This window comes from Lactobacillus sp. 3B(2020) (assembly GCF_013487845.1).
Classification (GTDB): domain Bacteria; phylum Bacillota; class Bacilli; order Lactobacillales; family Lactobacillaceae; genus Limosilactobacillus; species Limosilactobacillus alvi.
Genome location: NZ_CP047410.1, coordinates 865072 through 1326444, shown reverse-complemented (window position 1 = coordinate 1326444; position 461373 = coordinate 865072). Strand labels below are relative to the sequence as shown.

The window sequence follows — 461373 nt, the reverse complement described above, 5'->3', positions numbered from 1 at the left end:
AAGGTGACGGGGCACTTTTAATTACAACCAAGGCCGCGATTTTAATTACTGATGATCGGTATGCGGAAGCACTTCGCGAATTTGACAATCGAGAAGTTATTGGGATGATTACCCGTGATTACTATGGGACGGTTAACGAAATAATGCAAAAATCGGGCTTAACCGTCCTCGGCTTTGAAAGTAGTATTAGTTATGGTTTGTTTGATCAATTAGATGAGCTTATGGTTGCGGATATCGTACCGTTTACGAATTTAGTTGAGAATTATCGGGCTGAAAAGGAAAGTCTGGAAGTTGAGACTTTGCGGCACGCAGCTTCCTTGCATGATCAAGGGTTTGAATATGTTTTGGGAATGATCAAACCGGGAATGTCAGAGTTAGAAGTTGCTAACCATTTGGATTTTTGGATGAAAGAACATGGCGCAAGTGAAGCTTCTTTTCCAACTATTGTTGCCTCAGGAGCAAATGCAGCCAAGCCCCATGCCACAGCTTCAAAGAAGTTGATCGAAAAGGGCGATGTTGTGACGCTTGATTATGGATATTTTGTTGATGGTTATACTGCTGATATGACCCGAACCTTTGCCGTTGGTGAACCAGATTTTGAATTCAAAACGGTTTATAAGTTAGTTAACCAAGCCCGGCAAGCCGTGATTGAAAAGGCGCAAGCTGGAATTCATGGTGATCAGCTTGACTATGCTGGTCGCCATTTAATTGAGGAAGCTGGTTACGGTGATGAATTTCAACATGGAATGGGTCATGGGATTGGCTTAACGGTTCATGAATTACCTGCGAGTTATGGGCCAGCGGCAAAACAAGTGGTTTTGCAGCATAACCAAGTAATTACCGTTGAACCAGGGATTTATTTGCCAGGTTTGTTTGGCGTACGAATTGAAGATGACCTTTTAATTACGCATGGCGGTTGTGAGGTATTAACTAAAGCCTCAACGGACCTGATTACTGTGTAAGGCCTTCCTAATAAGGGAGGGGCTAGTTGATTTTTATGCTGAACTAGTCCACAATAGAATAGATCATAACAGTTAAGTTAGAAGACAATCATAGTTATTTTTTTAACTAGATAAGCCAAGGTAAACTAACGGTGATGATATTACTTTACCTTGGTTGTCACCTTTTTTGACATACTTTTAATTATTATTGATATAAAAATACACTTTAATAAACGGAGGAAAACGGGATGGCAGAAGATTCAACAATCATCTTAAACACTGCGGATCAAACACTGGGACAAATTCAAATTGCTCCCCGGGTTTTGGAATTCATTGCCGGGATTGCCGCTAGTCAAATTGACGGGGTTTCAAAGATGCATGGTTCGTTTGCAAATAACGTGGGCGAATTACTTGGTCGCTCCGATCATCGGCGGGGCGTAAAGTTAACAGTTAAGGGTGATACCTTAACGCTTGATGTTGCGGTTTACCTTAACTATGGTGTATCAGTACCAAAAGTTGCGGCCCAAATTCAAGAACGGATTAAACAACAAATTACTTCAATGACTGATTTGAAGGTTGAAGAAGTTAATGTTCATATCCAGGGAATTGTAACTGAAAAAGAAGTACAAACGGTTGACCCTGATAATTTATTTGACGAAGAAAGTAATGGTGAAGAGTAGTGAGGTTTAGTCGGCATAACATTCGGATAGCAGCTTTCAAAGCTTTATTTGCTTTAGAAACAAATCCAGAAGCAGATAAGCGGGATCTTTATGAAAATGAAGCCGTTTTACCGCTTAATGAAGGTGAAACGGTCCCAAGGTTTCTTGAAGAATTAGTGTCTGGGGTTATTGACCATCAAGCGGAACTTGATCAGCTAATTCAAAGCCATCTAGCAAGTGGTTGGACGCTGAATCGGATTACCCGGCCTAATTTGATTATTTTGCGATTAGCAACCTACGAATTGCGGTATAATTCCGAAGTTCCAACTGCGGTCGTAATTAATGAAGCCTTAGAATTAGCTAAGGAATTTAGTGATGAAACGTCACGAAAGTTTATTAATGGGGTACTTGGAAATCTAGAAAAAGAATTTCCTCGCAACTAAGGGTAAGTGAATGATTATAAGTATCGTGGATTAAGTTTTTGTACAATGATGGGTCTGAGCAAACCAGTTTTAATTAGGTCCGTTTTGACAAGTTTTTCTTCGATCAGGATAGCGTTCAAAGATTAATGAGGGTGAGGAGGATATTTTCTCCCCACCCTTATTTTTTAAGCGAAAGGGGTCAGAGTGATGGTAAAAATTATCGATGGGAAAGCACTAGCAGCGTTGGAAAATGAAAAAACGGCTCACCGAGTAGAAAAATTAAAGCAAAAAGGGATTGTACCCGGATTGGCAGTTATTTTGGCGGGTGAAGATCCAGCAAGTCTCGTATATGTCCGTAATAAGCAACGAAAAGCAGAAAAGCTGGGAATTTATTCAATCCAAAAAAATTTTCCGGCAACGGTTGCTCAAGCAACTTTATTGCAAACGATTGAGGCTCTTAATGATGATCCAAAAGTCCACGGTATTTTGGTCCAAGAGCCGTTACCAAAGCACCTAAATGGGCAAGCGTTAGTGGCGGCGATTGATCCACAAAAGGACGTGGATGGTTTTCATCCCTTAAATGTGGGAAAGCTGTATAATCATCTACCAGGAAATTACCCCGTTGCTTGCACGCCACGGGGGATTATTACGATGCTTGACAGTCTTAACTTTAACTATGTCGGTGCTAAAGTAGCAATTGTTGGTCGGAGTATTTTGGTTGGCCGGCCGATGCAGGCTCTGCTGATTAACCGAGATGCAACGGTAACTATGATTGGCCGACAAACGCCTGATCCAGCAGCGATTATCAAGGATGCTGATTTGGCAATTGTTGCGACTGGGAAAGCCAACTTCTTAACGGCTTCAATGGTTAAACCAGGGGCAGTAGTGATTGATGTTGGTATTAATCGTACTCCAGAAGGAAAGTTGGTTGGGGATGTTAATTTTGAACAGGTAAAGGCGGTTGCAAGTGCGATTACACCTGTGCCTGGTGGTGTTGGACCGATGACGATTGCAAGTTTAATGTCACAAACTGTTGATTTAGCAGAATGGAGCTTGGAAAATGCCAAAGGATAATCCGCTCACAATTGGTCAATTAACCCGTTATATTAGTCGAAAATTTGATGTCGACCCATACCTAAGCCAGCGAAACCTCTGGGTAGTTGGGGAGTTAACTGATTATCGGCCTTCAAGTCGACATCAATATTTTGCAATTAAGGATGATACGGAGGGTTTAGCGCCGAAAGATCAGTACAAAATTAAAGCAGTCATGTTTCAGAGCGCTTTTGCTAAAGTACCATTTAAGATGGAAAACGGAATGAAAATTCTTGTTCGGGGGCGGGTTGCGGTTTACCCTAACCGGGGAGAATATCAACTTTATGTTGAGCAATTGGAAGAAGTTGGTACCGGCTCACTCCAAGTCGCCTTTCAACAAATGTACAAAAAATTAAAAGCAGAAGGGTTATTTGACTTACCAAAAAAGCCAATCCCTCCATTTCCGCGACGAGTAGCAATTGTAACGAGTAATGATGCAGCAGTAAAGCATGATATGATCACCACTTTTCGACGACGAAATCCTTTAATTCAATTGATCTTTTATCCAACGAAAGTTCAGGGGGATGATGCGGCGCCGATGATTGCGAGTCAAATTAAGCGCGTCAATGCAAGCGATAACTTTGATACGCTGATTGTAGCCCGTGGTGGTGGCTCGCGGGGTGATCTATGGCCTTTTAATGAGGAGGTTGTGGGACGCGCAATCGCCGCTTCAAAGATTCCAGTAATTTCCTCAGTCGGCCATGAAACCGATACAACCATTGCAGATTTAGCAGCTGATGATCGTCAAGCAACGCCCACTGCTGCGGCAGTTAAGGCTTCAGCATGGGAGTTAGTTGAAGTTAGAGCGGAATTAAAACGTTCGCAACTAGAATTGATCAATGGGATCCAAGCTAAATTAAAATTAGCTAATCAGACCCTACGCCGTTTACAAGAAAGTTATCCACTATCACAGCCGCAACGATTAATTGAACGGCCGCTCCAACAGGTTGACGACCTTAAAATACGCTTAATCCAATTACAGGGCCAGCAAGTACAGGCTAAACGCGAGCAATTTCAGCAAGTTGATCATCGTCTGCAGCTCCTATCACCAGTCAATCGGGTCAAACGAAACCAGCTCCAACTCCAACATCTTGTTACGAACTTAAAACAAAGTAGTCAGCTTGTTCTTCAAAGTCAAAATCAATATTTTCGCAATTTAGTTGGCCGCTTAGATGCTCTAAGTCCACTGAAAGTGCTTGAACGAGGGTATAGTTATGCAACACGGGATAATCAAGTGATTTCAGCCCATCAATTGCAGCATGGTGATGAATTAAATTTACATTTTTATGATGGAAATGCGGAAGTTACAGTTGATAAGGTAAGAAAGGAAGATTAGAATGGCATCAGAGATAAAAAAGCAAAGTTTTGAGAGTCGGATTGCAGATTTAGAAGCGATTGTCAACCATCTTCAAGGGGGCCAATTAACCCTTGATGATTCGATTAAAGAATTTAAACAGGGGATGGAATTAGCGCAAACGTTGCAAAAAGAGCTTGATCAAGCTCAAGCAACTTTGGCGCAACTGGTTGATGAAAATGGTAACTTTCAACCAGCAGAAGAAGTAGGTGACGATCTGAGTAATAATGGGGTTCAAAATCAAGGATATCATTCTGAATTTACCAAAAACGAAGAAAATTAGGGGCAAATAACGTGCATAAAATTGCAAAATTAAGAACTAAAATTAATGAATACTTGGCAGGGGCGTTGGTTAGCGAATGTGATCAACCAACCTTGATGGCAGCGATGGATTATTCTTTGACTGCTGGTGGGAAACGCTTGCGACCCGCGCTCACCTTGGGCGTAAGTGAACTACTAGGGAGTGAAATAACCCCAGCTGTTCTTAAAGCTGCTTGTGCAGTTGAATTAATCCATACCTATTCCCTAATTCATGATGATTTACCAGCAATGGATAATGATGATCTCCGGCGAGGAAAGCCAACTAATCATAAGAAATTTGGTGCCGGAATGGCTACCTTAGCTGGGGATGGATTATTAACGTTAGCATTTTCATGGTTAAGCGAAAATGAATTACCGGAGTTGGTTCGATTACGATTAGTTCAGGCATTAGCTAAAGCTGCTGGTCCGGCGGGGATGGTAGCTGGTCAAGCTCGTGATATTGCGGGAGAGGGTCACCATCTGACCTTAGATCAGTTAAGAAAATTACATGCAGAAAAGACCGGTGCACTTTTAGCATACTCAGCTGTTGCCGGGGGAATAATTGCTGGGGCTTCTGAGGACATCATTGATATTTTACGGGCATTTGGCAAAGCATATGGGTTGGCCTTTCAAATTAAAGACGACTTACTGGACGTGACCGCAACGGAAGCTCAAGTTGGCAAAGAGGTTCATCGAGATGCAGAAGCTCATAAGAATACTTATCCAGGTCTCCTTGGAGTTGAGGGTGCGAAGCAAGCATTACAAGTTGCTTTAAATGATGCTAAAGCGGCACGTGATGCGCTAGCCACTCAATTGGCAGTAAATCCAGTGATCTTAGATGAATTTTTAGGTTATTTTGAGGACTAAATGGAATGGAAAAAGAACGAGTTGATATCTTACTAGTAAAACAAGGATTATTTGATTCTCGTGAGCAAGCAAAACGGGCAGTGATGGCTGGCGAAGTCCTCGGTCAGAATAACGAACGGTTGGATAAAGCTGGACAGAAGATTCCTGTTACTACGACGCTCCACTTAAAAGGTAAAAAGATGCCATATGTTAGTCGTGGCGGATTGAAGTTGGCGAAAGCATTAAAGGTCTTTGACCTTTCAGTTCAAGGTCTAGTAGTTTTAGATATTGGTTCCTCGACGGGAGGCTTTACGGATGTAATGCTTCAAAATGGGGCTAAACTTAGCTATGCACTTGATGTGGGGACTAATCAACTGGTATGGCAACTACGTGACGATCCGCGCGTTGAAGTGATGGAACAAACTAACTTTCGTTACTCAAAGCTTACCGATTTTCATCGTGGACAACCAGAATTTGCATCGATTGATGTTTCCTTCATTTCACTTGGCTTGATTTTGCCGCCACTTGCTAAGATTTTAAAGCCAAAGAGTAATGTTGTTGCTTTGATAAAACCACAATTTGAAGCTGGTAGAGAAAAGGTTGGAAAACACGGTATTATTAAAGATCCGGTTGTTCACCAAGAAGTTATCGCACATGTCTTTGATTTAGCAGTGAATGATGGTTTTGCGGTTCGGCAACTTTCGTTTTCGCCAATTAAGGGTGGTCAAGGAAATATTGAATTTTTAGCTCAATTGCAATTAATCGGTGATCAAGCAAAGGTTGACCCCGAAATTGACATTAAGGATGTTGTTGTAGCGGCCCACGCGGAGTTGAACGCAAAATAGTTTAAAATTTTGTTGGAGGATTTGATCATGAAAAAGATGAATCGCCAAAATGAAATTAAGCAATTAATTGAACGACGAGCGGTTGAGCGTCAAGAAGATTTGGTTACCCTATTGGCGGAAGTGGGGTATAACGTCACTCAAGCAACTGTTTCACGGGATATTAAAGAGCTTAAATTAATTAAAGTGCCAACCCCTGATGGCGGATATCGGTATAGTTTGCCAACCAGAAAGGCGGAAAACGAGGACAGTCAATTCCGCCAATCGATTCAAAACTATCTTCAAATTTTAAAGCAATCCGAACGATTCGTTTCGTTGACGATGCATCCTGGGCATGGGCCAGCGGTTGCAATGTTGACTAATCGGTTAGACTTTCCCGAAGTTTTCACCGCGATTGGTGATGATGCAACGGTTCTGGTGGTTTGTAAATCTGACGAAGCGGCAAAGCAGTTTGTAGGCCGCTTAGAAAAAATGAGGTTGAAAAATGTTACAAGAGTTGACGATTGATAATTTAGCGATTATTAATCACCTTAATCTTACTTTTGATGATCAGATGACGGTTTTAACCGGGGAAACAGGTGCCGGGAAGTCAATTATTATCGATGCCGTTGGCCTGCTTGCTGGCAGTCGGGGATCAACGGATTTTATCCGGCAAGGTGCTGGCAAATTAACTTTACAAGGGCAATTTACGGTTCCTAAAAATGAAGATTATTTGGCCCTCCTTGACGAATATGGGATTGACCATGAAGATGGGGTATTGATTATTTCTCGGGAAATTCACCAAAATGGACGGAATATTATCCGGGTTAATGGGACTTTGATTAACACTACTACGTTGCGAAAATTAGGGGCTGGGTTAGTTGATATTCAAGGTCAAAATGAGCATCAGTTACTCTTGCAACCGGAACATCATTTAGGGATGTTGGATCAATTTGCCGGAGCGCCAATTCAACCAATCCTTAAAAAATATCAAGCAACTTTTCATGAATACCAACAATTATCATCCGCAATTGAGAAGAAAAAAGAAAACGAACAGCAGTGGGCTCAACGGCTAGACATGCTTCGTTATCAAGTTGACGAAATTGAGGGAGCAAATCTTAAACCAGATGAAGAAGAACAATTAGAAACTGAACGTGATCGCCTAGAACATTTTCAACAAATTAATAATGCCCTTAATATGGTAGTTGCAAGCTTGAATGGTGAAGAAGGTGCACCAGTTCTGGATCAAGTAGCAGAAATGAAAACTTCCGTTGAGGATATTAGCGACTTCGATCCCGCTTTTAAAGATTTAGCTAAGGGGTTAGGGGATGCTTACTATTCACTTCAAGATGCTGCCGAATCAGCGAGTCGAGTGCTAGATAGTTTGGAGTTTGATCCCGCCCGATTAGATCAAATTGAAAATCGGTTAACGTTGATTGGTGATCTCGAACACAAATATGGTGATCGACTTCCGGATGTGTTAGCCTATTATGATCAAATCAAAAAAGAACTTGAAGAAATGGAACAAGTGGCGAATGATGATAGTGACCAAGAAGAAAGGTTAGCTGAAACAGTAACCGAATTAAAACAATTAGGTAAACAACTAACCGAGCTCCGGAAACAAGCTGCCCAAAAATTGGAAAATCAAGTCCACCAACAGTTACGTGAATTATATATGGAAAGAGCGGTTTTTGCTGTGCACTTTGTCGAATCAGCAGGCGATCGTTTCCGCGCTGATGGCCTTGATGAAGTTGAGTTTTACATGCAAACTAATCCTGGCGAACGGATGGGGGCGCTCGCTAAGATTGCGTCAGGTGGGGAACTATCCCGGGTCATGTTAGCCCTTAAGACTATTTTTGCCAAAAACGAAGGAGTTACTAGTATTATTTTTGACGAAGTAGATACGGGAGTTAGTGGGCGAGTAGCTCAAGCAATTGCTGATAAGATTAAAGTGATTGCCCAAAGTTCACAAGTACTTTGTATAAGTCACTTACCACAAGTTGCTGCTGTTGCTCAGCATCATTTTCTAATCCAGAAACAAGTTAAAAATAACCGGACAACGACTTCGGTGACTCCTTTAGATGAAAGCAAACGGATTAATGAAATTGCTCGGATGCTTGCAGGAGAAAAAATTACTAAGTTAACTCGTGAGCATGCCAAAGAATTATTAAGCATGGAGCAAGCAAATTAAAAGAAATTCTTGGCCGTAGTTGCTGAGTAATATTCGGAGATGAAAGAGGGGCTGAGAAGAAACGTGTGTTTCTTCTCGGCCCCTCTTGTCATCACAATGAGTACATAGGAATGTTTAACTAAAATTTCAATATGTCGCTGATAATTTTAGACCCGGCTGGTTTATAAATAACAGATTAAGTATCAACTAAATGATTTACCCGCTCCGTTTTTTAGTATGATTAACCCGCAATATAACGTAGTTGATTAATGGTGAAGAAATAGGTTTTATTTTTCTTTGAGAGTAGGTATCGTTGGCCATCTAATTTTCGGATTATACCGCGTACGTTTACTGGTTGTCCGCCGTCAGTAGCTGGCATTAATTGTAAGAAGACCTCGCGTTGGCTTGCAATGGCTTTTTTTAAGAATAGTTTTCTTTGGAAAAGTGGTTCAATTGGTAGAAGGGTAACTGGAGGTTTGTCTTCGAAAAAAGGTTCTGAGAAAATCGGCTTAAGATGAGAAATCATATTTGCTGTTCTTTCATGTAAAAATGAACGATTGATATTTTGCATTTTGAACGTCCTCCGAACTTTTGTTTGTAAATAAATTATACGAACAAACGGTTGAAAATTCAAGTTTAAATTTATTTAAGTTCGCGATAATCAAGAAAGAGCGAAACTAGCGGGAAATATCTAGTTAAATAAGTACTGGAAGTTTTAAATTTTAGATAAAAAACCCCTAAAACGATCAAGCTTTCTGTTCTTAGGTTTGATCGGGAATGAAACTAGTTAATAATGGGTGGTGTAAATAATTGGCTCACACTTTTATGGAACGAAAGCCTTGAATTACGACGGTAAGTATTGCAAAATAAAGGGTAATACGTTCATGGTTAGGAGTTAATGATTAATGACAAAGCGCGGAATGCTGATAGTTTTATCCGGCCCCTCCGGTGTTGGTAAAGGGACTGTTCGGAAGGCAATTTTTGATCAACCAGGAAATGATTTCCAATATTCGATTTCAATGACGACTCGCCAACCTCGTCCAGGTGAAAAAAATGGGGTTGATTATTTCTTCGTTTCAAAGGAAGAATTTAAAAAAAATATCCAGTCTGGACAGATGTTGGAATATGCCAAGTACGTTGACAATTATTATGGGACACCGTTAAAATACATTGATGAGACCTTAGATTCTGGAAAAGATGTTTTTCTTGAAATTGAAGTAAATGGGGCCATGCAAGTTCGTTCAAAACGGCCAGATGGGGTTTTCATTTTCTTAACGCCACCCGATTTAATGGAATTAAAGCAACGTTTAATTCACCGGGGAACTGATAGTATGGAAGTTATTAACAAACGCATCCATAAAGCTTTTTCTGAAATTGAAATGATGCAAAACTATGACTATGCGGTTGTGAATGATGAAGTTCCCAATGCAGTTGAGAAAATTAAGGAAATTATCCGGAGTGAACGTTTGCGGGTTCCACGGGTAATGCCAGATTACTTAGAAATGTTAGGAGATGCAAAACAATGATTTTATACCCTTCAGTTGATGAATTATTAAAGCAGGTTGATTCGCGGTATTCATTGATCATGCTTGCAAGTAAGCGGGCACATGAAATTGATAAATATCGTCTTGATAAGGATCGCGCGCAAGACTCTGATAAGCCAGTTGACTTGGAAATGGATAAGCCATTGCTACTTAACCACTATAACTCAACTAAGTCTGTCGGGATGGCGCTTGAAGAAATTGAAGCTGGGATGGTTTCAATTGACGATTCCGAGGATTAGAACCTGTTTGTTAGGTTTAACCACAATTAAATAATAAAGCGCTAGCGAATTTTGGATCGAAAAGAGTATTAAAGCTCCAAATAGCTTATACAAAGTAATTCATCCAGCCGTTAGCGCTTTTTGTGTAGTTATTACAAAGGGGGATCAAAATGGCACGAATCGCCGTTTACGTAAGTGGAAGCGTAGCAACTTTTAAAGCTGTTAGTTTAGTCCGGATACTTCAAAAGCAAGGTCATGAAATTCGCGTTGGGATGACACCAGCTAGTAGGCATTTTGTTACCCCAAATACTTTTTATGCTTTAACTCACCAGCCAGTTTTAACCGATTTATGGCAAACTAATCAAAGCCCAGTTCCTCATATTGAATTAGCGGACTGGACCGAATTAGCATTAGTTGTTCCGGCGAGCGCTGATCTCATTGCTAAAATAGCAAATGGACTAGCTGATGATGCTGTTTCTAGTTGTTTGTTAGCAACAAAGGCACCCGTAATGCTTGCCCCCGCAATGAACAGTCAAATGTGGCTTAATCCCGCTACCCAGCGAAACTTAAAGCAACTTGTTTTGGATCAGCGGATTATTCTAACTCCAGAAACGGGGATGCTGGCGGAAGGTTACGTTGGGAAAGGGCGCATGATGGAGCCAGAAGAAATTGCTGGGCGGGTTGATAAATGGTTTACCAATCAAAATCGTTTAGCAGGAAAGACAATTTTAGTTACGGCAGGTGGTACGCGCGAAGCAATTGATCCCGTCCGCTTCATTGGTAATCGTTCTTCTGGAAAAATGGGTTTGGCAGTTGTTCAGGCCGCTCTTGCAGCTGGCGCGAAAGTGATTGCAGTGATTGGCCAAGTTCAAGTTGAATTTCCTAATCACCCGAATTTAATGGTCAAAAAGGTTACCACAACCGCCGAAATGTTAGCAACAACAGCAGCTTCGTTTGAAAAAGCGGATGCTTTAGTGATGGCAGCAGCAGTTGCTGATTTCCGACCAGCAGTGGTTGCTGATCAGAAAATAAAAAAACAAACCAGCCAAGACGAGTTAACGATATCCTTGGTTAAAAATCCTGATATTTTAGCAACTTTGGGAGCAAAAAAGAATCATCAAATCGTGATGGGCTTTGCGGCTGAAACTAATGATTTACTTCAAAATGCTCAAGTCAAATTAGCTAAAAAACATGCCGACTATATTGTTGCTAATGATGTTAGTCAAGTTGGGAGTGGCTTTGGGGTTGCAACTGACCAAGTCACAATTTTGCAACCAAATCGGGTACCAGAAAAATGGCCACTATTAAGTAAGCAAGAAGTTGGGGAACGATTAATTAATATCCTAGCTAAGCGTTGGCAGCAAAGTAAATGATAGGAGGGTTCTTGGTTGCAAGTTGTTCAAGTAATTGTTGATGTCCCAACGATGCAAACAAACCGGCCGTATACTTATCGGGTTCCTGAAAGTTTAACCAACCAAGTAATGGTGGGGATGCGGGTAATTGTCCCCTTTGGTCGTGGTAAACGAGAGGTCCAAGGTTTTGTTGTTGATACCAACCCAGAGCAACCATTTGATGGCGATTTGAAGGATATTATTGCGCTGATGGATTTAGAGCCAGTTTTAAATCCAGAGATGATTGCTTTGAGTCGTTGGCTAGCGAAGACAACTTATTCATTTTGGATAAGTTGTCTTTATGCGATACTCCCAAATTTATTAAAGGCTAAGACCCACCGTCTTGTTCGCTTAACTGATGATGTTACTGAAGCTGAACAATTAAATTTATTTGATGGCCAAGATTCCTTAGACCTAGCTGATGTTCAAAATGATCCTGATATTATGCACGAGCTTGTAAAACTACGACGGGCAGGCAAAATTAGGATTGAATACCAAGTTGAAAACCGTGCTAGGGCAAAAATGGTAGTTGCAATTCAGCCAAGCTTACAGTTTGAAGATTATGAAGAGCTATTGGCAACAGTACCTAAAAACGCTAAAGCGCAAAAACGGCTTTTAGTCTATCTCCAACAGCAAACGGAGCAAACGATACCGTTGAAGTTAGCGCAGCAACAAACAGGGCTCTCCCCGGCAACTTTTACTCTTGGTGAAAAACGCGGTTGGTTAAAAAAAGTTAAGCTCGAGCAGTACCGAACTCCAATGACAAAAAGTTTAGCGCGAGATCAGCAGGTGACTTTAAATACCGACCAACAAGTTGCAGTAGATGCCCTTAACCAAGCAATTAAAACTGACCAATCACCAGTTTTTCTCTTAAAGGGAGTCACGGGAAGTGGTAAAACCGAAGTTTATCTAAGAGCAATCGAAACGGCGCTAGCAAGCCATCAAACAGCGTTGATGTTGGTACCCGAAATTTCTTTGACTCCGCAAATGGTTGGTCGCGTTCGTGCGCGGTTTGGTAAAAATGTCGCCATCTTACATTCAGCACTCTCAAACGGGGAAAGGTATGATGAATGGCGTCGGATTCAGATGGGACTAGTTGATGTCGTCGTTGGTACCCGTTCGGCAATTTTTGCTCCACTTAAGAAAATTGGCCTCATTATCTTAGATGAAGAGCATGAGGTAAGCTACAAACAAGAAGATGCCCCACGTTATCAAGCTCGAGAAGTTGCTAAATGGCGTGCCAAATATCATCATGCAACGGTTTTACTAGGTTCGGCCACTCCAAGTCTTGAAAGTTATGCTCGAGCAAAAACCGGTAATTATCATCTCTTGACCTTACCGCACCGGGTAAATCAGCAACCGTTACCCCCAATTCAAATTGTAGATATGCGTCAAGAACCCCGGCAGGGGGGCGAAAGTAATTTTTCCCAAATTTTATTGGCACGGTTAAATGATCGGCTCCAAAAAGGTGAACAAAGCATTTTACTATTGAATCGACGTGGCTTTTCATCTTTCATGATGTGCCGAGATTGTGGATTTGTTTTGAAGTGCCCCAATTGCGATATTTCGTTAACTTTACACTTGAGTTCGCATAGTATGAAGTGTCATTATTGCGGGCATGAAGAAGCTATTCCGCGCTTTTGCCCAAACTGCCATAGCCAAGAAATTCGTTATTACGGTACAGGAACTGAAAAGGTCCAAGCAGAGTTAAATAAGTTACTTCCAGCGGCTCGAATTATCCGAATGGACGTAGATACCACTCGCCGGAAAGGTATGCACGAAAAATTACTGCAGCAATTTGGTAACCATCAAGCTGATATTTTGTTAGGGACGCAAATGATTGCCAAGGGGCTAGATTTTCCTCAAGTAACTCTGGTGGGAGTTCTTAATGCCGATACTGGCCTTGATTTGCCAGACTTTCGCGCAAGTGAACGAACCTTCGATCTATTATCCCAGGTTAGTGGTCGAGCTGGGCGAGCAGATAAAAATGGTGAGGTAATTATCCAGACCTATAATCCGGATAATTATGTCCTTCAATTAGCGCAGAAAAATGACTATGATGCTTTTTTTGCAACCGAAATGCGAATTCGTCAACAAGCACAGTACCCACCTTACTTCTACACGGTTCGGTTAATGGCAAGTGATCCTCAAGAAGTTGTAGCTGCTAAGTTAATCCAAGCAGTTAGTGAACGTTTAAAAACAAGCCAATTAGCAACGGATACGGTAATGTTAGGGCCAACTCCACGTCCAATTGCCCGGATCCAAAATCGGTATTATTATCAGATTGTACTTAAATATCGTCATGATCCGACTTTGATTACGACATTAACGCAATTGGCCCATGAAACTCAAGCAAAGGGAAATTTACGTTTCATGATCGATCCAGATCCCCAATACTTTATGTGAATTATTTTGAAAGGAATGAAAATCTTGACATCAGTTATTTTTATGGGAACGCCCCAGTTTGCGGTTCCAATTCTTCAAGCTTTATTAGATGATGATCGTTATTCTGTTAAGGCAGTGTTGACGCAACCCGACCGACGGGTTGGACGGAAACATAAATTGACAGCTTCACCAGTTAAACAATTAGCAAGTCAAGCGGGAATTCAAATTTTTCAACCAGAAAAGTTGATAAAAAGTGAAGAACTAGAAGCGTTGATTAATCTTCATGCAGACCTAATTATTACAGCTGCTTATGGTCAATTTTTACCATCCCGTTTGCTAGAATCGGCCAAAATTGCAGCAATTAATGTGCATGGGTCATTGTTACCAAAATACCGTGGCGGGGCCCCAATTCAATATGCGGTGATGAATGGTGATGCTGAAACTGGGGTTTCAATCATGTACATGGTTAAGAAAATGGATGCTGGAGATGTGATTGCGCAACGGGCAATTCCAATTGAAGCAACTGACGATGCTGGTACGATGTTTGAAAAGTTAAGTTTACTTGGGCGGAATTTACTAATGGAAATTTTACCAGACTTAATTGCTGGAAAAATTAAAGCCGTTCCACAAGCCGAAGACCAAGTTGTATTTTCTCCAAACATCACAACTGAGCAAGAGTGGATTGACTATACTTTACCTGCTCGTTTAATTGACGCTAAGGTTCGGGGCTTACGGCCCAAACCACTTGGTAAAATGATGATTGATGGGGTGGCAACAAAATTAATTGATGTAACTCCGCTCGCTGAACAAACTCAACAAGCACCAGGGACCATTGTGCGGGTTGAAAAGCATGCTTTAGTAATCGCAGCTGGTAATGGAACAACTTATCGAATTAATCAGTTAAAGCCAGCAGGAAAGCCGGCGATGGAAATTACGGCATATTTGAATGGTCACCAAGGACTTGAGGTTGGGAGACAAATCATTACTAATGGCAAACATTAAACAATCACCACGGAATTTAGCAGTTACGGTTTTAGAGCGGGTTATTAATAAACAAGCATATTCAAACCTTGAGTTGAATCAGATTATTCAACAGGCGAATTTAAGTGTTGCCGATAAGCATTTGTTAACTAATCTGGTATACGGAACTTTACAACACCGCTTAACCCTTGAAAATTGGCTAAAACCATTTGTTAAACGGGAACCAATTCCATGGGTAAGGGAATTATTATTAATCACCCTCTACCAATATCATTATTTAAAACGGGTTCCTGATTTTGCGGCGACAAATGAGGCAATTGAAATTACAAAGTTTCGTGGCCATGGTAACCAAGGATTACGAAAGTTTGTAACGGGAGTGTTACATGCTGTTTTACGAAGTGACTGGCCAGATCTGACAACAATTAAGGATCCAATTGAACAATTGAGTCTGACCGCTAGCTTGCCACTTTGGTTAACAAAAAAATTAGTTGATGAAAATGGCCTTTTAGAAGCGCAAAAAATTGGAAAGGCAATTAATGATCCTGCCCGCTTAAGTGTTCGCGCCAATCGGCAAAAAGGAACGGTTGGGCAAATTACTGACCAATTAGCGATGGAAGGAATAACAACAATTCCCAGTCAAGTGGCTGCGGATGGCTTAATTGTGACTAAAGGGGATCTCCTCGGGAGCCAAGCTTTTCGTTCTGGCTTGGTAACGGTTCAAGATGAGAGCGCGATGTTAGCAGTTGAAGCAATGGCAACGGCAATTGATTTAAAAACTACTAATTTGGTTTTGGATGCCTGTAGTGCTCCAGGAGGAAAAACCGGTCAGTTAGCTGCACAAGTTGAAAACGGTAAAGTGATTGCTTTAGATATTCACCAACATAAGGTCAAACTAATCAAGAAGAATATGGCAAGACTGGGTCTAAGTGATCGCGTAGTTGCAAAGCAAAATGATGCCAGGGATTTAACTTTTTTGGCTGATCAAACGTTAGATGCAGCCTTGGTTGATGCGCCATGTAGTGGGATGGGCCTGTTGCGGCGGAAACCCGAAATTCGCTATCAAAAACAATTTAGTGATAGTCAGCAACTGCATAAAATTCAAACAACAATTTTAGATGCAGTGGCCCCAAAAATAAAAAAGGGCGGTATAATAATTTATAGCACGTGCACAATTCTCCATGAAGAGAATGATGAAACGGTCGTTGCTTTTTTGACAACGCACCCTAATTTTGCCTTAGAAAAGACGCAAACGGCACGGGCTTTAAAAACTGACCGAGCAACGAAGACACTGACGATCCTCCCTAGCGACTATGGTTCGGATGGGTTCTTCATTGCAACCCTCAGGCGGAAAAACTAGAAGGGAAATTTAAAGTCACATGAAAGTTGATTACTTATCTGATATCGGCCGTCAACGGTCGCAAAACCAAGACCGTGTAGCGCTACTCAAAAATGGTAAGCGTCAATTGGCGGTTATTGCTGATGGAATTGGCGGTAATCGTGGTGGTGATGTCGCTGCAGAATTAACTGTTCAGTTGCTTGGTCAAAATTTTAGCAAGAGTGCACCAAAAACGGTTAAACATGCTAAAAAATGGTTACAAGATCAAGTTACCCTTGCTAATCAATTATTAATAAAAAAATCACATGAAAAAATTAATTACCAGGGAATGGGGACAACGATGGTAGCAGCAATTTTCCTTGGCAATGGAATTGTTGTCGTTGCAAACATTGGTGATAGCCGGGGTTATATTCTCCATGATCATGAATTAACCCAAATCACTAATGATCATTCCTTGGTAAATGAATTGGTTAAGAATGGTGATATTACCGAACAACAGGCGCGTCGGTCACCTCAAAAGAATATTATTACCCGGGCAATTGGAATTTCAGCAGATGCAGAAATTGACGTTAACGCCTTTACCTTAGAGCTCGGTGATCAATTATTACTATGTTCAGATGGTTTATCCAAAATGGTTGAACACCAAAAATTAACGGCCATTTTGTTGAATAAGGATGCGACCGTCACTGAGAAATGTCAGACGTTAGTTGAACAAGCCAACCAAGCCGGTGGCCTTGATAATATCACTGTCTTAGTCAGCGAATTTGACCAAGAAAGGGATTAATATGAAGCCCGGATACAAGCTTAATAACCGGTACCGGATTCTCCGTCCACTTGGTGAGGGTGGAATGGCAAATGTTTATTTAGCTTATGACCAGGTCCTTGAACGAAAAGTTTCAGTTAAGCTACTGCGTTTAGATTTACGAGATGATCCAAAAGTTCAACGGCGATTTGAACGAGAGGCCTTAGCTGCAACCCAATTAAACGATCCTCATATTGTTGGGGTTTATGATGTTGGTGCTGACCACGGCATGCAATACATGGTCATGCAGTATGTTGAAGGAACGGACTTAAAAGCTTTTATTAAACAAAATTACCCAATTCCACTTCCCCAAGTGGTTGATATTATGGAGCAAGTATTGTCTGCCGTAGAAACGGCCCACCAACACGGAATAATCCACCGGGACTTAAAACCCCAAAATATATTAATTGATGAAGATAAAAATATAAAAATTACTGACTTTGGAATTGCAATGGCATCAACTGCTAATTCGCTTACCCAAACGAATACGTTAGTTGGCTCTGTTCACTATTTGTCACCGGAACAAGCGCGCGGAAGTATTGCGACAAAACGGTCGGACATTTACTCGTTGGGGATTATTCTGTTTGAATTACTAACGGGGCACGTTCCCTTTGAAGGCGAGACAGCAGTAGCAATTGCTTTGAAACACTTTCGAGATGAGATTCCGTCGGTTCGCGATACAAATCCTGCGATTCCGCAACCGTTGGCAAACGTCGTCTATAAAGCAACTGCCAAGTCACCGCAACAGCGTTATGCTAGTGCAGCTGAAATGGCTAAAGACTTGCAAACCGCATTAAATCCAAGGCGAGAAACTGAACCACGGTTTAAGGAACATGATTCCTATGATGATGAAACACGGGTATTGGATCTGAATGAGATTAAAGCTGCTAGTCGCCAGCAAGCGGCGGAAAAAGATGGTGAGAATGATGACACAAAGTCAATCACACCATTACCGAAAAAGCAGCGTATTGATCGTTTGAAACTGGGGTTAGGAGTTATTGCTACTTTAATTGTGATTGCAATTGCCGGATTATGGTATTTTAATCGCCCAGTTACCGTTCCTAATTTAGCTGGTCAAACTCCGGCTGAAGCGAAAACAACGCTTGCAAAACATCATCTCCGAGTTGGTAAGGTTAGTTCCTCTTTAAGTGCTACTACGCCAAAAGGTGAGGTAATTCGCTCGACAAGTGGAGATAAGGTTCGCGTTGGAAAGAAGGTTGACCTCCTGATAAGTGATGGGGTTGAACAGTGGAAAATGAAAGATCTTGTTGGGACTTCAGCGGATAACACTCAAGAACGCCTAGAAAATCTTGGCTTTACAGTTAAGGTTAAGAATGTTTATTCCGATAAAGTCGCTAAGGGTCAAGTCATTAAACAAAACGTTTCAGCTGGTGAAACAATTAAGCCAAGTCAAAAGACCGTTATTTTAACCGTAAGTAAGGGCCGAAAACAGATAAAGATTCCAAACTTTAAAAACAGGGACATTAAAGATGTCCAGGAATTTGCTAATAAGCATGGTTTACAATTGACGGAAACGAAGAAGACTTCGACTTCGATTGCAACTAATCGGGTAATGTCGCAAACCCCAAAGGCGGGGAGTACCCTGGAAGAAGGGGATACCCTTACGGTTACTGTTGCTTCATCAGGAGATCAATTAAAGACGACGAACATTCAGATTAGTATTCCTTTTGACGGTAACGGTGGTAGAAAGGAAAACCGGGTTCAGGTTTACATTAGTGATGCTTACCACAATCTAACAATGGAATACCAAGACATTACGATCAACCAAGAAACCGTAATTTATGTTCCATTTACGTTGAGAAATAATGAAACTGGCTCTTATAAAGTGATTCGGAATGGTCGGACGATTATGAGTGCCACTAATATTACGGGTTAGACTAAGGAGGTAATTTTTGAAAACTGGAATTATTCAACAATCATTAAGTGGATTTTATGATATTTTAGCTGATGACAAGGTTTATCGAACCCGGGCACGGGGAAATTTTCGAAAAAAAGGTCAAAAACCACTTGTTGGTGACCGGGTTGAATTTAGCGAGGAAGGTTACCTTTTAAAAATCTTGCCGCGGAAAAATGCCCTTGTTCGTCCTCTAGTGGCGAATGTTGATGTCGCTGTAGTGGTAACAGCGGTAACCGAGCCAGAATTTTCGGCTAATTTACTGGATCGGCAATTAGTCGCATTGGCATGGCAGGGGGTTCCAGCTTTACTGTATTTTTCTAAAACTGATTTATTAACTCCTGAAAAATATGCCACTGTAGCAAAAGTTGCGACTGGTTATCGTGAAGTTGGTTATCAAGTATGGCTAGATCCCCAACCATTCGCTTCGACCACGCTAGCACAACTAACCGCTGAGTTAAAGGGGAAGGTTGTTACTATGATGGGACAGACTGGGGCTGGAAAATCAACCTTATTGAATCACCTAGTTCCAAGTTTAAATTTAAAAACGGGTGAAATTTCAAAAGCCTTAAAGCGGGGGCGCCATACGACCCGAACGGTTAGTCTATTATCGGTAAATGGGGCGTTAGTGGCTGATACACCTGGGTTTTCTTCATATGAAGATTTCCCAATGACAATTGATGATTTGCCAAATCTTTTTTATGAATTTAAAGCGTTAGCGCCACAGTGCAAGTTCCGGGGATGTCGTCATTTAAAAGAACCGGGTTGCGCCGTGAAAAGCGCGCTTGAAGATGGTAAAATAATGCAGTCGAGGTATGATGATTATTGTCAGTTTCATGATTTAATCATTAACCAAAAGCCAAATTACTAAGAGCGAGGAGAGTTTCTTATGATTAAAGTTGCACCGTCAATTTTGAGTGCTGATTACGTTAATTTGCAAAAGGATATTGAAAAGGTCGATAAGGCAGGAGCTGAATATCTTCATATTGATGTGATGGATGGGTCTTTTGTTCCAAGTATTTCTTATGGGCCAAACTTTGTAAAGGCCATTCGTCCAATTACCAAGATGGTGTTGGATGTTCATTTGATGGTCCAAAACCCAGAACATATTTTGCCAGCCTTTATTGATGCTGGGGCTGATATTATTGGGGTACAGGTTGAAGCAACCCAACACATTCACCGGGCTTTGCAAATTATCAAAAACGGTGGAGTTAAGGCTGAAGTTGTTATTAATCCTGGGACGCCAGTTGAGATGATCAAGCCAGTGCTTCACATGGTTGACCAAGTTTTAGTAATGACGGTTAACCCTGGTTTTGGTGGGCAAAAGTTCCTTCCCGAAACGGTCGCAAAGATTGCGGAACTTAACCAAATTAAGCAAGAAAAGGGTTATGATTTCGACATTGAAATTGATGGTGGGGTTAACAGCGAAACGGTTGTTGACTGCTACAAAGCTGGAGCCACAGTTGCAGTTGCTGGTTCATACGTTTACAATGCTGATGATCCGGCAGAACGGATTAATGCTTTAAAAGAAGCTACTAAGTAATGATTAAAGGTTGGGCCGGGGATTTGGACCAACCTTTTTGAGATGGAGGGTGGAAATGATACAGCCAATAAATATTATGGTTGGCGGTCCCGCAAGTGAAATTCCGCTTGATGAAATGGAGAAACATCGTGGTGAAACTTGGATTGGTGCTGACTTTGGCGCAACTTTCTTACTAAACCACGGAATTATTCCGCAAATTGCAATTGGGGATTTTGATTCAACATTTCCCAAGACCATGGAGAAGCTAAAGAATGCGGTAACTGAAATTCGTCGTTTTCCACCCCAAAAAGATTATACGGATACCCAGTTAGCAGTTAAGGTAGCGCTCACTGAATTTCAGGCTGACCAGATTAATTTGTTTGGGGCAACTGGTGGTCGATTAGATCAACTACTTTCAAACTTAATGTTTCCGTTAATGGCGGAATTTCAAGCTGTAATTCCTAAATTGGTGATTATTGATCAACAAAATGAAATGCGGTATTATTTGCCTGGTAAATATGAAATTCGAAAGCGACCAGGGATGAAATATCTGGCATTTGTTAATTTAACGGCGGTTACTGGTTTGACCCTGCCGGACGAAAAATATAAGTTACAAAACTTTGACGCTAAAATTCCAATCTCCTGGTCGAGTAACGAATTTGATGGTTTAGTAAATCACTTTTCGTTTGACTCAGGAGTTGTTGCCGTAATTCAAAGCCGAGACAGCTTGGCAACAGCACCGCGCTTGCGGTAAAATGATAAAATTCAAGTGTCAAGTGAAAATACTTGAAAGAAAAGTATTGAAAAGTACGCATTGCTATGGTAAATTATTTAGGTGAGTTACAGCGCTTAGGCGCTACTGAGAAAATTGATGAGGAGAGGAGGGTCCCCAGATGGCTAAGGATTTTATTACCGGCAAACGGACACGCTTCGGTAACAAGCGTTCACACGCCCTGAACTCAAGTCGTCGTAGCTGGAAGCCAAACTTGCAAAAAGCAACCATTTTAGTAAATGGTAAGCCAAAGAAGGTTTACGTTTCAGCCCGTACGCTGAAGTCGGGTAAGGTTACCCGCGTTCATTAAAAATATTGCCGTCCCCGCGGGCGGCTTATTTTTTTATCATTAAGGTAATTAGGTGAGATCAACATTAATCAAGCAAACTTTTTAAAGTATCGCATCTATGGTAATATGATGTTGACTTTGAGAAAAAAAGGGGGCCATTTTCATGGCAGTAAAGATTAAAACAAAGGCTGGAATGATTGACATTGCAAATGATGTTATCTCCACGGTCGTTGGGGGAGCCGCCACTGATAACTATGGTGTCGTTGGAATGGCCAGTCGTAATCCATTGAAAGATGGTGTTAACTTAATTTTGCAAGGCGATAACTACAGTAAAGGAGTCGTCATTAAGCAAGATGCGAATGGAATCGCAGTGGAAGTAAATATCATTGTCGGCTTTGGCACTAAGATTTCAGAAGTTTCTAAGAGTGTTCAACAAAAAGTAAAGTATAACCTTGAATCAATGCTTGGAATTACGGCAAACGAAGTAAATGTTTGCGTCCAAGGGGTTCGGGTGTTAGGTGACGATTAGTCGATAGCTGGAGGAATTTATTTTGGTAGTTACTACAATTACTAACTTGGAATTTGGTAAGATGGTGCAAGCCGCCGCTGCTAAATTAAATCAACAGGCTGAGTTTATTAACTCCTTAAATGTTTTCCCAGTTCCAGATGGTGATACGGGAACAAATATGAGTATGTCAATGACCAGCGGGGCAAAGTACGAGCGAGAAGCCACAAGTACGGCCGTTGGTGAATTAGCATCTGCAGTTGCCAAGGGCCTTTTAATGGGAGCTCGGGGAAACTCAGGAGTTATTTTGTCGCAAATTTTTCGAGGATTTGCTAAGGGATGTGAAGGCAAGGTAACCCTAAGTGCCAAGGAATTTGTTGATGCATATGCTAATGGGGCTAAGACGGCTTATAAGGCGGTTATGAAGCCAACTGAAGGGACAATCTTAACCGTTGTCCGTGAATCAGCGCAAGCAGGTTTAAATAAGGTTAAAGAAAGTGATGATTTGGTCGTCATTTTAAAGGCAATTGTGGAAGCTGCTGATGCGGCTCTTGAAAAGACCCCTGATTTGTTACCAGTTCTTAAGGAAGTTGGTGTTGTTGATTCTGGTGGTCAAGGTCTTGCTTTTGTGCTCCATGCCTTTTATGGTGCTTTAACGGGTGAAGAAATTGAAACCGAAATTCCTGACAATGCTCAGATGGATGAAATGATTAATGCCAAGCACCATCAAAGTGCACAGGGAAAGTTAAATCCGGAAGATATCAAGTACGGCTACTGCACCCAAATGATGGTTCGCATCGGGAAGGGAAAGCAGGTTACTCAAAAGTTTGACTATAAGACTTTCTACGACTATCTTGCTAAACTTGGTGATAGCCTGTTAGTTATTAATGATGATGAAGTTGTTAAGGTACACGTGCATACTGAACATCCAGGGAAAGTTTTAACTTGGGGTCAGCAATTTGGTGATCTTCAAACGGTGAAGATCGATAATATGCGGTGGCAACAAGAAGAGATCATGAAGGATGATGATCCAACGCCGGTTGAAGTAGCCCAAGAAGCTAAGGATGAAGTTCCAGCGGAAACAGCTGTGATTGCAGTTGCTTCGGGTGATGGGATTTCAAAGCTTTTGAAGAGCTTAGGAGTCACCCATGTGATTACTGGTGGGCAAACGATGAATCCAAGCATTCAAGATATTACAGATGCAATTAACCAGTCAGGTGCTAAGCAGGCTTTGGTTTTACCTGATAACGGAAACATCTTTATGGCTGCGGATCAAGCAGCCGAAGTTGCTGAAATCCCGGTTAAGATTGTTCATACTAAGACAATTGCTCAAGCAATGAGTGCTTTACTCGAATATAATCCAGAAGCAGATTTGGTGGATAACCAAAAAGCGATGGAAAGTGTACTTGAAAATGTTGCTAGTGGTGAAGTTACAGTTGCTGTTCGCGATACTCAATTAAATGGCAAGACAATTAAGAAAGATGATTACATGGGAATTGTTGATGGCAAGATTGTCGCCGTTGAAAAAACGATTGAGGATGCTGCAGAGGCAATGGTTACTTCAATGCTTGATGAAGATAGCGAAATCGTAACGATTCTTTATGGCGCTGATGGTGATCAAGCAGGGGCCGAAACTTTGAGGAAAAAGATCCTAGCTCAAGACGATGAACTTGATGTTCAAATTTATGAGGGAGATCAACCAGTATATCCATACTTAATTTCGGTCGAATAAAACCAGCTAGATTAGCAGCCGGGTGGTAAGCAAGTGTTTACAGCCCGGCTGCTTGCCGTTATAAGACTCTGCTAGGGGGTGAGACATTGAAATCATTGCAAGATCCAGTAACAGCTTTAAAAGGAGTTGGACAAAAACGAGCTGAACAATTGGCAACGCTTGGAATTGAAACAATTGAAGATTTACTCATGCATTATCCGAGTCGTTATGATGATTTTGCACCAACTAATTTGGAAACAACGGTTGATAAGCAAAAGGTTACAATCCATGGGACTGTTGTTTCCGAGCCAGTGTTAAGTCGTTTTGGCTATCGAAAAAATCGTCTTAGTTTTCGGCTCCAAACCGGTCAGCAAGTGGTGATGGTGGTATTTTTTAATCAACCTTATTTTAAAGAGCGTTTAAAGTTAAATGGAGATGTGACCGTCCTGGGAACCTGGAACCAAGCTCGTCAACAAGTAATGGGGTCAAAATTATTGGTGGTTAATCCTGGTGAAGAGACGATTGGAACCATTTATCCGGCAAATAAACACGTCCGGCAGACGACGATCCGCCAATTAATCGAACTTGCTTATACCCAATATCGGAATGTAATTGCAACGCTAATCCCACTGACAATCCGACAACGTTATCAACTATTGGATCGGGCGACGATGTTTCAATGGGTGCACTTTCCTAAAACTAGCGATCAAGCTCGCCAAGCTCGGCGAACAGCCGCCTATGAGGAGTTTTATTTATTTCAGCTACGTTTACAATCGATGCGTCTCGCCCGGCGAAAAGCTGATGGTACCCAACTTCTGTACAATAACGATGAATTACGCGCTTTTATTCGAACCATTCCGTTTGAATTAACGAAGGCCCAAAAACGGGTAGTTAATGAGATTTGTCGTGATTTACGAAGCCCTTTTCAGATGAATCGTCTTTTACAAGGGGATGTTGGGAGTGGAAAGACGATTGTAGCAGCGATCGCCATTTATGCCACGATCTTAACTGGCTATCAGGCTGCTTTAATGGCACCAACCGAAATTTTAGCTGCTCAGCACGCTGAAAAGTTAGCAAAAGTTTTCGAAAATACCCCAGTAAACGTTGCTTTACTGACGGGTTCTTTAACAGCTAAACAACACCAAGCTTTAGCAGACCAAATCGCAGCCGGCCAATGCAATTTAATTATTGGAACCCACGCTTTGATTCAAGATCAGGTGGAATTTGCTAATCTTGGTCTAGCGATTATCGATGAACAACACCGCTTCGGGGTTGATCAACGGAAATTGTTGCGAGAAAAAGGTGACCATCCCAATATTCTTGCCATGACGGCTACACCGATTCCCCGAACCCTTTCAATCACCGCATATGGTGAAATGGACGTTTCAGTAATTGATGAGCTACCAGCAGGACGAAAAACAATCAAGACTACCTGGCTAAAAAGCGATCAATCAGAAGCGGCCTTGGACTTTTTGCGGAAGCAACTCGCTCAAGGGGCGCAAGTTTATGTAGTCAGTCCCCTAATTGAAGAATCAGAAAAGCTGGATGTGCAAAATGCAACGGCTTTGTATGAGCAGTTTGCCGACCAGTTTGCTCCTAAGTACCAAGTTGGCCTGTTACATGGGCGGATGACTAATGATGAAAAAGAAGCGGTTATGGCTGATTTTCAGGCAGGTAAAATCCAAGTTCTGGTTGCCACCACGGTCATCGAGGTTGGGGTTGATAATCCAAATGCTACGGTGATGGTAATTTATGATGCTGATCGGTTTGGATTAGCCCAACTTCATCAACTACGTGGCCGGGTCGGCCGGGGAGTTCGCCAATCATATTGTCTCTTAGTTGCTGATCCCAAAACGCCTGAAGGAAAAAAGCGAATGGAGACGATGGTGGAGACGACAGATGGTTTTATTGTTGCCCAGCGAGATCTTGAATTAAGGGGATCCGGTGATGTTTTAGGAAAGAAACAATCTGGAATGCCAGATTTTAAAATTGGAGATCCAGTTGGTGACCTGAAAATGATGCAGTATGCCCGGCAAGATGCTCTTGATTTACTTGAACAGCCTAGTTGGGATCAACGTGACGAAAATCAGCCACTTGTTCTATACTTAAGAAGTCAAAATTTAAAAACTCACTTTGATTAGGGTGAGAGATGGAGGAAAAATGATGAAAATTGCAGTTGATGCAATGGGCGGCGACAATGCGCCAAAAGTAATTATCGAAGGAATTGAGCAAGCCCGGGATCAACACCCGGATCTGGAATTCATGCTGTTTGGGGATGAACAAGCGGTAAAATCGCTCATCCAAAATCAAGAACGAATTCAAATTATTCCGACTAGCCAAGAAATTGAAATGGGAGAAGAACCGGTGCGGGCAATTCGGAAAAAGAAGGATTCCTCTTTGGTTCAAGCAGCAATGGCGGTTAAGCGTGGAGATGCTGATGCCTTCTTTTCGGCGGGAAATACGGGGGCAATTTTAGCAGCTGGTTTGTTATTAATTGGTCGGATTAAGGGAATTGACCGGCCTGGCTTAACCAGTGTGTTGCCAATTGCAATACCGAATGATGAAGGAACGAAGCGGTTTATCTACCTTGATTCTGGGGCAAATGCTGAATCAAAAGAAAAGAATTTGGTTCAATTTGCGCAACTTGGTCGGTTTTATGCCCAAAAAGTTCTGGGAATTAAGAATCCGCGAATTGCCCTCCTTAATAACGGGGCGGAAGTTGATAAGGGTGACACCTTCCATAAAGAAGTTCACCAATTATTAGCCCAAGCGGGTGACCTAAACTTTGTTGGCAATATTGAATCAGGCGATTTACTTTATGGTAAAGCTGATGTTGTCGTTTCTGATGGTTGGACCGCCAACGCTGCTCTAAAGGCGACTGAAGGAACCGCCAAGGTGCTTTTAAAGTTAATTAAAGACGGTATTCTTGGTGGAGGGCTCCGGGCTAAATTAGGTTATTTATTCCTAAAGCCTGTCTTTAAGCAAATCGCTAAGGTAATGACGCCTTCAAACTATGGTGGGGCAGTTTTGTTAGGAATCCAAGCACCAGTAGTAAAGGCCCATGGAGCAGCCGATAAAAAAGCGGTTGTTTCTACGATTGACCAAATCTATACCATGCTTCAATCAAAGGTGGTTGATGAAACGGTTGCCTACTTTAAACCAGAAGAAGATAAGTAAACCGTGGACAAGTTGTAGAAAAACTAATAAAATAAAGAGGCTAGTTTAATTATTATCAAGAGGTTTAATGAGAATGGATAAGAAAGAAATCTTTAATCAAATTGCGGCAATTGTATCCGATCATTTTGATATTGACCGCGCAAAGATTACGGAAGATTTAAATCTTAAAACAGATTTAAACGCTGACTCAATTGACTTTGTTGAATTTGTTCTCGAAGTAGAAGATACTTTTGGGGCCCAAATTGACGATAGTGAAGCTGAAAAGTTAAGTACAATTGGCGAAGTAGTTGACTACATCGCTGCTCACCAAAAGTAAGAATGCAAAAGTTGGGTCGCGATGGAGGGAACTTCGTCGGGGCCTTTTTCTAACAATCGAATTAAGCTAGATTCAATTTGTGAGATGGGTGGAAATGTTTCGGCCTATCTCAGAGGCGAAATCGGAAAGGAAATTATGATTACAGAACTACAAGCCTATTTAAAGGATGAATTTGGAATTGACTTTAATGATCCAAGTTTATTGGCCGAAGCTTTTACGCAAGCTTCATATGTTAATGAACATCCTAAAGAACACTTAAAGTTTTACGAACGGATCGAATTTTTGGGAGATGCAGTTCTCCAATTGTTTGTTTCGGAGTACATTTATCGTCGCTATCCGGAATTACCGCAAGGACGGCTAACCCGTTTACGAGCAGCAATGGTTTGTGAGGATAGTTTTTCTAAGTTTGCCCTTGAATGTCATTTTGATCAATATATTCGCTTAGGTCATGGCGAAGAACTTGCAGGAGCAAGAAAACGACCAAGTTTATTATGTGATATTTTTGAATCTTTCATTGGTGCCTTGTACCTTGACCAGGGGCGGCCAGCAGTTGAAAAGTTTATTCAACGGGTTATTTTCCCTAAACTAGATCAAGGTTGGTTTGACCATGCTGTTGATGCTAAAACCAGCTTGCAGGAATTCTTACAACGGAATGGTGACGTTGAGATTGAATACCATCTTTTGCATGAAGGGGGGAGTGAAAACGAACCCGTCTTCACTGTTAGTGTAAGCGCTAATGGAAAGCAAATTGGTGAAGGAACTGGTTCGTCTAAAAAGCATGCAGAAATGGCCGCAGCGCAAGTAGCATTACAAGCGTTACGGCAAATTAAAAAGTAGGGGAATTAAATGCGATTAATTTCACTAGAAGTCGATGGATTTAAATCCTTCGCCGAAAAAACGGTAATTAAATTTCAGCCTGGAGTAACTGGGATCATTGGGCCAAATGGTAGTGGAAAAAGTAACGTCATTGAAGCCATCCGGTGGGTAATGGGTGAACAATCAGCCAAAAGCCTTCGGGGTGAAAAAATGGTCGATGTAATCTTTAATGGTGCCAAAGACCGGGCCCCTTTAAATCGGGCAGTGGTTAAACTAAACTTAGACAATAGTGACCATTTTCTAAACACCCCATATACTGAAGTGACGGTTACCCGAAAATTATTCCGTTCAGGTGAGAGTGAGTATCTCATTAACGGCCAAAATGTCCGGTTAAAAGATTTAGTTAACCTGTTTATTGAATCTGGAATTGGGAAAGAATCGTTTGCGGTTATTTCTCAGGGCCGGGTTTCCGAAATTTTTAACGGTAAGCCAAGTGATCGACGGAAAATGATTGAGGCAATTGCTGGGGTTGGTAAATATAAAGCCGACAAGGAAACTGCTCAAAAACGGTTGACTGAAACAAATAATAATTTGAACCGGGTTAACGATATTATCCATGAGTTAAAGCAACGCTTAGATCCGTTGGAAGAACAAAGTGCTCTTGCCCAGGATTATTTAGCTCAGAAGCAAAAGCTTGATCAATTTGATCGAACAGCAACAGTCCGAGAAATTCTAGGGGCTCAAGAACAACTTAAGCAAGTTCGAGCTGAAAAAGTAGCAGCTGAAAAACTTGCAGCTGATTACGAAAAACGAGTCCATGCGGCCAATGCGATGACGACCCAACTTCAACAGCAACGACAAGCCTTGATTAAGCAAAAGGATCTTGTTCAAGCCAAGGTATTGCAATTAACGCAGGGTCTTGGTGAATTACAAAATAGTCAATCGCTCGCCCAGGTAAAACGGGAACAGCAAGATCGGGAGTTAGATCGGCTAAAAAAAGAAGCAAGGGCAATTCAAGAAAAAATCGAGCAAGTTAATGAACAGTTAACAGCGGTACAAAAGACAGTCACCGATCATCACAAGAAGGTAAATCAAGCTGAAGTTAATTTGAATGGTTTGGGCCTAAAAGACGCTCAAACCCGGCAAGCAAAGTTACGGGAAGAAGTGGCTGACTTACGTGAGCAACAAGTTGATCAATTACAACAATTAACGACCTTGCATAATCAGCAAACCTTCTTAAAGCAATCGCAAAGTCGTGGTCAAAACCAAGCTGATCAGGTTCAGGCTGATTTAACGATGCATCAAAGACAACTCGGTAAGCTTGAGGGGGAGTTAGCTGACCAAAAGAACGCTGTTCAAAAGCAAGTAGAACATTTAATAAGTGCCAAGGATGCAGTTGAAGCTTTGCAAACTGAACTAATGCAAGTTCAACGAAAATATGAGCAAGCGCAAAAAGATTGGTATCAATCATTGGGTACTTTGCATTCTCAAGAAGCGCGAGTTAAGAACTATCAAGCAATGGCAGCTGATTATACCGGTTACTTTTATGGTGTTCAAAATGTGCTACGAAATCGTGAACAATTTAAAGGTTTATTCGGGCCGGTTAGTGAGCTCATCACGGTTCCAAAACAGTATACGCAAGCGATTGAAACTGTCTTGGGTAGTCAGCTTCAACAATTAGTTGTTGATAGCCAACAAACTGGGAAAGCAATTATTACTTACCTCACTCGGACGAGAAGCGGTCGGGTAACAATTTTGCCACTTGATACTTTACGGAGCGGATTTGTTCCCCCGGTTTATCAAACTGTTGCTAACCACCCAGGAGTATTGGGACGAGCAATGGAACTCATTCAGTTTGCACCTAAGTTTGAGGTTGTAATGTCGCATTTACTAGCTACGACGGTGGTTGTTGATAATTTGGATCATGCAACCGAGGTTGCTCGTCAAAGCCGCCATCAACTCCGGATCGTTACCCTCGCAGGTGAAATGATTAATGCTAGTGGGGCAATGACTGGGGGAAAGGCAAAACAACAAAAGGTCGGTCTCTTGACGCAAAAAGAACGACAACAAGAATTTGAAGTTGCAGTCGATGCAGCCAAAGAGGCTAGCCAAAAAGCTGAGGTGATGGTTCATACCCTCCAAACAAAACGGCAAACTATCCAATCTCAAGGAAATCAAGCAGTTGAAAATGTTCAAAATATACAATTGGCCTTAGAAAATGATCGTAATCAGCTTAACGCCATACAAAATCGGGTTACGACGCTTAAGCGCCAAATTGAAGCCTTGAAATTGCAAACCAATCAGCGCGATACGGAACATAACCAATTTGAAAGTGAGTATCGGTCAACGCAGGTGGCAGCTGAAAAACTAGAAGATCAATTAGCCCAAACAAAGCAAATAATTGCTGATAAAGAGGCTTTGATTAATAAGTTAGCTAATGAATCGGCGGACCAAGCTGAAAATCGGCATTATTTTGAACAGGCGCTTGCAGTTGAAAAAGAACGGTTAAGTCAAGCTAAGCGTGAAGCCAAGACGACTGAAGCTAGAATGGTAGCTTATCAAGAACAGCTAGTAGCGATTAAACAACAAATTGAAAAGCAAACAACTGACTTGACACGGGTTAAACCAGCGAGTCAAACTGAAATCACAACGGCCAAACAAGAATTAAAGATTCAGCAAGCGGTAGTTACTAAAATTGATCAACAACTTGATGTTCTTGAAGGTAAATTGGGGGATGCAACCGCAGAAAATGAACGGTTACAAAACTTGATGCGAATTGCGTATGATGATTTAACGCGAATTAACGAGCATCGTCTAAAATTAGAAACGCAAATCGATCAAGGTCAAAACCATTTGCAGGAGCAATACCAAGAAACGCTTACTGCCGCTCAAGCCCAAGTGATTGATATCCCAGAAGAAGAATTGCATCGCCAAGTCAAGCTCTTAAAGCGGGGGCTGGATGAACTAGGTGAAGTTAATGTTGCCTCAATTAATGAGTATCAAGCCGTTAAAGAACGCTATGATTTCTTAACTGGTCAACGAGCAGATCTGCAAGATGCAGAAACTCAATTGAAGCAAACGATGGACCAGATGGATCGAGAGGTTAAAGAGCGATTTAATAAAACATTCACTGAGCTTTCGACCGCTTTTGAAACGACCTTTAAACAGGTTTTTGCTGGTGGCCAAGCAAAATTAATTTTAACGGATCCACATGATCTGCTTGAGACTGGGGTTGACATCTACGCGCAACCACCAGGTAAAAAAAATCAGCAACTAAGTTTGCTTTCGGGGGGCGAAAAAGCCTTAACTGCTTTGGCCTTGTTATTTGCAATTCTAAAGATTCATCCAGTTCCATTTGCTATCTTAGATGAACCTGAAGCTGCCCTTGACGATGTTAATGTTGATCGATTTGCTACCTACCTTGATCGTTTTGGTGATCAAGGCCCGCAATTTATTGTAATTACTCACCGGAAAGGGACCATGGTAAATGCCGATGTCTTATATGGGGTAACAATGCAGGAATCAGGAGTATCAAAGGTGATTACTGTTAATGTTGATGAGACCCTCCGAACTGCTCAAACGAAGTAAGGAAGTGAAATAATGGGATTATTTGATATCTTTCGGCGGAAGAAGAAAACAGAAAACGAAGAAGTCACACCTAAGAAAGAAAATGAACAAGTTAAATCTACGACGGCTTCTGAACATGAAAATAGTGAAGGAACCACGGTAAAACAAGGGGATGAACCCCAAACTGCGCCAGCAATTGAATCAGAAGCGCAATCTGCAGCTGATGCAGAACCCCAAAAGGAAGGCGAAGAAGAAAAAAACGCGAGTGCTAGTGGGGAAGACCAGTTAGTTGATCAGCCGGCTGAAACTAAATCAGTTAGTGATGAAGTCGATGAACACCTTGAAACTAATTCAGCAATTTCAGAACCTAATCAGGTTGAACCTGGAGCAAACGAAATTGAGAAACAAACTGCACCAACGCCAACTGCTGAAAAAGCAAGTGAAATTAACCGTGAAACGCCAGCGGACCCAGCCCCGGTAGCCGAAAATGAACAAGTTTCAGGTGAGAGCAAGACTGAGACTGAAGCTGCAGAAGAACCTTCAACGTCTACAGGCGACACCGATGAAACTGAAACACCTACTGAAGAAAGTCGGGTTGATGAAAAATACGATCGTGGTTTAGAAAAGTCGCGGAGTGGTTTTGGTGCGCGGCTAAATAAGTTCTTAGCTAATTTCCGGCATGTTGACGAGGACTTCTTTGAAGACCTCGAAGATTTATTAATTGAGTCTGATGTCGGTTATGAAATGGCAATGCAACTTTCAGATTCCTTGCGAGAAGAAGTTAAATTACAAAATGCCAAATCGAAGCAAGACGTTTCAAACGTAATTATTGAAAAAATGGTTGAGTTATACGAAGCTGCCGGTGAAAATGAAAAAGTCGGGATTAATTTTGCTTCAGCAGGGCCAACGGTAATTATGTTTGTCGGAGTGAACGGTGCTGGTAAGACAACTACCATTGGTAAGATGGCAGCGGCTTTTAAACGCGAAGGGAAAAAAGTCTTGTTAGCAGCGGCTGATACTTTCCGGGCTGGTGCAACGGAACAATTAGCGGTTTGGGCTAAACGTGATGGCGTTGACATTGTAACTGGTCCTGAAAAGGGTGATCCGGCTGCCGTCGTTTTTGATGGAGTTAAAAAGGCCAAGGAAGAAGACTACGATGTCTTGTTTGTTGACACTGCGGGACGGCTGCAAAATAAAGTTAACTTAATGAATGAGCTAGCAAAAATGAAGAAGATCTTAACCCGGGAAATTCCGGATGCCCCCCATGAAGTTTTACTTGTCTTAGATGCAACGACCGGGCAAAATGCGTTGAATCAAGCTAAAATTTTTAAAGAAAATACTGATGTTACCGGAATTGTCTTAACTAAGCTTGATGGAACAGCTCGTGGGGGGATTGTTTTAGCAATCCGCAATGAGCTTCATTTACCAGTTAAGTATGTTGGGCTTGGGGAAAAAGTAGATGATCTTCAAACTTTTGATCCAGCCGAATTTGTTTATGGGCTCTTTAAAGGCTTGGTTGTCACTAAATAAAGGAGGGTTATTCCATGGAGCTTGAGAAAAATGAGCGGGTGAATGCTTTGTTTGCATTTTACCACCCCCTTTTAACGAAAAAGCAAAATGAATATCTTGAACTCTATTATGTGGACGACTACTCACTTGGTGAAATTGCTGAAGAATTCGGGGTTTCACGCCAAGCAGTTTATGATAATATTAAACGGACCGAAAAGATTTTAAATGGTTATGAAACAAAGTTAGGATTGTTAGCAGAATTTACTGCCCGTAATCATCAGTTTGACCAATTACAGGCTTATGTTAAAGCTCACTATCCCCAAGATCAAAAACTCAATCAATTAGTTGCAGGATTAGCAACCTTAGAAGAGGAGTAAGTAAATGGCATTTGAAGGATTAACAGAACGCCTCCAAAAGGCGATGGAGAAGTTACGAAAGAAGCCGAAGGTTACCGATGCCGATCTGCGAGAAACCATGCGCGAAATTCGGTTGGCCTTACTGGAAGCCGACGTTAACTTCGCAGTTGTAAAGGACTTTGTTAAAAAGGTCCGTGAAAAGGCAACCGGGGCGGAAGTTCTTAAGGGGCTAAACCCAGCCCAACAAATTGTTAAAATCGTTAATGAAGAATTAACGGTAATGATGGGGGAGACTGCAGTTGCCTTGGAAAAGGCTCCTCATATTCCAACCGTAATCATGATGGTTGGGCTTCAAGGGGCTGGGAAAACGACCACGGCTGGGAAATTAGCCTTAAAATTAAAGGAAGAAGAACATGCGCGGCCATTAATGATTGCAGCTGACGTCTACCGCCCAGCTGCCATTACACAATTACAACAAGTAGCGGACTCAATTGATGTTCCAGTTTTTGAAGAAGGAACGAACGTTGATCCAGTTCAAATTGTTAAGGACGGGATGGATCAGGCCCATGCTAACCATAACGATTACGTGTTAATTGATACGGCCGGGCGGTTACAAATTGACGAGAAGTTAATGGATGAGTTGGCTCAGATTAAGGAATTAACTCAACCAAATGAAATCTTGTTAGTTGTCGATGCCATGACGGGGCAAAACGCAGTTAATACGGCCGAAGGTTTTAATGACCAACTAGATATTACCGGGGTGGTTTTAACTAAGCTTGATGGTGATACCCGCGGTGGGGCTGCCATGTCAATTCGGGCAGTCACGGGGAAGCCGATTAAGTTTGTCGGTGAAGGGGAAAAGATGACCGATTTGGATGTCTTCCACCCAGACCGGATGGCTTCTCGGATTTTGGGCATGGGGGATATGCTTTCCTTAATTGAAAAGGCCCAAAAGAACTTTGACGAAGAACAAGCTCAAGAAACCATGGAAAAGATGCGAGAAAACACCTTTGATTACAATGATTTCTTGGCGCAAATGGATCAAGTTACTAAGATGGGACCAATGGAAAATCTGTTAAAGATGATCCCAGGGATGGCTAACAATCCAGCCTTACAAAACGTTAACTTGGATCCAAAGCAATTTGCCCATATTAAGGCGATTATTTTATCTATGACGCCAGAGGAACGTCAAAATCCTGATTTGATGAATCCAAGTCGGCGGCGGCGGTTAGCTGCTGGTTCAGGGCGGCCAATTGTGGAAGTCAACCGTATGATTAAGCAATTTAATCAAATGCGGAAGATGATGAAGCAAGTTACGAACGGTAATTTTAATGGTCTCCAAAACCTAATGGGTGGCCAAATGCCTGGTGGTAAGATGGGGCAAATGGCGATGAACCAGATGGCACGACGGATGAAAAAACAGAAACAAAAGCGAATGAAGGCCTTAAGAAAGGCACGGAAAAAGCGAAAATAATTAAAAGAGCAACTTCAAATTGAAGATTGCTCTTTTTTAATACGCACAATATTAATTTAGTTATAATCGATTGGCTGAGATTTGAATTTTGTTTGGACCAACAGTGATCACTTGGCCCGCTTCTTCAGTAAAATCCAACGTAGTGGCCAATAAGTACAATCAAAAGTAAATAGCTTAAAGCGAATTGACTTCTGTAACTAATCGGTAACCAAATCCGCGCACGGTTTTGATAAGCTTAGGTTTCTTTGGATCAACCTCAAGTTTATCGCGAAGATGCGAAATGTGAATATCAACAATCCGGGAACTACCAAGTAATTCATACCCCCAAACGCCATTTAAGAGTTGTTCGCGACTAAGGACTTGCCCTTGATGACTGATTAAGTAATTTAAAAGCTGAAATTCTTTCTTGGTTAAACTGACTAATTTTTTATTTTTGCTAACTTCAAAATGAGTTCGATCAACTTGAATAGGACCGATAGTAATAAGTTGCTGTGGTTTTTCCTTCTTTGGTTGATTTAATTGACGATGTTTAACAATTTGCTGGTAAAGCCACCATTTTTGTTCGAGATAGGCGCAAAAGACATCCATGGCAATTTGACGACTGAAGATACCATCAATTCTAGTTCGGTACAGTTTGCGTTGAACGCGGGCTTCCTTGGTGTCACTTAAGACAAGTATCGGTTTAAAAAAATCATGCCGAATTAGCATTAAAGTTGCTAAGGTGGTATCTAGGTTGCAGGCTGCCGTATCCCAAATTACGCAGTCAAAAGTTGCCGAGAATAGGGTAGTAACGCTTTGGGTTGCGGTAGTAAGTGAAGTAATTTGCCAGTCTTTTTGAATCCCGATTTTTTCAAGTCGGGTTTGAAACGAGGAATCTTTTGATAGCAATAGTATTTTTTGGATTGTCATCACCTCATAATTTACCAAATCTTTACATTCTTCATAATTAGCCTTTACAGTCGTCGTTTATGCTTTATTTGTACCATGGAAAAGGTAGGAAAACAACATTTGAGGATAATACAAACATGAAAAAAATAATTGCTTTTGTTTTATGTACTTTGGGAATTGCGCTTGTTTGGGGGACATGGGAAGCACATACAAGTGGGCAGTTAAAGCAAACCAAAATTACTAATGTTGGTTCAACAGCGCTACAACCTTTAACTGAAGCTGCAGTACCAGGGTTTTTAAAAAAACATTCACAGATTAGCTTAACCGTCCAGGGGGGTGGATCAGGGACAGGTTTAAGTCAAGTCCAAGCAGGGGCTGTTGATATTGGGTCATCTGATGTCTTTGCAGAACAAAAAGCGGGAGTTCAAGCTGGTCAGTTGAAAGATCATATTATTGCTGTTTCTGGTATTGTTCCAATTGTAAATCCAGACTTGCCAGTTCGAAATCTTACAAGTCAGCAGCTTCAGGATATCTTTACCGGGAGAATAAAAAATTGGCAAGCAGTTGGGGGACCGGACCTGGCCATTATGGTCCTATGAGCACATGTATACACAGAAGCATGCTAAGAAGGAAGCTAATCAATTTATTACTTACATGCAATCGCCAGTAATTCAGAAAAAGTTGATTAAAAAGGCCCACTATGTAAGTGTTCACGATATGGAAGTACAACGAGATGCGAATGGGAAAGTGACCCCAACGAAGGGAGAAAATTAAGATGAAAAACTGGGAAAAGTATCTAATGGGGCCGTCGAAAGAAAGAACTCAAGAAAGAGTAGGCCGGGAGATAACCGGTTTGTCAATTCTCATGATTGGCCTCTTAGTAGGAATAATTCTCCTTTTTTTAGTTGGTAAAGGAAGTCAACTTTTTCTTAAAGATGGGGTTAGTTTTCAAGAATTCATTTTTAAAACTGTCTGGGCACCGGGAAAAGAAGTATATGGGGCCGCATCAATGATCATTACTTCGTTATTAGTAACGATGGTTGCTGGGTTAATCGCGCTTCCGTTTGCTTTAGCAGTGGGGGTTGCAGTTACTGAAATCCTACCGCCGATTACTAAAAAAATAATTCAGCCAATAATTGAACTCTTAGTCGGGATTCCTTCTGTGGTTTACGGACTAATTGGGTTAACAGTAGTGGTTCCCATTGTTCGGCAATTGGTTGGTGGAACCGGGTTTGGAATTATCGCCGCAAGCGTCGTGCTATTCTTAATGATTATGCCAACAATTACTTCGATGATAATTGATGCCTTCCAAGCAGTTGATCAAGATCAACGACGGGCTTCGGCTGGATTAGGAGCCACTCGTTGGCAAACAATTACCCGAATCGTTATTCCCGCAGCTAAAGGAGGAATATTAACAGCATTAATTTTTGGGATGGCCCGGGCTTTTGGGGAAGCCTTAGCGGTTCAAATGGTGATAGGGAATGCGGCCATCATGCCTTCTATTCAGGGGTCCGCTGCTACTATTACCAGTGTTTTAACAACCGGAATGGGAAATACCATTCTGGGTACGCCGGCGAATGATGCTCTCTGGTCGCTGGCCTTAATTCTGCTCGGGATGTCGTTAGTTTTTAATCTTTTGATGCACTTCGTTACAAGAAAGGAAGCATAGTATGACCAAGGCAGAGCGAATTGATCGAATTGCTACTATTCTTATTTTACTGTTAGCATTAGCTGTTGTCGGATTAGTGATAACCGTCCTCGGTTTAATATTAATTCCTGGAATTTCTCACATCTCATGGCATTTCTTGACGAGTTCGTCGCAATCCTTTCAAACCGGTGGCGGGATTTTTGATCAGCTTTTTAATTCTTTTTACTTGGTAGTTTTAACCTTACTTATTTCGGTACCGTTAGCCTTAGGAGCCGCAATTTATTTAAACGAATATGCAAAGCAAAATTGGTTTACGGACAGTTTAAGATTAGCAATTGAAGTTCTTAGTTCTTTACCCTCAATTGTGATTGGTTTATTTGGTTACTTAGTTTTTGTTTTAAAATGGGGACTAGATTTTTCACTCTTAGCTGGTGCCTTAGTTTTGACCATTCTAAACCTTCCGTTGTTAACCCGGACTAGTGAAACAGCACTTAGTCAGGTGCCAAACTTGCAACGTCAGGCCGGACTGGGACTGGGGATGGCTAAGTGGCAGGTAATTTTAAAAATTGTGCTTCCGGCTGCTTTACCGGGGATTTTAACGGGAGCCATTCTTAGTGCGGGACGAATTTTCGGGGAAGCGGCCGCCCTAATTTATACTGCCGGCCAAAGTACGATTACTGTTAATTACCAAGATTGGAATCCTTTTTCGCCAACCAGTTTTTTAAATCCAATGCGACCTGCTGAAACACTTGCGGTGCATATTTGGAAACTAAATACGGAAGGTCTAATTCCCGATGCCAGTGCGGTATCAAGCGGAGCCGCCGCGGTCTTAGTTTTAACGATTTTACTTTTTAATTTAGGGGCCCGCTTAATTGGCTACTTGATTTCAAAAAGACTTGAAAAATGAGGAGATAAGCAATGTTAGAAGTTGAAAACTTAACTATTACGTATAGTGAGCATCCAGTATTGAAGGGAATTGAAATGACTTTTCCTGACCATCAAATTACTGCATTAATTGGGGCTTCTGGATCTGGTAAATCGACCTTATTAAGAAGTCTCAATCGGATGAATGATGGGATTGCAAACGTTGAAGGGCATATTAATTTTCATGGGGTTGATATTAATCAGCCGAACGCAAATGTCTATCGGATTCGTCAAGCAATTGGGATGGTTTTTCAACAACCAACTCCTTTTCCAATGTCAATTTATGAAAATGTAGTTTATGGTTTGCGGTTGCGAGGAGAGAAAAATCGCCAACTTTTAGATCAACGAGTTGAAGAGAGTCTGCGACAAGCAGCCCTTTGGAATGAAGTAAAAGATCGGCTGAAATCGCCTGCCCAAGCCCTTTCTGGTGGTCAACAACAGCGATTATGTATTGCTCGGACCTTGGCAACGAAACCGGAGATTATTTTGCTAGATGAGCCCACCAGTGCGCTTGACCCAATCTCGACGAGCCAAATTGAGGCGACTTTGGTTGACTTAAAGCAAAATTATACGATAATTATCGTTACACACAATATGCAACAAGCTTCGCGAATTTCAGATTGGACTGCATATTTTGAACAAGGCCAGTTAATTGAATTCCAACCAACCGAAAAGTTATTTTTAAATCCAAAGGAACAACAAACGGCAGATTACTTAAGTGGAAAATTTGGTTAAGCGTAGAGGAGCGATACAATGAGTGTAATTTTCGATGCCGAACTAAAAAAACTAAAATCGCGATTTATGGAAATGGGGATTGATACCGGAGAGCAACTGTATCAGGCAACGAAGGCATTTCTTGATCATGATGTTGAACTGGCAAAGAAGGTATTAAATCGTGATCATACTTTAAATGATGAAGAAATTAGTTTAGAAAAACGAGCCTTAAAGTTAATGGCCTTACAACAGCCGCTGGCAAATGATTTTCGGGAGATTATTAGTATCCTTAAAGCTAGTAATGACTTGGAAAGAATAGGTGATTATACTACTCATATTGCTCGGGCAACCGTTAGTTTAAATGAAGATCATCATGTTGTTGCGACTGAAAATGAGATTGCTAAGTTAGCAACTATCGTTCGCCAGATGCTTGAAAAAGTTATGGACGCCTATGCGAATATAAGCGAAAAGGCGGCTTATGAAGTTGCGAATATGGATCTTCAGATTGATGTGATCTATGTAAGTCAACAAAAAGCGGTATTAAAAGCGATGCAAGAAACGCCAAGTAGAATTCCTGTCTTTGAAAGTTATCTGGGAATCATTCGAACCCTTGAACGAACTGGAGATCATATTGTAAATTTAGCAGAATGGATTATCTATATTGCTTCTGGAAAGCTTGTTGAGCTTAATCCTGGAAAAGCCGATCCAAAGCTAGTGCAGAAAAAATTAAAAGAGATGTAATTAAATGGACCTAGACTATCAGAAGTGAAAATAATTCTAATAGGGCGTCGTTGCTGAATAACATTCGGCGATGAAAGAGGGGCCGGGAAGAAACATGCTTTTCTTCTCGACCCCTCTATTTAGTTATTGATGTTAGAATAATTCGTCTTCAAGTAATTGAAGTTGAGCTTGGTAGGATTTAGTTGTTAAAATCAAATCTTGAGCTAACCGCTTTACCCGGGTTTTAATTTCATCAGTTACGATTTGATGATCAATGATGTCTTTACTTTCAACAAAAAGGGTGGCAGGTAGTAGGGTTGCTTTCATAAAAGCGAGAATGGGTTTAAGCTGGTAATCGGCTATCCAAAAATGATGCGGACTTCCGGCAGTAATTACTGCCGTAGTGACTTTATCAGCTAAGGCTCGGGCCGGTAAAAGGTCAAGCACATTCTTCAGCGCTCCGGAAATTCCAGCTTGGTAGACTGGGGTTCCAAAAATTAACGCATCGGCAGCCATGATGGTTTCGACCACTAGACGCGTGTCACCTTCATACTCTCGAAAATCACGTCCGTCACTAAAAACCAAGTTTAAATTTCTTAGATCAAGCAAGGTAACTTCGGCTTCGGGAGCCTGCTGATTTAATTCTTTTTGAAGCGCTTTTAAAACAGTGAAGGTGTTGGAACCGGTAACTGCTCCGGATATTAAGACAACTTTCATTCTTTCATACCGCCTTTCTGGAATGCTTCACTTTCGTAGGTTTGGGTATACTTTCGTAATTTTGGCAGGATTTTGGTTCCGATGGTTTCGATTTCTTCCATCACTTTCTTATGGGGAACCCCACCAAAATCGATGTGAGCAATGTATCGTTGCATCCCAAACTGTTCATATTGATATAATAATTTTTCAACGATCTCGTCGGGATTACCAATCGCCATTACTTCGAGTGGATCGCGTTGCATCGCGAATAACCGTTTGTTGAAGCCGTAGCCATTTGCCCGGGTCATGCCAATGTTTAGCCGTGGGTAATATTCACGTAAAGCTGTTGACATGTCCTTAGCGGTATAAAAGACCCCGCCAGTCGTTATTGGAAAATCAGCTGGGTCATAACCATTTAAACGGAGACTTTGCCGGTAATAGTAGATAGTTTCCTTAAATCTGGAAACTGGGCCAGCTAACATTGCTAGCGTCATTGGTACACCTGCTTTTCCAGCCTTAATGGCACTTTGGGCAGGACCGCCGACAGCGCGCCAAATTGGCATTTTACCGTTTAAGGGCCTAGGGAAGATTTCAGCATTATCTAGTGGTGGCCGAAATTTACCCGACCAGGTGACCTTTTCATTATTCGCAATTTTTAAAAGTAATTTGAATTTCTCTTCAAATAGGTCTTCATAATCTTCAACATTGTAGCCTAATAATTTAAAGAGTCCGAGCCGGGAAGCCCGTCCGGCGACTAGTTCGGCGCGGCCGTTAGAAAGCAAATCTAACGTGGCAAAATTTTCAAAGACGCGGACCGGGTCGGAAGTTGAGAGAATGGTGGCATCAGACCCGATTTTAATGCGGTTGGTGGCATTGGCGATTGCTCCTAAGATCACAGCATGGGCTTGGCTTACAAAGTATTCTTGATGGCTTTCTCCGAGACCAAAGAAGTCTAATCCGGCTTCTTCAGCAAAAGTGGCAGTCTCGATGAGTTCATCAATCCGTTGTTTTTCACTTACAAATTCATTGGTTAAAGGATCCGGCATCCGATCACCTAGACTATAGAGGCCGAATTCAATTCCATTTTTGGGGTTAAAACGGTAATCTTGTATCATCGACATGTATCTTCCCTCCTACTAACTTTATGTAAGTAATTATAAAACAAGTTCGCTGAGATAAGAAGACGCCACTTTAATGGTATCAGGTTACTTTATCGTAACCACCTAGTGAAATGGTATAATTATGGGAAAATAAAGGAGGAGCTTAAAATGGACTTTCAACCGGTAGGCTGCAAAATTGATGATGGCTTGAGTAGTTTGTTAGGTAAGTGGAAAATTCCAATTTTAATCCAATTACGAGCGAATCCTCAGATGCGCTTTTCAGATCTACAACGGTCATTACCAGAAATTACGAAAAAGATGCTTTCCCAAACCCTACGGGAATTAGAGGAAGATGATTTAGTTGATCGTAAGGTTTATCCAACAATTCCGCCTAAAGTGGAGTATTCTTTAAGTAAGCATGGGAAAGAATTAGAGCCGACGCTTGATACTTTGCATGTTTGGGGCCTAAAGCATCTTGAGCATTTGCAACGTTTGCAAAAAAATGCCGAAAAAAATTAAGCTGTCAAGAAAAAACCCTTTACATTCATTTGGAAACTTGGTATATTATTACCTGTTAGAAAAAGGGCAAGGAGGTGTCAATGAATGTCTGTTAAGATTCGTTTAAAGCGGATGGGTTCTAAGAAGCGCCCATTCTACCGGATCGTGGTTGCTGATTCACGTTCCCCACGTGATGGTCGTTTCATCACTACGTTGGGTACTTACAACCCATTGACTACGCCAAAGGAAATTAAGTTTGACGAAGACGCAGTTATGGACTGGCTCCAAAAGGGTGCACAACCTTCCGATACTGTTCGGAACATGTTCCAAAAGGCTGGGGTCATGCAAAAGTTCCACGAAGCTAAGTACGCTAAGAAGTAATGGGATTGGTTAATGGTTACGACAGATTTTTCAGAATTAATCTTAGTCTTAGTTCGGCCTTTGGTGAAAAATCCTGCGGCTGTTAAGGTCACCCCGCGAGAAGGAGAGCGTTATCTTGATTACGTTCTCGACGTCGATCCGGCTGACGTCGGCCGGGTAATTGGTCGCCAAGGACATGTAATTTCAGCATTACGGACTTTGGTGGAAGGGGCCCGGGATAAGCGGGTGAATATGAAGAAAATTAGGTTAGTAATCAATGATCAACGCCATTAAAAAGGGTCGTGACGAGTAATTGTCGCGATCCTTTTTGCTCATATAAGGAGAAAAAAGATGAACTACTACCACGTAGGAAAAATCGTGAATACCCACGGGATCCGGGGAGAGGTCAAAGTGATGGTAACGACGGACTTCCCAGAAGAACGGTTTGCCCAAGGAAAACAATTAATCATTTTAAAGGATAATAAACCAATTAAGGTCACAGTTGAAAAAGCGCGGATGCATAAGGGAATGGAATTAATTAAGTTTGCCGAATTCGACAGCATTAATGATGTGCAAACTTTCCGGGATTGTTTTTTGGCAGTAACGGAAGCGGATCAGGCGGAATTAGCGGAAGGCGAATATTATTACCATCAAATTATTGGATTAGAGGTTGTTACGCTAGAAGGTCGTAAACTTGGGACGATCAAGGAAATTTTGGCCCCAGGGGCGAATGATGTCTGGGTAGTTGAACGGCCAAAACAATCAGATTTACTGTTACCGGTAATTGACGATGTGATTAAGAAGATCGACCTTGATGCTGGCCGAGTTGAAGTTGAATTATTGGAGGGCCTCGAATAATGCGTATTGATATTCTAAGTCTCTTTCCGGATATGTTTCAAGCAACGTTAGGTCAATCAATTGTTGGCCGTGCCCAAGAAGATGGCTTCTTGGACATTAAGGTAACAGATTTTCGGAAGTATACAACCGATAAGCATAATCACGTTGATGATGCTCCCTTTGGTGGAGGAGCGGGGATGCTACTTCAGGCACAACCAATCTTTGATGCAATGGCGGCAATCAATGAACAAACGAAGGCCACTTATCCCAAAGGACGGGTGATTTTGTTAGATCCTGCCGGCCGGCGGTTTGATCAAGCTTATGCGCGTGAACTTGCTCAAGAAGAACACCTGACTTTCATTTGTGGTCACTATGAAGGTTATGATGAGCGAATCCGTGAATTAGTAACTGATGAAGCTTCCCTCGGTGATTATGTTTTAACTGGCGGCGAATTAGCAGCTATGGTAATGATTGATGCGACTGCCCGCTTTGTTCCCGGAGTTTTGGGAAATATGGCTTCTCCGATGGGGGACTCATTCTCAAATGGCCTCTTGGAATATCCTCAATACACACGTCCAGCTGATTTTCGGGGGCGGAAGGTTCCGGAAGTCTTAACCTCAGGAAATCACCAAAAAATTCGTGAATGGCGAATCAGAGAGTCACTTCGGCGCACTCTTGAACGGCGGCCAGATCTCTTAGAAACCGCAAAGTTGACATCAGAGCAACGGATAATTCTTCAAGACCTTAAACTTGAGCAGGAGGATAAATAATGGGAGCACTTCTTCATCGTCTCCTCCTTAAGGAAGATCCATCAATCTATCAGTTAAAAGATGGAAGCTTGGAGCCAACGCTGACAACGATTGACTTAATCGGTTTAGGAACCGGGATGGTCGTTGGGACCGCGATCTTTACACTGCCAGGAATTGTAGCTGCTGAACATACAGGGCCAGCCGTTCCCTTAGCCTTTATTGTCGCAGCCGTGGGAGCTGGCTTATCGGCCTTAGCCTATGCTGAAACATCATCAGTACTCCCGTTTGCGGGTTCGGCATTTTCTTGGATGAATGTTTTGTTTGGTGAATTTTTCGGTTGGGTCGCAGGTTGGGCGCTACTAGCTGAATATTTTATCTCGGTCGCTTTTGTTGCCTCAGGGTGGTCGGCTTATATGCAAGGGTTTTTAGCCTCGTTGGGGATCAAGCTACCGGTTGCTTTAACTGGTGGCTTTAATCCTGGAAAGGGCTCTTACCTTGATCTATTCGCGGCCTTTGCGATCCTCGTAGTTGGCTGGTTACTATCTCGTGGGGTTCATCAAGTTAGTCGGATTGAAAATACGATTGTCGCTATTAAACTGTTGGTGATTATTCTCTTTATTGCGGTCGGCTTGACAGCAATTCATCCAGCCAATTACCTCCCATTTATTCCCCCGCACAAGCCAGGAACGACTTTTGGTGGTTGGTCGGGAATTATGGCGGGAGCTTCCCAAATTTTCATTGCCTACGTTGGTTTTGATGCGATCGCAGCGAATACTGCTGAAACACGAAACCCTCAAAAAACAATGCCCCGGGGATTAATTGGAACCTTAGTTTTAGGGACTGGATTCTTCATTGCGGTGTCGCTTGTTTTAGTGGGGATGTTTAAGTATAGTCGCTATGCCAATAATGCTGAACCAGCGGCTTGGGCGTTACGTCAAGCAGGCCATAACTTCACGGCTAACTTATTATCCGTGGTTGCCTTAATCGGGATCTTTTCTGCCTTAATTGCCATCCTTCTGGCGTCCTCGCGACTGATCTATGCTTTTGGACGAGATGGTTTGTTACCGCGGTTCTTGGGGAAAATTAATCACCGACATGTACCTAATCGAGCCTTGTGGACGATCACGTTCCTAGCGATGATCTTAGGATCGGTCTTTCCCTTTACCTTCTTAGCCACATTAGTCTCGGCGGGGACGTTGGTTGCCTTTATTTTTGTTTCTCTGGGAATCTACGCCTTACGAAAACGGGAAGGCCAGGATTTACCAGAAGCATCTTTTAAGATGCCGGGTTATCCGGTGCTACCAGCAATCTCTGCCATTTTTTCTGCCGTTATTTTTTGGAATTTAAATGTCGACGCGAAACTGTTAATGGTTGGATGGTTTGTGATTGGCTTATTAGTTTACTTTACTTATGGAATTCGCCACTCGGTTCTCGTTAATCGTAAGAATTAAAATTTAAGCTTGAGAAATCAAGTAGAATATGATATATTTGTTAGTGGCTTTTTAGCCGTTAAAAACGGTATTCCGCTGTTCCCAAGGGAAAGAATGAATATCGGCGAAAGGAAAGAAAATTATGCGTCAAAATCAATTGATCGAAAAGATTACTGCAAGTCAATTACGTAACGACATTCCTGAATTCCGGGCCGGTGATACGGTTCGGGTTCACGCCTTGATCGTGGAAGGTTCCCGGGAACGGGTTCAAATGTTTGAAGGGGTTGTTGTTAAGCGCCATGGTGCTGGGATTTCCGCTACTTACACGGTACGGAAGATCAGTAACGGGGTTGGTGTTGAACGGACTTTCCCACTTCACTCACCACGGGTTGAAAAGATCGATGTTGTTCGTCATGGTAAGGTACGTCGGGCTAAGCTCTACTACCTTCGGGAACGGACTGGTAAGGGTGCTCGGATCGCTGAACGGCGTCGCGACATCTAGTTACCAAAAAGGGCTCCAAATGGGGCTCTTTTTTTATTACATATGTATTATTGCCCTCAATAAATTTTGTTGTTTTCAGGTAATTTAGGTTTAAGGTAGAAAAAATTTACAGACTTTCCAGTTTATTTTGATTTTTTACAAGTGTTTCATGAGTAGTCCGCAACTGAAAATTAGGATCTAGTTGAGTTTCATACCAACACTGGTTTTAGATGTAGTTCAGATATAACAATATTCATAATGAATTGAGTTTATCTATTTTAAAAGCAATACCCCCTTTAAACGTAAAGAACCTACAATTGCTGGAAAAAATTCCAACGATTGTAGGTTCTTTTATAAAGGGGAATTTTAGGTTGGAGAAGCATAAAAAGTAAAAATGATCTAAATTTTCTCTAGTAGGTTTAGATCACTTCTTTACCATTAACAATGGTGACCTTGCTTTGAATATTCTATTGCTCCCTCAGCAGGTTTTCCACCAATTCGATTAATCATTTTGTTGTTAATATCGACTCATTATAATGATTTTAGTAAGGGAAAATAAAAAAGAACCCCGATGACCACAAGTCAAGGTTCTTACATCATTAAGCTTGCTTTTCTTCTTCCAACATCTTAACAATCTTTTCAAGCGATTCTTCTGCACTGGCATGCTTTGGTGCTTCGGGTTTAGCTGGCTTTGGCATGATCTTGTTCATTCCTTTGACTAAAAGGAAGACCACAAAGGCAATAATTAAGAAGTTAATTACCGAGTTCAAAAAAGAACCATATTTAAAATGAGCATCGCCAACTGAAAAAACCAAGTTAGAAAGGTCAATTTTTCCTAAGAAAATCCCGATCAAGGGGTTGATTAAGTTCTTAACTAGCGAAGTAACAATCGCAGTAAAAGCAGAACCAATGATTACCCCAACGGCTAGATCCATCACATTTCCACGACTAATGAACTCTTTGAATTCTTTGAGCATAATTTAAACGTCCTTTCCGTTGATCAACGTAATTATTCAATTACCATTATACTAAAACTTTTAAATTTGAAAAGTTAAAATTCCTAATCGAATGATTAGCTAAAGGGTTCATTTTTAATTTCTTAACAGATTCACGTGATTTGGTAAACATCGCGTTGGAAGATGGTAGCAGTTGATTCAAAATTAGGGAGGAAAATCATGATTTAATTAACAATTTTACCAATAGGCTGATAAAACGACTGTATAAAAAAAGATCGGTAGAAACCGACCTTTTATATCTATGGTTAATTTTAATTAGCCTTGAAGCTTAGCCATACCATCCTTAGCAATCTTTTCCAAGGTTGCAGCAGAGTCGGCCATGGCCTTCTTTTCACGGTCATCCAGTGGAACTTCGATTACCCGGTCAACCCCGTTAGCGTTGATAACGGCAGGTGAACCAATGTAAATGTCATTCAAACCGTATTCACCATTCATTGGTGCGCCAACCGGGAGTACTGCGTTTTCATCACGAAGAATTGCCCGTGAAATCCGCATCAAAGCAGTTGCAACTCCGTAGAAGGTAGCGCCCTTCCGGTTAATGATTTCGTAAGCCTTGTGACGAACTTCGTCTTCGATCTTGTAAAGTTCGTCCATTGAAATGTTAGCTTCCTTAGCCATTTCGAGTAATGGCTTACCACCAATCGTTGCAGTAGAGTAAGCAGCAAATTCGGAGTCACCGTGTTCAGCCATCATGTTTGCGGAAACATCAACTGGGCTTACGTTAAAGCGCTTAGCCATTTCAACCCGAAGCCGGGCGGAGTCAAGGGAAGTACCAGAACCGAAGACGTGGTTCTTTGGTAAGCCGGAGAGCTTTTGAGCAGCGTAAGTTAAGATATCAACTGGGTTGGCAGCAACTAAGATGATACCATCGAAACCGGACTTCTTGATTGGTTCAATGATGGACTTCATAATCTTCAAGTTCTTGTCAACCAGATCCAAACGAGTTTCACCTGGCTTTTGCGGAGCACCAGCAGTGATGACAATCAAGTCAGCATCCTTGCAAGTGTCGTAGTCAGCGGAGTAAACAAGTTTTGGAGCCGTGAATGGGGTAGCATCTTCAAGGTCTAATGCGTCCCCTTCAGTCCGTTCCTTAGAAATATCGATGATTGCAAGTTCTTCAGCAATCCCTTGTTGAACCATTGCATATGCGTAACTTGAACCAACGGCGCCGTCCCCAACGAGAACAACTTTTTGATGATTCTTTGACATGAAATAACACTCTCTTCCATTGCGTATTTGTAACAGTATCGCTACGGTTGTAATTATACCATCTTTGTTACAAAATGGATCGATTTGTGTAAAAATTATCAAGCTTTTTTGTTTTTTAAGTTCAAAGACTATCAAATTAGTGATTTATAAAATATTGGTAGGTCTTGTGAACTACTCGGCCATAAATGACCGAGCTTCTGGATCAAAAGGCAACAGTGTGCCTCTTGATCTGGAAATCGTTTAGGCAATGGAGAATCAAGTTACACTTAATTCTCGAACAGTTAAAACCGTTTCCGAAGGCTTTTCGCACCCGTTTTGCACGCTCAGGGTGATACGCCAAAGTCTCCTCTTGTAGCCTTTAAGGACGGCAAGGTTCTGTCCCGCCTGTGATGATATTAATTAATTTCAACTAGATATTCTGGCTTAATTGCTTTAGGGAGTCGTGTTTTAGCGACTCCTTTCTTTTTTGCGTCTTCAATTTCTTGTTACCGTTCGCGATACTTGTAATGTTTCTTTGGATCGAGTGCCCAACTAAGAATATTCCAACTTGCGTTGAGATCCCGAATGATTTCTTTACCTGTCAGTTCAGAACGCCAGTGGCGTTCCACAACTTCATGTTTCTGGACATAATCAGTGCCGTATTCAACTTGACTTGTCTTGTAGGAATCAACCTTAAGCAGAGTTTTACCCTCACGGTTGGCGACTTGCGTCAATAATTGGGCTAATTCGTAAGGTTTAACTTTTGCTAAATGGCGGTTCTTACCGCGATTACCGGCTTTACTTAACGCCTTAGACTCACGACGCATTTCTTTAGCGTCGAGTTGCTCGATGGCTAGTAAGTCGTAATCATCAAAGAGTTGTTTAGCAATTTTACGGTAGGCTTCCGTTAGCAGATTCGTCCTTCGCACATTATAGTATCTAATTTGTTGGTTGAGATCAGCTAAGCGGCGGCACCGCTTGTTTAGGTGAGCGCTTAAAATATCTCGACGACTCTTGAGCCCGTTGATGATTGATTCATACTTATCAGCTAATGCCGACGCTCGTAAGGGCAGGTAAATTCGCTCGTCATTGGAAGTATGGAAGATTTTTTCGTCTTTCATGTTCCAATCAGCGCCAGCTTTTCTTGCTGGTTTAACCCGTTCAACTGTGGACTTTAGAACTAGCTGAAGCTCAAAAGTATCATCGCCTTTACGCTTAATCTTAGATGTGACAACCTTCTGGTTCTTTAGGTTCCGGATATCTTCTAATACTTGAACCACTCCATAATCTTGAAGCTTAATCCAGTGTGGTGACAGCACCTCGATTTGACCATTATCGGGTAAGGAAATCGTCTTATGACTAGCTTCATTCCGTAGGAATGTTAGTGATCCCTTACGGTACCAAGAGCGGTGTTTAGGATTGTTACCGTGCTTATTGTTACGGTAATCTTCTTTTTCTTGTTCGGTCATCATGGATGCTTTCTTGAGCACCTTTCGGTACTCGCCGAAATTAGTCAACATCGTTACTAAGAATTGATAAGCTGCTTGTGAGTGTAATCCGATTTTCTTAGCATTCCAACGTTTTAAATTATAGTATTCTTTTAAAAATCGCGGTAATATTTCATCTTTAATAATATAGTTCTTACCAGTACGAGTAGTTGGAAAAGCACGACCGAGATGCTTATAACCGTAGGTTCTTTCTAGGAATTTAAGCGCATAGTTGTGTAGTTCGTTTTCTACAGCCAAGTTACACATGTGTTTTTCAGTTAACTCTGCCGTAACAACTAGGTGGTACCGGCGAGTACGGACATATTCAGTTGTTTTAGGCAGTTTAAGCATTTAGCTCTCCTTTTTACGTTGGTCGTCAATATATTTAGCTACAGCTTGCTCGTTTACGGCACCAATGCTTTCTACGTAATAACTAGGTGACCAAAGGTGGCGCCCCTTTTGTTTCCAATAGCTGGTCTGCAATTCTGGACATTTGCGAAATAATTGATATGCAGTGATCCCTTTTAACCAACGAACAATATTGGTGACAGATAGCTTAGGTGGGGCGCTAACCATTAAGTGAACGTGATCATCCTTGCCAATTTCAAGATGAGCAATTGTAAAGCCATACTCTTTAGCAATCTGATTAACTAACTCCTTAAACACTTGTTCAACATGTCCCTGCAAGACTTTGTTACGGTATTTAGTTCCCCAAACAATGTGGTAATTTAAGTTATATACGGAAGTTCTCCCATACGTAAGTCTATTTGTATCTTTCATGTCAATAATTATATCACATATTTATCTATCCATGTGACCTAAAGGACAGAAAATTAGGGCAATTCATCACGTCCTTAAAAGAACGTGTTTCCTTACCCGTTTTCGAAAATTATCAAGTCACTTTGCTTACTATCGAATTAGAAGTAATTTTGAAGAAAAAGGTAACTAGTGATTGAATAACCCAAAACAAGCTAGACCAAGCAACAAAATCGCCGGCACTAATAGGAGTTTAAAAAAAGCAGCCGCTAAAGTGATTACTAAGATTACTCCTAATAACCACAATGAAAACTTAAATAACTTCCATAAAATCCAAATTACTAATAGTGCAATTAAAATTGACATTTTAGATCTCCTCAAATGATTTTAAATATGGTAAAATATTTTCTTAACTATGGCATAGTTTTTGTCTCAAAAGCAAAAGCTATGTTAAAATAGAATCATTGAAAAAGGCTGTATCCTTAAGAGCAGAGGAGGTGATTACCATTCTAAATCGGACTAAACAGTTTATGCGTGATAATGATCTTACGTATAAGAAAGAATACATCCGACCGATGATGACGCAGGAACATGTTTATATTTTCCGGTTTGGCAAGCATAAACTTAATAACCGGGTAATCATTCGTTACTCTCATACCTGGACGGGACGGTTAAAAATCAATGAAATTGATGTCCGTCTCCACCATCAACACCATCCCCGGATTTTCAAGACCGAACGTGATCTGATTATTTACTTAACCAATCATTTGGAAAAGAAACGCCAACAGATTGTGGATGGGCCAAAAAATGAGGCTTCAAAGGATAACTAAACTTCATTTGAAGCTATCATACTTGATAACGGAGCTACGGCAAAGCTTTTTTGTCGTAGCTCCGTTACTTTTAATAAAAATTTTAAGCGAGGGATAGAAATGGCTGATTGGACAGAAATTACAGTTGAAACCAGTACAGCAGCAGTTGAAGCAGTTTCTTATCAATTGACTAACCATGGGGCAACTGGCGTTAAAATTGACGATGCGGCAGATTTTGCCAAGCTAACCGTTGGTAAGTACGGTAAGTATGGCGAAATTGTAGATCCGTTTGATCTCCCTCATCGGGAAAGTGGGGCCGCGGTAACGGGTTACTTTCCACCAACGACGTTCGTTCCAGAAGTGGTTGCGGAAGTTGAAGCTGCTGTCAAGCAACTGACTGAATTTGGGATTGATCCGGCGCCGGCTAAAGTAAGTGTTAACCAAATTACCAATGATGACTGGGCACTAGCTTGGCAAAAGTACTATCATCCCGTTCGGATTACTCATCAACTAACGGTCGTACCGGCTTGGGTTGATTATCAACCAAGTGATCAAAACGAAAAGCAAATCGTGTTAGATCCAGGAATGGCGTTCGGTACGGGGACACACCCAACGACTAAGTTGATGCTGCAGGCCTTGGAGATGACCATTCGGGGAGGCGAAAGTTTATTAGATGTTGGAACTGGTTCTGGGGTGCTTAGTATTGCCGCAAAACAATTAGGGGCTGGTAAGGTTCAGGCTTATGACTTGGATCCGGTTGCGGTTGAATCAGCGAAGAAAAATCTGGCTTTGAATCCAGTCGCTAACGATGTTTTGGTCGGTCAAAATAGTCTTTTAGACGGGATTAAAACCCAAGTTGATATGGTGGTTGCTAACATTCTAGCGGAAATTATCTTGCCTTTAATTCCCCAAGCGATGGCAAATCTTAAACCAAGCGGTAAATTTTTGACTTCGGGTATTATTAAAGATAAGTTTGAAGAAATTTTAACGGCCCAAGAGAAGGCCGGCTTTGTCATTGATGAAACCATGCGGATTAAAGATTGGTATGGAATCATTGCCCACAAAAAGGGGGAAGATGACTAGTGCAACGGTATTTTTTACCTTATCAAACCTTAACGACGCAACCAATCCAGCTTCCCAAAGAACAGGCACATCATTTATTGACGGTGTTACGAGGAAAGATTGGGACCTCCCTTGAAATTGTTCTTGCTGATCACTGTGTTTACCAAGCTAGTGTTAATGCTATGGATCCAGTTCCCACGGTTCAGATTGATAAAAAATTAGCAGTGAATGCTGAATTACCAGTCCGCGTTATCGTTGCTTGTGGTTTACCTAAAACCAAGGAAAAGCCTGAGCTAATTGTTAAAAAAGGAACCGAGCTAGGAGCTAACCATTTTATCTTTTTTGAAAGTGAACGTTCAGTGAGTCACTGGGACCAAAAGAAAATTACCAAAAAGCTTGCGCGCCTTGCAAAAATTATTGAAGGGGCGGCTGAACAATCGCATCGGAATAGTTTGCCAACGCTCGAATATTTACCGAACTTACAAGCTGTCACCGCCCAACCGGCCGATGTAAAGTTAGTGGCCTGGGAAGAATCAGCAAAACAAGGCGAAACTGGTACGTTGGTTAAAGCTTTACAAGCTCTACAACCTGGTCAAACAATCTTAGCATTATTTGGACCAGAAGGGGGGCTTACTGAAACCGAAGTTACAACTCTTAAGCAGGCAGGGTATTTACCAGCTGGTCTTGGTCCCCGAATTTTACGAGCGGAAACAGCCCCACTATATTTCTTAGCTACGGTTTCTTATCAATTAGAACTATTAAATGCGGGCAAATCGCGCTAAATTAGGAAAAAGCTGTGCTAAAATAAGAATAATCTAATTTTTAATTACGAGGAAAAGAGAATGAAAAAGTTGAAGCAATGGTGGCAAAAAGCTGATTGGACAGTGATTATTACGAGCTTAATCATGGGAATTGTTGTTACTGGTTTGGCGGCAAAACTAGCTTTCATTAGTCGTGTAATGATGGTTGGCATTTTGCTGTTAATCGTTAATTCTTTACTTAGTATCTGGCTTGGAAAACGGTCGGTTAACCGAAGTTGGGGAATGTTACTTTGGTTCCCAGGAGCTTTTTTGATTGGTGCTTATAACTTTGCACCTCGTTATATGTGGCCATTTGCACTTGTTTACCTCGGAATTAGTTATCTTACTTGGTCAATGACCAGAGCAGATTAAGGGGGGAGTCACATGTCGCGCCAAAAAGAACTTACTCATGATGACGTTAAAAAGATGGTTGCTACGTATATGAATGCGGAGCACGTTGCTCTCGTTGAGAAGGCTTATCACTTTGCAGCGGTCGCCCATGCTAATCAAGTCCGGAAATCTGGCGAACCATACATTATCCATCCCATTCAAGTTGCCGGAATTTTAGCTAATTTGCGAATGGATCCTGAAACGGTTTGCGCTGGATATATGCACGATATTGTTGAAGATACCGGTGCTACCCTCGATGATATTAAAGAATTGTTTGGGCCAACTATTGCCTTGATTGTCGATGGTGATACCAAGATTAGTAAGATTCATTATAAATCAAACAAAGAACAAATGGCGGAAACTCACCGGAAATTACTCCTGGCAATGAGTAAAGATATTCGGGTGATGATTGTCAAACTTGCTGACCGCCTTCATAATATGCGAACCCTACAACATCTGCGGCCTGATAAACAACGTCGAATTTCAAATGAAACTTTGGAAATCTATGCACCAATTGCTGATCGGTTGGGAATTAGTACCATTAAATGGGAATTAGAAGACCTCTCTTTGCGCTACCTCAATCCACAACAGTACTATCGGATTGTTCATTTAATGAATTCGCGTCGTGATCAACGGGTTAATTATATTAACGTTGCCATTGAAAAGGTTAAAGGCGCGATTAATGATCTTGACTTAGGCGAAAATGTTGAAATTTACGGTCGACCAAAGCATATCTATTCCGTTTATCGGAAAATGGTAACGCAACATAAACAATTTAGTGAGATTTACGACTTACTTGCAATCCGGGTTGTGGTCGATTCAATTCGGGATTGTTACGCAGTTTTAGGAGCAATCCATACTAACTGGAAGCCCATGCCAGGGCGGTTTAAGGACTATATCGCAATGCCAAAGGCAAACGGCTATCAATCTTTGCATACCACAGTAATTGGACCAGAAGGGCGACCACTAGAAATCCAAATTCGGACCCATCAGATGCATGAAGTGGCTGAATATGGGGTGGCAGCTCACTGGGCTTATAAGGAAGGAAAAACCAATGGGGTTGATCAAACTAGCCGGGACAGTAAAAAGTTAAATGTCGTTAAAGAAATTCTTGAATTACGGCAAGAGAGTAACGGCACTGATGAATTTATGCAGGGGGTCCAGAGTGATATCTTTGCAGATAAAGTCTATGCTTTTACGCCAAAGGGGGATGCCATCGAAATGCCGAAGGGAGCGGGTCCCTTGGATATGGCTTACCAAATTCATACCGAAGTTGGTAATCACACTACTGGAGCCAAAGTGAACGGCCGGATTGTTCCTTTGAATTATGAAATTAAAAACGGCGATATCGTTGATATTTTAACTTCTTCTTCATCTGCAGGGCCGAGCCGAGATTGGCTTGATCTAGTTTCAACCCGGCGGGCGCGGAATAAGATTCGGCAATTTTTCCGCTTGCATAATCGGGATGAAAACATCGAAGCTGGGATCCGGATGCTTGAGAATTTGCTCCGGGATCACGGCTTTAACCCATCAGAATTCTTAACCGCTGACCAAGAAGCTAAAGTCGCTCAACAAATGCATTACAACACGGCAGATGATCTGTTTGCTGCAATTGGTTTTGGAGATGTACCGCCCCTTGGTGTTGCCAACCGCTTTACCGCGGATGTCCGGAAGCAACAGAAGGCAGATCGACAACGACAAGCAGAAAAAGAATTACTGGAAGAACACAAGACCCTTGATCAGCAACCAGAAAAAAAGCACCTGACCAATTCTAACGATGGCATTATTGTTGATGGGGTTGATAATCTTTTGACCCGGTTGAGTCATTGCTGTAGCCCAATTCCAGGGGATGATATTGTTGGTTACATTACTAAGGGACGAGGCGTCTCGGTGCACCGCCGGGATTGCCCTAATGTTAAGTCAAGTGAACAAAGTGGACAACGATTAGTTTCAGTTCACTGGGCGGATCCGCAAGGCGATAAGACTAATTACGATGCTGATATCGAAGTGGAAGGTTATAATCGCAATGGTTTATTGAGCGATGTAGTGCGGACAGTCAACAATAAAACACGGTACCTAAATTCAATTAATGGAAAAGTTGATCATAACCGAATGGCTACGATCTCCTTAACCGTGGGGGTTCGAAATCTCAACCATCTCCAATTAATTGAAGATGCCTTGAAGAATTTGGCTGATGTTTATGTTGTTAAACGGGTTATTCACTAGGAGAAATTATGCGTGTATTACTACAACGGGTTAACCACGCCCAAGTGAAAATTGATGGTGAAATCGTTGGTAAAATTCAAAAAGGCTATCTCCTGTTGGTCGGTTTTGCCCCTGATGATACTAGCGATAAGATTGATTACTTAGTCCATAAGATTACTAATTTACGGGTTTTTGAAAGTGAACCCGGGAAGATGAATCTTGGGCTCAAAGATGTTAACGGCGAGATCCTTTCGGTATCCCAGTTCACCCTCTATGCGGACGTTAAGAAGGGAAATCGCCCCGGCTTTTCAAATGCTGCCAAACCAGATTTAGCCCAACCCCTTTACGAAGAATTTAACCAAAAGTTAGCGGCAACCGGAATTCATGTTGCGACTGGCCGTTTTGGCGCTGATATGAAGGTTGAACTGGAGAATGACGGGCCAGTAACGATCATGTATGAGAAATAAAGAAAGCCCCATGCAAGGCGGTGCGACCGTTAACTGCCATTCGGCTACTGCTTTAACCGTAGTTGTTGAGTAACATGCGGAGATGACAACGAGGGGCTGGGAAGAAACGTGCGTTTCTTCCCAGCCCCTCGTTTTTACTACATATAGTTTTAGATCACGTCAACTAGAACCGCCCCAAAATCTGGTCAACGCTCGGACCATAACTTTCCCCAAAGAGGATTAGGTGCATACACAGGTAATAGAACTGATACCAAGCAAGTCGGTTATTTAATCCCGGTCTAAGGGGTAAAATACTCTGATAGCCATTGTAAAAATCATTTTCAAAGCCCCCAAAGATGGTTGTCATAGCAATATCAAACTCGCGGTCCCCGTAAACAGAATCAGGATCGATAAGTAAGGGTTGACCTTGATCATCAAACATAAAGTTGCCTGCCCAAAGGTCACCGTGCAAGAGACTGGGTTGAACCGGATGGTCAGCATAGTAGCGTTTGAAAGCGGCCACCATTTTTTCAAAGTGTTGGTTCCGCCAATCGTTCCATACGCCCTTTGCTTTAGCAGCTTTAATTTCCGGTTCTAGGCGTTGGTGCACATAAAAATCGCTCCAATTAGGGTTCCAATGATTATCTTTAACTAGGACTTTTGTCTTATGGTTGGTGGAAAAGCCAAATTTATCATTGGTGATTTGGTGAAGCTTTGCGACGGCTTGACCGAGTTTAAATTGATCTCCCCAACCACTTTCGATCCATTCGAGGATTAAAAAGGCGTTACCTTCACTTTCTCCTTGAGCAACTGGATGAGGGACTTTAATTGCTTGTTCAAGAGCTGCTAGGCCATCCCGTTCGTGGTCAAAGTATTTTGCCGGCTGATTTGGTTGGACCTTGATAAAATAAGGCTTGTTATCAGCAATCACTTTAAAGGCAAGGTTAATGTCCCCACCGGACACGGGTTGATGACTTGTAATCTTAGTTAGAGGTAATTGTTTGAACCATTGGTCATTTAACATCCTACCGATCTTCTTTCTAAATTATTTTCCAGCTCTATTTTGACAAAATTGATTCAACCCAGTAACAACATCATTGGCAACCTGATTTTGGTAACGGGCAGTTTTGATTTGTTGAAAATCTCGTTTGGTATTGATATAGCCCATCTCACAGAGAATGGCTGGTTGGGTGTTATCCCGAATAACGAGAAAATCGCCAAAGTTAATTCCTAGGTTTTTTAAGGGAAGGTGGTTGAATTGGTGATTAACGGTTTGGGCTAATTCTTTACTAGGTCCTCGGTGATAGTAGTAAGTGGTGACCCCGCTTCCTTCATTCGCCTGGGGGGATGAATCATAATGAAAACTAATGAAGACATCGGCCTTGGTTTTCTCTGCCATTTTCGGTCGTGGCTTAAGAGCGACGTACTGATCATTGTCGCGGGTCATTATTACTCGTGCACCTTGGGCCCGTAGTTTACTGGCAACTCGTTTGGCGAGGGCTAAAGTATAAGTTTTTTCCATGTATTTAGGGTTATTACTGTTATCGTGGTACTCGGCTCCTGAATCGGACCCACCATGACCAGCATCAATTACAATTGTCGCTTCGCTTAAAGCGTTGTGAGTGCCTACCTTAGTTTGATCTTTTAACCGCCAAGCAGGTGCCCATGCAACTTGATGATCATCGATTCGTAATTTATACCAGCTATTCTGTTGACCAATAATCTGTCCGGTTTCTGTTGCGCTTTGCTTGATGGGAGCGTAAGTTAAACCTGGTCCTTGCCGTAAAATAATGGCACTTTTGTGAATCGTAATTTGATTTTGTTTGGTGACGGCAAAGATTAAGCAGAGTGCAAGTAGGAGTGGAACTAGGCAAAGCCAAAGTTGGCGACGATTAAATGTAGCCTGCAAGCAAAACGCTCCCTTCATTAAGTTTTCCTTATCAATAAGTTTACGGCGGGAATTTAAAAAAGCAAGCGTTGGAAGAGTAAAATAGTTAGGTGAATTTGGTATTGTTTAATTTTGGTTAAGCTGTTAATAAAGTCGACCAACTTTCTAATAAAAGCTTGACGGATCCTGGTAAAACCGAGTATTGTAGATGGGAATCAAATAGCGAAAAATAGCCGGTGAGAAGGATTGATTAGTTGAGACTTGCTTAGCGAACTGGGGATGGTGAAAGTCCAGTCAAGTGAAAACTAAGTGACCCCTTTGAGGTTATAATCGTCGTTTTGCGACGTTATCCCTGAGTGATACCAAGGTGGTACCGTGCATTCTTGCACCCTTGTAAAAGCAGGGGTGCTTTTTATTTTTAGGGATAGTGGCATAAAAAGCTAGGAGGGAAATTAAATGCGTTATCAACGACCAAAAGGGACGGCCGATATTCTACCGGGCGAATCAATTAAATGGCAGTATGTTGAAGACCAGGCGCGGCAGATTTTCAAAACTTATGATTATCAAGAAATCCGGACGCCAATGTTTGAAAGCTATGAAGTGTTTTCCCGGTCAGCGGGGGATACTTCAGATGTTGTCACAAAGGAAATGTACGACTTTAAGGATAAAGGGGATCGCCACGTTGCCCTTCGCCCAGAAGGAACAGCCGGAGTTGTCCGAGCCTTTAATGAAAACAAGCTTTATGGCCCAGAATTTAAGCGGCCCTACAAGGTTTACTACATGGGACCAATGTTCCGTTATGAACGTCCCCAATCTGGGCGGCAACGCCAATTCCATCAAATCGGGGTTGAAGCCTTTGGTAGTGATAATCCAGCAGTCGATGTTGAAGTGATCGCTATGGCTTGTCAACTTTTTGCTAAATTGGGTTTAAGCAATCTACGCGTAGCAGTTAACTCCTTGGGCGACAAGGAAAGCCGTGATAGCTACCGCCAAGCTTTAATTGACTACTTAAAGCCGCACTTCAATGAATTAAGTGAAGATTCGCAAGCAAGACTAGAAAAGAATCCTTTACGAGTATTAGATAGTAAGGATCCACGCGATAAGCAATTTGTTGATGATGCCCCATCCATTCTTGATTACCTTACCCCAGAAGCTCATGATCGCTTTGAAAAGGTCAAGCAAATGTTGGATGCCTTAGGAATTGACTACGTAGTTGATGACTCGATGGTTCGGGGACTTGACTACTACAATCACACCATTTTTGAAGTGATGGTGCAAGCTAAATCCTTAGGAAAAGGCTACACAACGATTTGTGGTGGTGGTCGTTACAGTGGTTTAGTGGAACAACTTGGCGGGCCAGATATGCCAGGTGTCGGTTTTGGGATTGGTTTGGAACGGTTGATCTTATTACTCGAAGAAGAAAAGGCTTGGTTACCAACCCAACCGGATCTTGATCTTTACGTCGTGGGGATTGGTGAAGCAACAAACCTTGAATGCTTAAAGATCGTCCAAACTGCTCGGCAAGCTGGATTAATTGCTGAACGAGATTACCTTGGCCGGAAACCGAAGGCACAATTTAAGACCGCTGCTAAAGCTGGCGCTAAGGCAGTTATTACGGTCGGAACGCGCGAATTAGCAGACGGTAATGTTCATTTCAAGAATATGGCTAGTGAAGAAGAAGTTTCCCTTAAGTTGACGGATCTATTGGCAGACTTTAAGGGTGTTTATCAAGCACAATTGGGGGAAGAATAAAAAATGAAACGAACGAATTATGCAGGTCGGACGAATGAATCACAAATTGGCCAAGAAGTCGTCTTAAAGGGTTGGGTCGCAAAGCGGCGGAACCTTGGGGGGTTAATCTTTATTGATCTTCGGGACCGGGAAGGAATTGTTCAACTGGTCTTTAATGAAGAAGACGATAAAACCGCTTTTGATGTTGCTAATGAGTGTCGGAGCGAATACATTATTGAAATTCGGGGACTAGTCCGGGCCCGGGCAGAGGCCAACCCTGACCTGCCAACCGGAAAGATTGAAGTTGAAGTTAAGGAAGCAAAGATTCTTGCTCGTTCCCAAACACCAGCTTTCGAAATTAAAGATGATGTAGATGCCTCAGAAGATTTGCGGTTGAAGTATCGCTACATGGACTTACGGCGGCCGCAAATGATGAAGAATATGAAGTTGCGGAGTAAAGTCGCTTCAATTGTCCACAATTATTATGATAATCATGATTTTATGGATGTTGAAACCCCAAACTTAACTCGTTCTACGCCTGAAGGAGCACGGGATTTCTTAGTTCCCTCCCGACTCTATGATGGTCATTTTTATGCTTTGCCACAATCACCACAATTGTTTAAACAATTATTAATGGCAGCCGGGGTTGATCGTTATTACCAAATTGCGCGGTGCTTCCGGGATGAAGACTTACGGGGTGACCGGCAACCAGAATTTACCCAAATTGATACGGAAATGAGTTTTGCCACTGCCGAGGAAATTCAAGAAGTTACGGAAGGCTTGATCAAGCAAGTGATGAAAGAAGCGCTTGGAATTGATGTTAAGACGCCGTTCCCACGTATGGAATGGCAAGAAGCCATGGACCGGTTTGGCTCCGATAAGCCTGATACTCGGTTTGGAATGGAAATCCACGACCTTTCTGATATTGTTAAGGATTCGTCCTTTAAGGTCTTTTCTGGAACCGTTGCTAAGGGCAATTACGTACGGGCAATTTGTGTTCCTGGTGGGGCTGATAAGTACTCCCGTAAAGATATTAGTAAAAAGGAAGAATACATCAAGCGTTACAATGCGAAAGGCCTTGCTTGGGTTAAAGTAACAGCGGATGGTTATAATGGGCCAATTGCAAAGTTCTTAAACGATTTGGCAACGCCAATTAACAACCGGCTGGACGCCAAGGAGGGTGACTTGATTCTCTTTGTTGCTGATTCTTTCCACGTTGTTTGTGACTCCCTTGGCTACCTGCGGGAAGCAATTGCCAAAGAACTTGACCTGATTAAGCCTGGTCAATGGAATTACCTTTGGGTGGTTAATTGGCCAATGTTTGAATACGATGAAGGCTTTGGCAAGTGGATTGCTGCGCACCACCCATTCACGATGTTAAACGAAGAAGATTTGCACTATCTTGAAGACGGTGAAGATCCTCATAAAGCGCATGCCCAATCTTATGACATTATTTTAAACGGAAATGAAATCGGTGGGGGATCAATCCGGATTCATGATCCAAAGGTTCAAGAAAAGGTTTTGAAGGCTCTTGGCTACACGAAAGAACAAGCTAATGCACGCTTCGGCTTCTTGCTCCGGGGACTTGAAAATGGAATGCCGCCTGAAGGAGGATTAGCCTTTGGCTTTGATCGGTGGGTCATGCTGTTAGCTGGTGCCGATAACATCCGGGATGTTATCCCATTCCCTAAGAATTCCAAGGGGGTTGAACCAATGACGGCTGCACCAGGAACGGTTGATCAAGCCCAACTTGATGAATTGCATCTGGCAGTACAAAGTTCAACTACCAAAGAAGATAAAGCAAAATAGTAACCCGTTAATGGTAACCATTCAGGCAATTTAAGTTAGTGATGATCAATTAAGTTGCTAAAAACGTCTATGTCTTCGGGGACGCTAAGCTAGCCATATCAAGAACAGCTTATCTTAACTCTGAATTAACAGGTGTTTATAAAAAATAAGTTTTCAAAATTTGCCAATAAAAAATTAGGTAAAATTAAAAATTTTCATTGACTTTCTTAGCGGCCTTGCCTAAAATATATTGCGTAGTGGATAAGCCAGATCTTTCTGGTTATAACAGTACGATTTTAAGCTCGGAGGGAGGGAATTAAATATGTCCAAGACTATCGTTCGGAAGAATGAATCATTAGACGATGCTCTTCGGCGCTTTAAACGTACGGTTTCACGGAACGGAACGCTTCAAGAATACCGCAAGCGTGAATACTATGAAAAGCCAAGTGTAAAACGCAAGTTGAAGTCTGAAGCGGCACGGAAGCGTAAGAATAAGCGCCGTCGTTACTAGTTGGCTCAAAGCTCCTGTTCGGTTGAATGGGAGCTTTTTTGATATTAAAGGGGATGTAGATTGATGAGTTTATTGGATCAATTAACTAAGGATATGGTTGCCGCAATGAAGGCCAAGGATAAGGAAAAGCTAAGCGTTATCCGGATGTTAAAGGCCGCGGTGACAAACGAAAAGATAAAGCTAGGTCATGACCTAAGTGATGATGAAGCGAATAGTGTTCTTGCCCGTGAATTTAAGCAACGGAAGGAATCATTAGCGGAGTTTGAAAAGGCTGGTCGTGAAGATTTAATTAACCAAATGAAACATGAACTAGCAATCGTTGCTACTTACATGCCAAAGCAATTATCGGAAAGCGAAATTGCCCAAATTGTTAAAGAAACAGTTGCCCAAGTTAAAGCTGAAAGTATGAAAGATTTCGGGAAGGTTATGGGCGCGATTATGCCAAAGGTTAAAGGTAAGGCCGACGGTAAGGTTGTTAACGAATTAGTTAAGAAGATGCTCCAAAAGTAATCTTTACTGGCGCTAACAAATTCTGCTTTATGACTGATTGAGTTTGGATATTTTCCATTCTCAGTCAGTCTTTTCTTATGATCTCAGTTGGCCTTTTTAACTCATCTAAAACCGGGTTGTGATATAATTTTTAAAGATAGTTTAGAAAAAGGGGAAATACTTTTTTGGTAGAAGTAGAAAAAAATATTGAAATGCAGTTTGAAATCGATAATCCACGGGTTCAAATTGCCCTTTTGGGAACGCAAGACCAATATGTTAGCCTTCTAGAAGAAGGAATGGGCGTAACCATTAACCCATTTGGTAATCAGTTAAAGATTAGCGGCCCCAACGAAGCCGTTCATTTAACAATTGCGATTCTCAACCAATTAGTTGCTTTAGTTGAACAAGGAATTACGATTGCAAGCACTGATATTGTGAGTGCGATGAAGATGGCTCATAAGGGAACGCTCGAATACTTTGCCGATTTATATCAAGAAAAAATCATCAATGATCGCAAAGGACGGCCGATTCGTGTTAAAAACTTTGGTCAACGGCAATACGTGCATGCAATGAAAAATCATGATGTTACTTTCGGAATTGGTCCAGCGGGGACGGGGAAAACCTACCTAGCAGTTGCAATGGCAGTGGCTGCTTTAAAACGGGGTGAAGTCGAACGGATTATTCTAACCCGGCCTGCTGTTGAAGCAGGGGAAAGTCTTGGTTTCTTGCCAGGGGACTTAAAGGAAAAGGTTGATCCATATCTGCGCCCAATCTATGATGCTTTAAATAGTATTTTTGGAGCTGATCATACAGAACGGCTGATGGAACGCGGAGTTATCGAAATAGCTCCGCTAGCATATATGCGGGGGCGGACTCTGGATAATGCCTTTGTGATTTTAGATGAAGCCCAAAACACGACTAAGGCCCAAATGAAGATGTTCTTAACGCGCCTTGGCTTCGGAGCCAAAATGGTAGTTAACGGGGATGTCTCGCAAATTGACTTACCTCGCGGCGCTAAAAGCGGGTTGCTTTCAGCAGAGCAAATTTTAAAGGGCATTGATGCGGTTGAATTTGTTTACTTTAAAGCTGATGATGTTGTCCGCCATCCAGTAGTAGCTAAGATAATTTCCGCCTATGAGAAGGCAGAAGGGAAACAATAAGATGGAATTGACGATTTTTGACCATAGCCAGGGGAAGTTAAGTGAGCAACAAAAAGCTTTGGCTAAAGATTTATTAGCTAAAGCAGCAACTAAACTTAATTTGCCAGCCAATGCAGAGCTCTCGCTAACTCTGGTTCGTAATCCAGAAATGAAGGACCTTAATCGGAAATACCGGGGAGTGGATCGGGCAACCGATGTCATTTCTTTTGCAATTAATGATGACCAAGACTTTGCGGTTCCCGCAGAATTAAAAGATGAATTGCCAATGGATTTAGGGGATTTGTTTATTTCTTTGGATAAGGTTCAAGAACAAGCGCTTTTCCTTGGCCATTCTGAGGAGCGGGAATTTGGCTTTTTGTTGGTGCATGGTTTTTTGCATTTAAATGGGTATGATCACGAAAAACCTGCTGACGAAGCGAAGATGTTTAAGCTCCAAGAGGAAATCTTAACTGCCTATGGTCTTACCAGATAAGCGGCAAACCCAAAAGAACCGTCATTTTGGGCAAGCTTTCTATCACGCCATCGTTGGAATTAAGACGGTCATCAAAAACGAGCGGAACATGCGAAGCCATCTTGTATCAGCGACCTTAGTTGTTATTGCGGGTTTTCTTTTACAGGTTAATTTGAATGCCTGGTGTTGGCTTGCGTTAGCAATTGCACTGGTCTGGTTTGCTGAATTTTTGAATACGGTGATTGAAGCAATTGTTAATATCATTGTTGGTGAAAAATTTGATCCGAATGCTAAAATTGCTAAGGATGTTGCCGCGGGCCTAGTTCTACTAGCGGCGGGATTAGCGGTCATCATTGGCCTCTTAGTTCTAACCCCCTACCTAATTAAATTGTTAAATTAAAGGATGAAATTAATGACTGAAAATAACTTTCGTTCCGGATTTGTAGCCTTAATTGGTCGGCCAAATGTTGGGAAGTCGACTTTACTAAACTATGTGGTTGGCCAAAAAGTGGCGATTATGAGTGACGTTGCGCAAACTACCCGGAATAAAATTCAAGGAATCTATACTTCTAAAGACGCGCAAATCGTCTTTATCGACACCCCAGGGGTTCACAAACCCATGACGAAGCTGGGAGATTTTATGGAACGCTCAACCTTATCAGCTTTGGATGAAGTCGATGCCGTACTTTTCGTGGTTTCGGCAAATGAAAAGAAAGGACCTGGGGATGACTTTATCATTGAGCGGCTTAAGCAGGTGCACCAACCAATTTATTTGGTGGTTAATAAAATTGACTTAGTTCATCCAAATGATTTACCGAAGATAGTTGCTCAATACAAAGAAGCACTAGATTTTAAAGGAATCATTCCGGTTTCAGCTCTCCAAGGGAATAATGTTAACCAGTTAATTAATGAATTGGTGACTGAATTGCCAGAAGGACCGCAATATTATCCGGCTGAGCAGATCTCGGATCATCCGGAACGATTTGTCATTGCCGAAATGATCAGAGAGAAAGTTTTCCAATTAACGCGGCAAGAAGTTCCCCATTCTGTAGCGATTGATGTAACTTCGGTTAAACGGGAAAACGAAGACACGGTGCATATCAGTGCCAACATTGTGGTTGAGCGGCCTGGCCAAAAGGGAATCATCATTGGTAAAAAGGGTTCGATGCTCAAAAAGATTGGTCAATTGGCTCGCCATGATATTGAAAACCTTCTAGGTGATCATGTATACCTCCAGCTTTGGGTTAAGGTTGTTCCTGGTTGGCGCGATAAAGCGGCGATGTTAAAGGATTACGGTTACCGAAATACTGATTATTAAGGAGAATAATTTTGGCTCGCATAAATACGGATTTCGAAGGTTTAATTTTATTTCGGCGTGATTATCGCGAACACGATTTGTTAGTTAAATTTTTAACCCGAAAGCTTGGGCCAACAATGTTCTTTGTTCGTGGGGGCCGCCGAAAGGGATCTAAGATTGCTGCTGCCCTCCTGCCTTTTTCGTACGGTACTTATGTTGGCTGGCTGGAAGCCGGTGAACTCTCATATCTAGTTGCGGCCAAGGAGACACACCAGTTTAAACGTATCGGCCCCAATCTTGAGGCCAATGCATATGCGACTTACCTCCTTGATTTAGTTGGCGTTGCTTTTGAAGAAGGCCGAGCAATTGGTGCTTGGTATGATCAGGTTTTAACGGCCTTAAAATTAATCGAAGCCGGAATGGATTCCCAAGTAATTGTGAATGTCCTGGAAGTGCAACTGCTCGGCCGGTTTGGGGTGGCTCCCATTTGGGATGGGTGCGTGATTTGTGGACGACAAGATTTACCCTTGGATTATTCGGAAGCACTGGGGGGTGTCCTTTGTCAACAGCATTGGCCAAAGGATCCGCATCGGTTACATTTAAATCGCAAAACTGTTAATTATCTACGGATGTTTGCCCACCTTAATTTACAAAAAGTTGCTAACGTCAAAGTTGATCAAGCGACACGACGGGGCCTTCGCCAAGCACTCGACCAAATCTATACTGACCAAGTCGGTCTCCGCTTAAAGAGCAAACATTTTATTGATTCATTGACGACTTGGCAAGATCAATTGTCACTACCACCCCGTGATTCAAAATAAAATTAACTCTGAAACCGTTTTATATTCCGGGAAGAATTGACTTTCCAGCCGGACACGGGTACTATTAACATCGTATAATTTAAATAACTGTTGGCGATGATGGGAAAAAGAAAATTACTTTAGCGAGTAGGAAATGGTGGAAGCCTACACAATTTTCGGAGCACCCGGAGCAATCATAAAATTAAGTTGTTTTGCATTTAAGCAAAAAAACAGGGTGGAACCGCGAGTAATCGTCCCTGTAGTTATGGGTTAACCGTAGCTACAGGGATTTTTAAATTTTCACCAACAGGATCTGAAAGGAGAAACAGCATGGCCAAAAAAATGACGGTCCAAGAAATTATTTTCACCTTGGAAAAATATTGGGCGGATCAAGGATGTATGTTGATGCAAGCGTATGATAACGAGAAGGGGGCAGGGACGATGAGCCCGTATACCTTCTTACGGGCAATCGGACCAGAACCATGGAACGCTGCTTATGTTGAACCATCCCGGCGGCCTGCTGATGGGCGGTACGGTGAAAATCCTAACCGGTTATATCAACACCACCAATTCCAAGTTTTAATGAAGCCATCGCCAGACAACATCCAAGAACTTTACCTTGGGAGTTTGCGGCAACTCGGTATTGAACCACTGGAACACGATATTCGTTTTGTTGAAGACAACTGGGAAAACCCCTCAATGGGTTGTGCCGGTGTCGGTTGGGAAGTTTGGCTTGATGGAATGGAAGTTACCCAATTTACCTACTTCCAAGTGGTTGGAGAACTGCAAATGGATCCAGTAGCTGCCGAAGTTACCTATGGTTTGGAACGGTTAGCTGAATACATTCAAAACGTTAATTCCGTTTATGATTTGGAATGGTCAGACGGCGTCCTTTATGGTGATATCTTTAAGGAACCAGAATATGAACACTCTAAGTATGCTTTTGAAGAAAGCAACCAAGAGATGCTCTTAAAGGACTTTGACAATTTTGAAAGGGAAGCCAAACGCTTGATTAAGCTCGGTTTGATTCACCCTGCCTACGACTATGTTTTGAAGTGTAGCCACACCTTTAACCTGTTAGATGCTAGAGGAGCGGTTTCCGTTACGGAACGGGCTGGCTATCTTCATCGGATTCGGATTATGGCCAAAATGATTGCTAAGGCCTTTGTTGAAGAACGGCGGAAGTTAGGCTTCCCATTAATTCATGATGAAAAGGAACGGCAAGCAGTGGTTGCAAAGTATACCAAAGCAGCCGAGAAGGCAGCTGCTCGAGCAGCTAAACGAGCAAAGAAAGGGGAAAAGTAATGACGCATTCATATTTATTAGAAGTTGGCGTTGAAGAAATGCCAGCTCACGTGGTAACGAAAAGTATTGCGCAATTGCACCGGCGGGTTGCCGATTTTCTAAAGGAAGAACGAATTGATTTTGATACAATCAAGGAATTCGCTACTCCCCGGCGGCTAGCCCTTTTGATTTCTGGCTTGGCTGACAAGCAACCAGATATTGATGAAGAAGTAAAAGGTCCCGCAAAGAAGATTGCCCAAGACGCTGATGGTAATTGGACCAAGGCTGCTCAAGGATTTACCCGTGGGCAAGGTGTTACGGTCGACGATATTGAATTTAAAGCAGTTAAGGGCGTTGAATATGTTTTTGTAAATAAACATGTTAGCGGGAAGCCGGTTGCAGAAGTTTTAACGGCTTTACCAGACGTAATTACCGCCATGAACTTCCCAACTTTAATGAAGTGGGGTCGGCACAATTTACAATTTATTCGTCCAATTCGCTGGTTAGTATCCCTCTTAGATGATGAAGTGGTGCCATTTTCAATCTTGGATGTTAAAGCAGGGCGGCAAACCCGAGGTCATCGCTTCTTAGGCCATGACGTTGAATTGAAGACCGCAACCGATTATGAAGCTGCCCTCAAGGCTGACTTTGTTATTGCTGACCAAGCTAAGCGGAAGGCCTTGATTCAAGAACAAATTCAAAAGATAGTTGCGGCTAATAACTGGGTCCTTGATGAAGATCTTGATCTCTTGGAAGAGGTCAACAACTTAGTTGAATGGCCAACCGCTTTTGCCGGAGCTTTTGATGAAAAATACCTCGTTCTTCCCGAGGAAGTTCTAATTACTTCCATGCGCGACAATCAGCGGTTCTTCTGTGTTCGCGATCATGAAGGTAAGTTACTACCGCACTTTATTTCGGTTCGCAATGGGAATGCAGAACACCTTGACAATGTGATTAAAGGGAACGAACGGGTCTTAGTACCACGACTTGAAGATGCTAAGTTCTTCTATGAAGAAGATCAAAAGATTAGTATTGATCAGTATGTTGAACGGCTCCAAAAAGTTAGCTTCCATGACCAAATTAGTTCAATGGCCCAAAAGATGGCCCGGACTGGTGCTTTAGCCCAAGTTCTTGGTCAAAAGCTTGGTTTTACGGCAAACGAATTAGCTGACCTTAAGCGAGCCAGTGAAATTTACAAGTTTGACTTAACAACCCAAATGGTCGGTGAGTTTGCCGAATTGCAAGGGGTAATGGGTGAAATTTACGCTAACTTGGCTGGCGAAAAGGCAGCTGTTGCCCAAGCAATTCGGGAACACTACTTACCAATTTCGGCAGAAGGAGAATTGCCAACCAGTAAGCTAGGTGCGCTCTTGGCGATTGCCGACAAATTAGATTCAATTTATAGTTTCTTTGCGGTTGGCTTAATCCCATCAGGTTCAAATGATCCGTATGCTTTACGGCGGCAAGCAGCCGGCATTATGCGGATTTTACTTGCTCAAGGCTGGCACTTACCAATTCTCAATTTCCAAGGCCAAGCCGCCAAGGCAGTTAGTGCTCAAAAGCTTACTTTTGATTACACTAAGAATTCCGATCAGGTTCGGACTTTCTTCTTAGACCGGGTAAAACAATTGCTGAGTGATGAAGCACTTCGGCATGACGTAATTGATGCTGCTACGGATACCAAGGTTGCCGATCCAGTAAACATCGTGGCGGCCGCTAAGTTGTTGGCACAACACCAGGATGATGAAGGTTTCAAGGATCAAATTGAAGCCCTAACCCGGGTAATTCGGATTGCAAAGAAGGCACCGGCTAACTTGCCAACCATGGTTGATGAAAATAAGTTTGTTAATCCATCTGAAGGAAAGCTACACGCTGCTGTGACTGCCTTAGCAAGCCAAGCTGATCAATTAAGTCTGGCTGATTTATTATCACAACTATTAAGTTTAGAACCAGTTATCACTAATTACTTTGATGAAAATATGATTATGGACAAGGACGAAGCAATTAAGAATAACCGGTTAGCGCAACTGGTAACCTTGGCTGACTTAACGGGGCGCTTAGGAAACTTAGACCAGTTGATTGTGAAGTAATAAAATTAAAAAGTTAACTTTCTTGTGTTTTATTTATTTTATGTTAAAATGTATATTAGTATTATTAGGTAGTGTTTAAAAGAAAGGTCGCATTCCATTTCGGGAGCGACCTTTCGTAACTATGTTGCATTAACGGGGGGTTACTGAATGCCAAAGATCCCAGAGGAGTTAATTAATCGGATTCGGAGCGCCGTTAATATTGCGGATGTAATTGGTCAAGATGTTCAATTACAAAAGCAAGGGAAAAATTTGGTGGGTCATTGTCCGTTCCATCAAGATAATACCCCGTCCTTTTCGGTTAACCCGGAGAAACAATTTTTCTATTGCTTTTCTTGTCACCGGAGTGGAAATGTTTTTAGTTTCTTGCAACAATATCACCATTTAAGCTTTCCAGAGGCAGTTGAAGAGGTTGCAAAATTTGCTAACTTGCAACTGCCGCAGGAGTACCAAGGACATCCTCAAGCCACTCCAGAAAATCCGGAACAAGCCCAGCTGTTAAAGATCCATGCTGAAGCAACCAAGCTTTATCATCATGTCTTAGTTAATACCCCAGCTGGTAAACTTGCTTTGCAGTACTTAACTCAGCGGGGAATGACGGTTGATTTGATTAACCAATTTGAGCTTGGTTATGCCCCTGATTTAGGTGCGGATAAACAAATACTGCATGAATATGCGCAAAAGGCTGGCTTTGATTATCAATTACTTCGCAAGTCAGGTTTATTTGTTGAGCGGCATGATGGCCAACTAAGGGACCGTTTCCATGGTCGGGTAATGTATCCGATTAAGGACAGTCATGGTCAAGTTATTGCCTTCTCTGGTCGGATTTTGGAAAAAAAGGCATCGGCTAATACACCAAAGTATTTAAATAGTCCGGAAACAGACATCTTTAACAAACGCCGGACCCTTTTTAATTTAAATTTAGCCCGGGAGGCCGCCCGAGAAGTTGGTCATTTAACCTTGTTTGAAGGTTTTATGGATGTAATTTCTGCTTATGGTGCCGGAGTCAAAACGGGAATTGCTTCAATGGGGACAAGTTTTACCAGCGAACAGGTCCAGATTATTGCTCGCCAGGTAAAACAGCTTAATATTGCCTATGACGGGGATGAACCCGGACAGGCGGCCATTGACCGGGCCCTTAAGTTGGTTGAAGATACGGCTCCGAATTTAAATTTACGCGTTGTTCAGTTGCCGGCTGGATTGGACCCGGACGAATATGTCCAAAAGTATGGAGCAATTAAATTTCAGGATTATATGGAGCACCGTGAGGAAACCCCGGTTGATTTCCGCCTTAGCTACCTGCGGAATGGACTAAACTTGAAAAAGCAGAGTGATTTAATTGCTTATTTAAAAGCTGCTTTACAAGTTATTCGTGTAATTCCCGATCCCCTCGGTCAAAGTGTTTATCTTAAAAAGTTAGCGACTGAGTTTGGCCTTGATCAGGGAAGCTTAGAACGACAATTGGCTGAATTGCCGCAACCTCAAGTAGTTACACCACCCCCGATTGAAGATAATCCGCATGGCTTTGACCCGCCACCGGCACCAGAGCTACCAGAAAAAGTAATTATTAGCAATCAGCCACCGGTTGCCCAACCCCTTTCAAAAACTGATCGTGCAGCACAAATATTGTTAAAATATTATTGTAGTGATCAAGATATCCGTTACCAACTTGATGCTCGGCTTGAGTTCCGGTTTCCACAGGCTAGTTACCAGCACTTATATGAAGTAATTAAAGATTATTTTAGTGATCAAGAAAAATTTGATGTTGCAGCGGTGATGGATCGACTGGAGCCGGCAGCGCAAACGTTATTGGGTCAGGTTGAAAAGCAATTGGTGAATGAGGAAGAGAAACAACAGGTTGTGAAGGATTGCCTATTTGTTTTGGATCAGGAATTCCCGTTGGCTCAAAAGATTGAGGAAACTCAGGCGGCAATAAACGAAGCAAGTATGATTGGGGATACCGACCAATTAGTACGTCTTACAACCGAGTTGGTACAACTCTATCAACGTCAGCAGTCAATGAAGACGGAGGAGATTAATTAATAATGGTAAAGAATACGAAAAAAGATCTTGTAATTTCGAACCTGGAAAACTTTAACCAAGCGGAATATGATAAGGCTGTGGGGAAGTTAATCCGGACTTACAAGCGAAAAAAAGAGATCGAATATGATGAATTAACTGATCAAATCGCGACACCGTTTGGGTTGAACGCTGACGGAATGGATAATTTAATGCAAAACGTGGAAGATGCTGGGATTAGTGTTGTTGATGAAAACGGTGATCCAGATCCGCGTGCCTTAAAGGCAACTGAAAAATTATCTAACAAGGCTTTAAAAGATAAAGATACGTCAGCGCCAACCGGGGTTAAGATTAATGACCCAGTGCGGATGTACTTAAAAGAAATTGGACGGGTTAACCTTTTAACAGCGGACGAAGAAGTTGCTTTAGCTTTGCGAATTGAAAAGGGAGACGAAGTTGCTAAACAGGAATTAGCTGAAGCTAACTTACGGTTAGTGGTTTCAATTGCTAAGCGGTATGTTGGTCGCGGAATGCAATTTCTTGACTTAATTCAAGAAGGTAATATGGGGCTGATGAAGGCCGTTGAAAAGTTCGATTACCGGAAAGGGTTTAAGTTCTCAACTTATGCAACCTGGTGGATTCGGCAAGCAATTACCCGGGCAATTGCTGACCAAGCGCGGACGATTCGGATTCCAGTTCACATGGTTGAAACTATCAATAAGTTAATCCGGATTCAGCGGCAACTTCTACAAGACCTTGGTCGGGAGCCTCTTCCTGAAGAAATTGGGGCTGAAATGGACATGCCAACCAAGAAGGTTCGCGACATCTTAAAGATTGCTCAAGAACCGGTTTCTTTGGAAACCCCAATTGGTGAAGAAGATGATTCTCACTTGGGCGATTTCATTGAAGATCATGATGCAACTAGTCCAGCTGACCATGCAGCTTATGAAATGATGAAAAAGCAACTGGAAAACGTCTTGGACACTTTAACTGACCGGGAAGAAAATGTCCTGCGGCTCCGGTTTGGGTTGGATGATGGTCGGACCCGCACCTTGGAAGAAGTAGGTAAAGTTTTCGGGGTTACTCGGGAACGAATCCGGCAAATTGAAGCCAAGGCTTTGCGGAAGCTACGGCATCCATCACGGTCCAAGCAATTAAAGGACTTCTTAGAATAGATCGTTAATTTAGGGAGGGCAGAAAGAAGCGACGGTTTCTTCCTGCCTTCTTTTTTATTCAAAAAGGACGATGAAAATGGAACCAACTTCAATCATTAAATTAACTCCAGACCAACTGCAAGCTAGTCGGGGAAAGTACGTTTCTTATGCTTATGACCTTTCACCTCAAGATCCTTTTAAGCTTTTCCAAAAGACAGCCGCCTATCAAGGACAACGAATTTTTTGGCAAACTAATGATGGACAACAAACTATGATTGGTTTACTACCTTTAAAACAATTCTACAATTGTAGTATTGAAAAGATCCAAGCATTTCAAATGAATTTTAGGGCAAACTGGCTTAACCTCACACCAATTAATGGGCAATCCCCACGGTTATTAGGAGGGTTTGCCTTTAATTTAAAAGATCGGCCAACTTCGGTATGGCATCGGTTGGAAAATGGTTACTTTATGCTGCCGCAGATTTTATTTATCCTTTCCGCAAAGAAGGCGCAAGTTGTCCTAACAACCATTTCGAAAGCCAATTTAGCGGTCCAATTACAGCATTTACAAGCACAAATTAAGGTGATCCTGGAACAAAAGCCAATCACTGAAGTTGCTCAACCAATTAAGGGTGAAGAACTTGCCGTTACTAAGTGGTTAGCTTTGGTTAAAAGAAGTGTCGCCCAAATTAAAATTGGGGAAATGAAAAAAGTGGTTTTAGCCCGCCAATTAAAGGTTACGGGGGAAAGAGCTTTTAATTCAGCAACGATTTTAGGCCGACTAATAAATCATCAAGCAAATACTTACCATTTTTTGGTCGAAGATGGCGAAACCTTCTTTATTGGGGCGACTCCCGAACGGTTGATTCAAGGGACCAAAGAAAAATTTGCCACGGCCAGTGTAGCTGGTTCAATTGGACGCGGGCAGACGACGATCGAAGATATCAAACTCGGTAACCAGTTGCTCAACGATGCTAAGAATCAGCATGAACATCAAATTGTTGTCGATCGGATTAAACAATCGCTTAAGCCTTTTGTTCAGACTGTAGAGGTTGGTCCCGCCCAACTTTTGAAGAATCATGATATTCAACATATTTACCATCCAATTATGGGGAAGCGACTGCCAAATAAGTCGCTTCTATCTGTTGTAAAAGCGCTCCATCCGACACCCGCTTTAGGAGGAGAGCCTCGAGCAACCGCAATCGCTTGGCTTGCAAGTGAAGAAGAAGTTGGCCGGGGGATGTATGGTGGCCCGATTGGATGGTTAGACTTGATCCATGACGAAGGTGAATTTGCGGTAAGTCTTCGGTCAGGTGTCTTTAACCAGAACACTGGCTACTTATACGCTGGTTGCGGGATTGTTGCCGCTTCAGTACCAGAAAAAGAGCGCGCGGAAACCCGGTTGAAATTTCAACCAATGTTAAGGGGGATTAGTGATCAATGGATACTCAAATAGACCTTGCTAAATATTTATTAGCATTTATTCAAGGGTTAAAAGAAGCGGGGGTTAGTCAAGCTGTAATTAGTCCGGGTTCCCGCTCAACTCCATTGGCGATTATGCTTCACCGGGATCCAGCAATCACGACGTACTTGGACGTTGATGAACGTTCGGCCGCCTTTTTTGGCCTCGGCCTAACCAAAGTTAATCAGCAACCGGTTGCCTTAGTTTGCACCTCTGGGAGCGCCGCTGCTAATTACTATCCGGCAATCTGTGAAGCCGAGGCAACAAACCAACCACTGATCGTTTTAACTACTGATCGTCCCGCTGAATTACAAGGAGTTGGTGCTCCGCAAGCGATGGACCAGGTTAACTTATATGCAAGCCACGTCAAGAAGATGGTTCAATTGGCATTGCCAGAAGCCAGTGCGACAATGTTGGCATATGCGCATTGGCAAGCCTTTGCGACGACTAGTCAGGCCTTAATAAAGCCAAAAGGGCCAGTGCAAATTAATTTGCCGTTCCGGGAACCGTTATTACCAGCAGATCCCGCTTTAATCACTTCCCAAAAGTTGCAGCCAATTAAAAGGCTAGCACCTCAACGGCAAGTTGAGCTTACCGCGTTAAAGTCACTTTTTGAGCAACCGGGTTTGATAATCGTAGGTGAAGAACGTTCAAAACAAGAAGCCCAGTTATTGATGCGGTTAGCTGCGAAACTTAATTGGCCCTTACTTGGGGACCCGCTAACCAACCTAGGTGATCATGAGCAAAACATCGCTTACTTACACCAAGCGGATCTGATTTTTCAAGCCAAAGTTCCAACCCCGGCGGTAATCTTACGTTTTGGGCGTCTCCCTGTGACGAAGCCAGTTATGCAATGGTTGACTAAGCAAACCTGCCCAACAATCTTGGTTGAAGATGGGTCCCAAATGAAAGATCAACTTCATCAAGCGAATTACTTAATTGATAGTTCAGTCGCCAATTTTTTGGCTGGCATAAACGATCTAAATTTGACACCGGTTAAGGATGACTGGAAGCAAAAATGGCAAAACTACCAAAGATTAGCTGAAGCGGTTGTCCAAGAGCATGTGGCAAAACTGCCTTGGGGTCACTCTGCGGTGGCCGCTTTGCTCGGCCGGCAACTAAAGCGCCAAAATCTTTTTCTTGCCAACAGTAATTCAATTCGCTTGGTAGATCGCCTTTCGGTTGCTGAAGATCAGACGGTACAGACATATGGTAACCGGGGGGTTAACGGGATTGATGGTCTAAATTCGACCGTTGCTGGGATAACTACTGCAAGTCAACAAGCAACCACCCTCTTGATTGGTGATCTGGCCTTTTTCCATGATATGAACGGCCTGGCAATGATTAAACGATACCAATTACCAGTAACCGTCGTCCTGTTAAATAATAATGGTGGTGGGATCTTTGCGTTCTTATCCCAAAGTCAGCTTCCCCAAGCCGAGTTTACGGCCCTCTTTGGGACTCCTCAAGATCTTAACTTTAAAAAAGTTGCGGAATTATATGATTTTAAATACCATCGTCCGCAATCACCAGCCGAATTCGTTAAATTATTAAATCAACCGGGACAACATTTAATTGAAATAATAGATGATCAGCAAGCCCCAGTTAAAGCCTGGCAAGCGATGGTTAAGGATTATCAGGGAAGGATGGCAGAGCATCATGCCGACTAGTGCGTTACATTCTGAATGGCTTCAATGGCAAGATGAAACTTTCCCAACTTTGGTCTGTCTACATGGCTTTACGGGCACACTAAATACTTTTCAAAATTTAACATGGCCCCATAATTGGAATGTATTAGGGGTCGATTTGATTGGCCACGGCCAAAGTCCAATTTATGTTCATCCAGACGAATATCGCATGCCCAGAGTAATTCAAAATTTAAAAAAATTAATGCTCGATTTAAGGATTGCAAAGTATACTTTACTTGGTTACTCAATGGGTGGTCGGGTTGCCTTGGCTTGGGCCCTGAATGATCCAAAGGTCGTACGGGTGATTTTAGAAAGTTCCCGCCCGGGGATCGCTGACGATCGGGCACGCCAAGAACGCCAGGTTAAGGATAATCAGCTGGCTAGGCGACTTTTAACGCAACCGCTTTTAAACTTTGTAAATGATTGGGAGAACTTACCCTTATTTGCGACGCAACGAAAACTGCCAGCTATAGTTCAGGACCGGGTGCGGCAAGAACGCCTAAGCCAAGTCCCGTATGGATTAGCAATGAGTTTAATGATGATGGGAACGGGTCAGCAAACTAATTATTGGCCCCAGTTGAGCCAAATTTGTCCGGGCCTGTTGATTACTGGGAATACTGATAATAAATTCCAGCGAATTGCGATGGCAATGCAAACAGTTGCCCCTCAATTACAGCATCAGGAGCTTTCAGGTGGTCACTGTGTTCATCTGGAAAATCCGCTGCTGTTTAGTCAAACAGTTATTAATTACTTAAATCATTAAGCTTCACAAGTTAATTAATTATTAAAATTAGTTTGTGATATAATTAACGTGATGATGAGGAGGAACTACTAATGCCATGTACTACGATTTTAGTTGGGAAAAAAGCTAGTTTGAATGGGTCCACGATAATTGCCCGCCAAGAAGACTATGGCCAAGCTTTAAATCCGCAACGGTTTGTTTTAGTAACCCCAGACCAATAGCCGCGCAAATACGCTTCGAAGACGACCAGTTTTAAGTGTACCTTACCGGATAACTCCCTTCGCTATACTTCAGACCCCGATGCGGATCCCTCTTATGGAATCTTTGGGGCTGCTGGAATTAATGAAGCTAATGTAGCGATGACGGCGACTGAAACCAGTACCACTAATTCTCGAATCCTAGGAATTGATCCCTACAACGAAGAAAGCGGGATTGGAGAAGAGGATTTTGTGACCTTAATTCTCCCTTACATTCATAGTGCCCGGGAAGGGGTACAACGATTAGGCAAATTATTAGCTACGGCCGGAACCTATGAATCAAATGGGATTGCCTTTAGTGATCAAAATGAAGTATGGTACGTTGAAACGATTGGTGGTCTCCACTGGGCAGCAATTCGCATTCCGGATGATTGTTACGTGATTGCGCCAAACCGGTTTAACATCACCGCGTTTGATTTTAATTCGGTCGATACGATGGCCAGTCCAGATTTACCAGCCTTAATTGAAAAGTATCACCTTAATCCTGACCAAAATGGTTATAATCTTCGTCATATTTTTGGAAGCACGACCATGCAGGATGCACGGTATAACAATCCCCGGACTTGGTATGTCCAAAAACTTTTTGGTGGAGCACCAATGACTGACCCCACTTCAATGGATCAACCTTTCTGTTGCCATCCTGACCATTTGATTGCCGTTGAAGAGATTAAACAAGCCTTGAGTTCGCATTATCAAAATACGGTCTACGATCCGTATGACGGTACTTCTGGTAAGCAATTCCGGCCAATTGCCTTGAACCGGAACTTAGAATTACACATCCTTGAAATTCGTTCGCAGGTTCCAGCAAGCTTGGCCGCGATTCACTGGCTGGCCTTTGGACCAAATACTTTTAATGCGGTAGTACCATTTTATGCGAACGTTTTGACCACCCCAGCGCCGTACGAAAAAACGAGCCAGCAATTTGATCCGACTAACATGTACTGGTTAACCAATACCTTAGCTGCCCTTGGCGATCGGCGTTATCAGGCGGTCGCTGGAAAAGTTGAGGCCTTTGAACAAACGGTCGTTGCTAAGTGTCGCCATCTACAATTACAAGCAGATCGACAGGCAAGCATTCAAGCGGATATCCCAGCTTATCTAACTCGGGTTAACGATGAAATGGCCACGATTAGTCAACAAGCAGCAATTAAGTTGCTTGGCGAATTAGTTAAGGATGCTTTCCCTCATGAACAACTTTCTTATTAGTGCTTTAATAGTTTTAAAAAGCGACGTGAACACAAAAATGTTCCGTCGCTTTTTTTAGTCTGTTCCATTACTATCGCCAATTTATTGAAAGTGCTTTCATTAAGAATTATAATTAATATGTAAATTATTTAACAAAGGAGTGGATTGGGATGGAAAAGACTGTTAAAAAGCATAAGTTTAAAATGCCGTCAGCCTTTACGATTTTATTCATTATTATTGTAATTGTCGCAATTTTGTCCTGGATTATTCCAGCTGGAAAATATTCAACCGATAGTGGGGGAAATATTATTGCCCATACTTATCGAACCGTAAAGTCTAATCCGCAAGGGTTATGGGATGTTTTCATGGCGCCGGTGATTGGGATGGTCGGCGATGATAAGACTGACGGGGCAATTTCGGTATCGCTTTTTATTTTGGTTATTGGTGGCTTTTTAGGAGTGGTAAATAAAACCCGCGCCCTTGATGAAGGGATTAGTTCAATTGTCCGTAAATACAAGGGAAAGGAAAAGCAATTAATTCCAATCTTGATGATGCTCTTTGCCCTAGGGGGTTCAACCTACGGGATGGCGGAAGAAACGATTGCTTTTTACCCGCTCTTAATTCCAGTGATGATCGGGGTTGGCTTTGATTCAATTGTTGCCGTTGCCATTGCTTTGATTGGTTCGCAAGTTGGGTGTTTAGCCTCAACGGTTAATCCCTTTGCAACTGGGGTTGCTTCGCAGACTCTAAACATTTCTCCGGGGAATGGCTTGCTTTCCCGGATGCTTCTCTGATTGATTGTTGTTGGAATTAGTATCGCTTACGTTTACCACTATGCTTCAAAGATTGAAAAGGACCCCACCAAGTCTTTTGTTTATCATCAACGCAAAGAAGACTTGCAACGGTTTGCAATTCCAGAACGGACCGAGGATGAAGCAACAATTACGGGTCGGCAAAAAGCGGTTCTGTGGCTCTTTGGCTTAACCTTTGTGATTATGATCCTCGGCTTAGTGCCATGGTCAAGTTTAAACCAACATTTTACCTTCTTTGATCACTTAAATACATGGATCACTACGACGCCAGTTTTAGGGACGGTTTTCGGGAAAGACGCGGTAGCGCTTGGAACGTGGTACTTCAATGAAATTACAATGTTATTCTTCCTCATGTCTGTGATTATTATGTTTGTCTACCACATGAAGGAAAGTGACTACATCGAAGCCTTCATGAGTGGAATGGGGGACTTCTTGAGCGTGGCCATCATTGTTGCCGTTGCCCGGGGAATTCAAGTCATTATGAATAATGGTTTAATTTCCGGGACGATTCTCCACTGGGGTGAATTAGGCCTAGCTCATTTATCACAAAGTATCTTTATCTGTTTAACTTTCGTCTTCTATATCTTGATGTCCTTCTTGATTCCATCAACCTCCGGACTTGCAGCTGCAACGATGGGGATTATTGGGCCAATGGGACACTTTGCTCACGTTTCAAGCGACCTGGTCATTACGGCTTACCAAGCTGGCTCCGGTTGGGTTAATCTGATCACCCCAACTTCCGGGGTTGTGATGGGAGCGATGGCAGTGGCGCATATCAACATTAGTACTTGGTGGAAGTGGATTGCTAAATTAATGTTGTACTTGTTTATTGCCATCTGTCTATTTTTAGGAATCTCAGCGATTTTATAAAGGGAGCGACTTAAATGACTGAAAAAACAGTGATTACTGATCAGATTAAAATAGCAGCAGTTGAAGCCCTGAAGGCCTTAATTGCCCAACCGTCATATAACCAACCAGCTGAGTCTGGCGCTCCATTTGGACCAGGTATTCGGCAAGCCTTAGATCAGATGATGGCTTTATGTGATCAATTAGGTTTTCGGACTTATACTGATCCAGCTGGCTACTATGGTTATGCCGAAATCGGAGAAACTGGGCCAACCTTCGGGATTATCGGTCACCTAGATACCGTCCCCGCAGGAGATTTAACGGCTTGGGATACCGATCCTTTTCAACCAATAGTTAAGGATGGCAAGCTCATTGGTCGGGGCGCCCAAGATGATAAGGGACCAACGATTGCGGCTTTGTATGCCGTTAAGGCTTTGCTAGATGCCGGTTATCACTTGAAGCAAAAGATTCGTTTCATTTTTGGGACCGACGAAGAAATTCTTTGGCGCGGAATTGCCAAGTATAACGAAAAAGAATCTCCAATTGATGCTGGGATTGCGCCTGATGCGGAATTCCCATTGATCTATGCTGAAAAAGGCCTCCTTCAGGCTTATTTGGTTGGACCAGGGACCGACCAATTTAGCTTAAAGATGGATAATGCTTTTAATGCGGTTCCGGCAAAGGCCGAATACGCGGGGCCAAAGTTAGCTGCCGTTGTTGCGGCGCTTAAAAAGCACAACTTTGAATTTGAAGCAACTGACAGCAAGGTTGCAGTCTTGGGAAAGTCAGTCCACGCTATGAATGCTCCTCAAGGAACCAATGCAGTTTTGCGTTTATTAATTGCAATGAACGATGTTTTTGATTTCAAACCCTTGAAGTTTATTGGTGAGCTCTTCAAAGAAGATGCAACGGGGGAGAATGTTTTAGGGAAGATTGAAGATGAATCGGGGCAATTAACCTTTAATATTTCAACCTTTAATGTGAATGAAAAAGAAACGCGGCTCCAAATTGACTTACGCTTACCAGCAACAATTTCCAAAGAACAAATTATCAAGCAACTTGATGCGCGGGTTAAGAAATTTGATCTTCATTATGAAGATTACGACTACTTAGCGCCATTGTTTGTGCCAAAGGATAGTGCTTTGGTAAAGACCTTAATGGCCGTTTACCGGGAAAAGACCGGTGATCAAACTGCTGAACCAACGATTTCTGGTGGGGCAACCTTTGCCCGAACCATGCATAATTGTGTGGCCTTTGGGGCCATGTTGCCAGATGTACCAGACTTTATGCACCAAGCGAACGAACAATGGCCGCTTGCTAGCATGTATAAGACAATGGATATCTATGCAGAAGCGATTAAGCGCCTGTGCTTTGAATAAAACGATTTCGTTTTTGAAACCATACCAGACCGAATCGGATAGCAAGGAAGGCAGTGGCTATTCGGCGATTATACTGGTGTGATCAACTAAATAATAAAAAAGGGCCACTAATAAAGGTTAAGGTGGGTGAGTTAGACAGGTTTTTCTGTCGTTTGTGAACCTCTGCAAGGCCCTGGAGGATAATGCCGATAATCATGAAGGCGATGTCCTCTTGGCCCTGTTGTAACCTTTAAGTTAGTGGTCTTTTCGTTTTTTCGCAGTCTTCTACAGCTATTGGTTTGACAAATTAGCTAATCTTTTACGTTTACTGTTACTGGCTTGGGTAAGCTGGTGACGAATTGATGGTAAGCTTCATCTTCACTAGTCATCGTGATGTCAAAATCATCGGCAGTGAAGTCGGCTTGGTGTAAGTGGGTTTCATCAACGGTAAGGGTATGGGTAACCGTGGCATTTCCAATTAATTCAATGAAGTAACGATGGTTGGTAAAGTGCAGGACCGTTTGTACCATGCCACCAGGATTATAAACCTTAATTGGGGTTTCAAAGTGGCCTAAATCCGGATGGGTTAAGGCAAAGGCCAAACTTGTTGCGGACATCCCCGTCCCACAGGCGTTAGTAAACCCAACTCCTCGTTCAAAGGTCCGGACAAAGAGCTCATTTGGTCCCAGAATCTTAGCGAAGTTGAGGTTAACCCCATCAGTAAAGTATGGATTTTTCCCGTTAAGATATTCCCCAAGTTCCTTCATCATTGGACCAACCAATAGATCTTCATCCCCAAAGGCAATTAAGTGGGGATTAGGGACTGCTAAACTGGTAAATTTCACTCCCGGCGCAAGCTCTGGAAGGTAATCATCAATGATACGGTCACGCCCAAGCTTTTCAAATGGTAAGGCCGCGGCATTAAAACGGACGGGCGAAATTTCAACGGCAAAGGCAGGCACACCGGTAGCAAAATCGGCTTGCTTTTTAACCGTGAGGTCGGCTTGCTTGGTTTCAACCTTAAACTCGGTTTGGCCAGTTTTTTCACTTAAGTAGCGAGCAACGGTCCGCAAGCCGTTGCCACACATGGAAGCTTCACTCCCGTCAGCGTTGATTACCCGCATTTGGCCAAGGACATCATCGTGATCAGACTTATTAACCACAAGGACCCCGTCAGCCCCGTTTAAAATCCCGTTAGCCGGGGCACAAAGCTTTTGTCCTAAGGTAACTAATTCAGCATCGGTCAAAGGTTGGTCAAGTTCAGTTTGATCTAAGATAAAAAAGTGGTTAAATGAACCGTGGACTTTAAGTAATTTTGTCATGTTTTTCCTCGCTTTAATTAAAGAAGTGGTGGTTAATTGCCTTGATGGCCTGGTTAGTATCGGTAGGGTCGACCCCAATCATGGTGGCAATCTTGGAAGCCCCTTGGTTAATCATTTGGATCGCAATGTGTTCTTTAGCTAGGATACCAAGAATTTCCGCTGGCACAGTTGGGGAGGTGGCCATTCCCTCGCCAACGACCGTGATTAAGGCAAAGTCATTAATCCATTCCAAACGGTCGGGATTAACCGTTGCTTGAATTTCATCGCAAATTTCGTCAATGATTTCTGGCGTTAACTTATGCTTATCAAAGACAATGGTAATATCATCAATCCCGGATGGCATATGCTCATAAGAAACGTCATGTTCTTGGAGAATCGTTAAGATTTGTAAGGTGAAGCCGGCTTCCTTATTAAGGAGATATTTATGCAGGTAAAGGGCAGCAAAGTGCTTTCCCGCGGCAATCCCGGTTACGGGAGAGCTTGGCTGAAAATTGTGATCCGGAACGATCAGCGTTCCCGGTTTTTCTGGGGCCCAAGTATTCTTAACGTTGATGGGAATTCCCGCCGCAATCACCGGTAAGAGAGCTTCATCATGGAAAACTGAGAAACCAGCATAAGAAAGTTCCCGCATTTCGCGATAAGTCATTTTCTTAATGGGGGTTGGATGTTCAACTAACTTTGGGTCGACCGCATAAATTGAGTCAACATCGGTAAAGTTTTCGTATTTCTCAGCTCCCAGACCACGAGCAAGGATCGCTCCGGTAATGTCAGACCCACCCCGGGAAAAAGTTGCAATGTAGCCCGCCATCGTAAAGCCAAAAAAGCCTGGAACCACTACCCGTTCATCATCAGCAACCTTAAAGTCTTGGAGTCGGTAGTAGGTTTCCGGCGCCACCACCGCATTGTTCGGGGTTCCCGTAACCATGATCCCGATAGCTTGCGGATCAGCAAACCGGGCTTTGATGCCCAAGTGATTTAAAATAGCGGCTAATAACCGGGCATTTAATCGTTCGCCATGCGCTTTAAAGGTCGCCATTAAGTATGAATCAGCGGGGTAATTGCCATTTGGCAAATTTACTAAGGCTTTGTGAATGGGGGCCAAGGCTTCCGCTGGTAAGTTAAAGTAATCCCCAATTGCCTGGTAGCGCTCAAAAATTTGGGTGACCGTGGCTTGATAAGCTTGCCCTTGTAAAACTTCATTCGCATACTTAATCAAGAGGTCAGTGACCTTTGTATCAGTCGATTCCCTTTTTCCGGGTGCGGAAGTCACAATCACCTTGCGGTCTTGATCGGCCTGAATAATTCTGATTGCTTGCGCAAAGGCCGCTCCGTTAGCAAGCGAACTGCCCCCAAATTTAATGACTTTCATATTTATGCACTCCTTTAGCAATTTCCGAAAATATTTTAATAGAATTCTAACACTGATTTCAAGCAGTGCAAGTCATAACTTTTTAGTAAAACGTTGAACTAAAGGGCTCAAAATTTGAACTTATATGTAGATTTTGACAAAAAATTAAAGTTAAATTAAAAACCCCTTGACGTCAGCAACAAATAATTATAAACTACCATTAAATCGAAGAGGCGCAACTGACAAGAGTAGCAGTTCCGAGTTTGCCGAAAACAATGAAAAATTGTGAAAGGGGAGGTTGCCGAAGTGATCACTGATACGGCTAGGTGATTAGCTGGGTCGACATAGAAGATATGTCGGACTGTCGCCGGACAAAAGGAGCCGGCGGTGCGCTATCGACTTTATTAAGGATATTGACTTAGTAAGCTCCCAGTGCATCGCCACCGCGGAGCTTTTTATTTTGCTGGCAGAATTGGAGGATAGGAATGCAACAAACAAGTCAACCATTGGAAGTTAACGATGCTGGTCACTTAATGATTGGTGGCGTTGATAGTCTGGAGCTCGCTAACCAGTATCAAACCCCGTTAGTTGCTTATGATGTAACTAAGATTCGTGATCAGATTCACCGTTTCCAACAAGTTTTTGAAGCCGCCGGAGTTGATTACGCCGTTTCATTTGCTAGTAAGGCCTTGGCCATTAAAGCGATCTACCAAGTGATGAAAGCTGAAGGGGCCCACGCCGATGTTGTTTCGGGCGGTGAATTATACACAGCTAAAAGTGCTGGCTTTCCAATGGCTAAGGTTAGCTATCATGGGAATAATAAGTCTAAACAGGAATTAAGCGAAGCCCTTGATGCTGGGGTCGGCATGATCGTAATTGATAACTTCCACGAAATTGATCTGTTAAAGGAACTGCTTGCCAAACGAAATCGAAAGCAAGCGGTAATGTTACGGTTAACCCCAGGTATTACTGCTCATACGAATGAGTATATCCAAACCGGACAAGTTGATTCCAAGTTTGGCTTTGACCTCGCTTCGGGACAAGCTGATCGTGCCCTGCAGCTCGTCCTAGCCGATGACCACTTTGATGTTCGCGGGATTCATGCCCACATTGGTTCGCAAATCTTTGATGTGCAAGGCTTTGCCGGCGTCGCTAAGAAGTTAGTTGCGGTGGCTAAGCATTTCCAAACTGAGTTTGCTTATGTCCCAGCAATTATCAATGTCGGCGGCGGTTTCGGTATTCGCTACGTCAGTGCTGACCATCCTCAAGCACCAGAAGCTTTTGTTAAGACGATCGTTGATGAAATTAAAACAGCCACAGGAGAAGCTGATTTACCAATGCCAGCCATCTGGATTGAACCGGGACGGTCTTTAGTGGGACCTGCTGGCTACAACCTCTATACCGTTGGCAGTCGAAAAGATATTCCAGGTTTCAAGCCGTTCGTTTCCGTTGACGGGGGGATGGGTGATAATATTCGGCCAGCTCTTTACCAAGCAGAATACGAAACGATTTTGGCCCGGGATCCAAAGGCCAAAGCAGTCGAAACGGTACGGATTGCTGGTAAGTATTGTGAATCTGGTGATATTCTTAGCCAAGGGCAACCGCTCCCGGCTACCCAACCAGGAGACGTCCTCGCGATGCTTGCTACCGGCGCTTACGGCTACTCAATGGCTTCTAATTATAATCGGAATCCTCGCCCGGCAGTCGTCTTTGTTGAAAACGGTAAAAGTTACCTTGTTGTAAAGCGCGAGTCTTATGCCGAGTTAGTGCAAAATGATCAGGATTATCCAAACGCTTAAAAGAAAATTTCTACTTATTATATGGAGGTACACAAATGGCAACTCTTGATGCCCAATCAATCATTAACTACATCGCAACTGCAGAAAAGAAAACCCCGGTTAAGGTTTACTTGAAGGGACCGCATTTAGACCAAGTCGAATTTCCAGCAAGTACTGATCCCTTTATTGAAACGACAACGGGGGTGCTCTTCGGCGACTGGAAAGTTGTTAAGCCCTTCTTGGCTTCGCACAAAGCGGACTTCACTAGTGTCCGGATTGAAAATAACGCGCGGAATTCAGCCGTTCCATTGTTGGATATGAAGGAAATTAATGCACGGATCGAACCGGGGGCAATCATTCGCGACCAGGTTGTAATTGGCGATAATGCCGTGGTAATGATGGGCGCAACCATTAATATTGGGGCTGAAGTTGGTGAAGGTTCAATGATTGATATGGGAGCCATCCTTGGTGGCCGGGCGATCGTTGGTAAAAACTGCCACATCGGTGCCGGAACTGTCCTGGCTGGGGTGGTCGAACCAGCGAGTGCTCAACCAGTCCGGGTTGATGATGATGTCTTGATCGGGGCCAATGCCGTGGTAATTGAAGGAGTTCACATTGGCAAGGGCGCTGTTGTTGCGGCTGGAGCGGTCGTCGTTGAAGATGTTCCAGCTGGTAAGGTGGTTGCTGGGGTGCCAGCTCGGATCATCAAGGATGTTGATGATCAAACGACTAGCAAGACGGGCCTTGAAGCTGATTTACGGAAGTTGTAATTATGCTAAGTGAAAATGAATTAATTCAAATCCGCCGCCACCTCCATCAAATTCCAGAACTGGCCCTAAAAGAACATGAAACCCATGCTTACTTGCTTAAAATGATTGCGCAACTTCAGACCGATTATATGGAAGTTCAAACGCCAGCTGAGTTACCAACGGCGCTTCTGGTATTGATTAAGGGAACGGCCCCGCAACGAACGATTGGTTATCGAACTGATATTGATGCCTTGCCCGTTACTGAAGCAACTGGTTTACCCTTTACCTCGCAACATCCTGGCGTAATGCACGCTTGTGGCCATGATATCCACATGACCGTTGCCTTAGGTGTCTTGAGTTACTTTGCCAGCCACCAACCCAAGGATAATTTGCTCTTCTTCTTTCAACCAGCGGAAGAAAGTGAAAATGGCGGGAAACTAGCTTACGAACGGGGGATTTTTAACGGCCAATGGCGACCGGATGAATTTTACGGGCTCCACGATAATCCGGATCTACCAGCTGGAGCTATCGGTTGTCGGATGGGAACCTTATTTGCCGGAACCACAGAATTAAATATTGATATTGAAGGTCAAGGCGGGCACGCTGCCTTTCCGCAAGACGCTAACGATGCCGTCGTTGCAATGGCCACCTTGGTTACGCAGATTCAAACCATTGTTTCTCGGAATATCGATCCGATTCAAAGTGGCGTGGTTACAATCGGAAAAGTCGAAGCCGGTACGATTCGAAACGTTATCGCTGGCCATGCTCGCCTTGAAGGTACCATCCGGGGTTTGACCCAGGAAATGATCCTCAAGATTGACGATCGTCTGCGCGCCCTTTGTCAAGGCCTTGAAGTTAGCTTTGGCGTTAAAGTTAAGCTCGAACTAAACCAGGGTGGTTACTGGCCGGTTGAAAATAATCCGGCACTAACTAAACGTTTTATTAATTATATGCAAACGGCGCCTGGAGTTAATTTTATTGAAACTAAGCCAGCAATGACTGGGGAAGACTTTGGTTATCTCTTAGCCAAGTTCCCGGGAACGATGTTTTGGCTGGGGGTTGAAGATGACGCGCAGTTACATTCGGCAACCTTAACACCGAAGGAAGCGTCTATTCAGCGAGGAGTCACGGCAATTACTGGTTTTTTAACAGCGCGGATGAATGAAAAATAAAGGAGATAAGCTTATGAATTTACAAGCTGCAGATTTTATGGTTGCTATTATTACCCCGTTTGATGAGAATAACCAAATTAACTATCCAGCCTTGGATCGCTTAACGGATCATCTCCTTGAAAAGGGAGCCAATGGGTTTGTGATTGGAGGAACGACTGGGGAAACCCCAACTTTGAGCCATGATGAAAAGTTAGCTCTCTATAAGCACTTTGGCGCTTATGTTCATGGCCGGGTACCGGTGATTGCCGGGACGGGAAGCAACAATACCGCAGAAACCATTGCTTTTACAAACGAAGTTGCCGAAATTGATGGAATTGATGTCGCCCTGGTCGTCGTGCCTCCTTACAACAAGCCAAACCAACGGGGGATGATCGCTCACTTTACCAAGGTTGCTGATGAAGTCAACATCCCGGTAATGATCTACAATATCCCAGGACGGACGGGAGTCAAGATGGAAGTTTCAACCTTGGTAGAACTTTCTCATCACGAAAACATTGTGGCAGTAAAGCAGTGTGCCAGCTTAACCGAAATGCAAGCGTTAATTGACCAAACCCCAGATGATTTTGCGGTCTTCTCCGGGGAAGATGCCCAAGCCCTCTTTACCAAGGTAATTGGTGGTGCTGGGGTGATTTCGGTTGCTGGTCACGTTTATCCTACACAAATGCGGACAATGTACGATGCTTTAGACCGGGGCGATGTTGCAACGGCTGGGCGCTTACAACGGTGGTTAACCCCAAAGATGGCGGCCCTTTTCATGTTCCCATCGCCATCCCCAGTTAAGGCGGTTTTAAACGCGCAAGGCTTTGAAGTTGGTGGTTGCCGTTTACCAATCGTCACCTTGAATACTGAAGAAAAATCTCAGTTAGCAACGGCTCTTGGCCTGGAAGCACACGCCTTAGAAGGTGCCTTACCCCTTGATTTAGGAGGTGACCTTAATGCCTAAGGTTTTAATTGCTGGTTATACCGGAGCAATGGGCCGCTACGCAACCGATTTGGTTAACAACCTGCCAGGGTTTGAAATTACGGCTGGGCTTGCGCCCCACGATGCGGATACGAAGATGCCTGCGACGGCCCAAATTTATCATTCATTGGCTGAAATTGAACCGGGGGTTGCTGAGATTTGGTTGGACTTCACGGTACCAAGTGCAGTCAAAGCAAACGTTACTTTTGCCCTTCAGCATGGCTTTACCCCAATTGTCGGGACGACCGGATTAACTTCAGCTGATGTAGCTGAACTCCAAGCCTTGGCTGAAGAAAATGGGCAAGGTGGATTGATTGCCCCCAACTTTGGGATGAGTGCGGTGCTCTTAATGAAGTTTGCAAAGGAAGCAGCGGCTTACTTCCCGGATGCTGATGTGATTGAAATGCACCACGGTGACAAGAAAGATGCGCCATCTGGAACGGCTTTGACGACGGCCCAAATGATTGCGGCTGGTCGCCAGAGCGCGCCCCAACCGACGGTGAGCGAAGAATCCGTTTCGGGTGCTTTGGGGGCTAATGTTGACGGAGTAGCCGTCCATGCAGTCCGGCTTCCCGGTTACATTGCCCACGAACAAGTTTTGTTTGGGGGTCCCGGGGAAGCACTGACGATTCGACAAGACTCCTTTGACCGCGCTTCCTTTATGAGTGGGGTCAAAGTTGCCTTACAAAAAGCCAATCAATTAACTAGCTTAGTCTTTGGATTAGAAGAGATTTTATAAGAGAGGAACGGTGTCTATGCCACAATTAGCAAGTGCCTTACAAGGAATGGGAAACAAGACCTTACAACAAACTCCCCCTGCGATGATTCGCGCTTTTGATCAGGAGATTTCATCAATTCCGGGGTTAGTGAAATTAACCCTTGGAGAACCCGGTTTTGATGTTCCAGAACACATTAAGCAAGCGGCTATCAAGAGTATCGAAGCAAATGATTCTCACTACTCTACGGCTGCGGGAAAGTTACCACTACGGCAAGCAATTGCCAATCAATTAAAAAATCGCTTTGGGGTTGAATACCAAGGTGATGGTGAAGTGGTGGTTACTAATGGGGCAACTGAAGCCCTTACGGCGACGATCTTTAGTTTACTCAATCCTGGTGATAAGGTGATTATCCCCACTCCTGGGTATGCCTTATATAATCCAATTGTGACGTATAACGGTGCCATTCCAGTCGAAGTAAATACCAAGGATGATAATTTTGTGTTAACTCCTGAGCGCCTAGAAAAGGCAATCGAAGCTAACCCATCAGTTAAGGCAATTTTATTGAACTTCCCGGTCAACCCAACGGGGCGGACGTACGGTCAAGCAGAATTACAAGCTTTAGCAACGGTAATTAAGCGCCACCATCTTTTGGTAATTTCCGATGAAATATACGGGGACTTAACTTATGATCACCGTCATTACTCGATGATTGAAGAGTTACCGGAACAAACGATTTTGATTTCAGGATTATCAAAGTCGCATGCCATGACCGGCTGGCGCCTTGGTTACTTGGCGGGACCAAAAGCATTGGTTCAACAAATTACCAAGATGCATTCGTTCTTGATCACTTGTATCAACGATACGGCCCAAGCGGCCGCTTTGGAAGCCATTCAAAATGGGCAAGCTGACCCGATTGCTTTCCGTCAAGAATACGAACACCGGCGGAACTTGATGGCCCAAGCACTTCGGGCGCTTGGATTTGAAATGGCGACACCGGAAGGCGCTTTCTATATGTTTGCTAAGATTCCTGCTCAATTTGGGGATGATGATTTTGCCTTTGCCCGGGCAATTGCTAAAGAAGCAAAGGTTGGGGTAATTCCGGGGAGCGTCTTTGGCCCTGGTGGAGAAGGCTATGTTCGGCTTTCATATGCAGCACCAGAAGAAGATATCCAAGAAGCAATGAAGCGAATTACGGCTTTTATGGCTAAGCAAAATAACTAATTAAACTTGATAGTTGAAATTTGAGGAGGAAACTAATATGGCTAAGGAATATGTCGTAGCAATTTTAGGAGCAACTGGGGCCGTTGGTCATCGGATGATTGAACAATTAGCCGCTTCATCAATTCCAGTGAAGGAAGTTAAGCTGTTAGCATCCGCTCGTTCAGCTGGGACTCAATTGAAGTTCCGGGACCAAACTTTGACGGTTGAAGAAACCACGCCGGACTCTTTTGAAGGGGTTGATTTGGTCTTGAGTTCTGCAGGGGGCTCAACTTCCAAGAAATTTTTACCAGAAGCCGTTAAGCGCGGGGCTGTCTGTGTGGACAACACCAGTGCTTATCGGATGGAACCAGATGTTCCGCTGGTCGTACCAGAAGTTAATCCGGAGACGTTGGCCCAACATCACGGGATTGTTGCTAATCCAAACTGTTCCACGATTCAAATGGTGGTCGCACTAGAACCAATCCGGCAGGCTTTTGGTTTAAAGCAAATAATTGTGTCAACTTACCAAGCTGCATCTGGGGCGGGACAAAGTGCTTTGAACGAATTTTACCAACAAGCACAGGATTATCTTGACGGTAAGGAAATGCAAGCTAACATTCTCCCAACTAAGGGGGACAAGAAGCATTACCCATTAGCCTTTAACCTTCTTCCCCAAATTGATGTCTTAGAAGATAGTGGTTACTCCCATGAAGAATGGAAAATGATCCATGAAACCAAGAAGATTATGGTTGGGGATATGAACTCACCAGAAATTAAGGTCACTGCTACCTGTGTCCGGGTCCCAGTTCCAATTAGCCACGGGGAATCGGTATACTTTGAAGTTGAAGATAAGAGTGCCACGGTTGAACAAATTCGCGAACTTTTAGCACAAGCACCTGGGGTAGTGGTTCAAGATGACATTCAGCACCAAATTTACCCCCAACCAATTAACGCGGTAGGCAAGGGGGACACCTTTGTTGGGCGTTTACGGCCAGACTATGAAAACAAGGGAGCTTTCAACATGTGGATTGTCGCTGACAACCTCTTGAAGGGGGCTGCGCTTAATACCGTTCAAAACGCTGAAGAATTGGTAAAGCGGGGCCTGATTTAAGCAAAAGAGTGGCGCATCCACTTGGCTACTGCTTAGACCATAATTTATGAATAACATTCGGATCGGAGATACAAGAGAAGAGGTTGGGAAAAAAGCTCCTTGACGGCCTGGTTGGGATAAGAAGGACGAAGGTTGATTCATAGAATCGACCTTTCGTTCGCACTTATCTACTAAGGCCGTGCTTTTTGACCTTAGTTACTGAGTAACATTCGGAGATGACAAAGAGGGTGGGAAGAAACTTGAGTTTCTTCCCACCCTCTATTGTGCTTTCTAACTGTTTAATGGTGAGACCTTTTTCCGTCCTCTTTATGTGCCTTTTAGTACCCGTAAAGGACATCCCGCTTAACGTGGTCAGTGGCAATCTTACCTTCTGTCGTTAAGAATTCTTCAGTTGCGTCAACCACTTTGGATGCTCCGGAAATGTAGTAGTCAGCTTCATTACCAAGTTTTTGGGTGAGTTTTAAAAGTTCAGCTTGGGCTTCTGCGCGGTGGTTAACCAGATGGAGCTGAAGGTTTGGATAGGTCTGGGCCCAAGCTTCAAAGTCGGCTTGATAAAGGTGGTAATCATTGGCAACAAAGACTAGGTCAATAACCTGGTCACGCTTATCATGTAAGGCTTGTTTAATGAGGGCCCGAATGGGGGTAATCCCGACCCCGCTTGCGAACATTACCAAGGGATGATCAAGTTTTGGGAGGGTGAAGTTACCGAGGGGACCAAGTACGGTTACTGCTTCTCCGGGAACCAGCGTGATTAAGTTGGCCTTAAAGCTACTCATTTCTTGCCGGGTGCGGGTTCCTAGTAAAATAACCCCGTCCCTTTCTGGGGCGGCCATGGATAGCGCCCGGACTTGTTTCTTATCGGTTACCTTTTTGGTTGGTAACCCAAGCCGCATGTACTGACCGGCTTGCCAGGTAAAACCAGTGGGCACCTTGATTTTAAGTTCATAGTAGTCTTCGGCTAAGTGGTTGATTGAAATTAGTTCGGATTGATAACTTGGTAATTCTTCAGCCATAAAAAAAGCTCCTTTCATCTTGAAACAATTTAAGTAGCCTCATTATACCGAAAATACTGATCAAAAGTAAGTGATTTGCTGGCGGTTTTAATTTAAATTTGCAAAGACCAGTTTCTTAAACTTAAATCTGTTAAACTAGGGATAGTTAGTGGGTTTTAGAAAGGAAGCGACGAAAGTGAACTTTGATCAACAATTCAATCGACGGCAAACTAATTCCTTCAAGTGGGCGGTTGGTGAAAACAAGCTTCCCATGTCAATCGCGGATATGGATTTTCAAACTGCACCGGCAATTACGAATGCCTTGGCAAAGAAGGTTAAAACTGGGATTTACGGCTATGAGATAATCCCGGAAGCATATTATCAGGCCGTTGGCGATTGGTATGCGACTGAACACCATGCTCGGCCAAAACGGGAATGGATGTTATTTGTTAGTGGCGTGGTGCCAGCCTTAGCCTCGGTTCTGCGACGGTTGACTAATCCCGGCGATCAGATCTTAATTCAAGCCCCGGTTTATAACATGTTTTTCACGACAATTCAAAGTAATGGTCGCCAAGTTCTTTCAAGCGACTTAGTATACGATCCTAAGCAACACACTTACCACATTGATTGGGAAGACTTAGAAGCCAAGTTTGCCCAGCCCTTAACGACGATGATGATTTTGTGCAATCCTCAAAATCCGGGTGGCATGATCTGGACTAAGCAAGAGTTACAACACTTAGCTGAACTAGGGCAAAAATACGGGGTGACGATTTTTGCGGATGAAATTCATGGTGATCTTACCTTTAATGAAGGTGGCTATGTCCCATTTTTTAGCTTACCAGAGCAATTCTTGCAAGCGGTTGTAATCGCGGTTTCACCAAGTAAAACTTTTAATATTGCTGCTACTCATGCGGCAACCTTGTTTGTCCCGAATGCTTACTTACGGGAAGTGGTTGATCAAGGACTGCAAAACGATGGCTTGACGGGGGTTAACCTAACGGCGATTCCCGCTTCGATTGCGGCTTACACCCAAAGTCAAGAATGGTATCACGAACTCCTAAATTATCTCAAGGGTAACCTCGAATTGGTCGAACAAACGATCAAAGAACACTTAGCCGGGAAAGTTGCGGTGGTTCCTTCAGCCGCCACCTACCTTGTCTGGCTTGATATTTCAGCTTTGAGTCATGATTCGGTAGCTTTTACCGATTTTTTGGAAAGCACCAGCGGTCTGATCTTAAATCCGGGGACGATGTACGGCGAGGCCGGTAAGAACTTTGTGCGGATGAACGTTGCCTATCCGCGGGCGGTTGTTGCTGACGGCCTGCAACGCCTAATTAAGGGCGTTAAGGCTTGGCCAAAATAAGGTTAGGGGAACGCTACGAAAATTTGGTATACTAGACCAGATAAAAGAAATTTAATAGAGAAGGTTGGATTAATTTAATGGATGCAGAAAAACTTTCGCAACGCTTACAAGTTGTGGCTGATTTTGTTCCAACAGGAGCCCGCTTAGCCGATATTGGAACGGATCACGCTTATTTACCAGCAGCTTTAGTCGTGGCTGGGAAGATCAATTTTGCGGTGGCTGGGGATGTAACCCCTGGCCCTTTACAAAATGCCATCAATGAAATTGAGTGCCTTCAGTTACAAGATCAAATTATTCCACGGTTAGCAGACGGTTTAGCAGCGATCCAACCAGCTGACCAAATTGATACGGTAGTAATCGCTGGCATGGGTGGGGCGCTGATTACCAAGATCCTAACGGCGGGATTACACCAGCTTCACGGGGTTAAACGGTTGATCTTACAACCAAATATTGGTGAAGAACGGGTGCGGGCCTGGTTGATGGCGCATCATTACCAAATCATGGCCGAAAAGATTATTGAAGAAGATGGTCATATCTACGAAGTGATTGTTGCAGATTACACCCTCATGCCATTCCGGTACAATGACCGTGAGCTACGATTTGGCCCCTTCTTGTTGGGACAAGGCGGGCCAGTTTTCCAAGCAAAGTGGCAGGCGGAGTATGAACGGGAGGCGCAGGCCTTAGCCCAAATGAAAGCTGCCAAACAGCCCCCGCTTGATAAAATTGCCAGCTTCGAATCCCGCTTAAATCAGATTAAGAAGGTGATTAAATGACCAATGGTTTAGAAATTATTCAACAATTTGAACAATTTGCCGCTCCGTCCATTGCAGAAGATTGGGACCATGTTGGTCTTCAATTGGGTGATCCAAGCCAACCAGTAAAAAAAGTATTAACAACTTTGGATGTCCGGCCGGCGGTTGTTGATGAAGCAATTAGGCTCGGGGCTAACTTTATCTTTTCCCACCACCCCCTTATGTTCCGCCCAGCCAAGGATCTTGATCTCCGTCAGCCCCAAAACGCAATGTATGCAAAATTATTACGGCATGGGATTACTGTTTACTCTGCGCACACAAATTTGGATACTGCCAATGGAGGCATGAATGATTGGTTAGCTGCCCAATTAGAATTAACGAACCTCACGGGACTTGTCCCAGCCGGGAAGGATCCGGTTAGTGAGCAACCGGTCGCAATGGGCCGGGTTGGTGATTTACCTAAGCCCTTAAGTCCGACATCATTTGTGGATTGGGTTCAAAAGCATTTTGCCGTTAAGGGCTTACGGTATGTTCTTCCTGATCCAGCGCCACAAACGGTTCAGCGAGTGGCAATTCTTGGTGGCTCCGGTGGTGATTTTTATCGCCAAGCTAAAGCCGCGGGGGCCCAAGCGTATGTGACGGGGGATGTTTCCTATCACGTGGCGCAAGACATGCAAGCAAGCGGCTTAATGTTAGTTGATCCCGGCCACCATATTGAAGTGGTGGCGGCTTTGAAATTGCAGGCGCTTCTTAAAAGTTGGGCAACGGAAAAAGCCTGGACCTGTCCAGTGGTGGTTAGTCAGGTCAATACGGAACCATTTAATTTTCGAATGAAAGGTTAGGCAAGTAAAATGACAGAAGAAAAATATGCTGGTTTATTAGCTCGTTTTCTGGCTTATGCCAAGGTTGAAACCCGGTCAGATCCAGAAAGTAACACGGTGCCAACTAGTCCCAAGGAATTGGTTTTGTTAAAACAACTAATGGCGGAATTGACGGACCTTGGTTTGGACGATGTCCGGATGGACGAAAAGAGTGCCATTGTGATGGCGACCTTACCATCAAACCTCGATTATGAAGTTCCGGTAATGGGGTTGTTAGCTCATGTTGATACGGCAGACTTCAACGCGGAAAACGTCAACCCCCAAATTATTGAAAATTATGATGGGCAAACGATCCAACTTGGGTCAAGTGGCTTTGAACTTTCACCAGCTGAATTTCCAAACTTAAAGAATTACGTGGGGCAAACCTTAATTACCACGGATGGGACGACTTTGCTGGGAGCTGATGATAAGGCCGGGGTCGCCGAAATTATGACCATGCTGGCTTATTTGACTAAGCACCCAGCAGTAAAACACGGGACCATCAAAATTGGCTTTACCCCGGACGAAGAAACCGGGACCGGGGCTAGTCTTTTCGATGTCAAAGCCTTTGGTGCTGATTTTGCTTACACGGTTGATGGCGGTCCCCTGGGGGAATTGGAATACGAAACTTTCAACGCAGCGGCCGCTGAAATCAATATCCAAGGAAAGGATGTCCACACGGCAACGGCGAAGGGTGTGATGGTGAATGCCATTCAAGTTGCCATGGACCTCCAAGCCAAGTTACCAGATCATGATCGGCCAGAAAAGACGGCGGGTCGGGAAGGCTTCTTCCATCTATACCAACTTGATGGGACAGTTGACCACGCCCGGATGTTGTACTTAATTCGGGATCATGACCGCCAATTCTTTGAAGCGCGAAAAGAAGCTTTACGGGCAGTGGTGAAAGAAGTCAACGAAGAGCTTGGTGAAGAACGGGTTACGATCAAGCTTGAAGACCAATATTACAACCTAAAGGACGCTTTAAAGGGCCACATGGCAGTGGTCGATTTGGCCAAGCAAGCTATGGAAGATTTAGATATCAAACCAGTTATTTACCCAGTGCGGGGTGGTACCGATGGCTCAACGATTTCTTACATGGGCTTGCCAACGCCCAACCTCTTTGCTGGGGGTGAAAACATGCATGCCCGCTTTGAATACGTTTCCTTACAAACCATGGAAAGCGTGGTCGATGTTTTGTTGAAGATGAATGAGAACCTGGTGGCCAAAGCTAAGCATTAAGTTGCAGTCCGAACATCATTAAAGGAAAGAAGGTGGGATGATGGTAAAGAACCATCTGATTCAACGCCGGCGAATGTTAAAGCGAATCTTTTTTGCCCTTTTATACGGGGTGCTTTCAGCGATTGGGGTTAATTTCTTCTTAACCCATGCCAATTCGTATTCATCTGGTTTGTTGGGAATTTCGCAATTGGTTCAAGCAATTGGGTTGACGATGGGAATCCATCTAAATTTGGGGATGTTGGTTTTCATCTTTAACGTACCGCTCTTTATCTTTGCTTGGCGGGTCTTTGGCTTAAGTTATATCTTTTATTCTGGCTTGGCCGTTTTGTTTAACGTCATCGCCCTGGCCATCATCCCCGTGGTGAAGTTAGTTAGTGATCCCTTAACTAACACCATTGTTGGGGCAACCTTAATTGGGGTTGGAATTGGCCTTTGTTTTAACAATGGCTTTACGACTGGTGGGGTTGATATTATCGTGACCTATTGCCAACGGAAGTTTCATAAAAATGTCGGTTTCTTTGCCAACGTGGTCAACGGTTTAATCCTGGCGGCGGCGGTGATCGCTTTTGGGCCAAGCCGGATTGTCTACAGTTTAATTGGGATGTTACTCACTAATTGGATGATGGATTGGGTCTTCGTTTCCCAAACCGATGTTAGTGTGACCATCTTTACGAAGCAGGCTGATAAGTTAATTCCCGCCCTAAAAACCTTTACCCATGGGGCAACCGTTTTACATGGAATTGGGGCCTATACGGGGAATGAAACCGACGTCATCATTGTGGTAACGCCACGGAGTCAATTAGTTGATTTGCGGAAGATGGTTAAAACCATTGATCCAAATGTCTTTTTGAGTATGCAACGAACGAACGTCGAGTTAGGGGTATATCGGCGTCATTCCTTGTGATGAGAGACTGGGAGGAAAATAAATTGAAAAAAACAGGAACGATGTTAATGCTTGGTGCTTGTGCCTTGCTTTTAGCCGCTTGTGGCTCAAACCAGGCAAACTCAAAGTCGGCAACAACCAGTAGTAATCAAACTAGTCAGCCAAGTTATTTAACGGATAAGCATCAAAAATTAACGGCTGGAAAAAAATCACCGCAAGCAAGCGGGGCCATCATTACCACGTACGCTGCGAAAAAGTATGGTGGTGATTGGCTAACGAACCTTAAGCAGGCCAAACAAGGCCAACTAACGATTAACCTGCAAGATCCGGAAAACTACGCCATTCAGGATCCTGGTCAAGGGGTGGTTTATCAAGTTAAGGGAAAGCAAGCCGGGACAATCTATGTCTTGGGTAAGGACAACAATTTCTATCTTTATACTAACGCGTCTCAGACGAATGGCGGGAAACAACTTGGCCACGCTAGCCTCGAGCAAATGATTACTTATTTAAATCAAAAGGGTGGTGCTAAAGTAGCTAAGCAATTGGCAACCAAAGCCACCATTAATGATCAGCGGAGTGGCAATCCAAGCGTAACAACAAGTTCGCCGGCCAAATCAACGGCAACAACCGGAAAATATGGCAATTTAGGAATTTTTAAGATCCCAACAAGTCTGCAGGGCACTTGGTATACGAGTCTTGATGGTAAGATTACTAAGTATGTTATTTCTGATCATCAAATATCTTGGTCCAATGATGATGAAAATGAAACCATGACGGTCTATAAACAGGATGAGTCGTGGTTTAACAGTCATAGTACCAATCCTGATGAGGCGTTGATTGATACCACGAAAAATTGGATTTCCGGAAAATTAGTTAATATTCGTGGCGACCAAGCCGTTCACACCTATGGCTGGGTGCAAGGTGCAGGAGCCGGAGAAAACTATTCGATTAAGACTGAAATGGTTGACGGTCATCAACAAAAAGTATTAGTTATTACCGGAGGAGCCGAAGCTTGGGTTGATTCAATCGGTTATCAATCCCCAACAACTGCCCAAAATAATGAAGATACGCAATTTGACGACCTTAAATACCGGTAAAAACGAATCCAAAGTGAACCGACATTAGTAGTGAGTTTAATATGTACAATCTACAAAAAAAGCTAGAGCAAAAAATGCTCTAGCTTTTTTTAATTCGTTTAGTGTTCCGGGTTTGCGTGGGTGGTAATAAAGGTCCAACAGTTACTTGCAACTACGGCAACAACTGCCCCAAGAATGGCACAGAGTTCGAAGTTAGCTTGCAAGCTTTCCAATTGACTACCAATGTAACCAAGGACCATGCCAAGGATTGCACCCCAGAAGATTACGATGAGATTCTTAAAGATCGTCTTCATAAGTTTCACTCCTTTAGTGGCTATTTCAATTCTAACACAGTTTTTCCAAGTCGGTGTGGTCGGTTTGGAGAAAAAATATTATTTTGGTGATCATTACCGAAAAGGTTGTTATAATTCAATCAGTATTAGTAAGCTGAAAGGAGGAACTTGCCAAGATGGTGCCAGTCAACGTGATTAGTACTTATAGCTTATTAAAAAGCATGATTCGTCCGGAAAAACTAGTTGAATTTGCGAAAGCCCAGGGTTATTCAGCAGTTGCCTTAACGGACGAAAATGTCTTATATGGGGCCGTCAAGTTTTATCATGCTGCCCAAGCCGCCAATTTAACCCCAGTTTTAGGGTTAAAGGTTCGGATAGCAAACTTTATGACGATTGTTTATGCTAAGGGGAGTCAGGGATATCAAGCTTTAAGTCGTTTGTCATCGACAATCATGACCCAAGCGGATCCCCTTTCTTTGGCAACTTTTTTAAAACTGACGGCGAATTTACCGATTGCAGTGGAACCCGCCACCATTTTATTGGCTTACCAGGATCAAGACCTCCAAGCAATCCTCCGGGCATTGACGAAGGAGCATCCCATTGACCTATATGCTGGGATTAATTTGGAGCTTGATCCGGTTCAACAGACGGCCATTCAAAACTGGGCGCAAAAGCATGATCTCCCGTTATTAGCAATGGACCCGGTTGAATATTTAAAGCCAGACGACTACTTTTCAACCCAAGTGCTTCGTGCCATTGGCAATGGTCATGAGATTAAGGATCCGCACTTGGTAGCTAATCGGCAGGGATCCCACTTTTTACGTTCGGCGGCAGAACTGATGCGGGCTTATCAAACCGCCGGCCTAAAAGAAGCAGCTTTAAACACTGAGCGGTTAGCCCGAGAATGCCAATTAACGATCAAGTTCCAAGCGCCAGTTTTGCCAGCCTTTCCGGTCCCAACGGAAGAAAGTAGCCAAGCTTATCTACAAAAACTTTGCCAAGCGGGTTTGCGAGCCCGGGGCTTAACGACGGCGCCGTATCAAGATCGGTTGGCCCACGAATTAGCGCAGATCCACAAACTGGGCTTTGATGATTATTTTTTGATTGTGTGGGATGTGATGCATTTTGTTCACCAGCAAAAGATTACGACTGGACCAGGGCGGGGGTCGGCAGCTGGATCACTGGTTGCTTATGCGCTACAAATAACGGATGTTGATCCGCTCAAATACCACTTACTCTTTGAACGGTTTTTAAATCCCGAACGGGCGCAAATGCCTGATATTGACATGGATATTCCGGATAATCACCGGCAAGCAGTTTTGGCATACATTCACCAACGATATGGTCACCAACGCGTTGCCCAAATTATTACTTTTGGGACGTTAGCCGCTAAACAAGCTCTGAAAGATGTTGCCCGGGTTTTTAGACTGCCAACCTATTTGAGTGACCAACTCAATGAGATTTTGGGGCAGATTCAGATCAAAGATCGTTTGACAATCGCCAAAGCAGTTAAGGATTCCCAAGCCTTGGTCAACTTAATGAGCGACCAACCCTTAGTTGATTTGATTGTCAAAACCGCCCAAAAATTAGAAGGCCTCCCACGCCACGACTCAATTCACGCTGCGGGGATTGTTTTAGCCAACAGCCCCTTAATAGACTTAGTGCCACTCCAAGGTGGTTTTGGTGATGACGAGTTAATGGTTACCCAATATGCCAAGGAGACTGTTGAAGCAGTTGGCCTGTTAAAGATGGACTTTTTAGGTCTCCGGAACCTTACAATCATGGACCTAGCCTTACGATTGATCCATCAACGGCAGCCAGATTTTGATCTGACCAAGATTCCCTTGGATGATTCAGCGACGTTACGGCTATTTAGTCAAGGAAATACGGACGGCATCTTCCAATTTGAATCCCGGGGTATTCGGCGGGTCTTGGTTAATCTCGGTTTAGATAACTTTGAAGACTTAGTTGCCGTAAATGCCTTATATCGGCCCGGTCCGCTAAATAATATTGACCATTTTATTGCCCGTAAACATGGAACGGAAAGTTATCATTTACCTGATCCTAGCCTCCAAGCAATTCTCGGGACGACCTATGGTGTCTTAGTCTACCAAGAACAGGTTATGCAGGTTGCCTCGGTCATGGCGGGCTTTACCTTGGGGCAGGCCGATTTACTTCGCCGGGCAATGAGCCATAAAAATCAGGCCACCATGGAGCAAATGAAGACCCGTTTTCTGGCTGGCGCAGAAAAGAAGGGGTATGCTAAAGCGCTGGCAATTCAGGTTTACGATTATATTGAACACTTTGCCCAATATGGGTTTAATCGCTCACATGCGGTTGCTTATTCGAAGATGGCTTTTGAAATGGCCTACTTAAAAGTTCATTTTCCGGCAGAATTTTTTGTCGCCTTATTAGAAATTGAACCGAACTTTAATAAAAAACGAGATCACTTTGCGGACGCCAAGCAAAGGGGGGTCACGATTGTTGGACCGCGGATTAATCTTTCTCACGCTGGTTTTAGTCTGCAAAATGGGAAAATTATTGTTGGCTTTCAATCGATTCGCGGGCTGCGGTCAGATTTTATCGCTGCCATTTTAAAGGCGCGACAAGCGGGCCCTTTTAAGGATATCTATGATTTTTTAAGCCGGTTACCAGAAAAATGGGCGACAGAAAAGTACTTAGTTCCACTGATCTGCGTGGGGGCTTTTGATGGCCTTGGCTATAACCGCGCCGAGCTCTTGGATAGTTTAGCTGGCTTACTTTCAGGGGGTAAATTCCATCTTTTTGAACCAAGCTTACAACCCATTATGCATCAACTCCCTGAGTTACCACTTGGTGAGCGACTCGCCAAGGAAAATGAATACTTAGGGGTTTATCTTTCTGGTCATCCAGCGAGCCAATATCGAAGCTTACGGCAACAATTGGGTGGCCAATTAATCCATGACGTGCAACCAGACCAACCAACAACTTTGGTCGTTTTGTTTAATCGTTCCCGGACGGTGCACACTAAAAAGGCACATCGACAAATGGCCTTTGTCACCGCAAGTGACGAAAGTGGGCAAATTACCTTAACGATTTTTCCGCAACAATATGCCAAATTCTACCAGTTACTAGCAAAACCAAACCAAATTGTAGCGGTGACCGGGAAATGTGTCCGTCACAATGATGAAACAGAAGTCATTGTTGACCAGCTGAAACTGGCTAATACTTTTAAGCCTACCAACCAGAGGGACTCAGCGCGCTGGGCTTTACGCCTGTTGCCCGAAGTGGCGGAAAGTGGTCTGAAGCGGATTGAAACGGTGATTAAGGAACATCCGGGTAATTATCCGGTGGTGGTTTACGATGTCCAAACGCAAGCTGCCCGGCAATTACTCAATGGGGCAGCTGGGGATGAAGTAACGCACCAGGCTTTCAATGCCGCAATCGGCAGTGCCAATGTGGTATTCCAAAAATTACCACTAAAAAAATAATGAAGCGAATCGCGAATGGATACGCTTACAACTGACTTTTAACGGAAAATTAAAGACACCCCATTTAAAACGTGCTATTATATTCAGTGTGTGATTGAGGGGGCAACCCCAGAAAATGCTTAACGCAAAGGAGAGAGATCACTTATGAAGAAAACCAAGATTGTCAGCACTTTAGGGCCGGCAAGTACGGATGTTGATACGATTGTTAAGTTGATTAAGGCGGGGGCAAATGTTTTCCGCTTCAACTTCTCCCATGGTGACCACCCAGAACACTTGGGCCGGTTGGAAAATGTCCACAAGGCCGAAGAAATCACGGGTAAGAAGGTCGGGATCATGCTCGACACCAAGGGGGCAGAAATTCGGACGACTGTTCAAAAGGACGGTAAGATCGAATACAACATTGGCGACAAGGTTCGGATTTCAATGGATGATAGCCTTGAAGGTGTGCATGACAAGATTGCCGTTACCTACGAAGGACTTTACGACGACGTTAAGGTCGGCGGTCATGTCCTCTTTGATGACGGTTTAATCGACATGTTAGTTGACGAAAAGGATGAAGCTAACAAGGAATTGGTATGTCACGTTTTGAACCATGGGGTCCTTGGTTCACGGAAAGGGGTTAACGCTCCTGGTGTTTCCATTAACCTTCCAGGGATCACGGAAAAGGACTCCAGTGATATCCGCTTTGGTTTGGATCACGATATCAACTTCATTGCTGCTTCCTTCGTTCGGAAGGCCCAAGACGTCTTGGACATTCGTGAATTACTCAAGGAAAAGAACAAGGAAGACGTGTTGATCTTCCCTAAGATCGAATCTCAAGAAGGAATTGACAACTTCGAAGAAATTATTGAAGTTTCTGACGGGTTAATGGTTCCTCGTGGGGATATGGGGGTTGAAATCCCAGCTGAAAATGTTCCTTTGGTTCAAAAGAACATGATTCGGCGTTGCAACGAACTTGGTAAGCCAGTTATCACGGCAACGCAAATGTTGGATTCCATGCAAGAAAACCCACGGCCAACGCGGGCTGAAGTTTCTGACGTTGCTAACGCTGTCTTTGACGGAACTGATGCAACGATGCTTTCTGGTGAAAGTGCTAACGGGGACTACCCAGTTGAATCTGTTGCAACCATGGCTCACATTGACCTTAAGGCTGAAGATAACCTTGACAAGTTTGGCCGGGAAGTCTTTGACTTTGACAAGTCTGATGTGACGGAAACGATTGGTTCTGCTGTGGCAAACGCTGCCCGGGATCTTAACATTAAGACGATCGTTGCTTCAACGAAGTCTGGTTACACGGCCCGGATGATCTCCAAGTACCGTCCATCTGCTGATGTGCTTGCTTTGACTTACGACGAACGGGTACAACGGAGCTTAAACATTAACTGGGGGGTTCAACCATTTGTTGTTGACCGGCCAGAAAGCACAGATGAAATGTTCCAACTTGCCGGTGAAAAGGCTAAGGAACTTGGCTTTGCTAAACCAGGTGACATGATCATCGTTGTTGCCGGATTACCTGGTGGTCACGCTGGTACGACCAACTTAATGCGGGTTATGCAAGTTAAGTAGTAGTCGCATGCGGGAGGAAGCTTTTTCCGCTCGTGACGGCCTTGAAATATTTTAATGCGGAGAGGCTGGGAAGAGACTTTTTGTTTCTTCCCGGCCTTTTTTGCAATCGTCTTTATCTTTCTGGTTAAATTATGTAAAATAGAAAGGTTAAGAAAACTGGTCAAATTAAAGATGAAGGGAAGTTACTATGAATCAAGCACTAGGAAAGGTTGTTACTGCGGTAATGATCGATGAAAATGATGATTATTACTTTGTTCAACCTGAACGAAACGGGCAAACTTACCGGTTAAAAAAGACCGAGGCACCCCAAGTTTTGCATATTGGGGGTTCAGTTCGGGGGTTTGTATATGAAAATGCGGACCACCAACTGCAGATGACCTGTGAACATATCCCTAACATCCAAGTTGACCATTATGATTTTGGGACGGTAGTGAATGTTCGGCGAGATTTGGGGGTCTTTGTTAATATTGGTTTACCCAATAAGGATATTGTTGTCTCCCTAGATGATTTACCAACCCTAAAGCACCTTTGGCCGCAACCCGGGGACCGCTTGTTAATGGCCCTTCAGGTTGATGATCATGATCGGATTTGGGGAAAGCTAGCGGATGACGAAATTTTTCGGACTTTGGCGGCTAAGCCTAACCGGTCCTTGATAAATAAAAATGTTAAGGCGACGGTTTATCGGTTGAAGATGGCTGGTACCTTAGTTCTAACTGAAGATTACCACCTTGGTTTTATTCACCCAAGTGAACGGGATCAAGAGCCGCGCTTAGGTCAAGTAGTAAAGGCCCGGGTGATTGGCCTTTCTTCGCACGGTGGTCTAAATCTTTCCTTGAAGCCTCGAGCTTACCAGGCGATTAATGATGATGCAGAACAAATTTTAGCCTTATTAACCCATAGTCAAACTCACCAGTTAGCCTTGACGGATAAGTCATCGCCAGCAGAAATTAAGACCGTTTTAGGGATTAGTAAGGGGCAATTTAAACGGGCCGTTGGTCACCTGCTAAAGGCGCGCCTAGTTAACCAAGTGAATGGGAAATTAATTTTATTAAAGGATCCAAATCATGACTAGTGAAGAAATGGCTGCACCAGTAAAAGCTTATTTGGAGCAGTTAAAACAACGGCGTTCCCCCAGTACAGTGGCTAATTATGGCTTGGACTTACGACGCATGATGAAAGCTTTGGCGGCTCATGATATTCAGACCTGGAATCAAGTGGATCAATACCTATTAATGCAAGTTGTGACTGAACTTAGTGCCACGGTAAGTGCAGCCTCAATTCAGCGTTATCGTTCAAGTTTACGGCAATTCTACCGTTATTTACTTGAACAACGTTTGGTTGATCATGACCCAACTCAAGATTTAGCTTTGCCGAGACGGGTGATGGCCGAACCAGCCACGCTAAGTGTCGAGGAAACGCTTGCTTTAATTGAAACGATTACGGGAACGGCCCCGTTGGCGATCCGGAACCGGACAATCTTAGAAGTAATGTATGCGACTGGCTTAAAGGTTAGTGAACTCTTAGCCTTAACCAAAGCAGATTTACATTTTAATTTGAATTTTTTGACGGTTCATGATCATCTTGGTAAAGAACGGTTAGTCCCCATTAGTCAACGGGCGCAAAAATGGGTTGAAAAATACTTACAAGTAGCTCGGCCACAGCTTGTAAATTCCGCAAATGAGACCGCAATTTTATTTTTAAATGTGCGTGGTGGGCAACTTTCACGGCAGGCGGTTTGGCAACTATTAAAAAATAGTGCCGCCAAGGCGCAACTTCAAGTAACCGTGACCCCAGAAATCCTACGAGCTAGCTTAAAGGCCCACTTACTAGCTAACCAAGCTGATTATTTAGCGGTGGTCCAAATTTTAGGCAATCGGATCCAGAATATGCCACTTTTGCCACTCAAGCGGATCCAAGAAGTTTATCGCACTTGTTTACCGACAGCCCTTGAGGAGGGGGAATGATGTTAGTCCCATATCGCAAAGACTATCAAAAAATTGTAATGGGGTTGCTATCCTTTAGCGAGGATTTACCGAACTATAACTACCTTCAAGCGGAAATTGATTGGTCGAACCTAACGCATTATCCAATCTATCTCTGGAAGACCCCCTATTCGGAACAGTTTATTGGGGTTGTGGTGCTGGAAGTTGGGGATGAATATGTCTTAGTCCGCCGGCTTTCTTTTCCGCCTAGTGAACGGTCAGGAAAAAATGTGTATGATTTTTTGACGGCAATCGAACAACAATATCCGGGAAAACGGATCATGGGAACCTTAGATACCCAACCCCTAATTACTAACTGGGCGCGGAGTAGTCGCTATCGGGTAAAAAAGGGGCGTTAGGATAAATGGCAGATAAAATTATGATGGGGGCGGAAAAACCCTTTATTCATCTCGGCGATTTTGATGGTCCTTTGGATTTACTATTGCACCTGATCCGCCAAGATAAAGTGGATATTTATGATATCCCAATTGAAAAGATCACCCGGCAATATGTGAAAATTCTGAAGGAAAATCAGCAACATCAATTAGAAATTGCGGGGGAATATTTTGTGATGGCGTCAACCTTGATGCGGATTAAAAGTCAACTCTTATTGCCAGCGCCTCCGGTTGATGAAGAGGAACTTGCAGTCGACACTGATCCGCGCGCAGAATTAGTTGATCAATTATTGGAATACCAACGCTATCAAGTAGCAGCTAAACACCTGGAAGCAAAGGCCGAAGCGCGGCAACGAGAATACACTCGAGAAGCAATGCAAGTTCCTCCAGAGCTTGTGGTTAAGCGGGTTCAACCTGGGGTTAGTATTGATAAACTGAAGGCTGCTTTTGAAGAATTACTGCAGCGCCGGCAAATCCCGGAGCTCCCAGTTGCCGAAACAGCACCGGAAAAAATTACCGTGGCCGAGCGAATTGCTTATATTCGTCAAGCTGTTGACCATCCGGTCCGGTTCGTGGACTTGTTTGCCGATCAACTAACCCGGGACAATTTGGTAACGACCTTTATGGCTCTCCTGGAACTTTGCCGCCACCAGGTTGTCCGGGTTAATCAGCCCGAAGCGTTTGGCCCATTAATTGTGACGAAAGGAAGCATGTTTGATGAACAACCAAGCGAAAATTGAGGCCCTCTTGTTTATTGCCGGGGATGAAGGAATTACCTTGGGGGACCTTGCGAACCTAACGGGGCTTTTAAAACCGGCCGTGCAAGGTTTATTAGGTGAAATCGCTGAAAAGTACACCCAGGACAAGACGTGTGCTCTGAAACTCCTGGTTAGTGCCGATACTTATCGCCTTGCGACCAAAGGAGAACTGGCACCGGTCGTAAAAGATTATTTTGAAACGCCATTAACAATCCCGTTGACCCCAGCTTTGCTTGAGGTTTTGGCCATTATTGCTTATCGGCAACCAATTACGCGGATCGAGATTGATGATCTGCGGGGGGTCCAAAGCTCGGGTTCAATTCAAAAATTAGTAGTGCGGGGATTAGTCGAAACCAAAGGGCGCTTGAATGTTCCCGGTCGTCCTTTCCGGTACGTGACCACGACCGCCTTCTTAGATTATTTTGGCTTGGCTGATTTAGCTGAACTACCACCGCTGAGTGAACCAGCTGAAGAGATTATGGACAGCGAGCAATTCGCTCAGGCCTTAGCGCAGCGTCGGCAAAGGTTAGAGAAAGCAGAGGATTAGAAAATGGAACGACTACAAAAAGTGATTGCCCATGCGGGGGTGGCTTCGCGGCGGGCAGCCGAAAAATTAATTCAAGCTGGCCGGGTGGAAGTCAACGATCAGATTGTGACGGAATTAGGGATCCAGGTTAAACAAAGTGACCAGATTAAAGTTGATGGGGTGCCGCTAAAAAAAGAACCCTTAGTTTACTTCCTATTAAATAAACCACGAGGGGTGATCTCCTCCGCTCATGACGAAAAAGGCCGTAAAACGGTTGTCGATATCTTTAAGGAGGCGGGCATTGAGGAACGCATTTATCCAATTGGCCGGCTCGATTATGATACGACCGGGCTCTTATTGTTGACGAATGATGGGGATTTAACAAATCAATTAATGCATCCAAAGTTTGAGGTTGATAAGGTCTACGTTGCCAAAGTGAAAGGCCGGGTCAGCAATGAAGCCCTGAAGACTTTACGGACCGGGGTGAAGATTGATGGTCGCTTGACGGCCCAAGCAAAAGCCAAAGTCGTATCGGTTAGTGATGACCGGAAGCACAGTATTGTCCGGCTAACGATTCACGAAGGTCATTATCATCAAGTGAAAAAAATGCTGAAAGCCGTTGGTAATCCAGTGGTTAAATTGCATCGGGAAGAATATGCCGGACTGACCTTAGCCGGCCTCCCTTCAGCGGGGCAATGGCGAAAGCTGCGCCCAAATGAAGTTAAAGCTTTAAAACAACTTTAGCTTGTAAATTGGTGGGCAGAATGTTAAAGTAATGACAATAAATTTCAGGATAACGATCAGTAGGGCCTCATCTCAAGGGTCAGCGAACTAGCGGTTGGTGAAAGCTAGGCAGGATGAAAGCTCCGAATTACCCGTTAAAGGTCCTGAACGGATTGGTTAGTGCCGTTATCGACTAGCAAGAGTGGGGAAAATTCCCTAGCTAGGTGGTACCACGGTAAAAGATCGTCCCAGCAAGTATGATGCTTGCTGGGATTTTTTGTTTGGAGGAATTTTAATGAAAAAAGAGGTTCAGCTTAATGAGGCGGTAAGCATCCTCGTTTTAATGTTAATCGTGCTTGGCATTAGTGTGATCGGTTTGGGCTTGATGCCAAATATTCCGGTTTTAGCTGTGATTGGCGCTTTGATGGGTTGGCTCCGTTTCCGCGGGTTTACCTGGGATGACTTGATGGCGGGGATCAAACAAGGGATTTCGACGGCGATTATCCCCATCTTTATTTTTATGTTAATTGGGACCCTAATTGCGGTTTGGATTCAAGCCGGGGTCATTCCGTCATTAATGGTTTTAGGTTTTCACTTAATTAATGCGGCCTTCTTTATCCCCTCCGTTTTTGTGGTCTGTTCCTTGGTTGGGGTTGCGATTGGGAGTGGGTTCACAACAATCTCAACCGTTGGAATTGCCCTTTTTGGGATGGGGACAACCATGGGGATTAATCCCGCTTTGACAGCCGGGGCAATTATTTCAGGAGCGGTCTTTGGTGATAAGATGTCGCCATTGTCTGATTCAACAAATCTTGCTTCCGCGGTGGCCGGGAGTGACTTGTTTGCCCACATCAAAAATATGATGTGGACGACAATTCCCGCTTTTGTGGTCTCCTTAGTTGTTTTCGCCGTACTTGGTTACTCCAATCAAGGGGTAAGTTTGACGAAGATGGCGCCCACTTTGCACACTTTAACGACTCACTTCTCAGTTTCGTGGTGGGCAGCGGTCCCCGTTGGCTTGATGTTAATTTGTGCTTGGAAAAAAATCCCGGCGATTCCAACCTTGTTTATGAATATTTTTGTTGCTATTCTGATGATTTTTGCCTTTGATCCCCACTTCACCTTGGCAAAATTAGCGCAGCTTGCCCAAAGTGGTTACATTGCAAAGACTGGTAACTCAACGGTTGACACCCTCTTAACTCGGGGCGGGATTACCAGTATGATGGGGACAGTCGCTTTAATCATCATGACCCTCGCCCTAGGGGGGATCTTGATGCACACGGGGATTATTGAAAATGCGATGGCCCCGGTTGCGGCCCGTTTACAAAAACCGGGACGGTTGGTTACCGCGACGATTTTTGCCGGCATTGGCATTAATCTCTTTGTTGGGGAACAATACCTTTCCGTTATCTTACCAGGGAATGCCTTTAAGCATGCCTTCTTCCGGATTAAACTGGACCCCTTAGCTTTAAGTCGGGTGCTGGAAGATGGGGGTAGTGTGATTAATTACCTCATACCGTGGGGGGTTGCCGGTTCTTTTGCGGCTGGGGCCTTGGGGGTTCCAGTTACCCACTTCTTGCCATTTGCCCTCTTTAGTTTACTTTCCCCGATTTTCTCCATTTTAAGTGGTTTGACCGGTATTGGTTTGAAGCGAGCACCAGCAGGGGAAGAAAAAATCTAGGCGGGAGCAGGCAACTTAGTAACCGATTTACTTGTAAAGGGTAAGTCATCATGCTATTCTTAGGGTGTACGAAAAGTACGTCAATAAAATATTTTTGGTTTGTCTTCAAGGCAGGGTGTAATTCCCGACCGGCGGTATAGCCCGCAACCCGCATAAGCGGTGGAATCTGGTGTAATTCCAGGTGCCGACAGTATAGTCTGGTAGATAGAAGATTGCCATGGTCTACATGGATGAATTAGGTAGCTGGGGACAAACTTTGCTTTGTGCCCAGCTTTTTGATTGTAACCTGGCTAATACCTACACGAGAAGGCAACCTCACAGGAGGTTTTGTCCCATGTCACTTTCACATTCACGGATGCAACGGTATACTCTAACGGCTTGCTTTGGGGCGTTAGCATTTTTGTTAATGCTCTTTGAATTTCCGGTGATCCCGGTTGTTTCGTACCTGAAGCTCGATTTTTCTGACTTACCAGTGTTACTGGGGACAATTATGTATGGGCCAGTAACGGGGATCATGATTACCATCATTAAGTTGCTGTTGCACGGGGCAGTCCGGGGCTTTTCACCGGTTGAATTGCTCGGTTTATTTGCTAGCTTCTGTTCTTCTTTATCCCTCTTATTACCGGTTGCTTGGTTTTTCCGGAAAAATAGCCAGTTTACCTTTAAGCGGGCGATGCTTTGGAGTGGGATTACGGGAACTTTAGTTTTAGCCCTTGTGATGACGGTCTTTAATCTTTACGTCTTAACCCCAATGTATATGAAGATGTTCGGTTGGCAACCAACCCTGCCCATTCCCCAATTAATGGCCTTTGGGGTCTTGCCGTTTAACATCATTAAGGGGATTATTGTAAGTGCTGTCTTGGCGATTATTGCTAGTCGGATGAAACATTTCTTGCATATTAGCGATTAATAATTAGCGTCCTGTTGATTTAGTGATTTAAGTAGCGCCACCAATCAGGTTAGATCAGATCACCACGATCTGCTAACTTTTGATTGGTGACTTTTTACTAAATTGTATTAAAATAACTACTCAAGTTAAGTTAAGCAAGTTATGATAGAAATTAAATGACTTGAACAACAGGGTGGTGAAATTAGTGGTGGATTATCTCCTGGCCTTATTTAGTGGCCGTCCCCGGCGGATCCGAGTAATTGAAGGAACGCTGCAAGGAAAGCGAACCATTACGAATTTATTTTGGGCGCAAAACTATGGCATCTTGCCGTATTTGGGAGCGGATCGCCATTTATCACGCCAAACTTACGACCAATGGTTAATGGTCCAAGCGCAGGCAGGTAATTTAATCCTAGCTGATCAGACGGCACAGTTGACGGAAAAGGGCTTAGCAGCCCAAATGACGTGGCAAGCTAATCATTATCAGCCACGATTTGGCCAGTGGACCTGGATTGCAAATTGGCAACGGCTAGCTGACCGGGTTTTATTAGCGGTGCAATTAGTCTCAGAATTTGCATATCATAATCGCCGATATTCCCCCCTAAGTTTACCTTGGCATGAAAAACTAGCGGTTCGGAATTGGTTTTTGCATCACGATGGACAAATTGTGAGCCAAGTCAAAACGGAATTAGCAGCGGTTTTAACCCAATTAGCGAAAGTTGATGAGCGCTTGAGTAATCTTTTTGCCTACCGCTTAATTGGTCATGAATCAGTTGGCTGGTCAGCCATGGAGGCTAGTCGCCAACTTGGCATCCAAGCAAGTGACCTTTTTTGGATGGAACGGGATGCTTGGCTCTTTTTTGCCCATTCCTTAGCCCAGTCCACTGGGGCCCTAACGGAGCTTGTTTTGCCCCTGTTAGCAACGACGCCTTTAAGTAGCAGTGCCCAGCAAACGTTAACCGCCTTTTTAGGTGGCCATTCGATCGAGGAGATTAGTCACGCCCGGCGGCTTAGGGTTGGAACCATCAGAGAGCATCTTTTGCAAGCCGTCATTCTCTTACCAGGCCAGCTACCGCTAGCGCGTCTCCTCCCATCGCAGGTTGAGGCTAAGTTACAACAACAATATCAAGGACCGGTGGCAGAGTGGCGGTTTACGCCGCAAAGTACCGATCCGGGGCATGAATTCTTCTATTTTCGGTTATTTCAGGTTAAGGTGATGCAAGATGGATGAGGCAAAATTAACCCAGCTTTTGCAGGCTCATTTTGGGTTTAAACACTTTCGTTCCGGCCAATTTGAAACTTTACAGGCGGTTTTGGCGAGGCAAGATACGCTTGCCATTTTACCGACTGGTGGAGGCAAGAGCCTGCTATACCAACTGCCAGCTTATTTGCTACCGGGAACCATCTTGATTATCTCACCCTTAATATCCTTAATGCAGGATCAAGCGGACCGGATCACCCGGCAAGGTGATTTTCGCGCGGTGGTCTTAAATTCGGCCGTCAATAATCAAGATCAAACTGCCATTTTAGCGACCCTTAGTCGGTATCGCTTTATTTTTACCTCACCAGAAACCTTAGGTCGGGGGCCAGTTTTAGGGGCGTTACGTCAGTTGACAATCAGCCTCTTTGTCATTGATGAGGCCCACTGTGTTTCCGAATGGGGGCCGGATTTTCGACCGGAATACCTCCTTTTAAAAGCAGCAATTCAGGCTTTGCGGCCGCGATCAACTTTACTTTTAACGGCTACGGCAACGAAACGGGTTACCCAGGATATTTTAACGAAGGTCGGTTTGCCAACAGAGCAAGTCACCATTATTCGGCAATCAGTTAATCGGGCCAATCTCTTTTTAGCCGTCCAAGAACTTGAAAATTCCCTTGCAAAACAAACCTATCTGCAAGCAACCCTTCCCAAACTCGGTGGACCAGGGGTAATTTACTTTTCTAGCCGCAAACAGGCGGATGCCATGGCAAGCTGGTTAACGACGGTTTCTGATCTCCGGGTAGCTGCTTATCATGCTGGTTTAGAAGCGGTGGAACGCTTTCGGATTCAAAATCAATTTATGCAAAATGAACTGGACGTAATCTGCGCAACCAGCGCTTTTGGGATGGGAATTGATAAAAATGATCTGCGTTATGTGATTCATTACCATCTGCCAGCGAGTCTAGCCGCCTATACCCAGGAAATCGGTCGTGCTGGTCGGGATGGGCAACCGGCCTTAGCACTGTTGCTGTATGCACCGGGGGATGAGAGCATTCCGGAATTGTTAACCCAGGTCGAATTACCATCCCAGACCCAAATGGAAAGGGTCTTAACTGGTAAAATTTCGCCAACGCTGCTTGGGGAAAAAGGACCGGTAATTAATTTTTACCTCCATCACGGTTACCAACCGCAAGATTTACCGGCCCTGTTTAACCAGCAAGCTAAGCGGGCACGACAACGAATTAACCAGATGTTAGCCTATGTTAAAAATCAGACTTGTCGCCGAAAAATGTTGCTGGCGGCCTTTGATGAAGGCGAGCATAAACAGACACCATGTTGTGATTTTCACCAGCCAGATTGGCAACCAAGTGACTTTGGTCTTGGAAAAACAAAGCCTACTAAAGTAAAGCGGCGGCAATTGGATTGGCAAAAGCAATTAAATCGACTATTCAACTGTCAGAACTAGAAACCGGTGAGTAATTTTGCTAGAATAATTTTATTAGACCCGCGAGGAGGAAAGAAAATGAAGCGTCGGGAAGACGAACGAAATGTGGATGAAAACCTCTGGGACAAAACTTTTGAGGATAATCAAGATTTAGGTAAGGATGGTCATTTATCACGGATCGAGCACCGAAAGCAAAGTTCAGCCAATGCCAGATTCACTACGATCCTAGTCGTTTTAATTATTATTCTGGCGGCCACCCCGATTATTTATTGGCTAAATCATGAAAAGTCTTTTAACCACCCAGTTCAACATACAGAACAGGTAGCTAAAGCTAGTTCAAACGCTAAAAAAAAAGTCCATTCTGCAACCCACCAAGGCAAATCAGCAACTCAGTCAACCAAGCATAGCAAGGCTAAGTCGGCTAGCAGTAAAAAAAGTCAGGCTTTAAGCTCAAGTTCAAGTGGGATGGAAGCTTCCAGTAGTACAAGTAGTAGCCAAAACAATAGTTCGAGTGCGGCTAGTTACGTTAAAGTGCAAGCTGGTCAGGGAATTTACCGAGTTGCAGCTAATAATGGTTTGACGGTCGATGAATTGGCTCAATTAAACGGAATTTCACCGTCAACTAAGCTCTACCCGGGTCAACAATTACGAGTTAAATAGGATCTTAAAGAGGAGTGTTATCTTTGAAAGGGTTACAAGTTGCCATTGATGGACCAGCCTCAGCTGGTAAAAGTACCGTGGCAAAATTGGTTGCTAAGCGCTTTGGTTATGTCTACTGTGATACTGGGGCAATGTACCGGTCAGTTACTTTAGCGGCCTTGCAAAAAGGGATCAACGTTAAAGATCAAGCTGCCGTGACCAAAGTTGCTCAGGCAATCCAAATCACCTTTAAGCCAGGCGAACCCGAACAACGGGTCTTTATTGATGGTCAAGAGGTGACCGAAGCAATTCGTTCAAACGAAGTCAACGCTAACGTTTCCGTGGTTGCTGCGGTTCCCGCTGTGCGCAAAGAGATGGTGGCGCAACAACGAAAAATTGCTGAAGCTGGCGGGATTGTGATGGACGGTCGCGATGTGGGGACCACGGTCTTACCAGATGCTGAAGTAAAGATCTTTTTGGTTGCTTCAGCCTATGAACGGGCGCGGCGTCGCTTTGAAGAAAACAAACAAAAAGGGATTGCAACAACAACTTTAGCTGAATTACAGGCGGCCATTGAACGGCGGGATAAACTAGATTCTGAACGGGAAGTTTCACCGCTGACCCAGGCCAAAGATGCCATCCGACTGGATTCAACTCACTTGTCAATCGAAGAAGTGGTTGATGAAATTAGTGCAATTATCAAAAAAGTTGAAGGAAATTAGTTTTATCCCTAGTCAAAACCAATTTTATCTAGTAAAATGAAAGTCAGAGTTGATTGTTGCAAGGAGGATATTTTTAGATGGCTGAAATCGAAAACAATAACGCGATGTTAGAAGCGCTTGACAGCATCAAGCAAGTAAATGTAGGTGATGTTGTTAAGGGTAAGGTACTGCAAATCGATGACGATCGCCAAGCAATCGTTGGGATTGAGGACGCAGGTGTTGAAGGGATTGTTCCCGCTAACCAATTGTCCACGAAGCCAGTCGATGACATCAATGAAGTAGTCAAGGTTGGGGACGTTTTGGACTTGGTTGTAATCTCCAAGATTGGCAGCGATAAGGAAAACGGTAGCTACCTGCTTTCACACCGTCGCTTAGAAGCCATGAAAGTTTGGAACGAAATCCAAAAGAAGTTTGAAGCCGGTGAAACGATCACTGCTAAGGTTACCCAAGCTGTTAAGGGTGGTTTAGTAGTTGACGCTGGTGTTCGTGGGTTCGTTCCAGCATCAATGATTACTGACCACTACGTTGAAGACTTGAAGCAATTCGTTGGTCAAGAATTAGAATTCAAGATTATCGAAATTGAACCAAGCGAAAACCGCTTGATCCTTTCTCACAAGGAAATTGTCAAGGCTCAACACGAAGCTGTTGCTAAGAAGATCTTTAGCGAATTAGCTGCTGGTGATGTTGTTGAAGGTAAGGTTGCACGGATGACGAACTTCGGTGCCTTCATCGACCTCGGTGGTGTTGATGGTTTGGTCCACGTTTCTGAAATTTCATACGACCACGTTGACAAGCCAAGTGATGTTCTTTCTGTTGGCCAAGACGTTAAGGTTAAGGTATTGAGCGTTGACCCAGAACGGGAACGGATTTCCCTTTCTATCAAGCAAACGTTGCCTGGACCATGGGATGACATTGAAGAAAAAGCGGCTGAAGGAACGGTTCTTGAAGGAACGGTTAAGCGGCTTACGAGCTTTGGTGCATTTGTTGAAGTCTTCCCTGGCGTTGAAGGTTTGGTTCACATTTCCCAAATCTCCCACAAGCACATTGCTACGCCAGCTGATGTTTTGAAGCCAGGCCAAGAAGTTAAGGTTAAGGTTATCAACGTTGACCCAGCTCAACAACGGCTTGGTCTTTCCATCAAGGCCTTAGAAGAAAAGCCTGAAGGGGAAGAAAACAACAACAACCGTGGTAACCGCGGTAACCGTCGTCCACGGCGTAACAACTACGCTGCTGACGCTCCGGAAGAAGAAAGTGGCTTTACCCTTGGTGATTTGATCGGTGACGAATTAAAGAACGCCGGCAAGTAAGCCAAGTTAATCATTTAAATTGGGCGGTGACCGGATAGTCGCCGTCTTTTTATTTTGAAAAAGATATCCGCGATGAAGAACTGCTAATTTTTAATTGAAAGGAGCAACAAAATGGCAAATCCAATTGTGGCCATTGTCGGCCGACCAAACGTTGGCAAATCGACCCTGTTCAACCGGATTGTTGGGGATCGGATTTCAATTGTTGAAAATACGCCAGGTGTTACCCGGGATCGGATCTATGCCCACGCAGAATGGCTGGGGAAGGAATTTAGCTTAATTGATACCGGTGGGATTGAAATTTCTGATCAACCGCTAGTCACCCAAATTCGGCAACAAGCCGAAGTGGCGATTGATGAAGCTGATATTATTATTCTGGTCGTTAACGTCGAAAATGGCATTACCGATGCTGATGAACAAGTGGCCCAACTCTTATACAAGTCGAAAAAGCCAGTTGTCTTAGCCGTAAATAAAGTTGATAACCCAGAACGGCGGACCGATATTTATGACTTTTATTCCCTGGGGTTAGGTGAACCTTATCCCGTTTCCAGTGTTCACGGGGTTGGCCTGGGGGACATGTTGGATGAAGTGATTAAGCACTTCCCCGAAGAAAAGGCCAAACCAGCTGACGATACGATTCGCTTTAGCTTGATCGGGCGGCCAAATGTGGGCAAATCTTCCATCGTGAATGCCATGTTAGGGGAACAACGGGTAATTGTTTCCGATATTGCTGGGACTACCCGGGACGCCATTAATACCAACTTTGTCGGTGATGATGGCCAGAAGTATACCATGGTTGACACCGCGGGGATTAAAAAGCAAGGTAAGCTCTATGAAAATACCGAACGCTACGCCTTGATGCGGTCAATGAAGGCGATTGATGATTCAGACGTGGTCTTAGTGGTCCTCAATGCTGAAGAAGGGATTCGTGAACTTGACAAGCACGTCGCCGGCTATGCTCATGAAGCCGGCCGGGCCGTGATCATCGTTGTCAATAAATGGGATACAATCCCGGATCGTGACCAGCGGACGATGACGGACTTTACCAACTTGATCCGCCAAGAATTTCAATACCTTGCCTATGCTCCAATTATCTTTGTCTCCGCGAAAACTAAGCAACGGTTGAATAAACTTCCGGCGATGATTCAAATGGTTGAGGCTAATCACCAACGGCGGATTCAATCATCAGTCTTGAATGACGTTTTGATGGATGCCTTAGCTGCTAATCCAACGCCAACGGTTAACGGGAAGCGACTACGGGTTTACTATGCGACCCAAGTGGCCGTGGCCCCACCAACTTTTGTGGTTTTTGTGAACGATCCTGATCTAATGCACTTCTCCTACCAACGGTATTTAGAAAATCAGATCCGGGCGGCCTTTGACTTTACGGGGACGCCAATTCACGTGATTAAACGGAAACGAAAGTAGTAGTCACAGAAGAGATTGTTGGATGTCAAATTCTTAAAATCCTTACGTCCTCATTTGCCTTAGCTTACTTATTTAAGTAGTAAACTTTATTTTAATAATAATTTAGTAAAAACTTTTTAAAATGCCTTGAATACAGTGTTTTACTATGATAATCTTAATCATGAATCAAGTGAACGAACCTTGGTTTACGATACCTATTTGAGGTAACACATTCGGGTGTCAGGTATTCTGACATTAAACGGGGGTAAAATATTATGGCAAACAAAGCAGAATTAGTTAGCGATGTTGCTAGTGCAACTGGTTTAACCAAGAAAGATGCAACGACGGCAGTTGACGCGGTTTTCAGTGCAATCCAAGCTTCCTTGGCAAAGGGTGAAAAGGTTCAATTAATCGGCTTTGGTAACTTTGAAGTCCGTCAACGGGCTGCCCGGAAGGGACGGAACCCACAAACGGGGGCCGAAATTCAAATTCCGGCTAGCAAGATACCAGCTTTCAAGCCAGGTAAGGCTTTGAAGGATGCCGTTAAATAATTAACATTCAATGTTAATATGATTCCTCGTTCATACGTGAGCGGGGATTTTTTTTATTTTAAATTAAAAAAATTCTAATTGAATTCGTTTACAACCAAAATAAAAAGGGTTATTTTTATCAAAATCTAATCTTTTGTTAATAAAAGTGGGCGAGACAAATTGGAAAGTGCTCAATTATTGTTCACATTTTCTGAAATTCTGGTATTCTATTAGTAACAAACGAAAGGAATGTGATCATTAATGTCGAACACTTTAGTTACAAACTCATTATATGTTAACGCGGAACGAAAGGTAGCTCGATTAGATTTTAATCAGGACTACCCAACGAGTGTTGTTGCGTTTTTTAATTCACCAGATGTGCAAGAACTGGTGGCACTGTTCCTCAAAAATGAAGGGACGCCGGTGCCAAATAGTTTTGAATCTCTTTCAGCGAAGGAATATCTGGCGGCCTTTGCCAAGGTCATGATTGATGATGCAACGATTTATGATCAATTTAGTAAAGAAGAAATTCTGGCTAGTTTGGAACGCTTTTACTCTTTTTATCGCTCCTTACTGCGGGTTTCCGTAATTAAAGCTGATAGTAATCACATTCTGGGACAAGAATTTAAACAGATCGACCGGCGCTTTAATGAATTAGTCCTGCGGAGTTACCGGATGCTCGAAGAAAAACTGCAAGGTTTTGCAAACCGGACTTTCCGGCAAGTTAGTGCGGGGACGGATGCGTCCTTGCTCGTCCGGCATCATGTGTGGGCAGCCCCCGAAAAGTATGCAGCGTTAAACCAATTTGACTTTATTGATAAGGTTATGTTGCGGCCACCATTGTTGATGCACACCATCTCTAACAAGCGGAAGGGGCTGTTCACGGCGGTTGATTACAACCCCATTGATCACTTTAATGGTAGGCCAGGCGAATGGTATTGCTACCCAGCTAAGATTGGGGAAACCTTAGCCTTTATCTACTTCCAACTGGATTACCTGGTTAATGGCCTCGCTCTGGCTAACTTGTTTGAATTAGCACCGAAGGAAGATGTGATCGGCCATAAGCCGGATGTGATCTTGCTCTTTGGTGTGCCAGAAACCGAAGGCATGGTAAGTCACTACTACCATGATGATCAAAACGGAATTTGGGTCGGCGAAGTGCCATACACGGATGACACGACCTACTTTGGTTACATGAAGAAGATGTGCTTAACCTTGCACAACTTGCACCAAATCAACCATGGGCTCTTACCAATTCACGGGTCAATGGTTCGGATCCGTTTCAAGAGCGGCCAGCAAAAGACGGTGGTCTTCTTTGGGGACTCCGGCGCCGGGAAGTCAGAATCCATTGAAGCCCTCCAAGAAGTTGCTGATGACCAAATTATTGCGGTTGACACGATCTTTGATGATATGGGTTCGTTCCGGGTTCGTTCTGATGGGCAAGTGGTAGCCCAAGGGACGGAAACGGGGGCCTTCGTCCGGTTGGATGACCTTTCCAGTTCCGTAGCTTTCAATAACATGGACCGTGGGGTCTTCTTGAACCCAGAACGTAAGAACGCCCGGGTAATTATTCCCGCCGCATCATACGCTGAAGTGGTCGCCGAACACGAAATTGATATGTGGCTCTATGCTAATAACTACGATGATGGCGTGGGGGTCCACTTCTTTGATGACGAAGCTTCAGCCAAGAAGGTCTTTATTGCTGGTAAGCGGAAGGCTCTCGGGACAACTGATGAAGTAGGGATGACGACGACCTTCTTTGCTAACCCATTCGGGCCCGTTCAAGAAGAAGCCTTGACCCGGCCAGTTATTGATAAGGTCTTTGCAGCCCTCTTCCAGCAAGGGGTTCCGGTTGGTGAAATCTACACCCACTTGGGTAACGACAAGTCACCTAAGGCGCTCCATGATTCAGCCCGGGCCTTATTGAAGGATTTGATGGAAAAGTAAACCAGATTGGGCCAATGGTCTGGTCACAAGCTTGCTGAATAATATTTAAAAATCAAATACCGGCTAGGGAGAAATTTAAGGCTCCCTAGCCTTTTTAGTAGCACAAAAGGTCCAAACCGCGTAAAATAGTATGATAGTGATTTTTGCGAGGAGGAAAAATTGTGGCGGAATCATATGCGGAAAAAATGTTAAATGCCATTGAAATGGGGCAATTGGACGAAGCTAAAAAGGACTTTGCGTGGGCTTTGCGCCAAGATGATGACGAAGTGCTCTTTAGCTTGGCGGAGCAATTGTATGCCTTAGGTTTTTTACAACAAGCTCAACGGACCTACTTAAAACTCTTAGACCGGTATCCCGATGAGGATGAGTTACGGACGGCCTTGGCGGAAATTGCGATTGATAACGGGAATAATGATGAAGCTTTGGCCTACTTAGCGCAAATTAAGCCTGACTCCGATGCGTATCTCCAATCCTTGTTAGTTGCGGCGGACCTTTATCAAACGGAAGAGCAGTTTGAAGTCACGGAAGAAAAACTGCAGACTGCTTACCAAATTGCGCCAGAAGAACCCGCCGTTTTATTTGCTTTAGGGGAATATTACTACGCGACTGGGCGATTTGGATTGGCGATCCGCTACTACTTTGCCTTGATTCAAGCAGGGGTGGCGGAATTTGCCCGGGTCGACATTGCTGGGCGCTTAGGCATGGCCTATGCGCAAAGCGGCAAGTTTGATCAAGCCCTTGGCTATTTGAAGCAAGTGGCCCCCGGTTTTATGACGGCCGATATTCGTTTCCAAACCGGGTTAACCCAGTTAAACTTAGGCCAACTCAAGGAAGCAATCATTACCTTAAAGGAATTAATTGATGAAGATAACCAATATGCTTCGGCCTATCCTGCCTTAGCCCAAGCTTATTTACAGGAAAACCATCTTAGTCAAGCGCTCAAGACAGCGCAAGAAGGTTTAGGGGTAGATGAATATAACGAAAACCTCTTTACTTTAGCAGCCGACATTGCGGGTCGGTTAGGGGAATTTGACCTGGTTAAAAAGTACCTGCAAAGCGCCCATGCCTTAGCTCCAGAAAACTTGGCAATTAGTCTTAAGCTCAGTAATTATTACCTTAGTCAAGGCGATCATGACGCCAACATTGACTTACTGCAAGGGATTGAAAAAGATTCAGTTGACCCGCAAGTCGAATGGAACCTTGCTCAATCCTACCAAGCAAAAGAAGACTTTGAGCGGGCAAGCCAAGCCTTCGAAACTGCCCGCCCAACATACTGGGATAATCCAACTTTCTTGAAACAATTAATTTACTTCTACCAAGAAAGTGGCGAACGCGACCTTTTACTGGATACGCTCGATCACGCTTTAACGGTGACGCCGGATGATCCGGAATTAAATGAGCTTGATGGACAATTACGGGATTTTTAACTTTATTTAGTTGACAAAGGTGCCATACCGGGCCTTTGTCTTTTTTTATTTCTTAACCTAGGCGTTTTTAATATAATTTTCGCGGTATAATTAAACATAATATTACTTGAAGGAAGGGATTTAAATGCCAACATTCTATTGTTATTCGCGGTGTTCCACTTGTAAAAAGGCGGAGCAGTGGTTAAACGCGCACCAAGTTGCTTTTAATAAGATTGATTTGGTTGCGACCCCACCAGCAGCGAGTGATCTTAAACGCTGGCTCACTGCTAATCAAGCTAAGGGCTTGCGCTATTTCTTTAACACCAGTGGTCAACACTACCGCCAACAGGGGCTTAAAGATAAGCTAGCGGAGATGACGATTGACCAGGCAGCCGAACTACTCGCCAGTGATGGCAAACTAATTAAGCGCCCCTTAATGGTGGAGGGCAACCATGTGACGGCCGGTTTTAAAGAAGCAGTTTACGAGCAAGAATGGTTATAAGGTTTTTATGCATTGATGAAGAGGATGGGAAAAAGCTCCTAATTACTGGTGAGATTTTACCTTGCTAAAATCAAAGCGGACGCCTATAATTATTAACGTTGAATTTTTTAATAATTTTTATTCATTTATGGAGGATGATTCTGAAATGGACGATAGCAATAGTAAGGTCAAAAAGATTACGACCTTCGGCTTGGTGACAATGATCATTTCCACGATTTTCGGGTTCGGGAATGTTTCAAATGCATACTTGCAAATGGGTTACGGGAGTATCTTTTGGTACGCCCTAGCCGGGATTTGTTTCTTCTTCCCATGTGGTCTGATGATGGCCGAATATGGGTCCGCCTTTAAGGATGCTCAAGGGGGGATTTATTCCTGGTTAGCTGGTTCAATTGGAGAACGGATGGCCTTTATTGGGACGTTCGTTTGGCTCGCCTCTTGGATTGTCTGGATGGTTTCGACCGCTTCGCGGGTTTGGATCACTTTCTCAGCCCTGTTATTCGGTAAGGATACGACTGGTTCTTGGTCGATCTTGGGACTTTCTTCGACCCAAACCATTGGGATCTTGGGTATCTTGATGATTCTGGCGATCACGTTCTTTAGTTCCAAGGGGATGAATGCGATTGCCAAGATTGGTTCTTTAGGGGGAATTTTTACCATCGTGGTTAATGTGATCTTCGTGGTAGTTTCCTTAATTGTTTTATTTGCTAATCACTTTAAGTTAGCTCAACCAATTGATGGTCCTAGTGCCTTTATTACTTCGCCAAATCCGGCTTTCCAAACGCCAATTGCTTTGATTTCCTTCGTGGTTTATGCTGTCTTTGCCTACGGGGGGATGGAATCCTTAGGTTCTGTTACGGATGACATGGATAATCCGGAAAAGACTTTCCCCCGGGGCTTGATTATTGCCTCGATCTTTACGATTGGAACTTACGTCTTAATGATCTTCATGCTTGGTTGGTCAATTAACTATCAATCACAAATGACGAAGTCCAGTGTTAACTTGGGGAACGTTACTTACGTGGTCTTCAACTACTTAGGGGTGGCCATGGGGAACGCCTTAGGTTGGTCCCATGCGGCAGCCGTTACCTTTGGGGTTGCAATGACGCGGATCGTTGCTTTAGCGCAAGCCATCGGTTTCTTAGGGGCCCTCTTTATTTTGATGTATTCACCAATTAAGGCCTTCATTCTTGGTTCTGACCGGCGCTTGTGGCTAGCCAAGTTAACGAAGCTAAATAAGGCGGATATGCCAGCCAATGCAATGTGGGTCCAAGCGATCGTCGTTTGTGTGATTGTCTTCTTAGTTTCTTTCGGGGGTTCAGCGGCTCAACGGTTTTACACGATCTTAACGGATATGGCAAATGTTTCTTCCACGGCGCCTTACATGTTCTTAGTGGGGGCCTTCCCATTCTTCAAGAAGAAGCACTATGACCAAAGCTTTGTCGCCTTTAAGAATCCAACTTGGACGAATGCATTAGTTTGTTTCGTGGAATTAATTTTGATTGTCGGGACGCTCTTTACCTTCATCCAACCAATCCTTGATCACGATTTTGAAACGGCCTTCTGGACGATTGCGGGTCCATTCTTCTTTGCCTTAATTGCTTATCTTTTCTACGAGATTGCGGGTAAGAAGCACGGCGTTCAAAAATAATCGTGGACGGTAGCGGTGTTAAATAACATGTGAAAACAAAAGCCCAGGAAGAGACATTTCTCCCTGGGCTTTTTGGTGTAGTGAGATAACGTTTGATTATTACCTAGTTTTGGGCCGATAAAAATTAAAGAGGATGACGGCAATGATGGCGGTAACCAAATCCGCTCCTGCTTGACTGGCAATGATCCCTTGGTAGCCAAAAAGATGGGCAAAGAGGGTTAGCACTAGGTAAAAGATAACTCCTTGGCGAAAGAAGGAGAGCATAAAGGCGGGGAAAGCTTTCCCCATGGCTTGAAACATCGTCGTGAAAACCAAGATTAAACCGGCTAAGGTTGCCGAAGAAATTAACCAACGAATCATCATCGTTCCGTGGGCGATGACGGCCGGATCCTTCATAAACCATTTAATCATTGTTGGCGCCAAAAACCACATTAGGCAAGTCATGATCAGTGAAAAACCACAAACCACGCTTAAATCAAGGCGGATCGTAGCGTTAAATCGTTGCGTATCCTTAGCTCCGTAGGTATAGCCAATCAGCGGTTGGGCACCAAAGGCAAAGCCAACGAAAATCATGGTGGTGATCATGCTGATTTTTAAGGCAATGCCCATCGCGGCCACTGAAGTTGCCCCGTAATGAATCAAATAGCGGTTGGTCATGGCCATCGCAAAGGTTGACATTAGATTGGTAACGGAGGCGGGGATCCCAATCATTAGGATCTCGCGCTGGAGTGGACCAGCTAACTTGGTGTGGTGGATTGATGTGGTTAAACGCTTGCTGGCAGACCGGAGATAGTAAACCATCAAAATATCAGCCAAAACGTTACCAATGACGGTCGCTAAAGCCGAACCAGCGGCGCCCAATCCACAAGGAAAGATCAAGATGGGGTTTAAGATAATGTTGATCACCGTTCCGACAACGCTCGCTTTCATCGACTGCACGGCGAGCCCCTCCGTGCGGAGGATATTAACCGGGGAGTAAAAGAAAATAATAAAAGGGGCCCCGGCAGCAATCACGAGGTAGTATTGCCGCGCATATTCCCAGGTTGCGTCCGTGGCTCCGAGGAGCTTTAAAAAGGGCGTTTGTCCCAACATGAGGATGAGCATGACTCCGATCCCGAGCAAAAAGCTGCCATAAAAACAAAAACCACTCGCATTTTTGGCTTCAGCGTAGCGATGTTCGCCAAAGAGCCGGGAAATTAACGATGAGCCACCAAGGCCGAGCATATCGCCAAGGGCAATCATTAAGGTAAAAAGTGGGGCCCCGAGGGAAACCCCCGCGATCAGATCGGGGTTTTGGGTTTGCGCCACAAAGAAGGTATCAACCATGTTATAGATTAAAGAAACAACCATGTTTAAAACTACCGGGAGCGCTAGAGTAAAATAAGCCCGCCGAATGGAAGTGTGTTCGAATAATTCCTCCACAATCAAATTCCTCTCCAAATTAAGTCTTTAAGCTTTAGGATAACACATGGTGTCAATGCCCAATTGGTCTAGCTTTCTTTGATAAAATCGTAATCGGTTTCAAATTAATAAAAGTTGCAATGATAAGGCTAAAAGCTATTTATTAACGGGATTAATGGTCAGCGGTTGGCAGTTAGCTAAAATTGGTCTATAGTTACCAGTATTATTTGAGGGAAGGATGATTCGATGAGCCTCGTTAATGTCTTGTTTATTATGGTAGCTTCAATTTTAGTTTTCTTTATGACGCCAGGACTGGCCCTCTTTTACGGGGGCTTGGTGCCGAAAAAGAATATGGTCAATACGTTTATTGGGGTCTTTTTCATTTGTGGTTTAGCTAGCCTGCTCTGGGTTGTCATCGGCTATTCGCTCTCTTTTAGTGGCCAAGGGCCGGTGGTGGGCAACTTAAAGGCCTTGATGATGTACCACTTGAATTTAGCAAGTGTCCTGCCAGATAGCCGGATTCCGCTGGGCTTATATGCTTTATACCAGATGATGTTTGCAATTATTACACCAGCGCTTTTTATCGGGGCCATCGTTGGGCGAGTCCGGTTGCCATTCTTAGCGGCCTTTATTATTGGTTGGTCAGTTTTGATTTATTATCCACTCGTGCATATGGTTTGGGGTGGCGGCTTCTTGCAACACTTGGGGACCTTAGACTTTGCGGGGGGAACGGTGGTACACATCAATGCCGGAGTCACGGCCTTTACCCTTTCGCTGTTGGTAGGACCCCGGCTTGACCGGACCTTGCGCCATGACAATCAAGCGCTCGTTTTAATCGGCACGTCAATGTTATGGTTAGGATGGTATGGTTTTAACGCTGGTTCCGCCTTAGCGATTAACGAGATTGCCGTCCAAGCGATGTTAACGACAACCGTGGCGACGGCTGGGGCGATGGTTGCTTGGCAAGGATTAGAATTAATTTTCCAACCGCACGTTACCCTGGTGGGAACTTGTACTGGGGCTTTATGTGGCCTGGTCGCAATTACCCCAGCCACGGGTTATGTCACCATTACGGGAGCCACGTTGATTGGTATCGGTGGAGCAATTATTAGTTATCTCTTTGTGCGCTTTATCAAGCCGCTGTTGAAGGTTGATGATACCTTAGATGCCTTTGGCTGTCACGGGATTAGTGGGATCTGGGGGAGCATCGCCACCGGGCTTTTTGCTACCCATGCGGTTAACCCCGCGGTAGTGCACAATGGTCTCTTTTACGGGGGCGGCTGGCAACAATTCTTAGTTCAGATTGGAGCAACCGCAATTACCATGGTTTACACCTTTGTGATGGTTTGGATCTTGTATCGGATCTTAAGTCGCTTGCTGCCGGTCCGGATGTCAGCCCGTGATGAAGTACGAGGTTGGCGGAGTGAGGTTGCCGAATAATCTGGTTTGACACCTTTGGTTGACGAATGTAAACTAAGGGCGAGGTGAGATTATGGACGAACTAGCGATTACCCCAGCAGAATGGCGCGTAATGCGGATTGCCTGGTCGAAAAAAGCGGTCACGAGCACGGAGGTAATTCAAATTTTGACGCCTATGATGGGGTGGAAGGATGCAACGGTGAAGACTTTGCTACGGCGGTTAGTAAAAAAAGGGGCCTTAACCGCTACCAAGCATAGGCGCGCCTTTGTTTACCGGCCCGCCGTTGAAGAACAAGCAACAATTGACCAAGCCGTTGACGATCTCTTTTCCGGAATTTGCCAGATGCGAGCGGGTGAAGCTTTGATTCACGCGGTGCAGCAGGTTCCGTTGACCAAAGCAGACATCCAAACCTTGCAGACCCTGTTGGCAAAAAAAGCCAAGTCGGCACCGGATCAAGTGCCCTGCAACTGCCTGCCAGATAATGAAGGGTGCAATTGTGATTAACCGTAAGCTAAGAGAATTAGAACATAAAAGAGGGGCTGGGAAGAAACGCACGTTTCTTCCCAGCCCCTCTTTCATCTCCGAATGTTACTCAGTAACTAAGGTCAAAAAGCACGGCCTTAGCGGATAAGTGCGAACGAAAGGTCGATTCTAATGAATCAACCTTCGTCCTTCTTATCCCAACCTCTTTCCTAACTAATCCTCGTGATTATCGTTATCATCACGCGCATCAACAGTATCAAGGTTTAATTCATAAGCATTTCGCAAGTCATCATCCGTGGGACCCGTATAAACTTTCCCGCGTTGGACAAAGCCAAACTTTTGAACCAGTTGGTGGACCCGGATATTCTTTTCATGGGTGGAGATCCGGAGATCCCGAACGCCCTTGGCATAGGCAATGCTAATTAAGGTTGAAAGAATGTAGTTGGCAAAACGCTTTCCCCGGTACTTACTGGAAATCGCAATCCGGTTAATAGTCCCGAAGGGGTGCCCAGCATGGTTCCACTTGCCATCGACGATGTAGGCGTAGTGGGTATCCCCAAACGGCATGAGCGTACCGGTACCCACGATTTCGTCACCGTAAATTAGGACATAGCAGTTTTCACTTTCAATATCTTGTTGCATACTCAGCTTGGAAGGGTAGCCCTGTTGCCATTGACTGGAGCCATCGGCCTTTAAAAGTTGCTTGGCGTCTTCAATGACGGCGTAAACTTCATCCAAATCAGCTAGGGTAGCCCGCCGCATAAAAATTGGGGCGGTTGTTTCATCATTTGCCATCGTTAATCCTCCTCGGGGTTGTTATTTATTGTCGTAAAAGGCGAGTTCAATCAGGTTTTCGTCCGGGTCGCGGAGATAGATTGAGGTCAGCTTGCCTTCCGCACCGTGCTTTTCAACTGGTCCGGCAACTACATTGACGTAGTAGCTCTTTAGGTGGTGTAAAACGTCATCGATGGCATCACCAACAACTAAACAAAGATCGGCGGAGCCAATGGTTGGTTGTTTAGCTTGCAAAGCTTCCCGGTCAGTGGTTTGGAGTCGAATCAGTTGGTGGCCGCACCGTAGGGTTAGGCAGTCGGCCGTTGATTGATCGTCTAAGACTGGCATATCAAATACCTCGTAGTAAAATCGTCGCGACCGATCAAGGTCACTGACGGTCAAAACCACGTGGTCAATGCGCCGCATTTTCAAAATTTTTACCCCCATTCAAATTTTATTGCGCTATCCATTATGCGCCTAAAGAACGCTCTTTGACAATCATTAATCGTTCACTTCTGCGATTTTCTGGTATGATCACCGTTACGGGGCCGCCATGGCTGACCTAACCCTAATGGTGGTGCTGGGGTTAAGTGCCGCAGCGGTCGGAATGATCCTGCAGGCCGGCCAATAAGCAATCGATGAGAAAAAACTAACCAAGATTTAATTGCCTCAACCGTTTTCACTCCGTGAGTAAATCGCTATAATAAACTTATCTTTATTGGGATTATTATTGAGGAGTGTGAAAAATGGATAATGATCAATCACCAGCGCGACGAATTGGGCTGGTTAGTTTAATTATGATGATTTTCTCCACTGTCTTTGGCTTTGCCAACTCGACGGTGGCCTTTGCCCAAATGGGTTATGCGGCGATTATTTGGTATATTTTTGCGGCCCTAGGTTTCTTTTTACCGGTGGCATTAATGATTGCTGAATATGGGTCGGCCTTGAGAAGTGCCCAAGGGGGGATCTATTCCTGGCTAGAAGTCGCAATTGGGGAAAAACAAGCCTTTATTGGGACCTTTATCTGGCTGTGTTCGTGGATTATCTGGATGGTTTCGACGGCTTCCAAAATTTGGATTCCGTTTTCAGCGCTGATTTTTGGGGAAGATCAAACCCAAACCTGGGCCATTGGCGGCTTGAGTGCAACGGAAGTTGTGGGATTACTGGGGATTGCCTGGGTAATCTTGGTGACCTGGCTAGCGAGTCGGGGGATTGAAGGGATTGCCAAAGTTGGGACTTTCGGGGGCTTATTAGTTTCTAGCTTAACGGTGATTTTCCTGGTAGTCAGCTTGGTAATCTTGATTGCGAATCATGGTACCTTACAAGAGCCAATTCAGGGCGCAAATACTTGGTTTGTTTCACCTAACGAGCGCTTTCAAAGTCCAATTGCCCTCCTATCCTTTATTGTCTATGCTGTCTTTGCTTATAGTGGTTTAGAAGCCATGGGTGGGGTAATGGACTCCCTGGATAAACCACAAAAGACTTTCCCACGGGGCTTGATTATTGCGATGCTCTTGATCACGGTCCTCTATTCCTTATCAATTTTGATGTGGGGGATTTCAACTAACTGGCACCAGGTTATTAATCATCATTCCGTTAACCTCGGAAATATCACCTATATTATGATGAACAATGCGGGCCTCGTTTTGGGGCAAAGTCTGGGCCTTTCCCACCAGACGAGTCTGATGATCGGTAGCTTCTTGACCCGCTTTGCTGGCTTGGGGATGTTTGCTGCTTATATTGGTTCCTTCTTTATTATGATGTATTCACCGATTAAATCCTTTATCTTAGGGTCTGATCAACGGCTGTGGCCGAAAAAGTTGGTCGCTGTTAATCAGGCGGGGATGCCAGCACGGGCGATGTGGTGGCAGGCAGCCTTTGTTAGCATCCTAATCTTTGCCGTGGCCTTTGGGGGTTCAGCCGCCCAGCAGTTCTACTTGATCTTGACGGATATGTCCAATGTGGCCTCAACCGCCCCTTATCTCTTTATCATCGGGGCGTTTCCGGCCTTTAAACGCCGGTCGGACTTGAAGCGACCGTTTGTCTTCTTTAAAAAACCTTGGCAAACCCAATTGGTTACCTGGTTGGTCCAAGCCGTGGTCGCCTTTGGGATTATCTTTACCTGCTTGCAACCCATCCTCGAGCATGATTACGCCACGGCCTTTTGGACGATTATCGGGCCGATTTTCTTTGGTTTGATTGGTTGGGGCTTGTATGAGCACCAGGTAAAAGGCGAAAAATAAAAAGATCCCGCATAGATCTTCAAGTCTTGAGTAATTGCGCAGATTGCTAGATCTGTCAGGAGTCAGAGTTGGAAATTGCCAGTTTTTGGTTTTAAGCCCCATTTACCAAGAGAAGCCCTTCACATTTTCTTAACAATTTGGTAAATTAGAAAGGATCGTGGTCGTTAGATATCAGTTTTCACGGCGAAATAATTTTTATAATTTTAAAAAAATTTTCAAACTTTTCCAAGCAGACCTTTGAGTCCTTAAGGCGTTGCTAATACCGTTAGGATGATTGAAACCTTGTTAATCAAGAGATAAAACTGACTGACAGTAGCAAAAGCTATTGATAATTAGGTTAATTAATGGTAAATTCTAAATTGTTCTTAAAGAGTTTTGAAGGGAGAGTGTGAGCGATTAAGTTCCTTGATCGTGAAACACTCTTTTTAAATGTTTTGACATGCTTGAAATTTTGGTTTTGTTACTAATAGGATGGGAAAGCCTAAATTCGCGGACTTTAGATTGCGATCAACGATGAGTCTTTCCCACCTTTAAATTAATTCGGGGAGATAAGCAAGAATGGATCCAGAAAAACAATACCCTGAGCACCACCACCACCACCATCATCACCACCATCGGCGGCGGACAATGATGAAGGTAATTTGGTCAGTGATTGGGATTTTAGTGGTCGTGGCCTTGATCTTTGTGGGGATGGCCTGGCGAAATGTCCGGGTAGCCACCAACACGATGTATTCACCAAGTGGGATAAAAACCGACCTTCCAAAGAAGTTAGCGGCCAAGAAGCCGATTAATGTCCTCTTGTTAGGGACGGATACCGGGGCCCTGGGACGGAGCTACAAGGGGCGGACGGATACCATCATGATGATGGTTGTCAACCCCAAGCAAGAAAAGACGACGATCGTTTCCTTACCGCGGGATATGAAGGTTACCTTACCAGGGTATGAGGATGAATCACCAGCTAAAATTAACGCGGCCTATACTTATGGTGGGGTAAAAGAGACCATTAAGACCATCCAAAAGTACTACAAGACGCCAATCGATGGTTACTTGTTAGTTAACATGGGTGGTTTGGAAAAGGCGATTAATCAAGTCGGTGGGGTTACGGTTACGTCACCACTAACCTTTACCTACGGTGGATATAGCTTTACTAAGGGTAAAACCTATCAAATGAACGGTAAAGAAGCCTTAGCTTTTTCCCGGATGCGGCATGAAGATCCGCAAGGGGATTACGGCCGGCAAAATCGGCAACGGCTAGTCATTATGGGACTTTTAAAGAAAACTGCTTCTTACAAGGCAATTTTGAACCAGTCCTTCTTAAATTCGATTGCCAGTGAGTCTCAGACCGACTTTAGCTTAAAGGACATGACGAAGGTTGCGATGAATTATCGCGGCGCCACGAAGACGATTAAGCAAGATCATGCTCAAGGGCAGAGTCAAATGGTTGATGGTCAATCCTTTGAAGTGGTCCCGTCGGATGAGATGCAACGGATTTCGAATGAAATCCGGACAGCCTTGGACTTAAATACGATTAATTTAACGGAGAATAACTAATGGAACAACAAGCAAACACAATTGATTTACGGCGGTTATGGGTGCTTTGCCGCCAACACCTTAAATTTTTTATCTTTTGGACAATCGGGCTAGGAGTAGTAGCGTACTTATTGGCCGCTTTCGTCATTCCGGCTAAGTACACGGCCACAACGCAAATCTTGGTTAATCAAAAAAATAACTCCCAAAACGGGCAGGCCTATGCTAACCAACAAGCGGACGTAAATATGATTAATACTTATAAGGACATTATCACCAACCAGGTGATCTTAAATGCAGCAAGTAAGGAATTATCCAGTCAAACGCGAATTATTACGCCGGCCAAAAAGGCAAAGTACGAGACCTTATCAGATGGGACAAAAAAGTTGGTTCGGCCAGCCCAACCAGCCGTTCGGCGCGCTGGGAAAGCTTATGACTTATCCGCCGCGGACTTAAAGAAGTCGCTTTCCGTTAAAACGCAAACAAATTCCCAAGTCTTTGCCTTAAGTGCAACCGCTAGTGATCCGGTGGAAGCAAAGGATATTGCGAATACCGTTGCTACTGAATTTAAGAGCCGGATTAAGTCCATCATGCAAGTCAACAACGTCACGATTGTTTCCAAGGCGGCGAAGCCAAGTAAACCTTCATTCCCAAATAATAAAAAATTTACGATTTTAGGAGTAGTCTTAGGATTTATTCTTAGTTTTGCTTGGGTCGTAATTCGTGAACTAACGAACACCACGATTCGCGATGATAGTTTCTTAACGGATGAGCTTGGTCTAACCAACCTTGGGCAGATTGGCAGAATTGAAATGGATCAGAACTTTACGTTAAATCACTTTGATACCAACGAAGGCACGCGTCGGGTCTAAGAGGAGGGGAAGAAATGAGTTTATTTAAACGGCATAAAGGTCGTGGCACCACGGCTACCATGGAAAACGGGGCCATGCTAATCACGGTGGCGGACCCGAAAAACCCGGTTTCCGAACAATTCCGGACTGTCCGGACGAATATTCATTTTATGAGTGTGGATGAGCCCTTAAAGTTAGTGGCCTTTACTTCCTCAAATGTCAGTGAAGGGAAGTCAACGGTTACGGCCAACGTGGCGATTACCTGGGCCCAAGAGGGGAAAAAGGTGTTACTGATTGACGCTGATTTGCGGCGGTCAACCTTACATGCCACCTTTAACCTGAGTAATGCCTCCGGCTTAACGACCATTTTAACGAGCAGTGCGAGTGAATTAGACCTCAATTCGGTGATTCAAGATAGTGGGATCGATAATCTTAGTGTGGTTACCGCTGGGCCAACCCCACCAAACCCAAGTGAATTATTGAATTCTAAACGGATGACGGCCTTTCTGGACGCTATCAAGCCAATCTACGATGTAATTGTCTTGGATGTCCCACCGTTACTTGAAGTTACTGATACCCAAGCCTTATCTGGTCATCTGGATGGGGTAATTTTAGTTGTGCGGGCCGGAGTCACCCAAAAGGCCGCCGTTGCCCGGGCGGTTGAGATGTTAAAGATCTCTAAAGCACGGTTACTCGGTTACGTGATGAACGATGTTGATAGTAGTGATGCCGGTTATGGTTACGGGTATGGCTATGGTTACGGGTACGGTTATGGCAGTGACAACAAAAAATAGGAGCGGGGCATGGGACTGATTGATCTACATTGTCATTTATTACCAGGAGTTGATGATGGTTCACCGGACCTAGCAACGTCATTAAAGTTAGCAGAAGATGCGGTGAATGACGGGGTTAGCTATGCGGTGGTTACCCCGCACCATTTAAATGGCCGTTATGTGAACCATAAAGCGGCGGTACTCAAAGCGACCGATGAATTTCAGAAGGCTTTAAGGGAAGCAAAGATCCCCCTCACCGTGTTTGCTGGCCAAGAAGTGCGGGTAAGTGGTCGGGTGATGTCGGCGTATGAAGCTGATGATCTCCTGTACTGTGATGCGAGTGGTAAATACCTCCTGCTTGAAATGCCAAGTGATGAGGTTCCCGCCTTTGCTAAACAATTAGTGTTTGAGCTCCAACAACGAGGGGTGACCCCGGTGATCGTGCATCCGGAGCGCAACAAGCAGTTGTTAGCTCATCCGGAACAAATAGTCGATTTCTTGCAGCGGGGTTGCTTAACGCAATTAACAGCAAGTAGTTACCTTGGAACTTTTGGAAAAGAGATCGAAAAAGTTACCACGCGACTGATTGAAGCTGGCCAAGGTACCATTTTAGCTTCGGATGCCCATGCCTTATCGCATCGTGAATACGAACTGGGTGAGGGAATTGCTAAGCTAGAAAAACAATTTGGTAAGCAAGTTGCCGATCAGTATCAAGCCAATGCAAAGGCTTTAATTAACGGTGATAATGTACAGATGAATTGGCAGCCGTTAAAAAAGAAGAAAAAGTTTTTTGGGTTGTTCTAAAAAAAAGGGGGGGGTAGTTTTGACCTTTGAATTCCAAGGTTACTATCTTGCTCCTTTTACAGTCTATATAAGTATTAGGATAAAGTGAGATTAGGCTTACCAGAACTAGATAAATTTAGGGAGTAATTAAGATTGGTTAAGGACAATTATGAACACATACAACTACATGTAAGTGATGGATACTTACTGATAAAGCGGACATTTGATATTATGGCGAGCTTAATTGCTTTAATAATTTTAATTATTCCCTTTGTTATTGTTTCTATCTGTATCATAATGGATGATTTTGGTAGTCCAATTTATAGTCAAATCCGGGTAGGTAAAAACGGCAAACGTTTTCGGATGTATAAATTCCGTTCGATGGTCAAAAATGCAGATGCAATTAAGCAGAAATTAATAGAACAAAACGAAATTGAAGGAGCCATGTTTAAGATGAAGGAAGACCCCCGCGTTACCCGGGTGGGGCGCTTTATCCGAAAACATAGTATTGATGAATTGCCACAACTTTGGAATGTTTTATGTGGCCATATGAGTATCGTGGGGCCACGACCGCCACTACCAGAAGAAGTGGCAAAGTATACGGACTATGATAAGCAACGGTTACTGGTTGAACCTGGCTGTACCGGTTTATGGCAAGTAACCTCTCGCAATGATGTAGACTTTGCCGGCATGGTGGATCTTGATCTGGAATACATTGAGAAACAGAGCCTAAAGTTAGATTTGTGGATCATGTTTAAGACAGTTGCGATTATTTTTAAACCCAATGGCGCTTATTAAATTTTTATAAGGGTGAATTATAAGTTTCAAAATTTGTTGGCTGTTTCAGTAACTTATGACTAACTATATAGTGATCATAGGTGTTAATTTGTTTAGGTAAGCAGGAGATTCTCATGAAAGTTGTTCGTAACTATTTGTATAATGCTGGTTATCAGATATTGGCTTTGATTGTTCCTCTAGTAACTTATTACTATATAAGTAGAACGTTGAGTCCTGAAGGTGTGGGAGCTAACGCTTTTACAAATTCTATTATTCAGTATTTCATATTGTTTGCAAATCTAGGAATTGCCTTTTATGGAAATCGAGAAGTTGCTTATGTTCGTGACAATAAAGCAAAATTATCAATTACATTTTTTGAAATTCAAATTGTAAAAACATTAATGACAATTTTGTCTTATTTGTTTTTTATTATTTTTATGAATTTCTATACACGTAATTCATCGTATATGTGGGCACAGTCTTTGAATTTGATTGCTGTCGCTTTTGATATTTCTTGGTTCTACCAAGGATTAGAAGATTTCAAAAAGACGGTTCTTCGAAACACTTTTGTAAAAATAATTTCAGTTATTGCAATCTTTATCTTTATTAAAAGCGAAAGTGATGTTGCAAAGTATATTATCCTCCTGGCACTATCAACGTTATTGGGGAATTTAACCTTGTGACCTAGTTTGAGAAAAAACATCAGTATCTCATATATAAGGATTAAATCTTTAAATCCTTGGAGGCATTTTTTCCCAATGGGTGCTATGTTTATTCCTCAAATTGCAACGCAAGTATATGTACAGTTAACAAAAACAATGTTAGGTGCAATTGTAGGAGAAGAGGCATCAGGGTTTTATCAATATTCTGATGGATTTGTTAAGATAGTTTTGGCATTGGTAACAGCAACAGGTACTGTAATGTTACCTCATGTTTCAAATGCAATCTCAAATGGTAACATGAAAGTTGTTAACAATATGCTATATAAGTCCTTCGATTTTGTCTCAGCAATTGCTTTCCCGATGGCTTTTGGACTAGCTGGGGTTTCGCTAACTTTAGCTCCAATTTATTATGGATTGGCTTATAAACCCGTTGGATTAGCGATGCTCATAGAATCTATTACTATTATTTTAATTGGTTGGAGTAATGTAATTGGAATTCAATATCTACTTCCAACAAATAGAGTTAAAAGTTATACCGCTTCAGTAACACTTGGGGCGATTGTGAACATTATTTTTAATGTTCCATTCATTCATCTTTGGGGATTAAACGGTGCAATGTTTTCAACTGTTTTATCAGAATTAACAGTCATTTTTTATCAATTATGGTCCGTAAAAAAATTATTAAATTTCAAAATTTTGTTCAAGGATTCTTGGAAATATCTAGTTGGTAGTGTAGTCATGTTTTCAGTAGTCTTTTATATGAACATTCATTATTCTCAGAATTGGTTGATGCTTATTTCTGAAGTCCTTATTGGTGTAATTATATACTTCATGTCATTGTTGTTATTAAAACCAAGGGTTTTTCAAAATGGATTAGAGATATTAAACAATCTTAAACATGATCGTAGATTTTAAGGAGATAATTATCATGGAAAAATATGACTATTTAATAGTTGGTGCCGGTCTCTTCGGGGCCACTTTTGCTTATGAAGCTGCTAAGCGAGGTAAGCGTGTCAAAGTAATTGAAAAGCGGGACCACATCGCGGGTAACATCTATACTAAAGAAGAATATGGAATTCAAGTACACCAATATGGGGCACATATTTTCCATACCTCAAATAAAGAAATTTGGGACTATGTAAATCAATTTGCAGAGTTTAACCGCTATACCAACTCTCCAATTGCTAATTATAAGGGCGAAATTTACAATCTTCCCTTTAATATGAACACCTTTAGTAAGATGTGGGGGGTTAAAACCCCAGCCGAAGCACAAGCGAAGATTGATGAACAACGGCAAGAAATGGCTGGCAAGCAACCGGCTAACCTTGAAGAACAAGCAATTTCTTTGATTGGCCGGGACATCTACGAAAAGTTGGTTAAGGGTTATACTGAAAAACAATGGGGCCAAAAGGCCACCGACTTACCAGCTTTCATTATTCGGCGGTTACCAGTTCGATTGACTTATGATAACAACTATTTCAACGATCTCTACCAGGGGATCCCGGTTGGGGGGTATACCCAAATCGTTGAAAAGATGCTTGCTAGTGATCTGATTGACGTTGAAACCGGCGTGGATTACTTTGATCACCAGGCAGAATACGAGGCTGAATTTCCAAAGATTGTCTTTACTGGGATGATTGATCAATACTTTGGTTACCAATTGGGTGAACTCCAATACCGGAGCTTACGTTTTGAAACTGAAGTTTTAGATGAAGATAACCATCAAGGGAATGCCGTAGTTAACTATACGGATGCGGAAACCCCATATACCCGGATCATTGAACACAAGCATTTTGAGTTTGGTAAGGGTGACCAAGGGAAAACCGTAATTACTAAAGAATATCCGGCTGATTGGCAACGGGGGGACGAACCTTATTACCCAGTTAACAACGCGACTAACAATAGTCTGTACAAACAATACGCTAAGTTAGCCACTGAAACCAAACCAAATGTAATTTTTGGTGGTCGTCTCGGACAATATCGTTACTATGATATGGATCAAGTCTTGCATGCGGCCTTAGTAACGGTGGCAAGGGAGTTGTCTTAATGCGTAGACATGCTTATTTAATAATTGCAAATCGAAACCCTAAACAATTAACTAAACTCCTCAAGGCTTTGGATGACTGTAGAAATGATATCTTTGTTATGATAGACAAAAAATCCAAAGATATTTTCGAAAAAGTTAAATTGAATTTTTCTAGTTTAACGTATTTAAAGCCAATTAATATTTTTTGGGGTGATGTATCTCAAATTCAGGCTGAATTAAATTTATTTGAAGAATCTTTAAATGCTAAGAGAGGGTATGAATATTATCATTTACTTTCTGGACTTGATTTGCCGTTAGCAAGTCAAAACGAAATTCATAATTTTTTTCAAAAACATAGTGGTAAGGAGTTTATTGCTTATTCATCAATGGTTTCGACAGAAGATTTGGCAAATAGACTGAAAAAACATCATTTTACAAAAACTTTTCGAACAAAAAGTAGATTAGTAAGACTGTATCATAAAATTGATAATAAATTTTTATTATTTTTACCTAGTCATAATGTACCACATCTTGTGTTTGCTTCGAATTGGGTTTCACTCGAAGGTGAATTAGTCAGTGAGCTTATTAAAAACAAGGAAGAAATATTAAAAAGATATAAGAATTCTCTTTGTGCAGATGAATTGTTTATTCCTATTTTCATAGAGGAACATCCTAAATTTAAAGAAAAGGTATTTTACAAAAAAACTTTGCATGATAGTCCATATGAATTTCAAGGAAACTTGAGATATATTAATTGGTGGGATGGTACTCCTTATACTTGGCATTTAAGAGATTATCATAAATTAATTGAGGCAAAAAAAAGAGGACATTTATTTGCTCGAAAATTTGATGAGACAGTTGATTCTGAAATTATTGACAAAATTATAGAATATATAGAATAGTGAGTATAATATGAAACGAGTACGTAAAGCTATTATTCCAGCCGCGGGGCTGGGCACCCGTTTCCTACCTGCTACAAAGGCATTGGCAAAGGAAATGTTACCAATTGTTGATAAGCCAACAATCCAATTTATCGTTGAAGAAGCCCGGAAGTCTGGGATTGAAGATATTGTGGTCGTTGATGGAAAGAATAAGCGCTCCATCGAAGATCACTTTGATTCTAACCCTGAATTGGAAGACAACTTACGTTCTAAGCATAAGGATGAAATGTTAAAGTTGGTTGAAGAAACTACCGACATCAACATTTACTTTATTCGGCAATCTCACCCACGTGGCTTAGGGGATGCTGTTTTGACGGCCCGGGCTTTCATCGGTGATGAACCATTTGTTGTTATGTTAGGGGATGACCTTAATAACATTAATGGCAATGGGAATCCATTGACAAAGGAATTGATTGATAGCTACGAAGAAACGGGAGCTTCTACGCTTGCTGTTATGCGGGTTCCACATGAAGATACGGCTAAGTATGGGGTTATTAACCCAAGCGAAGAAGTTAAGCCAGGTCTTTATAACGTAACGAGTTTCGTTGAAAAACCAGATCCAAAGGATGCGCCTTCTGACCTCGCGATTATTGGGCGGTATGTCTTTACGCCAGAAATCTTTGACGTTTTGGAAAAGACGAAGCCTGGTAAGGGGAACGAAATTCAATTAACAGATGCGATTAACACCTTGAATCGGACGCAACGGGTCTTTGCCCACGAATACAAGGGAGACCGTTACGATACTGGTAACAAGTTCGGTTGGCTTCAAACTAACATTGAATACGGTTTGAATCACCCACAAACCAAAGATGAGTTGCGGACTTACATCAAGAAATTGTGTAGAAAAATATAACTTTATTATGATGTGAGTTACTTAACTATAATAAAAGGGATGAGGAAAATTAATACAGTGATTTTAATTGCGGCCCATAAGAAAGTGCAGTTACCAAATAAAGAAGGTTATCTACCAGTATTGGTCGGAGCAGATAAGAATTATCGTGCTGATATTGATTATCAACCCGATAATGATGGTAATAATATTTCATCAAAAAATCCAAATTATAATGAATTGACAGCAGTTTATTGGGCATGGAAAAACTTAAGTGCTGATGCAATTGGTTTAGTACACTATCGTAGATTTTTCTTTAGTTCTAGACCCTATAGCATAGAAAATGTAATTGATATTAACAGGATAAATAAATTACTTGAGACAAATGATGTAATCCTCCCCAAAATACGACATTATTATATTGAAAACAACGAGAATCATTATATTCATGCTCATGAGCAAGAACCATTGGAATTAACAAGGAAAATTATAAATAGAAATTATCCCGATTATGAATTAGCATTTGAAAAAGTAATGAAGAAAACAAGTGCTCATATGTTTAATATGTTTGTAATGAAAAAAGAAGCATTTAATTCATATTGCACTTTTGTTTTTAGTGTTCTAGAGGAACTAGAGAACCAGTTAGATATTTCGATGTATTCTCCACAAGAACAACGAGTATATGGATACATTGCGGAATTATTAATGGATGTGTGGATCAATAGTAACGATATTACTTATACTGAGTTACCATGGGGTCAAATAGGACCAAGTAAGTTCTTTAATAAAGCAATTGCAATGGTTATGCGGAAAATCGGAATTAAAACAAAAACACATTTTTAGAAAGCTAAAATAAGATGAAAAAAATAATTAGTGAAAGTAAATTAATGACTAAATTGTATATTGTTGTTGGAACAGTAGTGTATACTTTTCTAAGTTTAATTATTCCGACTAATGACAAATTAATATTGTTCTCAAGCTTTTCTGGTAGGCAGTTTAGTGATAGCCCACGAAAAATATATGAATCATTAATTGAGGATGATAGATTCAATGATTATAGATTGGTTTGGGTTCTTAATAATCCTACAAAGTATTCGAATTTGGATGTTGTAAAAAATGGATCTTTAGCATACTATTTAACATTATTTAGGGCTAAATACTGGATTGCAAATACGAGTATCGAGAGGTTAATACCGGTAAAAGGAAAGAAGCATGTATATATTAATACATGGCATGGAATACCATTTAAAAAGTTAGGTGTGGATCAAGGTAATCTTAAATTGGTTGTTTTGAATTGGTATAATAAGGCTAAATTTGACCTTCTTTTTTCATGTTCACAGTATGATCGTGATATTTTTAAACGTATTTTTCCAAGTGCTAAAAAAATAATTAATGTTGATTTACCAAGAAACAATTACAAAAAAATCACTGATAAAGAGAAGCACAAATTACAAGTTAAATATGGTATTGATCCAAAAAAGAAAACAATCCTGTATGCACCGACATTTAGAGATTATTCGACTGCATTTATTTCTAATAAGGTAATTCAAACACTTCTTACGTTATCCCAAAATTATAATATTTTAGTACGTGAGCACTATTTTTCTTCTTTTAATTTACCAAAGTCAATTAGGAATGTTTCTAATATCAACGAACTTGAAGAGTTAATGGATGTATCGGATTTATTAATTTCTGATTATTCAAGTATTATTTTTGATTATGCTTTACAACATAAGCCAATCTACCTTTATATGTATGATAGAGATACGTATGAAGAAGTACGTGGCTTCTATTTAAAACCAACTGATTTAGGATTACCCTTTGCTACTAATGGTAATGATTTAGTGAATTTAATAGAGAATATTGAGACTTATGACATGGACGTAATTGAAAAAATTTGTAAAACTTATCATTCAGAGAATCAATCAATTCAGATTACAAAAATTAAGATCTTAAGTGGTGGTAAAAGTTATGTCTAAATTTAACAAAGCCAAAGTTTATATCAAGAAGGCAAGAAAAAATGTTAAATATTTTGGTATAAATTTAGTAATTAGTCAGATTTTAGCGAAAATTATACCACATATTGTTCCTCAGAGTTTTGGTTGGCTTTATACTCCATTGGTTAAAAAAAATTATCGTAACATTTCAAGATATCTTTTAAAAAGGTATTTCAGTGTAATCGAAAAATGGCAAGAAGTGAATTTCACAAACAATGAAGATGTACCTAAGGTCATTTATACGATGTGGTTGCAAGGAATTGATGAAGCTCCAATTTTAGTTAAGAAATGTATAAATTCAATAAAAAAACAAAACCCAGGTTATAAAATTGTTATATTAGACGATCAAAATATCCTTGATTATGTAAAAATTCCCGAATTTATAATTAATGATTATCGAACTGGTAAATTACAGGCCGCGCATTTAGCTGATGTTGTTAGAGTGAATCTACTATTTCAGAATGGTGGAATTTGGATGGATGCAACTGATTTTTGTATTAATTCTTTACCAGATGAACTTATAAAGTATCCTTTCTATACCGTCAAAAGGAAACCATTACAATACGGAATGACAATGGTCAATGGACGATGGTATACGTTTTTTCTTTCTTCAAAGAAAGGTAATCCTATGTTTGGCTTTTTAAGTAATTTTTTTGAAGTCTATTATAGAAATGAAGAAGCTGCGATCGATTACCTGTTAATTGACTATAGTATTGACTTGGCTATGAAATACATTCCATTAGTTCAGAAAGAATGGGAAAAAATACCATATAATAATGAAAATGTATTTAAATTGGAGAAAAAATTTAATTTCCCAATTAAATCCACGATAATTGAGGACATAAAGTCTTCAGAGGTCTTTTTTTTTAAACTTTCAAATAGGGATGAGCATATTACAGAGATCAAAGGTAAAAGCACTGTTTATGGTGGTTGGTTAACTAATAAATTAAAATAGGGGTTCTATTTTGAAAAAGAATATATTTATTGTAGTGAGAAAACTGGTTAAGTCTGGTGGCCTATCCAACTATGTCTACTCAACATATACGAAACTAATGGATAAGGCACCAGAGGGCGTTCAAATTCATTTTGTGATAGAAGATTATCAAAATGATTATATTAATGAACTCAAGAAAACAAAAATAAAAGTTCATTATATACATCCGTTTACACATAATCCATTTGCTTTTATTAAAGATTGGAACGATCTGTTTAAAATTAATCAAATTGATATAATTCATTTTCATATTGATAATTTGGTTTTATTTTATCCTATATGGAAAGCAAAAAAACAAAGAATTAGAGAGGTCATCATTCAGTCACATAATTCCTTTAACAAGGATGTAGAAAATAGCTTAGTCAAGCGTACACTGAATGAATTTGCAAAAAGACATGTACAGGATTGGGCAACAAATCTTTTAGCGGTTTCTGATCAAGCTGGAGAATGGTTATATGGGAAAAAGACTCGATTTACTGTGATTAAAAATCCGGTTGATTTAACGAGTTTTTTTTACTCTGATAAACTGCGGAATGAATATCGTATTAAACTAGGTATAACTAGTGAATTTACTTTAATTGGTCATGTTGGACGATTGACGGAACAAAAAAATCAATTTTTTTTACTAAAAGTTTTCAAAAAATATTTGGAGAATCATTCGAAATCGTTACTTATTTTAATTGGTGATGGTGAAGAAAAGTCAAATATTGAGAAAAAAATAAAACTTTTGGGAATTCAAGATAGTGTTAAGTTATTGGGAAGAAGAACCGATGTCAATGGGTTTTTAAATGCAATGGATTGTATGGTATTTCCTTCATTATATGAAGGCTTACCTTTGACGTTGCTTGAAGCTCAAGCAACTGGTTTGCCAATTGTCTATTCTAGTACAATAACTAGTGATATCGAAATCCTTACAACAACTCGAAGCTTAGAATTAAACACTTCTACTGAAAAATGGGCAGCTAAGATTAATAGTTTAGTAAATAAAGTAGATCGGAGTAAGGCAAAACAAAAAGTTGTTAACAGTGGATACGATTATAAATCACTTTTAGCAACACTAATTGATCTATATGAGATAAAAAGATAAGATGATAAAGAGGTTGAGTATGGAAAATAGAGTAGATGCGATTGTAGTAACTTACAATCGGTTAGACGAGTTAAAGAAATGTCTTGATGCGCTTTTTAAACAAACATACACTTTGAACAAGATAATTGTTGTAGACAATAATTCAGATGATGGTACTTATGAGTATTTAATGGAGCTCAATAATGAGCATACCGAAATTTTTATTAAAAAACTTGAACAAAATTTAGGTGGTGCTGGAGGGTTTAACCAGGGACTAAAAGAGTTCGTTAAGGATAAAAATGCTAATTATGCTTGGGTCATGGATAGCGATACATTACCTAAAACCACTGCTTTAGAAAAAATGATTGCTAAATCTGATTTGGAGAACATTGGCTTTTTATGTAGTAATGTTAGGTGGGTAGACGGCTCGCCAGCAGTTATGAATATTCCACGACCAGCTAAGAATTGGAATTATTTTGTTACACAAGGTGCTACGTTAGTACAGTCTGCATCTTTTGTTTCTATGATGTTCCCCAAAAAAGTTATTAAGAAGGTAGGATATCCAATTACTGACTTTTTTATTTGGGGGGATGATGTAGAGTTTAGTAGACGGATAAGGCAGGCCGGATATAATGGTTTTATGATTAGTGATTCAATTGTAACTCATGATATTAAGCAAAATATAGGTACTAGCATTGAGGATGAGTTAGCAAAAAATCGTTTGAATCGATACTATTTCGGTTCAAGAAATAGTATGTTTATCGCTAAAAAGTATCTTGGAATGCGTGGGATTTTAAAGACTATCGTTCGGCAGACGATTATACAACCAATTAATATAATAAGGAAATCAAAGTGTTATAAGTTATATAAGATTATTATTCTTTATAAAGGTACTTTTGCAGGATTTAAATTTAATCCGAAGATTGAAAATATTAATTAATCTTCTAGGTGTTACTTATGAAAAGTAAAGGATTATTTAAAGCTTATTCTTATGCTTTAGCAATTTTAATTTTAGTTGATTTTAATACTATATATGGTCTAGAAAAAATAGGCTCTGTTTCTGTTTCAACGGTAGTAACCATACTCTTTGCAGCAATTGGGTTAATAGAGCTTTTCACTGAAAATCTTTTTAAATATATGTCGATAAATCATATAATCTTTATTGTTGTGACTTTCTTTTGTTCTCTTTTATTAATTTTCTTGCATTCAACAACCGTTTATTTTGTTATTAAGTATTATATATCAATTTTAGTCCTTTTAGAAAATACGCTATTAGTTCCAAAGAGAAATAGCGATATCTTCTTAAAATCAATAATTAATATTGCTGTTTTAATAGCTTGTGTTTCATTATTTTTTTGGCTTTTTGGTTCAATTTTGCATCTAATTGGTCCTTCAGGAACAATTTATTCAAATTGGAGTAAAGTGAGTGTCAATAGTTATCATAACATATATTATGAAACACAATTAACTAATATCAGTGGATTGTTTGGTAGAACGATTTTTAGAAATTCAGGAATCTTTACTGAGGGACCTGTTGCTGCAGCTTTCTATGCTTATATTTATATTTTACAGTATAATCATATAAATATAAAATATTGGAAAAAAATTATAATAATTGTTGCGATGTTGACAACCTTAACTGGGACTGGCTTTGTCAGCATTGGATTTATAGTTTTATCTAATATCTTAATAAAAATGACAAAGAAAAAAAGAAGATTATTAGATTTTTCACTTTTTACGTTAAGTATGTTTATCTTATTGATATTAGCGGCTTTTTTGCGAAAATTTATTGCTTTAAAATTGGTAGCAAATTCAGGACAGTTACGATCTGATGATATTAGAGCAACTTTAGATACATTCTCCCAGAATTTCATTTCCGGGGTAGGTATAGGAAATACACAGCCAATAATTGATAACATGGCTCCATGGCGGTTCATGGGATATTTCTGGCAAACTGGGTTGTCAAGTGGTCTCTTTGTATTTCTTGCAGAGGGTGGTTTACTTTTGGCTATTCCATTTGTAGTTAGCTTAATTATTGGTTTCTTCAGAAAAGTAAAATTATTTCCAATACAGACGGTATTTCAGTATTCTATGTTTATTTATCTAATTATCAATAACATATCATTTTATCAAAATTTGGTAATACTTGTATATATTTTAGTGATTACTAAATGGCCACAAGATAATTTCATAAAAGAATACGTATAATAGTTGATAAAGTTTACCGTATTTAAAAGATTAATAAAGGAGTTTAATATGAAAAGAGTAATTACTTATGGAACTTTTGATTTATTACATTATGGTCATATTAATCTTTTGCGACGTGCAAAAGAACTAGGAGATTATTTGATTGTTGCCTTATCAACTGATGAATTTAACTGGAATTCAAAGCATAAGAAAACTTATTTCTCTTATGAACAACGAAAACAATTACTTGAAGCAATTCGTTATGTTGATTTAGTTATTCCAGAAAAAAATTGGAATCAAAAGAAAAATGATATGAAAGAATATCATATAGATACCTTTGTAATTGGTGATGATTGGGCTGGAAAATTCGATTTTCTTACTGATGAGGATGTTAACGTTGTGTATCTACCTAGGACTGCAGAAATTAGTTCATCTAAGATAAAAAAAGATCTGTATGATGCAAATCAAGTAGAAGGGGGGTCACGGTTAAGTCATGAGGAATTGAATACTAATCCTTAGTTGTTAGCATATCTTCTGATGGGTGAAATAGAATGAAAAAGTAAAATTTCATGAATAGATTTTGGTAAGAGTGTTACTATTTTTAGGGATTTTTCTTTGGGCTAATATTAAAGGAAATCTCTCATCTTTATGAGAAATTTCTTTGGGATTAGTGACAATCTTTTGAAGACATATTATCCGATTTGTAAAACTAAGTTAAAAAAATCATTTGTGGAGGACTGGCACTATTGCATGTCGAATATACAGTTCAAATAGAAAAGGTACTGTACCCTGTCAAGTTGACAGATTAAATAATAAAGTTTAGAAGGCTAGGTGGGAATGAAGTACCCGGCCTTTTTTGTTAACAGAATTTGGGTCTACAATATTTGGTACTGATAGGAGTAAAATCGTAAGCGGTGAACAACTGCACGTATTGACAAAATAAAGAACGGACTAAGCGTTTCTTAGCCCGTTCTTTATTGCTATTTATGGCATGCTACTTGAACTTGTTTTGCCCAAGGCAAATAAGCCGTAAGATCCTCATCAATACGGTTAGGGAGATACTTAAACAGATATCTAAAATACTCCGCCACATCTAGGTCATTCTCTTTAGCTGTTTCAACTAAGGAATAATAGACCGCACAAGCTTTAGCTCCAGCTACTGACTGAGCGAATAAACTATTCTTGCGGATTATTGTTGAAAAACGAATTGATTGTTCAATGTCGTTATTACTTAATGGCACTTGACCATCTTCAAAAATCCGGTATACTCGCTGCTCCAATTTTAAGGTACTTTCAATGTGGGTCCGCAACTTATTATTTGTCTTGTGAACTACCTGTTTGAGGAATTCAAAGAATTCATCAACCGCAGGTTTTAAGCGTAATATCCGTTGCTTTAACTTCTCCTCCTTGGTTTCGTACTCCAGCTGCTGTTCAATCGTAAGCGGTGAATAACGACACGTCTATTAATCATATGGCTAACCCCCTATACTGAAGACATCAAATCTCAGTTAGGGGGTTATCTTTGTATGGAAGAAAAACAAGACATTGTAGAAACAATTTTCAAAAGTAAGGCCACACCGGCTACTAAACCGCTGAAACGATCTCATCGATCGATAGAATTAAACGTTAAACATATCCGCTTGACTCTTTTTCAAGGAGTCGACTCCGAATTAGCGGCAAAAATCATTACTACGGTGCTGGACCATGTTAGTTAATTGGACTGCCCCTGATCATGTTTACCTCGTTTGTGGTAAAACTGACCTTCGGAAAGGTATCGATGGTTTAGCAATGATCGTTGCAGAAAATTATGGGCTGGATATTTACGATAATTCACTATTTTTGTTCTGTGGAACACGGAGTGATCGCTTTAAGGGATTGTACTGGGATGGTGAAGGCTTCATTTTACTCTATAAAAGGTATGAAAATGGCCACCTTCTTTGGCCGCGTCATGGTCAAGAAGCTAAGTTACTGACAAGGAGACAAATTAAGGAATTACTAGTCGGGATAAACCCGATTCCACCACGGAGCGTGAGCCCCGCTAAGACGGGAATTTTCTATTAAATCAGGGCTTTTCTTACACCAAATTTTTGATATAATGCTGGAAGATCATATTAAGGAGGTGACGCACGATGACTCCAGCAGAAAAAGAAAATCAGGAATTGAAAGCTCGGTTAAAGAAGGCTTTGGAACGAAACGAAGAACTTGAAGAAATGGTCCGTCAACTGCAACGGATGATTTTTGGAAAAAAAACTGAAAAATTCGAGACCGTTGTAAAAGGACAAGGGTCTCTATTTGATGATGAACAGTTAGCTGCCTTAGTTGATAGTGATATCGACTTGACGGAGACTGAAGTAACTGAAATTGAAGTTATTGAAAAGAAAAAGGTAGTGCGTCACCAGGAACGAAAGAATTCTCAGGGACGGGCTGCTTTTTTGGACTCTTTACCACAAGTTGAGGAGCTCACCCCGCTCGAAGATACCCAATGTCCAACTTGTCAGCACGAAATGAACAAGATTGGTAAGCGAGTAAATAGTCGTGAAGTCGAACTTATTCCACCACAACTTCGTTGTATTAACCATTGTCAGGAAACTTATAAGTGTCAAGAATGCGAGAAGAAGACTGGCGAAACGGTAATTAAAAGTAGTAAAACACCACAATTATTACTCCCCCATAGCTTAGTATCTGGTAGTATTCTGGCTGAAGTAGCTAATTATAAGTTTAATCTGGCAGTACCAATTCATCGCCAAAAGAAGATTTGGGAACGGCTGGGATTGCCAGTAAATAAATCATCACTTGTCAGAAGTGTTATTTCAGTATCAGAGACGTACCTTGAACCACTGGTTAACCTAATGACAAAGGGAATTCGTAAAGAACCGGTGGTTCATATGGATGAGACACCGATAAAAGTACTTGATGAACCAAGTCAGAGGGGCTACCTCTGGGTGATTAGAACTACCAAAGAGTTCAGTAAATATCCAATTATCCAGTTTAACTATCGTCACGGCCGGAAAGGAAAGACGGTTGAGGAGTTAGTCGGTGATGATTACCGTGGAATTATCGAATGTGACGACTATGTCGCTTATAACGAAGATAAACACGAGCAGATAAAATTTGGAGCTTGTCTCGTCCACATTCGGCGGTGGTTTATTAACATCATCAAGGACAGTAGGAAAATACTGAAAAAGTCATTAGCAATTCAAATAGTAAAGAGGATTGGTAAGATCTTTGAAATTGAACAGCAGCTGGAGTACGAAACCAAGGAGGAGAAGTTAAAGCAACGGATATTACGCTTAAAACCTGCGGTTGATGAATTCTTTGAATTCCTCAAACAGGTAGTTCACAAGACAAATAATAAGTTGCGGACCCACATTGAAAGTACCTTAAAATTGGAGCAGCGAGTATATCGGATTTTTGAAGATGGTCAAGTGCCATTAAGTAATAACGACATTGAACAATCAATTCGTTTTTCAACAATAATCCGCAAGAATAGTTTATTCGCTCAGTCAGTAGCTGGAGCTAAAGCTTGTGCGGTCTATTATTCCTTAGTTGAAACAGCTAAAGAGAATAACCTAGATGTGGTGGAGTATTTTAGATATCTATTCAAGTATCTCCCTAACCGTATTGATGAGGATCTTACGGCTTATTTGCCTTGGGCAAAACAGGTTCAAGTAGCATGCCATAAATAGCAATAAAGAACGGGCTAAGAAATTGCTTAGTCCGTTCTTTATTTTGTCAATACGTGCAGTTGTTCACCGCTTACGTTCAATCTCAAAGATCTTACCGATCCTCTTCACTATTTGAATTGCTAATGACTTTTTCAGTATTTTCCTACTGTCCTTGATGATGTTAATAAACCACCGCCGAATGTGGACGAGACAAGCCCCAAATTTTATCTGCTCGTGTTTATCTTCGTTATAAGCAACATAGTCGTCACATTCGATAATTCCACGGTAATCATCACCGACTAACTCCTCAACCGTCTTTCCTTTCCGGCCGTGACGATAGTTAAACTGGATAATTGGATATTTACTGAACTCTTTGGTAGTTCTAATCACCCAGAGGTAGCCCCTCTGACTTGGTTCATCAAGTACTTTTATCGGTGTCTCATCCATATGAACCACCGGTTCTTTACGAATTTCCTTTGTCATTAGGTTAACCAGTGGTTCAAGGTACGTCTCTGATACTGAAATAACACTTCTGACAAGTGATGATTTATTTACTGGCAATCCCAGCCGTTCCCAAATCTTCTTTTGGCGATGAATTGGTACTGCCAGATTAAACTTATAATTAGCTACTTCAGCCAGAATACTACCAGATACTAAGCTATGGGGGAGTAATAATTGTGGTGTTTTACTACTTTTAATTACCGTTTCGCCAGTCTTCTTCTCGCATTCTTGACACTTATAAGTTTCCTGACAATGGTTAATACAACGAAGTTGTGGTGGAATAAGTTCGACTTCACGACTGTTTACTCGCTTACCAATCTTTTTCATTTCGTGCTGACAAGTTGGACATTGGGTATCTTCGAGCGGGGTGAGCTCCTCAATTTGTGGTAAAGAGTCCAAAAAAGCAGCCCGTCCCTGAGAATTCTTTCGTTCCTGGTGACGCACTACCTTTTTCTTTTCAATAACTTCAATTTCAGTTACTTCAGTCTCCGTCAAATCGATATCACTATCAACTAAGGCAGCTAACTGTTCATCATCAAATAGAGACCCTTGTCCTTTTACAACGGTCTCAAATTTTTCAGTTTTTTTCCAAAAATCATCCGTTGCAGTTGACGGACCATTTCTTCAAGTTCTTCGTTTCGTTCCAAAGCCTTCTTTAACCGAGCTTTCAATTCCTGATTTTCTTTTTCTGCTGGAGTCATCGTGCGTCACCTCCTTAATATGATCTTCCAGCATTATATCAAAAATTTGGTGTAAGAAAAGCCCTGATTTAATAGAAAATCCCCGGCTTAGCGGGGCTCACGCTCCGTGGTGGAATCGGGTTTATCCCGACTAGTAATTCCTTAATTTGTCTCCTTGTCAGTAACTTAGCTTCTTGACCATGACGCGGCCAAAGAAGGTGGCCATTTTCATACCTTTTATAGAGTAAAATGAAGCCTTCACCATCCCAGTACAATCCCTTAAAGCGATCACTCCGTGTTCCACAGAACAAAAATAGTGAATTATCGTAAATATCCAGTCCATAATTTTCTGCAACGATCATTGCCAAACCATCGATACCTTTCCGAAGGTCAGTTTTACCACAAACGAGGTAAACATGATCAGGGGCAGTCCAATTAACTAACATGGTCCAGCACCGTAGTAATGATTTTTGCCGCTAATTCGGAGTCGACTCCTTGAAAAAGAGTCAAGCGGATATGTTTAACGTTTAATTCTATCGATCGATGAGATCGTTTCAGCGGTTTAGTAGTCGGTGTTGCCTTACTTTTGAAAATTGTTTCTACAATGTCTTGTTTTTCTTCCATACAAAGATAACCCCCTAACTGAGATTTGATGTCTTCAGTATAGGGGGTTCGCCATGTGATTAATAGACGTGTCGTTATTCACCGCTTACGTAAAATCCTAACAGTACCAATTTTTGATTTAGGGGATTTTATGTATAAAAAAAGAAGACGGCTGTCCCCCGTCTCTTCAAAAAGAAAGGACCGTCTCCATGAATGAGTATATCAAAAATCTAACGGGATTAACAGACAACTTGATTAAATTTAGCCCCAAATTCAAGGATAGTGAGCGGATAAAGGTGATTCAAGCTGTCCCCAGCTCACAATCAGTTCACCATCAATTTGAACGAATGACGCACAATGAAGTTTACTTACGACAATCATATCCTTCAGCTTGTCCACATTGTGGGCGTTTAATGCGAAAGAATGGTTTTAAAACCGTTTATTTGAAAGGACTTGATATTGCGGGGTTGCCAACAATTCTAGTAGTTGAAAAGCAGAAATACATTTGTCCGCGACAGGAAGGGTGTCCCGTATTAACTACTGACCTTGCACGGATTCACGGAATTGATAAGAATCATCAGATTCTTGATAAAGTGAAACAACAGGCGCTTCTGGCCCTAACAGAAAAACGCTCCGTTAAAGATATTTCTGCCAACCTGCACATTTCCGAAGGAACAGTAAATCGGCTTTTCCCGCAACTAGCACCTCAGTTTAAGGCGAATTATAAATTTTTACCACCAGTAATTGCTTTTGATGACTTTAGTTCAGGTAAATTCGCCGCAACTCAAATGAGTATGGCACTGATGAACCCGCAAACACATGAATTACTGGATATTATTGAGTCAAGAAATAGCTACGCGCTTAGGAAGTATTTCTATCGGTATGACTTTCATGCCCGAGCCAAAGTCAAACTTGTCATTGTCGACTTGTATCAGCCATATCGGACGATTGTCCGTGATCTATTTCCCAATGCCCTTATTGTCGCCGACCGATTTCATATCATTGCCCAAGCATACCGGGCAGTAAATCAAATCCGGATTCAAACGATGAAGGCGGTTAAGGAGTCTAACCCTGCTTTATCAAGAGCGCTTAAGCGTTATTGGCGCTATGTGCTAAAAGATCGGACAGATCTTGATTGGCAAAGTTTCCGGCGCTACCGCGTCTTTGGCGGTGCACAGTTAACCGAAGTAGAATTAACTGATCGTTTAACAAATGCCAGTGAGGAACTTCTAGGAGCTTACAACTATTACCAAGCCTTACTTCACGCCATGCACAATCGTAGTATTAAGAGCTTAGAGGCACTATTAACGATAAAGTTGACTGCCTTACCACAACCTTTGTGCAAGACCCAAAGAACCTTACGTAACCATCAGAACGAAATTAAGCGTAGCTTTGAAACTTTCTACAGTAATGGTCCTCTCGAAGGAACTAATAACCTCATCAAAGTAATTAAACGTATCGCCTTTGGCTATCGAAGTTTCTACAACTTCCGTTTAAGAATTCTCTTAGTCGCCAAGAACCCGCATTTTAAGATTAAATTGAGGGACAAAAAAGGCCACCCACGTTGGGCAGCCTAAACTAGACCAATTTAGCCTTAAAAATTCTATCAGTACCAGTTGACGAAGAGCCCAGAATTTGAACATACGTTCTTTATGTGATAAACAAAAAACCAAGCTCTAGAAAACTGAAGGGAGCTTGGCATAGAAGGTTCAATTATGTGTGGAACCTCGAAACTATACATACATATTATGACATATTTTCAAAGGATTGTCACTAATGATTCTACAATATTTGGTACTGATGGGAAAGTGACATACTAGTTTTTGATTCTGTCAATACGTGCGGATACTTATCGCTTACAGTATAATTAAATGAAAGGCTTGGTGGTGAACAAAATTGACAGAAGATAAAAAATTATTTCTTGACTATCTCATGCAAGTATATGGTCAGTGTAATACTCATCTCTTGGAACAGGGGAAGAAACGGGACCAGGTAGTTTCATTTTATGTGGTTGTTCTTTCGTTTATTTTAACTAACCTTAACTACTTAAAGCGTGATTTTCTTGGGCGACCAACAGTATTAATTATTTATGCTACCTTGATGATTGCTGGCGGGATTGTAATTTTGATTTTAGCTGACTTACGTAGTTGGCATACCCAATATTTAGGAGCTATTTATACTATTAACTGGGCAATTGCTAATCAAAAACGCTTTGAAACCGTTGATGAGTTACAAGTTCAGATGAAAGCGATCATGGAAGATTCATTAAATGGCGGGGTTGAACATCGGAATAATCCCTGGATTCTTTTGCGGAAATACGCTTTTGGTTCCACTGATAATATGGTTTATACCGGTATTGTCTTTCTAGTCTGTTTACCGATTTTTGGTATTATTGGATACTTTAATTGGTCGCTACCCATTTCTGAACAGGTGTTAATTTTTTTAGTTGCCTTCTCACTAATTCTGTATGGATCACAAATTTACTTAGCGAAGAAGTTAAAGCAAGGCGAAACTTACAACACTTGGATTTTGAGTTTTGATTATAATGGTAAAGTTGGGAAAGATGGATCAAGAAGATTATAACGATGGATTGGAAAAATAATTATTATCAACTCACCGGAAGCAAAAGGGCTTTAAAGTTAACCCAGCTTACCGGTGGAGTTGTTATTTTACCTCGGTTTAATAATCAGTTTCTTTTACTAGAGCATCTACGAGTTGATGGACAAGTTCATTATGAGGTTCCTCGTGGCTTTACTGAGTTAAACGAGAAGTTTACTTTGGCGGCCCACCGCGAGTTAAACGAGGAGTTAAATTTACGACCGACAAAGTTAACTTTTTTGGGCGAAGTGATGCCAGATTCAGGTTTAATTGAATCTCATATTCGGTGTTATTTAGCTGATTTGGGCTCACTTAATGGTTTGGTCGTACAACGGTCGGAGCAGATCACTGGCTACAAATTATTTAGTTTGTCAGAGTTATTAATGTTAGTTAGAAACAATCAAATAGTTGATGGCTTTACTTTGAGTACAGTTTTGAAATATTTAGCGATTAAGGATGAAGACTAATAATTAGGCGCAAGTGGTAATTGGTCTAGGTATCGAGGGTGGTTTAAAAGTTACTAGATAATCGCCCTCTTTTTTGTTAGCCCAAAATGTAGGATTAAGCTTGCTATATTAGCTCGGAAAGTTGGAGAAGTAAGAAAGTAAGTTAGAAAATTTACATCGGAATTTAGTTAATCGGTATCTTAGTACAAGTACAAATTATTATTCCGACTATCATGATTTTACCAAGTAAACTTTTACCGACGGCAAAGAGAATTAGGAGAGTTTAGAAGGTGAAAAAAAGTCACTTGTTGACCACGATTTAGGCGTTGAGGTTGTTCTAAATTGTGCAGTAGTAGTTTAATGATGTGGGATTAGCAGTTATGATTCACTTACTTCAGTATATGCGTTAAGAAGAGATGTTCTTTATGGAATGTAAAATGTGATAAAATAGAAATGCGATGAGATAGGCATTTGTTTCTTGTTTTCCCTACGCAAGTGGGGGTGTTGCTAGGAAGCAAGCCAGATTAATCGTTTAACAAAATTTTTCCCTACGTATGTGGGGGTATTATAATCGGATTGAGGATCGAAAATTCATTTAAATGATTTAAAAATTAATGACTATGATTAACCACTTAGCTTAATTGTTATATATTTAGCTGCGATGGAAACGACGGTAGGACCTTTGGCTAGCTTAGAGTAAAAAATTCTGGAGGCCGTTATAACCAGAAAGAGTCGCTCAGTTATTTGATCGGCTCTTTTTTTGCCACCAATTTTCAAATTAGACATTTTACCCCACCAGTTATTCTCCATAATTATTAAATTTTGCAATCGTTTTACTAGCTTTATTGGTACCTTTTAGGCGATAATTTAAACATACAAAATCTTCTAATGAGGTATTTCAAATGCTTAACCATTACAAGGAACACTATAAGTTATACAAATCGGGAAAACTATGGGTAACAGCCATGCTTGCGACCGGGGCACTGGTTACTACCACCACCGTCGCTAAGGCTGACACCATAACGAACTCACAAGCCGCCCAAACTCCAAATGCTGCAGTTGTGAATTCAGATGCTAATCGCGATGGCAAAACTTCAGCTACCAGTAATTATGCCCTTAGTGCTAGTGCGGTATCAGCCAATGATGAATCAAATGTTCAAACTGAAAAAGCCACAGCTAGTGACGGTACCACCACGGCCTTGAGTAGTAATCAGGTTCCTCAGTCTGAAAATCAGGCTTCAGCGACGCCAAATGGGCTTGTGAGTGCTCAACCCAGTCAAGCCTTGAAGGCCACCGCAAGCAACCACGCTCCCCAAGCTTTAAGCAGTGACCTAGAGCAAAAACTACTAGCCGTTACCACAAATGACTTACAAACGAAGTACCCCGTAAACACCGGAACCAATGTGGTCTTGAGCGATAACTGGTCCCAAATGAGTAATGACCAAAAAGTAGCCTTGGCCCAAGCGTTTTTAGGCAGTGATGACAGCATTGATCAGACAACGATTGATCCGACCGATTTAGCTATGACGCTGAATTACTTTGATCGCCTATACAACTTTACCATTGGGAGTGTCAACGTTCGGGATCTCATCTTGCGTGATCGGCGAAAAATTGGCAGTACCGCCACAGCTGCGGACCTGCTGGCGGCAATTCAATCCTAGGCCAATCAGACCAGCAAGCAATTACTTAGTGGAAACAATAGTGCCACCTTCTTTAACCAAAAGTTAGCGCCACTCCTGAATACCAAAGATTTACCAACCACGATTGAAGCGTGGATAGACCAATTTGATCCCCAATATCAAGGGAAATATAATCAGTGGTTTGCTGACACCTTTGCGGGTGTGGTGGTTGATACTGCCCCAATCGAATCATTAGCCGGGTTGGATTTTTCAGCCTGGGCGAATGCCAAACGAGTTAATAATGGCAACATTATTTTACCCCTGTTAACCAAGGGCAATGAACACACGTATCTTGCTGGGATTCCAATGCAACTGGTAGTTGGTTCAATGGCTAATTACACGAGTGACTTTAGTGCGGAGAGTAAAGCAAAATTTAAGCAAAAAATTCAAAATTGGGCGAGCGGAATGCGATCCTATTTCAATACCTGGACTAAGATCAACCCGCCATCTGTGAGTGCAATTAAGAGTAAAATTGGGATGTCAGTTGACTCTAACGGGAGCCAGACCGCCACAACCGCCACTGATCCCACAATTCGGAATTTTTATAATCTGGCAAACATTATTGTGCAAAGTAGTGCTTCGGCCTTTTCTAATGGGCGAGATCTATTTATCGTAAAGGCCCACCTTTTGGATAGCGGTCGTTTATATAGCCATGAATACACCCATGTGATTGACCAATCGGTGCTGATGAACGGCTTAGGTCGGCGGGCCAATGCCGGAGCTGAAACTTTTGCGATTGGGATGTTCGAGCAGTACTTTACGGATGGCAATTTAGATGTTAACTTGAGCGCCAACTTTGATAAAAGTAAATTAATCTCCACGAATTGGACCCCTGAACGGGTTAACTCACCCGAAAAATTCCAAGACTTTTATCATAAGCTATTTCAAGTTCTGGATCTGCTTGATTACTTACAAGGACAAGCCTTCCTCAAGCTTGATCAAACAACGCAAAGCTTTGTTGGCCGCCTTAATTCTGGAAATACACCGAGTTATGATCCTAATGATCCGGGGAAGGTCCGGGTCTTTGAACGGTTATCACCAGCGAAGTACGCGGGGATAATTCAGAAGCCAACCTCGCTGGCCGATTTGATCAATGATAAATTGGGGATGTATCCAGGAGAAGACCGGATAACGGCCGTTAAGCGCAATGACTACTCATCGCCAAGTATTTATGATGCCAACTGGTATGAAGGTCATTACGACGCGGGGGTTGCTGATTCATTGGCCGTACAGTATATGGCTTATCAAATGGCGGGTGAAGCCGGTTATCAAGATGGGATGTTAAAGGTTATCACCGGTAACCGCACTGATTTAGAATTACTGCGGGAAATCACTGGTGACCCGACCATGACCTTCGCCAAGTTTAAGGAACAACGTTATCAGGCTACGCAGGCGATGCTTGATAATCCATCCTTGGGCTTGGACGAGGAAGTGCTGATTAATAAATTTGTTCAAGCAATGCAGAACGATAAAAACAACCGGCAATTCAACAACCTGCCGGAAACTAATCAGCTCCGCCGGAATCTCTACTACATGCTTAAGCGGGTTACTAACGACTTTACCGGGGACTTAGTTAATAATTCATATCAAGTGACTGTTAATACGGCCCAAGAATTAATTAACGCCATAAATCAAGATCCCTATGCCGATATCGTGATCAAGCAAGATCTCGATTTTAGCCAAGTTAAGCCAAATTCGTCGGCTTATACAACTCTAGGGACTTTTAGTGGCCGCTTGGATGGACAAAACCATACGATTATCAATTTGAGCAAACCACTATTCAATAAATTGAGTTTGGCTTATGTGCAAAATCTAAACATTAATGATGGAAAAAGCGATGGTCAAGATGCATCGGCAAAATTAGTAGCGCAAGCAAAGCCAAGTGCTATTTTTGCCAACGTTTTATCGACTACCCAGATGCCAACGACCCAGCAAACATTTACGCTGAATTATGTTGATGTCGATAATGACAGTCAAGTGGTGCATACGACAACTGTCCGCGGCAAAGTTGGTGAAAAAGTCACTGTCCCAAATGAGGTACCAACGGGCTATGTGGCACTAGACCAAGTCCCAGCCGAGTATACTTTTACCAGTGACAAGCAGTCAGTTACGGTGCGGTTAAAACATGATACGAAGCAAAGTACTGATCAGCAGGACATCACCCGTAAGATTAACATTACCAATCCACAGACGGGTGAGGTGACCACGGAGCAACAGACCGTAACCTTGACCCGGCAGGGTACCACCGATTTAGTAACCGGTCACACGACATACGGCGATTGGAGTACCGGCAGGCTAGCGGCTTTCCAGGTACCAGCCTTCGTCGGCTATACGCCGGTAATTATGGTGAATGGACAAGTGGTTGAGGCGATTGATGAAGTTGCTGTTGATTACACCACCGCACCAATTACGGTGGCTGTGACTTACACGGCAATTGCTCAAGAAACTCCGCAAACAACGGAAATTCGTTATCTTGACGATGACCAGAATGGCCAACTGGTAAAAGTAACATCCTTGAAAGGGAAAGTTGATGAAACGGTTGCGGTGACAATTGATGTACCGACTAATTATCAATTAGTGGGCAACGTGCCAACTTCATACACTTTTAAAGCCACCGATAATCAACCGTTAGCGATCCACTTAACCCACAAGCACCAACAAGCGCAAGCAACTAAAACGATAACGCGCCAGCTGGAATTGCTAGATCCGCGGACGAATACCAAGACCCAGCAACAACAAAAGGTTACCTTAACCTTAACTAAGGATACTGACTTGGTAACGGGCAAGACTACTGAGGCTTGGACAACCGGAGAATGGCCGGCCTACCAAGTTCCCAAGCTTGATGGTTATACGGCTAACTTAGATCAAGTAGTAGCTTCAACGGTCGACCATACCATGGAAGATCAGACAGTTATGATCAGGTATGAAGCTAATCCGCAGACGAGTTACATTGAGTACATCGATAATGATCAAAGTGCACCGGCTAAGCCGGTTGTTTTGACGCTTCCTTTGTCAGGCGTAACGGGGCAAACCGTTGAAGTTCACTATCAGACGCCGACTAACTACATTGTCGAAAATCCGGCAGCTGCGGTTCCAACCTATACCTTTAGTACGCACAACCTCCCAATTAGGATTTACTTGAAACATCAAATTAGCGAAATTGTGAAGACAAAAGCGGTTACGCGGACCATTAACATTGCAATGCCCGACCAACAGCAACGGGTGGTTAAGCAAACCGTTACGTTTAAGCGAACTGATCATCAAGACTTAGTGACCAAAGTAACTACGGAAGGTGATTGGCAGGTTGATCAAGTAGCCGCATGGTCAGCTTACACCATTCCCGAAATTCCTGGCTATGAAGCCAACCTAACTTCGCTACCAGCGGTTGTGGTAACGCCGACGACTGCCGATCAGACGGTTAACGTGGCTTATCAGCTTAAGCAACAAACCGTTGAAGTTTGGTATCAAGATGTTGATAATGATAATTCAGTGGTGCGAGTAAATACCCTTCAAGGAACGATGGGTGAAACGGTTAAAGTTCCAATTAGTGTCCCAGCATACTTTGATTTAGTTGGAACCGTTCCAAGTACCTACACGTTTAAGCTTGAAAATAATGACCCAATTCGGATTCAGGTTAAGCACCACAAGCGGACTAAGCAAGTAGTCGGTGAAGCGACTCGAACGATTTATGTGAACTATCCGGATGGGCATCGTGATACGATCACTCAAGTTACGAATCCAAAGTGGACCGAAGTTTATGATGAAGCAACGGGACGCACAACGCAGGAGGACCGGCAAAATGGGGAATGGGCGGCCTTTCAAGCTCCTGAAATTCCAGGTTATGTTGCCTCCACGCCATTAATTCCGCAAGTGGCGGTCTTCCCCCAAGAAGGTGATGTCGTGGCAACTATCACTTACACGGCCGCCCCGCAGAGCGTCACCTTGGTTTACGTTGATGATCAAACTGGCAAGACCGTGCAGACCGAAAACTTGGCCGGTCAGACCGGGCAAGTAGTGGCAGTCAAAGTAAACATTCCAGAAAATTATCGTTACCAGGGTGGGGCACCGGATACCTATCTTTTAAAGGCGGAGAATAATGGGCCGATTATTATTCATTTACAACACCAAACGAAAGTTGTTTTAGAAACGCACGTTGCCAACCGGACAATTACGATTGTCTTCCCAGACGGGACAACTAACACGATGCAAGATCAACAGACAATTCAGCGGGAGAATGTTCAAGATCTGGTTACCGGAAAAGTTACGCCCGGACACTGGAGTAAAGCTAATTGGGCAGCTGTCACCATTCCCGTAGTAGCTGACTACACGGCTTCTCAAACAACAGTGCCGAGTGAAGCAATCTTGCCGACGACGCCGGATCAAGAAATTACCATTACCTACACGGCTAATCAAAAGCCACTCACGCACCAAGTGGTTACTGTCCAGTATCAAGATACGGTCACCGGAGTGATCATCAAAACGGCAGAACTCACAGGAAAAGTTGGGGAGACCGTTGCCATCTCCATTAATCTGCCACAAGGTTATCTAGTTCAAGGAACGGTGCCAACTAGTTATACCTTTACTGATCAAAATGAAGTGATCGTTATCAAGCTTGGTCACCAAACCCAGGCTAGTGCCGAGACTAAAACCGTTACCCGGACGATTAAGCTGACTTTCCCGGATCACCGTGAGCAAGCGGTCCCGCAAGTCGTCACCTTAACGCGGATCAAAACCACGGACCAGGTAACTGGTGAAGAAACGTTTGGACCGTGGAGTACGGCAACATGGACGGCCTACCAAATTCCAACAATACCTGGTTTTGCGCCTAGTTTGACCCAAGCACCAAAACAAGCGGTTACTGCGCTAACTGATAATCAAACCTTGTCAGTAACTTACCAAGCTATCCCGCAAGCAACAATCATCCAATATGTTGATCAAACTACGGGGGCGGTAATTGCGACGACTAGCTTAAACGGAAAGACTGGGGAAACGGTTGCGATTATGCCAAGCGCTCCAACGGGTTATCAGCTCGTCGGGACGGTGCCGGCAACTTACACTTTTAATGCTGCGGATAACCCAGCGGTAATGATCAAGGTAGCAGCTAAGGACCAGTCAGCAACCACTAACCCGAATGGTCAAGCCGCCCCAACTGATAATGCAACTACACCGGAACCAACGAAGCCAAATCAAGATGGGATGGCGCATCAGTCAGGGGTTGACCAAAAACAATCCGCAACGGGCAAGGGAGCTAACCAAATTGCGCAGAGCGCAGGGCAACCAGTTATGGATGCCACACCAGAGATAACGGGACTTGAAGTAAGTGATGATCTTGTAGCCGATCAGACTGGTAATTCAAAGCCAGTTAACGGCTTACCGCAAACGGGCAACAATCCCCAGGTTAAGCTTACCGTGGTTGGTTTGATCTTCGCCTCGCTGAGTGTGCTTCTTGGCTTCGGAAGAAAGCTAACCCGAAAACACTAACTAAAGTCACATGCTGTTAAGAACGACGCTATAATATTGGGTACTGATAGGGGTAAAATCCTAGCAGTACCTTTTATTTTAGGTTGAAATGAAAAAACAAATGAGATGCAGATGGAACGGGCTACAAATTGTCCTTTCCATAAATCTATGTGAATTGGAATAATTTATTTGCTGTATTTTGTGTTCTTTACAACTATGGTGAGTTCAGTTGTCATTGCAATCTGTTGGGTAATATCTCACCGGTAAAATAAAAAAAGCCTTGCAATAGCAAGACACAGCCAAAATGCACAGCAATACAAAACTAACACTGAGAGCAATCACGGTACCACGTGGTTGCTTTTTCTGTAAATACGATAGCGGCATTCTGAAATCAATTGTTTCACAATTAATGATTATATTATGTATCAATATAAATAGCTAAAAGCGTTGATATATCAACGAAAATAAACTAAGAGTTACGATCATTACATGATAATTCAAGCTGAACATCATTTTGAAAAGATTCATCGTAAGAAAACGAATAATAGCGAACGGAAAAAACTGTCAAATCAAGGGTTAATGAGCAAAATTATAAAAATAAGTAGAAATCACTATGGATCTTTATATGTTAATAAGGTATAATAAACGGCGTAGATGAGATGAGGAGTCGCGACCTTATCAATAAGCTACAGCGTTCCGGAAGTGATTCCCTAAATCCGGAAAGGGGATGATCTGATGGATAATGAGAATCTCCGGAAAGAGGTTGCCGATTATCGCACTGACAATTTGGCTATTGTCGGTAGCTGCGATTAACTTCGCAAAAGCTTACGCGATAATAAAAAAAGCTAATCGCAAGTAGCGACTAGCTGGCAAATCTATTTCCGGAACGCAAAGGGACGAGAGGTTAGCGGCTCTTGTCCTTTTGCATATACAGTATACCATATTAACAAAGAAAGGTCGATAATCTTGGTTAGCAATGCACAGAAGCGAGCAAAGAAGAAGTGGGACGATAAGAATAAGGATAAGAACCGTATATATCGTTACCGCTCATACGCTCGTAAATTTATCCGTGACTTAGCTACTGATGACGACTTAAAAGAGCTACGCAAGATGATTGATGAAAGACTGAGCTAAATAATATTCTATTAGCGAGGGAGGGATTGCCATGTATGATGTATTTGAGGTTGTTAAGAAGTTTTAGGCGAAACTGTACAAAAAGCCTTCATTGACGCTGATTTTCCCATCCGAGATGTTTTTTGTAAAGCCCAGCACAAGCTTCTTGTGGAGCTAAACAAGGACGGATTTATCTGGATGAAGCAACAAGTAGACCACTTGGCCAATTAGTAAAAAATTTAAGACTCTAAAAGTGCGTATATACCGACTGCCCCAAAACCTTGACAGATACAAGCCAACTTGTCTGCGTGAATGGTTGGCTTTTTTGAGCCAATTTTCCACAATCAAAGTTCTAAAGTAAAAGTAACCTATTGTAGCTTCGAAAAAGTTAGACCTGTACAAACTGCCGATATATTGGCTAATCTTTGTTACTTCTTTGTTCACCAACCTGGTTGTAGTTTGAATTACTTTAGGAAAAGGAATAATTGTATATTTAAAAGGTTACCAGGTGACATTTTGAATGATCTCCATTATGATATAGGTGCGGGTAGTTGTATACTACACCGAGTAAAATCCTACAGTGATAGAAATATTAAGCGTACTTCTAAGTACGTCACTAGGATTTGGAAGAGCCAAGTAGCTCTTTTTTGTCTACATAGACTGACATTGATAAAAGTTATTAAGCACACAAATGAGTGTGCTAACCTTACTAGCGAACTCCTCGATTGAGGAGTTCTTTTATTAATGTCTTTAGACCTAGTTGAGTGCGTGAGCGGAGCGAGTGCACGAAACGAAAGAGAGGTTGGGAAAAAAGCTCCTTGACGGCCTGGTTGGGATAAGAAGGACGAAGGTTGATTCATTAGAATCGGCCTCTCTATGATTGTAGACTCATTTTTATTCTTGGACACGCCCTTGAGCTTTTAAAATAATGTGTTGGTGTTGGTAATAATTAAGTGCGGTTGGGTCAAGATGAAGTTTTGCCTCTAATTCCCGTTCGCTGAGCTTTGGCTGGGTTTCGAGAATATAGTATACATAACTTTGAAAAAGAAAGCGGGGCGCTAAGCGCATCCCTAATTCTGCTTCAGCGGGTTTTAAAAATTTATGCAAGCCAGCATTACTAAGGCGCGGCTGGGCTTGGTTGACGCGGAGTTTTAAAAAAGGATCATGGCAAGCCTGCTTTTCGGCTAATGGTTGCCAAAAAGCTTTAAATGCAACTAAGAAGTCTCTTTCTGCTTTGGTCCGGCCATCCAATTTGGCAAAGGTTTCGCCAAATCCTGGTTGTAAGAATTCACTAACTTGATAACCATGAGCAGTTAGCAAGAGGGTTAGCCGCACATAAAAATGGAGTTCATCATTGGCTAAGAGATCATCTAGATGTTTAATCCATCGAATTGTTAATGGTTGTTCAACTTTTGGTAAGGCTCCGTGGAGGGGAAGGGTTGGGTAAGTAGTAATCAACTGGTGCATTAGCAGGTAACGAAAGTAACGATTTAAATAAGAAAGAAGTTTGTTATAAGTACTGAGGGTAATGCCGATTTCGGCTTGAAGAGCATTGAAAAAAGCCCGTAAATCGGCTTCCGTAATTTCTTTGACGTTAGGTTCATCATCTTTTTGGTCGGCTAGAAAAGCAAAGAAGCGCGTTAAATTATCGTGATAACCCTGAATTGTGGAGGGCGCTAGTCCTTGCTCACGTAAATTAGCTTCAAAGGCAGTTTGGTAAGGGTAATCCATCATTATCATTCCTTTAGTAGTTATCAAATATTTACTTTAACTTTATCACAACATAAAAACTAAACCAAGAAATTTAAGCAAACCAGCCAAATATGTTGATAAAATTTGGTAAAATGAAACAGATACGAAAAAGAAGGATGATTAAAATGCCAAGTGAAAGTTTTCGGGTTCAACATTTACCAGCGATTTTTGAACCAGCCCGTCCAATCTTAGCAACGATTGAAAAGGCTGGCTTTGAAGCTTATTTTGTTGGTGGATGTGTGCGCGATACCATCTTAAATGATCCAATCCACGATATTGATATTGCCACTTCAGCATATCCAGCAGAAGTAAAACAGCTTTTTAAACGGACAGTTGATACCGGAATCGAGCACGGAACGGTGATGATTCTAGATCATGGGACTGGTTATGAAACGACAACTTTTCGAACAGAATCGGGATACCAAGATTATCGGCGTCCAGATTCCGTAACTTTTGTTCGTTCGCTCGAAGAAGATCTGAAACGGCGGGACTTCACGATAAATGCTTTAGCAATGAAAGAAAATGGTGCGGTTGTTGACTTATTCGATGGTCAAGGTGATTTGAAACGACATTTGATCCGAGCAGTCGGTGATCCAAATGAGCGTTTCTTAGAAGATGCTCTTCGGATGATGCGGGCGGTTCGTTTTGCTAGTAAATTAGATTTTACAATTGATCCGCAAACGCTTGCTGGGATTAAGGATCATGCTCCGCTATTAGCGAAGATTGCCGTTGAACGGGTCCAAGTGGAATTTGAAAAACTGCTATTGGGGCAAAATCCAGCTCGGGGGTTAGCCGGGTTAATTTCAACCGGCCTTTATCAATATTGTCCGGGATTGAAAGATCACCAAATAGCCTTAGAAAAGCTTGAAGCCGCTAATTGGCCACTGCAATCGAGTGCCGGGGCATGGACAGTTTTAACTTGGACCCTTGGCTTAAATTCTCAAACGGTAGGTAAATTTTTAAAGGCTTGGAAACTCTCTAATCAAATGATTAAGGCTGTTCAAAAAAGCCTGAAACTCTTAGCGGCGATTGCCGGTGATCAAGTTGATAATTTGGCTTTGTTCAATGCCGGTAAAGCAGCACTTGATACCGCGCTGGAAGCTGCCAAAGTCTTAAAAATTCCAGTCGATGCAGTTCAACTTCAAAAAGAGTATCAAACCCTACCAATTCAAGACTCCCACCAATTAGCAATTAACGGTAAGATGCTAATTGATGATGGGGTAGTGAAACCTGGACCGACGATGGGAAAATTATTACAACGCCTTCAAACAGCGGTTATTATGGGAACGGTTGAAAATAATTTAGCTGATTTAACATCAGCAGCCAAGAAATTTACAGAAGAAATGGAGTAACGTTATACCAATGCGAACTTTTCGAGCAGACAACTTAACGAGTACTTATGGTGAAAAAACGCTCTTTAAGGACATTTCCTTAATGATCAATGAACATGATCGAATTGGTTTGATTGGGACCAACGGGAGTGGAAAAACTAGTTTATTAAATGTTTTAGCTGGTTTAACCAGTGCTGACCATGGAGAAATCACTAAGCCAAATGATTATACAATTGGCTACTTGAAACAAACACCAGAATTAGATGATAATAAGCAAATTATTGAGGCGGTTTTAAGTGGGGAACAACCAATGTTTCAGACCATTCGCCAGTACGAACAAGCTTTGGCAACTTATAGTCAACATCCCGAAGACCCCCAAGCCGCTGATCGATTTACCAAACTACAAGGAATCATGGACACCCAAGACCTTTGGGAGGCGGATAGCCAAGTCAAGACAATTTTGACGAAGTTAATGATTGACGATTGGAGTCAAAAGATTGGGCAGCTTTCTGGAGGTCAAAAGAAACGGGTTGGCCTAGCCCAGATTTTAATTCAACAACCAGACTTATTAATGCTTGATGAACCTACCAATCACTTGGATCTTTCTTCAATTGTGTGGTTGCAAGATTACTTAGCATCATACAAAGGAGCTGTTCTCGTGGTTACTCACGATCGTTACTTCCTTGATAACGTCACTAACCATATTTGGGAACTTTCCTTTGGCCGGCTTTTCCATTACGACGGGAATTATCAAGCCTTTGTTCAACAAAAAGCAGAACGGGTTGAATTAGAAGGTGAAGCTGAGAAAAAACGGCAATCTTTATACAAACATGAACTTGAATGGATGCGTCATGGTGCCAAGGCCCGGAGTACAAAACAAAAGGGGCGGATTAACCGTTTCAACGAACTAAAGAATTCAATTGGGAAGGTCCAGGTTGATCAGGACGTTAATATTTCGCTCGGTGCCGCCCGGTTAGGGAAAGATGTGCTTGAAATTAAAGATGGTAGTTTAGCATACGACGATCATCAGATTCTGAAAAACTTTAATTGGTTAATCCAAGGTGGTGATCGGATTGGAATTACTGGTCAAAATGGAGCCGGGAAAACGAGCCTTTTGAATGTTTTAGCTGGTCGCCAAAAACTAGATCAAGGAATTTTGAAGGTTGGGGAAACCGTCAAGATTGGTTATTATACGCAACAGACTGAAGGAATCGACCAAGATAAAAGGGTCATTAATTACCTAAGTGAAGTCGCCGAATCAGTGGTTAACCAAGCCGGGGAACGGATTAGTGTTGCTAATTTATTGGAACAATTTCTTTTTCCTCGGTTTATGCATGGAACCTTAATCCGTAAACTTTCTGGTGGTGAACAACGGCGGCTTTACCTTTTGAAGATTCTGATGCAATCGCCAAATGTGCTTTTACTCGACGAACCCACCAACGATCTTGATATCTCAACATTAACGGTTCTCGAAAATTATCTTGATCAATTTCCTGGAACGGTGATTACCGTTTCTCACGACCGCTACTTCTTAAATCGGGTTGCTGATCAACTCTTGATTTTCAAGGGAAATGCCGCCATTGAACGGTATACGGGTAGATTTACGGATTATCTTGATCAAGAAGCGGCAAAAGAGCATTCTGAAAGTTCAAAGCCAAAGGAAAGTAAATCAGCTAGTTCCAAGGAGCAAGACCAAGCACCAGCTGAAAAGAAAAAGTTAACCTACGCCGAACAACTCGAGTGGGAGAAGATCGATGGTGAGCTAGAAGCTTTAGACGAAAAACGGCAAGCGATCGAAAGTGAAATGAATACCAGTGGCGATAATTACGAAAAATTAGCAAAGTTACAAAAGCAATTAAACGAAGTCAATACGCAATATGACGAAAAGACAGCCCGTTGGGAATATCTCAGTAATTATGTTGACTAGGAGGAAGAAAAAATGGTAGTAAACGAAAATGAACAACAATATCTTGATTTAGCTCGCTATGTTCTGGAGCATGGTCATGAAAAGGGAGACCGGACGGGGACAGGGACGCGCTCGATTTTTGGTTACCAAATGCGTTTTGACTTACAAAAGGGTTTTCCAATTTTAACTACCAAAAAGGTTGCTTTTGGGTTGGTTAAGAGTGAACTTCTTTGGTTCCTTCGTGGTGATACTAATATTCGCTTCCTTCTGCAACACAAAAACCACATCTGGGATGAATGGGCTTTTAAAAAGTGGGTTGAAAGTGACGAATATCATGGTCCAGACATGACTGATTTTGGTCATCGGTGGTTAGTTGATCCAGAATTTAAGAAGCTTTATCTAGCTGAAAAGAAGGCTTTTTGTGAACGGATTCTTAATGATGATGAATTTGCGCAAAAGTACGGAGACCTTGGTAATGTTTACGGGGGTCAATGGCGACATTGGCAAACCAGGCAGGGAGAAACCATCGACCAAATTAAGCACGTGATCGAAGCCATCAAGACAACGCCGAATTCACGGCGGTTGATTGTGACAGCTTGGAATCCAGAAGACGTTCCTTCAGCAGCATTACCCCCATGTCACACCTTATTCCAGTTTTATGTAAATGATGGGAAGCTTTCTTGTCAGCTCTATCAACGAAGTGCTGATATTTTTCTTGGAGTACCATTTAACATTGCTTCTTACGCCCTTTTGACCCAATTAATCGCTAAGGAATGTAACCTTGAAGTTGGGGAATTTGTGCATACTTTGGGGGATGCTCATATTTACTCCAACCACTTTGAACAAGTTAAGGAACAACTTAGTCGACCAATTCATGCGGCACCAAAATTGGTTTTGCCTACCAAAACAAAACCACTGGAAGAGTATGATCCTGCCGATATTAAGTTAGCGGATTATGAACATGAAGGCCCAATTAAGGCCCCAGTTGCTGTATAGAGGGAAAACAAATGAAACTTTCATTAATTTGGGCCGAAGATGAGATGGGGTGGATCGGTAAAGATCAAACGATGCCCTGGCATCTTTCGGCGGATCTTAAGCATTTTAAGCAAGTGACGATGGGTCATCCGATCATCATGGGAAGAACAACCTTTGCTTCTCTTGGTGACCGGCCCCTTCCAAAACGGACTAACGTTGTTTTGACTCATCAGGAGCTTAGCGTACCTGGCGTAGTGGTTGTCCATTCACTCGAAGCTCTTAAAGAATGGCTAGCAAAGCAAACGGATGAGGAGGCGTTTGTTATTGGTGGGGCCCGGATTTATGACCAGTTAATGCCGTTAGCGGACCGCCTCTATCGAACGGTCATTAAAGGGGATCATCAAGGTGATACCAAGATGGCCTTAGTTGATTATAAAAAATTCGATTGTATTGAAAAAACGGCTCCTCAAATAGAAGGGGAAACCGTTTATTGGTTTGAAATTTGGCAACGTCATTAAACGTACAGCAAAATAGTAAAATAGATGCATGCTGAGCCAGCGATGACAAAGAAATGCCAGATAAAATGGGCTGAGGAGATTTTAAAGAGGTAAACTCCTGCGCCAAGGGTGTAAATAATCCCGCCAGTAAGTAAGAGGTAAAAACCGGGGTGAGGAAGAGTGTGCCATAAAATTGGAAAACAGGTGACGCAAACCCAACCCATTAAAACGTAGACAATGGTGGACCACACACTTTTCTGTTTTAACCAAATACTCTTATAAACCACACCGGCAATTGCCAGTGCCCATTCAAAGCCAAAAAGCGTCCACCCTTGCCATCCGCCGATGGTAACCAAGCTAATTGGAGTGTATGAAGCCGCAATGAGCAAAAAGATCATCGCATGGTCAAATACCCTAAAAACATGCCGGGCCCGTGTATAAATTAGAGAATGAAATAAAGTTGAAGATAAGAAAAAGAGGACTAAAATACTACCGTAAATAGCATCGGTTACGATTCGCATTGCTTGGCCAAGGTGAGCAGCATGAACCATTAACACAACAAGTCCAGCGATTGCAAGTCCAGTTGCTACCCCATGTGAAATAGCATTGCCAATCTCCATCGGTAACGAAAGTTCTGTTTCCTCAGTTTTCACTATCGGAACCCTCCTTGATAAAATTAAAATGAATTTTGAACTCAGATTTGATATACTAGAATCAACTCGCGGTATGATTGAATTTGATAAATGGTTCTAAAGAATCTAAGATCTAGTTTTGAAAACCATATTCATTATACCAAAATCTGGAGGAAGTGTGGTATCTTCTTATGGCAAAGATTAAAATTGCTTGTGATTCATCGGCCGGTTTGACTGATGAGGAGATTCAAAAATACGGGATTACAATTATTCCGCTTTCAGTAATGATTGATGGGACAGTTTATGTCGAACGAGAAACAATTACGAATGAGCAGTTCCCTGAAATGATGAAAAACGCAAAGTCACTCCCAAAAACTTCGCAACCACCAATTGGCAAATTTGTTGATACTTTTGATGAATTGGGGGCTGACGGCAGTGAAGTTCTCTGCGTTACCATGATGGAATCAATTTCCGGAACGGTCCATGCAGCTGAACAAGCTACGCAGATGACAAAAACGAAGGTGACGGTGGTTGATTGTCACACAACCGATCGGTGTATGGCCTTTCAAATTTTAGCAGCTGCGAAGGTAATTGAAAACGGTGGAACCGTTGAAGATGCAGTTGTAAAGATGAAAGAAGTTTATGATCATTCCAAGCTTTACCTAGCAATTGATAATTTGGATAATTTAGTTGCTGGTGGTCGCATTAACAAGTTTGCTGGCACCCTTTCAAGTCTTCTAAATATTAAGTTGATGCTTGAAGTTTATGGCGGTGAAATTCACGTTGCAATGAAGGGACGGGGAATTAAAGCCATCCATAAAGAGTGGGCCAAGATTCTTGACCAGATGAAGGGTAAGAAAGTTAAGGGAATCGGGATTTCGCATGTCCAAGCTGATAGTGAGGTTAACCGTCTCCTCGGGCAGCTAAAGGAATTATTCCCAAATGTCCCAGTTGTAGTCCGGGAAACGGTGCCGATTATTGCAACTCATACTGGAATGGGAGCTTGTTGCCTGCTTTACTATACTGAAGATTAATGTATTTCTAAAAGCCGTTCATGGTTAGGAGTGATCCTAATTGAGAACGGCTTTAGTTCGCTTAATGACTTATGTTAGAATAAAAACCATTACAAATGCGGAGGGTGCAATTGTGCTGAAAAAACAATGGTGGTTAATTGTTTTTCTGATCATCGGTATTTTAGGGGCCCTAACGGCTTGTAGTCAGCAAACTAATTCCAAGCCAGCTCCTCGAGTTCCCAAAAAGACGATTCATTTGGTGGCCCTTGGAGATTCTTTAACTTATGGGGTTGGTGATCAACAAAATAACGGTGGTTACGTTGGACAAATCAAAACACGGCTTCAAAATCATCTTCATAACCAAGTAGTAACCAGTAACTACGGGGTTAGTGGCGATCGTTCGGACCAAATCCTCCGGCGACTAGATCAACAAACTCAATTTCAAAAGGATGTGAAGCAAGCAGACGTAATTGTAATGACGGTTGGGGGAAATGATTTACTTCAAACTTTGGAAAAGGAACTGTTAGTCAATTCCCAGCCGAAGTTGCAGACTGCAATTGATAAAGCAGGAAATACCTACCAAACTAAACTAATTAAGTTGCTCCGGACAATTCGGCAAAATAACCCCCAAGCCCCATTATTTGTCTTTAGCATTTACGATCCGGTTTATACCTATTTTCCAACGGTAACCGCAATTAATGATTCAATTGAAAAGTGGAATCAAATTACTAAGGCAACGCTTGCAAAGTACCCGCAAACCTACTTTGTTGATATTAATCATCAACTATCATACGGTCAGTATCAAACGAAAGCTAGCCGCGAAAAACTAGTGAAGGCCGCTAATCAAGCTAATCGAAGTTCGATCAGTCAGGCGGAAGTGGTGAAAATCATGGATGGTAAAGGGAAAAATTTGAATCGTTATATTTCAACGGCTGATAACTTTCACCCAAATCACGCAGGATACCGGTTGATGACAAAGGCCCTTTACCAAAAAATGTTAAAACATAATGATTTTATGTACCAAGAGAGGAAATAATTGATGAATAAGTGGAAAGTAGCCTTTTTTGCACTATTAGCGCTAATTGTCGTTAGCTTTGGTAGCCTATATGTCAAAGCAACAGCGCCAACGAACGTCTCAACAGAGCTGAAAGCTCCAACAACAAAAGCGCCGACTTTAGATGTTACGATGAACCGCGCTCAGGTAAATGCACTTTCGGCCAATTACTTGAACCGGTTTTTAAAAAATAGCCGGATTAAGTACCGCTTTGTGGTGGGAGCAAAGTATGCTACGGTAATTGGCACAACCAAAGTTCTTGGGGCCAAAGTTCAGTTTGCAATGAATTTTGTGCCGGAAAAAACGGATGCTGGAAATATTTTGCTAAGAGCAAAGGGGTTAACCGTTGGGCGATTAAATTTACCACTAAAGTTTGTCTTGGCCTACGTTAAAAAGAACTACGATTTACCAAAGTGGGTTTCGATTAATCAAAAGAAGCAAACGATTTTACTTGATTTAAACCGTTATAGTCAGCACCAAAGTGTGCGGTACACGGCTCAAAAACTCAATATGCAAGCAGGAAAATTTGTTTTCCGGATCACAATCCCAAAGGGGGATAAATAATGTATCGAGAAAGTTTTTATCAGTTTTTAATGACCCAACGAAACCCAGATGGTGCAGATGAGGTCGAACAATTTGCTAACAATGCTTTTTTTGACTCGGCCTTTCCCAAACAATCGCAAGATTTTGATGAGCTTTCCCATTACTTAGAGGAAAACGCCGACTACTTGCCAGCGATGACGATTTTTGATACTGCTTGGCAACGCTATCTAGAAAAAATGAATTAGGAGGTTTGAAATGGCTACTATTCAATGGTTTCCAGGTCATATGGCAAAGGCGCTTCGTCAAATCAAAGAACAACTTCCATTAGTTGATATTGTCTTTGAGTTAGTTGATGCAAGGGTACCATACTCATCGCAAAATCCGGAAGTTCACCGCTTGGCAGGGAATAAACCGCGTCTGTTAATCATGACGAAAACAGATCTGGCCGATCCTAAAGTGGTTACCCAATGGCAAAACTTTTTTGCAAAGCGGGGCCAAGTAGTTTTAGCTCTTGATTCACGTGAACGCCAAGTTGCTAAAAAGGTGACAAATGCGGCAAAAGAAATTTTAAAAGATCAATTAGCGATAGAAGCTGAAAAGGGATTGAAAAAGCGGGCTATTCGAGCAATGTGTGTTGGGGTTCCCAATGTTGGAAAATCAACCTTGCTTAATCATTTAGTGAAGAAAAATGTTGCTCAAACAGGGAATCGTCCTGGAGTAACGACTGGGCAACAATGGCTCCGTTCTTCTGCTGAATTGGAACTTTTGGATACACCAGGCGTTTTATGGCCAAAGTTTGCGAGTCAAAAGCAAGGGACGATGCTAGCGCTTTCAGGTGCAATTAAAGATAGCCTTTATCCTAAAGATGATGTTGCTTTATTTGCCTTAGCATACCTTAAGGAAGAACGATCAGCAGAACTAAAGACCCGTTATCGGCTTTCAGATGATGACTTGGCCCAACCAGACCCAGAGTTATTACTTATCATCACCCAAAAGCTGGGTTTCCGGGATGATTATGATCGGGCGAGTGAACGAATCATTTTTGACTTACGGAAAGGGAAGTTAGGGTTAATTTCGCTTGAAAAGCCAGCCGATTTAAATACGGAGGGAATCAATGAGTAAACAGTCGGTTGCTGAAATTAAAGTTAACTTGAAAAACGTTAACTCAATGGATGATCCCTATATCATCAGCCTAAAAAACGATCCACGAAAAGGGGTTCAAAACGCCATTAAGCAAAGAGAGAAGCAACTTGCTCGTTTAGTCGCGGCCAAAGTTGCCTTTGAAAAACGGTTTCAGTTTGAACGTCCTTTATGGCAAGCTGGACACCAATATGTGGCAGGGATTGATGAGGTGGGGAGGGGACCACTAGCCGGTCCCGTTGTAACCTGTGCGGTTATTCTGAAGCCTGACTTTGATTTAATCGGGGTGACTGATTCTAAGCAATTAACTCGCAAAGAACGGGAAGAATTGTATTTGCATATTGTCGATGAAGCACTCGAAGTCAGTATTGCGGTTAATTCAGCGCGACGAATTGATGAGACGAATATTTATCAAGCCACCCAAGAAGCAATGATTAGAGCGGTGAAGACGATGATTCATCAACCAACTCATTTAATCGTTGATGCGGTTCCTTTAGCGATCCCAATTCCGCAAACTACCCTAATTAAAGGGGATCAAAAGAGCATTAGTGTGGCTGCAGCAAGTATAGTTGCAAAAGAATACCGGGATCATTTAATGGCTGAGTATGCTCAGCTTTATCCTGGATATGGTTTTGCGGAAAATATGGGATATGGAACGGCCGGGCATATAACAGGGTTACAAAAATTCGGTCCATGTCCCATTCATCGCTTAACTTTTAATCCGGTTTCAAAATATCAAAAATAATTTAGATGTCTAGACCACGGAAAACGCTATTTTGCCGCGGTTTAGACATTTTATTTTTAAAAAGCTTTAAAAAATTTAAGTGCGTCACTAATTTTGAGCAAATTTTTACGTATATATATTTAGAAAGCAAAAATTAGGAGGAAAAATTGATGGAAGCACGCGAATTTTTATATCGGTTAAGTTTAGTTCGGGGCATTGGTCTTGTTACCAAAGGGTCCATTTGGAAGGCTGCTCAAGCTAGTCAGCGCTATGATGATTTAGCGGTTTTAGCAAGTGAAGTCGGCCTTAGTATGTATCATACAGCTGATTTGATTGCTAATTTCTATGGAAGTGAATTAGACCAACAGTTAACCGCAAATACAAAGGTCCCAAGTATTTGTATTCTTGATGACGAATATCCAGATCAGTTAAAAGAGATTGCTCATCCGCCGCTAGTTCTTTACTACCAGGGTGATATCAGTCTACTAAAGAAACGAAGCTTAGCGGTTGTTGGAACGCGGAAGCAAATTCAGTATGGTCGGATGGCATCCAATTTATTGTTGCCGGTGGTTGTAAAGCAAGGGTACCCTATTATTAGTGGTTTAGCTAAGGGGATGGACACAATTGCTCATCAGTTTACCTTGGAAAACGGGGGGAAGACGATTGGGGTTATCGGAACGGGCTTAGATAGGTTTTATCCCCTTGAAAACCAAGAATTACACCACCAAGTTGCTGAAAAAGGGGTTTTAATTACTGAATATCCGCTTGGAAGTGAACCATTACCTTACCATTTTCCAGAAAGAAATCGAATTATTGCTGGCCTATGCACGGCTTGCTTAGTATTGATGGCAAAAGAAAAGAGCGGTAGTTTGATTACAGCTAACCTTGCTTTACAAGAAAATCGGAATGTATTAGCGGTTCCAGGGTTAGTTACGGTGTCATATTCTGCTGGATGTAATCAATTAATTGCAGCGGGTGCTCGATCAGCATTATCAAGTAAAGACATCTTAGAGGAATTGGCCACGCCGATTGCTGACAGATAGGGGTTTTTCTAGTAGGAAAAAAGTTATTGTTCAAAACATCGCCCTTGACACTTTTAACTTCTTGCTTTAATAATAATTGGAGAAGTAAAACAGCAAATATAAATGATAGGAGCCGATGATTTGGCAACTAAAACGACAACTAAAAAGAAAACTACTAGAAAACGGACAACTAGCAACAAAAAGAAACTTGTGATTGTGGAATCACCTTCAAAGGCGAAAACAATTGGTAAGTATCTTGGGCGGACTTATAAAGTTGTGGCGAGTCTTGGCCATGTTCGTGACCTTCCAAAAAGTCGAATGGGTGTTGACATTGAGAATAATTATCAACCGGATTACATCTCAATTCGTGGAAAGGGTGACGTAATTAAAGAATTACGTAAAGATGCTAAGCAAGCTAAAGCAGTTTATTTGGCATCTGATCCGGATCGGGAAGGGGAAGCGATTGCTTGGCACGTTGCTAACCTTTTAAAGATGGATCCGGCTGAGAAGAATCGGGTTACCTTCAATGAAATTACTAAAGATGCGGTTAAGGAAGCTTTCAAAGAGCCTCGGACAATTAATATGGATCTAGTGGATGCACAACAAGCCCGGCGGGTTTTAGATCGACTAGTTGGTTATTCTATCTCACCAATTCTCTGGAAAAAAGTTAAGAAGGGCCTTTCTGCTGGTCGGGTACAATCAGTTGCCCTTAACCTAATCATCAAGCGGGAAGAAGAAATTCGAAACTTTAAACCCGAAGAATACTGGACGATTGACGGAACCTTTCGAAAGGGGAAAACCGAATTTGAGGCAGCCTTCTATGGTCTAAATGGCAAGAAAGAAAAACTCCCTAATCAAGCATCAGTCCAAAAGATTTTAGCTTTAATTAACCGAAAACGACCTTTTGAAGTCGCTGATGTGACAAAAAAGGAACGGAAGCGACAACCCCAACCACCATTTACGACTTCAACCATGCAACAGGACGCCAACCGCCGGTTAAACTTCCGGACGCGTAAGACGATGATGGCGGCCCAACAATTGTACGAAGGAATTAACATTGGCGAAGGGGCAGCGGTTGGGCTAATTACTTATATGCGGACCGACTCAACCCGAATTGCAGCAATTGCAAAGCATGAAGCTTCACAATTTATTCATGATGAATATGGGGCAAATTATGCGGCCACAAAGCCAGTCAAAGGAAAACTTCAAGAAGGGGCCCAGGACGCGCATGAAGCTATCCGGCCAACTTCAGTCTTCCGGACACCAGCAAAGATGAAGCAGTATCTAACAAATGATCAATATAAGCTTTATAACTTAATTTGGTGCCGATTTGTTGCAAGCCAAATGACGCCCCAAGTAATTGATACCGTAGCCGCTACATTAACTCAAAATGGGGTTGATTTTCGGGCCAATGGTTCGAAAGTTAAGTTCCCTGGATTTACTAAGGTTTACAAACGAGGGCAAGAAAAGGATAATTTATTACCAGAATTAGTTGTCGGGGATGCAGTCCAGTTAGTTGCTGATAATCCTGCTCAGCACTTTACCCAACCACCGGCCCGGTATACCGAAGCCGCTTTAGTTAAGACTTTGGAAGAAAACGGGGTTGGACGGCCATCGACGTATGCACCAACTTTGGATACGATCCAACGGCGGTATTATGTTCGTTTAGAAGCGCGTCACTTTGAGCCAACTGAGTTAGGGGAAATTGTTAACCGCATTATCGTTGATCAATTCCCAGAAATTGTAAATGTTAAGTTTACCGCTGAAGTCGAAGGTAATCTTGACCAAATCGAAGAGGGGAAGAAGCAGTGGGTAAAGGTGGTTGATGATTTCTTCCGCCCATTTGAAAAAGAAGTTAAGACTGCAGAAGAACAGGTCGCAAAAATTGAGATGAAGGATCAACTTGCAGGGATTAACTGTGACGTTTGTGGGGCCCCAATGGTCATCAAAATGAGCCGTTATGGTAAATTTTATGCCTGTTCGCGTTTCCCCGATTGTCGTAATACCCAAACAATTGTTAAGGATACTGGGATTACATGTCCAACATGTCACCAAGGAACTGTGATCGAACGAAAATCAAAGAAAAATCGAACTTTCTATGGTTGTTCCCGTTACCCAGAATGCGATTTTGTTTCATGGGATAAACCGGTTGGGCGGGACTGTCCAAAGGATGGCCACTTCTTAGTTGAAAAAAAGGTTAAAGGTGGTAAACAGATCGTTTGTCCAAATGGTGATTACGAAGAGCCAGTTCAAAAATAGAGCAGGGGTGAAAAGATGATCGTATTAAAAAATGATCAACTTCAAGTTAAAATCGCTGAGCACGGTGCTGAATTACAAAGTATTTCCGATGGAAAACGAGAATATCTTTGGCAAGCTGATCCAGCTAGTTGGCACCGTAAAGCACCGGTCCTTTTTCCTTTTGTTGGCCGACTGAAGGATAATCACTATACTTTTGCTGGTCAACAATTTGAACAAAAACAACATGGATTTGCCCGGGATATGGAATTTAAAGTCCTTAAGGCTTCACAAACTAAAGTTACCTTGCAGTTAAAAGATAGTCTAGCTACCCGGAAGCATTATCCGTTTGCGTTTGTGCTTGAAGTTACCTATTCGCTCCAAGGAAAGCGGTTAGTAGTTGATTATCAAGTCAAAAATCCTAGTGCTGAGCAAACTTTACTTTATTCATTAGGTGCTCATCCGGGCTTTAAGATAGTGGACCTCCAAAAAACTAGTTTGATAATTAGTCCGGCCAAAAATTATGGTCGAATTAAACTGGATGGACCATTCAGTGATCTTGTTCATTGGGAAAATCAAGATTTTACCCGGCCAATCAAGTTGAATCGCGACTTATTTAAAAATGATGCCATCATCTTAGCTACTGAACGTCAAGGGGTAACTGTAACCTTAAAAGAAACTGATAATCATGGGGTGCAATTAATTCAACCAGATGCACCTTTTGTGGCAATTTGGTCATCCTATCCCGCTCAAGGAGATTTTGTTTGCTTGGAAAGTTGGTGGGGAATTGCTGATTCCCTAACGAGTACTGGTAACCTAGAAAATAAGGCGGAAATTATGCGACTTGCACCTGGACTTGACCGGCACCATCGATATGAAGTTGAGGTTTTTTGAGTCGACACAATTAAGTTAAAATAGAGAGAGGCCGGGAAGAAACTAATGTTTCTTCCCGGCCTCTTTGTCATCTCCGAATGTTACTCAGTAACTAAGGTCAAAAAGCACGGCCTTAGTGGATAAGTGCGAACGAAAGGTCGATTCTAATGAACCAACCTTCGTCCTTCTTATCCCAACCAGGCCGTCAAGGAGCTTTTTTCCCAACCTCTCTATTTTATTTTGCATCGTTTTTTTTACTAATATGATATACCAATCCGAAATGGACGAGGGATTCTTTACCATGAATGATGCGGACAATATTTTCGCGATGGAGGTAAAAGACGGCCACCGTTAAGATTCCAGCAACCGTTGCCAAAATCCAGTCGTGAATATAAAGGGCAATGACAAAAATGGTCGTCATCCCGATCATACTTGCCATACTTGCCATTGAGGTAATTAAAAGTACCCCGATAAAGGTTGAAGCAGCTACTAAAAATAGTCCTGGATTATAAGCAAGTAAAATTCCGGCGCTGGTGGCAACGGCTTTTCCACCATGAAAATGGTCAAAGATTGAAACGGCATGTCCAATCGATGCGAATAATCCGATTAAAAGAGGATTAACGTGGGGTTGGTGAAAAAGATACGGTTGGCTAGCTGCTAATGTCCCTTTAAGGATATCCATGAAAAGAACAACTATCCCAGCCTTAAAACCAAGAACCCGGAAGGTGTTAGTAGTTCCAATGTTGCCGCTACCTTCCTTAGTAATATCTTTATGATAAAAAACCTTACCAATCCAAAGACCCGAGGGAATTGAACCGAGTAGGTAGGCAATAATAATCATTAAAATAATTAGCATTTCAAAACTCCTTTTTTACATGCCTTGTTAATATACCACGCTTTGCTAAAACTGACCAGCAGGGCACAAATGTTTGATTTTCGTTTGCAATCGGTCACGTTTTTGCGTATCCTAGTAATTGTTATTTTATAGTTTGGGCTCAGGAGGGAACCTTCTTCCTGACTCAAACTTAGAGGAGGAAGTTGACATTTATGGCAACACAAAAATATGATGAGTCCTCAATCAAAATTTTAAAGGGCTTAGAAGCGGTCCGTAAACGGCCCGGGATGTATATCGGTTCAACTGATACGCATGGACTCCATCACTTGGTCTATGAAATTTTAGATAATGCAGTTGACGAAGCCTTATCGGGCTTTGGTGATGAGATTGCAGTAACCATTGAAAAAGATAACTCAATTACGGTTCAAGACCACGGACGGGGGATGCCAGTTGGAATGCACCCGAGTGGTAAACCAACTCCTGAAGTTATCATGACGGTTTTGCATGCTGGGGGGAAGTTTGGCCAAGCTGATGGATATAAAACCTCTGGTGGGCTCCACGGGGTCGGAGCTTCGGTTGTAAATGCTCTTTCAACCTCGCTAACCTTAACAATTGTGCGAGATCACGTTCGGTACCAGGAAAAGTTTAAAGATGGCGGTCACCCTGTTGGTACTCTTGAAAAAATCGGAAAAACTCGTGAAGGCAATGGGACAACGGTGACTTTTAAGCCGGATCCAACGATTTTTACGACCACGATTTATGATTACAACACGATCGCAATTCGCCTGCGAGAAGCAGCCTTTTTATTAAAGGGTGTTAAATTGACCTTAACTGACAAGCGGGAAGGTCAAGAACGTGCAGACACCTTTCAATATGAACATGGTCTTGAGGACTTTGTCACTTACTTAAACGAAGGAAAAGATACTTTAGGGCAGGTACTTTCCTTTAGTGGTAAGGTTGATGGCGTTGAAGTGGATGTCGCTGCTCAATATAATGATGGCTATACCGAAAATATTCTTTCCTTTGTTAACAACGTGCGGACGCCAGGCGGAGGGACCCACGAAGCTGGTTTCCGTAGTGCATGGACGAAATCTTTTAATGAATTTGCCCGGAAGGTTAATTTATTGAAGGAAAAAGATAAAAATCTTGAAGGAAGCGACGTTCGGGAAGGCTTAACAGCTGTTATTTCGGTTCGAGTACCAGAACGATTATTGCAATTTGAAGGTCAAACTAAAGGCAAACTCGGTACCCCAGAGGCTCGGAAAATAGTTGATATCGTTGTTAGCGAACAACTAGGTTATGCCTTGATGGAAAAAGGTGAGTTTGCTCAAGAGCTAATCAAAAAAGCAATTAAGGCGCGGCAGGCCCGGGAAGCAGCCCGGAAAGCCCGGGATGTTTCTCGAAATGGCAAACGCCGGAGTAAAAAAGAACGGAATTTATCTGGCAAGTTAACTCCTGCCCAATCAAAGAATGCCAAGAAAAATGAGCTTTTCTTGGTTGAAGGTGATTCAGCTGGGGGAAGTGCTAAGCAGGGACGAGATCGAAAGTTCCAAGCAATCCTACCACTCCGGGGAAAAGTCTTAAACACTGAAAAAGCCAAGTTAGACGATGTTTTAAAAAACGAAGAATTGAATACGATCATTTACACTGTTGGTGCTGGGGCAGGGAGTGATTTTGATGTTGCGGATTCAAATTACGATAAGATTATTATCATGACCGATGCTGACGATGATGGGGCCCATATTCAGATTTTGCTACTAACTTTCTTCTATAAGTACATGCGGCCAATGATCGAAGCCGGTAAAATCTACATTGCTTTACCACCACTATACCGCTATCAATCTGGTCGTGGTGCCAAGACAAAAGTTGAATATGCTTGGACTAACGAAGAATTAACTCAGTTAACAAAGCATCATCGTGGCGGTTCTCTCCAACGCTTTAAGGGGCTTGGTGAAATGAATGCGGACCAACTTTGGGAAACGACTATGAATCCAGAAACACGGACTTTAATTCGAGTTCGGATTGAAGACGCGGCGTTAGCGGAGAAACGGGTGACAACCTTGATGGGAAATAAGGTTGAACCACGGCGGGAATGGATTGAAGATAATGTTCAATTTACAGTTGCTGATGACCAAGCTTCTGATCAATTAGTTGAATCCCAAGGATTGAGAAAAAAGTAGAAAGGAAGTAGCTTTTGGAAACACGAATTGAAGAACGTACATTAGAAGATTTAATGGGCGATCGCTTTGGTCGCTACTCAAAATCAATTATTCAGGAACGAGCCCTTCCGGATATTCGTGATGGTTTGAAGCCAGTTCAACGGCGGATCCTTTTCGCCATGAACAAGGATGGTAATACTTTTGATAAGGGATTTCGAAAATCAGCTAAGTCGGTTGGGAATGTCATGGGGAATTTTCACCCTCATGGAGATTCGTCAATTTATGAAGCCTTAGTTCGGTTAAGTCAGGATTGGAAACTACGGGAACCATTAGTTGAAATGCACGGAAATAATGGTTCGATGGATGGGGATCCAGCAGCGGCCATGCGGTATACTGAAGCGCGGTTAAGTAAAATCAGTAATTTGATGTTGCAAGATATCGATAAAGATACTGTTCCAATGACGTTGAATTTTGATGATACTGAAAAGGAACCGATTGTTTTACCAGCACGGATGCCAAACCTATTTGTCAATGGAGCAACCGGGATTTCAGCGGGGTATGCGACTGAAATCCCACCCCACAACCTTGGTGAATTAATTGATGCCTTAATTTACTTATTAGGTCATCCGCAAGCTACAACGGCTGATTTGATGGAATTTGTTCCCGGGCCCGATTTCCCAACGGGTGGGATTGTCCAAGGAATCGAAGGGATTCAAAAAGCCTACGAAACCGGGCGGGGACGGATCGTTGTCCGAGCAAAGACTGCAATTGAAGAATTACGAGGTGGTCGGCAACAAATCGTCGTGACTGAAATTCCATACGAAGTGAATAAGGCCCAGTTAGTTAAGCGGATTAATGATTTACGGTTAGCAAAAAAAGTTGAAGGAATTGCTGATGCCCGGGATGAGACTGACCGGAGCGGTTTGCGAATTGCCATTGAATTAAAGAAAAATGCAGATGCTACTGGAATTTTAAATTATTTGTTAATGAACACCGATCTGCAGATTAATTACAACTTTAACATGGTCGCAATCGATGATCATCGGCCAGTTCGGGTTGGCTTGAAGCATTACTTAGGTGCTTACCTAGCTTTCCAACAATCAGTAATTACCAAACGAACTGAGTACAAGCAAAAAAAGGCTCAGGAACGATTGCACATTGTTGAAGGATTGATCAAAGCCTTGTCAATCCTCGACAAAGTAATTAAAACGATTCGGGCAAGTAAAAATAAGGCTGATGCCCAAGCTAATTTGGTAAGGGAGTATGGTTTCACAGATATTCAAGCAGGCGCAATTGTGGCCTTGCAATTGTACCGGTTAACCAATACTGACGTAACGGCCTTAAATGATGAAGCTGATCGTTTACAAAAATCATTAGCCGAATATCACTTGATCTTAAACGATGCTAAAGAACTCAATAAAGTTCTTCGGCAAGAATTACGCGCAGTTAAAAAGGAATTTGCAACTCCCCGGCAGACCCAAATTGAGGCCCATGTTGAAAAACTTACCGTTGATGCAAAGGTTACGGTGGCAGATGAAGATGTGATTGTTCTTGTCTCAGCAGCTGGTTACATCAAACGGACTAGTCTCCGGAGTTTTAATGCCTCTCCGCTAGACGAGAACGGTCTTAAAGAGGATGATTATCCGCTGTTGATTCAACAAACTAATACCTTAGCTCATCTCTTTGTTTTTACTAGCCATGGGCATCTAATTTACCGGCCAGTGCATGAACTATTTGATGCAAAGTGGAAAGAGACGGGGGAACACCTTTCCCAAACGATTGGGCTCCAAGATGATGAGAAAATCGTTAGTGCAATGCTTTTTGAGAGTTTAGATCAAGCTGGAACGGTGATTTTGGCTTCAAGTGATGGTCAAATTAAGCAAACCGCCTTTAAAGAAATTGTCCCTGGTTCCCGTTATAAGAGTCATGCAAGTCAAATTATGAAACTTCATTCAGATGCTGAACGGTTAATAAATGCCATCTACTGTGATCCAACTTATGCTAATCAAAGTATTGTCACGGTTAGTCGCACCGGCTATGCTTTACGGTTTGCAGTCGATGAAGTACCAGTGCAAAGTACTCGAACAGCGGGTGTTCGGGCAATTAACTTAAAGGAAAACGATACGTTAGCCAACATCGCTTTAGTTAGTGATGAATCACGGTTAGCGATCGTAACGCAACGGGGAGCTTACAAGGCAATGGCCGTTAGTGAACTTGAAGTTGGTACGCGGGCAAGACGGGGAAACTTAATTCTTCATCGCTTGAAGAATGCCCACTTAGTGGTTGACTTTTTGGCTTATCCAGCTGATTTTACTGGTTCACTAGAAATTATTACTAACCGGCCAGTCATTCAGGACGTGCAAGTTACTGAGCATCACCTTGGCGCGCCAAAATCAAATGGTAGTTTTGTAATTGATGATGAAAGCCAAGGCCAACCAGTCCGGATTCAGTTCAAGCAAGTGGTTGCTCAAGGAGAGCAAAGCTTAGTTTAACCGCTTAATTTTTTTGATTAGCCCCTGTTGAATAACACGAGCTCGTGATATTATTAAAGTATCGAGTGCAAATCGCACCAAAATTGGAGGAGGAATCCGCAAAATGAGTAAAGAATTAGTCTTCGGTCACCAAAAGCCAGATACAGATACGATTGCTGCTGCAATGGCTTACTCTTACTACCAAAACCAACTAGGCTATGAAACAGAAGCTGTTACTTTGGGCGAACCAAATGATGAAACTAAGTACGCCTTAAAAGCCTTTGATCTGGTTGCGCCACGTATTATTACCACTGCGGCAAATGAGGTTGCAAAGGTAATGTTGGTTGACCATAACGAACCACAACAAAGTGTTTCTGACATTGATAAGGTTCAGGTAACCCACGTTATTGATCACCACCGGATTAATGGTTTTAATACGGCTGCACCGCTTTACATGAATGTTCGGCCATATGGATGTGTAAGTACGGTTCTTTATGAAATGTTTATGGATAAGCACATTGATATTCCTGCTAACTTGGCGGAAATGATGCTTTCAGCCATCATTTCTGATACCTTACTTCTGAAGTCTCCAACGACGACTGATCACGATAAGGAAGCCGTGTACGCCTTGGCTAAGTTGGCTGGGGTTGACTACGAAGAATACGGTTTGGAAATGCTAAAGGCCGGAACAAACCTCGCTGCAAAGTCTGATAACGAGATTGTTGATGGGGATGCAAAGACCTTTGAAATGGGCGATTTGACTTTACGAATTGGTCAAGTTAATACCGTTGATTTAAACGATGTTTTTGCTCGCCAAGCAGATCTTGAAAAGGCAATGCAAACTTTAATGGATGCTAACGGTTATGACACATTTGTTTTGATTGTTACTAACATTCTTAACAGTGATTCCGATCTCTTAGTATTGGGTAAGGATACTGACAAAGTTGCCCAAGCCTTTGGTAAGGAATTGGATGCTAACCACCGGATTAACTTACCTGGGGTAGTTTCCCGAAAGAAGCAAGTGGTTCCACCATTGACGGAAGTATTGGGATAAGCTAATCGTAGTTTAATAACAAATTAAAGCGAGCGGTGAGTGGGGATTGAGTTTCTCACTCACCGCTTTTTTGTAGGAAAAGAAATATGATTAACCTTGCAATTTTAGTTGCTGAACAAGTGGGTTTAGTGATTTTATTAGCCTTTTTCTTAGTTAATATCCCCTTATTTCGGCGGATGCTCCTAAATCTAAATTGGCGAAATAAAATTGGTTTATACGTAATCTTTGCTTTTTTTGCCATCCTTTCAAATATGATTGGAGTTTTAATCTCACCTAGTAATGAAATTATTCGCCGAACCTTGCTAATCACGGTTCCACATGGCTATTCAGTAGCAAATGTTCGGATCATTACCGTTACCGTGGCTGGAATTGTCGGGGGTCCCTATGTTGGGGGAGCGGTTGGCCTTACTGCGGGTGGTTTTCGGGCCCTTCAAGAGGGCTTTAGTCCCGAGGCGCTTTTCTATATTCCGAGTTCCTTTATTATTGGAATTATTTCCGGATTGTTTTATGATCAACGCCAACAACGTTTTTCACCTTTGCGTGCGCGGAATGGTTTTTTTATTGGTTTGATAATGGAATGCATTCAAATGTCATTTGTCCTTTTGTGCAGTCCGACGGGGTGGACTTTAGTTAAGTTTATCGCTTTACCAATGATTTTAATCTCATCAATCGGGACAACTGTGTTTTTAACGATTATTCGCTTTTTTTTCCAACAAGAATTGGCTGCTCAGGCTGCGCAAACGCGGACGGTTTTAAATCTAGCGCTTAGTACGCTACCGCTTTTTAAAAGGGGCTTTACGGCTGAGGCGGCCCAAACAGCAGTCCATCTGATCTATCAATATACAAGTTTTGATGCTGTTAGTATTACCGATCGACATCAGATTTTAGCCTTTGAAGGAGCGGGAAGTGACCATCATTTAGTTGACCAAGACTTGGCAACTGACATTAGTTTAACAGCAATGAACGAGGGAATTGTCGAAGTTGCTAATACAGAAGAACGAATTGGTTGTAAGAATCCAAATTGCCCGTTGAAGTCAGCGGTGATCGTTCCCTTGAGCTTGGGGGATGAAATTATTGGAACCCTTAAGCTATACTATGTCCAACGATGGCGGCTAACCCCTGTGGAGATCCAGTTAGGGACGGGGATTGGCCAGATCTTATCAACCCAAATTATGTTGGGAAGGGCAAGTTACCAAAGTGAATTACTTCGCGACGTTGAAATTAAATCCCTCCAGTCGCAAGTAAATCCGCACTTTTTCTTTAATGCGATTAACACGATCATGGCAGTGATGCGCCGAGACCCGAAGCAAGCGCGAAAACTGCTTTTATCGTTAAGTACCTACTTCCGGGATAATTTAATGGGAGCAAGGGAAACTTTAATTCCCCTTGCTCAAGAGTATGAACATGTTCAAGCGTACTTAACTTTAGCTCAAGCCCGCTTTCCTGGTAAATATCAAGTCACCTTTTCTGATTATCCAGCAGCCGCTTTGATCCCACCATTTTCAATTCAAGTTTTGGTTGAAAATGCCCTTCGCCACGCCTTTGGTCAGCGTAAAAAAGGTAATCGGGTAGAAGTTACAATTAAACAGTGTGAAACGGAACTTGAGATTACTGTTGCCGATAATGGCCATGGAATTGATCCGGATAAGCTACCTGAATTAGGGAAAAAGGTTGTTGCTTCAAAAGAAGGGAGTGGGACCGCCCTTCAAAATCTGAATAAGCGTCTGCATGGCCTTTATGATCCTCATACAGGATTGAAAATTGAGAGTAGTCCGGCGGGGACGACTGTTAAAATGAAAATTCCATACCAGACACGCAAAAAAGAAAGGACTGAACAACAGGCATGAAAGTTTTAATCGTCGATGATGAACCACTTGCCCGCGAAGAGTTACGTTACTTAGTTGCGGATCATCCAGCTGTTGAGGAAGTTTTGGAAGCTGATGGCGTTGCAGAAGCTAATACTACGGTCAATAATCAAAAACCTGATCTTGTTTTTTTAGATATTAAGTTGGGAGATGGCAATGGCATGGCGTTAGCCAAACGTTGGAAACGCGCATCTTATCAACCAGCGGTAATCTTTGCAACGGCCTACGATCAATACGCACTTGATGCTTTTGAAGCTGATGCGTTAGATTACATTTTAAAGCCCTTTGATGAAGACCGAGTTCAAGAAGCGATTGATCGGGTTTTGCGAGTTCATGGTCAAAAGCAAGTTGACGAGTCTGTCAACCGAATAAGTTCTCAGGAAAATCCTCGTTTATCAGTTATGGCTGAGGATCTGACTATTGTAATTTCAAAAGAAGAGTTGTGTTATTTGGAAGCTCAGAGTGGAAACGTTTATCTCCACTTGATAAATGGAAAAGAGGTTGTTAGTCGGCAAACCTTAACTAGCCTAACTGAGCAATTATCAACCGAGCAGTTCTTACAAGTTCACCGGTCATACGTAGTGAATCTAAATCAAATTAGCATTCTCCAACCGGCAACTAATCATACGTACGAATTAACAATGATTAATGGTGATAAGGTACCAGTCAGTAGATCTTTCGTCGGTAAATTGAAAGTTGCGCTAGGTTTACAATGATTGCTGACTTATATACAAACTTTGATAAACGTTATAATTCAAGAGTTGATTGCAAATTTTAAATTGTGATAGCTCTTTTTTACTTTTGATTGATCATCGCTGAACAATGGGCAATGGCATTTTACTCTGCTTTATGGCAACTCGCCAAGCTAAGAGGGCATTTTACCATCGATTTGGGTCGTTCTATGCTAAAGTTAATGCAAAGTAATGAAACTTGATTATAATAGAATTGTTATCTGAGCGAAACAATTAAATTGATTTGGTTTGGAAAATGGTTCTGTGATTAGTTTTATGCTATTATTTTCGCTCGAACAGAACCGCTTGTTGAGAGGAGGAAAATATTATGGAAAAGAAGCAACCAGAAAAGAAGGCTGCCCCAATTTTGGTTCAAATGGGTATTTTTGCAACAATTCTTTTCGTTTCCGCTTTAATTTCCAGTTTATTCCCAAAGAGTTTTGTTGTTCCTACTCCATTAATTGGGATGGTTATTCTTTACATCTTGTTAGCAACTCACATCGTTAAGTTGGAACAAGTTGAAAAGTTTGGGGACTTCATGATTAGTTTAATTGCTTTCATGTTCGTTCCATCTGGTGTTCAATTAGCTGGTAGTTTGGATTTGATGAAGGCTGAAGGTCTCCAAGATATTATCGTTTCCATCATCGCTACGATTATCATCTTAGTTGTAATTGCCTACGTTGGTGCTTTAGTTATCAAGATCCACCAAAAGATTACTGGCCGGACTGATGAAGAGGAGGAGGACTAGTTATGGCTGCAACATTAGCATTACCATTTACGGGGATTTTTATTTCCATTATCGTTTACCTAATTGGGATGTGGCTGTTTGACAAGACGAATGGTTTCTTCCTTTTCACGCCATTACTTGTTGGGATGGTCCTAGGGATCTTAATCTTAATGTGCTGGGCTAAGATCGCTGGTACCACGACTGCTAAGATCTACACGACTTACTACAAGCCGGGTGGTGACATTATTTTCTGGTTCTTGAATCCAGCTACGATGGCTTTCGCTATTCCACTTTATCGTCGGAATGATGTCTTTAAGAAGTACTGGCTTGACTGTGTAATTGCTTTGTTTGTTGGTGGTTTTATCTCCCTCTTTGGGATTCACATGGTTGCAAAGCTCTTTGGCCTTTCAGCAACATCCACGGCTGCGATGTTGCCACAAGCCGCAACGACGGCCGTTGCTATGCCAGTTGCCGCTGGTATCGGTGGTGACCCTGCCGTTACTGCGATGGCATGTATCTTGAATGCCGTTGTTATCTACGCCTTGGCAGAATTCTTGATTAAGATCTTCCGCTTGAAGCAAATCCCAAAGGTTGGGACTGGGCTTGGTCTCGGTGCTGCCGGCCACACGGTTGGTTCAGCCAAGGCTGTTCAACTTGGCTCAGTTCAAGGGGCCATGGCATCAGTTGCTGTCTTTGTTATCGCAGTTGCAATGGATATTTTAGTACCTGTTTACTACAACTTGTTCATGCATTAAGATAAACAGCGGCTTAGATAATAAAACAAAGTTAAGGAGGGTGGGAAGAAACTCAAGTTTCTTCCCACCCTCTTTGTCATCTACGAATGTTACTCAGTAACTAAGGTCAAAGCAGTAGCTGAATGGCAGTTGCTCCCTGACGGTCGCACCAACCGATTCAGCCTTACATGGGCTCACAAACGCCAAACCAGTTGGCTGGTTCGCTCCAAATCACGGCCTTAGCGGATAAGTGCGAACGAAAGGCCGATTCTAACGAATCAACCTTCGTTCTTCTTATCCCAACCAGGCCGTCAAGGAGCTTTTTTCCCAACCTCTCTTTTTGTATCCCCGAATATTACCGAGAAATTACGGATAAAATTAAGTTTTCAAAGTTGAGATCGAACAAAGAGTCATTTTCAAAAAAATAAATTATGTTTTGCTTGCTATTGGATCAGCAAGTAACTTTTTCGGATATCGCTTTATTACTAGAGATTAATGAGCAAATTTTTATTACTTAAAGTAAGGAGAGGGTATAATAAAAATCACTTAAGCTAGAAAGTAGGGATTAAAATGCAATTAACGGTAACACCAGCTGCTCAAGAACGGTTAGCCCGCTATTTGAAAGCGGATCAAAAGTTAGTGTTAGATTTCGATGATGGGGTGGGCCCGTTCTCTGATCTTGGTAACTGTTCGCTAGATGTTAACTTCAAATTTATTATTTTAGATGGTTCACAACCGTTACCAGCTGATTTTGATGCACATTTTTCTTCGAATCTTGGTGAAATCTACTATAAAGGTTATACCAAGCCGCAATATGCTGAAAAAATGAAGTTAGACTTTGAGCCAACTTATTTCACAATGCCATTAAAATCACCGCTTGCAACTTTGTGCGATAATGTTGAAGTTGTTGATTTAACGAATCAGCAATTTGAACATCTGGAACGAACGACTCATGATTGTTAATGAGGAGGTGAGCTTTCGTGGATAAAGCAGAACGCTTAAGAAAACTCCAACCAATTCAATATGAAGTTACCCAAAATGCAGCCACTGAAAAACCATTTACCGGGAAATACGATAACTTCTTTGAAGAAGGGATTTATGTCGATGTTGTGAGTGGAGAACCCCTTTTTTCGTCCCAGGACAAGTACGATTCAGGTTGCGGATGGCCGGCCTTTACCAAGCCAATTGTCAAGTTAAGTGAACATCGTGATCAATCATTTGGAATGGAACGGACTGAAGTAAGGAGTCCCCAAGCAAATTCGCACTTAGGGCATGTCTTTACCGATGGTCCGCTTAATCGTGGCGGTCTCCGTTACTGCATTAATTCTGCGGCCCTCCGTTTTATTCCTAAAGATCAATTGGTCGCGGAAGGTTATGGTGAATACACTAATTTATTTGAAGTTTAAATTAAACTAAGTCTGTCTTAAAAAAAGACAGGCTTTTTTATAAAAAAACCAAGCGAAGTTGTTATTTTACTTATTGCAACTACAGATATATAATGTCTTTGTATTAAATGCAAACAAAAAGTATGAAGGTAATTTAAATGGAAACAGAATTTTCAGCTTATGATCAAAATGACATTTTGGCTGATTTAGAAGCTAATGTTACAGATGGTGAAGTTTTTATTGATCATGATATGCTGGAGAAGCAATCCTTTAGTGCAAATTTGCCAGGCCAACATGGACTCGCAATTGCTTTTGTTGAAGCAAAATCGGTTGAAGATGTGCAAGGGGTAATGGCAACTGCCCGGAAATTCCATCTTCCGGTTGTTACCCAAAATCGTTTTACATCAACAGTTGTTGGGGCCGATGCGGTTGATGGAGCTGTTATTCTTTCAACTGCAAAAATGGACCAGATCTTGGAATTGAACCAAACCGATGCTTACGCAGTTGTTCAACCGGGGGTAATTAACGCAAAGCTTGATGAAGCAGCCCGTAAGCAAGGCCTTTTTTATGCGCCTGACCCAGCTTCTAAGCCAATGTCTGGGATTGGTGGTAATATTGCTACAAATGCCGGTGGTTTGAGTGGAGTTCGCTATGGTTCAACTAGAGATAATGTACTTGGCCTGAAGGTCGTCTTGGCCGATGGACGGATCTTGAAACTTGGTGGTAAGACAACGAAACAAGCATTTGGTTATGATTTGACACAATTGTTTGTTGGCTCTGAAGGAACGCTCGGAGTAATTGTAGAAGCTACAGTTAAATTAATGCCACTGCCATTAGGAGATTCATTAATGGGTTTAGCCTTCTTTAAGGATATGCCAACTTTAGCCGAGGCAACTACTGAATTGCGGATGTCAGGGATTTATCCAGCTATGCTTGAAGCGATGGATGTTAATACTTTGAAGGCAATTGATGCTTATAAGGGAACGAACTATTCGAGCAAATCTGGGGCGGCCTTAATCTTGCGGGTTGATTCGATCACGCCTGAAGGCGAGCAGATTATTAAGCAAATTCTGACAAAATATCAAGCAGGTAACGTTCAATTAACAACGGATGAAAAAGAACAAGAGGCGATTATCGCGGTTCGTCAAGCAATGTTACCGGCAATCTTTACTGGCCGAAATGCAGTAATGGAGGATATGGCAGTGCCAACTTCGAAGATGGCGGAATTAGTTGCTTATATTCAAAAAATTGGTGAAGAAAATGAGGTTGAGATCTTTACTGCTGGGCATGCAGGGGATGGAAACTTGCATCCAACGGTTACTTGGTCCAAGGACACAACTGCCACTCCGGAAGCTGTCAAATTAGTTTTGCGGCAGATGTTTAAAAAAGCCCTTGACCTTGGCGGGACAATTTCAGGTGAACACGCAGTTGGAATGTTAAAGAACCAATGGAATAACGTTGAGTTAGGGTCAGATGTTGATTACGTTCAACATCAAATTAAAGCCTTGTTTGACCCGATGAATTTACTTAATCCAAAGCGGAAAATTAACTAAAAATTTATCAATTAGCCAAAAACTGAGCAGAAACAAATGGTGGTTAGTCACTAGTTCCTGCTCAGTTTTTATTTAATTAATCCTTTACCAGACTTAAAGCATGCAGCTTACTAGCCGGAATTTGAATCTCAACACCCACATGAGCATTCCGAGCATTCGTCTCCGAACCGCAAAAGGTCTAAAACCGATAATTTGGAATTAAGTACGGAGAAACGCATCGGTAGCAACAATCGATGTCTTCTTAATTAAAACCCGTTGCAGAAGGATCCTAGTTGACAGTTTCTACTAAGAAGGCATCAAAGCCTCTAATAAATTAAAGAATACCCAGTTGAAGTATTGTCATTAAGCGCTTTGCTTGGATCTTGTTTTGAAATTAATAAAATTAAATAACAAAAAACCCCGCTTGAAGCGCTAACAAAGATTAAACAGCGGGGCATTGGTCTCCATAATTATCATAAAAAACCATAATTATGAATTATTTAAATTATATCACATCAGAAAGGTAATGGTAATCGGTTATCATATTAACTTGAAGTAATAAAATGAAAAGTAGCAATGTGTTGATTTTATAGTAATTAGTTAATAAAAATATTAAAATAGTGAAAAAACATTGTCGCTGACGTTGATTTTACCACTTCTGATATGGCGGTTTAATTTAAGGGTAAGTAGCCAACCATATGATATATCGGCTACGTTCTTGTCTTTAAATTAGTGATTTTATTGATTCTTCCTTCTCGCACAAAACAATTTGCTAGTTTTCTGATTAACTGCTGTTAAGGAGGTTTCACAAATTGATCTCCAAACAGCAAGCTTTGCTTAATTCCCGTAATCGGTATTGGTTAGCTTTTTGGTTTTGACAATCGATAGCTAAATTTAAAATCACAAAGTTTGTATTTTTAATCAATCGATAGTTCAATTACATAAATTGTTTTAGGGTATATTTGGTAGCGTTTTCAAAAAGAATATGATAATATAATTTCACAAGGTTTATTATTGTTATTTGAACAAGGAGGGACCCATTATGAAAGCTGCTGTATGGCATGGTGTTAAAGATATTCGCGTTGAAGATGTTGAACCGAAGCCATTAAAGGCCGATGAAGTTCGGGTGAAGGTTGCCTGGGCCGGTATCTGTGGCTCTGACCTACACGAATATGTAGAAGGACCGGTCTTTATCCCAGTTGATAAGGTTGATGAATTAACTGGTGGTCAAGCCCCACTTACCATGGGTCACGAATTTGCCGGGGTCGTAGAAGAAGTCGGTGACCAGGTCACTGATGTCAAAGTCGGTGATCATGTAACAGTTAACCCAACAATTACCCACGAGCGTTGGGCTGATGACGTGGATGTTTATGACGGTTATTCCTTTATTGGTCTAAGTTGTGATGGGGGATTTGCAGCGCACGTTAATGTACCCGCTCATAATATTTACGAATTACCAAAAGACTTCCCATTACAACTTGCGGCAACGATTGAACCAACTGCTGTTGCTGTTCAAGCGATTAAAGAAGGTGACCTCAAGTTTGGGGAAACCACGGCTGTCTTTGGAGCCGGCCCAATTGGTTGTTTGGTAGTAGCGGCAGCTAAGGCAGCGGGAGCCCGGAAGATTATTGTTACAGATCTTTCTCAAAGTCGGCTTGAAAAAGCCCGCGAAATGGGAGCAACTGATGTCATTAACTCCGGGGAAGTTGACGCTGTTGAAAAAATTCATGAAATCGTTCCAAATGGGGTTGATGTTTCCTTTGAAGTTGCTGGGGTTCAACCGACCTTCATTCAATCAATTCAATCAACCCGGGCACGGGGGACGATGGTGATCGTTTCGATTTTTGCTCGGCCAATTGAATTCGATCCAATGTTATTAACCAACACCGGGGTTAAGGTAACTTCAACAATTGCTTATTCACGTGATACTTTCCAGAAGACAGTCGATTTAGTTGCTCAACGGGCAATTAATGTGGAACCAATTATTACGAAAGAAATTGAACTTGACAATATTGTCACTGAAGGTTTTGATGCCTTAATTGCTGATAAGAAACAAGCTAAAATCTTAGTAAAATTAAGTGGTGAATAATTTACTTTATTAATAAAATGGGAAAAAGAGGATGGGAAAAAAGCTCCTTGACGGCCTAGTTGGGATAAGAAGGACGAAGGCTGATTCATTAGAATCGACCTTTCGTTCGCACTTATCCGCTAAGGCCTTGATTTGGAGCGAACCAGCCAACTGGTTTGGCGTTTGTGAGCCCATGCAAGGCTGAATCGGTTGGTGCGACCGTCAGGGAGCAACTGCCATTCAGCTACTGCTTTGACCTTAGTTACTGAGTAACATTCGGAGATGACAAAGAGGCTGAGAAGAAACACGAGTTTTTTCTTAGCCTCTCTCTTTTTATTTATCATCAGAAACCACTAAAAATTGAGGGCTCCTAACCTTTTACAACTTTATATCAAGATAGTTTATAAAGAAGAATGAATCTTATTCAACAAACTATCAAAAATAAATTTGTCTAAAATTTACGATCGTAGATTTGCAAACTTTAATTAAATGTTGATCAAAGCTTGTTAAAATAAATTTAAAGGTCAAATGGAAAGTCAAAAACCTAAATGATTTTTGGCGATCAGGATAATAAAACTGATTGTTTAATTAACTTTCTGAAAAAGTAATTTTTGCTAGTTAATTGTGATATCATGGTAAGAAAATTAGAAAGGGATGAGAAATTGGAACGAGTTTTAGTGATTGAAGATTTAGCAAGTCTAAACACTATTTCGGGATCGGCTGCGATTACACTTTTGAATGCCATGCAACTTCATCCAGCATGGTTGCCGTCAACAATCCTCTCTACGCAAAGTGAAGGTTTTGGTGAGCCCGTTGGTTTGTCGACCGATGAATATTGTCGCAACACCTTAGATCATTGGCGGAAGTTAGGAGTAAGGTTTAATGGCCTTTTAGTTGGTTATGCTCCATCCCAATTTTTAGATTGGCTTCCTAGTGAGCTGACAAAATTACAGCCAACCAACTGTTTAATTGATCCAGTTTTAGGTGATGGCGGACAACTTTATCCGACTTTTGATACTAGTGTGATTGTAAGAATGCGACAATTACTACCTTTGGCAACTGTCATTACGCCAAATTGGACTGAATTAGGTTTTTTAGTTGGTGAAAATTGGAAAAACGAACCGAATCAAGCTGTTCTAATACATAGTGCTCAAAAGATACTAAGGGAAAATCCAAACTTAGCGGTCGCTATTACTGGCATCCACCTTAAAAATGAAATTGGAGTCTTGTTTGTGGCAAAAGGGGAAGTTAAGTTCTTCGGTTCACCGCAAGTTCCTGGTCATTTTTACGGCACTGGCGATGTCTTCAGTGCCCTTTTATTGGGCTATTTAGTTCAAGGACAACCATTGAGGAACGCAGTTAAAGCAGCCCAAAGTGGCGTTTCAATTGCAGTTAGCGTCTCAGTAAAACTTTCAGGCCAGGAACGCTTAGATGGTTTAAATCTGCAGCCGTTACTCGAAAAGATTGTAAAGGGGGAAATATCTTTTGAAAAGTAAGAGTTTGTATCGTTGGGTCTTTGCCGCCATTTTATTAGCAATTACGATTGTTTTTGGACGCTTTTTCTTATTACCAATTCCTTGGACTCATGGCAATATTAATCTTTCTGATGCTAGCATTTTTGTTGCTAGCGCCTTACTTGGACCGTTACCAAGCGGATTGATTGGTGGCTTAGGGACGGCTTTTCTTGATTTGATTTCTGGATATACCCAGTATGCACCGTTTTCTTTTGTTGCCCACGGTTTAGAAGGTTTATTAGCTGGTTGGCTTTACCAACGGTTTGGTAAACACCGTCTCGGCCAATGGGTAAGTTTGGCAGTTGGCGCCTTTGTTATGGTCGTTGGTTACTTGTTTGCTGATAGTTTACTTTACAATTGGACAGCTGGGATTTTAGGAATTGGGACGAATTTTCTTCAAGGCTTAGTAGGAGTAGCTGTTGCACAATTAATAATTCCTCGATTGAAGGATCGGTTTTAAAAAAAGCCGTCAATTAAGGTTGAATGCAGGATAAGATTGATCCGCGTTAACCTTAATCGGCGGTTTAATTTTTCAATTCACTCTGATAGTTTGTTGCTAAGAAAGCTTCCATTCCTTGTGGTTGATGGCCGGTAATCAGCGAAAAGTCATTGGAGTTGGGTGCTAATAGTCCCCGGGCTCCTGCTTCGTACATTGATGCTAATTCAGCTCCACCATCATTATGATAAATTAATGCAAACTCGGTTGCTGAAACAGGTTGATAGCCAATTTGATGACCGGTAACTTTAGTCATGATTTTACCTAATTCGATCATCGTTAGGGGATGTCTTTGATTAAGGGTAAATGATCGGTTAGCTTCCCGTAGATCTTTTGTTGTTGCAATAACTGCAAAGGCTTTTGCAGCATCAACCTGGGTGATAAAGGAAAGAGCTGCCTGTCCAACAGGATAAATTAAGTGTTGACGCTCAATTAATTCAGGTAAATATGGAACCAAGGGGTCAGCATATAAGGCGTTTTTAACAACCGCAAATTTTAACCGACTACCAGTTAATCGTGGTAGCATATACGCATAGAAGGGCGCCATCCGGAAAGGATTATTAGCTTGATCAGCAATAAAACTCATTGCGACAATTGAACGAATGCCATTCTTTTCAGCAGCGGTAATTACGTTTTCAAATTCCTGAATGCGTTTTACAAGGTCATAGGTAAGGCTAGGAATGTAAATTAAAACCTCGCCGCCACTAAAAGCTTGATTAAGGGTTGAAAGGTCTTGATAGTCTGCAACTGCTACGTGCATCCCTTTTTCCTTGAAGGGTTTTCCTTTCTTTGGTGAATGCACAATCAAGGTGAGTTGGGATTTGGAAATCCGTTTCAACATCTCAGTAGCAATTTTTTGGCCAAGGTGACCGCTGGCCCCCGTTAAAAGATACTTCATTTTTTGTCAACCTCCTTTTGTGCTTGGTGGACTAAAATTGCATTAATAATATCTTGAAGCGTAGTTTGATTTAGTTTTGCCATGGCTGCTTCTTCAGCGGTTTGATAACAATGCCTAAGCACAGTTTGAATGTTGCCACCAACGATACAAGCCGGATTGGTTTTAGGATCAATTGTAAAAAGTTGGGAATTACCCTCAATAATTAGATAAATCTGTAATAGGGTTAGTTTCTGAGGATCAACGGCTAATTTAGGATCAGGAGATCCAGGAGTAGTAGTTAGGATGTGAGCAGTTTTTAATTTTCCCATTAGTCGTCGCACGACAACTGAAGAAGTCCCAATGCTTTGTGCGATCGTTTCACTCGAAAGTGTAGCTTTGTCGCGATAAACTTGGATAAAGGCTAAAATATGGATTGCATCACTAAAACGGGTTGACGGTTTCAAGCTTCATCGTCCTCCTCTGTATCTTTTTTTGTTACACTAATTATACTCATTCATAAAATCGTTGCAAATTATCAGCACTTGAATATAATTAAAGTTAAAAATTGGAAACTTTTATAGTTACAGAAAGGAGTCCCCAGTGATTGAATACCGAAACGTGGGAATGAAGTTTGGGACCCGAGTGATTTTAGAAAATTTAAGCCTGACAATCAAAGACCACGAACTGTTTGTCTTGGTTGGACCGAGTGGAAGTGGAAAAACGACCTTAATCCGGATGATTAACCGCCTAACCATTCCAACGTCAGGTCAAATTTATATTGATGGCCAGTCAGTGAATGAAGTTGACTTACCGACGTTACGCTTGTCAATGGGCTATGTTTTGCAGACAAGCTCATTATTTCCTAATTTGACGGTTGGTGAAAATATTACCATCCAGTTGGAACAAAAGAAGGTTTCCTTATTGGAGCGTCTTCAACGCGCGACTGAATTGTTAGGAGCGGTGGGCCTAACAGCGAATGACTTTATCGATCGTTATCCGGCGGAGCTTTCTGGTGGACAACAGCAACGGGTTGCGATTGCGCGAGCGTTAGCGACTAAGCCACAGTTAATTTTAATGGACGAGTCATTTAGTGCCCTTGACCCGGTTCTGCGGTCGCAAATGCAAGCGTTACTTTTAAAATTACATGATCAGTACCAAATGACGATCCTATTTGTAACCCATGACATGAAAGAAGCTTTGCGGTTAGGAGATCGGATTGGTGTTATTAATGAAGGTCACTTGTTACAAGTTGGTACGCCAACGGAAATTATTAATTATCCAGCTACCCCGTTTGTTACTAACTTTTTTGCAAGTGCAAAGCCAAGTTTAGGCACACTTCCTGATTTGATTACCACCTTGAAATTAAAACCGCAGGACCTTGAAATTGTGCCGCAAGTTCGAACGGTTGCCGATGTCACTAAACTACCAATTAAAGAGGGAAAATTGAGCTTTAACTTTGAAGATCAAAGTTATCAGCTTGAAGTATCCAAGTTATTACACTACTTAGGAAAGCAGGAGGAGCATGATGGATAAGTTATTGCAAATGATAATTAATCAGCACCATCAGCTCCAAGTTGCTCTTGGCCAACATTTAGCCTTATCTTTTATGGCTTTGCTGATTGCTGCATTGATTGCGATTCCCTTGGCGATGATTTTTAAAGATCATCGCCGGCTTGGTGAAATTGCCTTACAAGTTGCCGGAGTCTTTCAAACAATTCCGAGTTTAGCACTGTTAGGGCTTCTAATACCGTTAGTCGGGATTGGCAATCCACCGGCCCTAATTGCCCTTGTTGCCTATGCGATCATGCCAATTTATCAAAATACCTATACGGGATTAACGACGATTGATCCTAATCTCGAAGAGGCGGCAATTGCAATGGGGCTTTCGCGGTGGATGCGCCTGCGTCGACTTGAATTACCAATGGCACTACCTTTGATTTTCTCCGGGATCCGGATTGCCTTAGTCATGACGATTGGAACGGCAACACTAGCTGCTTTGATTGGGGCGGGAGGACTTGGAACTTACATTGTTTTAGGAATCGAACAAAATAATAATCAGGAACTTTTGATTGGGGCAGTTTTCTCAGCAATCTTAGCTTTAGTTTTCTCAGTGCTACTAAAAGTAATGGGTAAATCGAAACGGAACCTTAAAATCGGGTTTGGCTTAATTCTTTTGGCCTGTATAGGTTGGGGAGGTCAAAAAACTTATCAACACTTCTTTGCGCAGCCGCAAACGGAAATCGTGATTGCTGGAAAGATGGGAAGTGAACCTGAGATCCTAATCAATATGTATAAAGAGTTGATTCAAGCGAAAGATCCAAGCGCCAAAGTTGTCTTAAAGCCAAACTTTGGGGGAACAACCTTCTTATATCAGGCTTTAAAGCGTAATCAAATTGATATTTACCCAGAATTTACCGGGACAGTCTTAAAAGCTTTCGCCAAAGCGAAAACGACTCCCCAAAATCCGCAAGCAGCTTATCGCAAAGCGGCAAACTATTTGAAAACGCAACAATTAACCTACCTAAAACCAATGGCCTATCAAAATGGCTATGATTTAGCGGTAACGCCGGAAGTTGCCAACCAATATTCGTTGAAAACAATTAGTGATTTAGCGAGCGTGAGCGATCAATTAACTGCCGCCTTTGATCCTGATTTTTCCCATCAAAAGGATGGCTATCTAGGTTTAAAACAAGCTTATCATCTTCAAATTGGATCGGTGCGGTCACTTGAACCTTCATTGCGCTATCAGGCAATTGCACAAAAGCGGGTTCAAATCGTGGATGGTTATACTACTGATCCAGAAATTCGTCAGTTCCATCTCGTGGTCTTAAAAGATGACCAACACTTCTTTCCGCCATATCAAGGGGCTCCCTTAATGAAGACAAGTTTTGCCAAGCAGCATCCAACAGTGGTTAAGCAGTTAAACAAACTAAGTGGCCGGATTACAATGGCCGAGATGCAAGCAATGAATTATCGGGTGACGGTTAAGCATGAAAAAGCCAAGACGGTTGCCCGTCAATATTTATTAAAACATCATTTGATTTCAGCAAATCAAAAATAAATTATAATAACTGAGTCCGATCAGCGCATTTGGAATATTCGGGTTAACCTCCAATAAGAGTGCGTTGATCGCTTTTTTTATAAAAATATGAATTAGTAAAGGCTTTTATGTAATTTGATGAGAATCAGTTGCTATTCCAAGATTGTATAAAAGCGCTTTATTCAAGGGCTAATATTCATGATACAATCGAATCAATGATAACGTTTTGTCTTTTTATGAGATTAGAAGGAGTAATGGTCATGGAAAAAGAATTAAAGATGCCGAAGCTTAGTCCCAAGTCAGATGATTACTTTTTTGGTAGTTGGGAAAAGCAAGTTGGTGATGAAATAAAAAAAGGCGATATATTATTTGAAGTTGAGTCGGAAAAAGTGATTAGCGAAGTTCCAAGTGATTATAACGGCGTCCTCAAAGAGCAACGCGTCGAAGAGGGAAATCCAATTTCGGCCGGGGATGTCGTAGCAGTCCTCGAAGTTAGTGATTCATGAGGAGGGGTAATGATGGATGCTGATTATAAAAATAAGCCAGCTTGGTTAAAAGTTCGGTATGATGAAGAGAAAGTTGACCACGTTAGTGATTTACTTTCCAAAATGAATTTAAATACGGTTTGTTCAGAAGCTAATTGCCCCAATATCGGGGAATGTTTTGGAACCGGGACGGCTGCCTTTATGATTCTTGGCCCAAATTGTACCCGGAATTGTCATTTCTGTGATGTTCCGCATAAGCGGCCCGCCCCAGTTGATCTGACAGAACCGTTGCGGGTAGCCCAAGCAATTAAACAACTTGGCTTAAAACATGTTTGCGTAACTAGTACTGATCGGGATGATTTACCGGATTTGGGGGCAGACCAATTTGTTCGGGTGATTAAGGCAATTCGGGAGCTTTCCCCCCATACGACAATCGAAGTTTTGACGCCCGATTTTCAAGGAAAAACCGCTTTAGTGCAACGGGTGCTTGATGCGAAACCAGATGTTTTTAACCATAATATGGAAACTGTCCGGCGGATTACCCCGCTAGTTCGGGATCGGCGGGCCACTTACGATCACTCCTTAAAGGTTTTACATTACGCCCACGAGCACGCCTTAGAAGGTACCTATGTTAAAACTGGGATTATGCTCGGTTTAGGTGAAACAGATGAAGAGGTTTACCAAACCATGGATGATTTAATCGAAGCCGGGGTTGACTTTCTTTCGATTGGTCAATATGTTCAACCATCCCCTAAGCATTACCAATTACGTGAATGGGTCCCAATGGAACGGTTCCAAACTTACTATAATCAAGCAATGGCCAAAGGTTTTAAGTTTGTTGCTAGCTCGCCATTGGTTCGGAGCTCTTATAAGGCGAGTGCAGAACTTGCGGCAGTTGGGGTAAAGCGCTAATGTTTTACCTCCCAACAAATTCAACCGATGCAACCGAACTATTTGCCCTGGAGGAGTGGATTGCAAACCAAGCCTGGGGCGAAACGACCCTTTTACTTTGGTCAACAGCGCCGACGATCATGATTGGAAAATATCAAGATGCTTTGGCTGAGGTAAATTTAGCGTTGGCGGATCAGTATCACTTAGCAGTTACTCGGCGTAAATCAGGTGGGGGAACGATTTATACTGATCCTGGTAGTCTTCAATATAGTTTAATTGCCCCAAAAGAAAGTCAAACTATTGACTTTAGTCGCTTTTTAAACTTGATATGCAAAGTATTTCGCCAAATCGAGGTCCCTGTGGAGTGTTCAGATCGAAACGACCTCTTGATAAAGGGACGTAAATTCTCTGGTAATGCGCAGTATAACTTAAACGGGTATGTCATCCATCATGGAAGTTTATTATTTGATACTGATTTGGATACCATGGCCGCAGCGTTGCAAGTTGATCAGTTGAAGCTAATTTCAAAACATATCAGTTCGGTTCATCAGCGGGTAATTAACTTAAAAGAGGTATTGCCGTACCCGGATACTGAAACGTTTAAACAGCAATTTTTAAAGGAACTTAATCCGCTTGTTGATGGCTTAAACCTTCGCCATTTAACCACCACTCAGAAAGTAGAAGTAGCCCAAATTCGAACCGCCACTTTTGCGAATCCGGCTTTTATCTATGACCGGGTTCCGACAACGTTAATTACTAAAAAACGTTATTTCCCTGGGGGTGGGCTAGTAAAATTATCAATTGCAGTTGAACACGGTGTTTTAAGTGATCTTAAAATTTCCGGGGATTTTTTCAGCAATCTTGATCCTCATCAGCTAACTAGCGCCTTGCTTGGTCGTCCATTTCGACCAGAGCAAATTCGCCCCCAGTTGGAAGCAATCTTAGAGAAAACGCCAATTTATCATATCCAAGTTGACGATTTAATCAATCTACTGTTTGGATAAAAAAGTCGACCATTATTTAATCGCGAAAATCGCTCGATTAAATAGTGGTCTTTTAAGTTTTTATAGGATTTTCACTAAATTATACCAAGTCTCGTTAGCATGAGTTGAAGCGGCCTGCCCCATATTTTGGTAGCCGTTGCGTTCATAAAAGGGGATCCGGTCAGCTAAACAGGTTAAAGCGATGCGTTGGCATTTAAATTGCTTTGCTTGCTTAGCAATGGCACCGAGTAATCGGCTACCAATTCCTCGGCCTTGAAAAACTGGATCAACCGCCAAGGTTAAGATCATAAGTGTACCACCTGGGGTAAGTTCAGATTGAGTATCCGCTTCGTACATCCAGTCTTCAATATAAGGGGCCTTTATAATTGGCCCAACAATAAAACCAGTTACTGTATTATCTTCAGTTCGAGCAACTAAAAAAGTTTCTTTTAGGTTCTGAATACGCGCTTGATACTGAGCTTTGGTACCTGCTTCGGCCGGATTGAATCCTAAGTTTTCAATCCGCAGAATTTCTGGGAGATCATTTAACTGAACAGAAGTAATTTTCATTTTGAAGCCTCACTTAAAGATTTATCCGTATTTTAGCAGAAGTTGGGGGGATTGCCTAATATCAAACTGGGGGATGATTAGTTACGCTAGAATTAAAATCAGGGTAAAAGGATTGATAAAGATGGATTATGAAGCCTTGGCAGAGCAAATTGAAATGGCTGCGCTCCAGCATGGAGAAGCATATGATTTACTTGATCGACGAATTGCTGCTCTAAAAGCAAGTGAAAGCTTGGCGCTCCCGCCTGAAATCGATGACTGGCCGGCGGAAACTTGTTTAGCCTGGGAAACTGGGACGGGGGATGGCCTTAAATCGACGGCGCCTTTTGGAATCACAATGGTAAATTCGACGGCCATTGAAACCAATCTTCCAGAAAAGCTTCGGGAACAAGGGGTAATTTTACTTGATTTTACAAATGCTTTTCGGGTGCATCCCCGTTTAATTGAGCGTTTTTACATGCAAAAGGCTATTCAGGCTGAGCAAAACCAATTGACCGCCTTACATTTGGCCTATCAGAATGCGGGTGTGTTTTTATACATTCCCAAAAATGTTCAGCTTGATCAACCAGTCGAAATCAATGTAATTCAACAAACGGACCAGCCTTTTCATGTACATTGTTTGGTCGTTGCCGAAGAAAATAGCCGTGTGCTGGTTAACGAACATATGCAACTTGCAACGGCAACGCCAGTAACTTTCTTTACGGAAGTAATTGCACAAAAAAACAGTCATGTTACGTATCAGGCGACCCAATTAACAACAACTAATCATTGCTATATCCTTCGTGAAGCAGCACAGCGTCGTGATGCAAAAGTAAATTGGAGAGAGGAAAAATAAATGAAAAAACAAGTATTGCAGGCGGTGATGGGGCTTGGAGCGCTGATTTTAGGAATAACCTTAATGTCAGCCGCCCACGCCTCACAGACTCATACAGTGACTGACATGAGTGGCCAACAAGTGAAGATTCCCCGCAAAGTAAATCGAGTGGCAGACCTTTGGCACGCTAATAATGAAGTAGTTCTTTTATTAGGTGGTCAAAAGAAACTGGTTGCAACAACGCCGATGATCAAAAAAAACCCGTGGTTTAAGACGGTTGATCCCCAAATTACAAAAGTGAAAGCCCCGTTTGCTGGCCAAGAGATTCAAATTGAAGAGTTACTTAAGACAAAGCCGGATGTGGTAATTGCCGCTGATCCAGCTCAAATCAAAACTGCTCAAAAAGCTAAACTCCCGGTGGTAAATGCGATGTTCCAGGACTTTGCTGGTTTAAGGAAGTCCGTTAAGTTAACTGCTCAAGTTCTGGGGAGAAATGCTACTCAAGTGGCAAACCAATACTTAAAGACGCTGGATCGTAACATTAACCTCGTCAAACAAAACCTTAACGGGGTGCAAAGTCGCCCCACAGTTTTACACATTGTTGATCCTACCGATTTAACCAAAGTTGATGGAACAAAGACGATTGTTGATGAATGGATTAAGTTAGCCGGAGGTCAAAACGCAATTCAAAAATCTGGGAATATGATCTCAGTAACGAGTGAAGAATTAGTAAAGGCTGACCCCACGGTTATTATTATTGGTCAGACGTCAACTAAGCAGGCACGGCGGCTTTTATCTAAGGATGACCGTTTTAAAAATCTTAAAGCGGTTAAAGACCACCAAGTATACGGAAATCCGCAGGGAGCTTTCCCGTGGGATCGTTATAGTGGCGAAGAAGCCCTTCAGGTGTTATGGGCAGCTAAGTTGTTGCATCCTAAACAAATGCAAAAGGTTAATTTAACGCAGGAAACCCAAAATTTCTATCAAAAGTATTACCATTATCAGCTTACTAACCAACAAGCTCATGCGATCTTGGCTGGAGAAAAGTAGGTAGAGAATTAATCGTTGTTTAATCGAAGCAGCTAGTTGCTTAGGTTAGGCAACGTTTTTAATTTTTGATTTAAATTTTCGCCTTCGACTGTGATATTATTCACTCTCGGAATTGAATTTTAATGCATAATATTCCTATGATGAATGTGAAATATTCCTGTTTGGAATACGTAAAAATGCTTATATCATGCGCTTAAAACCGAATTATATCTTGTGAAAAAGCGTTTTATAATTCGCTGAATAGTTGTATAATAAAGGCGTGAAGAAATGAACTCATTAAAAAGAAGGGGGTGGCAGTCTAGTTAATCGGTGACTAGACGGTAACGATGAGTAAGCCACGTGTATGTATATTTTCAACTTGCTTAGTTGATTTACTTTTTCCAAACGTTGGACAGGCCATGGTGGAAGTCTTAGAACGTTTGGGTTGTGAAACCTTTATGCCAGAAAAGCAAGTATGTTGTGGGCAACCAACTTATAACAGCGGGTACGCCAAAGGCAGTATGAAAACTTTTAAAAATGAGATTGACGCCCTTTCCAGTATTGATGCTGACTACATTGTTGGCCCTTCTGGCTCCTGTGTCTTTATGATTAAGGAATACGAAGAAATTTTGAAGAATGACCCAGTTTATGGTCCCAAAGCCAAGGAAGTCGCCAATAAGATTTATGAATTTAGTCAATTTATTTACCGGGTTCTCGGGATTGTTGATTGTGGGGCTGAATTAGATGCCAAGGTTACGGTTCACCGGTCTTGCCACATGACGCGGTTAATTGGCGAACGGACGGCGCCATTTGTTTTACTTGATCATGTTAAGGATATGGATCGAATTCCGCTTAAGAACGTACAACTTTGCTGTGGCTTTGGGGGAACCTTCTCTGCAAAGCACCCTGAACTTTCTGGGCCAATGGTCGATGAAAAGGTTCAAAACATTGTTGATACTAATGCTGAGATCTTAATTGGGACGGAACAATCTTGCTTAATGAATATTGCTGGGCGAATGAACCGGTTAGGCCACCCCATCAAGGTAATGCATATTGCTGAAGTTTTGAACCATAATGTTGATCCAAACCGAATTAAGTACTTAGCCGATACGGACGAAGAAGTTGTCCCGGCTAATGGAGAAGGGGTGTTCTAATATGGGAATCTCAACGAGTGACAAGCCATTCTTAGAACGAGTGGCTGAAGCCAAGCAAGATAATTTTATGCAAGCCGCGGTTGCCAAGGCACAAGATGCTCAATTTATTAAGCGGACCAAGGCCCGGCGAGAAATGGGGCATTGGAACGAATGGCGGGATTTAGCTGAGCAAATTCGGCAACACGCCCTGAAGTACTTACCGGATTATTTGGAAGAATTTGCGGGGAATGTTGAAAAGCAAGGAGGGCACGTCTTCTTCGCTGAAACTGAAAAGGAAGCCCGTGACTTTATTACTGAATTAGTCGTAAAAAAACAAGCCCATAAGGTCGTTAAGTCCAAGTCAATGGTTACCAACGAAATTGAAATTGATAAGGCCTTAACAGCGCTTCCAAATGTTGACGTGTTGGAAAGTGACTTAGCTGAATTTATCTTGCAAGAAGATAATTGGGATGAACCAACCCACATTGTCTTTCCTACCTTGCACAAGAATCGGGATCAAATCCAAGCTGAATTCAAGAAGCTTGGCTACGAAGGTGACAATGAGCCAGCCCACGAAGCGCGCTTTGTCCGGGGGTATCTCCGGGACTATTTCATGCAAGCTGACTTTGGGATTACTGGATGTAACTTTGCGATTGCCGATAAAGGGATGATTAATCTCGACACCAACGAAGGAAACGCCGATATTACCATGGCCATGCCAAAGACCCAAGTGGTTGTGATGGGAATGGAACGGATCGTTCCTTCGATGAAAGAAGCGGAAGTCCTCGATAACATGCTTGCTCGTTCGGCCGTTGGTCAAAAGCTAACGACTTACTGCACCTTTTCTGGCCCAAAGAAGCAAGGTGAAATTGACGGCCCGGATGACTTCTGGGTTGTCATTGTTGATAACGGTCGTTCACGGGCCTTAGGAACCGAATTTGAACCAATTTTACAATGTATTCGGTGTGGGGCCTGTTTGAATGTTTGCCCAATTTACCGGCACATTGGTGGGAAGGGGTATGGTTCGATCTACCCAGGTCCAGTTGGGAAGGTGCTTTCCCCAATTCTTGGAGGCTATGATAATTTTGAAGAATTACCATATGCTTGTTCTCTTTGTGCCGCATGTACTGAAACCTGTCCTGTTAAGATTCCGTTACATGAATTAATTCGCAAGCACCGGATTGTTGAAATGGATCAAAAACACATGGATCACTCCATGACTAACTTAATCTTGAAGACAATCGGTATTGGGACAGGTTCACCGGCCCTCTTTGGTACCGCAATGACAGTTGCTCATACTGGAGCCGCCCCATTTAGCCGGATGAAAGAACCTGGCGATGTTGATGGAATGTACGAAGGCGGTAAGATTAATCATTTGCCAAAGGCTGCTCCAAAGCTGGTACATGGTTGGTCAGACATTCGAGATATTCCAATGCCAGTTGAAAAGAAGAATAACTTCCGTCACTGGTATAAGAATCACAAGCCGGTAGACCCAGCCCCAATTGTTAAGGAAAAGGAGGCCCAAGAAGATGACTAGTTTACTTGAGCAAGCAAATAGTGAAGCGAACCGCGAAAAGTTTTTAAACCGGATCGCTAAGGCTGCTGGTCGTCCACGGCACACGGTTAAGGCGTTTGAACCATTAAATGATCTTCCAGATCAAGTTTTAGCTGACCAAAGTCCAGAAGAACTATTAGCTACCGCAAAGGCTAATAGTGAAGCGGTTACCGCTAAGTTTTATACCTGTGCAAAGGATGATTTGGCAAGCTTCTTAAATCAATACCTTGCTGATATTCAGGCTGAAACCTTATTACTTCCTGGCTTTAAGGATGATAAATGGGCAAATTATGGTTTAAGCGATTGGGTTAAGAACCCTGAAGTCAAACAAACCACGGTCTGGTCAACGGATCCGGGTGATCGCCAAAAAAATGCTGAAGCAGCTGATCAAGCTGATTTGGCCATTGGGTTTGCTGATTACTTAATTGCTAATACCGGGACAATTACGGTTGTTACCAGTCCTGAACAAGGGCGAGCCTTTAACTATCTTCCCGAACATTACTTAGCTTTGATCCCAAAGAGCGGGCTGGTTCGGTCAACCCGGCAAGCAGTTGAAAAATACGAAGCAATGATGGCCGACGGCTTGCAAACTTCAGCGATTAATTTTATTTCAGGCCCTTCGAACTCTGGGGATATTGAAATGGAATTAGTGGTTGGGGTTCACGGTCCAGTGGACTGTGCCTACGTTGTCGTAGCCGATCTTTAAGATTTCTTCACCCCCTCGATTAGGTCACTACGGCAACAAAAAACGGTTAAGGAGAACCAGTTGGAATTCTCTTTAACCGTTTTTGTTATTTTCATCCGCGGTGAGGTGAGAAATTAATTCTGATGCTTAGTAGTGACAATGGCTGTAGCAATAATCAAGAGGATTGCCCCGCCAACAATACTTGGGGTGATTGAAATTGGAAAGAAGAATGCAGAATAGGCAATTACAACCAGTGGTCCAAGGGCTCGAACAATATTGGCATGGCCAGCAGTGATGAACTTTAAGCTAGTGTAGAAAAGCAAGAGGGACATAAACCCATTACAAAGGGCACCCCCAAAATTAAAGGCAATCGCCCGTGCGGAAAGGCCTTGCCAAACTTGTGGGGTAAAGAAGGTACAAACTAAGAGTACCACGGCCGAAACAAGGTGATTATAAAAGAGGGTAGTACTGGAGGCAGTATCCTTGACAAGTGCTTTAGCAATCACGTTGTTAGCTGCGTACATGAAGGGATAAAGAAAAGCACAAAGCAGGCCCCAAGCACTATCGACTTGCGCTCGACCACCGGAAACTAGGATCGATCCGGCAATACATGTAATAATTGCCACGTAATCCCAAGCTTGGAGCCCCTCCTTTAAGAAAAACCATCCCAAGAAGAAAACATAAACCAGATAAATCCGAGCGATCAAAGTTACTGTAACCGGGCTTAGTAAAGAGAGGGCAACGTACTGAAGGAGAACGCCCACTGCATTGGTTGCCCCCAGGAGGAAAAACCATGGATTTTTGATAATCGCAATCCGGTGCGCTTGAGCAATTACGACGCCACCGGTTAATAACATGGCAAAGAAAGAAGTAAAAAAGCCTCCAATAATTGGATTCAAACTGACCAGAGCGAATTTATTCAAAATCGGGGCAATACTAGAAAATAAAAGAGAAATCAAATTTAATTCAACCCCGATGAGGGTTGAATTTTTAACTTTTGACGCGTTAAACATAAATTATTATTGTTCCTTCCAAATTAAATCTAAAGTCGTTTTTCACCCTTGAGTTTCCGTAGTTTCGTCAAGTCTTGACTAACTTCCAAGCAACCGAGGTACTTACCAGTTTCATCATGGAAAGCGTAGTATTCAATGTGAATAAAGCGTTTCTGATGGAGTTCAAACCAAAATTCGGCTTTATTTCGAGTACCAGCGTGGAAATCCTTGAGAATTTTTTCAACTTTATCAACACTCTTTGGAGGATGACAATTAACCACCGCTCGACCAATTACACTAGCCGTTCGTGGAAAAATTCGATGATCGGTATCTGAGAACCAACGAACATGGTCAGTGTGGTCGACAAAAGTTAAGTCAAACGGTAAAGTCTTAAAAATCGCGATTAATTGGGTTAAGTTGAGTGAACCTGGTTGTATTTCAAACGGTTCATTTTCCGGGAGCGTCGTTTCTGGTAGGGGAGCACGTTCGTTGGAGTTGCTAGTTACTTGCTGGTTAACTTGATGATCACCAGCTGCTAGTTGCATTGCCATTTCATTTAGTTCCTTGGCTAGTTTTGATTGGTCTTTTTTGGGGGCCGCGGCTAACTCTTCTGCCGTGGGTTTCCAAGGAAGGGGTTGTGAAATTAAAGTGTAGCCAATTTGATCTTCGTCTTCCCGAACGATCTGCCAGTCTTTGGGCGTTGCCACTTCATCGATCATTGGAATCATGATGGCTTCTTCTTTAAAGATCATCGCCATCACTTCTTGGGTAGCATTTTCAATTGCTGCCTCAATCGCGTATTTATCGGGTAATGGATCTTGATTAACGAGTTTTTGGGCTTTACTGATCAGGCCCCGAATCTTGTCATCAACGCCCCACATTACTTTTGGTGGCGCGGTGATGCCGTACTTATCCATTATCGGGAAAAGGGTATTTTCCTTCCGGGTATAGTGGCGGTCAATCGTCGCTAGGTCCGCTAATGCTTTTTTAATCCGCCCCAAGTATTCAGAATTATTTCCATCCTGTTGCCACTTCTTAAGGCAGGGGAGTAGTTCGTCATTGATAAGGGATGAAATGATCGTATTTTCTAATTTCATCGTTTTAACGGGGTGTCCGGGAGTCTCAAAAGCCGGGGTCGCTTGCTGATCAGTAATGGAACCTTTAAAGACCTCGGCATGAACGTTGCAAAGGTTTTGGATTTCTATCGGATTCAGTCCATTGGCGATTAATTGCCGCTCGGCGGCCGTAATTTCGGCAACATCCACCGATTCAAATTCTTCATTAAACATTCGCTTGGCTTCCTCAAATGAACCCCCGTTATGCAATGATTTTAAGATTTTTACAATTGTCTTTTGTCTGGTTAGGGCGGTATGTTTACTAGTCATTGTTAATTACCTCATAACCGTGCGCAATAAACGTTGCTTTAACCTTTGCCGGATCGATATTCATAGCCTTGCAGCCTTTTTCGAGACTAACGAAGCGTCCGACACTATTTAACATCCCCGGTACCTGAATCTTAGTGAAACCAAGCTTAACCATGATTTCAACAAAATCAGGATATCGGTCAGCGAGTTGCTTAATTGGAATTTGAAAATCAATTTGTTTTTTCATTTATTATCCACGCTCCATTCCTAAGGCGATCCATGCGTATCGGGACATTTTTTCAACTGTCCAAACTGGGTACCAAACTAACTGAACGTCAACCGATTGGATATCCTTAATTTTTTTAACCTGGCGAACGATGTCTTGATGTAAGATATCGCTTAATGGGCAACCTTGGGTCGTTAAGGTCATTTTAATTTGACATTTTCCTGCATTAACTTCAACTCCGTAAATTAAACCCAAGTTAACGATGTCAATCCCTAACTCGGGATCGATTACTTGTTCTAAAGCTTCCATTACTGCTACTTCAACTGATGATAATTTCACAACATCTCCTCCTTATCCGCTTACTATTCTAACAAGAATATAAAAATATTCCCATAGTATATAACTAAGGGAATTCCCGGAATTTAATTAATTTAAGCTGTCAATTTCACAAATTTGGCGTTTTAAACTTGGTGAATAGAAGACTTTTAGGGGAGTTTGGTAGAGGGTTTGAAGATTTTTGGCCGTGGCGATTTTATCAACTGGCCCAGTTAGCCAAGTTTGGTTGGGCATTAAAAGGCCAACTTTACCACCTAGAATAAAGGCATGGTTTGGCAGGTGACTGGTAATAATAATCGTTACTCCACTTGCCTGAAGGTGCTTTATTAAGCCTAAAACCTGAGCCTGGCGGCGAATATCAAGGGCTGCCATTGGTTCATCTAAAATTAGCAGTTGCGGATTTTGGACCAGGGCACGGGTAATTGCAACTAGTTGCATTTGGCCACCACTTAAGGTGTTTAATGGGCGAGCTTTTAAAGCAACTATTCCCAGTTTTTGTAACCAATGAATGGCAATTTGGCAATCGTCAGGGCTTGGTCCACCAAAGAAGGAATGATAGGGAATCCGGCCCATCAAAATGTATTCAAAGACGCTTAAATCAGCGTTAACCTGGTAGTTTTGGGGAACTAGGGCCATCCGTTGAGCTCGCTGGCGGTGCGAAAGCCGACTTAAATTGGTACCTTGAAGGGTGATTTTTCCGGCGGTTGGGTTGGTCAAATTAGTTAAGCATCTTAGTAAAGTCGATTTACCAATTCCGTTTGGTCCGAGGAGGGTAAGGATTTCACCGCGAGCGAGTTGGAAGCTAATCCCTTTTAGGAGGGGGTGATTGGCTTGATATTGGTAAGAAAGGTTATTGACACACAATAGGGGTTCGCTCATAGTAACTTCCTCCGGTGACTAGTGGCAAGAATTAAGATAAAGACTGGGGTCCCAATGAAACCGGTGAGAATGCTTAATGGAATTTCCCCAGCTGAGAGGGTGCGCGCAAGGGTATCAATGACTAGTAGAAAAATCCCCCCTAAAATTGCAGATAACGGCAAGCTAAAGCGGGCATCATCGCCGACCAATAACCGGGCAACATGGGGGATGACTAAACCAATCCACCCAATAGTCCCACTTAAAGAGACGGCACTTGCCGTTAATAAAGTGGCACCAATTACGATGATTACTTGCTCAAAGGTTTGATTAATCCCAACGGCTTGCGTAGTTGCTTCGCCAGTTCCCATAACGGTTAAATGCCAGCGGTAGGCCAGGAGAATCAAAAAACCAACCACTAAAATTGGAAAAATGGCTAAAAGACTTGGCCGATCAATCTTGGCAATACTCCCCAGTTGCCAGTAAACGATACTTTGAAGCTGGGAATCCGGGTCGGCCAAGTATTTTAATAGTCCTAAAGCCGCCTGCATAAAACCCGAAACAACAACTCCTGCTAAAATTAAGATTAACTTTCCTTGTTGATGTAAGAGTCGGGGAATCAAAAGGGCTAGGCCAACGGCAATGATTCCCCCTAAAAAGGCAGCTCCCTGGGTTAACCAAACACCTCCACCATAAAGAATTGCCATGGCAGCACCAACTGAAGCGCCATTCGTAACTCCTAAAAGGTCCGGGGAAACTAGGGGGTTGGCAAAAGTTTTTTGATAGGCCATTCCGGCACTCGACAAGGCGGCGCCGATGAATAAGGCGGCCAGAACGCGGGGAAAGCGTAAGTTTTGCACAACATTTGTGGCCAAGGGGTTAGCCCCCGGGTTGGTAAAGGTTTTGATCACCGTGGCCAGAGAAAAGTTTAACCGACCAAGGCTAAGGGCAATCAATGCAAATAATGGCAGGCAAAGAAAAAGCATCAGAATCAAAAGGAAGGGCCGCTGATTATTCATTGGCAAGAACCTCCTTCAGGTGATTAAGTTGCTGACAAACCAGCTCTTCATTTGCTTGATCTAATTCGTAGTCTAATAATAAGGGGCTTTGAAGCCGCCTAGCACCAGTCTGAGCCAAGGCTTGATCAAAGGTTAAAACTGCCTGGCAAAAATCATCACCGTAGCCTTGGTCACCAATCCCGAGGACCCAAAAATAAACGTCCTGACCTTGCCATTTTGAAAGGGCTTGGTACATGGTAAGACCCGGTGCAGCAATTTCACCACTACCGTAAGTGGCAGGAACAAGAATTAATAAGTTTCCCGGTTTAAGTTTAGTGAGGGTCTGGGGTGAACAAGATCCTAAGCTAACCGAATTGGTTTTATCAAATTGAGCTTGAAGAAATTCTGCGAGTTCAAGGTTATGGCCATCGATTGAAACATAGTTAATATAAATTTGCATGTTAGTAAACCTTTCTCATCGATTATCAATGCTAGTATAACATCTTCCAAAAGGTCATTTTTTAGGGGATTTGACTAATTCAATTTAAAATCCGCCTTTGTGATAATGAAAGTGTTCTTAAAGGTGAGGTGATGAATGGATGCACTACTTACGAATTTCTGATCAACCAATTGAGGTTGGCGAACTATACGAAAAGTTAGTGGCACCCGAGTATGGGGGGATTGATATGTTTGTTGGAACGGTCCGCCAATGGACCGGTCCTGTCGAAACTAAGGAAATCGAATACAGTGCTTATCATCCGATGGCCGAACGCCAGTTGGAAAAATTAGCGGAGCCGATTGAAGCCGCTGGTGGACGAGTAGTTGTCGCGCACCGAACCGGCCGACTAAAGTTAACTGACATTGCGGTGTTTGTTGGCGTGGCAGCTCCTCATCGAGCCGAAGCGTTTGAATGGTGTCGGTACATTATCGATACCCTAAAGCAGGAAGTGCCAATCTGGAAAAAGGAATATGACACTGACAAGGTAAGGTGGGGAAATTAATGAAAATTTCGGTTAAGTTATTTGCTTTCTTGGGCGATCAGTTAGGACCTGTGGTAACAATTGATTTACCCACAAATACAACTGTTGCAGCTATAAAAAATGCAATAATCGCCCTTGACCCGCTGGTAAAAGAAACCGTTGAAAATTCACGGTTAGCAATTAACCAGGAGTTTATAAATCAAAGTGAAATCACTTTAAACTCGACTGACGAAGTGGCCTTAATCCCACCGGTTAGTGGTGGGTAAAAAGAGTTAGGAGGTAGGCTCGTGGAACCAATTTATGATCAATATAACCGGAAACACGATTACTTACGACTTTCTATTACTGATCGTTGTAATTTACGTTGCGTTTACTGTATGCCAAAGGAAGGGTTACCTTTCTTTCCAGATAACCGGGTACTTTCCCAAGATGAAATTGTTCAGTTGGTTAAAAATTTTACGGAAATGGGAATTAATAAGGTCCGGATTACTGGTGGGGAGCCCCTCTTACGGACGGACGTGGTTGAAATAATCCAACGGATTCGGGAGATTCCGGAAGTGAAGGATATTTCAATTACAACTAATGGGCTATTTTTAGCTAAGAAAGCTGCCGCTTTAAAGCAAGCGGGTCTCGACCGTTTAAACATTAGCTTAGATACCTTCAAACCGGATGTTTATAAGGAAATTACCCGGGGTGGGAATATTCAACAAGTTTTAGACGGTATTGCAACAGCGGCAGAATTAGGCTTTAAGAAGATTAAGTTAAATGTTGTCCTGATTAAGGGCCAAAATGATGATGAAATCCTTGATTTTATTCGTTATACCAAGGATCATGACGTAAATGTTCGGTTTATTGAATTCATGCCAATTGGTAATGCGGAAGCTGATTGGAAACAAGAATTTGTTCCACTTGATAATGTTTTTGACCTTTGTCACCAAGCGGGCCTTGCTTACCAGCCAATTGAGTTGGCAGGGAATGGTCCGTCTGATAACTACAAAATCGAAGGTTTTAAGGGGAGCTTTGGTTTAATCCACCCGATTAGTGCCCGTTTCTGCGAAAATTGTAACCGGTTACGGATTACGGCGGATGGATACATCAAAGCATGTTTGTACTGGAATGAAGAAATTAACGTGCGGAAAGTAATTTCAGATCCGGTTAAGTTTCGGCAAACTATCCAACGAGCATTAGATAATAAGCCATTAAACCATGAAATGGCCCTTGCTCAACCTGAGAGAATTATTGATAAAGCGCCAACCTGGCGTCACATGAGTCAAATTGGAGGATAATGACTATGAATCAAGATGTTGCACATGGCAACCGGGCAAACGCCTATGTTGCTTTAACCTTGGCAACGATTGCCATGATTGTCTGTTTTATGTCCTGGTCTAACTTTGCGCCATTAGCAGCCCAAGTTGGGAAGATGTTTAACCTTTCTGTTTCTGAACGGACCCTTTTGTTAGCAACGCCGGTTTTACTAGGTTCAATTATGCGGATTCCAGTTGGGATCTTAAGTGATAAGTATGGTGGAAAGAAGGTTTACTTAATCTTAATGGCCTTCATTCTAATCCCATTGTTCATGATCCCACGGGTTCACTCCTTTGGAATGTTAATCTTCGCTGCCTTCTTGGTAGGGATGTCCGGGACTTCCTTTGCGGTTGGGGTTTCCTATGCTTCTGTTTGGTTCCCAAAGGAACAACAAGGACTGGCCCTCGGGATCGTTTCTATGGGGAACATGGGGAACGCTGTGGCCTCAATGACTTTACCATACATTTCGAAGAGTTATGGTTTTACCGCTGTTTATAACTTTTTAATGGTTTTAACGGTCGTAATTGGAGTGATCTTTGCGCTTTGCTGTAAGGAAATGCCAGTTGATAAAACCAAGACCTTGAAGGGGGCCTTAAGTGTTACGAAAGAAAGTTCAACTTGGTACCTTTCGTTGTTTTACTTCCTAACTTTTGGTTTGTTCGTGGCCTTCACGAATTTAACACCACTTTTCTTAACGGGGCTTTTTAATTACAGCGCTGTTAAGGCTGGTTTATACGCGGCCCTCTTTGCCTTCGTATGTACGATTATTCGGCCAGTTGGTGGGGCAATGGCTGACCACATGCGGCCAATGGCATTATTACAATGGGTCTTTGTTGCAATTATTCTCTTTGCCCTTGTAATTATGTTTAGTTTTCATGTTCAAGCAATGTTTATTGCCGGAATCGTTTTGGTTGGTTTAGCAGCTGGGGTCGGTAACGGAGTCGTCTTCAAGATGGTACCTTACGTTTCAACAGGTAACACCGGGGCGGTTACTGGCTTCGTTGGGGCCATGGGTGGCCTTGGTGGTTTCTTCCCACCTTTGGTGATCGGTTGGATCCATGACTGGACTGGTAGTTATGAACTTGGGATTGGCCTTTTAGTTTTAACTGGGGTGATTTGCTGGTTTGCTCTCTGGAAGCACTTTATTAAGGGCGACTTCCACATTGTTAAATAAAATTGGTTTATGCCTATTCAGTAATCTTAAATCGTCATATAATAAACTTAGTTAGTAAATCGTTATTGATTTAATCTTTTTCTACGAGGAGGAAGCCAAATGGCTGCAGATGAAAATACTGGTGCACCATTTTCAGAAATTGAAAGCCAAGTGATGAGTGCGCTTGAAGAAGTTATCGACCCAGAACTCGGAATTGATCTGGTTAACCTCGGTCTAATTTACGACGTAGTGGTTGACGAAGCTGGAAAGTGTACTGTTACCATGACTTTAACGACAATGGGGTGCCCGCTTGGAGACCTGTTAAATACGGAAATTAACCGGGCGGTTCTTTCTGTAGATGGAGTAAAAGAATGTGATATTAACCTAGTTTGGGAACCGGCTTGGGATATGTCTAAAATGAGCCGGTTTGCTAAAATTGCTTTAGGAATTCACGGTTAATCACATATTGAGGAGTGAATGTGTTGGATATTGAACGTTTTATCGAGCGTCGTAAACAACTCGGTTATTCACAAATCATGCTAAGTAAGGGGATCTGTACCCAATCAACTTTAAGTAAGTTTGAAAATGGGTTGCAGACCCCCTCTTTGGCTATTTTGAGTAAATTATGTGCTCGTCTTGGCTTTAGCATTGATGATTTGAATACTGCCGATCCATCTTCGATTGGTTATCTTAGAGATTTGCTGGGACTGATCGAAGAAAATCTAATGGTTGAGAATTTTAAACGAGCAACTGAATTATTGGCTAAAGTTAATCCTACAAGTATCGAGATAACGGAAGAACAAATGCATTACTATTATCTTGAAGGGATGGTTGGGGTATTAACTAATCAACCAACGGAAAAGGTAATGTTTTCCTTCACTCATATTTTGGATGAACTAGATGAACGGCGTTTAACTATTTATTCGCAGCTCGCGTACTTAGGAAAGGGAATTTTATATGTCCGGAAGGAAAACCTCACCCAGGCAGCATTCTTCTTTGATAAGGTAACAACTTATCTGAATGAGCAGCTTGGTAACCCGGGTTTAAAGGGAAGTCATTACTTCCAAACGCTGACTTTACTTTATTACTTAGCCGAATATCATTCGCTAGTAAAAGAACTAAAAGTAAGTAATGATCTGATCGAGATGGCACTTGATATCTGTTCGGTTAAGCATGTTACCTACTTTTTACCACGGTTAAAGCTTTTGCAGGCTAAAAATTTACTTGAACAAGTTGCGCCGCACGACAAAATAAGGGCTTGCTTAAACGACGCCTTGGCCTTTGCTCGTCTTAATCGCAATCAGACAGTGCAAGTTCAGATTTTGGCTTTGCAGCAACAATTGAAGTAATGAAAAAAACGAGGATGGGGAAGCTCCCCGCCCTCGTTTTTTATTCTTCCGGTAAAATTTGTTCACACAGAGTAAGTAATGGAGCAGCTTTTAGCGGTGCTGGCAAAATTTTTAGATCAAGACGAACTTGCCGCAAAATATCTTTGACAATGTCAACGGCTTCAAACTCGGCTTGTAAACAATGGGCTTGAAGCGCTTCAAACTCCGGTTTACTTGGCTTTTTTGGTTGGCTAAAGAAATGATCGAAGAACTTCGGATCTTTTTCTTTGGTAAATAAAAGGAGTAGCGGGTATGAGCCCCGCATAATCTGATCAGTTAGCCACTTTAAATCATGAATTTCTTCGTTTTCCTTTATGATCGCAACGGCTAATGCTAACTCCTGCCCAATTTGACCAAGAAGGGTAACAGTTTCCGCATCTGTTTTAACGAAACTAACGGCAAGTTTAGCAGTAATCGCACCTAATTGACCAATCAAAGACTTCTGATCTTGAAGATAGTCGGCAACTTTTAAGGTCTGTCGATAATTTAACTGTAAATGCCGTAATTGGGCTAAAGCATAATCTGAACCATCAACGGTTAGTTCTTGGATTAATGGTGTGGGTAAGCCGATTAATCCAAGTATTGTTGAGAATTGTACATGTAAATAACTGGCCGCAAAACTACCAGCCTTACTTTGAACAAGATCACCTGGTTGATTTTCACTTGGTAAAAAGGTCGGTGGGTTTAGATAGTTTGCGAGCGCAAGCAATTCGGGTAGTTGAGCCGCCTGAACTTCATCCATATTTAGTTCGAGCTTATTCCCCAAGATTGCACTAAATAAAGCTCCTCGAAAGGATTGACCGGTCAGATGTAGATGTTGGGGGAGGAGTCCTTTTACCAAGGGAGAAAGTTGACTAATTTGGGTGATAAAACCTTCTTTAATTAATTCGTTATTTTCAAATTCCATGGTTAGGCCTGTGATTTTGGTTCACAAATTGCGGCAATTTGTTCAGCAACGGGGATAAAGAGATCACTAAAGAGTTCTTCGCAATTAACTGCAGTTGTTGGATTTTGCTCGGCTTGTTGCGCCCGTTTAAAAGCAGCCTCCCGCATTTGAACAATTAATCGAGACTTTTGGTGAATGAGATGTTTAGTTAACTTATCATTTTCTTGACCGTAGCGTTGCAAGAAAAAGTAGAAGATTTGGTAGAAAGTATTGTCTAGCGCCCAGAAGAAAGTTGACCGTCGAACGTTATCGTTTAGCGCTTGAGCGAAGAGATCATCGCCAATGATTTCTTGCCGGGTAAAGTTAGCCGCTGACATGACAATCGCTTGAACCGCATGCATTTCGGCCATAAAGGTACTGAAATGATCTAACTCATCATCGGCTAATCTCATTCCGAGGTTGGTTTCTCGTTCCTCGATTGACATCCGTTGAAAATTAGCAAGGTATTCTTTTTGAACGTCATCAAAGTCCGCCATTAGATCAGCTTCCACCCCTAATAAAAGTTGGTGGTTAGTTGTCAAATAGCCCTTAATAACTGCCCAAATTGCTTGAAAACTACTGCTAAAATCATTGAAAAGGTCTTGGGTAGTCCCAATAATTTCTTTTTCAACTTGGTGGTTTTCTTCGTGCGGAGCAAACCGAACCACCAATGGAATTTGGTCACTTTCGTAGTCCAATCCGCGTTCAGCTCGTTGTTTACTTTCGTATTCTTTGAGTTCATTGAGGTCAATTAAGCCCAGGGGCATCACGTTTATTTCCCCGTTCGTTAACATAATCTGCAGGGAGAATGGGGTATCGGCAGCTTGATTCATCGTAAAGGACTTCAATGCATCATAGAGCTTATCGTGGGTATCAAGTTCATTTGTTGGATCAGCATAGAATCCTGAGGTATAAATTGCGGTGTTAAGATAGTTACGATTAAGTTGACTTTGAATATCCATCGTTACCCTTCCTTTGTACTTTGGTTAGTGAGGCTAGTCAATTTTGCTTCACCCTTGGCAGTTAATTCCGCAGCAGTAAGATCAAACGTGGCAAGCAATTGATGTTGACTGTTTTCTAATTTTGCTCCCTGAAGATATCCTTCGTCGACTGCTAAGCAAATGGTTTGAAAAAGCATTGAATTGGGGTTAATTTGCCGCCGGTTAGGGAACCGGTGACGGGAAACATCACTTAAGATTCCCCGTAGTTCTTCATTTGTACTAACGTTGGTTGCCATTTTTGCTTCCTCCAAAATTCTATTTTCTTCATCGTACCGGTCTTTAAGTGGTAAGTCTATAGGGTAAAAACACTAAAAACAAAAAAGGCTCCGCCGAAAGCGTCCGATAATAAACTAGGCAGGCATGGTTGTAGGTCCAAGACTGGCAGCTTATCTCGGTACAGCTTTCAAAGCAGAGCTGGATTACGCAAAATGTAATCTAACGAGGTGTTAGCTTATCAAATTGAACTGTCTGATAACGTTATTCCAAACTCAGTCACAGATCAATTAAATGGTGGTGTACGGCGTATCGCACTAATTCGGCCCGACTTGAAAGCTTGAGCTTACGGGTAATACTTGCTTTGTGGGCTTCAACGGTTTTAGTGGAGATAAATAACTTACTAGCAATTTCTTTATTCGAGTAACCAAGGGCAACAAAGGGGAAAACTTCTTTTTCTCGCTTGGAGAGGCTAGCGTAACCAGTTAAGCCATTGACTTCAACGCCATCCCGGTTAATTTCTTTTAAGTCGTCCTTAGAAAGTTGAATATTACTATCTAGATACTCGGTCCCGTTGATGACGTGCTTCAAGGCTTGGATAATCTCGCCATCAGTCGAGCTCTTAAGGATGTAGGCCGTTGCTCCGTTATGCAAAGCTTGATTAATATATTCCTGCTCTTCGTGCATGGAAAGAATAATAATTTTAACATCCGGGAATTTTTCGTGAATCCGTTGGGTTGTGACCAAGCCACTTTCCCCCGGGGGCATACTAAGATCCATAATTAAGATATCGATTCCCCCTTGCTCAACTCGCATGTAAGTGTCAGAACCGTTTGCAGCTTCGGCAATAACTTCAAAAAGAGGTTGTTGATTGACCAAATAAGCAATGCCGGACCGGACGACGGCGTGGTCATCTGCAACTAAAACGTGGTAGGCCTTACTCATTAATTGTCTCCTCCTTTTGGTGGTTTGATTTGGTAATTGGGAACCGAACCATGACCGTGGTTCCTTCCCCAAGGGCGGAATCGATATTGAAGGTTCCATTCAAAGCCTTGATTCGCTCGTTCATGTTCATTAGTCCCATCGAATGACCGTTGTAATCATCTTTATTACTGTTGATTTCGAAGCCATCCCCATCATCGATGACTTCTAGACTAATAAAGTTTGGATGCGTCACTAACATAATGGTAATTTCTGTTGGATTGGCATGGCGAAGAGCATTACTAATCGCTTCTTGGGCAACCCGGTATAAAACACTTTTTACATCATCAGAGAGATGTGTATCATTTACCTGGTTAATAACTGTAAACCCGACTCCTGAATTTTCTTGCAGCCGCTTAGTAAGCGCTTTGAGCGCTGTAACTAAGCCAAAACTATCTAAAACACTGGGGCGAATTTCTAAGGCCATCCCCTTAACTTCCGCTAGAGTATCATCAAGTTGGGTCTCAACCATTTCAGCGATTGCTTGAAGTTCATCGGAACTTAGTTTTTCGTTTTCAATTCGTTGAATTCCCATTCGCGCCGAATATAAACCCTGGGCAATACTGTCGTGTAAGTCACGAGAGATGCGCTTTCGTTCATCTTCATACGCCCGGTTAACGTATTGATTTAGTTGCTTTTGCTGGGCCAGTTCGTTTGCCCGGTGGAGGGCTTCTTGACTTTTTAGCTCAATTGCTAAAACTTCATTTTCTTCATCTAAAACCTGATAGGTAATAGAGTAATGAAGTTTTTGACCTGTCTTGGTAGTTAAGGTGAGCGGAATAATGTGGTTAGGCATATGATCCAAAATTGCACAGTTGAAACAATTATCAACAACGTTTTGCTGCTGCGCAATTTTATTACGAGCGACTTGCAGAAGGTAGGTTAATTTTAAATCTAATTGGTCGAGTAATTCCCGTGCAAGTTGGTTGCTTAACACCAATTCGTCTTCTTGAAAAATCAGGAGTGCATCTGATGAACGATCGAAAAATTTTTGGATCCATTTACTAGTTTCAAGTATAAAAAAAGTTGCCTCCAATCCTAGTGAAGGTATTGGGACAACTTTTGAATATCTTGGTCGTTCATTTCTTTTTTGTGCTCCCGGTAACCAGCCAAGAGCACCCCAACGACTTGGTTAAACGGCGCCTTCTTAATTGGCACAGCAACAACGTTGGTTAATTGTTCTAACCGCGCAATCGGACAATAAAATTGATCGCGGTAGTCAAGTTGTAAAATTTCGTTATTCAAAAAGGGGTGACCGGTTTGGACAACCAGTCCTGCTAGCCCAATACCTCGCCGTAGAACAATTCGCCGCCAACGTTCATTGATGTTACCTAAAACATGGATCCACCGAGTTAAATGAGGACTCTGATTTTCACGTAAAGCAACTCCAACAAAGTCGTATTTACTGGAATAATAAAGTCGGGTAACCACTTCTTGATAGCGGTTACTCACTGGTGCCTGTTCTACGCTCATTACTCTTCCTCCTAATTATAAGGCAATTTTCTAAAAATTTAAATATTCCAAAAAGAATATTTATTTCATACTGTGATAATATTGATCAAGATCAATATTGAAGTTTGGATCAGCATACTCTTTATAATGATCGTAATCAGCTTGAATGGCAGTAATCTGATTATCGAGATCTTCTAACTCGGCATCCTTTTCTAAAGAACGCATTTCTTCGTTAACTTCAGCCACCCGGTTTTCTAAGAGGGTCCGACGAATCGTCAGATCGGCCAAAACTAAGGTGATTAGTTTTTGAAAATCCGGTTCTGTCATTTCAGTTTTATTTTTGATCATTGTCAATTCTCCTTTGGTAATTACAGTTTACTAGGTTCGTTGGGCTCGTCAAGGGTTGACAAGCGAGTTCTTTTAGAAAATCTTGAAGGCGGTGGCGGGAATGTTCAGCGAGCCAGGTTGTGATGACCGCTTTACTTGTTATCAAATGAGCCAACGTATAATGGGCTTTTACCAAGTCGGCTAAGTAAACTTGGGGATGGCTAACCATTTCTTGGAATACCTTTGGGGGAAGTTGGGGATAGTCAACTGCAGTTATAACAAGATTAACCCTTTGGTTAGGCGAAAATTTGGATAAGCCGGCATAAATTCCCCCAAGGGGACCAATTCCTAAGTAGGGGGGCTGATCAACAATTACCTGACACCGCTCGAACTTAGCCACAAGGTTACGGATGGCAACAAGATTATTTTTATTGGCAACCACGATAACTTGTTGGCAAACGGGCAGGAGGCGTTTAACGGCAATTAGGACGTTTGGCTCTTGCGTAATAATTGCCAGGGCTTTGTCCCTCCCAAATCGGTGGGACTGGCCCCCAGCTAAGACAAGCCCATAGGGTTTATTCTCCAAAGACGAAGTGACCACTCTTTCCACCATCCTTTTCAAGGAGATGGACATCATGAATGACCATTCCTCGATCCATTGCTTTACACATATCGTAAATAGTTAAGAGGGCGATTTGGACCGCATTTAAAGCTTCAATTTCAACCCCAGTGACGTGCTTTGTTTTTACTTTACTGGTCACGGTTATGGTGTCTTTTTTGTTATCGCTAAAGTGGAGATCAACCCCGGTAAGCGGGATGAGATGGCACATAGGGATTAATTCACTCGTTTTCTTAGCAGCCATAATTCCGGCAACTTGCGCAACAGCTAGCACATCGCCTTTCTTAATTTTTCCTGTCTTAATCCGGGACAAAGTGTCTGGGTGCATGGTAATTTGGCCCGTCGCGGTCGCAACCCGACTGGTAACGGCTTTTTGAGTAACGTCAACCATTTTTGCCCGGTCTTGATCATTAAAGTGGGTGAGGGGATCTGACATTTTCTTTTCCTCCTGAAGGTGTGTTTGTAAATACGTAAGTAACCAATTAACGATTTGATCAGTTCCAATTAAATCAAGGTCTGGGCGGTCGGTAAGACTGGCGAAGGCGAGGATCCCTTTTTGGTGCCAGTTAGTTGCAAGCTCATCTGGCTTTAACATTACAAGCTTGGGATAAGGGCCTGCCTTATAGCCTTCAATTAGGCGCACTGCAGTTGGACTAAGGCGGCTAAAGGTTGTTTCCAAGGCTTGGGGTTGTTGAAAGTGGTAAAAACTTCCCTGGTTTGAATCTAAAACAACCTGGCTAGCACCAGCTTGGCTAAAACGATCACTGTCGGTCCCTGGTTGATCCATTTGACCCCAATGAGCATCGTGTTTTACCGCGGCAACAGATACACCAGCTTGAGTTAACGCTTGAATTAGCTGAGTCATAATTAAGGTTTTACCACTTTTTTTATGGCCTACGATTTGAATGGTAACAACCATGTCGTCACCTCCGCGTTTAAGGCAATCGGTTTTTCACTATGCGGAATAACACAGAAACAGGTTGTGGTTTGGAGGTTTGCAAGTGACCCTGAACGGTCAGTGCCGTTTGGATAAACTAAGAATTGACCGTCCTTAAATTCGTATGTGCACCGTAATACGCGGTCATAACCATTTGTCTTGGTGTATGGCTTAGCTAAAATTCCCTTAACTTCTTTAATCCGGGATGGTCGGTGTTGATAGCGCCGAATTAAAGGCTCCACATATAGGTAGAAACCAACAAAACAAGCTCCAGGATTTCCAGAAAGGGCCATGACAAAGGTACCATCTTGGACAAAGGCCGTCGTAACGCTGCCTGGTCGTTGCTTAACTTTATTGAAGAGCAAGTTATCAGCCTGCCGAGCGGCGTCCCCAATAAAGTCATAATCACCAACTGACACGCCACCGTCAGTAATGACGATTTCGTGGGTTTGAATTACTTTTTCCAGGGCGTCTTTTAATTGTTCTGGTTCATCAGGTAGTTGAGCTTCAAAGTCAACGATCCCACCGGTTTCTTCAACCAAGCGCTTGAGCATTGGGCCATTACTATTATAGATTTTGCCAGTTTCGATTGGCTTTCCCGGTTGGAGTAATTCGGATCCGGTTGCTAAAATCGCAATTCGGGGTTGTTGGTAGACGGTAACTTGTTCAACGCCAAAAGCGGTTAAAGCGGCGATTCCACCCGGATTAATTTCTTGATTAGCAGCTAACACTTCATCCCCAGCATGGAAGTCCGTCCCGATTTCGGTAATGTTACTGTGGGATTCAGTGGTTAACATCCGCACTGTTTTGCCGTCTTTGCTTGGCCGGGTTTTTTCAATCCGGATTACTTTGCTAGCTTCTGTCGGGACGGCAGCTCCGGTCATAATCCGGACCGTTGTCCCTGGTTCCAGTGGTTGATCCCAGGTTGCTCCCGCGGGAACTTCACCGACAACCTTAAATTCTCGGGGAAAATCATGGTCATCTTCAGCTAAGATGGCATAACCATCCATCCCCGACCGGCGGAAATGCGGATAATCGTAACTCGCTAAGGCCGGTTTTGCAAGCACCCGGTGATTAGCCTCGATAGTGGGGATAATTTCAGTCTGCGGTTTTAGTGGTAGGTTGGCAATTTTCGCTTGGGCATCAGGAATACTGATTGGCGTCCGTCTAGTTAACATGATGGTGCATTTCCTTTCTGGCTTCACTTCGTTCAAAGAGTAAGTGTTGATAGTCTGGCAAGATTAATTTCTCAAGGGCTAGGGTAACAGCATTAACCGAACCCGGAACACAATAGGTTAGTTGATTCCGGTAGTTAAAGCCACAAAGAGCCCGGGAAGCAAGTCCGCGGGTCCCAACTTCTGTAAATGATAATTGACGAAAGGCCTCACCAAAACCAGGGATCTGAGTGGTTAAGAGAGGCGTGATGGCGGGGATGGTAACGTCCCGTTTGGCAATGCCAGTACCCCCATTTAAGATGATTAAATCTGGCTCGGTAAGTTCAGCTTGTAAGTAGGCAGCTTGGATCTTAACAAGATCGTCTTTTACAATTACATAATCAAGACATTCTGCCTCCGCAGCTAAAAACTTTGCTTTGATTAATTGACCACTCTTGTCATTGGCTTTGGTTCGAGAATCACTAACCGTAATAATTGCAAATTTCAATACCCAACTTCCTCTCTATTTGATAGTAATTTCTTGCAGGGCGGTAAGCTCAGCGGTCGCCTCCGCCAGGCTAGACGCTCCATAAAGAAGTAACCGACCATTTTCAAAAATACTTACTTTATAATTGTGCCACTCAAGCCCAATAAAATGGAACCCGGGTTTTGCCTTAATTTGGTAATTGGCAAGTTGATTAGCAAGTTTAGCTAAATCAAGTTTGGCTTGGAGATTAAGCGAGTAAGTATTGGTTCCACATAGTACATGAACTTGACTTTGAAAAGGCTTTGCTGTTGGGAATTGTCTTTTTTGACAAGCCAAACAATGGTCGTTGACTTGAATCTTAAACTTTTGAAATTGCATTGACCAACTATCAAGCGTGATGAGGTGATCGTAATCAACTTGGTTAGGAGCAATCAAAAGCTTCATCGCCAGGGCCACCTGTAAAGAAGCAACCAAAGGAACCAGCGGGGTGGTAACTCCAATTAAGTCACAATCAGTTTGCTTTAGTTGTTCAATATTCGGATACAAACACCTTAAACAAGGGTGATGGCTATCTGGTTTGACCGCCATGACCGAACCAAAAGTCCCAGCACAGGAAGCAAAGAGATAATTGAAGTGATTTTTAATTGCAAGGTGGTTGATTAAATCGCGACTAGTATAGTTATCGAGACAATCTAAAAGGAGATCGAATTGGTTGGCTACCAAGACATCTTCACTTAATGGTGCGGGGTAAAGGTGTAGTTTTACCTGACTATTAATTGCTAAAAGATGCTCTTTAGCAGCTTCAACCTTTAATTTTTTTGCGTTTACATCAGCTTCAGTATACATTGTTTGCCGCTGTAAATTCGTAACCGAAAGGGTATCTGGATCAACTAGGGTTAATTCACCAACCCCGGCCCGAACTAATTCTTCGGCAGCGTAGCTCCCAAGTGCTCCTAGACCCGCAATTACGATGTGAGCAGCGGCAATTTTGGCTTGACCAGCTGGGCCAATTTTGGAAACACGTGCTTGTCGATCATAACGGTTCATCAAACCACCTCAATTCAAAATATAGGTATTTCCCTAGTCGTAGTATAGCAACCTTGGTGATAATCTTGGTATTAGGGAAATGGCTTACTTTAGCAAATTGTCCCCGCTTTAAGCCGCTTATTTAAGAAGGAGGTTAAAACTGTGCTTAAGTCACGCTTTTTCAATAAAGTTGAAAAGTTTAACGGTACCTTCACCCAACTCGAAGAACATAATCGGCGTTGGGAAAAACTCTATCGGCAACGTTGGGCCCACGATAAAGTGGTCCGGACGACCCACGGGGTTAACTGTACCGGTTCTTGTAGTTGGAACGTGTATGTTAAGCAAGGGGTAATCACTTGGGAACACCAAGCAACTGACTACCCATCTTGTGGTGCAAACATTCCAGGATATGAACCTCGGGGATGCCCTCGAGGAGCAAGTTTCTCTTGGTATGAATATAGTCCAGTTCGAATCAAGTATCCATATATTCGCGGGCGGCTTTGGAAGATGTGGACGGCTGCCAAGAAGGATCACGAAAATCCAATCGATGCCTGGGCAAGTATTGTTGAAGATCCAGTCAAGGAAAAGGAATACAAAACCGCACGTGGTAAGGGTGGCATGGTCCGGGTCCACCGGAACGAAGCCCTTGAAATGATCTCGGCCGCCCTGCTATACACTATCAAGACTTATGGTCCTGACCGGATCGCTGGTTTTACGCCAATCCCAGCCATGTCAATGCTTTCCTTTGGTTCTGGGGTCCGGTTCCTTTCCTTAATTGGTGGGGAAGTCATGAGTTTCTACGATTGGTATGCCGACTTACCACCGGCATCCCCACAAGTTTGGGGTGAACAAACCGATGTGCCTGAATCAGCCGATTGGTATAACGCTTCCTACATTATTATGTGGGGGTCCAACATCCCATTGACCCGGACGCCCGATGCCCACTTTATGACCGAAGTTCGTTATAAAGGGACCAAGGTAGTTGCGGTTAGTCCAGACTACGCTGAAAACGTTAAGTTCGCTGATGACTGGATGGCTCCAGAACCAGGGACCGACTCTGGGGTTGCCCAAGGAATGACCTATGTCATCTTAAACGAATTCTACCAGCAACAAACCGTGCCATACTTTGAACAATATAGTAAGCAATATACCGATTTGCCATTCTTCGTTGACTTGACGACAAGTGAAGCTAACCAGGATCACGTTACTGCTGGGCGGTTTGTCCGGATCTCTGACCTAACAAGTGAAAAAGTTTCAAATAGTGAATGGAAGACGGTTATCTTTGATCAAAACAGCCACCAATTCATCGTGCCAAACGGAACCCTTGGTCAACAATATGACGAAGGAAAGAAGTGGAATCTTGAATTAACAACTGAGGACGGTCAAACCATTGATCCAGCCCTTTCAGTTGAAGCAACTGGTGAAACGAGTCAAGTAATCATTGACTTCCCTGCTTTTAGCAACGAAGGGAATGAAGTTGTTCAACGGCATATCCCGGTGAAGACAGTTGAATTTACCGATGGGACCACTCACCAAATTGCGACTGTTTACGACTTAATGCTTGCCCAATACGGGATTAAGCGTTATGAAGGCGATGAACTCGCTGCTAAGGATGAAACTGATGCCACTAGCGCCTTTACACCGGCTTGGCAAGAAAAACGAACAGGAGTTAAGGCTGATCTGGTAACCCAAATTGCCCGAGAATTTGCCCAAACGGCCATTGATACCAATGGTAAGTGTATGGTCATCATGGGTGGTGGGGTTAATCACTGGTTTAACGCCGATATGAACTACCGGGCGATCATTAATATCTTGATGCTTTGCGGTTGTGTCGGGGTTCAAGGTGGTGGTTGGGCCCACTACGTTGGTCAAGAAAAGTTACGACCACAAGAAGGTTGGGCTAACATTACTTTTGCTAACGACTGGGAACCAGGTGGTTTCCGCCAACAACAAGGGACTTCTTGGTACTACTTCGCTACTGACCAATGGCGATATGAAGAAATGGATAACCAAGCTCAATATTCACCGGTTTACAAGGGAACCCACCGCTACTTAAACAATGCGGACTACACCCAAATGGCAATTCGGTTAGGTTGGTTACCATCATATCCTGAGTTTGATCGGAACTCCCTCTCCTTCACTAAGGATTACGGTACCACCGACATGCAGGCAATAAGTAAGCACGTGGTCGAAGAGTTGAAGAACGGGAAGCTTCACTTCGCCGCTGAAGATCCAGATGCTAAGCAAAACCAACCAAAGGCCTTCTTCTTATGGCGGTCAAACCTGTTTGCTTCTTCCGGGAAGGGTGCCGAATACTTTATGAAGCACCTGCTTGGAGCGGAAAATGGTTTGTTAGCTAAGCCAAATAACCGCTTAAAGCCACAAGACATGGTTTGGCGGGATGGTGATACAACCGGGAAGCTTGATCTTGTTGTTGACATGGACTTCCGGATGGTTTCAACAGCAATGTATTCCGATATAGTCTTACCAGCCGCAACTTGGTATGAAAAAGAGGATCTTTCTAGTACTGACATGCACCCATTCATTCACCCATTTAACAAGGCAATTAGTCCAATGTGGGAATCAAAGAGTGACTGGCAACACTTTAAACTCCTGGCTAAGACCTTTAGTGAAATGGCTAAGAAGTACTACAGTGAACCAGTTTATGACTTGAAAACCCAACCACTGGGCCACGGAACACCTGGCCAAGTTGGGCAACCAATGGGGGCCATTAAAGACTGGAAGAAGGGTGAATGTGAACCAATTCCGGGTAAGACAATGCCAAGCTTGAAGCTAGTTAAGCGGGATTACACCCAAATTTACGACAAGTTCATTGCCTTAGGTCCAAACATTATGAAGACTTATGCTTATGATGTTCAACCTCAATATAATGAATTGAAGGACATCTTAGGGTCCTATGATGAAGGGATTAACGCGGATTGTCCACGGTTGGATGAAGACAAGAACGTTGCCGAAGCCATTTTGCACATGTCAACAGCTTCTAACGGAAAGTTAGCAGACTTAGCTTGGAAGAAGAAGGAAGCCCGGACGGGGGAACCCCTTGAGGACATTGGACGGGGGCACGCTGATGACGTGATGAGTTTTGAAAAAATCACTGCTCAACCGCAAGAAGCCTACCCAACCCCTATCGGAACCTCGGCTAAGCACGGTGGTGATCGCTACTCAGCCTTCTCTCTTAATATCGAACGGAAGATTCCTTGGGAAACCTTGACGGGGCGGGAACAATTTTACCTTGACCACGAAATCTTCCTTGACTTTGGGGAAGGCTTAGCCACCTTTAAGCCATCCTTACCACCTCAAGTGATGGGGCCAGCGGATACGGATATTAAGCCAGCAGACAAAGAAGTTACCTTACGTTACATGACCCCACACGGAAAATGGAATATTCACACCATGTACTATGATAACCTCGAAATGTTAACGCTCTTCCGGGGTGGCCCAACCGTTTGGATGAGTCCAAAAGATGCGGAAAAGATTGCGGTCAAGGATAACGACTGGGTTGAACTCTACAACCGGAATGGGGTTGTGACTGCTCGGGCCGTGGTTTCTCACCGGATGCCGGAAGGCTCACTTTATATGTACCACGCCCAAGATAATGAAATTTACGAACCATTATCAACGATTACTGGTAATCGGGGTGGTTCGCACAATGCGCCAACTCAAATTCACGTTAAGCCAACGCACATGGTTGGAGGCTACGGTCAATTGAGTTATGGTTGGAATTATTATGGACCAACTGGTAATCAACGGGACCTTTACGCAAACGTAAGAAAATTGGAGAAGGTGAACTGGAATGAAGATTAAAGCCCAAATCGGAATGGTCTTGAACCTCGATAAGTGTATTGGGTGTCATACCTGTTCCGTGACCTGTAAGAACACTTGGACAAATCGCCCAGGTGCGGAATACATGTGGTTTAACAATGTTGAGACCAAACCAGGGGTAGGTTACCCTAAGCGTTGGGAAGACGAAGAACAATACCACGGGGGTTGGACCTTAAACGCAAAAGGAAAGTTGCAATTAAAGGCTGGTAGTAAGTTAAACAAGATCGCCCTTGGGAAGATTTTTTATAACGAAGACATGCCAGAACTGGATAATTACTATGAACCATGGACTTACGATTATAAGACTTTGTTTGGTAAGGAACGGAAGCACCAACCAGTTGCGCGGCCAGTTTCTCAAATCACTGGGAAGCGCATGGAATTAACCACCGGGCCGAACTGGGATGATGACTTAGCCGGTTCCACGGAATATGTTCAACAAGACCCAAACATGCAAAAAATCGAAAGTGATATTAAGAAGAACTTTGAACAAGCTTTCATGGTGTACTTACCACGACTGTGTGAACACTGCTTGAACGCTCCATGTGTAGCTTCATGTCCATCGGGAGCAATGTACAAGCGGGACGAAGACGGGATTGTCTTGGTTGACCAAGAACGATGCCGGGGCTGGCGGTTCTGCATGACGGGTTGCCCATACAAGAAGGTTTACTTCAACTGGAAGACGCACAAGGCCGAAAAGTGCACTTTTTGCTACCCACGGATTGAGGAAGGGATGCCAACGGTATGTGCTGAAACTTGTGTTGGGCGGATTCGTTACATTGGGGCGATGCTTTATGATGCTGACCGGGTTGAAGAAGCTGCTTCAACTGCAGATGAAACGAAGCTGTACGAAGCGCAACTTGGTTTGTTCTTAGATCCAAACGACCCCGAGGTGGTTAAGCAAGCCTTAGCTGATGGCATTTCTGAAGAAATGATCGAAGCCGCCCAAAAGTCACCAATTTACCGGATGGCGGTTAAGGAAAAGATTGCCTTCCCCCTTCATCCTGAATATCGGACGATGCCGATGGTTTGGTACATTCCACCGCTATCGCCAGTCATGTCCTATTTTGAGGGACGGGATTCAATTAAAAACCCAGAAATGATCTTCCCGGGAATTGATCAAATGCGCGTACCAGTTGAATACCTTGCCAATTTATTAACTGGAGGGAACGTACCAGCGATCAAGCAAGCCCTTTACAAACTTGCAATGATGCGGCTTTTTATGCGGGCACAAACGAGTGGTCATGATTTTGATGAAAGTAAGCTCAAAAAGGTTGGTTTAACGGCTAGTCGGGCCAAGAGTCTTTACCGGCTACTTGCAATTGCTAAGTATGAAGACCGGTTTGTCATTCCACAAAGCAACAAGGCCCAATTGGAAGATGCGCAAACCGAACAAGGAAGTCTTGGCTACGATGAATGTGAGGGTTGCGCTTTAGCACCACAACACTCCAGCATGTTTAAGAAGGCCGAAGCTGGTGAATCCACTAACCAAATCTACGCAGAAAGCTTCTATGGAGGGATTTGGCGTGATTAATTTTGAACGGATTAATAAACTTAAAGATGTTTGGGCAGTTCTTTCACGGCTATGTGATTATCCCACGGAGACGACTTTTATCTTGGAAAATCGCGCAACATTAGCTGAAAATTCAGCACTATCCCCAAAATTTCGCCAAGAAATATTAGCTTTATTTGATGAACTGGCCGAACCAAGCAAGTTAGTCCGGGAAAGCCACTATTCAGAACTGTTTGAACTCAACCGTCGCTATACCCTTTACATGTCATACTACAAGATGACTGATTCACGGGAACGCGGAACGGTCCTAGCAAAGCTCAAGATGCTTTACGAAATGTTTGGTATCACTGAAGTGACAAGTGAATTATCTGACTATTTACCAGTATTACTTGAATTCTTTGCTTATGCTGATTTTATGGATGACGACCGCCAGGGTGATCTACAACTTGCCCTTGGGGTAATTGAAGATGGGACTTATAACCTCATTCAAAAAGCGGCCGCCGATGCGGATGATCCTTACATTAAGTTGATTGGGGCAATCCGCCAACTGATTAAGTCCTGTTTAGTAAAGGAGGCCACGGAAAATGCATAATGGCTGGTCAATTTTCTTTTGGGTGGTTTATCCATACGCCATGTTAATCCTCTTTTTTGGAGGAACAATCATTCGTTTTAATCGTTATGGAGCAACTATCACTGCTAAATCTAGTGAGATTTTAGAAAAGAAGCAACTGATGATTGGGAGCATTCTCTTCCACGTTGGGATCATCTTAGCCTTCTTCGGGCACATTTTGGGAATGTTAGTACCAAAGTCATGGACGGCATACTTTGGCATTACTGACCATATGTATCACATCTTTGGATCCTTAACGATGGGGATTCCAGCTGGGACCTTGGCCCTTGTTGGGATGGCAATTTTGACTTATCGGCGAATGACAAATGATCGGGTTCGGGCAACGAGTTCGATTAATGATATTCTCGTTGACTGGTTACTCCTAATTGTGATTTGCTTGGGAATGGCATGTACGATTACTGGAGCTTTTATCGAATTCGATTACCGGTCAACCATTTCGCCATGGGTCCGGAGCTTATTTACGCTTCATCCGCAATGGCAGTTGATGAATAATGTCCCATTAATTTATAAGATTCACGTTTTCTCTGGATTCTTAGTTTTTGGTTACTTCCCATTCACGCGGTTGGTTCACGCTTTAACCTTGCCATGGCAATACACCTACCGGCGCTACATTATTTACCGGCGGCGGATCAGTGTAAATTAAATTGCAATCGTGAATAGCCCATATCGATCGCCTCGACGGGGTAAGGTGAATAAAAGTTAATCTGGGACAGATTATTCTTTGCCCACGCTTATCCTCAAAGCCGTAATCTTCGAAATGAGTTTCGGTATAACATGCAGAAATAAAAAAGGGTTGCGTTTTTCCAACCCTTTTAATACATATTAAGCTAGAGGAGGTTTCACATGGTTACCAAGTTTAATCTTGATTCAGCAAAAGTTCAGGCCGCCCGGGAAGAAGAGTTTCAAAACGTCTTCGATTTTCCTGATTTCATTGAAATGCGGCCGATCTTAAGAGAAGCGGTGCGCGAGGTAGCGAAGGAAAGTTTTGCGGGGAAGACCCAGGTTCTTCCGGTTCAAATTGAACGAATGACTACTGCCTTGGAAGAACAACTAGAACGCGAAACCCGGAAATATGAGCATCAAGGTGGAGTGTATCCCAACCAGACTAAAGAAAAGGCAGAGCTGATTCGGTTGTTTACCCATGTTTTGCAAGTTATTAGCAAACGTGAAGTAATCGATGAGGAAATTGAAGATATTATCTATGCCGTTAACCAAACCCGGTTAAGCTTGATCCACCTCCCAAGTCTTGAAGGGACAGGAAAACTGTATGCTGATGATCGAGACGAAGAACTTTTACCTGGAACTTTCTATTATCTAGTGGCACAACAGTTGGTTCAACCATACTTGATCGATCCCCAAGGCCCCTTTGCGCCAACGAATGTAACCAAAGAAGGTCGGCACCTGGTCTTAAAATTAACCACTTATGCTTTCCGGGACTGGGATAGTTATCTAACTCATCAATATGACGAAGAACACGCCCTTGCGAATGAACGGGGATTAAACCGAAAAGAGTATTATGATCGAATGGAGGAACTGGAATTAAAGTACGCTGATCATAAGTATGCCGAAGTCCTAGCCGATTTATTTACAGCAGTGAGTCGATTTTTAGAGCCTGATGCTGGTAAAGAGATTGGCATTATGACGACTGATTTAAGCTCACTTTTTACCAAGCAACCATTACTGCGGCTTAAATTTCAACAGGCGGTCAAAGATGCTTTCCAGTTAGATGAAAACGGCCGTGAACACGTTATGGACGCAGTTTTAGCTGATATTCACCATAAGTATGATTTTTACCGGGCCAATTTTACGGAGGAAGATTAATGCCATTAGAAATTACCCCTGAGATGAAAATGGGGATGCAAGAATTTGAAAATACCATGTTTATGTTAAAGGTCGCTCCAAACAAGGGAAACATTGACCGCTTTGCTTTGCAAGGAAACTTGACCCCAGAACCACTGGACGATCTGGCCTGGTTTTTGCCGGCTTACTTAGCTGAGGATTTTAATCTCTTCTTTATCTTTGCCCCAAACGTTAATGGTCACTGGGCAATCTCTTGTTCCCAAGTAACGATTCAAAACGGAAACGAAATTACTAAGATGAGTGAAACGGTCCCAACGGGGATGGGGTTAAATGCGGTAAATGAGCTTAATCCGGCTTCGGCAATTGAATTAGTTGCTTATTTGAAAACGCTTGAAAGTGATGGTTTAGGTTTCTTTGATGAAGAAATTGGTAAAGACCCAGCGGAATAAATCAACTTAAGAAAATTGGTGAAGCTTGAATAAAAAGGAATAATCCGTTTATTTAGTTTTGACTGATTATTCCAAAACAGGAAAGCGCTTGAGTTACTTTTTTCAATGGGGCTTGCTACAATATGATTGTAGTAAGCTTTTCTTACTCTTAGGCTTACTGGGGAAATCATTTGGATTCTTATAAGCATAAACCCGGGTATGAAAATGATTACCCGGGTTTGTTATGTGGTCTTATTTATCAAAAAATTTTGGGGTGATATAAGATGGCTTGGTCAGACAATGATATTTATGGTGCTTCTAAATACTGGATTGAACGTTTTTGTGATCGTTATGGGATTTCCGCAAACTTTTATCAAGCAGATCACGTTTTACGGGTTGATTTTCCTGCTCCTAACGGGGGAGTCCACAAAATTTATTTAGATGACGAGTTAATGCAACTGCAAATGAACCGGGTGGAACGCCAAGAAGCGCTAGCAATTCTTGAATCCTGGTTAATTTTGGCGATCGCAAGCATAGATCCAATTCAAGCTAAAAAGTGGGACCAAGCTGATTATCAATATTTCAACGGCATGTCACAAGCGATTAAACGGTTTCGTCTGTACGATCGAAAGGATTAATTTCGTTAGGGCAAGTTATATGCCTTTCAAAATCATTATGCAACAGCTACGGAATCATCTCTGCTGGGGCTATTTACATCATGCAAGTCCAGGAGTATAGGTCAATTGGGAAAAAGAAATTTAAAGACGAACGTTAATTAATGAACGAAACTTAAATCTGTCAATCGATGAAAAACGAACAATAAATCTTAAAGTCTGAAAGCGATTTCTCATAAAAATATCTGAATGATGAATTTGGTTTTTATCAAATAAGGGATAATTTACGAACAATATTAGATATTGTATTTACAAAGATCGGATAATTCCGTATACTAACCCCATGATTTGCAAATCGTTGTTGTCATTTAAGTGAATGAGAGAAAGGACTTTAACATGTCAAGCAAGTTTAACACGGTTGAAGAAGCATTAGAAACATTAGTTAACGGCGGATTTATTATTCTTTCTGACAACGAAGATCGGGAAAACGAAGGCGATTTAGTGGCCTTAGCTGACAAGATTAAGCCAGAAGTGGTTTACCAAATGTTAAAAGAGGCTAACGGATTAATGTGTGTTCCATTAACGATTGAACGGGCCAAGCAACTTGGCTTTACCAAGATGGTCGAAAATAGTACTGATCCAAACGGCACGCTATTTATGACCACCTGTGATGGGACGCTTGCAGCTACGGGAGTTACTACTGGGGTTTCGGCTTTTGATCGCGCAGCAACAATTCAACACATTGCCAATCCTGAAGCCAAAGCAAGCGACTTTAATCATCCGGGGCATATTCAACCACTTTATGCGCAAGACGGAGGCCTTCGTAAGCGAATCGGGCACACTGAAGCTTCCGTAGATCTCGCTTACTTGGCAGGAGCGCAACCAGTTACCGTTATTATTGAAGTCTTGAAAGATGACGGTAAGATGGCACGGCGAGATGATCTTTTTAAAGTTGCTGAACGGTTAGACGTCCCATACATCACGATCCAACAAATTTTAGATTACATGGACGAACACCACATCAAACAAGCACAGGATGTGCAAATTGCTGTTGAAGCATAAACATTAAGTTTAATCCAAAACCACTAGCTAGTCATGATGATGAATGAGCTAGTGGTTTTTTGTGGATATTTTCTGTAAGATGATTGGACGATTCTCTAAGCTCGATCAGTGGTTAACGCCCAATGAGATCCTGTCTATCACTTGCAAAAAAATTATAAAATGGGCAATAACATGATCGAGTGATTAGATAGTTTGGCTAAAAAATTGAAGAATCAATGATCATAAATAATAAAATCTAATTTTATGTTAATTAACAAATCGTTTGATTTTTAGTTGATAAAAAGCAATTAAGATTAAAAATTATCAATATTTTTAAAAAATACATATAAATGATTGAATAAATTCTTAAAAAAATTTAAATTTAAAAAGTAAGGAACTATTATTAAGGCGATGATAAATCATTGAATATGTTTGTTTTGGTTTATAGATAGATAGGAGATAAATATGCTAGGAAAAAATAATCGGCAGATGTACCAAAACTTACATGCTGATCAACACCAGCATTGGGCTTTGCGGAAATTATCTTTAGGACTTACTTCAGTTTTAGTTTCAGTATCAATTTATGCTGGGACTAACGCAACAAAAGCTGAAGCTGCATCAAATCCTGCAGACAGTACAACTTCAGAAACAGAAATTACTGCCGGAACAGCAAGTACCAGTGGTTCTACAGCTATTTTGAAGACCAGTCAAGGAGGTTCAAGTACAACTTCAACAGCGAATAGCCCAGCTGCTTCAACTGCTAACTCATCAGCTACAGTTGCTAGCAACAATCGTTCGGCTACCGTAGCAAGTCAAGCCACGAGCTCAGCCAATGCGACTAGCCAAAATGCAAATAGTAGTACTAAACAAGCTAGCTCAGCGAGCCAAACCAGCACGACTAACCTTAATGTCGCTGATTTAACTAGTGATCAAGCTAATGCCACAGCTAACTTGACGACTAATCTAGCGGTATCATCAAGTGCTAATACGCCGAATGTAATTACTCCTTCATACCAGGATACAACTTTTACGTTACCGGAAAAGGATAACTCTAATGCGGAGATTAATATTACTAAACCGACTGACTATCCACAAGTTGATTGGATTTCAAATGATTACTGGATTTTTGAAGAAGTCCACGAATGGACCGCTGTTGGTTATCGGCATGATTATTATGTGGCTGTTAAGGCCGATGGTTCTTCGACCCAAACTGGAACCGTTTATCTCTTTGATTCACGGAGCAAGCAGATGACTACCGTTGAAAAGGGACAATTTGTTCAATTAGCCGGTAATGATGGGGACCGTTTCTATAATTCTGGACGGACAATTTCATTCTTAAATATTAATCAAACAAGTGGTAGTTACTATAAGCACTACAACGTTCTTTATTCTCTCTATAATAAATATGCTGATAATGAACAACCTTGGTACAATTCAGTTTCTGAATTCATCCCAATTTTAGGGCCACTCGTTGTCCATTATCAGGATCAAACTACGGGTCAAGAAATTATTAGTAGCACCGAAATCGCAATGATGACTGGAAATTCGTACGATGTTACTAATCCACCAAAGATTGATGGTTATACCTATGTTGGGGTAAAAAATAATACAACTGGCCATATTTCGAATTATAATGATGCCACGGTTGGTCAACAGTGGGATGAACATTTTGGTTTTTCACAACTAAGTAAGAATAGCTATGATGTCTACACAACCTATACTTATGAAGGAAAGAATACCGAAGGCGTTGGCAAATTCAAACTTGAAACTTACGTAGATGGATTGATTTATCATACGGATGAAATGGATTCCATGAACCCGGTAAGAATTATGTTACCGGATGGTGGTTACATTGATTTGGCGAACCCTTTGCTTCAAGGTGAAAATGATGTGACCTTCCTGTATAAGAAGAATCCTGATGATGTCGAAACTACGACTGAATCAAAGACTGTTAAACGGACCATCGAGTACATTGATAAGACGACTGGCGAAGCTATTCCAAGCAATTTAGCTAAACCGGTTGAACAAGACGTAACTTTGACCCGGACTAAGTCAACTAACAAGACGACTGGTAAAGTTACCTACGGCGATTGGACAGTTGCATCAGGTAGCTGGGACAAGGTTGTATCACCGGACTTGACTAACTATGGCTACACCGCTCCCGATAAAGCTTCTGTTGCAGCGGTAACGGTTGACGGCAATACCGAAAACAGCGATGTGAAGGTTTACTATGGCCACGCAACAACTACGATAACGCCGGACAACCCACAAAAGCCAGATACGCCAATCAATCCTAATGATCCGGACAGTCCGAAGTACACTAAGGATCAAACTGATGTAACCCGGGACGCTAGTCAAACCATTCACTACACTGGTGCTGGTGACAAGACGCCTAGCGATAACGTTCAAACGCAAAAGGACGCCTTCACGAGAACTGTGACGATCGACAAGGTAACTGGCAAGACCATTTCGACTACTCCTTGGACTGGCTCCAAGACCTTTGATCAAGTAACTTCACCAGCTGTTGCTGACTACCATGCAGACAAGAAGGTAGCTGGCGTTTTGACGGCAACACCAGCTAATCCAAACGTTAGAGATACGGTAACTTACACTAAAGATAGCGACGATGTAGAAAATACTACTGAGAGTAAAGAAGTAACTCGGACAATCAACTATGTTGATAAAAAGACGGGGAAGGCAATTCCAAGCTCCTTGGCAGCTACTGTCAAGCAAGTGGTAACTTTGACCCGGACTAAGTCAACTAACAAGACGACTGGTAAAGTTACCTACGGCGACTGGACGGTTAAATCAGGTAGCTGGAATGAAGTAGTGTCACCGGACTTGACTAACTTCGGCTACACTGCTCCAGATAAAGCTTCTGTTGTAGCAGTAACGGTTGATGGCAGTACCGAAAACAGCGATGTTACGGTTTACTATGACCATGCAACAACTACGATAACGCCGGACAACCCACAAAAGCCAGATACGCCAATCAACCCTAATGATCCAAATAGTCCGAAGTACACCGAAGATCAAACTGATGTAACTAAGGATGCTAGTCAAACCATTCACTACAAGGGCGCTGGTGACAAAACGCCTAGCGATAACGTTCAAACTCAAAAGAATGCCTTCACGAGAACTGTGACAGTTGACAAGGTAACTGGCGAAGCGATTTCAAGTACGCCTTGGACTGGTACGAAGACTTTCGGCACCGTTGATACACCAGTAGTTGATGGTTATCACGCAGACAAGAAGGTAGCCGGTGGTTTAACGGCAACGCCAGATAATCCAAATGTAAGTGATACGGTAACGTATGCAGCTAACGGCAAGATTATTCCGGTTGACCCTGACGGCAACAAGATTCCAAACGTACCAAATCCAACTTACCCAACTGATCCAACCGACCCAACCAAGGTAGTGCCAGACGAACCAGTTCCTGATATTCCTGGTTACACGCCAGAAACGCCAACAGTTACGCCAAGTGACCCGGGTAAGAACACGCCAGTGGTCTATAACAAGAAAGATGCTTCCTTAATCGTTAAGTACGTTGACCAAGACAGCAATAATGCGGTTCTAGAAACTAAGGACTTGTCAGGTAAATTCGGCGACAAGATCACCTATACGACTGCTGACACGATCAAGTCTTTGGAAGCTAAGGGTTATGTCTTAGTCTCAGATGGCTACACTGGCAAAGTTGGCTCAGAATTTGACAATACCAACAATGGCCAGACATACGTTGTCGTATTTAAGCATGGCACTACCACGGTAACGCCAGACACCCCACAAAAGCCAGATACGCCAATCAACCCTAATGATCCAAATAGTCCGAAGTACACCGAAGATCAAACGGACGTAACTAAGGATGCCAGTCAAACCGTTCACTACACGGGTGCCGGTGATAAGACGCCTAGCGACAAGGTCCAAACGCAAAAGAATGCCTTTACGCGGACGGTTACGATTGACAAGGTAACTGGCAAGACTGTTTCAGCTACGCCTTGGACAGGCTCTAAGACCTTTGGTACTGAAACTACACCTGTTGTTGATGGCTACCACGCCGATAAGAAGGTAGCGGGTGGTTTGACGGCCACGCCTGAAAATCCTAATGTTGAGGATACGGTAACGTATGCTGCTAACGGCAAGATTATTCCTGTTGATCCTAATGGTAATAAGATTCCAGATGTGCTAAATCCAACGTATCCGACTGATCCAACGGATCCAACCAAGGTAACGCCTGACGAACCGGTACCGGACATTCCAGGCTACACACCAGAAGTACCAACAGTAACTCCAAGTGATCCAGGCAAAGATACGCCGGTAGTTTACTATACAAGTCCGGCCGCAATCGTAAACTTTATTGATGAAGACTATGTCAATGCTCAAGGTAAGAAAGTACCAACTCAAATTGGCACGTCTGGTGGCTTGACTGGTAAGATTGGCGAAACCATTATTTATAGTGGTTATGATGCCAAACTGCAAAGTTATCTGGATAAAGGGTATGTCCTTGATAAGTCTGAATATCCAACTAAGGATGTTTATGATAATGATGACAAGACTTTACAAACTTTCAATGTTTACCTAAAGCATGGCACAACGACGGTAACGCCGGATAATCCAAAGAACCCTAATACGCCAATTAATCCTAAGGATCCAGATGGGCCTAAGTACACTGAAGACCAAACTAAGGTTAAGATCCCTTCAACGCAAACCATTACTTACACTGGCGCTGGCGACAAGACGCCGGCTAAGGATGTCCAAACGGGTGAGTTTGATCGGACCGTCACGATTGACAAGGTAACCGGGAAAACGATCTCATCCACTCCTTGGACTTACACGGTTAATGGTAAGACGACCACTGGTGAAAGCTTGACTTACGGAACAAAGGATACCCCAGTCGTTGACGGTTACCATGCCGGCAAGAAGGTAGCGGGTGGTTTGACGGCCACGCCTGAAAATCCTAATGTTGAGGATACGGTAACGTATGCTGCTAACGGCAAGATTATTCCAGTTGATCCTAATGGTAACAAGATTCCGGATGCGCCAACGCCAACTTACCCAACGGATCCAACCGACCCAACCAAGGTAGTGCCAGACGAACCAGTGCCTGATATTCCTGGCTACACGCCGGAAACGCCAACGGTAACGCCAGAAAACCCAGGCAAGAACACTAATGTTCCTTACACCAAGAACCCAACTACGCCAACTGAGGATAAGAGTTCATTCAAGGTTGTCTACGTTGACCAAAGCGATGATGGTGCAGTTTTGAAGACCGACTCTGAAAGCGGCAAGTATGGCGACCAGATCACCTACACGACTGCTGACACGATCAAGTCATTGGAAGACAAGGGCTACGTCTTAGTATCAGATGGCTTTACTGGTAAAGCCGGTTCAGAATTTAGCGATTCCAACAACGGCAAGACCTACACCGTTGTCCTCAAGCATGGCACTACAACGGTAACGCCATCCAACCCTCAAACACCTGTTCAACCAATCAATCCTAATGATCCAAACGGACCAAAGTACACTAAGGATCAAACGGACGTCACCCGGGACGCTACCCAAACGATTACCTACCACTACAGTGATGGTAGTCAACCAGATACGCAAACGACATCAACGGAAAAGAATGCCTTTACCCGGACCGTCACGGTTGATAAGGTAACTGGAAAGACGATTAGTACAACACCATGGACAGGTTCACACACCTTTGGTAAGGTTGATACGCCAGTTATTCAAGGCTACCACGCTGATAAGAAGACAGCCGGGGGCTTGACCGCTACACCTGATCACCCAGACGTTACGGACCAAGTAGTCTACACGCCAAATGGTAAGATTATTCCGGTCGATCCAAACGGTAATATGATTCCTAATGTGCCAACGCCAACCTACCCAACGGATCCAACAGATCCAACCAAGGTGGTGCCAGACGAACCGGTTCCAACGATTCCAGGCTACACACCAACTGTTAAGACGGTAACACCAACTAATCCTGGTGAAGATACGCCAGTCGTATACGTTCAGAAGGTTACCCCATCTGAACCGGTAACGCCAACTACGCCAAAGAATCCAACCAGTCCTACTAATCCATCAGCCCCAGTCGCAGAAATGCCTGCTAAGCCGAACAACCAAACGGGGCAAGTTACTACTACGCCTGAAACTGAGGAACAAACTACTAAGCAAGCATCCCCAGCACCAGCAAAGAAGTTACCACAAACTGGTAATGAAACTGCCAGTGGTTTAGTAGCAGCCGGCTTGGTTGGCTTACTTGGGAGCTTAGGCTTAGGTTTAAAGAAGAAGCGGGAGCATTAAGATTAGACCGTTAATTCTAAATTAAAAAAGTAAATACGGTTAGTTACTCGCGAGAGTGGCTAACCGTATTTTTTACCTAAATGTTTACATAATTTTTTGAGAGTAAATTAAAATCACCGGTTGTTAAAACAGGTGATGAGTTTATCAGTTAAATGCAAATCGCTGCCAAAGTTTCGGATTGATTCGGATTATCGAACTGATAACAAAGAAACCAAGCATGCAACCAAGCCAATTAGAAATAATGTCGTTAATGTCAACGATTCTTTCAATTTGGCAGAAATAGTCAGCTACAAACTGACCGCTCTCGATTAAAATTCCTGGAATTATAGATAATAATCCAGCCTCTAAAAGATTTATTCGTTGAAAAACTAAAGCGAAGAACGCCCCTGCTGGGACGGTAAGGATAATGTTTTCCAAGGTATCAATTCGGAGATTTAAAGTGGGCCAAATATTGATCGGAACGTTATGGAATGATCGGAATATTACGAATGGGTTACCAAAGCTCGGCCGAAAACATAAGAAGAAAAGAAACATTAAGTATAACCAAAAACCAGTCAATACCAGTCGCTGCATGAATTGCCACTGGATTTCATTTAAGAAAAAGTGGCCTAAAATGAAAGTAGTTGTTTCTAAAAGCAGTAACGGAATCCAATTTACCATCATTCGCTCCCCCCTTATTAAGATTTAACTATTGATTTTAAAGTGTAAAAATGATTATTATATGAAGATCATGCAAAAGAAAATCAAAAGGTAATAAAAAAGGGGACCCAGAGAAAGCAGATACGGGTCCCACAAAAAAGGTAGTAATTGTATAGATAATTACTACAATATTATTATATATCGATCATTAATTTAATTCAATCATACTATTTTTTTAGTAACCGATATTTATGAATATTAAAGTGAGTAAATGGATAACTGATGAATTATGAAACTATCGTGTAATAGTAGAAATGTTTGGAAATTCCTGAAGGGAAACGGTTTCGAATTTTCTAAAGCCCCCGAAGCTAGTTCTCATTCCGCCTTAGAAGCTGAGTATTAGATGACGGTTGCTACATATTTGGAAGATTGCCAACTTAGCGGTAATCAAAATTTTTCCGTTTTGAGTGAGAAGCAGAGCTAACAGAATGATAGACACTTTAATTAGTTTACATAATATTATTATTTGAATCCATCTTCCATTGATCAAATGTATCAAGATAAAACGAATCAATTGTTCGATCTTGTTCGCGATAAAAATTGATATTTTCAAGCATAATGTAACCAATTAATGCCCGATGATCATCGACGGGGATTGGTTGACGGTTAGGATTTGGAACCCCTTGGTGCAATCTAATCTTAGTTGGGTAACTTAATTTGTAATCCTTCGTTTGGCAAAGATAATAACCTTTAGAATAGTTTGCCACCCGGGCATCAAATTGGATGACGTCACCAGGGAGCAATTGGCCAAGCTTTAAGAAATTTTTGGTGTAATTAAACCAGAGATGATCAGTAATTAGCTTTCCATCAAGCTTCCTAATTTCGGTTAGTAATAAAGTTGGACTGTAGACGGGATTGAGATGGTGGTAGGCGGTTTTGTAACCCGTGCGCTTGAAAACACCAGTGAAAGTATGACGTTCTAGTTTACCGATTCGCTTAAGTTCATGACGCATTTGATGATTCCCCTTTAAAATTAATAATAACCGAAAAGAAATTTGCGCAAATCATCGTTTTCGACAATTAATATATTAAACAAAAGTACATTTGTTTACAAGTGAATTTAAGAACTGAATGAACGAAAATCAATACGACAGTTAAAACTTACCTAATCAATAGATTTTCATTATATAAAGCGAGAGGGAATAATGACTAATCAAATAAATCTAAGAATATCAATCAAGGTTGGAGTAATTTTTCCAGTCTTAATTTCTAAAATAACTTTACATAATACTTGGAAAGTTAATTATTTTTCAAATTCGACAAATTTGCTCTCATCTGCAAATTAAAGCTTGTTAGTAGGCACTTACCCGTTTGATAACTGCTAAGGGCGAATAATCAAAATTTGGTAAGAATAGCTGTTTTAGGGTAACCTAACGGGTGAAATAATACATTTATTTCACCCGTAAAATGCCTTAAAATCAATAATCCATTTTGACCGAAAAAGTGGTAGGTGATATAATTTGGTAAAACTCAAAAACTTCACCCAAAGGAAATGAATGAAATGCAGCAAATTGTGCTCCCAATTAAAGACACCCAAATGTTAAAACAGGTTCTTGAATGCTTACATGATGATTTTCAGTATGGACCACGAAACTATACAATTTTTCAAGTTGGTAAAGCGACCTTGCTTCGGGTTAGTGATGTCCTAAAATTAAAAAAAGAGGATGTCTATGATGAAAAGGGACGGGTAAAAAAGAATGCTTTTATCATTGATCAAAAAACACAAAAACGGAATACGCTCTATTTAAAACCAGTCGCTAATGATCTTGCAGCCTATCGTCGGTGGTTAGCTGAATTTCAAATTGATCATCCCCGATTAAAGGTTTATCAAAGTGAGTGGCTATTTCCATCCTTTGAGCATCCTGATCGGCCGATTGGCGGTAAACAGTTTTGGCGGATTATGAACCACGTCGGAGACCTGTTAGGGATTAACTACCTTGGAACTCACACAATGCGGAAAACTGGTGCCTACCTTGTTTATGAGCAAACCCACCATAATATTGGTCTTGTAATGAAATTGTTGAATCACTCGAGTGAGGCCATGACACTGGCTTATCTTGGTTTGGATCAAGAAACCCGGGAAACGATGCTTGATCGGATTGATTTTGGTCAATTGAACGTTTAACAGTAAATTTGCGCTCAGCGGTAATTTAAGATCACTTACTAAGGTAAATGGTCATTAGTTTCAGCTAAGATACAATTAAAGATATTAATATTATGTAAAATAAAAAAACAACTCATTTGCATTTAGCAATTGATATGTTATTTTATTGTTTGATTAAGTTTTCTGTGAGGAATCATGATGTTTCGAAAATGGCAAATTTTGATTATGGTCTTGAGTATCCTTTTGGGGCTCAACTTTTGGTGCCCGAAGTCAGGCCGGGCGGATGCACTTCAGCCATTAGCAATTAATCAAATAAAGCAAACCTTAAAACTGCATCACGCCAATGCTTTAGTCCTAGTTAACGGAAAACAAGCTGATTCACCCGAAATTATTCAGAACCGTTTAGTTCCTGGCAATTCAGCGCTGGCAATTCACGCCAATCGGTTTTTTCCGATTGCTTCATTACAAAAACCATTAACCGGACTCCTAATGATTCAAGCAATTAATAATCATCAGGTCAAAGAAAATAGTAAACTTGATAGATTTTTTCCTAATATTTCAAAAAGTCGCCAAATTACGGTGAGCCAACTTTTAACCCAAACTAGTGGCGTCGTGGACTTAGGGGATAGTTCAAAAGTTCCGTTAACTAACGAACGAGCACAACTAATGTATACCCTTAGTCACCTTAAAGTTACTAATTATCATCAATGGCACTATGCAAACAGTAACTTCACTTTATTGGCTGCAATCTTAATGCGGTTGGATCATCAATCATATAATCACTTGCTGCAAACAAAGCTAATTAAGCCGGCCCAATTAAGTGGTCAAATTGAAAGTTACCAGGTGGTCAAAAGGGGCCAAGTTGTGGAAAGTATGGGGTTAAAAAACCGTTCTTGGCCAGCTTTAACCCGGAGTATGTCAGCAGGTTTAGGATCTTGTGATTTTCTTGCAACACCGAATGGATATTGGAAACTACTCCAGAATGATCTATTTGGTCAACCTAATATTCTGAAAACAATTTTGAAGCACCGATTACCGGGAAATCAGGAAAATTATTTTGCCGGTTTTTATTTAAAACCGACGATTATGCATGCTGATGGGGCTTTTGATGGTTATACAGCAACCTTCTTTATTAATTACAACACTCATCAGACCCTGCTGATTTTTTGTAATAATTTAAATTTTCAAAACTTTAGGGCGATGAGTTTTGAACTTTATCGGGATTATTTTGGCCATGAATACTAAAAACGAGAGGTTGGGGAAAAAGCTCCTTGACGGCCTGGTTGGGATAAGAAGGACGAAGGTTGATTCATTAGAATCGACCTTTCGTTCGCGCTTATCCGCTAAGGCCGTGATTTGGAGCGAACCAGCCAACTGGTTTGGCGTTTGTGAGCCCATGCAAGGCTGAATCGGTTGGTGCGACCGCCAGGGAAGCAACTGCCATTCAGCTACTGCTTGGACCTTAGTTACTGAGTAACCTTCGGGGGGTGAAAGAGGGGCTGGGAAGAAACGCACGTTTCTTCCCAGCCCCTCTCTTTTAGATTAAGCGTTGTTGCACTACTCAACCACTAACATCTCAGCACTTTCCATCGCTTTTTCACTTAATTCTTGGCCGATTCCTGGTCGGTTAGAGACTTGATAATAACCGTCAGCTGGTTGGTAATGAAACTTACTGGAATGATAATTGTCGGGTTTAAGGTTAATTTCATGCCCTTCGTGAATCAAAAAGTTACTGATGGCGGCTTCGACTTGGAGAGTAGCGGCCGTTGCAATTGGTCCCCCGCAAGTATGGAATTGAACCCCGATCCCGTAAGTACTTGCGAGATTAGCAATTTTAACTACTTCAGAAATTGAGACCAGAAGTACTAGCCCAAGTTAGAATCCGAAGTGAAGAATATAAACGTTGCCTGGTCCGTTTTCTGTAATCTTGATTAATTTAAACAAAAAACCTTGATGGAGATTAGGCAGCCACTCCATCAAGGTTCCGGTTAGGCGTCACCAAGCTTTCGTCAGGGCAAGCTGATGACATAATCATTTTTAATAAGTCAATTATAATACTAAGTCAACTGATCAACAAGACCTTCTTATAAGCTGGAAAACCCAAGTTAACCAAAAGATTAGCTTGGATTCCACTGTGATTATCTTCGGAGGCCTAGCCAAAAGCTATTATGTTTCGGGCAGTTTACATCCCACACCTCCGATTACTTCAATCGTAGTCTTTCACTTAAAAAAGGTCAAATATTCGGGACTCACTTAATCATCTTTAGTGTTCGTTTCACCGTAGGACTTAATTAACTTTTGTAACTTTTTTGCAGTGCTAGCAGACCGGAAATGATACTGATTACTTGCGGAATCATCTTCTAAGGCCTTCCAGAACTTATCAGGTTCAAACGATTGGGCTAAAGCGTTTAATAAGAGACTCAAGTTTTTAATTTGCCGCCGAGTTTGCCGATTTTCTTGAAAAGTTGCCGTAAATTCGTCCACATCCAAATCGTCTAGGCCAACAAACTCTAAAACATGGAGATAATCTTGAAGGACAGCGCCATCATAACGTTTAAGGAGCTGATTAACATTTTTTTGCTCTTTTAAGGCATCGATCAGGTAACTCGCAGCGCCAAAAACCAATGCGGGATCATACTTACTTAAATCGATTCCTGGCAATTCATCATCGGTAGCTGTATCAACCTTTAAATCGGCCTGAGTCGGTAATTGAGCAAAGTGCTGATCAAGGGCTCGGTAAGTCGGGCTTTGTTGCGAAACCTTTTGGGCTTGCTTGACTACTTGATTAACGACTTGTGTTGGTTGAGGGGCAACGAGCCGAGCGACTTCTGAAGGGGAAAGGGCCGGCTGATTCGTTTGACCATTCCATATCGTAATTGTTCCATCGTTAAACTGAGCTTTTAATTGTTCGTTATTAACGATCCAACGTAAACTCTCTTCAGCCGCACCAAGCTCTTTCCAGCGGGAAAGTCGGTCATTAACGGTATTAACGAAGGTTTTTTGACTGTTGCTCCAGTATTTTCGCGGTTGACCTTTCCGATCCAAAACGATTAGGTAAGGGGTTTTGCGGAACATTTTTGGATGGGTTGCTAAGGGGGGAGTAGCTTCCTTAGACACTTTTTTAACCTGTCGAACTTGGTAAGTAATCTTTTGTTTTTGACCGTTGGCGAGATTTAAAATTTCAAAGCGATCATTACTCTTATTCCCAAAAAGGGTTGGATATTTCGCCTTTAATTGCTTAAAATTAATGTCTTTTGGTGAATCCCAGGTATATTTTCGTTTACCATTACCTGTAAAACCGGGATTTGCCCAGTAGGAGGTCTTGCCACTTGATTTGGCTGTGTAGATCAAGGCATAAGCCATTTATTATCAATCCTTTTTTTATTTTTAATAACAGAATACCGCAAAAAACGAAATCTGTTAAATTTGATTTTAATTGAGGAACCGCTATCATTTTAAAAGCATTTTTGGCCTCGATCTGGTAAAATGTTTTTAATTGTTAGTCGCCCAAAACGAGGAGGAATTAAGAATGCAATATACTACCAAGTCACCAGCGCTTTGGACTGCAATCAAACACGAAGAAAATCGGCAACAAACCACCATCGAACTGATCGCTTCGGAAAATATTGTTTCCGATGCGGTTCGCGAAGCCCAGGGTTCAGTACTCACCAACAAGTATGCTGAAGGTTACCCCCAAAAGCGATATTATGGGGGATGTGAGTACATTGACCAAGTTGAACAACTGGCGATTGATTACGCCAAGAAACTTTTTGGGGCGGCCTATGTAAATGTTCAACCACATTCCGGCTCCCAAGCTAATATGGCCGTTTATCAGGCGCTCTTAAAGCCTGGAGATGTCATTTTAGGGATGGGGATGGATGCTGGTGGCCACTTGACTCACGGGGCCAAGGTAAACTTCTCCGGGCAAAATTATCAAGCATATGGCTATGCGCTTAATCCAGAAACCGAAGAGCTTGATTATGAGGCAATTCGCCAACAAGCGCTTGAGGTTAAACCTAAGTTGATTATTGCGGGAGCCTCAGCCTACAGTAAGATCATTGATTGGCAGAAGTTCCGAAAAATCGCTGATGAAGTAGGGGCTTATTTGATGGTTGATATGGCCCACATTGCAGGCTTGGTTGCTACGGGAGCTCATCCAAGCCCAATTCCGGTCGCTGATGTCGTGACGACAACCACTCACAAGACCTTGCGAGGACCGCGTGGGGGGATGATTCTCTCCAATAATCCAGAACTTGGGAAGAAATTGAACTTTGCCCTTTTCCCAGGAACACAAGGTGGACCACTTGAACACGTAATTGCTGGGAAAGCACAAGCTTTTTATGAAGATCTTCAACCAGCATTTAAGACTTACATCGATCAGGTCGTCAAAAATGCGGCTGCAATGGCCGAAGTCTTCAACACTTCGGATCTTGTTCGGGTGGTTTCTGGAGGAACGGAAAACCATTTACTGAACCTTGATTTAACTAAAACGGGCTTAACAGGAAAAGATGCCCAAGCCTTACTCGATTCAGTTCATATCACGACGAATAAGGAGTCTATTCCAAATGATCCACGGAGTCCCTTTGTGACAAGTGGCTTGCGGATTGGAACCCCAGCAATTACCAGTCGGGGATTTGACGAAGCTGACGCAAAGGTAGTAGCTAACTTAATTTTGCAAGCTTTAGCTAATCCAACTGATGAGAAGGCTTTAGCTGAGGTTCAAGCAGGGGTTGAAGAACTAGTTCAAAAGCATGTAATTTACTAAAGCGCGATTAAACTGAGAAGGATTCAGTTTCTTCTCAGTTTTTTAGCCAAAGATAGTTAACATAATATTATAGACGTAAAGAAAGACGGCTTTAGAAATTCTAATAATTAAGTCAACTGGGTGGACGGGAGAATTAGTTCTTAAGAACGTGCTTCAAGCGCGTCATCAAACAATTGCCTATGTTCAGAGCTCAGGGAAATTTATGGGAACCATTAAAACCAGTAAGTTGGATCAAGCAAGTCAATGCGGTCGTTGCGACTCTTGGAACTTGTTAAGAAATATCATCCATCTTCTTATTCAATGGGCCCTCCCCCGGATTGTGAAAGTTATGAACAGGGGAGAGGTGAAACGGATCATCACCTTCTCGGCTTTGGGGGATGGCAATAGTCGCAAACTGGTCCTCTTTCCATATACAATCTCAATTAACTGGTCCTTAAAGCTAATTTTAAAGATCGTCAGCTTGGAGAAAGCGTCCCAACTAACGGTAAGACAACAATTCATTCAGGACTACTGGTTAATCGTCAGACTAAAATTCACCAAGTCAGCAATTTCTGGAACAAGCAACATAAATTTCACAGATCCCAGCAACAAGTCAAAATGACATGGTAAGCCTAATTGTAGCCAATCTAAGTAAAAACATCTCAGCAAGCATGGTGTTTACAAAATGGAAATGATAATTATTTGAAGTAAATATCTGGAGCGAGCGAAATGAGCGATGAATCAGCTGGAGAAAACTTAGCAACCAAATTTTACTGTAGTTACCAGAATGTTTTTTAATTGAGGTGACTACTTTTTCGTTTGAGCAACCTGTCATTAAAATTATAGTTTTAATGCAAAACAATCTAGTGAAAATGGGGTACCCGCGTTAATCATCTTTAGATTTGAAGCTTTTGTTGTTTACTTTATAACGATTACTTGTTCTTGCTGATAAACTCCCTCATCTCGTTGTGGTTACAAAAATTGATCTCCACAAACTTTTAGCGATCAAAAGAAGCTTTAAATTTAACTGACGTATCATGATCTTGGATGATCCGAACTTGTTGATCGTTACCAGCATCCTCAACAATTGAAATTATGTCAATCAATTATTTTACTAGTAATTGGTATATATTTTGTGATTTCAGTAATATTTACTAATTACGCTAGAATGTTTACTTTTAAGATAAAATGAGACATATTTTCCTTGTTTAGTAATTATTTCTGTTTGTAACTTGTCATTTTATGTTTATCTCCTAAATTAGCAGATGCAATTCCGATTACCTTTTGGTCGTTCTTTTGGAGCATATGCTTCCCTCTTAGCACGTGATCTTAAGCGTTTAAGAGTATTTCACAATGAGTTATTGATAATACCATTAAAGTAGCCCTTCGTGAACAACACCCAATTCGTGAATTAGTTGGTCGTCGTTTATCAGGATCACAACTCGATAAAGTCTTATCGCCTAAAGCTTTTTTGTTAAGTGATTACGCCGAAATCGATAATAATTATGGGTATTCTATTTATCGTGCTAACTACTATATTTGCTAATGCATTATAAAATAGCTTGACAAATTTGAAAGGTATTTCTAAAATGGTTTTAACTTAATTATTAAAAAATGATGAGAGTAGTAACTATGTAACCTAATAATAGCGAACGTGAAATGGTGAAAGCACGGATTAGTTAAGGTAGCGAAATGAACTTGTCGTTAAATGGAACGGGTGCAAGCTACGTTCTCGGTTGATTACCGTTATCAATTCATAAGGCCATTATTTTTAATAATGACAAATTAAGGTGGTACAGTGCTTCATGCGCCCTTGAGTTTAGTTTGCTCAGGGGCGTTTTTTGGTAGTAGAAAGGAAGACTAATAATGCGAATTAATGCAGCAGATGAACGAAATTATTTACAGACCGTTTTTGAGAAGCTCGGTTTTCAAAAAGATGATGGTATTTTGATTGCGGATACCTTAGTTGATGCTGATTTACGGGGAATTTCCTCGCATGGAATTCAACGGCTTGATTGGTATCGGCGGATGATCAAAGATGGGACGATCATCCCCCAAAACAGAGCTAAAATTTTAAAAGAAATTCCAGGAGCCGTCTTAGTTGATGCAAACCAGAATATGGGACATCTCGCTGCAAACCTTGCAATGGATAAGGTAATCGAAAAAGCTAAGCAAATTGGAGTTGGAATTGGGGTTGTCCGCAATCCCAACCACTTTGGGATTGCGGGCTACTATGTTAGAAAAGCTTTACAAGCAGGTTTAGCGGGGATTGCCCTAACAAATACCCGTCCCCTTGTTGTACCGACCAATGCGACGGAAGCCTTTTTAGGCTCAAATGCTTTTGCCTTTGGTTTTCCAGCCTCTCCGCACCCGTTTATCTTTGATGGCGCAACTTCAGTGGTTGCGGGTGGAAAAATCCAATTAGCCGATAAAAAAGGAACGGCGCTTCCAGGTGATTGGGTTGTTAATAAAGATCGGCAAGTCGTTAAAGACCCCAAAGAAGCCGAGAACATTCTTGCTACGGCTGCGTTTGAAGCAGAGCAAAAAGGTGGCGGCCTATTAACCTTGGGTGGGAGTGAAGCTAATTCTAATTACAAAGGCATGGGTAATTCCATCGTTGTGGAAATTTTAACTGGAATTTTAGCGCAAGGTTCGATCTCAGCTGATACAAATACTGGCAAACATGACTTTAGTCAATTTGTCTTTGCCTTTGATCCAGCCTTCTTTGGCGATTTAGAAACCTTAAAGGCCAACGCAACTGCCATGCTAGATCGAATCCGTCATCTTCACCACCTCCCTGGTCATACTATCTGGGTTCCTGGTGATCGGGAATATAAGAACCTTGCGGAGAACCAAAAACGTGGGGTTGAAATTGACGATAAGACAATTGATCAAATGCAAGCGATTGCTGACGAACTGCAAATTTCGATGCCAGCCGAAATTTAAAAGCGTTTTCTTACCCTGAGCTATTCAAATCCTATAATGAGGTTGGAAAAAAAGCTCCTTGACGGCCTGGTTGGGATAAGAAGGACGAAGGTTGATTCATTAGAATCGACCTTTCGTTCGCACTTATCCGCTAAGGCAGTGCTTTTTGACCTTAGTTACTGAGTAACATTCGGAAATGAAAGAGAGGCTCCAAAATCGGATTAAAAGGTGTCAGTTTTAAATTTCGTGGTTGCGTTTTCTTTTTTGCTTGCCTATTATTAAGTAAAAAGGTTATTCGGAGGAATTAAAATGGTTGAGATACCTGCTTTTGGGGTTGAAGAATGGTTAAATCACTGGGAAAAACAGGCGAAGTACGATATCTCCCAAAGTACCATTGCGGCCCTAACGATCGATGAATTGTTTAAATTGACTGGCGATGATGAAACGGCTTTCTTTGCGAATCTAAATCGGAAACTGGAAAATTACGGTTGGATTGAGGGTTCACCGGCATTTAAACAAGTGGTTAGTGAGTTGTATCAAGACATCCGCACCGACCACGTTCTTCAAACAAATGGGGCAACTGGAGCCAATCTCTTGGCTTTATACGCCCTTATCCAGCCTGGTGACCACGTGATTGCTGAATATCCCTCTTATCAGCAACTCTATGACATCCCCCGTTCACTGGGGGCAGAAGTTAATTTTTGGCAAATTCATGAGGAGGATAATTGGTATCCCGATTTAGCTGATCTAAAACACCTTATCCGCCCCAATACCAAGTTAATTTGTCTTAATAATGCCAATAATCCGACCGGGACGGTTTTGGATCAAGCCTTTCTTCAGGAGGTTGTTAAGCTTGCTGATCAAGTTGGTGCCTACATCTTAGTTGACGAAGTATATCAACCATTGGATGAAGGAACCCCCGTTGTCCCGATTGTTAACTTGTATCACCGGGGAATCTCAACTAATTCTCTTTCTAAGACCTATTCCCTACCGGGCTTACGAATTGGCTGGGTCGTAACTCCAGATGAAACTTTGACAAATCAATTCCGCAAGTTCCGTGATTATACCATGATTTGTGGTGGAGTCCTTAATGATGCTTTAGCAACTTATGCTCTTCAGCATCGGCAGGTAATCTTAAAACGGAACTATGAACTGGTAAGGCAAAATTATCGTCTTTACCAAGCTTGGTTGGCTAAGGAAGATCGTGTGGAAATTGTGATGCCGCAGATGGTCTCAACGTCATTTCCTAAGCTAAAAATTAACGAACCAACTAAGGACTTTTGCTTACGGCTTTTAAAGGAGAAAGGGGTTCTATTAGTTCCCGGTGAAGCCTTCGATACTCCAGGAAACGTGCGGCTAGGTTACTGTGCTCCCGTTAAAACTTTACAAACTGGCCTTGCTCGCTTAAGCGAATTTTTAAATGATAGAAAATAAAAGAGATCCTAGCAATGAATTGCTAGGGTCTCTTTTATTTCAATATCTGATACTAACAGGTTTTTATGGTAAGAAGCCTTCCTTCCGGGCGTTGTTTTGAATGTCTTCCAAGGTCTTAGCAGATTTAGCCATTGCTGCTTGTTCGTCTTCATTCAATGGCATTTCAATGATCCGGGCAATCCCGTTAGCATTGATAATAGCAGGGGTTCCAAGGTAAACTCCTTGTTGGCCATATTCACCAGCCATATATGCTCCAATTGGCATTACCATATTGGTGTTCCGCAAGATTGCTTCAGTAATCCGAACTAAGGCTGAGGCAACCCCATAGTAAGTGGCCCCTTTCCCTTCGATAATATCGTAAGCCTTGTTTCGAACTTGGTCTTCAACTTCCTTTAAGTCATCCATGGAGTAACCGCGGTTCTTAGCAAATTCGAGCAATGGCTTACCACCAATTGTGGCAGCGGAGTAAGCAACAAATTCAGAATCCCCGTGTTCAGCCATTACATAGGCGTCAATGCTTTGCGGACTGACATTGAAGAGCTTGGATAAGGCAATCCGTAAGCGGTAGGAGTCAAGAGAAGTCCCTGAAGAAAGGACCCGGTTAGCTGGGAATCCAGAGAATTCACGAACCGCGTTAGAAAGAATATCAACCGGGTTACCAGCAACCAAGAAGATTCCTTGGAATCCAGATTCAACCACGTTCTTCGTGATGTCCTTAATAACAGCTAAGTTCTTGTTAACTAATTGAAGCCGGGTTTCGCCTGGCTTTTGTGGTACTCCGGCCGTGATCACAACCAAGTCAGCTTCCGCACAGTCAGCGTACTCTCCAGAAACCATGTGAACCGGTGTCCCAAAGGCAGCCACCGCATCTTCAAGGTCAAGGGCGTTCCCCACAGCCTTCTTCTTTGTATGGTTGATAATGATTAACTCATCCGCCAATGGGTGTTGAGCCATCGCATATGCGTAGGCAGTCCCAACGGACCCGGCCCCAATCAAAACAACTTTTTTCCGGTGATTCATAACCATAAAAATCCTCCTCTAAATCTTCGGTTCATCACAAAATGATAAACGTTTGCTCACATGTTCATTATTCTTGATTATCCCTTTGATGTCAAGCGGTTGCGCGTGAAATGCACATATTGGGCTTTGAAATGCCCTCAGCTCGGATTAACGGTTTTACTAATGAATAGTTAGTATGTGAAAAGATTTAATTCGTAACATTTTTCCCAAACTTTGAAGGGCATTCACCCGGTTCGGCGTATCCCCCTTGGTGATAACATCTAAGGTTGCGTTGAGACCACCATAAATTAGATTGGCTACGGCTTCGTCGGTATAAAAGGCTACGTGAGGTGAATAAATGATTCGATCGTGATTGAGGATTTTTTGGAAAAGTTCATCTGAAATGGCTTGATCCTTCACATTTTTTTGCACATAAGGCCCCTCATTTTCGTAAACATCCAAAGCTGCTCCGGCCAATTGACCACTGTCAAGGGCGGCTAAAAGTGCTTCCGTATCAACTAAACCACCCCGGGCGGTATTCACTAGATAAGCTCCCTTTTTGAACTGTTCAAACATTTTAGCATCAAAGAGGTGGACGTTTTCTTCGCGTAACGGAATATGCAAAGTAACGATATCAGCATCCTTAACCGCCGCTTCAATGGAATCAGCATAAGTTAGAAAGGCGAGGTCAGTTCGGGGATGCCGATCGTAGGCAAGCACTTTACAACCAAGGCCGTGAAAAAGGCGGGCAACGTGCGCACCAATGTGACCAGTTCCCAGAACGGCCACGGTCATTTCACCGACTACTTGGCCACGAATCGGTTTCTCCCAAGTAAAGTTATGTGCCTGAACCCGTTTTTGAATCGTTGGAATTTGCCGTACTAAGTTTAAGGCTGAGGTTAAAGCATATTCAGCAATTGAGGCTGGTGAATAACTCGGAACATTAGAAATAATAATTCCTTGGCGGGTAGCTTCTGCTAAGTCGTACATGTCAAAGCCAGCACTCCGTTGAGCGATTTGATTAATTCCCATCGCCTTAAAGCGGGCATATGCGTCAGTGGGAATCTTAGTGACTTGTAAGGTATTGACTCCATCAAAACCCTTAGCATCATCAATGGTATTTTCGTCAATTACCTTTTCAGTCATTGAAATTTGAACGTCATGCTCCTTGGCCCACTTAATCGCATAAGGTTTATCTTCAGCCTTGATTCCATACATCTTAATTGAATACATTCTTTTTACTCCAATCTAGGATGAAAAGTAACTTTTGAGTGCAGTCCAGCTGGTCAAAATAAAATAGTCTGGCTAGTCCCAAAGTTCGCTTCATCTTTTTTCAAGGTATCAGACCTCTAATCTTTCTCTTTACTTAATTCTAGCTTATGGCTCGGGGGAATCTCAAATAAAAGTCCAATGAGAAAATATTGATATTTCAATCATGGAAGCGCTTGATAAACTGGTCAGAAAAACTACCAGGGACAAATGATTAGAAAAAGATTAAAAATTAGGGTTGACTTTTTAATCTGGCTCTCGTAAACTAACACCAACAAAATTAAATATACATATTCAAGGAGGGATTGCTCATGGAAGCTAGTGTTAAACCTACTTCAAAGCAAGCATCTACTACATACGCGAATGCCTCCCGCTTCAAAGAAGCATTATATCGGGTGTTCGCCGCAACTGCCAATGCCATCCTAGTGGTCTTAGGGGGTGGCCTGTTACTTTCAACCATTGGTAACCTAACCGGTGTCCAAGCGCTTTCCTTAGTTGGCGCTGAAGCCCAAGCCTTACTTGCCCCAGCAATCGGGGTGGCCGTAGCTTCACAATTAAATACAACCACCTTAGTAACTTTCGCCTCACTCGTTTCAGCAACTGTCGGTGCCAATGCGGTCCATTTTACTAACGCCACTGTACATACCACTACCGCAACCGGCCAAGCATTCGTTTCAACCGTTGGGGCTCCGGTAATGACTTCTGGGCAACCCATTTCGGCCCTTTTAGCCGCCGTTGCTTGTGTTCTCGTCGGTAAATACTTAACTGGTAAAACGCCACTTGACATGGTTCTTGTTCCATTTGGGGCTTTAGCCGTCGGGGTTGGCTTTGGTTTACTTGTTGCGGCGATTGTTACCCCTGCCCTGTTAGCAGTATCCGCTTATATTGCACATTCAATGACGGTTAACCCCGTTTTGGGTTCAGTTGTAATCTCATTAGTTTGGTCACTATTCTTAATGACACCGGCGTCATCGGCGGCCTTAGCAGTTGCCTTGACGCTTGATCCAGTTTCATCGGCGGCAGCGTTAATTGGAACGACCGCGCAATTCGTTGCCTTCACGGTAATGTCATGGCGGCAAAACGAATTAGGAGCCAACATTGCCCAAGGGGTTGTAACTCCAAAACTTCAATTCCCTAATCTTTTGCTAAATCCTTATCTACTAGTGCCATCGTTAGTTTCAGCGGCAGTTTGTGCTCCGGTTGCAACGGTTCTCTTTCATTTTCGTTCTACCTACACTCTAGGTGGCTTCTTAGGGCTTAATTCTTTGATCGCTCCAATCGCTTACCTTTCCCGTGGTTGGGATCAATTTGCAACCTATATGGCCTTTGGGGTCGTTGTTCCTGGAGTTATGTCATTAGTAATCTACCTCTTTATGAAGAAGGCTGGTTTTATTGGTGAAAATCAACTTCACCTTGAAGTATTCTAATTTTTATGCTCTTCAAATGAGGCTGAGAAGAAACTCGTGTTTCTTCTCAGCCTCTTTGTCATCTCCGAATGTTACTCAGTAACTAAGGTCAAAAAGCACGGCCTTAGCGGATAAGTGCGAACGAAAGGTCGATTCTAATGAATCAACCTTCGTCCTTCTTATCCCAACCAGGCCGTCAAGGAGCTTTTTTCCCAACCTCATGATTGCATTTCACTATTTTGTAACTACTACATATGACTTAATCGTCTTCCGATCAGCCATATCTTGATAGGCTTGGTTAATTTCATCGAGCGTGTAGCTTTGGGTGAAGACCTTCCCTGGGTTAATCTTACCATCAAGAACCGCTTTTAAGAGTAACTCTTTGTCGTAAGTGGTTACCGAAGCAGGACCACCAGCTAAGCTAATGTTCTTGTAGAAAGGCATCGTTAGATCAAATTTTGCATCATGGGGTAAACCAACCCGGCCAATGATCGCACCAGGACGAGCAACATTTAAGGCCGTTTGATTTGAAGCCCGTGAACCAACACATTCAAGGACCGCATCCGCTCCAAAGCCATTCGTCAAAGTCAAGATCTGCTTTTCACCTTCAGCGCCCCGTTCAGCAACGTTATCGGTAGCCCCAAATTCCTTAGCAAGAGCTAAACGATCAGTGTGACGGGAAGTAGTGATGATTTTCTTTGCTCCTCGAAGTTTAGCGGCAATTACAGCGGAGAGACCCACGGCCCCATCCCCCATTACTACTACCGTATCCCCAGGCTTAACGTTTGCGATAGCAGCCACATGGTAACCAGTTGCCATGACATCCGCAAGGGTTAACAATGACTTTAGCATGGCTTCCGAGTAGTCTTCAGGCTTGCCTGGAACCTTAACTAGTGACCATTGAGCGTGTTGAGCCCGGTAGTATTCGGCTTGGGTTCCTTCACTAAAGTTGTCAGTGTGATCCTGACAAACTCCGTCAAAACCGGCTAAACAAGCTGGACAGTGGCCACAGCCGTGGGTAAATGGGGCAATTACAAAGTCCCCCGGTTTAACCGTGGTAATCGCAGAACCAACTTCTTCAACCACCCCAATCGCTTCATGACCGGAATTAATAGAATCGGCTGGTTTATCATCGAAGCCCCGAAATGCCCAGAGATCGGAACCACAAACACAGGCCCGGTAAACTTTGATAATCACATCATCGTCAGCCTGAAGGGTTGGTTTAGCAACGTCCTTAATGACGATATTTCCTTTTCCTTCAAAAAATGCACTCTTCATTTAAATCTTCCTTTCTTAATCTTTATTATAGTTAGTGGTTAAGTAAATTCAAAATGCTTATCCTCAATCGTTAATGATCCAAATTATGAATTAATAAAAGGCACCATTACAATCAAATTTTCTAGCTGGTGAGATCTAAGCAAACGCTCTTTAGGATATAAGTTGGTAGTCAAAGTAAAAGAAAAACCATTTCCTTGCTCCTAATTTTTGGGAGATATTAAGCTTTCAAAAAGTTTGGATCTAAGAATTCAGCATTGGGATAATGGTAGAAACCTTCACCTGCTTCTTGGCCGTAATGACCAGCATCGATCATTTCCTTAAGCTTATCGGCAATCAATTTAGCATCTGGATTACCGGTTTGGTTATAGTCATTCATTGAAATTTGGTAAGGGGTCCGCAAACCAACAATATCCATAATCATGAATGGTCCGGATGGGGCACCCGTTGAAATCATCCAATCCTTATCAATTTCATGCGGATCAGCAATTCCTTTTGCCCAAGCCGTCATGGCCGCATTTAGAAATGGAACTAGCAATGCATTCAAGATATAACCAGGATATTCTTTATGCATCTGGATTGGCACCATCCCAATTGTCTTGGCAAAGGCCACCGCATCCTCAATTACAGTAGGATCGGTAGCTGAAGTCCCAACAATTTCAGCAACGTTGTATTTCCAAATTTCATTTGCAAAGTGGATGTGCAAGAACTTGTTCGGCCGATCGGTATATTGAACAAGTTGACTTGGCATAAAAGTTGAAGAGTTACTTGCGACAATCGTTTTTGCTGGTAAAACTTTAGCAAGTTCAGCGTACATTTGCGCTTTGATTTCGATTGCTTCCGGAACGGCTTCGATCACCAGATCAGCGTCTTTAACCGCTTCAGCTAGGTCAGTCGTTAAAAACATCTTGTGATAAGCCGTATCAAAAGCATCCCCGGCAAGGTTTAGATCCTTTTGATAGTGAGGTTTTAAACCTTGAAGCCGGTGTTTGGCTTTGTCTAAGTGACGGTTCCAAACAGCAACGTTAATTCCCTTTAATGCGGATTGAAAAGCAATTTGACTACCAAGAGTACCGGCCCCAATCACTGCTAAATTTTGAATTGCCATCGTTATTCCTCCTAAAAATTTCCTTGGTTTTTAGTATAACACGAAAACGTTTACAAATGGTAAGCAGTAGCTTTTGTTTGATTAAAAAAAAGAGACTAGCGATATTTTGTCGCCAGTCTCTTAGGTGTTCTTAAATGAGTTTTGGGACCGAGTGTGAAAAACTAGAAAATTACTTTTCCTTTGCCTCATCTAAAGTCTTCATAATTGAAGGATTCTTAGAATGGCAATCTTTCAACATTTGTAAGTCTTCTGCTGATAATTCAACAACATACTTTGACATCTTATTCCCTCACTTCATTAATTAATGTTACCATCCTATCACAAATCCAGAAATAAGTTAATAACTTCCTGATAAATTAATCATAGTTTAACCTTGACCAAGGATTTCTTTGGCAGCGGCAATTTGCTTCATTACCTCTTTGAAACTTGTACCACCAAGTGATTGCCGACGTTCAACGGCTACCTTAGCTTGTAAATCGTGGTAAACATCTTCTCCAATTTCAGGCAGAATTCGTTGATATTCAGCTAGTGGGATCTCTTGTAAGGTTGTATTAGTTTGAAGCCCCTTTAATACTAATTCACCTACGATCTCGTGGGCTTGTCGGAAAGGAATTCCCTTAACCGCCAAGTAGTCCGCTAGTTCTGTTGCATTTGAAAAATCCCGTTCTGTCGCCGCTTGCATTTTGGCTTTATTTACCGTTGCGGTTGCTAACATCCCTGCCATGATGGATAATGCCGGGATGATTGTTTTAACGGTATCAAAGACCCCTTCTTTATCCTCTTGCATATCTTTGTTGTACGCCAACGGTAAAGCCTTCATAACGGTTAAGAGGCCCATTAAGTTACCAAAGATCCGGCCGCTTTTTCCCCGGATTAGTTCAGCCATGTCAGGATTTTTCTTTTGCGGCATGATCGAACTTCCAGTTGAGTATTGGTCAGCTAATTCTAAATAGCCAAATTCATAAGATGACCACAAAATAACTTCTTCGCAAAGGCGCGAAAGGTGCGTCATCAAGATTGCGGCATTGCTTAAGAATTCAAGCGCAAAGTCCCGATCAGAAACGGCATCTAACGAATTAGTATAGGGGGATGCAAAGCCTAACTCCTGAGTCGTCATTTCCCGATCAATGGGGAAGGTCGTTCCAGCTAAAGCCGCTGCGCCCAGTGGTGAGAGATCGGTATGTTTTTGGTTGAACTCAAATCGTTCAACATCCCGTTGGAACATCGCAAAATATGCCATCAGGTAATGCCCATACGAAATTGGCTGGGCATGTTGCAAGTGGGTATAGCCAGGCATGACCGTTTCAACATTGGCTTCTGCTTTTTTCACCAGGACAGTCTGCAGATTTTTGATTGCTGCAATTACTTTAGGTAACCGTTCTTTAACGTACAGATGAAAGTCGGTTGCCACTTGGTCGTTACGGCTCCTGGCGGTGTGGAGTTTTCCTGCAACCGGGCCAATTTTTTCCGTTAGTAAAGCTTCCATATTCATATGGATGTCTTCATTCTCAACAGTAAAAGTTAGTTTTCCGGCCGCTAGTTCTGCTTGAAGTTCTTTTAAACCGGCAATAATTTGATCAGCATCCTGAGCCGGCAAAATGTGAGTGGCCTTTAGCATTTTAACGTGGGCAAGGGAACCCATTAAATCTTCTTTGGCCATCAATTGGTCAAAACTAATTGATGCCCCAAATTCGTCCGTTGCTTCAGAAACAGTGGCCTTAAACCGACCACCCCAAAGTTTATTGGTCGGCATTCGTATCCTCCTTCAACTTATCATGAACTTGTGCATAGACCTGAGTTGGTAACCCCCAAAGTTTGATGAAGCCAGCGGCAGCTTCGGAATCAAATTGATCAGCAGCTGTGTAAGTAGCCAAAGATTCATCATAAAGGGAATTTGGTGACTTCCGCCCTTCGCAAATTACATTGCCTTTAAAGAGCTTAACCCGGACAATCCCATTGACATCCTTTTGGCTTTCTGCTAGAAAGGCTTGCAAACTGTCCATCAAGGTCGTAAACCAAAGGCCATTGTAGATCAGATCAGCTAGTTGCTTCTCAACGATTGGCTTAAAATGAGCTAAAGACTTTTCTGTCGCAATATCTTCGATGTCTTTGTGGGCCGCTAATAAAACCGTTGCTGCTGGGCATTCGTAGATTTCCCGGGACTTAATGCCGATTAGCCGGTTTTCGACGTGGTCAATCCGCCCAATTCCGTGCTTACCAGCTAACTTATCCAAGGTCATAATTAATTGGGCAAGGGACATTGGTTGCCCGTTCAAAGCTGTTGGTACCCCATGTTCAAAGCTAATCGTAATCACATCTGGGGTATTTGGCGTATCTTCTAAGGCTACTGTCCGATCATACGCATCAGCAGGGGCTGCGGCCCACGGGTCTTCTAGGATCCCGCATTCATTCGCCCGACCCCAGAGATTTTCATCGATTGAGTAAGGACTCTTCTTATTGATTGGCACTGGAATCCCATTTTCTTTAGCGAAGTCAATTTCATCTTCCCGGGCCCAGTGGTTATCCCGAATTGGATCCTCAATCTTCATCTCTGGGGCTAAAGCGTGAATACCAACTTCAAACCGGACTTGGTCATTACCTTTCCCTGTGCATCCATGGGCAATCGCAATGGCGCCCTTTTCCTTTGCAATTTCCACTAAATGCTTGACAATTAAGGGCCGGGAGAGCGCTGAAACGAGTGGATATTTATTCTCGTACATTGCATGTCCTTGAAGAGCTGGCAAGACATAATCATGCGCAAACTCTTCTTTTGCATCAATCACAATTGACTCAACAGCACCGACTTTTAACCCTTTTTCTTTAACTGCTTCCAAGTCTTTGCCTTCACCCACGTCAATACACACGGCGATGACGTCATAACCCTTATTTTTGAGCCACGCAATTTCAACGGATGTATCCAAACCACCTGAATAAGCTAAAACAACTTTATCCTTTGCCATAATTAATATCTCCCTTAAATCTGTATATTTATAATTGTTAAGTATTGTAGCGACTTTCGTATTAATATGCAAGTATTATCTGATAAAAAGTTAATTTATGCAGATATACAATTTGGTCACCATTGGAATAAACGTTTAAACATCAACGTTAGTAGTGGTTTTTGTGAAATAAAGATACATTTAAAAAATACATATAAAAAGGATGAACTGAGTTTACTAATTTTGGCAAATTACGATAAACATGCAAAAAATATATAAAAAGGCTAAGCAAATGAAAGCGTGTTTCATCTGCCTAGCCTTGCTCATATCTCCGAATATTACGTAAAATTACGGTCTTTTATTGTAAAAAGCGTTCATAATCAATTGAAGCGCTTGAAATTCCATCTGGCGCATCTGGAAAGGTGAAAATTACCCCTTCTTTTTGGTCATAATCGATTAAGCAATCATGACTCCCGAAAAACCACGCATCTTCGAAGTTAATGTGGTAATCAATCCCATCTTTTTTTACATGAATAATTGGCCGATCCGGCTGGTTATCTTTTGCATAACCTTGCTTATGATCATGATTAACCGGCTGACCGGGAACTTGGCGGGCAAAGAATTTTACCCCATCGCCAGCTTGCAAACTGAGTTCCTCAATCATTGCTTGACTTGCTTGATCAGTAATAATTAGCCGCATGGATTATTAATCCTCCTAATCGGTAACGGTAACGCTTGGATTTTCGGCCGTTAAAACCACATTTTTCAATGGCTTAACCCCAAAGTTTACTTCAATTAATTCAGCTAAGCGGTTCATCGCGATGCCTGCCCGTTCCGCTTGGACGGGGTTAACTGATTCAATCACGGCAACGATGTTTTGCGAATTTTCGTCAAGCATCGTCCGTTGAGCATCCCGCCAGTTTAAGCACCGGCAAACGGCACCGTTGTTATCATACCAAGCTACTTCCCCTTCAAGGGTCGGTTCATCCTTGTCGGCCCCAACTGGTTGAAAGGCTAACCCTTCATGAACCACCCCAAGGCGTAAACTCCCTTGGATCTTGTCACGGTCTTCAATCCCAACGGGTACCCCATTAGCAATCGAAACGGAGTTGTAGAGATCAACTAACGGATCAATTGTTGAAATCCCGGTTTCTTTGTCCACCCGCTTCAAGAGGGCCTCAATTGAAGAACGAGCCCCCTTCTTCTTCTTAAAGGATTGGTAGGCTTTCCGCCATTCGGCAACTACCGGATTCTTAGCAAATTGAGCTTCCCCTAAGAATTCATCTGCAGCTTGGTCCATCGCTTGGTTAAGCATCTTCCGCCGTTCAGCTTCAGAAAGCTTAGTGTTGTGATTGTCAATCCCGTCCACAAACAAAATGTTTACTTGGGCTCCCGGGAAAGTATCAAAGAAACTTTGGTCCACAGTCACATTATCTAACATGGTTAGTCCCCCTTTGACTGCAAGTAGCGCGCTAAGTCCACCGTCTCCCGAGCTACTTGGTCAATTCGATGTTTCGTTTCATCTTCAATGATTTCCGTCCGGTAAATCTCCCGGGCTTCAATAAAGGCAATATTTGTCACAACCTTCGCCTTCATAGCGGCCAAGACGGGCTTTAATTGGTATTCAGCTGCCAAGAAGAAGCGGGGTGATCCGGCATTAACGATAATGCCAACCGCTTTGTTACGCAACCCGTCTTCAGGTAAAAGATCCAAAACGTTTTTTAAAACCCCTGGAATTGAGCCTTGAAAAATTGGGGTTGCAATTACAATGGCATCTGCTTCAGCAAGAGCGGTAGCTACTTTTAAGGTATCACCTTCATATTCATGAAAATTTCGCCCGTCGCTTGGTTCGACCTTCAAATCACGTAAATCCACAAATTGAAATTGAACGTCCGTCCCATATGAACGACCAATTTCTTTTTCAACTTCACGCATGGTCGTAACGGTTTGAGATCCAGCAACCGAACCCGATAAACCAACTACCTTCAACTTTCACTTCATCCTTTCTCACTAGTATTCGCGGTGTCTTCCCGCTTTAACTTGTTCCCAATCAGCGCCAACATTTTTGGCGACTCGCACCAACAAGTGTTTTAATTGAGCTTGTTCACTTGCTGATAAACCGGTCTGAGCAACCCGTTCGGAATATTGGTTCTCCCGTTCAATCAGATTTGCTCGAGCCCGTCCGCGTTCAGTCACATACAAATGTTTTAAGCGTTGATTTTGAGTATCAGTTTGCCGTATAACCAGCTTTTGAGCAACTAATTTCCTAACTGCTCTTGAAACTGTGGCACGATCTACCTTAAGGAGTTTGGAAAGTTGATCCGCAATGATGCCGGGTTGTTCCGCAATTCGGACGAGGTAAAGGTACTGCCCACGGGCAAGTTGATGTTGCTTAAACTCAACGTTTGCAATTGAATCTAGTGCCCGGGCAATCGTCCCAATTTCCCGTAATATTGCGATCATTTCATCCCTCCCTTGGGTCTAGTTTACTATTCTTAATTGCATTTGCAATAAAACAATTAGATTTCCTTCGATAAAAGGTCATCACATTGATAATGGTCACCCATCAAGAAGCGATGGGTTCCAACTGGCTTAAAACCATACCGATGATAGAAACTTTGCGCGCGTTGATTCTTTTGCCAAACGCCTAACCAAACCTGCTTAAACCCGTGGCCTTTAGCATAGCTGAGGGCATATTCCATTAAGTAATTGCCAAGATGTTGTCCCCAATATTGGGGAAGTAAATAAATGCGTTGGATTTCCATCGCTTTTGGGAAATTAGTTTCCGTCTGCGTTGGTCCCCAATTAAGCTTCAAGTAACCAATTGGCTGGCCATTACTTTCGAGAAAGAAAGTCCGCGAAGTTGGTGCGCCAACTTCGGCTTGGAGCTTGGGGCGGTTATAATTATCACTAGCATATTCAACGACACTTCGGAGTGAGTTATATGGACTAAAAGTTGCAATAAAGCTTTCGGTCGCAATTGCTTGGAGGATTGTTAAATCATGTTCGGTTGGTTGAACTGGGCGTACCTTTAGTTTTAACGTCGAGAGTACTTGGACTTGGTCAGATTTTTTCGTAGCAACGATCATGATAATCTCCTTTTTATGTAATCGCTTTTATTGGGTATATTTTAGCAGATTAATAAATTCTATGCTATTGTCTTTCCCAATGGATCAGCAATGAATGCTTAAACATTTATACGCATAGTAAAATTATAATTATTCATTTCTGCTTAAAAAGCATGCCTTCCTTTTCAGCGAGATAATGATAAAATGGAAAGAAAACGTTGAAAGAAGGGGTTTTGTGGAAGCCGATCGTTATCATAAATTAATTGAAGAGGAATTAACTAACTTACCAGATTATGTCAATGCTTATTACCGGGGAACCAATCATTCGATAACCACGACTTACCAGTATTTGACCGAGTTTCGTCGCTTTTTTACCTGGCTAAGGACTAATCAGATTAGTTCAGCGACTTCCAATTCAGCTATCGAAACCTCAACGCTAGCTAAGCTTCGGCGGGATGATGTGATGCTCTACATTGATTATTTAAAACACAGTACCAATGCCCGGGGCCGGCAAAATACAGCGACTTCAATCAACCGTTCAATTAATGCTCTCCGCTCCCTGTTTAAATTTTTAACCATTACGGCGGATAATAATAACGGTAAACCGTATTTTGATCGGAATGTAATGCTAAAAATACCTTCTTTAAATAGCACCCAAACGTTAAATTATCGGGCTCATGCACTTGCTTCGCATATGTATCGGGGACAACAAAAGTTTGATTTTTTAAACTTCATTGAGCAAGAATATCCCAAGCAATGTGATAAACGGGCCCAAACGGCTTTTAAAATCAATGGTGAACGGGATCTGGCCATTATTGCTTTGATTCTGGGGACCGGAGTCCGGGTTTCGGAAGCTGCCAATGTAAATGTTGGCGATTTAAACTGGCAACAAAATATGCTTGATGTGACCCGAAAAGGGGGGCAAAAAGACAGTGTGCCAATTGCTCCTTGGACACTTCCCTACCTCAAACGTTACCAAGCCATTCGCGTCCAACGCTATCATGCCCTCAAAAAAGATGTCGCCTTCTTTTTGACTAACTACCACGGTCAGACCCGCCGGATTAGTGCGAATTCAATTGAAAAATTGGTAAAAAAGTATTCTTCGGCCTTTGGTCATCCTTTGACACCGCATAAACTTCGTCACACCCTGGCTTCAGAGCTTTATGCAATTACCAAAGATCAGGTGCTTGTCAGTCAACAATTGGGACAAAAAGGTACCTCAGCAACGGATCTTTATACCCATGTGGATCAACAAGTTCAAAAAGATGCCTTAGCAAAGATTAGTCACGAAAACCCGGAGGATAACTAAGATGTGTACAGCAATCACCTTTAAAGATCGTACCCAGAACGCCTACTTTGGGCGGACAATGGACTTTCCCCAAAAAGCAACTCCATGGCGGTTAACCTATGTCCCAGTCGGCTATCAGTGGCAAATTCGGCCCAGTGAAAAGTACTTAACGGGAAAGTACGCCCTTTTAGGCGGAATGCGGCTCGCTGATGGTCACTACCTCATTGGGGATGCAGTCAACTCGGCTGGTTTAGCTTGTGCTGAATTATATTTTCCCAATCAAGTTACTTACTACGACAGCCCGCAGTTTTACCGGATTAATCTGACCCCTCAAGACGTAATCACTTGGATCTTAACTCAGCACCGGAATGTCAAAGAAGTTGCTGATCACTTGACTCAAATTGCAATTATTGGTCAACAATGGTATGACAAGGACATTGTTCACCCCTTCCACTGGATTTTAACGGATGATACGGGGACTTATTTGATTGAACCGACAAGTGAACAATTAACGATCAAAAAAGCACCTCGCGGGATTTTAACTAACGCGCCAGCTATTGCGGAGCATGAGGCTAAACTCGCTAAGCTTGTTGGCGGTACGCCCACTAAAGAACGACTTGCGGCTTTTCCCAAACGGTTACCAATTACCCGGACACCATCTAACCGGTATCTTCGGACGGCGCTAACCTTAGCCAAACAACCAACCCCGATGAAGCGAGATGCTTTTTTATTGGGACGAAAGGTGCTTGAACGGGTTGAAATGGAACCCCTTGAAGGTCATGAAGATTATACCCACTACATTGGGGTAATTGATCGCTCCCATCTTGATTATGATTTTACCGATATTGAATTTAACCAACACCACCGCGCTTCGTTACGCCATTTGATGAAAAAGTATAATAAACCGGTAGTGTTTCACTAATCAAAAAGAGAGGGGCCGGGAAGAAACAAATGCTTCTTCCCGGCCCCTTTGTCATCTCCGAATGTTACTTAGTAACTAAGGTCAAATGGCAGTTGCTTTCCTAGCGGTCGCACCAGCCGCTTCAGCCTTGCATGGGCTCACAAACGCCAAACCAGTTGGCTGGTTCGCTCCAAATCACGGCCTTAGCGGATCAGGGGGAACGAAAGGCCGATTCTAATGAATCAACCTTCGTCCTTCTTATCCCAGACCAGCGAGAGGTTTTCCTCCCTACTTATCCTTTCCAAACAGTCTCCCAAAGAAACTTGTTGACTTTTGGGTTTGTTTTTTGGCGAGTTCATTTAATAATTGGTCCCGTTTTTGATCGGCAATTGCGCGTTGCTTGCTCTCTTCTTGTTGCAAGGCAATTAATTGACTCAGAGCATCTTGCTGGTGATCCTTTTGATGTTGCCGCTCGTAATAGCGCCGGACGAGTGGTTCGCCAATGAAATGGTCGAATTTATCAATATTTAAAACCATCCCAATGTCATTTTGCACAATCCCAATGCCGAGTTCGCGAGGTAGCATATTAAAGTAGTTATCTAGGGTTTCGTTATTATTTTGGTACATGTTTGATTTTAAGTCGTTAAAAATCGCCTTGGAAACCGTGAAATGCTGGTCATCCCCATCGGTGAAGTAAACATTCTTGAAGTTATTTTCAGCTAGCAACATCCGCCAGATGGTTTTATTTTGATCTTGCTTGTAATCGTAGTGTTGATCAATAATTGCGGCCAATCGATCAGTGAAACCAAATTCAGCCAAAATTTCTTTCAAGATTTCCCGGGTTAAACTGAGGTAATCGTGAATTAACCGGCTTTCTTCATCCCCGGAAAGGTGGTTTAGCCGCTGATTCAGCCGGTAAACCACGGTCCGATATAAGTGGTCGTTAAGGCTATTTTGCAGAATGTGGTAATCATATTTTTGATCAGCTTGTGGTAACCAACCAGCCTCAAATGACAAGTAATAAACCCGTTTGGTAATTTCTTCAAGATTATTAATTCCCTTGCTAGAGGCATTGTGATTCATTGCAAAAACACTCGTGTTATGAATTCCAGTGATCGTGTTCGACCATTGTTTGATAGCATTCGTCGCCACCTTCAAATGAAAGAAATTCTCGTAAAGTTCATCAATAATCATTGGTGAGATGAAGCGTTTTGAGCGTAAATAATGGTCCAAAAAATTAACTGCCCGTTCGCTCCGTGCACTGTTAGAATTATTAATCTCGGCGTATTGAACGCTTGGTGAAGTATCGCCAGTAAAAGGTTTAAAGTAGTCCCGGACAAGGAGCGTTTTCCCCGTAGTCCCCCGACCAATTAAAACTAAGGACAAAGGCACTTGGTCAGCCGAACGGCTAAAGTTAGAATGGCGGTATATTTCTTGGATCTTCCAAATCATCGGAGCCGTCATTAAGTAAAGAAAAGCGGTTAGCGCTTGTAAACTTTCATCCCGCACCTTATTCGTCCGAAAACTATCAACGACGTCAACAAAGGTTTCAAGATCTTCTTTGGTTAACTCTGGCTCCACTAACGGTTCGTATTGATTGGTAACGGTATTCTGTACCAAAACTGCGCGCTCATCTTCATCGTAAGTCCACATTGGCTTGGGATAGAGATCATTTGCTTGGATAACCCGTTTTTCAGCTTGGGAAAAGGCTTGATAATAAAGAACTTTCGCGTTCTCGTTGGCTTGACTCTGGTCTCGCCGTTTGTTTCCCTTTGGCGTATAAACTGCTTGAACCGCTTTTACCCAATGGGGCTTCAAGACCTTTTCCCGGGCCTGATCGTCACTTACGGCAGTAATTTCATCTTTTGAGAGACTAACCTGCGTGTTAACTTCATTGGCAACTTCGTCTGTTAAGACCGCGGTGATTGTTTGCCGATCCTTACCCCGGATTTGGTCAATTAACTTGCGGTTTAGATAATCCGTACTATCCTCAGTAAAATTGCTTTTAAATAATGCTCGGTGGGCTTGGTAAATGGCTTGATCAGCCGGTTGATCCTTTTGTCCATGATACATCCAAACCACTTCATGATTCTTTGTCATGGCTTGCTTAGTAAGGTTCATTGAGCCATTAAAGAGGACAAAATCCGTTTCGTTCTCCAGTAAGAAATACTTGCTATGAAAAAGGTCCTTTTTGGTAAAGCGGAGCTGAAGGCTCTCATCACTAATGCGGTTTAGAAAAGTATCACTTGCGGCTTCAAGTTCTTGGACCCGCCGGGGAACGTTATAGACTTGTTCCATCTTTTGACCGGTTCGGTTATCTTCCATCCCTAAAATCAGTTTGATCGTTTTAAACCGGGGAAGCAATTCATCTTCAATGATCCTAAACGATCCTACAAACGAGACTCCCCGAAAAGAGTCAAAACCCGTGGTTAAATCCCAAAAATTTGGTTGTTGTAGCATTTGCTGGTTTTTTAAATCGTAAACTGTTAGCATGATTAACCTGCCCTTTAAATTCTTAATTTTTATTATATGAAGAATTTGAAAGGAAAACAAACCAGAAAGAGGTTGGGAAAAAAGCTCCTTGACGGCCTGGTTGGGATAAGAAGGACGAAGGTTGATTCATTAGAATCGACCTTTCGTTCGCACTTATCCGCTAAGGCCGTGCTTTTTGACCTTAGTTACTGAGTAACATTCGGAAATGAAAGAGAGGCTGGGAAGAAACGTGAGTTTCTTCCCAGCCCCTTTCAGCTTTATTTAGTCCGTTCAATCAGTGTTGCCGCTCCCATGCCACCACCGATACAAAGGGAGGCTAAACCTAACTTTGATTGCCGTTTTTGCATTTCATAAAGTAAGGTAACGATAATCCGGGCCCCGGAGTCACCAAGGGGATGGCCAAGGGCAATGGCTCCCCCATTAACATTGACAATATCAGGATTTAAGCCAAGCTCTCGAATGGTAACTACTGATTGAGCCGCGAAGGCTTCGTTCACTTCAACTAGGTCGAGGTCATTAGTTTGTAATGCGTGTTTCTTCATCAATTTATTAGTTGCTTGTAGCGGACCAATCCCCATAATGGCCGGATCAACCCCAACTAGATTACCATCAATCCAGTATCCAAGAATTGGGTAGCCTTCTTTTTCGGCCATTTCTGCGTCCATCAGAACTACGGCAGCGGCTCCATCGTTGATTCCCGACGAATTACCGGCAGTAACATCGCCATTCTCTTTAAAGACCGGTTTTAGTTTTGCGAGGGCAGCCATCGAAGTTTCCCGAATAGGTTCATCCTCGCTGACGACAAAGGTTTTTTTCTTTGTCTTTACGGTTACGGGGATGATTTCATCCTTAAACCGTCCACTTTGCGTTGCTTTAATTGCTCGTTGTTGACTTTGCAAGGCAAAAGCATCTAACTCTTTGCGCGAAACAGGATACCGCTCAAGAAGGTTTTCTGCCGTCATCCCCATTGGGTAATGATAAAAAGCATCCGTTAAGCCATCCTGGCTAAGACTATCAATGAGTTCACTATTACCAAAACGGTAGCCAAACCGCCCCTTCTTTAAAAGGTAAGGAGCGTTAGACATACTTTCCATGCCGCCGGCAACCATAATCTTTGCATCCCCTAAAAGAATTTGCTTAGCTGCCAAGGAGATTGCTTGCATCCCCGAACCACAAAGGACGTTTACCGTCATTGCGGGAACCGTTTCAGGTAAGCCAGCATGCATGGCTGCCTGGCGTGCTGGGTTTTGGCCCTGTCCAGCCTGGATGGCCATTCCCATATAAACTTCATTAACTACCGTTGGCTCAATTTGAGCCCGATCAAGCGCTGCTTGAATTGCAATTGTCCCTAATTCAACCGCTGAGAGTGATGCAAGCAGGCCTCCCATCTTTCCAATTGGTGTTCGGGCAGCTCCAACAATCGCTACTCGTTGCATTTACATAACCTCACTTTATCATTATTCTAAAAAGCATTTTATCGAAGACCAAATTAGTGGTCAAATGGTTTACTCATTTAAGTATGCCATTAAAGCTGGTAACTCCGCTTCAGCTTGTTCCATCCCTTGTTGATAAAGCTTTTGGATTTTCTTGGTATTATTTTCAAGTCGGCCCACCTTGATCGTATTGTTGGGATTAAAAACGTAGGCTTGATGTTGACTTACCAGGTGATTTAAGGTCTTAACCTGTTGATTGTACATTTCGGGTCGCTTAATAGCAGTTTCCACAAATTTAGGGTAGTCTTTAAACCTGTGTTCAAACATTTCTTTTAATACTTTTCCCGTTGGCTTTTTTCGGTAATCACTTGGACGGGTCCGAACAACGACAATTTTATCAAATCCCTGATCTTGGGCGATATTAAACGGAATTGAATCGGCTAGACCACCGTCTAAGCATTCCCCAGCGGTTGTTTTTTGGGGTGCTGTGAAGAAAGGCATTGAACTTGAAGCTTTTAGATCGACTTCGAGCTCTTTGCCAGTTGGATCAGTAAAGGTGACGGCTTTTCCCGACGTTAATTCCGTTGCTACAATCGTAAAATGCGAGGCTGATCGCTCATAGGCTCGTTCATCAAAGTTATGCCAATCCCAACCATGGTCTTCAAAGAGAAAATCAAGGTTTAAGACTTCTTTTTTCTTTAGGAGTCGGCGCATTGAAATATAATCAGCGTTGTGCCGATAAGTAGTATTTACATGGACCATTCGCCCGTATTGCTTCGAGACAAATTGCGCGCCACAAAGCGCCCCCGCTGAAACACCAATTACACTTTCAAACTCAAGATGGTGTTTTAAAAACGCGTCGGTAATTCCAGTTGAATATTGGCCCCGCATGGCCCCACCTTCCAAAACTAAGGCTGCATGATAAAGCATAACTTTCCCTCCGTTTTTTAGCTGAATACGATCATTATACAACAGGTTCTTTTATCAATAATTATCTTTTTTGCCAGATTGATTGACACTAATTTTTAGTAAGGATAAACTATGGTCATTACTAGAAGTCAAATAATCAAAAGGAAAGGATTTTACGATTAATGAAATTCAATACACGTTTAATTCACGGTGGTTATAGTGAAGATCCCGCCACCGGAGCAGTTTCAACCCCCATTTACCGTTCCTCAACCTTTCACCAGCATATTTTAGGTGGTGAACCAAAGTGGGAGTATGCGCGGACTGGTAACCCAACGCGCGCTTCCCTGGAAAAGTTAATCGCTGAACTTGAAGGTGGCGTGGCCGGCTTTGCTTTTGCTTCTGGTTCAGCCGCTATTCATGCTGTTTTCTCAATGTTCTCAAGTGGCGATCACTTTGTGGTTGGATCTGATGTTTATGGAGGAACTTTCCGGCTTATTAACAAGGTTCTCAAGCGGTTTGGGATGGAATTTACGGTCGTTGACATGCAAAATTTAGCAGCTGTTGAAGCCGCAATTCAAACTAACACCAAGGCCATTTACTTAGAAACGCCAACTAACCCGCTATTGCAAATTGCTGATATTGAAGCAATTGCTAAGATTGCCAAGGCCCACGGGGTAAAAACGGTGGTTGACAATACTTTTGCCACCCCATACAACCAAAATTCCCTTCAACTTGGGGCTGACGTAGTCGTTCATTCCGCCACCAAGTACCTCGGTGGTCATTCTGATGTTGTTGCTGGTTTAGCAGTGACCAACGATGAAGCGATCGCTAAACAGCTTGCCTTTCTTCAAAACTCAATTGGTTCGGTTTTAGGTCCTGATGATTCTTGGTTATTACAACGCGGTATTAAGACCCTTGGAGCCCGGATGCGAGTTCACCACGAAAATGCTCAAGCAATCGTTGACTTCTTAGTTAACGACCCTCGGGTTGACCGCGTCCTCTACCCTGGCTTACCAGACTTCCCCGGTCACGAAATTGCCGCTAAGCAAATGAAGCATTTTGGGGCAATCGTTTCCTTCGAACTCAAGGAAGGGCTTAGTACGAAGCAGTTTGTGGAAAATTTGAAGCTAATTGATCTAGCAGAAAGTCTTGGTGGAATCGAAAGCTTGATTGAAGTTCCAGCAGTAATGACCCACGGATCAATTCCCCGGGAAATCCGCTTGAAGAATGGGATTAAGGATGAATTAATCCGCCTCTCAGTTGGGATTGAAGATGAAGAAGACCTCCTCGCTGATCTTAAGCAAGCTCTAGATCAACTTTAGGATTATAATGAAGATGAGTTGGCAGAATGCTACTCATCTTTTTTATTTTGAATCAAGGAGTGATTAATATGCTAGTTGGTTTCATCGGGACTGGGGTCATGGGATCAGGCGTAATTTCAAACCTCCTCAAGCATGGTGAAAAAGTTAGGGTTTATAACCGGACTAAAGCGCACGCTCAAACGGTTCTTGATCAAGGAGCAACTTGGGTTGATAGTCCGGCTGCCTTAATTAAGCAAGTCGATGTTTTGTTCACGATGGTCGGTTTCCCAACCGACGTTGAAAAAATCTACTTCGGTGAAAATGGCATCCTCAAAAATACTCACCCAGGTCAAATCTTAGTTGATATGACTACCAGTAAGCCATCCCTTGCTGAAAAAATTGGTAAAGCTGGTGAGGTAAAACAAGTCCGCGTAATTGACGCGCCGGTTTCTGGTGGCGACATTGGTGCGCAAAACGGGACGTTAACTGTGATGGTTGGCGGTGACCAAACTGCCTTGGATGATTTAAAAGCACTCTTTAGCGAATTTTCAAAAGAAGTTAACTATTTTGGGTCTTACGGCGCCGGCCAGCATGCCAAGATGGCTAATCAAATTATGATTGCAGGAACAATGACTGGTTTAACGGAAGCGCTTGTGTATGCTAAGGCAGCCAACTTGGATCCAGCGCAAGTGATGCAAACCCTTCAAGGTGGGGCGGCAGAAAACTTTAGCCTCGGAACCTATGGACCACGGATCTTAAAGGGCGATTACACCCCAGGTTTTCTTGCAAAGCATTTTTTAAAGGACTTACGGATTGCAATTGATGAGGCCACAGCGATGAAGTTAAACCTGCCTGGCACTGCCTTAGCCAAACAACTCTATACGACCCTTGTTGACGACAAAAAACTTGGCAACGAGGGGACCCAAGCCCTGATTAAGTTGTGGTGGAAATAAAAAAAGGTCCATTGGATAAAAATCAAAAGTCGGGTTAAGAGTTTCGTCCTCTTACCCGACTTTTTTTAAGCATAATGATGGGCAACTTTTCCACACACGGCAGCTACGATGGCCCCTAAAAGGTCATCAATAAAGGTATTAACATGGTGTTCATCAGTGTCAAAATGCTTAATGATCCCAGATTTCACCCGGTCTAGGTAGCCAAAGTTGGTGGCGCCAATTGTTCCATAAATTTCGGAAATTTGCAAGGCAAGGGCTTCATCCACCCCGAAGACGCCGGCATCATTTTCAATGATTGATTGTAGAGGCTCTTCAATTAATCCTGCTTCTGTCAAGCGGTCAAGTTCAAGCGCGACCATGGCATTATTTAACAATTCCCGCTTATGCAAAACCGTGATCAATGACTCGTAACATTCATCGACGGTTAATTCGGGAATGAACTCCTTTTGCAAATCATAAGCGTCGACTGCTAATTCATGAAGGTCAACGCCCCGTTGTTTCAAACGCTTTGTCACAAATTCGAATGCTTTGGTATCTGGGTATTTAAATTGTTTATTGTACATGAAATTCCCCCTTTTTAAAAACGAGAAGTGAGTCCCATTGGCCCCCTTCTCGTTTTTTTACCTAACTGCGATAATTCTAACACCAGCGATTAATTTTGCCAAACGATCCCACATTACTTAACAAACATTTTAAATTCCAAAAATAGGTCGTTGTATTCTTGGTTAACTTTCTTTGGTAAATCCCGGTAAACTTGGAGATGTTTCATGGTTTGTTTGTCAGGATAGAACGCTTTATTGTTCGTAACGGACTTAGCTAGGTACTTCATCGCCCCTTGATTTGGGGTCGCATACCCCACATATTTAGCATTTTGGGCAGCGTGCTTGGGTTCTAACATGAAATTAATGAAGGCGTTAGCCGCCTTAACATTTTTGGCTGACTTGGGAATAACAAAGTTATCATACCAAATGTTACTTCCTTCACTTGGGACAACATAGTGCAAGTGATGATTGACCGCCATCATTTCGGCCGCATCCCCAGAATAAGTAATCCCAATCGCCGCTTCATCTTGTTTCATATACATCTTCATTTCATCAGCCACGACGGCTTTTGTATTACCACTAAGCCCCCGTAATTTTTGTTCTGCGGCCTGCAATTCACCATTATTGGTAGTGTTAACTGAATGTCCTTGAGTAATCAAAGCGATTGCCATCATATCCCGGGCACTATCGTAAAGCATTTCTTGATTGCGATACTCTGGTTTCCATAAGTCCGTCCAGTGCTTTGGTGGATTTTTAACCAATTGATCGTTATAGATAATTCCCAAAGTTCCCCAGAAATAAGGAACTGAGTACTTGTTATGGGGATCAAAATTTTGGTTTAAGAATCGCGGTGCTAAGTACTTCATGTTAGGGATTTCCCGATGATTTAAGGGCTGAATTAAGTGCTCCTTTTTCATACGTTGAATCGTGTATTCACTCGGCACTACTAAGTCATATCGAGTACCACCCTGTTCAATTTTGGTTAACATCGCTTCATTTGAATCGAAGGTTTCATAATCAACTTGATAACCGGTCTGCTTTTCAAACTTTTTAATTAAACTGGGATCAATGTAGTCCCCCCAGTTGTAGATTACTAAGGTTTTAGTGGTTGAAGTGGTACTTTGTTTGGCCGTTAATTGATGATTCCAAGCGATCAAGCCAGCAATGACTGCGATCAAGGCGATAATTGCTGCCAAGAGTTTTTTCATCTTTAGCGACCTCCTTTCGGGGATGGCTTAACTGAGAACCGGTAGTAAACGTAAACCAGCACTAGTGAAACCAAAAACATTACGGTTGAAAGAGCGTTGATTTCAAGGTCAATTCCTTGCCGGGCCCGGGAATAAATTTCCACCGACAAGGTTGAAAACCCATTTCCCGTAACGAAGAAGGTTACCGCAAAGTCATCCAATGAATAAGTGAGTGCCATAAAAAATCCCGCCTTGATTCCGTCCATAATCCCTGGAATGGTCACTTGAGAAAAGGCTTGCCACCGCGTTGCCCCAAGGTCAAAAGCGGCATCGGTTAAGGAACGCGGCAACTCTTTTACCTTCGGAAGGACCATCAGTACCACAATTGGAATACAAAAAGCAATGTGACTTAAAAGGACCGACCAAAAACCTAACTTAATTCCCAAAAAAGTAAAGAAAATCAAAAAGCTAGCCCCAATAATAACATCGGGTGAAACCATCAAGATGTTATTTAAAACCAAAACGTTTTGTCGCCAAGCTCGGTGCTTAATACGCTGGATCAATAGGGCGCCACTCGTTCCGATTGCAGTCGAAATCAAGGCTGCTAAAAGAGCAATAATAATCGTATTTAAGACGATACTGATCATCCGTGTGTCTACAAAGAGCGCTTGGTAATGTTTCCAGGAAAAATGTTTGAACCCATCCATGGTATTACCAGAACTGAACGAATAGTAGATTAAGTAAAAGATTGGCGCATACATTAGGATGAGGATCACTGCCAGATAGATTTTACTCAGGGTTCGTCTTTTTTTCATCGGTGAACCCCCTTCCCTGAATCATCAGTTAATAGCATAACAATTAACATTGCTACAACTAGGACAACCCCAATTGTGGAACCCATTCCCCAGTTTTGGGTGGTTAAAAAATGTTCTTCAATTGCCGTCCCAAGAGTAATCACCCGGTTACCACCGATTAACCGCGTAATCATAAAGAGGGAGAGCGATGGAATAAAAACGGCTTGAATTCCCGCAAAGACCCCATTTTTCGTCAGCGGTAAGATCACTCGGCGGAAGGTTTGCCATCGACTAGCGCCAAGATCTAAGCTAGCATTAATTAAAGAAGGGCGAATTGCCACAATCGAGTTGTAAATTGGCAAGATCATAAATGGTAATTCAATGTAGGCTGCTACCAACATAAAACTAGCATCGGTAAAGAGCAGTTGGTGACTGCCAACCCCGATGAACCGTAAGAAATTATTAATTGACCCATTCTCCCCTAAAATACCGATAAAGGCATAGGTCTTCAATAGTAGGTTAATCCAGGTTGGCATAATAATCAGGGCCAACCAAAAATCCCGACTCTTAAATTGAGCAATGATGTAAGCCACCGGGTATGAGATTATGAGGGTGATCACGGTAATCAAAAAGGCATACCAAACCGAATTAAAGGTCATCTTTAAATAAACCCCTGATTCGGCAAAATTTACGTAATTTTGGACCGTAAAATGACCATTTAAACCTTGAAAAGATTGATAAAAAATCAACACTAACGGGGCAACTACAAAGAGGGCAAGCCATAAATAGTATGGTAGCGAGAAGAACCAGTGCTTTTTAGTTATCATTCTACTACCCCCTGGTATGATTTGAGCCGGGCATCAAATTCAGCTTGGGTTTCGTTGGCCCGCATCACATGGATGTCTTCAGGATCAAAAGTAATGCCAATTTGCTTACCCACTGTAGTTTTATGGATGGAATTAATCTTCCACTCGTGACCGTCTGTATCATGAACCATAATCTGATAATCGACTCCCCGGAAAAGTTGGGAATCAACGGTTGCGGTTAATTTTCCCTTTTCAACCGTGGTAATATCTAAATCTTCTGGCCGGAGAACAACTTCAACTGCTTCGCCAGGAGTAATTCCGGCGTCAACACAAATAAACTCTTTGCCATCAATTGCCACGGCAAAGTCCCGTACCATTGTGGCTGGAATGATGTTTGATTCACCAATAAAATCCGCTACAAAGTGATTTAATGGTTCATCGTAAATGTCAACTGGGGTCCCTGATTGCTCAATCAAACCATCGTTGATAATCATGATTTGATCGCTCATCGCTAAGGCTTCTTCCTGGTCGTGAGTTACAAAGATAAAGGTGATCCCAAGTTGCCGTTGCAAGGCCCGTAGTTCAGCTTGCATGTCCTTTCGTAATTTATGGTCCAAAGCAGATAAGGCTTCATCAAGTAGCAAGACTTTTGGCCGGTTGACGATCGCCCGCGCAATGGCGACCCGTTGCAGTTGACCCCCAGAAAGTTCATCGAGTTCCCGGTGGGCATATCCTTCGAGATGTACTAAGGTTAGGGCTTCAGCCACGCGTAATTGGATCTCTTTTTTCTTCATTCGTCTTAAGCGCAAGCCAAAAGCAATATTGTCGAAGACGTTAAGGTTCGGAAAAAGGGCATAATCTTGAAAAACTGTATTGACTTGTCGCTTATTAGCTGGTAGTTGGTTAATTTTTTGCCTATCAAAGTAAATCGTACCGGCATTTGGGAAGTCAAACCCGGCGATTAGTCGTAAGATGGTCGTTTTTCCGGACCCTGATGGGCCCAAAATGGTATAGAACTTACCCTCCTCAATTTCAAAATTGATATCCTTTAAGATTACGTTATCGCCAAATTGTTTTTTAACGCCCTCAAATTTAAGAATCGCCAATCGTTTCACTCCCCTTTACTAAAGTGATATATCAATTATTTTTTTGCTTTCTGTTCAACGTCATCAATGATTTTTTTGAGCTTTTGCCGCTGTTCAGCCGGAATATCAGTGATAATCCGCGTCAACATTGTTTGATTCTTTTTCAGCATGTACATGAGCATTTGTTGGATTTGACTCTCCATTTGGGCTACTTCAAGTTGGGGGTCCGCTTCACTTTCTGCTTTAGCTAAGGAACGCTGGGCTTCATAGAGGACGCGTAAGTAATCCTTAGTAATATCAAGGTCATAAGCCCATAAAGCTTTTGCCAAAAATTTTCCAAACTGTTCAAAAACCCAAACTTGCTCTAACAATGACAAATCCGACTTTTGAGCCAAAGGACTGGCCATGAAACTAGCCAAGTTGGTCAAATCACTTACCAGTGTTAATGGGTGAATTTGCAATAGGTAATCATTAAGGTAAGTTTCAACGAGTTTTAAGGCATCAGCCGCAGTAACCCTGCTAACTTCCGCTTCATCGCGCAAATATTGTTTGAAGTCGTTAAGTAAGCTGCCATTTAATTGACGAATTTTAACCACCAAAGACGAAAATTCGGGATTTTCAGCCGTCATTAAATGATCCTCAAAGAACTTCGCGTATTCACGCAAGATTTCACTTGACTTTGCCGTCACAGGGACTGGATTTTGAAGATCAAACTGTACGCGTTGTATAAATTGCGTTAGTAGTTGGTTTGCTGACTCACCCTTACTTTGGGCTAGCTGCATCGAAAGGTTTAATAAATTGTTAAATAGCTTTTCTTGATCGGTTTCATCTAATAAGGGACCATCAAAATTAGCTAAAGCGCCTTGATATTCTTGGTTAGCCCGTTCGACCGCAAAGTTAGTGGTTATCTGGGGGACAATTTGCCCATTTGCGAGTACCAATTTCAAATACTGGTTAGCTTTTTCACGGGTAAAATGGTTATTTACCATCATCACGATCAACAAATGCTTAAAGACAATGTTTGGTTCTACCCGCAAAAACTCCGTTCCTGGAACGATGATGGGAAGCTTGGTAGCTTCATTAATATATAATAAAAGGTCGAACTGATTTACCCAGGCTGGTTTTACATACCAATTCGTAAGGCGAGATGGTTTATCAGTGGGATCAGTCTTCATTGATGAAAAATTATTAATAAATTGTTTACTATAACTGATCAAACGATCACTCCTCCTTGTTGACTTGCCAATTAACTTTATCACATTTCGCTCGGCAATAGGGTTGTTAGCCTAAAATAACCCCAATAAAATTATTAGTTACTCCTTTACTGTACCACATGCAAAACAAAAAAGAGTAAGCGCTAACGATGGTTGGGCTTACTCGATAATTTTTCTACACAGACTTAATGCCATAAAACATTGCTAATCGCCGTTAGAATAACTTTTTTTTGATGTAAAGCGGTGTGGCTAGTATGAGGGAAAATCCGTTGCTGATAATGGATGCGCTTATTTTTTATTAATGATGCCAGCATTTCAGATTGAACAGTTGGGACTTCACCATCCGTTCCCCGGGCATTTTGGCCCATCCAATTATAGATGTAATCATCACTTTGGAGTTTGACCGTTTGAATTTGCCTTTCAAGTGCCAAAAAGTTGGGGTCACTCGACTTTTTAAATAGCCATTTTGTATATTTGGTCCGTGCACCAAAGGTTTCATCTGCGGGGGCGCCAAGGAGAATCACCCGGTGGAAATTAATTTGCTGTTGGATTTGCCGATTAGCGATATAAACATGTAACCACTCAGTTCCACCATAAGAGTGGGCGATAATATTTAGGTCATGCACATGATATTCGCGGGCTAATACCAATAAAACGCGTTTCAATTGGCGCACTTGAGGATGATAAGTTGGCGAATAATTCCAAGTATACAATAACTGAATTAAAGCATTCTTTTTCCCCTGCACAGACCCTTTAACTCGCACATGACCATTGGGGGAAACCCAGACGGTCATGGTGTGTTGCGCAACGTTTTGCCTAGCCGTTTGCTGAATTAACTTTTGATAAGTCCAACTATTTCCGCCCCAGCCAGGGATTAATAAGGTCGGAGTACTCGAATAATGAACTTGTGGCTGATCGTACTTGATCGTTGTCAGTTGGCTTCCCCGAATCAAATAAGCTTGCACAAGTAAGGCGCTGATGACCACGATCATAATGCTAATTAGCCCTAGCTTTCGCACCTTTTTCATCGGTATCCCAGCTTTCCGTGCTTATGATCTTTAACCAAAGAGTCGTGCCCAGAAACTCTTCTTTTTCTTCTTTGGTTGCTCATCAGTTACTACCTTTTTATCAGCTTCTGGTTCTGGGGTTGGTTTGGTGTGCGGATCGTCAATTCCGATCCATTTGTAAAAAGCGGTTGCCTTAATTTCGACAAATTTACCGGTTTTACCGTTAATTCCACCCACACAGAGTTCAACTGGTAAGGCATTTCGGTATTCATTTTCAGCATCCGCACTAAACCCGTTAAAATTGTTTAACTTCGAAATATCAAAAATTAAACTATTCTTTTCCGGCCGGAAGCGGAAATCTTCTTCCTTCGCTAAGTAGAGTTTAGCCCATTTACTCCGGGTATTTTCACCAAAGTCGTCACATAAGCCATCCGCAAAATAGTCAGGAACTGGCATGTCAGCGAGCTTGTAGTACTCCCGGAAAATCCGCCGGGTCATTGCTAGGAAATCTAATTGCCCGGTTTTCGCGTCAAACATCCGCCATGGTGTTCCATCGTCTTCGAGTAGATTTGCCATCCGGACAACAAAGTCCTTAAAGAGGGTGTTATCTAACCCCTGCCGCACCTCGAAGATATACTTCGCGGCCACCGGCTTCTTTTCGTTATCGATTACTTTATCAAGCTGCAAGTAGTAAGTCCGCCGGGCGGTTTCCCGTTGCATTGTAAAGCCAGTATGGTAGTTGGTAGTCCCAATTAACGGGGCCACTGGCTTCGGACTATTCACGAGTTGGTTCATGGTATCCACAATCAACCGCCGACTATATTGGCGTTGTTGGAAGAAATAGGGTTCAATTTCATCAATCAAAACCGGGTAAGTACTTCCCTGCTTCATATAGCTTTCTAAAGCCTGAACGGTCTTTGCTTTTCGTTGATTGGCATCCATTGGATAAATCGTTCCGAAGTCAATCATTGATTTGTCGGTGCCCCAAGTTAATTGATTAATGACCCGTAATAAGGTTGACTTGCCGGACCCAGCACTCGCCCCTAGGATTAAGAAGTTTGGAATATCATTCCCATCCTCAGGATTGAGACTTGCTTTTTCCCGAATTTCCCAAAGAAATGGAGCAGTAAAAGCATACAAAATTGCTTCATAGAACCGCTTTCCATATTCGGGAGTGTAATCAACCACAAATTGGGCGTAACCATTCATAACCGCTTCAATTTGCTTTAGGCTCCGTTTAATCTGAGAAATCGTTGCTAATTGGCCAAACGGTAAAGGATACGTGCCAGTATCATTTGGGGTATACAAGCCTGTTTGATTCCGGGTAATATTCCGTTCTAACGGGCGGTCATAAAGAAAGGTCGTATATTTCTTTTCGACTGCCAGATCTTGGGGGAAAACGGTTGCTTGTAAATCATCATGAATCTGTTTGGCAATTTGGTCACGTTGTTTAATTTTAGGCCGGGCCGCCCGAGGCGAAACTGCCTGCTTTTGCAACTTGTATACAAGATCATGCTGTCTAATCCGACGCTCAGCTTCTTCCCGGTCCCGGGTCCGATTTAAGGTGACATTCCGCATTCCTAGTGGGACATCGGCCCGTAATTGTTGGCGATCCAGTTGGTGTTGGACATCGTCAACGATGAGGTCCGTCATTTCAGTTTCAACCAATTCATCGGTGACTTCATTTGTTAAAATAACGACGCTATCCCCTTCTTCATCAGGGTTAGCCTTTTTACGAGCTTGCAGTTGCTCTTGCGCCTTGGTCAATAAGTGATTTGAAAAATAAGAGATTAAAACCGGTCGTAAATCAAGTTTAAAATGATTTAAAAGATTATCGTATAAAGGATCGTTGTCGAAAATATAAACGTCCTCAAAGCGATTATAGTTAGGATCAAAAGAAGGCTCGTCTAAATCAATTGATCCTAAAATAACCCGCGTTTCTTGGGTCTGGGGATTTGAAAGTAAATAAAAACGCGAATGGAGGGCTTGGGTTGGCGCAATTTCAACTTTTAAAATCCCAGCAAGTGCCATCATCTGGAGCTGACTTGATAAGCGGAGAAAAAGCTTAATTGCATCTTTATTGGCTACCTTCAACATGGCATTCGCCAAGGCATCTTTCGTGACCGTTTCCATTGAGGTATAGTGCCGAGGTGATGATGGGTTTCCCAAAGCAATTTCAAGTTGCACGAAAGCACCAAGATACCGATTTAAAAAGGTCGCACTTAACTCTCCTGTTACCGCGGTTAACTGCGGATATTTTTCGGCATCAAAAATTTCCGCGATTGTCATCGCCTCATTTTGATGATTATGTACTACATGAATTCGCTTATTCATTGATCCGTTATCAATTTCGGTTGCCATCACAACGCTACTCCAATCATTTAAACTTTTAATACCAAGTCATTGGCTTTACCTTTTATTTTAACAGTATGTATTTCAATTTATCAATAGCCTGATGAGTAAGATTACCACACAATGAGGATTGGATGAATCTTCTGTTTCTTCCCACCCTCGGTGAAAATTGGTCTTTAAACCGCAAAAAGCCTGAGCCATTTACCGGCCTCAGGCTTTAGTGATTTACTCGCTTACGATTACTAATGACTTAATTGCTTTACGCTGATCCATTGCTTCGTATGCCTTTTGAATTTCATCAAGACTGAAACGCTTAGTGAAGACTTTTCCAGGGTGAATATCACCCTTTAATACTGCATCAAGAAGGACATGACGATCGTATGTGGTTACCGAAGCAATTCCACCACGAAGGCCAATATTCTTCCAGAAGAGAGTATTTGATGATGGTTCGGTTTGGGGAACACCAACTCGCCCAATAATTGCACCCGGACGCGCTAACTTACCAGCTTGTTCAATCGCAGATACAGCACCAACACATTCGAGCACAGCGTCAACCCCATTGCCATCAGTCAACTCAAGAACCTTTTTAACTGCATCGTCGCCACGTTCAGCCACAATATCAGTCGCGCCAAATTCTTTTGCAAGTTTTGCCCGATCTTCGTGATGGCTCAAGGAAATAATTCGCTTAGCTCCACGTAATTTAGCTCCAATTACCCCACAAAGGCCAACCGCACCATCACCGATAACCGCAACAGTATCGCCGCCCTTAACTTCAGCACTTGTGGCAGCGTGGTAACCAGTTGCCATTACATCAGCTAAAGTTAAGAGGTCGTTTAATTGTTCATCTGTGTAGTCGGATGGCTGGCCAGGAATTTTTACCAATGCCCAATTAGCATTAGTAAAACGAAGGTATTCACCTTGATAGCCACCATTGCCACCGGCTTCTTGATTCATACAATTACCATCAAAGCCTGCTAAACAAGCCGCACAGTGACCGCAACCGTGGGTAAATGGTGCAATGACAAAATCACCGGGTTTAACATCTTTAACGTCAGCACCAACTTCTTCAACAATTGCAATTGCTTCGTGACCAACCAATGAGCCATGTTCACGATTGGCGATGCCGCGGTACCACCAAAGATCAGAACCACACACACACGCCCGCACAATCTTTAAAATCGCATCAGTCGGCTTTTGAATCGTTGGCTTATCTACTTCATGAACTTCCATCTTGCCCGGTTCCATAAATACAGCTGCTTTCATCTATATCTGCTCCTTTACCATTTATCTGATTTAACAGTAACTACAATATAAACCTTCGAGTCGACTACAAGGCAAGGCCCTTTTCAATTTGGCGTATTGATTCCGACCCTTTCGCGAATCGAGGCTGGAATTTCATTATAAATACCCATCAAAGTAATAAATACTAGCCGCAAAGCACCATTTCGTTCCATAGCCTGCACAATCTCATCCGCATAAATTCCAAGGTTTCCACTCAAGACTGCAAACACTGCATCTTGTCCCTGAAGTGCTTTATCTAAATCTTGATCACTCATTACATCGCCCACAAATACTGACTCACAACTCCCATCTTGAATACTGATTCGATTAGCAGAGCGAGCAAACAATGTTAATTTATCATCACCATTAGTTAGAAATGCTTGAGTTGCGGCAATACCTAAATCTCCGGTTGCCCCAATAATTAAAACATTCTCATCAATCATCCATTCTTTCTAATATGTACTCGCTATTTGCTTAGCAATAATCCATCTACCATTATTTTTGATAAATTTCATCTTCATCTCAAGAGACCAAGTAGCCGTTCTGCTGCCCCACACACTCGCCTTAACCCTACTTTGACCAACAAGGCTTGCTTTATCACCACCAATGATAATATCTTTAATATTTTCTTCAATTGATGAGTAATATTTTATTTCACCGTTTTGGATTTGATCGATCCATTCTAGCTTTGGCTGAACATACCCTGTCATGTGTTGAAGAGTCATCGTCGGTGCTAAAATCTCATTTAATTTAAGAATATCTTTATTGACCATCGCTTCGCTCTCTTGTCGATATAAGGAAATAATTTCATCACGATCAATCATCTTTATCACTGCTTTCTAACTCCGCAACTGCTTGATTTAAACAGCGCAAAGCGTTAAGACTACGAGGGTAACCAATATATGGAATATTTTGTGAGATAACCTTGATTAAAAATTCTCGATCATTACCATTACGAATATTCGCCTTAGCATGTGAAATCAATTGTGGCTCAACTCCTCCCTGCGCAGCTAAAAAGCAAAAGGTAATCATTTCCCTTTCTGCATAAGTGAGACCTTTTCTTGTGTAGTAATCACCAAAACAATTATCTGTTAACCAATAATTAATATGTTTACTTTCTGGTGCTCCTGACTTCCAAAAATCCTTCATTCCTTCTCCGAATATATCTACTTGGGTTTTCCTTCCTGCTTCCAATCGATTTTCAGTAGTAGTTTTAGCCTGTTTTTCTAATGGTAATTTGATTCCTTGATCTTCAAAAACTTTATTTGTTTCTTTCAAGAACGGAAAAACACGACCAATTCCTAAATAAGCAACTGCTTGGTAAATAATTTCCTTAATCTCTACTGGTTTTACACCAAAATTGAGCGCAGCCGGAATCATCGCTTTAAACTCATCAATTCCTTGACATCCGATTAGATTAGCTAAAATTGTAATAAAACGAGTATGGTCATCTAAATCATCATTATTTACAACCTCATCAAACGCAAAATTATCAAAACGTTCAATAAATTCCGGATCAGTTCGCAAAAAATCAGATTTATAACCTGGAAACATTTTTTCATGGTATTTCCGTGCATTTTCATTGATTGTCATCTTAGTCCATCCTCTCCAATTTTAATGATGTTTGTTTTCCTTAATTGTCTTAATTCTAAGTTCTTCAATACCAAAAAACTATTCGGATTACCTATCGGATTGATCAGTAAAACTTATCAAAACAGCAAAAATGAGAGTAGAAAATAACCTTTCGACATGGTCGTTTTCCACTCTCATTTTAAATATAATCTAATTCTCTACATCAGTAGAAGCAGCAATTTCTGTCTCGCCTTTGTATTCATTTAAGCGTTCCGTTAAGCGATCAATAGTAGCGGATAAAGCTTGCGACCCGAGGACAACATGAAGCGGTGCTTTGTCACTATTAGCAACTTCAATAATCCGAGTAGCCATTTTTTCAGGATCACCAGGTGCCAATCCATTAGCAGGATCGAGCATCTTCAAAAATGCATGAGTTGGCGTATTATCATACTCAGGCATTAAGTTGGTAACGTGGGCACTCCCGTAACGAAATTCTGTCCGCGCACCACCAGGTTCAATGATTGAAACTTTAATATTAAATGGGGCAACTTCTTGCGCAACAGACTCACAAAAGCCTTCAATTCCAAATTTAGTAGCATGATACATCGAATTTCCTGGATAAGCAACTTGACCACCGTAAGATGAGATTTGAATAATCCGGCCACTCTTTTGTGTACGCATGTAAGGTAAGACGGCTCTAATCATTTGAATAGAGCCAGTTAAGTTAGTTGCCATGATCTGATCGATATCACCATCACTTAATTCTTCAGCAGCACCAAAAAGTCCATAACCAGCATTATTAATTAATACATCAATTTTATTATGATTTTCGACGGTATTTTCAACTACAGAACGAATTTCGCTAACATTGGTAACATCTAAGTGTTGAACGTCTAAGGTATTAGGGAACTTAGCTTCTAGTTCTTTAACTTTAGCATTTTCTTTCCGAACAGTTCCAATCACTATTTCACCCTGTTCCAGAAGTTGATGGGCCAACGCCATTCCAAATCCACTTGAAATCCCTGTAATTAGCCATGTTTTACTCATTATTAATTCCTCCATTCCATCAACTATTTAACAATTCTTATTGTAGTAAGAACTAGTAGAGGAACCAATTTCTATCTCCAATCCATTCTATAAGTAAAACTTATATATTAAAATTGTTGCTTCAAAATGTCAGCAAATGCCTCAATATAATAGCCTGAGTTATCTTTTTTCCAGTAAGCGTAATAGTTTTGAAAAAGTTGGGTCCGACCGTTATAAAGGTATCGAGATTGAGTATTGTCGTTTTTTATTTCTTGAATTGTTCGTTCATTTGCCACCATGTATCCCTGACGTGAAGCAATCATAATCCGGGCCTCATCAATAGTTTTAGCATTTAAAAATTCACTTTTAATTCCTAAAACATCCCGACAATACTGCTCTTCACTAGCATCAGGCGCTACCAAAACACAAGAAATATTCTTCAATTGGTCAGTTGTTACTTGATAATCATTTAATTTAAGAATTCCTTTAGCAATATTAACCATCAACGGGGCCTTAGTAAGAAACTCATTATTATATTCATCAGATAGTGCCCGGCGTTGGTCAGAAAAATCCAAGTCAATTCGATCCTCACGTAATAGCTTGAATAACTGGTCATGCTGACCGCTCGTAATATTTACTTTTACTTCAGGATACTGTTCAGTAAAAACTGTCACTGCCCTTAAAAATTCTGTTGTTCCAAACATTTGCAGATAACCGAGTTTTAGAATATATTCATTCTGTTCATTATTGGCTATTTGCCGAGTGTTTTTTAAAGCCTGTTCGACTTGATTCACTATTGTCAGAGCCTGCCGATAAAAGTATTTCCCTGCTGGCGTTAATTCGAAACTCCGCCCTTGACGTTCTAGTAAAGGGGTCCCGATAGTCTGATTTAATTCTTTAATTTGTTGCGAAATTGCTGACTGTGAGATATTACATTTTTCTGCAGCTAGAGTAAAGCTATGCTCATCAACAACTGCAATAAAGTATTTCATTTGTTGAAACATTTAATTTCTCCGATTTAATTGGTCATGATTAATTTGGTTAGGAATAACTAACAGTAATAACTAACTAAAACCAAATATAACATTACTGGTGGATAAATCGTAGCTGCAAGCACCAAGCCGATCACTTTAATCGCCAGATCAAAAAATCCAAGATCGGTCCCGGATTTTAATCCACTTTGCCTAAGGTCATTTGAGAATCAATTTTCGCCACTGAAGCGTACATATTCAGATTAGAAAGAGCGATTCGCAACTCGATAACCCCGTAAAACACCTAGGCTCCTTGGCTATTATAGTGCTCCGCCACAATATTGGTCGTATATGGAAAAAGTGAGGAAAAAAGAGAACATTGAGTGTTGCCCATAGAGTACCCTTCCCGATAGGCTTCACACTGTACCATTCGTTATACATATTAATCCCCATTGCACCCAACTAGGAAAAAAAGAAAAACGACCTTATCCAAAACTGAATAAGATCGCAATGGTAGCTTGTATGGATAAGACCCTAAAATGCCTCTTAGCCATTGTCAAGCACCATGATCGATACCGTTATCGGTATCAGGGCTTAAGGCCCTTAGTTGAGGATTAACCCTCTTCTTTAATATATCACTTTTTCCTGATTTTTAAATTCTTATTTAGATCAGGTTTGTTTAGTGTACACTAATTTTCGATAACTTTTCGCTTGACTAATCGTAGGAAAGGAGGCCGGGAAGAAACGTGCATTTTTTCCCAGCTTCCACACATCCTCGATTTACATTTTATTCATCTTGGTTATTGTCATCAAGCATCTGCTCTTTTCTTAGTTCATAGTATTCTTCTTCCTCTAAGAAAGGCATGACATGATCTTCAAAGTGATCTAACTTGTATGACAAATAATTAAGGGTCTTATCAAGTTCATTTCGCTTAGCCAGTAAGATTTCATATTGCTCTTTTACTAAAGATTTTTGTGCCTCCTGACTACCCCGATGTGCATTATAGAGGTCAACAAATTCAATTAAGGACTCGACCGACATTCCTGCACTTCGCATTGCTTTAATAAAAAGCGCCCACTTAATTTCGTTTTCAGTATAGTCCCGATAACCACTACTATTACGAGTGACTTTGGGAATTAAACCATTATTTTCCCAATAACGCAATGTCTCTTTTGGAATCTTTAAACGCTCACTTACTTCTTTAATGTTCATCTCGTTTCCTCCTAAAACTTCTCTCTAGTGTAACATGTTAGGCGAGTTCTTATTTTTCAACCGTCTTTTCCATTTCATTAATTTGATCAGTTAAGCGTTGATGGTCTTCTTTTAATTGATCTAATTGTTCTTGCAGTAAAGATAGACGAGCTGGAATAGCTTTGTTACCTAACATCGCTAACTTGACATACTCAATTTGAAAATCAGAAGAAACATTCATCATATTTAGTAATTTAGCGTGTTCTACCCATCGAATATCTTCGTCAGTAAAGGTTCTCAATCCATCACTATTTCGTGTAATTGGTGGAATCATTCCGAGACGTTCCCAACGGCGAATTGTATCGGTAGAAAGTGATACTTTCTTCGCTACTTGTTGAATGTTCATTACCCTACCCCGCTAGTTTAATTTCCTAAGCCATCCTGTTAAATTATTCGATCCTTCATGGGCTGGTAATACGTTTAATTTACCTGCCCATTGTTTAAAGGTTTCTTCATATCCATTTGCCATTCCGGCATCCGTATAAAAAGATGCGACCTTCCCAGAATAATTTTGAATTTTTTCAAGAAAAGTGTGGACGGGTGTTGCTGGTGCTCCTCGCCATACAGGACTGCCAACTAAGATTAAATCATATTGATCAACATTCGGAATCTCATTAATTAATTCTGGATATTGGTTATGCTTAATTTGAGCAGTAGCAATTTCATCGGTTTGATACATATCATGGTCAAAGGTATCAGCAGGGACTTCAATTTCATACGTATCAACGTGATCTAACATTTGAACCAATTCTTGGGCAACGCTTTTCGTCTTACCTGACCATGAATAAGTTGCGATTAATACTTTTGACATTATTTTTCTCCCTTATTTAAGTTTGACACCACTATAAACCCTCTAGTTGACTTTAAGTCAAGAAGTTAATTGATCCGCTTTAGCCACCGTTCAATTTGATCGTTTGCACGATCAACTTTATTGCCATCTATAACTAGTGGTTGGTCATCGACCGTTGCTTGCACCCCTTGTTGTCGAAGAATTTGTTCTATTCGTTGAAGACTATTTCCTTGTCCATAACCACCTTCAGACATAAAAGAAATAATTTGTTTGTGATTTAATTGGCTCCCGTAATCGAGGAGAAAGGTGGTCATTGGATGGGCCAATGTCATTGCCCAAATTGGAAAGCCTAAATAAACCCGATCATATTGGCTCAGATCAGGGACTGACATTTTCAATTCTGGGTATGATTTAGTTTGACGTTCAAAGTTAGCCCGCGATAGCGTTTGCTGATATTTACCTGAATACGGTTCTTTGACAACTATTTCTAAAATATCCGCAGAAGTAATTTTGGCAATCTTGGCCGCTAATAATTCTGTACTACCAGAACGAGAAAAGTAAATAATGATCGCCTTCGCAGATTTCGTTAATTGTCGCGTTGGCTTATTCTGACTATTTGTATCTTGGCCATCTGAGGGGATGCCATATCCATTTCGCCATTGTACCGCCGGCATTCCCAATTGCGGTGCCTGAATTGGTTGACCAGCAATGTGATCGGTAATTTCTACTTTGCGTTTAAAAAGCGTCATGTTAATCACTTCCTAACGGCTATTTGGCGAACCTGTAATCATGACAAAAAGCAATAACATTAATACACCAACTCCAATTAATTGATTTACGATCATTTCCTTCCTCCTTTTAAATTTTCATAATTAAGGCCATCAGAACTCCTGCACGACCTTCTTGATAACCCTTTTGGGGAAAATCGAACGGGGGTCTTTACATCGTCGGTTACATCCCCTGAGCAAATCGTTTGCTCATCATAGCGTTAATCGCTCATCTATTAAGCGATCCTTACTAAAGCCAAGTTTACGTAGTCGCCGCCGCACATCTAAAATTCGTGATGCAGAACCAACAATGATTACCTTTCCCTGTTTTAATTCATTACTACTAATAATTCGGATCAAATCTGTAGCTAGAAAGCGATGTATCTGGACATCCACTTTGACGCCCTTCTTTTTCAGTTCTCCCAGAATTTTTTGATAGGAAGGATTGTTAATTTGTGGTCCTGACCATATCAAGTGAAGTTGCTTAGTCCCAGCGTATTGTTGGGCCAAGCTAATTAGTGGTGCTACCCCGGAACCAAGTCCATATAAGATAAGCGGGACCTCACTATTTTGCACTTCACGATCAAACAACCCAAACGGCCCTTCTAATTTTACTTTTGCTCCAACCGGAACTTTTATTATTTGCCGGGTAAAATCACCTAATTGATGAATCATAAAACTAACTTCATGGGGATTATTTCGTGGTGCCGATGAAACTGAAAATGGGTGTGGCTCTTTTGATACTCCCTTTACCCTTTTGAAAGCTAAAAAGTAAAAATCACCAGCTCGATAATTTTCCTTACCTGCTTTGAATTGTAAGGTTAATTTTTGCATCGAAGATCCAAGGGAAATATTTTCCTTTACTATCGCCGTCGAATAAGACCGGCTAACTTTTAGTTTCCACCAACAATACAGAATAATAGTTACTCCAGTATAGATATCAAAAGTTAAGCGGAAACCTGGAACTATCCCCAAACGAGGGATTAAGTGAACATGGAGCCAAATTAAAGCAATGACAACGAAGTTGAGTCGATGAATCCACATTGTTACTTGATGATTTAGCAAACGGCCCTCAATCCAGGTTTTGAAGCGCTTCAAGAAAAGCAATCGATCAACTAGCCATCCTGATAAAAAGAGAACCGCATTGGCCAATAAAAAGATTTCTAGATACCAAGCAATATTCCCCGTTTGTTTGATTAACGGGAACATTGAAAAAGAAGTTAAACGGTGAACTGTTGCTGCGACTAAAGCCATGACCCCTAGTGCTCCATGAATCGCATATAAGGCTGGCATCCCAATTCGTTGGGTTAACCAATATGGGCGTGTCGCCATCAAGATAATCATTAACCACCAAACATATGCAACTATTCCTAGATCATACGTTAATAAGTGTCCTGGGGTATCAATTAAACCGCGATTTAAGAGCATAATTAGCGGAAACGGTGAAATTATTAGTCCTAACCAAGTTAAAGCTAGGTAGATTCGACGACTACTTTTCATTTTCACTCCTGCTTAATAACCTAGATCATCTAACCAACTATTTACCTGTCTGCGAACACGGTTAGGGTTATTCTTAACTGTATTTCCAGTAGCAGTAAATCCACGACGAACTGTTGACTTCGGGAATTGCTTTTTTAATACTTGACGCGTATTTCCTAGTCCAGAACCTTCATTAGTCGTAAACGGAATCAGCGTTTTACCATTTAAATCACTTTCTTTGTCAAGGAATGTCCGCACTACCATTGGATATTCACCCCACCAAATTGGGCCACCGATAAAGACCGTGTCATATTTACTTACATCTGGTAGTTTACCCTTAATTGCAGGTCGCGCATTTTGATTTTGTTCACGCTTAGCAACTTGGGTAGTCCGATCATAACTTTTCGGATAAGATTTTTTGGGTACAATTTCATAAGTATCAGCGTTGGTTTTTTGTTGAATAAAATCAGCTACCCGCGCAGTATTTCCGCGTTTCAAACTACCACCATAGACACCTTGCTTACGTGAGAAGTAAACAACTAATACTTTTTGATTGTTGCTAGCAGCTTGCACGCTCCGATTAGCGGTAACAGCGAAGCCCGTAACAGTAGCGAATACCGTTACGATCACAGTAATTATTGGCCAAAATTTTTTCATGGTTTAACTCCTTCTTTCCTTAATTAAATATCTGGTTCGCATAGTGATTAACAATTTGCGCAATTGTTTGCGGACTATGTGTTCCATTTGGGGCTTGATAGTACTTCAGATTTTGATGATTAAATTCTGGTAACCGATGCATGGCATTAATCTGTGGGGTCATCGATCCGGCAGTGTCATCGTCGGCACCCACCCCCGCTAAGATCTTAAATGACAAATTAGCATTATTCTGAACTGTTTTTGCGAGTCGTCGTGCAGTCCGCGTACTTGCAGTTGATCCGCCATCATCAGCAATTGTCCAACTATCACCAGCCATTGGGAGAAAACTGCTAAAGTAGGGTAATTGATATTCAAAAACATACCACGTCGTAATACTCCCCATTGAAAAGCCCCCAAAGGCCCGATGACCACGGGAATTTCTTAATTGAGCTTTACTTGTTCCGTCAGCATAGGTGCGATAGTGACCTTCAACTGCTGGGACCAAGTCATTTACTAATTCATTTTGAGCAAAGGCCCGATTTAAGCGATTATCTCGATAATAATTCGCGGTAACGAACTTTCTGCTTGGATAATACGTCGGAAAAACTACAATCGTATCTTTTAGGCGACCATTTTGGTTCAACCAATCAAGCAGTTGCTTAAAGCGACCATCACGAAAGAAGTCTTGACTACTTTCAGTTGATCCATGTAATAAATAGACAACATTATACTTTTTAGCGGTGGTGTAGTTTGCTGGCAGGTACACTAAAGCTTGCTTGTTATATTGATGACCTTGATATTCAGCCTGATACCGGATCGTTTCCGTTCGCGAAGCCGCCTCAGCATGATTGGCATTAAATAAGACCATCAGTCCGAAAACACCTCCAACGGTCAATACCATCTTTAAGATTCTCGCAAACATTGGTTTTCCCTACTTTCTAGTTATTGTTCTTCAGAAGACCATTACGTTGCAAGAAACGCCGCAATTGGGCATTGTTATTGTCATAGCGGAAACCTGACTTAATGATTGCCCCATCATCCTTTGCTAACCGCCGCATCGTTGGCATTGAAGCCTTCATTGGTGTACTCATACTTGTAGTAAATGGAATAATCGTTTTTCCACGGAAATCATAAGTATCGAATAAAGAGTGAATTACCATTGGCGGTTGTTGCCACCACGTTGGAAAACCAATTAGGATCGTGTCATATCGATTTAAGTCAGGAATATTACGCTTGATCGCTGGGTGAATATTTTGGCGACGTTCACGGTCTGCTACCCGTGCGTAATTGTCGTACCCCTTGGGATAAGCTTTAGCACGCTTTAACCGTACAATATCAGCACCGGTATCACGCTGAATTTGCTTAGCTGCTTCCTTCGTTGTTCCGGACATTGAGAAGTAAATAATCAACGTTCGATTATTTGAAGCAGCGCGAACTTGTTGAGCTTGTCCAAAACCAATAGCCATTGCTAAAACTGTAACTACGGTTGTTAAAATGGAAATAATCCATCGCTTCTGCATTCGCATAATTACCCACTTCCTAAATTTATATTTTAGATTGTAGGTAGTATAGACCTTATAGCCGACTTTAAGGCAAGTAGCAAAATAATAAAAAACGAAGGGTAATTAATTTTTACTACCCTTCGGTTGATTCATCTAATTACTTTTCAATCTTTGTGCCACTAAAGACTTCTGACATTGGCACATCATCAAGTGCCTGATCAATCTGGGCAACTTCTTCAGCGGTCATTTTAATTTGGGCGGCTTTCAAGTTATCTTCTATCCGATTAAGGTGCCGACTACCTGGAATTGGGACAATGTATGGTTTCTTATTGACCATCCATGCTAAAGAAATCTGTGCTGGAGTGGCATCATGATCTGCAGCTATCTTATCCAGTAATGCTAATAATTCCTTGTTCTTTGCTAAGGCTTCTGGGGTAAATTGTGGTATCTTATTCCGTAAATCCTTATCTGAGAAACTGCTTTGTTTAATTTGCCCGGTTAATAAGCCGTTTGCTAATGGTGAAAATGCAACTAAGCCAATCTTCAATTCTTCAAGTACCGGGAAAAGATCTTCGTATTCTCGGTACATCATGGAATAACGATTTTGTACAGCTGTAACCTTGCAGACAGCATTGGCACGACGAAGGTAATCTTCATTTGCTTCGGAAATACCCCAGTGAGTTATCTTACCTTCATCCATTAATTCTTGCATAACCTGCGCCACGGTTTCTGGTTCAACATTGGGATCAATCCGGTGTTGGTAGTAAAGGTCAATGTGGTCAGTATTTAGTCGCTTTAATGAACCTTCAACCGATTTGCGGATCGTTTCCGGACTTGAATCAACTTTAATTCCAGTCCCTTCATGAGCGGCAATCCCAAATTTAGTAGCAATTACGACTTGGTCTCGCACATCATGGAGTGCTTTGCCAACTAATTCTTCATTATAATTGGTTGAACCATCAGGATTTGTGCCTTGATAAATCTCAGCCGTATCAAAGAAACGATAACCCATGTCATAAGCAGCCCGGATTGTTTTCACAGCTTCATCAACATCAGTCGGTTTTCCGTATCCATGAGAAAATCCCATACAACCAAGGCAAATGCTGTTACTGTTAAGTCATTTCCTAACATCCGTGTTTCCATAAAAATATCCCTCCATCCTCAATATTGGCATTCTAAACCTTAAAGTCGACTTCAAGGCAAGCACATTATTTATGCGATCCACGCAAAATATTTAAACCAGTAATCAGCATAATAACAGCTAACACAACCATCCATACTTATGCGCGTGATGGTGAGGTAATTCTGGTAGCCATTTCAGAAACGCTGGATAACCCCACCACTCCACCAATTTGGTGAACGGTATTAACAACTCCGAAGGCAGCACCGATTCATATAATCCCTGGCCGCTACCGCTGAAGATCGTTGGTAGCGCAACTCCTAACCAGGATCCCAGTTGAATCCCCATCATTGCTCCTAACGCTAGGCCAAAGACTCGCTGCAGTGCTGAAGGAGGAAGACATACTGCCCTACTAACATAAAGAAAGGCAAAGCGCACTGAAACCAGTAATCGAAGTAAATGATCCTCACCAGGTCGTCGAGGATTCCCATCCGCTGGCTATCCACCTTGCCAAAACTGGGCAGAATTAAAAACTAAAGGCATGATCCCGGTTGAATACCGAAATCATGCCTTAATATCTGAATAAGCTAACTTTTCTATTGCCCTTCAGAGATATGGGAGGTTCTTTTATGATATTTAATAAATTTTAGTATACGGGGCGGTTACTACCTTGAGTATCAGGGTCAGCAATCCCTAAACTATCATTGCTACCAAACGTTGGGTCTGCCACAATCCTCAAAACAACATCAGCGATACTTTGACGCGAGCCAGATACACCAACAAATTCATCATCTTTATGAGTGATCGTGTACTTAATTTCATCACGGTCATTAAGCCATGGTAGACGAAGCGTAGTGTAGTCTAATCCAGATTCGGCAGCCAACCGGTCTGATACGAGGGCAGCATTGTCATCCCGAACAGTTCCACCGAAACAAGTATCACGGTTCCACTTACCGAATTCACCAGGAACCTCATCGTAAATTCCAAGTAAGTTAGTAAGGATCAACCGATTTACGCCATCCTTCTTCATTGCATTAATAATGTTGTGCGTTGGACGATTATGGCCAGCATCATCATGATCAATAACGGCATTGAAGACCATATCTTGACCTTTAATCGCCTTTTCGACGTCTTCAGGGTTATTTAAGTCGCCTTCGATAATTGTAACCCGAGGATTATCAGCTAAGTTGTTAAGTCGACTGCTGTTACGTAAGAATAAGGTTAATTCAACATTCTTAAATTGATCTTCGTTAAGAATCCGATTTTCAACAATGCGGGCGATTTGGCCGTTTGCTGCTAAAATTGCTAATTTCATTGTTATTCCTCCATGTTAGTTTGATTAATAATAACGCTTGTCCTTGTTTACCTTGGCAATTTCTGCCATTTCTTCATCCGTTAACTTAAAGTCAAAGATATCATGGTTATCATGAATGTGTGCGGGATTAGTTGAACCCGGAATCACGACAAATCCCATTTGAGTGTGCCAACGAAGAATGATTTGAACGTTGGATTTACCGTACTTTGCTGCCAACTTAGCAAAGATGGGTTCATTAATTAGTGAACGGTCACCGGAGCCAAGTGGGTACCAAGCCATCAAACGGGTGCCATATGGCTTCAAGATTTCCCGTGCTTCTGTTTGTGGGAAGTAAGGGTGGGCTTCAGCTTGCAGGACTTGCGGCTTAACTTCCGCAAAATCCATAACCGCTTTCAATAATGAAGCCCTTCGATCAAAATTAGAAATACCAATTGCCTTGATCTTGCCATCGTTATAAGCCTTTTCTAATGTCCGGTAAGCCGTTTTCCAGTCACCAGTTGGTTGATGAAGAAATAACAAATCGATGTAATCAAGACCTAGTCGATCAAGGGCCTTATCGACGGCATCTGGATCATTGTAAGAAGTAGTCCAAAGCTTTGTACTTACAAATAAGTCTTCACGATTAATGCCAGCGTTTTTAATTCCTTGACTAATACCGTCTTCGTTGTAGTAAGCTTCAGCAGTGTCAATTAAATGGTAGCCATCTGCAAGAGCTGCTTCCACAGCATTTTGGGCAACACTTGCTGACATTCGAAAAGTTCCTAACCCAACTTCTGGCATCTTTACCCCATTGTTTAATGAAAAGGTTTCTTCCATCATTTTCACCTCATTTATTGTTGATAGCTTTTCAACAATTTATATCCTAATCCTTGAAGTCGACTCTAAGGCAATACCTATTTTCAAAAAACAAAAATAATTAGTCCGTTTGGATACAGGATTACCGTAGTTACTGAGTAACATTTGAAGATGAAAACGAGGTTGAGAAGAAACTTGAGTCTCTCCCCAACCTCGCTGATCGGCTAAGTGTTTTAATTGGTTTTAGTGACTGCTCCGGTCGCGTAATTAATGGAAATGTTACGCTGCACATTAGGCACGAAGACGTTAAATTCTAAACTACCATCCTTTGATTTTGCTTCAATATGCGCACCCGCTGGGACCTTCGCATTACCATCGTAAATATCAGTTACCCGGTAACGGACTTGCTTACCTTGGTCTAAGGCTTTTCGCACTAAACCTTCGTAGTAGTTCTGTCCAGTTGAGGTTGAACTGCGGGCTTCGTTCGCCCAAGCAGTTTGTGTAGCAATGTTCTTTGGGTTTGATTCGGAGGCATCAAAGTATTTTAGCCCCCCGACTAAGGCGTACCCTAATAAGTGTCCGCGATCATAAGCATGACTAGGACCATTAGTTAAGTTTGTTGCTTGCAAGAAACCGGCTGGGCGCCATTCAGTTGCCCCGTTGCCGGTCGACTCGCGACTTTGATATTGGCGAGTCGTTCGGTTTAACCAAGCATCCCCACGCCATGGCCGACCGAGAGCATCGAGCTTATTAACCGCATATGGTGCACTACTAATCTTTGCATTCAGGTTAGTCTGATTATTATTGACGATATACGCCCCATAACCATTCCATTCAAGATTACCACTTAACTGACTTCGGACATTGGTTGTTAAAACCGATGCCGCTAAACTTTGGCTCGGTGGCGTTAAGGTACTATTAGTACCCCGACTATTTGACCGATAGTAGTGATGCCAATAACTTAAAAATTGATTTAAAGCGCTCTTTAATGAATTACTTTGATCAGTTGATTGGGTAGTTTGAACAGCACTGCCATTTTGACTACTGCTTACTGGTCGTTGAAAGGCACTTGCTACCACGAACAAAATTGCGGCAACTAAGAGCCAATGCCAAAATTTACGAAATTTTCGTTTCATGTTATAACTCCCTAAAACCGTTGGTATACTTACATTTTACCATGATTAAGGAATCATTTGAACGTCTATTCGCGGAAAAATTAATCAGCTGATTGTCTTAGCTCGTTCCGGTGCCGCAGGAAGAACAAAGCGATGATAATTGCTAAGAAAATGACCCCAACGGAAACTGAAACCCGGGTATCAGGATTAATAAACATGAAGAGCACAATTACCACTAATGATGCTAAGGCAAAGTAGTTGTAGTAAGGGAAAAACGGAACTTTGAAAGGATGGTCAACGAGATCTTGCGGGTTATTCTTCCGGTAATTTAATTCTGCAAGTAAGATTACGAACCAAGGTACCAACCCTGGTAAAACGCTTGAAGAGTAAACGATTACGAATAGGTTGGAAGAAGCTGAGTTAATTGACGTTAAGATAAAGTTAACCACAAATCCAACGAGGATCCAAAAAGAAATCGTTAAGATCGCAACGTTTGGCACCACGTGTTTGGAAAGACGGCTAAAGAAAGCAGGTACTTCTTTATCAACCGAGAGCTTAAAGAGCATCCGACTAGCGGAGTATATCCCAGAGTTTGCCCCAGATAAAGCCGCCGTTAAAACAACGAAGTTAATAATGCCGGCTGCACCCGTAATCCCAACCTTTGTAAAGGTTTCAACAAATGGTGAACCAACCGCTTTTAATTGGTTCCATGGATAAATGGAAACAATTACGAAAATAGCACCAATGTAGAAGATGAGGATCCGCCAAATAACGGACTTAACGGACTTGATAATCGCATGCCGGGGTGAGGCTGATTCCCCCGCCGTAATCCCGAGTAATTCAACCCCTTGGTAGGAACCTGCAATTACGGCCATTGAGAAGACAAAGCCTTTTAATCCCCCAGGGAAGAACCCGCCGTGCGTCCAGAGGTTGCTAATACCAACTGGGTGCCAGTTATTCCCAAGTCCGACCGTGATTACGAGAAGACCAATGATAATCATAAAGATGATCGTAACGACCTTGATCATCGCAAACCAGAATTCAAGTCGCCCGTATGCTTTGGCCGAAGCTAGGTTTGCTAAGGTCAAAATAACAATCATGACAATTCCTGAAATCCAGTCTGGTAAATTGGGCCACCAGTAGTTTAAATACTGACTCATGGCAATAATATCGGAAATCCCAACAATGATGAATTGAAAAACATTACTCCACTTTACGACATATCCGGCTGCTGGGTGAATATATTCAGCCCCATAATCGGCAAACGAACCCGTTCCTGGTTTTAAGTAGACTAATTCGCCCAGAGCCCGCATCACTCCATAGAGGACCAACCCAACAAAAGCATAAGCAAGCAACACTGATGGTCCAGCCCATTTAATCGTAGAAGTTGCCCCCATAAAGAGTCCTGATCCGATCGTTCCGCCAATCGCAATCATTTCCATTTGGCCTGGCGTCATCGATCGCTTTAACTGTGGCGCATTCTTGTCCATTATTAATCCCTCATTTCCATTTTCCTTAGATACAAAAAACCAGATCTTTCAGGCCATTAATAAAATGGTTGAAAGATCTGGCGTGGTTTAATTCTTAATTTAATCCACCGCAAAATCCCTCAACCGCCAACTGTTGTTGTGGTTGAGGTGGAGGTAGTTTGTGAGTTGAAACTTAATAATAACATTATAACTTCCTCCTTTGCGTTTTTACATTTTTAAGAATAGCACTATCAATTGTTAAGCGCAAGAAAATAATTAGATTTTCCTAATTTAATTTTCAGAAGCGTTTTTTGCCGTAATCTTCAGCTTGAACCGATTAGCCAATCTTGCGTTGCACTAAATAAACATTCAGCTTTTTTGGCTACATACTATGCAAGACCCGCTCGATATCATCAACAATTTGCTCTGGCGTGAGATGATACCATTCAGCGAGAACTTCAGTTGGGACATTATCGGCGAATTCTCGCGGCGCCCCGAAGTTAAGTGTTTTAATGTTGGTAGCTCCAAAGTAGCGGGCAATCATCTCACCAAAGCCGCCACTTAAATTACTGTCTTCCAAGGTTACAACCAAGTCGTGTCGCTCTTGAAGGTAATGCAGGTCTTCCCGGTCAATATTTGTTAAAGACTTAGGGTTAATTAAACTGGCATCAATATTAAGTTTTCGCTTTAATTGGGTAATAACTTCTTCACCTAAGGCCCAGAAATCGCCAACTGCCATGATGGCCACTTCGCTTCCTTGATGAGCGATTTCGTAATCGATGTTGCTGTAATCATCCTGGGTAGCCGGCCGATGCAAGAGCGCCTTTTCCGGTTGGCGGATCACAACCGGGACCTCTGTTTGCCGGATCGCCCAGCGAAGCATGGAAATCATTTCTTCAACACTGGTTGGTGCTAAGTATTCAACGTTTGGTAAACTGCTGATGTAAGAAATATCAAAATCACCCTGGTGAGTTGCTGAGCCATTGCTAATCGTTCCGTTGCGGACAATCATAACGACTGGAACCGAATTGAGGGCCATATCATGAACTAATTGATCATAAGCTCGTTGTAAGAAAGTACTATTTTCGAAGACCACGGGACGAATTCCGGCTTGGGCCATTGCCACCGCCGATGTCACAGATACTTGTTCAGCAATCCCAACATCGAAGTAATGATCCGGGAATTGTTTTTCAAACCGATGGAGATCAAAGACCCCCGGGATTGCCGCGGTAATGGCGGCAATTGGGGTTCCGGCCTTAACTTGGCGAATCAATTCATCAATGACTGCTCCAGAGTAGGTTTCTTTAGGCTTGATTTGCTTATCTTTGCCTGTCTTTAAGTCAAATGGATCCCGCCAGTGATAGCGTTCCGGTTCCGCCTCGGCCGGTGCATAACCGGCTCCTTTCTTCGTAACAACGTGAAGAACGATTGGATGGTCAATGTCCTTAATATCTTTAAATGTTTCAATCATCGTCGCTAAGTCATTACCATTAGCCACATACCGATAATCCAATCCCATGAATTTAAAAATATTATTTTCACTTTGACCATTGGTTGCCCGCAGTTCCGCTAATCCTTGGTAAAGCCCACCTTGGTTTGGAGCAATCGAATTTTGGTTATCATTCACCACAATAATGAGATTTGAATGAAGCTTAGCCGCGTTATTCAAACCCTCAAAGGCAAGTCCACCACTTAAGGAACCGTCCCCGATCACGGCCACCAGGTTTTCATGTTTTCCTAACATATCCCGCGCTTGGGCCATGCCAACGGCCAAGGCGACCGAGGTTGAGGTATGACCAATTTCAAAGAAATCATGATCACTTTCTTCCGGGTTAGTATAACCGGAAACATCCTTATAATGGTCAGGATCTAAGAAACCAAGTTTACGCCCCGTTAACATTTTGTGTGGGTATGAAAGGTGGGAAACATCCCAAATCACTTTATCATGAGGTGAATTGAAGACGTAATGAAAAGCCAAGGTAACTTCCATTATCCCCAAATTAGGACCGACGTGTCCCCCAATTGCGCTATCCCGTTCCAAGACTAATTGCCGCATTTCAGTTGCTAACTGCTTTAATTGATCAAGGCTTAGTCCTTTTAGGTCCGCTGGTTCATTAATCTCGTTTAATAAGTAATCTGGGTGCAGATTCATTTTTTCCTACTCCTTTAATTTCCGCGCTAAACGGTTTACCCCATGTGAAATCAACTATCTTTATTTTACAACAACTCGGAATTAAAGCGAAATCTTTTTCCAATGTGATAAACTGAATCTAAAACGAAACGAAAGAGGCGTCAAGATTGGCAATTAACAATGCCACAACAGAAAAGCTTGCTCCCGAGCTTCCGCTTACTGCAGAGCAAGCCCAATTAGTAAAGCAGATTAATCATTTTGCCCAAAAGCATTTAAATGATAAGCAAGCGAGTGTTTTTATAATCGAAGGCGAAGCCGGCACTGGCAAAAGTGTTGTCCTGACCCACCTGTTTAATCAGTGGCAAGTAGCGGCCCGGACTAATCCGCAGAGTCCTTTTTATCAGACAAATAATCGTTTTCTCGTCAACCACCCTGAGGTCCTAAAGGTTTATCGACAATTAGCCGGCGAACAACCCCATCTTTTAAAGAAAGATTTTCAACGGCCAACGACAATGATTAACCAGTTAGATAAACAAGATGGTCACCTTGACCTCGTCGTAATCGACGAAGCTCATTTACTACTATCTAAGCCTGATCATTACAATAATTTTTACCATGAAAATCAATTACTTGAACTTTTAAAACGAAGTCGGGTCATAGTAATCGTGGTTGACTTCAGGCAAGTGCTCCGCATGAAGAGTCTTTGGACGAGATCCCGTCTGCAAAAGCTTCTTGCCCCTTTTGCAACGCAGGTTGTTAAACTCCATCACCAATTCCGGATGCAAGCGCCTGAGGAATTAGTAACCTGGCTTGACGACTTTTCTGACGGCAATATTAATCCCCTTCCGGAAAATGCCCGCCAAGGATACGACTTTCGGGTTTACAATGATGCAGAAGCAATGCGGCAACAAATCGTCCACCGGAACCAGCAAGTTGGTCTTTCCCGGATTTTATCAACTTCAGGCTACCCATCGATTTTGGATGGCGGTAAACACTATATCCGCGAAGGAAAATTTAAAATGCCCTGGGATCAATACAATTTTACCCAAACCCCCTGGGCAGAAATTCCAAAAACAATTGATGAGGTTGGTTCAATCTACACTTGCCAAGGATTTGATCTTAATTATGCGGGGATTATTATCGGTCCGATTTTCTATTTAGATCCGGAAACAAACCAGCTTAAGGTTGATTTATCAAAGTACACCGATACCGAAGCTTTTAAACGGCGCAAAGATCTGACTGACCCAATTGAAATTGAACATCTGAAGGACTTAATGGTCCGGAATGCTTTAAACGTCATTTTAAAACGGGGGGTTTTAGGCACTTACATCTATGCTCATGATTCGAAGCTACGTGAAAAGCTAACCAACCTCTTTGAAACCATTGGAGGCATCGTTAAATGAAGAAAAATGACCACAAATGGCTCCTAATCGGGCTGGCGACGATCGTCATCATCATCTTTTTAGCACTCTTAATTTGGGACTTCATGCCTGAAATAAAGCTCTTGCTTCATTATAATCCGCATAACCGGGCGCTATTAATTAAGTTAATTCGCGCGCACGGTATAAAAGATATGCTTTTTTTGATAATTGTGATTGCGCTTTTAAATGCGATTCCGGGAGCTTCAAATTCAGTAATTTGCATTTTTACCGGCCTTTGTTACGGCCCCGTGGTTGGCTTTTTAATTAATTGGCTGGCAAATATCTTAGGAAACTGCTCAACTTATGTACTAATTAATCGGCTTAATTTTTCAAAGCGCTTTAAAGAGAATCAGATTTTGGACCGCTTAATGCACCATGAACACCCCTTATTGGGATTAACGCTTGGCTATATGGTTCCCGTAATTCCAAGTATCATGGTTAATTATTCCTGTACGCAGCTAAAGATCAAAACCTCCCAATTCCTATTAATGGTGGCAGTTGGGATGTTACCGACTTCTTTTCTATATGCCTTTGGTGGTGACGCCATTATGAAGGGGAGCTTTAAGCGCATTGTCATGGCTGTTATGTTTGTCGTTGTTCTTATTTGTCTGCGCCAATTAATTGTCCATCATCGGCAGGAAAACAAATCGGAGCAAGGAAACTGATGAAACTACTACTGACTATTGTTGGTAGTTTTTATTTTTTGGTTTTAGTTAAAGTAAATATGTGACATTCACAATTGCAACAAAAAAAGCGGAGTGATGTCTTTCACCCCGCTTGATCATTTTTATTTTTGCTGTCCTGTTTCAATTACCGGTTGTGTTCCGCGTTCGCTAATAATTGCGACCAGGATATTATTGATGATAGCGAGCCGATCTGCATCTGACAAATTTAAATCTAGCTCTTTTGTCAACCGTTCAACTGCATCTTCAACAATTGATACCGCCCCATCAACTATCGTTTGCCGGGCGGCTAGGATCGCGGCTGATTGTTGCTTTTGGAGCATTGCCGAAGCAATTTCAGTGGCATAAGCTAAATGAGTTAACCGCGTTTCCATGACCTCAACTCCGGCAACTTGTAGGCGTGCTTGAAGTTCTTGAGTTAGCTTCGCCGATACTTCAGTTGCATTTCCCCGCAAGGTTAAAGCTCCTTCATCTTCAAAGGTATCGTAAGGATATTCACTCGCGACATGCCGGATCGCTGATTCAGATTGAATTTCGACAAATTCTTCGTAATCATCAACTGCAAATAAGGCCTGGGCCGTATCAACGACTTTAAAAACGATGACCGCGGCAATTTCGACGGGATTTCCTTTCAGATCATTAACTTTTAAAACCTGACTGTTAAAATTACGTACCCGTAAGGAAATGGTATCCTTGTTAGTTAATGGGACCGTTAAAAATAGACCAGCATCCCGGATTGTCCCAAGGTAATTACCAAAAAAGGTTATTACCTTAGCTGTATTAGGTTGGATAACCGTTAATGAAGACCCCGTCAGTAACCCTAACAGGATCAAGAGGATTCCTAAGACCATCCTTTGTAAATATATGAACCACCCCCCAATCCCTAACAGGACCAGGGCAAGCATTAAACCTAAATAACCGTTAACGTGAAAAACTGTTTTTTCCTTCATCATTTGGTCCTCTTTTAAATTACTCATGACTAAATAGCTGCGCCGCTTTAATTGCCCGTTGCCAGCCTTGATATAATTGCTTTGCCTTTTGAGCTGGCATCGTTGGCTGGAAGTGTTCCCCTAATTTACTCAAGCGGGCTAGTTCCGCTTGATCATTCCAAAAGCCAACCGCTAATCCGGCCAAGTAGGCTGCCCCAAGGGCCGTGGTTTCTTCAATGGCGGCCCGGACAACTGGAGTTTGGAGAAGATTAGCTTGGAATTGCATGAGGTAATTATTCCGACTGGCACCGCCATCAACTGCTAAATGGGTTAAAGTCAGCCCCGTATCCTTGACCATTGTCTCTACAACGTCCTTGGTTTGGTAAGCAATTGCCTGTAAGGTGGCCCGAATAATGTTCCCCCGGTTACTTCCACGGGTTAAGCCAAACATTGCTCCCCGAACTTCTTGATCCCAATACGGTGCGCCAAGCCCCGTAAAGGATGGGACTACGTATACCCCACCGGTCGTTTTCGCATCAACGGCCATCTTTTCAGATTCGCTAGCCGATTTAAAGAATTCAAGCCCATCCCGAAGCCACTGGATGGCCGAACCAGCCACAAAAATACTCCCTTCTAAAGCATAGTTAACTTTTCCATCTAGGCCATAGGCCACCGTGGTTAAGAGACCATTCTTGGAAAGCACCGGTTTTTCTCCGGTGTTCATCACGATAAAGGCCCCGGTGCCATAAGTATTTTTGACACTACCTTTTTCGAAGGCTGCTTGACCAAAGAGCGCCGCTTGTTGATCCCCAGCCATCCCCGCAATCGGTACTTGTACTCCGTAGAAATGGTAATCATTGGTATAACCAAAAATTGAGGATGATGGCTTAACCGTTGGCAACATCGCCCGGGGAATGTCGAGTTGATCTAAAATTGATTGATCCCAGTCTAAAGTGTGAATATTAAACAGCATCGTCCGCGAAGCGTTAGAAACATCGGTAGCGTGGACTCGGTGACTGGTTAGGTTCCATAAGAGCCAGGTATCAATCGTGCCGAAAAGGAGATCGCCGTTCGCTGCTTTTTTTCGGGCACCCGGCACATGATCTAAGAGCCATTTGATCTTAGTTGCTGAAAAATAGGAGTCAATTACTAAGCCCGTCTTTTGGTGAATTTCATGAGTTAAGCCCTCTTTAACCAGGGCTTCGGCAAGTGGGGCCGTTTGCTTAGATTGCCAAACAATCGCCTTATGAATTGGTTTTCCCGTATGTTTATCCCAAATCACCGTTGTTTCCCGTTGGTTAGTAATGCCAATCGCAGCAATCTTATACGGTTGAATCTGGGCTTTAATCATGACGTCCGCAATTACTGCCTGAACGGCATCCCAAATTTCTAAGGCATCGTGTTCGACCCAGCCAGGTTGCGGAAAGTATTGGGGAAATTCGCGTTGGGCGATTGCTACCACTTGACCAGCATGGTCAAAGATCATTGCCCGGGCACTAGTGGTGCCTTCGTCAATCGCCATTACATATTGTTCTTCACTCACGTTTAACATCCTTTCGAAAAGCGGTCTGAAGCAGCTCTGGTCTGCGAAGGATCAAATAATCTATCATCTAGATTATCCTCGCTGGCCATGGCTTTTGACCATCGTTTCTGAATAATAAGAAAACCCTCCGTAGCCAAACGACCAAGGAGGGTTAAAGCGGGGTTACTTTTCGCTGGTTAGCTTACCCCCAACTGCGTAATGATCATGCTTCATTTCACTTAAAACAATGTGAATCCGTTCTGCTGGAACGTTAGCGTTTTTAGCAATTGCTGCCGTAACGTCTTCAACAAGTCCCTTAAGTTGTTCGGGAGTCCGGCCTTCAAGTAATTCAATGTGTACTAATGGCATCTTTGTACCCTCCTTTTGCTAGTAAAGATATTTTACCATACTTAATATTAACCTGCACTGCAGGGCTAATTAGCTTTCCGCAGCTGTTGACGAATGGTGTTAACATCCTCTTTTTTACCTGTGAAAATCAGGCGGTCATTGTATTCCAAGACTGTCGTTCCGTGCGGATCAATCCAATGATTCCGCCGACGAATCCGGCTAACCGTAATCTTATCAATAAATGGTAGCTCCATCAGTTGCCGGCCCGTAAACCGATGATTGACCACGCGAACTTCATAAAGGCCAGTTTCGGTACCAGTTAACATTTGCATTACCGATGGTGATTCAATCAAGGCCCGCAAGACACTAGTTTCGACGTTAAAGGCGTTAAAGATCTCAACCCCTTGGGCCACTAATTGATCCATGCGTTCATTATTAACCGCGCGACTATTTTGAAAGGCAATAATCCGTTTGATTCCACTTTGGAGGGCCGCTTGAGCAAACTCATAGTTTTGCTCATCATCAAGGTAACAGGCTGCTAAAATATCGACGTCATTTAATCCCGCCTTGGTTAAGCTCTCTTTGGAAATTTCTGGTAAGAGAACCAGATTTTTCACTTCACTATTGTAGGTTTTGTAATTCTTTTCCACTGTGGTAACCACATGAACTTCGTACCATTCATTGGAAAGTTGTTGCGCAATCGGCACGGTAATCATGTTAGCGCCAATTAAAACAACCCGTTGCTTGATTAAGTCTTCCTTGGAAAGCTTATAAACCGAATTGAAAATGATTGGAGCGAAAATGCAGACCAGCACCGCTGCTAAAATAAAAGCTCCTGCTTGGGTATTAGTGATCACATGTAGGCTTTGCGTTACCTGAACGGATGGTAAAACTAAAGTAATCGTGGTAGCAGTTAGGAAACCGCCCGCCATGGAGTTCCGGTTTGAAAAACGCGTCCGATATACCAAAATTGGGACGAGCTTAGCAATGAAGAAGCAGGCTACCAAAATTGGAATTAACATTAGGGCTTGCGGATTTGCGAATAATTCGCGCAGGTTTAACTTAACCCCAGTCATGATAAAGAAGATCGGAATAAAGAAACCATATCCAATTGATGTTAACTTTTCAGCCGTTGACTCGTGCGGCTCAAGGAGTTTCATCACCATCCCGGCTAAGAAGCTTCCTAAAATTGTTTCTGCGCCAACCTGTTCGGCAATAATTACTAAGGTGAAAATCAAAAAGAAGGCTAATCGAATGTCGAGCTGGGTCGTTGCCTTGGTAATTTTGTTAAACCAAATAAACGGCTGTTTAAAACGATAAAGTAGTACAATGGCAGCTAAAAACAGCAAAACTAAGAGCCAAAGGCGACTAGCGTTACCACCGTTTAAAGTGGCATAAACCGTCAAGCCAAACATTGGTACTACTTCCCCAAGCACTGCCGTTAAGAGAATCGTTTGGCCCATTGGCTTACTGAGGATTTCTTTTTCTTTCAAAGTGGCAATTACCACCCCTAAAGCAATCGTGGAGAAAAGAATAATTGCTAAGAGCGGGTCCGGGAAGAGACCGGTATATTTAAGGGCGTAACTTAAAATGGTAGCAACCACTAAAATTCCCGCAAAGGCCAAAGAAGCTAATTTAACCGGTGACGCCTGGTTATCATCTTCACTCGGCTTGGCTTTAAACAAACTAAAATCAATTTCCATCCCCGATAAGAACATCAGCAAAATAACCCCCATTTCCGAAAGTAAGCTCAGGGTGCTATTTTGCTGAACTAAATTAAAGCCTGTTTTTCCCAAGATAATCCCGACCACAATTTCCGCGACGGCCGTCGGCACACTGGTGACTTTAAACCGGGCCATCATAATCGGAATCACTAAGGCGGCTAAAACAACAATAAACATTGAAAGTTGAGTCATACTACCCTCCTGTGAAAATTTTCATTTACATAGATTACCGCAAGTTCAAAAAAAATACCAGTTGTAAACTCTGGAGAAAATAAATTTTCTTAAACTTTCAAAATAAGCTACAATTAAAGTAACAAAACTTTTTTGGAGGAGTGTGGAGATGCAAAAAAAATTATCTGCTTGTACGAGTATCTTAATCGGTAAACAAGCTTCAATTGATGGCACCATAATGATTGGGCGAAATGAAGACGCTAAGGCTGCCTGGCCAAAGCACTTCGTCGTTCACGAACGGGGCAAAGTTGGTGATCACTTTGTTTCCAAGGAAACCGGCCTGAGTCTGGATTTGCCAACTGACAGTTTCAAATACACCGCCACCCCTGAATGGACCGATAAGTATGGCCTCTTTGAAGAAGCCGGCATTAACGAATACCACGTTGCAATGAGTGCAACCGAAAGTGCTTATACCAATGAGCGCGTGCTGGGCTTTGACCCCTTAGTTAAGGACGGCTTAAATGAGGAAGCCATGGTAACGGTAGTCCTCCCCTTTGTTAAAACGGCCCGTGAAGGCGTGCAACGCCTGGGGGATTTAATTGCTAAATACGGGACCGGTGAAACTAACGGGGTTCTCTTTGCCGACGACGACGAAGCCTGGTACTTTGAGTCTGCGGCTGGCCATTACTGGGTGGCCCAACGAATTCCAGATGATGCTTATGCGGTGGTAGGTAACCAATTGGCGATTCAAGAAATTAACTTTGATGATCCCGATAATTTCATGTTCCATCCCCAAATTCAAGCATTTGTAACCAAAAACCAGTTAAATCCCGCTGATGATGGTTTCAATTTCCGCGAAATTTTTGGTACTCATGATCGGTCAGATGCGATTTATTCCACCCCTCGGGTTTGGTATGGCCATCAAATGTTTAGTCCGAAGGCAGCCGTACTCGAAACACCCGAAAGCCAGGATTTGCCATTCTTGATGAGGCCAGAACGTAAGTTATCGGTCATTGACGCCCAAAATTACCTCGCTAGTCACTTCCAAGGTACCCCATACGACCCCATTGGAACTGGAAGTGAAGAAGAAAAGCACCGCTATCGGCCAATTAGTTTAGCCAAAACCCAAGAGTCGCACGTCCTACAAACAAATCGGCCAAACGGCAATAATCTGCACTGGTTAGCAATGGGTGTTGCCAATCAAAGTACCTTTGTACCCTTCTTTGCTGACCTAACCACGACCTTGGCTGCCTACAAACGGGGAAAGTTACCCGCCCAGCTCAATTCAGCTTACTGGATTTTTAAGCATGCGAGCGTTTTAGTTGATAGTCACCTCCATGACTTTTTACCAGATTTGCGGGATGTGCAAAAGGAAATGCGGATTAAAGCAACCCAAATGGTTAATGAAGCCGACCAAGCAAGTCAGGATCTGCCGGCAGCAAAACGGACGGCCTATCTCACCCGCCAAAGTAACGATTTTGCCACTGACGTTTTAAACGCCTATAAGCAGTTAAGCCTTCAACTAATCACCAAGATGACTGATTACTGCGCACTTAACTTTAATACTGACGAAAATCTTTAATCATAAAGAGACCGGGAAGAAGCGCTTGTTTCTTCCCGGTCTCTTTGTCATATCCGAAGGTTACTCAGTAACTCCGGCTAACTATCCAATTTTTCATTTACTAATTTTGTCCGGTGGTCCTCGCTTCCGGTTGCCGACGTTGCTTCGTCGAGTCAAGCAAGTATTGTTCAATTAGTTTCACAATTTGCTGGTTTTGCGGTAAGTTTGAGTGTTGCGCTTGTTCCCCAGTAACCGTCATCGAAGTATAGTTTTTAACCCGTTTTTGGTAGATATACTTTCCCGCAAGGACCGAATTAGCCGGAACGAGGCCATCCGATGTATAGGAATCTTCATTTCCAACGACTGCAATGACATTCAAACTACTTGGAATTTGGTCGCGATACTTAACAAAATCGGTAAACATCTGGGTTTTATTTCTCGTAGAAGTTTCTTCAAAGTTAAAGGGTGACGCAACGGTCATTAGGGATTTAATGGTAATGCTATCACGATAATCTTGATAGTAATTTTCTAACCATTGCGTCCAAATTAGCCCCCCGTTTGAATGCCCAAAGGCTTTAAAATTATTAAACTGATATTCCTCACTCAGTTGTTCAAAGGCCTGGTTAAACATCTTTGCTTGTTGCTTGATATTGCTGTAACCATCGTGATTATTTTGAAAACCTACCACGATAAATGGCTCGCGATCACCACGGTTGATTTTACCACTGTAGGTAATTTTACCGTTATTAAAAACTTCAACTTTCAACAGGCTATGTTTTTGATTCGTATCTTTATTTAACAAGTTCACCAACCGATTAAACCGTTCTTTAGTGGCCGATGAGCCGGGAATCATAATTACCGGCGAGAGCATTGACCGTTGTCGCTTAGCCATTTGTTGATTTGAACTCTGCATGATCAAAAAACCAGGAATCGCTAAAATAATAATCAAGCCAACTGCGAGCAAGACTAACTTTAAGGTCAATTTTTGTTGGGAATTTAGTCGTTGTATCATTTAGTCCGCCTCCTGGTCCAGTTTTTGTACCGTATTGTCTACCCGGAGAGCCAGTTTAACGAAAGGTACATAACAGATCACGTCAAGAACTAAGAGCCCCATCGTCATTAACAGCGCTGCCCAATTCCCATTGGTTCCAAAAAAGGCATATAAGATCCCCGGAGTTCCTTGGGGAATTGGATAAACAGGCGTTGGATACCAGTGCCAAGCGATGCCTAAGCTAGCAATCGCAATATTGATAAAGGGGAGCCCAATCACTGGTATTAAGTAGATCGGGTTTAAGATAACCGGTAAACCAACTGTAAACCCATGGTCAGCATTGAAAAGGACCGGAATCAGATTGGTCCGAATTAGGCGATGATAATTTTTGCGTTTAGTAACAAAAATCAAGGCGATTAGCAACGCTAAGGTTAAACTAGTTCCGCCAAAGTTAGCAAAGGATTTTTGCAAAACCGAGGTTAGATATGGATACGGGACTGCGCCATGACCGTGATGGGTAAGTAAATATGTTAAGTCAATCGAAGCTTGGCTACTATCAAGCACCAGATCACCGTTATAGTACGGCCCGCTTAACCCTAGCCAATTTAAACCGGTACTTAAAAGAATAACCAAGAGTTTAAGCCAAACTGGTTGGTTTCCGTTATCAATGGCCTGTAAGGACCCATACAACTGCGAGAGAAGACTATAATATGAAGCTAAGTTCAATAGAATGCTAATAATTAGACTCACGCCAAAGACGAGGAGCATCGGTTTAAAAGCCCCATAGGTCCGTTCAAAAACTGCATCCAGATGCTTATTAGTGGATTGGTATCGCGGCTTTCCCAGCCACCGAAAGCTTTGCCCGACTAAATAACCAACGACAAGGGCGAAAAACAAATTTCCGTACGAAGTTATCATCCAATCGAGGTTGGCGCGATTATTCTGCGAAACCCGATAGGCCAACATCAACATAACCGTTAAGCCTGCTAGCCCGGCCATCTGGGGATCCCGCTGATAAAGCTTTGCAGTATACATCGCCATTGCATAGGCAACATATAAACTAATCATCCCAACGGTAACGGTGCCCAGAACCGTAAAGCCACTCGCTAAAGTTTTAATGATCGCCGGATTAACCCATCGATCTAAGAATAAAATTGAATATAAAAAACTATCTGGCATTAATAGGGTACTGACAATTAGCTTGGCAAAGGTCCCAACCAGAACAAAGGGAAAGATCACGACAAGCGTCCGCCGTAAAGCTCTTCCTAACGTTGTCCGTCTAAGCCGCACTAATAAGTTTACTATTTGGGTCGTCACATTTTCAGCCTCTTTTCTGCTATTCAACTTATTTTCGCGTTTAATGCTTTAGAATTCAAGGGTTAGATCGATTATTTGCTAAAAAAGCCCTTAATTTTGGAAAAACTTCACAACCGCAATCATTTTGCGTGACCTTCAAAAATAAATAAAGGCAAGAAAGGAAAAATAAGTTCCCTACCTGCCTCATTTTGCTAATTAACTTTAAAGGTCGTTAACGAACCCTTTACCAGCTTGCTTTCCGGACTCCTGGCAACTTACCTTCATGGGCAAGCCGCCGAAAAGTCAACCGGGACATCCCAAATTTACGCATATAAGCATGGGGACGGCCATCATATTGGTCGCGATTATGCAAACGAACTGGACTTGCATCCCGCGGTAAAAGCGAAAGTCCCTTGTAATCATGCGCTGCTTTTAAGGCTGCGCGTTTAGCAGCATATTTTTTAACGGTCGCTGCTTGCCGTTGTGCTTTTGCAATTTTTGACTTTTTAGCCATTCAAAATCCTCCAATAAAACTTAACTTTAAACAACATGTCAAAATCGCATTTGCCGTCAATTCAGATCATATTCTACCGAAAGATTGATGGTTTGCCAACTATTTTGTTCGATAGGCTTCACAATCAGCTTTATAATGATACTTTTCATTTAATTTATGGATTAGTTCTTGGTTATGCGTATAAACTCGACCAGTCTTGAGATGACGCAAATAAAGCTCTAAATATGGGAGATCAGCCTGAATTGCTAGTTTACGCTCATGCTCCCGTTGATAATTAACGTGCCGAAAGCGTAAATCAGCAATTCCCTGGTCGTCAAAAGTTAACAATAAGTATTGGGCGCGCATATCAGCTTGCAGTTTTAGTTGACCATTAAAAGGTTCACCAACGGAACCAGGGTTAAGTACTATCCGTTCATCCGTCCCATAACGAAATAATTGATGATGAACATGGGCATAGATGGCAAGATCAGCCCCATTAACTAAAAGTTGATCGAATTTTTCACTTTCATTGGTTGGAAAAAGCGCTTGGCCCATATTTAGATTTGGGAGATTATGACTGAGGTTGATCTTTAAATTTCCAACTTCGATTTGCTTAGCAATCGGCCAATTTGCCATTGCTTCCAGCGCCCCGGCCGGTAAAGTTTCACCAACGAATTGGGCTAAGCGCGCAAAGTAAATGTGCGAAGGGCGACTTAGGTCGATATCACCCCGGATCCCATGAATTACTAAATCATCCCAATTTCCCCGAATCAAGTGGGTGGGCTGAAGCTCTTGCAAGAGTCGCCAAATTTCAGCTACTCCTGGGCCTGGCATTAATAAGTCTCCTAAAAACCAATATTCGTTGGCCCCATTCGCCCGGGCATCAGCAATCATCGCCTTGAAGGCCGTTGTATTGCCATGAACATCTGAAAAAACTGCTACTTGTTTCACGCGGACATCTCCCTCATTCAAATTTCTCTTCTTAATCTTACTACCGAATCCTAATTAAATCATGGTTAGATCCGGAGAGTTGGCAGTAAACCGTGACATTATAAGTTTTTAAACGTCATTTTCGCTCAGATGTGTTATCCTAGATGATGTTAAATTTAAGTAAAAGGAAGTTGATTTATGTCAGTAAATACCACTGAAGAGCCCTTCCCCAGCGGATGGCATCGTGCCTTTATTGTCCTTTGGCTCGGATGTTTTATCACTGGGATGGGGTATTCAATGACGATGCCTTTCATTTCCCTCTTTATTAATGAATTAGGGCATTTTTCCCGTTTCCAATTAAATATTTATTCTGGTCTTGCCTTTGCGGCAACCTTTATTTCTCAAGCAATTGTTTCACCTTACTGGGGAAATTTGGCCGATACAAAGGGTCGTAAACTAATGTGTCTTCGGGCTAGTGGTGTTATGGCAATCACAATTTTTGTAACTGGTCTTTCAACCAGTGCCTGGATGATTATCTTTATGCGCCTTCTGCAAGGTGCCTTTTCGGGTTACATTAATAACGCCACGGCGCTAATCGCTGGGGAAACACCCCACCGTAAATCAGGCTGGGTGATGTCAACCATGATGACCGCGGGAGTTTCTGGTAATCTAGTTGGCCCGCTATTAGGCGGGGCATTATCAGATGCTTTTGGTTATCGCATCCCCTTCTTTATCACCGGTGGCTTGATGTTTTTGACCTTCTTATTCACGCTATTTTTAGTCGAGGAGCATTTTACCCCAATTAAGAAGGAAGAAATGAAACCAATGCGGGAACTTTTGCATTTGATTCCCAATATCAAAATCATTTACGCAATGTTTATTACCACTTTAATCGTCCAGGCTTCAGTCATGAGTATTGATCCAATTGTTTCCCTTTACGTCCGGGATATGATTGGTAATCATAATAATTTAGCCTTCATTGCCGGGGTAGTCGCAGCGGCGCCGGGATTAGGTAATCTCCTATCGGCATCTAAAGTTGGGCATGTGATGGATCGCGTGGGGCCAGAAAAAGTCTTAATGATTGGATTAACGATCGCGACCTTATTGTTTGTACCAATGGCCTTGACGCATTCACCATGGTGGTTAGCCTTCTGGCGCTTTATCTTAGGCCTTGCTAGTGCTGGGTTGCTGCCAGCGGCTCAAACAATCCTAACGCTTGATGTACCGCAAGAGGCCTTTGGCCGGATTTTCTCTTATGACCAGTCCTTCCAAGCAGCTGGATCAGTTTTTGGTGCGCTCCTCGGCTCACTGGTTTCTGGATTATTCTCCTATCCAATGGTCTTCTGGTTAACCGGATTAACCCTTTTAATTAATCTGTTAATTGTTTACATCAATCGAACCAAACAAGTCGCTTAAACGCTGTATTAAACTGTCATCCCCGCTAAGGTTGCGATGAATTTTACTTCATCGGTTGACCTAGCGGGGATCTTTTTTATAAATTGAGCCTAAGCCTTGGACACTTTGACTTGGCAACACCCCCACTTGCGTAGGGAAAACAAGAAGCAAATGCCAAGCTATCACTTCTTTATTTTACCAGAATTGTATTTGTCAAAGCTATACTATTTAATTAATAGTTTCTACTATCATAGTGTATTTGGAAAAAGAACTGTTTTTAATGGATTACCTATTTTACTACTCCAATTTACATAGATTTATGGAAAGGATAATTTGTAGCCCGTTCCATCTGCATCTCATTTATTTTTTCATTCCAACACAAAATAAAAAGGTACTGCTAGGATCTTACTCCGATCAGTACCAAATATTTTAGACCCGTTTAGTTTGTATATGTATTTACTGCATAATAAACAACCTAAGATTTTTATGGTATTTTATGTATAAAAAAAGAAGACGGCTGTCCCCCGTCTCTTTAAAAAGAAAGGACCGTCTTCATGAAATGTATATCAAAAATCTAACGAAATTAAGACGACTTAATTAAATTTAGCCCTAAATTTGCGGACGACAGGAAACTTGTTTACCTCACCGCAACTTAACCTAAATTGATCACTTTTGCTATGCGATCAAATGCATTTTATGGCCATGTCAGAGCAGGACCCTAATGAACATTACCTTCCTTACGGTTGATATAATTCGATTCGAACTTGTAACCACCAAATAAAGTCGCCCGGCTATTGACTGGAGCTTTCTTGTAGTCATCTTTCAACGTACTACTTAATTCATTCTTGCAAATCTTCGAAGTCTAATTTTACTTCATCAGCCCGGCCAGCCGCATTACATAGCGCTAAGAGGATTAAAAACAAGAAGCTAAAGACCCCAAACAATGTCCCCATCAGAACTGGGTGCCTAGTAATTAACCAGCAGAGATTAATGATGGCAATAATCCCAATTAAAGTCTCGATAATTTGTTTCATTTTAATCATTCCTATTAATTAATTTTTCTTAAACTTCCTACGATCAAGCTTACGGCAATAATTACCAAAAAAGAAATTCCAGTAATTAGTGGGTGACCGACAAAGAGCGTTACGATATCGCACATGATGACAGCCATAACCATCGCCATCAAAAGCGGCATGAGTTTCATAATTAATTCGCTCCTTTCGTTTAGTATGGTCAGTATAATCCAACACCCAAGCAAAAAGAGGAAACTGGCAAAAATTAAAGCTTTTCCTTACCAATTTAAAATTTATCTTAAGGATAACAAAAGGGTTAAGAACAGATTTCTTCCGTTCTCAACCCCTTATTTACTATTATTTTTCCACTTTATCTTCTGAATTGTTAGCTTTCGATTGATCCTTGGGCTTAATTTGTGTTACCCGAAATTCTTTGACATTTGAATTCTCCATTTCAACCGGAATAAAGGAGAAGTTACCAACTCGCAGTGGATGATTTAACTTTAAACTATATTCTTCTTCCAAGAAAAAGCCATTCAAGGTAGCTACATCGAGATCTTCAAATTGAGGAATATCAACATCAAAGTAACGTTCAAAATCACCAAGATTAGTTTTTCCAGAAACCCGGTAAATCATGTTACCACGGTTATCAGTGCCATCTTTTTCAATCATGTCGCCATTAATGTGATCAATTTCTTCGCGGACATCCCCAAACATTTCTTCATAGATATCCTTATCTGTCACGATCCCAGAAGTTCCTCCATATTCATCTTGGACCAAACAAATTGGAGCTCCCTTTCGTTCCATCTTCTTTAAAACATCGGTTAGATCTTCACCTTCATATACGGTTGGAATTTTCCGAATGATATCACGAATTGAGGATTCGGGGTTAATTTGATTTTGCCGCATAATATCATAAGCGAAGATATAACCTACAACATGATCCTTATCATTATTAGCAACTACTGGATAACGCGTAAAACGCTTATTGAAGTATAATTGGGCGGCTTCTTTAATCTTAGCTGTTCGATCAATCACTTCAAGTTGCGTTCGGTCAATCATAATATCAGCTGCGACCTTATCATTCATTTCAAATGCCCGTCGCATGAATAAAATATCCTCTTCATCCATTGCCCCAGCTTTTTCTGATTGTTTAGATAGGGTCATAATTTCATTTTGAGAATAGGTATCTTCTTCTGGCTGAACATTGAACCCCAAAGCCTTGGTCAGTTTTCCAGCAACTACTGCAAACAACCAGACGAATGGATAAAAGATCCAATGGAAGAACTGAATTGGGTGGACAATTGCCAGTAAAATTGGAACTGGTCGGTCGATTGCCATATTCTTTGGTACCAAGTCAGTGAAGACTGCATGGAAGAAGGTAAAGATCAGCACCCCAACGATTGGGGCAACAACCTTCCGGACATCCGCTGGAATAACATCGATCATCAACAGTAAATCCGTAATATACGTATCACCAATCCACCCTAAGATTAATGACGTCATCGTAACCCCAACTTGAGCCGTTGATAAGTATTCGGAGAGGTTGTTAACCATGTGCTCCGCTTTTTGGACCGTCTTTGTTTGGGGCATATCTTTCAATTCGCTTGGTCGAACTTTCACGACCGCATATTCAAGCAAGGTAAAGAGCGCCGCCAACGCTAAAATCAAAACAATAATCAACAAACGTATCCAATAAGAATCTAACACGTATTCAACATCCTTTTCTCTAAATTATTTCCGCCCCCTATTGTACCAAACCACCTTCTGAAAGGCGAGAACTAGGCTTATTTTTTAAAATTTTTTTGAACCGGTAATTGTTTGAAGAAAAGCGGCCGTCGCAGTCGAAAGTACCTGTTGCTTTTTCCAAATCAAAAGATGACCGCTTACAGTCGCTGGCACTAGGGGAACAAAAATAAGTCGATCATCATGGAACTGTTTATAGACCCCCTTTATCCCAAGGTGATAATATCTCCAAGTTAATAATAAGGCTTTAGAAACACTTGGTAAGTTAACTGTCACTTTAACATTTAAATCAGTTCGTTTAATTTTAATGTTCTCTGCTAAATCATCTCGAACAATCGGCCGGCGTCCCATAGTTAAAGGCAATTTACTCAGGGTTGCTTGATCAATTGCTTTTAATTTTGCCTCAGGTACCGTTTTGCTCATGATTACTCCCCAGGTTTCCTTAACCGGAAGCGTCAAGAAATTATATTTTGCCGCTTCAACTGGTTCGATCAATACCGCTAAATCCAATAAACCTGCATCTAATTGGGACCGAAGACTATCTCCGTCCCCATCATAAAGGTTAATCTTAACTGCCGGATGGTGAGCTTGAAAACTAGCAACTTGATCCATCAACCAAGGACCAACTGAACTTTCAACACAGCCTAAGTTAATCACCCCAGTGATTTCATCTTGACTAGAGACTAATTCTTGTTTTGCATGTTCGAATAGTTCAAGAATGGTTTTTGCCCGTTGTTTAAATAAAACACCAGCCGCATTTAAGTGAAGCTGGTGACTTTGCCGATCAAATAGGGGAACCCCAACTTCTCGCTCTAAATCCTGAATTTGGCGCGAAAGCGTCGGTTGCGTTAAATGGAGTCGGCGAGCTGCTTCGGTAATATTATTGGTTTCAGCAACCATTAAAAAATAATTTTAGAATCCGTGTCTCCATTACAAAATTCTTTCCCTAAGTAATTGATCTAGTTGGGGAATTAAGGCATCAGCAAAAGCTACGCCACCAGCCGGGCTTAAATGAAGGTGATCACCAAAATCATACTGCGAAGCTAGGAATCCTTGATCATCACTAAGGACATTCGTTACATCCACTGCCCACGGAAATTGACCAAGCCACTTATTCAATTGCTCCCGTGCTTGATTGACCTTAGCTTTACCTCCGCCATACGCGGCATCTTTAGCTCGTTTTGGTCCTAGATTTGGTACAAGTAACTTTCCTCTTCGTTGCTTAACAAGCCTTGTTAATTGTTCAAAGCCAGCTTCTAACTCAGCCATTGGGACCGGTTTCTGCGAGGAAATTAACGGCATCATTAAATCATTTCCTCCCGCCGAAGCAATCATTACCTGTGGCCGCCAGGTTGATTGGGTTAACCGATGCAATAAGCTCGGACCAAAAGTTGCAAATAAGGGAGTATCTGTCGGAGAATCACAAACTAACTGTGACCCGGAAATGGCGGTATTAATCATCGTTACTTGATCTGGATAATTAGTTAATAGATGTTTTCCGAGTGCGGCAGCTACCATCCCCGTTTCGATTAACGAATCACCAGCTAACTCAACTAAAGGAGCGCTGTTTTCCCGAAGAACTCGGAAACCAGCAAGTGAAAACCAGCTTTTCCGTTGGTGCCACTTATCTCGAAGGTGTGGTTGACCGGTTACCCGACTGTTAATACTTGCGTTTACCAGACTAGGATCATAAGTACTTGCCAAATCAACATAAGTCTGTGGTTGATCCGCCTCCAAACGGAAATATAAAGGTTGGCCAGCTTTAACTGGAAAAGTAATTGCATCCATTCCAATTGATTGACCTTGAGGAATCACAAATTCAGCTACTCCATTTTTAGGAACTAAGACCGCATTACTAAAGTCCTCACGATCAGCAAGCAATAACCGTTTAAACTTAAGTGGTGTTTTACCATATACGTTTGTCATCAGTATTTGGATTGCTTGCCCACTCAAAAACGGAGTTAACTTTACAACTTGTGCCAACTCTTGGTACTTAAAGGGTTGTGCCCGATTATCATGCGGCGTTTGATAATAACTAATTTCCCAATTCATTTTAAGCACCTCTTTACACCGAAACTTAATTTTAGTATTGCTTACATTACATTAACATGCAAGGTTAAGTTCTAAAGTATGTAAAACAAAAAGAGGAGGAGCTTTTCCCCCATCCTCTTGTACTGCGTTACAAATTAACTAGTGTTGTTCTGTCAATAAATCAACAACTTCTTCGCGTGGAATCCCAACAAAGTACTTGTTCAAATCAACACCCTGCAACACTTCTTGCATAGCTGCTGGACGATAATCAACTCCAGTCAAGGTTTCTTCAAGCTTACGGACATCGCCAGGACCAAAGAAATCACCATAAATCTTAAGATTAGTAATCTTACCATGTTCAACCATGAACCGAGCATCAATCGTTCCACCGTCAAAATGCTTCCGCTTCTTAACAGTAAAGTTTGGCGACTTACCATATACCCAATCATCATTCTTGTACCACTTGTTTTCGATGGCATCAATTGCCTTGTTGTCTTCATCCGTTAAGTGATATTCATTTTTCTGGGCTTCTTCGATCGTATCAACTTTCATAATCCGCTTAATCAATTCATCACGGAATTGTTGGGTCGTCAAGTTTTGGAATTCCGGTTTTAGGTATGGCATAATGTTAGTCACTCGAGACCGAACAGACTTAATTCCCTTTGATTCGATCTTATCTTTTGGAACTCGCAATGCGTCAGCAACCACTTCTGTATTAACGTTGTACATTAACGTTCCGTGTGAGAAAGTTTTACCGTCACGTGAATACATTGCATTTCCTGAGAATTTCTTGCCCTCAATCACAATATCGTTCCGACCAGTTACTTCCGCACCGGTAGCCCCCATATCATGTAAGGCATCAACGACAGGCTTAACCAAGTCCTTAAAATCACCAAACTTGATTTGGTTAGACGGTACCACAAAGCTAAAGCAAAGGTTACCCATATCTTGGTACATTGCTCCCCCGCCAGAAAGACGACGGGTAATTGTCACACCGTGTTCTTCACAGTACTTTTGATTAATTTCTTCAAGTGTATTCTGATTCCGACCAACAATGATACAAGAATCCTCGATGTAAAATAACATAAAAGGTACTTGCATGTGATCACTGTTCATCAAATGCTGTTCCGTCGCCAAATTCCGCCGAATATCATTTGACGTCATTGATAAATATTGCATTCTTTCTCACTCTCTTTTCAGCATACTTTTTAACTAAAAATAGCGAAACCAATCACACCTGTAATTGATTTCGCTACAAACCTTAGACATTCTTAATTAGATGTTAGTTGGCATCCCAAGGCCAACATCAGCAGCATCCATGAAAATTTCAGAAAGTGATGGGTGTGGGTGAATGGTTAAGGCAAGGTCATCAACCGTGTTACCAGATTCGATTGCCAAAGTTAATTCAGCGATCATGTTTGAAGCATCAGCCCCAACAATTTGTGCCCCAACAAGTACCCCTGTATCCTTCAAGAAGACCAAGCGAGCAAAGCCTTCCGTAGCTTTCATGGATACTGCACGTCCATTAGCCGTGAATGGGAACTTAGCGGTCTTAACATCAAGACCTTGTTCTTTAGCTTCTTCTGGAGTAAGACCAGTTGAAGCAACTTCTGGGTCAACATAACATACCGCTGGAATAGCATGGTAATCAACAACTGATGGTTGTCCGGCAATCGCTTCAGCAGCGATTTTACCTTCGTAACTAGCCTTGTGAGCTAAGGCAGGACCGGCAACGATGTCACCAATTGCGTAAATATGGTCAACAGCAGTTTTACCAGCTGCATCAACTGGAATCAAGCCCCGCTTATCAGTTTTGATTCCAACTTGTTCCAGGCCGATGTTTTGAGTGTTTGGTTTCCGACCAACGGAAACAAGAACGTAATCAGCGTTAATCGTTTCGGCCTTACCATTAACTTCGTAGGTAACATCAACACTGTCACCCTTGTCATTAGCTGATTTAGCCATGGCATTCGTAACTACTTTGATTCCCTTGTTCTTAAAGTTCTTAAGAACAGGAGCGGTTAATTCCTTGTCGTAGTTCCGTAAAATTCGGTCAGTTCCTTCAATGATCGTAACTTCAGTTCCAAAGTTAGCATATGCGGACGCTAATTCACAACCGATGTAACCACCACCGATAAGAACCAATTTCTTAGGAAGTTTGTCCAAGGCAAGGGCACCAGTGGAGTCAATAATCCGACCACCGAATTTGAAACCAGGAATCTCGATTGGGTGTGAACCCGTTGCAATGATCAAATTCTTAAAAGTGTAGGTTTGAGCGTGGTCATCGTTCATAACCCGGATGTTGTGTTCATCCTTGATGTAAGCAGTCCCCCGAAGAACATCAATCTTGTTCTTCTTGAAGAGGTAGGCAACCCCGTTAGTCATCCGCTTAACAACACTTTGTTTGAACGCTTGAACCTTGCTGAAATCAAGGTCGACGTTGGCCTTAATCCCTTGGTCTTCGTTATCAAGGCTTGTCCGGTAGTTGTGAGAGACTTGAATGATTGCTTTGGATGGGATACAACCAACGTTTAAGCAGATCCCCCCTAAGGTGTCTTCTTTTTCAACTACGGCTACCTTTTGCCCAAGTTCAGCGGCATGAATGGCAGCAACGTAACCACCAGGGCCAGAACCAATGACAATCGTATCTAAATCAATTGGAAAATCTCCAACAACCATTTAATATCATCCTTCCATCAACAACACTAGGCCATTAACAATAATTCAGGGTCAGCAAGCAATTCCTTCAACCGGTTCATTGCCCGTTGTACTGTCCCACCATCGAGAATCCGGTGGTCAGCAGCCAACGAAAGCTTCAAGACCTTAGCAACCTTTACAAGGCCATCTTCAACAACCGGTTCATCGGAAATCTTACCCATTCCGAGGATAGCAACTTCTGGCCAGTTAATGATTGGCGTGAAGTAACCACCACCGATGGAACCGATGTTAGTAATTGTCATCCCAGTGTTGGCCATGTCATCAGGGCCTAACTTGTGGTCCTTAGCTTTGGCAGTATTTGTTGAAATTTGCTTGGCGATTTCGAACAGACTCTTTTGATCAGCATTCTTAATATTTGGAACAAAGAGACCATTGTCTGTATCCGTGGCAATTCCAACATTAATATAATCACGGTAGTGAATTTCCTTGTTTGCCATATCAACTTTAGCGTTGAATTCAGGGAATTCCTTCATCACAACAGCTAATGCCTTAGTGATGTAAGCCATGAAGGTCAAGTGAACATCGTGTTCCGCAGCCAATTCCTTGTACTTCTTCCGGTGATCCCAAAGCTTATCAACGTTTACTTCATCGAAGACATGGATCATCGGAATTTCACTAACAGCCTTAGCCATTGCCTTGGCCGTAGCCTTACGTACAGGGGACATCTTTTCAACATGTTCTGGCCAACCTTCAGCGGCAACTGGAGCAGCCGTTTCTGGAATCGCAACCGTCGTAGTTGCTGGTTCAGCATTGGCGGCTGGAGCAGCGGCAACCGCCCCACCATTACTCTTAAAGGCATCGATGTCAGTCTTCAAAACTTGACCATGGTTACCAGTACCGGAAACTTGAGCAATGTCAACACCTTGTTCACGAGCGTACTTCCGAACCCCTGGCATTGCCAATACAGGCAAGCTGTGGTCAGCCTTAGGAGCGGCAACTGGAGCAACTGGCTGAGCTGGAGTAGCTGGTTGAGCTGGTGCGGCAGGTGCTTCTGGAGCAGGAGCTGGTGCAACATCAGCAGCTGGTTCTTCAGAAGTAGCGGCATTATCGCCACTAACGTTACCTTCACCATCGGCAACTTCAAGTTCAACTAATACTTGGCCAACCGTAGCGGTTTCATCTGGTTGAACTAAAATCTTTGTAATCTTACCAGTTACTGGTGAGGATAATTCTTCAACCGACTTATCGTTTTCGATTTGAACTAAATCGTCGTCCTTGTTAATGGTATCGCCTTCAGCAACGTGCCATTCACCGATGGTCCCTTCGGCCATTCCTTCACCAACGTCTGGTAGTTTAAATTGAAACTTTTCACTCATTACTCATTTCACCTCGTTAGAAATTGACGGTGTCCTTAACAGCCTTTTCAATGTCATCGGCATTTGGAAGCCATTCATCTTCAGCAGCGCTGAATGGGTATGGCGTGTCAGGAGCGCCAACAAACTTGATTGGTGCATCAAGAGAAAGGATAGCTTCTTGAGCAATCAAGGATGCAACTTGGTTCATAACCCCACCAGAACGTTGAGCTTCTTGAACTAAGACAACCTTGCCAGTCTTCTTAACCGTGTTAATGATTGCTTCTTCATCAAGTGGAGCAACCGTCCGCAAGTCAAGCACTTCAGCATTAATGCCTTCACCTTCAAGCTTCTTAGCTACCTTAAGGCTTTCTTGGAGCATGTAACCATAACTAATGATTGAAACATCAGTACCTTCACGTTTTACTTCGGCCTTGTCCAATGGAACCGTGTAAGCTTCATCAGGAACTTCTTCACGCATAGAACGGTAAAGCTTCATGTGTTCCAAGAACATAACTGGATCGTCCGAACGAATTGAGGAAATCAAAAGTCCCTTAGCATCGTATGGGCCAGAAGGAATAACAACCTTCAAACCAGGAGTTTGGGCAGCTAAACCTTCAAGTGAGTCCGAGTGAAGTTCTGGCGTGTGTACCCCACCACCAAATGGTGTCCGAAGGGTAACCGGCATCTTTAAATGACCAGCCGTCCGGAAGCTTTCACGAGCCATTTGCCCAGCAATTTCATCAAAGGCTTCAAAAATAAAGCCCATGAATTGGATTTCTGGAACTGGCCGCCAACCAGTAAAGGCAAGCCCGTTTGCGAGACCCATAATCCCTGATTCTGCTAGTGGCGTATCAAAGACCCGGTCTTCACCGTACTTTTCTTGAAGTCCATCGGTTGCCCGGAAGACCCCACCGTTCTTACCAACGTCTTCACCGAAAACTAAAACTTTGTCATCACGGGCTAATTCTTCGTCCATGGCGTCCGTGATCGCCTTAACCATTGTTAATTTAGCCATGATTAGTTGCCCTCCTTAGCTTGGTATTCCTTAACTTGACGTTCAATTGCACTTGGCGTTTCGTCAAAGGTGTTTTCAAGGAATTCAGAGACCTTTTGAGTTGGTTGATTTTCAACAATTTCCATTGCCTTGTCGATGTCGTTTTCGACTTCTTCCTTGTAGGCAGCTTCTTTGTCGTCATCCCAAAGACCCTTGTTTTCAAGGAACTTCTTCATCCGAATTAGTGGGTCCTTTGCGAACCATTCTTCTTCTTCTGATTTGTCACGGTAACGCTTAGGATCGTCACCGGAAAGGGTGTGAGCACCGAACCGGTAGCAAATCGTTTCAACTAAGACTGGACCGTTACCAGCAGCAATCCATTCACGAGCTTGCTTAGTAACCTCGTAAACTGCTAAGATATCCATCCCATCGACAACAACACTAGGGATACCAGCAGCAACAGCCTTTTGAGCCAAAACAGGAGCAGAGGATTGAACTTTTCGAGGAACGGAAATTGCATAACCGTTGTTTTGAACAACGAATAATGCAGGTGCCTTGAAGGAACCGGCAAAATTAATTCCTTCATAGAAATCCCCTTGAGAAGTACCACCATCACCGGTGTACGTCCAAGCAACATTCTTGGAACCCTTCTTCTTTAAGCCAAGGGCAACCCCAGCAGTTTGGGCATATTGAGCCCCAATGATAATTTGAGGTGGAACAGCATTCAAACCATCTGGATAAACATTCCCATTAACGTGACCAATTGACCATAAGAATGCTTTTTCAAGTGGCAAACCGTGCTTTACCAGTTCAGGAATATCACGGTAAGCAGTTAAAAGGAAGTCCCCCTTGTCCATTGCGGCACTCGTCCCCATTTGAGAAGCTTCTTCACCAGCAGTTGGTGCGAAGAACCCTAACCGACCTTGCCGGTTTAATTTTGTGGAACGGTCACCCAGAACCCGGGACCAAAGCATTTGCTTGTACAAGTCAACAAGTTGATCGTCAGAGAGGTCGGGAGCCAAATCTGGGTTCACAACTTCCCCATCGTTGTTAAGTACTTGTAAAGTCTCATATTTAGGTGTGTGCTTGAGACTTTCGAAGTCTAATTGTGTCATTATCAATGCCCTCCTTTATTTCGTTAGCGCTTACATATAATATAAATCTTTTTGAAAATAATTCAATATTGTGAAAATAAATACTTTCGTAAAATTAAGTTTATTCACAAACATACCAGGTTTTGTCAAATAAATGAAAACGGTTTAATCACTTTTGTGACCAACTGCCTAAAAAGTATGTGAAGTGAAAAAATTTCAGTTTTTTTATTATTGTTAGCGGTTTCACAAAACTATTATCTAGAATTACCTCGCCAAAACTTTTTTCCTATAATAAATTTGCTACTAATTTTTAGTTCACAAACGAGAATATTACTGGTTTTTCAGCATTATGGTGATTTTTAATGGTAAAAAAATCATATTCTTATTTTCACATTTATGACGTTGCCCTTGTTGTAAGTCCCATTTGGAATGAAAGACCAGCTGATTTAGTGTTAGCAATCCTAAATTATTTAAAATAAGAACAGTCGCACTATTTTTAGTTGATTGATCAAACAATCAATGCTTTCTAAAGAATTTTGAACACTTTACTAACCCTTATGGACCTTTTGGACTTCCATCTTATTAAGGATGCCCAACCTAAATATTCCAATCGAAAGTAGCCAAGGGGCTACGAAAACTTTAATTCATTTTTCGAATGAAACTTTACTAAAAAAGAGTATTTCAGTTTTATCGGTCCTTTTTTTATACTAAAACCTAGAAAAGAGGTTTTATAGCAATGATGAAAAATGAAGAAGCAGTCAAAAATGACCTATTTGGTTTTGGGGATTTAAATGTTGCATTTACTAAGTACTTTACGGGTGATAGTTATCTGAACGGTTTAGTTGCCCCTACTGGGGAGATTGACATCAACGTTTCCAATGTTAATTTTGAACCGGGATGTCGTAATAACTGGCATATCCACCATAACGGGTACCAAATTCTTTTGGTTACTGCCGGAGAAGGTTGGTACCAAGAAGCTGGCCAACCAGCCCAACTCTTGAAGTCTGGTGACGTAATTGTTATTAAACCAGGCGTTAAGCACTGGCATGGGGCAACTAACGATTCTTGGTTCTCTCACCTAGCAATTACTAAAGGTACAAGCGAATGGCTTGAACCAGTTAGTGACGAAGAATACGCTCAATTAGGAGGCAATGATTAACATGGCAAAAAAACAAACCGCAGGTCGCGATCAACTAGGAGAATTTGCTCCTCAATTTGCCGCTTTAAACGATGATGTTTTATTCGGCAAGGTTTGGGCAGATGAAGATTCTTTGAAACCCCGGGATCGTTCTTTTTTGACGGTTACTGCTTTAATTACAAAAGGGGCCTTTGAACAACTTCCTTACCATATGCAAGTTGCCAAGGACAACGGCATTACGAAAACCGAAATTAGTGCAATGATTACCCAACTTGCCTTTTATGTTGGCTGGCCAAATGCCTGGAGTGCATTTAATATTGCCAAGAAGATTTGGAATTAAATTTTACTGTAATTATGTAATAAGGAGGTTGGAAGAAAACCTTCTCAACGTCCTAGAAAAGGTAAAAAGAAACAAGGTAAACAGCAAGAAGATTGCGCCAATCAACTAATTTGCTTGGCCACTGCTGGCCGTAATTGCTGAGTAACATCCGGAGATGAACAAGAGACTGGGAAGAAGCTTGTATTTCTTCCCAGTCTCTCGTTCATATTTTGCTGATCAATTTTTTAAATCCCGAGTTTTACTAAACTTATCCTACTTTGTCTTTTGGGTAAGCATTTCGTAAACATAACTGGTTTCTTCTGGCCGATAAACTCCGTGCAAGGTGCCAACACGCTGAAAGCCAAACTTTTCAATGAGGTGTTGCATTGCGTGGTTATCCTCATGCGTATCGATTCGTAAGGAAACAATATCTTCCCGGTGAATCTTAATAAAATCAATCACATCCCTAAACAAACGTGAGGCATAGCCATTACCAGCATGGTCAGAGTGGATTGCCACCCGGTGAATCGTTAGATACCGATCCGTCTCTAGCAACCACTTACCATCTAATTCATCATATGCGTGATCTGGTGCGGGAAGAATTGAGAATACCCCAACCGTTTCATGATCCGAATCGTGAACTAAGTAGGCAAAGCCATTTGTAATATCCGCCTTAACTTGTTCTGGATTTGGATAGTCCCCCTGCCATTGATCAACTCCTCGCTCGGCAAGTTGGTTTTTCCCATCTTCCAAAACTTCAACAATCCGATTTAAATCATCCATCGATGCTTTTGTTAAGTGCATTAATCTAACACCCTCGCTTTCATTTAGTTTCAAAACATGTTATAACAACATAACACGAAATTAAAAGCAAAAACAAGCAATCTGTCTAAAAGTAAATTCGATTGGAGGAGTCTTTTGAACCACGAAGTACAAATTAAGGCCGTAATCAACTTTGCCCAAAGTAAACTTGGTGATGATGTTACTGGTCACGGAATGGACCATCTCCGCAGGGTCGCCCAACTTGCTACTCACCTTGCTGAAGAGGAAGGAATTGATCCTTTCCTCCCAGTCACTATTAGTTACTTACACGACATCATCGATGACAAGTTAATCGACGATGTGGAAAAAGCGAAAGCGGACGTAAAAACCTTTTTACAGGATCAAGCCTACCAACCAGCTGAACAAGCAGAGATTATGGCAACGATCACTCAAATGTCCTTTGCTAGTACTCTTGGAGGCCAACATCCTCAATTATCCTTGGCAGGTCAAATTGCCCAAGACGCAGATTGGTTAGACGCCTTGGGAGCAACCGGAATCATCCGAGCAGTTTATTATGGCGGTAAACATCATCAAATCATCTATGATCCAAAGATTGCCCCCCGCACACAGATTACTAAGGCTGAGTATCGAAATCTCGATCACGAAACCATTATTAATCATTTTTACGAAAAGCTTTTTAAACTAGCAACAATGTTAAATACCCCAAGTGCCAAAAAAATTGCCCAACAACGTGAGGCCTTTATTCATCAGTTTATTGATCGTTTTTTGGCCGAGTGGGAAGGAAAAGCCTGAGCGAAAGACTTTTTCAATTTAAAAAACTGTGATATCCTAAGCTTACAAATTGGAAGCGATTACGAGGAGAGATAACACTATGGCAGAAAATGCACCACTTTCAAAACTTAATTTAAGTCCCCGGATTATTCAATGGTTTAAGGAAGATATGCACTTAAAAGCAGGTCAAGGGGTAAAATTCTTTGGTAAGGTTTACGGGTCAACGAACGCCCACTCTGGTTTTTCGGCTGGATTAGCGCGGTGTGACCACCCAAACAACCCGGTTATTGATACTGAAATCGATGGAATTCACTTCTATGTTCAATCTTCCGATTACTGGTTCTTCGAAGGACTTGATGCCCAAATCGATTATGATCAATCCATTGATGGGCCTTCTTTCTACTTCACCCCAAATGATGGAAGCAAGCTTGATACTGTTGCTTCTGCAAGTCAACACACAGACTGCAACACCAACTAAACTTAAAAAAAATGAGGCTAAGTTCATCGCATTGATTGCGACTCTTAGTCTCATTTTTCGTTACGCTAAATGTCGGAAAGGTCCACTTGGTAATCGTTGGGAGGCAACGTCTACCTTGCTTGGATCACCCTTACGTCCTGGCTTTGTCTCAACTACTCCAAGGGTAATTGCATGAACTGGACAAACTAAAGCACAAAGCTGACAACCAACACATTTATCCTTATTAAAAGTTGGGAGGCGTTTTTCATCATCCCAAGTTAAAGCTTGATGCGCACCATCTTGACAGGAAATAAAACACCGACCACAACCGATACATTTGTCCCAATCAATTTTTGGATACACCTTATAATTCCGATCAAGTTGTTCGGCAGGAATGATGTTTTTAGTGACCTGGCCAACTAACTCAGATAAGTGGTCAACCCCTTGCTCATCCATGTAGTGCATGAGGCCGTTTTTCATATCTTCAACAACCCGGTACCCATATTGCATAACCGCAGTGGTGACTTGTAAAGTTGTCGCCCCTAAAAGAATAAATTCTGCAGCATCGGACCAGGTTTCAATGCCCCCAATTCCAGAAACCGGAATTTGTTCCAAACCAGCGGCAGACCGAATTTCTTGAAGAAAACGAAGCGCAATGGGCTTGACTGCTTTCCCGGATAAGCCAGAAACCGACGATTTCCCGTTAACGATTGGGAGCCCGACCTTCTTTTCTAGGTCAATATTGGCAACTGATTTAACGGTATTAATTAGCGCAATCCCATCGGCTCCTCCAGCCATGCAGGCTTTTACCACCGGAATCATGGAAGTAATATTTGGTGTCATCTTCGCCATCATCGGTAGTTTGCTCCCACGCTTAACAGCTTCACAGTATGTTTGACAAAGTTTTGGATTGGTCCCAACATCCGCTCCCATCGAATGAGAGGTCATCTGTGGACAGGAAAGATTCATTTCAATCATATCTGCTCCAGCGGCTTCTACTTGACGAGCTAAATCTTCCCAGTCAGCTTCATTTCGACCCATAATTGAAGCAATCAAAACTTTATTAGGGTAATTAGTCTTTAATTTTCGCAGATCGGTAAGGTTTTCTTCAAGCGGGTGTTCAGCAATCTGTTCCATATTCTTAAAGGCCACAAATGGTGTGTCTTCCTTAGTTAATTCATCAAATCGAGGAGAAACTTCGTCTACTTTGAAGTCTGCAGGGCCAATTGTCTTAAAAACTACCCCACCCCAGCCAGCATCATAGGCTCGGGCACACATCTCATAACAGTTGCCAACTGGCGATGAAGAAAGGCAGAACGGATTTTCAAAATGAACTCCCAGAAAATCAACACTTAAATCTTTTTTAATCATGATTTACACCCCCTAGCGTATTCATAATTACTTTGGCGGCTTCTTTTCCTTTTTGAACGGCAAAAACAACCGTTTGGTCACCATCAACTAAATCTCCAGCTGCAAAGACTTTTGCATCCTTAGTTTGATACTTAGCTGACCAGAGTTGGCTTTCGCTATGTTGTAAATCAATCTCAAGACCCGTTAAGTCACTTGTTTGACCAACTGCGTAAATAATTTTATCCGCCTTAATTGTCAACTCAGCATCGAGTTTCCGGTGTTTGAAAGTAACAACGTTAGTCGCTACTTTGGTTGGAACATAGCCATCAATCAAAGTGACACCAGCTTTACGGGTCCCAGCTAATTCGTTTTTAGAAGCCTTAAATTCGTTAAATTCTTCATAGGCAACGTCCGTAACGTTTGAAACGCCTAGTTTTTTCAGGGTTGTGGCAACGTCCATTGCAACATCCCCACCACCAATAACTAAAACATGATCAGGTAATTCGTTCTCGTGAAGTTCCCCATTCTTAACCCGTGCAAGGAAGGAAATTGCTGATTCAGTGCAAATATTATGTTCAAACATCGGTAAGGTCTTGGCTTTACTGTTTCCAACAGTGACTAAAACAGCGTCATAATCAGCCTTTAATTGATCAAAGGAGATGTCTTTACCAACTTTAATGTTGCATCTGATTTCAGCCCCAAGGTCGATAATTCGCTTAACTTCATAATCGACAATTTCTTGAGGAAGCCGGTATTCAGGGATTCCATAAGTTAAATAGCCCCCAGCCTTGGGGTGCTCCTCAAAAATCGTAACGGCAACCCCATATTGCCGTAGAGTTGTGGCGGCTTGAAGTCCCGCTGGACCAGCACCAATGATGGCAACTTTTTGACCGGTTGGCTTACCAGCTTTTAGGATTTGCATCCCCATCTCTTGTTCTATATCCGTAATGAACCGTTGCAGGCCCCCAATATTAATTGGATGATCAATTTTTGCCCGGGTACATGCCGATTCACAGTAGCGTTCCGTTGGACAAACCCGTGCACAAACTGCCCCTAAAGCGTTGTTTTCCCGAATCGTTTCCGCTGCTCCCTTAATGTTATTAAACCGTAAACTCCGGATGAAACGAGCTGGATCAGTATGCGCTGGACAAGCCTTTGACATGGTGCATCTTCACACAACAAGCACCGAGCGGCTTCTTGCATCGCGGTCGAGAAGGTATAACCCTTTGATTCCGTTTGATAAGCTGTTTTCATTTTGCACCCTCCCTTAGTAAATTCGTAAAATGCTTTACTAACTTCATTTTAACTTTTGTGAAGGTGAGCACAAGATAGAATTATTAATCATTCCAAAATTATATATTTTGTTATATTTACGTTATTATTCAATTATTTAATAACTGTTAAAAAATAAAAATGATCGGACAGAAATTTCTGAACCGACCATTTTCAAATTAAATTATTACAAAGGTTTTTTGGACGTATCTTGCATCCAAGTCAATCCAAGTGCCCCTTGACCAAGGTGAGTACCAATTACCGGGCCAAAGTATGAAAGTTCAAACCGAACTTGTGGATAGGTTGCTTGTAAGTGGTCAAGCCATTTTTGACCCGCTTCTTGAGCGTTTGCATGAATTACCATTGCTTGTACTGGATAATCCAACTTGGCAAGATCGTCCGCAAAAATTTGCTCACACCGTAACTTGGCTTTTTTCATTGAACGAACCTTTTCAAAGGCCTCAATTGAGTAGTTAGCCGTGTGCATCGTCAAGAGTGGCTTGATCTTTAAGATCGAACCCACAAAAGCTGAAGCGTTGGAAAGTCGACCTCCCCGAACCAGATTTTGTAAGTCATCAACAACGAAAACATTGTTAAAGGTATCCTGATATGCCTTTAACTTTTCTAAAATTGTGTCTAAATCATTGCCAGCTTTGATTAGTTGGGCTGCCTCTATTGCTAGATACCCCATCATTTTAACCGTTAAGTGAGAATCAAAGGGAATAATTTTGATTGTCTCCTTCATTTCCTCCGCCAATTGACCAATTGTATTTAACAAGCCCGAGATAGCCGCCGTCAAATGGATACTAATTACAGTATCATAACCTTCGTCGGCAAGGGATTGATAAAGTTCCATTAATTGACCAATTGGGGGTTGCGAAGTACTTGGAAAAGAACTCGTTGTTTGTAACTTCTGGTAGAAGTCTTCGGTCGTAATATCGACCCCTTCCCGATAACTTTGGCCGTCAATAATCAAGGGAATTGGGACAACCCGAATATTATTTTCGCGCGCTTCTTCATCTGTCAGGTAGGCGGTGCTGTCCGTCACAACAGCGATTTTCATATGCAAATCCTCCAACTCATCGTTCTTTCGTATTTGTTCCGAATTAGGTTTTAACCTACATATACATAGTAGTAAACATACCATAGAATACATGATAAAACAATTCCCTCAAAAATTTTCTTTGCAGTTCAGCCTAATTTGTTTAGCATCTCTTAAAACGGTATAATGTAAATTAGTGATTTTAAAGGAGGCGTATTCCAATGGCGTTTGACGGATTTTTTACCCACGCAATGGTAGTTGAACTCAACCAATTTTTAACTAGCGGCCGAGTAATGCGGGTTAACCAACCTTATCCAAATGAAATGATCATGGTTATCCGGGCCCACCGGAAAAATCAACGGTTATTAATCTCTGCTAACCCCGCTTATCCCCGCTTTCAATTAACAAAAATTCCCTACCAAAATCCAGCAGTTCCAAGCAACTTTACGATGACCATGCGGAAATACTTGGAAGGGGCCATTCTCACCAAAATTGCACAAGTTGAAAATGACCGGGTAGTTACTTTTCACTTCACTACTCGGGATGAGTTGGGAGATACTGAAGCTTTAGTTCTCTACGTTGAAATCATGGCTCGCCATAGTAATGCAACCCTGGTTAATCAAAACACCGGAAAAGTTATTGATGCCCTTAAACACGTTGGAAGTGACCAGAATCGGTTTCGGACCATTTTACCTGGGTCTACTTGGCGAATGCCTCCTAAACAAGAACGGACAAATCCGTACTTGCCAAACTCAAAATATCCGACCTTGGTTAAGACTTACTCAGAAGTTGGTGATTTAGCTCATCAACTTCAAGCAACCTATCAAGGATTATCAACTAAGTTGGCCCAGGAGCTGGCTAACCGTCTCTTAGCCAGTGACAATTTACCTCAAACCTATACTGAATTTCTAAAGGCCTTTGATCATCCAGAACCAACCTTGGTCGAATTTACAAATGGCAAGCAGGACTTTTGGGCCCTTAAGCCAATGCCAACGCCAATCACTCAAATCAACAATTTTAAATCCTTATCAGCGCTATTAGATCACTTTTATGCTCATAAAGCCGAACATGATCGGACAAAAGAGCTAGCGGGTCAAGTCTTAAAAATTGTAAATACCGAGATTAAGAAGGATCAACGAAAGATAAAGAAGCTTCAAAAAGAATTAGCTGCAGCTGATCAAGCTGATTTTTACCGGATTCGGGGTGAAATTTTAACCACATACCTGGGACAAGTTAAGCCGGGAGCGACCAAGATTACCTTGCCAAACTTCTACGATGAAAACCATCCACTAGAAATTGAACTTTCTCCTGAGCTTTCACCATCCCGAAACGCCCAACGCTACTTTACCCGCTACAACAAACTAAAAGCCTCGATTGAATATGATCATGAACAACTTCGACTCACCCAAGCTGAGCTAGATTACTTAACGGGAATTGTTAGTCAAATTGCAGTGGCAGCTCCAAAAGACGTACAAGAAATCAAAATTGAATTAGTTGAGCAAGGATATCTCAAACCGCATCATCGAAAAGGAAAAAAACAACGGAAAGTTCCGGCGGCAAAACCCAGTGAATATTATGCTACTGATGGCACATTAATTTTGGTTGGGAAAAATAATCGTCAAAATGATCGGCTTAGTTTTAAAATTGCTAACAAAAATGATCTCTGGTTTCACGTTAAGGATATCCCAGGTTCCCACGTTGTTATTCGTGACGCCAACCCAAGTCAACAAACCATCATGGAAGCCGCCCAAATTGCTGCCTACTTCTCAAAAGGGCAAAATTCCACCCACGTGCAAGTTGACTATTTACCAATCAAAGCTCTGCACAAACCAAGTGGCGCTAAACCAGGTTTTGTCACCTTCCGGGGACAAACGACCTTAACTGTTGATCCAGTCGCCCCAAGGAGCATAAACTCTAAAAATCAATAACTGCGTTGGAGGAAAACTATGGCGTTATCAATTATCAATAAATTTCAAATTGCCAAACAATTACCCATCTTCGAACAAGAATTAAAGGTAATTGAAACTACCGAGCCCAAAATTTATAATTTTGGGCTTAAGCTCATTGAACGTTACGTAATGCATCTTTACATTCGACGAGCCGCCTTTATTTTAGCAATTCCGGGGTTAATCGTTTCGTATTTTACCAAGAACTTACTCCCTTTCATCACGATGTTAACAGTATGGGCAATTGCTTTCATGCTTTGCTTAGCAACTGCAACCCGAATTAATCAAATTCGGGACCAATATCACCTAGACAAAGCCAATCAATCAGTTAATCATGAAGAAGAAAATTAAATTTTACGATGATGAAACTGCCCACCGGGTCGCCCAACATTTTTTCGATACTGAGTATGAGGATCCGGGCATTGAAAAATGGAGCGGTTTTCTCTTATCTGACCATACAGCAAAATTAAATCAGCAAGAAACTAACGATGATGATCTTCACTTTAGTAAACTCGACAAATAGCGAATTAGCTAACGCATTTGCTAATTACTTTTTGACCGTAGTTTTTGGGTAACATTGGAATTGAAGATGCAAGAGACTGGGAAAAACACGAGTTTCTTCCCAGTCTCTGCTTTTTTATATACAAAAAAAGCGAAGAGCAACCTCTTCGCTTCAAGGAGTTGGGCTAGCTGGATTCGAACCAGCGCATGACGGTACCAAAAACCGTTGCCTTACCGCTTGGCTATAGCCCAATTTGACTCGTCACCATTTGACGACCTATTCAGTATATCAAACTGAGCCAAAATTGCAAGACCAATTTTAAATTATTTTGGCTGCCGACGCACAAGCCAGGTAATTACAGCCATTAGGAATGTCCAGAGTAAGCCAAAAAGACTGATAGTTATCCCTATTCTTAAACCAGGGACATGATAAGTAAAGACAATCCGATGATGACCAGCCGGCAAGCGCACGCCTAAGAAAGCTTGATTGGTTCGGATAGTTTTAACAACCTTACCATCGACCTTTGCCTCCCAACCACTCGAATATGGGATTGACGAAGTTAAAATTCCTACACGCGGAGTCGTAATTTCTCCACTAACCTGATTAGTCTCAAATTTTAGATTCTTAAGCCGGTGATTTTGGATGGTTTTAACTTCTTTTTGATACTTGGTACCAAGTTTTTCGGCCACCACTTGATATTTTAGGTCATACGTACCAAGTTTAGTTGGTACAAAAGTCAACTGTTGCGGAAAGTCTTTTTCAAAATAGCCAATATTCATTGTGCCATTCTTTACCACTTTAAAGAAGGACAAGACACTTTGCTTTGGCTGAGTGATTTTTTCTGTTCCATACTTACTCTTAATTTGTAAACTATAACTCATATCCGGTGAGCCATTGATTAAATGGTAACGCCAATACTTGTAGTAAGCTGACCAATGGTTAATCATCCCCCCAGGATTAAACTGGGCTGTTTGATGAAGATGATCGATTTCCGCTTTTAACTGTTCTTTTAAAGTTAGTGGGTGATACTTGATCGAAGCAAATTCAACATGCAATTCGGTTTGGCGTAATTGCTTTTTAACGGCCTTTTTTGCCACATCCGGGAAAACTAATTTATAAGTTTCATCCGCATCGAGTAATTGTAAATGATGCGGATTAATTACATTAAAGCGATTAGAAATAATTTGCGATTTAACCTTAATTACATTCCCCTTCAAATTAGCATTTGTCAGTCCCTTAATCGCCTGGTTATCAGCAACTACTCCACTTGCCAAAGCCCGTTCTTTTTCCGTTGGTGAAAGTTTTTGATACCGGTGCTTAGAAATTGCCTGGTCCTGCCAGTAGATCAGCGGGAAAGCTTGGTTAGTCTTCAACCGATTTGTTTGGATCGGAGTCAAATCGGTCTTTTGTGTCGCATTACTTGGCTGTGGGGCATCATAATCATATTGAGGTTCCGTTGATTGATCCAAGAAATAACCTTGGGGCCACTTTAAGGCGTTATCGCCATTTGATTGAACAAAGAGGTAGCGCACCCCTAAAAAGTTTAACCAAACACTCCGGTCATCAACTTGGCGCAAAGGAACGTTAGCTTGATACTGGGTATTTTGTAACGAACGACTAAAGTCCCCTAAATACTGATTTTGAAGGGAATAATAAGAATCAATATTGTGTAAACCTGTTGAAAGGTCATTGTCATTTAAAATGTCCGGAATAATCTCATTTTGGCTAATTGTTGAAACCCGGTAAGTTGGTGATTTGGAAAGGCCCTGATCTAAGCCGCCATACCGTTGCTTGGTAATTGCTTGGTATTGCCCTTTGGTCAACATTGCACTAGCGAAGTCCCCGTTATATGGGAAAGCCGCATAAATGGCATTAAAACCAGCGTTTGCAAGCAATAAGGCCATTAACCACCGAGCTGGATGAACGATTACCTGACTATGAAGAAGCCACAAAATCAAAAGACTCCCCAAAAGACAAATTACTGGTACGAATAATGCCGGATCATTTTTAAAGAAGTATGAAATCAAAACGACTAGCAGATATCCAATCGTCACCCAGGTCATCATTAAAAGTTGATGGCGTGATAAATCTCCTGCATTTTGTAAAAGAAAACAAACTGCCATACTTAATGGTAAGTAAATCAAGAGAGTCCACCGGTTTGAAGCCGCCATCATTCCGTTGAAGAAGGCACCAACCGCTGGAATTAGTAGCATCACAAAGGCTAAAACTAAGGCAACTGCGATTAAGGGATACCGCCGAACATTGAGATAAATATAGACGATTCCCAGAAAGCCGATCGAAACAATCCCTAAAGCTGACCAGAACATAAAGGACCATTGACCACCATTGATCAACGATTTTGGCAAGAACAAGTAATAATATGCTGGATATGTCTTTAATCCATTAGCAAACAAAGAACCAGCCCGCGTTGAATGCATCACGGTAATAATTTCGGGAATTAACAGGACTGCACTTAAAAGTAAACTTGTAATCGTTGCTAAAGCCAATTTGAGGATCGTCACGCCCCAATCAAGGCGATGCCAATAATGAGTCGCAATTCGCAAAACCAAAAAGATGATCGTCCCTAGTCCCAAAACGTAAGCTAGATAATAATTGTTAACGAGCATCCAAAAAAAGGCACCCGCTAATGGCCACCAGGATCCACCCTTTAAGACTCGCTCGGTTTGGACAACCAAAATGGGAAAAAGAATAAAAGTTGTAGTAAAGAAAGGTTGGGCAAGGCTCGCATATAGAAGGTACGAATTAACTAGATAAACCACTGAACCGGCAACCATCACCCAATCTTTAAGCTGAAAATGACGGGCAAACCAGATGAAAGCTAAGCCGGCACAATAGAGTCGCAAAATGATCATTAACTGGTAAGCCATCACTAACTTAGTTACCGGGAAAAGAAAGGCCAAGTAGGTAAATACATCCCCAATTGTATAATAGGAAAAAATTGAAAAAGTATCTGCCCCTAACCCCATCTTCCATGACCACATGGGATGCGTTTTAAAAGGATGCTGGATAAAGGCGCTTATCACTTTCCGATACTCAGCTAATAAGGGAAGATGTTGGTTTAGCGGATCCTTATTCCAAATCAGACTATTACCAGTAAAGAGATATGTTCCATACATAGTAAGCGCAATTAAAATAAAGACCGCCGTATAGAATAAATAAACACGGTAATTTCGTTGCTTTTTAAAAGTAAATTCCATTGGCTTTCCTCGTAAACAAAACTTAAATTTTTGCTTAAATTAAAAAAGCTGGGATGAAACAGTACGTTTCTCCCAGCCAATCAAAGTCGGGAAAACAGGATTCGAACCTGCGACCCCCTGGTCCCAAACCAGGTGCTCTACCAAGCTGAGCTATTTCCCGAGATCAAAGTAATTAACCTCTGACAACGATTATTAATATTAAACGAACTTATCAGGATTGTCAATCACTTTGGTAATTTTTTATTTTAAGCATTAACAATTTGGTCCAATAGCTTGGCCATTAAACTTACATTTTCTTTTGGCACCCCGTGAACTAAAATTTGGTCAGCCGTTTGTTTCAAAACATTTCCTTCATCGGCATAATCCCCATCATTCACAACCATTGATCGTAAATTGTATAAGTCTGGCTCAAAATGAAATTGTAGACCAATTACTTTGTCACCATAAGCAAAGCCTTGGTTTTGATGATCCCGACTAGTAAAAAGTAACTTTGCCCCTTCTGGAAGCTCAAACATTTCTTCATGCCAGTGTAAGACTGTTGCCGTTTGTGGAAAATCAGTTAAGACATCACTTTGTAAATTAACAGGTGCCCAGCCAACTTCCTTAACTGCTGCCTTATGAACCTTTGCCCCCAGGACAACCGCAATTTGTTGAGCCCCAAAGCAAGCCCCAAAGATCGGTTTGTCTGCCATTAACATTTCTTTAATTAATTGCCGTTCCGCTTTAATCCAAGGAAAATCATCGTTTGGGCTTTGAGGGCTGCCTAAAATCACTAGTAGATCAGTCTCTTGAACCGATGGTAACTTACCAAACTGAGCAGGATGATAGGTAAATACTTCATGGTGGTGATGTTTTGCCCACTGTAAAATTGAACCCGGGCCTTCACTTGGTGTATGTTGTAAAACATTAACGCGCATCTTTGTCCTCCTGGTAAATGATGGCTTCATTATATCAGTTTTTTAACCCTTTTTCACCAACTAACTGCCGACTAGCTAAGGCAACATCATCACTTCCAAGGACTTGAGAAATTACAGCAATCCCAGCAACACCGGTTTGACGAACTGTGGCAAGTTGATTACTACTAATTCCACCAATGGCAACGATCGGTTTTTTAGCTAATTGATTTAACTCAATCAGTTTTTGAAGCCCTAGCACCGGATCAGCGTCTACTTTTGATTGGGTAGGGAAAATTGGCCCAATTCCATAATAATCAATCCCGGTGAGCTGATTAGCCTGTAGGATTTCAGCTTTCGTATTACAAGAATAGCCAACAAACATTCCAGCTTGCTGAGCAACCTTTGTAACTTGACGAATTGCTTGATCGCCCTGACCCACATGAATTCCATCTGCTTTCAAGGTTAAGGCTAAGACGAGGTCATCATCAACAACGAACGGACAATGATAACGTTGACAGAGATTGTGAAGTCGATGGCCTAATTTTTGACGCGCTAGTCCTTGTAAAGCACCGGTTCCCTTTTCCCGATATTGAAACATGGTAATTCCGTTTTTTAGGGCAATCTCCACTCGTTCGAGTAACTTTACCGGATCACTTTCAGTATCTTGACTGCCACCAACGAGGTAAGCATTTAACATTTCGGTTTTAAATTTCATTGTTTTACACCGCCCAGTGATTTAATGGTCCATGACCGTGGCCAACTAGGATCCCATCCCGAATTGTCGCTGTTACGTAAGCCTTACCAATTTGAATTGCAGACTTAAGGTCGGTTCCCTTAGCGATTTCAGCAGCGATGCAAGCAGAAATTGTATCGCCAGTGCCATGGGTATTAATGGTTTCAAACCGAGGACCACTCAACCAAAAGTCCGTCCCATCGGCTAATAACACATAATCACTTGCCGCGGTCTCAGTGTCCAAATGGCCACCCTTAACTAAGACATTTTTAGCACCCAAAGTTTGAAGTTTTTCAGCTGCCGCTCGCATTGCTCCCTGATCCTTAATCGTAATTCCTGTTAAAACTTCAGCCTCAGGTAAGTTAGGGGTTACTAAGCTTGCAAGTGGTAACAATTCCTGTTTAACCGTTGCTACAGCATCATCAGTCAATAAATGAGCACCCCCTTTAGCAACCATTACCGGATCAAGAATATAAGGGCCAAAATTAAACTTCCGTAAATTTTTAGCAACCGTCCGCACCGTGTCACTGTTGGCTAACATGCCACTTTTGACAGCTTTAATCGCTAAGTCATCAGCAACCGCTTCAAATTGCTCATCAATAATTGTTTTAGGTAGGGTAAAAGCATCATTTACCCCGCGAGTATTTTGGGCGGTTACAGCAACTACCACAGACGCCCCAAAAACATGTCGCATTTGCATCGTTTTTAAATCTGCCTGCATGCCAGCCCCACCACCAGAATCAGATCCAGCGATTGTTAAAGCTTGAGGAAATTGTTTTTTCATTTTTCTACTCCCTTCCAACTTTTTGAATTTGCTTGGTCCAAGATCGTTAAGAAATTAGCCGACCAATCACCAAGTTTCCCGGTGTCTGCTCTTTGTCCTGCCTGGCCAAAGTATTCCGTTCCAAATTTGACAGCTTCAAATTGACTAATCGGTAAGCTAAGGCAACCACTCAAAAAAGCCGAAAGCATGTCACCAGTTCCAACGACTTTTGGCATCATTGGACTTCCCATCGTACATTCAACCGTGGTTTTGCCATCACTTACGTAGTCAATTGGCCCAGAAAGAACCACTAAGCAATGCTGCTTTTGCGCACAAAGTTGGGCCAGGTAAGCCGGATTATTTTCGTCTCCGGCATCAATCCCCCGGGCGCGACTTTGAATTCCTGCTAAATAAGCAATCTCACTCGCATTACCACGGATTAAAGTTACCCCTTTCTTTAGAATTGATTGGACTAAACTTTGCCGAGCTTGACTCGCACTTACTGCAACCGGATCTAAGACAATTGGCTTACTCAGTTGGGTTGCAGTCGCCATCACCGCATCAATTAAAGCCGCTTGATCACTGTCAACCGAGCCAATATTAATGGTTATGGCATCCGCCAACTGGGTTAGCTCAGTAGCCTCATGAAAGTCAGATGGCATCATCGGTGACATCCCTACTGCGCTTAAAACATTAGCTACTGCTCCAGCAGTAATAGAATTGGTCACTACTAGTACTAAGGGACGTTTAGCTTTAATTTGGTCAATTAAGTTTGTCTTCATCTTTTTCCTTTCCGGAACATCAAAAAAGGCGTTATCCCCGCAGGATAACGCCTCCGTAACGTCCCTACGCGAGTTCTAACTCACAGGTTCAATGGATCCGTGTTTCTCAAACACATCTCAGCCCGGTGCACGGGCACTCCAGTTACATTTTCTAATTTAATTGTAAGCGGTAATGAAAAATTGTCAATCTAATCACCTGGCCCATGATATTCAAACAGCTGGTTCCGGTTATCAATGACGATGGCCTTAATCCCTGGTAACCCTTCCACTACACGTTGAATTTCGGCTTGTGGTTTTCCAAAGAGCATTGTTGTCCAAATCTCGCCATCAACCGACCGTTTAGAAATAATCGATAAACTTGTAATCTTGGTGGGAGTTGGATAACCAGTATGTTTGTCAAAAATATGGTGATAAAAATGATGGTTAGCTTCCAGGTTTCGTTGGTAAATCCCAGAAGTTACAATTGATTGATCACGGAGATTTAATACCCGCCGGTAGTTGCCAAGCGGTTGAGCTGGATCTTGCAGGCCAACGTGCCAATAACCATCCGGATTACTCCGCTTCCCGCCGATCACAACCACGTTCCCACCAAGATTTAAAAGGGCTGATTGGACCCCGTTTTGGCGTAAATAATCGGTAAGTAGATCAGCGATATATCCCTTTGCAAGCGACCCCAAATCAATCTCCATTCCAGCTTGTTTTAGGAAAACCGTTTGTTGAACTGGATTCAATTCAATTTGGTGGGGATCAGTCAGTTTTAGTCGTGCTTTAATTTTATCATCACCTGGCTTATGAGCATCATCAAAACCAATATGCCAGAGCTTAACGAGGGGCCCAATGGCAATATTTAAGTTGCCGACTGGCATTAGACTATAATCTTTACCAATTTGTATTAAGTCGAATAACTCCGGAGCTACTTTTACTGCTTGCTTACCAGCCTGATGGTTGACTTGCATTAACTCGGCTGAATCATCATTTGCACTAAAACGATGTTCGTACAATTTTAGCTGACGCACTACTTCATCTGCCAAAGCTTCTGCCTCTTCGTGATCGATCTGGACATCGATTACGGTCCCCATCAAATGAACCCGTCGTCTTGCAATCATTTTTTCATCCTCTTTCAATAAAATCGTTGGTTATCTTGCCGGCGTTCAACCCGTTCCATTAGCCGTTCGAGCTGGTTTTCCATTAAGTTAGCTTGGCGATTCAAAGCGTAATTTGTAGCTTCAAGATTCTTCAGTACGTCGGCCGCTTGAATCCGATAGCGCCGGTGTTTTTCAAACTGCATAATGCCAACTTCTTCACCGGTTTGCACCCAACTATCATATTGGCTTAAGATCCGTTGAAGCCGTTCTTTAGCAGTGATCTTTGGTAGTGTCTTCCGTTCTCGTAACACTTTTGTTTGTGATCGCTTTGCCTTTTTCTTTGGCGATGCTGGGAGCTTCTGTCCATTAGCCAAGGCAGTCAGATTTTGAATATCAGCCTTCAGAAGAGGCATCCGAGCGCGTTGACAAGCTTTGATCCGTGCATGTTTAGGGATGAACTGACCATTAGCCTTTGCAAGTTGATAAAGGGTAGTGGGAAATTTAATTTTCTGCTTCGCCTTCTCCGTTAGCACTGCTTGTTCCTCTTTTGAATAGTAATTTTGCCATTTCTCCATTACCAACTTACCTCCCGAAATAACCATTTCATTTCAATTGAACCAAAAAAAGCGGTTGATTGCAATTCAACCACCGCTTTTGATGATGACCAACTTAGAATAAGGTAAAGATGGTTTTTAAACTGGCAAAGGCCATGAAAAGGACCACTATCCAACCAGTAATTGATAACCAAATTGGATGATGGTAACGGGCTCCCATAATTGGTTCTTTAAGGGCCGCAACTAATAGGATCGCTAACGCAATTGGTAAAATTAAACCGTTCAACGCGCCCACTACCACGAGAACCTTTGCTGGTTGACCAACGAGGGCAAAAACAATCGTTGCAAAGGCAATGAAACCAACCGTTAAATAATCTCGGAACCGAACTGACCGGCCATTGACCGCATAGTCTAAAAACGAAGTTGAGGTAAAGGTTGAGCCAATAATTGACGACATTCCCGCTGCAAAAAGTAACAAACCAAAGAATTTTAGGCCAAAACTTCCGGCAGCAGTTTTAAAAATCGCAGCGGCAGGATTTGTTGGATCAAGTTTTGTGCCGGTCAAAACTACCGCTAGCCCAACTAAGAACAACATAACCCGGATCACCGAGGCTAAGCCAATTCCCGTTAAAGCCCCGAGGTTAACATACTTGATATCTGCTTGGCCTTTTGCTCCACCTTCAAGGAGTCGGTGACCACCAGCGAAAGAAATATAGCCCCCAACAGTCCCCCCAACAATTGTCAAAATCGAATAGAAATCAATTTTCGTTGGAGCAAAGGTATGACTAACAGCCTGTCCATATGGAATCTTGGTTACTACCAACATATAAATTAACACTAGGACTGCGATTATCGCTAAAATTTGCACCGTCCAATCAACGTACTTGAGAGCATTTTTAACAATTAAAATCCCAATCGCAAAAATTGCAGAGAGAATGGCCCCCCAGATAACCGGAATACCAAACAATACGTTTAATCCGAGGCCAGCGCCAGCCACGTTCCCAATATTAAAGAAAAGGCCGCCTAATGCGACTAAAGCCGATAAGAGATAGCCTAAGCCCGGAACGACTTCATTAGCGATTAACTGTGCGCGTTTTCCTGCAACGACAATGATCCGCCAAATATTCAACTGCACAATAATGTCGACCAAAATACAAATTAAAATGGCAAAGCCAAAATTAGCCTTTTCACTTTGTGTAAAGGTGGCTGTTTGGGTTAGAAAACCCGGGCCAACCGCCGACATCGCCATTAAGAAGGCCCCACCAAGGGCGGCTTTTTTTACGGTTTGGTGGTGACTTTGACTTAGTTTTTCTTGCATAGACTCCCTCCTAGTTTTTATTATCCTGCTGTGATTTCAACTCCGTTTTCTGCTAAGGCCAACCGTAACTGCTTGATTAAAGCTAAAGCTGCGGCATTATCTCCATGAACACAGATCGTATCTGCTTTCAGATTTACAATTTCACCAGTAATGGCAGTAACTGCTTGGTTTTCAACCATCCCTACTGCCCGCTTTGCAACAACTTTAGGGTCAGTTAAGACTGCCCCAGGTTGGGAACGCGGTACTAAACTACCATCAGCTTGATAGGCCCGGTCAGCAAAAACCTCTGACCTAACTGGTAAACCAATTTGGTTAGCCGCCTTAATTAATTCTGAGCCGGCTAAGCCATATAACGGTAAACCAGGGTCAAACTTCTGAATCCCCCGGCAAATTGCTAAAGCTAATTTAGGATCTTTTGCAGCAGCGTTATATAATGCTCCATGAGGTTTTACGTGATGTAAGCGATGACCCTTTGTAAATCCAGCCAGCGCCGCAATTTGGTAAGTAATTAAATGTTCAACCTCACTTGACTTCATTGCCATGTACCGCCGTCCAAATCCCTGGCGATCAGGATATCCCGGGTGGGCGCCAATGGCAACCCCCCGCTGGTTAGCAATGGTCACTGTCTCAGCAATTACATCTGGATCTCCGGCGTGAAAACCACAGGCAACGTTTGCTGAAGTAATCAACCCCATTAATTCCTGATCATTACCGAGCTGGTAACGACCATAACTTTCACCTAGATCACTATTTAAATCAATTCTCACCATCAAATTATCCCCTTTATTGCTTTACGAAGCTGACTTTTGATCAAGCCAGTTGACATCGGTAACTAACCGTTGAAAATCTGGTTCTTGTAAAATTTGCTCTAATTGATCAAGGTTTGTTTGGATTCCACCAATCACCGTTTCATCAATTACTGCTTGCATCTGTTGGAGAACTCGTTGGCGCCGATCACCATAAACGATGATCTTGGCAATCATCCCATCATAATTAGTTGGGACTTGGTAGCCTTGATATAGCGCCGTCTCAATTCGCACCCCTTGACCTACTGGCAAATGGAGCGCACTAATCTTTCCCGGTGTCAAAGCGTTAATCCGACATTCCATAGCAAAACCGAATGGTTGGGGCCGCCGATTACTCAACCTTGCCCCAGCAGCGATCCGTAATTGAATTTCTACTAAATCTGTCCCAGTGATCAATTCCGTAATTGGATGTTCAACCTGAATCCGGGTATTCATTTCCATAAAGTAAAAACTACCATCAGGATTATAGAGAAATTCAATCGTTCCCACCCCTTCATAGTTTAATTGGCGAACTGCTTGCTCTGACCAACGAAGCATCTTTTCTCTAACGTTTGCCGGTAAAATCACTGCGGGGGCTTCTTCAATCACTTTTTGGTGGCGGGCCTGAATTGTACAATCCCGTTCACCTAAAGCCACAGCATTGCCATATTGGTCGGCAATAATTTGAACCTCAACGTGGCGGGGATTTGGTAAGTATTGTTCTAAATACATCCGCTTGTCATTAAAGGAAGCAACGGCTTCTTCTTGAGCAGTGGCAAATTGTTGCTTTAATTCACCTGCTGAATTAATAATCCGCATTCCCTTGCCGCCACCACCAGCACTTGCTTTTAGCATTACTGGGTAACCAATTTGATCCGCCTGTTGTTTGGCCTCAGCTAGGGTTGTAATTGCCACTTGACTTCCTTTTACGACTGGAAGGCCCGCCTTTTTCATCGTTAAACGTGCTGTTTCTTTGTCCCCTAAAAGTTTGATCACTTCCGGGCTCGGCCCGATTAATTTCAAGTGGTTTTGCCGACAAGCCTGGGCAAATTCAGCACTCTCTGATAAAAAGCCATAACCAGGGTGAACTGCTTCTGCTCTTGTTAATTTGGCTGCTGAAATAATAGCACTAATGTTTAAATAGGACTGTTCAGCATTTGCAGGACCAATACAAACGGCTTCATCAGCTAATTGCACGTGCAGAGCTTGCTCATCTGCAGTGGAGTAGACAGTAACCGTCTGGAGGCCAAGTACCCGACAAGTTCGAATAATCCGGACCGCAATTTCACCCCGGTTCGCAATCAAAACTTTATGAAAAGGCCACTTACTAATTGAACTACTGGATTTGAATAAGTGGTTGTCCATATTCAACCCCCTCTTCGTTATTTACAAGCACACGTTCCACAATTCCATCAACATCACTAACGACGTTGGTAAAAACCTTCATTGCCTCAATAACTCCAACAACTTGACCGGCCTTTACTTCGTCCCCAACCTTGACATAAGCCGGTTCTTGTGGTGATTTTGCCGTGTAAAAAATTCCGACCGTTGGAGCATTGATGGTATGACCTTCAACCACATCAGTCCGTGGAGCCCGTACTGGGGCTTGGTCAGAGCGATCAACTTGGGAAGTAGTATTACTATTGACTTTTGTTGGTGCTTTTTTAAGCTTTATCCTCTCTTCCCCCTGCTGGTACTCTAATTCTGTAAGTTGACTATTTTCTAGTAGCTTGGTTAATTTTTCTAACGCTGTTTGATCAATTTCCATCTTCTTACTCCTCCAACATTCGACTAATCCGTTGGCTGGCAACCCGGCTTATTCCGTATGGCGGACGATATTTTCCCGCTAATACGGTCTGCTCAAATTGATCCAGTTCTTGCCGCAGTTGATCTAAAGCTTGCCGCGCCTGTTCTAAAGAAATTAATTCAAATTGAATTTTTTGCCCTGCTTGGCACTGGGCAAAATAACCTAAGTCAATGGTCGCAATTACCGCAATTACCGGATAACCACCGGTAGTTTGGCGATCAGCCATTAACACAATTGGTTCACCGTTTTGGGGAATTTGCAATGCTCCTCTAACTGTTGCGGTTGATAACAAGTTTTTTTTCGGAACCTGCAGCTTCGTTCCTCCAAGTCGATACCCCATTCGGTCAGCTTGGTTAGTTACTTTAAAGGTTCCTTGAAATAACCTTTGCTGATTGAGATGATCAAACCACTGCCATTGTGGTCCTTTAATCAACCGGATTTTTATTATCTCATCCTGATTAGGTAGTCGTTGGGCTTGCGCCCGGCGGTGATAAAAACTGGTCAAAACCGTTTGTTTTTTGATTGGAATTAAGTCGCCAGCTTCTAACGCGCGACCGTGAAAGCCACCGAGGTGCAGGCGAATTGTTGTTGACTGGCTCCCAAGAACTGGTGCGGTTTGGATCCCACCAGCGATAGCTAAGTACCCAATCCGCCCTTTTTCAACTGGGCCAATCTTTAGGATATCGCCAGCTTGTACTTGAAGGCATTGATTCATTGGGATTAACGCATGGTTTAACTCTGCCTTGAAACTGGCGCCGGTTAGAGCAATGAAAGTTGAACGTTCAAATTCTAAGGTCGGTCCAACTAAAGGAAACTCTAGGACTGCTGTTCCTTCAGCATTACCAACCAGTAAATTTGCTAAGCGCGTTGCCGCTCGATCAACGCTGCCGGAAGCCGGGAAGCCAAATCGTTGGGCATCAACTCGCCCCGTATCCTGAATGGTTGTTTGGAGTCCGGGTTCAATTACTTGTAGAAAAGCCATCTACTCCGCCTCCCTTGGCTGATACGTCTTCGCTTGAACAGTTAACTGAATTGCCTTGAATTCAGCGGGAGTAACGGCCTCAAATTGGATTTGATCCCCCGCCTGATAAAAGCTAACTGGATTTTCTGGTTGATACAACTTAAGTGGTGTTTGTCCGATAATACGCCATCCCCCTGGAGAAGTAACTGGGTAAAAACCAGTTTGCTGACCAGCAATTCCAATACTTCCAGCCGGGATCTTAAGCCGGGGGCTTGCTAAACGGGGCATGGCAATTTGATCAGGTACCGTCCCCATATAGGCAAATCCCGGAAGAAAACCAAGAAAGTAAATTAAGTACTTTTGTGCAGTATGGAGCCGAATCACTTCCGTCGGGGTAATTCCCCCATAGTCAGCCACATCCCTTAGATCAGGACCGTATTCACCACCGTAAGCGACAGGGATAAGCCAAGTTTTAGCTACTGGTAAATCACCACTTAATGAACTTTCAATAATCGGGACTAACCGTTGCCTTAACATTTTGCCATTGGTAATTTGCCCATTAAAGGTAACCGTTAAAGTCGCATAGGCTGGAATAATCGTTTCAATTGCCGGAATCTTTGCCTTCATGATCAATTGTCCTAAAAGTTGAACTCGACGATTAATTTCCGGATTAATTACTTTCCCCAATTCAATAACAATTGCTTGATCACCATAGTCGAATAATTGATAATCCACGATCCCACCTCCAAACTTTATTAGAATTACTTATAAGTTAAAACTAGTCTAAAGAGCTTTATTTAATTTGTCAAAGTACCAATCGCTAGAATTGACACAAAAAGCGAGCTTAAAGTTAAGAAAATTAACCTACAATTCCAACAAAATTAATTATCATTCTCATTTTTACTTTAAAACTTGTTTCAGGAACAAATTATCAAATGTTAATTTTTGATACTAAAAAGGCTGATTCTAATGAATCAACCTTCGTTCTTCTTATCCCAACCAGGCCGTCAAGGAGCTTTTTTCCTAACCTCCCTAACCTAGTTAGTGGGGATGGAACCAGGCATTAACCTCATTCCCCACTTCTGACTTATTCTGGAATAACTTTCCCTACAACTGGTAGCTTTGCTAAATTCTTTATTCCGTGCGGTGAAACTTCATGGATTGACTTGGAAACATCATGTCCAGCAAGATTTCCGTGGTGCTCACCATTTTGCCAAGCTGGACTATTTGAAACATCATAGATCACTCCATCCACCGCCACGTAACCAGGACGGCCATCTTGAGCATCATATTGCGCTAATTGAGCTAAAGTTAAATTCTTTTCTACCATTTAATGACCTCCTTACCTAATGTTTGTATTCATTTTACCATTAAGCGTTTTCATTAGATAATGTTATGCTCGCGATTGATATTTTTTAAATTTAATATGTGCTTTTTTTTACTCAACTTCTTCTAAAATTATCATTGACCCGCGATTCAACCAAGTATTAAACGCTTAGTTACGTAATAAGAATTATGAATTCCTGATCCAGTTCCTAATATTCGCCCTGCTAAATGGGTAATTTGACCATATTTTGCCACAAAATGAATTAGAACCAAGGTGACTTATTCAAGCACAGTTGCGAATAATTTTTCATTGAATTTGTGTGATACTTTCGGATATTTATTCCAATATTTTTAAAAAAGTTCGTAAAATCATTGATTATATCGTCAAAAATTATTATAATGGTCGACAATTTATCTTCAAAGGAGTTTTAATCTTGGAAAAAGCAACGCTTAAAAAATTAATTGACGTCGCTGCTGGCCGGATCCCAGCCGACTTGGTTTTAAAAAATGCGCGTATCGTCAATGTAATGACACACCGCTTAATAAACGGTGATGTTGCCATTAGTGATGGTTTAATTGCAGGAATTGCCGACCATTATGATGGACATCAAACCATCGACCTTAACCATCACTTTCTTGCTCCCGGCCTCATTGATGCCCACATCCATATTGAATCAGCTTATGTCTCTCCTGAAGAATTTTCGCGATTGTTTGTCCCCCACGGGACCACAACAGTCTCCACAGATCCCCACGAAATTGTTAATGTAGCTGGTTTAACCGGTCTTAATTACATGCAAACGGCAGCTAAGCAAGCAGCGATGGACATTCGCTTTATGATGCCGCCTTGTGTTCCGTCAACCCCTTTTGAACACGCTGGCGCGCATTTAACTGCCAAAGATATTCAACCTCGCCTGGCAGATAATCAAGTTGATGGCCTAGCAGAATTAATGAATTATGTTGGGGTGATTAATAATGATGATACCATGCTTGACGAAATTTTAGCTGCCAAAGCAACTGGTCATCGGATTGACGGCCATGCTCCTGAATTAATGGGAAAAGCCCTAAATGCTTATGCCGCTGCTGGAGCTGTTAGTGATCATGAATGTATGACGATTGAGGAAGCCCAAGCCCGCCTTGATGTCGGAATGTATCTAATGATTCGGGAAGGAACGACTGAACATAATCTAATTGATCTTCTCCCGATTGTTAATTCAGCCAATGCCCGCCGGTGTCTCCTAGTCGGTGACGATGTCCAAACCAAGACGGTGCTTTCAATTGGTCATCTTGATCATTCAATTCGGCTAGCAATTGCTAATGGTCTGGATCCAATCACCGCAATTCAAATGGCGACCCTTAATGCTGCTGAATATTGTGGTCTTGCGGATCGGGGCGCAATCACTCCTGGCCGGCGGGCTGATTTAATCGTGGTTGATGATCTACAACATTTTAAAGTAGAACAGGTCTTAATCAAGGGCCAAATTGTCGCCAAGAATCATCAATACCTCCTTCCTGTAAAACGCACAACAATTGATTCCGTTGCTAACACGATGGCGGTTAAACCATTCTCCACTTCACAATTTAAGCTAAATCTGAGTGGTAAAATGATCCGAGCAATTTAAGTTCTACCAGGCCAAGTTGCTACCGGTGAAAAACATCTTCAACCAACCGTCGATTCTGACCATGATTTTAAATTTAATCCCTACCAAGATCTCGTAAAAATAGCGGTTATCGAACGTCATCATCATACCGGCAACCTTGCTGTAGCCCTACTTGCCGATTACGGTTTGAAGCATGGCGCCATCGCTAGTTCCATTGCCCACGACTCTCATAACGTTATTGTTGCTGGGGTTAATAATGAAGAAATGAAAGCGGCAGTTGAAGCGCTGATCAACCAAGGTGGTGGGGCAGTCGCCGTCAAAGATGGTCAAGTAAAGGCTAAATTTGCTCTACCAATTGCCGGTTTGATGAGTGACCAACCAGGAGAAGTTATCGTCAAAACGCAAACTCACTTTGATCAAGTTGCTCATGATATTTTAGGGATCCCGGCAAATATCGATCCGTTGATGACTTTAAGTTTTATGTCTTTAGCAGTAATTCCAAAATTAAAGCTCACCGATGAAGGCCTTTTTGATGTCGCACAAATGAAATTTGTTCCTCTAGAAATTGCTAACTAATTTCTAGCATAAAAAAAGAGAGAGGCTGGGAAGAAACTCGTATTTCTTAGGTTGTTTTGCATCTCCGAATGTTACTCAGTAACTAAGGTCAAAGCAGTAGCTGAATGGCAGTTACTTCCCTGAAGGTCGCACCAACCTATTCAGCCTTGCATGGGCTCACAAACGCCAAACCAGTTGGCTGGTTCGCTCCAAATCACAGCCTTAGCGGATAAGAAGGACGAAGGTCGATTCTAATGAATCAACCTTCGTCCTTCTTATCCCAACCAGGCCGTCAAGGAGCTTTTTTCCCAACCTCTTGCTTTATCTTTGTTTATGTCCCCAGTACTGGAACAAATCAGTTCGGAGGGCCCCGTTGTAAAGTTTCCGACGCTTAGTTGCTGGAGCTCCATAGTATTTTTCAAATTCTAAATCAGCTGTCAAAATGTACTTAGACCAAGTTGTCATTTGCCGATAAATTGCCCCCATTTGGCGATAAAGTTCCCGAACACTATCAAGATCACTTAGTCGCTCACCATACGGCGGATTAGCCACAAGAACTCCGTTGATTTTGTCAGTGTGCCAGTCTTTAACTGCCAATTGTTTAAAGGTAATTGCTTGTGATAAACCGGCAGACCGGGCATTTTCCTTAGCTATCTCGATCATTTGGCCATCAATATCATAGCCAGTAATGTCGAGGTCAATATCATAATTTGCGGCATCCATTGCTTGATCCCGTAATTGATCGCTTAAACTTTCAGGAACTAAATTAACCCAGCGTTCAACCGCAAATTCCCGGTTTAAACCAGGAGCAATATTGTAACCAATCAAAGCAGCTTCAATTGGAATCGTCCCTGACCCACAAACTGGGTCAACAAACGGATTGTCCGGAAACCAATGGGCTAAACTAACTAAAGCTGCCGCTAAGTTTTCTTTTAGCGGTGCGCCCCCTTTTGCTTTCCGATATCCTCGTTTAAATAGACTTGAACCGGAAGTATCTAGGGTTAATAGAACATGATTCTTGGCGATCGCTACTTCAAGCGGGTAAGTTGCCCCCGTTTCAGGTAAGCGAGTTCGGCGATGATAAACCGTGCCCAGCCGTTCAACAATGGCCTTCTTTACGATTGCCTGGACACTTGGGACATTGTGAAGAATTGAATGATGGCTCTTCCCTTCAACTGGAAAATTAGCATCCAAAGGTAGTAAATCTTCCCAGGCGAGGGCTTTCGTTTGGTCAAAGAGTTCATCAAAAGTAGTGGCCTCAAATTCACCGACGACAATCTTAACCCGGTCCGCAATCCGGAGCCACAAATTTGTCCGTAACACATCCTTAATCGTTCCTTCAAACCGAACCCGCCCGTTTTCAACCTGGGTTTGATAGCCTAAATCTCGGAGTTCTCGTCCTACTAGAGCTTCAACTCCTGCTGCCGCCGTCGCAATTAATTGATATTTCTGCATAGTTACCTCTTATTTTGATCATTTTTATTTGTCAACCATTCAGGAAGCTGAACTTGAATTTCTTGCCATTCATCCCCATCGCAATGAAGCCAACCTTTCCCCACTAAAAGTTGAGTTGAATCCACCTTTTTTGGTAGATTTAAACTCCTGACCTCAACTGGATCAGTAATCCGGTGTAGCAGGCAATTTGAAAACTGGGATCGCAACCGCGGTGCTAAATCGAGTGGCGATTGGGTCGTTAAGATCAAAGTTAAATGAGCCTTTCTTCCTTCTCGCGCAATTTGAAAAATACCGTTTTTCACTAAATCAGCTTCCTTAGGTAAGTACCGGTGGGCCTCATCAATTACTAACCGTACTGGAAACTTAATGTTGGAAGCTAAGCGTAAGGTTAAGACCCGTTTTAAAAGAGTTGAAATTAAAGCTTCCTGACTATGAGGGTACTGGCGTAAAAGTGATAAGTCAATCACTAAGGTCCGGTGTTCACTGGCTTGACTCGTAAATTGTTTAAAAAGATAATTTAGTTCGACTTTAAAAGTCCCGGGATGTGGATCATAGTCAAAAAGTTTATGGAACTCTGGCTGAGCAATCCGGGTCGCTAAAGTAATAATTTGATCCCAATTTTGTCGTAACTGGTCTTGGGCTAATTCTTGACCCAAATAATTAAAATCAGCCCGCTGATCAGCATATGGCACCACAAACTCCTGAATAAGTTGTTCAGCTAGCTTTGCAAATTGGTAGTCCTTCATCCAAGTAGCAAGCCGACGCAAATCCTGCTGATAGTCGGCAATCAATACCCCTTGCCGCTTAAAAATACCATTACTTTTACATAAATGACGAGCAATGCGAAGATCTAAAATTGCCTGGCTTAACTTAGTCCTTAACCTTGGCCCCCAATCTAAATTTAAAACCGCCATTAATTCATCTACCCGAAGTTGGTCAGGAGCCAAATAAGCATTCTCGCCAAGCCGATACGTCACGGTATTAGGGAGCTTAGTATATTCTCCTGTTGGGTCTAACACAATTACAGTTTGATTTTTCTTTTGTAACTCACTCAACAAGGCGAGAACGGACGTTGTTTTACCACTCCCGGTCTGTCCAACAACTAATAAATGGCGGTCAACCACTGATTGAATGTCAATTTCAGAATTCGCCGATGAGGTTAATATAGCAAATGCCATGATTTTCCTTTCACTTAATAAAAAAACCCGGTAAAACCGGGTTGCCTGTTTGCAGATTTCTGTAGGCCATGTTTTGTCGAAGCTTAAGCCTCAGGCCAGCTTAAACCGTGGTAATCATCTATCTCAGTAGTAAAACTACTCCCCTGGAATCACTTCAATTTGCTATCCAAAGCTCCCCTACCGTATGTTTGGGTTTACCGCTTGAGGGGTTTACCGCGTTCCACCAGTTTGGTTTCCCAACCTGCTTCGTCACTGTGGCACTTTTCAGGAATACTAAGACATAGTAAAAAACCGTAGTCTGTTTTTCCGCCGTCATCAATCACTTGATGCCCCGCCTTATTTTTTCAGCGAGCACAAACACTACGGGCATCGCAGCCCGTGCGAGCATGGACCTTCCTAACGTAACATAAGCTACGCTCGATTACCCAAAACCTGCAAAAATTAACAAAATTTATAGTAGATGGGAATCATCTTCACCATTATCTCCGAGCTGCGAACCAAAAACTCGCCGTTCCAAATTGGAAAGCCGTTTTAGAATATCCATATTCGTTGCCCCGGAAACAACCGGTTGACTAGCTGGCGTTGATGCTCCGATGGAAGAACCAACTTCAATTTGACGATTTAATTCGTCAACCTTCGCTTTGAGCCGTTCGTTCTCATCTTGGAGCCGTTCAACTTCTTTGTTGAAGGTGTCATAGTCCTTGATAACATCGTCTAAGAAAGAATCGACATCATCTACATCGTAACCCTTCCCAATACTCTTCTCTTTAAATTGCTTATGCAAAATGTCTTGGGGAGTAAACTTAATGTTATCCATATCCAACACCTCATTTGCTTTTAATTCGTCAACACAAAACAATTTTACCAAAAACTAAATAATTTACAAGTAGTTATCTTCAATTTTTACTTTAAATTTATCTTACCAACCACTTTTTCGTTCTCGTTCCTCTTCCGCCAATTCTTCCGCGGCCATCTGTAACTCATCAAAATCAACAATTTGGAGTTTAAGACCATCATCAGCCGCTTTTTGCTTCGCTAATCGATAGTCATAATACGCTTTGGCATGTCGTTGAGCCTCATTGTCCCGTTCAGGATCAAAGACTAATAACACTTCATCAGCATGCTCAAACATGAAGGCTTGGTACGCTCTTAGTTGCATTGGTCCTTGGTATGGTTGTTTACTCAAAGTTCCTACATAGTCGAGTTTTAATTCAATTTGATCAAGCGCTTCCTTGCGGGCGGGTTTCCATTGCTCCCCTACCCCTTCAAAGGGCCTCATCATTCCTAATTTAAAATCTGGATAATCCGGTTGGATTTTAAGTGCAACTTCAAGCGCCCACCGTTCAACTCCTGGTTGGGGACCAGTAATCAACCAAGTTGGTTCGGTTTGTTGGTTTAACCATGTAACAATTTTTTCCTTTAAAACCCGTTTGATAACCTGTACTTCCGGTGCCTTTGGATCGAAAATTCCTAATTCATAATCTCGATAACCACTTACCCATAAACGTTGCATAGATATTTCCTCGTGTAACCATTCCGTAACTGTGCTTTACCCCGGTACTGATGATATAATATAGCACGTAGTGAAGGGAGACCTCAAATGTCAATTCATTATCCAAATGGTCAGGGACCGTTGTCAGCAAGTCAATCGGTTAAAAAAAAGATCAAATCAGTAAACTTTGCGGATCGCGGAATGTCACTGGAAGCTGAAATCAACGCTAGTAATACCTACTATTTAACGACTGGTCAGGCTGTGATCCATAAAAAGCCTACCCCAATTCAATTAGTTAAGGTTGATTATCCTAAACGAAGTGCGGCCGTTGTTCGCGAAGCATATTTTCGCCGCCCTTCAACAACGGATTATAACGGCGTTTATCGGGGCTACTATATCGATTTTGATGCAAAGGAAACGAAAAATGTTACTTCATTTCCTCTTAAAAATTTTCATCAGCACCAAATTGATCACTTAGCCGCTTGTTTGAAACAAGGTGGAATTTGTTTTGCCTTCATTAAGTTTACAAAGCTTAATGAATATTACTTACTACCAGCCTCCTTCTTAATACAAACTTGGCAAATTCAAGCCTCTGGTGGTCGTCATTCCATCCCTCTCACCACGATTAAGAAATGGGGAATTCCCGTTCAAAACGGGTTAAATCCTCGATTACAATACTTACCGGCTGTCGATCAATTAATTGCACAGCAAAAAGGAGTAACGAATGAATAACGATGAATATCCCACTTCAAAATCTCGTCAGCAACGACGCGATTTTGGAGCAGACGGTCAAGGAAAAGGCCCATTAGTGCGTCGAATTATTGGCTGGACTCTCAGTATTATTTTGTTAATCGTTGTTGCCTTAGCAGCCCTCTTTTTCTTCTGGGCTTCGAGTGCCCCAACGATTAGTGAGAGCGCCTTAAAAAGTCAGTCGACAACGACAATCTATGATGCTAACGATCAAGTAATTTCTCGACTGGGAGCTCAACGGCGAGAATATGCTACTAGTAGTGAAATCCCCGCCAGTCTGAAGAGTGCGGTTGTCTCAATCGAAGACCGGCGTTTCTATAAACACCATGGGGTTGACCCCGTTCGGATTGTTGGCTCAGCCATTGCTGACATTTTCCACCGAAGCTCAGGAGTCCAAGGGGGAAGTACTTTAACTCAGCAATTAGTTAAGTTAACCGTCTTCTCTACTTCAGCAAAGGATCAAACTTTAAAACGAAAGGCGCAAGAAGCTTGGTTAGCTATTAATGTTGAACGGCACTTCTCAAAGCAACAAATTCTCCAGTTCTACATCAACAAGGTCTACATGGGGAATGGGGTTTATGGGATGAAGACCGCAGCCCAATACTACTATGGTAAAGACTTAACAGATCTTAATCTCTCCCAAATTGCTACTTTAGCAGGAATTCCCCAATCACCAACTTACTACAACCCTGATGTTAGTGATACGGCTCCGGCAACGGAACGCCGAAATCAAGTTCTAGAAGCAATGGTTCGTTCAAAAGCAATCACTAGCGCTCAAGCTAAGCAAGCTGAAGCTGAAAGCATTACTGAAGGACTTGACTCAAGCCACGGAAATACCAGTGAAAACTCAACTGGTGTGAAGGAAAAAGTTGTTGATTCTTACGTTAAGGAAGTCTTAGCTCAACTCGAAGCGGCTGGCTATAACGTCAATACCGACGGTTTGAAGGTCCATACTAATTTAGACCTTGATGCCCAACAGGAATTGTATGATCAAGCGAATAATAACGTTTCCTTCCAAAGCGATAAGATGCAAACGGGGGTCGCGATTACTGATCCTCACAATGGTCAAGTAGTCGCTATGCTTGGTGGGCGGAAAACTGGGAATGTAATTTATGGGCTTAACCGGGCTGTCCAAACTAACCGGAGTTCTGGTTCGACAGCGAAGCCAATTATGGATTACGGTCCAGCAATCCAATACTTACAATGGCCAACCTACAAATCAGTTAGTGACTCACGATTCTATTGGCCTGGAACTACTAAGCTCCTTAAGGACTGGGATAATAAGTACAAAGGAAACATGACCATGCGGGAAGCCTTAGTTCAATCACGGAATGTTCCGGCGATCAAAACCTTACAATCTGTTGGCCTTAGTCGGGCAACCACCTTCTTAAAGGGACTCGGTATTACGCCAAATAAGAGTGGCTTCAATCTTCAAAATGGGATTGGCCTCTACGTTTCACCATTACAGCTTTCTGCCGCTTATGGGGCTTTTGCTAACGGTGGAACTTATTACAAACCTTACTATATTAGTTCAATTACAACCCAAGATGGGAAAACAATTAATTACAGTAAACATGGTAAGCGGGCCATGAGTCGGGCTACCGCCTACATGATTACTGATATGTTAAAAGGGGTCTTTACTAATTCAAATGGGACCGCTACGGTTGCCAACCTTTCTGGGGTTCACCAAGCCGGGAAGACCGGGACTGATGACCCAACTGTTGGTGATTCTGGTGTTACTGACTCTTGGATGGTTGGTTACACCAAGAATTATTCCATCGCCGTTTGGACCGGGTTTGATAACCCTCGTTACTCAGTCGCTGAAACTTACGAAAAATCAGCTCAGTTACTTTACAAGAACATGATGTCCTACTTGGATGGACAAAACCACGCCAGTGATTGGACAATGCCAGATACGGTTGAAGCCGTATCCTATGGTGGTCACAAAGAATTAGTCATTAGGGATTCAAAATGGGCATTAGGAATGACCGAGATGTCTTCATCCTCTTCCCATTCAAGTAGCACTAGCTCACAATCCTCAAGTACTAGTAGCGCTTCTAGCTCTTCAAGCAGTCGAGAAGCAGAAGATAGCTCCAGTGCCACAAGTAGTAGTGCCGTAAGTTCTTCAGCTTCTAGCGCAAGTTCAGCTGCATCAAGCGCATCAAACCCTCCGCAAATGAGTAGTAGTCAATAAGATTTCAAACCATACTAAAAAGCGTTAGGCAAAACCATTTCTGGTCTGCCTAACGCTTTTTTATTAGAACTATCTTCCCTCATCTATAGCTTTTAAGCGTTGATAACGCTCATTGGTTTTAGCAAGCCCTGCTGGATGACCATCCATCACAAGCTCACCATCTTCAATAAAGATCACCCGATCCATGGCATCAATTCCTTGCAAGTGATGGGTAATCCAAATCAAGGTCTTACCTTCCAAGTTACCAAAGAAGGTATCCATTACTTCACGCTCTGTTACCGGGTCAAGGCCGACTGTCGGTTCATCCAAAAGGACGATTGGGGTATTAGCCAAGAGAATCCGAGCTAAAGCCAACCGGTGCCGCTCCCCACCAGAAAAACGAAGCCCTGCCGAATCAACCATTGTCTCTAAACCCTGTGGCAAACTTTCAACCATTTGCCGTAAGCCAACTTGATCTAAAATCTGCCAGACGTCGTCAACCGTCGCGTTTTCGTTCCCAATCCGGAGATTATTCAAGATCGTCGTGTTAAATAAGTATGGGCGCTGGTTAATCACCCCAATATACTTAGAAATTCGATCTTTATAATTATGGGTTGGAATGCCTGCAAGGGTTACATCCCCAGTACTTGGCTGGCGATCCCCACGAATCAAGCTAGCTAAAGTACTCTTTCCAGATCCACTCTTACCAAGAATTGCTACCTTTTGGCCCGCAGGAATTGATAAATCTAGCCCCCGCAAAACTTCTTTACTTGTCCCGGGATAGGTGTAATGTAAATTTTGAATTTTAAAGTCTAATGGCTTTTGGACTTCTAATTGATCAGTCTTGGCCTGTGGGATTGGCGGCAATTGATTAAGCCGTTTAAGGGAATCAACGTAAACATTTGTCTCTTGAGCAGCTGCTGGTAGTCCAGCTAAGGCATCTTCCAAAGGGAAAACTGCCAACACAAACGCTGCAATCCAGTTTGCGGTACCGCCATATTGACCACCAAACTTTGCTGCACCCCAAATCATCAGGCTAAGCACAATTGCCAAAATTACCAATTGCATCAAGAAATCACGAAAACGTTCAAACTGATGAAGGGCTGTTTGAGTGGCAAAGAGTTTATTTTCACTGTTGAGGTGTTCAGCAACATATTCCTGGTTTCGTTGAGCAAATACCCAGTCAACAATCCCCATAACGTTATCAGTTAAATCGGCATATAAATCATTTTTAACCTGTTTTTCATACTCTTGCCGGGCCCCATTAATAACTACTGACCAAGCTGGAATGGCAAAAATCATCAGGCCGAAAAGAACCAACATCGCGAGCCCCATTAACGGTGAAATAAAGCCAAGACCAACAACAATGATAGTGTAAACGCCCCAAGCCACAAAGTTAGGAAAAATTGTCCGCAAATACAAGTTTTGGATGTGAGCGACGTCTTCGGATAAGAGTCCTAAGATATCCCCCAGACGATATTTGCTATTGAAAAACACCGCATCTTGTTCTAAGGAATCGTACATCTTCTTCCGAAATTCAGAAGTCATCTTAAAGACCCAGTTATGACTGGTTAATCGTTCTGCGTACCGGAAAACCGGCCGGAAAATCCCAAAGCCCCGCGTTAGGACAATTGGGACGTACACTAGCAAGATATTATCAGGTCGGGTCGCAGACTTTGAAATTAAGAAGCCTGAAGTAAACATCAGTCCTCCAGCACAAACAAAGGTTAAAATCCCTAAGCTAATCGCCAATACCAAGGTTCGCTTGTAATGCTTTAAAAATGGCTTAACCCATTGATCATGCTTTAGCGTTTTTAATAATGGTAGCCGATTAAGCATGCGCTTTTCCTCCTCTCATTTGACCGACAAGCCGGTTAAAAGCCCCATCTGGATTAGCAAGTAATTGATCATAGGTTCCTTGTTCAACCAACTGCCCTTGTTCCATTACTAAGATGTAATCCATCTGTTTCATCCAGTGTAACCGGTGAGTCGCAAAGAAAACGAGGTGATCTTTCATTAAAGGTAACATTTTTTCCTTTAATTCAAGCTCAGTTTCAATATCTAAGTGGGCAGTAGGTTCGTCAAAAACCATCACCCGCCGATTTTGGTCAAGAAAGGCCCGGGCTAACGCGATTCGTTGGGCTTGACCACCAGAAAGGGCTCGTTTTCCGGAACCAATTTCCGTATCAAGTCCTTCAGGCAATTCATTAACCATTTCAGTTAATCCCACCACTTGAATTGCCTCTTGAACTTCTGCATCCGTTGCCTCGGGATGGTAGAAAGCAATGTTTTCTCGTAAACTTGCCGAGAAAATATAAGGAGTTTGCGGAATATAAGTAAGTTGTTTTTGCCAATTAGGATCGTTTAACGTGGTTAACTTTTGCCCTTCAATGGTAATTCTCCCTTCATTAGGAGTAAGAAAACCAGCTAAAAGATTAATCAAGGTTGTCTTTCCAGAACCACTCATTCCAATAATACCGATCTTTTGGTACCCTTTAAATTTCACTGATAATGGGGCCAACCCCCGCTTGGTTTCAGCATAGGCAAAACCGAGGTTGCTTAATTTCAATTCATCATTAGCTTGCCATGCATGTAAGGAGGTTTCAACTCGCTTAGCTGGCTTTTCGTTAATTAATTCCATAATTTTATGAAAGGAATTTTTCCCATTCAAGGTAGCATGGTAATCATTCGCAAAGTTCCGAATTGGTAAGAAGTATTCAGGAGCCAATACCAAAATCACAAGGGCTGGGTACAGAGTTTCTTGACCATTAATTAAGCCGACCCCTAAGAAAACTGCGAGGACCGCAATTGATAAGGTTGTAAAGAAATCTAAAGCAAAGGTGGAAGTCATCGCAATTCGTAAGGTCGCCATCGTTGACTTCCGGAAATCTTCACTTGAGCGGTAAATACTCTTAGAGTAAGCTTTACTCAACCCAAAATATTTTAAAGTATCGATCCCGCGCAAGGAATCAATGAAGTGATTAGATAACCGTTGAAAGGTTTCAAATTGACGATCGGCTTGGGCTTGGGCTGCATAACCAAGAACAATCATAAAGAGAATAATCAACGGGTAAACAATCGTCATAATTAATCCAGAAACCCAGTCAAGATAGTAGGCCACGATTAAAATTAGAATTGGAACTACCATCATATTAACTAACTTATTCAGGACCAATTCAAAGTAATCTTTAACCTGAGAAATCCCATCTAGTGTCAGGGTTACCATGTTCCCCGTTCCTTCTCGCTGAACCATGCTTGGACCAAGTTCAAAAGTCTTTTGAAGGAGCTGGGTTCGTAATTCCTTGGCTTTATTTTGAGCAAATTTGTCAAGCATCCCATTAATTAACCAATTTTCGGCATGTCGAAGCACAAAAGTTAAGATAAATAGTCCAACCCAGTGGAGTTGACTTTGAAAAGAATCTCCTTGCCATAAGCCGACTAATACTGCTGAAAGTGATAGCGTCTGACCAATGATAAGAAAAGCTTGTAGGACGTGAAGTCCTACAAGCTTTCCCATCATTGACCGCACTCCTGGAATTTTAAATAGGAGTTGATCAACCATTAATATCCCTCCAAGGGCTTATCCACCGTTGGCATGGCAATCCGCTTTCTGAAAATCCAGTAGGCCCAAATTGTATATGCCAAAATAAATGGTAGTAAGCAAACCGTTGCAATCGTCATTACCGTCAAAGTATATGGCGTTGATGAAGCACTATTAATTAATAAGTCATAACTTGGTTTGATTGATGAGATCATAACCCGCGGGAACAACCCAACAAAAATCATAGCTACCAAGGAAACCATCGTTAAACCACTTGAAATAAAGGCCATTACTTCGTTGTCCTTAAAAAGAGCAACATGAGCTAAGATGGCAAAGACTACAATTAAGACAACCGTAATCCCCGTTCCAAATGGGTGAACACTAAAGAAGTCCGTTTGGAAAATTAGTAAGAGAGCAAAGACAATTAAACCAACATAAAGCACGTAGTAAAGGGCCTTGGCAAAGTTCTTTGCCGTTTCCCGCATTTGGCCTACCGTCTTGAGGGCAATGTAATTTAAACCGTGAAGATATGTCAAAAGCATCAAAGCGATTCCTCCAACAATGGAAAACCAGTTGAAGTAATCAAAGAAGTGGGCGTGCATGTTACCATTAGCATCAATTGGCATCCCCTTAATCATGGAGATAAACATTACCCCTAAGAAGAATGGCACCCAAGCACTAGCAATCCCAAGTAACTTTGTCCATACCTTCCGCAACTTACCATCACTCTTAGCCCGAAATTCAAAGGAGACTCCCCGGAGAATTAAGCCACATAAAATGGCAAGTAAAATTAAATAGTAACCACTAAATAAAGTTGCGTACCAGAATGGGAAGGAGGCAAACATTGCCCCACCCGCGGTGATTAACCAAACTTCATTTGCATCCCACACAGGCCCAATCGTTTGAATAATTTGGCTTTGTTCCGCATCATCTGAGGTTAAGGTGTTAACAGCCATCCCTACCCCGTAGTCGAAACCATCAAGGAAGAAGAAACCAGCAAACAAAACCCCAATTAAAAGGAACCATAAAATTTGAAAGAAACTCATTTTAGAAGGCCCCCTTATCAAATGGATCTAATACCTTTTCAAGCAATTGTGGGTTATCCAGGTTAGCTGGATCCTTCCTCAATTCCTTGACAACTAAGTAAACCATAACAATCGCTAAGGTTGTAAAGAGGATAAAGTAAACAATGTTAGATGTTAACAGTGAAGCCACTGAAACCGTTGGTGAAACAGATTGTTGAATCGTGAAAAGACCGTAAACTGTCCAAGGGTAACGTCCAAATTCGGTTACGAACCAACCAACTGAGTTCCCAATAAATGGTACAAAAGTAGTTAAGGCAACTACCCAAAGCATCCATTTATGGTTGTAAAGGGTTTCTTTTTGCTTTCGCGTAAGAAAAAGCGTCACAATTGAAACTAGGGCAACCCACATCCCGATACCTACCATGATTCGGAAGCTCCAGAACATAGTGTTAACTGGTGGGTAGTAATTTACTCGGTGACCTGCGATGTACTTTCCATATTTCTTGGTCAAATCTTTATTAATTTGGTCCATCCCCTTGATTGAGCCAGAGAACTTGTTGTAAGACATAAAGCTCAACATCCCAGGAATTTCGACACTTCCCTTTAATTGATGCGTTTTCTGGTCAGCAACTCCAAACAAAGCTAAGCCAGCTGGACTCTTAGTGGTCTTGTAAACCGCTTCGGTAGCCGCAAATTTCATTGGTTGTTCCTTGATCAAGTATTGCATTTGGGCGTGTCCAACGGCAATCGTCAGAACAGAGAAAATCAAAGCAATGCACATTCCAAAACGCATTGAAGTTTTGTAAACCTTCTTAGTTTCATCAGAAACGGCTTGCTTCTTGGCCTTTAACATTTGGAAACCGGTTAAACCGGCCACGATAACGCCACCCATCATTAAGGCAGCAAAAACTACATGCCCGTACTCAAACCAAAGTTGTGGATTCTTAAGCAATGCAAAGAAATTGGTCATTTCGGCCCGCCCATTTTTAATTGTGTAACCCACTGGGTTTTGCATAAATGAGTTGGCCGTTAAAATCCAAAGTGCAGAGGTTAAAGAACCAATACTCGTCATCCAAATAAAGAAAGCGTGGAGACCCGGCTTGACCTTGTTCCAAGTAAAGGTCCACAAACCGATAAAGGTCGATTCCATGAAGAATGATAGTAAAGCTTCAAAGGCTAACGGCGCCCCGAAGATATCCCCCATGAACCGGGAATAATCTGACCAGTTCATTCCAAATTGAAATTCTTGAATCAGCCCGGTTACAACTCCGACCGCAAAACTTAGTAAGAAAATATTCCCCCAAAAGCGGGCCATTTTCTTATAAACATCGTTCTTGGTATGGACGTAAATACTTTCCATCACAGCAATAGCGAAGGCAGTCCCAATCGAAAATGGGACAAAGAAGAAGTGGTAAACCGTCGTCATTGCGAATTGGAAACGCGCCAAACTAACAATGTCCACTATTATCCCCCCTAAATAAAATTTATCGACAAATAAGCCAAAAATAATAGCAAATAATATATCCGATATTCATTTCATAGTTTACTCTTAAAAAGTTAGTATTTCAACAAAAGATTAAGTAACGATAAATTATTTTTTGACTTTTCAATAAATAAGTTTTTTCACTATTTTTAAATTATAAAAAAGCACTTCATTTCTTTTGGAAGCGCTATCCAGTACGATAATTATAATTTTTTCTCTCAATACAAACTTTTTTCCACAAAAGTTATTTTTTTATTTTTCACAAACCCATTTACTTGTTATAATTATTACATCAATAAATAATCATCAACTTAAAACTTAATTTTCGCAGGTTACCTTTTAAGCTGATAAGTCATTAATTGACTTTTTGAGGGGGAATTTTTATGAAACAAATCGTCGTATTAGGTGCCGGTTACGCCGGTTTAAAGACTGTCCATGAATTGCAACGTAAGGCTGATGGTAGTTTTAAGATTACCTTGGTAAACAAGAATAGCTATCACTACGAAGCAACTGATCTTCATGAAGTAGCTGCCGGAACGCAACCAAAAGAAAAAATCACTTACGAAATTGCGGACATTGTTGATCCAAAGGTAACAACTTTTATTCAAGACGAAGTCACTAGTTTTGATCCGGAAGCAAAAACGGTTTCCCTAAAAAACCATGATGACCTTAGCTATGACTATTTGGTTGTAGCCCTTGGTTTTGTTTCTGAAACATTCGGTATCAAAGGAGCGGAAGAATTCGCTTTGCCAATGACCAATGTCAAAGAAGCTGAAGCCATTCACGCTCATATTCTTAAGGTTATGGATGACTACAAGCAGGATCCTGATCCAGATGCTTTGAATATTGTGATCGCTGGGGCTGGTTTTACAGGAATTGAATTAGCTGGAGCCCTTGCCGATGGTCGAAAGGAATACGCCAAACATGCTGGTGTCACTCCATCTGACATCAAGATTTCAATGGTGGATGCCGGAACTCGTCTCTTACCAATGTTCAGTGATGGCCTTGCTGAATACGGGGTTAACTTGGTTAAGAGCCTTGGGGTTGATATTATCACTGATGCCCGGGTTCAAGAGGTTACTGATGGTAAGACAATCTATGTCTTTGGTCAAGATGAAGAAAAGACCCCTCATGAATTGACCGCTAAGACCATCATTTGGACAACTGGGGTTTCTGGTAATCCATTGGTTGACAAAGCTGGCTTAAAGGCTCGGCGGGGACGGGTAATTCCAACCGAGCACTTAACTGATGCTGATCATGATAATATGTATGTTATTGGTGACGTTGCAGCAGTTATGCCACCTGATGGTCAACGACCATACCCAACGACTGCTCAAATTGCTTTAGCAATGGGTAAGTATGTTGCTAGTGATTTAGTAAACGTTGTTAAGACCGGAAGTCACCTTAACGAAGGCTTTGTTTACAAGTCCCTAGGAACCGTTGCTTCTGTTGGTAACACCCGGGCATTTGGGGTTGCAATGGGCCACGAAACCCGTGGCTACATGGCTTCGGCTACCAAGAAGATGATTGCTAATGAATCTCTCTTCAAGATTGGTGGTATGAAGGAAGTCTTTAAGAAAGGACGCTTCGATCTTTACCACTAGGATTAATTTTAACTAAATGTTAAAGCGGCGATGAAGAAAAAAGTTTCTCATCGCCGCTTTTTTAATTTCTATTGAATTAATCGCATCACTTTAAAATACCCAATTAAGTAACAATCCCAAAGCAAAAGTTACCACTTGAACTAGAGAACCAAGGAGAAGAATCCGAATAGCCGTTGGAAAAGTTTCCTTCTTGACTTGGCGAGCCTTTAAAATCCGGGTCTGTTTAATTACGAACGGAATTAACAACAGGGTTAATAAAGTAGTCCACGGAGTAAAACCGAGGAAAACCGCTAGGATAATTGCTAAAAAGGCGATGACATTCTTAATTGCAAACGCCTGGAGAGCCACCTTTTTCCCAATAAAGTGGACAATCGTAATCCGTTGGTTATCCTCATCTTCTTGGGCATCGCATATATTGTTTGCCAACAACAAATTGGAAATCCAGAGTTCATCTGGTAAAGCAACTAAGAAAATCACTAATAAACTAAAAGGATCCCAAGTAAAATGTTGGTAGGCATTAATATAAACGCTAATCAAGGTAATCATGAAGCCCATGGTAAAACCAGAGAAGAACTCCCCAACCGGTAGACCAGATAAGGGATATGGGCCCGAAGAATAGGCAATCCCAACCGCAAAACAAAAGATTCCCATCCATAAAAGTGGTAGTCCAACTTTTGTAACTAAAAAAATTCCTAGTAAGGCTGCGATCGTTACAAAAGATACCAACATCCAGAAGACGAGTTTGGGTGAAAGCCCTTCTCGCCCAATAATATTGGTATTTTGTTTATAATCTTCAGTATCAACTGCGTGGGTATAATCATGATAATTATCAAGCATGTCAACTGACATATTAAAAAGTAACATTGCCACAAAGAAAACTGCCATCAAGCCCCAATTGACACTATTAAAATAAAAAACACTTAAACATAGGCCCAATAAGCATGGCAAAATACTTGCCGTCTTAGCCTTAATTTCAACTAACTCTAAAAAAACTTTTAAAGACAATCTTATCCCTCATTTCCATCAACCATCTTACACGAAATTGGTAATGAAAAAAAGGGTGAAAGCCACTTTAAAAACCGTCAATTAAGTGGTTACTTGAAAAAACGAGCACGACCAAATTGACGGTTTTTTATTAGCCTGATTTATTCCAAATTGACCCCTTTTCGGCGGCCATTCTGAAGAATGTAGATAGCTAAAAGCACTAACCCAATCCCAATCACTTCAAAGAAGGTGATCTTTAAGTGGAAAAAAATAACACTTAAGACCGTTGTCATAATTGGTTGCAAGGCATCCATAATACTTACCACATCAGCAGGTGCCATCCGGCTAGCGTAGAGCAACATCCCAAATGGGAAGATCGTCCCAAAGAAAATGACGGTTGTAACGGATGAAACTAAAGTAGTTGTCAAAGGTGGTACTCCCACCCAGAAGGGATGCATTAGGTTAAAGGCAATTCCGGCAATCATCGTTCCCCAACCAAGTACAACCAGCGGTGGATTGTCCTCAGCAGCTACTTTGGGTAAGACAACATAAAAAGCAGCGGTAACCCCAGAGCCAAGCCCCCAAAGCAAAGACACCAACGGCACTGCCAAGTGGGTTAAATCCCCACGCGTAATACAAAGAAGAACTCCAAATAAAGCGATAATAAAAGCAATAATGTCACTTCTGAGTGGCCGATGGCGATAAAAAACAACTCCACCTAAAACAATAAAGAGTGGTGATAAGTATTGTAAAATTGTCGCCGTCGACGCATTCCCAGTTTGAATCGAGTAATAGAAGGTTAATAAGTTAGCTGCAAGTCCAAATAAACCATAAGTAACGACTGAAAGGCAGGCTCGTTTGGTCTTAAAAACATTAAAAATCTTTCCCCGGTAAATGACAGCACTTAGGAGTAATAAGAAGACTCCTGTGACCGTTGTCCGAGTTGAGAACATCCACGGACCAGGAACAGCAAGGTTTTGAGAAATCAGTTGTAAAACCGTTCCCGAAATCCCCCAACTAAATGAGGCTAACCCAGCCCAGGTCATCCCCTTCAAAACATTGTTATTGTTCATTTTTTCCCTCCGAATTCAGCAATACATCGATTTTATCATTTTTAACTTTTTTTATGCCAATCATTTACATCAAAAAAGGCTTAGAAAAGTTTTCTAAGCCTTTTTCTTTATAATCTTAATTTTGTTGGAAGAATCCCTTTATCCAATTAACCAACCGTTGAAACCAATTGGTCGCTTGACTTGCTGCTTGCTTACCAGAATCACTGTTCAACCAATTCTTCGCCTTATTCATCAAATCCCCAGTCGAATTCTTTACGTTATTAATCGTATTGGAAACATTTGAAACATAAGTCTTTGAAGATGAAATTGGTGAATTTTGGAAGTTAACCAAAGCGTCAGCAATTTGGCTTTGTTGGTTAGTACTGGTTTGGTCCGCTACTCCCCGTTTTTGCAGAGCTTGTTTTAGGATCACTTGGATTTGTACTTTAGTGAGATTCTTGCCATTCTGTTTTTCTTGGGCCACTTGCTTGGAAGTATCCCCAACAGCTGCCATCAACTTTCCAGCGTAACCACTATCGTTACTATTAGCGTCGATCGCACTTTGAGTTGCCGTTAACACTGAGTTGGCCGCACTTGTGTTTTGGGTGTTTAACTGATGTCCATCAGCGGCAAAGGCCTTATAAACTCCCGTTAAAGCAGATTCACCAGAAACCGCCCGATTGGCCGTTACCGTGATGGTAATATCGGTAACCCCAGCCATTTGTGCAACCATAGCGTATTGCTGAGCTGTGACCTTAGTAATATTACTCTCTCCATTATACTTCTTGATATTCACTTTAACCCCAGAGCCAGGATCTGTGGGGGTGATTGCTACTGATGAAATCATCGAAGCATCGCTGGTTGTACTCCCATTTCCGATGTAAGTGGCATAATCCTGCCCCGTCGCCGTCAATTTCGTAAAGGATGAATCAACATCCATCACATCATTTAAGTTGGCATAGGCACTTTCTGAAGCACCAGATCCATAGACGACATAGGACTTAGACAACGTTGATGTTTGTTGTCCCTGATTCGCGGTTGTATCCGCATGGGCGACTATCACTGGTTGATCAAAAGCCGCACTTGTCATTACGGCCGGGGTTGCTAAAGCCGTTGCCACCATTAATGAAACGGCTAACTTTTGTTTCTTATTCATAAACAAAAAATCCTCCACTAATAAGTTCTAATCATATTATATCTAAAAGCCAAATATTAATCGTTCCTAGAATTGAACTTTACTGATTCTTACCTTTTGGCTGATCGGCTAACTTAAAAATTGGAATATGCGGCGTTGGCAGTTGATCCATTGCTTTTTGATTAACTGAACTCCCGGACCGTTGCTCCGCATAGTTCTTTAAATCTGCCTCGACTGCTTGGGCAGTCGTTAATTTCCGTCGTCGCCAGTTCAATAAGATCCGATCCATATACTTGAAATTATATTTACCATTTAAAACCGTTTCCCGTAAGGCAAGTTCAATAATTGCGGGATCATAGTGATCTTCATCAAGCCAGTCATTCACTAACCCAATTTCCATCGGACTTAAAAGGCGTCCAAAACCGCTTTCTAATTTTTTAAAAAGTTCTTCTTTGGTCACCTTTTCTTGAGCTATTTGAGAAGCTTGGTCCTTCATCAAAAAAGTGGCAATTTTATTTTCTAAGGGTGAAAAGTCATAAACTTCTGCTTCTTGGCCACTTTCATTTTTTTGTAAAGTCTGGCGTAAAAATTGGTGATTGGCAAGTTCATGGATCAATCCATAGACTTGATCCGTTTTTGTTCCTAAGTAACCCGCAATTTGTTTAATATTTGGGACTTGTCCCCGATCCAAAAAACTCTTTAATTCGAGGTAAACCATAAATTCTCCGGTACTCATCCCCAAGTCATGGTAATGATGTAACAAGACATTGCTAATGGTTGTCTGGCCGAGTACTAAATATTTGGAAAGAATATTTTCTGCCATATTTCCTCCTTAAACCCAAATCACGGGTAACTCAAAGTAAGTAAGAAAGCCACCAACTTCAGTAAGAAGTGATCACCTAAAACTGCCTAAATTAAGCGTTACTCTTCCTACTCAAATTGGTGGCCTATTAAATTTAATTTTAAATTAGCTTCTAAATTAAGGGTAAAGCCGGTTGAGCATCCGTGGGAATGGAATCGTCGTCCGTAAGTGGTCTTGTAAAGTAATCCAACTTAAGAACCGTTCCAAACCAAGACCAAAACCGGAGTGCGGAACTGACCCGTACTTCCGTAAGTCTAGGTACCAAGCATAATCCTTTGGGTCTAAACCGGCATCCTTAACAGCTTGGAGCAAGGTATCGTAATCCGTTTCCCGTTCGGACCCCCCAATAATTTCCCCATAACCTTCTGGGGCTAAGAGGTCGGCACAAATGTAAACATCATCCCGGGTTGGGTGATTCTTCATGTAGAACGGCTTGATTGACTTTGGATAGTTCAAAATGAAGACTGGCTTGGAGAAGTGATCAGCCAAGAAGGTTTCTTCTGGTGAACCAAAGTCATCGCCCCACTTCACGTCTAAGCCACCTTCTTGCAATAAATCAATGGCTTCATCATAACTAATCCGTGGGTAAGGCGTTTGGGTAAATGGCTTCAAGGTTTCAGGATCCCGACCAAGGACTTCAAGTTCATGGCTACAATCTTCAATCACTTTTTCAACTAAGTAGGCCACATATTCTTCTTGAACTTCCAAGCTTTCTTCTTGATGCATGAAGGCCATTTCCGGTTCGATCATCCAAAATTCAATTAGATGTCGCCGCGTCTTAGATTTTTCAGCCCGGAAAACTGGTCCAAAGGAGTACACCTTGTTCAGAGCTAAGGCCCCTGCTTCTTCATAAAGTTGACCAGACTGAGAAAGATAAGCATCTTGTTCAAAGTACTTAGTGTGGAAAAGATCAGTCGTTCCTTCAGGTGCATTCCCTGTCAAAATTGGTGGATCAATCTTAGTAAAGCCATGACTTCCGAAGTATTCGTAGTTGGCCCGGATAACTCGATCCCGGATCTTCATCATTGCTTGAGGCTTACTCGACCGTAACCAAAGATGCCGGTTGTCCAATAAGAAATCGATTCCATGTTCCTTGTTTCCAATTGGATAATCTTCACTCTTATCGATTAATTCTAAATCTTCGATTTGAATTTCGTATCCAAATTTGGAACGCTTGTCTTCATGAATTTCTCCAATTACCCAGAAACTGGCTTCTTGGTGCAATTCATGCTTTGCCATTTCAAAAATTTCGGGGGTAACCTTGTTTTTGAGCAAAACGCCTTGGAAAAAGGCTGTTCCATCCCGTAATTGCAAGAAAGCAATTTTCCCGCTGGAACGCTTATCGGTTAACCAAACCCCAATTTTTACTCGTTCGTTGACGTGCTTTGGCGCATCAATAATGTTAATTGTTTGCACTCGTGATTCCTCCAAATATTCTTATAGGTTGTTGATCCGTTGAACGTACTTGCCAGATGTAAAGTTTAACAGGTCATAACAAAGTGATCCATTCGCATTGCGGTAAGATACTTCCCAAACCACATGGTCATTAAAAACTCCCGGTGCCGCCCGTAAAACCTTTTTAACTTTGTTTTCAGACCGCACCTTAGCAATTGCCTCTTGTTTAGTCAAGCCATTTGATTGCTTAACTACCCGAAGCTTCCCCCCTTTTTGGGGCACAATTACTAAAACGGCTTGCCCTTGGCGATTTTCCCCACTCACAGTGTAATAGGTATGATCACGATTATAGGTGTAAAAACCATTCGCAGTCTTTAGGCCAGCATACCTTTTCGCCAAACGGATCGCTTGGTGTTGAGCACTTCGCATTGGTTGGGTTGCTAAAGCAAATGTCCCCCAAGTAACTAAAATTACTACCAGAAGAAACATTAAAGTCCTAACGACCAGTTTTTTCCCAGAAATCCGACTTCTTTGACGTTGAACATCTCGCCGACTTTGCATAAAAGCCTTCCTTCCTAAACAATATCAGTAAAAGTTTATCATAGATTAGCCCCGCTTAGTAGGGATTAATTCATTTTTCATTGACTTTCCTTGCTTGCTGAGTTAAAAATGCCGCCGCCTTTTGGGTTAATTCACTTGTCATTAAGCTTTCCTTATTTAAGGATGGTGGTAAAGCATTTTGCATTGTCTTTCCATAACGTTTCGTCGTAATCCGCGGATCCAAAACAACAACCACTCCATTATCAGTTGGTGTCCGTAATAATCGACCTACGCCTTGACGAAGTCGAATTATCGCCTGTGGTAGCTCATAATGATAAAAGGGATTTTTCCCTGCCTGCTTTAACAATTCACAACGGGCTTGATTTTCAAAGCGGTTCGGTGCTTCGAATGGTAGACGCGTAATAATTAGTAGTTGTAGTTGGTTGGCTGGTAAATCGATTCCTTCCCAGAAACTGGCTGCCCCCAGAAGAACCGTATTTTGGCCGGTACTAAATTGTTTCAAAAGTTTATCCCGGTTACCGTTGATCCCTTGAGCTAATATATCCCGTTGATTAAATAGATCAGTTTGGCGTAACTTAGTGTAAACCCGCTCGATAGTCTGAAGAGAGTTAAAAAGAACCACTGTTTGGCAATTAGTAGCTTCTGCTAAATTGGCAATGGTTTGTGATAAGTAAGTTATCACTGTTTCATCACTAGCTTCGGTTGGCGAAGGGGCATCCATTGCCATCAGAAATCGCGCCTGGTGTTCGTAGTCGAAAGCAACTGGCAGACGTTTAATCTTAACTTTTTCCCGTTCTAAATCCAATTGGTCAAAAATAAAAGCGGATTTATTGGATGTAAAAAGGGTTGCCCCAACAAATAGTTGGCGGTTGAAATGGGCATAGACCCGTTCTCTTAAGAAATGATTGACAGTTAAATTGCCACCAGTTAAAACCAAAGTTGACCGTTCACTCCTTGAACGCATTGTCAGCCAAAAAAGCGGAGTCTCATCTTTTTTTTCTAAGGTAGCTCGAATTGCTTGAAAACCAGCTTCAATTGTCATCAAATGACTTAACTGACTTGCAAATTGATTCATCAGATATCGATCGCTTCCTAACCATCGTTCAGCGTGATCATTAAAGAGGTGCTGAAGTGTAGTGAAATGTAATTTTAGGCTGGCTGTCGCTTGTTCAAAACTTTCCATTAGCGGATTACTAGAATCTAGCATGATTACCAGTTCACCATTTACTAAAACTTGTTCGATAAAGCCATCCAGATTGGGCTGTTGGTCTACCTTCGTTAAAAAGGCCAAGGTTAATTGCTCAACCAAGTCTTTTAAGGCTGATAAATCCTTACGGATCAGTTCTACGTGATAAGCACCAATTGGAAAAGCATTGAAGAGTTCTGCTAAATTGGCGTTACTGCTAGGATTTGTCAAAGCTTGCATTTGGTTGATTGCTATTCGAAGCTGATTAAAAGAAATCTGTTGACGACTCTCGCGTTGGGAGTTAATTGCTAAATTTTGGGCTTCATCAACCACCAAATAGGTTTCATTAGCCAAAGCACCTAATTCTGCCGCATGGGCCACTAAGTAGGCATGGTTAGTAATAACGACGTTGGCGTGGCGTAATTGGCGTTGCCGACTAACTAGAAAATCATCCCGGTAAAAGGGATCGTCTGCCGATAAATTATTTAATCCAGTATGGCTAACTTCGCTCAAATACGGAATTTGTTGAGCGTTTAAGTTTAATTCTTCCAAGTCACCGGTCGTAGTTTGCAAAAGCCAGATTAGAATTTTCGCCTTCAAAAACTGACTGAGTTGAGAATCTTCGTTGACCATTAATGAATGGGCAAATTTACTAATACTAAGGTAATGAGAATTTCCCTTTACCGTAACCGCATTAATTTTCCCCGGAAGTAATTGTTTCAATTGGGCTATTCCTTGAGTAAGGAGCTGGCTTTGTAATAAATTAGTCGCTGTCGAAACAATAATTTTCCCATTTGGCACCGTCAAATAGGTAAGTGGCAAGAGGTAACCCAAGGTCTTTCCGACCCCCGTCCCCGCTTCAACCATTACTTGGCGGGCCTTATCCCGGGTAAAGAAGTTATAAATGGCGTTCATCATTTTAGCTTGGATTGGCCGATACACCAATTGGTCCTGGTAAAGCCGAATCTTTTGCCGTTTCGTCATTGGATAAGTCAACCGGGCATCCCCCTCACTGATTGTTAGCGGTCTTTTTTTATGCAAAACCAGACCGTGACTAACATACAAATCCTCTGACAAGGATTGCGGCTTAAGTTTGCGTTGCCGTAATTCCCGTTCAAATAATAATTTTGTTTGCTGCGGTAAGACCAATTCCATCTTTACCAATTTTTTCAAGGTTAAGGTTGGGAGCCGATGTAGTCGCGCTAGTAAATCCACTAATAACTGTGCAGTAGCTTCCGCATCCGAAATTGCACTATGTGGTTGATCATGTTCGATTTTTAATTTGGCACTTAAGTCCCGCAGGCGGTAACTTTTAGCATTTGGGTACAGGAGTTGACTTAAGGTCACCGTATCAATTGCCGGAATTTGCAAGGGTTTTTCCCCGGCAGCCATTAATTCCGCATTTAAAAAAGGAAAATCAAAGTTAACGTTGTGAGCCACAAACACTGTATCCGCAAGCATACTTGTTAACATCGGTGCCAAATCATCAAAGACTGGCGCACTCTCAACATCGTGACTACTAATTCCCGTCAACTGGGTGATTGATCGTGGAATAGGTTTAAGGGGGTTAACTTTCGTTTCAAAACGATTGATAATTTCTCCATCACAAATTAGGAGGCACCCGATTTGGATAATCCGATCCCCCTCCTTAACGTTTGTACCGGTGGTCTCTAAGTCTACCACCGAATAAATTTGACCGTGGTCGGCTTGTTTTTTTCTCATTTCAATTCGTTCTTTCTTCTTTTGATCTTCATCCATCATACTATGATCAATCAAAAATAACCACGATCCCTCATGACCATTTCTCATCTTTTGCTTTTTAATGGTAAAATGGAGGAAGTTATTTTAGAAAGTAGGTTACGGACTTTGAAAACAATGGGTTATGGTGAAAGTCACGCCAAGTTAATTTTGATCGGTGAGCATAGTGTGGTCTACGGGCAACCGGCAATTGCCCTTCCGCTTCCCGATATTAAAACCAAAGTTCAACTATCGCCTCAGCGCGGCGCTGCTCAGATTGAAAGCCGGTATTACACTGGTTTATTGGCCCAACTTCCAGCATCAATGAAGGGAATTCAAAAGTTAATTTCCGCTCTCCAAGTTCGTTTTAAGGATGATGGTCACTGGGCAATGACGGTGACCTCCCAAATTCCAGCCGAACGGGGGATGGGATCCTCTGCGGCAGCGGCAGTAGCAATTGTCCGCGCCTTTTACGATTACTATGAGGTTCGCCTCGACCGGCAAGAATTACTTAAATGGGCGGATATTGAAGAAAAGGTTACCCACCGAAGTCCGAGTGGTTTGGACGCTGCAACGGTGAGTTCCGCCCAACCATTATGGTTTGTCCGGGGTCAGGCCGGGGTTACCTTACCCTTGGATTTGGACGCTTATGTTGTAATTGGGGATTCCGGTGTTCACGGCGCCACCAAAGAAGCAATTGCGGCAGTTAAAGCTGAACTAACCGCTCATCCAACAACAGCCCAGGCGGCGATTGATGATCTCGGTCGGTTAGCCGAAGATGCCAAGCATTTTCTTGCTTCCAACCAACCGCAAGCTTTAGGAACGGTTTTGGATAAAGCCCAAATCAATTTAGCCACCCTGAACGTAAGTGATCCAACTCTTGATCGTTTAATTGCCGAAGCTAAACGAGCCGGCGCCCTCGGAGCAAAATTAACGGGAGGTGGCCGGGGGGGTTGTTTCTTTGCCCTCGCTAAAGATCATCAAACTGCTAACCAACTTGTTGCTAACTTACAAAATGCCGGGGCTACCCAAACTTGGCTACAACCATTAAAGGAGGAAGTCTAAATGAAAGCGACGGCACGTGCTCACACTAATATTGCGCTTGTCAAATATTGGGGAAAAAAAGATCTAAAACTCATGCTTCCCCAAACTGATAGTCTCTCCTTAACCCTCGATCGATTTTATACTACGACAAAGGTCGAATTTGATCCGACTCTTAAATCCGATCGAATTCAAATTGATGGTCAAATTGCCAAACCTAAAGTAGCTAAACGCGTTAGTGATTTCCTAACATTGGTCCGGGAACGCTATCAAGTAAGCGACTTTGCCCACGTAACTTCGATTAACAATGTCCCAATGGCCGCTGGTCTTGCTTCATCTGCTTCTGCTTTTGCAGCTTTAGCAGCCGCTGCAACCTGGGCAAGTGGTCATCATCCCACCCGGCAGGATCTTTCCCGCTTAGCCCGGATGGGTTCAGGTTCAGCAACCCGATCAATCTTTGGTGGTTTGGTACAATGGCATGCCGGTGTTGATGATGCGACTTCTTTTGCTGAACCAATTGAAGAAAGCGTTGACTTTGGCCTTGAAATGATAGCAATTCTCATAGATACCCGGGAAAAGAAGGTTTCCAGTCGCGGGGGGATGCAACACGTGGTTGAGACCTCGCCTTATTATCCAGCCTGGCGAGAAGTAGTTAAGGCTGATATGGCGAAAATTAAAATGGCAATTGCCAAGCATGATGTCAATGAAATCGGTCACATTGCTCAAACCAATGCCTTACGGATGCACGCTTTAAACTTAGCCGCTGATCCTGGCTTTACTTACTTTAATTCCCAGACCCTGGCGGCCATGGCAACGATCGATCACTTGCGTGAATGCGGGGTAAACTGTTATTATACGATGGATGCCGGTCCCAACGTGAAGGTAATCTACGACCAAGCGGACCGGAAAACGATCTTTAATACGTTAGCCGCCCAATTTGGGGCTGACCACTTGGCGGTCGCTAAACCAGGCCCCGGCGTTGAAGAACTATAGACGAGAGGAATGCCTAAATTTGATTACTGCAAAAGCACCAGGCAAACTTTACATTGCAGGCGAATATGCCGTCGTTGAAAACGGCTACCCAGCAATTCTGGTTGCCCTCAACCAATTTATTACTTGTACAATTAAAAATGCAAATGGTGAAACCGGGCAAATTATTAGCCAGCAATACCAAAACAATGCGGTGTCATGGCGCCGGCAAGGAGATGAACTAATTGTTGACCAACGCGACAATCCTTTTTCATATATCTTAGCGGCAATTAAGGTCACCGAAGAATATGCCAAAGCCTGCCATCAAGAGCTCAAGGTTTATGACCTGCAAATTGATAGTCAACTTGATAATCAAAGTGGCCGAAAGTACGGTTTGGGTTCCTCCGCTGCCGTAACCGTTGCTACTGTTCGCGCCCTTTGCAAGTTCTACCATTTAAAGGTCACTAAAGATCAAATCTTTAAATTAGCAGCCATTGCCCACTTTTCCGTCCAAGGCAATGGCTCCTTAGGGGATGTCGCTGCTTCTGTTTATGGCGGTTGGATTGCTTACCATTCTTTTGACCGCCAGTGGCTTGCTGAACAACGAAAAGTTTTGTCTTTACCTAAGCTATTAACCCTACCTTGGCCAAACTTAAAAATTGAACCCTTGAGTGTACCTACCAATTTAAAATTAGTGATTGGTTGGACAGGAAAACCCGCTTCAACTTCTCGCTTAGTTGATAAAATTGCGATCTTCAAAGCAGAACACCAAGTAAAATATCATCAGTTTCTAGAAAACAGCCGCCTCTGTATTAAAAAAATGGTTCAAGGTTTTCGGACTGGAGACTTGCGGATCATTCAAGACCAAATTCGCACTAACCGGATGTTACTGGCCGATTTAGCGCGTCAATCAGGGGTAGATATTGAAACACCCCTTTTAAAGAAACTTTGTCAAGTAGCTGAACAATTTGGCGGTGCGGCCAAAGCTTCCGGGGCTGGGGGCGGTGACTGTGGTATTGTCGCCATTGATTCCCATGTCGATTTAAGCCATTTGATGATTGCTTGGCAAGTTGCAGGCATTGAACGATTACCATTAACTGTTCACTACATCGGTGACGTCCAACGTTACTCCCTAAAGCCAACGAGGTAAGTACCATGGAATCATTGCAAGCGCATCGTAAGGTTGAACACCTTTCATTAGCCGAAAAATTATACTCAGTGAGCCATCAAAGCCATCCTTTTGATAACGTTCGGTTAGTCCCAACAGGACTTCCTGAAACGATTGTTAAAGACGTCAACTTAACCACCAAGTTGGGACCCCTTTCACTAGCGGTCCCCTTTTATATCGAAGCGATGACTGGAGGAAGCCAGCAATCCACTAAGATCAACCGCAGCTTAGCTCGACTAGCCGCTAAACACCATCTTGCCATGGCAACCGGATCAATGAGCATTATTTTTAAAGATCCAGCTGCTGAGGCATCTTTTACCTGTTTACGGAAAGAAAATCCGCATGGGTTGATTTTTGCTAACCTTGGTGCGGGCGCTAACTTAAAGCAAGCCCAAGCGGCGGTCAAGTTAATTAATGCCGATGCTTTGGAAATCCATCTCAATGCCGCTCAAGAAACAGTCATGGCTGAAGGGGACCGAAAATTCAAGTGGCAAGCAAACCTCAAAGAAATCATCACTAACCTCGATGTTCCAGTAATCATTAAAGAAGTTGGTTTCGGAATGAGTGCCCAAACCATTGCCGATCTCGCCCAACTTGGAGCGCAAATTGTGAATGTCTCAGGTCGAGGTGGAACAAACTTTGCCATGATAGAAGACCGGCGAAACCATGAAGATAATTTTACTGACCTCTACGATTTTGGCTTAACGACACCGGAAAGTCTACTCGAAGCACAATTATTAACTAAACGGCCAACCATTATTGCCAGTGGTGGAATTACCAGCCCAATTGATGTCGTCAAAGCTTTAGCCATGCGAGCTTCAGCCGTTGGGGTGGCTGGCTACTTCTTACATGAATTAATCCAAAATCAAGAAGCCGGCCTTGATCGCGCCATTGATCATTGGGTACGTGAAATTAAACGGCTCTACGCCCTGCTTGGTTGTCAATCAACTGCTGATTGGCAACGAGTAAAAACTATTCTTTCGCCAGAATTAGTGGGCTATTTAGCACAACGAAAATTGCAAAGCAAATGATTGAAAAAAAGAGGTTGAGAAGAAAAACCACTAGCTTAAACGTTGGAATGTAGCCAAATAGTAGGTGTTGCACCTATCTATTCGACCTTGCATGGACTCACAGACGCCAAATAAGTCAGCAAGCTCTCTTCAACGTTCCTGAGCTAATGGTTAGTGTTTTTCTCAGCCTCTTTATATTTTCAAATGTTATACAGAAACTCAAGCCAGTAAGGTTTTATCACTACCCTGTTAACTAATTCCGTAACCCCTTTGGGTAGAAGTTTTTAATTGTCCCATTAACGACCTTTCCCCAACCGATACTGTGACCTTGGCAGTTCAAAAGGGTCCACCCCTTTTCTTCAGAATGACCTGATAAAGTTTCACCATGAGTGTAGGAATGCCATTCGTCTTCGGTGATGGTAACAACCCTCGTGACCTCACTTGCATGTAAAGCTAAAGCCAGGGCGTGGGCTGGTTCAAAGCGCTTCTTCTTTAGGGTTCCTAGGTGCAAACCAGGGCGTAAAACATTTAAATCAACCAAGCTACTCATGACGCTAGGAACGGCATAAACTTGGCTCCCAAACTTGACCATTCTTTTTACCTTTAGGTCAGGTATCATCGTATTTAACCAGTCATTTACTAAGTTTTTTTCATCTTTGCTGAGTTGAAAATTGCGATCCAATGATTGGCCTTTTTTAGCCTTTTTCTTTTTTTCCGGTTGGCTGGAACGTTGGTCAACTAACCTGGCGATAAAATGCCCCTCCCCTTTAAAGTGATGCGGGAAGAGCCGGCAAGCCTTCTTCAATTCTGGATTGCCATCCGCCCATTCTGGTCGGCCATCATCCATCCCTGCCGTTTTTTTAATTGGCGCTACAGCAAGGTCTGGATACTCCTTTAAAAGCCAAGCAATCATTTGCTCATCTTCTTCTGGGGCGAAGGTACAAGTTGAGTAGATTAAGGTTCCACCTGGCTTTAACATCACCATGGCTGAAGCTAAAATCTTGCGTTGACGATTTGCACATTCAGCTGGATAATCCGGATTCCAGTATTCTATCCCAGCTGGTTCTTTTCGGAACATCCCCTCTCCTGAACAAGGAGCATCAACTAAAATTCGATCAAAGAATTGGGGAAAATGCTTTTCTAACTGGTCGGGTGATTCATTGGTAACGACAACATTTTGCGCCCCCCACCGTTCCAGATTTTCAGCTAAGATGTTCGCCCGCTTCCGGAAGATTTCATTAGCGACTAACAGCCCTTGGTTCTGCATTTGCGCAGCCAGGTGGGTACTTTTTCCCCCAGGGGCCGCACACAGATCTAAGACCTTCTCCCCTGGTTGTGGTGCAACAACTTCTCCAACCGTCATTGCTGATGGTTCTTGGCTATAAACCCACCCGGTCACGTGGTCAAGGGAGTTGCCATTAACTTTCCCGTAGTACCCCGTCTTTACATGAGGCGCTTTTGCTGTCGCTTGCTCAAGGCTCGCTACTGGCAATCCTGGCTTCAAGGGGTTAATTCGGAAACCACTGTAACTTGCTTGGTCAAAGCTTGCCAAGAAAGCCGGAGCCTCCTCGCCAAGTAACTTTTGATATTTTTCAATAAAGGCCGTTGGTAGTTGCACAAAATTTCTTCCCTTCAATTTAATGTTCAGCTTCCATTCTACCGCCCCGGGATTACCTACGCAACGCTAAAGCAAAACATGATATAATAGTCAGAACTATTACGAAAGGACGGATGATATGCAACGGCACCTAATTGCCCTAGATTTAGATGGCACCACTTTAAATAGCAAGTCACAGCTTGCCTCTGAAACGATTGCGACTCTCCACCAGCTTGAACGGGCAGGACACATAGTAGTAATTGTAACCGGGCGTCCCTACTTAATTTCAAAACACATTTATGACGCCTTACACCTAACCTCCCCGATGGTTAATTTCAATGGCGCCTTAACTCACATTCCCCACAAGCATTGGGCCGGAGAACAAATTCTTAATGTTTCCCGGGAGATGAGTTTAAACTTATTGGATGCTAAAGATCAACTGGGCTTAAAAACCTTAGTAGCTGAAGATAAACTTCACGTCTGGGCAGACCACCCAACTGATATGTTACCAGAATTTTTACCGGTAAAGTTACGGGATGACCAATATTTAAACGCCAAAAACCTGGCCACCGACCCAATCGCCTTAACAATCGAATTTACGCCCGAACAAAAAACGACAATTTTAGGCCAGATTGCTGAACACTACGGCAACTTTGTTGAACCCCGGATTTGGGGTGGCCCTTATGACATCATGGAATTGATTCATCGCGGTGTTCATAAAGAAGACGGCCTCGATCACGTCGCCAAATTCTATCAAATCGACCGGCAAAACATCATTGCTTTTGGTGATGAACAAAACGATTACGAAATGATTGATTACGCTGGCCGTGGCGTTGCCATGAAAAATGCAATTCCACTAATTAAAGAAATTGCTGACGATGAAACCGAATACGACAATGACCACGCTGGGGTTGCCCGTTATCTGAAAGCATACTTTGCAAAAGATTTAGCAGATTTGAACTAAAAAAAGACTATCAATAAAATTTTTAACGGAATTTTATTGATAGTCTTTTTGCTTGCTAACTTACTTTTCTGGATCAATCGTTACCGTCCGCAGGCGGTTAGTGACAAAGTTCCGCGGCTTTAATTCATGGTCTGGGTGCCCGACTGCAACTGCCAAAACGGGATGGAAGTCACCTGGTAAGCCCAAACTATTTAGAGCGGCTTCGGACTCTTCGATACTTGCCTTAACCACCCCTAAAATGGTGCAAGTTGCAAGGCCGAGGTCTGTCGCTTTTAATTCGATATTTTCGGCAATCATTCCGGCGCTCAAAAAGCCTGATTGCCCGGTTAAGGTTGTTGAAATCATAATAACCGTTGGTGCCCCATAGAAAGGATGACCAGTGTCGTTAGCTTCTAAGATATCAATCGTGGCTGGATCATTTACCACGGTGATTAAAAAGTCATTAAAACGGCCCCGGGCAACAGGCGCATACCCTGCAGCTTCGGTTAATTGTTCAACTTCTTCTGCCGTTAATGGCGTCTTTTTAAACTCTCGATTTGCCTGCCGTAACTTAATTGCATTCGTCAAGTTCATTCTGATTACCTCCAATCTGTTTATATTCTACCCCTTGTGAGCGGTTTCGGCTTGCCTTTTTAACAATTAAATGGTAAATTAAATTTCAATGAGAATAAATCTAATTTAAGGAGCTGAAATTATGTCAAGAAAAGTTGCCGTAATCGGGGATGGTCATGTCGGCCAAACAGTTGCTCATCATTTGGTTGTCAGTGGACTAGTTGATAAGTTGGTCCTCTTTGACCTCGATGAAGCAAAAGTCAAAGCTGACGTCATTGACTTCAAGGATGCGATGGCAAACCTCTCCCACCACGTTGAATTTGCTTACAATGACTACGCTGAACTAGCAGACACCGATATTATTGTCTCAGCCTTAGGAAATATCAAACTCCAAGACAATCCAAATAATGATCGGTTTGCCGAACTACCATTTACCAGTACCCAAGTAAAAGATGTCGCAAAGAAGATCAAAGCTTCCGGCTTTCACGGTAAGATAGTGGTGATTACCAACCCAGTTGACGTGATCACGATGCTTTACCAAGAAGGGACTGGACTCCCTAAAGAACATGTGATTGGAACCGGTACCTTGCTTGATTCAGCACGGATGAAGCATGCCGTTGCGAATTCACTTGAGATCGATCCGCGCTCGGTTGTTGGTTATAACCTTGGTGAACATGGGAACTCTCAATTCACTGCTTGGTCAACAGTCCGCGTTCTCGGCAAACCAATTACTGAACTAGCAGAAAAACAGGGCCTTAATCTTGATGAAATGGACAAGCAAGCCCGGGAAGGTGGCTTTACCGTCTTTTACGGCAAGAAGTATACGAGCTATGGGATTGCAACCGCCGCAGTCCGTTTAGTCGAAACGATCTTCAACGATGCCCACACCGAATTACCTGTTTCTAACTACGCTCCTGAATACGGGCTTTACCTCTCCTACCCAGCGATTGTTGGGGCTGATGGGATCTTAGAACGTTTGCAATTAGACCTTACTGAAGAAGAACTGCAAAAGCTCCAAGTTTCCGCTGATTACATTAAGACGAAGTTTGCGGAAAGTACGGAAAAATAAACGAACCATAATCACCTATTTGATGGTTGGTTATGATTAAATTGTCTGTTAATCCCGTTAGATTTTTGATATACTTATTCATGGAGACGGTCCTTTCTTTTTGAAGAGACGGGGGACAGCCGTCTTCTTTTTTTATACATAAAATCCCCTAAATCAAAAACTGCTAGGATTTTACTCCTATCAGTACCAAATATTGTAGACCTAAAACTAAGAGGTTGGGAAAAAAGCTCCTTGACGGCCTGGTTGGGATAAGAAGAACGAAGGTTGATTCATTAGAATCGGCCTTTCGTTCGCACTTATCCACTAAGGCCGTGCTTTTTGACCTTAGTTACTGAGTAACATTCGGAGATGACAAGAGGGTGGGAAGAAACTTGAGTTTCTTCCCACCCTCTAGCATCTTTAACTTTAACTAACCTTTCGATTGCACTTCTAAAAAACTGCGGAGCTTTTAATTTTGAACTATTTTCTAGTGGAATTGCATCCCACCATCAACTTCAAGAGTTTGACCAGTGATGTAGTCGGAGTCAGGACCAGCTAAGAAGGCAACCGCATTGGCAACATCTTCTGGTTCGGAAAGACGCTTCAAAGCGATGTCCTTAGCAAAGGTTTGCATCCCCCATTCATCACTCTTGCCAGCGTTTTGGCCAACTTGGTGGGCGATGTCAAACATCATTGGGGTCTTCACGATCCCAGGAGCAAAGGCGTTAACCGTCGTACCTTCTTCAGCCAATTCGCGGGCCACAACTTGGGTAATCCCGCGGATGGCGAACTTAGAACTGGAGTAGGCTGTCAAGTTCGGGTTACCAACAACCCCAGCTTGGGAAGTGGCGTTAATGATCTTACCTGGGTGGCCCAGCTTCTTGAAGGCAGCATGAGCGGCTTGAATTCCCCAGATCGTTCCATTTACGTTGATGGAGTAAACGTAATTCAAATCATCTTCGGTAACGGTGTCAATTGGCGTCGTTGGGGCAACCCCCGCGTTATTTACCATGACATTAAAGTCCCCCAAAGCATCGATCGTTTGGTCAACGGCTTTGAAAACTTCATCACGCTTGGATACGTCCGCCGTAACGACTAATGCCTTACCACCGGCAGCTTCAATCTTGTCCTTAACTTCGTTCAACTTGTCGGCATGCCGAGCAACCAAGGCAACCGCAAAGCCATCCTTAGCTAAACGAATAGCAATTGCTTCCCCAATTCCTTGGCCAGCACCCGTAACCATTGCGACTTTTTGAGACATTATCCATTTCCACCTTTCATGTGAATCCTTTAACATAATTTGTTCATTCATTATGCAATTTTCTTTAACCGCTGTCAAGTATTCACACGATTAATTCAATTCTCTTTATTCAATGGGTTTTAATTCGCTGAGATTTTGAATGCCGAGCTCATCCATTAAGTTTGGTAATTCATGCGCTAACTTGGGACAAATGTTCAAATCTTTAAAGTGACCAGCACCGACGGCAACAGCACTGGCACCGGCCAACATAAATTCTAAGACATCAGCGGCGGTTTCAATCCCACCCATTCCGATGATTGGGAGCTTTGTGGCGTGGGCAACTTGGTAAACCATCCGAACGGCAAGTGGCTTAATGGCTGTTCCGGAATAGCCCCCCATCCCGTTTCCGAGAACCGGTTTACGGGTTTTAAGGTCAATGTGGAGACCTAAAACGGTATTAATTAGACTCAAACCATCAGCACCCCCTGCTTCCGCAGCTTTGGCGATTTCAGTAATTGAAGTCACGTTTGGCGTCAACTTGACGTAAACCGGGATAGTTCCACTAACTTCCTTAACGGTCCTAGTTACGGCTTCAACTAACTTTGGATCGGTACCGAAAGCCATCCCCCCTTGGCTAACATTGGGGCAAGAAACGTTTAACTCCAGAGCATTCACAAAGGGTGATTGAACAAGCTTTTCGGCCACCATTTGATATTCTGCTAAGCTCGCCCCGCCAACACTAGCTAAAACTGGTAGGTTAGAGTGGGCCTGATGAAAGGCGGGTAGCTTTTCATTGACCACAGCGTCAACGCCGGGATTGGTTAAACCAACCGAGTTCATTACGCCATCGCTTAGTTTGGCAATTTGGGGTTGCGGATTCCCAGTCCGAGCTTGAGGGGTCGTCGTCTTCATTACAAAGGCTCCCAGTTGATCAAAGTCAACCCGATCGGCCCCGTAGGCATCCCCAAAGCCAAAGGTTCCGGAGGCAGGCATCAACGGATTTTGCATCTTTAAGCCCGGAAGTTCAACTGCTAATCGTTCCATTTTCTTCTCCTTTATAGTGCCTGGGTGGTAAAGGACCGGTTTTCTAAGGACGTTAAGAGGGCATCCACCGTATCTAAGGCCGTTAGTAATGGCACATTGTGTTCAATGGCCGTCTGCCGGATCACAAAACCATCCGAATTCTTTTGGTAGTCATGGCCCATTGTGTTAACTACAATATCAACCTTGGTCTTAATGGTATCTAGGATATCATTGGTTCCCGTTTCATGGAGCTTATCAACCACTTCGACGTGAAGTCCATGTTGTTTCAAAAATTCTGCCGTCCCACTCGTCGCCAAAAGCCGATAGCCGATTCGAGCAAATCGTTGGGCTAGCGGAAGGACCCGTTGCTTATCAGCGTCTTCGATCGTCAAAAGGACGCTCCCGTTATCAGGTAAGAGCATCTTAGCGCCAGCAAAAGCCTTATAGAGGGCCTTAGTAAAGGTAACGTCACTACCCATGACTTCCCCAGTGGACTTCATCTCAGGTCCCAAAAAGGCATCAACGTCATCAAGCTTATTAAAGCTAAAGACGGGAGCCTTAACATGGATCATTGCGGGTTCTGGATGTAGACCTGGTGTTAAACCTTGGTCGGCTATAGATTGCCCAAGGATAACCTTGGTAGCAACTTGGGCCATTTCAATTCCAGTAATCTTGCTTAAGAACGGCACTGTCCGGCTAGCCCGTGGATTCACTTCTAGGACGTAGACTTGATGATCATGAATAATGAATTGAATGTTCATGATCCCAATACATTTCAAAGCCACACAGAGTTTTTCTGTGGCCGCCACAATTTGGGCTTTGATATCCGCATCAAAACTTTGCGGTGGATAAACAGCCATTGAATCTCCCGAGTGGACCCCCGCTCGCTCGATGTGTTCCATAATCCCTGGTAAGAGAACCTGGTGACCATCACAGATGGCGTCGACCTCACATTCGCGCCCTTCTAAGTAGGCATCCACTAAAATTGGATGATCAACCGTTGCATGAGCATTGGTTTGCAAGTATTGTTCCAATTCAGTTTGGCTGTAAACAATTTCCATTGCTTTTCCACCAAGCACATAGCTTGGCCGGACGAGAACCGGGTAACCAATTTTTTCGGCGGCAGCTAGAACGGCAGCCGGAGTTGTAGCGGTTAAACCAACCGGTTGTTTTAAGTCAAGTTGCTTAATCACCTGGTCAAAAACTTCTCGGTCTTCCGCTGCGTCGAGATCCTTGACGGTCGTTCCTAAGATCTTAATCCCGTGTTGAGCGAGACCAGCCGCAAGGTTAATCGCGGTTTGACCTCCAAATTGGACAATCACCCCAACGGGTTGTTCTAAGTCACACACATTTAAAACATCCTCTAAGGTGAGCGCTTCAAAATAAAGTTTGTCTGAAACTGAAAAGTCCGTTGAAACCGTCTCGGGATTTGAATTCATCACAATTGCTTCATAGCCTTGACTTTGAATTGCCCGCACACTATGAACCGTCGCATAGTCAAATTCAACCCCTTGACCAATCCGGATGGGTCCCGAGCCAATTACCAGAATTGATGGTTTCTTGGAACGGTGACTTTCATTTTCGTGGTCGTAAGTACTGTAAAAATATGGGGTAGCGGATATAAATTCAGCTGCACAAGTATCAACCATCTTGTAAACGGGGTGAATTTGGTTTGCTAAACGGAAAGTCCGAACTTCATCAGCGGTTACCCCCCACAGCTTGGCAATCGTTTGGTCACTAAAGCCATTTTCTTTGGCTACTTGAAGTGTTGGGACATCTTGCTTGTGAGCTTGAATCGTTTTTTCTAATTCGACTAAGTGGGCCACAAGATCTAAGAAGTAATCATTAATCTTGGTGAGGGCATGAACTTGGTCAATCGTATAACCACGGCGAAAAGCTTCGGCTAAGTAGAAGAGCCGATCATCTTGGGCGTGAGTTAATTTTTCTTCTAAGCTGGCTTGATCCGCAGCTTGGGCCGCTGGCAAGATTAGATCCTTGGCATCGATTTCTAAGGATCGAATTGCTTTTTGGAGAGCTTCTTCGGCAGTCCGGCCGATCGCCATCACTTCCCCGGTCGCTTTCATCTGACTGCCGAGATGGCGGTTAGCCTTGGTGAACTTATCAAAAGGCCACCGCGGAATCTTGCAGACAACATAGTCTAGAGCTGGTTCAAATTGAGCGGTGGTTTTCCCAGTAACCGGAATTAAAACTTCATCCAGGGTTAAGCCAATCGCAATTTTAGCCGCCATCTTAGCAATCGGGTACCCCGTTGCCTTGGAAGCTAAGGCTGATGACCTAGAAACTCGTGGGTTTACTTCGATAACGTAATATTGGTAACTCTTTGGATCCAAGGCAAGTTGCACATTGCAACCCCCTTCGATTTTCAATGCGCGAATTAATCTTAAAGCACAATCCCGGAGCATTTGAAATTCCCGGTCAGTGATCGTTTGGTTCGGCGCAAAAACAATTGAATCCCCGGTATGAATACCCACCGGATCAAAATTCTCCATGCAACAAACCACCATTGCATTATCAGCGGCATCCCGCATTACTTCAAATTCGATTTCCTTGAAACCGGCAATTGACTTTTCAATCAATACTTGGTTGGCAGGCGAAAGATCAAGCCCGTTAGCCGCAATTGTTGCCATCTCAGCGGCATCATGGCAGATTCCTCCACCAGTTCCGCCCATGGTAAAGGCTGGCCGGACAATTACCGGATAACCAATTGTTTCAGCATAGGCTAAGGCATCATCAACCGTTGCCACGGTTTGCGAAGCTGGCACTGGTTCATTAAGGTCCTGCATTAATTCCTTAAACCGTTCTCGGTCTTCGGCTTGGTCAATTGAATCTAGTTTAGTCCCCAAAAGTTGGATCCCCAGTTCATCTAAAAGTCCAGTTTTGGCCAAAGCAACCGCCAAGTTCAGACCGATCTGCCCCCCAATGGTTGGCAAAATAGCATCCGGGTATTCTTGGCGAATAATTCGGGAAACTGAGTCAACCGTTAAGGGTTCAATATAAACATGATCAGCGATTTGGTTGTCGGTCATAATCGTAGCGGGGTTGGAGTTAACCAACACCGTTTCATAACCTTCTTCTTTCAAAGCTAAACAAGCTTGGGTCCCAGAATAATCAAATTCCGCCGCTTGCCCAATAATGATAGGTCCGGAACCAAAAATCATAATCTTATGGATATCTTTCCGCTTAGGCATGGTGATGGGCCTCCTTTTGGTCGTCAACGAGTTTGATAAAAGTATCAAATAAACTAGCTGCATCATGCGGACCAGGTGCGGCGTCCGGGTGGAATTGTAAGGAAAAGGCTGGGTATTGCTTATGACGTAAACCTTCAACCGTTCCATCATTGACTTCAACTTGACTAACCGTTAGCTGAGTTTCTTCAACTGAAGCCGCATCCACCGCATAACCATGATTTTGGGAAGTAAAGTACGTTTTACCTGAGGCCAAATCACGAACGGGATGATTAAAGCCCCGGTGACCGAATTTCATCTTATAAGTCTTGGCTCCATTTGCCAGGGCAAAGAGCTGGTGGCCCATACAAATTCCAAAAACGGGATAATGCTTTTCAACTTCCGCAATCATTTTAATAGCGCTTATCATTTCCATTGGATCTCCGGGGCCGTTGCTGAGTAAGATCCCATCTGGATGCAAATTTTCAATTTGTTTAGCCGTGGTGTTGTATGGAACCACGACAACGTTACAATCCCGCTTAGCCAATTCCCGCAGGATACTTTGTTTAATTCCAAAGTCAACCACAACAATATTGCGTTGATAACCAGGGTTGGGGTAAACCGACTTAGTAGAAACAGCCGCAATACTTCCCTTTGTGGGGTTAGTTGCCTTTAGTTGAGCAACAATCGCTGGCAAATCACTAACATCATCGGTTAACATCCCCCGTAAGGTCCCCGCTGACCGTAAATGCCGGACCAACTCCCTGGTATCGATGCCTTGTAACCCTGGAATTTGATGATCCGTCAAAAAATCACCAAGGCTTTGCTGATTCCGCCAATTACTTGGTCGCCGAGCTAAGTGATGACAGATCACTCCTTTGATGCCTGGTTCCAAGCTTTCGTTATCATCAAAGTTGATACCATAATTGCCAATTAACGGATTAGTGAAAACCAGGATTTGGTTAACGTAAGACTGATCCGTAATTGATTCTTGGTAACCGGTCATTCCCGTACTAAAGACAACTTCACCTAAGGTGTTTGTCATTGCCCCAAAAGCTTTACCAGCAAAAACTACCCCATCTTCTAATACTAAATACCGCTTCAATTTAGTTCTCCTTACGTTGGTAAACCACTTGACCATCAACTAAGGTCATCACTGTTTGACCTTGAACATCCCAGCCAGTAAATGGTGTATTGTGACCCTTGGAAAGATAATCTTCATCTTTAAAAGTAAATTGCTTATAAAGGTCAAAAATTGCCAGATCCGCTGGCATTCCAGGTTGGATGTGACCAGCGCCTTGTAAATTAAAGGCATCGGCTGGTCCGGCCGTCAACCATTGGAGAAGCTCGGTTAAACGAACCTTCCCTGGTAAAACTAAGTGGGTGTAAAGAAGGGCAAAGGCAGTCTCAAGACCGGTAATCCCGTTAGCCGCTTTGATTAAATCAGGTCCCTTATCACTTTCGGCATGGGGAGCATGATCAGTGGCAATCATGTCAATTGTGCCGTCCAAAAGTCCAGCTAAACAAGCAGCTTGATCAGCCTTCCCCCGCAGTGGCGGATTCATTTTGTAATTAGAGTTATTAGCTTCAATGTCTTCATCACACAAAAGGAGATGATGCGGAGAGACTTCCGCTGTTACCCGAATTCCTTGGGCTTTAGCCAGCCGAATTAGATTAACACTTTCCTTTGTGGAAACATGGCAAACGTGATAATGAACATGGGTAGCTTGAGCCAACATCAGATCTCGAGCTAGTTGGGCTGACTCCGTGACCGGTAAAATTCCGGGAACCCCAAGCTGACGCGCTTTTTTACCAGCATTAATCACCCCACCAAAAAGCAAAGAATTATCTTCAACATGAGCGGCTAATGGCAAACTAGCAGCCTTAGCGGCTTTCATGGCCTGGTACATTGTTCCAGCAGTTTGGACACCAGAGCCATCATTGGAGACGGCAAAGGCACCTGCTTTTTTCACCCCAGCAAAGTCAACTAACTGATTACCCTGACGCCCTTCAGTAATTGTGGCGTATTGAAGGACGTGGACCCTCCCTCTTGTTTGGTTTGCCTTGACTTGTTTGGCTACCCGTTCCGGATTATCTGGTGTTGGTAGGACATTTGGCATTGCCCCAACTGTCGTGTAACCACCATGAGCAGCGGCCATTGTTCCAGTTTCAATCGTTTCTTTTTGGGTAAGTCCTGGATCGCGGAAATGGACGTGGAGATCAATTAAGCCGGGAGTAACTAATTTCCCACTAGCATCGATAATCGTGTCAGCGGCCGAGAGTTCATTCCCAATTGCGGCAATCTTACCATTTTCAATTAAGAGGTCGGTTTTAACGAGTTGACCGTTTAAAAAGATGGTCCCGCCTTGAATTTTGGTAACACTCATTATTCCAAGCCCCCTAACTTCCGCCCGCGCAGGACAGCTTCTAACATTGCCATCCGCATAAAGACGCCGTTGCGCATTTGCTCAACAAAGGCCGACTTTGGGGCTTCAACAAATTCACCGGCTAATTCAACCCCCCGGTTAATCGGACCTGGGTGCATGATGATGGCATCATCCTTTAAAGCTTCATAACGGGCCTTGTTGATTCCGTACTTAGCATGGTAATCCGCAGCGCTGAAGCTAGCTTCGTTGGCGTCACCAGCGTGTCGTTCATGTTGAACCCGAAGGAGCATCATTACATCAACCATCCCTACTAATTCATCCATTGGGAGGTACTTGCCATATTTATCAAAGGCATGGTCGTACCAGTATTCAGGACCAGAGAAGTAAACTTCGGCGCCCAATTTGTTGAGAATTTCCATGTTGGACTTAGCTACCCGGGAGTTAGTAATGTCACCGACGATTGCGACTTTCAAGCCCTTAAAGTGACCGAAATGTTCATGAATCGTCATAATATCAAGCATACATTGAGATGGGTGTTGGCCACTTCCATCACCGCCATTTACAACCCCGATCGAAAGGTGTTCATCCGCCTTAGGGTGAATCAAGGCTTGATAATATTCATTTTCACTGGCCCGGATCACCGTCAGGTCAACCCCCAATGCATCCATCGTCAAGCAAGTATCGTATAAGGTTTCCCCCTTCTTGATCGAAGAATGACTGGCATCAAATGGAATTTCAGTTAACCCCAACTTCTTTTCGGCCATTGCAAAACTAGTATGGGTCCGCGTTGAATTTTCAAAGAACATGTTCGTGACGTATACCGGTTGACTTAACTTAGGAGCAGGGGTACCTGCCTTAAATTCTTCCGCACGTTCAATGAGCACTAGAGTTTGTTCAACCGTCAAGTCTTCAACCGTTACAAAGTGTGGTAAATGTACGAGCATTCTTATTTCCTCCTTACCCGGAAACCGGGAATCACCAGGAGGACCCTATCATCCGTTTCTGAACTCATTGGGCCCTCGCTGGAGCACGTTAATGAAATTCATCAAGCCCATTAAGAAACCCCGCCTACCAGAAAATGGTAAGCGGGGATTGTCGGTTTATTATTAAAACGTGACGTACCTTGCTAGCCTCTCTGGACTACCTTAAAGGACATTGATTGTCATTATCATACTTTAATTTTAAAAAAAGTCAAGCAGAAAGATATCTTTTTATTAAAATGACTAGTTTGATTAACTGGACTGCCGTAAAATATGGTTGCATTTATATTATGGTCAAAAATTTAAATTTAGTACAGAAAGAAGCAGATGCTGATGACTAAGGATCATCATCGATCACTGAGCCGCCTTTGGCTAATAATTATTTGTTTCTTAATGTTACTTCCCCAATTCATTTCCGGTGGAGTAATTATTGGAAATGATACCCTTTTTCACTTTAATCGTTTTTATGATGCTGCTATGCAACTACGAACTGGCCATTTTAATTACTTCCAGACAAACTATGGTTTCCAACAAAACGGACGGGTAATTAACGCAGTGTACGGCCCCGCTTTTGCGATGCTGAACGGGGCGCTCTTGGCTTTAACCCACAACTGGTTTGGTTACCAATTATTAACAACATTCATTATTAATCTGGTAGCGGGAATTGGAATGCTTAACTTATCACGGCAGATGGGCGCTGGTCCCGGAGTTAGTTTATTATTAGCCGTCACCTACCTCAATATCGGCTGGTTGCCAAATTGGGAAATGGCCCAAAACATGTCAGCTTGGGGGGCTGCCTTAGCCCCCTACCTATGTATGGTAGAAATCCAAATGATTACTGATCACCAAAAGCCGGTCAGTTGGTTAAAATTAACCTTAATTATTAGTATTACCGCCCAAATTCACCTGCTGAGCACGGCTATTTTTGTAGTTACTTTGGTTCCCTTCTTCATCGCTGGGATGGTAATCGTCGACCATCGTTGGAAGATGTTCAAAGAAACTCTTAAAGCCGTTGGCCTAACGATCCTGTTATCGGCTAACATTTGGGGGGCTTTACTAGAACTCACTACCCATAATCGCTTAGCAAAAACTAACCCCTTCAATCTCTATCACAATGCTTTGATGATCTCACAAACAAGTGGAGTTCGAGAATCAATTTTGCTAATCATGGTGATACTCTTTGGTTTAGCTACCCTTTTCACACTGAAATCACCCCAAAACGGAACCTGGTTAATCATGCTGGTAGGTTTAGGGATCCTTTTGGTTGCTTCAACCTTATTTCCTTGGCAAAGCCTACAATCAATCATGCCAGCCTTAAAACGGGACTTTCAATTTCCGGCCCGCTTAACGACCGTCGCCTACCCGCTCTTATTTGCGGGAATTGCCCGCTTATCTACCCAAGGTAAATGGCAACGATGGCTCCTAATCATTTGCCTTTTGGGGACACTGATCCAAGCTAGTATTTTTAATAGTCAAACCGTTTACCAAGCAGGCCGAAAACACGTCAACACAACTTTCTTAGTTAAATTGAAAAAAACTGCCTCCCGGCAGGATATTGTTACAGCATCAAATTCACGGCACTTTGGGAAGTTAATTGATGAAGTTGGCAAGCGATCTCCCGATTATCTGCCGCTCCTTAGCAAAAGTCAACATAATCTCCCCCTGACCTACCAATATGAAATTCTTTGGCAAGCGCCAAAATTTCACCATCAAATTCGCTCCGATGGTGCTCTCATTTTAACCTGGCACGCTAAACGAGCAAATAAGCGCTTAGTACCGGTAATTGTTTATCAAGAATCAAAGGTCGTCTTAAACGGCAAAGTACAAACTCATCTTCATCGTTCTCGCCTTGGGGCCCCTTATGTTACCCAACGTACTGGAAAGAACATCCTCGTTTTGACCTTCCACCCGACTATGATGACTCATTTCTTACTCCTTATTGCTGGGTTAAGTTGGTTATGCTTTGGTCTAATTTTGTTACTCCATGTATTCCAACGCTTTCGACCTAAAAACAGTTTGGTACCTTATTTTGGGATTGGGTAATTTAATTACCGCCATTTTTAATCTCGTTCAACTTACAAATTAATTTTCAGATAATAAAATAGAACCGTAAAACCCGACAAAAGTCTGTCTTTACGGTTCTTTTCGTTTGAATTTTAGTTTGAGATGCTAGCTTCCACGGTTATTATTTCTGTCAACATTGCGCACAATCTAGCTTTTCTAGGTGATATGCTTTAGATAAGATTCAGCCTTAAAAAGTTTTCATTCAACACACGCACCCAACATTTGATCAAGTCGAGCGGCTCGCCGTAAATGTAAGAACGAGTATGGCATAACGGCTTCAAAATAAGTCGGCTGATCAACTTTCCGCTGACTAGCTGCCCGAAGTAAACGGCCATTAAACTTATTAAGTTGCAACCGAATCAAAACCGCCGCTAAATCTAACCCAGTGGTTACGCTGAGAAAAGCTAATTCCCAACTAGCTGGTATAGTAACTTTACCTTTAACTAATTTACCATCAACTATTCGAAGCGATAGCTGGTAGATACCTGGTTGCGTACACTTTGCAATCGCTACCTCACCGGCATTTATCATTTCAGGTCCAAAATCAGCGGGTGGGTCTGGTGCAAACTCACTCTTAATCCCGTCATCTGCAAGGGTCAGTCTGGTTAAACCAAGCGGATACGTGTATTGACCATCAAAGAAAGCATTAAATTGATAACTGATCCCCCGTTGACTTGGTTCAGTAACCTTCGCTGAACCGATAGAAATCAGTTTAATCTTTCCTCCTTGCACCGCCGGTAATGATTTCAAGTTTGTTTGATCCGCAAAGCTCAAAATTACCTCCGGTTTTTCCAAGGCCACTACCGCGTTGATATGCTCTAAGTCACGTGGTTCTAAGTAGGTTTTGTTAGCTAATTCTCGCAGTAATAAGGTACTATTGGGATTATCTTCAATTACGATAATTTGGTAACCCTGGCGTTTGAGTTCAGCCGTCGCTCGGGTTAGAAGATAATCGTTAGCAGTACCGTTTCCTAAGCGACGCGGTCCAGCACCAATGATAAGTGCCCGATGATTATTTAAAGCCACACTTTCATTTTCCAATTCAAAAGTAGAATAAAAGGTACTTAAGTGTTGATCTAATTCTCCAGCAGATGGATCAACGGTCTTGTAAGTTCGATGAATTTGATTAATTTGCCGAAGTTGCCAAACTTCAAAGTCCTTAGTATGCCAAAGTTGACCAATCAAATGGTCACTAAAGCCCCAATATTTGGCCTTCCTTAACCAATCAAGATCTCTGGGATGGCTAATCAGCATTTGTTCAATCGAAACTAGGTGTTTAAATTGCACTAAATAGTAGGGATCGAGCTTGGTTAATTCCACTAGTTCACTAATCAAATAGCCTCGGCGAATCGCTTCTAAGACCGGTAACAATCGATTTGGCGATGGATGAATTAAAAACTGGTCTAAGATTTCATCCCCCAAATTTTCCAAAGCATAGAAATTTGGATGCAATTCGCTCATTGCTTTTAGCAAAGCTTCCACCAAGCTTCGTCCGAGGCCGATTACCCCCCCGACGGACTGCTTTTCCGTATTTAAATTATGGTTAGAAATTCCCAGTTCAGCATTAGCAAATACAGGAATCCGAATCGCAGTTCGATCCAAAACTGGCTCAGTAATTGCCGAGTGCTTAGCAAGGCCATGATCGAGTCGAAGATCACGCAATAAAGCACCCGTATAAAGATATCCGCAAACCCGCGCAACAGGGTAACCAGTTGCTTGTTCCACAAAAGTCGTCATCCGATCAAGATATGGACTATTTTTAATAACGTAGAAGCGGTCATTATCTTCATCGAGGGCAAATTGGACGTGGTTAATCCCAATCACCCGGAGTTTCCGAGTAATCCGGAAGGCAATATCTCGCATATCTTGAATCTGCCGTTCCAATAAGGTTTGGGCAGGTAAAACCGCCATTGAATCACCAGCATGAATCCCAATTGGGTCGACATCTTCGATCATTGCCAATTGCATCATCGTTCCGGACTTATCCCGCGCAACGATCACTTCAATTTCTTTGAGACCAGCTAAACTTTGTTGAACAAGGGCCTGATTAGTACTGGAGTGCTGAATCGCATCACTCACCGCTGTTTGAAGCTCGCCATAATCATGGATAATTCGACGAACACTCCCGGCTTGCGGAATGACCGCTCGTACAACAACCGGAAAGCCAATCTCATCGACCATTGCCTTAGCTTCAGCATAAGTTGTAACCGGGGCAATTTTCTTCGTGTTAGCATTGATTTGACGCAGGGTCTGATTCAACAGTGAAGGATTATTGATTTGGCGAATTGTAGCAATAGGCATCCCCCAAACGGCCACCTCATATTTATTCAAAACCCCCGTCGTTGCTAATTTTTCGGTTAGCTGAAGGGCATCTCGTCCCCCAAGAACTGGTAAAATTGCTGTTGGCCGATACTTTTCAATCAAGGATGTCACTAAATGCGGTGTAGGAATCCCCATCTCGTATTCGTCAACTGCACCCGTAAGCTTTGGTGCAACGTTAAAGGAGTTATTATCGACTAAGACAACGCGATAGCCTCTTTTTTTGATGGCAAAAGTAACTTTAATCAGTGAACTAATCAACTCACCTTCATGTTGAAAGTTGTCAGCCCCTGCTCCTAAAATTAGAATGCTTGGTTGGTCTTCCATTAACGTTCACCTCCCTGACGCATCATTTCCATAAACTCATCAAAGAGCGAATTGGTCTCATCTGGTCCGGGGGCTCCATCCGGAAAAAACTGAACCGCAAAGGCTGGATATTGCCGATGGCGTAAACCCTGGACTGAATTATCTAGTAAATCAACGTAAGTTACATAAAGTCGTTGCCGATCAACACTTTCTCGTTCTACCTGATAACCTTCAGCTTGACTAGCATAAACAATTTGATCGGTAATGATTTCCTTAATTGGATGATTCATTCCATGATGTTCGACCGCTAATTGCTTAGTCTTTGCCCCGTTAGCCATCGCGAATAACTCATGACCAAGGCCAATTCCAAATAGGGGAACCCGAGTCTGAATTTCTTGGATCATCTTCAAGACACTCTTTTTCACATTTGTTGGATCGCCGGGACCACTCGAAAGGACCACTCCATCCGGATCTAAGCGTAAAATTTCGGTAGCGGTAGCAGTATATGGTAAAACGGTAACATTACATTTTCGCCGGGAAAGTTCCCGCAAAATTCCATTTTTTAATCCAAAATCAATAACAACCACGGTTAAGCCAACATCTGGATTAGGATATGGCTTGGGAGTTGCCACTTGGGCTACTTGTTGATTCGTTAGGACCGTTGCATGCAGTTGATCAAAAGCATGGTCATCCGGTACGGGAACAATGCTTCCTCGAAGTGGCTTTTCCGCTACCTTTAAACGATGAACTAGGGCACGTGTATCAATATTTGTAATCCCTGGAATATTCATTTGATTTAAATATTGATCCAAACTTACTTGCCGCGGACCAGTCGCTTCAAACTGGGCTAGATTTCGCACAATTACCCCCTTGATTGATGGCGTAATTGTTTCATAAACATTCCGTTGGAGCGCAAGATTACCGACATTAGGTTGGGTAAAGACCACAATTTGATTAAAGTAAACTGGATTGGTGATTAACTCCTGGTAACCTGCCATGCTGGTATTAAAGACTAGTTCACCAAAGGTTACCGCTGGCGAGCCAAAGCCTTCCCCACTAAAAACGGAGCCATCTTCTAATATTAAGTACCGTGCTGACAAGATTCCACCCCACTTCATCAATTCTCAGAGACGATTCTACCATATTTTTAATAGTGATGCATTTTTATTCGCTAGCTTCAATTCTACTTTGCCGTCTTAATTTAACAATTAAGTCCCGAAAAATTGGTGGCAACGGAGCCGTCAAAGTAATCCGTTTACCAGTTATCGGATGGGTAAAGCCCAAGAGGCGGGCATGTAAAAACTGTCCTTGCCCAGTAATCGTTTTACGTGGCCCATACAAGGGATCACCAACCAAAGGATGATTAATTGATTTCATATGCACCCGGATCTGGTGGGTCCGGCCGGTTTCAAGCCGGCAAGCTACCAAGGTATATTTGTTATATCTTTCAACAACTCGAAAATGAGTTACTGCCGGGCGCCCATCAGCTACGATTGCTTGACGTTTTCGATCCTTTGGTGAACGTCCTAATGGAGCATTAATCGTTCCCTGGCCTTCTTTAATCACCCCATGAACCAAGGCAAGATATTCTCGCGCTGTAGTTTTAGCCTTCAATTGGGCAGCTAGGGATTGGTGGGCCTGATCATTTTTAGCCACCATTAAAAGGCCAGAGGTATCTTTGTCGATTCGATGAACGATTCCAGGGCGAAGTTCCCCATTAATCGTTGAAAGCGGGCAATGGTAAAGTAAAGCATTCACCAAAGTATGGTTTGGATGACCAGCGGCCGGATGAACTACCATCCCCTGCGGTTTATTCACTACGACCACATCTTGATCTTCGTATACAATCTCAAGCGGAATTTTTTCCGGTGCTAAATCAATCTTTTGGGGCTGTGGTTCCGTCACCTGAATCATTTGCCCTATTTTAAGCTTTAAACGAGGTTTAACCACTTCGCCATCAACAGTAACATTCCCATTCTCAATCCACCGTTGTAATTGTGAACGAGAGGTTTGTGGCAGCAACTTCGTTAAAACCTTATCTAATCGGTCGCCACGCTCAGTGGAAACTTTAAAGGTGTGCGATTCAACCATTAAGCTTAATCATCCTTTTCTAACAAAATTAAAATTACTAAGTAAATTACCCCAAGGGTCAAACAAGTATCGGCGACGTTAAAGACCGGAAAATTAATAAAGAGGGTCTCAAACATATCAACAACGTAGCCATGGATAAGCCGATCGATGAAGTTACCAATCGCCCCTGCTAAAATTAAACTAAGAGCAATCATCATTCCCTGGTTTTGCCGATAACGGCGCATTAAATATAGAATAACGGCAATTGCTACTATTGTTAGGATAAAAAAGAGAAATTGCTGTCCCGCCAAGATTGACCACGCCGCCCCGCTATTGCGCAGGTTAGTTAACCCGAGCAAACCTGGAATTAAAGTATGCAACTGCCCAAGGGCAAGCTGGTTGTTTACTAACCACTTTACTAATTGATCAATCCCGACAAGGACCACCACCAGAATAAAGTATGGCATTAAAGTTGTCCTTTCTTCGCTGATTCTTGGAGGAAACTCCGAAGGGAATTAATTGATCGATTCGACAAAGAAAAAGTCATTACTTCCCCATGAACAGTAATCGTCATTGTATGCTTGGTAAAAACAGGTTGTCGAATATCCTTTACCGGAATCGTCAGAAATTGTCCCTGTAAAACCCGGGAAAAGACAAATTTGGACGGTGAGACCACCAGGGTCCGCCGAAAAATCGATAAACCTGCTATAATTAGAAAGATTGCAATGAACGTCCCAGTGACCCATTGAAAATAGGTATATTCAAAGGCGATGATAATCCCCACCACCAGGATTATTAAAATCCAGCACCAATTAATAATGGCAGTTGTCATATCGGGTTGGTAAAAATATTTTTTTTGTTCTTCTTCCATCGTAAACCTCACTTTAGGAGTCATATATGATCAAACTTTATACCGATGCAGCCACCAAGGGTAATCCTGGGCCAACTAGCTTAGGCGCCTTAATTTTGGCTGATCAGCAACAAATTCAGGTTAAAAAATTTGCCGGGAGATATTCGAATCATCAAGGAGAATTTTTAGCTGCCCAATTTGGTTTTCAAACCTTAATTGAACGCTACCCGGACGCTGATGTGGTTTTCTTTTTGACTGACAGTCGACTACTAGCTGACGCAGTTGGCAAAAACTACAGTAAGCATTACCAAAATGAATTAGCAACTTTGTTAGCTTTAATTAATCAATTTCCAACTGTGATTACCCAATGGGTTCCTGAAAAAGCAAATCATGGTGCTCATCACTTAGCTAACCAAGCCTTACAACAAGGGCTATCAGGCGAGAAAACACACCAATAAAAGTATAACAAAAAAAGGTGTTACCGACTAAAATAATAGCTAGTCGGTAACACCTTTTTACAATTATTTAATAAATAAGTCGAGCCGTCGAAGAGAGATGCTCCCTACCTAGCTTTAATCAAAAACCTTAAAGCGGTCTTCGTCGGCCATAAATTCCTTGTCGCCAGCGCCTTGTTCGATAGAACCAAATGGCATTTCGGCCCGGAGACGCCATGAAGCAGGAATATCAAAGGCAGCTCGGATATCTTCATCAATCAATGGGTTGTAGTGTTGAAGGCTTGCCCCCAAACCATTTTCAGCTAAAGCCGTCCAGACGGCAAAGTTGCTGTTTCCCATGGCTTGTTCTGACCAGTCATAAAAGTTATCAGCGTAAGTTGGGAATTGTTTTTCCAAGTTATGAACCACATCCATGTCACTGAAGAAAAGTACCGTTGCATATGCGGCCTTGAAACCGTCAATCTTAGCAGAGGTGGTCTTGAAGGCCTCGTCATCTTTAACAACCTTCCGCAAGTTTTCACGAACAATTTCCCATACCTTGTCGTGGGAGTCACCAAAAGCGATTACGGCACGAGTCGTTTGAGAGTTAAAAGCCGTTGGGGCTTGTTTCATGACGTTCTTGATTAAATCAGCGATTTCATTATTAGCAAAATCAACCTTCTTACCAAGAGCGTAAATCGTCCGGCGTTGCTTTTCTAAGTTTAACATTTCAGTTTTCATAAATTACTACTCCTCTTTGATTCATATCTTTAATTAACAACATCATTATATCTTACTAATAAAAAGTAAGCAAGAAGAAAGTTAGTTTTTTTATTACAAGTTTAAAAGTCACCAAAGAGGTCGAGTTGATTACTGTCAGGTAACTGGTCAAGCACGTGATTGTTAGTCATGAAGCCTGGCGTATTTTCACGATCCTTGAAAACTCGGGCTTTCCGGCATGCCTCTAGTGAACCCATCGTTGCTCACCTCTTGGACATTCTGGATAAATCTTTGATTTTCCATAGAAACTGCCCATTTTGTGCCCACAGATCTGCCCATTCTATGAAAACAAACAATTTTGATTTTCATAGTTGCCCATTCACAGAGTTGACCTATTTCTCCCTTGTTATACAGTAAAAAGCCCGACCAGCCAAGATGACTGATCGGGCTTTGTTAACTTAAGAGGTGGTTCACCTCCTAACTATTCGAATTTTCCGAAGGGTTCATTGGTTCGGGCATCCTGAACAGCTACATAGCCATACTGGCCGTTAGGACGTGGCTGGCGCACATAAACAAAACCGTTGGTCCGCGCCCAGGCATCGTACTTAACAATATCACCAGCGTGTAGCATTGCAATAACTGAGCTAGATGGTGATGCACCCCAACGAAGATGCAAGTCGGTATTAGACGTAAAAGTTCCCTTCTCGGCGAACCAACGAACGCCTAAATCATCAACCCAATTATGTGCTGGTAATGTGGGCTTAATTGCTGGCTTTTCTTGTTCAATTGGTTTGTTTGGCTCTGGGGTTGGTGCTTCGCTTGGATTAAATAGGTTGATTGCATTATCGGTTAATGTAATAGAACCATCAACGTTGTATCCAAGCAGGTTATCTGTGTGTTGCCACATATCAACATAATTTGCTGATGGGAAGTAATTGAAGTCAGGATTCTTTCCGGCTGCTTTCCCATTAGCTAATGGATATGCCGCTAACCAGAACATATCCATATTTGGATGAATTGCTTCTAAATTAAAGTTAGGCAGCAAGTACTTGTAAGTATAGAACCCAGGATGATACCCAGCATTCCGAACAGTATTAAGGAATGCAATCACTGATGATGTTGGCATGTTAGAGATTTCAGCATCTAAAATCATTAACGTACCAGGTTGTACATTGGCTTGTGCCTTTGAGTTAGCAATAAAGTAGTTTGCTTCGGCCACCGCTTGCGCATCATTATGGAAACGACCGAAGTGATAAAAAGCAAACCCTTTAATTCCACCGCCAGCACTTCGATCAATTAGTGAGCGAATATATGGATTGACATAGTTTGTGCTTTCAGTTGTCTTCACAATCGCATAATCAGCGCCAATAGCCTTGTAATCATCAACTGTTAAATGACTTTGAAAACTCGCAAGGTCAATTACTGTTTTACGTTCTGTCATATTATTTTTCCTCCTTATTTCCTTTATAATCACCGGTTATCTTATGAAAATCAGCTGGATTGTAGTCATCTTGGGCCTTAGCAACATTAAGTGCTTTGGCTAACGAGTCAATGATTGGTGACAACCACGGAACTTGTATGTCCATCTGATTTAAATTTTCGACAATTGATACCAAGTATTGATAGCAGAATGTCAATACCATTACTTGTGCAACATAATCAAAACCGATTGAAATTAGATATGGATAAAAAGCAAGCACTCCAATCATAAGGATAAAATTCTTTGCCAATCCATATGTCCCTTTGGTCGAATTTGTCCGAGTAGCTGTGTGATTGCTACGTAAGCCTTTGACAATCCCCGATCCAATATCAAATAATACAAGCAAAGTAAATCCAACTATTAATGGATCGTCAATTTGCTTGGCTGCTTGATGTAATGCTACTTCATGATAAGGTAGTGCCATTAATAATAAGTGCATTAAATTTCGTTCCCATTCCCTTTCTAATGCCGCCCATAAGAAAAGCCCTGAATTCGGTATTCTTTAAACACTAAATTCTAGGGCTTATTTATGTATTGTTTATTTCCGAAAGGCGACAAGTGCCTTTAACTATTCATTTGTTTTATCTGCTGTCTTATCAGCAGAACTAGCAATCTCATCTTGAGCATCATATACCAGGTTTTGGAAATCCTGAGTATCCTTACGTACTACCTTCTTGTTAGCATCATACAACTCTTTATTAGTAATGAAGGTGTTAAAAGTATCATTACCAGCATCGTCATCAAATACATTTGCAGTAAAGTTAGCAATTACTTGACCATTCACTGTGGACTTACCTGTTAGGGTGATTGATTTTGTTGATTCTAGCATAATTATTTATCTCCTTTTTCATCGTTTTGCTTCTTAAGTTCTTCTAGTTGTGATTTCAACTTACTATTTTCTTGTTCCAATTGAGTAGCTTTTGCTTCCCATGAGGCCGCTGTATAATTAGCAACCGCCAACTTTTGGTTAAGACTTTGAGCTACTAAGTTCATATCAATATTGTTCATTATTAAAAACTCCTTTAACTATCTTCATTCGATCATTTTCGTACCCTTTACGCTTAGCTTTGATTTCCCAAGCAAAGTGAATATTAGGGTTGCTAGATTTAACTGTAAAATTATTTGCTGAACGCGAAGAAACCCACACGTTTCCATCGCCATATGAAGTTAGAAATACTTGGTATGGCACTAATGTATTAACTGTTTCTAAGAAATAAGGATCAATCATGACAGTAACTACACCATTACTATTAGTTTGTGTTTCTCCAATATCGCCAAAGTAATATTCGGCGGTTTCATAGGCGTTAATGGCTGCCATTCCTCGCGATGTTGGAACTATGGCATTCTTCTTTCCAAGTACACCAAAATCACCTGTTACATTTACAAAACTACCTAATAGAGCCACATAATTTTTTGCGTTTAATGTAATGGAATCTCCACTTATAGATGTTGATGCTTCTGACAAGCTTATCCTTGGCGTTAAGTCTGCTTTTGTCTTCGAACAAGCCGTAATATTAATGGAATTATCAGCACTCACTGTTAAATAATTACCAGAATTTATAGATACATCTGAATTTCTTTCATAACCAGTAGTATCACCAATTGTTATATAAGAATCTAATGTTGTTAAATGAATTGAAGCTGGTGCTTTGATGTCTACAAAAGAGTGATCTTTATTGCTGTCATTTCTTCCAAAAATATACACACCAGGTTGGGCTCGAACGCCAAAAACATTTCCAAGATTCTTTGATGGAATAGCACCAGCGATGAGTGCAGCTGTACTATGATCATCGGTACTACCGGCAGAAACAGTAATATTATTGTTGAACCCTAATATCCCCGACCCCGAAACATAATGGGCTGTATTTGTTCCCCAAGAGAATCCTTGCTCTGACCAATAATTGGTTGTGAAATTTTTGGTAGACAATAAGAACCCTTCGTCTCCTTTAATTGTAATGGCTCCATTAAGATTTGAATTTTCTGAGTTAGCAAGAATAACTCCTGTGTGCTTCATACTTCCACCAAGTTGATGTTCAAAATTAATTTCACCTTTTTGAATCCGTACACTTCGCTGGTTATCGTAATCATGAATTCCATTCTGATCAATCCAAGCGTCATGGTTGTTTTGCCAAACGTGAAGTGCTCCGCTATCTAAATAAAATTCACCATTGCTACCTCTTAATGTCCCGGCAGTAATGTTATTTGCATTCAGGTTGATAACATTAATCCGACCAGCATCTAGTGTTCCAGCAGTAATCTTGTCAGCTGAAACGTTAGTTATGGCCGCATCAGGGATAAATGCTTTGCCAGAGAAGATAGTCGATGAAGAATCCATGTATATCTTGTCATTTTGAATTAACGTTGCACCAGCGGACATGTTGATTTGAGCGAGAGTATCGTTTTTTCTAACATTAACGTTGGTAAACCACCAAGAACCAAAATCGGAATAAGCTTCAATATGAACCCAAATTCGTGCCTTTACCGCATAATTTGGGATAGTAAGAGATCCAGTTTTGGTGTTAAAACTTTCGTTCGGTCTAAATATAACTCCACTTTGCCAATCCCAATGGCCATCTTTCTTTTTATAAACAAGTCCAAGACTAAATTGATTAGTAGATTGGTCTTGCCAAGCGTAAGTTGAAAAATAATACTTATCTCCTGCTGCTACTGGAAACCATTTGCCATAATATGCATCTCTTTTATTGATTCCACCATAATATTTTGATGGACTAGAGCCATTTCCTGTTGAAGAACCAACATTTTCCCAACCATTAGTGTTTCCATCCATGAAATCAGGATTACGACAAATATTAGATAGATCACCAGTTGAACCAATCGTTAAATTAATGTTGTCTGCTTGGGTCGTGATTTGTCCTTGCAATCCATTTACTTTATTAGTTACTTCATTTCGAATGCTCTGATCTGTTTGACTAATTTTAGACTGAAGATCACCGTAATTGCTTGAAACAGTAGATTGTAATCCTTGCACGGTTCGATTTAATTCACTATGTTCTGAATAACTGGCTGCTCGTTGCCAGTTAGTCCAGCCTCCAGTGCTGGTATAATTCCGCGTAAATCTTAATGTTGGATCGTTATCTGCTTGCCAAGTTTGCATAATTCGACCATCATAAGCTTTTTCCACTTTTAGATAGCACCAATTAACAGCAGGTACGTTAGTATTACCTGTTGACTGAATAAAATAATTTCCAGTATTCGTATAATCATTTGCATTAATTGCATTATTGACTACTCGAATGTTAGTTAAATTTTCTAAACTCCCTACTCGTCCAATTACGCTATTAAGGCTATTAGCAGTAGATGTTGTCTTACTATCAACGCCATTTATCTTGTCAATTAATTCAGTACGAACGGCAGAGGAACTTTGACTAATTTGTGACTGTAAATTACCGTAGTTACTACCGACAGTTGAACGTAGCCCTTCTAATGATTGAGATAGTTCGGTAAATGCAATTTGTGTAGCCATATCAGCAGGGGCAGGACACCAAGGAGTCGCTACACAGCCTTCTTCTAATTTTATATTTGCAAAGTAAAATGAACCACCAGGCATTTCCTGATCCATATAGCTTTGCAGTCTCCAACCCGCAAACGTTCCTGAATGATCAATTTTAAAGCTTGCACTATATCTTTGCCATTTATTACTTATATTCGTAATCGTTACCAATGGTGCTCCACCGGTATATTGACTGGTATAGTCACTAAATAATTGTACTGGATAATTTATCGTTCTTTCTTCTGCACCTTGATTATCATACCAACGCGCAAAAAAACTAAGTGTATAAGTCTTCCCGGCTTCAACAGTTATTGAATCTGAGTATTGTAACGCCTCGTTTTTAGGATTAGTACCATAAGCATGCGCAATTTTTGTTTTTATTCGACCATCTGGTAATTCATTTGTGTTTTCAAAAGCCCCATGATTCCAAAAATGCCAATGTTCAAAATCTTTAGTTCCCGTAAATAAATTAATTCCGCCTCCGCTAAACATAGGAACGGTAGTTTGCTGAACTTTTTGCAGAAAACCATCAGCAGTTTGTAAAAAGCCTGAATTAGTAAGAATATTGCTTAATCCTTGCCAGTTGCCATCATTTTTAATTGTGTTAATAGCATCATTCTTTGCAGAATTAGTTTTATTATCAGTTTCAGACTTAGTGTAGTAACTACTAAATTGTTGGCTAGTTGTTGTGATGCGTGCTGATAATTGCGCTAAATCATGAGCTGTATCCTCGACAGCTGGTGTCCAATCGGTAGAAACATTTCCTGTCTCCAATTTAAGCTTTCCGAATTTAAGATAGGTTCCGGTTTTTAGATCAAAAGCTTGGCGGAACTCACTAATATCAAATAATCTCACATCGTTATTCTTTTTACCCGGCCATTTGTAGGAACAAAATAATTTATAACTATTTGTACCAATTTTTTGAATAGTTGCAGGCTGATAATCATGTAATTTTACCGTATACCATGTAATACCAACTGCCTTCAAATCTTTTACTGTTGCATCTGTTTGAAACCAGATTGTTTGCGTATACTCTTGATCAGGAGCTAATGTATACCAGAATGTGTGTGGATCCTGTGGAAGGATTTCTTCACCGTCACCTGCTGTTGGAAGCGTTGCATAGGCAAATCCATCTTTCCATGTGGTATTGGGAATTCCGAATCCCATAGTGTATTCCCGATCTGTACCAGTAACTAAATTACGTCCACCAATCTTTAAATTATTCATTCGGTCAGTGACGCTGTTTAAATCAACCCGTAACCCATTAGCCGTAGCTTGAACGTCTGCTGTCTTGGCGTAACCATTTAAATCGCTAGCGGTTAACCGAGCATTGAGAGCTTGATTAGTCAGATTAACAAAATTCGTGTAGGTAGTATTATCAACTTTACCAGCCAACATCGTCTGTAAATTCTGTGCATCAAGCTTTAATTGAGCAATATCACCGTTAGCAGTACCAAGTGTAGTTTGCAGACCTTTTACGTCAACCTTAGTAGAATTAACGTCTCCTAGCAGATTAGCGTAATTGATGTTCAAACTTTTAACTGTGTTAGTTACATCAGCAATGTTTTTGCCTTGTGCCTGAGCCTGTTTAGTTAAATCGGCAATGTTGTTTTGCGCTGAAATATACTTCTGCAAGGCATCAGCTACATCATTAGTCACTTTAGTTAAGTCAGGAACAATGTTGTTATCGTACTGACCTTGTAACTTAGTAATGCTATCGCTTAACTTTTGCAGACTATCATCGGCAACCTTCTTATTATCAGCAATTGATTTATTTAGCTTCTCTATACTCTCATCAGCAGCAGATTTATTAGCTTCAATTGACTTATTAAGGTTCTCAATGTCGGCATCAGCTTTCTGCTTGTTGGTGATGATATCCGATTTGGCTTGGTTAAGGCCGGCTTGGGCTTGTTCGATTTGATGCTTTATTTCATCTTCCGTTAAGTCTTTCCTTACCCACTTTCCAGAGCCATCATCTTGTTTTTCAAAGACCCACAACTCAGTAGCGTTACCATTCTTCCTGAACCAAACATCATTGAATTTAGCGTTGGTTGGTGGAGCAGTTACGCTTGGAGGAAACACAACTGTCCCATCTGGCACTCTTCTAAGTTGTAATTCCTTAATTGTTTGAGCAACACTACCTTGCCAAGGAACCATTTGATCAGAAGAAGTTGTCTGATCAGCTTTTGAAGTTGCAGAAAGCCCACCATTAAAATCAAGAGTGTAGCTACTGTTTGGAACAACAAAAGAATTTCCCTGTTTATCTTCTAGTCGTAGCCAATCCCCCGCTTCAACAGCAGGATTACCAAACCAATTCAGACTAAACGGGTAAAAAGTCAAGTCTTTCAATTGCTCCCAAATATCATTGAGCCGTTGTGGTGTCATGATATTATTTTCGAGTTTAATTTGAGAACCAGTAGCATCCCCAGCTTGATAAGTCTTGGTTTCCTCTGTACTCTCACCATCTCGAGTTTTAGTGGTAAGAGTGACTTGGCATTGAATGCCATTAATCTTATAGGCGGCTTCGTTCTTAGTTAGTCCTGCTTGCTCATATTGACTAGGATCTAATTCATAGTTTGGTTCAGAAATCGTCCGAATTGTAAATAAACCTTGTCGATCAAACAGAGCATAACCAACATACAATTGAGCGATCCAGCCAAGTGCTTTGCGATAGCTTTGACCAGTGATTGGAGCTGGTAAATCTGCTTGGTGTGGAAGGCGTGCTAAATCATCAGTATTAGCCTTAACACCTGATTGAGCACAGATCTCCGCAATAACATCTAATACTTTGGCTGGGTACGTTAACTTAGATACATAAGCTCCCTCTAAGCCACAGAAACGATCACTAGCACTAACAGTCGTAAGATTATTATTTCGGTCCATCTTAATTTCACTGGAGATAATAAAAACGCCCAACGGTTCATAAACATAACCGCTAGACGTTTTTATTCCAATGCTAGGACGAACCTCCATTCCCAGCTTCAACCCCTCAACAAGGTGAGAGAATTCAATCTGAACAGTGTTTGAATACGTAGACCCAATAGCAAACGTATCACCGTTATAAGCTCCAGAATCGTACTTCAAACTATTAACATCGGTTGCACCATATGTTTTACCATCAATCGTAACTTTAATATCCAAAGTTCGCTGTGAAGCTCGCCAAGCATCTCGAGTTTCTTTTGATTGTGTTAACACTAATTAATCACCTCCTTATTGCTCAATCAGATCAAAAGATAAACCTTTCCAAACCGGTAATGATCCTACAAATGAATAAACAGGCGCTGTCCGATCACCAACATAAAACGTCCCTGATCGAACTTGCCCGTCTACTGGATCTAAATATTCAACACTAAAAAATTCGGCCTTAACAGAATCCAAAATCTTTGAACATTCGGCTACTGTTAAAGCACCAAAAGTTAATGTTATTTTTCTTTTAGTTGCTACTCGATCACGATGTAAAAGCCCTTGCGCATCACGGGTCGCCTTTGCATCAATATCTTGAATAGCAACTTGCATTGTTTGTGGGGCTGGATTAATCACTGTCCCAGAAATTTTTAGAGAATACAAACATCCATCTCCTCCTTAAATATTTAACATATTTCGACCATTCTTTTGATTTACCGCATTAATTCCTTTGATAGCATGTTCGCCAAATGACTCATCACCAATCTTAACGATTAAGTGTAAATCAACTGGTTGATTACTATTATTAGTAGCATTTTGCATTTGTAATGCTTGAACAATAGCATTTACTAGGTTGGTACTCATTTCTTTGAATCCGCCATTTTGCATTGTTACATCATTGTCTGATGAAGATTCAGCATACATAGAATTTGGAGTAATTGCATTATTTGAGAGAGCTGTTGGGAGTTGTAGCCCTCCACCAAAGTTTCGATTCATAAATGCAATTGCTTCGTTAATCCGTTGCATACCTAGTTCACGGTTCATTAGTGGGATAACCATTTCAGGCTTATCACCTTCGCCGATTTCATAGAAGCCGTGCTTTGAAATTAAGCTACCGTCTTCATAACCGTGTCCATGACCAATAACTGCCAGCATTGAAGAACCATAACGATGCTTAGCATAATTAATAGCGGCAAGCATGTTATCGTAACCCTTCATGATGTTGTGATGACCAGGGAAAGCATAAGCATTAAATGTTCCTGGCTTCGTTTGTAAAAGACCAGTTGCGTTTCCGTCAGCTAAGCCATCGTTACCACCAATAGCACGTTCGTTACCGCCTGATTCAGTTTGAATTTGACGAACCCAAGCGTTTACATAAGCAGCACTAGCAGGTAAGCCATTCTTGCGTAACGCCTTTTTAACAGCGCTACGCCAACCTTCCGCACCTGGTCCGGTTTGATGAGTTGCACCACCGAATTGGTCAATCACCTTCCGGGCCCAGTTCATCATACCCTTCTTTTCTTCGTTAACAGCACCCTTGGCGAGTTTTAATGGTACCTCACCTGCTCCCCAATCATAGGTCACAAACTTATCGACAATATAGTTAACGAGTTTTTCAGGATGAGCAATGTCATCTGTAACGTTTTCAAGTTCATCCATTGCAGCATCAAAGAATCCACCAATACCGCTAAAAAGGCCGCCAAAGTTTAAACTGCTAAGTGCCCGACTAATTCCACTAAAGTCAAAATTAAAGCTACCAATCCCACCAGCATATTTAGGAACCATGTTTGCTAATTCGTTAGCGGTATCAGTTGCAGTTTTGACCTTAGTACCAGCCGGCAGATAAGTTAAGAAATTACGTTTAGCAGGGAATAGTCCTTGCTCACCAGTAGGGAGTTCATAACTTTCTCGGTAAATATCACCGTCTTGGTCATTAACTAATGCTAATCCACCTGGATGATTTTGTGTCCCTGTTTTGTATGAATTCCAATTAAAGAATCCCCAACCAACAGAACCACCGCCAAGTTTATTAAGCACCCAGTTAATACCATCTCGAATCTTATTAGTAGCATTCTTAACAGGTGTAACAATGGCATCAGCCACCCGGTTAGCAGCATTCCTAATGCTCTGCAAACCACTAGTAATTCCATTACCAATAGTGCCACCAAGTCCACCAGCCCATGAGCTAAGAGTTCGTGAAGTACCATCTCTAAAACTAGAGACCCAACTTCCCAAACGCTCACCAGCATTCTTAGCGGAATTGTAAGCACCACCAATACCGTTGCTTACATGACCACCTAGATTACCGGCCCAATTATGAATACTACTATTGGCACCATTGAAGAAACTCCTAGTCCACTCAGATAATTTATTACCAGCATTAACAGCACCTGATCGTGATGACTCGGCACCGTTGTTAATGTGATCACCCAAGCGTTGTGCCCACGAACGAACACGCTGACTTGCTGATTCTCTGAAACTTGTCGTCCAGTCTTTCAACTTGTTTCCGGCGTTAGTAGCCATTTCATGACCAGTTTCAACATCGTTATTAATATTAGAACCAATTTTTTGAGCCCATTTTTTGATGTCTTTCTTGGCATCATCAACAAATCCAGTAGTCCAAGATTTAAGTTTGTTACTACCAGCAACAGCAAGTTTCTTACTCTTTTCAACATCTTTATTGAAGTTAGTTCCGATACCCGAAGCCCACTTCTTCAATGTTTTTTGAGTATCACTGATAAAACCAGTAGTCCATTTGCCGATGTTCTTACCAGCTTTTTCAATACCTTTCTTACTCTTGCCAATATAGTTACTGATATTTGGTCCAACTTGTTTAGCCCAAGACGTAAAGTTATCTAGGATTTCGTGTGATTTAAAGCCAATAGCTTCAACCCAATCCTTGGGCTTTTTACCTTTGCCATATTTAGCCCATCCATCGCCAAACTTAGAGGCACCAACGCCACCCCATTTACCGATAAATGAACCGATTTGTTGACCAATAGCGGCACCAATCGGACCACCAAAGAAAAGTCCAATTCCGCCACCAATAGCTCCACCGATACCAGAACCAAAACTCTTGAACTTGTCTTCTTTATTGTTAGCCTTGATCCCCTTATAGATATCAATTCCAGACGTTACACCAATCATAGCCGTTGACAGGCCAATTCCCATCTTCTGACCGAGTTTCATTGGCTCGCCAGACTTAATAGATGACTTAGCAGATTTAAGAAAGTCGGTCTTAGCAAGATTGGTGTTTTGCCATGACTTGTTGACTTCATCCCATAGCTTTGTAGCATTGCTCCAGCCTGTTTTAATATTATTAAAACTAACTTTGGCAAGTTCTTGAATTTTAGTAATTGGGTGTTTACCAAAATCAATCACCGTTCCCAGTAAGTCATCAGCATACTTAGCACCATTCTTAAGCTTATCAAAGCTGAGCATTGTAACTATTTTAAGAGTATCGGTAAAGTCCTTAATGCTCGAAATAGTTTTACCTGCAACCTTAAGACTAAATAGCGTCATCAAAGTAGTAGTCATTACCTTAACTGCTGTTTGGTGATGGTTGATCCAATCGGACAGTAGATTTAATGCACCTGTTAGTAATTTCAATGCACCAACAATAGCAAAACCTGTAATCTTTGCTAATGGTTTCAGAAAGCCATCAAAGAACCATTCAAAAATAGGTTCAGCAGCTTTAATCACATTATGAACAACCTTTAATGCAGCTGCTAACAAGTTAAAGAAGTCTGGAAGTAGTTTAGTAATAGTAAATCCGGCTAGAGGTAACAGGACATTCTTGTAGGCCCATGCCAAACCGTTCCAAACATCTTTAGTAACTGGACGAATAGCTTTTAGCAAAGTGTCAATTGATTGCAACAGCGGTGTAAAGTCAAGCTTCTTAGCCCAATTGGCAGTGTAAGTTGCCATATCACCAAGAGCACCTAACATATCATCAACCATACCTAAGAGCGTCTTAAAGATTGATGTTCCAACATCACCATGTTTCCAAGCCTTGTCGAATTGGTCCGCTAAATTGCCAATTGTATTACCAATGCCTGTAACAATTTCAATAAGATGGCTCCAGATTGAAACACCTAATTTTGAGTGATTCCATGCTTCATCAACGGATCCAACCATATCCTTAAAAATTCTAAGTATATTATTAAGCGCATTAAGCCAAGCTTGCCATAGTCTTGTACCGTTATTGCCGTGTTGCCATGCTTCATCAAAGGCTTTAGCAATATCACCAATGAATTTAACTAGGTTAGTAGCCAAATCTAAGAGATTAGCAAAAATCCTTTTACCAAGATCACCAGTATTCCATGCTTCACGGAATGATTCAGCTATGTGATGGATAGCAACAAGAATATTATTCAGTGAATCAAAGATAGTCTGAATAAACCTTGTTCCTCGTCCACCTTCTTCCCATGCTTCGGCAAATGCCCTCGCAATGTCGCCAATAATATTCAGCATATCTGCTAGCAGTTGAAGCAAGTTCTCCATTACTTTTTGCCCGGTACCGTTGTCCCAGACATGTAAGAATGAATTCCCTACATCACCTAATAACCGCTTAATTTCTGACCATGAATACTTAGCAGCATCAACAACAGCTTGACCCTTTTCATCCCAAGCTTTTTTCATTGGATCAAATAGTTCACCAAGAACTTTTTTGACTTTATTAGCCGCATCAATAGCGTTTTGCGAGGCTTCAAGAGGAACGTTCCAGTCAATACCGGGATCACCCTCATCACCTGCTCCACCATCATCAATACCAGGATCGTCGAAGATTGGCGTATCTTGTTTTGGCTGCGGAGTAAATTTCTCTAGTGGTTGCGCTTCATAGCTACCATTATCACCACTTTTGTTCTTGCTATTATCTAAAACATTTAACTCATCAAAGCCCATGAGCGATGCTTGAAGATCTTCATTTGCCTTCTTAGTATCTTCAAAGGCTTTCTTAGCTTGTTCGTTAGCAGCCTTTATCTTTTCGTTTTCAGCCGCTACTGCCGCTGCACCTTGACGGTTAGCTTCGGCAATCTGTTGGTTAGCACGCTGAACTGCTTTCGCTTGCTCTTGCTGTTGCTTCTTGACCGCATCGCTGGCTTTACTTGCCGCTTTTGAAGTATCGTTCATCGCACGAACTTGGTTATAAAGTCCTTGCGCCCCGCTACGAGCACCAGAAAGGCTCATACCAGTTAAAGCAGAAGTAAATTGAGCAATCCAACCAGTTGCCTTACGCAAGGCATTCATTAGCGCGTTAATTGCTGGCAAAACATAGCTATAAATTGGATAGAAAGCAGTCAGCAAATTAACCTTAATTGCATTAAAGCTACTTGCAAATTGGCGGTTAGTCATCAATGCTGAACCCATTCCCTGAGCAAGCATCATGATACCTTGATACAGTAGCGTAAACACAATTAACTGACTGGCTAACATGCTCATTGCCATCTTGACGCCCTTTAATCGTTCACTGAGTAAAGAAGCACTTGTACCAGCTCTTCTCATTGAGGAACTACCACTATCACCCATGCGTCTAAATGACGAGGTGACGTTTGAAATAGTATTTCGTAACCGATTAAGCCTTGAACTTGTATTTGATGCGGTGTTACCTTCTTGAGCTAGTGTAGTGTTCACTCTTGAAGAAGCATTTCGTAACTCATCGCCACGTGAACTAACGTAACTATAAGCCTTAGCTAATTCATTACTTCGATTTATAAGACGTTTATACTCTGTTTCGGCTTCTTTAAGTTCCTTGTTATTACCAGATGATCTACCAAGAACAGCATCTTGCGCTTTGGTTTCCGCAATAGTACGCCTAATCCGTTCAATCTTTGCTTCCGTTTGATCCATCTCACGTTCAATACGTTTGAGTGAATTTGGAATAGTATTAAGCTCTTGCGACATTTCTTGTGCGAGGGCTTTGGCTTGGTTCTGATAACGTTCCATCTTGACTTGTGCATTAGCAATCTGGTCATCAAGTCGCATTGCTCTAACCTGACTGCCTTGTTTGTTCATATCAAGGTTATCTCTGCTAGCCATCAATGTTGCTATTCTACGTTGCATTGATTGCGCCTGTTGCATTTTCTCGTTGATGTGGGATACAAGCCCATCAATTTCCTTCTTAGCTCGGGAAGCTTCTGCTTGTATTTCATCATCAATCCCTAAATCAACAGGCCTTTTAGGCATATAGCTCTGAATTCTTTTTTCTTGGTAGTCATCGAAGCTTGAGTTTCCTATTCTTGGTCTAGTCTTTTCTTTAGGACGCACTTCTTGTTGAGCTTGTTTAACAGGAATATCACCTACAGTTTCACGAGCTACCTTAGTTTGTTGAGCGATTCGCTGTTGCATATTAGCCGCTTCTTGCAAACGAGCAGTTAAACTATCCAAACTTTTTTCTGACTGATTAACAGCTTCTTTGGAACTTTCAGCTTGGGCCTTGTTTCCTTCGATGATCCTATTAGTTGCATCATCTTGAACACTAGCTGTACGCTCAATAGATTTTTGCTTAGAGTTTTCAGCCTCTTCACGTTGACGAACTTCTTCTTTGGCTTTCTCATTTGCTTTAGAAGCGTTATCGTTCATGTTCTGCTGAATACGATCCAAGTTACTTTGGATTTTAACTTGCATATCGTTAGTTTTTTGGCCGATGAGACTAGTCAACTCATCCATTTTTTGGAGTACATCCCCATAATTAGCTCTAAACCTTAACTCAAGTTCTTCCAAGTCCATTACTATTCACCTCCTCCTTTATCTTTATTAAATTGTCTAATTCGTTGAGCTTGTTGCATAAGAATAGCTTGATCTCTCTTCCAATCGGGCTCTTCTTCAGGTGGTTGCTCTATCTGATTCATATCATCCTTAACAAACGGATAAGCTTCTTCTAACTTAGGCATCTTAGCAGGATCATTAATCGCAAATGCTACCAACTCACTTAAACGGTGATCCATGTATGCTTTGGCACGTAAATCATTTAATTCTCGCTTCCTGTTAGCGGCAATCTGCGTCATGATTTCCGCAAAGTCTAAATCCCAGAAATGATCAGCGTCTATTCCTGATTCAACAGCGATTGGGTAAAGATCTTTGAATAAATCTGATACTGTATCGTAATTCTTTTCGTCTACAGCAACTGATCTTGTCCCGCTTCCACTGGATCTAATGTCACTTCGTCCGATTCCGAATTGGTCTTCGATGATTTCTTCTTTTTGCCGAAAAAACCAGACGCTTCAAATAGTTCCATCAATGCATTGAAGAGATCCATCGTGGTATTACCATCATCTAAGTACTTTTCAAAGGCATTCAATACACGTTTATCAGTTACGCCATGATTTTGATTAGCGCCTTGTAATACGATCAGAATTTCATTAACTGGAGGTAGCTTGTTTCCACCTTGAGAGTCCATAAACAAGGACAACATAGACTTACCGAGTCGGCGTTCAATCTTAAATACCTCACGACCGCCGAGCTTTAAGTCAAGTTCCAAATCACCTAATTGCATTGTCTTTGTTGCTTTCTTAACAGTAGTTGTCATATGAATAAATTCTCCTTTAATTTTTATTTGTCACTAAAGATAAACGCGGGAATCGAACCCACGTTTATTAATAAACTAGCCCTTTGGCGTTTCACTACCTGGTGCAGCAGTGAAGTGTGGACCATCAGATACAGTAATAGTAATTGTGTAACCTAATGCACCGTTAACAGCCACAGAAGCAAACTTGATGTTGTATGATCCACGCATTGTAGCAGTCATACCGTCTGGGTAAGTAACTTTCCATTGATATTGTTTCCGGTCACCGGCTTGTTTTAGGGCCTTAGCAAAACTAGCACCCTTATATACAGCTTGGAACTGAACGTTAGAGGCGTTTTGGATCCCTTCAACTTGCTTCCGCCGGTCATCAGCCAAAGTAGTGACATCAACCTTTTCAGTGTCACCACCTAATTCGGGAATAGTCTTGATATCTGCAATTTCTTCCCACGTTGATCCATCTTCTGAACGTTCAAGCTTGGTACCAGTACCAACTAAACCATCAGTGCTATCAACTGCAAATCGTTGTAAGTCTAGCTTCAATAAGTCGCCATAAAATTTTACGTTCTTCATTTATTTCATCCTTTCTGATATACACGTTTACTGGTATTATCGACAATTCCTGTAAAAACAAGAACTACTCGTGTTATTCCATTTAGATCTTGGTCACCAACGCTATTAGAAAAGCCCATTGCTGAAAACTTAGCAATGAGCTCATTTTTTATCTTGGTTAGCGATCCTTTATCGTTATACAAATCAATTGTTATCTGCCATTCAGTATCGGTTTCTTCTTGCCAGTTATTACGAATAAAAGAAGTTTGGGAGGTTTTATAGATAGCAATAGGAAATACGGTAAATTTATCAGGATACGATGGCGAGACGATCTTTAATTCTGGAATAGACTTCAACGTCTTATATACCAGTGCTTTAACATTGTAGATTTCCATTTAACCACCTAATTTATCACGAAGCTCTTGGTCAACTGATTTCTTTATAATCCCAGGCGCTTCCTTAGCTATTCTGTTAGCAGCAGGTGTCATAAATTGTCTTGCTGGTTGTCCGTTGGTTCGATAAAAATACTTGTCTTTAATCTTAACCTTTGGAATTCCATAGATTTTTGTAAGGTCAATTTCAACTTCCTCAGCTGGAATATACCAGGGAGTTTGGCGATAAACAATTGCCACATTAGGTGGGAGCTGCTTACTAGATTGTTCACCAACCTTACCAGTACCAAACTCACGGAAAATAGCAATCATTGACGAATTCCACCAACGACCGACTATTTCATCTCCATCGACTTTTACTTCATGCTTAAAGCTACGAGCAAGTTCACCAGTAGAATATTTGATACTAGATTGCAACTCTTGGACTGCATAGGCTTCGGCTTGTTCAATTGCTGTCTCTTGGCCGTTAACAGTTGCATCTGCTACAACTTGAGGAAGTTTTCGTAGCTTAGTTTTTAACTCATTGAGCCCCACAATCTCACATTCAATCATTTTGCTCATCTCTCTTGATACGTTCTAAAGTAACGTTTTTATGAGTAGAAAACTCTTGAATAGCCGTAATCTTATAATCAGGATCACTAGAACTCGGAACTTTTAGGCAAATACCAAAGCCTTCGCCGTGCCCTTCTGAAAGTAAATCGCCTTGATACTTACATGTCTTAATATATTTAATATCTTTTCCATAAATTTGCGCATTGACCGTACCACCAGCTGATTGAACATTCATCCTAATTGGTTGTGGATCACCCCAGCTAGAAATGCTATAGCCTTCATCATCTTGAGTATTCGTTGGTTCTTTAAGATAAACGGTTGTAAGATCACTTTCTTTTAATCTCATAGCTTCGTCACCTTAGCAATTCGATAGCGGTTTAATCCTTGTCGAATATCTTTTGGAATGCCAGTCTCGAGATAATTAGTTACGCCACCTTCCGAGCGTTGCGTTTCGCCTTCAAGTCCTAGTCGGTTGTAGTTAATGACTGCCAACTTTTTAACATACACACTCATGTTACCAACTAATTCTTTTTGACCCGTATAATCTAGCACCTGAGCATTTGCTTCTTCTACTAGCTCCTTAATTAATTCATCATCCGTAACTTTTAAACGAGCACTTACGGATGGAACCATTTCGGCCACTTGATCCACATTCAGCACCTCCAATTAATTAAAGGACTTTAGCTTGGTATACATTATCAGCGCTAGCAAATGATGGAAGCATAGTTGCCGCTGCTAATACCCAAGTTCCAATTGGGTCTTCGCCGGATTCATAAATCTTAGCCATAACATTACCAACTTCTGATACTTGCGCATTAGTTGAGATCAAGCGGTTTTCTTCGGGAGTTGGTCCATAGATCTTTTCACCTGGTACTTCATCATTAAAGAGAACGATCCGATCTTCTGGGAAGTAAGTTTGTGTTTTAACTTTACCCTTAGCGTCTTCCTCACGATACTTACCAGCATATGCACGAATAACCGGAAGTCCCTGTGCAACCATGAACTGATCTAAATCAGCTTGACCAACAACCCGACCGGTATCTTTACCAAAGATCGCTTCCTTAATTTCAGTACTACGCATTAATGTCCGTAATACCTTCTTAGAGGTCAATGCACGCGTTGGGGTAATGTCGAGCTTATCAGACCAATCTTGTAAGTTTTCAATGATCGAAGCACCACCGCTATCCCAAGTAGTATTACTTGCTAATGCAGTTTGATGCTCTTTTGGAACTTGATAATCAACGGAAATCCCGTTGTCCTTATCAGTAATCTTACCAGTAGCAAACATTTCCATTGTCATCTTTTCGCCACGTGCTTTCACCGCTTGAACCATTGCATCAATATCATTAAATACATATTGCTTTAAGTAGTTAGCTTCGGCATTATTACGTGGATAACGTAACTTGATTAACATTTCTTCGGTAATTTGCATCTTGCGCTTTACATATGCTAATTCAGCAGTCATCTTACTTGCTTCACGACTACCGATTTCGGCTTCGGCATCAAAGGCTGAATAGCTAGCAATTGTTGGGACACGACTACCAGCTTTTAAGATATCGACTTCGAGTGTTGGAACCTTAGTTGCTGGAAATAAAGTATCACCTAACATATCTGGATATTGACGATTACGAGTATAATCAAGCACCGTATTCTGATCGAACATATCAAGAATTGGTGTGGCAAAACGTTGTAAATCTAGCTTAAGTGTTTGCTTATTCATCTATTATCTCCTCCTCACTACACTTTTGGATCTGCTGTGGTAGTATCTAAATCCTTAAAGTGAATTGCTGTCATTGCTTTAATTGCATCTGCTGATGGAGTTGGAGTTAATCGTTGACTTAATACCCAACCTTCACGCATAACAGCTACCATTTGATTAGAACCATCTTCTGATACATATACATCATTAACAGTAATACCAACCGCCTTTGCGTCATTAGTTGGATATACTGTCCCAGCAGGTACATACTTGCGTCCTAAGTCATCAGTTTGGACATTGTAATTGTCCTTGTTAATTGTTTCAGGGAAAGCAGTGAACTTCTCAGAAGCAAGGAAGTTTAATTGCTTACCATCTTGAAATCGTGTGTACATTAATTGTCATTCTCCTTTCTTATTTCCAAAAATCACTTTCAGATTTATTAGCACTATTAGCCTTTTCAGCATAAAGCTCACCAGCCGATTTATGAGTCAAATTATCATCCGTACTCTTAGGTGTTCGTGAGCCTTGTGCTAACCGAGTTTCAACGGCATCGTGAACAGCGCTACGAAATACTTCGCTTACCCGTTCATACGTTTCGTTCATATTGTCTTCGCTAGCTAGAACATCATCAAAGACATCAACTAAACCGGTTGGCAAACCATCATCAACTAAACGAGAAGCAAGCTTGCTCCGATTCTCACGCTTAGTAACATCAGCTTCACGAGCAGATAAAGCTTCTTCCCGTTGCTTGAAGTCATCCTCACGTCGTTCTTCTTCGGTCATGTTCTTGCGATCCTTAGCTTTCTTTGCCTTATCGCTTTGTTCCTTTTCCCAGTTAGCCTTAGCAGTCCCTAACGCCTTGTCTAACTTCTTATCAAAATAAGAATCCAATTCTGACTGGGTCTGGAACGTCATGAAAGGCTTATTTTGCGTATCAGAATCATCATTAGTATCCGTTGCTTCATTTCCTGTATCAGCACCTCCTTTTCCATCTTGTCCTTCATCTGCAAACCGCTGTAAGTTCAGCTTTAGCAAATTGCTATAAAACTTTGCTTTTTCCATAGATATAATCCTTTCTACCCATGCACACTTGAATTTATGACTGCACGAAAAAAGCCACTCCATATTTCTACACAATGACTTCTAAAAGTGTGTCTTCAAGCCCACACACGTATTCAATTATTGAAGTAGTTTCATGACGTGCTTAGGTCAAGATTTATTGTTACCTAGATAGATTACAGGCACAGTTCGACAAAACGGATGCAAAGGTGGCACATTCTTACCAATAACTGCATCAGATACGTTAAAAATTTTATTATTAATTGCTCGACATATCTTACTGGTTCGACTATCAAGAACAGCAATTAACTGATATTGCTTAACTCCCCGTTTCTTCCAGCTATCAAGCTTTACCTTAGAGTAAAAATAATTAGCTTCGGTTCTGATTAATCGACTAGCATTGAAACGACTTGTATTAAACTCATCTTCAATTTGCTTAATCATTTCTCGTTCAGACATTCCGCTTAACTCTTTAGCCGTAAATAATTTTTGCAAGCGTTCAGCAAGCTTATCAGTATTATCCCAAATACGTGATGAAAAGTTTTTGCCTTCCCATCTGGAATTTAATGCTGCCTCCACATAACGATTAGGTAGCTCAGTGATTTTCGACTTCGGTACGTCTTGTTCCATCGATACCGTTGCAATCTTCTTATCAGTCTTAGGGTTCTTGATAACGATTTTATTTTCTTTAGATTCTAAGGCTGGTTTTGTTTTATTAGGGAGCTTGTAATCTTTTACTTTATCATATACGGCTCCTTGCTTTTCGACTTCGGACCAGGTTCTTTTCATTACATCAGTATGCAATTTAATATTCTGATCCAATTCAACGTCTCCAACATTTTTAGCAACTATATACGCTTTGACTTGTAACTCTTCCAGTCGGGTAATTCTGCTCTTAGCGGCTAATTGATTTAAGTAATTATCAACAGCCTTCTTACTTTCTTTATCGACAATATTGCTTGCTAACGCTTGTAAGGTTACCAGCTCAGATGGTGAGATGTGCGATGACATGATCGTTGCCACTTCATCGGCAGTAATGTCAGCATAAAAATAGCGACGATAAATCTTTTGGACCTCGTTGCTTAAATATGCTTGTGCTTTCTGATACGCAGCGTTAATAACTTTTAGGCGTTTGGTTGCTTCATCCTGGTTCTTTTGTTCATCTTGCAAGTCTCGCAATTGCCAATAGTTGAATTTATTTTTATCAACTTTCATAGGCTTTCACCTACAAAACAGTGATGTATTGACCGTATTGTTCCACAAGCTGATTAACTGTATTCTCAAACGCGTTTAGCAAAGTTTTATCTTCAATGCGTTCACTATTTGTAAATACAGCCGTCAGAGTTCCATTCTCATCATTTACAGCCACGTTAGTACAATTATTAACCGTATGAGTTAGCAAGGTAGAAAACGAAGCACAGACGATATCAGAGCCTTTTACACTATACTCAGCGTGTCCGCTTGCTATGATTGTCGTCTTGTTCTGTTCCTTTTGGATCTTCACTCGAATCATCTTGACTATCCTCCAATTCTAAACGGTCTGGATCTTGTCGCTGTAACGCTTGCTGGTTCTTTTTGATGTTATCAGCATCTTGTTGAGCCATTTCATCAATAACTTCTTGAACATCCCCAACTTGTGGAAGCCAACTATAAGTAATCTTGCGTGGAAGAATACCGTCAGCGTTTTTAATGTTATTAACCACATCAGACAAGTTGACGGGAATGTTTGGTGTTAACGATATATCACAACCATCAACATCCGAATTGCCACCTTTAATATTAACGATGGTTTGGATCAGTTTTAATCGCCGGTGCAAGCCATCGAAGAAGTAACGCTTCTTAATTGAAATAAGATTTTCAAGCCCAAACAGCTTAAATTTCATTGCTTCACCAGATACGTTCCCCATAAACTTTTCATCGTTCATATTCGGAACGTATGAAATTTTGTGAATATCATTTTCAATTGATTGGCTAAGCAAGTTAACCTGTGTTTCATCGAAAGTCTTAGTTAACCATTCAACATCAGCCCCATCGTCACGAGAAGGTGCATTAATAACACCATTCTTCAACGCTTCAATACTGTCTTCATCCTCTTCTAATCCGAAGCCAAATGTAACAAGGATTGCATCAACAAAAGCTTCTTTATCAGAAATTCGATCAGTTTGGAGGAGGTTATAAGCATCAATCAACGAGATTAGTTGTTCAAAATCACCCTGTCGTTCTTCATTATTTCGATACTCAATTAATGGAACTGCATTGAACAAGTTATCGTATTCGTCAACGATTTGATCATCTGTCGATACTTCCATTCCTACTTCAGTGCGATATTCTACAATCTTTTTTGGCATGTAGACCGTGACACTATAACCATCATTCTGTCCGCTCAAATTTTTCTTTGCTTGAACAAAAACACCAAATAAAGGGTCGTGTTCAACCGTATCATCAGTAACAATAATTGCGGCACGTGGATCAACAGCTTCTACTCGTAATTCAGTATTAGGAGTAATCTTTTCATTACCAAGGTCATCAATGCTAATAGTTGGCTCAATCGTTTTAAGATAAAGCAATTCATAACCATACCCAAACACAGATAAGTCTTTTTCAAGCTCAATATCGTGCTTATGGATATCAATCTTTTCTAGTGCTTCTAACACATCATCAATATTCTTACCTTTCTTGGCGGTATATTTAACCGGATTACCAGTCATAAAGCCAACATTCATATCAGTGATGTACTTAGCATGATTAATCATAACGTTAGAAGCCTTAACTTTAGCATTCTCAAAGCGATGGTTATTAACTTCTTGATTCCCATTATAATAATCAGCAAGTTTATCTAACCTACCTTGTCGTTCTTTCAACTTACAAATTGCATAGTTGATTGCTTCAAGATTTGGCTTGTTAACATCCCCAAGTAATTCTCTATCAATTGCAACAGCCACATAAACACCTTCTTTCTATAACCCACGAACATGTGGACGTTTAGTAATCTTTGCAGTGAAGCCTTTATGGATAACCATGTAAACGAAATAACGCATAGCATCGCAAGCATGATCATGTTCTTTCACTGGTTTATCTTCACCACGTTCAGCTGCTTTTTCATCCCATACATAGCTGGATAATTCTTTAAATAAATTAGGACATTGATTGCTAAATAGTATCTTGCCTTCGTTCATCGCCGTTTGAGTAACACGAATACCATCCACCACATCATTCTTTGCCTTTTGTACTCGGAAACCATTATTCCGTAACACAGCAATAAAAGAAGCAGCAGACGGGTCAATGATAATCTTTGCGTGAATATTACCAAGAAACTTCTTAAGCTCCTGGCAATACTGCTCATCTGTCTTTTGGTGAGCAGTTGCACGTCCTGAATAGTAATATTCCTTAACTAAGTACCAAGCGCCATGATTACGCCCCCACAATAAAAATACTGTTGGGTTTTGTGTACCGTAGTCGCATGATACATAATATTTTTCAAAGTGATTAGGCAATTCATTAACTACCATCGTGTCGCGATCAAAGTTGTCATAGATAACCCCTTCTGACATTACCCACAGCCCTAAGATGTAACGTTGATAGAATAAACCGGAATACATTCGGTTATAACGATTAATCGTTTCTTGTGCCAATGACGGATTATCCTGCATCATAAAATGAAGTCGTAACGCCCGCTTATCTTTCATTTGGTCAATCCATTCTAGTTTGAACCAATGGTAAGGTCCTTCGGGGTTGCAGTTAAACCACATCTTAGAACCTGTTACCGAACAACGAGCTGTTGCCTGATTAACAAATGACTGTGGCATCAAAGCAACTTCATCAAAAAAGAACCCAGCCAAAGTAATACCTTGAACTAGGTCCTGTGATGCTTCATCTTTACCACCAAAGATAAAGTAATAATTTGTATGACCATTCTTGCTGATCGTTAGCATATTATCTGATCTTGAATCGTGAATAGCATACCCTTCGCTTTCTAACATGCTTCGCAATGGTCTTAGCACGTTACGCCTAAATGATCCAATTGTTTTACCAGCCATCCCAAACTGCTGACCATTGAATTGGGTCATTGACCATAGCACGTATGACAATGACATCACAACTGTCTTACCTGCACGAACGGAGCCATCACAAATAATGGCTTCATAACTCTTTAATTCATCATTAGCCCACCAGCTAAGAACTTGAAGTTGCTTTTGGCTGAATGGAGTAAATGGAAATCTACCCTTTATCGTCTTCATTCTTCTTATCACTCCATATCTTTTGCAATCCCTTATTAAGTGCTGTGAGTAATGAATTAGTACTCTCATCATCAATTTCTGGCTCTGGTAAGCGATCAAGCAATAGTTGCAATGCCTTCTGCTGATCCATAAGTTCAACAACCACACCGTCACGGCCAATGCTAACTTTTTTCAATAATGAGGTATCAACTTCCTCTTTATCCTTTAAGTTAACAAATGACCGTGTATACTTCCTATAATCACCAGTCTCTGGGTCAAAAACAGGCATCCCCTTAGCATCCACTTCTATTACCTCTTCACTTCCAAAGTCGATATAATCGCCGTAATCAGCGAAGGCTTGCTTTGCTATCTGCTTTAAGATGTCATTAGCATCTAAATACAAATCCTGTGACTGCTGCTTTTTAAGCTCAGCGAGATAATTTTTAATGCGAGCATTTGCAAGCAATCTCGGTCCGTTAGTCCGAGCTGTATCATAACTTCCACCATACGCTTTCTGATAAGCCCAAGTCGCATTGTATCGTTGCAAATAGTACAAACAAAAGGCTCTTTGCTTATCAGTAAGTTCATCACTATCTGGCAATTCTGGAGGCGGTAACGACGGTGCAACCTTTTCTTGTTTTGTACGCGTACTTTTTGCTTTTGTATGCATACTTTTCTTCTTGGTTGCATTATTTCGTTGCCATTTATTCCTAGTCTTCCACGACTTAACTGTACTAAGCGCAACACCATATTTCTTGGCAATGTCCTTATACTTCATCCCAGCTAAGTAATCCGCCTTAGCTTCTTCCATCTTACTCATGGCATACCACCACACCACCTTTCTAATCGCAAAATAAAAACGACCATCAAACTGACAGTCGTCTATAATACTTTATTCAAATAGTCTCGTAATTTTTCAGCATTATCTTTAGACAACTTAAAAACCGTTTGTTGGTCGTCCTGCTCTCGTACGCCTTGACGCATATTAGGGTAATAGAGATTAGTTAATAAGATATCAATACTATCAGGTTGTTTAAGAAAGCTAATTTCTGCTTCCATTCCCAAATGATCATCAATCTTATACTTATACATTGCATTAAACCAATCATCATTAATATCTAAAAAATGATTTTTAACATTCTTAAATGACTTTCTATGCATCCTTTACCTCTCATAATTGATTCAACCACTCTTATCACCTAACTCACAGATAAGCTAGTCGATAGATATATACCACATGGCGCCATTGTACTAATCATTATTCTGTTTTCGTGGATCCTTAGTACCAGTGATTGCTTCCATTCCCTCGGTAGTAACTATCCATTGCTTTCCAAACTTTCTTATAGATCCATTTGGAAATTTATCCGGGTTCTGCTGGTAAGTTCTCCTTACATAGTTTTCAGCATGGCCCCAGATTATGGACGCTTCTTTAGCATCCATAATATCTGGAGTATTCAAGTTTATCCTAGCCATACGCGTACAGCCCCATAGACAACCCATGCCACTACACCAGTAATCAAAGCAAGTTTAATACTTTTGCGATACTTCTTTCCTTGTTTACTCATGATAAAATAGAATATAGCAAAGCGGGCGAGGCTCTCACCTCAACCCTTTGTTATTGTTTATTTAAGGAAATGCTTAACGACTATTTTAATTGTTTCTGCAATCGGATAAGCAGGTACTGCCCATGCAGCTATTGCCGCCCACTTTGTAGCTTCAACTTTGTCGTTCTGCTTTTCCTTTTTCTTTTTATGTTTTGCCATATTCCTATCCTCCTTTCACTTATTATAATAGTACTATACCGTACATAAGTCAAGCGAATTAGAGGGAAAACTATTTATTTTCGTGTACTTTAAAAGCCGACAAGCGTTGACCTGTCGGCTTTTTCTTTGCTAATCGTTTCTTAGTTCGTTCAGCACGACATAACATTAAATACTCTTGCCTGCTAGCAACTAATCCAAATCGTTTAGTTTGATACATTGCTAGATTTCCCAATAGATACGTAAGTCAAGAGCTCGTTTGTATGTTTTCATAGAATCTTTTTGGATTTTCAAAATCATTTTGTCATCTTCATCAAGTTTCTTAAAAGCATCGCTCTTCATGAATTCCGAGAGCTTTTTAAGCTTATCCGAAAGCTCATCTCTCTCAACTACCAATCTTTTAACATGTTCTTCCATAGGTATTTGATCTCCTTACATCTTCATAACTATATCCAATTACATAAAAAGCCCAGTTCTAATAACCAGGCTTAAAATTATTTATCTTTGCTGTTTTCGCTAGAGCTTAAGATGCCAGTAAATACATGATCTGCCATTTTATATGCTTCAACCTCTGATTCTGTTTCCTTACGTGCAGAATCTAATAGCACACTATAAATCATTACCATTTGGCGTAATCCATCAACCATTACAGGTGTATAAGACATTTTTTCAATAAACATTGCAGTCACTCCTAATTTTTTATTAATGAGCTTCTAGCATATAAGTCACTAAATAAATAATCAAAAATTCGACAATTAGCGATGTAACAAATAAACCAACGCCAATGAGTGTTGGCTTAATTAATAGGGCTCCAATAAACATAACTGGAACCATTAACATAGCAATAAATTTCATGAACAACAAAATTCACCCTTTCCAAATAAAAAAGCCCAGCCGTTAAGCTGAGCTGTGGCCCATAACTGGGCAAACCATCTAAACTCGTAGCGGGGATTTGCACCCCAAGGCACCTAATTTAAACGCGTTATACCTTCATTCAGAAAAAGGAGGACCGGCAGTACCGGTTGTTTTCATTAATACTAATCCATCTGCGTAAACAAATCACCATTGAAACCTTGATTGTAAATGTAAACGTGCCACTACGAGGTAACCGGAGCAACAAATCGTAAAGGGGGAGGCTCTCACCTCCTGATAATATTAAATGCTAGGTAGTATGCTCCGGAGGCTAGGCTGTTGCTATACAAAGTAGGCTTACCACACCTCCGTGTTAAGTCACTTTTCAGTCCAGCAATGCCCAAGCGACGGATTCGAACCGTACTTTTGCCAGCAAGGTATCGCTTCATAACCTCACTGCCCCACCTGGGAACTTGGCACCCGCCTTGTCGAGTAGGCGGAATGACGATGCCCGGAATCGAACCGGGATCTTCAGGTTACACCTGTTGCTCGCCCATTGAGCTACACCGCTACCGGAAAAATTGGAGTATCTATCCAAACCATTGGACAATAACACTATAACGCGGTTTTCCGGTCTATGAGTCCGGTCATAGTCCGCTCTCAGTCCGCTTTTAGTCCGTTTTGAGTCCGATTTTTGTTATGGATTTCTAGATCATCAAGTGCATATGCCTCGGCGAATTGCCTCAGCGCCTTTGGTTTGATCCGTTTGAAATACTGGCTGCGTTGATACCCGATCGCCATGTAACAAGCGGAATCTGAGTAGCCTTGTAGATACAGCAAATCCAAGACCTCGCGACTAAATGCATCGCACCGATAGATCGCATCAACCGTCGCCTTGACCACTTGCTGGGCATAAGACCGTTGGATAATCCGTTGCTCTAAGGGATTGCCTACTGGTGCCCCCTTAGGCATGTCGGTAATTTGAGGCGACTGGATACCGCTAAGATCTTTGCCAGCCATCCGCTTAGCACGCGGGTAGATCCGGGTTAAAAAATGCTTAACGTTGGCCTCAGTCGCCTTGTAATCAATATCATCGTCCAATAGAAATTGTTGTTCGTACATAACCTACCCCACATGCTATAATTAATTTGATGTGTGGTCTGCCTGTAAGGGTAGGCTTTTTCTTTTTGCTTTTCAGCGAAAATAATGTACCTCGTAGCAAATGGCGATGATAAATACGATTACCGTTACAATCGTCAATAGTAAGTCCATTTGCCGTTCCCGCTTGCTTGGTCGTTGTTGCCGCATCATCAAATCCTCCATCTGCCTCACCTCATCACAACACCAACCAGGTACCCAGCCACAAAGGAGAGCAGGGCCAAACCCGTAAATTCAAGCCAAAAATATTTCATTGCATACCTCCGTCATTCTGGTACCATAACATTCGCTTTGCCTGTAAGTGCCCGTAAATCATTGGTGGATTTTCCCGCTGGGTTAACATTACTTGGAGCCGTTTAAACGGAATCCCGATCGCTTTAGCTGCTGCACCCGGAGTAGGGAAAATCTTAATCCCACCACTAATCGAATCCTCGACAATTACCTTGGTGTATTGTCGCTGATAATGCTGTTGTAGGCGTTTGAGTTCCTCGTGAGTAGCGACAAAACGACTCATCGTTGACGTTGCAACGTGCATTTGTTGGGCCAGGACTTTATTTTGCGGATTTTCCCGCATCATTCGAGCAATCTGGCGGATCGTGGCTTCGCTGTCAAAGACCTCGTGCGTTTTAGTGCGTAGTTTTAATAGGACTTGGTAATCCGGATCACTTAACGGGATTATCTCCTCTAATCGGTGGACCTCATTTGTCCACGCTGCTGGATATTTGTCCTGCAAACGATCAATCGCCTTGGTAATTTCGAGTTTTGCGTTGAAATTTGTCATTGGCGGTTGCCTCCTCATACTTGATCAACCGGTCAAGATACGTCTTGGCTTTTTCAAGGTCTTCCAGCCCGTTCTTGTTTTGGTGGCGGACCGTGTACTTGATAATGTTGCCCATGTAAAACGATTCGACGTGTGGGATCAGCCCAGCTTCAAACATATCGTTTAAATCTTGACCATTCTTCATTTTGTAGTAACTTGGGTTCATTTAAAGTATCTCTCCTAACCGATAGATAAAAATCCATACGACGACAGCAAACTCAACCAGCGTATATGCAGTAGTGAGTGCTAGATACCAACGCTTACGATACAGGTCACGGTGGAGCACGGGGACGGTAAAGAACACAGTTACCGTGTTAATTACTGCCAGAACAATAATCGCATCCTTCAGCACCGGATTGGCTAGGTTAATGCCTAACAAGATCAGCATCAACGTAAACACCATTTCAAGGATTGCCGCAACTACCGCTACAACCAGTTGTGCTATCACTCGTTCCTTATCATAGTAAGCAGCAAATAGATCAGGAACTTTATCGGGATTCCGTAAAGCTGCAAAGTTAACCATCGACAGGCAAAGCACTAACATCAGCATAAATGCCGTATACCAAATCATAACCATCGTTCCACCTCCTCCACAATTTCATCCCAGGTCTGAATCCCCTTCGGATTTAAGGATAAGATCGCCCCGTACAGGTATTGATTAATTGACGTCGACCGCCGATCACCGGTCTCCGGAATATTAGTCCGGCGGATGTCATAGCTATGGAAATATATTGGTGGGAAAAACGCCTTATTTCGCATCCGTTGGGCCATCTGTCCAATCTCCACACAGGTACCAACGTTGGTATTGGCGACCTCGAAAATAATGATGTCAGCCTCCTCCATACCAATCGTGTCGTGCTCAAAAATCAATTCCGCCAGGTGGTCATTACTTTCCTGGGTTTGGTGTTGCTTATCGTTGATTTCTTTATCCTCTTGTGGTGACCAGACCTCAAAGCCCATTGCCCGCAGCTGGGCGTTTTCCTTGGCTTTTTGGGCCTGCGTCGCCACGCTGAGCATGTCGCCCCCGTTATAGATCAGCATTTGTCAGATCCTCCGCCTTAATAAACGTGCCGTCTACCGTCCGACCTTTGCGATCGACAATCACCTTCCAGGCTGATTCTAAGCACTTGGTTGGATCTAATCCTTCCATTTGGGCTAACAGGATCACCGTGACTAAGGTATCGCCGATCGAGTCAATCAGCTTCAGTCGGTCCTGCTTGTTGATTGCTGCGGACAGTTCACCGACTTCTTCCATTACTTTCATGGTTTGGGCTTTCGGGTCGGCTAGGTTGCGTTGCTTGCGCCATTCGTCCAGGCGCAGGGTTAGTTGTTCAAAGGTCATTATTTAATCCACCCCCGTCGGTAGAATTCCATGTAAGCATAGCTTTGCAACATCGCTTGCAATAGGTTGTAAAAATCTTGTGGTTTATTTGAGCTCGTAAACATCACCTCGCCGTCAAACTCAACGCTCCAGCGTTTAGTAATGGCGGCCATAACTTCGTCACGATTATCAATTCCCATCAAGTTAAAATCTACATAACCATCATCGTTAAAGCTGCCATCATTGTATTCGACAATATCTACTTCGTCACCGATGTCATCAGTCAAATTAAGATAATAGACTGTTCCGTAGCCATGCTTAACAGTCCGATTGATTAGTTTCTCCATCGCTTACCCCCACATATATTTAATAGGCTTCCCGTCATCTCTGTCCCATTGCGCTCGGAACTTCTCCAAGATTTCTTGCGCAATTTCGAGCGCTTCTTTTACCGCTTCATCTTCTGGTAAATCATCAGGCAGATAGACCCCGTCATCAACGGTGTTGTATGGGTAATACATATCCACCTGCCACCCTGGCATCGGTTGATGGTTGGGTCCGGTAGCGCGATCTAGATAGCCGACTTCCGCCGGCCATTCCTTTGGCCGCTTGGGATCGATAATCGTAATCTTCCAATAATACGGCCGGACAAACTTAAATTTGCGTTTGTGGCGGGTGATTTCGATTAGCATTTTGTCCACCCCCACTCCGAATAAGGTTAAAATCCATATCCCACCAATCCTTCCTCCACAATTTTGATTGCATCTTCCGGACTGCGGGCAATCCCGTGGATCACCCCGCGCCGGACGAGGAAATCGTGGAACTTAATCTGATCTGGGCGCGGCCGGCCCGTCTTGGTCTTAACCTCGATGTAAAACACTTGGTGATCAGACCAGCGGAAGCCATAAAGATCAAAGTGCCCTTTCGGTACGCCGGTCTGGAAAAACCGGCCATCCGGTAAACGGACCTGGCCCGCATTAACCCGGAATACTGTGCATTGATTGGCTGACAGGGCAACCCGGACGGCGTTCTGAATTTCGTGCTCAGGCTGGGTCATCAGCAGCCCTCCAATCCCGATTATTAACCGTCACGATATGCGCCTTGCTCACCCACATCCGAGTGTAACGTCGTTGCTCACCAGGAGCTGGCATCGTGCAGGCATTGATCTCGAAGAAATCATCGTCGTCTTTCCATAAATCTGGCCGGTCTGGGGTGTTAACCACTCGTCCATCGTCTAACATAATTGAATAAATTACTTTGCGGTCGATTTTTCTTAACCCTAACAACTCATCTAGCGAGCAGTCTAAGGCCTTAGACAGCTTTATCAGTGTCTTAAGCCTTGGTTCTTTTTTTTCTTGTTCATAACAAGAAATTGCTTGAGGTGTAACGCCTAATTGTTTAGCTAATTCTGATTGCATCAATCCACGCGCTCTTCTAATTTCAGCAATTCGATTCATTTCATTATCTCCATTCGCCCACCCCTAACCCGGTGACACTATTTTTTCGATGTGTCACCCCCTTCATCCCTTGTGGCTCTAAGCTTGAACCACTATTGACACTATTTTGGCCGCCACAAACTTTTCTCGGTGCGCTCTTCCTTCCTGGGTATATCTACTACCTACATACTTTTAAGTAAATATACTGGTATAGTGTCACCAAAAACCTTGCAAACGCTGATATATCAACGTTTATAAAGGTGACACTATCGCATCTTTTAGTGGTATTTAGTGTCACCATGTGTCACCGCAAATAACCTCTCCGAGCTTCTCCATTGATTTTCTTCCGCCCCTTCCGCCAACCAAACCGATTGATCATACTGTTGGCAATTTGGTTGGAAATCTTGCGATTTTTGACTAGGTCGACACCTGGGGCAACTTTGAAACCAATCGCCTCGGAAGTTAGGAAATCTAAGCCTGCCCAGTCGTTGACCAGGGCGTCTTCGATCTTGTCTTCTAGCTCATCGGTGTACATAAATGCTTTCCGGTGTTGGTTCAAAGCGTCTTCTTGCTCCTTGGTCAAACCAAAATCAAAACCGGTTTGGTACAAATGCATTGCCTCGCCCCAAAGCTGCTGGACATAATCTGGTTTAAGATCCGTCACTGGGTGATATTGCTGACGAGCCTTGCTGACATGTAGCGGTAGAAAACGCCGTTCCCCAGTTTTGTCTTTGAGGTAATACAACTCATTGGTCGTCCGGGCCATTACGAAATTCTTGGCGAATCGTTCTGCTTGGTGTCCGTATGGCTTCCGATACTCAAACTCCTGTAGCGTGATGAATTTCTTCAAGATTTCAAATGTTGAGTTGTTCGTGGCGGTCATTTCGTCGTCATTGATGATCAACGCTCGACGCATTACCGCAAAGTCGTCCTTATTGTCAAAAGTCGAGAACTGGTCCGTGTAGTAACCACACGGGGCAATTTTTTGCAGGAAAGTCGTTTTCCCCGCCCCTTGTCCACCGACTAAATCAAGGACAAAGTCAAATTTCATGCGTGGATTATGGGCCTTGGCGACCGCCCCGACGAAAAACAGCTTCGTGATTAACTGCGCTGTATCATCTGGAACTACACCCAGGTAATCGTCCATCACCGTATCTAATCGGCCTTGCTGGTCCCACTCTTCCAGCGCGTGATTTAGGTAATCCAACACTGGGTTATAAGCGTGTTCCATTGCCACAACTGTGATAGCACTGCGAATCTTTTTCTGATCGAATAGCACTCCATAACTGGGCGTTTCTTCAATATAAGAAGCAATCTGATCCAAATAAGCATCAACCAGTTGTCCGACTTGGAAATGCAACTTCTGGTTAGGTTTTACAACATCAATTTCGGTCGTGAATTCGTTGAATCGGAAAAGGCCTTTCAATTCCGTATCGTTTTCTAAAATCAGTTCGATATTGACTAGCGAGTTGGTCTTCAAGGCGTCGGTTTTAGCTGACCGGCGCAACTTATTCATCCAACTTCCGTCCCGATTCATTTGGTCGAGTTTCTTACCATTCTCAGCGTCAAACTTCACTATTTTCTCACTCAATCACTTCACCGCCTTTTTCGCGGATCCGCTTTTTGATGATCGAGTTTACCGTCTTCACCACTTCGTTGTCAGGCAACGATGACTCAGTATTCCCGTTAGCTAAGCGGGCCAACTCCAATGCTGCGGCTGATTCAACCCCTCGAAGTAGCAAACCACCAATAAATGCTGCTAAAGCATTGTTCCGTCCACCAGTCGGACCCAACCCATAGGCGATTTGTTCAAACAGCTCCGTCGTTTGAGTGCGTCGTCCAGATTGGTTGTATTCAGTGAGTTGTTGGTTGCTTAATCGTGGTTTACTCTTCGCTTCGATCAGAGCAATCAACTCTTCAGCCGGTGGATTCATCTTTTTGCGATTAATCCATCGATATGGCCGATCATCAATCACACTGGGCGCCACTACCACATAGTTATTGGTGTGGGCCTTAATGTCGACGCCAGGTAGAAAACCGATATTCTGGCTAACCCGTTCCTTGGGTTTCCGGAAAAAAAATTGGAAACCATCGTGGGCTGTCTGCTGGCATAGTGTATCAAACCATTCTGGGTGGCCCAGCTCTTTAATCGCCTTGGTTCCGTCCGCTCCTTCCGAATGCCGATCGACATCAATCACGAAGAACTGATCGGTTTTAAGTGCAATGTTGGCAAAAGGGTGGACCCGCCAAAAATCTTCGATTTCGGTCGGGGTCATTGCCGGTCGCCCCGCAAACTTAATCAATGGTTTTTTACCGAGAGTTGGAATGACGCTAAACCCGCGCTCCGCGTATCGTTTTGCATAATTAACTAGGTTCTGCATTCTTTCACTCCTTTATGATGGGCTTCTCACCCATCTGGTGGATCACGGTCACTGCCGCTTATTTTTTTTAGAATGGGAGATTTTCGTCGGTAACTTGTTCTGTACCGGCATTTTGGAGTTGTTCCATGATTGACCCTTGGTCTGCTGTTGGGGTTTCAATTTGCTTACCTGGGCCAAAGTCATATAACCGGTAAGGGTTGTCTGGATCTTTCCGGTTTGGCCGGGTTGAGATGGTCATCTGCATTGACTTCCCGGTGTACGGTTTGAATAATTGGACAAAATTTTCGTACAGATCAGTTTCATTTCCGTTAAAGTTAGTTTCGGTTAGCTTCAAACCGACCATTTCCGCAATTTTAACGACATACCGAATATTTTGAGCAACGACAAAGTCAGGCAACGGCGAACCATCCTTCTTCTTTTCAGCCAAGCTGATTTGAACAAATTCTTTGCGACCAGCGTGTTCGCCGTCGAAAACTAACATTGTGAACCGCAAGCAGTCCCACCCTGACTTGTACACTGGGTGATCAACCTTTTCGACGATTACGTTGTAGTCCCCAGCTGGTAGATTACTGGACATTTGGGTGCTGTCTTTCTTCGGGTCCCAGCCTTTGGTTGCTTCGTTAAATGCTGCCATTAAACTCATAATTCAATTCCTCCTAAAACATGCCTGTGCATGATTCCAATAGTTTCTTAACTCGTGCGTCTTTAATGTTTTCTGGTTCGTATTTCGTCCGGCGATCAGTAATTGTCCGGGTATACGTATCTGTGCCGAATTTTTCGGTGTGGATCACCAGATCGCAGTTTCCGTTGACGATGTTGTAGTACTTCGTCTTTAGAGACGGAGTTTTCTCCGTGGTTCCAGTTTGTTCGTCAGTGATGGCCAACTCCCGACTAACGTAGATCACGTTCATTGGCAAGGCTTTTAAGTCCATTACGAATTGCTGCAACACGCCGTTAAAAGTGGCAAAGCCCTTCCCGTATGGGATGTCACTTAATGCTTGCACTCCTGCTTCCAGACAAATTGCTTGCTCGATCATGACACAGATGTCGTCGATCACATCGACAATCAGCGTCTTAAAAGTGTGTGGTTGTGACTGCAGCGCCGTGATCACTTCATCGAGTTGCTTGATCGCTGACTGCTCTAACTTGCCGTCCTTGTTTCGGACGTTCCGGATCTGGATGCTGGGTGTACTGCCCTGTTCTGCATTGCCGTCAGTGTTGAGCGACAACGGGTGCGGGAAGAATGAGGCAAAGTAACTTTTGCCGCTCATCGTGGCGCCCCAGATAAAGAAATTGTGTGGCGAGGGCTTTGGGGTTAACGCCTCGTCTTTAGGTAATTGGATCATTTAGCTTTCCTCCTGTTTTTAAATTGGTACCAAGCCCAGCCCGGCTTGTAGCCGTGTAGCTTGGCATAGGCCTGGAATTCATTCAGGGTGTGTAATTCGGCTGGTGTTTTGTCAGCCACGTTTGCCATTAACTGATCTTGCATAATTTTGTGGGCCAATTCTTTGCGTTGCTTGATTGCTTGGGCGTTTTGGATCTCTTGAAGATCGACATTGACGACTTTGTAGTCCTTGCCTTCCGCTTTAAGCTCTGCTCCGCAAAACGGGCATCGATCACTTTTGGCATCATCACGGTAAAACGTCCCATAACAAGACTGGCACTGTGTGATCGCAGGCCCAACATCCCCGCTTATCGAATTGCTACGGCGCTTATCCCGAGTCACAATCGCCTGCTCCCAGTCACGATCGTTAATCGGCAAACCAAAGGTCAGGAAGTTATCGACGTGATCAATGATGATTGCCGTCTTGCCCTTTCGCGGATTAAGACACCGCATCGAGAATTGCAGGTATAAGGCCAACGATTGAGTGGGCCGTGCCATGATGACACAATCGACATTCGGCAAGTCGACCCCTTCGGTAAAGAGGTTGACATTGACCAAGATCATCAACTCTTGGTTCCGGAACTTGGTTACTAAGTCATCGCGAGCCGCTGCTGGAGTATTTCCATCAACTTCTGCTGCACTGATACCAGCTTTGGCAAATTCCCCCATTACCTTTTTGGCACTCTCAACGGAGTGGCAGTAAACAACCGCTTGCTTACCAGCGGCCAAGCGTTGGTATTGCTTGACGATATTGCCGTAGATCTGGTGATTTAACGCTTGGTCCATTGACTCGGTCGTGTAATCACCGTTAGCTTTGCGGAGCTTAGAGCGGTCGATGTCGCCCAAGCCAAAGTAGCGATAAGGCGCTAAAAAGTGATGCTCAGTTAGCCACTTAATTGACTTACCGACAATGATGTCATCCGCTACTTGGTCTAATTGATCATGACCCGTCCGGACTGGCGTTGCCGTGAAAAATAAGACGAAAGCGTCCGGATAAGCCTGCAAGATTTTGACGTAACTCTTCGCTAAAGCGTGATGGGCTTCGTCAATTAGAATCAATTGGGGTGGCGGTAAACGACCCAGTCGGCGACTGAGACTTTGGACCATGCCCATTGTCGCGAGCTCCATCTGCACGGTTTGCTGCTCAAAAGTGGCTACAGCCTGCGCTAGCACTTCTTTCCGGTGGATTACAAACATCACCCGGTTATGCTTAGCAGTCGCCCGCCGGGCAATTTCCGCCATAATGACCGTTTTGCCAGTCCGTGGTGGTTGCTGCACGATGATTCGCCGATGACCTTGCCGCATCGACTGGTAGATCTGGTCGATAGTTTCGGTTTGATAATCACGTAACTTAAACATCGCCCTACTTAATCACCACCGACCGGTTACTTTTTAAGTGCGCCCCTGGTACGGTTTCACCGGCTTTGAGAGCCTTGTAGATACCCGCTTTGTCACCCACAACTTCGGTCTTTGTGACCTTGTAGTCGGCTGGCAGCTTATCAAAATCATCAATCACTGTGGACGCCTTAAAATTCCGGACACTCAATAAGTGATTGTCAGTCTCGACTTTTTTGATCCCCACATTGTCCAATTCGGATATCAGGTATTGCTTCAACCATTGGGCCCGTTGCAGGTCTGCCTTGGCGGATTCGTTCCAGTCCTTAGCCTTAGCTTTCTTACGTTCAGCGCTGGACTGGAGTTCGTCGATCACACTGGCAATTCCGTCAGCTTTGATTTCGATCTCGTCTTTGATGGCGTCGAGCGTATCGACAACTGCTTGTGGGTCTAGATCTTCACGTTCCAGCAGCTCTTTATAGGCATTGCTTAACTCATATAATTTCACGCTTTCCACCCCATCACTTTGTTTAATTCGTCGCCCCAGTAATCCAACCGGCGGAAATACCCGCCGCACTGATCTAAGGCGATTTGCGGCGCCCGGCTTTTAATTAAATGGATTTGCCGGCGAATTGTTAGAATCTGGTCGTCCATAGTGTTGCACCGCCTCCTGTTCAAACTGTTTGGCCATCACAACCAATTCTTCGGCCTGGACTTTAAAGTCGTGGGCCAACTTAAAGTATTCTTCCGCCGTCATCGTGCTAACGTGGGCCCGATCGAGTTTGGCACTCATCAGGACCGCTTTATCTGCCAACAGGCGCCGCAAACGGCTTTCGTTTTCGTTCAATTGCATGGTATAATCACCTCGTAAACTGTTTAGTTATTTAAAGGATCCTAGCGGCCACTAGGGTCCTTTTCTTTTGGTCCGAAGAAGCCGATCTTTTCGGCCCAAGGACTGATTACATAAGCCAGATCAAATCCCATCAAGGGACACCAGGCAAAGATCGCCAGGATCCCCCAAATGGTGGTGTGGCCCATCATCCACGCCCAGGTTAGTTCCGCTCCTAGCGCGGTGTAGATTGCTGCTTTAATTGCTTTCATTGCTTTAATCTCCTGTTACAATTAATTAAAAAACGGTGTTTCAAAATGAATAATCGCTTAAAAATATTATTATTTATAATGATCTGGTTATTGGCATGGGGTGTTTTGATAGGAATAGTTGTTTTTGCCTTAATATCCATATTAAAAACCGTGAAAATTCCTTCGGTTGCTTACTACATCATTACCAAGGTCAACTTTGCTATGCTCATCTTTTCGTCAGTTGCATGTTTTGAATTCATTTTCATGGTTAATAACTTACTGAGAATATTTAGGTTGTCGGTTCTGAAATCTCCACACTCCATCCATTCAGCTGTTGTTTTTTCTATCGTTGTGGCGATGATAATCTCGCTGACCCCAGATCAGTTTGAATTAATAGCGACCGTCATCGCTTTCTTCCTCATCTTTCAACGTTTCTTTCCAACGCCGCTCAATAAATTCGTCAAGCTTTTTATTAGAGTAGATAACTACTTTGTAAATAAAATTCTCGATCCTTTCCGAAAAGATGAAATATCCAAAGAACAAGATCGCAAAAAAGACATTTAAAAATAGATACATGCTTAATCTTCCTTTCTAGCTGGACTAAGGATCACCCCCTCTCAATGTTGCTTCCTGTACTTCGGTTTCAAAAACAGCGGCCGATCGCGTTCATAGAACGAGCTATACGCTAATGCATACAGCAGACACAATGCGATGATTAGAACCGGTAAAGTAATTAAGAATTCCATTGTCTATTCCTCCTCCCTAAGGTGTGGATCCAGCAGTTTCTTTCGCCGTTTCTCCGACATAAATCGGAGAAACGCTTGCCATTTATCCTCATCAATAAACGTCCGCTTACCAGTCGGGCAGATAATGGCATCTCGATATTCGGGATAAGATCGGCAATCATCTGCCCAGGCGTAGAATGTCTTGTCCTTAATGCCATAATCGGCACAGATTTCTGGAACGGTCTTCCACGAATTAGCCATCATAATAATCAGCTCCTTTCAAGATGGTTTTTTCTTCTGCTCTTTGCTCATTCTCCTCACCTCACTGCTATACTTAATCAAGAAGCTCAAAGAGGAGGCAAACATACAATAATGAAAACGGTTAGAAAAGAGAGACGCCTTTTAAGAAAGCTAATACACTTATCCAAGACTACAAACAACAAGATTTCTGTCGATGATTTACCAGTCAGTCCTAATAACTATTACTTAAATCAACTTGTCGATAAAAAACTTGTTATCCCTTCTTATCAAAATTCCAATCCCTTTACAGATGGGCCAGATTACTTTGAAATTACCAAGCAAGGTAAACATTACTTTGAACTTCGATACGAAGATTTAAGAAGTCTTTTATTTAGAAGTGTCTACATTCCGATAATCGTTTCTTTCGTTACAACATGTATCACATTAGCCCTAAGGCAATGGCTACCGCACTTGTTAGGGTGGAAATAATGATGCTGACAATAATCGGTACAACATATTCCCAAAACACTTCTGAATGCCAGAAGTGTTTTTTCTTTCGCTCTTTGCTCATACTCAACCTCCTAAATCGTCTGCCATACTTGAAGTCATCTCCTAATGATCGGGATAAGTTCGGCATTCATCTGCCCAGGCGTAGAATGTCTTGTCCTTAATGCCATAATCGACGCAAATTTCTGAAACCGTCTTCCATGAATTAGCCATCATGGTGATCACCTCTCCCTTCACTCAATGTTGGTTATCCTGTTTAGTGCCTAACTTAATAGCCTTTAACCCTTCATCGGAATAAAGCCACTGAGGTACTTCTTTGTCGGAATATCGTGACTTGCTGTTAGACCAGCGGCCGTACTTGTTTTGGCCCGGTTGGGGAGCTTTAATTTCCAAATGGTTGGCAATTCGACCAACCTTATTTGGCGTAATGCCAAGTTGCTTTCCGACCTCAGTGGCACTGTACTCTTTACGCTTTAACACCGGGATAGTCATCTCACCTGTCAGCTCTTTGGCGGCCCGAGCTAGGAGCGCCTGACGACCAGTTTCAGACTCGGTTGCCATTGCGATCTTGTACATGATGTTGGCTTTACGAGTGGCAGCATTATCCTCCATGATCGAAAGACGACGTTGCTGGATCAGGGATGGCTCATTATTCTTGATAGCCACTCGCATATTGAAGTAGTTATCGACCAGCTGGTCATAAATATCCCAGGCCTTATCATCATCAAGGATCTTTAACAGCTTGGCATAACCACGTTCACTTAAGAGGTAAATGTTATTAGAACGATTAATTTGGTTTTGATTAAAACCGAGGTCGTTCAGAACGACCACGAATTTTTGTGATGATAAAAGATCAATTACGTCAATTCCATCTTTGAAGCGACGGCGATTACGATTGATTAGCTCATTGACACGTTTAACTGTTGAACTGTGAATTTTCGCAATGTCCTTAACTAGCATTGCCTTCTTGTCTTTACCAAATCCACCTTCGATTCCGGTGAATTCAATCTTGCCAACGTGTTCCTTACCAATAACTTTTAATTGTGTTGTCATTTAGTTTTCCTCCTTTGCTAGACGTAACAGGTACTGCGGTGTTGTGCCTAAGTAATCGGCTACCGCTTGAAGTGAAGCAGCTCCTGGCATTGAATTGTTCCACTTGGAAATGGATCCGTTGCTAAAACCAAGGTCCTTTTCAATCCGGTAAATTGACTTGCCGTTTGTTTTAGCAACTTTCTTGATTGCTGTATAGACTGACATGTTTGTCCTCCTTTCTTTATTTTCTAAGAAAATACTCTCATGCATTGACATAGCGCTGGAAGAACATCGCGAAGCGCGCAGACGTTGGTTTGGCGAACACTGGTTATCACCTTTCTTTACTGGATTCATATCTGGAGCGTTGATTGCTACAGTAACTTCGTTACTACTAAAGTGACTGCCACAACACCAAGAATGAATCCAAGGATCCAAGCGGATTGTTTCATCATTCCTTCGCCTCCTTCTACTTAAAGTTATAGTTAAGGACGAGAAAAAACAATATCGCTAACACTCAATCCATAGATATCAGCGAAGCCTTTGGCAAATCCAATTGGTGTTTCTTCAGGATTTGCTTCATATTTCATCACTCGTTGCCGCGAAATCGCCATTCCAAAGTAATCGGTTAGCTTTTCCGCAGCCTGAGCTTGAGTTAAACCAGCGTTAACTCGAGCTGCCTTTAATGTAAATGCCATTCGTTTTCCTCCTTTCGCTTGACTGTGATTAAACTATACCCCAACTTTAAGTTGTGGTCAACACCTAAAGTAATAATTTTTAGACTTTTTGTTGAGAAAACCACACATTAAGTTATATAATTATATGTGCAAAGGAGGTGATTGAAATGTCAGAAAACATTATCTCCAGTCAAATCAAAGCCTTCCGAAAAAAGAGAGGTTGGACACAAGTACAATTGGCCGAAAAAATGAATGTATCCACCCAAACAGTTTCAAATTGGGAAAACGGGATTAAATTCCCTCGAATGGGAACTCTTCAAAAATTAGCAGATCTATTTGGAGTGGAAGTGGGCGATATAACATCTAATCCCAATCAATCAATTCTCAATGGTCTCTCAGTCGACGAAGCCGTCGACAACCTGCGGGCCTACCAAGGCAAGCCCATCAGCGACAGTGAGAAAGAAGTCCTGAAAGATATTATTAAGGGTTACTTAGACCGGAGGTAGGCGCATGGAAGATCTAATGGAATGGTTAATCAATTATGCTTTTGATCACCATATCGGGGTCCAGCTAACCAGTTACTTGCAGCCACATACCCCATCGACCAGCTACGGGGATTATCGCTTAGTGGTGGTTAATACTCGTTGGTATAAACATAACGAGGTCCCCTTCTCACTGGCTCACGAAATCGGCCATGTGATTAACGGCGATCGTGGCGTGCACGCTTATACAGCAACGGCAGAGACCAAAGAGGAGCACGCCGCTAACGTCACCGGGATTAAGCTATTGCTGGCGTACTGTCGTGAGCATGATATCTATTTTGACAATCCTGTGGTATTCTGCCAGCAATTTGGGGTGCCATTGGAGTTGGATTATTTAGTTTCTGGGATTATGTAAGCGGTCACTATAGTATTGACAATCGTTAGATTTGAGGTTAATACATGACTATAGATCAAGTTTAGTGGCCCTGGGAGTAGGTGCTAGACTAACAAAGCCTCGAATCTAACGTTTCATCGTTAAGACTTCGGGGCTTTTGTTTTTTAGGAGGAACAGTTGGAAAATTCTAAGCCTTTCAAAACACTTAAAGTACTTCTGCAAGATATGAATTTTCCAGATGGATACGAATTAATCTTACGTCCAAACACTGAAGACGTTAAAAGCTACTTGGGAGGAATTATGATAAAAAAACCGGCTTTAGCTATTGCCATTGCAGCTACGAGCTTGGGCTTGGTAGCGTGCGGACACTCGACTACAAAAGACAGCCATTCTGTATCATCGAGCAGCTCAAATAAAGTTGTTAAGCACCATCACAAAAAACGCCACCAAAGGTCTCAGAGTTCGTCTGCATCCTCATCGAGTTCTACCAACCAGGCTAATCATCAATCCCAGAGTCAGGCATCGAATGTTCAGTCCACTCAATCTAGTGAGAGCTCACAACCGGCCGCATGGAGTAGTCAACAGCAGACTCGTAATCAAGCCGCCCAAAATGGTGGACCCACTACCGAGGACCAGGCCCGTGCGATGCTGGGCGGTGCTAACGGCGACCTGCAGGCAACGAGGACATCCAATGGCTGGACATTTTCAGGAGACGGCTATACGGCTACTGTCGGGGATGACGGGAGTGTGGAGCATAACTAAAATATTCTATATTGTAAAAGATGGAATTACTCGTCTAAGCCCTGATGGCGTTAAAAACTGATAAATATCTGGAGGAATTTCAATGAAATCACTTACTATTTACAACTGTACTAATTTTAATATTACCGATTCAGTTTCTATTCTTGAAGAAACAAAGACAGATAATACTAACGAAAATGCTGGTAGCATTTCGCCAAACGGTAGTTCCCTAATAATTTCTAGTAAAACGTTTCTTCCTTTTTCTTGTGTTTACAACGTAAAGGTCAAACATGATATTTTAGCCTGGATAAATGGTGCTTATCAACCAGCACCTATTTATAAAGAAGCCAATAGTTTCCCTGCATTCTTTTGCAATGATAATAATTTACTAATCATTGTAGCCCCCACACCTATCGCCAAGGGATTCACAGAGGCACTAAAAGCAACATACCCAGATAAAGTTAACATTAGCGGCCCCTTAAATTTTGATTTTAATAAAATAAAAACATTCGAGAAACATGCAAAAGGTTTATACTTTGCCGTTGATGAAGACACAATTACTTCAAAGCATTTCTTCGGAACCGGTGTTGAAACGGATGACGAAGCCGCTGATGCAATAGATAATGAAAAAGCAACATATCTTATTGCTAACATTGATGTTCTCGGTAAAAGCAGAACAATTGGTTTTTCCAAAAAAGGCGCTCTTGTCTTATACAGTAAACCATCAGATATAGACAAAGAGCGACCATATTTAGAATTAGCTATAGAAACACTATTAACTACCCAATCCTTGAAATAGGGACATAGTTAGATAACACCTCTTCTAGCTCATCTTTCGTAGCATTTTGAACAACTAATTTATGTGGGCTTATTTTTATCTTCATATTATTCTCCTTCAAATTAATAGAAAACATTTCTTTGGAATCAGTTTGAATGTGTTTAAGGATATATTTATAAAATGGATTGTATTTTACCAATCGTATATTTGCAGAAAAGAAAGAGTTATTTAATTTAATGTTCTCATTTTTGGCCTTATCAAATAATTTGGGTGAGTTTACATTAACTAATTCTATAAAGTCAAAGAAGTATTTTCTCGCTTTTTTAGAGTCTTTATAAGAAGTTGAAGAATCGAACCTAACTTGAAAAAGATAACTGTCTTCTTGTAATACACAATAAATTTTTACTGTAATTGGCAATCCATTCTTTTCGTAACTAATAATTAATTCATCATCTTTCCTGTTAAAACGAGCTAAATCTAATTTATCTTTTAACAAATCATAAAAGTCACTGTAAAATTCAGAGAAGCTAAAATCTATATCAAAATATTTTCTATAAGAAACTGACCATGACACTGTTTCACCACTTAACAAGGCCCATATTCTTTGTACATAGACGAATACCCAGTTCCAATTATTGTATGCATAGATTATGAATGTACAAGTTAAGGGAAAAATATACGTAGCTTTCTCTATAAATTTATTATTTACTTTCGGGTCAAAAATTGAAAGCAAAATAAGAACTGCATAACAAGTCATCACTATAATTGTCCAAATTGTCTTTCGAATATTTTTCACAAGAATCACCTATCTCATTAAATCAATTTATTATAGCATATTGTATATGCTTCATATTCCAGCATCTAGTTAGCAAATTAATAGATGGCATCAATCATAACCATTTATTCTGTCCAAACCCTGATGACATAAAAAGCTGGTAAATGAAAAAAGCCCATCCCCTACTGGCATAGGAGATGGGCCGAGGGTTGATAAAGTATTGGCGTACACTATCAACCCTTTCATTATAGCAAAATAATGGAGGGATAACTATGTGGATTGAACAACGTTCTGTGCATGGCAAGGTTCGGTATTGTTTCATTGAACGGTACAAGTCATCACTAACCGGACATTATCGCCGGGTATCAGTGACATACGGTAAAAAGACTCCGCAGGTAGTTAAAGCTGCCACCCGAGAGCTAGAGGAGAAAATCCAGAAGGCCCTCGCAGAAGAAGGCCAGGCTGTCCGTAAAATCACCATGCAAGAACTGAAAACCAGATTTTTAGATGGCTACGAGAAACAGGTTCGATATAATACCTACCACAATGGTGAGATTTTTCTCGATGAGTTTGTTAAAGCCTGTGGACCAAGTACTCGTCCAAGCGCCATTACAACTGTGTGGTTAAACCGTTACTTTAACGATCAGCTATACCGCGATAAACGTCCTCTGACCAATGGGACAGTTAAATCGAAGAAGGGCGCTATTAATCTGCTTTTCAATTATGCTGTCAGTTTCGGCTTTCTCAGCGAGAACCCTATGGATAAGGTCAGGATAACGTGGAAGGACGAGACCGCCCGGCGCCGGGATGAGATTGAAAATAAATATCTCACCATAGATGAATACCACAGTATTATTAATGATTGCATCGATCGTAATATGCAGTACTACGCTGATGCTTTTCAGTTACAATTCTTAACTGGAATACGGTTCGGTGAATTGTCTGGTCTGCAAGTGAACGACATAATCAAAGAAAATGGCAAAGTCTACCTAAGAATCGATGGCACAATGATCTGGAAAAAGAAGCCTTATCGACATTTTCTTTCTCATGAACCTAAGACGTACGCTGGTTTAAGAACCATCACCCTTTCCCCTATTGCTGCTAATATAGTTGAGCAACACGCACGAGGAAAAGATGAGAACGCCCTACTGTTTGCCATCAATCAGACGGCAATCACATATGATCAACAGAAGCCCCTTAATATTAATAATGCTAATCAATATCTGAAACGGGCTGCTGAACGACAAAAAGTCGACAAGAACGTCACTACTCACTATTTCCGTCATACCCACGTATCCGTCTTGGCTGATATGAATGTGCCTTTGCGAGTAATTCAGAAACGGATTGGCCATGCTAACGGTGATCTGACAGTCAAAATTTATCTTCATGTTACGAAGAAAACTCAGGAAGATTTTGAAAATCGGATCAGTGAAATTGACCAATACTAAAAAAAGCGATGCTGAAATCAATCAGCACCGCTTAATTTTTGCCCATTTTGTGCCCATTTGGGGGCTTACAAAATCGACGTATTAATTTTATTATTATATAATTACAGGTCAGAGAACAGATCAAGTTGGTTGCTATCTGGAAGCCCGTCCAAAACGCGATTTATAGTCATGAATTCAATCAAGGTCTTAGAAACCTTTCCCCGTTCCGCCAAGTCTTCTTTGGAGATAAACGGTTTTTCTTCTCGAGCCGCCACAATTTGCTTGGCAACATTTAACCCAAGGCCTGGAATGGCCCGGAATGGAGCAATCAAGGTTTTACCATCCATTAACCAATCACTGGCATCTGAACGTTCAATATCAACCATCTTAAACGAGTACCCCCGTTCAAGCATTTCGTTAGCTAATTCCAAGATTGTCATTAAATTCTTTTCTTTGGCTGAGGCTTCGTTACCTTTATCAGCAATTTCTTTAATTGCCGCTTTAACCGAGCTCTTTCCGTGCGCCATGGACACCACATCAAAGTCATCTGCTCGGACAGAGAAGAAGGCAGCGTAGTAAGTTAAGGGGAAATAAACCTTAAAGTATGCAATCCGCAAAGCCATCAAAACATAAGCTGCGGCGTGAGCTCGGGGAAACATGTACTTAATTTTTAAGCAAGAATCTAAGTACCATTGTGGTACCCCTACTTCGAGCATTTTAGCTTGCCATTCATCTGGAATTCCCCGCCCTTTCCGCACATGTTCCATCACTTGGAAAGCAGTTTCTGAGTCCAGTCCGTAGTGAATCAAGTCGGTCATGATGTTATCCCGACATCCAATCACGTTGGCAATTGTGGCGGTTCCTTGCTTAATCAATTCTTGAGCGTTATCCAACCACACTCCAGTCCCATGAGAAAGACCAGAAATTTGAAGTAGTTGTGAATAATTCTTCGGGTGCGTATCTTCCAACATCCCTCGCACAAATCGCGTTCCAAATTCAGGTAATCCTAAGGTACCAGTCTTGGAATTGATTTGCTCTTCGGTCACACCTAAGGCTTTAGGACTAGAGAAGAGCGACATTACCCCTTCATCATCCATTGGTATCGTTATTGGGTTAATACCTGACAAATCTTGAAGGGCCCGAATCATCGTGGGATCATCGTGGCCTAAAATATCCATTTTTAGTAGGTTGTCGTGAATTGAATGGAAATCAAAGTGAGTTGTTTCCCAAGCGGCGGTTTGATCATCAGCTGGGTATTGAACCGGCGTAAAGTCATAGATTTCCTTATCATCTGGAACAATAATGATTCCAGCTGGGTGTTGGCCAGTCGTCCGTTTGACCCCAGTAGCCCCCTTGGCTAGCCGATCCTCTTCAGCACCCCGGAACTGTTGATCAGTATCCCGCTCATAAGCTTTAACATAACCATATGCCGTTTTATCCGCTACCGTCCCAATTGTTCCAGCCCGGAAAACATTCTTTTCCCCGAACAAAACCTTCATATAGTTATGGGCAATTGGTTGATAGTCTCCAGAAAAGTTTAAATCAATATCCGGTACCTTGTTTCCCTTAAAGCCCAAGAAAGTTTGGAATGGAATATCATGACCATCCTTAATCATTAAGGTTCCACATTCAGGACAGTTTTTATCGGGTAAGTCAAAACCGGAACTATACTCCCCTTTAGTGTAAAAGTGACTATATTGACATTTTGGACAACGATAGTGCGGCGGTAGGGGGTTAACTTCAGTAATCCCAGAAAGTGTTGCCACCACACTCGAACCAACGGATCCCCGAGAACCAACCAAGTAACCGTCCTTATTTGACTTTGCTACTAGCCGTTGAGCAATTAGATAGTGGACCGCAAAGCCGTTTTTAATAATACTGTTGAGTTCTAGTTCAACCCGATCTTTAACCAATTTGGGGAGTGGATCACCATACCAAGCCTTGGCCGTATCCCAAGTTCGATCTTGAATTTCTTGATCAGCTCCCTTCATGTGAGGAGCGTAAAGTTTATCTTGAACCGGATGAAGTTCTTCAATTTGATCAGCAATTTTATGAGTATTAGTAACCACAATTTCTTTTGCTAAATCATCACCCAAAAAACTAAATTCACCGAGCATTTCATCCGTCGTTCGGAAGTGAACATCTGGCCGGTGAGTCTTATTTAAGAAGTTGGCTCCTCCTTGGGAATTAATTAAAATTTTCCGGTAAATTTTATCCTCAGGGTTTAAGTAGTGAACATCTCCAGTAGCCACAACTAGCTTATTTACCTTTTGTCCTAGCTTAACCATGTTCTTTAAGATTTCTTCTAGCTGGGCTTGATCTTGAATTACTCCTTCTTCAAGAAGGGGCGCATAATTTGGCTTAGGTTGCACTTCAATGAAGTCGTAGAAGTCAGCTAGTTTCTCGGCCTCTGAAAAACCTTTTTGCATCATCGCAGTAAAGACTTCTCCACTAGCGCAAGCCGTTCCTAAAAGCAAACCATCCCGATATTGAGTTAAGACACTTCGCGGAATCCGCGGGACCCGGGCAAAGTACTTGACATTACTGAGGGAGACCAACTTGTAAAGATTCTTCATCCCCGCTTGGGTCCGTGCTAAGATCGTCACGTGAAATGGCCGAGCATGCCGATAAGCCCCATTTTCGGTCATATGTTTATTTAAGTCATCAACATATTGAACTTTGTAGCGATCTTCTGCATCCTTTAAGAAAAGATGTAATAAATGTCCAGTTGCTTCTGCATCGTAATTAGCCCGGTGATGGTGTTCCAAAGCAACCTTGAATTTCTTACTTAAAGTATTCAACCGGTACCCGCGCATATTGGGGTAAAGAAAGCGTGCTAGCGGTAAAGTATCAATAACTGGATCTTCAATTGGAGCCATCCCATGACGTTGATAACCAACATCCATAAAGCCTAAATCAAAGGAAACGTTATGCCCAGCAATGATTGCGCCTTGGTAGAAGTCGCGAAACATTTGGAAGACTTCTTCTTCTGACTTTGAGCCGCGAACCATATCATCAGTAATACTCGTTAACTCGGTAGTTTGAGGTTTTAATGGGAAACCTGGATCAATAAATTCATCAAACCGATCTAAAACTTCACCATTTTTCATCTTAACGGCGGAAAGTTCGATTACCCGGTCGAAGATAGCGGAAAGTCCCGTTGTTTCCACGTCGAAGATTACATAAGTTTGGTCCTTAAGTAGACGGTGATCTTCGTTATAAACCATTGGTACTCCGTCATCAACGACGTTTGCTTCCACCCCATATAACATCTTAATTTTTCCTGCAGACTTAAAAGCTTCAGGGAAGGCCTGCACGTCGGCATGATCAGTAATCGCCAGAGCAGGCATTCCCCATTTAATGGCTTGTTTAGCATAATCACTAATGGAATTTGTCGCATCCATTTGACTCATTGTTGAATGAAGGTGTAATTCGATTCGCTTTTCATCTTCAGAGGCGTGATCTTGCCGTTCAGGGTGATTTACCTGGTTAATATCATAAGCATTTAAGGTTAAATCTTTCATGAAGGTATCTTCTTGAACTGAACCGCGGACCTTAATCCAATCTCCTTCGTTCAACCCGTCAAACAAGGCTTCGTCTTCTTGATTACGGGAGAACTTCTTAACAACAATTGAGGAAGTATAGTCGGTGATTTCTAAAATCATCAATTGCCGACCAGATCGTAATTCTTTGATCTCTTTTGAAAAAACGTAACCTTCAACAACTACCGACCGTTCTTCATCCACAATTTCCTTCATTGGGGTTAACTCAATTTGAGGACTAATTGTTTTCCCAATCACAACCGGGCCATCCACTGGAGTTGGCGCGCTAACGCCACTACCTGAATTACTCTGTTTTGCCTTATTCGCCTGCATTTGGGCCATTGCTTTTTTTACCAGTTCAGCGTCTTGTTGTTTTTGCCGTTCTTGCAATTCCTTCTCGCGAGCTGCGGACTTTTCAGAATCAACCGTTGCATGGAGGGTAAACGCCGGAAAACCAGCCTTTTGATAAGCTGTCATGAGTAATGGGAAAAACCGTTTTTCAACAAATTCCTTTATTTTTTCATTTGCTAAGGGAACTACTACCCGTTGGTCAACCAGCTTGGGCAAAACGCGATCAGCAATTTCTGCTGTCATTGTAGTTTGCCCCAAGGCTTGAGTTACCAATGGTCGCCAATAGTCACCAATCAGCTTTTCATTCAAAGTTTCAGTAGGCGTTTTGATATTTAAATCAACGTTTGCTTGAGCCAATTGATAAAACGAAACTCGTAAAGCCTGATAAAAGCCTTGGTAAGTTGCTGCTGGTAAAATATTGGGAAAACTTAAATGAATCTCCCAAACTCGTGATTGCTTATGGACCACGACTTCATCGACTTGCCCCGCTTTTAAATCAGGAGTGGAATAATTAATCTGTTCTAAAAGTTTAGTAAACTTTTCTTCTGGACTTAATTTCAAAATTTTTCTCCTGTTTTTCCTAGTCAAAATTAGGATTAAGACCATTATTTTAGTTATTAAAAATCATAAACATTAAAAGGCTGGGAGAAATCAATTTTCTTCCCAACCTTTATACTTTATCCTAGCAGGCTACTCTTAGTCTACTCTGCTTGTTGAAGATTATTCTTCAACAAAATTTGGATTGTATTAACAAGTTCTGCTACCTTCACTTCGATGGTTTCGCCAGTCTTCCGAATCTTAACTTCGACGATTCCTTCAGTAGCTTTCTTACCAACCGTAACCCGAATTGGTAAACCAATCAAATCAGAATCAGCGAATTTAACACCGGCCCGTTCTTTCCGGTCATCAACTAATACCTCCAAACCGGCGGCTTCGAGATCAGTAGTAATTTCATTTGCGACCTTCATTTGATCATCATTTTTGGCATTAACTGGGATCACATGAACATCAAAGGGAGCAATACTATCTGGCCAAACTAGCCCATTTTCATCTGCTTGTTGTTCAGCGACCGCTGAAAGTAACCGGCTAATTCCAATCCCATAACTTCCCATCATAACGTCAGTTAAACGCCCATTTTGATCTAGTACCTGGGCGCCCATTTGTTTGGAATAGTGCGTACCAAGCTTAAAGATATGGCCAATTTCAATTCCTTTTGTGAATTTAATTGGTAACCCATCTGGTGCAATTTCACCTTCTTGGACCATTCGGAAATCGCCAAATTCGTCAACGCGGAAATCACGGTCACGATTAGCATTGATATAGTGGTAACCATCATCATTAGCTCCACAAGCAACGTTAACCAAACCTTCAAGGTAGCGATCAGCTAAAATCTTAATATCTTCGCCAACACCTACTGGACCAAGGGAACCAAAGCTAGCGCCGAGATACTTCTTTGCTTGTTCGTCATTTGCTAATTCAAGTTCTAAACAATCAAGCGCGTTTTTAACCTTGGTCTCGTTAACTTCGTCATTTCCCCGCATTAAAACTAATACTGGTTGGAAAGTTTCATCAGTCATCTTAGCCATGTAAAGCATTGCTTTAATAATTTGGTTACTTTCAATTCCTAAGCTTTCAGCAGCTTCGTCAACCGAATGAGCTCCAGGGGTTGCTTGCTTTGCCAGTTCAGCAAGCGCGGCGTGCTGTTGGACGCCATCAAACTTACTAGTTGCCTTTTCAATGTTAGCAGCGTAGCCACCATCAGTGTACACAATCGTATCTTCACCAACAGCCGCTGGCGCAGAGAATTCTTGGGAATTCTTTCCCCCCATCGTACCAGAATCAGCTAAGATTATTTTGTATTCCAAGCCAATCCGATTAAAAATATTTCGGTAGGCGATGGCTTGCTTATCGTAAGCGGCATCTAGCCCGGCTTGATCTGCAGAAAAAGAATAGCCATCCAGCATTTCAAATTCTTTCCCACGTAGAATTCCAAAACGTGGTCGATCTTCATCCCGGTATTTATCTTGCATTTGATAAAGTACCAATGGTAACTTTTTATATGACTTAATGGAATCCCGGATTAAAGAAGTAAATGTTTCTTCATGGGTTGGTCCTAAAATGAATTCACGATCCTTTCGGTCCTGAAGTTTAAACAAGTTTGGCCCATAACTTTCGTAACGTCCTGATTCCTTCCATAGATCAGCCGGTAATAACCCCGGCATCATCATTTCGACAGCGCCAGCCTTAGCCATTTCGTCGCGAATAATGTTTTCAACCTTCCGAATTACCCGGTAAGCCATTGGTAAATATGCCCAGACCCCCGCTGAAACTTGGTAAATATAGCCCGCTCGAGCCATCATCTTATGACTTAAGGCTTCCGCATCACTTGGGGCTTCTTTTTTCGTTGGAATCAATATTTGAGATTGCTTCATTTTTTAAACTCCTTTTAATGGATAAAATATCGGTGAATATCGTTAAAAGTAACTAGAATCATTAATAATAATAAGAAGAAAAAGCCGATCATAGTAACGAAGGCTTCTGCTTTCTCTGGAATTGGACGTCGGATGATTGCTTCAATGATATTTAACAGCAATTTTCCCCCGTCAAGCGCCGGAATTGGCAGTAAGTTAACAATTCCCAAGTTAATCGATAAAAGGGCTAAGAAATTTAAGACCCCATTAAAGCCAAGCGCTGTCGCTTGAGATGTTCCAGCATAAATTGCCACTGGACCGCCTAGATCATTTAAGGAAAATCCATGTGTAAACATATGTCCTAAAATTGTGAAAATTAACGTTCCGGCACTAACGAATTGTTGCCAACCAAAGCTTAACCGGGCCTTAAAGGAATGGTCAACTTGTTCTTGAATTCCAATTTGACCGACCCTTTCTTTTCCTTGGGTTACTGTTTTAGGCGTAATTTTTACTGTCTGTGTCTTTCCCCGATGGGAATACGTAACACTAACTCTTTTACCAGGATGCTTCGAGATTTGATTAGCTAACTGGCTCCAATCATTAGTTTTTTGACCATTAACTCTAATAATCCGGTCACCAGCAACCAAGCCAGCCCTTGCAGCCGGTGAATTAGCCGTAACTGCCCCTAATTGATTACTATTTGTTGGAATCCCATTTAAAGTGAATCCTAGGATAATAAAGACAACCAATGACAGGAGAAAGTTATTAAAAGCCCCCGCAAAATTAGTAATCATTCGCGCAGGTAGTGAGGCTGAACTAACCCAAGTATCTCGCGGAGCAATCCGCACGGTAGTCCCACTCTTTTCAATTAATTCAGCATCATGATTTACTCGGAAAGTCTTTTCTTCACTTTCATTTCCATTTACATAGCCCTTAATTATTAAGGCATCAGTTAAATCAAAATTTGTAACTTGTAATGGTAAGCCACTGAATAAACCTTGCTTTTGACTAGTATTGATTTTAATAACTTGGCTTTGATCATTTAATTCAAGGGTAACCGGCATTCCAACCCGTAAATCATCTTCATCATCATCATTACCAGCTAGACGGACATAACCACCTAGGGGTAAACAACGAACCGTATACGTTGTTCCGTTAACTTGGCGCCACCAAATCTTTGGCCCCATTCCAATTGAAAACTCTCGGACTAAAATCCCTGCCCGCTTAGCAAAAAAATAGTGACCAAATTCGTGAACTAATACTAACAAACCAAAAACAATAATAAATACAATGATTGTTAGGATCAAAATGTCACCCCTTCTTAAATAATTCCCAGTAGGTAAAGTGCTGGCATGACTACCAACATACTATCAAACCGGTCTAAGATTCCCCCGTGACCAGGGAGGATCTTTCCTGAATCTTTAACACCATAGAACCGCTTAAGGGCTGATTCGATCAAGTCGCCAATTTGACCAAAAATTGAAAGTAAAATCGTCACGAGGACCATTAACCAAACATTCAATTGGCCGACTGGGAAATAGTGAAGATAGATGGCTAAAATAATGGTCGCTACAAGGGTACCAAGAATTGACCCTTCCCAAGTCTTATTTGGACTAACCTTCGGAGCTAATTTGTGTTTACCAAACTTCCGGCCAAAAAGGTAAGCGCCGGAATCGGTTAACCAAACAATCAGCATTCCATATAGGAGAGTGGTAAAACCATCCATCCGGGCATTAATAAAAGCATTAAAACCCATCCCGATATAGATAACCGCTAAAGTCAAAACCCCGGCATCATCAAAGTTAAACCGGGTTTTGTGAAAGACGGTGTGCAACAATAATAACATGATTAAAATATAACTGGTCGTTAGTCGGGTTAAGTGCCCCGGTAAAAAAGCTAACCAACTAGTTGGCGCAATCATTACTAATACCGCTAAATAAGAAACAATTGCTGCAAATGAAGTCACAAAAATTTTTTTCATAATTAAGACTTCACTTATTGCAATAACTCCTAGCGCCATCGCAACAATAGTCAGTGGTAATCCCCCAATAATAATCAACGGTATGAAGATTGCTAAGGCAACCACCGCCGTAATTACCCGTGTTTTCATTTTACAAAACTCCTTAAAATCCCAGTTTGTTTAACTGGTTTGATTTACTTATTTTCTAAGCCTCCAAAACGCCGATGCCGACTCTGGAAAGTAGCAATTGCTGCTTTCAAACTCTCACCATCAAAGTCAGGCCAATGTTGGTCAACAAAGACGAACTCACTGTAGGCTAATTGCCAAAGCATAAAATTACTTAACCGTTTCTCTCCACTTGTCCGGATAAGCAGATCTGGATCAGCCAAGTCACCCAGTGGCCCCGTCATCATCGCCTTACTGAGGGTAGCTCCATCGATTTGATCAGCCATCAATTTACCCGTTTGAACTTGCTTTGCGACTGTTTTAGTTGCCCGAATAATTTCATCACGACCTCCATAGTTCAATGCAAAATTCAAAACCATCCCTGTACAATGAGCAGTATCAGTAATCGCCTGGTTAACAACTTTTTGCGTTGCAATTGGTAAAGCAGAGATATCCCCCATTACCATCACCCGTACATTATTTTTTATCAGGTCAGGGACGAAAGTGTCAAAGAACTTAATTGGTAATTGCATGAGAAAGTTAACTTCACTACTTGGCCGCTTCCAATTTTCAGTTGAAAAAGCATAGAGAGTTAAAACTTTAACCCCTAAATTACTAGCGGTAATCGTCACCTTTTTTACGGTCTGCATTCCTTGTTGGTGTCCCGCAACTCGTGGCAAGTGACGCGCCTTAGCCCACCTGCCATTACCGTCCATAATAATGGCAATATGAGCTGGAATCCGTTCTAGGTCGAGTGTTTGCTCAGTTACCGCTTTCTCTTTTGGTTTGGAAAACACAGCGTTCCTCCAGTCCTTCCGCATTGGAAAATTTTACAACACTCTTCATTTTAGCAGATTTGATCTAGTATAAAAAGAATTTTCAATAGGATGTGTCGGAAGGATTATTAAAATCATGTAAAAAAAGATTCCTTCAAGTTCAACTTGTCAGGAATCTTCATTACTTACATTTTATTTAATTGCCATAGACTACCATGAACTTGTGTTGGTCGGTCAAAAGCAACCGTCTGGTCACTCTGACGTGTAAAGTAACGACCAGTCATCACTTGGGCCCCATCATTTACAAAAATTTCAGCTAATGAATGATCCAAAAAGATCCGCAATTTCACTGCTTGGTTAGCTGGTAAATCAATTTCACGAGTATGACCGTATTCAACAGCTGTCGGTTCATCTGTCTTACTGCGATCAAGAATTAGTTTGCCATTTTGAGTATCAAATTTAACTTGCAGTCCCCGTTTTAAAATTTGATCCGCAGCTAACCATAACGTTCCTTTCTGGTTCGGTTCAATCGTAACTTCAAATTCAATTTGCTGACCTGCTTGATCATCTACCATGGTCACTTGACCATCGATTACTTGACTTCTGCCACGAAGAGACTTCATCGCTGGAACCGGATTTTGATAAAGTTGACCATCTTTTTGGTGCAACACTTTAACTTGACTAAGACAATTTGCCCAATTTTCCCGATCAGTTGGATATGTTAAATCTGGCAATCCAACCCACGAGATGAGATAAGCCAAGCCATCAGGGGCATTAAAGGTTTGGCTAGCATAAACATCAAAACCAGCATCTAAATTTTGTAATTTGCCTGGCCTTCGTAGAGTTGCCGTGGCTAAATCAAAACTTTCACCTTGCAGAACCAAGTTCGGGTAAATGTTTTGATACGCAAACTCATCCTTTGACAAACCTTGCGGGCAAAAAATTAAGGTTGGAACTCCATCAACCATTACTAAGTTGGGACATTCTACCATATATCCAAAGTCTTTAATTCCAGTTTTAATTGGACCAACAAATCGCCATGGTCCGGTAACTTGATTGGCTTGGTATAAAACCATTTCACCCCGTTTATCGTTTTGGCTTTGCATCCCAATAACAGCGTAAAACTTCCCATCAACTTCAAAAAGTTGCGGATCACGGAAATGTTCACTGGCAAAAGTCGGTTGCTCAATTAATGGGTGACTTAGCTTTTTGACTTCACCATTTTGCGTTAACCAAGCACCAACTTGGTAAGGGACCCGAGTCCAATCTGATGTCCGATGATTTCCGGTATACATTAAAAAAAGTTGGTCACCAACTACGTGGGCAGATCCCGAGTAAGCTCCATGACTTTCAAATTTGGTATCTGGAGCGATAGCTAATCCCCGGTTTTCCCAATAAACTAAGTCCTTTGAAACCGTCCGCATCCAGGATTTTAGACCATGGGTGGCACCAAAAGGAAATGATTGATAAAATACATTCCACTCGCCATTAAAGTATGAAAAGCCATTAGGATCATTTAACAAACCTGAAGTTGGCCGAATATGATAACGTAGTTGGTAGGCAGAATTATTGGCCTGAGCTTGTAACTCTAATAATTCTAATGCACTGTGTTGCTCATATGGACGATACCGTTTTTCGCGTGTCCATTCCATTTTTTACCCCCCTTAGAATCATTTTCAATCATTACTATTCTAGAAGTTCTTGAAGTTAATTGTCAATCGGTTGCTATTAAGAATATTTTGCCACTCGCTTTCATTACTTATTTTTAAAGGTTTTATAAAAGAAAAATTATCAATCGGTTAACATTAGATAAAATCCGAGTATTATATATACCGAATAAAGCGTTTTCACATTGTGTAATACAATACATTTAAGGAGGTTTACAGCATGAATCACAAGCAAGTGGCTACCGACGTTATAAAAGCGATCGGAAAAGATAACATGGTGGCAGCGGCCCACTGTGCAACTCGGCTTCGGTTAGTGCTGAAGGATGACACCAAGGTTGATCAAGCAGCTCTTGACGCTAACGATGGCGTTAAAGGGACCTTCAAGGTTAACGGTCAATACCAAGTTATTATTGGTCCGGGAGACGTCAATAACGTTTACGATGAGCTAATTAAACAAACTGGTTTGCAGGAAGTTTCAACGGATGATTTGAAGCAGATCGCTGCTAAGAATGAAAAGTTCAACCCAGTGATGGCCTTCATTAAGCTATTATCTGATATTTTTGTTCCGTTGATTCCTGCCTTAGTTGCCGGTGGTCTTTTAATGGCCTTGAACAACGTGTTAACAGCGACTGATCTTTTTGGATCAAAATCAATCATTCAAATGTTCCCACAAATTAAGGGACTTGAAGAAATGGTTAACGTAATGTCTGCCGCTCCATATGTTTTCTTGCCAATCTTAGTAGGGATTTCTGGAGCAAAACGGTTCGGAGCTAACCAGTTCTTAGGGGCCGTTGTCGGTATGATGATAACCGCTCCTGCCTTGGCGGAAGGTGGTACTTGGAGTATCTTTGGTTTACACATTGCTATCCAATCTTACACAAACCAAGTTATCCCGGCTTTAGCAGCTGTCTACTTGCTTTCAATCTTTGAAAAATGGTTACACAAGAAGTTACCATCAGCGGTTGACTTTACTTTCACACCACTAATTTCCGTCCTCTTAACTGGTTTTTTAACTTTCGTAATTGTTGGGCCAGTAATGAAAGAGTTATCTAACTGGATCACAGACGCCATCGTTTGGATTTACAACACCCTTGGCTTTGTTGGAACGGGAATTTTCGGAGCGGTTTACTCCCCAATTGTGTTAACCGGGTTACATCAAAGTTTCCCAGCCATCGAAACGCAACTTATCTCGGCCTTCAAGGCTGGGAAAGGTGCTGGTGACTTCATTTTCGTCGTCGCTTCAATGGCAAACGTTGCCCAGGGGGCTGCCACTACGGCCGTTTACTTCTTAACTAAGGATCATAAGATGAAGGGACTTTCAAGTTCCGCCGCCGTTTCTGCA

At 42.2% G+C, this 461373-nt stretch carries 435 protein-coding genes, 3 tRNA genes, 1 other RNA gene, 7 pseudogenes and 3 riboswitches (2 of these 449 cut by a window edge); of the genes and pseudogenes, 224 read left to right on the top strand and 222 right to left on the bottom strand.

Annotation, left to right across the window (positions count from 1 at the left end):
• The 10 genes from GTO83_RS06515 to recN all read left to right on the top strand — a co-directional run.
• Positions 1-962, top strand: the 3' portion of a protein-coding gene (locus GTO83_RS06515; protein WP_180869837.1) for a Xaa-Pro peptidase family protein. Its footprint begins 109 nt before the window's first position; only the last 962 of its 1071 coding nucleotides appear in the window; its start codon lies beyond the left edge, outside the window; the stop codon is at positions 960-962.
• A 227-nt stretch (positions 963-1189) separates the two neighbouring features.
• The gene (locus GTO83_RS06510; protein ID WP_180869835.1) at positions 1190-1621 is read left to right on the top strand and encodes an Asp23/Gls24 family envelope stress response protein; all 432 of its coding nucleotides are present in this window, start codon (positions 1190-1192) and stop codon (positions 1619-1621) included.
• On the top strand, positions 1621-2043 hold the full coding sequence (gene nusB / locus GTO83_RS06505; RefSeq protein ID WP_180869833.1) for a transcription antitermination factor NusB: 423 nt from the start codon (positions 1621-1623) through the stop codon (positions 2041-2043). The genes GTO83_RS06510 and nusB overlap by 1 nt, the downstream gene beginning before the upstream one ends.
• 186 nt (positions 2044-2229) lie before the next feature.
• Positions 2230-3096, top strand: coding sequence for a bifunctional 5,10-methylenetetrahydrofolate dehydrogenase/5,10-methenyltetrahydrofolate cyclohydrolase (locus GTO83_RS06500; protein ID WP_180869831.1), 867 nt, complete (start codon positions 2230-2232; stop codon positions 3094-3096).
• Positions 3083-4450: an exodeoxyribonuclease VII large subunit gene (gene xseA, locus GTO83_RS06495; RefSeq protein ID WP_180869829.1), complete on the top strand. Its 1368-nt coding sequence runs from the start codon at positions 3083-3085 to the stop codon at positions 4448-4450. Before GTO83_RS06500 ends, xseA begins: the two co-directional genes overlap by 14 nt.
• A gap of 1 nt (position 4451) precedes the next feature.
• Positions 4452-4751 carry an exodeoxyribonuclease VII small subunit gene (locus GTO83_RS06490; RefSeq protein WP_180869827.1) on the top strand — a complete coding sequence of 100 codons (300 nt, stop codon included), beginning with the start codon at positions 4452-4454 and terminating at the stop codon, positions 4749-4751.
• 11 nt (positions 4752-4762) lie between these two features.
• Complete coding sequence (locus tag GTO83_RS06485) at positions 4763-5635, top strand: polyprenyl synthetase family protein (protein WP_255463101.1); 873 nt, start codon at positions 4763-4765, stop codon at positions 5633-5635.
• 5 nt (positions 5636-5640) lie between these two features.
• Positions 5641-6459: a TlyA family RNA methyltransferase gene (locus GTO83_RS06480; RefSeq protein WP_180869826.1), complete on the top strand. Its 819-nt coding sequence runs from the start codon at positions 5641-5643 to the stop codon at positions 6457-6459.
• A gap of 27 nt (positions 6460-6486) precedes the next feature.
• A complete protein-coding gene (locus GTO83_RS06475; RefSeq protein WP_180869824.1) occupies positions 6487-6963 on the top strand; it encodes an arginine repressor in 477 nt (158 codons plus the stop codon).
• A complete protein-coding gene (recN, locus tag GTO83_RS06470; RefSeq protein WP_180869822.1) occupies positions 6941-8626 on the top strand; it encodes a DNA repair protein RecN in 1686 nt (561 codons plus the stop codon). Before GTO83_RS06475 ends, recN begins: the two co-directional genes overlap by 23 nt.
• 220 nt (positions 8627-8846) lie before the next feature.
• Here recN and GTO83_RS06465 read toward each other — a convergent pair whose 3' ends face one another.
• Positions 8847-9176 carry a hypothetical protein gene (locus tag GTO83_RS06465; protein ID WP_180869820.1) on the bottom strand — a complete coding sequence of 110 codons (330 nt, stop codon included), beginning with the start codon at positions 9174-9176 and terminating at the stop codon, positions 8847-8849.
• A 334-nt stretch (positions 9177-9510) separates the two neighbouring features.
• Between GTO83_RS06465 and gmk the strand changes: the two genes are divergently transcribed.
• The 22 genes from gmk to ffh all read left to right on the top strand — a co-directional run bounded on the left by gmk (position 9511) and on the right by ffh (position 35191).
• Positions 9511-10131 (top strand): guanylate kinase, encoded by a 621-nt coding sequence (gmk, locus tag GTO83_RS06460; RefSeq protein WP_180869818.1) that lies wholly within the window; start codon positions 9511-9513, stop codon positions 10129-10131.
• Complete coding sequence (gene rpoZ / locus GTO83_RS06455; protein ID WP_180869816.1) at positions 10128-10388, top strand: DNA-directed RNA polymerase subunit omega; 261 nt, start codon at positions 10128-10130, stop codon at positions 10386-10388. Before gmk ends, rpoZ begins: the two co-directional genes overlap by 4 nt.
• A gap of 149 nt (positions 10389-10537) precedes the next feature.
• Positions 10538-11740 carry a bifunctional phosphopantothenoylcysteine decarboxylase/phosphopantothenate--cysteine ligase CoaBC gene (gene coaBC / locus GTO83_RS06450; protein WP_180869814.1) on the top strand — a complete coding sequence of 401 codons (1203 nt, stop codon included), beginning with the start codon at positions 10538-10540 and terminating at the stop codon, positions 11738-11740.
• 15 nt (positions 11741-11755) lie between these two features.
• A complete protein-coding gene (priA, locus tag GTO83_RS06445) occupies positions 11756-14164 on the top strand; it encodes a primosomal protein N' (RefSeq protein ID WP_255463100.1) in 2409 nt (802 codons plus the stop codon).
• Between the two features lie 24 nt (positions 14165-14188).
• A complete protein-coding gene (fmt, locus tag GTO83_RS06440; RefSeq protein ID WP_180869812.1) occupies positions 14189-15145 on the top strand; it encodes a methionyl-tRNA formyltransferase in 957 nt (318 codons plus the stop codon).
• Positions 15132-16481 carry a 16S rRNA (cytosine(967)-C(5))-methyltransferase RsmB gene (gene rsmB, locus GTO83_RS06435; RefSeq protein WP_180869810.1) on the top strand — a complete coding sequence of 450 codons (1350 nt, stop codon included), beginning with the start codon at positions 15132-15134 and terminating at the stop codon, positions 16479-16481. Before fmt ends, rsmB begins: the two co-directional genes overlap by 14 nt.
• A gap of 19 nt (positions 16482-16500) precedes the next feature.
• On the top strand, positions 16501-17244 hold the full coding sequence (locus tag GTO83_RS06430) for a Stp1/IreP family PP2C-type Ser/Thr phosphatase (protein WP_180869808.1): 744 nt from the start codon (positions 16501-16503) through the stop codon (positions 17242-17244).
• A 1-nt stretch (position 17245) separates the two neighbouring features.
• Positions 17246-19159: a Stk1 family PASTA domain-containing Ser/Thr kinase gene (gene pknB, locus GTO83_RS06425; protein WP_180869807.1), complete on the top strand. Its 1914-nt coding sequence runs from the start codon at positions 17246-17248 to the stop codon at positions 19157-19159.
• Between the two features lie 16 nt (positions 19160-19175).
• On the top strand, positions 19176-20048 hold the full coding sequence (gene rsgA / locus GTO83_RS06420; RefSeq protein WP_180869805.1) for a ribosome small subunit-dependent GTPase A: 873 nt from the start codon (positions 19176-19178) through the stop codon (positions 20046-20048).
• Positions 20049-20066: 18 nt separating this feature from the next.
• A complete protein-coding gene (rpe, locus tag GTO83_RS06415) occupies positions 20067-20720 on the top strand; it encodes a ribulose-phosphate 3-epimerase (protein WP_180869803.1) in 654 nt (217 codons plus the stop codon).
• A 55-nt stretch (positions 20721-20775) separates the two neighbouring features.
• Entirely contained in the window at positions 20776-21453 is a 678-nt protein-coding gene (locus tag GTO83_RS06410) for a thiamine diphosphokinase (protein ID WP_180869801.1), read from the top strand.
• A 139-nt stretch (positions 21454-21592) separates the two neighbouring features.
• Positions 21593-21781, top strand: a complete 189-nt coding sequence (gene rpmB, locus GTO83_RS06405; protein WP_180869799.1) for a 50S ribosomal protein L28 — start codon at positions 21593-21595, stop codon at positions 21779-21781.
• A gap of 142 nt (positions 21782-21923) precedes the next feature.
• Positions 21924-22289, top strand: a complete 366-nt coding sequence (locus GTO83_RS06400; RefSeq protein WP_180869797.1) for an Asp23/Gls24 family envelope stress response protein — start codon at positions 21924-21926, stop codon at positions 22287-22289.
• 22 nt (positions 22290-22311) lie between these two features.
• The gene (locus GTO83_RS06395) at positions 22312-23997 is read left to right on the top strand and encodes a DAK2 domain-containing protein (protein WP_180869795.1); all 1686 of its coding nucleotides are present in this window, start codon (positions 22312-22314) and stop codon (positions 23995-23997) included.
• An 86-nt stretch (positions 23998-24083) separates the two neighbouring features.
• Positions 24084-26117 (top strand): ATP-dependent DNA helicase RecG, encoded by a 2034-nt coding sequence (recG, locus tag GTO83_RS06390; RefSeq protein ID WP_180869793.1) that lies wholly within the window; start codon positions 24084-24086, stop codon positions 26115-26117.
• Positions 26118-26139: 22 nt separating this feature from the next.
• A complete protein-coding gene (plsX, locus tag GTO83_RS06385) occupies positions 26140-27153 on the top strand; it encodes a phosphate acyltransferase PlsX (RefSeq protein ID WP_180869791.1) in 1014 nt (337 codons plus the stop codon).
• Between the two features lie 73 nt (positions 27154-27226).
• Positions 27227-27469 (top strand): acyl carrier protein, encoded by a 243-nt coding sequence (gene acpP / locus GTO83_RS06380; RefSeq protein WP_180869789.1) that lies wholly within the window; start codon positions 27227-27229, stop codon positions 27467-27469.
• A 135-nt stretch (positions 27470-27604) separates the two neighbouring features.
• The gene (gene rnc, locus GTO83_RS06375) at positions 27605-28306 is read left to right on the top strand and encodes a ribonuclease III (protein ID WP_180869787.1); all 702 of its coding nucleotides are present in this window, start codon (positions 27605-27607) and stop codon (positions 28304-28306) included.
• 9 nt (positions 28307-28315) lie between these two features.
• On the top strand, positions 28316-31873 hold the full coding sequence (smc, locus tag GTO83_RS06370; RefSeq protein WP_180869785.1) for a chromosome segregation protein SMC: 3558 nt from the start codon (positions 28316-28318) through the stop codon (positions 31871-31873).
• A 12-nt stretch (positions 31874-31885) separates the two neighbouring features.
• A complete protein-coding gene (ftsY, locus tag GTO83_RS06365; protein ID WP_180869784.1) occupies positions 31886-33382 on the top strand; it encodes a signal recognition particle-docking protein FtsY in 1497 nt (498 codons plus the stop codon).
• Positions 33383-33396: 14 nt separating this feature from the next.
• The gene (locus GTO83_RS06360) at positions 33397-33738 is read left to right on the top strand and encodes a putative DNA-binding protein (protein ID WP_180869782.1); all 342 of its coding nucleotides are present in this window, start codon (positions 33397-33399) and stop codon (positions 33736-33738) included.
• Positions 33739-33742: 4 nt separating this feature from the next.
• Positions 33743-35191, top strand: coding sequence for a signal recognition particle protein (gene ffh / locus GTO83_RS06355; protein WP_180869780.1), 1449 nt, complete (start codon positions 33743-33745; stop codon positions 35189-35191).
• Between the two features lie 174 nt (positions 35192-35365).
• Here the strand turns inward: ffh and GTO83_RS06350 are convergent, their stop codons facing one another.
• Positions 35366-36100, bottom strand: a complete 735-nt coding sequence (locus GTO83_RS06350) for a winged-helix domain-containing protein (RefSeq protein WP_180869778.1) — start codon at positions 36098-36100, stop codon at positions 35366-35368.
• A 116-nt stretch (positions 36101-36216) separates the two neighbouring features.
• On the opposite strand from GTO83_RS06350, the pseudogene GTO83_RS06345 reads away from it, so the two are divergent.
• The 5 genes and pseudogenes from GTO83_RS06345 (at position 36217) to phoU (ending at position 40106) form a co-directional block, all read left to right on the top strand.
• Positions 36217-36853 (top strand): annotated as a pseudogene (locus GTO83_RS06345) (substrate-binding domain-containing protein).
• A gap of 1 nt (position 36854) precedes the next feature.
• Positions 36855-37748: a phosphate ABC transporter permease subunit PstC gene (gene pstC / locus GTO83_RS06340; RefSeq protein WP_180869776.1), complete on the top strand. Its 894-nt coding sequence runs from the start codon at positions 36855-36857 to the stop codon at positions 37746-37748.
• Position 37749: 1 nt separating this feature from the next.
• On the top strand, positions 37750-38634 hold the full coding sequence (gene pstA / locus GTO83_RS06335; RefSeq protein WP_180869774.1) for a phosphate ABC transporter permease PstA: 885 nt from the start codon (positions 37750-37752) through the stop codon (positions 38632-38634).
• Between the two features lie 11 nt (positions 38635-38645).
• Positions 38646-39386 (top strand): phosphate ABC transporter ATP-binding protein PstB, encoded by a 741-nt coding sequence (pstB, locus tag GTO83_RS06330; protein ID WP_180869772.1) that lies wholly within the window; start codon positions 38646-38648, stop codon positions 39384-39386.
• Between the two features lie 18 nt (positions 39387-39404).
• The gene (gene phoU, locus GTO83_RS06325; protein ID WP_180869770.1) at positions 39405-40106 is read left to right on the top strand and encodes a phosphate signaling complex protein PhoU; all 702 of its coding nucleotides are present in this window, start codon (positions 39405-39407) and stop codon (positions 40104-40106) included.
• Positions 40107-40238: 132 nt separating this feature from the next.
• Here phoU and GTO83_RS06320 read toward each other — a convergent pair whose 3' ends face one another.
• The gene (locus tag GTO83_RS06320; protein ID WP_180869769.1) at positions 40239-40802 is read right to left on the bottom strand and encodes an NADPH-dependent FMN reductase; all 564 of its coding nucleotides are present in this window, start codon (positions 40800-40802) and stop codon (positions 40239-40241) included.
• Positions 40799-41902, bottom strand: coding sequence for an LLM class flavin-dependent oxidoreductase (locus GTO83_RS06315; RefSeq protein ID WP_180869767.1), 1104 nt, complete (start codon positions 41900-41902; stop codon positions 40799-40801). Before GTO83_RS06315 ends, GTO83_RS06320 begins: the two co-directional genes overlap by 4 nt.
• A gap of 147 nt (positions 41903-42049) precedes the next feature.
• Between GTO83_RS06315 and GTO83_RS06310 the strand changes: the two genes are divergently transcribed.
• The 7 genes from GTO83_RS06310 (at position 42050) to rplS (ending at position 46257) form a co-directional block, all read left to right on the top strand.
• Positions 42050-42400, top strand: coding sequence for a helix-turn-helix domain-containing protein (locus tag GTO83_RS06310; RefSeq protein ID WP_180869766.1), 351 nt, complete (start codon positions 42050-42052; stop codon positions 42398-42400).
• Positions 42401-42484: 84 nt separating this feature from the next.
• Positions 42485-42760, top strand: coding sequence for a 30S ribosomal protein S16 (rpsP, locus tag GTO83_RS06305; RefSeq protein WP_180869764.1), 276 nt, complete (start codon positions 42485-42487; stop codon positions 42758-42760).
• A gap of 12 nt (positions 42761-42772) precedes the next feature.
• Positions 42773-43033 (top strand): KH domain-containing protein, encoded by a 261-nt coding sequence (locus GTO83_RS06300; protein WP_180869762.1) that lies wholly within the window; start codon positions 42773-42775, stop codon positions 43031-43033.
• Between the two features lie 57 nt (positions 43034-43090).
• Positions 43091-43597 (top strand): ribosome maturation factor RimM, encoded by a 507-nt coding sequence (gene rimM, locus GTO83_RS06295; RefSeq protein ID WP_180869761.1) that lies wholly within the window; start codon positions 43091-43093, stop codon positions 43595-43597.
• Positions 43597-44346, top strand: coding sequence for a tRNA (guanosine(37)-N1)-methyltransferase TrmD (gene trmD / locus GTO83_RS06290; RefSeq protein WP_180869759.1), 750 nt, complete (start codon positions 43597-43599; stop codon positions 44344-44346). The genes rimM and trmD overlap by 1 nt, the downstream gene beginning before the upstream one ends.
• The gene (locus GTO83_RS06285; protein WP_180869757.1) at positions 44346-45776 is read left to right on the top strand and encodes an APC family permease; all 1431 of its coding nucleotides are present in this window, start codon (positions 44346-44348) and stop codon (positions 45774-45776) included. The genes trmD and GTO83_RS06285 overlap by 1 nt, the downstream gene beginning before the upstream one ends.
• Positions 45777-45897: 121 nt before the next feature.
• A complete protein-coding gene (gene rplS, locus GTO83_RS06280; RefSeq protein WP_180869755.1) occupies positions 45898-46257 on the top strand; it encodes a 50S ribosomal protein L19 in 360 nt (119 codons plus the stop codon).
• A 578-nt stretch (positions 46258-46835) separates the two neighbouring features.
• On the opposite strand, the gene mscL is transcribed toward rplS, so the two are convergent.
• The 5 genes from mscL to GTO83_RS06255 all read right to left on the bottom strand — a co-directional run bounded on the left by mscL (position 46836) and on the right by GTO83_RS06255 (position 51049).
• Positions 46836-47213, bottom strand: coding sequence for a large-conductance mechanosensitive channel protein MscL (mscL, locus tag GTO83_RS06275; RefSeq protein WP_180869754.1), 378 nt, complete (start codon positions 47211-47213; stop codon positions 46836-46838).
• 294 nt (positions 47214-47507) lie between these two features.
• Positions 47508-48461, bottom strand: coding sequence for an L-lactate dehydrogenase (locus GTO83_RS06270; RefSeq protein WP_180869752.1), 954 nt, complete (start codon positions 48459-48461; stop codon positions 47508-47510).
• Positions 48462-48946: 485 nt separating this feature from the next.
• A complete protein-coding gene (locus GTO83_RS06265) occupies positions 48947-50278 on the bottom strand; it encodes a transposase (RefSeq protein WP_180869750.1) in 1332 nt (443 codons plus the stop codon).
• Positions 50279-50707 (bottom strand): IS200/IS605 family transposase, encoded by a 429-nt coding sequence (tnpA, locus tag GTO83_RS06260; protein ID WP_180869749.1) that lies wholly within the window; start codon positions 50705-50707, stop codon positions 50279-50281.
• Positions 50708-50872: 165 nt separating this feature from the next.
• Positions 50873-51049 (bottom strand): hypothetical protein, encoded by a 177-nt coding sequence (locus GTO83_RS06255; protein ID WP_180869747.1) that lies wholly within the window; start codon positions 51047-51049, stop codon positions 50873-50875.
• A 164-nt stretch (positions 51050-51213) separates the two neighbouring features.
• Between GTO83_RS06255 and GTO83_RS06250 the strand changes: the two genes are divergently transcribed.
• The 6 genes from GTO83_RS06250 (at position 51214) to dtd (ending at position 56416) form a co-directional block, all read left to right on the top strand.
• On the top strand, positions 51214-51513 hold the full coding sequence (locus GTO83_RS06250) for a hypothetical protein (RefSeq protein WP_180872147.1): 300 nt from the start codon (positions 51214-51216) through the stop codon (positions 51511-51513).
• Positions 51514-51612: 99 nt separating this feature from the next.
• Positions 51613-52575, top strand: coding sequence for a 50S ribosomal protein L11 methyltransferase (gene prmA / locus GTO83_RS06245; RefSeq protein WP_180869746.1), 963 nt, complete (start codon positions 51613-51615; stop codon positions 52573-52575).
• Positions 52575-53336, top strand: a complete 762-nt coding sequence (locus tag GTO83_RS06240) for a 16S rRNA (uracil(1498)-N(3))-methyltransferase (protein ID WP_180869744.1) — start codon at positions 52575-52577, stop codon at positions 53334-53336. Before prmA ends, GTO83_RS06240 begins: the two co-directional genes overlap by 1 nt.
• A gap of 60 nt (positions 53337-53396) precedes the next feature.
• On the top strand, positions 53397-53726 hold the full coding sequence (locus GTO83_RS06235; RefSeq protein ID WP_180869742.1) for a hypothetical protein: 330 nt from the start codon (positions 53397-53399) through the stop codon (positions 53724-53726).
• 12 nt (positions 53727-53738) lie between these two features.
• On the top strand, positions 53739-55970 hold the full coding sequence (locus GTO83_RS06230) for a bifunctional (p)ppGpp synthetase/guanosine-3',5'-bis(diphosphate) 3'-pyrophosphohydrolase (protein ID WP_180869740.1): 2232 nt from the start codon (positions 53739-53741) through the stop codon (positions 55968-55970).
• An 8-nt stretch (positions 55971-55978) separates the two neighbouring features.
• The gene (gene dtd, locus GTO83_RS06225; protein ID WP_180869739.1) at positions 55979-56416 is read left to right on the top strand and encodes a D-aminoacyl-tRNA deacylase; all 438 of its coding nucleotides are present in this window, start codon (positions 55979-55981) and stop codon (positions 56414-56416) included.
• A 163-nt stretch (positions 56417-56579) separates the two neighbouring features.
• Here the strand turns inward: dtd and GTO83_RS06220 are convergent, their stop codons facing one another.
• Both GTO83_RS06220 and GTO83_RS06215 read right to left on the bottom strand, forming a co-directional pair.
• The gene (locus GTO83_RS06220) at positions 56580-57419 is read right to left on the bottom strand and encodes a fructosamine kinase family protein (RefSeq protein WP_180869738.1); all 840 of its coding nucleotides are present in this window, start codon (positions 57417-57419) and stop codon (positions 56580-56582) included.
• Between the two features lie 21 nt (positions 57420-57440).
• Positions 57441-58304, bottom strand: coding sequence for an N-acetylmuramoyl-L-alanine amidase (locus tag GTO83_RS06215; protein ID WP_255463099.1), 864 nt, complete (start codon positions 58302-58304; stop codon positions 57441-57443).
• Positions 58305-58739: 435 nt separating this feature from the next.
• On the opposite strand from GTO83_RS06215, the gene hisS reads away from it, so the two are divergent.
• The 19 genes and pseudogenes from hisS to GTO83_RS06120 all read left to right on the top strand — a co-directional run bounded on the left by hisS (position 58740) and on the right by GTO83_RS06120 (position 81425).
• Positions 58740-60035 (top strand): histidine--tRNA ligase, encoded by a 1296-nt coding sequence (hisS, locus tag GTO83_RS06210; protein WP_180869736.1) that lies wholly within the window; start codon positions 58740-58742, stop codon positions 60033-60035.
• A 3-nt stretch (positions 60036-60038) separates the two neighbouring features.
• A complete protein-coding gene (gene aspS, locus GTO83_RS06205) occupies positions 60039-61823 on the top strand; it encodes an aspartate--tRNA ligase (protein WP_180869735.1) in 1785 nt (594 codons plus the stop codon).
• A 301-nt stretch (positions 61824-62124) separates the two neighbouring features.
• A complete protein-coding gene (gene rpsU / locus GTO83_RS06200) occupies positions 62125-62313 on the top strand; it encodes a 30S ribosomal protein S21 (RefSeq protein WP_019205763.1) in 189 nt (62 codons plus the stop codon).
• A 63-nt stretch (positions 62314-62376) separates the two neighbouring features.
• Positions 62377-62823: a GatB/YqeY domain-containing protein gene (locus GTO83_RS06195; protein WP_180869734.1), complete on the top strand. Its 447-nt coding sequence runs from the start codon at positions 62377-62379 to the stop codon at positions 62821-62823.
• Positions 62824-63014: 191 nt separating this feature from the next.
• On the top strand, positions 63015-63962 hold the full coding sequence (locus tag GTO83_RS06190; RefSeq protein ID WP_180872146.1) for a PhoH family protein: 948 nt from the start codon (positions 63015-63017) through the stop codon (positions 63960-63962).
• Between the two features lies 1 nt (position 63963).
• The gene (gene ybeY / locus GTO83_RS06185; RefSeq protein WP_180869733.1) at positions 63964-64434 is read left to right on the top strand and encodes an rRNA maturation RNase YbeY; all 471 of its coding nucleotides are present in this window, start codon (positions 63964-63966) and stop codon (positions 64432-64434) included.
• Positions 64418-64813, top strand: coding sequence for a diacylglycerol kinase family protein (locus tag GTO83_RS06180; RefSeq protein WP_180869732.1), 396 nt, complete (start codon positions 64418-64420; stop codon positions 64811-64813). Before ybeY ends, GTO83_RS06180 begins: the two co-directional genes overlap by 17 nt.
• A 12-nt stretch (positions 64814-64825) precedes the next feature.
• Positions 64826-65731, top strand: a complete 906-nt coding sequence (gene era, locus GTO83_RS06175) for a GTPase Era (protein WP_180869731.1) — start codon at positions 64826-64828, stop codon at positions 65729-65731.
• Positions 65732-65742: 11 nt separating this feature from the next.
• Entirely contained in the window at positions 65743-66531 is a 789-nt protein-coding gene (recO, locus tag GTO83_RS06170) for a DNA repair protein RecO (RefSeq protein ID WP_180869730.1), read from the top strand.
• Between the two features lie 309 nt (positions 66532-66840).
• Positions 66841-67815 carry a glycine--tRNA ligase subunit alpha gene (gene glyQ, locus GTO83_RS06165; protein WP_180869729.1) on the top strand — a complete coding sequence of 325 codons (975 nt, stop codon included), beginning with the start codon at positions 66841-66843 and terminating at the stop codon, positions 67813-67815.
• Complete coding sequence (glyS, locus tag GTO83_RS06160) at positions 67815-69884, top strand: glycine--tRNA ligase subunit beta (RefSeq protein WP_180869728.1); 2070 nt, start codon at positions 67815-67817, stop codon at positions 69882-69884. Before glyQ ends, glyS begins: the two co-directional genes overlap by 1 nt.
• Positions 69885-70031: 147 nt before the next feature.
• Positions 70032-71924, top strand: a complete 1893-nt coding sequence (dnaG, locus tag GTO83_RS06155; RefSeq protein WP_180869727.1) for a DNA primase — start codon at positions 70032-70034, stop codon at positions 71922-71924.
• 2 nt (positions 71925-71926) lie between these two features.
• Entirely contained in the window at positions 71927-73075 is a 1149-nt protein-coding gene (gene rpoD / locus GTO83_RS06150; RefSeq protein ID WP_180869726.1) for an RNA polymerase sigma factor RpoD, read from the top strand.
• 76 nt (positions 73076-73151) lie between these two features.
• Positions 73152-74510 carry an isochorismate synthase MenF gene (locus GTO83_RS06145; protein WP_180869725.1) on the top strand — a complete coding sequence of 453 codons (1359 nt, stop codon included), beginning with the start codon at positions 73152-73154 and terminating at the stop codon, positions 74508-74510.
• Positions 74495-76186 (top strand): 2-succinyl-5-enolpyruvyl-6-hydroxy-3-cyclohexene-1-carboxylic-acid synthase, encoded by a 1692-nt coding sequence (menD, locus tag GTO83_RS06140; RefSeq protein WP_180869724.1) that lies wholly within the window; start codon positions 74495-74497, stop codon positions 76184-76186. Before GTO83_RS06145 ends, menD begins: the two co-directional genes overlap by 16 nt.
• A complete protein-coding gene (gene menH, locus GTO83_RS06135) occupies positions 76176-76967 on the top strand; it encodes a 2-succinyl-6-hydroxy-2,4-cyclohexadiene-1-carboxylate synthase (protein WP_180869723.1) in 792 nt (263 codons plus the stop codon). The genes menD and menH overlap by 11 nt, the downstream gene beginning before the upstream one ends.
• Before the next feature lie 71 nt (positions 76968-77038).
• A pseudogene (locus tag GTO83_RS06130) lies at positions 77039-78409 on the top strand (C69 family dipeptidase).
• A gap of 149 nt (positions 78410-78558) precedes the next feature.
• A pseudogene (locus tag GTO83_RS06125) lies at positions 78559-80070 on the top strand (YfcC family protein).
• Positions 80071-80084: 14 nt separating this feature from the next.
• Entirely contained in the window at positions 80085-81425 is a 1341-nt protein-coding gene (locus tag GTO83_RS06120; RefSeq protein WP_180869722.1) for a M20 family metallopeptidase, read from the top strand.
• A 290-nt stretch (positions 81426-81715) separates the two neighbouring features.
• Here the strand turns inward: GTO83_RS06120 and dapF are convergent, their stop codons facing one another.
• Together dapF and GTO83_RS06110 are read right to left on the bottom strand one after the other, a co-directional pair.
• Entirely contained in the window at positions 81716-82726 is a 1011-nt protein-coding gene (gene dapF / locus GTO83_RS06115; protein WP_180869721.1) for a diaminopimelate epimerase, read from the bottom strand.
• 13 nt (positions 82727-82739) lie between these two features.
• A complete protein-coding gene (locus GTO83_RS06110; protein WP_180869719.1) occupies positions 82740-84095 on the bottom strand; it encodes an aspartate kinase in 1356 nt (451 codons plus the stop codon).
• Positions 84096-84294: 199 nt separating this feature from the next.
• Positions 84295-84478, top strand: a riboswitch (Lysine riboswitch).
• Between the two features lie 81 nt (positions 84479-84559).
• Between GTO83_RS06110 and lysA the strand changes: the two genes are divergently transcribed.
• From lysA to GTO83_RS06075, 7 genes are read left to right on the top strand one after another with little or no spacing between them, the layout of a single operon-like run.
• Positions 84560-85873, top strand: a complete 1314-nt coding sequence (lysA, locus tag GTO83_RS06105; protein ID WP_180869717.1) for a diaminopimelate decarboxylase — start codon at positions 84560-84562, stop codon at positions 85871-85873.
• 35 nt (positions 85874-85908) lie between these two features.
• Positions 85909-86622 (top strand): 2,3,4,5-tetrahydropyridine-2,6-dicarboxylate N-acetyltransferase, encoded by a 714-nt coding sequence (gene dapD, locus GTO83_RS06100; RefSeq protein WP_180869715.1) that lies wholly within the window; start codon positions 85909-85911, stop codon positions 86620-86622.
• A gap of 2 nt (positions 86623-86624) precedes the next feature.
• Positions 86625-87773 carry an N-acetyldiaminopimelate deacetylase gene (locus GTO83_RS06095; RefSeq protein ID WP_180869713.1) on the top strand — a complete coding sequence of 383 codons (1149 nt, stop codon included), beginning with the start codon at positions 86625-86627 and terminating at the stop codon, positions 87771-87773.
• A 13-nt stretch (positions 87774-87786) separates the two neighbouring features.
• Positions 87787-88716, top strand: coding sequence for a 4-hydroxy-tetrahydrodipicolinate synthase (gene dapA / locus GTO83_RS06090; protein ID WP_180869711.1), 930 nt, complete (start codon positions 87787-87789; stop codon positions 88714-88716).
• Positions 88709-89473: a 4-hydroxy-tetrahydrodipicolinate reductase gene (gene dapB, locus GTO83_RS06085; protein WP_180869709.1), complete on the top strand. Its 765-nt coding sequence runs from the start codon at positions 88709-88711 to the stop codon at positions 89471-89473. The genes dapA and dapB overlap by 8 nt, the downstream gene beginning before the upstream one ends.
• A 16-nt stretch (positions 89474-89489) precedes the next feature.
• Positions 89490-90674 (top strand): aminotransferase class I/II-fold pyridoxal phosphate-dependent enzyme, encoded by a 1185-nt coding sequence (locus tag GTO83_RS06080; RefSeq protein ID WP_180869707.1) that lies wholly within the window; start codon positions 89490-89492, stop codon positions 90672-90674.
• A 37-nt stretch (positions 90675-90711) separates the two neighbouring features.
• A complete protein-coding gene (locus tag GTO83_RS06075) occupies positions 90712-91764 on the top strand; it encodes an aspartate-semialdehyde dehydrogenase (protein ID WP_180869705.1) in 1053 nt (350 codons plus the stop codon).
• A 317-nt stretch (positions 91765-92081) separates the two neighbouring features.
• On the opposite strand, the gene GTO83_RS06070 is transcribed toward GTO83_RS06075, so the two are convergent.
• Complete coding sequence (locus GTO83_RS06070) at positions 92082-92777, bottom strand: FAD-dependent oxidoreductase (protein ID WP_180869703.1); 696 nt, start codon at positions 92775-92777, stop codon at positions 92082-92084.
• A gap of 175 nt (positions 92778-92952) precedes the next feature.
• Here GTO83_RS06070 and GTO83_RS06065 point away from each other — a divergent pair, with 175 nt between their 5' ends.
• From GTO83_RS06065 to GTO83_RS06040, 6 genes are all read left to right on the top strand, one after another.
• Entirely contained in the window at positions 92953-94119 is a 1167-nt protein-coding gene (locus GTO83_RS06065) for a MalY/PatB family protein (protein ID WP_180869701.1), read from the top strand.
• Between the two features lie 77 nt (positions 94120-94196).
• Positions 94197-94892 carry a tRNA (adenine(22)-N(1))-methyltransferase TrmK gene (locus GTO83_RS06060; protein ID WP_180869699.1) on the top strand — a complete coding sequence of 232 codons (696 nt, stop codon included), beginning with the start codon at positions 94197-94199 and terminating at the stop codon, positions 94890-94892.
• A complete protein-coding gene (locus GTO83_RS06055) occupies positions 94889-95713 on the top strand; it encodes a Nif3-like dinuclear metal center hexameric protein (RefSeq protein ID WP_180869697.1) in 825 nt (274 codons plus the stop codon). Before GTO83_RS06060 ends, GTO83_RS06055 begins: the two co-directional genes overlap by 4 nt.
• Positions 95714-95722: 9 nt before the next feature.
• Positions 95723-96970, top strand: a complete 1248-nt coding sequence (gene pepT, locus GTO83_RS06050) for a peptidase T (RefSeq protein ID WP_180869695.1) — start codon at positions 95723-95725, stop codon at positions 96968-96970.
• A gap of 40 nt (positions 96971-97010) precedes the next feature.
• Positions 97011-97874 carry a YitT family protein gene (locus GTO83_RS06045; RefSeq protein ID WP_370524232.1) on the top strand — a complete coding sequence of 288 codons (864 nt, stop codon included), beginning with the start codon at positions 97011-97013 and terminating at the stop codon, positions 97872-97874.
• Between the two features lie 23 nt (positions 97875-97897).
• Positions 97898-98950 (top strand): hypothetical protein, encoded by a 1053-nt coding sequence (locus tag GTO83_RS06040; protein WP_180869691.1) that lies wholly within the window; start codon positions 97898-97900, stop codon positions 98948-98950.
• A 98-nt stretch (positions 98951-99048) separates the two neighbouring features.
• Here the strand turns inward: GTO83_RS06040 and GTO83_RS06035 are convergent, their stop codons facing one another.
• Entirely contained in the window at positions 99049-99243 is a 195-nt protein-coding gene (locus GTO83_RS06035; protein WP_180869689.1) for a YjzD family protein, read from the bottom strand.
• A 155-nt stretch (positions 99244-99398) separates the two neighbouring features.
• On the opposite strand from GTO83_RS06035, the gene GTO83_RS06030 reads away from it, so the two are divergent.
• The 21 genes from GTO83_RS06030 (at position 99399) to yjeM (GTO83_RS05930) (ending at position 123962) form a co-directional block, all read left to right on the top strand.
• Positions 99399-102692: a DNA polymerase III subunit alpha gene (locus tag GTO83_RS06030; RefSeq protein ID WP_180869688.1), complete on the top strand. Its 3294-nt coding sequence runs from the start codon at positions 99399-99401 to the stop codon at positions 102690-102692.
• Positions 102693-102836: 144 nt separating this feature from the next.
• Positions 102837-104258, top strand: a complete 1422-nt coding sequence (gene pyk / locus GTO83_RS06025; RefSeq protein ID WP_180869686.1) for a pyruvate kinase — start codon at positions 102837-102839, stop codon at positions 104256-104258.
• Positions 104259-104445: 187 nt separating this feature from the next.
• On the top strand, positions 104446-105330 hold the full coding sequence (locus GTO83_RS06020; protein WP_180869685.1) for a S1 RNA-binding domain-containing protein: 885 nt from the start codon (positions 104446-104448) through the stop codon (positions 105328-105330).
• Positions 105323-106222: a tyrosine-type recombinase/integrase gene (locus tag GTO83_RS06015; RefSeq protein ID WP_180869683.1), complete on the top strand. Its 900-nt coding sequence runs from the start codon at positions 105323-105325 to the stop codon at positions 106220-106222. The genes GTO83_RS06020 and GTO83_RS06015 overlap by 8 nt, the downstream gene beginning before the upstream one ends.
• Entirely contained in the window at positions 106222-106599 is a 378-nt protein-coding gene (locus GTO83_RS06010) for a reductase (RefSeq protein ID WP_180872145.1), read from the top strand. The genes GTO83_RS06015 and GTO83_RS06010 overlap by 1 nt, the downstream gene beginning before the upstream one ends.
• 5 nt (positions 106600-106604) lie before the next feature.
• Positions 106605-107375 (top strand): ScpA family protein, encoded by a 771-nt coding sequence (locus GTO83_RS06005; RefSeq protein ID WP_180869681.1) that lies wholly within the window; start codon positions 106605-106607, stop codon positions 107373-107375.
• Positions 107353-107940, top strand: coding sequence for an SMC-Scp complex subunit ScpB (gene scpB / locus GTO83_RS06000; RefSeq protein ID WP_180869679.1), 588 nt, complete (start codon positions 107353-107355; stop codon positions 107938-107940). Before GTO83_RS06005 ends, scpB begins: the two co-directional genes overlap by 23 nt.
• A 3-nt stretch (positions 107941-107943) precedes the next feature.
• Positions 107944-108663 (top strand): pseudouridine synthase, encoded by a 720-nt coding sequence (locus tag GTO83_RS05995; protein ID WP_180869677.1) that lies wholly within the window; start codon positions 107944-107946, stop codon positions 108661-108663.
• Between the two features lie 274 nt (positions 108664-108937).
• Positions 108938-110323, top strand: a complete 1386-nt coding sequence (nhaC, locus tag GTO83_RS05990; protein WP_180869675.1) for a Na+/H+ antiporter NhaC — start codon at positions 108938-108940, stop codon at positions 110321-110323.
• A gap of 97 nt (positions 110324-110420) precedes the next feature.
• A riboswitch (FMN riboswitch) is annotated at positions 110421-110540 on the top strand.
• A 117-nt stretch (positions 110541-110657) separates the two neighbouring features.
• On the top strand, positions 110658-111233 hold the full coding sequence (locus GTO83_RS05985; RefSeq protein WP_180869674.1) for an ECF transporter S component: 576 nt from the start codon (positions 110658-110660) through the stop codon (positions 111231-111233).
• A gap of 184 nt (positions 111234-111417) precedes the next feature.
• Positions 111418-112443, top strand: coding sequence for a helix-turn-helix domain-containing protein (locus tag GTO83_RS05980; RefSeq protein WP_180869672.1), 1026 nt, complete (start codon positions 111418-111420; stop codon positions 112441-112443).
• Positions 112436-113878, top strand: a complete 1443-nt coding sequence (locus GTO83_RS05975; protein ID WP_180869671.1) for an ATP-dependent DNA helicase RecQ — start codon at positions 112436-112438, stop codon at positions 113876-113878. The genes GTO83_RS05980 and GTO83_RS05975 overlap by 8 nt, the downstream gene beginning before the upstream one ends.
• A 57-nt stretch (positions 113879-113935) precedes the next feature.
• Positions 113936-114517 carry an SAG1386/EF1546 family surface-associated protein gene (locus tag GTO83_RS05970; protein ID WP_180869669.1) on the top strand — a complete coding sequence of 194 codons (582 nt, stop codon included), beginning with the start codon at positions 113936-113938 and terminating at the stop codon, positions 114515-114517.
• Positions 114518-114540: 23 nt separating this feature from the next.
• Positions 114541-115218, top strand: coding sequence for a (d)CMP kinase (gene cmk / locus GTO83_RS05965; protein WP_180869667.1), 678 nt, complete (start codon positions 114541-114543; stop codon positions 115216-115218).
• A gap of 77 nt (positions 115219-115295) precedes the next feature.
• A complete protein-coding gene (rpsA, locus tag GTO83_RS05960) occupies positions 115296-116525 on the top strand; it encodes a 30S ribosomal protein S1 (protein ID WP_180869665.1) in 1230 nt (409 codons plus the stop codon).
• A 111-nt stretch (positions 116526-116636) separates the two neighbouring features.
• Positions 116637-117950, top strand: coding sequence for a ribosome biogenesis GTPase Der (gene der, locus GTO83_RS05955; protein WP_180869663.1), 1314 nt, complete (start codon positions 116637-116639; stop codon positions 117948-117950).
• Between the two features lie 254 nt (positions 117951-118204).
• Positions 118205-118480, top strand: a complete 276-nt coding sequence (locus tag GTO83_RS05950) for an HU family DNA-binding protein (protein WP_180869662.1) — start codon at positions 118205-118207, stop codon at positions 118478-118480.
• A gap of 240 nt (positions 118481-118720) precedes the next feature.
• Positions 118721-120406, top strand: a complete 1686-nt coding sequence (locus GTO83_RS05945; RefSeq protein WP_180869660.1) for a phosphoenolpyruvate carboxykinase — start codon at positions 118721-118723, stop codon at positions 120404-120406.
• A gap of 185 nt (positions 120407-120591) precedes the next feature.
• Positions 120592-121833 carry a tetratricopeptide repeat protein gene (locus tag GTO83_RS05940; protein ID WP_180872144.1) on the top strand — a complete coding sequence of 414 codons (1242 nt, stop codon included), beginning with the start codon at positions 120592-120594 and terminating at the stop codon, positions 121831-121833.
• A 124-nt stretch (positions 121834-121957) separates the two neighbouring features.
• Positions 121958-122314 carry an arsenate reductase family protein gene (locus GTO83_RS05935; RefSeq protein WP_180869658.1) on the top strand — a complete coding sequence of 119 codons (357 nt, stop codon included), beginning with the start codon at positions 121958-121960 and terminating at the stop codon, positions 122312-122314.
• A 145-nt stretch (positions 122315-122459) separates the two neighbouring features.
• Complete coding sequence (yjeM, locus tag GTO83_RS05930) at positions 122460-123962, top strand: glutamate/gamma-aminobutyrate family transporter YjeM (RefSeq protein ID WP_180869656.1); 1503 nt, start codon at positions 122460-122462, stop codon at positions 123960-123962.
• Positions 123963-124061: 99 nt separating this feature from the next.
• Here the strand turns inward: yjeM (GTO83_RS05930) and GTO83_RS05925 are convergent, their stop codons facing one another.
• On the bottom strand, positions 124062-125384 hold the full coding sequence (locus GTO83_RS05925) for an MATE family efflux transporter (protein ID WP_180869655.1): 1323 nt from the start codon (positions 125382-125384) through the stop codon (positions 124062-124064).
• A 225-nt stretch (positions 125385-125609) separates the two neighbouring features.
• Between GTO83_RS05925 and GTO83_RS05920 the strand changes: the two genes are divergently transcribed.
• Positions 125610-126803, top strand: a complete 1194-nt coding sequence (locus GTO83_RS05920; protein ID WP_180869653.1) for an ammonium transporter — start codon at positions 125610-125612, stop codon at positions 126801-126803.
• A 52-nt stretch (positions 126804-126855) separates the two neighbouring features.
• A complete protein-coding gene (locus GTO83_RS05915) occupies positions 126856-127287 on the top strand; it encodes a CopY/TcrY family copper transport repressor (protein WP_370524227.1) in 432 nt (143 codons plus the stop codon).
• A 192-nt stretch (positions 127288-127479) separates the two neighbouring features.
• On the opposite strand, the gene GTO83_RS05910 is transcribed toward GTO83_RS05915, so the two are convergent.
• Together GTO83_RS05910 and GTO83_RS05905 are read right to left on the bottom strand one after the other, a co-directional pair.
• On the bottom strand, positions 127480-128061 hold the full coding sequence (locus GTO83_RS05910; RefSeq protein WP_180869651.1) for a GNAT family N-acetyltransferase: 582 nt from the start codon (positions 128059-128061) through the stop codon (positions 127480-127482).
• Positions 128062-128082: 21 nt separating this feature from the next.
• Positions 128083-128472 (bottom strand): VOC family protein, encoded by a 390-nt coding sequence (locus tag GTO83_RS05905; RefSeq protein WP_180869649.1) that lies wholly within the window; start codon positions 128470-128472, stop codon positions 128083-128085.
• Between the two features lie 314 nt (positions 128473-128786).
• Between GTO83_RS05905 and yjeM (GTO83_RS05900) the strand changes: the two genes are divergently transcribed.
• The 17 genes and pseudogenes from yjeM (GTO83_RS05900) to tagD all read left to right on the top strand — a co-directional run bounded on the left by yjeM (GTO83_RS05900) (position 128787) and on the right by tagD (position 146215).
• The gene (yjeM, locus tag GTO83_RS05900) at positions 128787-130283 is read left to right on the top strand and encodes a glutamate/gamma-aminobutyrate family transporter YjeM (protein WP_180869647.1); all 1497 of its coding nucleotides are present in this window, start codon (positions 128787-128789) and stop codon (positions 130281-130283) included.
• Between the two features lie 558 nt (positions 130284-130841).
• A complete protein-coding gene (locus GTO83_RS05895; protein WP_180869645.1) occupies positions 130842-131834 on the top strand; it encodes an LCP family protein in 993 nt (330 codons plus the stop codon).
• A complete protein-coding gene (locus GTO83_RS05890; RefSeq protein ID WP_180869643.1) occupies positions 131834-132682 on the top strand; it encodes a YveK family protein in 849 nt (282 codons plus the stop codon). Before GTO83_RS05895 ends, GTO83_RS05890 begins: the two co-directional genes overlap by 1 nt.
• 14 nt (positions 132683-132696) lie before the next feature.
• Complete coding sequence (locus GTO83_RS05885) at positions 132697-133455, top strand: CpsD/CapB family tyrosine-protein kinase (RefSeq protein WP_180869641.1); 759 nt, start codon at positions 132697-132699, stop codon at positions 133453-133455.
• Positions 133456-133464: 9 nt separating this feature from the next.
• Positions 133465-134238 (top strand): tyrosine-protein phosphatase, encoded by a 774-nt coding sequence (locus GTO83_RS05880; RefSeq protein WP_180869639.1) that lies wholly within the window; start codon positions 133465-133467, stop codon positions 134236-134238.
• Positions 134239-134370: 132 nt separating this feature from the next.
• Complete coding sequence (locus tag GTO83_RS05875) at positions 134371-135015, top strand: sugar transferase (protein WP_255463096.1); 645 nt, start codon at positions 134371-134373, stop codon at positions 135013-135015.
• A gap of 113 nt (positions 135016-135128) precedes the next feature.
• Positions 135129-136571: pseudogene (locus GTO83_RS05870) on the top strand (flippase).
• A 13-nt stretch (positions 136572-136584) separates the two neighbouring features.
• Positions 136585-137703, top strand: a complete 1119-nt coding sequence (gene glf / locus GTO83_RS05865; RefSeq protein WP_180869638.1) for a UDP-galactopyranose mutase — start codon at positions 136585-136587, stop codon at positions 137701-137703.
• On the top strand, positions 137703-138584 hold the full coding sequence (locus tag GTO83_RS05860) for a beta-1,6-N-acetylglucosaminyltransferase (protein ID WP_180869636.1): 882 nt from the start codon (positions 137703-137705) through the stop codon (positions 138582-138584). The genes glf and GTO83_RS05860 overlap by 1 nt, the downstream gene beginning before the upstream one ends.
• A gap of 10 nt (positions 138585-138594) precedes the next feature.
• A complete protein-coding gene (gene galU / locus GTO83_RS05855; protein WP_180869634.1) occupies positions 138595-139476 on the top strand; it encodes a UTP--glucose-1-phosphate uridylyltransferase GalU in 882 nt (293 codons plus the stop codon).
• 48 nt (positions 139477-139524) lie between these two features.
• Positions 139525-140295: a DUF4422 domain-containing protein gene (locus tag GTO83_RS05850; protein ID WP_180872141.1), complete on the top strand. Its 771-nt coding sequence runs from the start codon at positions 139525-139527 to the stop codon at positions 140293-140295.
• A gap of 14 nt (positions 140296-140309) precedes the next feature.
• Entirely contained in the window at positions 140310-141431 is a 1122-nt protein-coding gene (locus GTO83_RS05845; protein WP_180869632.1) for a CDP-glycerol glycerophosphotransferase family protein, read from the top strand.
• A complete protein-coding gene (locus tag GTO83_RS05840) occupies positions 141424-142404 on the top strand; it encodes a capsular polysaccharide synthesis protein (protein WP_180869631.1) in 981 nt (326 codons plus the stop codon). Before GTO83_RS05845 ends, GTO83_RS05840 begins: the two co-directional genes overlap by 8 nt.
• 10 nt (positions 142405-142414) lie before the next feature.
• Positions 142415-143530, top strand: coding sequence for a glycosyltransferase (locus tag GTO83_RS05835; RefSeq protein ID WP_180869629.1), 1116 nt, complete (start codon positions 142415-142417; stop codon positions 143528-143530).
• Positions 143531-143549: 19 nt separating this feature from the next.
• Positions 143550-144449 (top strand): glycosyltransferase family 2 protein, encoded by a 900-nt coding sequence (locus tag GTO83_RS05830; RefSeq protein ID WP_180869627.1) that lies wholly within the window; start codon positions 143550-143552, stop codon positions 144447-144449.
• Between the two features lie 17 nt (positions 144450-144466).
• Entirely contained in the window at positions 144467-145717 is a 1251-nt protein-coding gene (locus GTO83_RS05825; RefSeq protein ID WP_180869626.1) for a hypothetical protein, read from the top strand.
• 48 nt (positions 145718-145765) lie between these two features.
• Positions 145766-146215, top strand: a complete 450-nt coding sequence (tagD, locus tag GTO83_RS05820; RefSeq protein WP_180869624.1) for a glycerol-3-phosphate cytidylyltransferase — start codon at positions 145766-145768, stop codon at positions 146213-146215.
• A gap of 461 nt (positions 146216-146676) precedes the next feature.
• On the opposite strand, the gene GTO83_RS05815 is transcribed toward tagD, so the two are convergent.
• On the bottom strand, positions 146677-147120 hold the full coding sequence (locus GTO83_RS05815; RefSeq protein ID WP_370524348.1) for a transposase: 444 nt from the start codon (positions 147118-147120) through the stop codon (positions 146677-146679).
• Between the two features lie 102 nt (positions 147121-147222).
• Here GTO83_RS05815 and GTO83_RS05810 point away from each other — a divergent pair, with 102 nt between their 5' ends.
• The 3 genes from GTO83_RS05810 to GTO83_RS05800 all read left to right on the top strand — a co-directional run bounded on the left by GTO83_RS05810 (position 147223) and on the right by GTO83_RS05800 (position 149382).
• Positions 147223-147411 (top strand): hypothetical protein, encoded by a 189-nt coding sequence (locus GTO83_RS05810; RefSeq protein ID WP_056994980.1) that lies wholly within the window; start codon positions 147223-147225, stop codon positions 147409-147411.
• Entirely contained in the window at positions 147401-147757 is a 357-nt protein-coding gene (tnpB, locus tag GTO83_RS05805; protein ID WP_180869620.1) for an IS66 family insertion sequence element accessory protein TnpB, read from the top strand. Before GTO83_RS05810 ends, tnpB (GTO83_RS05805) begins: the two co-directional genes overlap by 11 nt.
• A 68-nt stretch (positions 147758-147825) precedes the next feature.
• Complete coding sequence (locus tag GTO83_RS05800; protein ID WP_180869618.1) at positions 147826-149382, top strand: IS66 family transposase; 1557 nt, start codon at positions 147826-147828, stop codon at positions 149380-149382.
• Positions 149383-149445: 63 nt separating this feature from the next.
• Here GTO83_RS05800 and GTO83_RS05795 read toward each other — a convergent pair whose 3' ends face one another.
• The 4 genes from GTO83_RS05795 to GTO83_RS05780 form a co-directional block, all read right to left on the bottom strand.
• Positions 149446-150357, bottom strand: coding sequence for an IS66 family transposase (locus tag GTO83_RS05795; protein ID WP_180869616.1), 912 nt, complete (start codon positions 150355-150357; stop codon positions 149446-149448).
• Between the two features lie 62 nt (positions 150358-150419).
• Positions 150420-150563: a hypothetical protein gene (locus GTO83_RS05790; RefSeq protein WP_180869615.1), complete on the bottom strand. Its 144-nt coding sequence runs from the start codon at positions 150561-150563 to the stop codon at positions 150420-150422.
• Positions 150564-150631: 68 nt separating this feature from the next.
• A complete protein-coding gene (gene tnpB / locus GTO83_RS05785; RefSeq protein ID WP_180869613.1) occupies positions 150632-150988 on the bottom strand; it encodes an IS66 family insertion sequence element accessory protein TnpB in 357 nt (118 codons plus the stop codon).
• The gene (locus GTO83_RS05780) at positions 150978-151166 is read right to left on the bottom strand and encodes a hypothetical protein (protein ID WP_180869612.1); all 189 of its coding nucleotides are present in this window, start codon (positions 151164-151166) and stop codon (positions 150978-150980) included. The genes tnpB (GTO83_RS05785) and GTO83_RS05780 overlap by 11 nt, the downstream gene beginning before the upstream one ends.
• 188 nt (positions 151167-151354) lie before the next feature.
• Here GTO83_RS05780 and GTO83_RS05775 point away from each other — a divergent pair, with 188 nt between their 5' ends.
• The 7 genes and pseudogenes from GTO83_RS05775 (at position 151355) to GTO83_RS05750 (ending at position 162462) form a co-directional block, all read left to right on the top strand.
• Positions 151355-152722, top strand: coding sequence for an ISL3 family transposase (locus GTO83_RS05775; RefSeq protein WP_180869610.1), 1368 nt, complete (start codon positions 151355-151357; stop codon positions 152720-152722).
• Positions 152723-153041: 319 nt separating this feature from the next.
• Positions 153042-153728, top strand: coding sequence for a hypothetical protein (locus GTO83_RS05770; protein ID WP_180869608.1), 687 nt, complete (start codon positions 153042-153044; stop codon positions 153726-153728).
• Between the two features lie 2 nt (positions 153729-153730).
• On the top strand, positions 153731-154210 hold the full coding sequence (locus GTO83_RS05765; protein ID WP_180869606.1) for an NUDIX hydrolase: 480 nt from the start codon (positions 153731-153733) through the stop codon (positions 154208-154210).
• Between the two features lie 881 nt (positions 154211-155091).
• Positions 155092-155850 carry a KxYKxGKxW signal peptide domain-containing protein gene (locus GTO83_RS05760; protein ID WP_180869605.1) on the top strand — a complete coding sequence of 253 codons (759 nt, stop codon included), beginning with the start codon at positions 155092-155094 and terminating at the stop codon, positions 155848-155850.
• A gap of 24 nt (positions 155851-155874) precedes the next feature.
• Positions 155875-157164 (top strand): annotated as a pseudogene (locus tag GTO83_RS10970) (ZmpA/ZmpB/ZmpC family metallo-endopeptidase); the annotation flags it as partial.
• The gene (locus GTO83_RS05755; protein ID WP_370524347.1) at positions 157147-161349 is read left to right on the top strand and encodes a ZmpA/ZmpB/ZmpC family metallo-endopeptidase-related protein; all 4203 of its coding nucleotides are present in this window, start codon (positions 157147-157149) and stop codon (positions 161347-161349) included. The pseudogene GTO83_RS10970 and the gene GTO83_RS05755, both read left to right, overlap by 18 nt.
• Before the next feature lie 945 nt (positions 161350-162294).
• A complete protein-coding gene (locus tag GTO83_RS05750) occupies positions 162295-162462 on the top strand; it encodes a hypothetical protein (protein WP_180869601.1) in 168 nt (55 codons plus the stop codon).
• A gap of 873 nt (positions 162463-163335) precedes the next feature.
• Here the strand turns inward: GTO83_RS05750 and GTO83_RS05745 are convergent.
• Entirely contained in the window at positions 163336-164172 is an 837-nt protein-coding gene (locus GTO83_RS05745) for a phage integrase N-terminal SAM-like domain-containing protein (protein WP_255463095.1), read from the bottom strand.
• A 146-nt stretch (positions 164173-164318) separates the two neighbouring features.
• Here GTO83_RS05745 and GTO83_RS05740 point away from each other — a divergent pair, with 146 nt between their 5' ends.
• From GTO83_RS05740 to GTO83_RS05725, 4 genes are read left to right on the top strand one after another with little or no spacing between them, the layout of a single operon-like run.
• Positions 164319-165545 (top strand): CCA tRNA nucleotidyltransferase, encoded by a 1227-nt coding sequence (locus tag GTO83_RS05740; RefSeq protein ID WP_180869597.1) that lies wholly within the window; start codon positions 164319-164321, stop codon positions 165543-165545.
• A 10-nt stretch (positions 165546-165555) separates the two neighbouring features.
• Positions 165556-167451, top strand: coding sequence for an ABC-F family ATP-binding cassette domain-containing protein (locus GTO83_RS05735; RefSeq protein ID WP_180869595.1), 1896 nt, complete (start codon positions 165556-165558; stop codon positions 167449-167451).
• Between the two features lie 12 nt (positions 167452-167463).
• Positions 167464-168426, top strand: a complete 963-nt coding sequence (locus GTO83_RS05730) for a thymidylate synthase (RefSeq protein ID WP_180869593.1) — start codon at positions 167464-167466, stop codon at positions 168424-168426.
• 11 nt (positions 168427-168437) lie between these two features.
• Positions 168438-168923, top strand: a complete 486-nt coding sequence (locus tag GTO83_RS05725; protein ID WP_180869592.1) for a dihydrofolate reductase — start codon at positions 168438-168440, stop codon at positions 168921-168923.
• On the opposite strand, the gene GTO83_RS05720 is transcribed toward GTO83_RS05725, so the two are convergent.
• Positions 168920-169522, bottom strand: coding sequence for a hemolysin III family protein (locus tag GTO83_RS05720; protein ID WP_180872140.1), 603 nt, complete (start codon positions 169520-169522; stop codon positions 168920-168922). The two genes, GTO83_RS05725 and GTO83_RS05720, sit on opposite strands and share 4 nt — an antisense overlap.
• A 203-nt stretch (positions 169523-169725) precedes the next feature.
• Between GTO83_RS05720 and GTO83_RS05715 the strand changes: the two genes are divergently transcribed.
• The 9 genes from GTO83_RS05715 (at position 169726) to GTO83_RS05675 (ending at position 178159) form a co-directional block, all read left to right on the top strand.
• Complete coding sequence (locus tag GTO83_RS05715; protein ID WP_180869590.1) at positions 169726-170568, top strand: DegV family protein; 843 nt, start codon at positions 169726-169728, stop codon at positions 170566-170568.
• 112 nt (positions 170569-170680) lie between these two features.
• Positions 170681-171583: an SGNH/GDSL hydrolase family protein gene (locus tag GTO83_RS05710; protein ID WP_305066876.1), complete on the top strand. Its 903-nt coding sequence runs from the start codon at positions 170681-170683 to the stop codon at positions 171581-171583.
• A gap of 3 nt (positions 171584-171586) precedes the next feature.
• Entirely contained in the window at positions 171587-172165 is a 579-nt protein-coding gene (locus GTO83_RS05705; protein ID WP_180869588.1) for a YpmS family protein, read from the top strand.
• Positions 172165-172389 (top strand): YozE family protein, encoded by a 225-nt coding sequence (locus GTO83_RS05700; protein ID WP_180869586.1) that lies wholly within the window; start codon positions 172165-172167, stop codon positions 172387-172389. The genes GTO83_RS05705 and GTO83_RS05700 overlap by 1 nt, the downstream gene beginning before the upstream one ends.
• Positions 172390-172399: 10 nt before the next feature.
• A complete protein-coding gene (ylqF, locus tag GTO83_RS05695; RefSeq protein WP_180869585.1) occupies positions 172400-173266 on the top strand; it encodes a ribosome biogenesis GTPase YlqF in 867 nt (288 codons plus the stop codon).
• Complete coding sequence (locus tag GTO83_RS05690) at positions 173259-174029, top strand: ribonuclease HII (RefSeq protein ID WP_180869583.1); 771 nt, start codon at positions 173259-173261, stop codon at positions 174027-174029. Before ylqF ends, GTO83_RS05690 begins: the two co-directional genes overlap by 8 nt.
• Before the next feature lie 149 nt (positions 174030-174178).
• On the top strand, positions 174179-175051 hold the full coding sequence (gene dprA, locus GTO83_RS05685) for a DNA-processing protein DprA (protein ID WP_180869581.1): 873 nt from the start codon (positions 174179-174181) through the stop codon (positions 175049-175051).
• Between the two features lie 120 nt (positions 175052-175171).
• On the top strand, positions 175172-177289 hold the full coding sequence (gene topA / locus GTO83_RS05680; RefSeq protein ID WP_255463094.1) for a type I DNA topoisomerase: 2118 nt from the start codon (positions 175172-175174) through the stop codon (positions 177287-177289).
• A gap of 15 nt (positions 177290-177304) precedes the next feature.
• Positions 177305-178159 (top strand): aldose 1-epimerase family protein, encoded by an 855-nt coding sequence (locus tag GTO83_RS05675; RefSeq protein WP_180869577.1) that lies wholly within the window; start codon positions 177305-177307, stop codon positions 178157-178159.
• Positions 178160-178373: 214 nt separating this feature from the next.
• Here the strand turns inward: GTO83_RS05675 and plsY are convergent, their stop codons facing one another.
• On the bottom strand, positions 178374-178994 hold the full coding sequence (gene plsY / locus GTO83_RS05670; RefSeq protein ID WP_180869576.1) for a glycerol-3-phosphate 1-O-acyltransferase PlsY: 621 nt from the start codon (positions 178992-178994) through the stop codon (positions 178374-178376).
• Between the two features lie 191 nt (positions 178995-179185).
• On the opposite strand from plsY, the gene parE reads away from it, so the two are divergent.
• From parE to GTO83_RS05605, 13 genes are all read left to right on the top strand, one after another.
• Positions 179186-181153 carry a DNA topoisomerase IV subunit B gene (gene parE / locus GTO83_RS05665; protein ID WP_180869574.1) on the top strand — a complete coding sequence of 656 codons (1968 nt, stop codon included), beginning with the start codon at positions 179186-179188 and terminating at the stop codon, positions 181151-181153.
• A 53-nt stretch (positions 181154-181206) separates the two neighbouring features.
• Entirely contained in the window at positions 181207-183624 is a 2418-nt protein-coding gene (gene parC, locus GTO83_RS05660; protein WP_180872138.1) for a DNA topoisomerase IV subunit A, read from the top strand.
• A gap of 103 nt (positions 183625-183727) precedes the next feature.
• The gene (locus GTO83_RS05655; protein WP_180869573.1) at positions 183728-184657 is read left to right on the top strand and encodes a manganese-dependent inorganic pyrophosphatase; all 930 of its coding nucleotides are present in this window, start codon (positions 183728-183730) and stop codon (positions 184655-184657) included.
• Between the two features lie 86 nt (positions 184658-184743).
• Positions 184744-186504, top strand: a complete 1761-nt coding sequence (locus GTO83_RS05650; protein ID WP_180869571.1) for a sensor histidine kinase — start codon at positions 184744-184746, stop codon at positions 186502-186504.
• Complete coding sequence (locus tag GTO83_RS05645; protein WP_180869569.1) at positions 186501-187238, top strand: LytTR family DNA-binding domain-containing protein; 738 nt, start codon at positions 186501-186503, stop codon at positions 187236-187238. Before GTO83_RS05650 ends, GTO83_RS05645 begins: the two co-directional genes overlap by 4 nt.
• A 343-nt stretch (positions 187239-187581) precedes the next feature.
• Positions 187582-188001: a CidA/LrgA family protein gene (locus GTO83_RS05640; protein WP_180869568.1), complete on the top strand. Its 420-nt coding sequence runs from the start codon at positions 187582-187584 to the stop codon at positions 187999-188001.
• 2 nt (positions 188002-188003) lie between these two features.
• The gene (locus GTO83_RS05635; protein ID WP_180869566.1) at positions 188004-188735 is read left to right on the top strand and encodes an LrgB family protein; all 732 of its coding nucleotides are present in this window, start codon (positions 188004-188006) and stop codon (positions 188733-188735) included.
• A gap of 549 nt (positions 188736-189284) precedes the next feature.
• Positions 189285-189677 carry an iron-sulfur cluster biosynthesis family protein gene (locus GTO83_RS05630; protein ID WP_180869564.1) on the top strand — a complete coding sequence of 131 codons (393 nt, stop codon included), beginning with the start codon at positions 189285-189287 and terminating at the stop codon, positions 189675-189677.
• Positions 189678-189694: 17 nt separating this feature from the next.
• A complete protein-coding gene (msrB, locus tag GTO83_RS05625; protein ID WP_180869562.1) occupies positions 189695-190120 on the top strand; it encodes a peptide-methionine (R)-S-oxide reductase MsrB in 426 nt (141 codons plus the stop codon).
• A 137-nt stretch (positions 190121-190257) separates the two neighbouring features.
• Positions 190258-191652, top strand: a complete 1395-nt coding sequence (locus GTO83_RS05620; protein WP_180869560.1) for an FAD-binding oxidoreductase — start codon at positions 190258-190260, stop codon at positions 191650-191652.
• Between the two features lie 1021 nt (positions 191653-192673).
• The gene (locus GTO83_RS05615) at positions 192674-193720 is read left to right on the top strand and encodes a 2,3-butanediol dehydrogenase (protein ID WP_180869558.1); all 1047 of its coding nucleotides are present in this window, start codon (positions 192674-192676) and stop codon (positions 193718-193720) included.
• 641 nt (positions 193721-194361) lie between these two features.
• Positions 194362-195195, top strand: a complete 834-nt coding sequence (locus GTO83_RS05610; protein WP_180869556.1) for a PfkB family carbohydrate kinase — start codon at positions 194362-194364, stop codon at positions 195193-195195.
• On the top strand, positions 195185-195673 hold the full coding sequence (locus GTO83_RS05605; protein WP_180869554.1) for an ECF transporter S component: 489 nt from the start codon (positions 195185-195187) through the stop codon (positions 195671-195673). The genes GTO83_RS05610 and GTO83_RS05605 overlap by 11 nt, the downstream gene beginning before the upstream one ends.
• A 64-nt stretch (positions 195674-195737) precedes the next feature.
• Here GTO83_RS05605 and GTO83_RS05600 read toward each other — a convergent pair whose 3' ends face one another.
• A complete protein-coding gene (locus GTO83_RS05600; protein ID WP_180869552.1) occupies positions 195738-196607 on the bottom strand; it encodes an NAD(P)H-binding protein in 870 nt (289 codons plus the stop codon).
• Complete coding sequence (locus GTO83_RS05595; protein WP_180869551.1) at positions 196604-197050, bottom strand: Rrf2 family transcriptional regulator; 447 nt, start codon at positions 197048-197050, stop codon at positions 196604-196606. The genes GTO83_RS05600 and GTO83_RS05595 overlap by 4 nt, the downstream gene beginning before the upstream one ends.
• A gap of 136 nt (positions 197051-197186) precedes the next feature.
• Between GTO83_RS05595 and GTO83_RS05590 the strand changes: the two genes are divergently transcribed.
• From GTO83_RS05590 to GTO83_RS05570, 5 genes are all read left to right on the top strand, one after another.
• Positions 197187-198119, top strand: coding sequence for an ABC transporter ATP-binding protein (locus GTO83_RS05590; protein ID WP_180869549.1), 933 nt, complete (start codon positions 197187-197189; stop codon positions 198117-198119).
• Entirely contained in the window at positions 198109-199647 is a 1539-nt protein-coding gene (locus GTO83_RS05585) for an ABC transporter permease/substrate-binding protein (RefSeq protein WP_255463092.1), read from the top strand. Before GTO83_RS05590 ends, GTO83_RS05585 begins: the two co-directional genes overlap by 11 nt.
• A 239-nt stretch (positions 199648-199886) precedes the next feature.
• Entirely contained in the window at positions 199887-200132 is a 246-nt protein-coding gene (locus GTO83_RS05580) for a biotin/lipoyl-containing protein (protein WP_180869545.1), read from the top strand.
• A 12-nt stretch (positions 200133-200144) separates the two neighbouring features.
• On the top strand, positions 200145-201023 hold the full coding sequence (lipA, locus tag GTO83_RS05575; protein ID WP_180869543.1) for a lipoyl synthase: 879 nt from the start codon (positions 200145-200147) through the stop codon (positions 201021-201023).
• Positions 201023-202006 (top strand): lipoate--protein ligase, encoded by a 984-nt coding sequence (locus GTO83_RS05570; RefSeq protein WP_180869542.1) that lies wholly within the window; start codon positions 201023-201025, stop codon positions 202004-202006. Before lipA ends, GTO83_RS05570 begins: the two co-directional genes overlap by 1 nt.
• A gap of 60 nt (positions 202007-202066) precedes the next feature.
• On the opposite strand, the gene GTO83_RS05565 is transcribed toward GTO83_RS05570, so the two are convergent.
• A complete protein-coding gene (locus GTO83_RS05565; RefSeq protein WP_180869540.1) occupies positions 202067-202555 on the bottom strand; it encodes a GNAT family N-acetyltransferase in 489 nt (162 codons plus the stop codon).
• 121 nt (positions 202556-202676) lie between these two features.
• Between GTO83_RS05565 and GTO83_RS05560 the strand changes: the two genes are divergently transcribed.
• From GTO83_RS05560 to GTO83_RS05540, 5 genes are all read left to right on the top strand, one after another.
• Positions 202677-203387: a hypothetical protein gene (locus GTO83_RS05560; protein ID WP_180869538.1), complete on the top strand. Its 711-nt coding sequence runs from the start codon at positions 202677-202679 to the stop codon at positions 203385-203387.
• Positions 203388-204416 (top strand): ABC transporter substrate-binding protein, encoded by a 1029-nt coding sequence (locus GTO83_RS05555; RefSeq protein ID WP_180869536.1) that lies wholly within the window; start codon positions 203388-203390, stop codon positions 204414-204416.
• 326 nt (positions 204417-204742) lie between these two features.
• A complete protein-coding gene (locus GTO83_RS05550) occupies positions 204743-205549 on the top strand; it encodes a (Fe-S)-binding protein (RefSeq protein ID WP_180869534.1) in 807 nt (268 codons plus the stop codon).
• 1 nt (position 205550) lies between these two features.
• Positions 205551-207065, top strand: a complete 1515-nt coding sequence (locus tag GTO83_RS05545; protein WP_180869533.1) for a LutB/LldF family L-lactate oxidation iron-sulfur protein — start codon at positions 205551-205553, stop codon at positions 207063-207065.
• Positions 207058-207789: a lactate utilization protein C gene (locus tag GTO83_RS05540; protein ID WP_180869531.1), complete on the top strand. Its 732-nt coding sequence runs from the start codon at positions 207058-207060 to the stop codon at positions 207787-207789. The genes GTO83_RS05545 and GTO83_RS05540 overlap by 8 nt, the downstream gene beginning before the upstream one ends.
• A 113-nt stretch (positions 207790-207902) precedes the next feature.
• On the opposite strand, the gene GTO83_RS05535 is transcribed toward GTO83_RS05540, so the two are convergent.
• The 7 genes from GTO83_RS05535 to GTO83_RS05505 form a co-directional block, all read right to left on the bottom strand.
• Positions 207903-208781, bottom strand: a complete 879-nt coding sequence (locus tag GTO83_RS05535; protein ID WP_180869530.1) for a DMT family transporter — start codon at positions 208779-208781, stop codon at positions 207903-207905.
• A gap of 29 nt (positions 208782-208810) precedes the next feature.
• Positions 208811-210145, bottom strand: a complete 1335-nt coding sequence (locus GTO83_RS05530; protein ID WP_180869528.1) for a DUF438 domain-containing protein — start codon at positions 210143-210145, stop codon at positions 208811-208813.
• Positions 210138-210371, bottom strand: a complete 234-nt coding sequence (locus GTO83_RS05525) for a DUF1858 domain-containing protein (RefSeq protein ID WP_180869526.1) — start codon at positions 210369-210371, stop codon at positions 210138-210140. The genes GTO83_RS05530 and GTO83_RS05525 overlap by 8 nt, the downstream gene beginning before the upstream one ends.
• A gap of 3 nt (positions 210372-210374) precedes the next feature.
• A complete protein-coding gene (locus tag GTO83_RS05520) occupies positions 210375-210689 on the bottom strand; it encodes a metal-sulfur cluster assembly factor (RefSeq protein WP_370524220.1) in 315 nt (104 codons plus the stop codon).
• Positions 210690-210776: 87 nt separating this feature from the next.
• Positions 210777-211565, bottom strand: coding sequence for an ABC transporter ATP-binding protein (locus GTO83_RS05515; RefSeq protein ID WP_180869524.1), 789 nt, complete (start codon positions 211563-211565; stop codon positions 210777-210779).
• Entirely contained in the window at positions 211562-212560 is a 999-nt protein-coding gene (locus GTO83_RS05510) for an iron ABC transporter permease (protein ID WP_180869523.1), read from the bottom strand. The genes GTO83_RS05515 and GTO83_RS05510 overlap by 4 nt, the downstream gene beginning before the upstream one ends.
• The gene (locus GTO83_RS05505; RefSeq protein ID WP_180869521.1) at positions 212553-212999 is read right to left on the bottom strand and encodes a flavodoxin domain-containing protein; all 447 of its coding nucleotides are present in this window, start codon (positions 212997-212999) and stop codon (positions 212553-212555) included. The genes GTO83_RS05510 and GTO83_RS05505 overlap by 8 nt, the downstream gene beginning before the upstream one ends.
• Before the next feature lie 139 nt (positions 213000-213138).
• Between GTO83_RS05505 and GTO83_RS05500 the strand changes: the two genes are divergently transcribed.
• The 6 genes from GTO83_RS05500 (at position 213139) to GTO83_RS05475 (ending at position 217326) form a co-directional block, all read left to right on the top strand.
• Positions 213139-213540, top strand: a complete 402-nt coding sequence (locus GTO83_RS05500) for a molybdenum cofactor biosynthesis protein MoaE (protein ID WP_180869519.1) — start codon at positions 213139-213141, stop codon at positions 213538-213540.
• Positions 213540-213785, top strand: coding sequence for a MoaD/ThiS family protein (locus GTO83_RS05495; protein ID WP_180869518.1), 246 nt, complete (start codon positions 213540-213542; stop codon positions 213783-213785). Before GTO83_RS05500 ends, GTO83_RS05495 begins: the two co-directional genes overlap by 1 nt.
• Positions 213786-213806: 21 nt before the next feature.
• The gene (gene moaA / locus GTO83_RS05490; protein WP_180869516.1) at positions 213807-214805 is read left to right on the top strand and encodes a GTP 3',8-cyclase MoaA; all 999 of its coding nucleotides are present in this window, start codon (positions 213807-213809) and stop codon (positions 214803-214805) included.
• Positions 214805-215998 carry a NarK/NasA family nitrate transporter gene (locus GTO83_RS05485; RefSeq protein WP_180869514.1) on the top strand — a complete coding sequence of 398 codons (1194 nt, stop codon included), beginning with the start codon at positions 214805-214807 and terminating at the stop codon, positions 215996-215998. Before moaA ends, GTO83_RS05485 begins: the two co-directional genes overlap by 1 nt.
• A gap of 99 nt (positions 215999-216097) precedes the next feature.
• Complete coding sequence (locus tag GTO83_RS05480) at positions 216098-216436, top strand: metal-sulfur cluster assembly factor (protein WP_180869513.1); 339 nt, start codon at positions 216098-216100, stop codon at positions 216434-216436.
• Between the two features lie 20 nt (positions 216437-216456).
• Positions 216457-217326, top strand: a complete 870-nt coding sequence (locus GTO83_RS05475; RefSeq protein ID WP_370524219.1) for a helix-turn-helix domain-containing protein — start codon at positions 216457-216459, stop codon at positions 217324-217326.
• Between the two features lie 40 nt (positions 217327-217366).
• Here GTO83_RS05475 and GTO83_RS05470 read toward each other — a convergent pair whose 3' ends face one another.
• From GTO83_RS05470 to GTO83_RS05415, 13 genes and pseudogenes are all read right to left on the bottom strand, one after another.
• Positions 217367-218272 carry a polyprenyl synthetase gene (locus GTO83_RS05470; protein WP_180869510.1) on the bottom strand — a complete coding sequence of 302 codons (906 nt, stop codon included), beginning with the start codon at positions 218270-218272 and terminating at the stop codon, positions 217367-217369.
• A gap of 2 nt (positions 218273-218274) precedes the next feature.
• Positions 218275-219252, bottom strand: coding sequence for a hypothetical protein (locus GTO83_RS05465; RefSeq protein ID WP_180869508.1), 978 nt, complete (start codon positions 219250-219252; stop codon positions 218275-218277).
• A gap of 2 nt (positions 219253-219254) precedes the next feature.
• Entirely contained in the window at positions 219255-219527 is a 273-nt protein-coding gene (locus GTO83_RS05460; protein ID WP_180869506.1) for a hypothetical protein, read from the bottom strand.
• Between the two features lie 256 nt (positions 219528-219783).
• Complete coding sequence (locus GTO83_RS05455) at positions 219784-220449, bottom strand: response regulator transcription factor (protein ID WP_180869504.1); 666 nt, start codon at positions 220447-220449, stop codon at positions 219784-219786.
• Complete coding sequence (locus GTO83_RS05450; protein WP_370524216.1) at positions 220442-221422, bottom strand: sensor histidine kinase; 981 nt, start codon at positions 221420-221422, stop codon at positions 220442-220444. Before GTO83_RS05450 ends, GTO83_RS05455 begins: the two co-directional genes overlap by 8 nt.
• A 101-nt stretch (positions 221423-221523) precedes the next feature.
• Positions 221524-221958: a GAF domain-containing protein gene (locus GTO83_RS05445; RefSeq protein ID WP_180869502.1), complete on the bottom strand. Its 435-nt coding sequence runs from the start codon at positions 221956-221958 to the stop codon at positions 221524-221526.
• Between the two features lie 60 nt (positions 221959-222018).
• The gene (locus tag GTO83_RS05440; protein WP_180872135.1) at positions 222019-222282 is read right to left on the bottom strand and encodes a hypothetical protein; all 264 of its coding nucleotides are present in this window, start codon (positions 222280-222282) and stop codon (positions 222019-222021) included.
• On the bottom strand, positions 222272-222865 hold the full coding sequence (locus tag GTO83_RS05435; protein ID WP_219634227.1) for a molybdenum cofactor guanylyltransferase: 594 nt from the start codon (positions 222863-222865) through the stop codon (positions 222272-222274). Before GTO83_RS05435 ends, GTO83_RS05440 begins: the two co-directional genes overlap by 11 nt.
• Positions 222840-223319, bottom strand: coding sequence for a cyclic pyranopterin monophosphate synthase MoaC (moaC, locus tag GTO83_RS10965; RefSeq protein ID WP_239458039.1), 480 nt, complete (start codon positions 223317-223319; stop codon positions 222840-222842). Before moaC ends, GTO83_RS05435 begins: the two co-directional genes overlap by 26 nt.
• Positions 223320-223466: 147 nt before the next feature.
• A pseudogene (locus GTO83_RS10960) lies at positions 223467-223748 on the bottom strand (molybdopterin-guanine dinucleotide biosynthesis protein B); the annotation flags it as partial.
• Positions 223749-223777: 29 nt separating this feature from the next.
• On the bottom strand, positions 223778-224998 hold the full coding sequence (locus GTO83_RS05425) for a molybdopterin molybdotransferase MoeA (RefSeq protein WP_180869496.1): 1221 nt from the start codon (positions 224996-224998) through the stop codon (positions 223778-223780).
• Positions 224988-225482 (bottom strand): molybdenum cofactor biosynthesis protein B, encoded by a 495-nt coding sequence (locus GTO83_RS05420; protein WP_180869495.1) that lies wholly within the window; start codon positions 225480-225482, stop codon positions 224988-224990. Before GTO83_RS05420 ends, GTO83_RS05425 begins: the two co-directional genes overlap by 11 nt.
• A gap of 15 nt (positions 225483-225497) precedes the next feature.
• Positions 225498-226508 carry a HesA/MoeB/ThiF family protein gene (locus GTO83_RS05415; RefSeq protein WP_180869493.1) on the bottom strand — a complete coding sequence of 337 codons (1011 nt, stop codon included), beginning with the start codon at positions 226506-226508 and terminating at the stop codon, positions 225498-225500.
• A gap of 141 nt (positions 226509-226649) precedes the next feature.
• On the opposite strand from GTO83_RS05415, the gene GTO83_RS05410 reads away from it, so the two are divergent.
• The 9 genes from GTO83_RS05410 (at position 226650) to GTO83_RS05370 (ending at position 242660) form a co-directional block, all read left to right on the top strand.
• Complete coding sequence (locus GTO83_RS05410) at positions 226650-230312, top strand: nitrate reductase subunit alpha (RefSeq protein WP_180869492.1); 3663 nt, start codon at positions 226650-226652, stop codon at positions 230310-230312.
• Complete coding sequence (gene narH, locus GTO83_RS05405) at positions 230302-231861, top strand: nitrate reductase subunit beta (protein WP_180869490.1); 1560 nt, start codon at positions 230302-230304, stop codon at positions 231859-231861. Before GTO83_RS05410 ends, narH begins: the two co-directional genes overlap by 11 nt.
• Entirely contained in the window at positions 231854-232432 is a 579-nt protein-coding gene (gene narJ, locus GTO83_RS05400; RefSeq protein ID WP_180869488.1) for a nitrate reductase molybdenum cofactor assembly chaperone, read from the top strand. Before narH ends, narJ begins: the two co-directional genes overlap by 8 nt.
• Positions 232425-233114: a respiratory nitrate reductase subunit gamma gene (gene narI / locus GTO83_RS05395; protein ID WP_180869487.1), complete on the top strand. Its 690-nt coding sequence runs from the start codon at positions 232425-232427 to the stop codon at positions 233112-233114. The genes narJ and narI overlap by 8 nt, the downstream gene beginning before the upstream one ends.
• A gap of 200 nt (positions 233115-233314) precedes the next feature.
• Positions 233315-234292, top strand: a complete 978-nt coding sequence (locus GTO83_RS05390; protein ID WP_180869485.1) for a hypothetical protein — start codon at positions 233315-233317, stop codon at positions 234290-234292.
• Positions 234292-234720, top strand: a complete 429-nt coding sequence (locus tag GTO83_RS05385) for a hypothetical protein (RefSeq protein WP_180869483.1) — start codon at positions 234292-234294, stop codon at positions 234718-234720. Before GTO83_RS05390 ends, GTO83_RS05385 begins: the two co-directional genes overlap by 1 nt.
• 263 nt (positions 234721-234983) lie before the next feature.
• Positions 234984-235337: a hypothetical protein gene (locus GTO83_RS05380; RefSeq protein WP_180869482.1), complete on the top strand. Its 354-nt coding sequence runs from the start codon at positions 234984-234986 to the stop codon at positions 235335-235337.
• Positions 235338-235709: 372 nt separating this feature from the next.
• Positions 235710-236375 (top strand): 3,4-dihydroxy-2-butanone-4-phosphate synthase, encoded by a 666-nt coding sequence (gene ribB, locus GTO83_RS05375; RefSeq protein ID WP_180869480.1) that lies wholly within the window; start codon positions 235710-235712, stop codon positions 236373-236375.
• Positions 236376-236819: 444 nt separating this feature from the next.
• Complete coding sequence (locus tag GTO83_RS05370) at positions 236820-242660, top strand: LPXTG cell wall anchor domain-containing protein (protein ID WP_180869479.1); 5841 nt, start codon at positions 236820-236822, stop codon at positions 242658-242660.
• Between the two features lie 144 nt (positions 242661-242804).
• Here the strand turns inward: GTO83_RS05370 and GTO83_RS05365 are convergent, their stop codons facing one another.
• Positions 242805-243323: a VanZ family protein gene (locus tag GTO83_RS05365; protein WP_180869477.1), complete on the bottom strand. Its 519-nt coding sequence runs from the start codon at positions 243321-243323 to the stop codon at positions 242805-242807.
• Between the two features lie 485 nt (positions 243324-243808).
• A complete protein-coding gene (locus GTO83_RS05360; RefSeq protein ID WP_180869476.1) occupies positions 243809-244312 on the bottom strand; it encodes a hypothetical protein in 504 nt (167 codons plus the stop codon).
• 548 nt (positions 244313-244860) lie between these two features.
• On the opposite strand from GTO83_RS05360, the gene GTO83_RS05355 reads away from it, so the two are divergent.
• Both GTO83_RS05355 and GTO83_RS05350 read left to right on the top strand, forming a co-directional pair.
• A complete protein-coding gene (locus GTO83_RS05355) occupies positions 244861-245484 on the top strand; it encodes a site-specific integrase (RefSeq protein ID WP_180869474.1) in 624 nt (207 codons plus the stop codon).
• A 174-nt stretch (positions 245485-245658) separates the two neighbouring features.
• Entirely contained in the window at positions 245659-246708 is a 1050-nt protein-coding gene (locus tag GTO83_RS05350) for a serine hydrolase (protein ID WP_180869473.1), read from the top strand.
• A 312-nt stretch (positions 246709-247020) separates the two neighbouring features.
• Here GTO83_RS05350 and GTO83_RS05345 read toward each other — a convergent pair whose 3' ends face one another.
• Together GTO83_RS05345 and GTO83_RS05340 are read right to left on the bottom strand one after the other, a co-directional pair.
• The gene (locus GTO83_RS05345; RefSeq protein WP_255463193.1) at positions 247021-247314 is read right to left on the bottom strand and encodes an enolase C-terminal domain-like protein; all 294 of its coding nucleotides are present in this window, start codon (positions 247312-247314) and stop codon (positions 247021-247023) included.
• A 402-nt stretch (positions 247315-247716) separates the two neighbouring features.
• Positions 247717-248826 carry a hypothetical protein gene (locus GTO83_RS05340; RefSeq protein WP_180869471.1) on the bottom strand — a complete coding sequence of 370 codons (1110 nt, stop codon included), beginning with the start codon at positions 248824-248826 and terminating at the stop codon, positions 247717-247719.
• 166 nt (positions 248827-248992) lie between these two features.
• Between GTO83_RS05340 and glyA the strand changes: the two genes are divergently transcribed.
• From glyA to GTO83_RS05325, 3 genes are all read left to right on the top strand, one after another.
• Entirely contained in the window at positions 248993-250228 is a 1236-nt protein-coding gene (gene glyA / locus GTO83_RS05335) for a serine hydroxymethyltransferase (RefSeq protein WP_180869469.1), read from the top strand.
• A gap of 1845 nt (positions 250229-252073) precedes the next feature.
• Positions 252074-253153, top strand: coding sequence for an Ldh family oxidoreductase (locus tag GTO83_RS05330; RefSeq protein ID WP_180872071.1), 1080 nt, complete (start codon positions 252074-252076; stop codon positions 253151-253153).
• Positions 253154-253441: 288 nt separating this feature from the next.
• Complete coding sequence (locus GTO83_RS05325; RefSeq protein ID WP_180872070.1) at positions 253442-254566, top strand: aminotransferase; 1125 nt, start codon at positions 253442-253444, stop codon at positions 254564-254566.
• A gap of 63 nt (positions 254567-254629) precedes the next feature.
• Here the strand turns inward: GTO83_RS05325 and GTO83_RS05320 are convergent, their stop codons facing one another.
• Positions 254630-255598 (bottom strand): L-lactate dehydrogenase, encoded by a 969-nt coding sequence (locus GTO83_RS05320; RefSeq protein ID WP_180872133.1) that lies wholly within the window; start codon positions 255596-255598, stop codon positions 254630-254632.
• Between the two features lie 147 nt (positions 255599-255745).
• Entirely contained in the window at positions 255746-256798 is a 1053-nt protein-coding gene (locus GTO83_RS05315) for a D-2-hydroxyacid dehydrogenase (RefSeq protein WP_180872069.1), read from the bottom strand.
• 347 nt (positions 256799-257145) lie between these two features.
• On the opposite strand from GTO83_RS05315, the gene GTO83_RS05310 reads away from it, so the two are divergent.
• Positions 257146-258261 carry a PTS transporter subunit IIC gene (locus tag GTO83_RS05310; protein WP_180872068.1) on the top strand — a complete coding sequence of 372 codons (1116 nt, stop codon included), beginning with the start codon at positions 257146-257148 and terminating at the stop codon, positions 258259-258261.
• A gap of 213 nt (positions 258262-258474) precedes the next feature.
• Here GTO83_RS05310 and GTO83_RS05305 read toward each other — a convergent pair whose 3' ends face one another.
• The 9 genes from GTO83_RS05305 to GTO83_RS05265 form a co-directional block, all read right to left on the bottom strand.
• The gene (locus GTO83_RS05305) at positions 258475-259518 is read right to left on the bottom strand and encodes a zinc-binding dehydrogenase (protein ID WP_180872067.1); all 1044 of its coding nucleotides are present in this window, start codon (positions 259516-259518) and stop codon (positions 258475-258477) included.
• Between the two features lie 217 nt (positions 259519-259735).
• Positions 259736-260623: a 3-hydroxyacyl-CoA dehydrogenase gene (locus tag GTO83_RS05300; RefSeq protein ID WP_180872066.1), complete on the bottom strand. Its 888-nt coding sequence runs from the start codon at positions 260621-260623 to the stop codon at positions 259736-259738.
• A gap of 367 nt (positions 260624-260990) precedes the next feature.
• Positions 260991-262376, bottom strand: a complete 1386-nt coding sequence (gene argH / locus GTO83_RS05295) for an argininosuccinate lyase (protein ID WP_180872065.1) — start codon at positions 262374-262376, stop codon at positions 260991-260993.
• On the bottom strand, positions 262363-263583 hold the full coding sequence (locus GTO83_RS05290) for an argininosuccinate synthase (RefSeq protein WP_180872064.1): 1221 nt from the start codon (positions 263581-263583) through the stop codon (positions 262363-262365). The genes argH and GTO83_RS05290 overlap by 14 nt, the downstream gene beginning before the upstream one ends.
• 337 nt (positions 263584-263920) lie before the next feature.
• A complete protein-coding gene (locus GTO83_RS05285; RefSeq protein ID WP_180872063.1) occupies positions 263921-264262 on the bottom strand; it encodes a HesB/YadR/YfhF family protein in 342 nt (113 codons plus the stop codon).
• Between the two features lie 15 nt (positions 264263-264277).
• On the bottom strand, positions 264278-265003 hold the full coding sequence (locus GTO83_RS05280) for a B3/4 domain-containing protein (protein ID WP_180872062.1): 726 nt from the start codon (positions 265001-265003) through the stop codon (positions 264278-264280).
• 2 nt (positions 265004-265005) lie between these two features.
• A complete protein-coding gene (locus tag GTO83_RS05275; protein WP_180872061.1) occupies positions 265006-265551 on the bottom strand; it encodes an NADPH-dependent FMN reductase in 546 nt (181 codons plus the stop codon).
• A gap of 21 nt (positions 265552-265572) precedes the next feature.
• A complete protein-coding gene (locus tag GTO83_RS05270; RefSeq protein ID WP_180872060.1) occupies positions 265573-266025 on the bottom strand; it encodes a MarR family winged helix-turn-helix transcriptional regulator in 453 nt (150 codons plus the stop codon).
• A 56-nt stretch (positions 266026-266081) separates the two neighbouring features.
• The gene (locus GTO83_RS05265) at positions 266082-266651 is read right to left on the bottom strand and encodes a GNAT family N-acetyltransferase (RefSeq protein WP_180872059.1); all 570 of its coding nucleotides are present in this window, start codon (positions 266649-266651) and stop codon (positions 266082-266084) included.
• A gap of 214 nt (positions 266652-266865) precedes the next feature.
• Between GTO83_RS05265 and xerS the strand changes: the two genes are divergently transcribed.
• The 3 genes from xerS to GTO83_RS10955 all read left to right on the top strand — a co-directional run bounded on the left by xerS (position 266866) and on the right by GTO83_RS10955 (position 269057).
• The gene (gene xerS / locus GTO83_RS05260; RefSeq protein WP_180872058.1) at positions 266866-267939 is read left to right on the top strand and encodes a tyrosine recombinase XerS; all 1074 of its coding nucleotides are present in this window, start codon (positions 266866-266868) and stop codon (positions 267937-267939) included.
• Position 267940: 1 nt separating this feature from the next.
• Entirely contained in the window at positions 267941-268840 is a 900-nt protein-coding gene (locus GTO83_RS05255) for a linear amide C-N hydrolase (RefSeq protein ID WP_180872057.1), read from the top strand.
• Between the two features lie 85 nt (positions 268841-268925).
• A complete protein-coding gene (locus tag GTO83_RS10955; RefSeq protein WP_255463186.1) occupies positions 268926-269057 on the top strand; it encodes a hypothetical protein in 132 nt (43 codons plus the stop codon).
• A 50-nt stretch (positions 269058-269107) separates the two neighbouring features.
• Here the strand turns inward: GTO83_RS10955 and GTO83_RS05250 are convergent, their stop codons facing one another.
• From GTO83_RS05250 to GTO83_RS05240, 3 genes are all read right to left on the bottom strand, one after another.
• Positions 269108-271312, bottom strand: a complete 2205-nt coding sequence (locus GTO83_RS05250) for a phospholipase D family protein (RefSeq protein ID WP_180872056.1) — start codon at positions 271310-271312, stop codon at positions 269108-269110.
• 257 nt (positions 271313-271569) lie between these two features.
• Positions 271570-272748: an acetyl-CoA C-acetyltransferase gene (locus GTO83_RS05245; RefSeq protein ID WP_180872055.1), complete on the bottom strand. Its 1179-nt coding sequence runs from the start codon at positions 272746-272748 to the stop codon at positions 271570-271572.
• Positions 272749-272817: 69 nt separating this feature from the next.
• Complete coding sequence (locus tag GTO83_RS05240) at positions 272818-273675, bottom strand: patatin family protein (protein WP_180872054.1); 858 nt, start codon at positions 273673-273675, stop codon at positions 272818-272820.
• Positions 273676-273836: 161 nt separating this feature from the next.
• Here GTO83_RS05240 and GTO83_RS05235 point away from each other — a divergent pair, with 161 nt between their 5' ends.
• Complete coding sequence (locus GTO83_RS05235; RefSeq protein WP_180872053.1) at positions 273837-274976, top strand: PLP-dependent aspartate aminotransferase family protein; 1140 nt, start codon at positions 273837-273839, stop codon at positions 274974-274976.
• A gap of 68 nt (positions 274977-275044) precedes the next feature.
• On the top strand, positions 275045-275908 hold the full coding sequence (locus tag GTO83_RS05230) for an NAD(P)-dependent oxidoreductase (protein WP_180872052.1): 864 nt from the start codon (positions 275045-275047) through the stop codon (positions 275906-275908).
• A gap of 65 nt (positions 275909-275973) precedes the next feature.
• On the opposite strand, the gene GTO83_RS05225 is transcribed toward GTO83_RS05230, so the two are convergent.
• From GTO83_RS05225 to GTO83_RS05090, 28 genes are all read right to left on the bottom strand, one after another.
• Entirely contained in the window at positions 275974-276471 is a 498-nt protein-coding gene (locus GTO83_RS05225; protein WP_180872051.1) for a phosphatidylglycerophosphatase A, read from the bottom strand.
• A 113-nt stretch (positions 276472-276584) separates the two neighbouring features.
• Positions 276585-277658, bottom strand: a complete 1074-nt coding sequence (locus GTO83_RS05220) for a PotD/PotF family extracellular solute-binding protein (RefSeq protein WP_180872050.1) — start codon at positions 277656-277658, stop codon at positions 276585-276587.
• Positions 277659-277660: 2 nt separating this feature from the next.
• On the bottom strand, positions 277661-278452 hold the full coding sequence (locus tag GTO83_RS05215; RefSeq protein ID WP_180872049.1) for an ABC transporter permease: 792 nt from the start codon (positions 278450-278452) through the stop codon (positions 277661-277663).
• Positions 278449-279258: an ABC transporter permease gene (locus GTO83_RS05210; RefSeq protein ID WP_180872048.1), complete on the bottom strand. Its 810-nt coding sequence runs from the start codon at positions 279256-279258 to the stop codon at positions 278449-278451. Before GTO83_RS05210 ends, GTO83_RS05215 begins: the two co-directional genes overlap by 4 nt.
• On the bottom strand, positions 279255-280337 hold the full coding sequence (locus tag GTO83_RS05205) for an ABC transporter ATP-binding protein (RefSeq protein WP_180872132.1): 1083 nt from the start codon (positions 280335-280337) through the stop codon (positions 279255-279257). The genes GTO83_RS05210 and GTO83_RS05205 overlap by 4 nt, the downstream gene beginning before the upstream one ends.
• Before the next feature lie 41 nt (positions 280338-280378).
• Positions 280379-281539: a hypothetical protein gene (locus tag GTO83_RS05200; protein WP_180872047.1), complete on the bottom strand. Its 1161-nt coding sequence runs from the start codon at positions 281537-281539 to the stop codon at positions 280379-280381.
• A gap of 182 nt (positions 281540-281721) precedes the next feature.
• Positions 281722-282564, bottom strand: a complete 843-nt coding sequence (locus GTO83_RS05195; protein ID WP_180872046.1) for an alpha/beta hydrolase — start codon at positions 282562-282564, stop codon at positions 281722-281724.
• Positions 282565-282594: 30 nt separating this feature from the next.
• A complete protein-coding gene (locus GTO83_RS05190) occupies positions 282595-284904 on the bottom strand; it encodes an ATP-binding protein (protein ID WP_255463185.1) in 2310 nt (769 codons plus the stop codon).
• A 216-nt stretch (positions 284905-285120) separates the two neighbouring features.
• On the bottom strand, positions 285121-286158 hold the full coding sequence (locus tag GTO83_RS05185) for a zinc-dependent alcohol dehydrogenase family protein (RefSeq protein WP_180872045.1): 1038 nt from the start codon (positions 286156-286158) through the stop codon (positions 285121-285123).
• Positions 286159-286241: 83 nt separating this feature from the next.
• On the bottom strand, positions 286242-286619 hold the full coding sequence (locus tag GTO83_RS05180) for an NAD(P)H-binding protein (RefSeq protein ID WP_180872044.1): 378 nt from the start codon (positions 286617-286619) through the stop codon (positions 286242-286244).
• 9 nt (positions 286620-286628) lie between these two features.
• Positions 286629-287000, bottom strand: a complete 372-nt coding sequence (locus tag GTO83_RS05175) for a nuclear transport factor 2 family protein (RefSeq protein ID WP_180872043.1) — start codon at positions 286998-287000, stop codon at positions 286629-286631.
• Positions 286993-287769 (bottom strand): carboxymuconolactone decarboxylase family protein, encoded by a 777-nt coding sequence (locus GTO83_RS05170; RefSeq protein ID WP_180872042.1) that lies wholly within the window; start codon positions 287767-287769, stop codon positions 286993-286995. The genes GTO83_RS05175 and GTO83_RS05170 overlap by 8 nt, the downstream gene beginning before the upstream one ends.
• 189 nt (positions 287770-287958) lie before the next feature.
• Complete coding sequence (locus GTO83_RS05165; RefSeq protein ID WP_180872041.1) at positions 287959-288795, bottom strand: SDR family oxidoreductase; 837 nt, start codon at positions 288793-288795, stop codon at positions 287959-287961.
• Between the two features lie 107 nt (positions 288796-288902).
• Positions 288903-289778: a LysR family transcriptional regulator gene (locus tag GTO83_RS05160; protein ID WP_180872040.1), complete on the bottom strand. Its 876-nt coding sequence runs from the start codon at positions 289776-289778 to the stop codon at positions 288903-288905.
• 754 nt (positions 289779-290532) lie between these two features.
• Positions 290533-290958, bottom strand: coding sequence for a MerR family transcriptional regulator (locus GTO83_RS05155; protein ID WP_180872039.1), 426 nt, complete (start codon positions 290956-290958; stop codon positions 290533-290535).
• A 49-nt stretch (positions 290959-291007) separates the two neighbouring features.
• Positions 291008-291343: a MerR family transcriptional regulator gene (locus tag GTO83_RS05150; RefSeq protein ID WP_180872038.1), complete on the bottom strand. Its 336-nt coding sequence runs from the start codon at positions 291341-291343 to the stop codon at positions 291008-291010.
• Positions 291344-291355: 12 nt separating this feature from the next.
• Positions 291356-291808 carry a flavodoxin gene (locus GTO83_RS05145; protein ID WP_180872037.1) on the bottom strand — a complete coding sequence of 151 codons (453 nt, stop codon included), beginning with the start codon at positions 291806-291808 and terminating at the stop codon, positions 291356-291358.
• A gap of 65 nt (positions 291809-291873) precedes the next feature.
• Positions 291874-292536, bottom strand: a complete 663-nt coding sequence (locus GTO83_RS05140; protein WP_180872036.1) for a flavodoxin — start codon at positions 292534-292536, stop codon at positions 291874-291876.
• A 231-nt stretch (positions 292537-292767) separates the two neighbouring features.
• Positions 292768-294054, bottom strand: coding sequence for a hypothetical protein (locus tag GTO83_RS05135; protein WP_255463184.1), 1287 nt, complete (start codon positions 294052-294054; stop codon positions 292768-292770).
• Between the two features lie 12 nt (positions 294055-294066).
• Entirely contained in the window at positions 294067-294690 is a 624-nt protein-coding gene (locus GTO83_RS05130) for a flavodoxin (RefSeq protein ID WP_180872035.1), read from the bottom strand.
• 19 nt (positions 294691-294709) lie between these two features.
• Positions 294710-295591 (bottom strand): esterase family protein, encoded by an 882-nt coding sequence (locus tag GTO83_RS05125; protein ID WP_180872034.1) that lies wholly within the window; start codon positions 295589-295591, stop codon positions 294710-294712.
• Between the two features lie 16 nt (positions 295592-295607).
• Entirely contained in the window at positions 295608-296195 is a 588-nt protein-coding gene (locus tag GTO83_RS05120; RefSeq protein WP_180872033.1) for a flavodoxin, read from the bottom strand.
• Between the two features lie 133 nt (positions 296196-296328).
• The gene (locus GTO83_RS05115) at positions 296329-297258 is read right to left on the bottom strand and encodes an aldo/keto reductase (RefSeq protein ID WP_180872032.1); all 930 of its coding nucleotides are present in this window, start codon (positions 297256-297258) and stop codon (positions 296329-296331) included.
• 679 nt (positions 297259-297937) lie between these two features.
• Complete coding sequence (locus tag GTO83_RS05110) at positions 297938-298606, bottom strand: NAD(P)H-binding protein (RefSeq protein ID WP_180872031.1); 669 nt, start codon at positions 298604-298606, stop codon at positions 297938-297940.
• A 24-nt stretch (positions 298607-298630) separates the two neighbouring features.
• Positions 298631-299422 carry an aldo/keto reductase gene (locus GTO83_RS05105; protein ID WP_180872129.1) on the bottom strand — a complete coding sequence of 264 codons (792 nt, stop codon included), beginning with the start codon at positions 299420-299422 and terminating at the stop codon, positions 298631-298633.
• A 212-nt stretch (positions 299423-299634) separates the two neighbouring features.
• Positions 299635-300537: a DNA/RNA non-specific endonuclease gene (locus tag GTO83_RS05100; RefSeq protein WP_180872030.1), complete on the bottom strand. Its 903-nt coding sequence runs from the start codon at positions 300535-300537 to the stop codon at positions 299635-299637.
• Positions 300538-300617: 80 nt separating this feature from the next.
• A complete protein-coding gene (locus tag GTO83_RS05095) occupies positions 300618-302006 on the bottom strand; it encodes an amino acid permease (protein WP_180872029.1) in 1389 nt (462 codons plus the stop codon).
• Between the two features lie 361 nt (positions 302007-302367).
• Positions 302368-304137, bottom strand: coding sequence for a 1-deoxy-D-xylulose-5-phosphate synthase (locus tag GTO83_RS05090; RefSeq protein ID WP_180872028.1), 1770 nt, complete (start codon positions 304135-304137; stop codon positions 302368-302370).
• Positions 304138-304289: 152 nt separating this feature from the next.
• On the opposite strand from GTO83_RS05090, the gene GTO83_RS05085 reads away from it, so the two are divergent.
• The gene (locus GTO83_RS05085; RefSeq protein WP_180872128.1) at positions 304290-305519 is read left to right on the top strand and encodes a DUF2075 domain-containing protein; all 1230 of its coding nucleotides are present in this window, start codon (positions 304290-304292) and stop codon (positions 305517-305519) included.
• Positions 305516-306202, top strand: a complete 687-nt coding sequence (locus tag GTO83_RS05080; protein ID WP_180872027.1) for a TVP38/TMEM64 family protein — start codon at positions 305516-305518, stop codon at positions 306200-306202. The genes GTO83_RS05085 and GTO83_RS05080 overlap by 4 nt, the downstream gene beginning before the upstream one ends.
• A gap of 122 nt (positions 306203-306324) precedes the next feature.
• On the opposite strand, the gene GTO83_RS05075 is transcribed toward GTO83_RS05080, so the two are convergent.
• The 4 genes from GTO83_RS05075 to GTO83_RS05060 form a co-directional block, all read right to left on the bottom strand.
• Positions 306325-307170, bottom strand: a complete 846-nt coding sequence (locus GTO83_RS05075; protein WP_180872127.1) for an SPFH domain-containing protein — start codon at positions 307168-307170, stop codon at positions 306325-306327.
• A gap of 19 nt (positions 307171-307189) precedes the next feature.
• Positions 307190-308692 carry a glycerol kinase GlpK gene (gene glpK, locus GTO83_RS05070; protein ID WP_180872026.1) on the bottom strand — a complete coding sequence of 501 codons (1503 nt, stop codon included), beginning with the start codon at positions 308690-308692 and terminating at the stop codon, positions 307190-307192.
• 162 nt (positions 308693-308854) lie between these two features.
• Complete coding sequence (locus GTO83_RS05065; RefSeq protein ID WP_180872025.1) at positions 308855-309040, bottom strand: 2-hydroxymuconate tautomerase; 186 nt, start codon at positions 309038-309040, stop codon at positions 308855-308857.
• Positions 309041-309105: 65 nt separating this feature from the next.
• The gene (locus GTO83_RS05060) at positions 309106-310935 is read right to left on the bottom strand and encodes a monovalent cation:proton antiporter family protein (protein WP_180872024.1); all 1830 of its coding nucleotides are present in this window, start codon (positions 310933-310935) and stop codon (positions 309106-309108) included.
• A gap of 148 nt (positions 310936-311083) precedes the next feature.
• Between GTO83_RS05060 and GTO83_RS05055 the strand changes: the two genes are divergently transcribed.
• A complete protein-coding gene (locus tag GTO83_RS05055) occupies positions 311084-312496 on the top strand; it encodes a C69 family dipeptidase (RefSeq protein WP_180872023.1) in 1413 nt (470 codons plus the stop codon).
• Between the two features lie 100 nt (positions 312497-312596).
• Here GTO83_RS05055 and GTO83_RS05050 read toward each other — a convergent pair whose 3' ends face one another.
• The 4 genes from GTO83_RS05050 to GTO83_RS05035 all read right to left on the bottom strand — a co-directional run bounded on the left by GTO83_RS05050 (position 312597) and on the right by GTO83_RS05035 (position 316206).
• Complete coding sequence (locus tag GTO83_RS05050) at positions 312597-313487, bottom strand: alpha/beta hydrolase (protein ID WP_180872022.1); 891 nt, start codon at positions 313485-313487, stop codon at positions 312597-312599.
• Complete coding sequence (locus tag GTO83_RS05045; RefSeq protein WP_180872021.1) at positions 313488-314783, bottom strand: PTS transporter subunit EIIC; 1296 nt, start codon at positions 314781-314783, stop codon at positions 313488-313490. It lies immediately after the preceding gene.
• A gap of 223 nt (positions 314784-315006) precedes the next feature.
• Positions 315007-315276, bottom strand: a complete 270-nt coding sequence (gene rpsN / locus GTO83_RS05040) for a 30S ribosomal protein S14 (RefSeq protein WP_180872020.1) — start codon at positions 315274-315276, stop codon at positions 315007-315009.
• A 99-nt stretch (positions 315277-315375) separates the two neighbouring features.
• The gene (locus GTO83_RS05035) at positions 315376-316206 is read right to left on the bottom strand and encodes a metallophosphoesterase (RefSeq protein ID WP_180872019.1); all 831 of its coding nucleotides are present in this window, start codon (positions 316204-316206) and stop codon (positions 315376-315378) included.
• A 177-nt stretch (positions 316207-316383) separates the two neighbouring features.
• On the opposite strand from GTO83_RS05035, the gene GTO83_RS05030 reads away from it, so the two are divergent.
• Positions 316384-317601 (top strand): MFS transporter, encoded by a 1218-nt coding sequence (locus GTO83_RS05030; protein WP_180872018.1) that lies wholly within the window; start codon positions 316384-316386, stop codon positions 317599-317601.
• A gap of 818 nt (positions 317602-318419) precedes the next feature.
• Here the strand turns inward: GTO83_RS05030 and GTO83_RS05025 are convergent.
• The 10 genes from GTO83_RS05025 to pdhA all read right to left on the bottom strand — a co-directional run bounded on the left by GTO83_RS05025 (position 318420) and on the right by pdhA (position 328492).
• Positions 318420-318614, bottom strand: coding sequence for a hypothetical protein (locus tag GTO83_RS05025; RefSeq protein ID WP_180872017.1), 195 nt, complete (start codon positions 318612-318614; stop codon positions 318420-318422).
• Between the two features lie 14 nt (positions 318615-318628).
• Entirely contained in the window at positions 318629-318784 is a 156-nt protein-coding gene (locus tag GTO83_RS05020) for a hypothetical protein (RefSeq protein WP_180872016.1), read from the bottom strand.
• A 166-nt stretch (positions 318785-318950) separates the two neighbouring features.
• The gene (locus GTO83_RS05015) at positions 318951-320303 is read right to left on the bottom strand and encodes a hemolysin family protein (RefSeq protein ID WP_180872015.1); all 1353 of its coding nucleotides are present in this window, start codon (positions 320301-320303) and stop codon (positions 318951-318953) included.
• Between the two features lie 84 nt (positions 320304-320387).
• Positions 320388-321239: a LysR family transcriptional regulator gene (locus tag GTO83_RS05010; RefSeq protein WP_370524343.1), complete on the bottom strand. Its 852-nt coding sequence runs from the start codon at positions 321237-321239 to the stop codon at positions 320388-320390.
• 30 nt (positions 321240-321269) lie between these two features.
• The gene (locus GTO83_RS05005) at positions 321270-322391 is read right to left on the bottom strand and encodes a GDSL-type esterase/lipase family protein (protein WP_180872014.1); all 1122 of its coding nucleotides are present in this window, start codon (positions 322389-322391) and stop codon (positions 321270-321272) included.
• A gap of 138 nt (positions 322392-322529) precedes the next feature.
• Complete coding sequence (locus tag GTO83_RS05000) at positions 322530-323549, bottom strand: lipoate--protein ligase (RefSeq protein ID WP_180872013.1); 1020 nt, start codon at positions 323547-323549, stop codon at positions 322530-322532.
• Positions 323550-323645: 96 nt separating this feature from the next.
• The gene (gene lpdA / locus GTO83_RS04995; RefSeq protein ID WP_180872012.1) at positions 323646-325049 is read right to left on the bottom strand and encodes a dihydrolipoyl dehydrogenase; all 1404 of its coding nucleotides are present in this window, start codon (positions 325047-325049) and stop codon (positions 323646-323648) included.
• 26 nt (positions 325050-325075) lie between these two features.
• On the bottom strand, positions 325076-326404 hold the full coding sequence (locus GTO83_RS04990) for a dihydrolipoamide acetyltransferase family protein (protein ID WP_180872011.1): 1329 nt from the start codon (positions 326402-326404) through the stop codon (positions 325076-325078).
• 16 nt (positions 326405-326420) lie between these two features.
• Positions 326421-327398 carry an alpha-ketoacid dehydrogenase subunit beta gene (locus tag GTO83_RS04985; protein ID WP_180872010.1) on the bottom strand — a complete coding sequence of 326 codons (978 nt, stop codon included), beginning with the start codon at positions 327396-327398 and terminating at the stop codon, positions 326421-326423.
• A gap of 2 nt (positions 327399-327400) precedes the next feature.
• Positions 327401-328492 (bottom strand): pyruvate dehydrogenase (acetyl-transferring) E1 component subunit alpha, encoded by a 1092-nt coding sequence (gene pdhA, locus GTO83_RS04980; protein WP_180872009.1) that lies wholly within the window; start codon positions 328490-328492, stop codon positions 327401-327403.
• A 715-nt stretch (positions 328493-329207) separates the two neighbouring features.
• On the opposite strand from pdhA, the gene GTO83_RS04975 reads away from it, so the two are divergent.
• Together GTO83_RS04975 and GTO83_RS04970 are read left to right on the top strand one after the other, a co-directional pair.
• Positions 329208-329630 carry a cupin domain-containing protein gene (locus tag GTO83_RS04975; RefSeq protein WP_180872008.1) on the top strand — a complete coding sequence of 141 codons (423 nt, stop codon included), beginning with the start codon at positions 329208-329210 and terminating at the stop codon, positions 329628-329630.
• 1 nt (position 329631) lies between these two features.
• The gene (locus GTO83_RS04970) at positions 329632-329949 is read left to right on the top strand and encodes a carboxymuconolactone decarboxylase family protein (RefSeq protein WP_180872007.1); all 318 of its coding nucleotides are present in this window, start codon (positions 329632-329634) and stop codon (positions 329947-329949) included.
• Positions 329950-330201: 252 nt separating this feature from the next.
• Here GTO83_RS04970 and GTO83_RS04965 read toward each other — a convergent pair whose 3' ends face one another.
• Positions 330202-330732, bottom strand: a complete 531-nt coding sequence (locus GTO83_RS04965; protein ID WP_180872006.1) for a GNAT family N-acetyltransferase — start codon at positions 330730-330732, stop codon at positions 330202-330204.
• Positions 330733-330846: 114 nt separating this feature from the next.
• Here GTO83_RS04965 and GTO83_RS04960 point away from each other — a divergent pair, with 114 nt between their 5' ends.
• Both GTO83_RS04960 and GTO83_RS04955 read left to right on the top strand, forming a co-directional pair.
• On the top strand, positions 330847-331503 hold the full coding sequence (locus GTO83_RS04960; RefSeq protein ID WP_255463182.1) for an HD domain-containing protein: 657 nt from the start codon (positions 330847-330849) through the stop codon (positions 331501-331503).
• A 79-nt stretch (positions 331504-331582) separates the two neighbouring features.
• The gene (locus GTO83_RS04955; protein ID WP_180872005.1) at positions 331583-331960 is read left to right on the top strand and encodes a HesB/YadR/YfhF family protein; all 378 of its coding nucleotides are present in this window, start codon (positions 331583-331585) and stop codon (positions 331958-331960) included.
• Positions 331961-332020: 60 nt separating this feature from the next.
• Here the strand turns inward: GTO83_RS04955 and preA are convergent, their stop codons facing one another.
• From preA to GTO83_RS04940, 3 genes are all read right to left on the bottom strand, one after another.
• Entirely contained in the window at positions 332021-333310 is a 1290-nt protein-coding gene (gene preA, locus GTO83_RS04950) for an NAD-dependent dihydropyrimidine dehydrogenase subunit PreA (RefSeq protein ID WP_180872004.1), read from the bottom strand.
• Positions 333303-334451, bottom strand: coding sequence for an FAD-dependent oxidoreductase (locus GTO83_RS04945; protein ID WP_305066895.1), 1149 nt, complete (start codon positions 334449-334451; stop codon positions 333303-333305). Before GTO83_RS04945 ends, preA begins: the two co-directional genes overlap by 8 nt.
• Positions 334452-334748: 297 nt before the next feature.
• Positions 334749-335624: a DegV family protein gene (locus GTO83_RS04940; protein WP_180872003.1), complete on the bottom strand. Its 876-nt coding sequence runs from the start codon at positions 335622-335624 to the stop codon at positions 334749-334751.
• Positions 335625-335824: 200 nt separating this feature from the next.
• Here GTO83_RS04940 and GTO83_RS04935 point away from each other — a divergent pair, with 200 nt between their 5' ends.
• The 3 genes from GTO83_RS04935 to GTO83_RS04925 are packed head-to-tail and all read left to right on the top strand — an operon-like array spanning position 335825 to position 338072.
• A complete protein-coding gene (locus tag GTO83_RS04935; protein WP_180872002.1) occupies positions 335825-337531 on the top strand; it encodes an NFACT RNA binding domain-containing protein in 1707 nt (568 codons plus the stop codon).
• An 18-nt stretch (positions 337532-337549) separates the two neighbouring features.
• Positions 337550-337900: a hypothetical protein gene (locus GTO83_RS04930; protein ID WP_180872001.1), complete on the top strand. Its 351-nt coding sequence runs from the start codon at positions 337550-337552 to the stop codon at positions 337898-337900.
• Positions 337884-338072 carry a hypothetical protein gene (locus tag GTO83_RS04925; protein WP_180872000.1) on the top strand — a complete coding sequence of 63 codons (189 nt, stop codon included), beginning with the start codon at positions 337884-337886 and terminating at the stop codon, positions 338070-338072. Before GTO83_RS04930 ends, GTO83_RS04925 begins: the two co-directional genes overlap by 17 nt.
• A 158-nt stretch (positions 338073-338230) precedes the next feature.
• Here the strand turns inward: GTO83_RS04925 and GTO83_RS04920 are convergent.
• The 16 genes from GTO83_RS04920 to GTO83_RS04845 form a co-directional block, all read right to left on the bottom strand.
• Positions 338231-338302, bottom strand: a tRNA-Gln gene (locus GTO83_RS04920).
• A gap of 72 nt (positions 338303-338374) precedes the next feature.
• Positions 338375-341269 (bottom strand): YfhO family protein, encoded by a 2895-nt coding sequence (locus tag GTO83_RS04915; RefSeq protein ID WP_180871999.1) that lies wholly within the window; start codon positions 341267-341269, stop codon positions 338375-338377.
• 86 nt (positions 341270-341355) lie between these two features.
• Positions 341356-341429 (bottom strand) — tRNA-Pro (locus tag GTO83_RS04910).
• A gap of 85 nt (positions 341430-341514) precedes the next feature.
• The gene (locus tag GTO83_RS04905) at positions 341515-342186 is read right to left on the bottom strand and encodes a type 1 glutamine amidotransferase (protein ID WP_180871998.1); all 672 of its coding nucleotides are present in this window, start codon (positions 342184-342186) and stop codon (positions 341515-341517) included.
• 34 nt (positions 342187-342220) lie between these two features.
• Positions 342221-342880, bottom strand: a complete 660-nt coding sequence (gene thiE, locus GTO83_RS04900; protein ID WP_180871997.1) for a thiamine phosphate synthase — start codon at positions 342878-342880, stop codon at positions 342221-342223.
• A gap of 4 nt (positions 342881-342884) precedes the next feature.
• Positions 342885-343682, bottom strand: a complete 798-nt coding sequence (thiD, locus tag GTO83_RS04895) for a bifunctional hydroxymethylpyrimidine kinase/phosphomethylpyrimidine kinase (protein WP_180871996.1) — start codon at positions 343680-343682, stop codon at positions 342885-342887.
• A complete protein-coding gene (thiM, locus tag GTO83_RS04890; protein WP_180871995.1) occupies positions 343679-344443 on the bottom strand; it encodes a hydroxyethylthiazole kinase in 765 nt (254 codons plus the stop codon). The genes thiD and thiM overlap by 4 nt, the downstream gene beginning before the upstream one ends.
• 43 nt (positions 344444-344486) lie before the next feature.
• A riboswitch (TPP riboswitch) is annotated at positions 344487-344594 on the bottom strand.
• Between the two features lie 37 nt (positions 344595-344631).
• Entirely contained in the window at positions 344632-345549 is a 918-nt protein-coding gene (locus GTO83_RS04885; RefSeq protein ID WP_255463181.1) for an FAD:protein FMN transferase, read from the bottom strand.
• Between the two features lie 14 nt (positions 345550-345563).
• On the bottom strand, positions 345564-346103 hold the full coding sequence (locus GTO83_RS04880) for a hypothetical protein (protein WP_180871994.1): 540 nt from the start codon (positions 346101-346103) through the stop codon (positions 345564-345566).
• A gap of 94 nt (positions 346104-346197) precedes the next feature.
• Positions 346198-347400, bottom strand: a complete 1203-nt coding sequence (locus GTO83_RS04875; RefSeq protein WP_180871993.1) for an NRAMP family divalent metal transporter — start codon at positions 347398-347400, stop codon at positions 346198-346200.
• A gap of 20 nt (positions 347401-347420) precedes the next feature.
• Positions 347421-348170 (bottom strand): LamB/YcsF family protein, encoded by a 750-nt coding sequence (locus GTO83_RS04870; protein WP_180871992.1) that lies wholly within the window; start codon positions 348168-348170, stop codon positions 347421-347423.
• A gap of 21 nt (positions 348171-348191) precedes the next feature.
• Positions 348192-349550, bottom strand: a complete 1359-nt coding sequence (locus tag GTO83_RS04865; RefSeq protein WP_180871991.1) for an acetyl/propionyl/methylcrotonyl-CoA carboxylase subunit alpha — start codon at positions 349548-349550, stop codon at positions 348192-348194.
• Complete coding sequence (locus GTO83_RS04860) at positions 349522-349953, bottom strand: biotin/lipoyl-containing protein (protein ID WP_180871990.1); 432 nt, start codon at positions 349951-349953, stop codon at positions 349522-349524. The genes GTO83_RS04865 and GTO83_RS04860 overlap by 29 nt, the downstream gene beginning before the upstream one ends.
• Before the next feature lie 4 nt (positions 349954-349957).
• Positions 349958-350974 carry a biotin-dependent carboxyltransferase family protein gene (locus GTO83_RS04855; RefSeq protein WP_180871989.1) on the bottom strand — a complete coding sequence of 339 codons (1017 nt, stop codon included), beginning with the start codon at positions 350972-350974 and terminating at the stop codon, positions 349958-349960.
• Positions 350975-351688 (bottom strand): 5-oxoprolinase subunit PxpB, encoded by a 714-nt coding sequence (gene pxpB, locus GTO83_RS04850; protein ID WP_370524342.1) that lies wholly within the window; start codon positions 351686-351688, stop codon positions 350975-350977. It lies immediately after the preceding gene.
• A gap of 352 nt (positions 351689-352040) precedes the next feature.
• Positions 352041-352283 carry a cytochrome b5 domain-containing protein gene (locus GTO83_RS04845; protein ID WP_180871988.1) on the bottom strand — a complete coding sequence of 81 codons (243 nt, stop codon included), beginning with the start codon at positions 352281-352283 and terminating at the stop codon, positions 352041-352043.
• Positions 352284-352713: 430 nt separating this feature from the next.
• On the opposite strand from GTO83_RS04845, the pseudogene ade reads away from it, so the two are divergent.
• Positions 352714-354453: pseudogene (gene ade / locus GTO83_RS04840) on the top strand (adenine deaminase).
• Between the two features lie 300 nt (positions 354454-354753).
• On the opposite strand, the gene GTO83_RS04835 reads toward ade, so the two are convergent.
• From GTO83_RS04835 to GTO83_RS04815, 5 genes are all read right to left on the bottom strand, one after another.
• Positions 354754-355887: a class I SAM-dependent RNA methyltransferase gene (locus GTO83_RS04835; RefSeq protein ID WP_180871987.1), complete on the bottom strand. Its 1134-nt coding sequence runs from the start codon at positions 355885-355887 to the stop codon at positions 354754-354756.
• Between the two features lie 2 nt (positions 355888-355889).
• Positions 355890-357065: an ATP-binding protein gene (locus tag GTO83_RS04830; protein WP_180871986.1), complete on the bottom strand. Its 1176-nt coding sequence runs from the start codon at positions 357063-357065 to the stop codon at positions 355890-355892.
• Positions 357066-357122: 57 nt separating this feature from the next.
• Positions 357123-357498, bottom strand: an RNA gene (gene rnpB, locus GTO83_RS04825) — RNase P RNA component class B.
• A gap of 18 nt (positions 357499-357516) precedes the next feature.
• A complete protein-coding gene (gene gpsB / locus GTO83_RS04820) occupies positions 357517-357882 on the bottom strand; it encodes a cell division regulator GpsB (RefSeq protein ID WP_180871985.1) in 366 nt (121 codons plus the stop codon).
• 102 nt (positions 357883-357984) lie between these two features.
• On the bottom strand, positions 357985-358578 hold the full coding sequence (locus tag GTO83_RS04815) for an SLOG family protein (protein WP_180871984.1): 594 nt from the start codon (positions 358576-358578) through the stop codon (positions 357985-357987).
• 87 nt (positions 358579-358665) lie between these two features.
• On the opposite strand from GTO83_RS04815, the gene recU reads away from it, so the two are divergent.
• Together recU and GTO83_RS04805 are read left to right on the top strand one after the other, a co-directional pair.
• A complete protein-coding gene (gene recU / locus GTO83_RS04810; protein ID WP_180871983.1) occupies positions 358666-359289 on the top strand; it encodes a Holliday junction resolvase RecU in 624 nt (207 codons plus the stop codon).
• Complete coding sequence (locus tag GTO83_RS04805; RefSeq protein WP_180871982.1) at positions 359282-361501, top strand: PBP1A family penicillin-binding protein; 2220 nt, start codon at positions 359282-359284, stop codon at positions 361499-361501. The genes recU and GTO83_RS04805 overlap by 8 nt, the downstream gene beginning before the upstream one ends.
• A gap of 69 nt (positions 361502-361570) precedes the next feature.
• Here GTO83_RS04805 and cydC read toward each other — a convergent pair whose 3' ends face one another.
• Genes cydC through GTO83_RS04785 form a run of 4 tightly spaced genes read right to left on the bottom strand, consistent with a single transcriptional unit; the run spans position 361571 to position 367508 of the window.
• A complete protein-coding gene (cydC, locus tag GTO83_RS04800; RefSeq protein WP_180871981.1) occupies positions 361571-363319 on the bottom strand; it encodes a thiol reductant ABC exporter subunit CydC in 1749 nt (582 codons plus the stop codon).
• Positions 363312-365042, bottom strand: a complete 1731-nt coding sequence (gene cydD, locus GTO83_RS04795; RefSeq protein WP_180871980.1) for a thiol reductant ABC exporter subunit CydD — start codon at positions 365040-365042, stop codon at positions 363312-363314. The genes cydC and cydD overlap by 8 nt, the downstream gene beginning before the upstream one ends.
• A complete protein-coding gene (gene cydB, locus GTO83_RS04790; protein WP_180871979.1) occupies positions 365042-366067 on the bottom strand; it encodes a cytochrome d ubiquinol oxidase subunit II in 1026 nt (341 codons plus the stop codon). The genes cydD and cydB overlap by 1 nt, the downstream gene beginning before the upstream one ends.
• A 1-nt stretch (position 366068) precedes the next feature.
• Positions 366069-367508: a cytochrome ubiquinol oxidase subunit I gene (locus GTO83_RS04785; protein ID WP_180871978.1), complete on the bottom strand. Its 1440-nt coding sequence runs from the start codon at positions 367506-367508 to the stop codon at positions 366069-366071.
• Positions 367509-367912: 404 nt separating this feature from the next.
• On the opposite strand from GTO83_RS04785, the gene GTO83_RS04780 reads away from it, so the two are divergent.
• Entirely contained in the window at positions 367913-369133 is a 1221-nt protein-coding gene (locus GTO83_RS04780) for an NAD(P)/FAD-dependent oxidoreductase (RefSeq protein ID WP_180871977.1), read from the top strand.
• A gap of 90 nt (positions 369134-369223) precedes the next feature.
• Here the strand turns inward: GTO83_RS04780 and GTO83_RS04775 are convergent, their stop codons facing one another.
• The 7 genes from GTO83_RS04775 to GTO83_RS04745 all read right to left on the bottom strand — a co-directional run bounded on the left by GTO83_RS04775 (position 369224) and on the right by GTO83_RS04745 (position 378030).
• Entirely contained in the window at positions 369224-370138 is a 915-nt protein-coding gene (locus GTO83_RS04775) for a prenyltransferase (RefSeq protein ID WP_180871976.1), read from the bottom strand.
• A gap of 140 nt (positions 370139-370278) precedes the next feature.
• Complete coding sequence (locus tag GTO83_RS04770; RefSeq protein WP_180871975.1) at positions 370279-371190, bottom strand: DMT family transporter; 912 nt, start codon at positions 371188-371190, stop codon at positions 370279-370281.
• 115 nt (positions 371191-371305) lie between these two features.
• A complete protein-coding gene (locus GTO83_RS04765) occupies positions 371306-372325 on the bottom strand; it encodes a DUF1002 domain-containing protein (RefSeq protein WP_180871974.1) in 1020 nt (339 codons plus the stop codon).
• Between the two features lie 79 nt (positions 372326-372404).
• On the bottom strand, positions 372405-373127 hold the full coding sequence (locus GTO83_RS04760) for a DnaD domain-containing protein (protein WP_180871973.1): 723 nt from the start codon (positions 373125-373127) through the stop codon (positions 372405-372407).
• Between the two features lie 156 nt (positions 373128-373283).
• Entirely contained in the window at positions 373284-374582 is a 1299-nt protein-coding gene (gene asnS / locus GTO83_RS04755; protein ID WP_180871972.1) for an asparagine--tRNA ligase, read from the bottom strand.
• A 21-nt stretch (positions 374583-374603) separates the two neighbouring features.
• Positions 374604-375122: a DUF5590 domain-containing protein gene (locus tag GTO83_RS04750; RefSeq protein ID WP_180871971.1), complete on the bottom strand. Its 519-nt coding sequence runs from the start codon at positions 375120-375122 to the stop codon at positions 374604-374606.
• Positions 375123-375192: 70 nt separating this feature from the next.
• Positions 375193-378030, bottom strand: coding sequence for a helicase C-terminal domain-containing protein (locus GTO83_RS04745; protein WP_180872123.1), 2838 nt, complete (start codon positions 378028-378030; stop codon positions 375193-375195).
• A gap of 153 nt (positions 378031-378183) precedes the next feature.
• On the opposite strand from GTO83_RS04745, the gene mvk reads away from it, so the two are divergent.
• From mvk to fni, 4 genes are read left to right on the top strand one after another with little or no spacing between them, the layout of a single operon-like run.
• On the top strand, positions 378184-379110 hold the full coding sequence (mvk, locus tag GTO83_RS04740) for a mevalonate kinase (protein ID WP_255463192.1): 927 nt from the start codon (positions 378184-378186) through the stop codon (positions 379108-379110).
• A complete protein-coding gene (gene mvaD / locus GTO83_RS04735; protein ID WP_180871969.1) occupies positions 379111-380079 on the top strand; it encodes a diphosphomevalonate decarboxylase in 969 nt (322 codons plus the stop codon). It begins immediately after the preceding gene.
• A gap of 19 nt (positions 380080-380098) precedes the next feature.
• Positions 380099-381205, top strand: coding sequence for a phosphomevalonate kinase (locus GTO83_RS04730; protein ID WP_180871968.1), 1107 nt, complete (start codon positions 380099-380101; stop codon positions 381203-381205).
• A 5-nt stretch (positions 381206-381210) separates the two neighbouring features.
• Complete coding sequence (gene fni / locus GTO83_RS04725) at positions 381211-382254, top strand: type 2 isopentenyl-diphosphate Delta-isomerase (protein ID WP_180871967.1); 1044 nt, start codon at positions 381211-381213, stop codon at positions 382252-382254.
• 232 nt (positions 382255-382486) lie between these two features.
• Here the strand turns inward: fni and GTO83_RS04720 are convergent, their stop codons facing one another.
• Positions 382487-383851, bottom strand: a complete 1365-nt coding sequence (locus GTO83_RS04720) for an RsmB/NOP family class I SAM-dependent RNA methyltransferase (RefSeq protein ID WP_180871966.1) — start codon at positions 383849-383851, stop codon at positions 382487-382489.
• 118 nt (positions 383852-383969) lie between these two features.
• Between GTO83_RS04720 and GTO83_RS04715 the strand changes: the two genes are divergently transcribed.
• Positions 383970-384794 carry a Cof-type HAD-IIB family hydrolase gene (locus GTO83_RS04715; RefSeq protein ID WP_180871965.1) on the top strand — a complete coding sequence of 275 codons (825 nt, stop codon included), beginning with the start codon at positions 383970-383972 and terminating at the stop codon, positions 384792-384794.
• Positions 384795-384854: 60 nt separating this feature from the next.
• Here the strand turns inward: GTO83_RS04715 and GTO83_RS04710 are convergent, their stop codons facing one another.
• Positions 384855-385367: a nitroreductase family protein gene (locus GTO83_RS04710; protein WP_180871964.1), complete on the bottom strand. Its 513-nt coding sequence runs from the start codon at positions 385365-385367 to the stop codon at positions 384855-384857.
• A 121-nt stretch (positions 385368-385488) separates the two neighbouring features.
• On the opposite strand from GTO83_RS04710, the gene GTO83_RS04705 reads away from it, so the two are divergent.
• Positions 385489-386415, top strand: coding sequence for an L-lactate dehydrogenase (locus tag GTO83_RS04705; protein WP_180871963.1), 927 nt, complete (start codon positions 385489-385491; stop codon positions 386413-386415).
• A gap of 466 nt (positions 386416-386881) precedes the next feature.
• Here the strand turns inward: GTO83_RS04705 and GTO83_RS04700 are convergent, their stop codons facing one another.
• The 6 genes from GTO83_RS04700 to GTO83_RS04675 all read right to left on the bottom strand — a co-directional run bounded on the left by GTO83_RS04700 (position 386882) and on the right by GTO83_RS04675 (position 395173).
• On the bottom strand, positions 386882-387655 hold the full coding sequence (locus GTO83_RS04700) for a (S)-acetoin forming diacetyl reductase (protein WP_180871962.1): 774 nt from the start codon (positions 387653-387655) through the stop codon (positions 386882-386884).
• A 105-nt stretch (positions 387656-387760) separates the two neighbouring features.
• Positions 387761-388678, bottom strand: a complete 918-nt coding sequence (locus tag GTO83_RS04695; protein WP_180871961.1) for a dihydroorotate dehydrogenase — start codon at positions 388676-388678, stop codon at positions 387761-387763.
• An 11-nt stretch (positions 388679-388689) separates the two neighbouring features.
• A complete protein-coding gene (carB, locus tag GTO83_RS04690) occupies positions 388690-391866 on the bottom strand; it encodes a carbamoyl-phosphate synthase large subunit (protein WP_180871960.1) in 3177 nt (1058 codons plus the stop codon).
• A complete protein-coding gene (locus GTO83_RS04685) occupies positions 391859-392983 on the bottom strand; it encodes a carbamoyl phosphate synthase small subunit (protein ID WP_180872122.1) in 1125 nt (374 codons plus the stop codon). Before GTO83_RS04685 ends, carB begins: the two co-directional genes overlap by 8 nt.
• Entirely contained in the window at positions 392949-394229 is a 1281-nt protein-coding gene (locus GTO83_RS04680) for a dihydroorotase (RefSeq protein ID WP_180871959.1), read from the bottom strand. The genes GTO83_RS04685 and GTO83_RS04680 overlap by 35 nt, the downstream gene beginning before the upstream one ends.
• The gene (locus GTO83_RS04675; RefSeq protein ID WP_180871958.1) at positions 394229-395173 is read right to left on the bottom strand and encodes an aspartate carbamoyltransferase catalytic subunit; all 945 of its coding nucleotides are present in this window, start codon (positions 395171-395173) and stop codon (positions 394229-394231) included. The genes GTO83_RS04680 and GTO83_RS04675 overlap by 1 nt, the downstream gene beginning before the upstream one ends.
• A 369-nt stretch (positions 395174-395542) precedes the next feature.
• Between GTO83_RS04675 and GTO83_RS04670 the strand changes: the two genes are divergently transcribed.
• Positions 395543-397252: a cell division protein gene (locus GTO83_RS04670; RefSeq protein ID WP_180871957.1), complete on the top strand. Its 1710-nt coding sequence runs from the start codon at positions 395543-395545 to the stop codon at positions 397250-397252.
• Between the two features lie 219 nt (positions 397253-397471).
• On the opposite strand, the gene GTO83_RS04665 is transcribed toward GTO83_RS04670, so the two are convergent.
• The 5 genes from GTO83_RS04665 to GTO83_RS04645 form a co-directional block, all read right to left on the bottom strand.
• A complete protein-coding gene (locus GTO83_RS04665) occupies positions 397472-399919 on the bottom strand; it encodes an ATP-grasp domain-containing protein (RefSeq protein WP_180871956.1) in 2448 nt (815 codons plus the stop codon).
• Positions 399919-400998: a carbamoyl phosphate synthase small subunit gene (locus GTO83_RS04660; RefSeq protein WP_180871955.1), complete on the bottom strand. Its 1080-nt coding sequence runs from the start codon at positions 400996-400998 to the stop codon at positions 399919-399921. The genes GTO83_RS04665 and GTO83_RS04660 overlap by 1 nt, the downstream gene beginning before the upstream one ends.
• Positions 400999-401062: 64 nt before the next feature.
• A complete protein-coding gene (locus GTO83_RS04655) occupies positions 401063-401989 on the bottom strand; it encodes an RluA family pseudouridine synthase (RefSeq protein WP_180871954.1) in 927 nt (308 codons plus the stop codon).
• Positions 401990-401994: 5 nt separating this feature from the next.
• On the bottom strand, positions 401995-402435 hold the full coding sequence (lspA, locus tag GTO83_RS04650; RefSeq protein ID WP_180871953.1) for a signal peptidase II: 441 nt from the start codon (positions 402433-402435) through the stop codon (positions 401995-401997).
• On the bottom strand, positions 402435-402839 hold the full coding sequence (locus tag GTO83_RS04645) for an EbsA family protein (protein ID WP_255463179.1): 405 nt from the start codon (positions 402837-402839) through the stop codon (positions 402435-402437). Before GTO83_RS04645 ends, lspA begins: the two co-directional genes overlap by 1 nt.
• Positions 402840-402865: 26 nt before the next feature.
• Between GTO83_RS04645 and GTO83_RS04640 the strand changes: the two genes are divergently transcribed.
• Positions 402866-403276 (top strand): ribonuclease HI family protein, encoded by a 411-nt coding sequence (locus tag GTO83_RS04640; RefSeq protein ID WP_180871951.1) that lies wholly within the window; start codon positions 402866-402868, stop codon positions 403274-403276.
• Positions 403277-403390: 114 nt separating this feature from the next.
• Here GTO83_RS04640 and GTO83_RS04635 read toward each other — a convergent pair whose 3' ends face one another.
• The 48 genes from GTO83_RS04635 to GTO83_RS04410 all read right to left on the bottom strand — a co-directional run bounded on the left by GTO83_RS04635 (position 403391) and on the right by GTO83_RS04410 (position 441405).
• A complete protein-coding gene (locus GTO83_RS04635) occupies positions 403391-403993 on the bottom strand; it encodes a nitroreductase family protein (RefSeq protein WP_180871950.1) in 603 nt (200 codons plus the stop codon).
• A 101-nt stretch (positions 403994-404094) separates the two neighbouring features.
• On the bottom strand, positions 404095-404229 hold the full coding sequence (locus GTO83_RS10950) for a hypothetical protein (protein WP_255463178.1): 135 nt from the start codon (positions 404227-404229) through the stop codon (positions 404095-404097).
• 224 nt (positions 404230-404453) lie between these two features.
• Complete coding sequence (locus tag GTO83_RS04630; protein ID WP_180871949.1) at positions 404454-405413, bottom strand: GH25 family lysozyme; 960 nt, start codon at positions 405411-405413, stop codon at positions 404454-404456.
• Between the two features lies 1 nt (position 405414).
• Positions 405415-405891, bottom strand: coding sequence for a phage holin family protein (locus GTO83_RS04625; RefSeq protein WP_102816936.1), 477 nt, complete (start codon positions 405889-405891; stop codon positions 405415-405417).
• 129 nt (positions 405892-406020) lie between these two features.
• Positions 406021-406281 (bottom strand): hypothetical protein, encoded by a 261-nt coding sequence (locus tag GTO83_RS04620; protein ID WP_180871948.1) that lies wholly within the window; start codon positions 406279-406281, stop codon positions 406021-406023.
• A 2-nt stretch (positions 406282-406283) separates the two neighbouring features.
• Positions 406284-406460 carry a hypothetical protein gene (locus GTO83_RS04615; RefSeq protein WP_255463177.1) on the bottom strand — a complete coding sequence of 59 codons (177 nt, stop codon included), beginning with the start codon at positions 406458-406460 and terminating at the stop codon, positions 406284-406286.
• Entirely contained in the window at positions 406447-412158 is a 5712-nt protein-coding gene (locus tag GTO83_RS04610; protein ID WP_255463176.1) for a carbohydrate binding domain-containing protein, read from the bottom strand. The genes GTO83_RS04615 and GTO83_RS04610 overlap by 14 nt, the downstream gene beginning before the upstream one ends.
• 15 nt (positions 412159-412173) lie before the next feature.
• A complete protein-coding gene (locus tag GTO83_RS04605) occupies positions 412174-412530 on the bottom strand; it encodes a DUF6711 family protein (protein ID WP_180871947.1) in 357 nt (118 codons plus the stop codon).
• Between the two features lie 15 nt (positions 412531-412545).
• Positions 412546-418596, bottom strand: coding sequence for a lytic transglycosylase (locus GTO83_RS04600; protein WP_180871946.1), 6051 nt, complete (start codon positions 418594-418596; stop codon positions 412546-412548).
• Between the two features lie 2 nt (positions 418597-418598).
• Positions 418599-418874, bottom strand: coding sequence for a hypothetical protein (locus tag GTO83_RS04595; protein WP_087214739.1), 276 nt, complete (start codon positions 418872-418874; stop codon positions 418599-418601).
• 110 nt (positions 418875-418984) lie between these two features.
• Entirely contained in the window at positions 418985-419395 is a 411-nt protein-coding gene (locus GTO83_RS04590) for a DUF6096 family protein (protein WP_087214741.1), read from the bottom strand.
• A gap of 75 nt (positions 419396-419470) precedes the next feature.
• Positions 419471-419962 (bottom strand): phage tail tube protein, encoded by a 492-nt coding sequence (locus tag GTO83_RS04585; protein ID WP_019251704.1) that lies wholly within the window; start codon positions 419960-419962, stop codon positions 419471-419473.
• A gap of 5 nt (positions 419963-419967) precedes the next feature.
• A complete protein-coding gene (locus tag GTO83_RS04580) occupies positions 419968-420336 on the bottom strand; it encodes a hypothetical protein (RefSeq protein WP_085678604.1) in 369 nt (122 codons plus the stop codon).
• Complete coding sequence (locus GTO83_RS04575) at positions 420337-420885, bottom strand: HK97-gp10 family putative phage morphogenesis protein (RefSeq protein ID WP_087214746.1); 549 nt, start codon at positions 420883-420885, stop codon at positions 420337-420339.
• Positions 420878-421231: a hypothetical protein gene (locus GTO83_RS04570; protein ID WP_180871945.1), complete on the bottom strand. Its 354-nt coding sequence runs from the start codon at positions 421229-421231 to the stop codon at positions 420878-420880. The genes GTO83_RS04575 and GTO83_RS04570 overlap by 8 nt, the downstream gene beginning before the upstream one ends.
• Complete coding sequence (locus GTO83_RS04565) at positions 421228-421536, bottom strand: phage head-tail connector protein (protein WP_370524341.1); 309 nt, start codon at positions 421534-421536, stop codon at positions 421228-421230. Before GTO83_RS04565 ends, GTO83_RS04570 begins: the two co-directional genes overlap by 4 nt.
• Before the next feature lie 19 nt (positions 421537-421555).
• Positions 421556-422605, bottom strand: a complete 1050-nt coding sequence (locus GTO83_RS04560) for a major capsid protein (RefSeq protein WP_180871944.1) — start codon at positions 422603-422605, stop codon at positions 421556-421558.
• A gap of 17 nt (positions 422606-422622) precedes the next feature.
• Complete coding sequence (locus GTO83_RS04555; protein WP_180871943.1) at positions 422623-422976, bottom strand: hypothetical protein; 354 nt, start codon at positions 422974-422976, stop codon at positions 422623-422625.
• Positions 422977-422995: 19 nt separating this feature from the next.
• Positions 422996-423646: a DUF4355 domain-containing protein gene (locus GTO83_RS04550; RefSeq protein WP_180871942.1), complete on the bottom strand. Its 651-nt coding sequence runs from the start codon at positions 423644-423646 to the stop codon at positions 422996-422998.
• A gap of 147 nt (positions 423647-423793) precedes the next feature.
• Complete coding sequence (locus GTO83_RS04545) at positions 423794-424858, bottom strand: minor capsid protein (protein ID WP_180871941.1); 1065 nt, start codon at positions 424856-424858, stop codon at positions 423794-423796.
• Positions 424859-424868: 10 nt separating this feature from the next.
• Entirely contained in the window at positions 424869-425156 is a 288-nt protein-coding gene (locus GTO83_RS04540) for a ribosomal-processing cysteine protease Prp (protein WP_180871940.1), read from the bottom strand.
• Positions 425092-426585, bottom strand: coding sequence for a phage portal protein (locus GTO83_RS04535; protein WP_180871939.1), 1494 nt, complete (start codon positions 426583-426585; stop codon positions 425092-425094). The genes GTO83_RS04540 and GTO83_RS04535 overlap by 65 nt, the downstream gene beginning before the upstream one ends.
• A 15-nt stretch (positions 426586-426600) precedes the next feature.
• Positions 426601-427881 (bottom strand): PBSX family phage terminase large subunit, encoded by a 1281-nt coding sequence (locus GTO83_RS04530; protein ID WP_180871938.1) that lies wholly within the window; start codon positions 427879-427881, stop codon positions 426601-426603.
• Positions 427862-428680, bottom strand: a complete 819-nt coding sequence (locus GTO83_RS04525; protein WP_180871937.1) for a terminase small subunit — start codon at positions 428678-428680, stop codon at positions 427862-427864. The genes GTO83_RS04530 and GTO83_RS04525 overlap by 20 nt, the downstream gene beginning before the upstream one ends.
• Before the next feature lie 62 nt (positions 428681-428742).
• Positions 428743-429021: a hypothetical protein gene (locus GTO83_RS04520; RefSeq protein ID WP_180871936.1), complete on the bottom strand. Its 279-nt coding sequence runs from the start codon at positions 429019-429021 to the stop codon at positions 428743-428745.
• A gap of 90 nt (positions 429022-429111) precedes the next feature.
• A complete protein-coding gene (locus GTO83_RS10870; protein ID WP_094536974.1) occupies positions 429112-429333 on the bottom strand; it encodes a helix-turn-helix domain-containing protein in 222 nt (73 codons plus the stop codon).
• A 149-nt stretch (positions 429334-429482) separates the two neighbouring features.
• Positions 429483-429623 carry a hypothetical protein gene (locus GTO83_RS04515; RefSeq protein ID WP_179226127.1) on the bottom strand — a complete coding sequence of 47 codons (141 nt, stop codon included), beginning with the start codon at positions 429621-429623 and terminating at the stop codon, positions 429483-429485.
• Between the two features lie 219 nt (positions 429624-429842).
• On the bottom strand, positions 429843-430037 hold the full coding sequence (locus GTO83_RS04510) for a hypothetical protein (protein WP_180871935.1): 195 nt from the start codon (positions 430035-430037) through the stop codon (positions 429843-429845).
• Between the two features lie 77 nt (positions 430038-430114).
• Entirely contained in the window at positions 430115-430300 is a 186-nt protein-coding gene (locus GTO83_RS04505) for a hypothetical protein (protein WP_180871934.1), read from the bottom strand.
• A gap of 674 nt (positions 430301-430974) precedes the next feature.
• Positions 430975-431042 (bottom strand) — tRNA-Tyr (locus tag GTO83_RS04500).
• Between the two features lie 90 nt (positions 431043-431132).
• Complete coding sequence (locus tag GTO83_RS04495) at positions 431133-431594, bottom strand: ArpU family phage packaging/lysis transcriptional regulator (protein ID WP_180871933.1); 462 nt, start codon at positions 431592-431594, stop codon at positions 431133-431135.
• A gap of 286 nt (positions 431595-431880) precedes the next feature.
• Positions 431881-432411 (bottom strand): hypothetical protein, encoded by a 531-nt coding sequence (locus tag GTO83_RS04490; protein ID WP_180871932.1) that lies wholly within the window; start codon positions 432409-432411, stop codon positions 431881-431883.
• Complete coding sequence (locus tag GTO83_RS04485; protein WP_180871931.1) at positions 432368-432616, bottom strand: DUF3310 domain-containing protein; 249 nt, start codon at positions 432614-432616, stop codon at positions 432368-432370. The genes GTO83_RS04490 and GTO83_RS04485 overlap by 44 nt, the downstream gene beginning before the upstream one ends.
• The gene (locus tag GTO83_RS04480; RefSeq protein WP_180871930.1) at positions 432617-433027 is read right to left on the bottom strand and encodes a hypothetical protein; all 411 of its coding nucleotides are present in this window, start codon (positions 433025-433027) and stop codon (positions 432617-432619) included. It lies immediately after the preceding gene.
• Positions 433018-433491 (bottom strand): nucleoside 2-deoxyribosyltransferase, encoded by a 474-nt coding sequence (locus GTO83_RS04475; protein ID WP_180871929.1) that lies wholly within the window; start codon positions 433489-433491, stop codon positions 433018-433020. The genes GTO83_RS04480 and GTO83_RS04475 overlap by 10 nt, the downstream gene beginning before the upstream one ends.
• On the bottom strand, positions 433478-433792 hold the full coding sequence (locus tag GTO83_RS04470) for a MazG-like family protein (RefSeq protein ID WP_180871928.1): 315 nt from the start codon (positions 433790-433792) through the stop codon (positions 433478-433480). Before GTO83_RS04470 ends, GTO83_RS04475 begins: the two co-directional genes overlap by 14 nt.
• Positions 433792-434118 carry a hypothetical protein gene (locus GTO83_RS04465; protein ID WP_180871927.1) on the bottom strand — a complete coding sequence of 109 codons (327 nt, stop codon included), beginning with the start codon at positions 434116-434118 and terminating at the stop codon, positions 433792-433794. Before GTO83_RS04465 ends, GTO83_RS04470 begins: the two co-directional genes overlap by 1 nt.
• Before the next feature lie 3 nt (positions 434119-434121).
• A complete protein-coding gene (locus GTO83_RS04460) occupies positions 434122-434460 on the bottom strand; it encodes a hypothetical protein (RefSeq protein WP_180871926.1) in 339 nt (112 codons plus the stop codon).
• A gap of 26 nt (positions 434461-434486) precedes the next feature.
• Positions 434487-434825: a VRR-NUC domain-containing protein gene (locus GTO83_RS04455; RefSeq protein WP_180871925.1), complete on the bottom strand. Its 339-nt coding sequence runs from the start codon at positions 434823-434825 to the stop codon at positions 434487-434489.
• Positions 434812-435225 carry a helix-turn-helix domain-containing protein gene (locus GTO83_RS04450; protein WP_180871924.1) on the bottom strand — a complete coding sequence of 138 codons (414 nt, stop codon included), beginning with the start codon at positions 435223-435225 and terminating at the stop codon, positions 434812-434814. Before GTO83_RS04450 ends, GTO83_RS04455 begins: the two co-directional genes overlap by 14 nt.
• Positions 435226-435508: 283 nt before the next feature.
• The gene (locus tag GTO83_RS04445; RefSeq protein WP_255463175.1) at positions 435509-436795 is read right to left on the bottom strand and encodes a VapE domain-containing protein; all 1287 of its coding nucleotides are present in this window, start codon (positions 436793-436795) and stop codon (positions 435509-435511) included.
• Entirely contained in the window at positions 436788-437585 is a 798-nt protein-coding gene (locus tag GTO83_RS04440; protein WP_180871923.1) for a bifunctional DNA primase/polymerase, read from the bottom strand. Before GTO83_RS04440 ends, GTO83_RS04445 begins: the two co-directional genes overlap by 8 nt.
• Before the next feature lie 67 nt (positions 437586-437652).
• The gene (locus GTO83_RS04435) at positions 437653-438228 is read right to left on the bottom strand and encodes a DUF669 domain-containing protein (RefSeq protein WP_180871922.1); all 576 of its coding nucleotides are present in this window, start codon (positions 438226-438228) and stop codon (positions 437653-437655) included.
• A gap of 13 nt (positions 438229-438241) precedes the next feature.
• Positions 438242-438931 carry an AAA family ATPase gene (locus tag GTO83_RS04430; RefSeq protein ID WP_180871921.1) on the bottom strand — a complete coding sequence of 230 codons (690 nt, stop codon included), beginning with the start codon at positions 438929-438931 and terminating at the stop codon, positions 438242-438244.
• Positions 438928-440328: a DEAD/DEAH box helicase gene (locus GTO83_RS04425; protein ID WP_180871920.1), complete on the bottom strand. Its 1401-nt coding sequence runs from the start codon at positions 440326-440328 to the stop codon at positions 438928-438930. Before GTO83_RS04425 ends, GTO83_RS04430 begins: the two co-directional genes overlap by 4 nt.
• 4 nt (positions 440329-440332) lie before the next feature.
• Positions 440333-440812 carry a siphovirus Gp157 family protein gene (locus tag GTO83_RS04420; RefSeq protein ID WP_180871919.1) on the bottom strand — a complete coding sequence of 160 codons (480 nt, stop codon included), beginning with the start codon at positions 440810-440812 and terminating at the stop codon, positions 440333-440335.
• 99 nt (positions 440813-440911) lie between these two features.
• Positions 440912-441157, bottom strand: a complete 246-nt coding sequence (locus tag GTO83_RS04415; protein ID WP_180871918.1) for a hypothetical protein — start codon at positions 441155-441157, stop codon at positions 440912-440914.
• Positions 441158-441198: 41 nt separating this feature from the next.
• On the bottom strand, positions 441199-441405 hold the full coding sequence (locus tag GTO83_RS04410) for a hypothetical protein (protein WP_180871917.1): 207 nt from the start codon (positions 441403-441405) through the stop codon (positions 441199-441201).
• A gap of 45 nt (positions 441406-441450) precedes the next feature.
• Between GTO83_RS04410 and GTO83_RS04405 the strand changes: the two genes are divergently transcribed.
• Positions 441451-441948, top strand: coding sequence for a hypothetical protein (locus tag GTO83_RS04405; RefSeq protein ID WP_180871916.1), 498 nt, complete (start codon positions 441451-441453; stop codon positions 441946-441948).
• Positions 441949-442133: 185 nt separating this feature from the next.
• On the opposite strand, the gene GTO83_RS04400 is transcribed toward GTO83_RS04405, so the two are convergent.
• The 5 genes from GTO83_RS04400 to GTO83_RS04385 all read right to left on the bottom strand — a co-directional run bounded on the left by GTO83_RS04400 (position 442134) and on the right by GTO83_RS04385 (position 444583).
• Positions 442134-442373: a hypothetical protein gene (locus GTO83_RS04400; protein WP_180871915.1), complete on the bottom strand. Its 240-nt coding sequence runs from the start codon at positions 442371-442373 to the stop codon at positions 442134-442136.
• Between the two features lie 415 nt (positions 442374-442788).
• On the bottom strand, positions 442789-442920 hold the full coding sequence (locus tag GTO83_RS10945) for a hypothetical protein (protein WP_255463174.1): 132 nt from the start codon (positions 442918-442920) through the stop codon (positions 442789-442791).
• A 173-nt stretch (positions 442921-443093) separates the two neighbouring features.
• Complete coding sequence (locus GTO83_RS04395) at positions 443094-443909, bottom strand: ORF6N domain-containing protein (protein ID WP_180871914.1); 816 nt, start codon at positions 443907-443909, stop codon at positions 443094-443096.
• On the bottom strand, positions 443910-444113 hold the full coding sequence (locus GTO83_RS04390) for a helix-turn-helix transcriptional regulator (protein WP_180871913.1): 204 nt from the start codon (positions 444111-444113) through the stop codon (positions 443910-443912).
• A gap of 257 nt (positions 444114-444370) precedes the next feature.
• Positions 444371-444583, bottom strand: a complete 213-nt coding sequence (locus GTO83_RS04385) for a helix-turn-helix transcriptional regulator (protein WP_180871912.1) — start codon at positions 444581-444583, stop codon at positions 444371-444373.
• 146 nt (positions 444584-444729) lie between these two features.
• Between GTO83_RS04385 and GTO83_RS04380 the strand changes: the two genes are divergently transcribed.
• The 4 genes from GTO83_RS04380 (at position 444730) to GTO83_RS04365 (ending at position 446978) form a co-directional block, all read left to right on the top strand.
• Positions 444730-445068 (top strand): helix-turn-helix transcriptional regulator, encoded by a 339-nt coding sequence (locus GTO83_RS04380; protein ID WP_180871911.1) that lies wholly within the window; start codon positions 444730-444732, stop codon positions 445066-445068.
• Between the two features lie 4 nt (positions 445069-445072).
• Entirely contained in the window at positions 445073-445459 is a 387-nt protein-coding gene (locus tag GTO83_RS04375; protein ID WP_180871910.1) for an ImmA/IrrE family metallo-endopeptidase, read from the top strand.
• Positions 445460-445615: 156 nt separating this feature from the next.
• Positions 445616-446200 (top strand): hypothetical protein, encoded by a 585-nt coding sequence (locus GTO83_RS04370; RefSeq protein ID WP_180871909.1) that lies wholly within the window; start codon positions 445616-445618, stop codon positions 446198-446200.
• Positions 446201-446282: 82 nt separating this feature from the next.
• Positions 446283-446978: a hypothetical protein gene (locus tag GTO83_RS04365; protein WP_180871908.1), complete on the top strand. Its 696-nt coding sequence runs from the start codon at positions 446283-446285 to the stop codon at positions 446976-446978.
• Here GTO83_RS04365 and GTO83_RS04360 read toward each other — a convergent pair.
• Positions 446959-447531 carry a hypothetical protein gene (locus tag GTO83_RS04360; RefSeq protein WP_180871907.1) on the bottom strand — a complete coding sequence of 191 codons (573 nt, stop codon included), beginning with the start codon at positions 447529-447531 and terminating at the stop codon, positions 446959-446961. The two genes, GTO83_RS04365 and GTO83_RS04360, sit on opposite strands and share 20 nt — an antisense overlap.
• Positions 447532-448004: 473 nt before the next feature.
• Between GTO83_RS04360 and GTO83_RS04355 the strand changes: the two genes are divergently transcribed.
• Positions 448005-449180, top strand: coding sequence for a site-specific integrase (locus GTO83_RS04355; RefSeq protein WP_180871906.1), 1176 nt, complete (start codon positions 448005-448007; stop codon positions 449178-449180).
• A gap of 101 nt (positions 449181-449281) precedes the next feature.
• Here the strand turns inward: GTO83_RS04355 and GTO83_RS04350 are convergent, their stop codons facing one another.
• From GTO83_RS04350 to GTO83_RS04325, 6 genes are all read right to left on the bottom strand, one after another.
• Positions 449282-453613 (bottom strand): PolC-type DNA polymerase III, encoded by a 4332-nt coding sequence (locus tag GTO83_RS04350; protein ID WP_370524340.1) that lies wholly within the window; start codon positions 453611-453613, stop codon positions 449282-449284.
• Between the two features lie 140 nt (positions 453614-453753).
• Positions 453754-455484 (bottom strand): proline--tRNA ligase, encoded by a 1731-nt coding sequence (locus GTO83_RS04345; RefSeq protein ID WP_180871904.1) that lies wholly within the window; start codon positions 455482-455484, stop codon positions 453754-453756.
• 14 nt (positions 455485-455498) lie between these two features.
• The gene (gene rseP / locus GTO83_RS04340; RefSeq protein WP_180871903.1) at positions 455499-456770 is read right to left on the bottom strand and encodes an RIP metalloprotease RseP; all 1272 of its coding nucleotides are present in this window, start codon (positions 456768-456770) and stop codon (positions 455499-455501) included.
• Positions 456771-456784: 14 nt separating this feature from the next.
• Positions 456785-457573, bottom strand: a complete 789-nt coding sequence (locus GTO83_RS04335) for a phosphatidate cytidylyltransferase (RefSeq protein ID WP_180871902.1) — start codon at positions 457571-457573, stop codon at positions 456785-456787.
• Positions 457574-457617: 44 nt separating this feature from the next.
• Complete coding sequence (locus GTO83_RS04330) at positions 457618-458409, bottom strand: isoprenyl transferase (protein WP_180871901.1); 792 nt, start codon at positions 458407-458409, stop codon at positions 457618-457620.
• A 140-nt stretch (positions 458410-458549) separates the two neighbouring features.
• Entirely contained in the window at positions 458550-460016 is a 1467-nt protein-coding gene (locus GTO83_RS04325) for a sucrose-6-phosphate hydrolase (RefSeq protein WP_180871900.1), read from the bottom strand.
• Positions 460017-460251: 235 nt separating this feature from the next.
• On the opposite strand from GTO83_RS04325, the gene GTO83_RS04320 reads away from it, so the two are divergent.
• Positions 460252-461373: the 5' portion of a sucrose-specific PTS transporter subunit IIBC gene (locus GTO83_RS04320; protein WP_180871899.1), read on the top strand. The gene runs 786 nt beyond the window's last position; 1122 of the gene's 1908 nt are visible here — the first part of the coding sequence; the start codon lies at positions 460252-460254; the stop codon falls past the right edge of the window.

Bases quoted from the DNA above. Each gene is read 5' to 3' on its own strand.
- acpP (WP_180869789.1), top strand. From the start codon at position 27,227: ATGGATAAGAAAGAAATCTTTAATCAAATTGCGGCAATTGTATCCGAT.
- ribB (WP_180869480.1), top strand. From the start codon at position 235,710: ATGTCAAGCAAGTTTAACACGGTTGAAGAAGCATTAGAAACATTAGTT.
- GTO83_RS05125 (WP_180872034.1), bottom strand. From the start codon at position 295,591: ATGTTTGCGAGAATCTTAAAGATGGTATTGACCGTTGGAGGTGTTTTC.
- dtd (WP_180869739.1), top strand. From the start codon at position 55,979: ATGCGTGTATTACTACAACGGGTTAACCACGCCCAAGTGAAAATTGAT.
- GTO83_RS05065 (WP_180872025.1), bottom strand. From the start codon at position 309,040: ATGCCATTAGTACACATTGAATTACTTGAAGGCCGGACTCCCGAACAA.
- GTO83_RS05810 (WP_056994980.1), top strand. From the start codon at position 147,223: ATGGAAGAAAAACAAGACATTGTAGAAACAATTTTCAAAAGTAAGGCC.
- GTO83_RS04750 (WP_180871971.1), bottom strand. From the start codon at position 375,122: ATGCAAAGTCGGCGAGATGTTCAACGTCAAAGAAGTCGGATTTCTGGG.
- GTO83_RS04970 (WP_180872007.1), top strand. From the start codon at position 329,632: ATGGCAAAAAAACAAACCGCAGGTCGCGATCAACTAGGAGAATTTGCT.
- GTO83_RS05700 (WP_180869586.1), top strand. From the start codon at position 172,165: ATGTATCGAGAAAGTTTTTATCAGTTTTTAATGACCCAACGAAACCCA.
- galU (WP_180869634.1), top strand. From the start codon at position 138,595: ATGAAACGAGTACGTAAAGCTATTATTCCAGCCGCGGGGCTGGGCACC.
- rplS (WP_180869755.1), top strand. From the start codon at position 45,898: ATGCGTCAAAATCAATTGATCGAAAAGATTACTGCAAGTCAATTACGT.
- rpoD (WP_180869726.1), top strand. From the start codon at position 71,927: ATGGTAAAGAATACGAAAAAAGATCTTGTAATTTCGAACCTGGAAAAC.
- GTO83_RS04665 (WP_180871956.1), bottom strand. From the start codon at position 399,919: ATGGAAGACCAACCAAGCATTCTAATTTTAGGAGCAGGGGCTGACAAC.
- GTO83_RS05760 (WP_180869605.1), top strand. From the start codon at position 155,092: ATGCTTAACCATTACAAGGAACACTATAAGTTATACAAATCGGGAAAA.
- dapF (WP_180869721.1), bottom strand. From the start codon at position 82,726: ATGACAAAATTACTTAAAGTCCACGGTTCATTTAACCACTTTTTTATC.
- GTO83_RS05620 (WP_180869560.1), top strand. From the start codon at position 190,258: ATGGAAACAGAATTTTCAGCTTATGATCAAAATGACATTTTGGCTGAT.
- GTO83_RS06475 (WP_180869824.1), top strand. From the start codon at position 6,487: ATGAAAAAGATGAATCGCCAAAATGAAATTAAGCAATTAATTGAACGA.
- GTO83_RS04390 (WP_180871913.1), bottom strand. From the start codon at position 444,113: ATGTCAGTCTATACAGCAATCAAGAAAGTTGCTAAAACAAACGGCAAG.
- GTO83_RS05675 (WP_180869577.1), top strand. From the start codon at position 177,305: ATGATCGTATTAAAAAATGATCAACTTCAAGTTAAAATCGCTGAGCAC.
- GTO83_RS05385 (WP_180869483.1), top strand. From the start codon at position 234,292: ATGCCATTAGAAATTACCCCTGAGATGAAAATGGGGATGCAAGAATTT.
- GTO83_RS05090 (WP_180872028.1), bottom strand. From the start codon at position 304,137: ATGAATCTGCACCCAGATTACTTATTAAACGAGATTAATGAACCAGCG.
- GTO83_RS04765 (WP_180871974.1), bottom strand. From the start codon at position 372,325: ATGAATAAGAAACAAAAGTTAGCCGTTTCATTAATGGTGGCAACGGCT.
- GTO83_RS05230 (WP_180872052.1), top strand. From the start codon at position 275,045: ATGCTAGTTGGTTTCATCGGGACTGGGGTCATGGGATCAGGCGTAATT.
- GTO83_RS05650 (WP_180869571.1), top strand. From the start codon at position 184,744: ATGATTAACCTTGCAATTTTAGTTGCTGAACAAGTGGGTTTAGTGATT.
- carB (WP_180871960.1), bottom strand. From the start codon at position 391,866: ATGCCTAAGCGGAAAGATATCCATAAGATTATGATTTTTGGTTCCGGA.
- GTO83_RS05975 (WP_180869671.1), top strand. From the start codon at position 112,436: ATGGATGAGGCAAAATTAACCCAGCTTTTGCAGGCTCATTTTGGGTTT.
- GTO83_RS05350 (WP_180869473.1), top strand. From the start codon at position 245,659: ATGATGTTTCGAAAATGGCAAATTTTGATTATGGTCTTGAGTATCCTT.
- GTO83_RS04545 (WP_180871941.1), bottom strand. From the start codon at position 424,858: ATGAAAGTTGATAAAAATAAATTCAACTATTGGCAATTGCGAGACTTG.
- GTO83_RS04780 (WP_180871977.1), top strand. From the start codon at position 367,913: ATGAAACAAATCGTCGTATTAGGTGCCGGTTACGCCGGTTTAAAGACT.
- cydB (WP_180871979.1), bottom strand. From the start codon at position 366,067: ATGAGTTTCTTTCAAATTTTATGGTTCCTTTTAATTGGGGTTTTGTTT.
- GTO83_RS05315 (WP_180872069.1), bottom strand. From the start codon at position 256,798: ATGTATTCAATTAAGATGTATGGAATCAAGGCTGAAGATAAACCTTAT.
- GTO83_RS06005 (WP_180869681.1), top strand. From the start codon at position 106,605: ATGGCAGATAAAATTATGATGGGGGCGGAAAAACCCTTTATTCATCTC.
- GTO83_RS05995 (WP_180869677.1), top strand. From the start codon at position 107,944: ATGGAACGACTACAAAAAGTGATTGCCCATGCGGGGGTGGCTTCGCGG.
- GTO83_RS10870 (WP_094536974.1), bottom strand. From the start codon at position 429,333: ATGGCTAGGATAAACTTGAATACTCCAGATATTATGGATGCTAAAGAA.
- GTO83_RS04925 (WP_180872000.1), top strand. From the start codon at position 337,884: ATGAAGAAGAAAATTAAATTTTACGATGATGAAACTGCCCACCGGGTC.
- thiE (WP_180871997.1), bottom strand. From the start codon at position 342,880: ATGAAATTTAAAACCGAAATGTTAAATGCTTACCTCGTTGGTGGCAGT.
- GTO83_RS06045 (WP_370524232.1), top strand. From the start codon at position 97,011: ATGGTAAAGAACCATCTGATTCAACGCCGGCGAATGTTAAAGCGAATC.
- GTO83_RS04485 (WP_180871931.1), bottom strand. From the start codon at position 432,616: ATGAACCCAAGTTACTACAAAATGAAGAATGGTCAAGATTTAAACGAT.
- gpsB (WP_180871985.1), bottom strand. From the start codon at position 357,882: ATGGATAACATTAAGTTTACTCCCCAAGACATTTTGCATAAGCAATTT.
- GTO83_RS05505 (WP_180869521.1), bottom strand. From the start codon at position 212,999: ATGCAAATTTATATTAACTATGTTTCAATCGATGGCCATAACCTTGAA.
- GTO83_RS04675 (WP_180871958.1), bottom strand. From the start codon at position 395,173: ATGCTCGTACATTTACCACACTTTGTAACGGTTGAAGACTTGACGGTT.
- GTO83_RS05570 (WP_180869542.1), top strand. From the start codon at position 201,023: ATGTTTTACCTCCCAACAAATTCAACCGATGCAACCGAACTATTTGCC.
- GTO83_RS05390 (WP_180869485.1), top strand. From the start codon at position 233,315: ATGGTTACCAAGTTTAATCTTGATTCAGCAAAAGTTCAGGCCGCCCGG.
- GTO83_RS05880 (WP_180869639.1), top strand. From the start codon at position 133,465: ATGGGACTGATTGATCTACATTGTCATTTATTACCAGGAGTTGATGAT.
- GTO83_RS04550 (WP_180871942.1), bottom strand. From the start codon at position 423,646: ATGGAAAAAGCAAAGTTTTATAGCAATTTGCTAAAGCTGAACTTACAG.
- GTO83_RS04670 (WP_180871957.1), top strand. From the start codon at position 395,543: ATGACTAAGGATCATCATCGATCACTGAGCCGCCTTTGGCTAATAATT.
- GTO83_RS04465 (WP_180871927.1), bottom strand. From the start codon at position 434,118: ATGGAGAAACTAATCAATCGGACTGTTAAGCATGGCTACGGAACAGTC.
- GTO83_RS05705 (WP_180869588.1), top strand. From the start codon at position 171,587: ATGAATAAGTGGAAAGTAGCCTTTTTTGCACTATTAGCGCTAATTGTC.
- GTO83_RS05355 (WP_180869474.1), top strand. From the start codon at position 244,861: ATGCAGCAAATTGTGCTCCCAATTAAAGACACCCAAATGTTAAAACAG.
- GTO83_RS04715 (WP_180871965.1), top strand. From the start codon at position 383,970: ATGCAACGGCACCTAATTGCCCTAGATTTAGATGGCACCACTTTAAAT.
- GTO83_RS05445 (WP_180869502.1), bottom strand. From the start codon at position 221,958: ATGAGCGTAGAACAGGCACCAGTGAGTAACCGCTATCAAGAAGTGGTT.
- smc (WP_180869785.1), top strand. From the start codon at position 28,316: ATGCGATTAATTTCACTAGAAGTCGATGGATTTAAATCCTTCGCCGAA.
- fni (WP_180871967.1), top strand. From the start codon at position 381,211: ATGGAATCATTGCAAGCGCATCGTAAGGTTGAACACCTTTCATTAGCC.
- GTO83_RS05525 (WP_180869526.1), bottom strand. From the start codon at position 210,371: ATGAAAAAACAAATTGATTTTCAAATTCCAATTAAGCAACTCGCTGAC.
- phoU (WP_180869770.1), top strand. From the start codon at position 39,405: ATGAGTGTAATTTTCGATGCCGAACTAAAAAAACTAAAATCGCGATTT.
- GTO83_RS05140 (WP_180872036.1), bottom strand. From the start codon at position 292,536: ATGACGCTTTTTAAACGCAAAGTAGAAATTACCGATCACATTGCTGGT.
- GTO83_RS05485 (WP_180869514.1), top strand. From the start codon at position 214,805: ATGACTATGAATCAAGATGTTGCACATGGCAACCGGGCAAACGCCTAT.
- GTO83_RS06265 (WP_180869750.1), bottom strand. From the start codon at position 50,278: ATGCTTAAACTGCCTAAAACAACTGAATATGTCCGTACTCGCCGGTAC.
- GTO83_RS04695 (WP_180871961.1), bottom strand. From the start codon at position 388,678: ATGGAACGATTAGCAGTTGAACTTCCGGGCTTAAAGATGCAAAATCCG.
- GTO83_RS05105 (WP_180872129.1), bottom strand. From the start codon at position 299,422: ATGGAAGAAACCTTTTCATTAAACAATGGGGTAAAGATGCCAGAAGTT.
- GTO83_RS06465 (WP_180869820.1), bottom strand. From the start codon at position 9,176: ATGCAAAATATCAATCGTTCATTTTTACATGAAAGAACAGCAAATATG.
- GTO83_RS05055 (WP_180872023.1), top strand. From the start codon at position 311,084: ATGCAAAAAAAATTATCTGCTTGTACGAGTATCTTAATCGGTAAACAA.
- GTO83_RS05755 (WP_370524347.1), top strand. From the start codon at position 157,147: ATGTTAAAGGTTATCACCGGTAACCGCACTGATTTAGAATTACTGCGG.
- lysA (WP_180869717.1), top strand. From the start codon at position 84,560: ATGCAACAAACAAGTCAACCATTGGAAGTTAACGATGCTGGTCACTTA.
- GTO83_RS05940 (WP_180872144.1), top strand. From the start codon at position 120,592: ATGTTAAATGCCATTGAAATGGGGCAATTGGACGAAGCTAAAAAGGAC.
- GTO83_RS05455 (WP_180869504.1), bottom strand. From the start codon at position 220,449: ATGAGTAAGGCCTACCACGTTTTAGTTGCAGATGACCACGCCGTCGTC.
- prmA (WP_180869746.1), top strand. From the start codon at position 51,613: ATGGCTGATTGGACAGAAATTACAGTTGAAACCAGTACAGCAGCAGTT.
- GTO83_RS05470 (WP_180869510.1), bottom strand. From the start codon at position 218,272: ATGGAATTTGAAAATAACGAATTAATTAAAGAAGGTTTTATCACCCAA.
- GTO83_RS04815 (WP_180871984.1), bottom strand. From the start codon at position 358,578: ATGCAACGTTTATGGGTAAGTGGTTATCGAGATTATGAATTAGGAATT.
- GTO83_RS06270 (WP_180869752.1), bottom strand. From the start codon at position 48,461: ATGTCAAAGAATCATCAAAAAGTTGTTCTCGTTGGGGACGGCGCCGTT.
- rpe (WP_180869803.1), top strand. From the start codon at position 20,067: ATGATTAAAGTTGCACCGTCAATTTTGAGTGCTGATTACGTTAATTTG.
- GTO83_RS05305 (WP_180872067.1), bottom strand. From the start codon at position 259,518: ATGAAGAGTGCATTTTTTGAAGGAAAAGGAAATATCGTCATTAAGGAC.
- GTO83_RS05460 (WP_180869506.1), bottom strand. From the start codon at position 219,527: ATGGCAACCAACGTTAGTACAAATGAAGAACTACGGGGAATCTTAAGT.
- GTO83_RS04560 (WP_180871944.1), bottom strand. From the start codon at position 422,605: ATGAATAAGCAAACACTTAAGCTAGATTTACAACGTTTTGCCACACCA.
- rpsP (WP_180869764.1), top strand. From the start codon at position 42,485: ATGTCTGTTAAGATTCGTTTAAAGCGGATGGGTTCTAAGAAGCGCCCA.
- GTO83_RS04885 (WP_255463181.1), bottom strand. From the start codon at position 345,549: ATGATTGCAAGACGACGGGTTCATTTGATGGGGACCGTAATCGATGTC.
- GTO83_RS05100 (WP_180872030.1), bottom strand. From the start codon at position 300,537: ATGAAACGAAAATTTCGTAAATTTTGGCATTGGCTCTTAGTTGCCGCA.
- dapD (WP_180869715.1), top strand. From the start codon at position 85,909: ATGGCAACTCTTGATGCCCAATCAATCATTAACTACATCGCAACTGCA.
- GTO83_RS05300 (WP_180872066.1), bottom strand. From the start codon at position 260,623: ATGGCAATTCAAAATTTAGCAGTGATTGGGGCCGGTACTCTTGGTAGT.
- GTO83_RS06350 (WP_180869778.1), bottom strand. From the start codon at position 36,100: ATGACAATCCAAAAAATACTATTGCTATCAAAAGATTCCTCGTTTCAA.
- GTO83_RS05825 (WP_180869626.1), top strand. From the start codon at position 144,467: ATGAAAAGTAAAGGATTATTTAAAGCTTATTCTTATGCTTTAGCAATT.
- GTO83_RS05715 (WP_180869590.1), top strand. From the start codon at position 169,726: ATGGCAAAGATTAAAATTGCTTGTGATTCATCGGCCGGTTTGACTGAT.
- GTO83_RS04405 (WP_180871916.1), top strand. From the start codon at position 441,451: ATGAATAATCGCTTAAAAATATTATTATTTATAATGATCTGGTTATTG.
- GTO83_RS06410 (WP_180869801.1), top strand. From the start codon at position 20,776: ATGATACAGCCAATAAATATTATGGTTGGCGGTCCCGCAAGTGAAATT.
- GTO83_RS04520 (WP_180871936.1), bottom strand. From the start codon at position 429,021: ATGCATAGAAAGTCATTTAAGAATGTTAAAAATCATTTTTTAGATATT.
- plsX (WP_180869791.1), top strand. From the start codon at position 26,140: ATGAAAATTGCAGTTGATGCAATGGGCGGCGACAATGCGCCAAAAGTA.
- GTO83_RS05645 (WP_180869569.1), top strand. From the start codon at position 186,501: ATGAAAGTTTTAATCGTCGATGATGAACCACTTGCCCGCGAAGAGTTA.
- recU (WP_180871983.1), top strand. From the start codon at position 358,666: ATGTCAATTCATTATCCAAATGGTCAGGGACCGTTGTCAGCAAGTCAA.
- GTO83_RS05500 (WP_180869519.1), top strand. From the start codon at position 213,139: ATGCACTACTTACGAATTTCTGATCAACCAATTGAGGTTGGCGAACTA.
- GTO83_RS05540 (WP_180869531.1), top strand. From the start codon at position 207,058: ATGACTAGTTTACTTGAGCAAGCAAATAGTGAAGCGAACCGCGAAAAG.
- GTO83_RS04540 (WP_180871940.1), bottom strand. From the start codon at position 425,156: ATGATTCGAGTGAAGATCCAAAAGGAACAGAACAAGACGACAATCATA.
- GTO83_RS05020 (WP_180872016.1), bottom strand. From the start codon at position 318,784: ATGAAACTCATGCCGCTTTTGATGGCGATGGTTATGGCTGTCATCATG.
- dnaG (WP_180869727.1), top strand. From the start codon at position 70,032: ATGCCAAAGATCCCAGAGGAGTTAATTAATCGGATTCGGAGCGCCGTT.
- GTO83_RS05425 (WP_180869496.1), bottom strand. From the start codon at position 224,998: ATGTTAACTAGACGGACGCCAATCAGTATTCCTGATGCCCAAGCGAAA.
- cydD (WP_180871980.1), bottom strand. From the start codon at position 365,042: ATGGTTGATCAACTCCTATTTAAAATTCCAGGAGTGCGGTCAATGATG.
- dprA (WP_180869581.1), top strand. From the start codon at position 174,179: ATGGAAGCACGCGAATTTTTATATCGGTTAAGTTTAGTTCGGGGCATT.
- GTO83_RS06120 (WP_180869722.1), top strand. From the start codon at position 80,085: ATGACTGAAAAAACAGTGATTACTGATCAGATTAAAATAGCAGCAGTT.
- GTO83_RS06490 (WP_180869827.1), top strand. From the start codon at position 4,452: ATGGCATCAGAGATAAAAAAGCAAAGTTTTGAGAGTCGGATTGCAGAT.
- GTO83_RS04625 (WP_102816936.1), bottom strand. From the start codon at position 405,891: ATGCACTTATTATTAATGGCACTACCTTATCATGAAGTAGCATTACAT.
- GTO83_RS05265 (WP_180872059.1), bottom strand. From the start codon at position 266,651: ATGATCGTTGCTACGAAAAAATCTGACCAAGTCCAAGTACTCTCGACG.
- GTO83_RS04930 (WP_180872001.1), top strand. From the start codon at position 337,550: ATGGCGTTATCAATTATCAATAAATTTCAAATTGCCAAACAATTACCC.
- GTO83_RS06310 (WP_180869766.1), top strand. From the start codon at position 42,050: ATGGACTTTCAACCGGTAGGCTGCAAAATTGATGATGGCTTGAGTAGT.
- pstA (WP_180869774.1), top strand. From the start codon at position 37,750: ATGACCAAGGCAGAGCGAATTGATCGAATTGCTACTATTCTTATTTTA.
- GTO83_RS04375 (WP_180871910.1), top strand. From the start codon at position 445,073: ATGGAAGATCTAATGGAATGGTTAATCAATTATGCTTTTGATCACCAT.
- GTO83_RS05510 (WP_180869523.1), bottom strand. From the start codon at position 212,560: ATGAATAATCAGCGGCCCTTCCTTTTGATTCTGATGCTTTTTCTTTGC.
- GTO83_RS05245 (WP_180872055.1), bottom strand. From the start codon at position 272,748: ATGCAACGAGTAGCGATTGTTGGAGCTGCCCGAACACCAATTGGAAAG.
- GTO83_RS05380 (WP_180869482.1), top strand. From the start codon at position 234,984: ATGGCTTGGTCAGACAATGATATTTATGGTGCTTCTAAATACTGGATT.
- GTO83_RS05985 (WP_180869674.1), top strand. From the start codon at position 110,658: ATGTCACTTTCACATTCACGGATGCAACGGTATACTCTAACGGCTTGC.
- rnc (WP_180869787.1), top strand. From the start codon at position 27,605: ATGATTACAGAACTACAAGCCTATTTAAAGGATGAATTTGGAATTGAC.
- GTO83_RS04515 (WP_179226127.1), bottom strand. From the start codon at position 429,623: ATGGCAAAACATAAAAAGAAAAAGGAAAAGCAGAACGACAAAGTTGAA.
- pepT (WP_180869695.1), top strand. From the start codon at position 95,723: ATGACAGAAGAAAAATATGCTGGTTTATTAGCTCGTTTTCTGGCTTAT.
- GTO83_RS04380 (WP_180871911.1), top strand. From the start codon at position 444,730: ATGTCAGAAAACATTATCTCCAGTCAAATCAAAGCCTTCCGAAAAAAG.
- yjeM (WP_180869647.1), top strand. From the start codon at position 128,787: ATGGATAATGATCAATCACCAGCGCGACGAATTGGGCTGGTTAGTTTA.
- GTO83_RS05290 (WP_180872064.1), bottom strand. From the start codon at position 263,583: ATGGCAAAGGATAAAGTTGTTTTAGCTTATTCAGGTGGTTTGGATACA.
- GTO83_RS06190 (WP_180872146.1), top strand. From the start codon at position 63,015: ATGCAGTTTGAAATCGATAATCCACGGGTTCAAATTGCCCTTTTGGGA.
- tnpA (WP_180869749.1), bottom strand. From the start codon at position 50,707: ATGAAAGATACAAATAGACTTACGTATGGGAGAACTTCCGTATATAAC.
- trmD (WP_180869759.1), top strand. From the start codon at position 43,597: ATGCGTATTGATATTCTAAGTCTCTTTCCGGATATGTTTCAAGCAACG.
- GTO83_RS05615 (WP_180869558.1), top strand. From the start codon at position 192,674: ATGAAAGCTGCTGTATGGCATGGTGTTAAAGATATTCGCGTTGAAGAT.
- era (WP_180869731.1), top strand. From the start codon at position 64,826: ATGACTGAAAATAACTTTCGTTCCGGATTTGTAGCCTTAATTGGTCGG.
- pknB (WP_180869807.1), top strand. From the start codon at position 17,246: ATGAAGCCCGGATACAAGCTTAATAACCGGTACCGGATTCTCCGTCCA.
- GTO83_RS05220 (WP_180872050.1), bottom strand. From the start codon at position 277,658: ATGAAAAAACTCTTGGCAGCAATTATCGCCTTGATCGCAGTCATTGCT.
- GTO83_RS05080 (WP_180872027.1), top strand. From the start codon at position 305,516: ATGAAGAAAAATGACCACAAATGGCTCCTAATCGGGCTGGCGACGATC.
- GTO83_RS05365 (WP_180869477.1), bottom strand. From the start codon at position 243,323: ATGATGGTAAATTGGATTCCGTTACTGCTTTTAGAAACAACTACTTTC.
- xseA (WP_180869829.1), top strand. From the start codon at position 3,083: ATGCCAAAGGATAATCCGCTCACAATTGGTCAATTAACCCGTTATATT.
- GTO83_RS04760 (WP_180871973.1), bottom strand. From the start codon at position 373,127: ATGGCAGAAAATATTCTTTCCAAATATTTAGTACTCGGCCAGACAACC.
- tnpB (WP_180869620.1), top strand. From the start codon at position 147,401: ATGTTAGTTAATTGGACTGCCCCTGATCATGTTTACCTCGTTTGTGGT.
- GTO83_RS05735 (WP_180869595.1), top strand. From the start codon at position 165,556: ATGCGAACTTTTCGAGCAGACAACTTAACGAGTACTTATGGTGAAAAA.
- GTO83_RS06230 (WP_180869740.1), top strand. From the start codon at position 53,739: ATGTCGCGCCAAAAAGAACTTACTCATGATGACGTTAAAAAGATGGTT.
- GTO83_RS04680 (WP_180871959.1), bottom strand. From the start codon at position 394,229: ATGAGTGTTACCAAAATTCAAGGCGGGACCATCTTTTTAAACGGTCAA.
- lipA (WP_180869543.1), top strand. From the start codon at position 200,145: ATGGATGCTGATTATAAAAATAAGCCAGCTTGGTTAAAAGTTCGGTAT.
- argH (WP_180872065.1), bottom strand. From the start codon at position 262,376: ATGCCGACCAATAAACTTTGGGGTGGTCGGTTTAAGGCCACTGTTTCT.
- GTO83_RS05915 (WP_370524227.1), top strand. From the start codon at position 126,856: ATGGACGAACTAGCGATTACCCCAGCAGAATGGCGCGTAATGCGGATT.
- GTO83_RS06360 (WP_180869782.1), top strand. From the start codon at position 33,397: ATGGAGCTTGAGAAAAATGAGCGGGTGAATGCTTTGTTTGCATTTTAC.
- GTO83_RS04480 (WP_180871930.1), bottom strand. From the start codon at position 433,027: ATGGTTATGATTTGGTATACGGCATTTATGCTGATGTTAGTGCTTTGC.
- GTO83_RS04645 (WP_255463179.1), bottom strand. From the start codon at position 402,839: ATGGAAGAAGAACAAAAAAAATATTTTTACCAACCCGATATGACAACT.
- GTO83_RS05845 (WP_180869632.1), top strand. From the start codon at position 140,310: ATGAAAAAAATAATTAGTGAAAGTAAATTAATGACTAAATTGTATATT.
- GTO83_RS05585 (WP_255463092.1), top strand. From the start codon at position 198,109: ATGATGGATAAGTTATTGCAAATGATAATTAATCAGCACCATCAGCTC.
- GTO83_RS04590 (WP_087214741.1), bottom strand. From the start codon at position 419,395: ATGACAACTACTGTTAAGAAAGCAACAAAGACAATGCAATTAGGTGAT.
- GTO83_RS05655 (WP_180869573.1), top strand. From the start codon at position 183,728: ATGAGTAAAGAATTAGTCTTCGGTCACCAAAAGCCAGATACAGATACG.
- GTO83_RS06145 (WP_180869725.1), top strand. From the start codon at position 73,152: ATGGAACCAACTTCAATCATTAAATTAACTCCAGACCAACTGCAAGCT.
- GTO83_RS05370 (WP_180869479.1), top strand. From the start codon at position 236,820: ATGCTAGGAAAAAATAATCGGCAGATGTACCAAAACTTACATGCTGAT.
- GTO83_RS06220 (WP_180869738.1), bottom strand. From the start codon at position 57,419: ATGTTAAATGACCAATGGTTCAAACAATTACCTCTAACTAAGATTACA.
- GTO83_RS06500 (WP_180869831.1), top strand. From the start codon at position 2,230: ATGGTAAAAATTATCGATGGGAAAGCACTAGCAGCGTTGGAAAATGAA.
- GTO83_RS05635 (WP_180869566.1), top strand. From the start codon at position 188,004: ATGGCTGCAACATTAGCATTACCATTTACGGGGATTTTTATTTCCATT.
- GTO83_RS06030 (WP_180869688.1), top strand. From the start codon at position 99,399: ATGGTGCCAGTCAACGTGATTAGTACTTATAGCTTATTAAAAAGCATG.
- GTO83_RS04685 (WP_180872122.1), bottom strand. From the start codon at position 392,983: ATGGTCAAGTGGTTTACCAACGTAAGGAGAACTAAATTGAAGCGGTAT.
- GTO83_RS05600 (WP_180869552.1), bottom strand. From the start codon at position 196,607: ATGAAGTATCTTTTAACGGGGGCCAGCGGTCACCTTGGCCAAAAAATT.
- GTO83_RS06020 (WP_180869685.1), top strand. From the start codon at position 104,446: ATGAATCAAGCACTAGGAAAGGTTGTTACTGCGGTAATGATCGATGAA.
- GTO83_RS05565 (WP_180869540.1), bottom strand. From the start codon at position 202,555: ATGAAAATTACTTCTGTTCAGTTAAATGATCTCCCAGAAATTCTGCGG.
- GTO83_RS06075 (WP_180869705.1), top strand. From the start codon at position 90,712: ATGGCTAAGGAATATGTCGTAGCAATTTTAGGAGCAACTGGGGCCGTT.
- GTO83_RS04495 (WP_180871933.1), bottom strand. From the start codon at position 431,594: ATGTACGAACAACAATTTCTATTGGACGATGATATTGATTACAAGGCG.
- GTO83_RS05145 (WP_180872037.1), bottom strand. From the start codon at position 291,808: ATGTCAAAAGTATTAATCGCAACTTATTCATGGTCAGGTAAGACGAAA.
- GTO83_RS04400 (WP_180871915.1), bottom strand. From the start codon at position 442,373: ATGATGGCTAATTCGTGGAAGACCGTTCCAGAAATCTGTGCCGATTAT.
- GTO83_RS04490 (WP_180871932.1), bottom strand. From the start codon at position 432,411: ATGACAAATTTCAACGCAAAACTCGAAATTACCAAGGCGATTGATCGT.
- GTO83_RS05005 (WP_180872014.1), bottom strand. From the start codon at position 322,391: ATGAATTGGGAAATTAGTTATTATCAAACGCCGCATGATAATCGGGCA.
- GTO83_RS04915 (WP_180871999.1), bottom strand. From the start codon at position 341,269: ATGGAATTTACTTTTAAAAAGCAACGAAATTACCGTGTTTATTTATTC.
- glyA (WP_180869469.1), top strand. From the start codon at position 248,993: ATGCAATATACTACCAAGTCACCAGCGCTTTGGACTGCAATCAAACAC.
- dapB (WP_180869709.1), top strand. From the start codon at position 88,709: ATGCCTAAGGTTTTAATTGCTGGTTATACCGGAGCAATGGGCCGCTAC.
- GTO83_RS05185 (WP_180872045.1), bottom strand. From the start codon at position 286,158: ATGAAAGCAGCTGTATTTATGGAACCGGGCAAGATGGAAGTTCATGAA.
- GTO83_RS05495 (WP_180869518.1), top strand. From the start codon at position 213,540: ATGAAAATTTCGGTTAAGTTATTTGCTTTCTTGGGCGATCAGTTAGGA.
- GTO83_RS05560 (WP_180869538.1), top strand. From the start codon at position 202,677: ATGGATTATGAAGCCTTGGCAGAGCAAATTGAAATGGCTGCGCTCCAG.
- GTO83_RS04325 (WP_180871900.1), bottom strand. From the start codon at position 460,016: ATGGAATGGACACGCGAAAAACGGTATCGTCCATATGAGCAACACAGT.
- GTO83_RS10955 (WP_255463186.1), top strand. From the start codon at position 268,926: ATGGCAGTTGCTTTCCTAGCGGTCGCACCAGCCGCTTCAGCCTTGCAT.
- GTO83_RS06015 (WP_180869683.1), top strand. From the start codon at position 105,323: ATGACTAGTGAAGAAATGGCTGCACCAGTAAAAGCTTATTTGGAGCAG.
- GTO83_RS06195 (WP_180869734.1), top strand. From the start codon at position 62,377: ATGAGTTTATTGGATCAATTAACTAAGGATATGGTTGCCGCAATGAAG.
- thiD (WP_180871996.1), bottom strand. From the start codon at position 343,682: ATGAAAAAACAATTTCCTCAAGCTTTAACAATCGCTGGATCTGATTCT.
- GTO83_RS04770 (WP_180871975.1), bottom strand. From the start codon at position 371,190: ATGAACAATAACAATGTTTTGAAGGGGATGACCTGGGCTGGGTTAGCC.
- GTO83_RS06035 (WP_180869689.1), bottom strand. From the start codon at position 99,243: ATGAAGACGATCTTTAAGAATCTCATCGTAATCTTCTGGGGTGCAATC.
- pstC (WP_180869776.1), top strand. From the start codon at position 36,855: ATGAAAAACTGGGAAAAGTATCTAATGGGGCCGTCGAAAGAAAGAACT.
- rpoZ (WP_180869816.1), top strand. From the start codon at position 10,128: ATGATTTTATACCCTTCAGTTGATGAATTATTAAAGCAGGTTGATTCG.
- plsY (WP_180869576.1), bottom strand. From the start codon at position 178,994: ATGCTAATTATTTTAATGATTATTATTGCCTACCTACTCGGTTCAATT.
- GTO83_RS05725 (WP_180869592.1), top strand. From the start codon at position 168,438: ATGAAACTTTCATTAATTTGGGCCGAAGATGAGATGGGGTGGATCGGT.
- GTO83_RS05740 (WP_180869597.1), top strand. From the start codon at position 164,319: ATGCCAAGTGAAAGTTTTCGGGTTCAACATTTACCAGCGATTTTTGAA.
- GTO83_RS04410 (WP_180871917.1), bottom strand. From the start codon at position 441,405: ATGAAAGCAATTAAAGCAGCAATCTACACCGCGCTAGGAGCGGAACTA.
- GTO83_RS05480 (WP_180869513.1), top strand. From the start codon at position 216,098: ATGGCTGCAGATGAAAATACTGGTGCACCATTTTCAGAAATTGAAAGC.
- GTO83_RS06010 (WP_180872145.1), top strand. From the start codon at position 106,222: ATGTTAGTCCCATATCGCAAAGACTATCAAAAAATTGTAATGGGGTTG.
- GTO83_RS04575 (WP_087214746.1), bottom strand. From the start codon at position 420,885: ATGATTGAATGTGAGATTGTGGGGCTCAATGAGTTAAAAACTAAGCTA.
- GTO83_RS05025 (WP_180872017.1), bottom strand. From the start codon at position 318,614: ATGAAACAAATTATCGAGACTTTAATTGGGATTATTGCCATCATTAAT.
- GTO83_RS04845 (WP_180871988.1), bottom strand. From the start codon at position 352,283: ATGGTAGAAAAGAATTTAACTTTAGCTCAATTAGCGCAATATGATGCT.
- GTO83_RS06480 (WP_180869826.1), top strand. From the start codon at position 5,641: ATGGAAAAAGAACGAGTTGATATCTTACTAGTAAAACAAGGATTATTT.
- GTO83_RS04955 (WP_180872005.1), top strand. From the start codon at position 331,583: ATGGCAGAAAATGCACCACTTTCAAAACTTAATTTAAGTCCCCGGATT.
- GTO83_RS04940 (WP_180872003.1), bottom strand. From the start codon at position 335,624: ATGAAAATCGCTGTTGTGACGGACAGCACCGCCTACCTGACAGATGAA.
- GTO83_RS05310 (WP_180872068.1), top strand. From the start codon at position 257,146: ATGGAAGCTAGTGTTAAACCTACTTCAAAGCAAGCATCTACTACATAC.
- GTO83_RS05890 (WP_180869643.1), top strand. From the start codon at position 131,834: ATGGAACAACAAGCAAACACAATTGATTTACGGCGGTTATGGGTGCTT.
- GTO83_RS04880 (WP_180871994.1), bottom strand. From the start codon at position 346,103: ATGGAGAAATGGCAAAATTACTATTCAAAAGAGGAACAAGCAGTGCTA.
- GTO83_RS04555 (WP_180871943.1), bottom strand. From the start codon at position 422,976: ATGTACACACGATTTCAAGATGGTAAGCAATTAAACTTCCTTGCTTCT.
- rpsU (WP_019205763.1), top strand. From the start codon at position 62,125: ATGTCCAAGACTATCGTTCGGAAGAATGAATCATTAGACGATGCTCTT.
- GTO83_RS04450 (WP_180871924.1), bottom strand. From the start codon at position 435,225: ATGAATCGAATTGCTGAAATTAGAAGAGCGCGTGGATTGATGCAATCA.
- hisS (WP_180869736.1), top strand. From the start codon at position 58,740: ATGCGTTATCAACGACCAAAAGGGACGGCCGATATTCTACCGGGCGAA.
- GTO83_RS04580 (WP_085678604.1), bottom strand. From the start codon at position 420,336: ATGGAAATCTACAATGTTAAAGCACTGGTATATAAGACGTTGAAGTCT.
- GTO83_RS04705 (WP_180871963.1), top strand. From the start codon at position 385,489: ATGTCAAGAAAAGTTGCCGTAATCGGGGATGGTCATGTCGGCCAAACA.
- GTO83_RS05060 (WP_180872024.1), bottom strand. From the start codon at position 310,935: ATGACTCAACTTTCAATGTTTATTGTTGTTTTAGCCGCCTTAGTGATT.
- moaC (WP_239458039.1), bottom strand. From the start codon at position 223,319: ATGTCAGATCCCCTCACCCACTTTAATGATCAAGACCGGGCAAAAATG.
- GTO83_RS04965 (WP_180872006.1), bottom strand. From the start codon at position 330,732: ATGCACTTAACAAAAGCATCGATGGATGATTTAAATCGGATTGTTGAA.
- GTO83_RS05630 (WP_180869564.1), top strand. From the start codon at position 189,285: ATGCAATTAACGGTAACACCAGCTGCTCAAGAACGGTTAGCCCGCTAT.
- GTO83_RS05250 (WP_180872056.1), bottom strand. From the start codon at position 271,312: ATGCTAACAGTTTACGATTTAAAAAACCAGCAAATGCTACAACAACCA.
- GTO83_RS05050 (WP_180872022.1), bottom strand. From the start codon at position 313,487: ATGATACAACGACTAAATTCCCAACAAAAATTGACCTTAAAGTTAGTC.
- GTO83_RS04805 (WP_180871982.1), top strand. From the start codon at position 359,282: ATGAATAACGATGAATATCCCACTTCAAAATCTCGTCAGCAACGACGC.
- GTO83_RS04905 (WP_180871998.1), bottom strand. From the start codon at position 342,186: ATGCGCGTTAATGTTTTACAACATACACCAAGTGAAGGCCCGGGTTCA.
- GTO83_RS05535 (WP_180869530.1), bottom strand. From the start codon at position 208,781: ATGTTTAACGCGTCAAAAGTTAAAAATTCAACCCTCATCGGGGTTGAA.
- mvk (WP_255463192.1), top strand. From the start codon at position 378,184: ATGGGTTATGGTGAAAGTCACGCCAAGTTAATTTTGATCGGTGAGCAT.
- nhaC (WP_180869675.1), top strand. From the start codon at position 108,938: ATGAAAAAAGAGGTTCAGCTTAATGAGGCGGTAAGCATCCTCGTTTTA.
- GTO83_RS04835 (WP_180871987.1), bottom strand. From the start codon at position 355,887: ATGCAGAAATATCAATTAATTGCGACGGCGGCAGCAGGAGTTGAAGCT.
- rsmB (WP_180869810.1), top strand. From the start codon at position 15,132: ATGGCAAACATTAAACAATCACCACGGAATTTAGCAGTTACGGTTTTA.
- GTO83_RS05210 (WP_180872048.1), bottom strand. From the start codon at position 279,258: ATGATAACTAAAAAGCACTGGTTCTTCTCGCTACCATACTATTTATGG.
- thiM (WP_180871995.1), bottom strand. From the start codon at position 344,443: ATGAAGACAAACTTAATTGACCAAATTAAAGCTAAACGTCCCTTAGTA.
- pstB (WP_180869772.1), top strand. From the start codon at position 38,646: ATGTTAGAAGTTGAAAACTTAACTATTACGTATAGTGAGCATCCAGTA.
- GTO83_RS05110 (WP_180872031.1), bottom strand. From the start codon at position 298,606: ATGAAATTAGCAATTTTAGCAGCAAACGGCCAAATCGCCCGCATTGTT.
- GTO83_RS04595 (WP_087214739.1), bottom strand. From the start codon at position 418,874: ATGACGCAGATTGCCGCTAACAGGAAGCGAGAATTAAATGATTTACGT.
- GTO83_RS04630 (WP_180871949.1), bottom strand. From the start codon at position 405,413: ATGACAGAACGTAAAACAGTAATTGACCTTGCGAGTTTTCAAAGTCAT.
- aspS (WP_180869735.1), top strand. From the start codon at position 60,039: ATGAAACGAACGAATTATGCAGGTCGGACGAATGAATCACAAATTGGC.
- rpsA (WP_180869665.1), top strand. From the start codon at position 115,296: ATGGCTGAAATCGAAAACAATAACGCGATGTTAGAAGCGCTTGACAGC.
- GTO83_RS04855 (WP_180871989.1), bottom strand. From the start codon at position 350,974: ATGGCTTTTCTACAAGTAATTGAACCCGGACTCCAAACAACCATTCAG.
- glf (WP_180869638.1), top strand. From the start codon at position 136,585: ATGGAAAAATATGACTATTTAATAGTTGGTGCCGGTCTCTTCGGGGCC.
- GTO83_RS04655 (WP_180871954.1), bottom strand. From the start codon at position 401,989: ATGGTTGAATCGCACACCTTTAAAGTTTCCACTGAGCGTGGCGACCGA.
- glyQ (WP_180869729.1), top strand. From the start codon at position 66,841: ATGGCCAAAAAAATGACGGTCCAAGAAATTATTTTCACCTTGGAAAAA.
- GTO83_RS05730 (WP_180869593.1), top strand. From the start codon at position 167,464: ATGGTAGTAAACGAAAATGAACAACAATATCTTGATTTAGCTCGCTAT.
- GTO83_RS05155 (WP_180872039.1), bottom strand. From the start codon at position 290,958: ATGAACATTAAAGAAGTAAGTGAGCGTTTAAAGATTCCAAAAGAGACA.
- GTO83_RS04830 (WP_180871986.1), bottom strand. From the start codon at position 357,065: ATGGCATTTGCTATATTAACCTCATCGGCGAATTCTGAAATTGACATT.
- GTO83_RS05010 (WP_370524343.1), bottom strand. From the start codon at position 321,239: ATGGTTGCTGAAACCAATAATATTACCGAAGCAGCTCGCCGACTCCAT.
- GTO83_RS06055 (WP_180869697.1), top strand. From the start codon at position 94,889: ATGACCAATGGTTTAGAAATTATTCAACAATTTGAACAATTTGCCGCT.
- ffh (WP_180869780.1), top strand. From the start codon at position 33,743: ATGGCATTTGAAGGATTAACAGAACGCCTCCAAAAGGCGATGGAGAAG.
- GTO83_RS10950 (WP_255463178.1), bottom strand. From the start codon at position 404,229: ATGGGTTCACTAGAGGCATGCCGGAAAGCCCGAGTTTTCAAGGATCGT.
- GTO83_RS06400 (WP_180869797.1), top strand. From the start codon at position 21,924: ATGGCAGTAAAGATTAAAACAAAGGCTGGAATGATTGACATTGCAAAT.
- GTO83_RS05775 (WP_180869610.1), top strand. From the start codon at position 151,355: ATGAATGAGTATATCAAAAATCTAACGGGATTAACAGACAACTTGATT.
- GTO83_RS05280 (WP_180872062.1), bottom strand. From the start codon at position 265,003: ATGTTAGATAATGTGACTGTGGACCAAAGTTTCTTTGATACTTTCCCG.
- GTO83_RS04425 (WP_180871920.1), bottom strand. From the start codon at position 440,328: ATGTTTAAGTTACGTGATTATCAAACCGAAACTATCGACCAGATCTAC.
- GTO83_RS05235 (WP_180872053.1), top strand. From the start codon at position 273,837: ATGAAATTCAATACACGTTTAATTCACGGTGGTTATAGTGAAGATCCC.
- GTO83_RS04505 (WP_180871934.1), bottom strand. From the start codon at position 430,300: ATGTTTATTGAAAAAATGTCTTATACACCTGTAATGGTTGATGGATTA.
- GTO83_RS04640 (WP_180871951.1), top strand. From the start codon at position 402,866: ATGATCAAACTTTATACCGATGCAGCCACCAAGGGTAATCCTGGGCCA.
- GTO83_RS05330 (WP_180872071.1), top strand. From the start codon at position 252,074: ATGCGAATTAATGCAGCAGATGAACGAAATTATTTACAGACCGTTTTT.
- GTO83_RS04935 (WP_180872002.1), top strand. From the start codon at position 335,825: ATGGCGTTTGACGGATTTTTTACCCACGCAATGGTAGTTGAACTCAAC.
- GTO83_RS04455 (WP_180871925.1), bottom strand. From the start codon at position 434,825: ATGACCCAGCCTGAGCACGAAATTCAGAACGCCGTCCGGGTTGCCCTG.
- GTO83_RS04435 (WP_180871922.1), bottom strand. From the start codon at position 438,228: ATGAGTTTAATGGCAGCATTTAACGAAGCAACCAAAGGCTGGGACCCG.
- GTO83_RS05465 (WP_180869508.1), bottom strand. From the start codon at position 219,252: ATGGATATTCAAAGTCAACTTAATCGTAACTATCTTAACACCGCAATT.
- ylqF (WP_180869585.1), top strand. From the start codon at position 172,400: ATGGCTACTATTCAATGGTTTCCAGGTCATATGGCAAAGGCGCTTCGT.
- GTO83_RS05920 (WP_180869653.1), top strand. From the start codon at position 125,610: ATGAGCCTCGTTAATGTCTTGTTTATTATGGTAGCTTCAATTTTAGTT.
- GTO83_RS10945 (WP_255463174.1), bottom strand. From the start codon at position 442,920: ATGAGCAAAGAGCGAAAGAAAAAACACTTCTGGCATTCAGAAGTGTTT.
- GTO83_RS06095 (WP_180869713.1), top strand. From the start codon at position 86,625: ATGCTAAGTGAAAATGAATTAATTCAAATCCGCCGCCACCTCCATCAA.
- GTO83_RS06235 (WP_180869742.1), top strand. From the start codon at position 53,397: ATGAAAAAGTTGAAGCAATGGTGGCAAAAAGCTGATTGGACAGTGATT.
- GTO83_RS04875 (WP_180871993.1), bottom strand. From the start codon at position 347,400: ATGCAAGAAAAACTAAGTCAAAGTCACCACCAAACCGTAAAAAAAGCC.
- GTO83_RS06315 (WP_180869767.1), bottom strand. From the start codon at position 41,902: ATGTCGATGATACAAGATTACCGTTTTAACCCCAAAAATGGAATTGAA.
- GTO83_RS04620 (WP_180871948.1), bottom strand. From the start codon at position 406,281: ATGCTAGAATCAACAAAATCAATCACCCTAACAGGTAAGTCCACAGTG.
- GTO83_RS05175 (WP_180872043.1), bottom strand. From the start codon at position 287,000: ATGATTGATCGTGATGAAATTATTTCCTTATATCGACAAGAGAGCGAA.
- GTO83_RS05325 (WP_180872070.1), top strand. From the start codon at position 253,442: ATGGTTGAGATACCTGCTTTTGGGGTTGAAGAATGGTTAAATCACTGG.
- GTO83_RS04460 (WP_180871926.1), bottom strand. From the start codon at position 434,460: ATGCTAATCGAAATCACCCGCCACAAACGCAAATTTAAGTTTGTCCGG.
- parC (WP_180872138.1), top strand. From the start codon at position 181,207: ATGGGCGATCGCTTTGGTCGCTACTCAAAATCAATTATTCAGGAACGA.
- GTO83_RS04335 (WP_180871902.1), bottom strand. From the start codon at position 457,573: ATGAAAACACGGGTAATTACGGCGGTGGTTGCCTTAGCAATCTTCATA.
- GTO83_RS06060 (WP_180869699.1), top strand. From the start codon at position 94,197: ATGGATGCAGAAAAACTTTCGCAACGCTTACAAGTTGTGGCTGATTTT.
- GTO83_RS05765 (WP_180869606.1), top strand. From the start codon at position 153,731: ATGGATTGGAAAAATAATTATTATCAACTCACCGGAAGCAAAAGGGCT.
- GTO83_RS04990 (WP_180872011.1), bottom strand. From the start codon at position 326,404: ATGAGTGAAAAGTTTCAATTTAAACTACCAGACGTTGGTGAAGGAATG.
- GTO83_RS04570 (WP_180871945.1), bottom strand. From the start codon at position 421,231: ATGAGATTAAAAGAAAGTGATCTTACAACCGTTTATCTTAAAGAACCA.
- GTO83_RS05935 (WP_180869658.1), top strand. From the start codon at position 121,958: ATGCCAACATTCTATTGTTATTCGCGGTGTTCCACTTGTAAAAAGGCG.
- GTO83_RS06110 (WP_180869719.1), bottom strand. From the start codon at position 84,095: ATGAAAGTCATTAAATTTGGGGGCAGTTCGCTTGCTAACGGAGCGGCC.
- lspA (WP_180871953.1), bottom strand. From the start codon at position 402,435: ATGCCATACTTTATTCTGGTGGTGGTCCTTGTCGGGATTGATCAATTA.
- GTO83_RS04530 (WP_180871938.1), bottom strand. From the start codon at position 427,881: ATGAAGACGATAAAGGGTAGATTTCCATTTACTCCATTCAGCCAAAAG.
- GTO83_RS05690 (WP_180869583.1), top strand. From the start codon at position 173,259: ATGAGTAAACAGTCGGTTGCTGAAATTAAAGTTAACTTGAAAAACGTT.
- GTO83_RS04355 (WP_180871906.1), top strand. From the start codon at position 448,005: ATGTGGATTGAACAACGTTCTGTGCATGGCAAGGTTCGGTATTGTTTC.
- GTO83_RS04510 (WP_180871935.1), bottom strand. From the start codon at position 430,037: ATGGAAGAACATGTTAAAAGATTGGTAGTTGAGAGAGATGAGCTTTCG.
- narH (WP_180869490.1), top strand. From the start codon at position 230,302: ATGAAGATTAAAGCCCAAATCGGAATGGTCTTGAACCTCGATAAGTGT.
- GTO83_RS04860 (WP_180871990.1), bottom strand. From the start codon at position 349,953: ATGGAAATTGATCAAACAGCGTTAGAAAAATTAACCAAGCTACTAGAA.
- GTO83_RS04745 (WP_180872123.1), bottom strand. From the start codon at position 378,030: ATGAGAAAAAAACAAGCCGACCACGGTCAAATTTATTCGGTGGTAGAC.
- tagD (WP_180869624.1), top strand. From the start codon at position 145,766: ATGAAAAGAGTAATTACTTATGGAACTTTTGATTTATTACATTATGGT.
- GTO83_RS05860 (WP_180869636.1), top strand. From the start codon at position 137,703: ATGCGTAGACATGCTTATTTAATAATTGCAAATCGAAACCCTAAACAA.
- GTO83_RS05780 (WP_180869612.1), bottom strand. From the start codon at position 151,166: ATGGAAGAAAAACAAGACATTGTAGAAACAATTTTCAAAAGTAAGGCA.
- pdhA (WP_180872009.1), bottom strand. From the start codon at position 328,492: ATGACACAATTAGACTTCGAAAGTCTCAAGCACACACCTAAATATGAG.
- GTO83_RS05115 (WP_180872032.1), bottom strand. From the start codon at position 297,258: ATGGGATTTTCTCATGGATACGGAAAACCGACTGATGTTGATGAAGCT.
- tnpB (WP_180869613.1), bottom strand. From the start codon at position 150,988: ATGTTAGTTAATTGGACTGCCCCTGATCATGTTTACCTCGTTTGTGGT.
- GTO83_RS05075 (WP_180872127.1), bottom strand. From the start codon at position 307,170: ATGAAGGAAAAAACAGTTTTTCACGTTAACGGTTATTTAGGTTTAATG.
- GTO83_RS05225 (WP_180872051.1), bottom strand. From the start codon at position 276,471: ATGTACAATAAACAATTTAAATACCCAGATACCAAAGCATTCGAATTT.
- GTO83_RS05515 (WP_180869524.1), bottom strand. From the start codon at position 211,565: ATGAGCGAACCCCTATTGTGTGTCAATAACCTTTCTTACCAATATCAA.
- GTO83_RS05530 (WP_180869528.1), bottom strand. From the start codon at position 210,145: ATGACTAGTAAACATACCGCCCTAACCAGACAAAAGACAATTGTAAAA.
- GTO83_RS05555 (WP_180869536.1), top strand. From the start codon at position 203,388: ATGAAAAAACAAGTATTGCAGGCGGTGATGGGGCTTGGAGCGCTGATT.
- rpsN (WP_180872020.1), bottom strand. From the start codon at position 315,276: ATGGCTAAAAAGTCAAAAATTGCAAAAGCACAACGGCAAGCAGCGACC.
- GTO83_RS06070 (WP_180869703.1), bottom strand. From the start codon at position 92,777: ATGGCTGAAGAATTACCAAGTTATCAATCCGAACTAATTTCAATCAAC.
- recN (WP_180869822.1), top strand. From the start codon at position 6,941: ATGTTACAAGAGTTGACGATTGATAATTTAGCGATTATTAATCACCTT.
- GTO83_RS04395 (WP_180871914.1), bottom strand. From the start codon at position 443,909: ATGACAACACAATTAAAAGTTATTGGTAAGGAACACGTTGGCAAGATT.
- gmk (WP_180869818.1), top strand. From the start codon at position 9,511: ATGACAAAGCGCGGAATGCTGATAGTTTTATCCGGCCCCTCCGGTGTT.
- GTO83_RS05945 (WP_180869660.1), top strand. From the start codon at position 118,721: ATGTCGAACACTTTAGTTACAAACTCATTATATGTTAACGCGGAACGA.
- GTO83_RS06430 (WP_180869808.1), top strand. From the start codon at position 16,501: ATGAAAGTTGATTACTTATCTGATATCGGCCGTCAACGGTCGCAAAAC.
- GTO83_RS04865 (WP_180871991.1), bottom strand. From the start codon at position 349,550: ATGGACAACCACTTATTCAAATCCAGTAGTTCAATTAGTAAGTGGCCT.
- GTO83_RS04440 (WP_180871923.1), bottom strand. From the start codon at position 437,585: ATGCAGAACCTAGTTAATTATGCAAAACGATACGCGGAGCGCGGGTTT.
- GTO83_RS05580 (WP_180869545.1), top strand. From the start codon at position 199,887: ATGGAAAAAGAATTAAAGATGCCGAAGCTTAGTCCCAAGTCAGATGAT.
- glyS (WP_180869728.1), top strand. From the start codon at position 67,815: ATGACGCATTCATATTTATTAGAAGTTGGCGTTGAAGAAATGCCAGCT.
- GTO83_RS05790 (WP_180869615.1), bottom strand. From the start codon at position 150,563: ATGACTCCAGCAGAAAAAGAAAATCAGGAATTGAAAGCTCGGTTAAAG.
- GTO83_RS05745 (WP_255463095.1), bottom strand. From the start codon at position 164,172: ATGGATTACCCTTACCAAACTGCCTTTGAAGCTAATTTACGTGAGCAA.
- GTO83_RS05970 (WP_180869669.1), top strand. From the start codon at position 113,936: ATGAAGCGTCGGGAAGACGAACGAAATGTGGATGAAAACCTCTGGGAC.
- GTO83_RS05170 (WP_180872042.1), bottom strand. From the start codon at position 287,769: ATGACAATCAATGAAAATGCACGGAAATACCATGAAAAAATGTTTCCA.
- GTO83_RS05030 (WP_180872018.1), top strand. From the start codon at position 316,384: ATGTCAGTAAATACCACTGAAGAGCCCTTCCCCAGCGGATGGCATCGT.
- GTO83_RS04635 (WP_180871950.1), bottom strand. From the start codon at position 403,993: ATGAAAACTGAAATGTTAAACTTAGAAAAGCAACGCCGGACGATTTAC.
- GTO83_RS05255 (WP_180872057.1), top strand. From the start codon at position 267,941: ATGTGTACAGCAATCACCTTTAAAGATCGTACCCAGAACGCCTACTTT.
- GTO83_RS04345 (WP_180871904.1), bottom strand. From the start codon at position 455,484: ATGAAGCAATCTCAAATATTGATTCCAACGAAAAAAGAAGCCCCAAGT.
- GTO83_RS05270 (WP_180872060.1), bottom strand. From the start codon at position 266,025: ATGATCGCAATATTACGGGAAATTGGGACGATTGCCCGGGCACTAGAT.
- rimM (WP_180869761.1), top strand. From the start codon at position 43,091: ATGAACTACTACCACGTAGGAAAAATCGTGAATACCCACGGGATCCGG.
- GTO83_RS06510 (WP_180869835.1), top strand. From the start codon at position 1,190: ATGGCAGAAGATTCAACAATCATCTTAAACACTGCGGATCAAACACTG.
- GTO83_RS04430 (WP_180871921.1), bottom strand. From the start codon at position 438,931: ATGATCCAATTACCTAAAGACGAGGCGTTAACCCCAAAGCCCTCGCCA.
- mscL (WP_180869754.1), bottom strand. From the start codon at position 47,213: ATGCTCAAAGAATTCAAAGAGTTCATTAGTCGTGGAAATGTGATGGAT.
- GTO83_RS05545 (WP_180869533.1), top strand. From the start codon at position 205,551: ATGGGAATCTCAACGAGTGACAAGCCATTCTTAGAACGAGTGGCTGAA.
- GTO83_RS05000 (WP_180872013.1), bottom strand. From the start codon at position 323,549: ATGCAATATTTATCAATGACGTCAAATGATATTCGGCGGAATTTGGCG.
- GTO83_RS04475 (WP_180871929.1), bottom strand. From the start codon at position 433,491: ATGCTGATCTATAACGGGGGCGACATGCTCAGCGTGGCGACGCAGGCC.
- GTO83_RS04365 (WP_180871908.1), top strand. From the start codon at position 446,283: ATGAAATCACTTACTATTTACAACTGTACTAATTTTAATATTACCGAT.
- GTO83_RS05550 (WP_180869534.1), top strand. From the start codon at position 204,743: ATGAGTAAGCCACGTGTATGTATATTTTCAACTTGCTTAGTTGATTTA.
- GTO83_RS06255 (WP_180869747.1), bottom strand. From the start codon at position 51,049: ATGTCAATTTTAATTGCACTATTAGTAATTTGGATTTTATGGAAGTTA.
- GTO83_RS05910 (WP_180869651.1), bottom strand. From the start codon at position 128,061: ATGGCAAATGATGAAACAACCGCCCCAATTTTTATGCGGCGGGCTACC.
- der (WP_180869663.1), top strand. From the start codon at position 116,637: ATGGCAAATCCAATTGTGGCCATTGTCGGCCGACCAAACGTTGGCAAA.
- GTO83_RS04975 (WP_180872008.1), top strand. From the start codon at position 329,208: ATGATGAAAAATGAAGAAGCAGTCAAAAATGACCTATTTGGTTTTGGG.
- menD (WP_180869724.1), top strand. From the start codon at position 74,495: ATGGATACTCAAATAGACCTTGCTAAATATTTATTAGCATTTATTCAA.
- GTO83_RS05120 (WP_180872033.1), bottom strand. From the start codon at position 296,195: ATGCGAATGCAGAAGCGATGGATTATTTCCATTTTAACAACCGTAGTT.
- GTO83_RS05160 (WP_180872040.1), bottom strand. From the start codon at position 289,778: ATGTTTCAACAAATGAAATACTTTATTGCAGTTGTTGATGAGCATAGC.
- GTO83_RS04870 (WP_180871992.1), bottom strand. From the start codon at position 348,170: ATGGTGAGAATTGATTTAAATAGTGATCTAGGTGAAAGTTATGGTCGT.
- parE (WP_180869574.1), top strand. From the start codon at position 179,186: ATGGCAACACAAAAATATGATGAGTCCTCAATCAAAATTTTAAAGGGC.
- GTO83_RS05215 (WP_180872049.1), bottom strand. From the start codon at position 278,452: ATGAAAAAAAGACGAACCCTGAGTAAAATCTATCTGGCAGTGATCCTC.
- GTO83_RS05240 (WP_180872054.1), bottom strand. From the start codon at position 273,675: ATGCTTTATCATGCAGCCTTAGTTTTGGAAGGTGGGGCCATGCGGGGC.
- mvaD (WP_180871969.1), top strand. From the start codon at position 379,111: ATGAAAGCGACGGCACGTGCTCACACTAATATTGCGCTTGTCAAATAT.
- rpmB (WP_180869799.1), top strand. From the start codon at position 21,593: ATGGCTAAGGATTTTATTACCGGCAAACGGACACGCTTCGGTAACAAG.
- GTO83_RS04945 (WP_305066895.1), bottom strand. From the start codon at position 334,451: ATGTCAAAGGCTTGTCCAGCGCATACTGATCCAGCTCGTTTCATCCGG.
- GTO83_RS04700 (WP_180871962.1), bottom strand. From the start codon at position 387,655: ATGTCTCAAAAAGTCGCAATGGTTACGGGTGCTGGCCAAGGAATTGGG.
- GTO83_RS05895 (WP_180869645.1), top strand. From the start codon at position 130,842: ATGGATCCAGAAAAACAATACCCTGAGCACCACCACCACCACCATCAT.
- GTO83_RS05950 (WP_180869662.1), top strand. From the start codon at position 118,205: ATGGCAAACAAAGCAGAATTAGTTAGCGATGTTGCTAGTGCAACTGGT.
- ftsY (WP_180869784.1), top strand. From the start codon at position 31,886: ATGGGATTATTTGATATCTTTCGGCGGAAGAAGAAAACAGAAAACGAA.
- GTO83_RS04985 (WP_180872010.1), bottom strand. From the start codon at position 327,398: ATGGCTAAATTAACAATGGTTAAGGCGATCACGGACGCCATGGACGAA.
- coaBC (WP_180869814.1), top strand. From the start codon at position 10,538: ATGGCACGAATCGCCGTTTACGTAAGTGGAAGCGTAGCAACTTTTAAA.
- pyk (WP_180869686.1), top strand. From the start codon at position 102,837: ATGAAGAAAACCAAGATTGTCAGCACTTTAGGGCCGGCAAGTACGGAT.
- GTO83_RS05360 (WP_180869476.1), bottom strand. From the start codon at position 244,312: ATGCGTCATGAACTTAAGCGAATCGGTAAACTAGAACGTCATACTTTC.
- GTO83_RS05840 (WP_180869631.1), top strand. From the start codon at position 141,424: ATGTCTAAATTTAACAAAGCCAAAGTTTATATCAAGAAGGCAAGAAAA.
- narI (WP_180869487.1), top strand. From the start codon at position 232,425: ATGCATAATGGCTGGTCAATTTTCTTTTGGGTGGTTTATCCATACGCC.
- yjeM (WP_180869656.1), top strand. From the start codon at position 122,460: ATGGACGATAGCAATAGTAAGGTCAAAAAGATTACGACCTTCGGCTTG.
- cydC (WP_180871981.1), bottom strand. From the start codon at position 363,319: ATGCTTAATCGGCTACCATTATTAAAAACGCTAAAGCATGATCAATGG.
- GTO83_RS05640 (WP_180869568.1), top strand. From the start codon at position 187,582: ATGGAAAAGAAGCAACCAGAAAAGAAGGCTGCCCCAATTTTGGTTCAA.
- GTO83_RS04600 (WP_180871946.1), bottom strand. From the start codon at position 418,596: ATGGACTTGGAAGAACTTGAGTTAAGGTTTAGAGCTAATTATGGGGAT.
- GTO83_RS05885 (WP_180869641.1), top strand. From the start codon at position 132,697: ATGAGTTTATTTAAACGGCATAAAGGTCGTGGCACCACGGCTACCATG.
- GTO83_RS04710 (WP_180871964.1), bottom strand. From the start codon at position 385,367: ATGAACTTGACGAATGCAATTAAGTTACGGCAGGCAAATCGAGAGTTT.
- GTO83_RS06180 (WP_180869732.1), top strand. From the start codon at position 64,418: ATGGTCTTACCAGATAAGCGGCAAACCCAAAAGAACCGTCATTTTGGG.
- GTO83_RS05190 (WP_255463185.1), bottom strand. From the start codon at position 284,904: ATGGCAACCGAAATTGATAACGGATCAATGAATAAGCGAATTCATGTA.
- GTO83_RS04585 (WP_019251704.1), bottom strand. From the start codon at position 419,962: ATGAAGAACGTAAAATTTTATGGCGACTTATTGAAGCTAGACTTACAA.
- lpdA (WP_180872012.1), bottom strand. From the start codon at position 325,049: ATGGTTGTTGGAGATTTTCCAATTGATTTAGATACGATTGTCATTGGT.
- preA (WP_180872004.1), bottom strand. From the start codon at position 333,310: ATGATTAAAAAAGATTTAAGTGTTGATTTTCTGGGAGTTCATTTTGAA.
- GTO83_RS04415 (WP_180871918.1), bottom strand. From the start codon at position 441,157: ATGCAATTGAACGAAAACGAAAGCCGTTTGCGGCGCCTGTTGGCAGAT.
- GTO83_RS05130 (WP_180872035.1), bottom strand. From the start codon at position 294,690: ATGAAAAAATTTTGGCCAATAATTACTGTGATCGTAACGGTATTCGCT.
- GTO83_RS05195 (WP_180872046.1), bottom strand. From the start codon at position 282,564: ATGAAAAAGGTGCGAAAGCTAGGGCTAATTAGCATTATGATCGTGGTC.
- GTO83_RS06320 (WP_180869769.1), bottom strand. From the start codon at position 40,802: ATGAAAGTTGTCTTAATATCCGGAGCAGTTACCGGTTCCAACACCTTC.
- GTO83_RS05150 (WP_180872038.1), bottom strand. From the start codon at position 291,343: ATGAACATTCAACAAGTAGCGAAGAAAGTATCACTTTCTACCGATACA.
- GTO83_RS04615 (WP_255463177.1), bottom strand. From the start codon at position 406,460: ATGAACAATATTGATATGAACTTAGTAGCTCAAAGTCTTAACCAAAAG.
- GTO83_RS06250 (WP_180872147.1), top strand. From the start codon at position 51,214: ATGCGTGATAATGATCTTACGTATAAGAAAGAATACATCCGACCGATG.
- dapA (WP_180869711.1), top strand. From the start codon at position 87,787: ATGAATTTACAAGCTGCAGATTTTATGGTTGCTATTATTACCCCGTTT.
- GTO83_RS06080 (WP_180869707.1), top strand. From the start codon at position 89,490: ATGCCACAATTAGCAAGTGCCTTACAAGGAATGGGAAACAAGACCTTA.
- GTO83_RS05720 (WP_180872140.1), bottom strand. From the start codon at position 169,522: ATGGAGATTGGCAATGCTATTTCACATGGGGTAGCAACTGGACTTGCA.
- GTO83_RS05340 (WP_180869471.1), bottom strand. From the start codon at position 248,826: ATGGCTTATGCCTTGATCTACACAGCCAAATCAAGTGGCAAGACCTCC.
- GTO83_RS05830 (WP_180869627.1), top strand. From the start codon at position 143,550: ATGGAAAATAGAGTAGATGCGATTGTAGTAACTTACAATCGGTTAGAC.
- GTO83_RS05800 (WP_180869618.1), top strand. From the start codon at position 147,826: ATGACTCCAGCAGAAAAAGAAAATCAGGAATTGAAAGCTCGGTTAAAG.
- GTO83_RS04525 (WP_180871937.1), bottom strand. From the start codon at position 428,680: ATGAGTAAGATGGAAGAAGCTAAGGCGGATTACTTAGCTGGGATGAAG.
- GTO83_RS05180 (WP_180872044.1), bottom strand. From the start codon at position 286,619: ATGATTGATGAGAATGTTTTAATTATTGGGGCAACCGGAGATTTAGGT.
- scpB (WP_180869679.1), top strand. From the start codon at position 107,353: ATGAACAACCAAGCGAAAATTGAGGCCCTCTTGTTTATTGCCGGGGAT.
- GTO83_RS05135 (WP_255463184.1), bottom strand. From the start codon at position 294,054: ATGAAAAGTAGTCGTCGAATCTACCTAGCTTTAACTTGGTTAGGACTA.
- GTO83_RS06300 (WP_180869762.1), top strand. From the start codon at position 42,773: ATGGTTACGACAGATTTTTCAGAATTAATCTTAGTCTTAGTTCGGCCT.
- GTO83_RS05165 (WP_180872041.1), bottom strand. From the start codon at position 288,795: ATGAGTAAAACATGGCTAATTACAGGGATTTCAAGTGGATTTGGAATG.
- GTO83_RS04330 (WP_180871901.1), bottom strand. From the start codon at position 458,409: ATGCGGAAGGACTGGAGGAACGCTGTGTTTTCCAAACCAAAAGAGAAA.
- GTO83_RS04470 (WP_180871928.1), bottom strand. From the start codon at position 433,792: ATGACCTTTGAACAACTAACCCTGCGCCTGGACGAATGGCGCAAGCAA.
- GTO83_RS06285 (WP_180869757.1), top strand. From the start codon at position 44,346: ATGGGAGCACTTCTTCATCGTCTCCTCCTTAAGGAAGATCCATCAATC.
- menH (WP_180869723.1), top strand. From the start codon at position 76,176: ATGCCGACTAGTGCGTTACATTCTGAATGGCTTCAATGGCAAGATGAA.
- GTO83_RS05415 (WP_180869493.1), bottom strand. From the start codon at position 226,508: ATGAACCGTTATGATCGACAAGCACGTGTTTCCAAAATTGGCCCAGCT.
- GTO83_RS04385 (WP_180871912.1), bottom strand. From the start codon at position 444,583: ATGGCATTTACATTAAAGGCAGCTCGAGTTAACGCTGGTTTAACTCAA.
- ybeY (WP_180869733.1), top strand. From the start codon at position 63,964: ATGGAATTGACGATTTTTGACCATAGCCAGGGGAAGTTAAGTGAGCAA.
- GTO83_RS05095 (WP_180872029.1), bottom strand. From the start codon at position 302,006: ATGGACAAGAATGCGCCACAGTTAAAGCGATCGATGACGCCAGGCCAA.
- GTO83_RS05285 (WP_180872063.1), bottom strand. From the start codon at position 264,262: ATGCGGCTAATTATTACTGATCAAGCAAGTCAAGCAATGATTGAGGAA.